This is a genomic window from Thermosynechococcus sp. GLH187 (assembly GCF_031583395.1).
GTDB lineage: Bacteria > Cyanobacteriota > Cyanobacteriia > Thermosynechococcales > Thermosynechococcaceae > Thermosynechococcus.
On record NZ_CP134175.1, the window covers coordinates 401,922 to 863,294 of the forward strand.

At 53.8% G+C, this 461,373-nt stretch carries 404 protein-coding genes, 10 tRNA genes, 3 other RNA genes, 10 pseudogenes, 2 CRISPR repeat arrays and 2 riboswitches (3 of these 431 only partly in view); of the genes and pseudogenes, 201 read left to right on the top strand and 226 right to left on the bottom strand.

Annotated elements, in window-relative coordinates; all coding sequences use genetic code 11:
- Together RHI63_RS01870 and RHI63_RS01875 are read left to right on the top strand one after the other, a co-directional pair.
- On the top strand, nucleotides 1–210 hold the end of the coding sequence (locus RHI63_RS01870; RefSeq protein ID WP_206200832.1) for a DUF3318 domain-containing protein. The gene continues 444 nt to the left of window position 1, outside the view; 210 of the gene's 654 nt are visible here — the last part of the coding sequence; its start codon lies beyond the left edge, outside the window; the stop codon is at nucleotides 208–210.
- Nucleotides 211–212: 2 nt separating this feature from the next.
- On the top strand, nucleotides 213–431 hold the full coding sequence (locus RHI63_RS01875; protein WP_310800396.1) for a hypothetical protein: 219 nt from the start codon (nucleotides 213–215) through the stop codon (nucleotides 429–431).
- 69 nt (nucleotides 432–500) lie between these two features.
- Here the strand turns inward: RHI63_RS01875 and RHI63_RS01880 are convergent, their stop codons facing one another.
- A complete protein-coding gene (locus RHI63_RS01880; protein WP_206201572.1) occupies nucleotides 501–1,592 on the bottom strand; it encodes a chlorophyll a/b binding light-harvesting protein in 1,092 nt (363 codons plus the stop codon).
- Nucleotides 1,593–1,820: 228 nt separating this feature from the next.
- Between RHI63_RS01880 and RHI63_RS01885 the strand changes: the two genes are divergently transcribed.
- Nucleotides 1,821–3,497 carry a diguanylate cyclase gene (locus tag RHI63_RS01885; protein ID WP_206200834.1) on the top strand — a complete coding sequence of 559 codons (1,677 nt, stop codon included), beginning with the start codon at nucleotides 1,821–1,823 and terminating at the stop codon, nucleotides 3,495–3,497.
- A 68-nt stretch (nucleotides 3,498–3,565) separates the two neighbouring features.
- The gene (locus tag RHI63_RS01890; protein WP_206200835.1) at nucleotides 3,566–4,210 is read left to right on the top strand and encodes a response regulator transcription factor; all 645 of its coding nucleotides are present in this window, start codon (nucleotides 3,566–3,568) and stop codon (nucleotides 4,208–4,210) included.
- Nucleotides 4,211–4,258: 48 nt separating this feature from the next.
- Here RHI63_RS01890 and RHI63_RS01895 read toward each other — a convergent pair whose 3' ends face one another.
- The 3 genes from RHI63_RS01895 to RHI63_RS01905 form a co-directional block, all read right to left on the bottom strand.
- A complete protein-coding gene (locus RHI63_RS01895; RefSeq protein ID WP_310801358.1) occupies nucleotides 4,259–6,685 on the bottom strand; it encodes a sucrose synthase in 2,427 nt (808 codons plus the stop codon).
- Between the two features lie 82 nt (nucleotides 6,686–6,767).
- Nucleotides 6,768–8,198: a sodium/glutamate symporter gene (locus RHI63_RS01900; RefSeq protein ID WP_310821764.1), complete on the bottom strand. Its 1,431-nt coding sequence runs from the start codon at nucleotides 8,196–8,198 to the stop codon at nucleotides 6,768–6,770.
- Nucleotides 8,199–8,252: 54 nt separating this feature from the next.
- A complete protein-coding gene (locus tag RHI63_RS01905; RefSeq protein ID WP_310743291.1) occupies nucleotides 8,253–9,173 on the bottom strand; it encodes an alpha/beta fold hydrolase in 921 nt (306 codons plus the stop codon).
- Between the two features lie 83 nt (nucleotides 9,174–9,256).
- Here RHI63_RS01905 and sat point away from each other — a divergent pair, with 83 nt between their 5' ends.
- Nucleotides 9,257–10,453 (top strand): sulfate adenylyltransferase, encoded by a 1,197-nt coding sequence (sat, locus tag RHI63_RS01910; protein ID WP_302678705.1) that lies wholly within the window; start codon nucleotides 9,257–9,259, stop codon nucleotides 10,451–10,453.
- Between the two features lie 756 nt (nucleotides 10,454–11,209).
- Here sat and RHI63_RS01915 read toward each other — a convergent pair.
- Nucleotides 11,210–11,353, bottom strand: a complete 144-nt coding sequence (locus RHI63_RS01915; RefSeq protein WP_181495457.1) for a hypothetical protein — start codon at nucleotides 11,351–11,353, stop codon at nucleotides 11,210–11,212.
- 349 nt (nucleotides 11,354–11,702) lie between these two features.
- Here RHI63_RS01915 and RHI63_RS01920 point away from each other — a divergent pair, with 349 nt between their 5' ends.
- The 3 genes from RHI63_RS01920 to rlmB all read left to right on the top strand — a co-directional run bounded on the left by RHI63_RS01920 (nucleotide 11,703) and on the right by rlmB (nucleotide 15,568).
- Nucleotides 11,703–13,262, top strand: a complete 1,560-nt coding sequence (locus RHI63_RS01920; RefSeq protein ID WP_310800398.1) for a glycoside hydrolase family 3 N-terminal domain-containing protein — start codon at nucleotides 11,703–11,705, stop codon at nucleotides 13,260–13,262.
- A gap of 85 nt (nucleotides 13,263–13,347) precedes the next feature.
- Nucleotides 13,348–14,658, top strand: coding sequence for an META domain-containing protein (locus tag RHI63_RS01925; RefSeq protein ID WP_206200841.1), 1,311 nt, complete (start codon nucleotides 13,348–13,350; stop codon nucleotides 14,656–14,658).
- 28 nt (nucleotides 14,659–14,686) lie between these two features.
- On the top strand, nucleotides 14,687–15,568 hold the full coding sequence (gene rlmB, locus RHI63_RS01930) for a 23S rRNA (guanosine(2251)-2'-O)-methyltransferase RlmB (protein ID WP_310743293.1): 882 nt from the start codon (nucleotides 14,687–14,689) through the stop codon (nucleotides 15,566–15,568).
- Here the strand turns inward: rlmB and RHI63_RS01935 are convergent.
- Nucleotides 15,565–16,773, bottom strand: coding sequence for a 4-hydroxy-3-methylbut-2-enyl diphosphate reductase (locus tag RHI63_RS01935; RefSeq protein ID WP_310800399.1), 1,209 nt, complete (start codon nucleotides 16,771–16,773; stop codon nucleotides 15,565–15,567). The two genes, rlmB and RHI63_RS01935, sit on opposite strands and share 4 nt — an antisense overlap.
- A gap of 42 nt (nucleotides 16,774–16,815) precedes the next feature.
- Nucleotides 16,816–18,003, bottom strand: coding sequence for a 1-deoxy-D-xylulose-5-phosphate reductoisomerase (locus RHI63_RS01940; protein WP_302679142.1), 1,188 nt, complete (start codon nucleotides 18,001–18,003; stop codon nucleotides 16,816–16,818).
- A gap of 117 nt (nucleotides 18,004–18,120) precedes the next feature.
- On the opposite strand from RHI63_RS01940, the gene RHI63_RS01945 reads away from it, so the two are divergent.
- Nucleotides 18,121–19,299 (top strand): DNA double-strand break repair nuclease NurA, encoded by a 1,179-nt coding sequence (locus tag RHI63_RS01945; RefSeq protein WP_206200844.1) that lies wholly within the window; start codon nucleotides 18,121–18,123, stop codon nucleotides 19,297–19,299.
- A 2-nt stretch (nucleotides 19,300–19,301) separates the two neighbouring features.
- On the opposite strand, the gene RHI63_RS01950 is transcribed toward RHI63_RS01945, so the two are convergent.
- Nucleotides 19,302–20,792, bottom strand: coding sequence for a hypothetical protein (locus tag RHI63_RS01950; RefSeq protein ID WP_310744019.1), 1,491 nt, complete (start codon nucleotides 20,790–20,792; stop codon nucleotides 19,302–19,304).
- Between the two features lie 117 nt (nucleotides 20,793–20,909).
- Between RHI63_RS01950 and RHI63_RS01955 the strand changes: the two genes are divergently transcribed.
- Entirely contained in the window at nucleotides 20,910–21,611 is a 702-nt protein-coding gene (locus RHI63_RS01955) for a YggS family pyridoxal phosphate-dependent enzyme (RefSeq protein ID WP_310744740.1), read from the top strand.
- A 665-nt stretch (nucleotides 21,612–22,276) separates the two neighbouring features.
- Nucleotides 22,277–22,669: pseudogene (locus tag RHI63_RS01960) on the top strand (transposase); the annotation flags it as partial.
- A 23-nt stretch (nucleotides 22,670–22,692) separates the two neighbouring features.
- Here the strand turns inward: RHI63_RS01960 and RHI63_RS01965 are convergent.
- The 5 genes and pseudogenes from RHI63_RS01965 to RHI63_RS01985 form a co-directional block, all read right to left on the bottom strand.
- The gene (locus tag RHI63_RS01965) at nucleotides 22,693–23,073 is read right to left on the bottom strand and encodes a GxxExxY protein (protein ID WP_302678709.1); all 381 of its coding nucleotides are present in this window, start codon (nucleotides 23,071–23,073) and stop codon (nucleotides 22,693–22,695) included.
- Nucleotides 23,070–24,011: a GDP-L-fucose synthase gene (locus RHI63_RS01970; protein ID WP_149820529.1), complete on the bottom strand. Its 942-nt coding sequence runs from the start codon at nucleotides 24,009–24,011 to the stop codon at nucleotides 23,070–23,072. The genes RHI63_RS01965 and RHI63_RS01970 overlap by 4 nt, the downstream gene beginning before the upstream one ends.
- 2 nt (nucleotides 24,012–24,013) lie before the next feature.
- A pseudogene (locus RHI63_RS13150) lies at nucleotides 24,014–24,523 on the bottom strand (GDP-mannose 4,6-dehydratase); the annotation flags it as partial.
- 1,032 nt (nucleotides 24,524–25,555) lie between these two features.
- Nucleotides 25,556–26,131 (bottom strand): annotated as a pseudogene (locus RHI63_RS01980) (GDP-mannose 4,6-dehydratase); the annotation flags it as partial.
- Between the two features lie 3 nt (nucleotides 26,132–26,134).
- Nucleotides 26,135–27,892, bottom strand: coding sequence for a TolC family protein (locus RHI63_RS01985; RefSeq protein WP_310821765.1), 1,758 nt, complete (start codon nucleotides 27,890–27,892; stop codon nucleotides 26,135–26,137).
- A 225-nt stretch (nucleotides 27,893–28,117) separates the two neighbouring features.
- Here RHI63_RS01985 and RHI63_RS01990 point away from each other — a divergent pair.
- The 3 genes from RHI63_RS01990 (at nucleotide 28,118) to RHI63_RS02000 (ending at nucleotide 29,159) form a co-directional block, all read left to right on the top strand.
- A tRNA-Ser gene (locus RHI63_RS01990) sits at nucleotides 28,118–28,209 on the top strand.
- Between the two features lie 119 nt (nucleotides 28,210–28,328).
- Nucleotides 28,329–28,553, top strand: coding sequence for an NAD(P)H dehydrogenase subunit NdhS (locus RHI63_RS01995; RefSeq protein ID WP_225901621.1), 225 nt, complete (start codon nucleotides 28,329–28,331; stop codon nucleotides 28,551–28,553).
- 3 nt (nucleotides 28,554–28,556) lie between these two features.
- On the top strand, nucleotides 28,557–29,159 hold the full coding sequence (locus RHI63_RS02000; protein ID WP_206200851.1) for an HAS-barrel domain-containing protein: 603 nt from the start codon (nucleotides 28,557–28,559) through the stop codon (nucleotides 29,157–29,159).
- Nucleotides 29,160–29,242: 83 nt separating this feature from the next.
- Here RHI63_RS02000 and RHI63_RS02005 read toward each other — a convergent pair whose 3' ends face one another.
- From RHI63_RS02005 to RHI63_RS13050, 13 genes and pseudogenes are all read right to left on the bottom strand, one after another.
- Nucleotides 29,243–29,368, bottom strand: coding sequence for a hypothetical protein (locus RHI63_RS02005; protein ID WP_302677173.1), 126 nt, complete (start codon nucleotides 29,366–29,368; stop codon nucleotides 29,243–29,245).
- Nucleotides 29,369–29,370: 2 nt separating this feature from the next.
- On the bottom strand, nucleotides 29,371–30,201 hold the full coding sequence (locus RHI63_RS02010) for a M48 family metallopeptidase (protein WP_302678712.1): 831 nt from the start codon (nucleotides 30,199–30,201) through the stop codon (nucleotides 29,371–29,373).
- Nucleotides 30,202–30,405: 204 nt separating this feature from the next.
- The gene (locus RHI63_RS02015) at nucleotides 30,406–34,386 is read right to left on the bottom strand and encodes a DNA-directed RNA polymerase subunit beta'' (RefSeq protein ID WP_206200854.1); all 3,981 of its coding nucleotides are present in this window, start codon (nucleotides 34,384–34,386) and stop codon (nucleotides 30,406–30,408) included.
- A gap of 19 nt (nucleotides 34,387–34,405) precedes the next feature.
- Entirely contained in the window at nucleotides 34,406–36,274 is a 1,869-nt protein-coding gene (locus tag RHI63_RS02020; RefSeq protein WP_302678714.1) for a DNA-directed RNA polymerase subunit gamma, read from the bottom strand.
- A gap of 76 nt (nucleotides 36,275–36,350) precedes the next feature.
- A complete protein-coding gene (gene rpoB / locus RHI63_RS02025; RefSeq protein WP_206200856.1) occupies nucleotides 36,351–39,677 on the bottom strand; it encodes a DNA-directed RNA polymerase subunit beta in 3,327 nt (1,108 codons plus the stop codon).
- A gap of 235 nt (nucleotides 39,678–39,912) precedes the next feature.
- On the bottom strand, nucleotides 39,913–40,557 hold the full coding sequence (locus RHI63_RS02030) for a Uma2 family endonuclease (RefSeq protein WP_310744743.1): 645 nt from the start codon (nucleotides 40,555–40,557) through the stop codon (nucleotides 39,913–39,915).
- A gap of 41 nt (nucleotides 40,558–40,598) precedes the next feature.
- Complete coding sequence (locus RHI63_RS02035; RefSeq protein WP_206200858.1) at nucleotides 40,599–41,294, bottom strand: DevA family ABC transporter ATP-binding protein; 696 nt, start codon at nucleotides 41,292–41,294, stop codon at nucleotides 40,599–40,601.
- 9 nt (nucleotides 41,295–41,303) lie between these two features.
- A complete protein-coding gene (gene devC / locus RHI63_RS02040; protein WP_302677180.1) occupies nucleotides 41,304–42,458 on the bottom strand; it encodes an ABC transporter permease DevC in 1,155 nt (384 codons plus the stop codon).
- A gap of 9 nt (nucleotides 42,459–42,467) precedes the next feature.
- A complete protein-coding gene (locus RHI63_RS02045; protein WP_206200860.1) occupies nucleotides 42,468–43,631 on the bottom strand; it encodes an ABC exporter membrane fusion protein in 1,164 nt (387 codons plus the stop codon).
- A gap of 91 nt (nucleotides 43,632–43,722) precedes the next feature.
- Nucleotides 43,723–44,322 carry a pseudouridine synthase gene (locus RHI63_RS02050; protein ID WP_206200861.1) on the bottom strand — a complete coding sequence of 200 codons (600 nt, stop codon included), beginning with the start codon at nucleotides 44,320–44,322 and terminating at the stop codon, nucleotides 43,723–43,725.
- Between the two features lie 10 nt (nucleotides 44,323–44,332).
- Nucleotides 44,333–44,519, bottom strand: a non-coding RNA gene (ssrS, locus tag RHI63_RS02055) — 6S RNA.
- A 37-nt stretch (nucleotides 44,520–44,556) separates the two neighbouring features.
- Entirely contained in the window at nucleotides 44,557–46,635 is a 2,079-nt protein-coding gene (locus tag RHI63_RS13045; protein ID WP_315863479.1) for an LAGLIDADG family homing endonuclease, read from the bottom strand.
- A 21-nt stretch (nucleotides 46,636–46,656) separates the two neighbouring features.
- Nucleotides 46,657–49,047: pseudogene (locus RHI63_RS13050) on the bottom strand (ATP-binding protein); the annotation flags it as partial.
- Nucleotides 49,048–49,173: 126 nt separating this feature from the next.
- On the opposite strand from RHI63_RS13050, the gene miaA reads away from it, so the two are divergent.
- Entirely contained in the window at nucleotides 49,174–50,076 is a 903-nt protein-coding gene (miaA, locus tag RHI63_RS02065) for a tRNA (adenosine(37)-N6)-dimethylallyltransferase MiaA (protein WP_310821769.1), read from the top strand.
- On the opposite strand, the gene RHI63_RS02070 is transcribed toward miaA, so the two are convergent.
- Together RHI63_RS02070 and RHI63_RS02075 are read right to left on the bottom strand one after the other, a co-directional pair.
- A complete protein-coding gene (locus RHI63_RS02070; protein WP_310801371.1) occupies nucleotides 50,055–50,798 on the bottom strand; it encodes a type 1 glutamine amidotransferase in 744 nt (247 codons plus the stop codon). The two genes, miaA and RHI63_RS02070, sit on opposite strands and share 22 nt — an antisense overlap.
- A gap of 6 nt (nucleotides 50,799–50,804) precedes the next feature.
- A complete protein-coding gene (locus RHI63_RS02075; RefSeq protein ID WP_310821771.1) occupies nucleotides 50,805–52,400 on the bottom strand; it encodes a DUF6930 domain-containing protein in 1,596 nt (531 codons plus the stop codon).
- Nucleotides 52,401–52,442: 42 nt separating this feature from the next.
- On the opposite strand from RHI63_RS02075, the gene RHI63_RS02080 reads away from it, so the two are divergent.
- The 5 genes from RHI63_RS02080 to RHI63_RS02100 all read left to right on the top strand — a co-directional run bounded on the left by RHI63_RS02080 (nucleotide 52,443) and on the right by RHI63_RS02100 (nucleotide 57,556).
- The gene (locus tag RHI63_RS02080) at nucleotides 52,443–52,874 is read left to right on the top strand and encodes a resolvase (RefSeq protein WP_302678719.1); all 432 of its coding nucleotides are present in this window, start codon (nucleotides 52,443–52,445) and stop codon (nucleotides 52,872–52,874) included.
- Between the two features lie 38 nt (nucleotides 52,875–52,912).
- A complete protein-coding gene (locus RHI63_RS02085; protein WP_310821772.1) occupies nucleotides 52,913–54,949 on the top strand; it encodes a ribonuclease R in 2,037 nt (678 codons plus the stop codon).
- A 5-nt stretch (nucleotides 54,950–54,954) separates the two neighbouring features.
- Entirely contained in the window at nucleotides 54,955–55,338 is a 384-nt protein-coding gene (locus RHI63_RS02090) for a YkgJ family cysteine cluster protein (RefSeq protein WP_302678721.1), read from the top strand.
- 67 nt (nucleotides 55,339–55,405) lie between these two features.
- Nucleotides 55,406–55,759, top strand: a complete 354-nt coding sequence (locus tag RHI63_RS02095; RefSeq protein ID WP_302677191.1) for a hypothetical protein — start codon at nucleotides 55,406–55,408, stop codon at nucleotides 55,757–55,759.
- 27 nt (nucleotides 55,760–55,786) lie between these two features.
- Entirely contained in the window at nucleotides 55,787–57,556 is a 1,770-nt protein-coding gene (locus tag RHI63_RS02100) for an ABC transporter ATP-binding protein (RefSeq protein WP_310821773.1), read from the top strand.
- Nucleotides 57,557–57,669: 113 nt separating this feature from the next.
- On the opposite strand, the gene RHI63_RS02105 is transcribed toward RHI63_RS02100, so the two are convergent.
- Nucleotides 57,670–57,813, bottom strand: coding sequence for a hypothetical protein (locus RHI63_RS02105; protein ID WP_206200871.1), 144 nt, complete (start codon nucleotides 57,811–57,813; stop codon nucleotides 57,670–57,672).
- A gap of 149 nt (nucleotides 57,814–57,962) precedes the next feature.
- Here RHI63_RS02105 and RHI63_RS02110 point away from each other — a divergent pair, with 149 nt between their 5' ends.
- Entirely contained in the window at nucleotides 57,963–58,712 is a 750-nt protein-coding gene (locus RHI63_RS02110) for a pseudouridine synthase (protein WP_310437955.1), read from the top strand.
- Here the strand turns inward: RHI63_RS02110 and RHI63_RS02115 are convergent.
- Nucleotides 58,682–61,018, bottom strand: coding sequence for a heavy metal translocating P-type ATPase (locus RHI63_RS02115; protein WP_206200873.1), 2,337 nt, complete (start codon nucleotides 61,016–61,018; stop codon nucleotides 58,682–58,684). The two genes, RHI63_RS02110 and RHI63_RS02115, sit on opposite strands and share 31 nt — an antisense overlap.
- 226 nt (nucleotides 61,019–61,244) lie before the next feature.
- Here RHI63_RS02115 and eno point away from each other — a divergent pair, with 226 nt between their 5' ends.
- Entirely contained in the window at nucleotides 61,245–62,525 is a 1,281-nt protein-coding gene (eno, locus tag RHI63_RS02120; protein WP_206200874.1) for a phosphopyruvate hydratase, read from the top strand.
- 3 nt (nucleotides 62,526–62,528) lie between these two features.
- Nucleotides 62,529–63,323 (top strand): 16S rRNA (adenine(1518)-N(6)/adenine(1519)-N(6))-dimethyltransferase RsmA, encoded by a 795-nt coding sequence (gene rsmA, locus RHI63_RS02125; RefSeq protein WP_315863398.1) that lies wholly within the window; start codon nucleotides 62,529–62,531, stop codon nucleotides 63,321–63,323.
- On the opposite strand, the gene RHI63_RS02130 is transcribed toward rsmA, so the two are convergent.
- The 3 genes from RHI63_RS02130 to pheT are packed head-to-tail and all read right to left on the bottom strand — an operon-like array spanning nucleotide 63,300 to nucleotide 67,634.
- Nucleotides 63,300–64,088 (bottom strand): E3 ubiquitin ligase family protein, encoded by a 789-nt coding sequence (locus RHI63_RS02130; RefSeq protein WP_302677196.1) that lies wholly within the window; start codon nucleotides 64,086–64,088, stop codon nucleotides 63,300–63,302. The genes rsmA and RHI63_RS02130 overlap by 24 nt on opposite strands.
- Nucleotides 64,089–64,148: 60 nt before the next feature.
- Nucleotides 64,149–65,159 (bottom strand): biotin synthase BioB, encoded by a 1,011-nt coding sequence (gene bioB, locus RHI63_RS02135; protein WP_206200876.1) that lies wholly within the window; start codon nucleotides 65,157–65,159, stop codon nucleotides 64,149–64,151.
- Nucleotides 65,160–65,168: 9 nt separating this feature from the next.
- On the bottom strand, nucleotides 65,169–67,634 hold the full coding sequence (pheT, locus tag RHI63_RS02140; protein ID WP_206200877.1) for a phenylalanine--tRNA ligase subunit beta: 2,466 nt from the start codon (nucleotides 67,632–67,634) through the stop codon (nucleotides 65,169–65,171).
- A gap of 203 nt (nucleotides 67,635–67,837) precedes the next feature.
- On the opposite strand from pheT, the gene RHI63_RS13055 reads away from it, so the two are divergent.
- The 3 genes from RHI63_RS13055 to RHI63_RS02150 all read left to right on the top strand — a co-directional run bounded on the left by RHI63_RS13055 (nucleotide 67,838) and on the right by RHI63_RS02150 (nucleotide 68,801).
- On the top strand, nucleotides 67,838–67,930 hold the full coding sequence (locus tag RHI63_RS13055; protein WP_315862904.1) for a helix-turn-helix domain-containing protein: 93 nt from the start codon (nucleotides 67,838–67,840) through the stop codon (nucleotides 67,928–67,930).
- Between the two features lie 66 nt (nucleotides 67,931–67,996).
- Entirely contained in the window at nucleotides 67,997–68,143 is a 147-nt protein-coding gene (locus RHI63_RS02145) for a hypothetical protein (protein ID WP_206201493.1), read from the top strand.
- A complete protein-coding gene (locus tag RHI63_RS02150; RefSeq protein ID WP_310821774.1) occupies nucleotides 68,136–68,801 on the top strand; it encodes a transposase in 666 nt (221 codons plus the stop codon). The genes RHI63_RS02145 and RHI63_RS02150 overlap by 8 nt, the downstream gene beginning before the upstream one ends.
- 3 nt (nucleotides 68,802–68,804) lie before the next feature.
- Here the strand turns inward: RHI63_RS02150 and RHI63_RS02155 are convergent, their stop codons facing one another.
- From RHI63_RS02155 to RHI63_RS02170, 4 genes are all read right to left on the bottom strand, one after another.
- Nucleotides 68,805–69,449 carry a ribonuclease HII gene (locus tag RHI63_RS02155; protein WP_310821775.1) on the bottom strand — a complete coding sequence of 215 codons (645 nt, stop codon included), beginning with the start codon at nucleotides 69,447–69,449 and terminating at the stop codon, nucleotides 68,805–68,807.
- 2 nt (nucleotides 69,450–69,451) lie between these two features.
- The gene (locus RHI63_RS02160; protein ID WP_206200879.1) at nucleotides 69,452–70,831 is read right to left on the bottom strand and encodes a UDP-glucose/GDP-mannose dehydrogenase family protein; all 1,380 of its coding nucleotides are present in this window, start codon (nucleotides 70,829–70,831) and stop codon (nucleotides 69,452–69,454) included.
- 14 nt (nucleotides 70,832–70,845) lie between these two features.
- Nucleotides 70,846–71,802 (bottom strand): UDP-glucuronic acid decarboxylase family protein, encoded by a 957-nt coding sequence (locus tag RHI63_RS02165; RefSeq protein WP_149820594.1) that lies wholly within the window; start codon nucleotides 71,800–71,802, stop codon nucleotides 70,846–70,848.
- 99 nt (nucleotides 71,803–71,901) lie between these two features.
- The gene (locus tag RHI63_RS02170; RefSeq protein WP_206200880.1) at nucleotides 71,902–73,212 is read right to left on the bottom strand and encodes a dihydroorotase; all 1,311 of its coding nucleotides are present in this window, start codon (nucleotides 73,210–73,212) and stop codon (nucleotides 71,902–71,904) included.
- Between the two features lie 190 nt (nucleotides 73,213–73,402).
- Between RHI63_RS02170 and nuoH the strand changes: the two genes are divergently transcribed.
- From nuoH to RHI63_RS02225, 11 genes are all read left to right on the top strand, one after another.
- The gene (gene nuoH / locus RHI63_RS02175; protein WP_206200881.1) at nucleotides 73,403–74,521 is read left to right on the top strand and encodes an NADH-quinone oxidoreductase subunit NuoH; all 1,119 of its coding nucleotides are present in this window, start codon (nucleotides 73,403–73,405) and stop codon (nucleotides 74,519–74,521) included.
- A gap of 29 nt (nucleotides 74,522–74,550) precedes the next feature.
- Nucleotides 74,551–75,141, top strand: coding sequence for an NAD(P)H-quinone oxidoreductase subunit I (gene ndhI, locus RHI63_RS02180; RefSeq protein ID WP_310743309.1), 591 nt, complete (start codon nucleotides 74,551–74,553; stop codon nucleotides 75,139–75,141).
- Nucleotides 75,142–75,152: 11 nt separating this feature from the next.
- Complete coding sequence (locus RHI63_RS02185) at nucleotides 75,153–75,755, top strand: NADH-quinone oxidoreductase subunit J (RefSeq protein ID WP_206200883.1); 603 nt, start codon at nucleotides 75,153–75,155, stop codon at nucleotides 75,753–75,755.
- Between the two features lie 9 nt (nucleotides 75,756–75,764).
- Nucleotides 75,765–76,070 carry an NADH-quinone oxidoreductase subunit NuoK gene (gene nuoK / locus RHI63_RS02190; protein WP_011056517.1) on the top strand — a complete coding sequence of 102 codons (306 nt, stop codon included), beginning with the start codon at nucleotides 75,765–75,767 and terminating at the stop codon, nucleotides 76,068–76,070.
- Nucleotides 76,071–76,145: 75 nt separating this feature from the next.
- Nucleotides 76,146–77,315, top strand: coding sequence for an HhoA/HhoB/HtrA family serine endopeptidase (locus RHI63_RS02195; protein ID WP_206200884.1), 1,170 nt, complete (start codon nucleotides 76,146–76,148; stop codon nucleotides 77,313–77,315).
- Nucleotide 77,316: 1 nt separating this feature from the next.
- Nucleotides 77,317–78,330, top strand: a complete 1,014-nt coding sequence (locus RHI63_RS02200) for a DUF3326 domain-containing protein (protein ID WP_302678731.1) — start codon at nucleotides 77,317–77,319, stop codon at nucleotides 78,328–78,330.
- A gap of 39 nt (nucleotides 78,331–78,369) precedes the next feature.
- Nucleotides 78,370–78,645 (top strand): DUF2887 domain-containing protein, encoded by a 276-nt coding sequence (locus RHI63_RS02205; protein ID WP_310743310.1) that lies wholly within the window; start codon nucleotides 78,370–78,372, stop codon nucleotides 78,643–78,645.
- Between the two features lie 3 nt (nucleotides 78,646–78,648).
- Nucleotides 78,649–78,843: a hypothetical protein gene (locus tag RHI63_RS02210; RefSeq protein WP_206200887.1), complete on the top strand. Its 195-nt coding sequence runs from the start codon at nucleotides 78,649–78,651 to the stop codon at nucleotides 78,841–78,843.
- 116 nt (nucleotides 78,844–78,959) lie between these two features.
- A complete protein-coding gene (gene cysH, locus RHI63_RS02215) occupies nucleotides 78,960–79,670 on the top strand; it encodes a phosphoadenosine phosphosulfate reductase (protein ID WP_255521485.1) in 711 nt (236 codons plus the stop codon).
- 4 nt (nucleotides 79,671–79,674) lie between these two features.
- The gene (glyQ, locus tag RHI63_RS02220; protein WP_206200889.1) at nucleotides 79,675–80,562 is read left to right on the top strand and encodes a glycine--tRNA ligase subunit alpha; all 888 of its coding nucleotides are present in this window, start codon (nucleotides 79,675–79,677) and stop codon (nucleotides 80,560–80,562) included.
- 24 nt (nucleotides 80,563–80,586) lie between these two features.
- Nucleotides 80,587–81,510, top strand: coding sequence for a polysaccharide deacetylase family protein (locus tag RHI63_RS02225; protein ID WP_206200890.1), 924 nt, complete (start codon nucleotides 80,587–80,589; stop codon nucleotides 81,508–81,510).
- On the opposite strand, the gene RHI63_RS02230 is transcribed toward RHI63_RS02225, so the two are convergent.
- Nucleotides 81,507–82,013, bottom strand: a complete 507-nt coding sequence (locus RHI63_RS02230; RefSeq protein ID WP_206200891.1) for a hypothetical protein — start codon at nucleotides 82,011–82,013, stop codon at nucleotides 81,507–81,509. The two genes, RHI63_RS02225 and RHI63_RS02230, sit on opposite strands and share 4 nt — an antisense overlap.
- Before the next feature lie 103 nt (nucleotides 82,014–82,116).
- On the opposite strand from RHI63_RS02230, the gene RHI63_RS02235 reads away from it, so the two are divergent.
- The 11 genes from RHI63_RS02235 (at nucleotide 82,117) to RHI63_RS02285 (ending at nucleotide 98,944) form a co-directional block, all read left to right on the top strand.
- Entirely contained in the window at nucleotides 82,117–82,737 is a 621-nt protein-coding gene (locus RHI63_RS02235) for a flavin prenyltransferase UbiX (protein ID WP_310821778.1), read from the top strand.
- A complete protein-coding gene (locus RHI63_RS02240; RefSeq protein WP_310743312.1) occupies nucleotides 82,737–83,252 on the top strand; it encodes a hypothetical protein in 516 nt (171 codons plus the stop codon). Before RHI63_RS02235 ends, RHI63_RS02240 begins: the two co-directional genes overlap by 1 nt.
- Before the next feature lie 30 nt (nucleotides 83,253–83,282).
- Nucleotides 83,283–83,945 (top strand): SDR family oxidoreductase, encoded by a 663-nt coding sequence (locus RHI63_RS02245; RefSeq protein WP_310437958.1) that lies wholly within the window; start codon nucleotides 83,283–83,285, stop codon nucleotides 83,943–83,945.
- A gap of 55 nt (nucleotides 83,946–84,000) precedes the next feature.
- On the top strand, nucleotides 84,001–84,624 hold the full coding sequence (locus tag RHI63_RS02250; protein WP_399364952.1) for a lysozyme: 624 nt from the start codon (nucleotides 84,001–84,003) through the stop codon (nucleotides 84,622–84,624).
- A 194-nt stretch (nucleotides 84,625–84,818) separates the two neighbouring features.
- Nucleotides 84,819–86,700: direct repeats of the CRISPR family, unit length 36 nt; unit sequence CTTGCTTCCCTTCGGGGAAGTAGATTAAATGGAAAC.
- 217 nt (nucleotides 86,701–86,917) lie between these two features.
- Nucleotides 86,918–90,469 carry a methionine synthase gene (metH, locus tag RHI63_RS02255; protein ID WP_310744749.1) on the top strand — a complete coding sequence of 1,184 codons (3,552 nt, stop codon included), beginning with the start codon at nucleotides 86,918–86,920 and terminating at the stop codon, nucleotides 90,467–90,469.
- Between the two features lie 241 nt (nucleotides 90,470–90,710).
- The gene (locus RHI63_RS02260) at nucleotides 90,711–92,042 is read left to right on the top strand and encodes a four-carbon acid sugar kinase family protein (RefSeq protein ID WP_310800410.1); all 1,332 of its coding nucleotides are present in this window, start codon (nucleotides 90,711–90,713) and stop codon (nucleotides 92,040–92,042) included.
- A gap of 125 nt (nucleotides 92,043–92,167) precedes the next feature.
- Nucleotides 92,168–92,542 carry a cytochrome c gene (locus tag RHI63_RS02265; RefSeq protein ID WP_302678739.1) on the top strand — a complete coding sequence of 125 codons (375 nt, stop codon included), beginning with the start codon at nucleotides 92,168–92,170 and terminating at the stop codon, nucleotides 92,540–92,542.
- A gap of 92 nt (nucleotides 92,543–92,634) precedes the next feature.
- A complete protein-coding gene (sipA, locus tag RHI63_RS02270; RefSeq protein WP_206200898.1) occupies nucleotides 92,635–92,850 on the top strand; it encodes a regulatory protein SipA in 216 nt (71 codons plus the stop codon).
- Between the two features lie 13 nt (nucleotides 92,851–92,863).
- A complete protein-coding gene (locus RHI63_RS02275; protein ID WP_310800411.1) occupies nucleotides 92,864–94,003 on the top strand; it encodes a glycosyltransferase in 1,140 nt (379 codons plus the stop codon).
- A gap of 34 nt (nucleotides 94,004–94,037) precedes the next feature.
- Nucleotides 94,038–95,564: a CRISPR direct-repeat array (repeat unit 36 nt; unit sequence GTGCTCAACGCCTTACGGCATCAGAGGTAGAGGCAC).
- 465 nt (nucleotides 95,565–96,029) lie between these two features.
- Nucleotides 96,030–97,043, top strand: a complete 1,014-nt coding sequence (gene rlmN, locus RHI63_RS02280) for a 23S rRNA (adenine(2503)-C(2))-methyltransferase RlmN (protein ID WP_206201582.1) — start codon at nucleotides 96,030–96,032, stop codon at nucleotides 97,041–97,043.
- Between the two features lie 59 nt (nucleotides 97,044–97,102).
- Nucleotides 97,103–98,944: an NYN domain-containing protein gene (locus tag RHI63_RS02285; RefSeq protein ID WP_310821780.1), complete on the top strand. Its 1,842-nt coding sequence runs from the start codon at nucleotides 97,103–97,105 to the stop codon at nucleotides 98,942–98,944.
- Here RHI63_RS02285 and RHI63_RS02290 read toward each other — a convergent pair.
- Entirely contained in the window at nucleotides 98,941–99,669 is a 729-nt protein-coding gene (locus tag RHI63_RS02290; RefSeq protein WP_206200901.1) for a response regulator transcription factor, read from the bottom strand. The two genes, RHI63_RS02285 and RHI63_RS02290, sit on opposite strands and share 4 nt — an antisense overlap.
- A 482-nt stretch (nucleotides 99,670–100,151) precedes the next feature.
- Between RHI63_RS02290 and RHI63_RS02295 the strand changes: the two genes are divergently transcribed.
- Nucleotides 100,152–101,819, top strand: a complete 1,668-nt coding sequence (locus tag RHI63_RS02295) for a DUF3370 domain-containing protein (RefSeq protein WP_302678743.1) — start codon at nucleotides 100,152–100,154, stop codon at nucleotides 101,817–101,819.
- An 11-nt stretch (nucleotides 101,820–101,830) separates the two neighbouring features.
- A complete protein-coding gene (locus RHI63_RS02300) occupies nucleotides 101,831–102,586 on the top strand; it encodes a metallophosphoesterase family protein (RefSeq protein ID WP_310821782.1) in 756 nt (251 codons plus the stop codon).
- On the opposite strand, the gene lspA is transcribed toward RHI63_RS02300, so the two are convergent.
- Complete coding sequence (lspA, locus tag RHI63_RS02305; RefSeq protein ID WP_310821783.1) at nucleotides 102,583–103,059, bottom strand: signal peptidase II; 477 nt, start codon at nucleotides 103,057–103,059, stop codon at nucleotides 102,583–102,585. The genes RHI63_RS02300 and lspA overlap by 4 nt on opposite strands.
- Nucleotides 103,056–104,135 carry an Mrp/NBP35 family ATP-binding protein gene (locus RHI63_RS02310; RefSeq protein ID WP_149820305.1) on the bottom strand — a complete coding sequence of 360 codons (1,080 nt, stop codon included), beginning with the start codon at nucleotides 104,133–104,135 and terminating at the stop codon, nucleotides 103,056–103,058. The genes lspA and RHI63_RS02310 overlap by 4 nt, the downstream gene beginning before the upstream one ends.
- Here RHI63_RS02310 and RHI63_RS02315 point away from each other — a divergent pair.
- The 3 genes from RHI63_RS02315 to RHI63_RS02325 all read left to right on the top strand — a co-directional run bounded on the left by RHI63_RS02315 (nucleotide 104,134) and on the right by RHI63_RS02325 (nucleotide 107,889).
- Nucleotides 104,134–104,346 (top strand): hypothetical protein, encoded by a 213-nt coding sequence (locus RHI63_RS02315; RefSeq protein WP_302678745.1) that lies wholly within the window; start codon nucleotides 104,134–104,136, stop codon nucleotides 104,344–104,346. The genes RHI63_RS02310 and RHI63_RS02315 overlap by 2 nt on opposite strands.
- The gene (guaA, locus tag RHI63_RS02320) at nucleotides 104,343–105,950 is read left to right on the top strand and encodes a glutamine-hydrolyzing GMP synthase (RefSeq protein ID WP_304941102.1); all 1,608 of its coding nucleotides are present in this window, start codon (nucleotides 104,343–104,345) and stop codon (nucleotides 105,948–105,950) included. The genes RHI63_RS02315 and guaA overlap by 4 nt, the downstream gene beginning before the upstream one ends.
- 61 nt (nucleotides 105,951–106,011) lie before the next feature.
- Nucleotides 106,012–107,889, top strand: coding sequence for a hypothetical protein (locus RHI63_RS02325; RefSeq protein ID WP_310800416.1), 1,878 nt, complete (start codon nucleotides 106,012–106,014; stop codon nucleotides 107,887–107,889).
- 67 nt (nucleotides 107,890–107,956) lie between these two features.
- On the opposite strand, the gene RHI63_RS02330 is transcribed toward RHI63_RS02325, so the two are convergent.
- The 5 genes from RHI63_RS02330 to RHI63_RS02350 all read right to left on the bottom strand — a co-directional run bounded on the left by RHI63_RS02330 (nucleotide 107,957) and on the right by RHI63_RS02350 (nucleotide 111,473).
- The gene (locus tag RHI63_RS02330; RefSeq protein ID WP_302677228.1) at nucleotides 107,957–108,715 is read right to left on the bottom strand and encodes a ChaB family protein; all 759 of its coding nucleotides are present in this window, start codon (nucleotides 108,713–108,715) and stop codon (nucleotides 107,957–107,959) included.
- 102 nt (nucleotides 108,716–108,817) lie between these two features.
- The gene (dnaB, locus tag RHI63_RS02335) at nucleotides 108,818–110,167 is read right to left on the bottom strand and encodes a replicative DNA helicase (RefSeq protein ID WP_206200908.1); all 1,350 of its coding nucleotides are present in this window, start codon (nucleotides 110,165–110,167) and stop codon (nucleotides 108,818–108,820) included.
- A gap of 14 nt (nucleotides 110,168–110,181) precedes the next feature.
- Entirely contained in the window at nucleotides 110,182–110,640 is a 459-nt protein-coding gene (gene rplI / locus RHI63_RS02340) for a 50S ribosomal protein L9 (protein ID WP_302678747.1), read from the bottom strand.
- 176 nt (nucleotides 110,641–110,816) lie between these two features.
- Nucleotides 110,817–110,942: a photosystem I reaction center subunit IX gene (gene psaJ / locus RHI63_RS02345; RefSeq protein ID WP_011058244.1), complete on the bottom strand. Its 126-nt coding sequence runs from the start codon at nucleotides 110,940–110,942 to the stop codon at nucleotides 110,817–110,819.
- Between the two features lie 36 nt (nucleotides 110,943–110,978).
- Entirely contained in the window at nucleotides 110,979–111,473 is a 495-nt protein-coding gene (locus RHI63_RS02350) for a Photosystem I reaction center subunit III (protein ID WP_206200909.1), read from the bottom strand.
- 316 nt (nucleotides 111,474–111,789) lie between these two features.
- On the opposite strand from RHI63_RS02350, the gene RHI63_RS02355 reads away from it, so the two are divergent.
- The 4 genes from RHI63_RS02355 to RHI63_RS02370 all read left to right on the top strand — a co-directional run bounded on the left by RHI63_RS02355 (nucleotide 111,790) and on the right by RHI63_RS02370 (nucleotide 116,553).
- Nucleotides 111,790–112,989, top strand: a complete 1,200-nt coding sequence (locus RHI63_RS02355) for an adenylate/guanylate cyclase domain-containing protein (protein ID WP_206200910.1) — start codon at nucleotides 111,790–111,792, stop codon at nucleotides 112,987–112,989.
- A gap of 237 nt (nucleotides 112,990–113,226) precedes the next feature.
- Nucleotides 113,227–113,631, top strand: a complete 405-nt coding sequence (gene psbU / locus RHI63_RS02360) for a photosystem II complex extrinsic protein PsbU (protein WP_302677231.1) — start codon at nucleotides 113,227–113,229, stop codon at nucleotides 113,629–113,631.
- 31 nt (nucleotides 113,632–113,662) lie between these two features.
- Entirely contained in the window at nucleotides 113,663–115,303 is a 1,641-nt protein-coding gene (gene nadB, locus RHI63_RS02365; RefSeq protein ID WP_302678748.1) for an L-aspartate oxidase, read from the top strand.
- 41 nt (nucleotides 115,304–115,344) lie between these two features.
- Nucleotides 115,345–116,553 (top strand): MlaD family protein, encoded by a 1,209-nt coding sequence (locus tag RHI63_RS02370; RefSeq protein ID WP_310744756.1) that lies wholly within the window; start codon nucleotides 115,345–115,347, stop codon nucleotides 116,551–116,553.
- A 372-nt stretch (nucleotides 116,554–116,925) separates the two neighbouring features.
- On the opposite strand, the gene RHI63_RS02375 is transcribed toward RHI63_RS02370, so the two are convergent.
- Genes RHI63_RS02375 through RHI63_RS02390 form a run of 4 tightly spaced genes read right to left on the bottom strand, consistent with a single transcriptional unit; the run spans nucleotide 116,926 to nucleotide 123,800 of the window.
- Entirely contained in the window at nucleotides 116,926–117,609 is a 684-nt protein-coding gene (locus tag RHI63_RS02375; protein WP_302677235.1) for a hypothetical protein, read from the bottom strand.
- A gap of 10 nt (nucleotides 117,610–117,619) precedes the next feature.
- Entirely contained in the window at nucleotides 117,620–119,449 is a 1,830-nt protein-coding gene (locus RHI63_RS02380) for a hypothetical protein (protein WP_302677236.1), read from the bottom strand.
- Between the two features lie 27 nt (nucleotides 119,450–119,476).
- A complete protein-coding gene (locus tag RHI63_RS02385; protein WP_310453213.1) occupies nucleotides 119,477–122,677 on the bottom strand; it encodes a tubulin-like doman-containing protein in 3,201 nt (1,066 codons plus the stop codon).
- Nucleotides 122,678–122,732: 55 nt separating this feature from the next.
- Nucleotides 122,733–123,800, bottom strand: coding sequence for a hypothetical protein (locus tag RHI63_RS02390; protein WP_302677238.1), 1,068 nt, complete (start codon nucleotides 123,798–123,800; stop codon nucleotides 122,733–122,735).
- 128 nt (nucleotides 123,801–123,928) lie between these two features.
- Between RHI63_RS02390 and RHI63_RS02395 the strand changes: the two genes are divergently transcribed.
- A complete protein-coding gene (locus tag RHI63_RS02395) occupies nucleotides 123,929–124,462 on the top strand; it encodes a tetratricopeptide repeat protein (protein WP_206200915.1) in 534 nt (177 codons plus the stop codon).
- A 109-nt stretch (nucleotides 124,463–124,571) separates the two neighbouring features.
- Here the strand turns inward: RHI63_RS02395 and RHI63_RS02400 are convergent, their stop codons facing one another.
- The 6 genes from RHI63_RS02400 to pyk form a co-directional block, all read right to left on the bottom strand.
- Nucleotides 124,572–124,688 (bottom strand): photosystem I reaction center subunit VIII, encoded by a 117-nt coding sequence (locus tag RHI63_RS02400; RefSeq protein ID WP_149820283.1) that lies wholly within the window; start codon nucleotides 124,686–124,688, stop codon nucleotides 124,572–124,574.
- 50 nt (nucleotides 124,689–124,738) lie between these two features.
- Entirely contained in the window at nucleotides 124,739–125,206 is a 468-nt protein-coding gene (locus tag RHI63_RS02405) for a photosystem I reaction center protein subunit XI (RefSeq protein ID WP_302677239.1), read from the bottom strand.
- A gap of 162 nt (nucleotides 125,207–125,368) precedes the next feature.
- Nucleotides 125,369–126,541 (bottom strand): molybdopterin-synthase adenylyltransferase MoeB, encoded by a 1,173-nt coding sequence (gene moeB, locus RHI63_RS02410; RefSeq protein WP_206200917.1) that lies wholly within the window; start codon nucleotides 126,539–126,541, stop codon nucleotides 125,369–125,371.
- A 70-nt stretch (nucleotides 126,542–126,611) separates the two neighbouring features.
- Complete coding sequence (locus tag RHI63_RS02415; protein ID WP_206200918.1) at nucleotides 126,612–127,964, bottom strand: DUF3370 domain-containing protein; 1,353 nt, start codon at nucleotides 127,962–127,964, stop codon at nucleotides 126,612–126,614.
- A 9-nt stretch (nucleotides 127,965–127,973) separates the two neighbouring features.
- Nucleotides 127,974–128,681, bottom strand: a complete 708-nt coding sequence (locus RHI63_RS02420; protein WP_206200919.1) for an SIMPL domain-containing protein — start codon at nucleotides 128,679–128,681, stop codon at nucleotides 127,974–127,976.
- A gap of 82 nt (nucleotides 128,682–128,763) precedes the next feature.
- The gene (pyk, locus tag RHI63_RS02425) at nucleotides 128,764–130,197 is read right to left on the bottom strand and encodes a pyruvate kinase (RefSeq protein WP_310453214.1); all 1,434 of its coding nucleotides are present in this window, start codon (nucleotides 130,195–130,197) and stop codon (nucleotides 128,764–128,766) included.
- Between the two features lie 127 nt (nucleotides 130,198–130,324).
- On the opposite strand from pyk, the gene RHI63_RS02430 reads away from it, so the two are divergent.
- Genes RHI63_RS02430 through RHI63_RS02440 form a run of 3 tightly spaced genes read left to right on the top strand, consistent with a single transcriptional unit; the run spans nucleotide 130,325 to nucleotide 134,697 of the window.
- Nucleotides 130,325–132,049: an ABC transporter permease subunit gene (locus RHI63_RS02430; RefSeq protein ID WP_310821785.1), complete on the top strand. Its 1,725-nt coding sequence runs from the start codon at nucleotides 130,325–130,327 to the stop codon at nucleotides 132,047–132,049.
- A gap of 9 nt (nucleotides 132,050–132,058) precedes the next feature.
- Nucleotides 132,059–133,195, top strand: coding sequence for an anhydro-N-acetylmuramic acid kinase (locus RHI63_RS02435; RefSeq protein ID WP_206200922.1), 1,137 nt, complete (start codon nucleotides 132,059–132,061; stop codon nucleotides 133,193–133,195).
- On the top strand, nucleotides 133,192–134,697 hold the full coding sequence (locus RHI63_RS02440) for an NAD(P)H-hydrate dehydratase (protein WP_310821786.1): 1,506 nt from the start codon (nucleotides 133,192–133,194) through the stop codon (nucleotides 134,695–134,697). Before RHI63_RS02435 ends, RHI63_RS02440 begins: the two co-directional genes overlap by 4 nt.
- Here RHI63_RS02440 and gatB read toward each other — a convergent pair.
- Complete coding sequence (gene gatB / locus RHI63_RS02445) at nucleotides 134,680–136,182, bottom strand: Asp-tRNA(Asn)/Glu-tRNA(Gln) amidotransferase subunit GatB (protein ID WP_310822010.1); 1,503 nt, start codon at nucleotides 136,180–136,182, stop codon at nucleotides 134,680–134,682. The two genes, RHI63_RS02440 and gatB, sit on opposite strands and share 18 nt — an antisense overlap.
- Before the next feature lie 273 nt (nucleotides 136,183–136,455).
- Entirely contained in the window at nucleotides 136,456–137,604 is a 1,149-nt protein-coding gene (locus tag RHI63_RS02450; protein WP_310743325.1) for a citrate synthase, read from the bottom strand.
- A 199-nt stretch (nucleotides 137,605–137,803) separates the two neighbouring features.
- Here RHI63_RS02450 and bchB point away from each other — a divergent pair, with 199 nt between their 5' ends.
- The 10 genes from bchB (at nucleotide 137,804) to RHI63_RS02500 (ending at nucleotide 151,062) form a co-directional block, all read left to right on the top strand.
- Nucleotides 137,804–139,330, top strand: a complete 1,527-nt coding sequence (bchB, locus tag RHI63_RS02455) for a ferredoxin:protochlorophyllide reductase (ATP-dependent) subunit B (protein ID WP_310743540.1) — start codon at nucleotides 137,804–137,806, stop codon at nucleotides 139,328–139,330.
- 72 nt (nucleotides 139,331–139,402) lie between these two features.
- A complete protein-coding gene (locus tag RHI63_RS02460) occupies nucleotides 139,403–139,786 on the top strand; it encodes a hypothetical protein (RefSeq protein ID WP_206200925.1) in 384 nt (127 codons plus the stop codon).
- A gap of 51 nt (nucleotides 139,787–139,837) precedes the next feature.
- The gene (ahcY, locus tag RHI63_RS02465; RefSeq protein WP_310744760.1) at nucleotides 139,838–141,127 is read left to right on the top strand and encodes an adenosylhomocysteinase; all 1,290 of its coding nucleotides are present in this window, start codon (nucleotides 139,838–139,840) and stop codon (nucleotides 141,125–141,127) included.
- A 354-nt stretch (nucleotides 141,128–141,481) separates the two neighbouring features.
- Nucleotides 141,482–143,044 (top strand): ferredoxin--nitrite reductase, encoded by a 1,563-nt coding sequence (locus tag RHI63_RS02470; protein ID WP_206200927.1) that lies wholly within the window; start codon nucleotides 141,482–141,484, stop codon nucleotides 143,042–143,044.
- Nucleotides 143,045–143,066: 22 nt separating this feature from the next.
- Nucleotides 143,067–144,386, top strand: coding sequence for a CmpA/NrtA family ABC transporter substrate-binding protein (locus RHI63_RS02475; protein WP_206200928.1), 1,320 nt, complete (start codon nucleotides 143,067–143,069; stop codon nucleotides 144,384–144,386).
- Nucleotides 144,387–144,413: 27 nt separating this feature from the next.
- Nucleotides 144,414–145,244 carry a nitrate ABC transporter permease gene (ntrB, locus tag RHI63_RS02480; RefSeq protein ID WP_206200929.1) on the top strand — a complete coding sequence of 277 codons (831 nt, stop codon included), beginning with the start codon at nucleotides 144,414–144,416 and terminating at the stop codon, nucleotides 145,242–145,244.
- Nucleotides 145,245–145,309: 65 nt separating this feature from the next.
- Nucleotides 145,310–147,304, top strand: a complete 1,995-nt coding sequence (locus tag RHI63_RS02485; RefSeq protein WP_206200930.1) for a nitrate ABC transporter ATP-binding protein — start codon at nucleotides 145,310–145,312, stop codon at nucleotides 147,302–147,304.
- Nucleotides 147,305–147,323: 19 nt separating this feature from the next.
- Nucleotides 147,324–148,139 carry a nitrate ABC transporter ATP-binding protein gene (locus tag RHI63_RS02490; RefSeq protein WP_310744762.1) on the top strand — a complete coding sequence of 272 codons (816 nt, stop codon included), beginning with the start codon at nucleotides 147,324–147,326 and terminating at the stop codon, nucleotides 148,137–148,139.
- Nucleotides 148,140–148,146: 7 nt separating this feature from the next.
- Nucleotides 148,147–150,570, top strand: a complete 2,424-nt coding sequence (locus RHI63_RS02495; protein ID WP_310800421.1) for a nitrate reductase — start codon at nucleotides 148,147–148,149, stop codon at nucleotides 150,568–150,570.
- Between the two features lie 36 nt (nucleotides 150,571–150,606).
- Nucleotides 150,607–151,062, top strand: coding sequence for a nitrate reductase associated protein (locus tag RHI63_RS02500; protein WP_206200933.1), 456 nt, complete (start codon nucleotides 150,607–150,609; stop codon nucleotides 151,060–151,062).
- Nucleotides 151,063–151,066: 4 nt separating this feature from the next.
- On the opposite strand, the gene RHI63_RS02505 is transcribed toward RHI63_RS02500, so the two are convergent.
- The 12 genes from RHI63_RS02505 to gltB all read right to left on the bottom strand — a co-directional run bounded on the left by RHI63_RS02505 (nucleotide 151,067) and on the right by gltB (nucleotide 167,457).
- Nucleotides 151,067–152,206, bottom strand: a complete 1,140-nt coding sequence (locus RHI63_RS02505; RefSeq protein WP_206200934.1) for a putative sulfate/molybdate transporter — start codon at nucleotides 152,204–152,206, stop codon at nucleotides 151,067–151,069.
- Nucleotides 152,207–153,259 carry an anthranilate phosphoribosyltransferase family protein gene (locus tag RHI63_RS02510; protein ID WP_310743332.1) on the bottom strand — a complete coding sequence of 351 codons (1,053 nt, stop codon included), beginning with the start codon at nucleotides 153,257–153,259 and terminating at the stop codon, nucleotides 152,207–152,209.
- Nucleotides 153,240–154,148, bottom strand: coding sequence for a LysR family transcriptional regulator (locus RHI63_RS02515; protein WP_310744051.1), 909 nt, complete (start codon nucleotides 154,146–154,148; stop codon nucleotides 153,240–153,242). The genes RHI63_RS02510 and RHI63_RS02515 overlap by 20 nt, the downstream gene beginning before the upstream one ends.
- 366 nt (nucleotides 154,149–154,514) lie before the next feature.
- On the bottom strand, nucleotides 154,515–155,018 hold the full coding sequence (locus tag RHI63_RS02520; RefSeq protein ID WP_225901625.1) for a molybdenum cofactor biosynthesis protein MoaE: 504 nt from the start codon (nucleotides 155,016–155,018) through the stop codon (nucleotides 154,515–154,517).
- A gap of 7 nt (nucleotides 155,019–155,025) precedes the next feature.
- Nucleotides 155,026–155,280, bottom strand: coding sequence for a molybdopterin converting factor subunit 1 (gene moaD, locus RHI63_RS02525; RefSeq protein ID WP_206200937.1), 255 nt, complete (start codon nucleotides 155,278–155,280; stop codon nucleotides 155,026–155,028).
- Nucleotides 155,264–156,322: a cyclic pyranopterin monophosphate synthase MoaC gene (gene moaC / locus RHI63_RS02530; protein WP_310821788.1), complete on the bottom strand. Its 1,059-nt coding sequence runs from the start codon at nucleotides 156,320–156,322 to the stop codon at nucleotides 155,264–155,266. Before moaC ends, moaD begins: the two co-directional genes overlap by 17 nt.
- A gap of 4 nt (nucleotides 156,323–156,326) precedes the next feature.
- The gene (gene moaA, locus RHI63_RS02535; protein ID WP_190278050.1) at nucleotides 156,327–157,292 is read right to left on the bottom strand and encodes a GTP 3',8-cyclase MoaA; all 966 of its coding nucleotides are present in this window, start codon (nucleotides 157,290–157,292) and stop codon (nucleotides 156,327–156,329) included.
- 5 nt (nucleotides 157,293–157,297) lie between these two features.
- On the bottom strand, nucleotides 157,298–158,473 hold the full coding sequence (locus tag RHI63_RS02540; protein WP_206200940.1) for a molybdopterin molybdotransferase MoeA: 1,176 nt from the start codon (nucleotides 158,471–158,473) through the stop codon (nucleotides 157,298–157,300).
- 13 nt (nucleotides 158,474–158,486) lie between these two features.
- Complete coding sequence (locus RHI63_RS02545) at nucleotides 158,487–159,164, bottom strand: urease accessory protein UreF (RefSeq protein WP_206200941.1); 678 nt, start codon at nucleotides 159,162–159,164, stop codon at nucleotides 158,487–158,489.
- Nucleotides 159,154–159,588, bottom strand: coding sequence for an urease accessory protein UreE (gene ureE, locus RHI63_RS02550; RefSeq protein ID WP_206200942.1), 435 nt, complete (start codon nucleotides 159,586–159,588; stop codon nucleotides 159,154–159,156). The genes RHI63_RS02545 and ureE overlap by 11 nt, the downstream gene beginning before the upstream one ends.
- The gene (locus RHI63_RS02555) at nucleotides 159,588–162,770 is read right to left on the bottom strand and encodes an ATP-binding protein (protein WP_206200943.1); all 3,183 of its coding nucleotides are present in this window, start codon (nucleotides 162,768–162,770) and stop codon (nucleotides 159,588–159,590) included. Before RHI63_RS02555 ends, ureE begins: the two co-directional genes overlap by 1 nt.
- Before the next feature lie 61 nt (nucleotides 162,771–162,831).
- A complete protein-coding gene (gene gltB, locus RHI63_RS02560; protein WP_310821789.1) occupies nucleotides 162,832–167,457 on the bottom strand; it encodes a glutamate synthase large subunit in 4,626 nt (1,541 codons plus the stop codon).
- A 380-nt stretch (nucleotides 167,458–167,837) separates the two neighbouring features.
- Here gltB and gyrA point away from each other — a divergent pair, with 380 nt between their 5' ends.
- The 4 genes from gyrA to RHI63_RS02580 all read left to right on the top strand — a co-directional run bounded on the left by gyrA (nucleotide 167,838) and on the right by RHI63_RS02580 (nucleotide 173,088).
- Nucleotides 167,838–170,399 (top strand): DNA gyrase subunit A, encoded by a 2,562-nt coding sequence (gyrA, locus tag RHI63_RS02565; RefSeq protein ID WP_225901627.1) that lies wholly within the window; start codon nucleotides 167,838–167,840, stop codon nucleotides 170,397–170,399.
- Nucleotides 170,396–171,385 (top strand): hopanoid-associated sugar epimerase, encoded by a 990-nt coding sequence (gene hpnA / locus RHI63_RS02570; RefSeq protein ID WP_310801408.1) that lies wholly within the window; start codon nucleotides 170,396–170,398, stop codon nucleotides 171,383–171,385. Before gyrA ends, hpnA begins: the two co-directional genes overlap by 4 nt.
- Before the next feature lie 50 nt (nucleotides 171,386–171,435).
- Nucleotides 171,436–172,518, top strand: coding sequence for a class I SAM-dependent methyltransferase (locus RHI63_RS02575; RefSeq protein ID WP_310821790.1), 1,083 nt, complete (start codon nucleotides 171,436–171,438; stop codon nucleotides 172,516–172,518).
- A 120-nt stretch (nucleotides 172,519–172,638) separates the two neighbouring features.
- Nucleotides 172,639–173,088: a hemerythrin family protein gene (locus tag RHI63_RS02580; protein ID WP_310821792.1), complete on the top strand. Its 450-nt coding sequence runs from the start codon at nucleotides 172,639–172,641 to the stop codon at nucleotides 173,086–173,088.
- A gap of 9 nt (nucleotides 173,089–173,097) precedes the next feature.
- Here the strand turns inward: RHI63_RS02580 and RHI63_RS02585 are convergent, their stop codons facing one another.
- From RHI63_RS02585 to RHI63_RS02615, 7 genes and pseudogenes are all read right to left on the bottom strand, one after another.
- The gene (locus RHI63_RS02585; RefSeq protein ID WP_310821793.1) at nucleotides 173,098–174,834 is read right to left on the bottom strand and encodes a diflavin flavoprotein; all 1,737 of its coding nucleotides are present in this window, start codon (nucleotides 174,832–174,834) and stop codon (nucleotides 173,098–173,100) included.
- A gap of 141 nt (nucleotides 174,835–174,975) precedes the next feature.
- Nucleotides 174,976–175,272: a hypothetical protein gene (locus tag RHI63_RS02590; RefSeq protein ID WP_206200949.1), complete on the bottom strand. Its 297-nt coding sequence runs from the start codon at nucleotides 175,270–175,272 to the stop codon at nucleotides 174,976–174,978.
- Between the two features lie 114 nt (nucleotides 175,273–175,386).
- Nucleotides 175,387–176,256 carry a DNA adenine methylase gene (locus RHI63_RS02595; RefSeq protein WP_206200950.1) on the bottom strand — a complete coding sequence of 290 codons (870 nt, stop codon included), beginning with the start codon at nucleotides 176,254–176,256 and terminating at the stop codon, nucleotides 175,387–175,389.
- On the bottom strand, nucleotides 176,256–176,549 hold the full coding sequence (locus RHI63_RS02600; protein ID WP_206201587.1) for a YggT family protein: 294 nt from the start codon (nucleotides 176,547–176,549) through the stop codon (nucleotides 176,256–176,258). Before RHI63_RS02600 ends, RHI63_RS02595 begins: the two co-directional genes overlap by 1 nt.
- Nucleotides 176,550–176,576: 27 nt before the next feature.
- On the bottom strand, nucleotides 176,577–176,900 hold the full coding sequence (locus RHI63_RS02605; RefSeq protein ID WP_310821794.1) for a metal-sensing transcriptional repressor: 324 nt from the start codon (nucleotides 176,898–176,900) through the stop codon (nucleotides 176,577–176,579).
- A 67-nt stretch (nucleotides 176,901–176,967) separates the two neighbouring features.
- The gene (locus tag RHI63_RS02610; protein ID WP_206200952.1) at nucleotides 176,968–177,111 is read right to left on the bottom strand and encodes a hypothetical protein; all 144 of its coding nucleotides are present in this window, start codon (nucleotides 177,109–177,111) and stop codon (nucleotides 176,968–176,970) included.
- A gap of 29 nt (nucleotides 177,112–177,140) precedes the next feature.
- A pseudogene (locus tag RHI63_RS02615) lies at nucleotides 177,141–177,458 on the bottom strand (helix-turn-helix domain-containing protein); the annotation flags it as partial.
- A gap of 323 nt (nucleotides 177,459–177,781) precedes the next feature.
- On the opposite strand from RHI63_RS02615, the gene RHI63_RS02620 reads away from it, so the two are divergent.
- Entirely contained in the window at nucleotides 177,782–178,237 is a 456-nt protein-coding gene (locus RHI63_RS02620; RefSeq protein ID WP_206200953.1) for a hypothetical protein, read from the top strand.
- Here RHI63_RS02620 and holA read toward each other — a convergent pair.
- Nucleotides 178,174–179,181: a DNA polymerase III subunit delta gene (gene holA, locus RHI63_RS02625; protein ID WP_310821796.1), complete on the bottom strand. Its 1,008-nt coding sequence runs from the start codon at nucleotides 179,179–179,181 to the stop codon at nucleotides 178,174–178,176. The two genes, RHI63_RS02620 and holA, sit on opposite strands and share 64 nt — an antisense overlap.
- A gap of 60 nt (nucleotides 179,182–179,241) precedes the next feature.
- Between holA and RHI63_RS02630 the strand changes: the two genes are divergently transcribed.
- From RHI63_RS02630 to RHI63_RS02645, 4 genes are read left to right on the top strand one after another with little or no spacing between them, the layout of a single operon-like run.
- A complete protein-coding gene (locus RHI63_RS02630; RefSeq protein WP_302677271.1) occupies nucleotides 179,242–179,688 on the top strand; it encodes an LptA/OstA family protein in 447 nt (148 codons plus the stop codon).
- A complete protein-coding gene (gene lptB / locus RHI63_RS02635) occupies nucleotides 179,648–180,436 on the top strand; it encodes an LPS export ABC transporter ATP-binding protein (RefSeq protein WP_310821797.1) in 789 nt (262 codons plus the stop codon). Before RHI63_RS02630 ends, lptB begins: the two co-directional genes overlap by 41 nt.
- 2 nt (nucleotides 180,437–180,438) lie before the next feature.
- Nucleotides 180,439–181,575 (top strand): LptF/LptG family permease, encoded by a 1,137-nt coding sequence (locus tag RHI63_RS02640; RefSeq protein ID WP_310821798.1) that lies wholly within the window; start codon nucleotides 180,439–180,441, stop codon nucleotides 181,573–181,575.
- 35 nt (nucleotides 181,576–181,610) lie between these two features.
- On the top strand, nucleotides 181,611–182,672 hold the full coding sequence (locus RHI63_RS02645; protein ID WP_206200957.1) for a 3-deoxy-7-phosphoheptulonate synthase: 1,062 nt from the start codon (nucleotides 181,611–181,613) through the stop codon (nucleotides 182,670–182,672).
- A gap of 27 nt (nucleotides 182,673–182,699) precedes the next feature.
- Here the strand turns inward: RHI63_RS02645 and RHI63_RS02650 are convergent, their stop codons facing one another.
- Nucleotides 182,700–183,038, bottom strand: a complete 339-nt coding sequence (locus tag RHI63_RS02650) for an STAS domain-containing protein (RefSeq protein ID WP_206200958.1) — start codon at nucleotides 183,036–183,038, stop codon at nucleotides 182,700–182,702.
- A 201-nt stretch (nucleotides 183,039–183,239) separates the two neighbouring features.
- Here RHI63_RS02650 and RHI63_RS02655 point away from each other — a divergent pair, with 201 nt between their 5' ends.
- On the top strand, nucleotides 183,240–183,470 hold the full coding sequence (locus tag RHI63_RS02655; protein WP_011057407.1) for a photosystem I reaction center subunit IV: 231 nt from the start codon (nucleotides 183,240–183,242) through the stop codon (nucleotides 183,468–183,470).
- A gap of 11 nt (nucleotides 183,471–183,481) precedes the next feature.
- Nucleotides 183,482–184,336 (top strand): DNA-formamidopyrimidine glycosylase, encoded by an 855-nt coding sequence (locus RHI63_RS02660; protein WP_206200959.1) that lies wholly within the window; start codon nucleotides 183,482–183,484, stop codon nucleotides 184,334–184,336.
- On the opposite strand, the gene RHI63_RS02665 is transcribed toward RHI63_RS02660, so the two are convergent.
- From RHI63_RS02665 to RHI63_RS02675, 3 genes are all read right to left on the bottom strand, one after another.
- Entirely contained in the window at nucleotides 184,306–185,544 is a 1,239-nt protein-coding gene (locus RHI63_RS02665) for a sensor histidine kinase KdpD (RefSeq protein ID WP_206200960.1), read from the bottom strand. The two genes, RHI63_RS02660 and RHI63_RS02665, sit on opposite strands and share 31 nt — an antisense overlap.
- Nucleotides 185,545–185,620: 76 nt before the next feature.
- A complete protein-coding gene (rimO, locus tag RHI63_RS02670; protein WP_310821799.1) occupies nucleotides 185,621–186,943 on the bottom strand; it encodes a 30S ribosomal protein S12 methylthiotransferase RimO in 1,323 nt (440 codons plus the stop codon).
- Between the two features lie 19 nt (nucleotides 186,944–186,962).
- Complete coding sequence (locus RHI63_RS02675) at nucleotides 186,963–187,619, bottom strand: Mo-dependent nitrogenase C-terminal domain-containing protein (RefSeq protein ID WP_206200962.1); 657 nt, start codon at nucleotides 187,617–187,619, stop codon at nucleotides 186,963–186,965.
- Nucleotides 187,620–187,746: 127 nt separating this feature from the next.
- Here RHI63_RS02675 and RHI63_RS02680 point away from each other — a divergent pair, with 127 nt between their 5' ends.
- The 6 genes from RHI63_RS02680 (at nucleotide 187,747) to RHI63_RS02705 (ending at nucleotide 192,590) form a co-directional block, all read left to right on the top strand.
- Nucleotides 187,747–188,382: a chorismate lyase gene (locus RHI63_RS02680; protein ID WP_310800429.1), complete on the top strand. Its 636-nt coding sequence runs from the start codon at nucleotides 187,747–187,749 to the stop codon at nucleotides 188,380–188,382.
- Between the two features lie 98 nt (nucleotides 188,383–188,480).
- Entirely contained in the window at nucleotides 188,481–189,914 is a 1,434-nt protein-coding gene (gene pds / locus RHI63_RS02685) for a 15-cis-phytoene desaturase (RefSeq protein WP_206200964.1), read from the top strand.
- Complete coding sequence (locus RHI63_RS02690) at nucleotides 189,898–190,833, top strand: phytoene synthase (RefSeq protein WP_206200965.1); 936 nt, start codon at nucleotides 189,898–189,900, stop codon at nucleotides 190,831–190,833. The genes pds and RHI63_RS02690 overlap by 17 nt, the downstream gene beginning before the upstream one ends.
- Before the next feature lie 4 nt (nucleotides 190,834–190,837).
- On the top strand, nucleotides 190,838–191,356 hold the full coding sequence (locus RHI63_RS02695) for a phosphoribosyltransferase (RefSeq protein WP_149820490.1): 519 nt from the start codon (nucleotides 190,838–190,840) through the stop codon (nucleotides 191,354–191,356).
- On the top strand, nucleotides 191,353–192,348 hold the full coding sequence (locus RHI63_RS02700) for an aspartate carbamoyltransferase catalytic subunit (RefSeq protein ID WP_206200967.1): 996 nt from the start codon (nucleotides 191,353–191,355) through the stop codon (nucleotides 192,346–192,348). Before RHI63_RS02695 ends, RHI63_RS02700 begins: the two co-directional genes overlap by 4 nt.
- Entirely contained in the window at nucleotides 192,345–192,590 is a 246-nt protein-coding gene (locus tag RHI63_RS02705) for a 2Fe-2S iron-sulfur cluster binding domain-containing protein (RefSeq protein WP_302677281.1), read from the top strand. Before RHI63_RS02700 ends, RHI63_RS02705 begins: the two co-directional genes overlap by 4 nt.
- A 17-nt stretch (nucleotides 192,591–192,607) precedes the next feature.
- On the opposite strand, the gene RHI63_RS02710 is transcribed toward RHI63_RS02705, so the two are convergent.
- The gene (locus RHI63_RS02710) at nucleotides 192,608–193,957 is read right to left on the bottom strand and encodes an ArsB/NhaD family transporter (protein WP_310821800.1); all 1,350 of its coding nucleotides are present in this window, start codon (nucleotides 193,955–193,957) and stop codon (nucleotides 192,608–192,610) included.
- A gap of 87 nt (nucleotides 193,958–194,044) precedes the next feature.
- Nucleotides 194,045–194,183: riboswitch (cyclic di-AMP (ydaO/yuaA leader) on the bottom strand.
- Nucleotides 194,184–194,338: 155 nt separating this feature from the next.
- On the opposite strand from RHI63_RS02710, the gene RHI63_RS02715 reads away from it, so the two are divergent.
- Together RHI63_RS02715 and RHI63_RS02720 are read left to right on the top strand one after the other, a co-directional pair.
- Nucleotides 194,339–195,244 (top strand): bifunctional riboflavin kinase/FAD synthetase, encoded by a 906-nt coding sequence (locus RHI63_RS02715; protein ID WP_225901629.1) that lies wholly within the window; start codon nucleotides 194,339–194,341, stop codon nucleotides 195,242–195,244.
- Complete coding sequence (locus RHI63_RS02720) at nucleotides 195,237–196,145, top strand: MoxR family ATPase (RefSeq protein ID WP_206200971.1); 909 nt, start codon at nucleotides 195,237–195,239, stop codon at nucleotides 196,143–196,145. The genes RHI63_RS02715 and RHI63_RS02720 overlap by 8 nt, the downstream gene beginning before the upstream one ends.
- Nucleotides 196,146–196,488: 343 nt before the next feature.
- Here RHI63_RS02720 and RHI63_RS02725 read toward each other — a convergent pair.
- The 3 genes from RHI63_RS02725 to serS form a co-directional block, all read right to left on the bottom strand.
- Nucleotides 196,489–196,560, bottom strand: a tRNA-Asn gene (locus RHI63_RS02725).
- Nucleotides 196,561–196,608: 48 nt separating this feature from the next.
- Nucleotides 196,609–197,952, bottom strand: a complete 1,344-nt coding sequence (gene murF / locus RHI63_RS02730) for a UDP-N-acetylmuramoyl-tripeptide--D-alanyl-D-alanine ligase (RefSeq protein ID WP_310821801.1) — start codon at nucleotides 197,950–197,952, stop codon at nucleotides 196,609–196,611.
- Nucleotides 197,949–199,241, bottom strand: a complete 1,293-nt coding sequence (gene serS / locus RHI63_RS02735) for a serine--tRNA ligase (RefSeq protein WP_310744776.1) — start codon at nucleotides 199,239–199,241, stop codon at nucleotides 197,949–197,951. The genes murF and serS overlap by 4 nt, the downstream gene beginning before the upstream one ends.
- Before the next feature lie 197 nt (nucleotides 199,242–199,438).
- Here serS and apcD point away from each other — a divergent pair, with 197 nt between their 5' ends.
- The gene (gene apcD / locus RHI63_RS02740; RefSeq protein WP_190278062.1) at nucleotides 199,439–199,924 is read left to right on the top strand and encodes an allophycocyanin subunit alpha-B; all 486 of its coding nucleotides are present in this window, start codon (nucleotides 199,439–199,441) and stop codon (nucleotides 199,922–199,924) included.
- A gap of 1,252 nt (nucleotides 199,925–201,176) precedes the next feature.
- Here the strand turns inward: apcD and RHI63_RS02750 are convergent.
- From RHI63_RS02750 to RHI63_RS02765, 4 genes are all read right to left on the bottom strand, one after another.
- The gene (locus RHI63_RS02750) at nucleotides 201,177–202,316 is read right to left on the bottom strand and encodes an AI-2E family transporter (RefSeq protein WP_206200973.1); all 1,140 of its coding nucleotides are present in this window, start codon (nucleotides 202,314–202,316) and stop codon (nucleotides 201,177–201,179) included.
- Between the two features lie 84 nt (nucleotides 202,317–202,400).
- Complete coding sequence (locus tag RHI63_RS02755) at nucleotides 202,401–203,495, bottom strand: metallophosphoesterase (RefSeq protein WP_206200974.1); 1,095 nt, start codon at nucleotides 203,493–203,495, stop codon at nucleotides 202,401–202,403.
- Nucleotides 203,496–203,504: 9 nt separating this feature from the next.
- Nucleotides 203,505–205,061: a bifunctional phosphoribosylaminoimidazolecarboxamide formyltransferase/IMP cyclohydrolase gene (gene purH / locus RHI63_RS02760; RefSeq protein WP_310743343.1), complete on the bottom strand. Its 1,557-nt coding sequence runs from the start codon at nucleotides 205,059–205,061 to the stop codon at nucleotides 203,505–203,507.
- Between the two features lie 45 nt (nucleotides 205,062–205,106).
- The gene (locus tag RHI63_RS02765) at nucleotides 205,107–206,141 is read right to left on the bottom strand and encodes a ribose-phosphate pyrophosphokinase (RefSeq protein WP_149820465.1); all 1,035 of its coding nucleotides are present in this window, start codon (nucleotides 206,139–206,141) and stop codon (nucleotides 205,107–205,109) included.
- 73 nt (nucleotides 206,142–206,214) lie between these two features.
- Between RHI63_RS02765 and RHI63_RS02770 the strand changes: the two genes are divergently transcribed.
- Nucleotides 206,215–207,111 (top strand): carbohydrate ABC transporter permease, encoded by an 897-nt coding sequence (locus tag RHI63_RS02770; protein WP_206200976.1) that lies wholly within the window; start codon nucleotides 206,215–206,217, stop codon nucleotides 207,109–207,111.
- On the opposite strand, the gene RHI63_RS02775 is transcribed toward RHI63_RS02770, so the two are convergent.
- From RHI63_RS02775 to RHI63_RS02795, 5 genes are all read right to left on the bottom strand, one after another.
- Nucleotides 207,108–207,227, bottom strand: coding sequence for a photosystem II reaction center protein J (locus tag RHI63_RS02775; RefSeq protein WP_099798822.1), 120 nt, complete (start codon nucleotides 207,225–207,227; stop codon nucleotides 207,108–207,110). The genes RHI63_RS02770 and RHI63_RS02775 overlap by 4 nt on opposite strands.
- Nucleotides 207,228–207,270: 43 nt before the next feature.
- The gene (locus tag RHI63_RS02780; protein ID WP_149820459.1) at nucleotides 207,271–207,384 is read right to left on the bottom strand and encodes a photosystem II reaction center protein L; all 114 of its coding nucleotides are present in this window, start codon (nucleotides 207,382–207,384) and stop codon (nucleotides 207,271–207,273) included.
- Between the two features lie 12 nt (nucleotides 207,385–207,396).
- Nucleotides 207,397–207,534, bottom strand: coding sequence for a cytochrome b559 subunit beta (gene psbF / locus RHI63_RS02785; protein ID WP_099798824.1), 138 nt, complete (start codon nucleotides 207,532–207,534; stop codon nucleotides 207,397–207,399).
- 7 nt (nucleotides 207,535–207,541) lie between these two features.
- Nucleotides 207,542–207,796: a cytochrome b559 subunit alpha gene (gene psbE, locus RHI63_RS02790; protein ID WP_149820457.1), complete on the bottom strand. Its 255-nt coding sequence runs from the start codon at nucleotides 207,794–207,796 to the stop codon at nucleotides 207,542–207,544.
- A gap of 139 nt (nucleotides 207,797–207,935) precedes the next feature.
- Nucleotides 207,936–210,965 carry a CHASE2 domain-containing protein gene (locus RHI63_RS02795; RefSeq protein WP_310821804.1) on the bottom strand — a complete coding sequence of 1,010 codons (3,030 nt, stop codon included), beginning with the start codon at nucleotides 210,963–210,965 and terminating at the stop codon, nucleotides 207,936–207,938.
- Nucleotides 210,966–211,181: 216 nt separating this feature from the next.
- Between RHI63_RS02795 and chlG the strand changes: the two genes are divergently transcribed.
- Together chlG and RHI63_RS02805 are read left to right on the top strand one after the other, a co-directional pair.
- A complete protein-coding gene (gene chlG, locus RHI63_RS02800) occupies nucleotides 211,182–212,177 on the top strand; it encodes a chlorophyll synthase ChlG (RefSeq protein WP_310821805.1) in 996 nt (331 codons plus the stop codon).
- Between the two features lie 9 nt (nucleotides 212,178–212,186).
- Nucleotides 212,187–213,140 carry an RluA family pseudouridine synthase gene (locus RHI63_RS02805; protein WP_310821807.1) on the top strand — a complete coding sequence of 318 codons (954 nt, stop codon included), beginning with the start codon at nucleotides 212,187–212,189 and terminating at the stop codon, nucleotides 213,138–213,140.
- Here the strand turns inward: RHI63_RS02805 and RHI63_RS02810 are convergent.
- The 5 genes from RHI63_RS02810 to RHI63_RS02830 all read right to left on the bottom strand — a co-directional run bounded on the left by RHI63_RS02810 (nucleotide 213,127) and on the right by RHI63_RS02830 (nucleotide 219,151).
- Nucleotides 213,127–215,640, bottom strand: coding sequence for a GIY-YIG nuclease family protein (locus RHI63_RS02810; protein ID WP_310821808.1), 2,514 nt, complete (start codon nucleotides 215,638–215,640; stop codon nucleotides 213,127–213,129). The genes RHI63_RS02805 and RHI63_RS02810 overlap by 14 nt on opposite strands.
- Nucleotides 215,630–216,643: a PDDEXK nuclease domain-containing protein gene (locus RHI63_RS02815; protein ID WP_310821809.1), complete on the bottom strand. Its 1,014-nt coding sequence runs from the start codon at nucleotides 216,641–216,643 to the stop codon at nucleotides 215,630–215,632. Before RHI63_RS02815 ends, RHI63_RS02810 begins: the two co-directional genes overlap by 11 nt.
- Entirely contained in the window at nucleotides 216,636–218,231 is a 1,596-nt protein-coding gene (locus RHI63_RS02820) for an Eco57I restriction-modification methylase domain-containing protein (protein ID WP_310828268.1), read from the bottom strand. The genes RHI63_RS02815 and RHI63_RS02820 overlap by 8 nt, the downstream gene beginning before the upstream one ends.
- On the bottom strand, nucleotides 218,215–218,871 hold the full coding sequence (locus tag RHI63_RS02825; RefSeq protein ID WP_225901632.1) for a DNA methyltransferase: 657 nt from the start codon (nucleotides 218,869–218,871) through the stop codon (nucleotides 218,215–218,217). The genes RHI63_RS02820 and RHI63_RS02825 overlap by 17 nt, the downstream gene beginning before the upstream one ends.
- Nucleotides 218,872–219,078: 207 nt before the next feature.
- Nucleotides 219,079–219,151, bottom strand: a tRNA-Ala gene (locus RHI63_RS02830).
- Between the two features lie 196 nt (nucleotides 219,152–219,347).
- On the opposite strand from RHI63_RS02830, the gene RHI63_RS02835 reads away from it, so the two are divergent.
- From RHI63_RS02835 to RHI63_RS02845, 3 genes are all read left to right on the top strand, one after another.
- Complete coding sequence (locus RHI63_RS02835; protein WP_225901633.1) at nucleotides 219,348–220,658, top strand: PrsW family glutamic-type intramembrane protease; 1,311 nt, start codon at nucleotides 219,348–219,350, stop codon at nucleotides 220,656–220,658.
- 97 nt (nucleotides 220,659–220,755) lie between these two features.
- On the top strand, nucleotides 220,756–222,006 hold the full coding sequence (locus tag RHI63_RS02840; RefSeq protein ID WP_206200988.1) for a branched-chain amino acid ABC transporter permease: 1,251 nt from the start codon (nucleotides 220,756–220,758) through the stop codon (nucleotides 222,004–222,006).
- The gene (locus tag RHI63_RS02845) at nucleotides 221,996–222,808 is read left to right on the top strand and encodes an ABC transporter ATP-binding protein (protein WP_225901634.1); all 813 of its coding nucleotides are present in this window, start codon (nucleotides 221,996–221,998) and stop codon (nucleotides 222,806–222,808) included. Before RHI63_RS02840 ends, RHI63_RS02845 begins: the two co-directional genes overlap by 11 nt.
- 118 nt (nucleotides 222,809–222,926) lie before the next feature.
- Here the strand turns inward: RHI63_RS02845 and RHI63_RS02850 are convergent, their stop codons facing one another.
- From RHI63_RS02850 to RHI63_RS02865, 4 genes are read right to left on the bottom strand one after another with little or no spacing between them, the layout of a single operon-like run.
- Nucleotides 222,927–223,760: a YwiC-like family protein gene (locus RHI63_RS02850; protein WP_206200989.1), complete on the bottom strand. Its 834-nt coding sequence runs from the start codon at nucleotides 223,758–223,760 to the stop codon at nucleotides 222,927–222,929.
- A 14-nt stretch (nucleotides 223,761–223,774) separates the two neighbouring features.
- A complete protein-coding gene (locus tag RHI63_RS02855; RefSeq protein WP_206200990.1) occupies nucleotides 223,775–224,221 on the bottom strand; it encodes a CopD family protein in 447 nt (148 codons plus the stop codon).
- On the bottom strand, nucleotides 224,221–224,937 hold the full coding sequence (gene ric / locus RHI63_RS02860) for an iron-sulfur cluster repair di-iron protein (RefSeq protein WP_310744787.1): 717 nt from the start codon (nucleotides 224,935–224,937) through the stop codon (nucleotides 224,221–224,223). The genes RHI63_RS02855 and ric overlap by 1 nt, the downstream gene beginning before the upstream one ends.
- A gap of 34 nt (nucleotides 224,938–224,971) precedes the next feature.
- Nucleotides 224,972–227,263, bottom strand: coding sequence for a nitric-oxide reductase large subunit (locus tag RHI63_RS02865; RefSeq protein WP_310800438.1), 2,292 nt, complete (start codon nucleotides 227,261–227,263; stop codon nucleotides 224,972–224,974).
- A 112-nt stretch (nucleotides 227,264–227,375) separates the two neighbouring features.
- On the opposite strand from RHI63_RS02865, the gene RHI63_RS02870 reads away from it, so the two are divergent.
- The gene (locus RHI63_RS02870; protein ID WP_206200993.1) at nucleotides 227,376–228,053 is read left to right on the top strand and encodes a Crp/Fnr family transcriptional regulator; all 678 of its coding nucleotides are present in this window, start codon (nucleotides 227,376–227,378) and stop codon (nucleotides 228,051–228,053) included.
- A 98-nt stretch (nucleotides 228,054–228,151) separates the two neighbouring features.
- Here the strand turns inward: RHI63_RS02870 and dnaG are convergent, their stop codons facing one another.
- Nucleotides 228,152–230,230, bottom strand: coding sequence for a DNA primase (gene dnaG / locus RHI63_RS02875; protein WP_310744789.1), 2,079 nt, complete (start codon nucleotides 230,228–230,230; stop codon nucleotides 228,152–228,154).
- Nucleotides 230,231–230,422: 192 nt separating this feature from the next.
- On the opposite strand from dnaG, the gene RHI63_RS02880 reads away from it, so the two are divergent.
- A complete protein-coding gene (locus RHI63_RS02880; RefSeq protein ID WP_310801426.1) occupies nucleotides 230,423–231,532 on the top strand; it encodes an ATP-dependent 6-phosphofructokinase in 1,110 nt (369 codons plus the stop codon).
- Nucleotides 231,533–231,543: 11 nt separating this feature from the next.
- On the opposite strand, the gene miaB is transcribed toward RHI63_RS02880, so the two are convergent.
- Complete coding sequence (gene miaB, locus RHI63_RS02885; protein ID WP_310801427.1) at nucleotides 231,544–232,896, bottom strand: tRNA (N6-isopentenyl adenosine(37)-C2)-methylthiotransferase MiaB; 1,353 nt, start codon at nucleotides 232,894–232,896, stop codon at nucleotides 231,544–231,546.
- A 15-nt stretch (nucleotides 232,897–232,911) separates the two neighbouring features.
- Nucleotides 232,912–233,598 (bottom strand): nucleotide exchange factor GrpE, encoded by a 687-nt coding sequence (gene grpE / locus RHI63_RS02890; RefSeq protein WP_302677309.1) that lies wholly within the window; start codon nucleotides 233,596–233,598, stop codon nucleotides 232,912–232,914.
- 326 nt (nucleotides 233,599–233,924) lie between these two features.
- Here grpE and RHI63_RS02895 point away from each other — a divergent pair, with 326 nt between their 5' ends.
- The 8 genes from RHI63_RS02895 to cobJ all read left to right on the top strand — a co-directional run bounded on the left by RHI63_RS02895 (nucleotide 233,925) and on the right by cobJ (nucleotide 241,122).
- On the top strand, nucleotides 233,925–234,371 hold the full coding sequence (locus tag RHI63_RS02895; protein ID WP_206200998.1) for a hypothetical protein: 447 nt from the start codon (nucleotides 233,925–233,927) through the stop codon (nucleotides 234,369–234,371).
- A gap of 147 nt (nucleotides 234,372–234,518) precedes the next feature.
- Complete coding sequence (locus RHI63_RS02900; RefSeq protein ID WP_149820418.1) at nucleotides 234,519–235,214, top strand: aldehyde oxygenase (deformylating); 696 nt, start codon at nucleotides 234,519–234,521, stop codon at nucleotides 235,212–235,214.
- Between the two features lie 44 nt (nucleotides 235,215–235,258).
- Nucleotides 235,259–236,287, top strand: coding sequence for a long-chain acyl-[acyl-carrier-protein] reductase (locus tag RHI63_RS02905; protein WP_310743359.1), 1,029 nt, complete (start codon nucleotides 235,259–235,261; stop codon nucleotides 236,285–236,287).
- A gap of 23 nt (nucleotides 236,288–236,310) precedes the next feature.
- The gene (locus RHI63_RS02910; protein ID WP_206201000.1) at nucleotides 236,311–237,285 is read left to right on the top strand and encodes an acetyl-CoA carboxylase carboxyltransferase subunit alpha; all 975 of its coding nucleotides are present in this window, start codon (nucleotides 236,311–236,313) and stop codon (nucleotides 237,283–237,285) included.
- The gene (locus RHI63_RS02915; RefSeq protein WP_310821811.1) at nucleotides 237,282–237,989 is read left to right on the top strand and encodes an SDR family oxidoreductase; all 708 of its coding nucleotides are present in this window, start codon (nucleotides 237,282–237,284) and stop codon (nucleotides 237,987–237,989) included. The genes RHI63_RS02910 and RHI63_RS02915 overlap by 4 nt, the downstream gene beginning before the upstream one ends.
- Nucleotides 237,990–238,036: 47 nt before the next feature.
- Nucleotides 238,037–238,711 carry a GTP cyclohydrolase I FolE gene (folE, locus tag RHI63_RS02920; protein WP_310801428.1) on the top strand — a complete coding sequence of 225 codons (675 nt, stop codon included), beginning with the start codon at nucleotides 238,037–238,039 and terminating at the stop codon, nucleotides 238,709–238,711.
- A gap of 89 nt (nucleotides 238,712–238,800) precedes the next feature.
- Nucleotides 238,801–239,289, top strand: a complete 489-nt coding sequence (locus tag RHI63_RS02925; RefSeq protein ID WP_310801429.1) for a TM2 domain-containing protein — start codon at nucleotides 238,801–238,803, stop codon at nucleotides 239,287–239,289.
- 3 nt (nucleotides 239,290–239,292) lie between these two features.
- Nucleotides 239,293–241,122 (top strand): precorrin-3B C(17)-methyltransferase, encoded by a 1,830-nt coding sequence (cobJ, locus tag RHI63_RS02930; RefSeq protein ID WP_206201003.1) that lies wholly within the window; start codon nucleotides 239,293–239,295, stop codon nucleotides 241,120–241,122.
- Here cobJ and RHI63_RS02935 read toward each other — a convergent pair.
- Both RHI63_RS02935 and RHI63_RS02940 read right to left on the bottom strand, forming a co-directional pair.
- Nucleotides 241,119–241,478, bottom strand: coding sequence for a phage holin family protein (locus RHI63_RS02935; RefSeq protein WP_206201004.1), 360 nt, complete (start codon nucleotides 241,476–241,478; stop codon nucleotides 241,119–241,121). The two genes, cobJ and RHI63_RS02935, sit on opposite strands and share 4 nt — an antisense overlap.
- 17 nt (nucleotides 241,479–241,495) lie before the next feature.
- Nucleotides 241,496–241,708 (bottom strand): hypothetical protein, encoded by a 213-nt coding sequence (locus RHI63_RS02940; protein ID WP_149820404.1) that lies wholly within the window; start codon nucleotides 241,706–241,708, stop codon nucleotides 241,496–241,498.
- Nucleotides 241,709–241,848: 140 nt separating this feature from the next.
- Between RHI63_RS02940 and RHI63_RS02945 the strand changes: the two genes are divergently transcribed.
- Together RHI63_RS02945 and RHI63_RS02950 are read left to right on the top strand one after the other, a co-directional pair.
- Nucleotides 241,849–243,096, top strand: a complete 1,248-nt coding sequence (locus tag RHI63_RS02945; RefSeq protein ID WP_310821812.1) for a site-2 protease family protein — start codon at nucleotides 241,849–241,851, stop codon at nucleotides 243,094–243,096.
- A 22-nt stretch (nucleotides 243,097–243,118) separates the two neighbouring features.
- Nucleotides 243,119–243,802, top strand: coding sequence for a type I restriction endonuclease subunit R (locus tag RHI63_RS02950; protein ID WP_206201007.1), 684 nt, complete (start codon nucleotides 243,119–243,121; stop codon nucleotides 243,800–243,802).
- Here the strand turns inward: RHI63_RS02950 and RHI63_RS02955 are convergent.
- The 3 genes from RHI63_RS02955 to RHI63_RS02965 all read right to left on the bottom strand — a co-directional run bounded on the left by RHI63_RS02955 (nucleotide 243,803) and on the right by RHI63_RS02965 (nucleotide 244,908).
- Nucleotides 243,803–243,875 (bottom strand) — tRNA-Trp (locus RHI63_RS02955). It abuts the gene before it with no gap.
- A gap of 8 nt (nucleotides 243,876–243,883) precedes the next feature.
- Complete coding sequence (rplS, locus tag RHI63_RS02960; protein ID WP_302677316.1) at nucleotides 243,884–244,246, bottom strand: 50S ribosomal protein L19; 363 nt, start codon at nucleotides 244,244–244,246, stop codon at nucleotides 243,884–243,886.
- Nucleotides 244,247–244,311: 65 nt separating this feature from the next.
- Nucleotides 244,312–244,908 carry a nucleoside triphosphate pyrophosphatase gene (locus tag RHI63_RS02965; RefSeq protein WP_302677317.1) on the bottom strand — a complete coding sequence of 199 codons (597 nt, stop codon included), beginning with the start codon at nucleotides 244,906–244,908 and terminating at the stop codon, nucleotides 244,312–244,314.
- A gap of 113 nt (nucleotides 244,909–245,021) precedes the next feature.
- Between RHI63_RS02965 and RHI63_RS02970 the strand changes: the two genes are divergently transcribed.
- The 5 genes from RHI63_RS02970 to RHI63_RS02990 all read left to right on the top strand — a co-directional run bounded on the left by RHI63_RS02970 (nucleotide 245,022) and on the right by RHI63_RS02990 (nucleotide 250,614).
- Nucleotides 245,022–246,998: a long-chain fatty acid--CoA ligase gene (locus tag RHI63_RS02970; RefSeq protein WP_310800440.1), complete on the top strand. Its 1,977-nt coding sequence runs from the start codon at nucleotides 245,022–245,024 to the stop codon at nucleotides 246,996–246,998.
- A gap of 5 nt (nucleotides 246,999–247,003) precedes the next feature.
- Nucleotides 247,004–247,450 carry a YlqD family protein gene (locus RHI63_RS02975; protein ID WP_399375675.1) on the top strand — a complete coding sequence of 149 codons (447 nt, stop codon included), beginning with the start codon at nucleotides 247,004–247,006 and terminating at the stop codon, nucleotides 247,448–247,450.
- A 65-nt stretch (nucleotides 247,451–247,515) separates the two neighbouring features.
- The gene (locus RHI63_RS02980; RefSeq protein ID WP_206201011.1) at nucleotides 247,516–248,790 is read left to right on the top strand and encodes a dihydrolipoamide acetyltransferase family protein; all 1,275 of its coding nucleotides are present in this window, start codon (nucleotides 247,516–247,518) and stop codon (nucleotides 248,788–248,790) included.
- Between the two features lie 3 nt (nucleotides 248,791–248,793).
- Nucleotides 248,794–249,441, top strand: a complete 648-nt coding sequence (locus RHI63_RS02985; RefSeq protein ID WP_206201012.1) for an energy-coupling factor ABC transporter ATP-binding protein — start codon at nucleotides 248,794–248,796, stop codon at nucleotides 249,439–249,441.
- A gap of 3 nt (nucleotides 249,442–249,444) precedes the next feature.
- Nucleotides 249,445–250,614 carry a family 10 glycosylhydrolase gene (locus RHI63_RS02990; protein ID WP_310743364.1) on the top strand — a complete coding sequence of 390 codons (1,170 nt, stop codon included), beginning with the start codon at nucleotides 249,445–249,447 and terminating at the stop codon, nucleotides 250,612–250,614.
- Here the strand turns inward: RHI63_RS02990 and ilvB are convergent.
- From ilvB to efp, 3 genes are all read right to left on the bottom strand, one after another.
- The gene (ilvB, locus tag RHI63_RS02995) at nucleotides 250,611–252,419 is read right to left on the bottom strand and encodes a biosynthetic-type acetolactate synthase large subunit (protein WP_310800441.1); all 1,809 of its coding nucleotides are present in this window, start codon (nucleotides 252,417–252,419) and stop codon (nucleotides 250,611–250,613) included. The two genes, RHI63_RS02990 and ilvB, sit on opposite strands and share 4 nt — an antisense overlap.
- A gap of 176 nt (nucleotides 252,420–252,595) precedes the next feature.
- Complete coding sequence (gene accB, locus RHI63_RS03000; protein ID WP_206201594.1) at nucleotides 252,596–253,075, bottom strand: acetyl-CoA carboxylase biotin carboxyl carrier protein; 480 nt, start codon at nucleotides 253,073–253,075, stop codon at nucleotides 252,596–252,598.
- Nucleotides 253,076–253,086: 11 nt separating this feature from the next.
- The gene (gene efp, locus RHI63_RS03005; protein ID WP_149820380.1) at nucleotides 253,087–253,644 is read right to left on the bottom strand and encodes an elongation factor P; all 558 of its coding nucleotides are present in this window, start codon (nucleotides 253,642–253,644) and stop codon (nucleotides 253,087–253,089) included.
- 183 nt (nucleotides 253,645–253,827) lie between these two features.
- Between efp and RHI63_RS03010 the strand changes: the two genes are divergently transcribed.
- The 5 genes and pseudogenes from RHI63_RS03010 (at nucleotide 253,828) to RHI63_RS03030 (ending at nucleotide 259,431) form a co-directional block, all read left to right on the top strand.
- The gene (locus tag RHI63_RS03010; protein WP_181495240.1) at nucleotides 253,828–254,070 is read left to right on the top strand and encodes a NifU family protein; all 243 of its coding nucleotides are present in this window, start codon (nucleotides 253,828–253,830) and stop codon (nucleotides 254,068–254,070) included.
- Nucleotides 254,071–254,099: 29 nt separating this feature from the next.
- Nucleotides 254,100–254,582: a CRR6 family NdhI maturation factor gene (locus RHI63_RS03015; RefSeq protein WP_310821814.1), complete on the top strand. Its 483-nt coding sequence runs from the start codon at nucleotides 254,100–254,102 to the stop codon at nucleotides 254,580–254,582.
- Between the two features lie 15 nt (nucleotides 254,583–254,597).
- The gene (locus RHI63_RS03020; RefSeq protein WP_310821815.1) at nucleotides 254,598–255,857 is read left to right on the top strand and encodes an FGGY-family carbohydrate kinase; all 1,260 of its coding nucleotides are present in this window, start codon (nucleotides 254,598–254,600) and stop codon (nucleotides 255,855–255,857) included.
- A gap of 186 nt (nucleotides 255,858–256,043) precedes the next feature.
- A pseudogene (locus RHI63_RS03025) lies at nucleotides 256,044–256,614 on the top strand (transposase).
- Between the two features lie 186 nt (nucleotides 256,615–256,800).
- Nucleotides 256,801–259,431 (top strand): HEAT repeat domain-containing protein, encoded by a 2,631-nt coding sequence (locus RHI63_RS03030; protein WP_310828269.1) that lies wholly within the window; start codon nucleotides 256,801–256,803, stop codon nucleotides 259,429–259,431.
- Nucleotide 259,432: 1 nt separating this feature from the next.
- Here RHI63_RS03030 and RHI63_RS03035 read toward each other — a convergent pair whose 3' ends face one another.
- The 5 genes from RHI63_RS03035 to RHI63_RS03055 form a co-directional block, all read right to left on the bottom strand.
- Nucleotides 259,433–260,821, bottom strand: a complete 1,389-nt coding sequence (locus RHI63_RS03035) for a GTP-binding protein (RefSeq protein WP_310821817.1) — start codon at nucleotides 260,819–260,821, stop codon at nucleotides 259,433–259,435.
- 51 nt (nucleotides 260,822–260,872) lie between these two features.
- Nucleotides 260,873–260,946, bottom strand: a tRNA-Arg gene (locus RHI63_RS03040).
- Between the two features lie 38 nt (nucleotides 260,947–260,984).
- Nucleotides 260,985–261,569: a peroxiredoxin family protein gene (locus RHI63_RS03045; protein WP_206201019.1), complete on the bottom strand. Its 585-nt coding sequence runs from the start codon at nucleotides 261,567–261,569 to the stop codon at nucleotides 260,985–260,987.
- Nucleotides 261,570–261,598: 29 nt separating this feature from the next.
- Entirely contained in the window at nucleotides 261,599–262,783 is a 1,185-nt protein-coding gene (locus RHI63_RS03050; RefSeq protein ID WP_149820368.1) for an NAD(P)H-quinone oxidoreductase subunit H, read from the bottom strand.
- Nucleotides 262,784–262,976: 193 nt separating this feature from the next.
- Nucleotides 262,977–264,266, bottom strand: coding sequence for a glucose-1-phosphate adenylyltransferase (locus tag RHI63_RS03055; RefSeq protein WP_206201020.1), 1,290 nt, complete (start codon nucleotides 264,264–264,266; stop codon nucleotides 262,977–262,979).
- Nucleotides 264,267–264,409: 143 nt separating this feature from the next.
- On the opposite strand from RHI63_RS03055, the gene RHI63_RS03060 reads away from it, so the two are divergent.
- From RHI63_RS03060 to RHI63_RS03080, 5 genes are all read left to right on the top strand, one after another.
- Entirely contained in the window at nucleotides 264,410–264,616 is a 207-nt protein-coding gene (locus RHI63_RS03060) for a translation initiation factor IF-2 (protein WP_206201021.1), read from the top strand.
- A gap of 21 nt (nucleotides 264,617–264,637) precedes the next feature.
- Entirely contained in the window at nucleotides 264,638–265,129 is a 492-nt protein-coding gene (gene psbV / locus RHI63_RS03065) for a photosystem II cytochrome c-550 (RefSeq protein ID WP_206201022.1), read from the top strand.
- A 29-nt stretch (nucleotides 265,130–265,158) separates the two neighbouring features.
- Nucleotides 265,159–265,686, top strand: coding sequence for a photosystem II cytochrome PsbV2 (gene psbV2, locus RHI63_RS03070; RefSeq protein WP_310821818.1), 528 nt, complete (start codon nucleotides 265,159–265,161; stop codon nucleotides 265,684–265,686).
- A 99-nt stretch (nucleotides 265,687–265,785) separates the two neighbouring features.
- Nucleotides 265,786–266,124, top strand: a complete 339-nt coding sequence (gene petJ, locus RHI63_RS03075; RefSeq protein ID WP_310821819.1) for a cytochrome c6 PetJ — start codon at nucleotides 265,786–265,788, stop codon at nucleotides 266,122–266,124.
- Nucleotides 266,125–266,323: 199 nt separating this feature from the next.
- Complete coding sequence (locus RHI63_RS03080) at nucleotides 266,324–270,376, top strand: GAF domain-containing protein (RefSeq protein WP_310821820.1); 4,053 nt, start codon at nucleotides 266,324–266,326, stop codon at nucleotides 270,374–270,376.
- On the opposite strand, the gene RHI63_RS03085 is transcribed toward RHI63_RS03080, so the two are convergent.
- Genes RHI63_RS03085 through rpsF form a run of 3 tightly spaced genes read right to left on the bottom strand, consistent with a single transcriptional unit; the run spans nucleotide 270,373 to nucleotide 273,307 of the window.
- On the bottom strand, nucleotides 270,373–271,242 hold the full coding sequence (locus tag RHI63_RS03085) for an S-methyl-5'-thioadenosine phosphorylase (RefSeq protein WP_310801442.1): 870 nt from the start codon (nucleotides 271,240–271,242) through the stop codon (nucleotides 270,373–270,375). The two genes, RHI63_RS03080 and RHI63_RS03085, sit on opposite strands and share 4 nt — an antisense overlap.
- 60 nt (nucleotides 271,243–271,302) lie before the next feature.
- On the bottom strand, nucleotides 271,303–272,922 hold the full coding sequence (locus RHI63_RS03090; RefSeq protein ID WP_206201027.1) for an ABC transporter substrate-binding protein: 1,620 nt from the start codon (nucleotides 272,920–272,922) through the stop codon (nucleotides 271,303–271,305).
- 40 nt (nucleotides 272,923–272,962) lie between these two features.
- Nucleotides 272,963–273,307 carry a 30S ribosomal protein S6 gene (rpsF, locus tag RHI63_RS03095; protein ID WP_206201028.1) on the bottom strand — a complete coding sequence of 115 codons (345 nt, stop codon included), beginning with the start codon at nucleotides 273,305–273,307 and terminating at the stop codon, nucleotides 272,963–272,965.
- A 115-nt stretch (nucleotides 273,308–273,422) separates the two neighbouring features.
- On the opposite strand from rpsF, the gene RHI63_RS03100 reads away from it, so the two are divergent.
- Complete coding sequence (locus tag RHI63_RS03100) at nucleotides 273,423–274,232, top strand: fumarylacetoacetate hydrolase family protein (protein WP_206201029.1); 810 nt, start codon at nucleotides 273,423–273,425, stop codon at nucleotides 274,230–274,232.
- A gap of 102 nt (nucleotides 274,233–274,334) precedes the next feature.
- On the opposite strand, the pseudogene RHI63_RS03105 reads toward RHI63_RS03100, so the two are convergent.
- Nucleotides 274,335–275,182, bottom strand: a pseudogene (locus tag RHI63_RS03105) (IS630 family transposase).
- Nucleotides 275,183–275,288: 106 nt separating this feature from the next.
- Here RHI63_RS03105 and phoU point away from each other — a divergent pair.
- Nucleotides 275,289–275,927 (top strand): phosphate signaling complex protein PhoU, encoded by a 639-nt coding sequence (gene phoU, locus RHI63_RS03110; RefSeq protein WP_310821821.1) that lies wholly within the window; start codon nucleotides 275,289–275,291, stop codon nucleotides 275,925–275,927.
- 132 nt (nucleotides 275,928–276,059) lie between these two features.
- The gene (locus RHI63_RS03115; RefSeq protein WP_310821822.1) at nucleotides 276,060–277,937 is read left to right on the top strand and encodes a caspase family protein; all 1,878 of its coding nucleotides are present in this window, start codon (nucleotides 276,060–276,062) and stop codon (nucleotides 277,935–277,937) included.
- On the opposite strand, the gene RHI63_RS03120 is transcribed toward RHI63_RS03115, so the two are convergent.
- Nucleotides 277,934–278,779 (bottom strand): ABC transporter permease, encoded by an 846-nt coding sequence (locus RHI63_RS03120; RefSeq protein WP_149820969.1) that lies wholly within the window; start codon nucleotides 278,777–278,779, stop codon nucleotides 277,934–277,936. The two genes, RHI63_RS03115 and RHI63_RS03120, sit on opposite strands and share 4 nt — an antisense overlap.
- A gap of 45 nt (nucleotides 278,780–278,824) precedes the next feature.
- Nucleotides 278,825–279,475, bottom strand: coding sequence for a bis(5'-nucleosyl)-tetraphosphatase (symmetrical) YqeK (yqeK, locus tag RHI63_RS03125; protein ID WP_310800447.1), 651 nt, complete (start codon nucleotides 279,473–279,475; stop codon nucleotides 278,825–278,827).
- 357 nt (nucleotides 279,476–279,832) lie between these two features.
- Here yqeK and RHI63_RS03130 point away from each other — a divergent pair, with 357 nt between their 5' ends.
- Nucleotides 279,833–281,404, top strand: coding sequence for a serine/threonine-protein kinase (locus tag RHI63_RS03130; RefSeq protein WP_310743371.1), 1,572 nt, complete (start codon nucleotides 279,833–279,835; stop codon nucleotides 281,402–281,404).
- Between the two features lie 37 nt (nucleotides 281,405–281,441).
- Here the strand turns inward: RHI63_RS03130 and nrdJ are convergent, their stop codons facing one another.
- Nucleotides 281,442–285,806, bottom strand: a complete 4,365-nt coding sequence (gene nrdJ, locus RHI63_RS03135; RefSeq protein WP_310821824.1) for a ribonucleoside-triphosphate reductase, adenosylcobalamin-dependent — start codon at nucleotides 285,804–285,806, stop codon at nucleotides 281,442–281,444.
- Nucleotides 285,807–285,962: 156 nt separating this feature from the next.
- Between nrdJ and RHI63_RS03140 the strand changes: the two genes are divergently transcribed.
- A complete protein-coding gene (locus RHI63_RS03140; protein WP_206201034.1) occupies nucleotides 285,963–287,201 on the top strand; it encodes an aspartate aminotransferase family protein in 1,239 nt (412 codons plus the stop codon).
- On the opposite strand, the gene RHI63_RS03145 is transcribed toward RHI63_RS03140, so the two are convergent.
- Nucleotides 287,198–290,179, bottom strand: coding sequence for an FHA domain-containing protein (locus tag RHI63_RS03145; protein WP_206201035.1), 2,982 nt, complete (start codon nucleotides 290,177–290,179; stop codon nucleotides 287,198–287,200). The genes RHI63_RS03140 and RHI63_RS03145 overlap by 4 nt on opposite strands.
- Before the next feature lie 232 nt (nucleotides 290,180–290,411).
- Here RHI63_RS03145 and RHI63_RS03150 point away from each other — a divergent pair, with 232 nt between their 5' ends.
- The 4 genes from RHI63_RS03150 (at nucleotide 290,412) to RHI63_RS03165 (ending at nucleotide 293,109) form a co-directional block, all read left to right on the top strand.
- Nucleotides 290,412–291,164: a response regulator transcription factor gene (locus RHI63_RS03150; protein WP_206201036.1), complete on the top strand. Its 753-nt coding sequence runs from the start codon at nucleotides 290,412–290,414 to the stop codon at nucleotides 291,162–291,164.
- A 35-nt stretch (nucleotides 291,165–291,199) separates the two neighbouring features.
- The gene (bioF, locus tag RHI63_RS03155; protein ID WP_310743373.1) at nucleotides 291,200–292,375 is read left to right on the top strand and encodes an 8-amino-7-oxononanoate synthase; all 1,176 of its coding nucleotides are present in this window, start codon (nucleotides 291,200–291,202) and stop codon (nucleotides 292,373–292,375) included.
- 81 nt (nucleotides 292,376–292,456) lie between these two features.
- Nucleotides 292,457–292,663, top strand: a complete 207-nt coding sequence (locus RHI63_RS03160; RefSeq protein WP_206201038.1) for a glycogen debranching protein — start codon at nucleotides 292,457–292,459, stop codon at nucleotides 292,661–292,663.
- 131 nt (nucleotides 292,664–292,794) lie between these two features.
- Nucleotides 292,795–293,109 carry a DUF5132 domain-containing protein gene (locus RHI63_RS03165; RefSeq protein WP_190278082.1) on the top strand — a complete coding sequence of 105 codons (315 nt, stop codon included), beginning with the start codon at nucleotides 292,795–292,797 and terminating at the stop codon, nucleotides 293,107–293,109.
- Nucleotides 293,110–293,165: 56 nt separating this feature from the next.
- Here RHI63_RS03165 and RHI63_RS03170 read toward each other — a convergent pair whose 3' ends face one another.
- On the bottom strand, nucleotides 293,166–294,056 hold the full coding sequence (locus tag RHI63_RS03170) for a universal stress protein (RefSeq protein ID WP_302676844.1): 891 nt from the start codon (nucleotides 294,054–294,056) through the stop codon (nucleotides 293,166–293,168).
- Between the two features lie 560 nt (nucleotides 294,057–294,616).
- Here RHI63_RS03170 and RHI63_RS03175 point away from each other — a divergent pair.
- On the top strand, nucleotides 294,617–294,904 hold the full coding sequence (locus RHI63_RS03175) for a Mo-dependent nitrogenase C-terminal domain-containing protein (protein ID WP_149820949.1): 288 nt from the start codon (nucleotides 294,617–294,619) through the stop codon (nucleotides 294,902–294,904).
- Nucleotides 294,905–294,922: 18 nt separating this feature from the next.
- On the top strand, nucleotides 294,923–295,636 hold the full coding sequence (locus tag RHI63_RS03180; protein ID WP_310821826.1) for a ComF family protein: 714 nt from the start codon (nucleotides 294,923–294,925) through the stop codon (nucleotides 295,634–295,636).
- On the opposite strand, the gene cobS is transcribed toward RHI63_RS03180, so the two are convergent.
- The 6 genes from cobS to RHI63_RS03210 all read right to left on the bottom strand — a co-directional run bounded on the left by cobS (nucleotide 295,567) and on the right by RHI63_RS03210 (nucleotide 304,822).
- Nucleotides 295,567–296,298 carry an adenosylcobinamide-GDP ribazoletransferase gene (gene cobS, locus RHI63_RS03185; protein WP_310743374.1) on the bottom strand — a complete coding sequence of 244 codons (732 nt, stop codon included), beginning with the start codon at nucleotides 296,296–296,298 and terminating at the stop codon, nucleotides 295,567–295,569. The two genes, RHI63_RS03180 and cobS, sit on opposite strands and share 70 nt — an antisense overlap.
- Nucleotides 296,295–297,926 carry a pitrilysin family protein gene (locus RHI63_RS03190; protein WP_310743375.1) on the bottom strand — a complete coding sequence of 544 codons (1,632 nt, stop codon included), beginning with the start codon at nucleotides 297,924–297,926 and terminating at the stop codon, nucleotides 296,295–296,297. Before RHI63_RS03190 ends, cobS begins: the two co-directional genes overlap by 4 nt.
- On the bottom strand, nucleotides 297,815–300,652 hold the full coding sequence (polA, locus tag RHI63_RS03195) for a DNA polymerase I (RefSeq protein WP_310821827.1): 2,838 nt from the start codon (nucleotides 300,650–300,652) through the stop codon (nucleotides 297,815–297,817). The genes RHI63_RS03190 and polA overlap by 112 nt, the downstream gene beginning before the upstream one ends.
- An 81-nt stretch (nucleotides 300,653–300,733) precedes the next feature.
- On the bottom strand, nucleotides 300,734–303,814 hold the full coding sequence (locus RHI63_RS03200) for an FHA domain-containing protein (protein ID WP_302676838.1): 3,081 nt from the start codon (nucleotides 303,812–303,814) through the stop codon (nucleotides 300,734–300,736).
- A gap of 100 nt (nucleotides 303,815–303,914) precedes the next feature.
- Nucleotides 303,915–304,154, bottom strand: coding sequence for a hypothetical protein (locus RHI63_RS03205; protein ID WP_206201046.1), 240 nt, complete (start codon nucleotides 304,152–304,154; stop codon nucleotides 303,915–303,917).
- Complete coding sequence (locus RHI63_RS03210; RefSeq protein WP_225901640.1) at nucleotides 304,151–304,822, bottom strand: PHP domain-containing protein; 672 nt, start codon at nucleotides 304,820–304,822, stop codon at nucleotides 304,151–304,153. Before RHI63_RS03210 ends, RHI63_RS03205 begins: the two co-directional genes overlap by 4 nt.
- Before the next feature lie 120 nt (nucleotides 304,823–304,942).
- Here RHI63_RS03210 and ffs point away from each other — a divergent pair.
- The 4 genes from ffs to nadA all read left to right on the top strand — a co-directional run bounded on the left by ffs (nucleotide 304,943) and on the right by nadA (nucleotide 308,314).
- An RNA gene (gene ffs / locus RHI63_RS03215) (signal recognition particle sRNA small type) lies at nucleotides 304,943–305,039 on the top strand.
- Nucleotides 305,040–305,062: 23 nt separating this feature from the next.
- Nucleotides 305,063–305,707 carry a bifunctional phosphoribosyl-AMP cyclohydrolase/phosphoribosyl-ATP diphosphatase HisIE gene (gene hisIE / locus RHI63_RS03220; RefSeq protein WP_310821828.1) on the top strand — a complete coding sequence of 215 codons (645 nt, stop codon included), beginning with the start codon at nucleotides 305,063–305,065 and terminating at the stop codon, nucleotides 305,705–305,707.
- A 78-nt stretch (nucleotides 305,708–305,785) separates the two neighbouring features.
- Entirely contained in the window at nucleotides 305,786–307,282 is a 1,497-nt protein-coding gene (gene crtD / locus RHI63_RS03225; protein WP_310743377.1) for a C-3',4' desaturase CrtD, read from the top strand.
- 72 nt (nucleotides 307,283–307,354) lie between these two features.
- The gene (gene nadA / locus RHI63_RS03230; protein WP_206201049.1) at nucleotides 307,355–308,314 is read left to right on the top strand and encodes a quinolinate synthase NadA; all 960 of its coding nucleotides are present in this window, start codon (nucleotides 307,355–307,357) and stop codon (nucleotides 308,312–308,314) included.
- A 19-nt stretch (nucleotides 308,315–308,333) separates the two neighbouring features.
- On the opposite strand, the gene RHI63_RS03235 is transcribed toward nadA, so the two are convergent.
- From RHI63_RS03235 to RHI63_RS03260, 6 genes are all read right to left on the bottom strand, one after another.
- Nucleotides 308,334–309,221: a hypothetical protein gene (locus RHI63_RS03235; protein WP_302676834.1), complete on the bottom strand. Its 888-nt coding sequence runs from the start codon at nucleotides 309,219–309,221 to the stop codon at nucleotides 308,334–308,336.
- A 10-nt stretch (nucleotides 309,222–309,231) separates the two neighbouring features.
- Nucleotides 309,232–309,732: a hypothetical protein gene (locus RHI63_RS03240; RefSeq protein WP_302676832.1), complete on the bottom strand. Its 501-nt coding sequence runs from the start codon at nucleotides 309,730–309,732 to the stop codon at nucleotides 309,232–309,234.
- 53 nt (nucleotides 309,733–309,785) lie between these two features.
- The gene (locus RHI63_RS03245) at nucleotides 309,786–310,490 is read right to left on the bottom strand and encodes a lipoate--protein ligase family protein (RefSeq protein WP_225901641.1); all 705 of its coding nucleotides are present in this window, start codon (nucleotides 310,488–310,490) and stop codon (nucleotides 309,786–309,788) included.
- Entirely contained in the window at nucleotides 310,487–313,144 is a 2,658-nt protein-coding gene (adhE, locus tag RHI63_RS03250) for a bifunctional acetaldehyde-CoA/alcohol dehydrogenase (protein ID WP_302678831.1), read from the bottom strand. Before adhE ends, RHI63_RS03245 begins: the two co-directional genes overlap by 4 nt.
- A 39-nt stretch (nucleotides 313,145–313,183) precedes the next feature.
- Complete coding sequence (pflA, locus tag RHI63_RS03255) at nucleotides 313,184–313,948, bottom strand: pyruvate formate-lyase-activating protein (protein ID WP_206201054.1); 765 nt, start codon at nucleotides 313,946–313,948, stop codon at nucleotides 313,184–313,186.
- Nucleotides 313,949–314,437: 489 nt separating this feature from the next.
- Nucleotides 314,438–315,103 carry a 1-acyl-sn-glycerol-3-phosphate acyltransferase gene (locus tag RHI63_RS03260; protein WP_302678833.1) on the bottom strand — a complete coding sequence of 222 codons (666 nt, stop codon included), beginning with the start codon at nucleotides 315,101–315,103 and terminating at the stop codon, nucleotides 314,438–314,440.
- Between the two features lie 73 nt (nucleotides 315,104–315,176).
- On the opposite strand from RHI63_RS03260, the gene RHI63_RS03265 reads away from it, so the two are divergent.
- Nucleotides 315,177–317,120 carry an ABC transporter ATP-binding protein/permease gene (locus tag RHI63_RS03265; protein WP_206201056.1) on the top strand — a complete coding sequence of 648 codons (1,944 nt, stop codon included), beginning with the start codon at nucleotides 315,177–315,179 and terminating at the stop codon, nucleotides 317,118–317,120.
- Here the strand turns inward: RHI63_RS03265 and RHI63_RS03270 are convergent.
- Entirely contained in the window at nucleotides 317,117–318,502 is a 1,386-nt protein-coding gene (locus RHI63_RS03270; protein ID WP_310438054.1) for an NAD-dependent succinate-semialdehyde dehydrogenase, read from the bottom strand. The genes RHI63_RS03265 and RHI63_RS03270 overlap by 4 nt on opposite strands.
- Before the next feature lie 162 nt (nucleotides 318,503–318,664).
- Here RHI63_RS03270 and RHI63_RS03275 point away from each other — a divergent pair, with 162 nt between their 5' ends.
- Entirely contained in the window at nucleotides 318,665–319,114 is a 450-nt protein-coding gene (locus RHI63_RS03275) for a fasciclin domain-containing protein (protein ID WP_302678835.1), read from the top strand.
- Nucleotides 319,115–319,118: 4 nt separating this feature from the next.
- On the opposite strand, the gene RHI63_RS03280 is transcribed toward RHI63_RS03275, so the two are convergent.
- Nucleotides 319,119–319,358, bottom strand: a complete 240-nt coding sequence (locus RHI63_RS03280; RefSeq protein WP_302678836.1) for a hypothetical protein — start codon at nucleotides 319,356–319,358, stop codon at nucleotides 319,119–319,121.
- A gap of 143 nt (nucleotides 319,359–319,501) precedes the next feature.
- Between RHI63_RS03280 and queF the strand changes: the two genes are divergently transcribed.
- From queF to hisG, 5 genes are all read left to right on the top strand, one after another.
- On the top strand, nucleotides 319,502–319,900 hold the full coding sequence (gene queF, locus RHI63_RS03285) for a preQ(1) synthase (RefSeq protein ID WP_149820908.1): 399 nt from the start codon (nucleotides 319,502–319,504) through the stop codon (nucleotides 319,898–319,900).
- A 19-nt stretch (nucleotides 319,901–319,919) separates the two neighbouring features.
- Nucleotides 319,920–319,991 (top strand) — tRNA-Gly (locus RHI63_RS03290).
- Between the two features lie 168 nt (nucleotides 319,992–320,159).
- Nucleotides 320,160–321,101, top strand: coding sequence for a DnaJ domain-containing protein (locus RHI63_RS03295; RefSeq protein WP_310743381.1), 942 nt, complete (start codon nucleotides 320,160–320,162; stop codon nucleotides 321,099–321,101).
- Between the two features lie 6 nt (nucleotides 321,102–321,107).
- Complete coding sequence (locus RHI63_RS03300; RefSeq protein ID WP_206201061.1) at nucleotides 321,108–322,334, top strand: ATP phosphoribosyltransferase regulatory subunit; 1,227 nt, start codon at nucleotides 321,108–321,110, stop codon at nucleotides 322,332–322,334.
- Nucleotides 322,335–322,337: 3 nt separating this feature from the next.
- The gene (gene hisG, locus RHI63_RS03305) at nucleotides 322,338–322,973 is read left to right on the top strand and encodes an ATP phosphoribosyltransferase (RefSeq protein ID WP_206201062.1); all 636 of its coding nucleotides are present in this window, start codon (nucleotides 322,338–322,340) and stop codon (nucleotides 322,971–322,973) included.
- A gap of 2 nt (nucleotides 322,974–322,975) precedes the next feature.
- Here hisG and btpA read toward each other — a convergent pair whose 3' ends face one another.
- Nucleotides 322,976–323,866: a photosystem I biogenesis protein BtpA gene (btpA, locus tag RHI63_RS03310; protein ID WP_310743382.1), complete on the bottom strand. Its 891-nt coding sequence runs from the start codon at nucleotides 323,864–323,866 to the stop codon at nucleotides 322,976–322,978.
- Nucleotides 323,867–323,935: 69 nt separating this feature from the next.
- Here btpA and folK point away from each other — a divergent pair, with 69 nt between their 5' ends.
- Complete coding sequence (gene folK, locus RHI63_RS03315) at nucleotides 323,936–324,517, top strand: 2-amino-4-hydroxy-6-hydroxymethyldihydropteridine diphosphokinase (RefSeq protein ID WP_310801458.1); 582 nt, start codon at nucleotides 323,936–323,938, stop codon at nucleotides 324,515–324,517.
- Here folK and tadA read toward each other — a convergent pair.
- Nucleotides 324,438–324,932 carry a tRNA adenosine(34) deaminase TadA gene (gene tadA, locus RHI63_RS03320; protein WP_302678838.1) on the bottom strand — a complete coding sequence of 165 codons (495 nt, stop codon included), beginning with the start codon at nucleotides 324,930–324,932 and terminating at the stop codon, nucleotides 324,438–324,440. The two genes, folK and tadA, sit on opposite strands and share 80 nt — an antisense overlap.
- Before the next feature lie 79 nt (nucleotides 324,933–325,011).
- Here tadA and RHI63_RS03325 point away from each other — a divergent pair, with 79 nt between their 5' ends.
- Together RHI63_RS03325 and RHI63_RS03330 are read left to right on the top strand one after the other, a co-directional pair.
- Nucleotides 325,012–325,152, top strand: a complete 141-nt coding sequence (locus RHI63_RS03325) for a photosystem II reaction center protein K (RefSeq protein WP_011056031.1) — start codon at nucleotides 325,012–325,014, stop codon at nucleotides 325,150–325,152.
- A gap of 85 nt (nucleotides 325,153–325,237) precedes the next feature.
- Nucleotides 325,238–325,990, top strand: a complete 753-nt coding sequence (locus RHI63_RS03330) for a YebC/PmpR family DNA-binding transcriptional regulator (RefSeq protein ID WP_302678839.1) — start codon at nucleotides 325,238–325,240, stop codon at nucleotides 325,988–325,990.
- A gap of 290 nt (nucleotides 325,991–326,280) precedes the next feature.
- On the opposite strand, the gene recJ is transcribed toward RHI63_RS03330, so the two are convergent.
- On the bottom strand, nucleotides 326,281–328,533 hold the full coding sequence (recJ, locus tag RHI63_RS03335; protein WP_310438056.1) for a single-stranded-DNA-specific exonuclease RecJ: 2,253 nt from the start codon (nucleotides 328,531–328,533) through the stop codon (nucleotides 326,281–326,283).
- A 158-nt stretch (nucleotides 328,534–328,691) separates the two neighbouring features.
- Here recJ and RHI63_RS03340 point away from each other — a divergent pair, with 158 nt between their 5' ends.
- From RHI63_RS03340 to RHI63_RS03365, 6 genes are read left to right on the top strand one after another with little or no spacing between them, the layout of a single operon-like run.
- Complete coding sequence (locus tag RHI63_RS03340) at nucleotides 328,692–329,141, top strand: hypothetical protein (RefSeq protein WP_206201067.1); 450 nt, start codon at nucleotides 328,692–328,694, stop codon at nucleotides 329,139–329,141.
- Nucleotides 329,142–329,153: 12 nt separating this feature from the next.
- Nucleotides 329,154–330,143, top strand: a complete 990-nt coding sequence (locus tag RHI63_RS03345; protein ID WP_310821830.1) for an o-succinylbenzoate synthase — start codon at nucleotides 329,154–329,156, stop codon at nucleotides 330,141–330,143.
- 23 nt (nucleotides 330,144–330,166) lie between these two features.
- Nucleotides 330,167–331,480 carry a nicotinate phosphoribosyltransferase gene (locus tag RHI63_RS03350; protein ID WP_206201069.1) on the top strand — a complete coding sequence of 438 codons (1,314 nt, stop codon included), beginning with the start codon at nucleotides 330,167–330,169 and terminating at the stop codon, nucleotides 331,478–331,480.
- Entirely contained in the window at nucleotides 331,477–332,037 is a 561-nt protein-coding gene (locus RHI63_RS03355; protein ID WP_206201070.1) for a nicotinate-nucleotide adenylyltransferase, read from the top strand. The genes RHI63_RS03350 and RHI63_RS03355 overlap by 4 nt, the downstream gene beginning before the upstream one ends.
- On the top strand, nucleotides 332,034–332,744 hold the full coding sequence (locus RHI63_RS03360; RefSeq protein ID WP_310821833.1) for an NrtR DNA-binding winged helix domain-containing protein: 711 nt from the start codon (nucleotides 332,034–332,036) through the stop codon (nucleotides 332,742–332,744). The genes RHI63_RS03355 and RHI63_RS03360 overlap by 4 nt, the downstream gene beginning before the upstream one ends.
- Before the next feature lie 18 nt (nucleotides 332,745–332,762).
- Entirely contained in the window at nucleotides 332,763–334,478 is a 1,716-nt protein-coding gene (locus RHI63_RS03365; protein ID WP_310821834.1) for an NAD+ synthase, read from the top strand.
- A gap of 1 nt (nucleotide 334,479) precedes the next feature.
- Here the strand turns inward: RHI63_RS03365 and RHI63_RS03370 are convergent, their stop codons facing one another.
- From RHI63_RS03370 to murC, 3 genes are read right to left on the bottom strand one after another with little or no spacing between them, the layout of a single operon-like run.
- Nucleotides 334,480–335,556, bottom strand: coding sequence for a glycosyltransferase (locus tag RHI63_RS03370; RefSeq protein ID WP_310821835.1), 1,077 nt, complete (start codon nucleotides 335,554–335,556; stop codon nucleotides 334,480–334,482).
- Nucleotides 335,557–335,561: 5 nt separating this feature from the next.
- A complete protein-coding gene (murB, locus tag RHI63_RS03375) occupies nucleotides 335,562–336,467 on the bottom strand; it encodes a UDP-N-acetylmuramate dehydrogenase (RefSeq protein WP_310821836.1) in 906 nt (301 codons plus the stop codon).
- The gene (murC, locus tag RHI63_RS03380) at nucleotides 336,464–337,888 is read right to left on the bottom strand and encodes a UDP-N-acetylmuramate--L-alanine ligase (protein ID WP_315863481.1); all 1,425 of its coding nucleotides are present in this window, start codon (nucleotides 337,886–337,888) and stop codon (nucleotides 336,464–336,466) included. Before murC ends, murB begins: the two co-directional genes overlap by 4 nt.
- 347 nt (nucleotides 337,889–338,235) lie before the next feature.
- On the opposite strand from murC, the gene RHI63_RS03385 reads away from it, so the two are divergent.
- The 5 genes from RHI63_RS03385 to fba all read left to right on the top strand — a co-directional run bounded on the left by RHI63_RS03385 (nucleotide 338,236) and on the right by fba (nucleotide 343,159).
- A complete protein-coding gene (locus tag RHI63_RS03385; RefSeq protein WP_310743386.1) occupies nucleotides 338,236–339,486 on the top strand; it encodes a Ycf66 family protein in 1,251 nt (416 codons plus the stop codon).
- A gap of 554 nt (nucleotides 339,487–340,040) precedes the next feature.
- Nucleotides 340,041–340,244: a DUF2811 domain-containing protein gene (locus RHI63_RS03390; protein WP_011056228.1), complete on the top strand. Its 204-nt coding sequence runs from the start codon at nucleotides 340,041–340,043 to the stop codon at nucleotides 340,242–340,244.
- A 24-nt stretch (nucleotides 340,245–340,268) separates the two neighbouring features.
- A complete protein-coding gene (gene hemG, locus RHI63_RS03395) occupies nucleotides 340,269–341,672 on the top strand; it encodes a protoporphyrinogen oxidase (protein ID WP_302676816.1) in 1,404 nt (467 codons plus the stop codon).
- Between the two features lie 2 nt (nucleotides 341,673–341,674).
- A complete protein-coding gene (locus tag RHI63_RS03400) occupies nucleotides 341,675–341,920 on the top strand; it encodes a type II toxin-antitoxin system HicB family antitoxin (RefSeq protein WP_206201077.1) in 246 nt (81 codons plus the stop codon).
- Nucleotides 341,921–342,079: 159 nt separating this feature from the next.
- Nucleotides 342,080–343,159 (top strand): class II fructose-bisphosphate aldolase, encoded by a 1,080-nt coding sequence (gene fba, locus RHI63_RS03405; protein WP_181495590.1) that lies wholly within the window; start codon nucleotides 342,080–342,082, stop codon nucleotides 343,157–343,159.
- 113 nt (nucleotides 343,160–343,272) lie between these two features.
- Here the strand turns inward: fba and RHI63_RS03410 are convergent.
- Nucleotides 343,273–343,346: transfer RNA gene (locus RHI63_RS03410), tRNA-Arg, on the bottom strand.
- Nucleotides 343,347–343,459: 113 nt separating this feature from the next.
- Here RHI63_RS03410 and RHI63_RS03415 point away from each other — a divergent pair.
- Nucleotides 343,460–345,127 (top strand): hypothetical protein, encoded by a 1,668-nt coding sequence (locus RHI63_RS03415; RefSeq protein WP_302676815.1) that lies wholly within the window; start codon nucleotides 343,460–343,462, stop codon nucleotides 345,125–345,127.
- A gap of 24 nt (nucleotides 345,128–345,151) precedes the next feature.
- Nucleotides 345,152–345,233, top strand: a tRNA-Leu gene (locus RHI63_RS03420).
- Nucleotides 345,234–345,238: 5 nt separating this feature from the next.
- Here the strand turns inward: RHI63_RS03420 and RHI63_RS03425 are convergent.
- Nucleotides 345,239–346,681, bottom strand: coding sequence for a TldD/PmbA family protein (locus RHI63_RS03425; RefSeq protein WP_206201078.1), 1,443 nt, complete (start codon nucleotides 346,679–346,681; stop codon nucleotides 345,239–345,241).
- A gap of 45 nt (nucleotides 346,682–346,726) precedes the next feature.
- Between RHI63_RS03425 and RHI63_RS03430 the strand changes: the two genes are divergently transcribed.
- On the top strand, nucleotides 346,727–347,362 hold the full coding sequence (locus RHI63_RS03430; RefSeq protein WP_310744809.1) for a TMEM165/GDT1 family protein: 636 nt from the start codon (nucleotides 346,727–346,729) through the stop codon (nucleotides 347,360–347,362).
- 29 nt (nucleotides 347,363–347,391) lie between these two features.
- On the opposite strand, the gene RHI63_RS03435 is transcribed toward RHI63_RS03430, so the two are convergent.
- The 7 genes from RHI63_RS03435 to RHI63_RS03465 all read right to left on the bottom strand — a co-directional run bounded on the left by RHI63_RS03435 (nucleotide 347,392) and on the right by RHI63_RS03465 (nucleotide 353,920).
- A complete protein-coding gene (locus tag RHI63_RS03435; RefSeq protein ID WP_310821837.1) occupies nucleotides 347,392–347,664 on the bottom strand; it encodes a hypothetical protein in 273 nt (90 codons plus the stop codon).
- Nucleotides 347,665–347,712: 48 nt separating this feature from the next.
- Nucleotides 347,713–348,930, bottom strand: a complete 1,218-nt coding sequence (locus RHI63_RS03440; protein ID WP_310821838.1) for a hypothetical protein — start codon at nucleotides 348,928–348,930, stop codon at nucleotides 347,713–347,715.
- 169 nt (nucleotides 348,931–349,099) lie between these two features.
- A complete protein-coding gene (locus RHI63_RS03445) occupies nucleotides 349,100–349,720 on the bottom strand; it encodes a hypothetical protein (RefSeq protein WP_310821839.1) in 621 nt (206 codons plus the stop codon).
- Nucleotides 349,721–349,739: 19 nt separating this feature from the next.
- A complete protein-coding gene (locus RHI63_RS03450) occupies nucleotides 349,740–350,789 on the bottom strand; it encodes a SpoIID/LytB domain-containing protein (RefSeq protein WP_310800458.1) in 1,050 nt (349 codons plus the stop codon).
- Between the two features lie 74 nt (nucleotides 350,790–350,863).
- Nucleotides 350,864–351,853: a glycosyltransferase family 4 protein gene (locus tag RHI63_RS03455; protein ID WP_225901691.1), complete on the bottom strand. Its 990-nt coding sequence runs from the start codon at nucleotides 351,851–351,853 to the stop codon at nucleotides 350,864–350,866.
- A gap of 91 nt (nucleotides 351,854–351,944) precedes the next feature.
- Complete coding sequence (locus RHI63_RS03460) at nucleotides 351,945–352,892, bottom strand: F0F1 ATP synthase subunit gamma (RefSeq protein ID WP_149820854.1); 948 nt, start codon at nucleotides 352,890–352,892, stop codon at nucleotides 351,945–351,947.
- Between the two features lie 62 nt (nucleotides 352,893–352,954).
- Nucleotides 352,955–353,920 (bottom strand): hypothetical protein, encoded by a 966-nt coding sequence (locus RHI63_RS03465; protein ID WP_310800460.1) that lies wholly within the window; start codon nucleotides 353,918–353,920, stop codon nucleotides 352,955–352,957.
- 103 nt (nucleotides 353,921–354,023) lie between these two features.
- Here RHI63_RS03465 and RHI63_RS03470 point away from each other — a divergent pair, with 103 nt between their 5' ends.
- Nucleotides 354,024–355,274, top strand: a complete 1,251-nt coding sequence (locus RHI63_RS03470) for an APC family permease (RefSeq protein WP_206201084.1) — start codon at nucleotides 354,024–354,026, stop codon at nucleotides 355,272–355,274.
- Here the strand turns inward: RHI63_RS03470 and RHI63_RS03475 are convergent.
- Entirely contained in the window at nucleotides 355,244–355,828 is a 585-nt protein-coding gene (locus RHI63_RS03475) for a GerMN domain-containing protein (RefSeq protein ID WP_206201085.1), read from the bottom strand. The genes RHI63_RS03470 and RHI63_RS03475 overlap by 31 nt on opposite strands.
- 143 nt (nucleotides 355,829–355,971) lie before the next feature.
- On the opposite strand from RHI63_RS03475, the gene RHI63_RS03480 reads away from it, so the two are divergent.
- Nucleotides 355,972–356,217, top strand: a complete 246-nt coding sequence (locus RHI63_RS03480) for a DUF6439 family protein (RefSeq protein ID WP_149820848.1) — start codon at nucleotides 355,972–355,974, stop codon at nucleotides 356,215–356,217.
- Here RHI63_RS03480 and RHI63_RS03485 read toward each other — a convergent pair.
- Entirely contained in the window at nucleotides 356,214–356,705 is a 492-nt protein-coding gene (locus RHI63_RS03485) for a metal-binding protein (protein WP_206201086.1), read from the bottom strand. The genes RHI63_RS03480 and RHI63_RS03485 overlap by 4 nt on opposite strands.
- A 274-nt stretch (nucleotides 356,706–356,979) precedes the next feature.
- Between RHI63_RS03485 and RHI63_RS03490 the strand changes: the two genes are divergently transcribed.
- A complete protein-coding gene (locus RHI63_RS03490; RefSeq protein ID WP_206201087.1) occupies nucleotides 356,980–358,782 on the top strand; it encodes an N-acetylmuramoyl-L-alanine amidase in 1,803 nt (600 codons plus the stop codon).
- On the opposite strand, the gene ssrA is transcribed toward RHI63_RS03490, so the two are convergent.
- The 3 genes from ssrA to RHI63_RS03505 all read right to left on the bottom strand — a co-directional run bounded on the left by ssrA (nucleotide 358,780) and on the right by RHI63_RS03505 (nucleotide 361,824).
- Nucleotides 358,780–359,165: a transfer-messenger RNA gene (ssrA, locus tag RHI63_RS03495) on the bottom strand. The genes RHI63_RS03490 and ssrA overlap by 3 nt on opposite strands.
- Before the next feature lie 54 nt (nucleotides 359,166–359,219).
- A complete protein-coding gene (locus RHI63_RS03500; protein WP_310743392.1) occupies nucleotides 359,220–360,923 on the bottom strand; it encodes a helicase HerA domain-containing protein in 1,704 nt (567 codons plus the stop codon).
- A gap of 91 nt (nucleotides 360,924–361,014) precedes the next feature.
- A complete protein-coding gene (locus RHI63_RS03505) occupies nucleotides 361,015–361,824 on the bottom strand; it encodes a TPM domain-containing protein (protein WP_310743393.1) in 810 nt (269 codons plus the stop codon).
- A gap of 201 nt (nucleotides 361,825–362,025) precedes the next feature.
- Between RHI63_RS03505 and RHI63_RS03510 the strand changes: the two genes are divergently transcribed.
- Nucleotides 362,026–362,238, top strand: a complete 213-nt coding sequence (locus RHI63_RS03510; protein ID WP_206201090.1) for a DUF2949 domain-containing protein — start codon at nucleotides 362,026–362,028, stop codon at nucleotides 362,236–362,238.
- Between the two features lie 8 nt (nucleotides 362,239–362,246).
- Here the strand turns inward: RHI63_RS03510 and RHI63_RS03515 are convergent, their stop codons facing one another.
- The 3 genes from RHI63_RS03515 to mrdA all read right to left on the bottom strand — a co-directional run bounded on the left by RHI63_RS03515 (nucleotide 362,247) and on the right by mrdA (nucleotide 367,181).
- Nucleotides 362,247–364,355: a M3 family metallopeptidase gene (locus RHI63_RS03515; protein WP_310744814.1), complete on the bottom strand. Its 2,109-nt coding sequence runs from the start codon at nucleotides 364,353–364,355 to the stop codon at nucleotides 362,247–362,249.
- Between the two features lie 10 nt (nucleotides 364,356–364,365).
- Entirely contained in the window at nucleotides 364,366–365,325 is a 960-nt protein-coding gene (locus tag RHI63_RS03520) for a M23 family metallopeptidase (RefSeq protein ID WP_310744108.1), read from the bottom strand.
- A 77-nt stretch (nucleotides 365,326–365,402) separates the two neighbouring features.
- On the bottom strand, nucleotides 365,403–367,181 hold the full coding sequence (mrdA, locus tag RHI63_RS03525) for a penicillin-binding protein 2 (protein WP_206201093.1): 1,779 nt from the start codon (nucleotides 367,179–367,181) through the stop codon (nucleotides 365,403–365,405).
- A gap of 123 nt (nucleotides 367,182–367,304) precedes the next feature.
- Here mrdA and RHI63_RS03530 point away from each other — a divergent pair, with 123 nt between their 5' ends.
- Together RHI63_RS03530 and hisF are read left to right on the top strand one after the other, a co-directional pair.
- Entirely contained in the window at nucleotides 367,305–367,964 is a 660-nt protein-coding gene (locus RHI63_RS03530) for a hypothetical protein (protein ID WP_206201094.1), read from the top strand.
- A 15-nt stretch (nucleotides 367,965–367,979) separates the two neighbouring features.
- Entirely contained in the window at nucleotides 367,980–368,774 is a 795-nt protein-coding gene (gene hisF, locus RHI63_RS03535; protein ID WP_149820833.1) for an imidazole glycerol phosphate synthase subunit HisF, read from the top strand.
- Between the two features lie 38 nt (nucleotides 368,775–368,812).
- On the opposite strand, the gene RHI63_RS03540 is transcribed toward hisF, so the two are convergent.
- The 15 genes from RHI63_RS03540 to RHI63_RS03610 all read right to left on the bottom strand — a co-directional run bounded on the left by RHI63_RS03540 (nucleotide 368,813) and on the right by RHI63_RS03610 (nucleotide 386,316).
- The gene (locus tag RHI63_RS03540) at nucleotides 368,813–371,251 is read right to left on the bottom strand and encodes a phosphoketolase (RefSeq protein WP_206201095.1); all 2,439 of its coding nucleotides are present in this window, start codon (nucleotides 371,249–371,251) and stop codon (nucleotides 368,813–368,815) included.
- A gap of 239 nt (nucleotides 371,252–371,490) precedes the next feature.
- Nucleotides 371,491–372,288, bottom strand: a complete 798-nt coding sequence (locus RHI63_RS03545) for a TatD family hydrolase (RefSeq protein WP_310821840.1) — start codon at nucleotides 372,286–372,288, stop codon at nucleotides 371,491–371,493.
- A 5-nt stretch (nucleotides 372,289–372,293) separates the two neighbouring features.
- Nucleotides 372,294–372,590 (bottom strand): 30S ribosomal protein S20, encoded by a 297-nt coding sequence (gene rpsT / locus RHI63_RS03550; protein WP_149820827.1) that lies wholly within the window; start codon nucleotides 372,588–372,590, stop codon nucleotides 372,294–372,296.
- Nucleotides 372,591–372,632: 42 nt separating this feature from the next.
- Nucleotides 372,633–373,394: a nickel pincer cofactor biosynthesis protein LarB gene (larB, locus tag RHI63_RS03555; RefSeq protein ID WP_310821842.1), complete on the bottom strand. Its 762-nt coding sequence runs from the start codon at nucleotides 373,392–373,394 to the stop codon at nucleotides 372,633–372,635.
- Nucleotides 373,395–374,861: a site-2 protease family protein gene (locus RHI63_RS03560; protein ID WP_310821843.1), complete on the bottom strand. Its 1,467-nt coding sequence runs from the start codon at nucleotides 374,859–374,861 to the stop codon at nucleotides 373,395–373,397. It lies immediately after the preceding gene.
- A 25-nt stretch (nucleotides 374,862–374,886) separates the two neighbouring features.
- Nucleotides 374,887–376,815 (bottom strand): molecular chaperone HtpG, encoded by a 1,929-nt coding sequence (gene htpG / locus RHI63_RS03565; protein WP_206201099.1) that lies wholly within the window; start codon nucleotides 376,813–376,815, stop codon nucleotides 374,887–374,889.
- Nucleotides 376,816–376,852: 37 nt separating this feature from the next.
- Nucleotides 376,853–378,052 carry a radical SAM family heme chaperone HemW gene (gene hemW / locus RHI63_RS03570; protein ID WP_310821845.1) on the bottom strand — a complete coding sequence of 400 codons (1,200 nt, stop codon included), beginning with the start codon at nucleotides 378,050–378,052 and terminating at the stop codon, nucleotides 376,853–376,855.
- Between the two features lie 7 nt (nucleotides 378,053–378,059).
- A complete protein-coding gene (locus tag RHI63_RS03575; protein ID WP_310821846.1) occupies nucleotides 378,060–378,866 on the bottom strand; it encodes a hypothetical protein in 807 nt (268 codons plus the stop codon).
- Between the two features lie 100 nt (nucleotides 378,867–378,966).
- Nucleotides 378,967–380,049 (bottom strand): photosystem II q(b) protein, encoded by a 1,083-nt coding sequence (psbA, locus tag RHI63_RS03580; protein WP_181495653.1) that lies wholly within the window; start codon nucleotides 380,047–380,049, stop codon nucleotides 378,967–378,969.
- 184 nt (nucleotides 380,050–380,233) lie between these two features.
- Nucleotides 380,234–381,424: a chloride channel protein gene (locus RHI63_RS03585; protein ID WP_310744821.1), complete on the bottom strand. Its 1,191-nt coding sequence runs from the start codon at nucleotides 381,422–381,424 to the stop codon at nucleotides 380,234–380,236.
- Between the two features lie 82 nt (nucleotides 381,425–381,506).
- A complete protein-coding gene (locus RHI63_RS03590) occupies nucleotides 381,507–383,048 on the bottom strand; it encodes a Gldg family protein (RefSeq protein WP_310821847.1) in 1,542 nt (513 codons plus the stop codon).
- Nucleotides 383,049–383,060: 12 nt separating this feature from the next.
- Entirely contained in the window at nucleotides 383,061–383,864 is an 804-nt protein-coding gene (locus tag RHI63_RS03595; RefSeq protein WP_190278347.1) for an ABC transporter permease, read from the bottom strand.
- Nucleotides 383,865–383,880: 16 nt separating this feature from the next.
- A complete protein-coding gene (locus RHI63_RS03600; RefSeq protein ID WP_302678871.1) occupies nucleotides 383,881–384,852 on the bottom strand; it encodes an ABC transporter ATP-binding protein in 972 nt (323 codons plus the stop codon).
- Nucleotides 384,853–384,911: 59 nt separating this feature from the next.
- On the bottom strand, nucleotides 384,912–385,661 hold the full coding sequence (locus RHI63_RS03605) for an MBL fold metallo-hydrolase (protein WP_302678872.1): 750 nt from the start codon (nucleotides 385,659–385,661) through the stop codon (nucleotides 384,912–384,914).
- Nucleotides 385,662–385,713: 52 nt separating this feature from the next.
- Nucleotides 385,714–386,316, bottom strand: a complete 603-nt coding sequence (locus tag RHI63_RS03610) for an aminodeoxychorismate/anthranilate synthase component II (protein WP_310438085.1) — start codon at nucleotides 386,314–386,316, stop codon at nucleotides 385,714–385,716.
- Between the two features lie 60 nt (nucleotides 386,317–386,376).
- On the opposite strand from RHI63_RS03610, the gene RHI63_RS03615 reads away from it, so the two are divergent.
- The gene (locus RHI63_RS03615) at nucleotides 386,377–387,120 is read left to right on the top strand and encodes an HAD family hydrolase (protein WP_206201106.1); all 744 of its coding nucleotides are present in this window, start codon (nucleotides 386,377–386,379) and stop codon (nucleotides 387,118–387,120) included.
- 44 nt (nucleotides 387,121–387,164) lie between these two features.
- Here the strand turns inward: RHI63_RS03615 and RHI63_RS03620 are convergent, their stop codons facing one another.
- Entirely contained in the window at nucleotides 387,165–387,842 is a 678-nt protein-coding gene (locus tag RHI63_RS03620; RefSeq protein WP_225901643.1) for a RibD family protein, read from the bottom strand.
- A complete protein-coding gene (locus tag RHI63_RS03625) occupies nucleotides 387,839–388,192 on the bottom strand; it encodes a DUF1830 domain-containing protein (protein WP_302678877.1) in 354 nt (117 codons plus the stop codon). The genes RHI63_RS03620 and RHI63_RS03625 overlap by 4 nt, the downstream gene beginning before the upstream one ends.
- A gap of 214 nt (nucleotides 388,193–388,406) precedes the next feature.
- Between RHI63_RS03625 and RHI63_RS03630 the strand changes: the two genes are divergently transcribed.
- The 6 genes from RHI63_RS03630 (at nucleotide 388,407) to RHI63_RS03655 (ending at nucleotide 394,786) form a co-directional block, all read left to right on the top strand.
- On the top strand, nucleotides 388,407–389,969 hold the full coding sequence (locus RHI63_RS03630; protein WP_310821848.1) for a photosystem II high light acclimation radical SAM protein: 1,563 nt from the start codon (nucleotides 388,407–388,409) through the stop codon (nucleotides 389,967–389,969).
- A gap of 87 nt (nucleotides 389,970–390,056) precedes the next feature.
- The gene (locus RHI63_RS03635; RefSeq protein WP_206201109.1) at nucleotides 390,057–391,070 is read left to right on the top strand and encodes a type I glyceraldehyde-3-phosphate dehydrogenase; all 1,014 of its coding nucleotides are present in this window, start codon (nucleotides 390,057–390,059) and stop codon (nucleotides 391,068–391,070) included.
- A gap of 34 nt (nucleotides 391,071–391,104) precedes the next feature.
- Entirely contained in the window at nucleotides 391,105–392,259 is a 1,155-nt protein-coding gene (locus tag RHI63_RS03640) for an alanine--glyoxylate aminotransferase family protein (RefSeq protein WP_206201110.1), read from the top strand.
- 3 nt (nucleotides 392,260–392,262) lie between these two features.
- Nucleotides 392,263–392,727 carry an MEKHLA domain-containing protein gene (locus RHI63_RS03645; protein ID WP_206201600.1) on the top strand — a complete coding sequence of 155 codons (465 nt, stop codon included), beginning with the start codon at nucleotides 392,263–392,265 and terminating at the stop codon, nucleotides 392,725–392,727.
- Nucleotides 392,728–392,772: 45 nt separating this feature from the next.
- Nucleotides 392,773–393,783: a DUF389 domain-containing protein gene (locus RHI63_RS03650; protein WP_206201111.1), complete on the top strand. Its 1,011-nt coding sequence runs from the start codon at nucleotides 392,773–392,775 to the stop codon at nucleotides 393,781–393,783.
- A 91-nt stretch (nucleotides 393,784–393,874) separates the two neighbouring features.
- Nucleotides 393,875–394,786 carry a branched-chain amino acid transaminase gene (locus RHI63_RS03655; RefSeq protein ID WP_206201112.1) on the top strand — a complete coding sequence of 304 codons (912 nt, stop codon included), beginning with the start codon at nucleotides 393,875–393,877 and terminating at the stop codon, nucleotides 394,784–394,786.
- 14 nt (nucleotides 394,787–394,800) lie between these two features.
- On the opposite strand, the gene RHI63_RS03660 is transcribed toward RHI63_RS03655, so the two are convergent.
- The 5 genes from RHI63_RS03660 to RHI63_RS03680 all read right to left on the bottom strand — a co-directional run bounded on the left by RHI63_RS03660 (nucleotide 394,801) and on the right by RHI63_RS03680 (nucleotide 399,713).
- Complete coding sequence (locus tag RHI63_RS03660; protein ID WP_255521495.1) at nucleotides 394,801–395,205, bottom strand: ATP-binding protein; 405 nt, start codon at nucleotides 395,203–395,205, stop codon at nucleotides 394,801–394,803.
- Nucleotides 395,206–395,368: 163 nt separating this feature from the next.
- Nucleotides 395,369–397,987, bottom strand: coding sequence for an AAA-like domain-containing protein (locus RHI63_RS03665; protein ID WP_310744825.1), 2,619 nt, complete (start codon nucleotides 397,985–397,987; stop codon nucleotides 395,369–395,371).
- A 91-nt stretch (nucleotides 397,988–398,078) separates the two neighbouring features.
- Entirely contained in the window at nucleotides 398,079–398,471 is a 393-nt protein-coding gene (locus tag RHI63_RS03670; protein WP_310744826.1) for a hypothetical protein, read from the bottom strand.
- A gap of 28 nt (nucleotides 398,472–398,499) precedes the next feature.
- Nucleotides 398,500–399,309, bottom strand: coding sequence for a hypothetical protein (locus RHI63_RS03675; RefSeq protein WP_310821850.1), 810 nt, complete (start codon nucleotides 399,307–399,309; stop codon nucleotides 398,500–398,502).
- A gap of 20 nt (nucleotides 399,310–399,329) precedes the next feature.
- Nucleotides 399,330–399,713, bottom strand: coding sequence for a DUF4359 domain-containing protein (locus RHI63_RS03680; RefSeq protein WP_310821851.1), 384 nt, complete (start codon nucleotides 399,711–399,713; stop codon nucleotides 399,330–399,332).
- Nucleotides 399,714–399,759: 46 nt separating this feature from the next.
- Between RHI63_RS03680 and RHI63_RS03685 the strand changes: the two genes are divergently transcribed.
- The 9 genes from RHI63_RS03685 to RHI63_RS03725 all read left to right on the top strand — a co-directional run bounded on the left by RHI63_RS03685 (nucleotide 399,760) and on the right by RHI63_RS03725 (nucleotide 407,389).
- A tRNA-His gene (locus tag RHI63_RS03685) sits at nucleotides 399,760–399,832 on the top strand.
- 14 nt (nucleotides 399,833–399,846) lie between these two features.
- Complete coding sequence (locus RHI63_RS03690) at nucleotides 399,847–401,469, top strand: ABC transporter substrate-binding protein (RefSeq protein WP_399378905.1); 1,623 nt, start codon at nucleotides 399,847–399,849, stop codon at nucleotides 401,467–401,469.
- Nucleotides 401,466–402,260, top strand: a complete 795-nt coding sequence (locus tag RHI63_RS03695; protein WP_310743404.1) for a TlyA family RNA methyltransferase — start codon at nucleotides 401,466–401,468, stop codon at nucleotides 402,258–402,260. The genes RHI63_RS03690 and RHI63_RS03695 overlap by 4 nt, the downstream gene beginning before the upstream one ends.
- 22 nt (nucleotides 402,261–402,282) lie before the next feature.
- A complete protein-coding gene (locus RHI63_RS03700; protein WP_310821852.1) occupies nucleotides 402,283–403,140 on the top strand; it encodes an amino acid ABC transporter permease in 858 nt (285 codons plus the stop codon).
- Nucleotides 403,141–403,234: 94 nt separating this feature from the next.
- The gene (locus RHI63_RS03705) at nucleotides 403,235–403,828 is read left to right on the top strand and encodes a peroxiredoxin (protein WP_310744832.1); all 594 of its coding nucleotides are present in this window, start codon (nucleotides 403,235–403,237) and stop codon (nucleotides 403,826–403,828) included.
- A gap of 131 nt (nucleotides 403,829–403,959) precedes the next feature.
- The gene (locus RHI63_RS03710) at nucleotides 403,960–405,258 is read left to right on the top strand and encodes a hypothetical protein (protein WP_310744833.1); all 1,299 of its coding nucleotides are present in this window, start codon (nucleotides 403,960–403,962) and stop codon (nucleotides 405,256–405,258) included.
- Between the two features lie 3 nt (nucleotides 405,259–405,261).
- Complete coding sequence (locus tag RHI63_RS03715; protein ID WP_206201121.1) at nucleotides 405,262–406,386, top strand: hypothetical protein; 1,125 nt, start codon at nucleotides 405,262–405,264, stop codon at nucleotides 406,384–406,386.
- A gap of 80 nt (nucleotides 406,387–406,466) precedes the next feature.
- Complete coding sequence (gene bcp / locus RHI63_RS03720) at nucleotides 406,467–406,937, top strand: thioredoxin-dependent thiol peroxidase (protein WP_206201122.1); 471 nt, start codon at nucleotides 406,467–406,469, stop codon at nucleotides 406,935–406,937.
- Nucleotides 406,934–407,389 carry an NUDIX domain-containing protein gene (locus tag RHI63_RS03725; RefSeq protein ID WP_206201123.1) on the top strand — a complete coding sequence of 152 codons (456 nt, stop codon included), beginning with the start codon at nucleotides 406,934–406,936 and terminating at the stop codon, nucleotides 407,387–407,389. Before bcp ends, RHI63_RS03725 begins: the two co-directional genes overlap by 4 nt.
- A 435-nt stretch (nucleotides 407,390–407,824) precedes the next feature.
- Here RHI63_RS03725 and RHI63_RS03730 read toward each other — a convergent pair whose 3' ends face one another.
- The 11 genes from RHI63_RS03730 to RHI63_RS03780 form a co-directional block, all read right to left on the bottom strand.
- Nucleotides 407,825–408,595 carry a precorrin-2 C(20)-methyltransferase gene (locus tag RHI63_RS03730; RefSeq protein ID WP_206201601.1) on the bottom strand — a complete coding sequence of 257 codons (771 nt, stop codon included), beginning with the start codon at nucleotides 408,593–408,595 and terminating at the stop codon, nucleotides 407,825–407,827.
- Entirely contained in the window at nucleotides 408,586–410,376 is a 1,791-nt protein-coding gene (gene feoB, locus RHI63_RS03735) for a ferrous iron transport protein B (protein WP_310821853.1), read from the bottom strand. The genes RHI63_RS03730 and feoB overlap by 10 nt, the downstream gene beginning before the upstream one ends.
- Nucleotides 410,373–413,252, bottom strand: a complete 2,880-nt coding sequence (locus tag RHI63_RS03740; protein ID WP_310821855.1) for a GAF domain-containing protein — start codon at nucleotides 413,250–413,252, stop codon at nucleotides 410,373–410,375. Before RHI63_RS03740 ends, feoB begins: the two co-directional genes overlap by 4 nt.
- Before the next feature lie 30 nt (nucleotides 413,253–413,282).
- On the bottom strand, nucleotides 413,283–413,663 hold the full coding sequence (locus RHI63_RS03745; RefSeq protein ID WP_310821857.1) for a DUF1818 family protein: 381 nt from the start codon (nucleotides 413,661–413,663) through the stop codon (nucleotides 413,283–413,285).
- An 11-nt stretch (nucleotides 413,664–413,674) separates the two neighbouring features.
- Nucleotides 413,675–414,478, bottom strand: a complete 804-nt coding sequence (locus RHI63_RS03750; protein WP_206201127.1) for an MlaE family lipid ABC transporter permease subunit — start codon at nucleotides 414,476–414,478, stop codon at nucleotides 413,675–413,677.
- 9 nt (nucleotides 414,479–414,487) lie between these two features.
- Nucleotides 414,488–415,039 (bottom strand): DUF3172 domain-containing protein, encoded by a 552-nt coding sequence (locus RHI63_RS03755; RefSeq protein WP_206201128.1) that lies wholly within the window; start codon nucleotides 415,037–415,039, stop codon nucleotides 414,488–414,490.
- Nucleotides 415,040–415,078: 39 nt separating this feature from the next.
- A complete protein-coding gene (locus RHI63_RS03760) occupies nucleotides 415,079–415,351 on the bottom strand; it encodes an RNA-binding protein (RefSeq protein WP_149820749.1) in 273 nt (90 codons plus the stop codon).
- Between the two features lie 514 nt (nucleotides 415,352–415,865).
- Nucleotides 415,866–416,063 (bottom strand): hypothetical protein, encoded by a 198-nt coding sequence (locus tag RHI63_RS03765; protein ID WP_206201129.1) that lies wholly within the window; start codon nucleotides 416,061–416,063, stop codon nucleotides 415,866–415,868.
- Entirely contained in the window at nucleotides 416,063–416,338 is a 276-nt protein-coding gene (locus RHI63_RS03770; protein WP_206201130.1) for a helix-turn-helix domain-containing protein, read from the bottom strand. Before RHI63_RS03770 ends, RHI63_RS03765 begins: the two co-directional genes overlap by 1 nt.
- 226 nt (nucleotides 416,339–416,564) lie before the next feature.
- Nucleotides 416,565–417,938, bottom strand: a complete 1,374-nt coding sequence (gene dacB / locus RHI63_RS03775; RefSeq protein ID WP_310821859.1) for a D-alanyl-D-alanine carboxypeptidase/D-alanyl-D-alanine-endopeptidase — start codon at nucleotides 417,936–417,938, stop codon at nucleotides 416,565–416,567.
- Nucleotides 417,904–418,359, bottom strand: a complete 456-nt coding sequence (locus tag RHI63_RS03780; RefSeq protein ID WP_399380808.1) for a GNAT family N-acetyltransferase — start codon at nucleotides 418,357–418,359, stop codon at nucleotides 417,904–417,906. The genes dacB and RHI63_RS03780 overlap by 35 nt, the downstream gene beginning before the upstream one ends.
- A 299-nt stretch (nucleotides 418,360–418,658) precedes the next feature.
- Here RHI63_RS03780 and RHI63_RS03785 point away from each other — a divergent pair, with 299 nt between their 5' ends.
- From RHI63_RS03785 to RHI63_RS03795, 3 genes are read left to right on the top strand one after another with little or no spacing between them, the layout of a single operon-like run.
- Nucleotides 418,659–420,386 (top strand): succinate dehydrogenase/fumarate reductase flavoprotein subunit, encoded by a 1,728-nt coding sequence (locus tag RHI63_RS03785; RefSeq protein ID WP_206201603.1) that lies wholly within the window; start codon nucleotides 418,659–418,661, stop codon nucleotides 420,384–420,386.
- A gap of 4 nt (nucleotides 420,387–420,390) precedes the next feature.
- Nucleotides 420,391–421,440: a TrkA family potassium uptake protein gene (locus RHI63_RS03790; protein ID WP_302676762.1), complete on the top strand. Its 1,050-nt coding sequence runs from the start codon at nucleotides 420,391–420,393 to the stop codon at nucleotides 421,438–421,440.
- A complete protein-coding gene (locus RHI63_RS03795; RefSeq protein WP_310821861.1) occupies nucleotides 421,437–422,204 on the top strand; it encodes an NAD-binding protein in 768 nt (255 codons plus the stop codon). Before RHI63_RS03790 ends, RHI63_RS03795 begins: the two co-directional genes overlap by 4 nt.
- Here RHI63_RS03795 and RHI63_RS03800 read toward each other — a convergent pair.
- The 5 genes from RHI63_RS03800 to psbH form a co-directional block, all read right to left on the bottom strand.
- On the bottom strand, nucleotides 422,201–423,019 hold the full coding sequence (locus tag RHI63_RS03800) for a carbohydrate ABC transporter permease (RefSeq protein WP_310743411.1): 819 nt from the start codon (nucleotides 423,017–423,019) through the stop codon (nucleotides 422,201–422,203). The two genes, RHI63_RS03795 and RHI63_RS03800, sit on opposite strands and share 4 nt — an antisense overlap.
- Before the next feature lie 120 nt (nucleotides 423,020–423,139).
- The gene (locus RHI63_RS03805) at nucleotides 423,140–424,357 is read right to left on the bottom strand and encodes an ABC transporter permease (protein WP_206201135.1); all 1,218 of its coding nucleotides are present in this window, start codon (nucleotides 424,355–424,357) and stop codon (nucleotides 423,140–423,142) included.
- Nucleotides 424,358–424,430: 73 nt separating this feature from the next.
- Entirely contained in the window at nucleotides 424,431–425,048 is a 618-nt protein-coding gene (pth, locus tag RHI63_RS03810; protein ID WP_310453356.1) for an aminoacyl-tRNA hydrolase, read from the bottom strand.
- Between the two features lie 5 nt (nucleotides 425,049–425,053).
- Nucleotides 425,054–425,287 carry a TatA/E family twin arginine-targeting protein translocase gene (locus RHI63_RS03815; protein ID WP_206201137.1) on the bottom strand — a complete coding sequence of 78 codons (234 nt, stop codon included), beginning with the start codon at nucleotides 425,285–425,287 and terminating at the stop codon, nucleotides 425,054–425,056.
- 3 nt (nucleotides 425,288–425,290) lie between these two features.
- Nucleotides 425,291–425,491 carry a photosystem II reaction center phosphoprotein PsbH gene (gene psbH, locus RHI63_RS03820; RefSeq protein WP_149820192.1) on the bottom strand — a complete coding sequence of 67 codons (201 nt, stop codon included), beginning with the start codon at nucleotides 425,489–425,491 and terminating at the stop codon, nucleotides 425,291–425,293.
- A gap of 86 nt (nucleotides 425,492–425,577) precedes the next feature.
- Here psbH and psbN point away from each other — a divergent pair, with 86 nt between their 5' ends.
- Nucleotides 425,578–425,709, top strand: a complete 132-nt coding sequence (gene psbN, locus RHI63_RS03825) for a photosystem II reaction center protein PsbN (protein WP_206201138.1) — start codon at nucleotides 425,578–425,580, stop codon at nucleotides 425,707–425,709.
- 2 nt (nucleotides 425,710–425,711) lie between these two features.
- On the opposite strand, the gene RHI63_RS03830 is transcribed toward psbN, so the two are convergent.
- Nucleotides 425,712–426,275 (bottom strand): photosystem I assembly protein Ycf4, encoded by a 564-nt coding sequence (locus RHI63_RS03830; RefSeq protein WP_206201139.1) that lies wholly within the window; start codon nucleotides 426,273–426,275, stop codon nucleotides 425,712–425,714.
- A gap of 256 nt (nucleotides 426,276–426,531) precedes the next feature.
- Between RHI63_RS03830 and clpB the strand changes: the two genes are divergently transcribed.
- Nucleotides 426,532–429,147, top strand: coding sequence for an ATP-dependent chaperone ClpB (clpB, locus tag RHI63_RS03835; RefSeq protein WP_206201140.1), 2,616 nt, complete (start codon nucleotides 426,532–426,534; stop codon nucleotides 429,145–429,147).
- 72 nt (nucleotides 429,148–429,219) lie between these two features.
- On the opposite strand, the gene RHI63_RS03840 is transcribed toward clpB, so the two are convergent.
- From RHI63_RS03840 to RHI63_RS03850, 3 genes are read right to left on the bottom strand one after another with little or no spacing between them, the layout of a single operon-like run.
- The gene (locus RHI63_RS03840; RefSeq protein ID WP_206201141.1) at nucleotides 429,220–429,690 is read right to left on the bottom strand and encodes a hypothetical protein; all 471 of its coding nucleotides are present in this window, start codon (nucleotides 429,688–429,690) and stop codon (nucleotides 429,220–429,222) included.
- 11 nt (nucleotides 429,691–429,701) lie between these two features.
- A complete protein-coding gene (locus RHI63_RS03845) occupies nucleotides 429,702–430,115 on the bottom strand; it encodes a hypothetical protein (RefSeq protein WP_206201142.1) in 414 nt (137 codons plus the stop codon).
- 11 nt (nucleotides 430,116–430,126) lie between these two features.
- Nucleotides 430,127–430,519: a hypothetical protein gene (locus RHI63_RS03850; RefSeq protein WP_206201144.1), complete on the bottom strand. Its 393-nt coding sequence runs from the start codon at nucleotides 430,517–430,519 to the stop codon at nucleotides 430,127–430,129.
- 531 nt (nucleotides 430,520–431,050) lie between these two features.
- Between RHI63_RS03850 and RHI63_RS03855 the strand changes: the two genes are divergently transcribed.
- The 4 genes from RHI63_RS03855 (at nucleotide 431,051) to RHI63_RS03870 (ending at nucleotide 434,057) form a co-directional block, all read left to right on the top strand.
- Complete coding sequence (locus RHI63_RS03855; protein ID WP_206201146.1) at nucleotides 431,051–432,301, top strand: MFS transporter; 1,251 nt, start codon at nucleotides 431,051–431,053, stop codon at nucleotides 432,299–432,301.
- A 9-nt stretch (nucleotides 432,302–432,310) separates the two neighbouring features.
- On the top strand, nucleotides 432,311–433,060 hold the full coding sequence (locus RHI63_RS03860; RefSeq protein WP_310744843.1) for a creatininase family protein: 750 nt from the start codon (nucleotides 432,311–432,313) through the stop codon (nucleotides 433,058–433,060).
- Nucleotides 433,061–433,945 carry an alpha/beta fold hydrolase gene (locus RHI63_RS03865; RefSeq protein WP_310821862.1) on the top strand — a complete coding sequence of 295 codons (885 nt, stop codon included), beginning with the start codon at nucleotides 433,061–433,063 and terminating at the stop codon, nucleotides 433,943–433,945.
- 38 nt (nucleotides 433,946–433,983) lie between these two features.
- Nucleotides 433,984–434,057: transfer RNA gene (locus tag RHI63_RS03870), tRNA-Pro, on the top strand.
- An 84-nt stretch (nucleotides 434,058–434,141) separates the two neighbouring features.
- On the opposite strand, the gene RHI63_RS03875 is transcribed toward RHI63_RS03870, so the two are convergent.
- The 12 genes and pseudogenes from RHI63_RS03875 to RHI63_RS03930 all read right to left on the bottom strand — a co-directional run bounded on the left by RHI63_RS03875 (nucleotide 434,142) and on the right by RHI63_RS03930 (nucleotide 445,611).
- Nucleotides 434,142–435,323: a glycosyltransferase family 4 protein gene (locus RHI63_RS03875; RefSeq protein WP_310821863.1), complete on the bottom strand. Its 1,182-nt coding sequence runs from the start codon at nucleotides 435,321–435,323 to the stop codon at nucleotides 434,142–434,144.
- A gap of 80 nt (nucleotides 435,324–435,403) precedes the next feature.
- Complete coding sequence (gene asnB, locus RHI63_RS03880; RefSeq protein WP_310821864.1) at nucleotides 435,404–437,359, bottom strand: asparagine synthase (glutamine-hydrolyzing); 1,956 nt, start codon at nucleotides 437,357–437,359, stop codon at nucleotides 435,404–435,406.
- 135 nt (nucleotides 437,360–437,494) lie between these two features.
- Nucleotides 437,495–438,148 (bottom strand): class I SAM-dependent methyltransferase, encoded by a 654-nt coding sequence (locus tag RHI63_RS03885; protein WP_310821865.1) that lies wholly within the window; start codon nucleotides 438,146–438,148, stop codon nucleotides 437,495–437,497.
- 205 nt (nucleotides 438,149–438,353) lie between these two features.
- Nucleotides 438,354–438,656, bottom strand: coding sequence for a nucleotidyltransferase domain-containing protein (locus RHI63_RS03890; RefSeq protein ID WP_310453367.1), 303 nt, complete (start codon nucleotides 438,654–438,656; stop codon nucleotides 438,354–438,356).
- 17 nt (nucleotides 438,657–438,673) lie between these two features.
- Nucleotides 438,674–439,052: pseudogene (locus RHI63_RS03895) on the bottom strand (nucleotidyltransferase substrate binding protein).
- A 42-nt stretch (nucleotides 439,053–439,094) separates the two neighbouring features.
- Nucleotides 439,095–439,718, bottom strand: coding sequence for a class I SAM-dependent methyltransferase (locus tag RHI63_RS03900; protein ID WP_310821866.1), 624 nt, complete (start codon nucleotides 439,716–439,718; stop codon nucleotides 439,095–439,097).
- Nucleotides 439,719–439,926: 208 nt separating this feature from the next.
- Nucleotides 439,927–440,901 carry a glycosyltransferase family 2 protein gene (locus RHI63_RS03905; RefSeq protein ID WP_310821867.1) on the bottom strand — a complete coding sequence of 325 codons (975 nt, stop codon included), beginning with the start codon at nucleotides 440,899–440,901 and terminating at the stop codon, nucleotides 439,927–439,929.
- Nucleotides 440,902–441,112: 211 nt separating this feature from the next.
- Nucleotides 441,113–442,186, bottom strand: coding sequence for a glycosyltransferase (locus RHI63_RS03910; RefSeq protein ID WP_310821869.1), 1,074 nt, complete (start codon nucleotides 442,184–442,186; stop codon nucleotides 441,113–441,115).
- A 96-nt stretch (nucleotides 442,187–442,282) separates the two neighbouring features.
- A complete protein-coding gene (locus tag RHI63_RS03915) occupies nucleotides 442,283–443,017 on the bottom strand; it encodes a class I SAM-dependent methyltransferase (protein WP_310821871.1) in 735 nt (244 codons plus the stop codon).
- On the bottom strand, nucleotides 443,007–444,125 hold the full coding sequence (locus RHI63_RS03920; RefSeq protein WP_310821873.1) for a glycosyltransferase family 4 protein: 1,119 nt from the start codon (nucleotides 444,123–444,125) through the stop codon (nucleotides 443,007–443,009). The genes RHI63_RS03915 and RHI63_RS03920 overlap by 11 nt, the downstream gene beginning before the upstream one ends.
- A 2-nt stretch (nucleotides 444,126–444,127) precedes the next feature.
- Nucleotides 444,128–444,919, bottom strand: coding sequence for an FkbM family methyltransferase (locus RHI63_RS03925; RefSeq protein WP_310821874.1), 792 nt, complete (start codon nucleotides 444,917–444,919; stop codon nucleotides 444,128–444,130).
- A gap of 36 nt (nucleotides 444,920–444,955) precedes the next feature.
- Nucleotides 444,956–445,611: pseudogene (locus RHI63_RS03930) on the bottom strand (IS630 transposase-related protein).
- A 118-nt stretch (nucleotides 445,612–445,729) separates the two neighbouring features.
- Here RHI63_RS03930 and RHI63_RS03935 point away from each other — a divergent pair.
- From RHI63_RS03935 to RHI63_RS03970, 7 genes and pseudogenes are all read left to right on the top strand, one after another.
- Nucleotides 445,730–446,134: a glycosyltransferase family 4 protein gene (locus tag RHI63_RS03935; protein ID WP_310800480.1), complete on the top strand. Its 405-nt coding sequence runs from the start codon at nucleotides 445,730–445,732 to the stop codon at nucleotides 446,132–446,134.
- 5 nt (nucleotides 446,135–446,139) lie between these two features.
- Nucleotides 446,140–448,098 carry an asparagine synthase (glutamine-hydrolyzing) gene (gene asnB / locus RHI63_RS03940; protein ID WP_310821875.1) on the top strand — a complete coding sequence of 653 codons (1,959 nt, stop codon included), beginning with the start codon at nucleotides 446,140–446,142 and terminating at the stop codon, nucleotides 448,096–448,098.
- A 71-nt stretch (nucleotides 448,099–448,169) separates the two neighbouring features.
- Nucleotides 448,170–449,174 (top strand): EpsG family protein, encoded by a 1,005-nt coding sequence (locus tag RHI63_RS03945; RefSeq protein WP_310743422.1) that lies wholly within the window; start codon nucleotides 448,170–448,172, stop codon nucleotides 449,172–449,174.
- Nucleotide 449,175: 1 nt separating this feature from the next.
- Complete coding sequence (locus RHI63_RS03950) at nucleotides 449,176–450,330, top strand: glycosyltransferase family 4 protein (protein WP_302678915.1); 1,155 nt, start codon at nucleotides 449,176–449,178, stop codon at nucleotides 450,328–450,330.
- A gap of 69 nt (nucleotides 450,331–450,399) precedes the next feature.
- Nucleotides 450,400–451,678 (top strand): annotated as a pseudogene (gene tviB, locus RHI63_RS03960) (Vi polysaccharide biosynthesis UDP-N-acetylglucosamine C-6 dehydrogenase TviB).
- 27 nt (nucleotides 451,679–451,705) lie between these two features.
- Nucleotides 451,706–452,722: an NAD-dependent epimerase gene (locus RHI63_RS03965; RefSeq protein ID WP_310821878.1), complete on the top strand. Its 1,017-nt coding sequence runs from the start codon at nucleotides 451,706–451,708 to the stop codon at nucleotides 452,720–452,722.
- A gap of 17 nt (nucleotides 452,723–452,739) precedes the next feature.
- A complete protein-coding gene (locus RHI63_RS03970) occupies nucleotides 452,740–455,088 on the top strand; it encodes an AAA family ATPase (protein ID WP_310821879.1) in 2,349 nt (782 codons plus the stop codon).
- 4 nt (nucleotides 455,089–455,092) lie between these two features.
- On the opposite strand, the gene RHI63_RS03975 is transcribed toward RHI63_RS03970, so the two are convergent.
- Entirely contained in the window at nucleotides 455,093–455,536 is a 444-nt protein-coding gene (locus tag RHI63_RS03975) for a hypothetical protein (protein WP_302676738.1), read from the bottom strand.
- Nucleotides 455,517–457,151: a 2-isopropylmalate synthase gene (locus RHI63_RS03980; protein ID WP_206201168.1), complete on the bottom strand. Its 1,635-nt coding sequence runs from the start codon at nucleotides 457,149–457,151 to the stop codon at nucleotides 455,517–455,519. The genes RHI63_RS03975 and RHI63_RS03980 overlap by 20 nt, the downstream gene beginning before the upstream one ends.
- A 74-nt stretch (nucleotides 457,152–457,225) precedes the next feature.
- The gene (locus RHI63_RS03985) at nucleotides 457,226–458,257 is read right to left on the bottom strand and encodes a sirohydrochlorin chelatase (protein WP_310821880.1); all 1,032 of its coding nucleotides are present in this window, start codon (nucleotides 458,255–458,257) and stop codon (nucleotides 457,226–457,228) included.
- A gap of 32 nt (nucleotides 458,258–458,289) precedes the next feature.
- Nucleotides 458,290–458,431, bottom strand: a riboswitch (cobalamin riboswitch).
- 35 nt (nucleotides 458,432–458,466) lie between these two features.
- Nucleotides 458,467–459,993, bottom strand: coding sequence for a peptide ligase PGM1-related protein (locus RHI63_RS03990; protein ID WP_310438486.1), 1,527 nt, complete (start codon nucleotides 459,991–459,993; stop codon nucleotides 458,467–458,469).
- A 250-nt stretch (nucleotides 459,994–460,243) separates the two neighbouring features.
- A protein-coding gene (locus tag RHI63_RS03995; RefSeq protein WP_310821881.1) for an SUMF1/EgtB/PvdO family nonheme iron enzyme crosses the window boundary here: on the bottom strand, nucleotides 460,244–461,373 show its 3' portion. The gene runs 4 nt beyond the window's last position; only the last 1,130 of its 1,134 coding nucleotides appear in the window; its start codon lies beyond the right edge, outside the window; it ends in the stop codon at nucleotides 460,244–460,246.
- A protein-coding gene (egtC, locus tag RHI63_RS04000; protein WP_310438484.1) for an ergothioneine biosynthesis protein EgtC crosses the window boundary here: on the bottom strand, nucleotides 461,352–461,373 show its final stretch. The gene runs 761 nt beyond the window's last position; only the last 22 of its 783 coding nucleotides appear in the window; its start codon lies beyond the right edge, outside the window; its stop codon occupies nucleotides 461,352–461,354. Before egtC ends, RHI63_RS03995 begins: the two co-directional genes overlap by 26 nt.

Here is a 461,373-nt window from a genome sequence, read left to right on the forward strand (position 1 = left end):
CGGGCGATCGCCCTTGCGACTCGTTTTGGCTACGAACTCCCCAACGCCTACAAAAGCCTTGGCAGTGCCCTCAAGCTCTTGATTGAGCAAGCCCCCAACCGCCGCCAACGCAAACGCTATGAACTGCGTCTGCAAGCCCTGAAAAAGAGTGCGGCCAAAGCCAAAGCGCGCATGCAGGCCATGCAAAACGACACTCCAGCAGAATCTTAATCATGGCTCGGCCAAAACGCCAACTGCTGCTGCCAACCCTCATTCTCCTATGGACAGTGGCCAGTCTAGGGTTTATGGCGCAGTGGGATTTACATCCTGTCCTGCGGTACTATGGCTGGGTCTTCACGGCGCAAGTTGCCTTTTTGATTTTCTTTGCGCCAGGGATCGCCCGACAGCTGAGGGGTACCAAACGTTCCCAAAAAAATGAAAGCCTGCCTTGAATTCATAAAAAACCCTCGATCGCTCTGACCGAGGGCAGCACCTATAGCTCAAGCGGAGAAATATTGCGATTAACTTTCAACAACTGGATTGAGAAAAGCTTCTAATTGCTTGAAATTAAATCCCATGGCGCGCAGAGCATGCCAAAGGTGCCCTTGAAGAAAGAAAAAGGCAAGGAAGAAGTGAGCATTTGCCAACCAAGCACGGGGAGTATGCTGCCCAAGGGGTAAATCGATGGTGTCCGCAAAGTAGGGAGCAATTCCCAGTTTCACTTCTAGGGGTGGTCCGTAAAACTCTACGGGATAGGCGAGGGTATTCACCGCACAAAAATAGGCCGCCACAAATCCCGCGAGGGCAATGCCGCCAAGGGAGTAGGAAAGGATCGCTTCAGCATTAAACATCAGCACTTTTCGCGCCCAAGTCAGCGGCGGCACAAGAATATGCCAAATGCCACCCGCAATGAGCAAGAGGGCAACATAGATATGCCCGCCCACGAGATCTTCCAAATTGTCAATAGTGGCAAAGTGGGTTTGATAGCCATAGATGACAAAGGGATCCAAGGTGGGCTGGGTGACAAGGCGTACCGTCTGCAAATTGGCATCGTACAACCCGCCCCAGATGGTTGCTTTGAGCACTAATAGCAAGGCACCAAACCCTAAAAAGAGCAAATGATGCCCCAAAATAATCCCCAGTTGTTTCGGATCGTCCCAGCGGAAATGGAAGCGCCGCGCCCGCCCTGTGGCGGTACTGAGATCGTGAGGGGCACGAAAGGTATGAAAGAGGGCACCCGCACCCAGCACGGCTGAGGAAATGAGATGCACGGCGCCAATGACAAAGTAGGGGTACAGATCCACAACTTTACCGCCCTCGCCAATGCCAAACCCTAAGGTCGCTAAATGGGGCAGCAAAATCAAGCCCTGTTCCCCCATGGGTAGATCGGGTTTGTATTGGGAGATTTCGTAGAGCGTAAAGGCACCCGCCCAAAAGACAGTTAGCGCTGCTTGCGCCACATGGGCAGCAATAAATAGACCCGACAGGTTCACGAATCGGGCATTGCCTGCCCACCAGTCGTACTTGACATTGGCTTGGCCATAGGTTTGTAAACCTGCACCTGTTGGTGGTGGTGTAGTCACAGAGGTTGGGGATTCACTGGCGATCGCCATACATTCCTCCTTCGATAAACGCATAATATCGACGCTGAACTTATTGAGGATAAATCTCAATAAAGCCTAGGCCTACTATAGCACCACTATTGAGAATTATTAGCATCTGGCAAGGATAAAATGTAAAGATATGTAACTCCCCTCCAGCGGCAATCTGTATCTCCGAGAACTTGAGCAAGATCAAGCCAAGGCAGTAGGGTAATAGCAATAGGCTGTTGGCGAGCAAGTATGGCCATTTTGCTTTATCACGACGACGTGGCAACGGCAGCAACGTTGGTCTCTATCTTGACCACTGCGGATCATCGGGTGGATGTCGTTGCTCGCTCTGAAGACCTCTGGGGACTATTGGCCAGTAGTCGCTATCACCTATTGATTGTGGATGAGTCCCATTTAGGCACGGCAGTTGAGGCCTTTTGCCAGCAGGTGCGCGATCGCGGGTTTCAAGAGCCAATTTTGATTCTTACCCGCAAGGATTGGCCAACCCAGCCAGAAACCCAAGTGATTTATTACCACTATCCCTGCTCCCCAGCAGCGCTCCTTGAAATCGTCCAGCAGCTCCTCAGCGCGATCGCCACCTCCAAGCCTGACAATCATAACGACTCAGGCCTGCCCCTTGTCCTGCACATTGATAACGACGCCGAGTTAGTTCGCTCCCTTGAGGAGCACTCCGTTGATGGTGGGTTCCGCTACGTCGCAATGGATAGCTGGCCGCTGGTCAACACCTTACTTGAGGAATGCTGGCCCAATGCTGTCATTCTCAATCCTGAAGTGATGCCTGATGAGGTAACCACCCGCGAGTTCTTGCAGCAGTTGCGGCAACATCGTCCCCCCATCCCCGCCCTAGTATTTACTGCCCGTGACACCTGGCGCGATCGCCTCGCCGCCATTCGCCTTGGCTCACGGATCACCTTGAGTAAGCCTGTTGATCTTGAGCGACTCTTGCAGACTCTCGAACAGTTACTGCAACCTCAAGAAATGACCTCCGCTAGTATCCTGACCGTGGATGATGACGCCGTCACCCTAGCCATCTTGAAACGGCTCTTGGAACCCTGGGGAATGAGTGTCACCTCCCTTCAGGATCCCGATCAATTTTGGGATGTCCTAGAGGCCACCAACCCCGAATTGGTTATTCTCGATGTCCAAATGCCCGGCATTAACGGCCTAGAACTCTGCCAAGTGGTGCGCAATGATCCCCACTGGAACCAGCTGCCAATTCTTTTTCTTACCGCAACCACTGATCCAGCCCTTGTCACCCAACTCTTTGCCGCTGGCGCCGATGATTTTGTTAGCAAGCCAATTGTCGGCCCTGAGCTAATGACGCGGATCATCAATCGCCTAGAGCGTACCCGCCTCCTGAAACGCTTGGCAGAGGTAGATCCCCTCACGGGATTGAGCAATCGTCGTAAAGCCACAGAAGAGATTGAACGCTTTTTGACCCTTGCCAACCGCCAACAGCAAACTCTTTGCATCGCCGTTTTGGATTTAGACCATTTCAAACGCATCAATGACACCTATGGTCACGACGTTGGCGATCAGGTATTGGTGACCACCGCTCGAATGTTGCGACAGTCCCTACGGATGGAAGATGTCGTGGCTCGCTGGGGTGGCGAAGAATTTTTAATTGCCCTCTATGATATTTCCCTTGATGTGGCCAAACACCGCCTTGCCATCTGTTTACAGCGATTGCGCAACCATACCTTCCACGCCCCCAACCATGACAGCTTCAAGGTGAGTTTTAGTGCCGGCATCAGTCAGTTTCCCACCCACGGGGAGACCTTACTACAACTGGTGAAGATAGCCGATGATGCCCTCTATGCCGCTAAGGCAGCGGGACGTTCTCAGATTGCCACGGCGCCAAAGGAGATGTCTCCAGAGCTGGCCAATGCTTCCCCCCAACAGGAATAAGCTATCCTATAGGAGCACCCTCATTCTTAGTAAGACTTGGCGTCAGCACCGTTAACTGCTCTGAATGTATGAACCTTGAGGCGTCCCCTGCGCAAAATGCCACGATTCTACTGGTAGATGACGACCCTAATCTTGTCCTCTTGGTCAAGGATTACCTTGAGATGCAGGGGTATCGTGTACTGACGGCAGCCCATGGCAACGAAGGTCTGGCAATTCTGCAGCAGCAGACGCCCGACTTAATTATTTGTGATGTGATGATGCCCCAGATGGATGGCTATAGCTTTGTCAGTGCAGTGCGACAACAAACACACCTCAGTTGGTTACCGGTGCTCTTTCTCTCGGCCAAGGGGCAAACCCACGATCGCATCAAAGGGTTGCAAACCGGCGGTGATGTTTACCTAGTCAAGCCCTTCGAACCGGATGAACTCCTCGCCCAAATCCAAGCCCTCCTCAAACAAACGGCTCGCCTGCGGGAAGCGCAACGACTGCAATCCCCTCCTGCGCCTACACCACCCCCCGGTGTCGAACTCACTCCCACAGAAACCCGAATTCTCCAATACGTTGCCCGCGGAATGTTGAATCGTGAAATTGCGGCAGAACTACATGTCAGTCAGCGTACCGTAGAAAGCCATGTCAGCAATATTTTGGGTAAAACCGGCTGCCATAATCGCACTGAATTGGCTCGCTGGGCGATCGATTACCATTACGTGTAACATACTCTCGACGATCGCGGGGCTTCCCACCTAGTCGCTAAACCCATATCACCGCTGCATGTGTTCTGCCAATAGGGCTTGGGCGCGGGGTTTATAGAGCAGATAGAAGAGTGCCTCCATATAGCGCATCATGTCTTCGCGGTTTTCTTGGGAAGAGAAGTTCCAGAAGCCGTAGATCTTGGCAAGGGAAAGCAGGCGTGTACAGTGAATTTTCCAAGTGTAGGTGCTATAGACCCGCTGGATACCCGCTTTGGAAATTCGTTGCCACTGCTGCGGATCGCGATCGCAAGCCTCTATAAAGCGGCGGATAGTCTCCGCCATTTCTTCTAGGTGGGTTGGGTTGATATAAAAACCATTCACCCCATCTTGGATAATTTCCAGAGGGCCACCAAAGCGGGTACCAAAGGTGGGCAGACCACTGATCATGGCTTCCAAAATCGTCAGGCCAAAAGCTTCAAACAACGCCGGCTGGACAAAAATCCCTTGGCGATCGGCAATGATGCGGTAAACTTCCCCCGAATCTGCTTTCGGTAAACGAATCCCTAGCCAGCGAATCTTACCGTGGAGATTGTACTCGTGGATGATTTGATAGAGCTTCTCAATTTCGGCGATTTCCTCGCGATCGCTGGAGTCTTCGGTACGCAATTTCCCTGCCACCAAAATTAAATTACACCGCTCTTGCAGTTCTTTGCTGCGGCCAAAGGCTTCTGCCAGTCCTGTGAGGTTTTTAATCCGATCCAGCCGTGCCATCGAAAAGAGAGGGCGTTTGTTCGGATTTTCTAAGTAACCATAGATCTGCTGCGGATCCTCAAGGGTAAAGAGCAGTTCCTCCAACCGCTGGCGATCGCCCTCTAGCCGCTCCGTATAGTGGTAGTAGGGAAAGTAAACCTGTTCATTCACTCCCGGGGGCACCACATTAAATTTCGGGCTAAAGAGTTCAATGCCATTCACCACATGGTACAGGTCAGGCATCGTAAAGGATTGATAGGACTCGTACTGGCCAATGCTATCGGGTGTGCCCACAATCTCTTGGTAGGTGCTGCTGATGATGAAGTTGGCAGCATTCATGGCAATCAGATCCGCCGTAAATTGCATTGAGAAGTGATATTTATCCTCTAAGTCCTGCCAGTAGAGGTTACTAAAGAGGTACTTGGATTTCTCGAGGGCATGGGCAATGTTGCATTGGGTCACCTTCATTCGCCGCGCCAGCAAAAAAGCCACCAAGTTGCCATCGGAATAGTTACCAATAATTAAATCGGGCACATGGCCAAATTCCGCCCGCAACTCCCGCTCCGCGTCAATGGCAAAGGTTTCCAAATAGGGCCAGATTTCAAAGCGAGAAATCCAGTTTTGGGTCACCTTGGGATTAAATTCGCGAAACGGCACCCGCAGGATCCAGGCGTTGTTGGTGCCGTAGATTTTCTCTAGGCGTTGGTTGCACAGCGTCCCTTCGGCATTGGGAATCAGGCGAGTCAGGACAATAATTTTAGGCCGTGCCTCCAGTACCCCCAGCCCGGCCAGTTCTAAATCCTCCCGCATTTGTTTTTCAAGGCTTTTCACTTGATCGAGGATATAGACCACCTGCCCGCCGGTGTCGGGTCGCCCCAGCACCCCCTCTTGGCCAAACCAGCCGTGGGGAGAAATGAGGGCAATGCGAAAGAGCATCGGAATCCGCGAGACAAAGGCCTCTAGCACTTGGTGATCGGGCGAATCTAAGAGTTGATCTAAAATTTCTAGGGTGTCGCGTACCCGTGCCGCCGTATTGCCCCAACCCGGTTCAAAGCCCAGATTTTGGAGTTCAAAGCGAAACTCACTGTAGGCCTCGTCGGAGGCGCGATCGCTCAGTGCCACTAGGGCTTGTTTGACCTGTTCTGAGAGGTGTTGAGGAGAGCGAATCCGCTCGTTAATCAGAAGTTGATAGCCGTTATAGCGGTGAATTTGCAAAAAGTTAAAGAGGTTCTGCTGCCACTGGCGCGGGTCTTGGAAAAGCTTGCTGGATAAATAGCGATTGAGAAATTCCACCCCCTTACCGATATTCTTGGCATCACGGATAATTGGCGAGTAGTCATAGAAGGGCTGGACATCAATTTCAAAAACATCCCCCTCATTGGGATGGTACCGATTGACTAGGCGATCGCGCAGATCCAGTAGCTCTGGAATTGTCATCGGCACGATCGTCAAATCCTCCACCAGCAGCCGACACACCTCCTGCTGCGCAATCCGTGGCCGAATAATCCAACACAGACTTTCGTTGTCAACAATGATCTCTTGGGTATAGAACACCAGCTTGCTGAGGCGGGATTCGAAGGGTGTGGGGACAGGGCGATCGAGGTCGCGACAGTAATCTGCAAAGGCGCCCAAAATATCATTGCGCAGGAGATAGCGTTTTTCCCCTAGTTGCAGGATGCGTGAAAATTGGCGCAGATCGGCACGTTCATCACTTTCAACAACGGATTTGAGGAGCACAGAGGTCATCGGCAAACTCACAACACGGCTTTTACCTGAGACAGCACAGCGGCTCAAGTCGTTTCTATTCTAGGGTTCTCCCTGAATGGGGTCAATTTTGCGCCAAGGATCGCCGGATTTGGCCATAGTTCCAGAATCCAAACACTAACCACAGGCCTAACAGCCCGCCCGTGAGCGCCAGTACAGGCACCACCCCAAAATTACGGATCAGAATTGGTGCCGCCGCCGTAAATAACCCACCGCCGACAATCGGCTCAAAAAGAATCTGTTTGTAGGCAAAACTTTCCAAGGCGCCCGATTGGTTGTGGGGATCCACCATACGAATCAGCAATAGCCCAGTAGATGTCACCCCCATCGATTGCCCCATGTCGCCAATTCCCCGCTCAAACCAGAACATGGGCAAAATTCGCGGCGCTAAATAGAGCATGACAAAGAGATTCCAAGCAATTCCCCCCACACTCAAGAGGAGAAAGGGAATGAGATTTTCACCAATGGCGGCTAAAGAGAGGGTGGCCAAGGCGGTAATAATCGTCACATCCAAGGCGACACCGCCAATACGGTTAATCAGTGGCCGGCTAATCAGGTACTGTTTGCGCCAACGGGTCAGGATGAGCTGCACAATAATGCCACCGATCAGCGCCAAGGGAAATAGGGGCACATAGGCCATGAGCTTTAAACCCGTTTGTCCCCAAGTGAGACGCTCTAGGAGTCGCAGCGCTTCAAGAATCACCCAGCCCACAATAATCGCCAAACCCACAAAACAGAAATTTAATGACAAAGGATCAATGAGTAACTCCCGCAGCAGTTGTCGCCGCCGTTGCCGTGTTTCTAGGTCATCGTGGGGATGAGGGTCGAGATTCTCCGCGGTTTCAGAGTCCACCAAGGGTTTGATCTGCAAGCGCCCTGTGCGCCGTGCCCAGTTGATCAGTGCCACTCCAAAAACCACCCCAGAGACTAAGCCCACAGTGGCCAAGCCCAAGGCCATATCAGCCCCAGCGGTAAAGTTTAACTCCCTAAAGGTATCGGCCATGCCGGCGGCAGTCCCATGCCCCCCCTCAAAGCTGATCTCAATCAGGGCACCAGCAATTGGATCCATGCCAAATACAGGAGTGAGAACGAGCAACGTCAGCAGCAGCCCCACCACGTATTGCCCCCAAGCCAAAATCTGACCAAAGGCGACCTGCGGTGAAGCTTTCTGCCAAATTTCCCGAGGGCTAGGGATGATCTCCCCTAGAAATAGACAGGCAAAAACTATGTTGATGAAAATACTGGGAGACTGTTTCCAAACTTCGCGGATGTCTTCGGCAAAAAGACCGTTCCCTAAACCGGAGTTGGGAGCAATTTGACTGGCGATCGCCCCAAGGACACTAGGGCCAAGAATGAGTCCCAAAACGCCCGCAATGACTGAACTGGGCATATAGAGCGATCGCATCAGTGCCCAACGCTGCCGCACAATTCGCCCCAACAGCAGCAAAACACCAATAAAAATAAACGCCCAGAAAACTGTAATCAGCCTAAACATCTGCCATGCCAACTCTGAAGATTGTCGTGATCATAGAGCCTGCAACCGTAGGACTCAACCCCTCCCAAGTTCGTGGCTGCGCAACCAATCCAAAAGCAACGCATTGACGCGATCGGGCTGCTCATCGTGGGGACAGTGCCCCGTGTGATCCAACTCCACCACCTGCATCCTTGGTTGTACCTGTTGAAACTGCTGGCTCAGCATTGGCGGGATGAAGCGATCCTGTCGTCCCCAAATCAGCAATAGGGGTTGGGGCACGCTCTTGAGCATTGTCTTGGCACTCGGCCCAAAGTCCGTGCGGCTCATGGCGCGAATGATTTGCCCAAAGGCGCGATCGCTATCACGGTCATAGGCAGGGGTGAGCAGGATGTCCAGCAATTCATCATCCACACAGTTGGGGTTGGCGTAGGCCAATTGTGCCCAACGCTTGACAATGAAGGGACGGCGAATCGTGTAAAAAAGGGTGCGCAGCAGCCAAGGAGCCGTAAAAATCTGTTCAATTCCGCTCACAAGGGGAGCGATCGCCCTCGGAATCAACTCCTCGCGCACCGCTGGATCCGGCAGACTTAGCATCACCACCCCCGCCGCCATCTGCGGATAGCGATAAGCACAGGTCAGGGCAATCAACGCCCCAATGGAGTTGCCAACAATCACCGCTGGCTGCCCGACAATCTTTTGCCAAAAGGCATGAACCTGAGCCGCCCAAAACTCAGCCCCATAGGCCGCAATGGGCTTTTCTGCTGCCCCCAATCCTATTAAATCGAGAGCATAGGTCGGCTGATAGTCTCCCAAAACCCGAAGATTGTATCGCCAATGCCGTAGAGACGCCCCAAAGCCGTGGAGCAAAATCACTGGAGATCTCCCCTTCTTCTCATCTACAGCAGCAGGCCACCAAAAGCTATAGCGACTCTGCCATCCTCGCCAGCACCACTCCCGCTCGACGCCATAACGATAGGGGTCTACCAGTTGTCTCATGCACCTATTCGTCCAATAATGACTTCTATCTTAGTTATGAAGTTTTGCAACAGGTTCATCCAACCCCAAAAAGGAGTTCCACATTGAGTCCATCACCGACAGTACAGACAAAGGATGCGATCGCCCCCCACGGCGGTATCCTCGTCAATCGGATTCTCTCCTCCGAACAAAAACAGGCGTGGCTCGCCCGTGCCGATCAATTGCCCCGCATTACCCTTGATGAGCGCGCTGTCTCCGATTTAGAACTCATCGCCATTGGTGGCTTTAGTCCTCTGACGGGGTTTATGGGACAGGCCGACTACGAGCGGGTCGTTGAAGAAATGTACCTTGCTAATGGTTTGCCTTGGTCAATTCCCATTACCCTCTCTGTCAGTGCGGAGGTGGCTGCTCGCCTAGAAATTGGCCAAACCATTCGCCTCGATAACGCAGCGGGTCAGTTTTTGGGTATTCTCGAACTCACCGAAAAATATACCTATGACAAACGCCGTGAGGCGCGCTGTGTCTATCGCACTGAAGATGACAAACACCCCGGTGTCAAGGTGGTCTATGAACAGGGAGAAGTCAACCTTGCAGGCCCGATTTGGCTCCTAGAGCGGCATCCCCATCCCCAATTTCCCAACTACTGCATTGATCCGGTGGATTCCCGTGCCCTCTTCCGTGAAAAAGGTTGGCGCACCATTGTGGGGTTCCAGACCCGCAATCCGATCCACCGCGCCCACGAATATATCCAAAAATGTGCCCTTGAAATCGTCGATGGTCTCTTTTTGCATCCCCTCGTAGGTGCCACCAAGGAGGATGACATTCCCGCCGATGTGCGGATGCGCTGCTATGAAATCATGCTCGAGCACTACTTCCCCAAAGATCGGGTGATTCTGGCCATTAATCCGGCAGCGATGCGCTATGCAGGGCCACGGGAAGCGATTTTCCATGCCCTCGTCCGTAAGAACTACGGCTGTACCCATTTCATTGTTGGTCGCGATCACGCGGGTGTGGGGGACTACTACGGCACCTACGATGCCCAACATATCTTCGATGAATTTGATCCAGCAGCCTTGGGGATTATTCCCTTGAAATTTGAGCATGCCTTCTACTGCACCCGCACCCAGTCTATGGCCACCAGTAAAACCAGTCCCAGCAAACCCGAAGAGCGCATTCACCTCTCAGGGACAAAGGTACGGGAAATGCTGCGCCGGGGCGAATTGCCACCTCCAGAGTTTTCGCGTCCAGAAGTAGCAGCAGAACTGGCACGCGCCATGCGACAACCGCAACTCACGCCATAGCCTAAACATAAAACGAGGGGGTCAAGCTGATGGCAGCAAGACCCCTAACGAAGTTAGCAATGACGAAGTAACTCAACAACTAACGTGGACAAAACGTGGTTTTAGCTGGCGATCAAAACCCCCACTAGGCGATCTCAACCGATCAAGCTTGGAGCATGGACACTAGGTAATGGATTGCTGTCAACGTTGACGACCTTGGATACTAGGAGGTTACCTAGCTTTGCCTTAACTCCCATGGACGACAGGATGGGGACTTCGGCAGTAACCACACAAACGATAAGGCTGGATAAAGCGAGAGGACAACTATACAACGGTGAAGCTCAAAGGATTGGTTTTGATATTACTCGCAAGACAGGAGTGAGATTTATCTTGGAGTAACTTTGCTTTATCCCGAACTCAAGGACTGGGAGGCACAAGCCTTAAGTTCACTCTTATCGTTAACCTTTCTTTCTGTGCCTACTTTTAAGTTAGCATAGGCTTTTGGGAATGCTCAAATGTTAACGGGAAATTCAATATCTGAAATATTCCTTAACTGATTCTGAAATATGCCGTTAGATTCAGTGGTTGCAACCTTTTGGTGGTACCCTTAGCGCTGAGCGTTATTTCTAGGTTTTAACAGTTTGGGCGATCGCCCCAAGCTCATAAAAAACTGCACCAGCCCCATGATTGCCGCTATGGCGGAGCTGATGCGGAAGGAATACCAGTTATTTTTACCTGTAAAGTCTCTACAGGGATTCTGCTTGCGGAAGACAGTAACTAACTCTTACGGGAGGGTGTTCCCGTGAAGGGCTGTGCTCCTGTGGAAGGATAGTGATCATTGCGAGGGGTGAAGATGCGCCCAAATGCCTCCATCAAAAAGACCATCATACTTTGCAGTTTCTCACGTAGTGCTTTTAACATAGGTCAACTCCTAAAGAAAGCGATTTAGGCTTCAGCCTTTGGCTTAATGATTGAACACCGCAGGAAAAACTTGAAACTTGCTCTACCGGAGCAACGGAATCGGACTTTGCCTCAAGATCATTAGGTACAGCCCTTTTCACATGAATGGAACACACTCAAAACAACTAAGGCTCCTATAGAGGAGGTTCATTTCCCCTTATGCAGCCCGTACTTAGAAAAGGGCTGTAAAGGCTGTACTTTTAGTATAAAAAATCAGACCAGTGACCTGAGGGAGTTTGAGACAATTTTTTATATGCTGAATAAGAAAGTTATTCATTTGTGAAATTTTGCTCTGAATGAGATCACACCCATGACATTTATTCCCCCTCTTTCTGAGCTTTCGCTGCGGGCACAGGTGGCGCAGATGGTGGTTGTACGAGCCAGTGGCTACCTCTACGACAGCCAGATTCAGTATCCCGCTTGGGAGCCGCCCCAAAACACCTTAAAACACTGGATTAAAGACTGGGGAGTTGGTGGGGTGATTCTCTTGGGGGGCAGTGCCGTCGAAGTGGCAGAACGCTGTTGCCAGCTCCAATCTTGGGCAACGATCCCACTGCTGTTGGCTGCTGACATTGAGGAGGGGGTTGGTCAACGCTTCAGTGGTGCCACACAATTTCCCCCGCCAGCAGCTTTAGGTGCCATTGCCCAAAAGAACCGCGAACGGGCAGTTGACCTTGCAAAGGAAATGGGGGCATACACCGCAGCCGAAGCTTTAGCCATTGGCTTGAATTGGGTTCTCGCCCCGGTGGTGGACGTGAATAATAATCCGGCGAACCCAGTGATTAATGTCCGTGCCTTTGGCGAGGAGCCAGACATTGTGAGTGCCCTTGCGACCGCGTTTATTCAAGGGGCACGGGCCTATCCAGTGCTCACAACGGCAAAGCATTTTCCCGGCCATGGGGATACAGCCACGGATTCGCATTTGGAACTGCCCGTGATTCCCCACGATCGCGATCGCCTGCAAGCTATTGAATGGCCGCCCTTTATTGCTGCCATTGCTGCCGGGGTGGATACCGTCATGAGCGCCCATGTCCACCTACCCGCCTTGGATGCCGAGCGACCCGCCACCCTGTCTCCCCCGATTCTCACGGGAATCCTGCGCCAAGAGATGGGGTTTAAGGGTCTAATTGTAACCGATGCCTTGGTCATGGGGGCGATCGCCAACACCTACGGTACCGCCGAAGCTGCCGTCAAAGCCGTAGAAGCAGGTGCCGATATTCTGCTCATGCCCTTGGATCCGCCGGCAGCCATTGAAGCGGTGGTTGCCGCCGTTGAGTCAGGGCGGATTCCTCCTGAGCGCATTCAGGCCGCTGTAGCCCGCATTCAAGCCGCGAAGGCTCGCCTTCAGCCTCTAGCATTACAGTTGGACTATTTCCAAACGACACCAGCCGTTGAGGTGGCCACCACCATTGCCCAAGACAGTCTCGAGCGGGCTGGCCAAGCCTTGCAACCTGTGCCCTTAGGGGTGAATTGTCTGATCGTGGATGATACTCTGCACGCTAGCTTTTTGAACCGTACTTGTCCCGCATTGACACTGCCCCCCACTTGGGGCTTTGACCAACGGGTGGTGATTGATCAGCAAACGCCCCTCACCATGATTGAGGGCTTCCCCAAGGCACCGACCTTAGTGCAGGTGTTTAGTCGTGGCAATCCCTTCCGAGGCAAAGCGGGTTTAAGTGCGCCAGCGATCGCCACCCTCGAACGACTGCAAGCCCAAAATCAACTGGCGGGTCTGGTGGTCTATGGCAGTCCCTACGCCTACCGCGAAATTGCCCAGCATCTGCACTCCGATGTGCCCCGCGTTTTTAGCTATGGGCACTACAGCATCGCCCAAGGTCTGACCCTAGCGTCCTTGCTAAAGGTTTCTTGATCTTTTGCGAGGGAATCGATAGGGAACCCCTATACTCTCTGTACGTCCCTAGAGATACCCCCATAGAGCTTGGTCTTTCATCACCATGATTAAGTTTCCCACTGCGGTTGGCTTGGCAACGCTCTACACAGTCACCACAACGCTGGCGATCGCCCCCATGAGTTTCGCCGCCCCCCAGTCTTGGCTCGATCAACCGCCGCGCAACTGGAATCCCAACCTTCCTATCCTAGAGATTCCCCCACGGGGCAATCCTGATCCCAGTGAGTTGAACCGCTGTCGCAGCACCCTACGTTCTCCCCAATCCATGGCCGATCGCCTGATCCAACAGCGAGGCTGGTATCTCGTGGGCACCCCCATTCGCCATCAGAATGTGGAAATTATTCTTGGCAATAGTCGCTTTGATGGCATGTGTCGCCCGATGGGGTATCAGGCCTTTGTTTTTTCCGGAGGACGTTACTTGGGAACGCTATCGCCGAATCTCATGGATTCCCGCGCTGATGGCTCATTCCTAGGCGAGGTCAAGTTCCAAAACGATGGCACCTTCACCGCAGACTTTGCCCGCTACACGCCCAATGATCCCCTCTGTTGCCCCAGTCGCATCAGTACTGTCACCTATCGCCTCGAAGGGGGACTCCTACCCCTGCCGCGCTTGGTGCCTGTGGCGGTTTCCACACAAGCAACAGCAAATAACCCTCCCTCCCAACCCCCAGAACTGAGCCTCAGCGGTCAACGCTGGCGTCTCAGACGCATTGGCAATCAAGCCGTACCAGTGGATACCGCCTTTATTGAGTTTGATAGTGCTAACCGCCGTGCCAATGGTTTTACGGGCTGTAATAGCTTTAATGGTGGCTACACCGCCAACGGCCCGCGGCTGCTTTTTGCCCCCTTAGCCACCACCCAACGCCTCTGCGGCCAAGAACCCCTTCAGAGTGTGGAAACCCAGATGCTACAGGGGCTAAGTCGCACCAATCGCTACCGCGTTCAAGGAAATACGCTGCAACTCTTTGAGGGCAATCGCCTGCTATTAACCTTTGAAGCGGGTGCGACGGAAAGTCCCCTCAGTGGCCGCTGGCAACTGCAGCGCCTAGCCAATATGCCGATGCCACCGCGCAATCCCATGAATACGGCGTTTATTGAGTTTGATAGCAATGCCCAGCGAGCAACGGGCTTTAGTGGCTGCAATAACTTTAACGGTGGTTACAGCGTCAATGGCCAGCAATTGCGGTTTTCGGCAGTGGCGACAACGCGGCGCGCCTGTATTGGCCAACGGGCACAAAGGATGGAGATGTCGTTTTTACAGACCCTTGAGCAAACGAACCGCTACCGCATTGAGGGAAATACATTGACGTTCTATGATGGCGATCGCCCCCTTGCGATGTTTCAGCGAACACCCTAGGGAAGATCTGCAATCTTAGTGACTCTTCATGACCGAGAAACCTCGTCCCCGCAAAAAAAACCGACCGACCGCGACCCGCCCTCCTCGCCCCCAGCGACGCACCCCAGCTCAACCAATTCGGAAAGCACCCCCAACTGCCGAGGATGTCCCCGAACTCCTCTATGGTCGCCATGCCGTGCTCTCAGCCCTTGAAAGTGGCCGTCCCTGCAACCGTATTTGGGTGATTCCCTCGCTGCGCTATGATCCACGCTTTCATCAACGCTTGAATGAAGCTAAACAGCAAGGAGCGATCATTGATACTGTAACCCCCGAACGCCTCGATCAACTGTGCCAAGGGGGGCGCCATCAGGGGATTGCCCTTCAGGTGGCTGCCTATCACTACTGGTCTCTTGAGGATCTCTTGGCCAAGGCCGCAACCGTGAATCAACCCGTTCTTCTAGCGGCAGATGGCATTATGGATCCGCAAAATCTCGGTGCCATGATCCGCACCGCAGAAGCACTGGGCATGCAAGGAATGATTATTCCTCAACGGCGAGCCGTGGGCATTACTGCAACAGTGGCCAAAGCCGCTGCAGGGGCGCTGGAGTATTTACCGGTGGCACGGGTGATTAACCTCAATCAAGCCCTTGAAACCCTGAAGGCGGCGGGCTATTGGATCTATGGCCTCTCGGAACGTGGCGCGGTGCCCCTACCGAAAATTACCTTCGATCGCCCCACGGTCGTTGTCGTTGGCAGTGAAGGGGAAGGGATTAGCCTACAAACCCAAAAACACTGCGATGAGATTGTCGCTATTCCCCTAGCGGGGCGCACCAATAGCCTCAATGCATCAGTGGCAGTCGGTATTGCCCTCTACGAGATCAGTTGTCAGCGATCGCCCGCTTGGGATTTGACCCAAGCATCAGAGGCCTAGGAAACCGCTACCACAGACCGCAGGGCAAAAATTTTATTGAGAACCGCCTCGACCACCTTGTCGGGAGTGGAGGCACCGGACGTAATGCCAATGGTGATTGGGCGATCGGGCAGCCAGTTCTCGGTAACGGTGAGAGCGTGATGCAGCGGTTTGTGTTCAATGCGATTCCCCGGCCCAATGCGATCGGCAGAATCAATGTGGTAGGAAGGAATCCCATGTTCAATGGCAATTTCTTGAAGGTGGGTGGTATTCGAGGAGTTGTAGCCACCGATTACCACCATCAGATCTAAGGGTTCCTTGACCAAGTTCAGCATCGCATCTTGGCGTTCTTGGGTGGCATCGCAGATGGTATTGAAGCTCATGAAGTGCTCATTGAGGCGATCGGGACCATACTTTTGGATCATCGTGCGTTCAAAGAGTTTGCCAATTTGTTCGGTTTCCCCCTTGAGCATCGTTGTTTGATTGGCAATGCCGACCCGCACCAGATCGCGATCGGGGTCAAAGCCCGCAGAACAGGCCTTGGCAAACTTGGCCATGAAGGCCTCGCGATCGCCCCCTTTGAGGATGTAATCGCAGACATAGCGGGCTTCTTCGAGGTTGAGCACAATCAAATAGGTGCCCGCAAAGGAACTGGTGGCGATCGTTTCTTCGTGGTTGTACTTACCGTGAATGATCGAGGTGAAATTGACCTTTTTGTGCTTTTCAACACTGTGCCACACCTTCGACACCCACGGGCAAGTGGTATCGACAATCGTGCAGCCCCGCTCATTCAGCAGTTGCATTTCTTGGACACTGGCACCAAAAGCGGGCAAAATCACCACATCCCCTTGGCGCACCTCACTAAAGTCCTTTGCCCCATTGACCACCGGAATAAATTCCACGGCCATTTGCCGCAGGCGCTCATTCACCGAGGGATTGTGGATAATTTCATTCGTGATCCAGATGCGCTCCGTGGGAAAGTGGGTGCGGGTTTCATAGGCCAAGGCAACGGCACGTTCTACCCCCCAACAAAAGCCAAAGGCCTCCGCCAAGCGAATCGTTATATCCCCCTGTTGCCAGCGATAGCCATTGGCGCGGATTTGTTGAATCAGCGAACTTTGATACTCCCCTTGCAGCTGCTGGTTTACTTCCTCACCGTGACCAAAGCCTTTGCGGTGGTAGTTTTCGGAACTGTGTAGCGATCGCTTGAATGCGCGGGTATCCATTGGTTTTCCTCTGAAGCAATCTGTATGGTATTTTGACACACTCTATAGCGCAATCATGGGGCGAACTCCCCGTTGTGCCAACTCCTGTACCGTTTCTCGCGCCCAGCGATCGGCGGCCAAAATGTCCTCTAGGGTAGGGTTGTTAATGTTTTGGGCAGAGTAGCGATCGCAGGTCATCTCAATCAGGCGGGGAATCTCAAGGAACGAAATCGCCTCGGCAATAAAGAGCGCCACCGCCTGTTCATTGGCAGCATTCAGGACTGCCGGCATGGCTCCCCCAGCGCGACCCGCCGCATAGGCCAGCCCCATACAGGGATACTTTTGGTGATCCGGCGATCGAAAGGTTAAATCCCCCGCCTTCACCAGATCCAGTGCCGACCAATTCGTGGGAATTCGCTCTGGCCACGAGAGGGCATACAACAGCGGCAACCGCATATCTGGCCAGCCCAACTGCGCCAGCACGGAGGTATCCTGCAACTCAATCAGCGAGTGGATAATGCTTTGGGGATGGATCACAATCTCGATATTGTCGTAGTCCATGCCAAAGAGGTAGTGGGCTTCAATCACCTCTAGGCCTTTATTCATCAGGGTTGCCGAGTCCACAGTAATTTTGGGTCCCATTGACCAGTTGGGGTGTTTGAGGGCATCGGCCACCGTCACTTGCGAGAGTTTCTCCACCGGCCAATCACGAAAAGCGCCTCCGGAAGCAGTGAGAATAATTTTCCGCAGTCCTCCCTCGGGTACCCCCTGCAAACACTGAAAAATCGCCGAGTGCTCAGAATCAGCGGGCAAGAGCTTGACACCGTACTCCTGAAGCAGCGGCAAAACCACGGGCGCACCGGCAATCAGCGTTTCCTTATTGGCCAAGGCAATATCTTTACCCGCTTTAATGGCGGCGATCGTCGGCACCAGACCGGCACAACCAACAATGCCGGTGACCACAACATCGGCATCCCCATAGGCCGCTACCGTCGCAATACCGCATTCCCCCGCCACCAGTTGTGGTTTTTGGGGCAGATCGGCCAGTGCCGCCTCTAACTCTGGCAGTTGCTTGGCATCGGCAATACTGACAATCTCCGGCTGAAATTGGCGAATTTGCGGAATCAGTCGCTCCAAGTTGCGCCCGGCAGCAAGGCCAACAATACGAAAGCGATCGGGATATTGGGCAACAATGTCAAGGGTTTGGGTACCAATGGAGCCAGTGGAGCCAAGGAGGGTGAGTGCCTTCACAGTTTTTGGGGGAGGGTCAGTGGACACCTTAATATCTACCGCAGGAGGGGACACAAGGCAAACCCATACCTATTCCGTTGAGAATAGCAAGAGGCGTTTCTCTAGTCTTTCCCAGTCATGGTGTTACCCCTTTTCCAACTGGTGCAGCAACTAAATCATAAAAAGGCCGAATTTCTCAGCTATGACACCGCCCTAGCTCAGGTGCGACAGGCCTATCAACAGGCTCTCAAGACATGGCAGCAGCAAACCATTGCCGACATCACCGCTGCCATTGATCCGCAGATCCCAGATTGGGGGGCACGTCCTATTGAACCATGGCATCAGGGGTGGCGCATTCCCTTGGGGGTACAGTGGCCCCATCGTCAGGCGGCGCGGGAGTGGGCAATGACTCAACTCATGGATGTCACCACTGTGGCGGTGGATGGTTCCCAGATTGTGCCCAGTGAAGAGCTATTTTTGCCCGTGGGTGTGGTACAGGCGGGGTGGTTTCTCAATCCCCATCGGCGCGATCGCCCCTACGCCAAGGAAATTGTCCTTGAACTAATTACACCAGCGGAACTGCGCCAAGCGGAAGAACAGTTGCGACAGCCGCAAATTTATCGCTTCCACGAACGCTATATCCACCTGCGCCGCTTTGAACTGGAACTAAAAACCCTTCGGGAGCGCATGGCCGAGGTAACCGCACCCGCGTTGCTATTGTTTGATGGCTCCTTTGTGGCCACGTTTGCCGAGTCCTATGCCCCCGAGTGGCAGAGGCGATATGTGGCGGCACTGTGCCAAACCCTTGCCGCGAGCCGGCAACACCAGATTCCCTTGGTGGCCTATATTGATAGCTCTCAGGCACGGGATTTGGTGACCCTTTTAGGACATCTGGAGCAGCTGGCGCCGAGTCCCCACCTCTCGGATGCCCAACTGTTGAGCACGGTGTTGACCCAATGGGGCGATCGCTCCCCTGTGTTTATCTGCGATCGCGGCGGCATCCTTGAAAATTACGGTGCTTGGGCCAAGGGCATTGGCTTTTGCTACCTCAAGGCCCATCAAGGCTATCCCGTGCGCCTCGAACTCCCTCTCTGGCTCTACGAAGCGGGCTTACTGGATCAGGTGATTCGCTGGCTCTGCGGGGAGCTGATTACCGGTCAAGGCTATCCCTATGCCCTTGAAGCTGCCGATCAATTGGCCGTTCTCCAAGGGAGCGATCGCCAAGCCTTCCTCAAGCAATTGCAAGTCTGGGCAGAGGGCGTCGGCATGGAACTGCGCTTTAGTCGCAAATGGGTGAGTAAGCAGCAGCGGCGTTAGCTCTATTGGGACGAATTTTGCAGCGCCTTCAGTGCCTGTTCCAATTCCCCTTGCGACCTCGGCATCCAGTCTTTGCCCCGCAATCGCCGCAACATTTCTAGGGCTTCCTCACGGGTTTGACCAGTATTTTGTTGGTGCCGTTGCCAGAAGTCGTCCCACCAGCCGGGGGGTTCCTGCTTGCTGCCTGTGTATTCCGTGGGGCGCCCAGTGTCACCATCAATCACGAGGCTGCCGACATAATCGGCATTGCTATAGACCTTGGCAATTTGATCATGGATGTGGCGCATATCTTCGGCAGCAACAACGCCATTATCGGTGGCTTTATAAAATTGCACCGTGACGCGGATGGGGAAGCGGGGATCCCGCTCGATCGGCAGGTTATCAATTTCAGTGAAGGGGCCTTCCACCTTGCCATAACTAATGACTGCCGCCTCGACATTGGAGCGACCAGCGCTAGGTGCTGCCTCCATGAGGGCGGGGGCGGGCATCGAGAAAGGGGGCATAACCGATCGGGGCCGAGGGGCTTGCTTCAGGGGCACTTGGATCAGCATCACCATATTCATTCCTGCTGCCTCCGCTTGGGCAGAGGTGATCTCGCCACCGCCGCTTCTCACTCCAAAATCACTGGCGCGTTGTCCCACTAGGCTCGCCCGTTCGCCATTCTTATTGAAAAATAATCGCTGTCCCCACGTCCTGCCGGCTTCAAAGGCATCCCGCTTGTTGTCAATAACGGTGGCACTGGTACCTTGGCGCGTGACCAAAATGGCTAAGACGGCTGGGTTCTTTTCATAGCTTTGGTAGTTAAACAGCACAGGGTTAAAGGTGGCTTCCCCTTGGGAGGGAATGGGTAGGAAACAGGCTTGGGCACTGACGAGGACATGGCTATCGCGATCGGCCAAAAGGGAGCGACGATTTCCTGCCCACGATCGCGGGTTGTGGAGATACTTGCGGAAGTTACCAAGAAATTCCTTGAGGTTGACCCGTTGGAGTGGCTTGCCCTTTTCATTGCCCACAAGGATAAAGAAGCGCTCAAGGGGAATATCCGCTGTGCGATCGCTAAAATTGGGAAAGCGAATCACGGGCATCAGACTCAGTTCATAACCCTTGGTGCGTGGGTTGTACTGCTGAATTTGAATCGTCATGTCACTGATATTAGGGCCGACGGCAGAGTTGTGGTAGCGAGCGGTGTCCTCCCATGTGATGTCAAGAATGTTCAAACCATATTGCTCGGCAAGCCGCCGCGCTTCTGAGTTGTGGATCATACTGCGGGTGCGCTCAATGACTTGGCGATAGCGATCATAATCAGCCACAGAAACGCGCGGTGGCGGTTCAGGTTTAGAGAGTGGTGAGGGGTTTGATTCAATTCCCCAATTGGGTTGACCTTGGGCAGAGGACATAAAGTTTTCTCCTGGGGAGAGCAACTTCCCCGCTAAAAGGGTACCGAGAGCGAGTAAACCAATGAGGCCAAGGGAGAGTTTGAGGGGCACAGCCATAGTAGCGTTCTGAATCCTACCCTCTAGCCTAGTCAAGGAGACTGAAAATCCTGCCATGGTTTCACTTTTTGCAACAGGGTTTTAGGATCAAAAAGCATCCTTGCCCGCAAATTGCCTGTGTTATCCGTTGCTGAAATTCGCGATCGCGCCACCCACCTCAAATCAACACTTCCCCCCCATGTCCGCCTGATTGCCGTGAGTAAGTTTATGCCAGCGGCCGCGATTCGGGCTGCCTACGAAGCTGGCATTCGGGATTTTGGCGAAAGTCGCGTCCAGGAAGCAGCCAGCAAACGCGCTGAATTGGCTGACCTCACGGATATTACTTGGCATCTCATTGGCCACCTGCAAACCAATAAAGTGCGGCAGGCGCTGCAACTCTTTGACTGGATCCACACCGTTGACCGCTGGAAATTAGCCGAGCGCATCAATGCCATTCTTAGGGAAACCGACACTCCCAGTCCCCACTGTCTATTGCAGGTGAAGCTGCGCCCCGATCCCCAAAAACACGGCTGGGAAAGATCCGAACTGGAAGCAGCCCTGCCCCAACTCGATGCCCTCTCCCATCTGCGCTGCTGTGGCCTAATGACGATTCTGCCCTTGGGGTTGCCTCCCGCAGAACAATTGCAAGTCTTTCAGGAATTGCGGGCTTGGGGCGAGGAACTGCGTACAAAACCGTGGCAGCAGCTGCAGTGGCAGGAGTATTCCATGGGTATGACGCAGGACTATCCCCTTGCGGTACAGGCCGGGGCAACCATGGTGCGCATTGGCACGGCGATTTTTGGCGATCGCCAAGCAACGCTAGAAATTCACCACGAGTAATGTCCTTGGAAGGGGTTGGTTCGGGAATCATCGCCGGTGGCGGAAAGAGGGGACTGCCCGGCGACCAAAGTTCAACGCTATCGCAGTGCTGATCGTAGTACTCAGGATCAGTGGTGACCCGCACCGCTTGGGGTAGGCCGGGGGCAAGGTAGGCCACATCTTTGCTACCAAGGCCAATTTTGACGGTGACGCCCGGCGGCAGTAGGTGGGGTTGCTCAAGCAGCGATCGCAAGTCGGCCAAGGTATAGGCGGGTTCAGACTGGGGCGGTAGGCTCAAGTCCAAATCAGGGACGGGATCGAGATCAACCGTAGCCGTAGGCGAGGTGGCGGCCATGTCGGAATTCATGCCCGCGGGCGATCGCCAGTGCTTCCTCGGGTGCCAGCTTCCAGTTGGGCGAAAGCGGAATCACCCCCCCACAGTAGGGACACGTAATCGTTCGCGCCCAGAGGAAATTTGTTGGGATAGCATTTGGGTTGGGTTCGTTAGGAAAGTAAGGTAATAGTCTCTCTTCCCGTCGCTTGAGAAATTCATTTTTGAGGCGGTTAAATTTCTCTAAGAGAGCTTTGCCATATTTGGCAGGCCATTCGTAGGTGGCTTTTTGAACCAGAACAGCTATTCGTCGGGCAGAGTCAATTTTTCGTCTAGTTGCAACAGGATCGCAGCGCGAGGCCAACGAATTGATGGAGAGCGAGCGGGGAAGCGTCAGAAAAGAGAGAGTTGAGTCGCAGGACGGTATAGACACCAGAAAGACTTCATCGCGCCGATGCTGTTTTCAGGATATTTGAATGCGTTAGGGTTTGTGAGCTGGCTGAGTCAATACTGTTTGCCAGCGTTAGAGAAACGTTCCCTGTTGATGATGGATAATGCACCGATTCATCCGAAAGGGGCGATTCAGGCAGTGGTGAAAGCGGCGGGTCACGAGGTGTTGTTTTTACCGAAATACTCTCCTGATTTGAATGTGATTGAGCACGACCTCAGTGTGTTGAAGCGAGCGCGGATGTATGCAGGGTCAAACAGTTCGATTGATGAGGTGATGCGCAAGTATTGTGCTGGATGATATCTCATGCTTTATTGGAATAGCTATAGGTTCACTTCAATAATTTGCGGCCGATCCCCTGCTGTAGAAGTGGAAAAGTTGACGACAACCCCTACAGGAATTTTGAGGGTTTCCATATACTTCTTGACTTGCTTGACTTCCTTATCGCCAATGTTCTGAACAGCCTTGAGTTCAACGACTACAACCGCTTGGCCATGGTCACGCACAATGAGATCGGGAATGGCCTCCCCCACAAAATAACCGTGAAAGAAAATCGGTACCTTGCGTTGTTCTTCGTACTCAATTTGCCGTTCCCGCAGGGCAACCTCAAAAGCTTTTTGATAGATGGCTTCGCTGAAACCACTGCCTAATTCTTGGAAGATGTCTTGGGCAATCTCCTGAATAAGCTGGATCCAGTGTCTCATAGGGACGTAGCGTGCTGACGGTACCAAGCAATTGTACGTTCTAAGCCTTCTTTGAGGGGAATTTGGGCACGAAACCCAAAGGCCTCTTTTGCCTTAGTGGTATCTAGGCAGCGGCGGGGTTGACCATTGGGCTTATCGGTTTGCCATTCAATCTGGCCTTGAAAGTCCATCAGGTCGCAGATGAGTTCAACTAAATTCTTAATGGTGATTTCTTCACCCGTACCGAGGTTAATCGGATCAGGATGATCGTAGGCTTGGGTGGCCATGACAATCCCACGGGCAGCATCTTCAACATAGAGAAATTCGCGGCTAGGGCTGCCATCCCCCCACACGGGAATCACCCTCTCCCCCTGTTGCTGAGCAATGTAAACTTTGCGAATTAAAGCAGGAATCACATGGGAACTCAGGGGGTCAAAGTTATCCCCCGGCCCATAAAGATTCACGGGCAAGAGATAGATACCATTAAAGCCATACTGCTGCCGATAGGCTTGCAATTGCACGAGAAGGGCTTTTTTAGCAATGCCGTAGGGGGCATTGGTTTCTTCGGGGTAGCCGTTCCAAAGATCGCTTTCTTTGAAGGGAACAGGGGTAAATTTGGGATAGGCGCAAATCGTCCCCACACAGACGAATTTCTCGACTCCCGCGCGATAGGCACAATCAATGAGTTGTGCCCCCATCATCAGGTTGTCATAAAAAAGTTCAGCGGGCTTGACTTGATTGAGGCCAATTCCCCCCACATGGGCAGCAAGGTGAATGATAATATCTTGGTTTTGAACGACGGCTTGGCAAGCAGAGAGTTGGCGTAGGTCGTAGTCGCGCGATCGCACCACTGTGATTTGCTCAGGCACTGCCCCGGCGTTTTGCAACTGCGCCACCACTTGGCGTCCCAAAAATCCCGCCCCACCGGTGACAAGAATCCTTTTTTTACTGAGATCCATCACTAGTCTGCCTTACTGATAAACTGCCGCTGGGCAATGAGATCCAGCACGGTGTCGGAGGTGGTTTTGGGGGTTGTTCCTTGAATCCCCACCGCATGGAGATCCGCTTCCACCATCAACGCCACCAGTTCCGGAAAGGTAACCGAGGGCTGCCAGCCCAAAACGGTTTTGGCTTTGGTTGGATCCCCCAAGAGTAAATCCACCTCTGTGGGACGCAAATAACGGGGGTCAAATTCCACATAGTCCTGCCAGTTGAGACCGACATGACCAAAGGCGAGTTCTAAAAATTCCCGCACGGAGTGGGTTTCGCCTGTGGCCACCACATAGTCATCGGGTTGCTCCTGTTGCAGCATCAGCCACATGGCACGCACATAGTCCTTGGCGTAGCCCCAATCTCGCTTCGCTTCTAGGTTCCCCAAATACAGCTTGTTTTGCTGGCCAGCCACAATGCGGGCAACGGCACGGGTAATTTTGCGGGTCACGAATGTTTCACCGCGCCGCGGGGAGTTATGGATCCAGCCTTGGCCAATACCGGCATGAAAGGTGCCAGAGGTGGTTGCCAAATCGAATACCCATCCTTCATGGGCGATCGCGTGGGCTTTAATGACTTCGTCCTTGGGTTTACAGAGATGCTGTCCCGATTGGGTGGTCTGGGGACTGTTCAAATTCAGCTTGTAGTAGGTGCGATCGCCCCGTTCTTCGAGGCCAAGGGTAATACGCTGCTCCAAGGTGGTGCTCACCAACCAATAGAGGCCTGCCGCCAATACGGGTGAAGCCGTGCAAAAGCCCTGAAATTCATAGGTACAAGGGGTAGTGCGCAAACCATCCCCAGCGTTAAAGCCCTCAAGAAACGCCAAGCGAGCCGCATGATCAGCGTTGAGAATGCGTTGGGGAATCCGCTTGTGACCCTCACGGGTATAGATTTGGGGGTAGAGGTAGCGGCCATAGTCGCAATTGCCATTGAGATGCAGTTGGGTCACAGGCTGAGCGTTTGGGAAGCTGCTCGCAGCAGTGTACTCACTGGTATATCCTGCGGCAACTTTTCGCCATGTGGCACTGACCCGCGCCAATAATTCTGGGTTTTGGCTAGCGACTTTCACTTTACCGTCAGGGGTAAGATGCCCCTCTGCAACTAGAATCCCGAGGAGCCAAGCTTCGCTGGGGCTGACATCCACTTGCTCTGTAGGGGGGGGCAGATCAATGAGGGCAAGGCGATCGCCCACCTGAACCTGCTGTGTCTCCTTCGCACAGGGCGTTTCCCTATCGAGGACAAAAACTTGATGATCAGCAGTTGTTTCGTAGAGAGCCGCCCCTGCCATGATCCGATGAACGGTTTTATCGCCGCCATTCCAAGTGGCCGTCATGCAGGTCACACTGGTCCAGCCTTGGGCATCCCAGACCTCAAAGCGATCCTCGGGTGCCAAGTCGGTTGTGTAGCGCTTACCATGCTTCGGATCCGTGCGATGGGGAACAACATCGGCAATGGGCAGAATATCCATCAGTCCCCGCCGCCGCAGAATCACTGGTGTGGTGCCAGTCACACACTCGTGGTTAAAGAGAATCCCATTACAGGCAAAAAGATTATAGGCCTCGCGATAATTCACCGTTTGCCAGTGGGCATAGACCTTGGCACAGGCATAGGGACTGCGGGGATAAAAGGGGGTCGTTTCCCGCTGCGGCACTTCCTGCACAAGGCCAAACATCTCCGAGGAACCCGCTTGGTAAAACTTCACCTGTTTGCCCGTGCGCTCTTGATACTCGCGAATCGCCTCTAGGAGTCGCAGCGTCCCCATGGCCACCGTTTCGACGGTGTATTGCGGCGCATCAAAGCTCACCCGCACATGGGATTGCGCTCCCAAATTGTAAATTTCATCGGGCTGGCTCAGTTCTAAAATCCGCCGTAGGGTACCGCCATCGGTGAGATCGCCATAGTGCAGGCGCAGGGCAGCGCCCTCTTGGTGGGGGTCAACGTAAATGTGGTCAATGCGATCGGTGTTAAAGGTGGAGGTGCGGCGAATAATGCCGTGAACTTCATAGCCCTTCTCAAGGAGTAGCTCACTCAGATAAGATCCATCTTGACCCGTGATACCCGTAATTAATGCCCGCTTGCGATCGCCCATCCTTTATTGCCTTGTGCCTAAACGTGTTTGTTCTGGATAGCCCACAGCCCGCTTTAATGCGGCTAGGGAGCGATTATAGTTCAAAATGGCAGCAAGAAGGTTCCCTTGGGCTTGGGTCAAATTCGTTTCGGCATTAGTGACTTCTTGTTGCGTTCCTACCCCCGCTTGAAAACGCAGCCGAGCGAGGCGCAGCCCTTCAGTGGCTTGGGTAACCGCTGTCCGTGCTGTAGCAATGTTTTTCTCATTGGCTCTGAGATTGGTGTAGGCTGTTTCCACCTCTAGGCGGATGATGTTTTTCTGATTGGCATATTGTTCCTCAGCGGTTGCTGCAAGGGCTTCTTGGCGAGCCGCACTGGCGCGGGCATTGCCGCCATCAAAGAGGGCTAATTGCATTTGCAGTCCTACCCCATAGCCAAAACGAGGTGCCAGATCATCGGTGATCTTGTCCAGCAGATTGCCACTGGCAAAGAGACTCAGTTGGGGACGGGTAGCCGCCAATACTACCTGACGATTGTTCAGGGCAATCGTGCGCTGTAGCAGCCGCTGCTCTAGCTCAACACGGTTCTGATAAGCAAGGAGAATACTATCCTCAAGGGAAAGTGACCATTCTTCAGCGGGTTCAACGCGGTCAGCGATCGCCACATCCGCCGTCTGATTCACATTCAATCGCTGCGCCAACTGTCGCCGAGTGGTGATTTCCAAATGGCGCGCTTGGCTCAAGTTTTGTTGGGCATTGGCAAGGTTCACCTCGGCAGTTAACACATCCAATAGAGTGCCAATCCCGGCTTGCTCAAAGGCTTTAGCATCCCGCAGAGTCACTTGGGCGTTGGTTACCGCCGCTTCAGCAATTTGCACCTGTACCTTTGCCTGTTGTGCCAAGTAATAGTCATTGGTTACCTCAAGGATCAGTTGCTGGCGTTGACGCTGTACCTCCAGTTCACTGAAGCGCACTTGGTTGCGAGCTGCTGCAATGGCCGCCGATCGCCCGCCCCCCGCAAACAACGTATAGTTCATCACTAGGACTGCATTCGATGTTGCCCCACTCGTCGCCCCAAAAAGATTGGTGAAAAAGTTCGTAAAGTTGAGTTGATTTACTGGTGCAAGGGTAATGGGAGTGAAGTTGGAGGGGGTAGCCGCCTGACTGGCACTATTTTGCAGTTGTTGCAGTTGCTGTTGCAGCTCAAGGTTTTGCTGATCCGAAAACGCCGTGAGTTGGGGGCCTTGAAATCGCTGTTGTAGTCGTTGCACCTGAGTATTCAAAATACTGCTGGCGGCCAGTTGCTGCGTGAGAAGCTGTTGCTGCGCCTGTTGCTGTTGCTGCTGTTGCAAGGAGAGTTGCTGCTGAAAGTTGAGGGGCAGGTAGGCAGGCTGGCCACCGGGGGAGGTATTTTGGCCAATGCTGGCTTGAAACGCAAGGGTGGGATAAAGCTGTGCTTGCACCTGTCGCAGTTGTGCCCGTGCCCGTTGTAGTTGTAGCTCACTAATCTGGAGGCCAATGTTATTGCGAATCGCCACCTCAATCGCTTGCTCGAGGGTGAGGGGTTGCTTGAGATCAATGTTGACCGTTTCAGGAAGCGCCAGTTTATTGGGATTGGGGTTGAGGGGCGTAAGGACATCCGAGGCTGGCGTTTGGGAAGATGCCTGTGCCACTGGAGTCGTGGTGGGTGTAGCTTGAACCGAGCTAGACAGCGTCACGGGGGCGATCGCGAGGAGTCCGGCCATCAGCATTGTCTTGGGATTCAAGGCAAGAGCATTCATCATGAGGACTTAGACGCACAACCTACTCAACTCAGCCCCTAGAGGAATTCGCCTAAGCACCGCTAAAGCTTGCCAGCATCCAGCCATGTGCTTCACTCCCACAACACACCCATTCTGCAAAACTCTAGCATGGATTCTCGATTGCGATCGCCCCCTAGAGCAACAGCCGCAGACCACGAGGATTGAAAAGGGGGAGAAAACTGATCTACAATAAGGAACCCTCAAAAAGGAGAGGTGGCTGAGTGGTCGAAAGCGGCAGATTGCTAATCTGTTGATAGGCAGGTAACTCCTATCCGAGGGTTCGAATCCCTCCCTCTCCGTTGAAGAAAAGATCATCCAACCCATTGCGGAGACTGAATCTTGTTGCAAGTCTAACTCCAGTTGGAAGCGGCCAAGGTCAGGGGATAATAAAGGCACATGACCTCTTTGGGATGAGACAATGGCCAGCGACTTAGCAATGACAATTCTCCCCGGTATGACCGTGAAGGTCACCAATCCCAACGATACCTACTACCAATTTCAGGGGATTGTACAGCGGGTTACAGATGGCAAAGTGGCAGTGCTCTTTGAAGGCGGGAACTGGGATAAATTGGTTACGTTTCAGCTCAGTGAGCTAGAGCCAGTGGTGACCACGCCCAAAGGAAAAGCGAAAGCGAAAAAGTAAACGATGGCGCGGCGATCGCCTCCCCCCCAGCCCTTTGCGGAAATTATCCAGACAGCAACGGATCACTGCATTGCCCAGTGCCACGAACCCGCTAGCCTCGACTTTCCCGTGGTGCCCGCCTTGGGTAGTTGGGTGCGGATTCCTGAAGGCGATCGCGTCATTTATGGCGTTGTTGCTTATGTAGTAACGGCTCCCATTGACACCATTCACCGTGCCACCGCCTTGGGGCTATCCCTAGAGCAACTACGGCAAGAGCAGCCCCATATTTTTGCCATGTTGAAAACTGAGATCACGATCGCCATCACTGGCTTTCAGGAACAGGAACGCTTTTATCACCATTTGCCCCCCCGCCCACCCCAAATGCACCAGCAGGTCTATGGCTGTCCTGTTGAGGAAGTGATTGCCTTCAGTGGTACATTGACCTTTTTGCGAACACTGTTGACCCTGCGGTATGGTCCTGGGGATGCCTTGGTGGCGGCAACGCTGCGTTCCTTGTATCAACTCCGCCAGCGCGATCGCCAGTGGCTGGTGCAGGCAGCCCAATACCTGAACCGACTCCTCAAGGATGACTACGATCGCCTGCGGGGCATTATCGAGCAGTTATGATAGCGGGCAAAACAAAAGCAATCACAATCCCCAGCAAAATAACAATTTCTAGGCTCAACAACACTTGATTGGAAGGCTTGAGCCTACCGCCACGCCACCAGTTCCCGATCCGCCGCTCCTCTGGAATGAAAAGCGAGGAGTGCCAAAATCGCGATCGCCCCATGGGCAAGGCGCAGCAGAAGGGGTTGATAGGGAATCGGTTTGGCCATCGTTATTGACGAGCGGGATGTAATTGCTTGACGAGGCGATCGTACTGCTGCGTTTCCGCCCAATCTAGAATTTCCCGTGCCCGCAGCACCGGTAGTGGGTGAGTCAGTTGACTGGCCTGCAATTCCTTGAAAAGGTTGTACCAACCCCGATCAGCGGCCTCATAGTCACGTGCTTGGGCAATGAAGGCATCGAGATTCAGGCGATCGCTCCACTGGGGCGAGCCACCACAGAGTTTCATCAGCACCGAGGCCACAACCCGCGGGTCTTGGGTCACCAACAAGGCCGCGCGATCGCAGGTGAGTTCAGCACAGCGCAACCAATGCATCAATTGGGTTTGCAGTCCTTGCGCCAAGAGCAAGCCCCAAGGGGAGAGTTGACTGGTGGCAAACAGCAGCAGGTTGGCGATCGTCAGATACACGCCATGCTCGCACTTGAGATGTCCCAACTCGTGCGCCAGTACCGCCTGCAATTCCTTGGGTGTCAGCAATTCCACAAGGGAGGAGTGCAGTACCACAAAGGGCTGCTTGCCCCGCATGGCAAAGGTATAGGCATTGGGGACAGGATGCTGTTTCAGATACAGTTGGGGTGGCTCTAGGCCTAAAATACGGCAAGCCTCGATATGAAGCCCGTAAATGTCTGGAAGTTGCTGTTCACTTAGGCGCAGACTGCTGCCAATATTTTCAAGATAAAAGGCCTGCTCCGCCACCGAACCTAGGAGCGATCGCACGAGAAGATCTAACCCCGGCAGTTGTTGGAGGGCTTGGGTGGCCTCGCGATCGCGGGGATGACGAAACTGATCAGCCCTCAGGCTGGAATACGCTGGAACAGGCATGAAATCGTGATTTTTACTTTGACCCCTCTACTGCCAATTTTAGGGTATGGCACAGGTTTCTCGCATCCCTGCCAAAACGTTCGGCGGTGTTGGGCATGATCTGCGACCTGAGACCAAAAAAAGCTACGGCAAGTGCACCCATCGCTTGCTCCTAGATTAGGTGCTCACCTTTACCGTAGCCTTCTTTAGTCAAGGGAGTTTTAGTTAAAAGGCGTCATCCTCCTCTTCCTCCCCATAGTCATCGTCCTCGTCTAGGAGTTCGTCCTCTTCATCGTCAGCATCACTACTGGCGAATTCAAAATCGCGAGTCCGTCCAGTGATCTTTTCAATCACGTGGGGCGCCGTTTCATCGTCAATGAGGACATCCTCACCGAGGTCAGCAGTCACATTGACCGTCATTGAGGGGGGTTCGGGTTCAGGGCTGATAACGTGGGTTTGACCCAAGCGATCTTCACCCTCTTCCCACTCTTCGTCGCCGTTGCTACTTTCCTCGTAGCTGTTGAAGCCGGTGCCCGCTGGGATGAGACGGCCAATGATGACGTTTTCCTTGAGTCCCCGCAGCCAATCGGACTTGCCTTCAATGGCTGCTTCCGTGAGTACCCGTGTTGTCTCTTGGAAACTGGCGGCTGAAATAAAGCTATCGGTATTCAGCGAAGCCTTGGTAATCCCCAAGAGGACAGGGGTATATTGGGCAGGTGCACCACCGGTGAGTGCCATGGGTTCGTTGGCTTGCTCCGCTTGGCGCAGACTCATGAGTTCCCCAGAGAGAACGATTGTATCGCCGGCATCATCAATCCGTACTTTCGAGGTCATCTGGCGGACGACCACCTCAATGTGTTTATCGGCAATCTCAATCCCTTGGGTGAGATACACCGACTGCACCTCATTGACCAAGAAGGATTGCACCTTCTCAAGGCTAATTTGGGCGGCTTTGAGCAACCCTTGGGGTTTGTAGTACTCAAAGTAAATGGAGAGGATGTCGTGGGGATCCACAGGGCCATCGGTGAGGGGGTCAGCGAGATTGACCTTTTGACCATCCACCACCAAGGGGTTTTGACCCGGCAGGACAGGGTATTCCTGAATCGTGCCATCCTCTTCAATGACTTTGATATCTACGCTGTCATCACTGTTGTAGGTGACTTGACAGGTGCCGGGGCGCACAGCCAGCACGCATTTTTCCTTAGGATGGCGCGCTTCAAGGAGTTCTTCAATCCGAGGTAACCCCTGAATAATGTCCCCCGTTTTCGCCCGCTCAAACACCAACAGGGCGAGGTTATCCCCGCGCTGCACAAGGTCACCGTCCTCAATTTGCAGCACTGCCCCCGGCGAGACAAGGTAGGGACGAGCTAAGCGCAGGATCACGTGCTCATCGGCCACCGCCATGACCGCTGCTGTTTCTGGGGCAGTCACCCCCTTGGCCAGTTCATCGCCGGGACGCACGAGATCGCCAACTTTGACCGTGGGTTTAGCCCCGTTGGTCTCGATCCGCAGGCGATCGCTCTCAGTAACGACCAGAATACGGCGAACCGATTCCCCACTGCGCAAGATCCCCTGCACTTCACCTGCCTGCTTGGCTTTGATGTCCGTGCGGGCAATCACGGCACCGGGGCCAATGTGATCGCCATCCTTGACCAAGAGGGAAGTAAACGTACTGCCTTGGGTTTGATCGGCAGCAATGTCACGGCGAATCACCAAGGATTCCAGAATCACCAGTTGGAGGCGCTGGGCTTCTGGATCCACCTCATCCGTCACAATTTCAATGTCAGCAGCCAGTTGGGGGGCTTCGCTGCCAATTTCAAGGACTAACTGTGTCCGCAGCAGATCAACGCCATCAACGGACTTAACTCGCTCATCGTGTTTGTAGGGCAACCGCTGCACAGCCCGCAGGCGAATGGACTGTCCTGAGCTATCACTGGAGTCTTGGCTGGGTACCGATGGCTCATCAGGCACGCTAAATTCTTGAACGGGGCGCAGCAGAATCGCTGGTCCTTCGGGAGTGTCCTCCAGATAATCCACTTGCGAGAGGGTTTCGACCACAAGGCCGGGGAGTACCTCTTCACCCGGACGCGCCAACACACCATGCTTCAGCCGCGCGGCTTCCGGATCATCCACAAGGTGCAGTTCGCCGGGCTTGATAATAATTTCCCGCAGGATGTCGTTTTTCTGGATGACTTCGACGACACCGCTGTTTTGACAGAAGATGTCCTTGACAACCTCCGTCCCTGCTTCGACGTATTGGTTGTCCTCGACCATGAGCAGCGAGATGTCTTTATTGACCTCATGGGTTTCTTCGGGAATCCACAGGAGCGTCCCCCCCTTGAGGACTTCGTAGCCCTGCTTGGCTTTGCCTTTTTTGGCCACTTCAATGTCGGCATATTTGAGGATACCGCCAGTCGTGGTGTGGTAGCGATCGTCAATGAGTTCGGCCACCACTTGACCATTGGCGACTTTCGTACCGGGGGCAGCTTTCAAGGAGAAGCGCTGACCAGTGGCGGTTTCAATAATGTAATGCTCGCGTCCCTGCTGGGTTTCTTTGAGCACCTTGGCTTTATCGAGCATCACCGAGGCAGTAATAATTTCCACCTCGCGACCGCCTTTGCTGTCCTGTTGCTCAGGGAGACGCACGACACCGCCATGCTCGGTTTTCACCGTGGTTTCTGCCAGCACGGCTCCGGCTTCAATGCGATCGCCATTTTTCACCACTGGCTCCGCACCGGGGGGCAGGTTATAGACTTCCCCAGACAGTACCCAAATCAAGCCACCTTTGGGGGCAATGCGCGTTGTGGTGCCTTGGCGATCGCGCTTCTCCTCTGCTTCGAGGTTGACGAACTTCACTTGACCCGCCAAATCCGAGGCCACATCCTTGGTCACTTTCTCCGTGGACTTGCGGACACTGCGGGAGGCCTGCGCCACTTCCGCCAACAATTGACCCGCTTCAACGGTTTCACCCTCTGCCACTAGCACAATTGACCCTTGGGAGAGGTCAAATTCTTGGCTTTGCTGACCACCTTTGATCACAAGCTTGCCAGCGGTTTCGACAATAAAGGCATCATCCCCGTGACGAGTGCGGTAGGGACGTACCCGTAATTTCTTGCCGTACTCCACCGTGCCAGCAAAGGGAGCGCGTTCTTGGCGAGCCACTTCCCCCGTAAACACCCCACCGGTGTGGAATGTGCGCATGGTCAACTGCGTACCGGGTTCACCAATGGATTGAGCCGCAATAATCCCTACGGCTTCCCCCATATCCACCAGTTGGGCATGGGCAAGGCTCCAGCCGTAGCAGAGACGACACACAGAGCCAGTGGCCTCGCAGGTGAGGGGCGATCGCACCACTACTTCTTCGATACCCGCATCAACAATTTTCTTCGCTAGATCAGCAGAGATGGCTTGATTTTTGGCCACCAGCACTTCGCCCGTTTCCGGATGGCAGACATCATTGAGCACCACTCGACCCAAAAGCCGATCCTCTAGCGCCAGTACCTTATCCCCCACCGTCATACTGCGCAGCGTAATGCCCCGCTCCGTTTCACAATCCTCTTCGCGGATAATCACATCTTGAGAGACATCCACCAAGCGCCGGGTCAGGTAACCGGAGTCCGCCGTCCGCAGTGCTGTATCCACCAGTCCTTTACGCGCACCGTAGGAGGAGATAATGTACTCCGTCACCGTCAGCCCTTCGCGGAAGTTGGTTTTAATCGGCAGGTCAATGATTTCCCCTTGGGGATTGGCCATTAACCCCCGCATTCCCACCAACTGGCGCACCTGCGAGAGGTTCCCCCGTGCCCCCGAGAAGGCCATCATATACACGGAGTTGAGGACATCAGTATTACGGAAGTGCCGCACCACCTCGTTTTTCAGTTCTTCGTTGGTGGTGTTCCAAGTGTCAATCACCTTCTGGAAGCGTTCCACCTCCGTAATTTCACCCCGCGAGTAGCGCTCTTGAGCGGTTTTAATTTCCTTTTCAGCAGCTTCGAGGAGTTCCTGTTTTTTCGGGGGCACGAGCAGGTCATCAACACTGATGGAGACACCGGCGCGGGTGGCATAGCGAAAGCCAAGGTCTTTGACTTTGTCGGCCATTTCCGCTGTGCGGGCGGTGCCAAAGTTACTAAACGACCAAGCAATTAGGTTCCGCAAGCCTTTTTTGTCAATGATGCGGTTAAAGAAAACAGGCTTTTTCTCAGTCATGGTGTTGGGGTCTCCCAAATTAACTGGCTAGGGCTTCTTGAATCGTTTGGTTGTAGATGATGCGACCGGGGGTGGTGCGGATGTATTGGGAAATCAGTTGACCGTTAGCATCCTCCTTGACCCGCCGCAGGGAATACTCCAGTAAACGGGAACCATCTTCATAGGTCGTAATCTGAGGTTCACTGGTATCACCATCGTCCACCTCACCGTCGTAGCGCACCCAGACAAAGGCATGGAGCGGCAAGTGTCCCTGTTCGTAGGCCATGACCACGTCTTGGAAGTTGGCATAGTAGCGATCGCTATAATCTGGCAGCTTCGGATTTTCTGCCGTCAAGTAATAGCAACCCAAAACCATGTCTTGGCTGGGAGTAATAATCGGCTTGCCCGTGGCCGGCGACAGAATATTATTTGAGGCTAGCATCAGCATCCGCGCCTCCGCTTGAGCCTCAATCGAGAGGGGCACGTGCACCGCCATTTGGTCACCGTCAAAGTCCGCGTTGAAGGCAGGACACACCAAGGGGTGCAGTTGAATGGCACGCCCTTCCACCAGAATCGGCTCAAAGGCCTGAATCCCCAAACGGTGGAGGGTCGGCGCCCGGTTGAGCAGCACGGGGTGACCCTCAATCACCTCCTCCAGCACATCCCAAATTTGGGGGTCATTGCGCTGGATCATCCGCTTTGCTGCCTTAATGTTGTTGACAATTTGTTGGCGAATCAAGCGGTGAATCACAAAGGGCTGGAAGAGTTCAATGGCCATTTCCCGAGGCAGGCCGCACTGGTGCATTTGCAGTTTTGGCCCCACCACAATCACCGAACGACCGGAGTAGTCCACCCGTTTCCCCAGCAGGTTTTGGCGGAAGCGACCCTGTTTCCCCTCAATAATGTCGGAAAGGGACTTCAGGGGACGGTTATTGGCGCCCACTACCGTACGACCGCGACGACCATTATCAATCAGGGCATCCACCGCCTCTTGAAGCATGCGCTTCTCATTCCGCACAATAATCTCGGGGGCGAGAATCTCTTGCAGGCGGGCAAGGCGGTTGTTGCGGTTAATGACGCGGCGGTACAGGTCATTAAGGTCAGAGGTGGCAAAACGCCCGCCATCTAACTGCACCATTGGCCGCAGATCCGGTGGAATCACGGGAATGACCGTCAAAACCATCCACTCCGGCTTTGCTCCAGTGGCAATGAAGTTGTCAATGACCCGCAGCCGTTTGATCAGCTTGGCGCGTTTTTGCCCCTTGGAGTTGAGGATTTCCTGCCGCAGTTGGTCGGCCTCCCCTTGCAGATCTAAAGCCTGAAGCAGGCGTTGAATGGCTTCAGCCCCAATACCCACCTCAATACCCTCTAGCTCCGAGTCTTCGCTGTAGATCTCTTCTTCAATTTCCTGCCACTGATCTTCGCTTAGGAGCTGCTTGTAGCTGAGACCGGGGTGATTGCCCGGATCTAGCACTACATAGGAGTTGAAATAGACAATTTGCTCTACATCCCGCAGGGGCATATCCAGCAGGATCGCCATGTAGCTGGGAATCCCCTTCAGATACCAGACATGGGTCACTGGGGCAGCCAACTTAATGTAGCCCATGCGATGGCGGCGCACCCGCGATTCGGTGACTTCAACGCCACAACGTTCGCAGACAATGCCACGATGGCGCACCCGCTTGTATTTACCGCAGTGGCACTCCCAATCCTTAGCAGGACCAAAAATCCGCTCGCAGAAGAGGCCGTCCATCTCCGGCTTGAGGGTGCGATAGTTAATGGTTTCTGGTTTAGTCACCTCGCCCACCACTTGACCGTTGGGGAGCGTGCGCTGCCCCCATTGGATGATGCGCTCCGGTGACGCGAGAGACACTTTTACATAATCAAAGCGTTGCTCGATTCTGGGCATAAACTCACAAATCCTTTGGCGGTGAATGGATCAAGGGGGCGATCGCCCCCAAACAAGCTGACTCAGTTCTAAGTGTTTAGAATGTCGTTGCCCCTTCTTTGTCGTCCGTGTCGTCGAGGGCACTGTAGTCAATTGTGGGTCGTGCCGGGGTACGGCGAGGGCTGACATCCACCATCAAATCCACCTCGGGGTCAGGTTTCATTTCGCCATCGTCATCAAAGCTGGGAATACTGGCCTTGCGCACGGAAATATCCAAGCACAGGGATTGCAGCTCCCGCATCAGCACCTTGAAGGACTCTGGCGTACCCGGTCGGGGAATGGATTGCCCTTTAACAATGGCATTGAGGGCTTCATTGCGTCCTTGCATATCATCGGACTTGACCGTCAGCAACTCTTGGAGAATATAGGCAGCACCATAGGCCTCCAATGCCCACACCTCCATTTCGCCAAAGCGCTGACCCCCTTGCTGGGCTTTACCACCGAGGGGCTGTTGAGTAACCAAAGAGTAAGGCCCTGTGGAGCGGGCGTGGATCTTATCGTCCACCAAGTGCACGAGCTTCAGCATATAGGCCATCCCCACCGTCACTGGCCGGTCAAAGGGTTCACCGGTGCGGCCATCATAGACGACCATTTTGCCCGGATCCTCAGGATTAAAGACCCAATCTTGACCCGTGACTTCTTTGGCCTCTTGTAGCTTGGCATGGACGGTTTCGCGGGATTTTTCCTTGCCGTGCATTTCATCAAAGGGAGTAATTTTGAACCGACGACCAAGGCACTCCCCAGCCCAGCCCAGCAAACACTCATAGACTTGCCCCACATTCATCCGTGAAGGCACCCCCAAGGGATTGAGGACAATATCCACGGGGCGACCATCGGGCAGGAAGGGCATATCCTCCACCGGGAGAATGCGGGAAATAATCCCCTTATTGCCGTGGCGGCCGGCCATTTTGTCCCCTACCTGAATTTTGCGCTTCTGGGCCACATAGACCCGCACCACCATATTGGCACCGGGGGGTAGTTCATCTCCCTGCTCACGGGTAAAGACGCGCACATCGACAACGCGACCTTTTTCACCATTGGGCACCCGCAGGGAGTTATCCCGCACATCCCGCGCCTTTTCACCAAAGATGGCACGCAGAAGTTTTTCTTCGGGGGGCTGATCCGATTCCCCTTTGGGGGTGACTTTACCAACGAGAATATCGCCCGCCTCGACAAAGGCACCGATGCGGATAATGCCGTTTTCATCTAACTGTCGCAAGGCATCCTCGGACACGTTGGGCACTTCGCGGGTAATTTCCTCTGGTCCAAGTTTGGTTTGCCGCGCCTCGATCTCGTACTTCTCAATGTGGATGGAGGTATAGACATCCTCTTGAACTAGCCGCTCGCTGATCAGGATGGCGTCTTCGTAGTTGTAGCCTTCCCAAGGCATATAGGCCACAAGGATGTTTTGGCCAAGGGCTAGTTCGCCCCCCTCAGTGGCGGAGCCATCAGCAATCACTTGTCCTGCCTGCACGCGATCGCCGACAAAGACAATCGGTCGTTGATTCAAGCAAGTATCTTGGTTGGAGCGCTGGTACTTTTGCAGCGTGTAGGTCATCTCAGGGCCGTTATCGGTTTTGACGCGAATTTGATTGGCATCCACATAGGTGACCACACCATTGGTCTGGCTGAGAATCACCATCCCAGAGTCCCGTGCTGCCTGAGCCTCTAGACCTGTACCCACTAAGGGACGGTGCGGTCGCAACAGGGGGACTGCCTGCCGCTGCATGTTGGATCCCATGAGGGCACGGTTGGCGTCATCGTGCTCTAGGAAGGGAATCAGCGAGGTGGCCACAGAGATAATCTGTACTGGCGAAACTGCCACGTAGTCCACCTGATCGGGGGTGGTGGTGGTGAAATCTTGACGATAGCGTACCGGCACCACATCCCCAAGGATGTAGCCGTTTTCATCGGTGGGCACGTCTCCCGGCGCCACCCGCTTATCATCCTCTTCGTCAGCGGTCATGTAGATGGGGGGGCGATCCTTCAGCACCCGACCATTTTCCACTGGATAGAAAGGCGTCTCAATAAAGCCATATTCATTGACGCGGGCATGGGTCGCCAAGGAACCAATCAACCCAGCGTTGGGGCCTTCAGGGGTTTCAATGGGGCAAATGCGACCATAGTGACTCGGGTGAATATCCCGCACCGCAAAGCCCGCCCGTTCACGGGTGAGACCCCCAGGGCCTAGGGCACTCAAGCGCCGTTTATGGGTGAGTTCCGCGAGGGGGTTGGTTTGATCCATGAATTGGGAAAGCTGGCTAGAGCCAAAGAATTCCTTAATGGCCGCCACCAATGGCTTCGGATTCACCAGCGAAGTGGGCGTCAAAGAATCCGTGTCAGACACCGTCATCCGCTCGCGGATAATCCGCTCTAGGCGATTGAGGCCAACGCGCACTTGGTTTTGCAGCAATTCACCCACAGAACGGACGCGGCGGTTGCCCAAGTGGTCAATGTCATCAATCGTGCCCAGATCAAACTCGAGGTTAATTAGATAATCAATGGCCGCAAGAATATCTTCTGGGGTGAGGATGCGTACCGAGTCGGGAATATTCAGCTGCAACTTGCGGTTGAGCTTATAGCGACCCACCCGGCCAAGGTCATAGCGTTTGGGATCAAAGAAGCGCGACTCCAGAAGCTGTTGTCCCCCTGAAACCGTGGGCGGCTCCCCTGGGCGTAGTTTTTTGTACAATTCAATGAGGGCGTCTTCTTCGGAGAATTTGCCTTCTTTTTCAACAGTTTTTTGGTAGTACTCGGGGTGACGCAGCCGCTCTAGAATTTCGCTATCGGTTAACCCCAAGGCCTTGAGGAGAACATGGGCTGAAAGCTTGCGGGTTTTGTCAATGCGCACCCACAGCAAATCATTCTTGTCGGTTTCAAACTTCAGCCAAGCCCCTCGGTTAGGAATCAGGCTGGCATTGTAGGTACGGCGACCATTTTTGTCGGTTTCTGATTTGTAGTAAACACCAGGACTGCGGACAATCTGGTTGACAATGACGCGCTCTGCACCATTGATAATAAACGTGCCGCGATCGGTCATCAGGGGCAGATCGCCGATGAACACATCTTGGTCAATGATATTGCCGTTTTCTTTGTTAATGAGGCGAGTCGGGACATACATTTGCATTGAGTAGGTAGCATCCCGCCGCTTGGCCTCATCGACGCTATACTTCGGCTCCTTGAGTCGGTAGTCCTTGGCCAAAAAGTGCAACTCAATTTTGCCGGTATAATCAGTAATGGGGGAGAAACTCTCTAGCTCTTCAATGAGTCCTTCTTCCAGAAACCATCGGAAGCTGGCCCGCTGAATCTCGACAAGGTCTGGCAAGGTAAAAGCGGGTGGCGTGTAAATCTGATTACTAGCCATGTATATCCTCTAGAGGGTATCGCTAAAACGCGGATCTTGCATCTTAAATGAAGAGGCGTTGCCCTGTCAAGCACACCAAAAACTCCGCTTACGGCAAACACTGCCGCCGGAGACCTCTGGCAAGATGAAGCTGTTGGAAACGAGAAGAGTTGACAAGTGCCACTGCCGCGCTTGCAAGCCGCTACCTATGACCATAGCACAGAGTTCTTACAGTTAAGCGACAGTTCACTAATAGTTATGGGGTTTGCTGCAACTTCAATCCTGTGTGCAGGGTTTCCAAAACAAGCGTTAAATGACCGTCTCTCAGGGCTGGCCAGTGTAGCCACAATCCAGAGAAGTGCCCACTGCGAAAAATGCCGTGGTCATCGGGCGCTTGACGGCGGTAGCTTGTTCCTTCCCTGAGATACCAGTGAAAATCCTGCTCCGGTACCACCCAGACCAAGTATTCCTGAACCCCACAGCGACAATAAACCTCTAGTTTGTCGTGGAGATCGTAGGCGGCACTGCTACTGGCAATTTCGACAATGAGTTCAGGCGCCCCTTCAAGATAATCATCCTCGCTGATACAGGAGGTGCCATTGACAAGGCGCAGCAGGGCATCGGGTTGCACCACTGTTTGGGCATCTAAGCGGACGGTGGCATTATCGAGCACCATGACGTTGGCTGTTGCCACTTCAAAGGCCATCAACCAGCCCATGACGAGACTGTGGGGACGGCTGTGGGAATTCACCCGCACAGGGGAGGCCACGTACACGACTCCGTTAATGAGTTCAGCTTTTTTAATATGGGGACATTGGGCATATAGGCGCTCAAAGGCCTCGCGACTGAGGCGATCGCCACTCTCCAACATTGGCACTGTCCCCTGCGGAGCTGCAAACATGATCAGCGGATTTGCCCTGCACTGCTTGCCTCTATTCTAGGCTAGGCGGAAAGGCCAATTGTGGTTTCTGAGAGGCGGCCATCTTCCATGTGAATAATGCGATCGGCGACATCAAGAATACGGTTATCGTGGGTCACAATTAAAATGGTGCAGCCCTGTTCGCGGGCAAGGGTACGCATAATTTCCACCACATCGCGACCGGATTTTTTATCGAGGGCAGCCGTCGGTTCATCGGCAAGGACAATTTTGGGATGTCCCACGAGAGCGCGGGCAATCGCCACCCGTTGCTTTTGCCCCCCCGAAAGTTCATGGGGATAGTAGTCAAGGCGCTCTCCAAGGCCAACGGCACAGAGCATGGCTTCCACCCGCTCTCGAACTTCCTGTGGACTGAGGTGGGGTTGCAAATCCAGCGCCATTTGCACATTTTGGCGAGCCGTCAAGGCATGGAGCAGATTGTGTCCTTGGAAGATGTAGCCCGTTTGCCGCCGAATTTGAATCTGCTGCTCTTTTGTGGCATTGCGTAGCTCCTGACCCAGAACCCGCAGACTGCCCTCTTGTGCCGATCGCAAGGCACCGATCAGGGTTAACAGTGTGGTTTTCCCTGACCCCGAAGGCCCCGTCATGATCACAATTTCACCCGCCTCAATGCGAGCGCAGAGATCAAAGAGAATTTGCTTGCGCAGTTGCCCCTGACCAAAGTAGTGATTGAGGCCTTGAATGTGGATCACTGGCTCCATAACACTCTCCTAGAAAATATCGGCAGGATCAGCCGCTTGGATCCGCCGCATGGCGATCGCTCCCGAAAGGGTACACATTAAGACCGTGAGGGTAAAGACCAAACTGGCGCGCTCTACGGTCATCCACACTGGCAGTGACGTGGCTCTGGCAATCAGGATGTAGAGTAAAAATGACACGATAAAGCCTGGAACATAGCCCATACAGGAGAGAATCAAGGACTCCTGCATGACCACGCCATAGAAGAAGATATCGCGGTAGCCCATGGCCTTGAGGGTGGCATACTCCGCCAAGTGATCCGTGACATCGGTGTAGAGAATTTGATAGACAATCACGGAGCCAACGATAAATCCCATCAGGGCACCAAGGGAGAAAATAAAGCCAATGGAGGTACTCTTTTCCCAATAACTGCGCTCAAACTCAGCAAACTCCTCACGGGTCATCACCAGTACATCATTGCCGAGGGAAGCATTCATCCGCCGTGCCAATGCTTTCGTATTCACCCCCGGCTGCACCCGTACTAAACCCACATCGATCAGCCCCGGATGACGTTCGGGGAAAAGGCGCAAAAAGTTCAAATCACTCGTGAGCAAATTACCATCGGCACCAAAGTTGGCTCCCATGCGAAACAAGCCTGCCACGGTGATTTTGCGGCCAGAGACTTCGGTCGTGACCTCTTCCCCCTGGCGGTATAGCTCAGGAATCGGGCCAAACTCAGCGCGGGATTGGGCATCAAAAAGAACATGGTCCGCTAGCTTAATCGCATCTTGCCAGTGGGGGGTATCGGATACGGAAATGGACACCGCCAGCGGATCGACGCCAATCACCATCAGTTGGCGAGTACTTTTGTTAATGGGATTGCGCCAGAGACCAAAACTCAGGTAGAGGGGAGAAACCGACTCGACCCCTTCAAAGCCCGCTGCTTGGTAGAGTCGCCGCCGCGGGAAGCTGCGCATGGCAATCAGCGCCGTCGATTGGGGACTAATGAGGACAATATCGGTGTTTAAGCTCTCGTGGAAGCGCACTGCCGCCTTAAAGAGGGCATCGCGAAAGCCAAACTGCATCAGCATCAGCACCACTGCAAAGGCAATGCCCGCGATCGCCACCAAGAGCCGAATGCGCTCTCGAATCAGTTGTAGCCAAGCTAAGGGAATTGCAAAAATCATCCTTGAACCTCAGCGCGGATCAATGGCAATTTCCACTTGCATATTGGTTAGACCCGCCACCGGCTCACTGTTGTCAAGGCGAATTTTCACTTCCACAACCCGCGCATCGGTTTTTGCGGCTGGATCCGTATCAGTCACGTCATTCTTGGCCACCACCAAACCCACTTGCGCCACGCGGCCGGTAATGGGGGCCTTCAAGGCACGACTGCGAATTTCCGCGGGCTGACCCACCCGCACACGGGGAACATCGGTTTCATAGACTTCAGCAACGGCATACATTTGATCGGTGTTGCCCAGTTCGAGAATCCCGCGTTCATTGATGGTTTCGCCGGCTCTGGTGTGAATCCGCAGCACCCGACCATTGCGGGGGGCGCGAATAATGGTGCGCTCAAGGCGGGCTTCCGCCAGTTGCAGATTCCGTTCCGCTGAGAGGAGCTGCACTTGGGTTTGTACCCGTCCCAGATTGGCTTGGGCGGCTTCGATCTGAGCAGTGGCGGTGGCAAGTTCCGTACGCCGTTCCTCCTGTAGGCGAACAAGGTTGGCTTGGGCGTTGCGTAATTCTTCCTGTAAGCTCCGGACGCGGACCGTGCGATCGTCGAGATCCTGTTGCGACACTGCCCCATTGGCAAAAAGTTGGGCAAAACGCTGATATTCGCGGTTGGCGGTCTCGAGTTCCGCTTGAATGCGTTGAATCGTAGCCTGCTGGGCTTGAATGGCAGCAATGGCCGGTTCATTGGCGCGATCGCGCCGCCGCTCGGCTTCGGCAATTTGAGCAAGGGCGAGGCGGGTTTCGGCCTCATAGCGCAAGCGGGCTTCCTGCAACTGACTGACCGCCAAATCGCGTTCGGCTTTGCGCTCCGGATAGGTATCTAAATAGGCAAGGGGTTGACCGGCCACCACGCGATCGCCCTCGCGCACTAACAACTGCCCTAGCCGTTCGGTCATTGAGGGAGCACTGACGGCCACAACTTCCCCTTCGGGTTCCAATCGACCCAAGGCGGTAATGCGATCGCTCATGGGATTAGCAAGGGCTGCCTGAATTGTCTGTTCTTCATTGACCCGTTGACGTTGCTGCCAATAGTTCAAACTGAATGCCAAGCTGCCTAATCCGATGGCGATCGCCCCCCCGATCAGCCATGGACGACCAACTTTGCTGAGAAACGGCTGTCCCATGGGACGACCTCGTGAATGCAGTGCAGTCAAAAATAACAAGTGTTACCTCATCTTAATATAGACGCCCTCGGTTATTAAGGAATGCTAAGTGCTAAGCAAGTCGAGGCGGTCGCCGACCACAGGCTTGCCAAAGGGCTTGCCGTTCTTGGGGCAGAACCTCGCGCCATTCTCCGGGGGCAAGGCCACTCAATTGCAGATTGGCGATCGCCACGCGTACCAAGCGCAGCGTGGGTAACCCTACCGCAGCCGTCATGCGGCGGACTTGGCGATTGCGACCTTCCCGCAACGTTAGACTTAGCCAGTGGGTAGGAATAGAACGACGATAACGAATGGGTGGTTCCCTAGGTGGTAAAGGGGGTTCCTGTGCCAGTACCTGGACAACCGCAGGTCGCGTGCGACAGCCTTGGATGACAACGCCTTCGGCCAACTGCGTCAGAGCTGCGGGGTTGGGTTCACCTTCTACCTGTACCCAGTAGGTACGCGGATGGCCATAGCGCGGATCCGTCAAGCGGTGCTGCAACCAACCATCGTTGGTGAGAAGAACCAGCCCCTCGCTGTCATAGTCCAATCGCCCTGCGGGATAAACATCGGGAATGGGAACATAATTCTTGAGGGTCGATCGCCCCTCTTGATCCTGAAACTGACAAAGCACCCGATAGGGCTTGTACAGGAGAATGTAGCGATGGTTCATGGTTAGGAAAAGTCTAACCGCGACGCCGTTTTACCTCAGTTTATGACCTAGTAAAGCCTAGGGGGGAATGCTAACCGTAGACTTAGAAGTTTCTGGCTCAATGGCCAGTCTACTGCCGCCCACAGTGTTGATTCCCAAATGTTTTGCAATTGTAGATCACAAAACAATATTGGCAGTCACCAACGTCGCAGCCAAACTAGAGCTAGTATAGCACATCTACTCTGGGGGCTGGCTTTAGATATCGAGGTTTTCTAGGGCCAACTGGGGGCCATAGGTCTCGATAAATTCGCGACGAGGTGCCACGCGATCGCCCATGAGGATGGTGAAAATGCGATCGGCCTCAGCAGCATCTTCAATTTCCACCCGTTTGAGAATGCGCGTCTCTGGGTTCATCGTCGTTTCCCACAACTGCTCCGGCATCATTTCCCCGAGACCCTTAAAGCGCTGGATCGTGTAGTTGGCATTTTCCGGGAAGGCGGCAATCTGCTGCTGCAGCTCGCGATCGCTATAGCAATAGAAGTGCTGTCGCCCCCGTTCAACCTTATACAGGGGTGGGCAGGCAATATAGACAAAGCCTTGGTTAATCAATTCCTGCTGATAGCGATAGAAAAAGGTCAGCAACAAGGTGCGAATGTGGGAACCATCCACATCAGCGTCTGTATTGTGGGCACACAACCCACCGACACCACAAATAAAGTTTTCATCCCCCTCCACTGAGAAGTCATAGACATACTCACCCACGGGTGGAATTTCCGCAACTTGCGTCACCTCTAGTGCCATTAAGTCTTCACTAATAGGGGTAAAAGCCAGTGGCTTGTGGTGGGGCAAAGCCAGATAGGGCTTCAGGGATTCACTGTGGGGATGACGCTGCCAAATGGGCAGCGCCGCTTCCAGTTGGGGCTTGCCGCTCAGGGTGAGGCAATGCACTTCATGGCGGGTTGGTACCCGTGAATTGGCAACGGCTTCTGGTTTTAGCGTTGTCCAGCTTGCTACCCAGCCCAACTGACCAAACAGGTAGAGGAGGCCATCTTTGAGGGTAGGAGAAGTGGTGGTCATAGAGATGTGGCTGCGGGCGATCGCCCCATCGCCGAGGAAATACCCCTCCAAAAAGGCCAATTGTAGCTCTAGTGGCACCCGCCACACCAAGGAGGGCAGGCACTTCTCGTGGGCTTTGCCCCCCACCCCCAAGGCTTTGAGTAAGCAGGTTGCCAAGACACTGTGGAAGTAGAGTTTTTGTCCTTGACTTTCAGGGTCAGCATCGCAGCGAGGAGACTCGCCAAAGAGGGTTTCAATGGTACGGCAGAGTTCAGGGATAAAGGGCTGGTTTTTTCGCCCTAAGCTGAGGCTAACTTGATGTTGACTCAGGCTTCCCTCGGCTACATACCAGCCTAAAAACCACAGTAACTCCCGATTGACCTCTAAATATCGGCCAAAAGCTTTGTCATGGTGGGCATGGGGCACGAGTTGCACCTCCCCAGTGAGGCACTCTAGTTCCGCAAGGGTAAAGCTATCGAGGGGCTGATAACCGCTGATTTGGCGGTAGGGGGCATTTTTGCTGTCGTCACTTTGATGCTGAATCCTCTCAAGCCGCGACAGTAACGTTTGGTATTGGAGTGGGTAATGCCACTGAATGGCCTCGAGGTAATTGAGGAAGTGTTTTAGGGTCGGCCTGGTTTGACCCCGTTCCCATTGGGAAATGATGATGGCCTGTTTGACCCCGACTTGGGCAGCAACGGCCTCTTGACTTAGCCCTTGGACTTGACGCACTTGCCGCAGGGGTTCCCACAGCTGGGGATCATAGGCAACACGCGGTTCTTGCCCCTCCGAGGAGCACTCAACCCGTGCTAGGAGTTGTTGGCCACACAGGGCTTTGACACCTTCCCCCTTGAGATACAGCCCCTCCGTGAGACCCACTTGGTAAAACAAGTGCAGCAGATCAATGCGCTCAACAATTGGGGGACGCGGTAAGCGGCGACTGGCAACAAGGCGATCGCCCACTCGAATCTCATTTCCTTTTTTCAACTTGATCTGACCGTCTTCATAAACATAGACACTGTGGGAGGCCGTCACCTTAATGGAGCGATGGTAGCGGGTTTGAATTGCATACATTGGCTCTTCATGGGAATGGCGAATCACTGCCTTCAGGGGTTGAAAGCGAGTCTGACCCGTCTTGGGATCAAAGGACATCACCTGATAGTGCTCAACAATCCGTTGCCCCTCAATGCACTGATCAATAAACTCGCCAATTTTGACCAATTCCACATGGCCGTAGGCATTCATAACAAGGGTGGGTTCATCCCCGGCCACACTCATAATAATGATGCGGTGATAGCGCAACTTGGCAGGATCAAACTCCTCTCCCTTCACGCCCAGACCAAGGGCAGTAATTAAGGACTGCACCTCATTGTTCTTGTAGATTTTGGCATCATCGGTTTTTTCAATGTTGAGAATCTTGCCCCGCAGCGGCAAAATCGCTTGGAAGCGGCGATCGCGCCCTTGTTTGGCACTGTTGTGAACAAAAACGCCACTGGCCAGCGCAAAGTTATGGGTTCCCGGCACTTCTAAATCGTAAACATCAATCTTTTCACCCATAACCTCAATTGAGACAATGCGATGGTTATAGTTTTTGATTGCTTCTAAGGCACGATTTGAATCGCCATCAAAGTACCGATTACAGAAAGTTTCAAAGTGTAGGAGCGACTTATCACGTGTTTGGCAACGATATTCGCGATAAGACTCTAAATCAATATTACCTTGTTCTAACTCAATTTTCTTTAGGGCTTTAATTGTCTTGTCAAAGTAGGTCTTTGATAGTGCTTCTTTCCGCTTCTGACGGCACTTCTCCTTAACTTCAGGACGATGTAAGGTTTTATCAATGTGCTGGCGATGAAGTTCAAGATGTGCATCAGCAGACAGACGAATCAGATTCGTGGGATTATTGTTTCGCTTGTTGAAGTCAACATGATGACAATGCTCACCACTTTCTAAGGCGTATTTTCCTTGCCAGCGGTTATACCAATCTGCAAGCATGTGGGTAAACAGCCAAGAATTTGATCGAGGATCCCAAACCCTTTCGTAGCCATCGATCGTAATTCCCGAATCAGCGCTGCTAGATGCTTTTCGATAAAGTGGCATTAGGGAATCATCGGGAGTTAACGCCTGTGCCTCTTTATACTCACCATTGCGGAGCATGAAACGGTGATCGGGGGTGCAGATAATCACCTCGCCGTTGTCAAGGGTGAGCTTAATGACTTCAGCATTTGTTTTGGTTTTGCGGACGTTGACCAGTCGCTCAATACCAATCGTGCCATCGTGGCGAACTGTGTAGCCAAAATGCTCCTTGCCTGCCGCTTGTTCTGCCATTAACTCCACAAAACTGAGGCAACGGCCATCGGCGAGAGCCACCTTTGTATCACCAGCAAAGCAGCCACCCGCAGAATCACCTTCGACAATGAAAATTTCCGAGACAGCAGGATCCCGTGAACTGCAATCCGCCAATTTCCCCGGCAGCGTCGAAGACTCCAGCACCGACTTGCGCCGTACCATTTCCCGTGCCCGCCGCGCCGCTTCAGCCGCATTAAAGGCTTGGATGGCTTTTTCCAAGATCGTGTCGGTGACGGTCGGATGAAAGTCAAGGTATTCCGTTAGGGCTTCGCCCACAATGGCATCCACAATGCCGCGTACTTCGGTATTGCCGAGTTTGGTTTTTGTCTGCCCTTCAAATTCAGGGTTGGGCACCTTTACTGAAATAATGGCGGTGAGGCCTTCGCGAATGTTTTCCCCCGCCAAATTGGCGTCCCCCTCCTTGAGTTTATTGCGCTTGCGGCCAAGGGCATTGAGGGTCCGCGTTAGGACTGCCTTTAGCCCCTCCATGTGGGTACCGCCATCAATGGTGCGGATATTATTGGCAAAGCCTAGCAGGTTTTCACTGTAGGCATCGGCACACCACTGTAGGGCCGCTTCCACCTGCACATCGTTTTTTTCCCCCTGAATGTAGATGATCTCTGGGTGAAGGGGTTCCTTTTCCTGCACCATGTAGCGGACATATTCACGGATACCGCCTTCATAGCAGTAGGTTTCACTCAAGGGGGGCGTAACGCGCAAATCCTTGAAATCAATACGAATGCCGGCATTGAGATAGGCCAGTTCCCGCAGCCGTGTCATCAGCACCTTGGCGTCAAATTCAATCGTTTCTGTGAAAATCTGGCGATCAGGAAAGAAGGTCACTGAGGTACCCCGCCGTTCCTCACTATCGGGGGTCTTTTCGAGGGGAGTAATGGGAACCCCCCGTTCATAGCGCTGATGATGGACAAAACCATTGCGCCACACCGTCACTTCTAACCATTCCGAGAGGGCGTTGACCACAGAGACACCCACACCGTGCAACCCCCCTGAGACTTTGTAGCCACCATCGCCAAACTTGCCCCCGGCGTGGAGCACCGTCATCACCGTCTCAACCCCAGAGACGCCGGTATCGGGGTGAATATCCGTTGGAATCCCGCGCCCATTGTCGGTGACCGTGACGGAGCCATCAGCATTGATCTGAACTAGAATGGTGGAACAGTATCCCGCTAAGGCTTCATCAACGGAGTTGTCCACGACTTCATAAACCAAGTGGTGGAGTCCCTTGGGGCCAGTGCTGCCGATGTACATCCCCGGTCGGGTTCGTACGGGTTCAAGGCCTTTGAGTACCCGCAACTGGGCAGAGGAATACTCGGCGGTCATGGCAACTCCCTAACTGCTATAGAATCGAGGCAAATGCGTCTTCACTTGCCCAAATGTCAAATCTGACCTAAATTTTAGCACATAAGGGTTATAGGCGATTCTAGGAAATTTTCAGGCTGTATTTGAGTGGGGGATGCAGGGCTAATTGTTATTGGGGGGGCAACGGCCACCGGCAAAACGGCACTGGCGATCGCCCTTGCTCAGCAATTGAATAGCGTGATTTTGAGTGCGGACTCCCGCCAAGTCTATCGCGGCTTTGATATTGGCACCGCCAAGCCCACCCCCGCCCAGCAACAGCAGGTGCCTCACCACCTCATTGATATATGTGACCCCCGCGATACTTTGACCCTAGCGATTTACCAAGCCAAAGCCCAAGCCCTCATTGCCCACTACCACGCCCAAGGAATCACACCCCTCTTGGTGGGGGGGACAGGATTGTACATCCGCAGTATTACCCAAGGGCTAACAATGCCCCAAGTCCCACCGCAACCACATCTACGGGCACAGTTGATGGCGCTGGGTCAGCAGGAATGCTATCAATGGCTTCAGCAGGTGGATCCTGTGGCGGCGCAACGCATCCATGCCCACGATCACGTGCGTACCCTGCGGGCTTTGGAAGTCTATTACGTCACGGGGGTACCCCTCAGCCAGCAGCAGCGGCGCGAACCGCCTCCCTACCCGATTGGGTACTTTGCCCTGCCGGGGGGCGATCGCCAACAGCAGCGGGCACGGATTGAAGAACGCACCCAGCAAATGCTGGCCATGGGATGGCTCGATGAAATTCGGCAACTGCAAGCGCAGTACGGTGATGAACTGCCCCTATTAGATACACTGGGCTATCGCGAGATGCGCCAATATCTGCGGGGAGAAGTCACACTTGCGGAAGCTATTGCCCTCACCGTGCAGCACACCCAACAATTTGCCAAACGGCAGCGGACGTGGTTTCGGGCAGAACCCGGCATCCATTGGCTGCAAGCCACCACCCTAGAGGAGCAACTAGCAGAGATTCAAGCACAACTGGGAATATAGCCCAGCACCACCTCAACAAAGCGGCGGATCAACTGATTGGCGTAGGGGGTAGGACGGGCTGTTTGCTTGAGTTTTTCCAGTTCGGCAGTGCCCAATTGATAGCGATCGCAATAACGGCTAATGCGGGCAATCAGGTCGCGATCGTCCACCTCGGGATGAAACTGAAAGCCATAAAAGGGCTTGCCCTCCAAGCGAAAGGCATGGTAGGGACACAACTCACTGTAGGCCAGTAAGGTCGCTCCCGCTGGCAGGGTCAAGGCGCGCTCCTGATGTCCGGAAATGGCCAAAAAGGGATTGGGAAAGCCAGCAAACAATGGATCCGCAACCCCTGCTGGGGTGAGATACAAAGGGTAGGTGCCCATTTCCATGGCCTCGCGATCCACAATCACTTGCCCCCCCAAGGCCTGCACTGCCAATTGAAAGCCAAAGCAGGAGGCCAACACGGGGATCTCCTGCTCAATACAGGCCAAAATTAAGTCCATTGCCGGCGGTACAAAGCGATAGATCTCTGGCTTGAGCACTGTGGCATCACTGGAGCCACCGATAAAAAGTGCATCAAAGCCTTGAAGACAGTCGGGGGTAAAGTCAGCACACTCAAAGCCATTGAGCACTGTAAATTGCTCGGCGGCCAAACCGCTCAAGCAGATAAATTCTGCCAATTCCTCTTGCTGCGTAGTGCGATCGCCCCGTGCCTGAAGCAGTAGAATCCGTAGGGACTTCACCGTTCTCTAGCGTTTAGAAATCTCAATGGGCTGAGGGGTCGGTGGACGTTGGGTGTCCACGAAACTAAAAACCAGAGACGTTTCAAAAAGTCCCACGATTTGCTTGAGGGTTGGCTGCATCCGCGTTTTGCCCGTCATGCCATAGGCCACAGCAAGGCCACAGGCACCCTCAAGGTCATTGACCTCCTTGATCCAATCGAGGAGCAGCGAACCACTTTCGGGGTCAAAGGTATCCAAAAGCCAAAGATGGTTGGCATTGGTTTGGGCAAGGAGCATGACTATTTGCTCGGGACCTGAGAGGGGAAAGACCGTTAGATGGTGAATGCCGCCCTCCTCAGCAATTTTGGCGGCGAGCGCCTCCGCTGCGGCTTTTTTGGTTTGAATCGTCAACACGGGATAGCCCTCAAACGCCTCGGGAATCTCCCCCTGTTGATGGTAAGAGACGGCTGCTTGTAATTCCTGTAGCTCTTTCGGCGGAAACAACTTAAAGAGGATATAGGCTTCCCCCGGAATTGCTTCCGTATCAATGGGAATCTGGTGCTGTGATTCGCTCTCCTCAGGGTCACCATTGATTTCTGCCATCATCTCTGGCACTGTTGCCACGTGCACCTGATAACTAAGGGCAGAATGGCGGGGTGAAGGAATCTTGAACCTCAGGTCTAGTTCAGGGCACTCCTCCTTCTCAAACTGTTTCTTGGTCTTTTTCCAGAATTTGATCAGAGCCTCGATTGCCACATAGACCATTTCCGCTTCTTCAGGGGCGTAAAAGGGTCGCATTCCCTCCAAAGGATGGATGACACCCGGTTCAATGGTGTAAAGATGCCCCTTGAGGACAAAAGAGAGATCATTGCCTAAATCCTCTTCGTCAACCTCGGAAAAATTCAAGAAGAGACAATCGTTGCGCAGAACCGTTTCCTCTAAGCGCTCATCATCGTCTTCGTCAATGTAGGGATATTCTTGATCAATCTGCTGCCAAAAGTTGCGTAATGCCTCCTCCCCGCGGTAGAGCATTAGACCAAAGTCACGGTTGGCTCCTTGGGGGTTCACCAGTACCGCAAAGAGGGTGGGAGAGTCCCAAGCGTCGCAGTGGAGTTTAAGGGGGGTAAGACTGTCTAGGCGCCGCCAGATGTCCAGTTGAGCAAATTCCCTAATTTTCTGTGTGTAGAGGGCAACATATTCAGGGGGGAGCACCTCGATATCTTCATCATCACTGGTGACTTCCGCCGCAATGAATTCAAAAAATTCAGCCAGCAGGGGAATGTGGGCTTGATACTCCACCTGAATATCGAGGGGAGCCACCACACCGCGCAGAAAAAATTGCAACTCGCGGTCATCAACGATGATGGTGTGGGGACGGCAGGGCTGAGCTTGGGGATGGCGGGGATATTCGATCGCCTGCACCAACAGCCGCATCAGTTGCTCTGGTGTGGGTGGAAACTGACCCACCTCCATGCTGCGTACCCCCTGATCCTTGGGATCGAGCCAAGCCGCACAAAAGACCTCGTCGTTCTCGCTGTCCAGCCTGCGGCCGCCACCGACCCAAATGGCGGCAACTTGCGGTACATTCAACAGACGACGGATGGTCGCAGCGGGTAGGCTCACAGGGCGATCGCTCCCAATTCGATAACCTTTCCACTCTAGCAAATGACGCAAATGGGTCGCACTAAGTATTTATTGGGGTTTGATCCAGGGCGGGACAAGTGTGGGTTAGCCCTTGCCCTTGGTCAAGAAGTGGTGCGCTATGAAGTGGTGGCCAGCGATCGCGCGATCGCCCGTGTCCAAGAGTGGCATCAAGCCTACCCATTTGAACAGGTGATTATGGGCAATCAAACCACCTCCCGCCAGTGGCAGCAGCAATTGCAAGCGGCTTTGGCTGTAGAAATTATTCCAGTGGATGAGCGCAATAGTACCCTAGATGCCCGCGATCGCTATTGGCAACTCTTTCCGCCCCAGGGTTGGCAGCGGCTGATTCCCAAGGGGTTGCGCCTGCCCCCCCGACCCATTGATGATATTGTCGCCATTGTGCTGTTAGAACGCTACTGTGGTTATCCCCTGCTGCTCAGTCAGAGGCAATAAACTTTATAATTGTCAGGTTATGGTACAGCACGGCAGCCGTGGAGAAAGGCACCCTCATTGAATTTCGGGTCAATAACCAGCGTCGCTTGGCGGTGATCGATCGCCCCGAAGGTAAAAAGCATTGGATTGCCATTGATCAGCATTTACAAGCCCACACCATTCATCCGCGCCAACTGACCTTTACGGTGCCCGAGGAGCGGTTTCGTCCCCAAGAGATTCCCACATTTTGGCAGCAGGTGCAGCCGCTCTTGGATGCCGACAGTCTAGAAGTGGCTTGGGAAATTATCCGCGAGGAAAACCGCCCCATTACGCCAGCGGATCTAGCGGAGCTGCTTTTTTCGGAGCGATCGGCGGTGGCCTGCTATGCGGCCTACTATCTCCTGAGTGAGGATCGTTTCTACTTCAAGCTCAAGGGGGAAACCTACGAGCCTCGACCGGCTGCCCAAGTGGCAGAACTCAAACATCAAAGCGAGCGGGAAGCCCAACGCTTGGCGGAGGAAGTTAGCTTCCGTGAACATTTGACCCAAGCCCTGAAGGGGGAAACTGTGGCGTGGTCTGCCAGCGATCGCAAGCGCCTTGAGCAGTTAGAACGTTATGCTATAGCCATTGAACCCAGTGGCCAACACCAAGCAGCCATTGACCTCCTCAGTGAATTGCAGCGTCCCACCCAACCCTTGGGCGCTTTCCAACTGTTGGTGGATCTCGGCCTCTGGTCAGAGCACGAAAATCTGTTCCTGCGCCGGAGTCAAATTGACGTTGAATTCTCTGCCAAGGTACTTGCTGTGGCCCATGAACGCCTCACCTCACCCCCTACAGATATTGACGCTCCCCTGCGCCGCGATCTCACCCATCTCAAGGTCTATACCATCGACGACGAAAGCACCCAAGAAATTGACGATGGCCTCAGCCTCGAAGTCGTGGGCGATCGCCAAAAGCTGTGGATTCACATTGCCGATCCCACCCGCTGGGTGATGGTGGATGATGTCTTGGATCAGGAGGCGCGCCGCCGCGCCACAACGGTCTATCTACCGACGGGGATGATTCCCATGTTTCCCACGGAGTTGGCCACAGGACCGATGAGTTTGGTCGCGGGACAAACCTGTTGTGCGCTGAGTTTTGGCATTCTTTTAGCCGACAACGGCGAAGTGCTGGAGTACGAAATTTGCCCCAGTTGGATTCGCCCCACCTATCGCCTGAGCTATGACGATGTGGACATGATTTTGGAGCAGGGGGTGACCGGGGAAGCGGATCTGCTGGCGATCGCCCAATGGGGACAGCGGCGTAGTGAGTGGCGACAACAACGGGGAGCGATTCGCATTAATATCCCTGAACCCAACATTAAAGTGGCTGGTGAAGAGGTGGAAATCTCGCCCCTCCATGACTCCCCCGCCCGCCAACTGGTGGCAGAAATGATGATTCTTGCCGGTGAAGTAGCCGCCCATTTTGGCGCCCGTGAAGGCATCCCTCTGCCCTTTCGCAGTCAATCACCGCCAGAACTGCCCTCAGAGGAGGAATTGTTGCAACTGCCCGCTGGAATGGTGCGGGACTGTGCCATTCGTCGTTGTATGCCCCGCAGTGAAATGAGCACCCAACCCAATCCCCATGCCAGCCTGGGTCTTGATGCCTACTGCCAAGTGACCTCCCCGATTCGTCGCTACACGGATCTGCTGGCACACCGTCAGATTAAAGCCCACCTGCGGGGAGAAAGGCCGCCCCTGACACCAGAACAACTCAATGAAATTTTATTGGGACTGATGTCTTCGGTTCAGGAGTCCGCTTTGGTGGAGCGGCAGACCAATCGTTATTGGTGCCTAGAGTACTTGCGGCGGCATCGCGAAGAGGTGTGGCGGGGCATTGTGCTGCGTTGGTTGCGTCCGGAGGAGGGACTGGGGCTAGTACTGCTGGAGGATTTGGGGCTAGAACTGGCCATGCGCTTTCAACGGCAGGCAAAGTTGGGAGAATCGGTACTGGTGCGGGTGAGTCGGGTTGATCCGCGAGGCGATCAAATTTGGCTGGAGGAAGTGCCCCCAGATGCACTGACCTCAACAGAAACGGTCGCTTTATCTTCAACATGATCCCGATGAGAAAATGGCAATGCATGCAGGGGTGTGGCGCCTGTTGTTACCTTGAGTTGCGCGATCGCTCAGAAGTGCCCACCATTCTCAATGCAGAGGAATTTGCCCTCTACCAATCCCTCATTGGTGCCGATGGCTGGTGTATTCACTTTGACCCCCTCAGCCGCCGCTGTCGTATCTACGAGAATCGCCCCCGCTTTTGCCGCGTCACGCCAGAAGTCTTTGAGGATTTGTATGGGATTACGCCTGAGGAGCTAGACGAGTTTGCTATTCAGTGCTGCTGCGAACACATTCACGATCGCTACGGTGAGCGGAGTTTTGAACTGCTGCGCTATGAATATCTGGTGGGTCAGGGCGTAGATCCCCCGCAGGGGGAGGAGGCTCCCTAGGGCTGTTCTTTGTGAACGGACACCTATAATGACAGCAGATGACAACAGTTGTGTGCAGCCAGAGCCTATGGATGACTATCGGATGCGGGTCAACTTGGTCGAAGGCTCGGTGAGTTTTCGCTTCTCTCGGACAGCCGCAGAGGCCCTACGGCAAGAGATTCAGGCTTTAATGGAACGCATGCGGGCGATCGCCCATGCCAAAGCCAGCGGTACTCCCCTGTCTCCCCAAGCGGCCATGGAATATCAGCACGTGGGCGAGGTCTTCCTCGAAGTGTTTTGTAATCCCAATATCTGGCCCAATCCCTATGCCGCCAAGGTTCTATTGACCGTGCGAGATGATCGCATGCGCCTGACGACAGAGGCAGAGCTAAATCGTCTCGTGGAAGACCTCAACCAGTTTCTCGAAAGCGCTCCCCCCTAGGGGGACAACATCTGTTAGGTTGAGGATATGGTTACTCTTCCTAAGGCTGGCCGCTCTGGCCGTTTGCGTCGCCTCTTGGCCTATTTGCGTCCTCACCAAACAAAAATTTGGGGGGGGATTGTTGCGCTTTTTATCGTCAACCTTTTGGGCACCTATTTGCCGCTGCTCATTGGTACTGCGGTTGATGAATTGCAGGCTAAGTTTGACTTGCAGCGGGTGGTGTTCTATGCCCTGCTGCTGATTGGCCTAGCCTCCCTGATGTGGCTGATTCGCATGGCCTCGCGCCTGTGGATCTTTGGGGCTGGGCGATTGGTGGAATTTGACCTCAAGCAACGGCTCTTTGAACATCTGCTGCGTTTAGAACCCAGTTACTTTGCGGAGAATACCCCCGGGGATCTCATTAGCCGTGCCACCAGTGATGTGGATAATATTCGCCGTCTGGTGGGTTTTGCCCTTTTGAGTGCGGCGAACACCGTGTTTGCCTACGGTATGACCCTGCCCGTGATGCTGGCAATTCATCCGGGGTTGAGCTTGGGGGCGATCGCCGTTTATCCAGCGGTTCTTTTTATTGTCCAAACCTTTAGCGATCGCCTGCGGGCAGAGCAGCTCGATGTGCAACAAAGCCTCGCGGAACTCAGCGATCTCATTCAAGAGGACATGAGTGGCATTGCCCTAATTAAAATCTATGGCCAAGAAGCCAATGAACAACGCCAATTTGACCAGTTAAATCAAGACTTACTCCGCAATAACTTGGTACTGGCCAAAACCCGCAACATTCTCTTTCCCCTCTTGGGGGGGATGGTCAGCTTTAGTTTGCTGATTTTGCTGTGGTTTGGCAGCCGCATGATTGCTGCCAATACGATTCAGGTGGGGGATTTTATTGCCCTGCTGCTGTACATTGAGCGGCTGATTTTCCCGACGGCACTCTTGGGATTTACGATTACCACCTACCAACGGGGGGAAGTGAGCATTGACCGGATTGAAGCCATCTTGAGCGTGGAACCCCGCATTACGGATGCCCCAGATGCTGTTGCCTTACCCCGCGATCGCGTTCAGGGACACCTGCGTTGTCAGAATCTAACTTTTACATACCCCAATCGCCGCACCCCTGCCCTCAATCAACTTAGTTTTGAAATTCAAGCGGGGGAAATGGTGGCGATCGTCGGCCCCATTGGCTGTGGCAAATCCACACTGGCCAGTGCCCTGCCTCGACTCTTGGAGATTGCCCCGAATCAGATTTTTCTGGATGGCATTGACATTACGCAGCTGCGCCTTGCTGATCTGCGGGGGGCGATCGCCTACGTGCCCCAAGAAAGCTTTCTCTTTAGCACCACAATCAAAAACAACATTCGCTACGGCGAACCCGATGCCACGGAGCTAAAGGTGATTGCCGCCGCCAGCCAAGCCCAAATTCACAATGAGATCCTCAACTTTCCTAAGCAGTACGACACCCTTGTGGGCGAGCGGGGCATTACCCTCTCTGGGGGACAGCGTCAACGAACCGCCTTAGCCCGTGCCCTACTGGTGGATGCGCCGATTTTAGTCCTCGATGATGCCCTCGCCAGCGTTGATAACCAAACGGCTAGCCAAATTTTACAAGCGCTGCGGCAGCAACAGCACACACGCACGGTGCTCTTTATTTCCCATCAATTGTCAGCAGCGGCCACCTGCGATCGCATTCTGGTCATGGATCAAGGGCGCATTGTTCAACAGGGTACCCATGATCAACTGGTGGCAGCAGGGGGGTTATATCAATCCCTTTGGCAGCAGTATCAGTTAGAAAGCTCCCTTGGATAACTGGATCGCCTGCTGGAGAATGCCAATTTCCCATTAGAAGGGGGCAACCCTGACGGCTACCCCTAGCTTCAGTATCATTAAGAATAGACAATATCGCTAAAAGCTAAAAGGAACTACTGCCCTGGTGTTTGCGGACTGGGGGACTCGGTTGGCGTTTGGTTATCGGTACCACCGCCGCCACCACCACAGGCAACCAGCGTTGTCGAAAAGCCCACTAAAATTAACCCTAAGGCGGCGAGTTTGTAAAGAAATTTCATAGAACTCCTCACGGCAGATAATTAGGCAAGGATTGGACAGTTCTTTTCTACCAATTCTGCTCGGGGATTGGCAACTCTGTGGCAACGATTGGTCTATAGAGATTTCCCTCAAAAGTGCCACCACATCCTAGAAAGCAACTATACCCCCTATGACAACTGAGCGATTACAAAAAGTCCTTGCCCATTGGGGAGTGGCCTCGCGACGCCATGCAGAAATACTCATCCGCAGTGGTCAGGTCTTCGTGAATGGTCAGCGGGCAAAATTGGGGGACAAAGTGGATCCCACGCGCGATCGCATTGAATACAAAGGACAACCCCTGAACCCACCCCGCCCACCCCAACGGCTCTACCTGCTGCTCCATAAGCCCAAGGGGGTTCTCTGTACCTGTCACGATCCCCAAGGGCGCACCACCGTTTTGGATCTTTTGCCGCCTAGGTATCAGGGTGTGGCCGGTCTTCATCCTGTGGGTCGCTTAGATGCCGACTCTAGCGGTGCCCTGCTGCTCACCAATGATGGGGCGTTTACCTACTATCTCAGTCATCCCCGCCATCACATCCCCAAAACCTACCGCGTTTGGGTGCAGGGACAGCCTACGGAAGGGGTCTTGCAACACTGGCGAGAGGGCGTTCCCTTGGACGGGGTGATGACACTACCCGCAGCCGTTAAGCTCCTGCGCACCGAGGGCGATCGCTCCCTCTTGGAAATCATCCTGCACGAAGGTCGCAACCGCCAGATTCGCCGTGTGGCCGATCAGCTGGGCTATCCTGTTGTTGCCTTGCAACGGATCGCGATCGGCCCAGTTCACCTCGGCAATCTTCGCCCCAGAGCCGTTCGCCCCCTCAGCCGCCGTGAATTGGCCGCCCTTGCTTATCCAGCCAACCGCGAAGGCTCAGCCTGAGAGCCAGTCATTTTGGGTGGAATATGCTGCACCGGATGATCGGGATGGGTGGCTTCCCATTCGGCAAGAAATTCCTGTGTGTCTTTGACGGGCGGTAAGGGCAACGAGCCACCGGGACCCGCCAAGGGGCGCAATCCATTCAACTCCGCTAAGATGGCTGTGCCGTTGTTAATAACCACCGCCAAAATCGGGTCAAGGGCAAAGAAGACCCCCGACAGCAGCGCACCAATATTAGGAATGGCCACGATCGCTGTATTTTGCCAGACAATTTCCATCGCCTGCTTGGCAATCCGAATCGCAAGGGTCAATCCCCGCAAGTCATCCTCCATGAGCACCACATCGGCGGTTTCACGGGCAATATCGGTTGCCCCGGCAAAGGAAATAGAGACATCGGCATAGGCAAGAGCGGCAGAGTCATTGATACCATCGCCACAGAAAGCCACGACTTTACCGCTGTCATGGAGGGCACGCACCACCTCCACTTTCTTTTCCGGGAAGGCTTCGGCGTAGATATGCTCAGGGGCAATGCCTAAGTCTTTGGCCACCGCACGGGCAACGCGGCCAATGTCACCCGTCAGCATATGGGGAGTAATGCCTGCCCCCTTGAGTTCACGGATGACTTCAGGACTTTCATTGCGGATTGGGTCACTGTAGAGAATCACCCCAATCAAACGCCCATCCCCGGCCACATAGACAATTGACGCCCGCCCAGAATCGAGATCGGGGAAACGTTCATTGAGATCAATCAGGCAAATGTTTTCCTGCTCCATCATGCGGCGGCTGCCCACCCGCAGATCCACACCCCGCACTTTTGTGGCCACACCGAGGCCAACGCGGTATTCCCAGTCTTCACAGTCAAAGAGGGGCTGATGGGTTTCGCGAGCATGGCGGACAATGGCTTCAGCCACAGGGTGGGTGAGTCCCTGCTCGGCACTAGCGGCCATACTGAGAATGTCATCAGCACTGAAGCGCGGATCCATGACTTTAATATCCGTCACGCCAGCATGACCTTGGGTCAGGGTGCCCGTTTTATCAAAGACAATCGTGTCAATTTGCGCCAGTTTTTCAATCGCCCGACCACTGCGAATGAGAACGCCATGTTGGGCTGCATAGGTGAGCGCCGACAAAATCGTGGTAGGCACCGAGACCCGAATCCCTGTACCGAGGTCAAGGGTCAGCAGGGCGATCGCCCGATTGAGATCCCCTGAGAGTAAGCCAACACCTGTGCCAATGGCCAAGGTTGGAATGACGGCTTGGTTGGCCACCATGGCAGCATAGTTTTCAATGCGCGTGTCATGCACCGGTGCCGACTGCATTAAGTTCACAATCACACCTGCACGGGTATTGTTGCCTACTCGCTCCGCTAAGATCACCAGTTGCCCCTCGACCAGCAGCGTTGACGCAAAAACCTCCATTCCCTCGCTGCGCGTTACCGGCACCGACTCGCCCGTGAGTTTGCACTGATCAATGAGACCTGTACCCCGCAGGATGATGCCGTCAACGGGAATTTGATCCCCTGGATAGACAACTACGCGATCGCCCTCGACAAGGTCTTTCACTTCAACTTCAACCTCAACCCCGTCCCGTTCCACAAAGGCGGTTTTGCCGAGGCAATCCAGCAAATCAAGGTTGGCGCGCTCCGATCCCCGTGCCGTGAGGTCGCGGATCACTTCCCCCCCCTCAATCAGACCCAGCATAAAGGAGGGGGCAAAATAGTGCCCTTGCATGGTGTGGAGGGAAATTGCCAAGCCATCGAGGAAGTCAATCGTTAACTGTTTCTCCTCTTGAATCGCTTCCCATGCTCGCCGAAACACCGGCATTGCCCCGGCAATCACCACACTGGCAATCACATAGCCGGGAATCGGTACCCCCATCAGGGAGGCCACACTCAACCCCAAGCCCAGAGCCGGTAAGCCCAAGCGTTCCCAATAGTTAATTTCGTGAGCTTCCGCCGCAGGGGTGGCCTTCTCAGTACTTAGGGCGGGAAGATCTGGATTGGCCGCCACTTGAATCGACTCAAAAATTTGCCCTTGAATCGTTGCTAGGGCTTCCCCAAAGAGCTTGGGATTATATTCCACCACCAGGGAGCGGGCAGGGGGGTTAATGCGTGCCGTTGTCACCGCGGGTAAACTGCCCACAATGTAGAGCAGCCGTGCCCCATATTCAGCATCAAAGCCCAAGCGCGGAATGCGAATCCGAAAGCGACCCCTAATCCAATGCACAACTTGATAGTGAACGGTCTCTGTGGTGATAGGGTGGGTGGGTACTTCAGACTGCGGGGAACGACTTCGGGCAATAGTGGTCATAATGGATTCCTACGAATGGTCGGGCAAGTGAAGCTGGCTAAAAGTCTTAGTAATCGTTTTCCCCCAATTGTGGATGATAGACACCAAAATTGAGTCAAATTAAACCAGTCTCAGACAAGAAAGGCAATGCAATACAGGACACTTTATAGCTTAGGTCATCCTTAAGCCATTTCAGTTTTATCGGGCATCTATCGTACAATCTAGCTGCATATTGAGGAACAAGCAGATGATGGATACGGCGATCGCAACGATTCGTGCCCGCGAAATTCTCGACTCGCGGGGGCGCCCCACGGTAGAAGCAGAAGTTGAACTGGATTGTGGCATTGTTGGACTGGCGCAGGTTCCTAGTGGTGCCTCAACGGGGAGTTTTGAAGCCCATGAACTGCGGGACGGCGATCCCAAGCGCTATGGTGGCAAAGGTGTCCTCACAGCGGTGGAAAACATTGAAACCACCATTCTCAGTGCCCTTGTGGATCTCAACGCCCTTGATCAGACAGTGATTGACCAGTGCCTCTTGGAACTGGATGGCAGTGAGAACAAATCCAACCTTGGCGCCAATGCCATTCTTGCGGTTTCCCTTGCCACGGCCAAAGCAGCCGCAGAATATCTCGGTCAACCCCTCTACCGCTATTTGGGGGGGCCTCTGGCCAATGTCCTCCCCGTGCCGATGATGAATGTGATCAACGGGGGTGCCCATGCCGCCAACAACATTGACTTTCAGGAATTCATGATCATGCCCATTGGTGCCCCTAGTTTTCGGGAGGGACTGCGCTGGGGGGCAGAGGTTTTTGCCGCTCTGAGTAAGGTGCTAGCTGATAAGGGGTTACTGACCGGGGTGGGGGATGAAGGGGGCTTTGCGCCTAACCTCGACTCCAACCAAGCGGCCTTGGATATTTTACTTCAGGCGATTGAAACCGCAGGTTACACCCCCGGCACTGACGTTGCCCTTGCCCTCGATGTCGCCGCCAATGAATTTTATGAAGACGGCAAATATGTGTTTGATAATGCCAGCCGCACTGGCTCTGAGTTAATTCGCTACTATGAAGAATTGGTGAGCAACTATCCCATTGTCTCGATTGAGGACGGCTTGCAGGAGGAGGACTGGGATCACTGGGCACTCTTGACCGAAACCCTTGGCAGTCGTATTCAACTCGTGGGGGATGATCTATTTGTCACCAATCCCAAGCGCTTGCAACGGGGGATTGACAATGGCGTGGCCAATGCCATCTTGATTAAACTCAATCAGATTGGTTCCTTGACAGAAACGCTGCAAACCATTGATCTGGCGACTCGCAAGGGCTACCGCTCGGTGATTAGCCACCGCTCTGGCGAAACCGAAGATACCACGATTGCGGATTTGGCTGTAGCTACCCGTGCGGGTCAAATTAAAACCGGTTCCCTCTGCCGCAGTGAACGGGTTGCCAAGTACAATCGCCTGTTACGCATTGAAGCGGAACTAGGGGATCAGGCAGTCTATGCGCCCACGGTGGGCTTGGGGCCGCGCTAGGTGATTCGTGCCCGCAAACGTTTTGGCCAGCATTGGCTGCGTAGTGAATCGGTTTTAGCTCAGATCATTGCAGCGGCTGAACTGCACGCGGGCGATCGCATCCTAGAAATTGGTCCCGGTTGGGGTGCCCTCACTCGCCCTCTTCTAGCCAGTGGTGCTGAGGTGGTGGCCGTTGAACTGGATCGGAATCTGTGCAGTAAGTTGCGGCAGCGGTTCAGCGGGGATCGATTTCAGTTGATTGAGGGGGATATTCTCAAGGTTGATTTAGCCCCCTTGAACTGCCACAAAGTGGTGGCCAATATCCCCTACAACATCACAGGGCCGTTACTGGGGCATCTGCTTGGCAGTATTGCCCGACCGCGTCGCCCGGCCTTTGAGCGGTTGATTCTACTGGTGCAAAAAGAAATTGGCGATCGCCTGATGGCCACCCCCGGTAGCAAGGCCTACGGTGCCCTCTCCGTACGGATGCAATTTCTGGCCACCTGTGAGCCGGTCTGTGCAGTGCCCCCCCGCGCCTTTCAGCCGCCGCCTAAGGTGGATTCTGTGGTGATCTGTCTGCGACCCCACGCGACACTGCCAAGGGTGCGATCGCCCCAATGGTTAGAAACGTTGCTGAAACAGGGGTTTGCCACTCGCCGTAAGATGCTGGCCAATGCCCTCAAGTCCCTTGTCGAACCCGATCAAGTGCGCCAAGCGCTGCTTCAGTTGGGGCGAGATGTCAATAGCCGCGCCGAAGCCCTCAGCCTCGAGGATTGGCTAGCCCTCAGTGAACTCCTACAGCAGCCCCACCAAGATTAACAAAATCCCCAACCCACCACAGGCGGCAGCGCCAATGGTTGAATAGAGCACGGCATTACTGGTGTCTTGACTCAGGCTGTCTTCTGATTTCAGGGAGACAAAGAACTTTTGTCCCTTGACGGTGGGACGTTCAATGCGTAGCGTGCCCGTTTGATCACTGGCGGTGCCCACGACCAACACCTGCCGATCCACTGGCGTGATCCATTCCTGATAGCGATAACCAATGGTATTGCCACTGCCAAAGGTGAGGCTGCCCACGTTTACTTGGAAGCTGCCAAAGCCAAAGCGGGCAGTGTTATTGGCGGGTCGAAATTCATCGAGGACTTGGACTGTTTCCATGTCAGCCCCCCGCGGATCCACTTCAATCTCGCCGTAGCGATCGCGCACGCGGAAGGGAATGGTTTGGCTATTGCTGCTAATCGTGTCGGAGCGGCGTTCAGTGCGCCAGCGGGTGCGGCCTTCACTATCGGTTTCGCGCACCTGTTCTTCATACTCGCGGCTGACACACATGCGGTAATGGACGCAGGGCACCTGCTTTAACTCCGAGATCAGGGGCTGATCGACAACAATCTGACCAGAGACCTTCACATATTCCCGTAGGTTGCCACCGCCAATTTCCTGCGCCACCTGCTGTTGGAGCTGATGGAGATCCGCCGTGGTGGATGGCGTGGCTAGCTTAAGACTACGCAGCTTCAGGCGATAGTGGCGCTGTACAAAAAAGAGGGCAATCGCCGCAATTAGCAAAAGGCCACCAAAAATGCCCATCGGAGACTCCGCAACAGTAGCGCCGCCAATCCCTAGTTTAGCGATGGGTAGCCCATTATGTTATGGGGCGATCGCCCGCCCTTCGGGGTCTTCAAGGACAAAGCCAGCATCGGCAATCATTTGCCAGTCTTGGTGGGGGGCTTGGCCGGGGGTCGTTAGATAATCGCCGACAAAAATGGAGTTGGCAGCATAGAGGCCAAGGGGTTGCAGCGATCGCAGGTGTACTTCACGGCCACCGGCAATGCGAATCTCCTGACGCGGCAATAATAGGCGAAACAGCACCAAGATGCGTAAACAGTGGCGCGGATTGAGGTTGTGCTGTGTCCCAAGGGGTGTCCCCGGAATGGGAATCAGAAAATTCACTGGTACACTGGTCACCTGACGCTGCCGCAGGGAAAGGGCAAGATCAATGACATCGTCATCGGATTCCCCCATACCCAAAATGCCGCCAGAGCAAGTTGTAATTCCAGCGGCTTGGATATTGGCCAAGGTCTGGTCGCGATCGCTAAAGGTGTGAGTGGTGCAAATTTCGCCGTGGAAGTTTTCCGAGGTATTTAGGTTGTGATTGACGCGATCGACGCCTGCTGCCGCTAGCCGTGCCGTTTGCTCAGCGGTGAGTAAGCCCAAGCAGGCACAGATTTTCAGGGGATAGCGCTCCTTAACTGCCCGAATAGCAGCAAGTACCTGCTCAAAGACCTTCTCATTGGGCGATCGCCCGGAAATGACCATGCAAAAGGTACCAGCCTTGAGTTGGGCAGCGCGATCGGCCGCAGCAAGAATTTTTTCCTGCGAGAGCAGGGGATACTTTTCAATCTCAGCCGTGGAGATTTTTGATTGTGAGCAGTAGTGGCAATCCTCTGGACAGAGACCACTTTGGGCATTGAGCAGATAGTGCAGCCGTACCCGATTCCCCCAGTAGTGGTAGCGCACCCGATAGGCCGCCGCCAGTTGATTCAGGAGTTCAGTATCCGCGGCTTGTAACACCGCCCGCGCTTGATCGCGGCTGAGGCATTCATCGGCAAGGGCTAAATCGGCAAGGTGCTGCCAATCGGTCGTCAATACTGTGTTCATGGTTTTTTCTTAGCTACGGAGGGTCACGGCGTATTTTTCCACAAGGCTGTCGCGAATGCGCTGATGCAACTCGTTCACCTCGGCCTCGGTGAGGGTGCGATCGCTGGCGCGGTAGGTGAGGCGAAAGGCCAAACTGCGCTGCCCTTCGGGAACACCAGTGCCACTGTACTCATCAAAAACCTCGACACTCTCAAGGAGGGAGTCGCGCCCGCCTGCAGCTTTCCAAATGGTGCGGCTGAGTTCTGCCACAGTGAGATCCGCCGGCGCAAAAAAGGCGAGGTCGCGATCGCTGGCGGGATAAGTTGAAAAGGGCTGAAAGATAATCTGGCGATAGCGTTCCTCAAGGCGGCTCAGGAGTACCTCCAGATCCAGTTCAAAGACATACACCGCCGCCGGCAGGTCGAGGGTCGCCGCATACTGCGGGTGTAACTGGCCAAAAATACCGAGCCGTTCTCCATTCAAACAAAGGGCCGCCGTCCGCCCCGGATGCAAGCGTTCGTCTTGGCGATCGCTCTGATATTCCACATGCAAACCAAACCGCTGAAAGACACTCTCGAGAATCCCCTTGGCTTCATACCATGTGAGGGGTTGGGCTTGCTGTGAGCGGCGTACCCATTTCCCCTGCCACGGATCGCCACCGATGATGCCCCCAAGGCGATCGCTTTCCCAGAGACCCTCTTCATCTTGACCAAAAACACGGCCAATTTCAAAACCATTGAGGGGCGGATTCCCCTGTTCTTGGTTGTAGCGGAAGGCTTGGACGAGACCCGTAATTAGATCCGTACGCAGCGAGGAAAACTCCGCCACTAGCGGATTCACGACGGTCACTTGGTTGGGCTGACCACCTTTTACCCAAGAATAGTGCATCAATTCCGTCAGACCCGCCCCGCGAAAGGCCGCCCGTAGCTCCCGCAGTAGGGTGAGTTCCAGCGGTAGTGCTCCCAATTCCGATTGAGCGGGCAAGGTTTCCTCAAAGCGGTCGTAACCGTAGAGCCGCGCAATCTCCTCAATGAGATCCACCTCTCGCTCAATATCCCGGAAGCGGTAAGGGGGCACCGTCACCGACCACACCACTAACTCGTCCTCAAAGGTTTCTTGACGGCTGAGGTGAAAGCCAAGGCGGCTGAGTAGCTCTTCAACGGTCTCTGCGTCCAAATAGGCGACTTCCTCGCTCTCCGCTTCGTCAGCAACCACGGCCCCCAAGAGCCGGTGCACTTGTTCCAGCCGCAGGGTGAGGGTACGTTCGAGGGGCGGACGCTGATCCGCTAGTGTAGTGTAGGTCACTGTCCCTTGAGCCACTTCAGTCAATAGGGCGATCGCTTCAGCGGTGGCCGCCTCTAGTTCTGCGGGGTTCACCCCTCGTTCATAGCGAGCCGAAGCTTCCGTGCGTAATCCTTGGGCGCGAGCCGATCGCCGAATCACTGGACTGGCAAAGAGTGCCGCCTCAAGGAAGACATTCTGCGTACCCTCGTAAACTTCAGTCTCTTCGCCCCCCATTACTCCGGCAAGGGCAACGGGCACATCCCCGGCGGTAATCAGGAGATTGTCGGCACTCAGCACCCGCTGCTCACCATCGAGGGTTTTCAGGGTTTCCCCGGCCTTGGCAAAACGCACGCCGACACTCACTGGGGTTTGGGTAGCAACCCCTTGCAACCGATCCCAATCAAAGGCATGGAGGGGCTGACCCCACTTCAGCAGGATGTAGTTGGTGATATCCACCACATTATTGATGGCACGCAAACCGGCAGCCTCTAAGCGTTGCTGGAGCCAATGGGGCGAAGGGGCAATCTGGACATTGGTGATCAGTGTGCCACAGTAGGCAGGGCAGGCTTGGGAGTCGGCGATCGCCAGCTGTACAGGCACCTTAGCACGGGACTTTTTGGGGGCGATCGCCTTTGGGGCGGGTAGCGTCAGGGGAGCACCAGTAAGTGCGGCCACTTCACGGGCAATGCCTACCATACTCAGGGCATCCGCACGGTTGGCAGTTGAGGTCAGGTGCAAAATCACATCATCCAAGCCGAGGAGAGGACGTACATCTTCCCCGACGGTTACTGCATCAGCGAATGTGTGAATGCCCTCAGACGCTTTGGTTAGCCCCAACTCAGCAAGGGAGCAAATCATCCCCTCAGATTTCACGCCCCGCAGTTTTGCCGGTCGAATTTTCAGATCAATTTTGGCCAGATATGCCCCCGGTAGTGCCACAGGTACATACAAGCCTGCGGCGGCATTGGGTGCCCCACAGACAATCGTGCGGGGTTCCCCTTGACCCACATCCACTTGGCAGACCCGTAATTTTTGGGCATTGGGATGGGGTTCACAGGCCAAAATATGACCCACCACAACCCCTTCCGCCCATGTGCGCCGATCTTCAATTTCTTCGACTTCAAACCCCGCCATCGTCAGGCGATCGGCCAAAGTCATCACATCGAGATCAACAGCCACTAATTCCCGTAGCCAGCGAAGGGAAACCCGCATGGAATCCTCAACAAAACGTCATACTTTGCCATTCTTCTTCAGCCTACCAAAATTCGCCGCAGTGCTCCGCCTATACCGCAAAGCGGTTAGGTGGTAGTGAGGTGATAGGCGACCATAGGGAGCAGTCACTCAATCTCAGCTTCTTGCTGGACATATTGAGCTAGCACCGAACATCGGGCGCGACTAATAGCTATAGTCCACTCATGCTCACCCTGACGTACGAGTACAGGCTAAAACTAACCCAGCAGCAGGCTAAGCAGATCGACCACGATCTAGACGTGTGTCGCCAAGTTTGAAATGATGCGCTGAGGGAGCGCAAAGACTGGATTGCTTCGCGCAAATGTCCAGTCAATGCCTGCTCTGTGCCTAGCGAGTACATCATCCCAGCGGATGCCCCCTACCCCAGCTTCAACGTGCAGTGTCAACGATTCACCCAAGCAAAGCAGTTCAACCCTGATTTAGCGTCGGTTAACGCCCAAGCATCAGCAAGTCTTGAAGCGGGTGGTTAGCCTCGATGTTGGCTTGGAATACTTTCTCTCCACCTCGGACGGACTTCAACTAGCACGGCCTAGGTTTTTCGTAGAGATGCAACGCAAGCTTCAATTGCTGCAACGCAGACTGAAGCGGAAACAGATTGGGTCAGCCAACTGGAAGAAGATTCAACGCAAGGTGGCGAAGCTGCATGAACAGATTGCCCGCACCCGCAGGGACTGTCACTTCAAGGTTGCCCACCAACTTTGCGACGGGGCTGATGTGATTGTGGTGGAGGATTTGAATCTGATTGGCCTCAGTCGTGGGACGCTGGGCAAGCACATGCTGGATGCGGGTCATGGGCCATTCCTGAACTCGGTGTTGCCTTGGGTGGCCTGCAAGCGTGGCAAGGTGGTTGTCAAGGAGAAAGCAGCGGGCACCTCTCAAGAGTGTCCCAACTGTGGCGAAGCAGTCCGCAAAACGCTATCAATCCGTTGGCATGAGTGCCCCTGTGGCTGTTCAATGCCTAGGGATATTGCCGCTGCATTCGTGTTGCGGAATCGATTGATAGGCGGTGGGGCGCACCGTCTTGAAAATGCCCCTGGAGAGGTTCTGGCGGGGATGACTTTCGGGTCATCTAGTCAAGACTCTGTGAACGGGGAATCTCCTGCTATACGCCTAGCGTTAGCGGGATGAGCGTCAATGTCCTGTGATGGCATTACACAAGTGTAAGTCGGTATGAAGCAAGGATTTCAAGAACGATCGCCGATGCCAAGGGGTCAGGCCGTACTGATCAAGGGCTTGACGGTGTTGGGGGGTGCCGTAGCCCACATTGCGTTCCCAGCCATACTGGGGATAACGCCGAGCTAAGCGTGCCATGAAGCGATCGCGCCGTACCTTGGCAATAATCGAGGCACAGGCAATACTATAGCTGTGGCGATCGCCCCCGATAATGGCCGTTACCTTTTCAAAGGGCGCTGTTTTTGTTAATTTGCCGTCAATCAGGGCATGATCCCAAGGGGTAACCCGCGCTAGGGCACGCGCCATGGCTCGATAGGTGGCTTGCAGGATATTCACCTGATCAATTTCCGCCACACTGGCACTACCAATGCCAATGGCAATCGCTTGGTTATAAATCTGCCCAAAGAGGCGCGATCGCTGGCGGGCACTCAACTGTTTGGAGTCGCGCACCTCTGGAAGAGGCACACAGTCTACTGGTAAAATTACGGCTGCTGCCACCACTGGCCCCGCCAAACAACCCCGACCCACCTCATCCACACCGACCACGCGACAATAGCCCTGTTGCCAGTAGGCTTGCTCATAGATCAGGCTGGGCGGTTCCATGCTTAATGGCCAATCCCCACATAGCGGAAGCCGAGTGACTCTAGCCCCTTGCGATCCAAGAAGTTGCGGCCATCAATGATCACGGGTTGGTGCATCACCTTGGCCAGTTCCCCATAATCCACCTCTTGGAACTGTGGCCAGTCGGTCACCAGCACCAAAGCATCACAGCCATCGGCGAGGTGTAGCAAATCCGTTTCCACAATCACATGGGAGAGACCCGATCGCAGACCCGACTGGGACACGAGGGGGTCATAGGCCTTGACCTTGGCACCCAAGCGATACAGTTCCTCGATCAAATTCAGGGCAGGGGCATCCCGCAGATCATCGGTGTTGGGCTTAAACGTTAACCCCAAAAGGCCAATGGTTTTACCTTTGAGGATTTTTAGCACCTGTTGTAGTTTTTCAATGACAATAAAGCGTTGCCGCTGGTTGACTTGAACGGCTGCTTTGAGCAACTGGGCATCGTAGCCGTAGTCTTCCGCCGTGTGGATGAGCGCCGAAACATCCTTGGGAAAACAGGAACCACCCCAGCCCAAGCCCGCTTGCAGAAATTTCTCGCCAATGCGGGAATCTAGGCCAATCCCCTTGGCCACTTGAACCACATCCGCCCCCACGCGATCGCAAATATTGGCAATTTCGTTGATAAAGCTGATTTTAGTGGCCAAAAAAGCATTGGCAGCGTACTTAATCATTTCCGCCGAACTGAGATCCGTCACCAACACCGGCACGGGGGGCAAGGTGGGATCAGCCGCATACTTACGTTCAATGATCGGCGCATAGAGTTCCTGCATGATTTGAATCGCTTTGCGGCTACTACTACCCAAGACAATGCGATCGGGATTAAACGTGTCATAGACCGCTGAACCTTCCCGCAGAAATTCAGGGTTGCTGACCACATCAAAATCCAACGGCGGATGGGTCGCCCCCCCTTTAATGGCATCCGCTAGATCCGGTTCGCGCTCCACCACACCATCGAGAATAATCATTCGCACCCAGTCTCCTGAGCCAATCGGCACTGTGGATTTGTTGACAATGACTTTGTACCCCAAATGCAAATGGGCACCAATACCGCGGGCAACCGCTTCCACATAGCGGGTATCGGTTTCACCATTGGGTAAGGCGGGTGTACCGACGGCGATAAAGAGCACGTCACCAAACTCCACCCCAGCGCCAAGATCACTACTGAAGCGAATGTGGCCACTGGCAATGCACCCACGGAGTAACTCCGTCAGACCGGGTTCATAAATGGGGGATTCCCCCTGTTGCAGCAGCTTAACTTTATCAATGTTGTTGTCAATGCAAATCACCTCATGGCCAATATGTGCCAAGCACACTCCCGTCACCAAGCCCACATAGCCGGTGCCAATCACACATACCCGCATTCCCTGTGGCCTCCCTAAACTTCCACCATCATAGGCGTATAGGGCACGCCCAACCGCTCGGCAAAGTCAGGAATTGTGCGCTGTAATCCCTCGAGGAGGGGGACGGTCGGTTGCCAGCCCAACACCGTGCGAGCAAGGGTAATGTCAGGACGACGGCGCTGGGGGTCATCACTGGGCAGGGGCTTAAACTGAATTTCCACCCCCGGATTAATCAGGGCTTGGATTTTTTGGGCTAGCTCCAGCACGGTGTATTCATCAGGGTTGCCCAGATTCACAGGGCCAATGTGATCGCTATTCATCAGCCGAATTAACCCTTCCACCAAGTCGCTGACATAGCAAAAACTGCGGGTTTGGGAGCCGTCGCCATAAACGGTGAGGGGAATGCCCTGCAAGGCTTGAACAATAAAATTGCTGACTACGCGGCCATCGTTGACTTGCATTTTGGGGCCATAGGTATTAAAAATCCGTGCCACCCGCACATCCACATTGTTTTGGCGGTGGTAGTCAAAGGTGAGGGTCTCTGCCACCCGCTTGCCTTCGTCGTAACAGGAGCGGATACCAATGGGGTTGACATTCCCCCAGTAGGACTCAGATTGGGGATGCACCAGCGGGTCACCATAGACTTCTGAGGTGGAAGCAAGGAGAAACCGTGCCTTTACACGTTTGGCCAACCCCAGCATGTGGAGGGTGCCCATGACATTGGTTTTAATCGTTTTGACGGGGTTGTACTGGTAGTGAACTGGCGAGGCGGGGCAAGCCAAGTGATAGATTTGATCCACCTCAAGGCGAATCGGATCGGTGACATCATGGCGGATCAGTTCAAAATTGGGGTGACCCATCCAGCGCAGAATGTTGCGCTTTGTACCAGTGAAGTAGTTATCTAAGCAAATGACCTCATGACCCGCTTCCATCAGCCGATCAACTAGATGGGAACCAATAAACCCAGCACCGCCAGTAACCAGAATACGCATTGTGTTGCCTAAATAGAGTTACGCTATTCCTTTGCCTCAGATTAGCACGAGTTCATAGGAACCCAGTAATGTCTCATTCCAGTTCGCGATCGCTCCCCCTTAGCCGCCAAATTGAAGGGGGCGGCCGCGCACAGCGGTATTCACCCGCCCTTGGCTAAAAACAATCTCACCATTGACAAAGGTGTAAACTGGCCACCCCGTCAATGACCAGCCCTCAAAGGGACTCCAGCCGCACTTGGTGAGCAGTTCCTCGCGGCGCACTGGGCGATAGGTCTGCAAATCCACGAGCACTAGATCCGCATCGTCACCGGGGGCAATTTTGCCTTTATTGGGAATGTCGTAGGCCGCGGCAACGGCAGTGGACATCCAACGCACCACTTGGGGCACCGTACAGCGACCGGCCATTGCTTGGGTCAACATCAGGGGCAAAGAGGTTTCCACCCCCGGCATACCCGAAGGGCTTTGGGGATAGGGCTGCGCCTTTTCCTCTAGGGTGTGGGGAGCATGATCGGTGGCAATAAAGTCAATCACCCCATCCAATAATCCCTGCCAGAGTTTTTCATTATCTCCTGCGGTGCGTAGGGGCGGGTTCATTTGGGCAAGGGAGCCAATGTTGGCATAGGCCTCTGTGGTCAGCAATAGGTGCTGGGGGGTAACTTCCACCGTTATCCAAGGAAGCTTGTGCTCGCGCAGAAAGTCCACTTCAATTCCTGTAGACAGATGGAGAATGTGCAGGCGGCGTTCGTATTTACGGGAGAGCTTCACTGCTAACTGGGTGGCGTTGAGGGCAGCAATCTCGTCTTGAATTTGCGAGTGTACGGCCACATCGCTAATGCCAGCAAATTGTTCGCGACGGGCACGGATTCGCCCTTGATCTTCGGCATGGACAGCAATGAGGCGTTTGCCCTCACTAAAGATACGGTCTAAAATTGGCTCCTCATCCACCAAAAGGGGGCCGTGCATTGACCCCATGAAAATCTTGATGCCACAGACGGGCTGGACGCTGTTGAGGACGGCAAGATTCTCCTTAGTGGCGCCAATGAAAAAGCCATAATTAACAACACATTTGGCAGCAGCACGGGCGAGTTTGTCGTCGAGGCTGGCCTGATCAATGGTCAGTGGCCGAGTATTGGGCATTTCCAAAAAGCTGGTGACCCCCCCCTTGGCACAGGCACAACTGGCAGTAAATAGATCCTCTTTGTGCTCTAAGCCCGGTTCACGAAAATGGACTTGGGGGTCGATCACACCGGGCAGGAGAGTGAGACCAGTCGCATCAATAACCGTATCCTCTGGGTGGATGGTGACAGTTTCTGCGACTTCGGTGATGCGATCGCCCTCAAGGCGTACCTGTTGTTGTCGCAGTTCTCCCTCTGGGGTACAAATCACCGCATTTTGGATTGCGATCGCCACCCTGTTCTCCTGCAAAATTGGCTCTCTCCCTTGATCCTACTGGCATCTGAGACCCAAAGACACGAGGTGTAAACTATAAACATCTGTAATACTTGTGGTGATAAAAATTTGCCCCAGATCTATCTTCGTAACGGAAATAAAACCCTTATACTGTAGAGCGTGTCTGTAGGTGGGGCGCGATCGAATCGCTATGGAATCTGGTATTGACTTACAGGGGCAGTTTATTCGTGCATTGGAATCCCTTGGCCTCTCCCATGATCTGGCCAAGTTGCTATGGTTACCCCTGCCAATGTTAATGATGCTCATTGTGGCCACCGTGGGCGTACTGGTGGCCGTTTGGCTAGAACGGAAAATTTCTGCCGCTGTGCAACAGCGTATTGGCCCGGAATACATTGGTCCATTGGGGATTTTGGCACCCTTAGCCGACGGCCTAAAACTGATTTTTAAGGAAGATGTTCTCCCCGCGAATACCGATCGCTGGCTGTTTACCCTTGGGCCGGCGGTGGTCGTGATTCCTGTCTTTTTGTCCTATATTATTGTCCCCTTTGGCCAAAACCTACTGATCTCCAACTTGGCGATGGGGGTCTTTCTCTGGATTGCCCTCTCCAGTATTGCGCCCATTGGCCTGCTGATGTCGGGCTATGCCTCCAACAACAAATACTCCCTACTGGGGGGACTGCGGGCAGCGGCACAATCCATTAGCTATGAAATTCCCCTTGCCTTGGCGGTGTTGGCAGTGGCCATGATGTCCAATGGCTTGGGTACGGTGGAAATTGTCGAGCAGCAGTCGGAGTATGGCATCCTCACTTGGAATGTCTGGCGGCAGCCCATCGGCTTTTTGATCTTTTGGATTGCAGCTCTGGCAGAGTGTGAGCGCCTCCCCTTTGATTTGCCGGAAGCCGAGGAAGAACTCGTGGCTGGTTACCAAACAGAGTACGCTGGCATGAAGTTTGCCCTCTTTTACCTCGGTGCCTACGTTAATCTTGTGCTTTCGGCACTCTTGGTCAGTGTTCTTTACTTTGGGGGTTGGAGCTTTCCCATTCCCCTAGAAACCATTGCTAATCTTCTTGGGGTGAGTGAGAGCAATCCCTTTTTGCAGATTGCCTTTGCGGTGCTGGGCATCACGATGACCCTGATTAAGGCCTACTTCTTTGTCTTTTTGGCGATTCTGCTGCGCTGGACTGTGCCCCGTGTGCGCATTGACCAACTCCTAGACCTTGGTTGGAAATTCCTATTACCCGTGGGTCTAGTGAACTTGCTGCTGACCGCTGGCTTGAAGCTCGCCTTTCCCGTAGCCTTTGGCGGTTAAGAAACTCCCCATTTCCATGAGGTGACACCATGAAATTCCTCCATCAGATTACCAACTATGCCAAAGAGGCAGTGCAGTCCGCTAAGTACATTGGTCAAGGCCTCTCCGTGACCTTTGATCACATGCGGCGGCGGCCGGTGACGGTGCAATATCCCTACGAAAAACTCATTCCTTCGGAACGGTTTCGGGGACGGATTCACTTTGAGTTTGACAAGTGCATTGCCTGTGAAGTGTGCGTGCGCGTCTGCCCGATTAACCTGCCGGTGGTGGATTGGGTCTTCAACAAAGAGATCAAGAAGAAAGAACTGAAACACTACAGCATTGACTTTGGTGTGTGCATCTTCTGTGCCAACTGTGTGGAATACTGCCCCACCAATTGCCTTTCAGTAACAGAGGAGTACGAACTGGCCACCTACGATCGCCATGAGCTGAACTACGACAGTGTGGCAATGGGACGCATTCCCTATAAAGTGACCCAAGATCCGATGGTGACCCCGATCCGCGAGTTTGCCTACCTGCCGGTGGGGGTAATGTCTGGTCATGATTTGCCTGCGGGTACCCAACGGGCGGGAGAGCGTCCAGAGGCGATCGCCAACACTGCTGAATCATCTGAGAACTAGGAGTTGTTGCTGTGGACTTAGCCACCCTGACCCAAACGATTACCTTCTTTGCCCTTGCCGCTGCAGTGATTGTTGCTGCCCTTGGCGTTGTGCTCCTGAACAATGTTGTCTATTCTGCCTTCTTGCTGGGGGGCGTGTTCCTGAGCATCTCTGGGCTGTATATCCTCATGAATGCTGACTTTGTCTCAGCGGCGCAAATTCTCATCTATGTCGGCGCAGTGAACGTTCTCATCCTCTTTGCCATCATGCTCGTCAATAAGCGTGAGGCCTATACCCCAGTGCCGGGGCGTTGGCTGCGTCAGGGGGGTGCCGCAGTAGTCTCCCTTGGCGTCTTTGCCCTGCTGACAAAAATGATTTTGCAAACTCCTTGGCAGCTCAGTTCCCTGCCGCCCACGACTGACAGTATCACAACCATTGGCCAGCACTTTTTTAGTGACTTTCTTCTGCCCTTTGAGTTGGCCTCGGTCTTGCTGTTAATGGCCTTGATTGGGGCAGTGGTGCTTGCACGGCGCGAACTGGTCTTGGAACCTGAACCCATCTTAGGGGAAGAGGTGGTACCCCCCTTGGAGTTGCCGGAACGTCCCCGTGAACCTGTAGCCTTGTCTGAAAAATAGGGGAAGACGATGCAGTTAACCTATGTTTTGATCTTGGCAGCACTGCTGTTTTGTATTGGCATCTATGGCCTTGTCACCAGTCGCAATGCTGTGCGTGTGCTCATGTCCATTGAGTTGCTTTTGAATGCTGTCAACCTCAACTTGATTGGGTTTGCCAACTATCTGGATGGCCAGCAAATCAAAGGGCAAGTCTTTGCCGTGTTTGTGATTACGGTAGCAGCCGCCGAAGCAGCCGTGGGTTTAGCCATTATTTTGGCCATCTATCGCAACCGTGACACTGTTGACATGGAGAAATTCAACCTCCTGAAGTGGTAGACTAGAAGTCGGAACTTGCTTGCCTCAATTGCCGTCTACTTTCAAGAACCAGTGTCAGCAAAAGGGCAATCACCTATGACAGTGCGTCTTGGTAAATCGGTCACTTATCTGTCGTTAATGGCATTGGGGGCAGCCGCTGCAATGTTTGCCACCCACCTAATGCCAGCGTCATCGCCCTTGGTGACCCCCAGCTTGGCGCAGTTACCGGCACCGCTACCAGCGGGAAATGACATTAACTTTATTGCCCGTGCTGTTGAGCAAGTCGGCCCGGCGGTGGTGCGGATTGATGCTTCCCGTACGGTGCAGACCCGTGTGCCCGCCATCTTTAATGACCCTTTCTTTCAGGAATTTTTTGGGCCAATGATGCCCCCCCGCAGCCGCGAGGAGCGGGGTCTTGGGTCTGGCTTTATCATTAGCAGTGATGGCTTGATCCTCACCAATGCCCATGTGGTGGATGGTGCTAACCGGGTGCGAGTAACCCTCAAGGATGGCCGCACGTTTGAGGGGCAGGTTTTGGGTCAAGACCGTCTGACGGATGTGGCCGTAGTCAAGGTGAATGCCAACAATTTACCGGTGGTGCGCCTTGGCAATTCTGATCATTTACGTCCCGGTGAGTGGGCGATCGCCATCGGCAATCCCTTGGGTCTCGATAATACGGTGACTGCGGGCATCATTAGTGCGACGGGACGTTCCAGCGGTGATATTGGCGTGCCCGATAAGCGGGTGGGCTTCATTCAAACCGATGCGGCCATTAACCCTGGCAACTCTGGTGGCCCCCTGTTGAATCAACGGGGAGAAGTCATTGGCATGAATACCGCGATTATTGGTGGTGCCCAGGGCTTGGGATTTGCCATTCCCATCAACACGGCTCAACGAATTGCCAACCAACTGATTGCCAACGGTCGCGTCGATCACCCCTTCTTGGGTATTCGCATGGCCAATCTCACCCCTGAGGTGCAGCAACGTCTCAACGCTAATCCCAATAGTCCCGTCCGCGTCCAAGAAAGTTCGGGGGTTTTGATTTTTCAAGTCCTGCCTAACTCGCCAGCCGCCCGCGCGGGTCTGCAACCCGGCGATGTGATCCGTCGTATCAATGGCCAAAACATCACCAAAGCGGATCAAGTGCAGCAAATGGTGGAAAGCACAGGCATTGGTCGCACCATGGAACTGGAAGTGCGCCGTAGGGGTCAAACGGTGACCGTGGCCGTGCAGCCGGCTCCCCTCCCTACCCAGGCTAGTCGCTGACGTGCTGACGGCCGTTCTGATCATTCCAACGGGCATTGGGGCTGCCATTGGTGGCTATGCGGGTGATGCGATTCCAGTTGTTCGTGCTTTGGCGCAGGTGTGCGATCGCCTGATTACCCATCCTAACGTTCTCAATGGGGCGATGCTCTATTGGCCACTGCCCAATGTTTGGTATGTGGAAGGCTATGCCCTTGATGAATTTGCGGTTGGCCGTTGGGGATTGCTGCCACCGCGTCCAAATCGCATTGGCCTGTTACTGGATGCAGCGATTGAAGCGGATCTCCAACTGCGCCATCGTCAAGCAGCGGCGGCCTGTTCTGCCACCTTGGGTCTAATGATGACTGAACCTGTGATTACAGATGAACCCTTGGGCGTGCAGTTGCAAACCGCTGCCTCGGGGGCAACCTGGGGGACTCTGGCGAACCCCGCTAGTTTATTGCGGGCGGCAGAAAAGCTGATTCAAGTGGCTCAGGCAGAGGCGATCGCAATTGTGACCCGCTTTCCGGATGATCCGGGCACAGACGCATTGCACCACTATCGCAGTGGCCAAGGTGTCGATCCCCTCGCCGGGGCAGAAGCGGTGATTAGTCATTTGGTTGTCCAGCACTTTCAGCTTCCGGCAGCCCATGCCCCCGCCCTGCAACCATTGCCCCTAGAGGAGACTGTGCACCCCCGTGCCCTTGCCGAAGAAATTGGTTATACCTTTTTGCCGTCCGTGTTGGTGGGGTTGAGTCGTGCTCCCCGCTATAGCCCGACTGCCCCGCAGGCGCTGTGGCGACAGGAGGTGAATGCGGTGATTGTACCCGCCACTGCCCTTGGTGGACGGGGAATTCTGGCCTTGGCTCAACAGGGCGTCCCCATCCTAACGGTGACTAACAATACCACAACCCTCAATGTTACAGCTGTCGATTTGGGGATAGAGACAATCCCTTGCCAGTCCTATGCCGAGGCCATTGGCGTGTTGAGTGCGATGAAGGCGGGCGTGTCTTGGCAAACGGTTACACTGGCAACCTGAAAAAATTTTTGCTTCTATCCCCATCGTCAAGTGGAACAGGTGTCCTTTGAACCCTATGAGGTGTTGGTGAATAGTCATCACCTGCATCGGGTCTATCTGAATGAATTGGAGTCACTTGAGACATTGCCATTGAGCCTAGCGCTGATGCAACTCACTGTGTTACCCGAAGCAAAAATGCCGACAGCAGCACGGTTGTTGGCAGAGCGAACTCGCACAGAGGCAGTGCCAAGGCCAAAAGTCATAATAGAGTTATATGGCTATTCCAATCACTGGAACGGTGGTCGGGGTGCCCCTGCTGGACAAGTGATGCTCTGAAATGTGGAAACGCGGCAAGTGGTGGGCACATGGCCTGCACGGCTGGAAAATCGCTACTATTGGGTCGTGCAACCCGAAATTGTGGTAGCGCCGGGGCGGTATGCAGTGTTGACCTCCAGCCCGCAAACGTGGTCTTATAATGCGACTTCCAAAAATGCTGGCATGACTTGGATTGAAGGGTACCCAATGCCTCGCTAGTGTCAAAGTTGGAGAAATTGTTGGCAGGGGGGCGATCGCGAGTCGCAGGGCGGGGCTTTAGACCCAATTCTTTGGTAAGCTAAAGAATGCTTTCTAAAACCGTGCTAAAACCTCCTATGGCTGCATCCGTAAGCTTTGACCTCGATGCCCTGAACCAACGCTTTGAGGGGGCACATCCCCGTGAAATTCTAGCGTGGGCAGTGGCTGAAATTCCCCAAGGGCTGGTGCAGACCAGTGCCTTTAATGTCGATGACATGATGATTACAGATTTGCTCTACCGTGATCTACGCCCCAATCCGCCGGTGCCTGTTCTCTTTTTGGATACGCTGCATCACTTTCCAGAAACCCTTGAATTTGTGCAGCAGGCCAAGGAAAAATATGGTCTGGATTTGCGCACCTACAAAACCCCCGATGTGGACAGTCGTGAGGCCTTTGCTGCTCGCTATGGCGACAAGCTTTGGGAAACCAATGTTGAGCAGTTTCACCATCTCACTAAAATTGAACCACTGCAACGGGGCTTAGCAGAACTCAATACGGTGGCTTGGATTACGGGACGGCGTCGCGATCAGGCGGTTACCCGCGCCAATATGCCCTACGTGGAACTGGACAAGCAGGGTCGTCTGAAAATTAATCCCCTCGCTGCTTGGACACGCAAACAAACATGGGCCTACGTGATGGAGCACGGAGTAATTTACAATCCCCTCCACGATCGCGGCTATGCCAGCATTGGCGATGAACCCCTCACTACCCCTGTAGCCGAAGGGGAAGACGAACGGGCAGGTCGCTGGCGTGGCATGGGCAAAACCGAGTGCGGCATCCACATCTAAGCCCATGTACTTTCAGGACGTTATTGCCACACTGCACCAGTTTTGGGCGGCTCAGGGATGCCTGATTGCCCAGCCCTATGACGTGGAAAAGGGCGCCGGTACCAAAAGCCCCCATACCTTTTTGCGTGCCCTCGGCCCTGAGCCTTGGGCAGTGGCCTATGTCGAACCCTGTCGCCGACCCGGAGATGGCCGCTATGGCGAGAATCCCAACCGCTATCAGTACTACTACCAGTACCAAGTGCTGATTAAGCCGTCCCCTGAGAATATCCAAGAGATCTATTTGGAGTCGCTACGCGCCCTTGGCATTCGCCCCCAAGAGCATGACATTCGCTTTGTTGAAGACAACTGGGAGGATGCGGCCGTTGGCGCGTGGGGTGTGGGCTGGGAGGTCTGGCTCGATGGTATGGAGGTGACGCAGTTTACCTATTTCCAGCAGTGTGGTGGCTTAGATTGTCGGCCGGTCTCCATTGAGATTACCTATGGCTTGGAACGGTTGACCATGTACCTCCAGGAGGTGGATGCGATCGCCAGTATCCGCTGGAACCCCACGCTCACCTATGGCGATGTCCATTTGCAAGGGGAAATTGAACAGTCCACCTACAACTTCGAGGCCTCAGATCCGGAACGATTGTTCACCCTTTTTAGTCTCTACCAGCAGGAGGCGGAGCAGCTTCTAGAAAAGCAGTTGGTACTACCCAGCTTGGATTATGTGCTCAAGTGTTCCCACACCTTTAACCTGCTGGATGCCCGTGGTGTGATTTCGGTGGCAGAGCGCACGCGCTACATTGGTCGCATTCGGGGCTTGGCACGGCGGGTCGCCCAAACCTATGTGCAACAACGGGAAGCCCTAGGATTTCCACTGCTGAAGGAGCCAACGCCGATCGCCCCCTAAGTCACCATCGCTCAAGGAGTATCCATGGGACGGCAGTGGTACCTGTCGGTGGTCTTGGCCTTGTTTGCAGCATCGGCAACGCTAGCAGCGGATGTGCCACGCTTTCTCAGTCCTAGCAAGTTTTGGGGACAGTTGGTCTCTCAAGTCAAACCCTTGAAGCCCGAAAAAGTGGTGGCGCTGACCTTTGATGATGGCCCTTGGGGAACCTCAACCCGCCAAGTGCTGCAAATTCTCAAGGAGGAGGAGGTCAAAGCCACATTTTTTGTGATTGGTAAGCACGCCCTCATGTACCCCGATATCATTGCTGACATTGTCAAAGCCGGTCATGCCGTTGGCAACCATAGTTGGAGTCATCCCTATCAGCCCGTTGGTCCTGAAGTCGCCAAGCAAGAAATTGAAAACACCTCTGCGCTCATTGCCAAGCAAAGCCAAGCGCAAACGCGCCTGTTTCGGCCACCGGGGGGCAATCTGACCACGGGGCTAGTGGATTATGCCAAGTCGAAAAACTACGCCATCATCCTGTGGTCGGTGGATACCCACGACACCCGCCCCAACACCACAGCAGCGGACATTGTTGAGCGCACCCTCAAGGAAGTGAAACCGGGTAGTATTATTTTGCTCCACGATGGCGGCGGCGATCGCGCCACTACCCGCAAAGCTCTCCCCACGCTGATTCGTCGCCTGCGGCAAAAAGGTTATCGCTTTGTCACTGTGCCGGAACTGCTGCAACTGGCAGTTAAAGCCCCCACGCCGAAGCCTGAACCAACACCAACACCTCCGCCTCCACCGACAATCACACCAACACCCACCCCTGAGCCAACTGCCACCCCGAAACCCAGTCCAAGCCCAGTTCCCACCCCAGAAAGCCTGCCCAGTCCTGAGCCGATACCGACCCCTCCCGTCCCCAGTGAACCGCAATTGGAGCCGCCACGCATGCCCCCTAACTAAGGCTCTAGGGGAAATTCACTAATCTGTGGCGTCGAGGTACCATTGAGGGTTTCCCCCAGTTGATGGAGGGGTTCATAGACCGGTTCTAAACTGGCTTGGGTGTGGGCGATCGCCCGCAGGAGTTCAGCCGTGAGATATTCCAAGGGATGGGGAGGGGGCGGTTGGCGGCGGCGGTATTTGGGAGTGGGCACAAACTCACTGGCTACGGCCTGAAGCTGGTAGGCCAATGCTTTCACCTTGGCAAGGTAGGTCAGGGTTTCCTCAAGGTGCTGGGTAATTTGCTGGTGTTGGGCTTGCAGTTGTTGCCACTGTTCGGGGGCGATCGCACCCGCTGCTGGTTTGAGATCGAGGGGAGTCAAATCCTGAAACAGTGCTTCTATGTCTGGGGTTTCACTACTCACGAGTCCCTCCAACAAGGCCGCATCAAATAACTCCCCGAGCACTTCGGGAGAGACGGCTGCCCACTCACTGGGGGAAGAAAATGCAGGGTCAGGCGCTGTCATGGGCATTTACCAAGTCGCGTTGGGCGGGATTGCAGTGCATCAAAAGGGGACGGTTGCCCTAACTTTGTTAACCTTATAACGGTTTTGTTTGGTGATCGCGGTTGTGACCTCCTCTTCTTTGCCAATTGTTTTGGGTGTAACGGGTGCATCGGGTCTCATTTACGCAGTGCGTGCCATTAAATTTCTATTACAGGCGGACTATCCTATTCAATTAGTGGCATCAAAGGCCGTGCACCAGGTGTGGCAAGCAGAATATGGCCTCACCCTGCCGATTCAGCCCGAGAAGCAGGAACTGTTTTGGCGCCAACAAGCCCAAGTCTGGACGGGATCCCTCACCTGTCACCGACCCACGGATGTGGCAGCGGCGATCGCCAGTGGTTCCTTTCGCACCTTGGGCATGGTGATTCTGCCCTGTAGTATGAGTACGGTCGCTAAGTTGGCGGCAGGACTGAGTTCGGATCTCCTAGAGCGGGTGGCCGATGTCCACCTCAAGGAACACCGTCCGTTGGTGCTGGTGCCCCGCGAAACGCCTTTTAGTCTCATTCATCTGCAAAACCTGACCCAATTGGCAATGGCCGGGGCGCGAATTGTACCCGCCATCCCTGCGTGGTATCACCGGCCGCAGACCATTGAGGATCTGGTGGATTTTGTCATCGCCCGTGCCCTTGATCAGTTAGGGTTGGATTGTGTGCCTCTGCGACGTTGGCAAGGACCCCTTTCCTAATGCGCGCTTGGATTTATCTGGGGGCGATCGCCCTGCTCAGTACACTGGTCGTCCAAAATTGGCAGCCGCTGGTCTCGCTGCGCTTTTTGGGACAGCAAACTCCGGCGCTCCCCCTTGCCGCTTGGCTTGTGGTGGCAGCCCTCTCAGGAATCGTGGCGGGGCAGTGTTTACTCTGGCTAACCGCAGAAGCGCCAGTAGCGCGGCCAACCCCGCGATCGCAACCCCCTGAACCAGAACTGGATGCCTCGATGCGTCCGCCGGAGGATGAACCAGAGATCGATACCAGCGATGTGGAGGATTGGTTTAGCGAGCCTGAGCCAGCCCCCCGCGAACCAGAGATTCAAGATCGCCCCCGCACGACCTACTCGTACCAATATCGCCCTTCCCGCAAAGCCACCGCCAAAGCCCCGCCACCCCCAGAAGAGGTTGTGGATGCCGAATACCGCATTCTGACGCCGCCACCCCCCAAGGACGCTCCCCCAGAGGATGAAGAAGACTGGGATATTCCCCTATGATCAAAGGCGTTGCCATCGGAGGAACAGCTTGTGAAAGTTGCCGTGGTTGGTGCCACAGGTCGCACGGGTCATCGCATTGTGAATGCCCTACAAGCGTCTGAGCATCAGGCGATCGCTGTTGTGCGCAATCCCGCCAAAGCCCAAGGGCGCTGGCCAACGGTAGAGATTCGCACCGCTGATGTGACCCAACCGCAGACGCTGCCCCCGGCGCTGCAAGAGTGTGATGCGGTGATTTGTGCCACAGGAGCCAGCCCCAGCCTCAACCCCTTGGAACCCCTAAGTGTGGATTATCTGGGCACCAAGAATCTGGTGGATGCCGCCAAAGCTGCCCATGTGCAGCAGTTTATTCTCGTCTCGTCGCTGTGTGTCTCGCAATTTTTCCATCCCCTGAATCTTTTTTGGCTGATTTTGTATTGGAAGCAGCAGGCAGAACGTTATCTCCAAGAAAGCGGTCTAACTTACACGATTGTGCGGCCGGGGGGTCTGAAGGAAACCGATGACGGTGGCTTTCCGATCATTGCCCCAGCAGATACCCTCTTTGAGGGGAGTATCGCGCGATCGCGGGTGGCGGAAATCTGTGTGGCAGCCTTGGGCGAGCCGAGTGCCTACAACAAAATTTTTGAGGTGGTCAGCCGTCCTGATCAAACCCCAGCCGCCTATCCAGAGTTATTCCGCTCAATTGCGGCAGTGTGAGGATCAGTTGGTGCGGTTTTCCCGTTGGTTGCTGGCGATCGCTCTTCTAGTGGGCATGGGCTATTTCTTTTTTGGGTCGCGTTCAAGTGCCCTCTGGTGGTACTGGTACCGCTGGCAGCCGGGTCAAATTGCCCCCTTAGTCATGCAGGGGGGTGATCCCTATGTACGGGCACTGATGCGCACCATTTCTGCCAGTGAGGCCAACGACGCCAATCCCTACACCCTGCTCTATGGTGGCGAACACGTCCAAGACCTCAGCCAGCATCCCGATCGCTGTATTCCCATTCGCCGCGGTCCCAATCAGCACCTATGTACCACCGCCGCAGGCCGCTATCAATTTCTCACCACCACTTGGGAAGAAAAAGCCGCCCGCTATCATCCCCAACCGCCGAGCTGGTTTTGGCAGGGCTATAGCTTTGCCCCAGAGTATCAAGATCAGGTGGTCTATCGCTGGCTCACAGATCCGGCCGCTTGGAATGCCGATATTCCCCAACTCTTGCGGGAGGGACGTGTACAGGAAGTTTTTGCCCTACTGTCGGATACGTGGACTAGTCTGGGCTACGGCCTTGAAAGCAACCTGATCACACCCCACCTCGAAGAGATTTACCAGCAACTGTTGGCTCAAGAATTAGCCGCCTCCCAGACTGCACACTCTCCGGGGAGGGATGCGTTACGCTAGTCAATTTTCTCTGCCGACGGATCTATTCGAGTGCCCCAATTTCTGATTCTTGCGTAGAATCCCTCGGAGTCGCTCTAGAAGAGGGTTTGAGTATTTTCAGTGGCCTCGTAGAAAATGATTTGACACCCCTCGCAGGGGATCCCTCGGAACAGGGGGTTGCAATCCGCTCAGGGAGAGGCTATATTGAAGATGCTCTTGCTTCCCTTCGGGGAAGTAGATTAAATGGAAACTCTTCTGCTCTGGGATCGTCGAGCAGAAAGTCAATGTCTTGCTTCCCTTCGGGGAAGTAGATTAAATGGAAACTTCGGCCAATAGCGGCCGTTTAAAAACTTTGAAATAGTAAACTTGCTTCCCTTCGGGGAAGTAGATTAAATGGAAACTTTATCCTTGGTGATTAACACCAAGGAAAGGGGTTCGATCTTGCTTCCCTTCGGGGAAGTAGATTAAATGGAAACCACAGGATAGTGTCTTTAGTGGGTTTGGTTAGGGAAACCTTGCTTCCCTTCGGGGAAGTAGATTAAATGGAAACTGTCCATGACATACTCCGTGAGAGCACGGAAATCATCTTGCTTCCCTTCGGGGAAGTAGATTAAATGGAAACTTCCACAAGTCTGAATACGTCAGAATCGGGTTCTGTAACTTGCTTCCCTTCGGGGAAGTAGATTAAATGGAAACAGAACTCGACCTTTAGCAGTATGAAAACGACCTAGAACTTGCTTCCCTTCGGGGAAGTAGATTAAATGGAAACAAACGGTGTTCTTTGTAATAGGAGCCTATAGGGTCTCTTGCTTCCCTTCGGGGAAGTAGATTAAATGGAAAGGAGGAATTTGCGTGGTACACTGAAACGATGTTATTAACTTGCTTCCCTTCGGGGAAGTAGATTAAATGGAAAGTTGAATAGCTCAGATGGCTGAGTTAATGTTTGGTATCTTGCTTCCCTTCGGGGAAGTAGATTAAATGGAAAGCTAAACTCGATGGGAGTATAGACCACTTCATACTTAAAAGTGGTCTTCTTGCTTCCCTTCGGGGAAGTAGATTAAATGGAAAGGGTGGGCTGTGCCACGTTTTCGGTGGGCTGTGCCACTTGCTTCCCTTCGGGGAAGTAGATTAAATGGAAAGCCCTCGAAGAGGTTTCTCGATCACATTAGCCTTGAGTGCCTTGCTTCCCTTCGGGGAAGTAGATTAAATGGAAACGCAATCGTAAACAAAATATCTTTCTCAATGTCTGGTTCTTGCTTCCCTTCGGGGAAGTAGATTAAATGGAAACTTTTTGCAACCCTGTTCTTCCGTCTCTTTTTGTTCCTTGCTTCCCTTCGGGGAAGTAGATTAAATGGAAACAGAACAATTGAAAGATGATGTTCAGAGGGGTAGTTCTTGCTTCCCTTCGGGGAAGTAGATTAAATGGAAACCTGTAACAGAACCCATAAGACTAAATCCCGTTGGGGTTTAGTCTTGCTTCCCTTCGGGGAAGTAGATTAAATGGAAACTTGTACTCCAATAATGCCGTGATCAGATGATCACGCCTGAACTTGCTTCCCTTCGGGGAAGTAGATTAAATGGAAACAACAAGTTATTTAATTTTTCCCACGAGCGTTGCGTGGGAACTTGCTTCCCTTCGGGGAAGTAGATTAAATGGAAACAACCAATAAAAAATTTCAAGTATTTCAATGCTTGATCTTGCTTCCCTTCGGGGAAGTAGATTAAATGGAAACGAAAAAAACTATCCCGCCCAGAAAAAATTATCTGGGCTTGCTTCCCTTCGGGGAAGTAGATTAAATGGAAACCGCTCAGGCCTCTGGAAATTTCCTTCAGAGGTTCAGGCTTGCTTCCCTTCGGGGAAGTAGATTAAATGGAAACTTCCTTAATTTGGCTCTAAAATTGAACTAGAAACCCTTGCTTGCTTCCCTTCGGGGAAGTAGATTAAATGGAAACCTCCATTGTCGGTAATCTTGCACATCCTGAAGGATCCTTGCTTCCCTTCGGGGAAGTAGATTAAATGGAAACTTTTAGTAGCCTTTTGTCCTCTTCAAACAAATATTTCTTGCTTCCCTTCGGGGAAGTAGATTAAATGGAAACAACAAGAACAGAGAAATACTGTCATCAAAAACAGGCTGAGTACTCAGTTTTTTGAAGGGGGGGTGTTGAATTCTATTTTTTCTGCACCCCTAATTTTTTTGTCGCAAGAAGTGTCAAGGCCGAGCTGTCAGTTCCATCCGTGAGCAAAGGGCTGTACCGCTCCCGGAGAGATTAAAATCAGAAAAACCCTCTGGTGTAAATCGGCTGGCCTTGGTGGATGTCTATGTCGTTTCTTGAGTATCTCCATGCAGAACCGCGGCGCGTCATTGTCTTTGATGGCGCAATGGGCACGAATCTTCAGGCGCAAAACCTGACGGCAGAGGACTTTGGGGGCAAGGCGTACGAAGGCTGCAATGAATACTTGGTCATCAGCAAGCCAGAGGCGGTGGCCAAGGTGCATCGGGACTTTTTGGCAGCAGGCGCCGATGTCATTGAAACAAATACCTTTGGAGCCTCCTCCGTTGTTCTCAGTGAATACAATTTGGGCGATCGCGCCTACGAAATTAGCAAGAAAGCCGCCGAACTGGCCAAGTCCGTGGCCGCTGAATTTAGCACCCCCGAAAAACCCCGCTTTGTCGCTGGCTCAATGGGGCCTGGTACCAAACTCCCCACCCTTGGCCACATCGACTACGACACCCTCTACACAGCTTTTCGCGAACAAGCGGCGGGTCTCTTTGATGGCGGGGTTGACCTATTTATTATTGAAACCTGCCAAGACGTGCTGCAAATCAAGGCGGCACTCAATGGGGTAATGGCCGTCTTTCGAGAACGGGGAGAACGCCGCCCTCTCATGGTCTCCGTGACGATGGAGCAGCAGGGCACGATGCTGGTTGGCTCGGAAATTGGTGCTGCCCTGACGATTCTGGAACCCTATCCCATTGATATTTTGGGACTCAACTGCGCCACAGGGCCTGACCTGATGACGGAGCATATCCGCTACCTCTCGCAGCACTCCCCCTTTGTGATTTCCTGCATTCCCAACGCCGGCTTGCCTGAGAACATTGGTGGTTGTGCCTACTACAAATTAACACCGATGGAACTGCGGCTAGCCCTCACCCGCTTTGTCGAGGACTTTGGGGTGCAAGTGATTGGCGGCTGTTGCGGCACTCGACCGGATCACATTGCTGCCCTTGCCGAAATTGCTGCCACCCTGACCCCCAAGGCGCGATCGCCCCAACGGATTCCCGCGGCTGCCTCGATCTACAGCCCGCAGCCCTACGACCAAGAGAATTCCTTCCTGATCATTGGTGAGCGGCTCAATGCCAGTGGCTCGAAAAAATGCCGCGATCTCCTCAATGCCGAAGACTGGGATGGCCTCGTTGCCCTTGCCCGTGCCCAAGTGCGTGAAGGTGCCCACATCCTTGATGTCAACGTGGACTATGTGGGGCGCGATGGCGTGCGGGATATGCACGAGTTGGTGTCGCGGTTGGTTACCAATGTCACCCTGCCCCTGATGCTTGACTCTACGGAGTGGCAAAAGATGGAAGCGGGGCTAAAGGTGGCGGGGGGCAAATGCCTGCTCAACTCCACCAACTTTGAGGATGGTGAACCCCGCTTTTACAAAGTTTTGGAACTGGCGAAAACCTATGGCGCTGGCGTTGTGGTCGGCACGATTGATGAAGAGGGGATGGCACGAACGGCTGAGAAAAAGTTTGCCATTGCTGAACGGGCTTATAAAGCCGCCCTTGACTACGGCATTCCCCCCTACGAGATTTTCTTTGACCCTTTGGCACTGCCGATTTCCACAGGGATTGAGGAGGATCGGGTCAACGGTCGGGAAACCATTGCCGCCATTCGCCGTATCCGCGCTGAACTCCCCGGCTGTCATATTTTGCTGGGGGTCTCGAATATCTCCTTTGGTTTGAACCCAGCGGCTCGCCAAGTCCTGAACTCGATGTTTCTCCATGAGGCGATGCAGGCGGGCATGGATGCTGCCATTGTCAGTGCTGCCAAGATTCTGCCCTTGGCGAAAATTGAGCCAGAGCACCAAGAAGTGTGCCGTGATCTGATCTATGATCGGCGGCGATTTGAGGGGGACGTGTGTGTCTATGACCCCCTTGCGGAACTGACCCGCCTCTTTGAGGGCAAAACCACCCAACCGGATCGCTCGCAGGTGGAGAACCTGCCCATTGAGGAGCGGCTAAAGCGCCACATTATTGATGGCGATCGCCTTGGTCTTGAGGACACCCTCGCCAAAGCCCTTGAAACCTATGCTCCCCTTGAAATTATCAATACCTTCTTGCTCGATGGCATGAAGGTGGTGGGTGAACGCTTTGGCGCTGGGCAGATGCAACTGCCCTTTGTTTTGCAGTCCGCAGAAACGATGAAGGCCGCCGTCGCCTACCTCGAACCCTTTATGGAGAAATCTGCCACGGGGGACACCGCCAAGGGCACGGTTGTGATTGCCACGGTGAAGGGGGATGTCCATGATATTGGCAAAAACTTGGTGGATATTATCCTCACCAACAATGGCTATCGGGTGATTAACTTGGGGATTAAGCAACCCGTTGAAAATATCATCCAAGCCTATGAGGCGCATCAGGCAGACTGCATTGCCATGAGTGGCCTCTTGGTGAAATCCACCGCCTTTATGAAGGAGAATCTGGAGGTCTTTAATGAGCGAGGCATTACCGTTCCCGTGATTCTGGGGGGGGCGGCCCTCACACCCAAATTTGTCTACGAGGATTGCCGCGCCACCTACCACGGTCAAGTGATCTACGGCAAGGATGCCTTTGCCGATTTGCACTTTATGGATCGGTTGATGCGGGCAAAGGCCGCAGGGCAGTGGGACGATCGCCAAGGATTTTTGGATGGCACAACGGTCTCTCCCCCAGAGGCAGAGGCCACACCGGCGATCGCCCCCGAACCCCCCTCGGTGACTGAACCCGAAACGCCAGAAGTAGTAGATACACGCCGTTCTGAAGCTGTTGCGGTGGAGATTCCCCGCCCCACACCCCCCTTCTGGGGCATTCGTCACCTCAAGGCGGATCAGATTCCCCTTTCTGAGGTCTTTGCCTATCTGGATCTCCAAGCCCTGATTGCGGGTCAGTGGCAGTTTCGCAAACCCAAGGATCAAGACCGTACCACCTATGATGCCTTCCTTGCCGAGAAGGTCTATCCCATCCTTGAGGAGTGGAAACAGCGCATCCTTGCGGAAAACCTACTCCATCCTGAACTGATTTATGGCTACTTCCCCTGTCAAAGTGAGGGTAACACGGTCTATATCTACGATCCGCAGCGGGTTGGTGACAAAAGTGCCTGCATCCCTGAGCGGGCGATCGCCCAGTTTACCTTCCCTCGCCAAAAGAGGGGGCGTCGCCTCTGTATTGCCGACTTTTTTGCCCCTGTGGCATCGGGCATCATTGATGTCTTTCCCATGCAAGCGGTGACCGTTGGTGAAATTGCTACCCAAGTGGCGCAGGAGCTATTTGCGGCCAATCAATACAGTGACTACCTCTACTTCCACGGCATGGCGGTGCAAACGGCGGAAGCCCTCGCAGAGTGGTGTCATGCCCGCATTCGCCGTGAATTGGGCTGCACTCCCGATCCAGAGTCGATTCGCGATATTCTTGCCCAGCGCTACCAAGGCTCCCGCTATAGCTTTGGCTATCCTGCCTGCCCCAATATGCAGGATCAATATACGCAACTGCGACTCCTCGAGAGCGATCGCATGGGGATGTATATGGACGAGAGTGAACAACTCTACCCTGAGCAATCCACCACGGCGATCATCTGCTACCATCCCACCGCCAAGTATTTCAGCGTCTAAGCCTCAGCTTTCTTCGTGCTAAAACTAATCATTCAAAAGACGGTGCCATGGGTACACCAAGGGCATCCCCTAAACAGGCACCCAATAATCCATTGACAACATATTCAGCATTCATAGGGAGCAACCAGATCGGATTTTTCAAGAGTTCTCAAGAATTCTTATCACCCTAGGTACCCCATGTTTTAGAAAAGAACTGTCGCGATCGCCCCAATGATAAACTGCAAACGAAAGAGTGTCGGAGATGCCCTCGGTGACGCGCCCAAAAATGATTGTTCTAGATGATGACCCCACCGGTTCGCAGACAGTTCACAGTTGCCTGCTGTTGACCCGCTGGGATGTGGATACCCTCTGTCGTGGCCTCACCGATCCTGTGCCCATTTTCTTTATCCTCACCAATACCCGTGCTTTGCCACCAGAAATCGCAGCGGAGGTCACGCGCACCGTTTGCTGTCATTTGAAGGCGGCGATCGCCCAAACCGGCACCACCGATTACATGGTTGTCAGCCGTTCCGACTCCACCCTCCGCGGCCACTATCCTCTGGAAACCGATGTGATTGCCGCTGAACTGGGACCCTTTGATGCCCATTTTCTGGTGCCTGCCTTTTTAGAGGGGGGGCGCATTACCCGTGATAGCCAGCACTATCTGCTTGTTGCAGGTCAGCCGGTGCCCGTTCATGAAACGGAGTTTGCCCGCGATTCCGTCTTTGGCTATCACCACAGCTACTTACCCGACTATGTGGCCGAAAAGACCCAAGGGCGCATCCCCGCCGCAGCCGTAGAGCGTTTTGTCCTTGCCGATGTGCGCAATCCAGAGACCCTGCGCAGCCGCTTGAGTCAGTTACAAGGCAATGTCTGCGGGGTGGTGGATGCCGAGAGCCAAGAGGATTTAGACCAGTTTGCAGCAGCAGTGCTTGAGCTTGCCAGTCAAGGAAAACGCTTTTTGTTCCGCAGTGCTGCCAGTTTGCTCACGGCCTTAGCGCAGCTGCCGCCCCAGCCCACCCCCCCAGAGGCAATGGCCACCTATTGCCGCCCTGGCCGCTATGGTGCGATTTTGGTGGGTTCCCACGTGCGCAAAACCACTGAACAACTGACCGCTTTGCTGGAGGAACCCGATGTGTTTCCCATTGAAGTGCCCGTGGCTCGATTGCGCGACAGTGGGGCGGCTGAACCTGACATTATCAACGAAGTCTTGGCGGCAGTGGATCAGGCGATCGCCAGTGAGAAAACCCCCGTCATCTTTACCAGTCGTGAGGAACTCACCTTCGCGGATGCAGCGACACGGTTAGCCTTTGGGCAGCGAGTCTCGGAAGTGCTGATGGCAATTGTTCAACAGTTACCCGCCGATTTGCGCTATCTGATCAGCAAGGGGGGCATCACCTCCAACGATGTCCTCAGCAAAGGGTTAAACCTAGCCACCGTTCGCCTCTTGGGGCAAGTGATTCCGGGCTGCTCCGTGGTGCGCACAGGTGCTGATCATCCCCGTTTTCCCGAATTACCAGTGGTGCTGTTCCCCGGCAATGTCGGCGATCGCGAGGCATTGCGCATGGTGTATCGTCGCTTTCACAGTCCTTAGTGGATAGCTCAAGCCCTTGCTTTTGTCTAGGAATTTTTACTTAGTGGCTTGAATCTCGCTGAGCTCAGGGTTTAGAATGCAGTTGTAACAATAATAAACAATTTTTAATCTTTCCCGATAAGTGAATGAGTTTAGTCAACACGGTTGGGGTTCGATCAACGGTATGGCGCTGGCTGCTGCCTGTCTTGGTCGTGCTGGTGGTGGGTGGCGGTTGGGGGGTTTCTCTGCTATTGCCCCTGCGGGATCCCTACATTCAATCGGTACGAGCAGCGGTGGGCGATCCGAGTCGCGGCGAGCAAATTTTTATTCTCAACTGTGCGGCTTGTCATGGCATTGATGGCAAGGGCGAAGTGGGTCCTAGCCTTGTGCAGATTAGCCACCGCCGATCGCAAGCAAAGCTCATCCAGCAAATTATTAGCGGCGATACCCCTCCCATGCCCAAGTTTCAAGCCCAACCCCAAGACATGGCCGACCTATTAAGCTACTTGAAGACACTCTAAAACTTTTGACAAAAATCTCACAGGCGAAACCAGTATATTAAATTGAAAATTGTGCTACCAGAATTACGCATTTCGAGCATTCTTTGGTGGGAATGGAAGAAGCCTTTGCGGTGGGCGATCGCGTTCGCCTTGTGGAACTGCCCCCCTATGTGAAAACAGCGGAGCCAATGCCAATGTTGCGTCCCGCCAGTATCCTCACCCTCGGTGAAGAGGGGGTGATCCTCGGCCAGCAACCAGGGAACTATTGGGTCGTGCGCCTAGAGCGGGGTGCCTTTTTGCTGGAAGCCAAGTATCTCAAACGGCTGTAGTGCCTTCGCTGCTATGGCTCCGCTGCTGTCTCTGTGCATGATTGTCAAAAACGAAGCCCATCAATTACGGCGCTGCTTGCAGTCGGTGCAGCCTTGGGTGGATGAAATCATTGTTGTGGACACGGGTTCCACCGATGGGACGATCGCCATTGCCCGCGAGTTTACCCCCCATGTCCACGCCGTTGTCTGGCAAGCAGATTTTGCTGCCGCCCGCAATGCCTCCCTAGCCCATGCAAGCGGGGAGTGGGTCTTTTACATTGATGCCGATGAAGAATTGGTGGTTACAGATCCCCAATGGCGAGACCAGTTGAGCGCTGCAAGTGGGGATGCCATCAATCAGTGGAGTCTGCTGCGCCGTGAACAGGCGAGCGATCGCAACTGGAGTGAGTTTTGGAATGTCCGCTTTGGCCGCCGTTTTCCTGATCTTCACTTTGCCGGGGCACTCCATGAGCAACTCTATTACCGCGAACGCCCAGCGGTGGTGGGTCAGTTGCAGGGGGTCTATCTCATTCACCACAACCAACAGACGCCAGATCAGTTTCTGGCAAAGCTTCGCGATCGCAATATTCCCATCCTCGAAAAAATGGTGCAGCAGGGCGATCGCCGACTGCAAAACTTGGTGTGTCTTGGAGATCACTATGCCGCCTGTGGCGATGGCGATCGCGCCCAAGCTTGGTATGAACAAGCCCTTGAGCAAATTGCCCCTGCCGTGGCACAGGGAATTCTGCCTCAGGAGACGACTTGGCTGCGCCATCTTCTTTTTTGGGTGAGCTACCGTGCCTTTGAGGCCAAGGACTACGAAACGGCTCAGTATTACCTCAGCTATGGCCTACGCTTCTTTGATCGCTATCCGCCCCTACTCTATGTGGCGGGGTTACTCATCTTTGAATTGGGCTTGCATCGCGGAGCCTTGCCCTACTTTCACCGCTGTTTAGAACTCTTTGAGCAGGGAACCTACGATCGCGCTGAACCCTTCGATCGCCAGTGGATGACCACCCAACCTGCCTATAGTCTAGGTTTTACCTACATGACCCTTCAGGAGCGCGATCGCGCCATCGCCTATTTTCAAAAGACCCTTGAATTTAACCCTGACTATTCCCCTGCGCAGACCTACCTGCAACAACTGTTGACGGCATCGGCAAATCAAGGGTGATGCGAGTTCCCGCCCCTGCTGCCGAGCGAATCCAGTGCTCAACGCCTTACGGCATCAGAGGTAGAGGCACATCCCATCCCGCATCGCCGTTAACCCTTGCAAGGTGCTCAACGCCTTACGGCATCAGAGGTAGAGGCACCAGTGGGGATGTGGCAGCCGTGGGGATGTGGCAGCGTGCTCAACGCCTTACGGCATCAGAGGTAGAGGCACTTTTGAGAGAATAATACTTATTTTTTCGTCTTTTGTGCTCAACGCCTTACGGCATCAGAGGTAGAGGCACCTGCTGCACCAGCTTTAGCATCGGCTGCTGCACGTGCTCAACGCCTTACGGCATCAGAGGTAGAGGCACTCGTAAGTTTCTTGATGCCATCTTGCGGTCAAAATGCGTGCTCAACGCCTTACGGCATCAGAGGTAGAGGCACCTCACCCATCATTTACTCCTTTTAAGTTTAATTTCGTGCTCAACGCCTTACGGCATCAGAGGTAGAGGCACGCAGTAGGGACAGGGACAAGGCCGTGGTAGAGGCGTGCTCAACGCCTTACGGCATCAGAGGTAGAGGCACTGGGGAGCTGGGATTGGCCATTACTGGATAGACCTGTGCTCAACGCCTTACGGCATCAGAGGTAGAGGCACCGTACGGCTCAGTTACCCCGGTCTCGGCCAGAACGGTGCTCAACGCCTTACGGCATCAGAGGTAGAGGCACATCCCCTTTTTCTTTTCCATTATTTGTGGTTTCGCGTGCTCAACGCCTTACGGCATCAGAGGTAGAGGCACCGGCCACGGGAGAACCTCAAGCTCCTTGCCAAGATAGTGCTCAACGCCTTACGGCATCAGAGGTAGAGGCACCTTCTGGATTAAGCTGCCAGCCTTGAGCCTGATGTGCTCAACGCCTTACGGCATCAGAGGTAGAGGCACTTCTTGTATTTTTTCTATATTGACTTACATTAATGTGCTCAACGCCTTACGGCATCAGAGGTAGAGGCACCTACCCCTAGGGGTTAGGGGTGAATGACTTCATTAGTGCTCAACGCCTTACGGCATCAGAGGTAGAGGCACACGTACGGGCTAATCACCGCGAGAGGAGCAGTGTACTAGTGCTCAACGCCTTACGGCATCAGAGGTAGAGGCACAGGTCGAACTCCCCCATCTAGAAACTCGTAGAGGTGTGCTCAACGCCTTACGGCATCAGAGGTAGAGGCACCCAAAAGTTCGTACAAAACAGTTGGTTCAGTCGAGACGTGCTCAACGCCTTACGGCATCAGAGGTAGAGGCACTGGTAACAAGCCAGTTAGCAGGGGTGTGGTCTTGGGGTGCTCAACGCCTTACGGCATCAGAGGTAGAGGCACGCGGGGAAAAGGGACGCTCGACTGCTGCCCTCGACGGTGCTCAACGCCTTACGGCATCAGAGGTAGAGGCACATACTATGGGGATTTCTGCCCTATATCCTAAAAAGTGCTCAACGCCTTACGGCATCAGAGGTAGAGGCACAGGCAAAAGACCAAGACCAAGGAAAGGAAAGATGCGTGCTCAACGCCTTACGGCATCAGAGGTAGAGGCACAGCGGCGCCCTAGAAATGCCTCTAGGACTAGCTTAGCACAGTCACTTTTCAAGCACCTCTGGCACTTGGTTTTTTTGTGACTGTAAAATTTTTAGCCTCGGCCAGTATTCAGTTGTCAATCCCGCTCTGGGGAATAGGTTCAGAGATTTTCAAGCACCTCTAAATCTAACAAAAACTCTCAAACCAAGTCAAGGGGCTATCTTTGAATATCAGCCGTATCAGAGAATATTTGAATCCAGAGGTGCTTGCATGCGCCACAATCTTGGACAAAACTCAGCTGGCATTCTCTGGGGTCTCGCAAATTTTAGTGCTGCTGACCCGTCAGCAAGAGAAAGATTAACTGCTCTTAGCAAAACTGCAAAGCAATTGTCCCAGCGCCTCAGCGTTCTTTCTTGTGCCCCTATTCCAGAAAAGAGCAGGTTGGCAGTTTGTTAGGATCAAGGGGAAGTGAAGCGGTTGAACACTATGGCGCTGCTGGGACAGTCCGCAGTAGAGTTGAAAGCATGGGTCGAAGCCCAAGGGCAGCCTAGCTATCGGGCACAACAACTCCATCAGTGGCTCTATCAAAAGGGGGCGCGATCGCTCCAAGAGATTACAGTTTTTCCCAAACGGTGGCGTGATACCCTCGCAGGAGTAGAGATTGGCCGCTCAGAGATTCGCTATCGCCATGATGCCCAAGATGGCACTGTGAAGCTTCTGTTGACCTTAGCTGATGGCGAAACCATTGAAACGGTGGGCATTCCCAGTGGCGATCGCCTGACGGTGTGTGTGTCTTCCCAAGTGGGTTGCCCCATGGCCTGTGATTTTTGTGCCACGGGCAAAGGGGGCTATCGCCGCAATCTGGCTTGCCATGAAATCGTCGATCAGGTGCTAACGATCCAGAGTGAAATGAGGCGGCGCGTCAGCCATGTGGTGTTTATGGGTATGGGAGAGCCACTCTTAAACTTAGCGGCTGTTATCCCAGCGGTCACCTGCTTGAATCGCGATATTGGCATTGGTCAGCGGCACATTACCCTCTCAACGGTTGGTATTCCCCAACAAATTCAGCGACTGGCACAATATCAGTTGCAAATCACCCTTGCCGTCAGCCTCCATGCCCCCAACCAAGGCCTGCGAGAGCAGCTCATTCCCAGCGCCAAGCACTATCCCCTCAGACAGCTAATTGCCGATTGTCGTGCCTATGTGCAGCAAACGGGGCGCCGCGTCACCTTTGAATATACCGTTCTGGCGGGGGTCAACGATCGCCCCCAGCATGCTGAGGAGCTAGCGCAGCTATTGCGGGGCTTTCAGAGCCATGTCAATCTGATTCCCTACAATCCCATTGCAGAAGCAGCCTATCAGCGTCCCAGTGATCAGCAATTGCGACAATTTTTGGCTCAACTGCACGCCTTGGGGGTAACCGCCAGCATTCGGCGATCGCGGGGTCTGGATCGGCAAGCCGCCTGTGGCCAACTGCGCCAAGCCCAACTCAGTGCCTAAAGATTTTTTGCTATCATGATTCTCTAATTCATGTTATTCCTATCACATTTCCCTTTTGAATGAAGCCAGAGCTTTGGTTGATTGCTCCTGTTAGCGCGATCGCCCTCGGTGGTATTGCCACACTGATTCAACCCCAACAACCCTTAGCAACCCTTTTAGGGAGTGGCATCGGTGCCCTTGCAGGTGCACCCCTCATTGAAAAGAACCAACGCCGTAGCGATCGCCTCATTCGAGACATTCACACCGTCCTCTCCTCCTCCCCAGAGAGCACCGAACTCAAGGCACTTCTGCTGCAAGAACTGGCACAACAACGCCGACAACTCACTGACCTTGAACAGCACCTGCACCAAGCACTTCCTGAAGCCCTGCACCCAATTCACAACGAGATCATGCAGAGGCTGGAAACCCTCAAGGACAATCAAAGGGACGCTGCTGTTAACACGGCGACGGCGCAGCAACTTGAACCGCTCATTGAAGCCATTCATGCCCAGAGTGCGGCTCTGCAAACCATTCAGACACTCCTGCAAAGACCCCAACCCCCAGCAACCACCCTAAAAACCGCTGTCCTCTACGACATTGAGAACTTAGTCTTTAACCAAGGGCAGCGACTAGACCCCGCCAAAGTGAATGAGCTTGTTTCCCTAGACAACGTTCTGGAGGCAATTAAAAGCACTATTGATCTGGGGGAAATCGCCATCCAGCGTGCCTATGGGAACTGGCAAAATCAAATTCTCCAAGCCCTCAACGCCCAACTGGAGCGATCGCAAATCGAGCGGGTTGGCGTCTATGGTCGCAATCACAATCAGCGTAATGCAGCGGACATTCAACTTGCCCTTGATGCCATTGATCTAGCCTACCAGCATCCCGACATCAATACTTTTGTGCTCATCTCCGGCGATGGTGGCTTTGGCTCCATTGCCCTACGCCTACGGGATTACGGTAAAACCGTGATTGGCTGTGCCTACCGTAATGCCGCCAGTGATAGTTTTCAGCGGGTGTGCCACCGATTTATTTTCCTTGAGAATCCCTTCATTCAGTCCGACCCCGCCACCAATGGCAGAAACGGCACGCCTCCCCCGCGTCAACCCAATCAAGAAAATCGCACCGCGCCATTCTCACCTCGGCGTCTTCCCATTGAGCCGTTGAACTATGAACAAATTCCGCCATCGGCGATTCAACAACGGGAAACTGAAAAACTTTTGGAGCTATTCTCCTACTACACCACTGATGCAACAAGACGGCGAGAATTGGCTAGGGGTATGGTCTTTAATACCGTATTTTTAGAAATGAGATCCGTTGCCCCCCAATTGGATCCGCTGCGATTTGGCTTTTGCAAGCCCTCTGAATTAGTGGCCTACTTAACCACACACCATCAGTTACAAATTGGCGTTGCGGTGAATGGTCAATTGGGTAGAACGATTCTCTGCTGGCGCAATAACCTACCTGAGCGCTACACCCTGCGCACCTCCAGTCCCCAAACCATTCACACCGTCTCGATCTATCGTGGTATTTTTGCCGATGAAGTGGCGGCCGATTTTTTACTGACTCAGGTGGGACAGTGGTTAATTGCCCATCGTCCCCGCAATGCCCCTTTTGAGAGAATGATAAATATTATTCTTGAGCAAGCTCGTCGGCGGCAGCAGCGCATTGGTCAGCAGGGGATTAAGCGGGCGATCGCCAACTATGTCAAAGCGGGCGTTCTAACACGAACAGGGAACACCCTCACCCTCAACCCTGCCATCACGGACTTTTCTAGTTTGGCGATCGAGCTACAAATTCGCTTTCGCCAAGCCGTGGCAGAACGCCTCAGCAAGATTGGTGAAACCATCAATGAGCAGGTCTTTGCCCAAGCGGTTCCCCTCAAGCCTCTACAACTACCGACTGCGAACAACCCAACCTAGGATGCAGATGGTGGCTCAATCTGACTGGGCAGTTCCAGACAGTAGCCAGCCCCATAGACGGTTTTGATATAGCGCGGATTCCGCGGATCCGGCTCTAGTTTTGTCCGCAGGTGGCGGACGTGGACGCGAATAGTTTCAATATCATCATCGGGGTCATAGCCCCAGACTTCCTTGAGAATTTCACTGGGGGAGACCGTTTGGCCATGGCGTTGCAGCAGGCAGTGCAGGAGTTCAAATTCAAGGCGCGTCAGCTTAATAATTTTGCCAAACCAAGAGACCTCAAATCGTTCAGGCACTAGTGTCAATGGCCCATAGCTGAGGATTTCGCGATGGCCTGCCGTGGCGGGAATGCGATCGGCGCGGCGCAAGAGGGCGCGTACCCGGGCCAGCATTTCCTCCAATTCAAAGGGCTTGGTGAGATAGTCATCGGCACCGGCATTAAATCCTTCCACTTTATTATGGGTTTGGCTGAGGGCCGTCAACATCAAAATCGGAATATCTTGAGTACGGGGATCGCGGCGCAGGCGTTGGCAAATTGTAAAGCCATCCACTTGGGGCAACATCAGGTCAAGGAGAATCAGATCGGGAGAGAGTTGCACGGCGAGGGCTTGCCCTTGCATCCCATCTAAGGACTTTGTGACCTCGTAGCCCGCCATTTGCAGGTTAATTGCCAAAACGTCAGCGATCGCAGGGTCATCATCAATGATTAAGATGCGGGGCTTCATAAAATTGACAGTACTCAATCCTCACGGGCGGCCAACTACCGCTTCTGAGAGAATTATAAACATGGCAGCAAAAACCTTAAGACTTTGTTGAGTTTCTTTAGATTTTCTGAATATTTGACACCAATCTAGGGATACAGAACTTACTCTAAAATAAGGGATACCTTCAGCAGATCAGAGGCTATCCTGCATCAACTTGTCCAGTGCTGAGCGTGGCCAATCTATAGGACACTGAACAATCGAGAATTGGCCTAGACCACTTTCTAATCAGCACTTGGCGCAGTCTGAAACCCAGTTCTAGGCTGGCATTACGCGCAGCAAGCTAAACCGGAATTACGCTCATGCCGCGAGCTCTATGCGGTCTTGAGCGGATTTTCTACAAACCTAGGCTATACTTTGGGAATGCAACTTTTGGGCAGAAACGATGATCCTGTCCTGACTTTTGCGAACTGCTCACTCATGTAATGCTGTGGTTTGGATCGAATATGCTTGCTCCCATTCTTGTGGCACAAGCCGCTCTAGCAACTCCACCCCAACATGCATCCACTCTGGTACAGGGATATTCGCTTCGCTCGAATGTTGTTGTCCAAGCCAATACTGTACCCGCCAATCTAAGACCCCCTGAAGTCCCCTCGCCACCTGCGGCAACGGCCTACGTCACACCCACCAATTTTGCCTACTTCCCCCAAGACATTCGTCCTTTACCCGGCAAGTTGGACGATGTCCCCGTGTTTAACAGCAATAGTCCAGAGATGGTGCGCTCTGAGGGGATTCTCCTCTCCACCTTTCCACCCCACGGGAAATGGCAACCGGCGGCTCACCTCAACTATCCCTTAGAGGGGCGCTTTGATGTCTTTGCCCACCACATTACCCAATCCAATCGGGCGGTGAGTACGCCAACCCTCTATTTGGGGCTGCTTGCCTATAACCCAACGGATCGCTATGTCACGGTGAGATTTCATCAAGCCGCTAGTTTTTTAAGTACGCCAGATGCTCCCTTCCGCAATTTGCCCGCCATGCTCGATAACCCCACGGGCTTTGTTTTTTCAGGGCCTGGGAGTCGCGTCACCAACCAAGTGCTGCGGGGGGTACGGCAGACGTTCTTTCCCTCACAGATAACCATTCCCCCTCGCGAAGCGCGGATGCTGGCGAATTTGCCGCTGCCGTTGCCCACTCAATTTCCCAATGCGGTACTCAATCGGGTTCGGGCAGAGTTTATGCTCAATGCCGATGGCAGCGTCGGCCCCAAGTTACCCCTAATCCCGGATACAAATCCCTTTGGTGAGGTCTCCTCCTCCAATGGCCGTTCCACCCTGATGTATTTAGAAAGTAGTGGCCCGATTTACTTAGCGCAAATGTCAATGTTTGCCCGCATGAACGAGCAGGGCACCGAACGGGCACCCACCCTAGAGGAATGGTGGGCAATGCTCCATCGCGGTCAACTGGTTACCCCCCGCGACATTCCACCCACGCCCCCCAATAGTGGTCAGTTTGGGCGCTTCTTTTATGGCCGTGTGGCCGGTGTCAGTCAAGGCTCTCGCTGGCAAGCCACCCTCACCGATGGCCAAACCCATGGACAGGCTTTAACGATTCCGGCACCGGGGCGAGCCATCTCCTATGGCATTAGTACGCTGCACCGCGGCACCCTTGGCACGGGTCAAATTCAAAGTGCCCCCATGTTGGTACGCTATCCAGACACCGCCTACTACGCCCATGGCAATTATGGTGTTCACTATAGTTTGACCTTGCCCTTGGTCAACAATACCCGTCAGTTCCAGTCGGTGGTGCTAACGCTGCAAACCCCTCTCAAACAAGATCACCGCAGTGTCGTCCTCCAATTTTTGGAACCCCCGGCTCCCCAAGTGTTTTTCCGGGGAACGGTGCGTGTTCGCTTTACAGATGATTTAGGACAGAGGCAAGAGCGCTATGTCCATTTGGTACAGCGGCGGGGTCAGCGGGGAGAACCATTAGTGACATTAAATATGCGTCCAGGTGAAAAACGGGATGTTACTGTGGATCTACTCTACCCACCCGATGCCACCCCACCCCAAGTGCTGACAGTAGCGACATTGCTTGGTCCTAGCTATGAGAACACGACTCAAGTGCCGGCCGCTCCCAATTCTTTGTCCCTCACACCCGTGACGACACCCTAGGAGTGACGAGAGTGGGCGATCGCGCCGCGTGGCCAAAGGACAATCGCCTTGTTCTCATTGGGGATGTCCACGGTCACTATGAAGGCCTGTGCCGTTTACTAGATCTCGTTTCACCTCGCGTGGGCGATCGCCTGTACTTTCTTGGGGATCTGGTGGATCGCGGGCCGAGTAGTGCCGCTGTCGTGGAATTTGTGCGCCAAGGTGGCTATGGTGCTGTGCGCGGCAACCATGAAGATATGATGCTCCTCGCCTTTAAGGGCAAACAAATCAATCCTGCGCAGCTTTTTGTCTGGTCAAGGAGTGGTGGCAATGAGACCCTTGCCAGCTACACCTCCACGGAGTTGCTTTGGCAGCACTTCGACTGGCTGCACAGGTTGCCCCTTTATCAGGATTTGGGAACGGTGTTTATCGTCCATGCGGGGCTTGATCCAACACTGCCCCTAGTGCAGCAAACCAGTAAAGAGTGCTGCTGGATCCGCGAGTCGTTTTTAGGCCACCCCATCCCCTACTTTGCGGATAAAACAATTGTGGTCGGCCACACGATTACCTTTACGTTTCCCAATGTCGAAGCAGGACAAATCGTGCGGGGTGCTGGCTGGATAGACATTGAAACCGGTGCTTATCATCGCCGCAGTGGCTGGTTGACGGCGCTGGATTGGACGAATCAATGGGTCTATCAAGTGAATGTCCTCTACGGCGGTACCCGCCAAGGGGAACTGGAAACATTCCTTGTGGATTTGGCAGATTTCTCTTGGAGCACGAGCTAGCGCTGGCGCCATGCCGACCACAAAAGACACGCAATGCCGATATTAATGGCAATATCCGCCACGTTAAAGACGGGAAATTGAATCCAGCGAAAATCCAAGAAGTCAACGACTTCGCCCGTGAGAAAGCGATCAATGCCATTGCCTAAGGCGCCACCCAGTAAACAGCCATAGCCCACTTGCTGCCAGCGATTTAATCTCGGACCGAGCACCGCCCAAGTGATCAGACCCAAGCTCACGATGAGAGACAGCCAGCGCAACCAGACACTGCCATTGGCAAAGAGGCTAAAAGCCGCCCCAGTATTTGTAACGTAGGTAATGTGAAAGACACCGGGGATAATGGGCGTTGTTTGCGGCGGCACTGTTAGGGCATAGGTGGCCACAATCCATGCTTTCGTCAGGCGATCGCTAACTAAGGCGAGGCCAGCCGCCCACCAAAAAAGGGGATTCTTGATCTTGAGCCGCTTACTGCTCATCCCACAGGACTAAGGGCGGCCACTGAGACCCGTGCCGCCACCTGTTGGGCGATCGCCCGTAGGGCTTGAGCCGAAGCAGACTGCGGATCCGCAATGAGAATCGGTTGACCCAAATCTCCCCCTTCCCGCACGGGCAATTCCAAAGGCACCTGTCCTAAAAGGGGTACACCCATTTCCGCCGCCAAGGCTTCGCCGCCCCCACTGCCAAAAATGTCATAGCGACGATTGGGCAAATCGGGGGGAATAAAGTAGCTCATATTTTCCACTAGCCCAAGGACTGTGACTCCCAACTGCTGAAACATCCGCAATCCCCGCCGTGCATCCCCAAGGGCAACAGGTTGGGGCGTTGTTACAATCACTACACCTGCCATTGGTACCGCTTGCGCCAGTGTGAGTTGGGCATCCCCAGTGCCGGGGGGCAAATCCACAATCAGATAGTCCAATGCGCCCCAATCGCTTTGGTAGAGAAATTGGCGAATAATGCCATTGAGCATGGGACCGCGCCAAATGACCGGCTGATCACGATCAATCAGGAAGGCCATCGACACCACTTTCAAACCATGAGCTACCGGAGGTAACAGGACATCGCCTCTGGCTTCCTTGCGCACTTCGACAATGGCATCCTCTAGCCCCAGCATCGTGGGAACATTCGGCCCATAGATATCCGCATCAATAATGCCAACGGCAGCCCCCGCTTGGGCAAGGGCAAGGGCTAAATTCACCGCAACGGTACTTTTGCCGACCCCCCCTTTCCCACTGGAGACGGCAATAATGTTCTTGACTCCTGCTACATCGGTGCGATCGGGCAGGCTCTTTTGCTGCGGCGTTTCAGCGGTAACCGCCACTTGCACATCCATCACCCCCGGCAGAGTAAAGACGGCCTTCTTGCAATCCTCGACAATAAATTCCCGTAGGGGACAAGCCGGGGTTGTCAGTACCAGTGTAAAGCGAACCGTGCCATCCTCAATGGCAACATCGCGGATCATGTTGAGTTCCACTAGCGATCGCCGTAACTCGGGATCTTCCACAGGACGGAGAACGGCCAACACAGACTCAACAGTAAGGGGGGCACTCATGCAGGTGATTCGTTACATTCGCTACTTAGATAGCGATCGTACCATCGTTGGGCAGATTCCTCCGCCAGCCACAGCAGCGATACAGCCAACGATGCAAGCCAAGACCGCTCTCAGACAGGATCACACCCCCATTTGCCTACACTATATTTCAGAAAAGGGCGGTATTCTGGAAAGTATTAGCCATTTGGGATCAGAAGGATTGCAACGTTGACTCACTCCACCCTCCACCAACCCGCCACAGCCGCCGGCCAAGGCCTGCAACGCCAACTTATTGTCATTCTTGATTTTGGGTCGCAATACTCCGAACTTATTGCCCGCCGCATTCGTGAGACCCAAGTCTATTCCGAGGTCATTTCCTACCGCACCACTGCTGAGCAACTTGCCCAATTAGCCCCCAAGGGCATCATTCTCTCCGGTGGCCCCAACTCCGTCTATGACGAGAATGCTCCCCAATGTGATCCAGAAATTTGGAACCTCGGCATTCCCATCCTTGGCGTGTGCTATGGCATGCAACTGATGGTGCAACAGTTGGGGGGAACTGTGGAGCGAGCCACCGCTGGCGAGTATGGCAAGGCAGCGCTCTTTATTGACGACCCCACGGATCTGCTCACGAATGTTGAGCAAGAAACAATTATGTGGATGAGTCATGGTGATAGCGTCACCGAGTTGCCCCCCGGTTTTCGCGTCTTGGCGCATACCCACAATACGCCAATGGCGGCGATCGCCCATCCAGAGCGGAAACTCTATGGCGTTCAGTTCCACCCAGAGGTGGTGCACTCCGTGGGCGGTATTGCCCTGATCCGCAACTTTGTCTATCACATCTGCGATTGTGAACCCACTTGGACAACGGCTGCCTTTGTCGAAGAAGCGATCCGTGAAGTGCGCGCCAAAGTGGGGAACAAACGGGTACTCCTTGCCCTATCGGGGGGGGTGGATTCCTCGACACTGGCCTTTTTGCTCCACCGCGCCATTGGCGATCAACTCACCTGTATGTTCATTGACCAAGGGTTCATGCGCAAAGGCGAACCGGAGCGACTCCTCAAGCTCTTTCAAGAGCAGTTTCACATCAAGGTGGAGTACGTCAATGCCCGCGATCGCTTCCTTGCCCAACTGGTGGGCGTCACAGACCCCGAAGAAAAGCGCAAACGCATTGGCCATGAATTTATCCGCGTTTTTGAAGAAGAGTCGCAGCGGCTAGGGCCTTTTGACTACCTTGCTCAGGGCACGCTGTATCCCGATGTCATTGAATCGGCAAATACCAACATTGACCCGCAAACCGGCGAGCGCGTAGCGGTGAAAATCAAGAGCCACCACAATGTGGGCGGTCTGCCGGAAAACCTGCGCTTTAAGCTGGTGGAACCCCTGCGCAAGCTCTTCAAGGATGAAGTGCGCCAAGTGGGGCGATCGCTGGGTCTGCCCGAAGAAATTGTGCGGCGGCATCCTTTTCCCGGTCCCGGTTTAGCGATTCGGATTCTGGGGGAAGTGACCCCGGAACGCCTAGAGATTCTGCGGGATGCGGATCTGATTGTGCGGCAGGAAATTAACCGCGCCGAGATGTACCACGACTTTTGGCAAGCCTTTGCGGTGCTGCTGCCGATTCGCACTGTGGGGGTAATGGGCGATCAGCGAACCTATGCCTATCCAGTGGTGCTGCGGTTTGTCACCAGTGAAGATGGAATGACCGCTGATTGGGCACGGGTGCCCTACGATCTCCTCGAGCGCATTTCCAACCGCATTGTCAACGAGGTGCCGGGGGTGAATCGGGTGGTCTATGACATTACCTCCAAGCCACCGGGAACCATTGAGTGGGAATAAATTTGCCAGAAAGGGGAGCGATCGGTTTAACTGGGAGAGATGGTGGTGTGAGTGATGTGGCATGAATGGCAAATGGACGCTGGCCCTTGGCTTTAGTGCAGGTGTATGGCTGCCCCTCGCGGCAACGGCGCAATCTAGCCCGCCCCAATGGCAAATTGAGGCTCGGCCAATAACTCACCCCACCTTTGAAGTGGCACCAACGGTGGAAGCACTGCCCCAATGGCAAGCCGTTCCCGAACCTAGGGGCGATCGCCCGTGGCAGCCAGCGACGCCAGAAGAACTGGCGCAACCCATTTTGCCCCCTGTAGCTGAGCAGGCACCGACACCCGTCATTGCCGAGGAACCCCAGTATCGCATTCCCCCCTTAATGCGTCCGCCCACTCGTCTCTTTAACTTGGAGACCGCCAATATCCTGCCGGAGCAAACCCTTGAACTACGGGGGGGAATTCGCAACTATGATCCCCAAGTGGCTGGGGGCGGCGGCGGTCTGCAAATTTTCTATGGCTCCATTGACTATGCGATCAATCATCGCTTGCAAGTGAGCTTTAGTGGCAATTACTACGACGATCCCTTGGGACGCTTGGTGAAGGGGCTACAGCCCGACCTTCAGTTTGGGGCGATCGCTGCTGGTCTCAAATATCAAGTGCATCGCGGCGAGAATCTATCGGTGGCTGTGGCTGGCTCCCTAGAGGCAGTACGGGTGCGATCGGACAATTTCCTCTTTGTGCCGGGTGCCGCACGAGCCGGAACGTGGACGGTTGCCGCCTCCTTGCAAGCGCCAATGACCTATTCCTTTAATCCCCAGTTGCAGTGGCACTTTACGCCCAACCTCACCTATTTTCCCGACACAGTGAACAAGGGAGGGGAATTTTACGGCACGAACTTCAACTTTGGCACAGGCATCAGTTGGCAGCCCCATCCTCGCTTTAATCTTTTTGCCGATGTCAATATGCCCGTCGGTCCGGGGGGCAATGCCGTGCGCAGTAGCGATGGCGCGATCGTCAACCTGCCCGTGTGGAGTGCCGGTGTGCGCTTTCTAGTGAACCCTTCAGTGAGTATTGATTTGGCAGCCACCAACGCCTTTGGCATTACACCTGCAAGTCGTACCTTGGCTTTTTTGCCCGGTGCGGATCAAGTGGGTGTCATGGCGGGATTAAGCTATACCCCCAATATGGGGCCTGATTTTGCGCCACCCTTTTTGCCCAGTTTTCGCAGTGGGCCTCGGCAACCCCTCACGGATCGCGATCGCCAGCTTTTACTCAATGGCCTCACCCTTACCTCCCCCAGCACCCTTGATCCGGGGATGCTGCACCTGCGGGGCAATAGCGGCACCACAGGAACCGGTTTTCAGGTGGGCTTTGGTCTTGCCTACGATGCCCAATTTGCCATTGCCATTGAACAGTGGGAACGCGGCGAAACCCTTATCGAAAACATCAACTACAGCGGTAACTTGCAGTTGGGGCTAGCAGCGAAGTTGCGTTTCCTCGATCAGGCTCAAGGGGATCCCTTTTCTTTGGCCTTTCAAGGCTCATTTAATCGTGGCATTAAGCAGGGGGGAGGTGGCAGTCGTTCCCTAGGCGGCTTGGAACTGGCCTTTATGTATGAGCCAACCAAGAATGTGGCACTCCTGTTGAATCCCAAGTTGGGCATCTTTAGTCCCAGCCAAAAAATCGTCGGTGGTGTGGGGGTCGGCCTCAATGTTGAGGTAGTCCGCAACCTCCAATTCATTGCCGAAGCCACGCCGGTCTTTGGGCAAACGGGGGTCTATAGTGCCGGCTTGCGTTACGTCGTGCCCCAGTGGGGACTAGGCATTGATCTCTATGGATCAACGGCAGTCGGCAGCAGTATTCCCAATGCAGGTCTTGTCGGTCAGGGGTCGCCGGGGGTGGGGGTCAACCTCCATTGGCTGTTTGGCGGATCGCGGCCACAGGAGAACTAAAGTCATGCAAACTCAATAGTTGTTAGTCCCCCCTCAAGCGCAATGAAGGGGAAGAAGGGGCTAACACCTAACTGCCGTAGATGCCTTTATCATCCCGTTGGAAGAGGCGTTTGATGTGCTCCCACGCCTTAATGAGGGCATTTTTTTCATCGTTGGACTCCTTCAGCGCCTCGTTGTAGGCTTCGACAAATTTAGACTGAGCGGCCTCCGAGAGATCTGCGCGTACCTCTGGGGAAATATCCTCTGGCCCAGACAACTGCCCCTCAGGCTGACGCGGAATTTGCATCTCCGTAATGGCTGCCTCTTGACCGCCAGCGGATTGCAATAGGAGAAAAATCTCGCCGGCTTTGTCCTCAGGGACTTCAACGACCAGCAAAAATTCACCTGCCTGTACCCGCGTTTGATAAATGGCAGCTTTGTCCTGCGGCATCCCCAAGGAAATCAGTGCGGATCCTAGGCCGGCGCCCAAAGCACCATAGAGCGCACCACTGGTCGCCCCCAAAAGGGCAGCCGCCAGAGGGCCAGCAGCAGCCACAACGCCAATAAAAGGAATAAACAGAACGCCGACTCCGGTCAGCAAACTCAGCAGTGAACCAAACACCGAGCCATAGAGGGCACCCGTGGTGACGCCATCCAAAATAATATCTTTCTTAGTAATAAATCCACTAATGCGGGCTTCAGACTGAAAATTGCGGCCAATGATTGAGATATTTTCCTTGAGCACACCGCGATTCAAGAGTCGTTCGATCGCCTCTTTGACTTTGGCCTCTTCCTTGAAGGTGGCCGAGACACATTTTGTTGCTGGTTGAGCAAAAGTCGTACGCATTGATGGGTTTCCTCATCAGGACATGACCCCAGTATAGATACGAGCAATTATCGTTGACACCGAACCTCCAAGGTGAGGAAACAGAACGCTCTCCCCACTCGACTAATCGCGGGCAAGGTTTTCAAAGCGAGTGTATTGGGGGTCAAAGAGGAGCTTGACGGTGCCCACTGGGCCATTGCGGTGCTTGGCAATCAGGAGTTCACAAATGCCGCGATCGGGGGTGTCAGGGTTGTAATATTCATCGCGGTACAGCAGAATCACTAAGTCGGCATCCTGTTCAATGGAGCCGGATTCGCGCAAATCAGACATCAGGGGGCGTTTATTTTGCCGTGATTCAACACTGCGGCTGAGTTGGGAGAGGGCAATGACAGGGACATTGAGTTCCCGCGCCAGTCCCTTGAGGGAGCGGGTAATTTTGGAGAGTTCCTGCACCCGACCTTCGGTAGTTTCTTCGCCACCCATTAGTTGCAGATAGTCAATCAAAATGAGGCCGAGGCCATTGGGATGCTCGGCATGGAGACGACGGGCAGTGGAGCGAATCTCCCCAAGGGTGGGATTGGGAGTGTCGTCAATGTAGATGGGCAGTTGCGAGAGAATACCGATCGCCCGACTTAGGGGTTCCCACTGGTGTTGGCTAATGCGCCCTGCGCGCAAATAGTTGCTGTCAATGCGGGCTTCGCTGGCAAGGAGACGTTGCACCAGTTGCTCCTTGGACATCTCAAGGCTGTAGATCGCCACCCCCAGATTATGAATTTCGGCAATGCGACGGGCAATCTGTAGGGCGATCGCCGTCTTGCCCATTGAAGGACGACCGGCAATGATAATCAAGTCCGATCGCTGGAAGCCTTGGGTCATGTTGTCCAGATCATAGAAATTGCAGGATAGACCCGGCTGAATATGACCGATCGCCCGCTGCTCCAATTCCGTAAACGTGCGGGTAAGAATTTCATCGGTGCGGGTCAATCCCTGCTGAATCCGATCCTGCGTCACACTAAAGATCTGCTGCTCGGCCTGATCCAAGATCACATTCAATGAGAGGCTGCTATCGTAACCCAGCTTCACCACATGGGTACCGGCTTCAATAAGCTTACGGCGCAGGTATTTTTCCTTGACCAAGAGGGCGTAGCGATCGATATTGATCGCGCTCACTGTGCGCTCGACCAGTTCCGCCAGCTTGGTGTGCCCCCCAACTCGTTCCAATAGCCCCTGATCCTGTAGCCAAGCGGTAACGCACAGCAGATCCGTGGGGCTGCCGCGACTGTGGAGCGAAACCGCTGCCCGATAGATCTCGCGGTGGGCACTGAGGTAAAAGGCCTCAACCGGCAAAATATCCACCACGCGGTTGATGGCTTCCGGGTCTAAGAGAATACCCCCCAAGATCCACTCTTCCGCTTCGAGGTTCTGGGGGGGAATCAGTTGGCTATCGGGCTGAAAACTTGGCTCCTGAACCATCAAGGAGGCTAGCCCTAATCGGCAACGACTTGGATATTGAGTTTGACACTCACTTCGGGGTGAAGCTTGATTTCAGACGTGTAGGTGCCCAATTTGCGAATCTCCGGCAGAGTTATTTCGCGACGATCGATGGTTTCACCCGTAATCGCTTGAATCGCATCGGCCACATCTTTGGGTGTAACGCTGCCAAAGAGCATATCTTTTTCGCCCACGGGCATTGAGATGGTAATGGTGGCCAGTTTTTCGAGGGTGGCTTTTTGTTTTTCAGCAACGCCTTTAAGTTCGGCGAGCCGCTGCCGTTCTTTTTCTTGGAGCCGCTCTACGCGCCGCAGGGCACTGGGGGTTGCTGGCTCGGCAATCCCTCTTGGAAATAGGTAATTACGGGCATAGCCGGGGGCGACTTCGACAACTTGACCCATTCGCCCGAGTTTATTGACGGTTTCATTCAAGACAACTTGCACCCGCTTTGCCATGGGGATCCTCTTTCATTGAACTGGATGGGTTAACAGCAAGCGTCAGCGCTGGTGGCTACGGCTGCTATTTTAGGACAAATAAGTATTCTATAGCCTCTCGGCAGCAATTGCGACAAAAAAAGGGCAGAACGCTGTTCCACCCTTGTACCGAGTTTGTTCCAAAGTTAAGGGTTCACTTAGAGGGGATGGAAGAGCAAGTCGGGATAGAAACGATTAAACTCAATCAAAATCCCAGCGGTAATCGTCATCCAAATGGCGGCCAGCACGGGCGCGGTGGAAAGATAGGTCAAAAAGTGTTTCATGGTACTCGTCCTTATGACAGTCAACAAACAGTGAAGCTAGCGAGGGGAAACGGTGATTTCGTTGTCTTTGGCGGTGAGTTCACCCGATGCCAGCTCCTTGAGGGCAGCCAATGGCCAAGCAAACCCCGTGAGCATGCATTTGATGGCAAGGGGCACATCAATAATGATTTCTTTTTCATTGGCCTCACCGCTGTTGCGCACAGCAATCAAGTAGGCGCGACCCACCCAGCCAATCCAGCCGGCAATGTACAGGAAGAGCACACTGGGAATGAGAAAATCACCGGCACGGCTGAGGCGACCATCCACAACGAGGTGGGGCAAACCATCTTGGCCGCATAGGGCTTGGCTGTAGCGCTCAAACCGTTTTTGACCGGAGGCGGGATCAGCGGTGGTATTCACAGCAGCGGCAGCACGTTTTTGAAAGGCAGGAGAATCTTTGCAGGGGACGAGTCCTGCCACATCAGCGGCGGCTAGAGGGGTAAAACCTAGCCACAGGGTCAAGACAAGGAGTAGGGCTAACAATCGACGCATGGAGTGTTGTCCTCAAATGCAGACAGGTCAAAGTGCATTCACGGAGAGAGCAATCCCTCCCAAAGCTGCCATCATTTTAGCGGATGGGCTTCAACCCAACCCTAGGGGAAAGGTTAATAATTTTTACGAGGGCAAATGCTGACTAATGCTTCCTCTGGCGATCGTTCTATGGTTGATTGGTGCTACCGCACAAACTGCATCTATTGAGCCAGACAAAGCTCCTTTGCTAGACTGGATCTATTGCTGGATTTGACTTTGAAACATCTACACATCGGTGGCGCTGGGGGGAGAGCTGACCCACGGTGATTTCGCAACCATGAAAAGTGTTTCTCCTATTTTACCCCCCATGGATGCTGACCTGACCTTTAACTTGCCCGACCAAAAGATCCTCGAGACCTTACCTGCCCAACAGTTAGTGGCGATTATTTTGCGTCAGCAGCAAATTATTAATCAACTCCGCCATACCCTCTCGCAGATTCCCGGCGCCCCTGAGGTCGTTCACCTTGAGACCCCACCCCCCTCAGAACCCCATCTGGCACTGGTGAGTGAGGACACGGTTTGTTATTTTCCCTTGACAGGGGGGAACTGCTGGACCATTGGCCGCAGTGAAGACAATTCCATTGTGCTCAGCGATCGCTGGATGTCACGGAACCATGCCATGATTCAGCGCATGGGACAGGGGGAGTTTTATCTCATTGATCTCGGCAGTCGCAATGGCACGTTCGTCAATGGTCGCCGCGTCAGTATTCCCGTGGCCTTGCACAATGGCGATCGCATTACCTTTGGCCAAACGGAACTGGACTTTTTTAACGAACCCTTTGCCTCCCTATTTGCCGAAAATGCCACTCTGTCTTTGCCTCAATCCGAAGGCTCCTCCACAGCACTGCTCCATGTCCGCCGCCTGTTGACGGTTCTGGTGGTGGATATTCGTGACTTTACCAAGCTAACGCGGCAACTCGAAGAGGAGCTACTGTCGGAGCTAATTGGCACGTGGTTTCATCGGGCGGGCGAGATTATTCGTCAGTACGGCAGTTGGGTTGATAAGTACATTGGCGATGCGGTCATGGCGGTTTGGATCCACGAAAGCGAGGAGATTGGCTATCAAGAAATTTGCCACACCCTCTCTGCCTTAGAGGATTTACGGCTGATGACGGGAGAACTGCACCAGCACTATCCCTTGCCGTGGCCACTGCGCATTGGTTCTGGTTTGAATACGGGCTATGCCATGGTGGGTAATACGGGGAGTGGCGATCGCCCCGACTATACTGCTCTGGGAGATACCGTTAACGCTGCCTTTCGCCTTGAGAGTGCCACCAAAACCATTGCCGCTGATCTGGCTATGGGGGCAACCACCTACCACTACCTTGTGCAGTCTTGTCCAACCGTTGTCCCCTTTCGACCCCAAGTGCTGAACCTCAAGGGCTATGATGCTCCTGTACCCGCCTACGTGGGCAGCTTTGATGACCTCCATCGGTTTCTTGCCCAAGCCATCAAAGGTAGGGACACCCTGCACTAAACACCTGAAAAAAGGGATTAAGGGACGGCCTCCCTCTGATATTATTGAATCACCTGTAGGGGGCAGTCTAGACATCAGTCTATTGTGGGCGTGATGCCTCAGTTTCCTCTGTCACCCTGCTGGCGATCGGCTACCGCCGCCTGCGCTCGCTGTGCGATGTGGTCAGTTCTTTGCTTTGACTCTTAATGAACCGCTGTTTTTTGTAATGACCTGTGAGATTTGGGAGGTAAAGGAATTATGCAACGTTTGGGCCGCTGGCTAGCACTGGCTTACTTCGTGGGCGTTAGCCTGTTGGGCTGGATCAACTGGAGTGCCCCAACCTTGGCGGCAACTGCATCCACCGAGGAAGAACTGGTCAATGTGATAGATGAGAAACTTGGCACTGCCTATGGTGAAAAAATTGACCTTAACAATACCAACATTGCCGCCTTTATTCAATACCGGGGGTTATACCCAACCCTAGCTAAGTTAATCGTTAAAAATGCCCCCTACCAATCCGTTGAAGATGTCCTGAATATTCCCGGCTTGACGGAGCGGCAAAAGGAAATTCTGCGGGAAAACTTGGATCACTTTACCGTGACCGAGGTGGAAACGGCTCTCGTTGAGGGTGGCGATCGCTATAATAATGGGCTATACAAATAACTACCCTCATTAGATCAACTTTGGGTTAGCGTTGACTCCCGCAACTTCTGGATTTGATGTCTTAATCATTGGCAGTGGTGCTGCGGGTCTCAGTGCTGCCCTTGCCCTTCCCCCTAGTTATCGCATTGGCCTGATTACCAAAACTGACCTTCGCCAATCTGCCAGTGGCTGGGCACAAGGTGGTATGGCTGCGGCCATTGACCCGGCGGATTCTCCCCTACTCCATGCCCAAGATACCCTTGCTGCGGGGGCTGGCCTCTGTGATCCAGTGAGTGTCCAGTTTTTGGTTGAGCAGGCACCGGCACAGGTGGAGCGGCTCTTGGCGATGGGGGTAGCTTTTGATCGCGTGGGCGATCGCCCGGCTCTGACCCTCGAAGCGGCTCATTCTCGTCCTCGGGTACTTCATGCCGCTGACACCACAGGTCAAGCCCTGATTACAACACTGCTCGAACAGGTCACTGCTGCACCCCATATCGCGCTTCTGCCCAATAGCTTTGTCTTTGATCTGTGGCTAGAGTCGGGGCGATGCTGTGGGGTGTGTCTGTTGCGTCAGGGACAACTTCAGTGGCTGCGCTCGGGGGCAGTTGTTCTCGCCACAGGGGGCGGCGGTCAAGTTTTTGCCCAAACCACGAATCCCCCCTTAAGCACTGGCGATGGTGTGGCAATGGCATGGCGGGCAGGAGCACACATTCGGGATGTCGAGTTTTTCCAATTTCATCCCACCGCTCTTGCCGTTGAGGGAGCACCGCGATTTCTGATCAGTGAAGCAGTGCGCGGTGAAGGGGCACATCTCATAGACCACACAGGGCATCGCTTTGTGGCGGACTACCATCCTGCTGGCGAGCTGGCACCACGGGATATTGTCAGTCGCGCCATTTACCGTCACCTTCAGCAGAGCCATGCCCCCCATGTCTGGCTGGACTTACGACCGATTTCTCGCGATCGCCTGCACTACCGTTTTCCGAAAATCATTGCTGTCTGTCGGCAGTGGGGCATTGATGTTGAACAGCAACCCATTCCCGTGTCTCCAGCAGCCCATTACTGGATGGGAGGAGTCGTCACCGATTTACAGGCCAAGACCAGCCTTCCCGGCCTCTATGCCGTTGGTGAAGTTGCCAGTACTGGTGTCCACGGTGCCAATCGCCTTGCGAGTAACTCCCTTTTGGAATGCTTTGTCTTTTCAGCTCAACTGGCACATCTGCACCCTCAGCCCCTTCCCTTGGCGGTGTCCCCTGTTAGCCAGCAAGCCCTTGAAATTGAGCCAGTGAGTTTTCGGCAGTGGCGCCAAGATCTGCGGGAACTCCTGTGGCAAAGTGCTGGCATTTGTCGCGATGCTCCCACACTGATGGCCGCTCTTTCCCAAGTGAAAGAATGGCGCCAAGAACTGCTGGCTCATCCGATTGCGATCGCCCTTCGTGAACTCAACCCCAATCACTGCTATACCCTCAGCAATACAGCCGCCCAGACAACTCTTTGGGAATGGGGCGAGCTACGCAATCTCTTGGACATTGCCTACTTAATTCTCAAAAGTGCCCTCTTTCGGGAGGAAAGCCGCGGAGGCCACTACCGTCAAGACTACCCCCAACCCGATCCCAATTGGCAAATGCACACCCTAATTTGGGGAGAGCACTGGCAAAAAGCGGCAATTCAAGGCGTCCAGAGTAAACTATAGTTGCTATAGATTCCAAAAATTTTTTGCGGTGATCTATCCCTATGATGCAGTCACGGCGTGTGCAGGAAAGTTTGGTGGGTCTGGTGATCCTTGCGGGCTTAGCCACATTAGGGGTCGGCCTACTCTGGTTGCGGGGCAACCTTGCCGGTACCAATAGCTACACCCTTGAGGTGGAATTGGATACAGCACCCGGCTTAGCGGTGGGGACACAGGTGCGCTATCGCGGTGTCCAAGTGGGTCGCGTCACGGCCATTGGGTTTGACGCCAATGGTGTCCAAGTGAGTGTGCGCGTCAATAATGTGTTGATTCCCCGTAGTGCTGTACCGGAGATTCGCCAGTCGGGCTTTATTGGTCAGGCTTTCTTGGACTTTACCCCCAAGGAGCGAGTACCGGAGATTCCCGAGGGCGTCACTGCCTTTGCCCCCAAGTGCCAACCAGACTTGATTTACTGCAATGGCGATCGCGTGACGGGCGTCCGAACAGCCAGCCTCGAAGACCTCATACGGGCAGCTACCCGCTTTACTCTAGCGCTGGAAGAATCAGGGATTATCAATAACGCCAATACCCTCATTCTGGGCGCAACCCGCACCGTCAATCGTGCCGATCAATCCCTGACGAAGGTGACCACTGCCCTCGATAGTTTCAACGCCCTCAGTAATGAAGCCCGTGCTGAACTACGGAACTTTAGCACAGCCTCGCAAGCGGTGACCCGTGCGGCCAACCAGATCAGTGAAATGGTTGAGGTCAACCGCAACACGATTAACTCCGCCTTGCGCAACATTGATGGCGCGGCTCGAGAGCTGAGAACCACGCTTCATGCCCTTCGTCCCCTGACTAAGCAGCTGGAGCAGGGGGAATTATTGGCCAATTTGGATGCCCTCATTAAAAATGGTGCTGAGGCAGCAGCCAATCTCAATAAAGTCTCTGGGACACTGAGCAGTCCTATCATTATGCTCTCGATCGCCCAAACCCTAGATGCAGCACGGGCAACATTTATCAATGCCCAAAAACTCACGAATGACTTGCTCAAACTCACGGGCGATGAATCGTTCCAGTCTGATTTGCGACGCCTCATTAAAATCCTCAGCCGCCTACTGGCTTCGAGTGAGGAGCTTGAGCAGCAATTCTTGGCACTCCATGCCACTTCCCTAGGAGAAACTCAGCCACCACCCCCCAACCCTGCCCCGAGTCCAAGTGTGGCTGCGACGCCCCCCAAAGAGGAAGAAGCTGCCGTGACCAGTGATCCCTAGGTTGGCAATTGGTTGAGCGGGCGGTTTCTGTGCTACCCATACAGGTAAAGCGCACTTCGCTACGACGACGGGAAACATCTGGATTGCGGTTTACTGGTGCGAGCTGACCATTGAGCCAGTAGAGCTGCCCCGCAGAGTAGGCGCGAAATTTCAGGCCAGCCAGTTTGGGTTGTTTTGCTTGGGCCTTGCGCAGTTCGTTGGCGATCGCCAGTGCCCGCATCAGACCGAGATCAGCATTCGAGCCGGGGGTCAAGCGGTTCAATGTATTACTGGCTGCCGCCTGCTCTAGCAAGGCAAGGATTGGCGTTTAGTACAGCCCTTTTCCAAAATATCCCGTGCCCAATCCCGACGTAAAAATCCGTAACGTTGATTTTAACGAGCTGTTCGGGTTTCTCCTGTGCGGGTAAAGCGCACTTCGATACGACGCCGGGAAGCATCTGGATTGCGGTTCGCTGGTGCGAGTTGACCATTGAGCAAGTAGAGCTGCCCCGCAGAGTAGGCGCGAAATTTCAGGCCAGCCAGTTTGGGTTGTTTTGCTTGGGCCTTGCGGAGTTCGTTGGCGATCGCCAGTGCCCGCATTAGACCGAGATCAGCATTCGAGCCGGGGGTCAAGCGGTTCAATGTATTACTGGCTGCCGCCTGCTCTAGCAATGTATCGAGATTACTGCCACTGCCTTGATTGGGCTGGCCGTCGGTATGGCCAATGATTTCCACGGTGTCAATACCATACTTTTCACGGGTATCCATAACCATTGAGGCTAAATTTACCCAAATGTATTGGCGAAACGGTTCAGAGAGTTGCGCACTGCCCGCAGGGAAACGAAATTTTTCATTATCTGGAATAAAGAGAATCGGCGGCGGTCCTTGGACAGTCTGTTGGGTTTGAAGCTGTTTTCTCAGTTCATTCACTTGTTTTTGATTAACAATCATAAAAATCATCATGAAAAACGTGATTAAGCTCAAAATCAGCAAGCTGCCAGACATCAGATCCGTGTAGGACATCCAAGGGTTGAAGTCCTCTGATTCCTGTTGCCAAGAGCGACGGAGTGGGCGCATAGACAATTACCTAAGTTTGCGTGGGAGCGGGTGTAATTTTTTGGGAGAGAGTCACCAAGTTGCCATTGATTTGCTCAAGGGATTGAACGGCTTTGGTCATTGATTGGCTAGAGTCTTGGCTGTGTTTCTTCAATTGGCTTAACTGCTCGTTGACCACTTGGGTAATTTGATCCGTCACTTGCTCTAGGCACTTCTCAAGGGCTTTGATCTGGCTCTGGCGATCGCCATCGCTTGCGGAGCGTTGCTTGCGATAGTTTTCAAAGCTATTTCTGAGAGTTGTTAACTGGTCGGTGAGGGATTTATATTGCCGATCCAACTGCTCTGTGACACGGGAAATTTGGTTTGCGGCTGTACTCAGTTGTTCGACATGGGAGGTATTCTTCCTCAAAAGAGTGAGCAACTGCTCTTGACTGGTTTTGTTCTGCTCAATAATATTGGACACTTCCGTGCAAAACTTGCTAACACCAAAACGCACTTGCCGCAGTTCCTCATTCCCTTGGAGGAGGTGTTGGCCAACATCATTACTAAGTCGCTCCATAGAGCGCAGCATCGTTAGGAGTTCCTGTTGATTTTGGCTCAGGGTATTTTGTGATCTTTGGGCGATCGCCAGCAGTTCCGTCAGTTGATCTGCGACTTGTGCCAGTTCCGTGGACTTCTGCGCCACTTGCCGATTCACCTGCTCAATCTGGTTGACCAAGCCCAAAACCATGTCGTGAATATGTCTAAAGGTGGTCGTGGTGGTGCTGAGATCGCTGGCAATTTCCTCAAAATTCACGTGGGTGCGATTGACCCGCTCTAGGGTTTCTGAAACCTTGGTGGTCAGGGCAATCACTTGACTATTCAGTTCTTGCGATCGCGCCGCCGCTGTCGTCAACTGATCAATAAACTGCGCAAGTTGCTGTGTTGCCGTACTAAATTTCTCCGCAAACTCGCTATTTTCCAATGTCTGCACTGCGGTCTGAAAGATATTTGCCCCAGACACAAGATTGCCCGCTGCGTTATCGATTCTGGCAAAGACCCTCTCCGCTAGCTCAATATTCCTGCTGTACATTTGCCTAAGATTGGCCAATTCCCGCTCGAGGGGTTCTCTAATTGCGCTAGTGACAGTTTCATGGAAGTTCTCTAAAAAGATAGAAAAGTTGTCATCAATGGATTTAATCAACCGTCCAGTGGGGTTTCGTTGTTCACTAGCTAGTTCATGATCCAGATACAGTTCTACAGCTGTGAAAAAGTGCCGCCGTGCCAAAGTGGTATTCCAAATAGAATTGATAAAGGTTAGCAAAATTCCCAGCGAAAGGCTGACCAAACTCGACACAAAGGCCAGCGCCATTCCCCGCAGCGGCTGACGGAACCGAGTGAACAATTCCTGAATCACAACATTCTGTTGGGCAGGATTTTCCCCTTGAAGGGCAGAAATATCCAGTGTTCCCAAGTTGTCGATGATGCTAAAGACATTGATCGTGATTCCCAAAAACGTGCCCAGCAACCCAATCGCAATCAGTAAGTTGGGGGTTACCCGTGTCAGGTACTCAATTTGTTCTAGGGACATGCCCCACAGCCGTTCTTGGCCAAGCATGTAGTCCACCAAGGTAACTGTATTGATCTCGTCGTACTTTTCTAAGCAGCGCGTCATCCGCTGCCGCAGGTTCTGAATGAGAACGGGCGCTTGTGTCGTCTCACTGGCCACAGCCCACTGCCAGCGGATAAACTCCATTAACCGTAAAAAAAGGCGCCACCGCAGCACAGCACTCATAAAGGCAATGAGGATCGGCGTGCCAATAAAGAGTTGGAGGATGGGCGAACCCTGCACCTCTTCTAGAAACAGGCTAAACAGCTCCATTCTTTTTACCTCAGGGAAAACAATGCGTTATTGCTCTAGTTTGTCTTGATCATCCTCATCTGCCGCGTCAACATCTTGTTGCTCAGGGGGTGGTGACTGATTGAGTAGGCGATCGCTCCGAGTTGTACCCGAGGTCAATGTTTGGCTCCAGCGATCCTCAATGCGTTTGTCCAGTTCCTCAATCAACTCCTCAAGAATGCCCTTTTGGGCAATCTCCGTGAGGCCTTGAATCTCTGTCCCTGCCACAATTGGCACCATGGCAAAGTTAATGTGATCGGGTGAGTAGGCGCGAATTTCCTCAATGAGTGTCATCACATGTGGCCGATAGTCCTTTTGCCATTGCGGGGGATTACTCACTAGAAGCTCAATTACCCCATTCAGTTGTTGGTGAAGGACATCTGTTAATGTCATGGTACGTTGATCTTGGTTGCGAATCTGCACCCAAGTTAATTGATCAATAACGACTGACCAATCATTCCCAAAGGTAATTTTCCTGCCCTTGTTTTTAGGATCAAAGACAAGATTATCGCCCTCTAGGGCAAACATTCTCAAGCCGAGGCACTTAAAGAACAGCTCCTGCACTTCCCGCACCACTTCTGGCGGGGGCGGCAAAATATCCGTGAGCGTAATCGTTTTATTGGTATGCAGGGCGTCAAAATTGCCCGCGTCGCCTCGGTTTTCGTAGGCATACTGGAAATTCTTGGCCGTCAAATCATTGATCAACCGCAGGGGAAAGCCGGCATACTCCGTCATGAAAATCACTTGATGCTGTTCTGACGCCGGCAATTGCACCCGCTGTGCATTCCCCAGTATCCCTGTTTCCGTCAGCAGTTGGGTAAAGGCCTGCACATAGGCATCCTCTGTGGGGGGTTGGTGATAGGCAATGAAGACCGTTCGCTTATGGGGGGCGTTGTTAAAATAGCCGTCATTAAGATTCAGAGGCAGCAGAATGTCCGACTGATTCTTCAGCGATGTTAAATACGCAATCAACTGCTCGCGGCTGCCCATTTCCATAAAACGCTGAATTGCCGATCCCCGCAGTGCCAGCATCAAGGTCGAAATCCGTCTGTCCACCACTTGATCAAGGGCAATGGGAACTTCCGCTGTAAACTGGGGTTTGAGGAAGCGTTCTAAGCTCGGTGGCGCCTCTGTGCTGACAACCACTGCTTTTTGAATCACCTCAGTAGAAAGCTGTTCCAGAGCCAAGCGCCGCTCCCCTTCCTTGGGGGGCAACACCGCATTAATCGCATTTTCGGTGTCTTGGGGATTGACAATGGGCAAGCCAATTCGCTCTTGAACATTGACTTCCGAGAGCTTTTCACCCCGCCGTTGCAGTACGAGGATATTTTCTTGGATGAAGTTGCGTAACTGCACCAACTGGGCAATTTTTTGATTCGTAAATACAATCAGGTCTTCTGTAGCCACCCGGGCTTGACGACTCACCTGCGATTGGTAATTTTGGCGAGCGAGGGTCAGCACTTGATCCACAGCCACCCGAAAGGCAGTTTGAATTTTTGCCGTTTTGCCAAAGGGAAGAAGCTGCCCCTGAATTGCCTGCACCTCATTTTGCAGTTGGGTAGTGATATTGCGCAGTTCCGCATCAGCATTTTGGGGACGATTCGCCTCGTATTGAGCACGGACACGCTCGAAGTTAGTCTTGAGTCCCTGTAGCCAGTTAATGGCATTGTCGAGGCCAAAGAATTGGTGATCTGGTTGCAGGATTTGCTCTAGAAATTTTTCAATACTGGCTTTGATGTCATTGGTCACGTCTGACGTGTGCTCAACAATTGGCGTGAGCCAAACCCCCCGTTCTTTGCTGTTCTCTGCAGGGCGCACATAGTTCAGCAGTGCCATGGCATTCTGGGGAAATTGCGTTTTTAACAGATCTTGTTGCCCACGGGATTGGGCTGCACTAATTTGACTATATTGATCGTTGCGCCAGCGTTCTAAATTGGCACTTAGCGTTCCTCCCTGCACGGGGACTTTTTCTAACCGTTGTTTCAGCAGTTGCCCTAGATCATCCGTCCCCCAGTCAAATTGACTTGTATAGAACTGCTGCATTTGGCTGTTAGTGGGGGCTTGACCAAGACCATTTTTCCAGAACTCTAACACTTGAATTTTGATTTGGTTGGCGGCCAGCAAATTGATCTTGTCTTGGGGGAAGTAAATGCTCGCCAGTCCAGTGGCCATGTAGCGCTGGCGATTTGGGCGGGGGTGTTTATCGTATTCTTCGGTGGCATCAATGGAACGCAAATTGTCACGGGCAGAGATTGCAGCGGCAGCCGTCGCACTACTACTCAAAAAGAGGCAAATTTTCTGAGCAATGGTGTTGGCGATTTTGCCCTTGGCGTTGGGATCCGTTGGGGGAATGATGAATGTGCCGCCGGGGGTGGCGTTGGACATCAAGTAGATGTAGTCGTAGGGCGGGCGAGACTCCCCTAGACGGCGTTCGCCGGGGTATTGGGCATTAAAAATGGTGCCCTTGCGGGTGTAATAGTCCAATTCCTTGAGGGCAGCGTAGCAGTTGGCCTTGACGACATCGTTGCCACCGTAGAGATCGGGACTGACGACAAAGTAGCCGTAGGTTTCAAAGTTGGGCACACTTTCGGCAAAGAGCCGCCGCAGAATGTAGCCGATATCGAGAAACAGGCCGCTACCGGTACCGCCGCACAGGGAACCCGCCACAAAAACCCGTAACCCCGGCCTGACTTCGATGCCACGGGCAATCAGGGCACCCGCATCAGCACCAACCACACGGCCATGGGCTAAGTTCAAGGTTCTCACCACCCGATCATAATTTTTGAAGAGGGCAAAACGACCCACTGCCCTCACGGCACCTGCTCCCTGCTCAATGGCGCTGAGGTTGCGAATCAGTTGATCGGGAAACCATTCAAGGATATGGTCGTCGGAATTTTGCACATAGGTATTTTTTTTCCGCCGTTCGTAGTTCTGCTTAAATTCATTGACTTCGTTGAGGGAAACGCGGATATGGACTTCCTCAGCCGGGGTAAATTCAATGCTTTGGCCTCGGTAACTGGGAATGGGCCCCCCGCGATCGGTATCAATTTGCACAAAACTGACGATGGGTAGATCGGCCAAGGAACCAAATTCTTCAATGATATTTTGGCGAATGCGTACCAGAACATCTCGCCCGGTGCCCCCTAGCCCTACGCAGATAACGGGCATAACGGTCAAATTATTGTTTTCTGCGGTATCTGTGGTAAACATCCAGCCCCCTATGAGTCTGCTGCTAAACGAAAGAGATCAACCTTAAGGAATCACTTTATAGGGTTATCCTGATGATTTTATCCTTGTATGCAAGGAGAGCAAAGCTACGCTGTTTAGGAATGGTGATCGAGCCAAAGATTGGCTGACCATCACAGGTGAGTTCTCCTGATTCTAGGGCATGAATGATCAGGTTTTGATCTCGCCGTTCAAGGATGGCGATCGCCATCATACTGGGCAAAGGCACCACCAAGAACGTACCAGCGACACTACCGCCGACACCAATTTTTTGGCCATGCTTGAGGGCAAAGCGATACTCTTGATCCCCCACCTGAACAGTGACAGACCAAGGAATTTGCTGCCGCAGCCAATGCACAGCGAACCACAAGCCAGCCCCAAGAACCAACACCCCCAAGACACTCGCCAGCAGAATCTGCCACCCCAGTTGTCCCCGAAGATAGGCGTCCACTAGACAGATGTCGCCGCCGCCGGGTTTAGGGGTACAAAATTCCTGCACTGTGGCTGGCACATCGACAACGGTTAGCTGAAAGTTGCCGGGCTGAATACTGCGCTGCTGCATTGGTAGAGCCGCAAACCATTGGCTGCGCTCTTGGGCTTCTGGGGTATCGGCTAGACCACAGACACTATTGGGGACTTCTATCCATTGATCCGCTTGCCCTTGGGGAAGGTTGAGGGGAGCATCCGTAATCCAAATCACCGACTGGTTTTTGATCGGTTGCTGATTGTGGAGGCGGTCTTGGTTGAGTTGCGCCAAATAGCGATAGACAAAGAGTTCGGCACACATAATATCGGTACCCTGCTCAGTGCCGGCATTCATGGGCACCGCTTCTAAAATTTTGGGAATATCCACAGACCCTTGGTATTCAAAGACCACGGGCGATCGCACCGTCATGGCAAAGGGCAGAATATGAACGGTGTCCCCCTTGGTTAAGGTTTTTTCAATGATCTGCCGTAGGTGGAGCCGCCCTGGATCATTGAGGCCGACACTTTCCGTGAGGTCGATCGCCAGCACCACATCCCGACCGCCCCAACGCCCAACCCACGCCAACCCGTCCTTTTGCTGGGGGGTGAGGGGACGATTGCCGGGAACCACAGGTGGATTCATAGTCAGTGGCTTAAATTGCGAGATTTCTAGGGTTAAAGGGGTCGCCTCTGTTTATCATAGACCTAAGGAATAAATGCGTAGAGCCTCAATTTTAGAATGATCGGTTGTTACTGGGGATACGACTTACCATGGAGAATGCCTTACCTGCGGTTTATTTAAGTGTGTTGATTATTCTACTCGGCGTCTCAGCTTGGTTTGTGGTCAAACAAATCCTCAAAACCCGCCGCATTGAATCTACTTTGGCACGCCTGCAACGAAAACTCAAGCAGGAACCAGGGACCACTCAAGAATACTTTGAACTCGGCAGCATCTACCTCACCAAAAAACTGGCCAGTCAAGCGATTCCCCTGTTTCAAAAAGCCCTGAAGGCGGCTGAAAGTGAAGGTGAAACCTATGTGGCTCCCATCTACAATGCCCTTGGCTATGCCTATTTCATGCAGGAGCAGTATGATCTCGCAATTCGCCAGTACAAGGAGGCTCTGAAAAATCAGCCTGAGTACATCACGGCTGCCAACAACCTAGGCCATGCCTATGAGAAAAAGAATCTAGCCCAGCCAGCCCTTGAGGCCTATCAGCACACCCTGAAATACGACCCCAACAATGCGATCGCCCAACGGCGGGTGAATTCCCTGAAAAAACGGCTGAGTGGCGCGGCGGCTTGAGGATCCCTCGCCAAACAAAAACTGGTTAACAATAAAAAACTGGCTAGGACATTCCCCAACCAGTTCGCAATTCACTCTGTGTATTTAGCTGGATAAGCTACCCCTCGGTTTAGGCGTCTCCTTCGATGTAGAGGAACAGCAACCCCATCACCACCGTGGGCATCAGCCAGCACACTACGGGAATAAAAATCCAAGGCAAAAAGGATGCAGCGTAAGATCCCATCATAATCAGCGGTTCTCCTTCTGGGTGATCAAAAGTAAAGTGTGACCAAGGCCCTAGTTAAAGAGGCCGGTCATGATGCCATCCACAACAGCAAAGTTTTCGAGGAGGAAGAAGGCAACAAAGGCACCACCCATAGCCCCCACAAAGAAGCCAGCCGTAAACTGACTCCAACCCTCACCGGTTTTCAGGGGATCGCTGCTGCTGCCACCCTTTTGAAAACTCACAAGGCCATAGGCGGCTAGGCAAGCTGTGGCAATCAAAATCAGGGCGATACCAGAAATTAAACCGCCCAAGTTGGCCACATCGGAATCCCGCAAGGGACCGAGCTTGACCCAAGGACCAATGACAAAGTAGCCGTGAGCCATCCCTACTTCTAGCCCCCGCAGAATGGGCGAGAGGCCTTGACGATAGGCGGGGAGATTGCCAATAAAGGTCTTGACTAGGCCAGAGTCAGAAATGGGTGTAGATAGGTGACCGATAAAGGGATCACCATTGTATGGCTTAACCAGTTCTTCTGCCATGATTTTTATTTCCCTAGCATTCCGTCATGTCCGCGCACAGGCACGAACCTAAGTGGTTATTCTAGGCAAGGGCGGGCGATCGCGCGAGAGAGAGCGTTCATCTCTTTAAGAAAGTTCATGTATCGCAACATCCCCTTACGCAGCCCCGCCCTCAAGTTGGGGTTAGTAGGTGGGTACGCTGGGATCGACTTCCTGACTCCAAGCGTTGATGCCCCCTTTGATATTGATCCCCTCAATGCCAGCCTGTTTCAGTATGCCCAAGGCTTTGGCAGAGCGACCCCCCATCTTGCAGTGCACCAAGAGGCGATGGCCATTCACCAGATTGCGGATTTTCTCCACACCGGGGCCATTTTCAATCTCCGAGAGGGGAACGAGTACAGCGCCGGGAATCCGAGCAATTTCGTACTCGTTGGGGTTGCGCACATCCACAAGAACGTAATCTTGGGCACCGCTGTCCATGAGGGCTTTGAGTTCCTGGACGGTCATTTCGGGAATTTCTGCCATTTGGGCGGCCTCCTGTGCTTTGGCTTGGCGAATACCACAAAATTCTTCGTAGTCAATGAGCTTGTCAATGACTGGCCGTTCGGGGTTTGGGCGCAGCTTGAGTTCACGGAATTTCATCTCTAGGGCGTTGAAGAGCAAGAGGCGGCCACTGAGGGTTGTGCCTTTGCCAAGAATAATTTTAATCGTCTCCGTGGCTTGGATGACGCCAATAATACCCGGCAGAATCCCAAGAACGCCCCCTTCCGCACAGGAGGGCACTAGGCCCGGTGGCGGCGGTTCCGGATAGAGATCACGATAGTTGGGGCCGCCTTCATAGTTAAAGACCGTGGCTTGGCCCTCAAAGCGAAAGATGGAGCCATAGACATTGGGCTTATTCAGGAGCACACAAGCATCGTTCACCAAGTAGCGGGTGGGGAAGTTATCGGTGCCATCCACCACAATGTCGTAGTCCGCCATAATCTCAAGGGCATTGGCGGCGCTCAAGCGAGTTTCGTAGAGATCCACTTGGCAGTAGGGATTGATCTCAAGGATGCGGTGCTTCGCCGATTGAATTTTCGGCTTGCCCACCCAAGAGGTGCCGTGGATCACCTGCCGTTGCAAATTGGAGCTATCCACCACATCAAAATCTACAATGCCAAGGCGGCCAATACCGGCAGCGGCGAGATAGAGCAGCAAAGGCGATCCCAATCCACCCGTGCCAATGCAAAGCACGCTGGCAGCTTTGAGGCGTTTTTGACCCTCAACACCCACCTCTGGCAAAATCAGATGGCGGGAATAGCGTTCATAGTCGTCTTTCGTGAGTTCAATCGTAGAAAGGTCTGGATTTAGCATGGTAGCCCTTCATAAAAAATGCGGCTGATCTAACCCGATCAGCAAGGGTGAGGGGATTTTCTTATTTTACTTAGGGGCGCGACAGAGGATCTGCCAAGGTTTCAATTGTCAACACTTGCGGGGGGGTGGCATCCGGCGGATAGAGCAGGGTGAACTGTACCCAGCGGATTTCTTGGGGTTGTAGCGTGAGCCGCACCAGATCGTCCCCCTGCTGGCCTTGGCGTTGGACAAGGTGAATGATCCGACTTTGGGGGGTGCCTTGATCATCGCGGAAGCGCAATCGGACACTGCCTCGGAAAAAGATGCGGTTGGGTGGTTCAGCAAAGAACCGTAAGCCCCTGGCGGGGGCGTCGAATTTGATGGGGGTTTGGAGGGCAAGGCGCAGGGTCTGGGGGCGATCGCTGGTGTTTTGTAGCGGTAGCACCAGATCATATTCAATGCCATAGTTGCCATGGGCAGCATAGGCCGTATCGGGATAGCGCACCACGAGGGGAGCCGTTTGCACTTGTCCTGTGCCCAAGCGCCCTGCCACTAACGAACTAATGGGATAGGAGAAGGCGGTCCCCGCGGCGGGAATCGGAATTGGTTGTTGTTGGGGATTGTGCCAGCGGGAGCCAAGGGCGACACCCGCCACTCGGCCATAGATAATGCTGCCCCCTTGATCGGGGGGGGTGGGGGCGCGATCGCGGGGGGTGACCAATTCCCCTGCCGTCAGTGTCTGCTGCCATTGCTCTAGGGTCGGCGGTTCATTGCCAAAGCGGGCTAAACTGGCGAGGTAGAGGTTGCCACTACTGCGGGCACGAATCAGCAGCGAACGGCCATTGAGGGGGGGGTCGAGTCCCTTGACCGGAATCGGTAAATTGGCGATCAGGGCATAACTGCGCGGGGGAATCATGATTTGTGCGGGCCATCCCGATTGCCGCCGTTGTCGCAAAATATCCAGCATGACGCGATCGCCCGGACCAGCAAAAACTTGGCCGAGATCATTGGCCTGCTGATTGGGCAGAGGACGAAAGGGCGCATCCGGCTGACTCAAGTAACTGGCGGCATGGATCAAATTCACCGTTACCGGTTCAGAACTGGGGTTGTAGGCGAGAATCCCTAGGTAGAGGGTCGTGAGATCCTGCGGGTCGAGGGGCTTCGCAATATGGTGGGCAAAAATATCAAAGCGATCGCGAAAAGCAAAGTTCAAGTGGGCACTAGGAGTTGCTTTGCCCTCTGGCGGAAATGTGGACAGGAGAATCCCTGATCGCTGCACCACCTCTGGGCTATTGCTATTCAACACAGGCACCCGATCAAGGGCACCCGGCAAAGGGAGCACTTTTTGCGGTTTTTCAATTGTTGCCGGCGCCTGAGCTAGCACTGGGGAAATGACAACCAAGGCCGCACCGCTCGCCAACCACCAACGGAAATCAACAGACATTACCGAGACCTAGTAGCTCATTTGCAGCGTTACACTCGCCTCTACCTGTAATTCCCCGGACACCACAGGGGTGCTATCGGCCATGTTTGCTGCGCGAACGGCAAGGGGTCTTGGCGGGGGTGCCGCCTGATTAATTTGAATGCTCACCACTTGGCGCGGTTGGAGATTGAGGGCACTGAGTACCGCTTGGGCTTGACTTTGGGCATCTTGGGTCGCTCGCTGCAGGGCAGTGCGTTGGGCAGCGGCAATCGTCGCCTCTGGTGCGGTGAAGCTAATATTGTCAATCGTGGTTGCGCCAGCTTGGACAGCGGCATCAAGAAGGGACCCCACGCGATCGCTAGCAACGCGAAAACTCACCGTATTGCGCCCGATATAGCCCACCAGTATCCGCTGATTGTTGGTGTACTGATAATTGGGACTGAGGCTCAGCCCCGTGGTTTGCAGTTGACTGACTTCCCGTGCCCGCAGAACCGCCAAAACGGCATTGGCTCGCCGCGCCACCTCTTGCTGTACCTCTTGAGCCGTGCGACCTTGCACCTCGACCCCTAGGCTGACTTGGGCAAGAGTTGCTGAAATGGCTTCTGTCCCTCGACCTGTAACCGTCAGGGTACGTTGGGCTTCTTGGCTCACGGCGGGTCGCTCAGCAACCACCACAGATCCCCCAACAAGAAGCGCGGCAAGACTGAGGGTATAAAAAGGCGTTAACGGATGTTTCACAGCGGTATTCACCACAGCTCAGCAAAAAACTCATGAACCTTGTTTCTCTCCAGACCGCCTCCCACTCGGATTCTGTTCCCCTTTAGGCGCTAATGGTATGAATTTTAATAAAATTCGTTCCTTGGGGAGTTTGGGCAGGAATGCCGCCCAGAATCAAAATTTTATCGCCCTCAGTGACCATCTGGCGCTCCTTGAGTTGGTTTTCAGCCACGGCAATCATCCCTTCAAACGTCATAGGCAGCGTTTCCAAAAGAATCGGCTTCACACCCCAGAGCAAATTCATCCAGTGATAAACGCGGGGGCGATCGGTAAAGGCGACAATCATGGGTTTCACCCGTTCCCCAGAGGCAATGGTTGCGGTATAGCCCGTTTCCGTAAAGCAGGCGATCGCCCGCAGATCGAGGATTTGAGTAATGGTGGTTAAGGCTTCACCTAGGGCATGGGTCTCATCATTGCGGTAGGCGGGCATATTGTCAAACTCAAGATGCGGCTCCACATCCGCTGCAATCCGCGCCAACATCTTCACCGCCTGCCCAGGAAAAGCCCCCACAGCAGATTCGCCCGACAACATCACCGCATCTGTACCATCAAGAATGGCGTTGGCGACATCACTGGCCTCTGCCCGCGTCGGACGGGGATTGTGAATCATGCTCTCTAGCATTTGGGTTGCCGTAATCACAGGAATACTGCGGTAGTTGCACTCGCGAATAATTTGCTTTTGCAGCAGCGGCACCTTCTCTACCCGCATCTCCACACCGAGATCGCCCCGCGCAACCATGATTGCATCGGCCACCCCCAAAATCGCTGAGAGATTTTCCACTGCTTGGGGTTTCTCAATTTTTGCCAGCACGGGCATATCACTGGCACCGTGGGCCGCCAAGTACTCCCGCAACTCCCAGAGATCCTCAGCTCGGCGCACAAAACTCAGGGAGATAATATCAACCCCCTGCTCAATGCCAAATTGAATATCCTGCTTGTCTTTGTCTGTGAGGGAAGGCAGCCGCAGATTGAGATCCGGCAAGTTTACCCCCTTACGACTTTTGAGCGTGCCCCCCTGCACCACCCGGCAGGTGACCCGATCTCCCGCAATGGCCTCGACCACCAATTCCAAGAGGCCATCATCCAAGAGCACCTGCATCCCCGGCTGCGCCTCTTCGGCAAGATAGGGATAATCAATGCCAATGCCTTGTGTCTCTTCCTCAGTGAGCGGCACGAGGTGGACTTGCTCCCCTTCCACTAATTCGATGCTCCCTTCAGGAAGCTGGCCAACGCGAATCTTCGGCCCTTGCAAGTCTTGCAGCAGGGTTAAGGGGGTTGCTGCTTCATTGGCCACTTGTCGTAGCAGAGTAATGGTTTCGGCATGATCTTTATAGTCACCATGGGAGAAATTTAACCGTGCCACATTCATGCCGGCGGTTAGCATCTGCTGAATCACTTCCCGCGATCGACTGGCAGGGCCAATGGTGGCCACAATTTTGGTGCGACGAAACAGCATAGGAGAGGGGGATAACTTCATGCTCTCCTAAATCTTAGGCATAGGTCAGGGAATCCGGTGGTGTTCTGGCTTGCATTGGACATTAACTTTTGTGGCTACAGGGATGTGGCTATAATTTGCCTCGTGGAGACTACCGCTGGAGGCCGCGATGGCACGCCCCCTTACCCCCGATAATCAAACGCTGAATCGTGCTTGGACTTGGCAAGATGGCCTGATTATTTTGGCCTTGATTGCCCTGATCTTTTGGATTGTCAACACGGCGGCGCAGTTTACAGGACAGTATGACCCCACGATCACCATTGAGCTGAGTCCAGCGGTCTTGCCCAGTTACACCGCTCAAACGCTGCTGCGGATGCTCATTGCCTACATCATCTCCTTGGTGTTTAGCATCCTCTATTCCTATATTGCCTACTACAATCGCACTGCTGAAAAAATCCTGCTGCCGCTGCTGGATATTCTGCAATCGATTCCCGTGCTGTCGTTTTTGCCGGGGGTGGTGCTGGCACTGATTGCCCTCTTTCCGGGGAGCCGTATTGGCGTGGAATTGGCGGCCATTATCCTCATCTACACGGGAATGGCTTGGAATATGACGTTTAGCTTTTATCAGTCTTTGATTAGCGTGCCTCGAGAGCTGCGGGAGGTGGCAAAAATTTATCGGCTGGGGTGGTGGCAGCAGGTGTGGACGCTGGATTTGCCAGCGGGTGCCATTGGCCTGATCTGGAATAGTGTGATGTCAGTGGCGGGGGGCTGGTTTTTCCTGATGGCAATCGAGTCCTTTACCATTGGCGAGAAAACCTTTACGTTGCCGGGGTTGGGTTCCTATCTGGCGGAAGCAGCCAACCAACAGGACTATGCAGCATTGGCCTACGGTCTGGCGGTATTAATTGGCATCATTATTGTGATTGATATTCTGGTGTGGCGCCCTCTCATTGCTTGGGGCGAAAAATTCAAGATGGAAATGGTCGAGGCGGAGAATGTGCCTAAATCCTTCGTTCTTGATTTCCTGCGGCGATCGCCCACGTTGCGAGCCTTCCACCAAAATATCTTTGCCCCCGTCTGGGAACGACTGGATGAGCAGTTGCGCCCCAAACCCCCACGTCAATCCGTTGCCCCCCAGAATGACCAAGGCAACTGGCCGATAACCCCCATCATTTTGCTGATTTTTGCCGCCTTCGTAGGTTGGGGAGCGATCGCCTTTTTGCGGCAAATGTTTGGTGTCAGTTGGCAAGATTGGCAGCAAATTGGTCTAGGGGCGGTTCTGACCACGGTGCGGGTAGCGGTGGCACTGGTTCTCTCCCTACTGTGGACAGTTCCAGTGGGGGTGGCGATCGGTCGCAATCCCCGTGCTGCTCAAGTGTTGCAACCCATTGTCCAAATTGCGGCATCGGTACCGGCTACGGCGCTGTTTCCAGTGCTGCTGTTGGCGCTGGCCAATGTGGGTGGGGGTTTGGAGATTGGCTCTGTGGCGCTGATGATGCTGGGCACGATGTGGTACATCCTCTTCAATGTCATTGCCGGTGCCCAAGCGATTCCCACGGAATTATTTGAAGCAGCGGTAGTCTATCAACTCTCTTGGTGGCAGCGGTGGCGCACCCTGATCCTGCCCGGCATTTTTCCCTATTTGATTACGGGCATCATTACGGCGGTGGGCGGCGCTTGGAACTCCAGCATCGTCAGTGAATATGTGGAATTTCAGAATCAAACGGAGCAAACCCTTGGCTTGGGGGCCACGATTTCTGAGGCTAGCGTTCGGGGGGATTTTCCCCTACTGATGGCCGCCACGGCAGTCATGTCACTATTGGTGGTTTTGACCAACCGCTTGGTTTGGCGCCCCCTCTACCGCTTGGCGGAAACCAAGTATCAACTGCTGTAGGCGGTGAAGATGCGCGTTATTGGCCTCATGAGCGGTACCTCGGTGGATGGCATTGATGCGGTTTTAGTGGAGCTACAGGGGGGCGATCGCGACCTTGAGGTACAGGTGCTGAATTTTTGTACGGTGCCCTATCCCACAGCCCTACGGCAGCAGATTCTCGACATTTGTGGCGCAAAACCTTTGACCCTTGCAGCGTTGGCGGAGTTGGATGAGGCGATCGCCGAGGCCTTTGCCCTTGCAGCACAAACGGTTCAACAGGGATATCCCCGCGCAGATCTCATTGGCTCCCATGGCCAAACGGTCTTTCATCGCCCCCCCACGGGCGATCGCCTCGGCTACAGCCTACAACTGGGACGGGGAGATTGGATTGCTTGGCGCACGGGGATTACCACCATTGCTAACTTTCGTGCTCAAGATATTGCCCTAGGCGGCCAAGGAGCGCCCCTTGTGCCTCGGATCGATTGGTGTCTTCTCAGTCATCCCACGGAAGTCCGCTGTGTGCAAAACATCGGTGGCATCGGCAATGTTACCTACTTGCCGCCTCAACGAGAGGATCCTGAGGGCAAAGGGGTCATGGGTTGGGATACAGGTCCCGGCAATGTGCTGCTTGATCTGGCCGTAACGGAGTTATCGGGGGGTGAATTCACCTACGATGCCGATGGGGCATGGGCGCGGCAGGGCAAAATTATCGATCCCCTAGTAGAGCACTGGCTGCAAGACCCCTTCTTTCAGCAGCTGCCGCCAAAGTCCACAGGGCGAGAATACTTTGGTCTGCCCTTTTGGCAGCGATGCCGCACTGAGGCTGCTGGTCTGGCGCCTGCGGATCTGCTGGCCACACTGACGGAATTTACGGCTCGCAGTATGGTTGAGAGCTATCGCCAATTTTTGCCCCAAAAACCGCAGCGGCTCTTCCTCTGTGGCGGCGGTGCCCACAATCGTTTTCTCAGGGAGCGCCTTCAGGTGCATTTAGGAGACATTCCCGTGGAAACCACTGCGACGGCGGGCGTACCGGTGGATGCCAAAGAGGCGATCGCCTTCGCTATTCTCGCCTACTGGCATGAGTTGGGCTTGCCGGGGAATTTGCCCCAAGTCACAGGTGCGCGCCAAGCGGTTCCCTTGGGTCAGTGTTGGGTGGGACAGTCATGAAAACAACCTTTCCAGCCATTGTCACCACGGCTGAAATGCAGGCAATCGAAGGGGCGATGTTCAATGCCGGCTTTCCAGTGCCTGCCCTGATGGAAAAGGTGGGACAACGCCTCAGCGACTTTCTCCAGCGTCAGTTTCCACCGTATTCCCGTGTTGGGGTTTTGGCCGGTCCGGGGCACAATGGCGGCGATGCTCTGGTGGTGGCGCGGGAACTATGGCACCGCGGCTATGGGGTGAAGGTCTGGCAGCCCTTTGAACGTTTGAAACCCCTGACGGCGGATCATGCCCGCTATGCCCGCTTTCTCGGTCTGCCCTTTGTCGAGACAGTGGACAGCTTGCAAGAGGTTGACCTGATCGTGGATGGTCTTTTTGGCTTTGGCCTAGAGCGGGAACTGACGGGTGAACTTGCCGCTGCCATTGACCAAATCAACACGTGGCGGCAACCACGGGTGAGTATTGATGTCCCCTCGGGGCTACACAGTAATACCGGGGCAGTTTTGGGTACGGCAATTCAGGCCGATCGCACCCTTTGTTTAGGACTCTGGAAGCGGGGGCTACTGGTAGAGGAAGCACAGCCTTGGGTGGGGCAGGGGGTGTTAATTCCCTTTGATGTTCCCTCGACGCTGATTGAAGCGGTGTTGGCGACTGCGCCTCGGCGATATTGCTTAGATGCTTCCTGTTGGCAAGAATTGCCCCTGTCGCGATCGCCCATTACCCACAAGTATCAGCAGGGACAACTGTTACTCATTGGCGGCTCTGCCCAGTTTGGCGGCAGTATTCTCCTCAGTGCCCTTGCTGCACGCTGTACGGGTGTGGGAATGCTGGTGGTGGCGGTGCCCCAGTCCCTGAAGTCCCTTGTGCTCTCACGAGTCCCCGATGCCATTGTTGTTGGCTGTCCAGAAACAGCGAGGGGGGCGATCGCTGGCTTGCCGGAACCACTAGACTTGAGAAAGTTCTCAGCCATTGCCTGTGGGCCGGGGCTAACCCCTGAGGCGGTGCCCGTTGTGGAAACCGTTCTCGGTGCCGGGCAACCCCTTGTCTTGGATGCCGATGCTTTGAATGTCCTAGCGACGCTCTCGCCATGGCCGCTGCCAAGTCCGACCATTTTGACCCCCCACTATGGCGAATTTCGGCGGCTCTTTCCAGACCTTGTCACCGGCGATCGCCTTGATCAAGTGACCGCCGCCGCGAGCCGCAGTAATGCCATTGTTCTTCTCAAGGGCGCACGCACAGCCATTGCCTCTCCGAAGGGTGAGCTTTGGATCAACCCCCACAGTACCCCTGCCCTTGCCCGAGGGGGTAGTGGGGATGTTCTCACTGGCCTCATTGGTGGCCTTTTGGCGCAGCAGGAAGCCCTCAGCGCCACCTATGGTGGGGTTTGGTGGCATGCCCAAGCCGGCCTTCAGGCAGAACGAGAGGCCACTGCTCTAGGGGTCTATCCTGAACAACTGATTGCCCACCTGTTACCGACGCTGCACGCTGCTCTAACTGCTGGCGTTTAGCTTTTTGGCCAAGAGTTGATTGGTCAGCTTGGGATCAGCGCGCCCGCTGGTTTTCTTCATGATTTGGCCAACAAAGAAGCCCTGAAGTTTCGTTTTGCCCGCGCGGTATTGTTCCAGTTCATTGGGGTGCGCTGCTAGCACTTCATCAATCATTGCCTCTAGGGTAGCCACATCGGAAATTTGGCTGAGGCCTTTTTTCTCGACAAGGGCTTTCGGGGAGCCACCTTGAGCCAGTAATTCCGGCAGCAGATCCTTGGCCATTTTGCTACTGATAGTGCCCGCCTCAATGAGTTGGATCAATTCCGCCAATTCAGCAGGTTTCAGAGGTAGTGCCTCGATCGCCAGTTTTTGTTCCTTGAGATAGGCGGTAATATCCCCCATGATCCAGTTGGCCGCTAATTTCGGGGGTGCCCCGGCGGCAACGGTGGCTTCAAAGTATTCGGCAACGGCTCGCTCATCGGTGAGGACACGGGCATCTTGGGGGGGCAGGCCCCACTCGGTCTCGTAGCGGTGCCGCTTTTGCGCTGGCAGTTCAGGCAGATCCGCACGCCAAGTGGCCAGTTGCTCCGCACTGACTTCAATGGGGCCGAGATCGGGTTCAGGAAAGTAGCGGTAGTCACTGGAGCCTTCCTTGACCCGCATGGTGCGTGTTTGCTGCGTGGCCTCATCCCAGAGGCGGGTTTCCTGAACGATGGCTTCGCCCGCTTTCACAGCAGCGACTTGCCGCTCAATTTCATAGTCAATGGCGCGTTGGATGGCACTAAAGGAGTTCATGTTCTTAATCTCGACCTTTGTGCCAAAGGTGTTGCTGCCCATGGGGCGCACGGAGATATTGACGTCGCAGCGCAGCGACCCCTCCTGCATATTGCCATCGCAAACCCCCAAGTAACGGAGAATACGCCGCAGTTCTTGGGCATACTCGGCAGCTTCTTGACCCGTGCGCAGATCTGGCTCAGAGACAATTTCCACAAGGGGCACCCCTGCCCGATTCAAGTCCACTAGGGAGTAGGTGGAGCCAGACAGGCGATCGCTCCCCGCGTGAACCAGTTTGCCGGCATCTTCCTCCATATGCAGGCGAGTAATGCCAATTTTTTTACGGTGGGCGGTGCCGTTGTCATCCACCAGTTCAATCTCAAGGTAGCCATGCTGGGCAATGGGCAGGTCGTACTGCGAGATTTGATAGTTTTTCGGCAAGTCGGGATAAAAATACTGCTTGCGATCAAATTTGCTGTAGGGGGCAATCTGACAATTGAGGGCTAAGCCCGCCTTCACGGCATACTCGAGCACCTTTTCATTCAAGACGGGGAGTGTCCCCGGCAAACCCAAACACACTGGGTCAATGTTGGTATTCGGGGGTGCCCCAAACTGGGTCGAGCTAGACGAGAAAATTTTGGTTTGTGTACTCAGTTGGCAGTGAATCTCTAGGCCAATCACCGCCTCGTAGGTGAGACTGGCGGGATCCACAGGGGTGGGTTCAGGCGCAATGGTTGCTGCCTGCTGCGTCGAGGTTGGTGGGGTGGATTTCGCCGTTTTTGATGTTTTTGAGGTTTTCGATGCTTGCCGTTTGCTTGATTTTGCCTTTGCCATCAGAAACTCCACAAGGGTACCGCCACTATAAAGCAGCTTACAGCCCTTTTCCCAAGGATGGAACACGCTCAAGGCTGTGAAAGCAAGTACAGGAGAGTATTTGATTGCCCTAGATCTATATGCATTTTCAGAAAAGGACTGTCTTCAGGGGGGGGAATTGAGGATCAAGAGCTAGGGGCGATGATTGCGCTCCTCCATGGGCACATAGGGCTGATTGTGGGCACCCGTATAGACTTGGGTGGGGCGATAGATGCGATTGGCCTCCAGTTGTTCTTTCCAGTGGGCTAGCCAACCGGCCACGCGGGCGATCGCAAACACCGGCGTAAACAGATCACTGGGAATGCCCAACCGCCGATAGACAAGCCCCGAGTAAAAGTCCACATTGGGATAAATCCCCTTGTAACTGAGGTATTCACCCACCACTTCTTCCAGTTTCAGGGCAATGTCGTAGTAGCGATCGCCGCCAAATTTATCAAACAACTGCTCTGCCAGCTTCTGCAAAATCGTGGCACGGGGATCCTTGACCTTATACACGCGGTGGCCAAAGCCGGCAATTTTGATCTTATTCTGAACGCACTTTTCCACATAGGGACGCACATTCTCGACACTGCCGATTTCCTCGAGCATATTGATCACCTCTTCATTGGCGCCCCCGTGGAGCGGCCCTGCCAGTGTACCCACCGCTGAAGCAACCACGGCGTAAGGATCTGTCAATGTCGAGGCCGTCACCCGCGCCGAGAAGGTAGAGGCATTCATCGTGTGCTCGGCATGGAGAATCAAGCAAATATCAAATACCCGTGCCGCAAAGGGATCGGGACGCCGCTCATTGAGCATGTAGAGAAAGTTGGCCGCATAGTCCAGCTCATCACAGGGCATGACCGGATCATTCCCCTTGCGAATCAGTTGAAACGCCGCCACCATCGTTGGAATTTTGGCCAGCAGCCGCACAACCGCGGATCGAATGTAGTCAGGATCATCGAGGGCTCGCCGCGAATAGAACAATCCCAAGGCGCCCGCCGAGGCCTGTAGGGCATCCATGGGATGGCCACTGTCGGGAAAGCATTTCATCATGTCGCGAATGCGATATTTCACGCGACGGTGGTAGGTAATATCGTGCTCAAAAGCGGCCAGTTCTTCCTTAGTGGGCCAGTAGCCCCAAATCAACAAAAAGGCGGTTTCCAAAAATGTGCTTTTTTCCGCCAGTTCCTGAATTGGGACACCGCGATACTCCAGAATACCGGCTTGGCCATCCACATAGCTAATGGCCGACTGGGCAATGGGAATCCCTTCAAGACCAGGGCTAAATTCGCAAGCAACCATGCGTGGGTGTCCTTAAAAGGGGGCAAACTGAATCGCAATTGCAACATCTATCAATTTTAGGGGAGAGGGGAAAGATGTTGAGATGTTAAGCTGCATTCCCGCTTCCTTGAAGTTTTCCAACGTTTTGTCGGGCAACAAAAGGAACCTCGCTACGATCGCGATCGGACATCAAAATGCCTTTGCCCAAGGAGTTGACGCGATGAAACTTGCCTACTGGATGTATGCAGGGCCGGCCCACATTGGTACTCTGCGCATTGCCAGTTCCTTCAAAAATGTTCATGGCATTATGCACGCGCCCCTTGGAGATGACTACTTCAACGTCATGCGATCGATGCTCGAGCGAGAGCGCGACTTTACGCCTGTCACCGCCAGTATTGTCGATCGCCATGTCTTGGCACGCGGCTCCCAAGAAAAAGTGGTGGACAATATCACCCGCAAAGACACTGAAGAGCACCCTGATTTAATTGTGCTCACCCCCACCTGCACCTCTAGCATTCTTCAGGAAGACTTACAAAACTTTGTCCAACGCGCCAGCCTCAGCACCACTGCCGATGTCCTCTTGGCGGATGTCAATCACTATCGCGTCAATGAATTGCAAGCCGCCGATCGCACCCTTGAGCAAATCGTGCAGTTTTATATTGACAAAGCCCGCCGCCAAGGCACCTTAGTGACCAACAAAACCCCCACCCCTAGCGTCAACATTATTGGCATCACCACCCTCGGCTTCCACAATCAGCATGACTGCCGCGAGCTGAAACAACTCATGGCCAACCTTGGGATTGAGGTGAATCTGGTGATTCCTGCGGCGGCCAGCGTCCACGACCTTGCCCGACTGCCCCAAGCATGGTTTAACCTTGTCCCCTATCGGGAAATTGGCGGCCTCACCGCCCAGTACCTAGAAACCGAATTTGGTTTGCCAAGCGTCAGCATTACGCCGATGGGTGTGGTGGAAACCGCCCGCTGTATCCGTGCCATTCAAGCGGTGCTCAATGCTCAGGGGGCCAATGTGGACTATGAGGCCTTTATTGAGCACCAAACTCGCGAAGTGTCCCAAGCTGCTTGGTTTTCTCGCTCCATTGACTGCCAAAACCTGACCGGCAAAAAAGCAGTGGTCTTTGGGGACAATACCCATGCAGCAGCGATGACCAAAATTCTCAGTCGGGAAATGGGCATCCACGTTGTTTGGGCAGGTACCTATTGTAAATACGATGCCGATTGGTTCCGCGCAGAGGTGGCGGGCTTTTGTGACGAAGTACTCATTACCGATGACCACACCGTGGTGGGGGACGCGATTGCCCGCGTTGAACCCGCGGCCATCTTTGGCACCCAAATGGAACGCCATGTGGGCAAACGCCTCAACATTCCCTGTGGCGTCATTGCAGCGCCCATCCACATCCAAGACTTTCCCGTGGGCTATCGCCCCTTCTTGGGCTATGAGGGCACGAATCAACTGGTGGATTTAATCTACAACTCCTTTACCTTGGGCATGGAAGACCACCTGCTAGAGATTTTTGGTGGCCATGACACCAAGGAAGTGATTCACAAGGGGCTTTCCGCCGACTCGGATTTGACATGGACCGCGGATGGGCTAGCGGAATTAAACAAGATTCCCGGCTTTGTGCGCGGCAAGGTGAAGCGCAACACCGAAAAATTTGCCCGCGAACAGGGCATTACCGAGATCACGGTGGAAGTGCTCTACGCTGCCAAAGAAGCTGTGGGGGCTTAAGTTTCACCTCTGGAACCTGCATGAACCTGACCCTTGCAGCGTATAGCGATTGGCATTTAACAAGCAATTGCTATGGTATTGCTGAAACGTTTCATTGCCCTTGGTTTACTGGCAGCAGGGGTTGGCTTTGCGCCGAGTGCCCTTGCGCAGCGGATGCCGCGTTTACGCCAAGGGATGAGCTATACCGATGCCCGCCAACGCCTCCTTGATCGGGGTTGGCAACCCGTGGTTAATCCGGCAATGGTGAATCCGACAACAACGACCCCGATTGTGGCCTATCTCCTCAGTCAAGGCTATAGCGAACTGATGGGTTGTCAACTAATGGTGGGGGTGGATATCTGCACCTTTCAGTTTCGCAATCGCAAGGGGCATCTTTTGGAAATTGGCACCGTGAATTTGCTCATTTTCCCCGGCGGCACGGTGACCAGTTGGGTATTGCGGAAGAATTCCCCCTAGGCGATTCTTGCGTATAATGGGGAGCCGTAACCTTTTTTAAGGAACCGCAGTATGGTGTCTTCTCCGATTAAATCTGAAGCCCCTGTTCGTCACGATGTCAAAGACTTGAGCCTTGCACCCTTAGGGCAGCAGCGCATTGAGTGGGCCAGTCGGGAGATGCCGGTACTGCGGCAGATTCGCGATCGCTTTGAGAAAGAAAAGCCCCTTGCCGGTATTCGCTTGGCCGCCTGTTGCCATGTGACCACAGAAACCGCCAATCTAGCGATCGCCCTCAAAGCCGGCGGTGCTGACGCGGTTCTTATTGCCAGTAATCCCCTCTCCACCCAAGACGATGTCGCCGCTAGCCTAGTGGTGAACTACGGCATCCCGGTCTTTGCCCAAAAAGGGGAAGACACCGCCACCTACAGGCGCCATGTCAACATTGCCCTTGATCACCGTCCCAACATCATCATTGATGACGGCTGTGATGTGGTTGCCACCCTTGTCAAAGAACGCCAGCACCAACTCAGTGACATTATTGGCACCACCGAAGAAACCACCACTGGCATTGTCCGCCTCAAGGCCATGTTCCGCGATGGCGTCCTCACCTTCCCCGCCATTAATGTCAACGATGCCGACACCAAACACTTCTTTGACAACCGCTACGGCACTGGTCAATCTACCCTCGATGGCATCATTCGGGCAACGAACATTCTGCTTGCCGGTAAAACCGTTGTCGTGGCTGGCTATGGCTGGTGCGGTAAAGGGACAGCGCTGCGGGCACGGGGCATGGGTGCCAATGTGATTGTGACGGAAATTGATCCTGTGCGTGCCATTGAAGCAGTCATGGATGGCTTCCGGGTCATGCCCATGCTTGAGGCGGCGCCCCTTGGGGATATTTTCATTACCGTGACGGGGAATAAGCATGTGATTCGCGCCGAGCACTTTGCCGTCATGAAAGATGGGGCAATGGTAGCCAACTCTGGTCACTTTGACATTGAAATTGACCTTGCCACCCTGAAAACCCTCGCCAAGGAAGTCCGCGTCGTGCGCAACTTCACCGAGGAATACATTCTCCCCAGCGGTAAATCCATCATTGTTTTGGGTGAAGGCCGCCTGATTAACCTTGCGGCTGCCGAAGGCCACCCCGCCAGTGTGATGGATATGAGCTTTGCCAACCAAGCCCTTGGCTGTGAGTATCTTGTCAAAAATAAAGGTCAGTTGGCAGCCGGCATCCACCCTATTCCCGCAGCAGTGGATCAAGAAATTGCCCGTTTGAAACTCCAAGCCATGGGCATTGCCATTGACACCCTCACTCCCGAACAGGTGGAGTACATGAACTCTTGGACCTCTGGCACTTAGACCCCCCATCCACCTGCAAAATCATTAGAACGTTGCGTGCTGCGTCCTAGCTAGGGCTAACCTCAGGGTGCAGCTTTTTATTTATCGCTTAATTTATTGTCATCAACAGCCTTTTTCTAAAATAGTGGCTACCGCTACCGGCTGTCATCTTGTTATAGAGCAATTTGGGCTGTTTTAGTTGTTTGGGCAGATTTAATCTCCCGCCCTGAAGTTAAGGTTAGATACAGTTTTGGCATATTTTTAATACGGAAACTGTATAGCGACAAAGAAAATGTAGCAAAATTTACAAATGTTCATGATTGACCTGCCTAAATTGGGTGTTCAAGTAACCCGTTGAAACCAAGGGCAACAACCGTGAGCAACAAAATTGAAGCCATTAAAAAAGAGAAAGATGTTTTAGCGGTTAAACAAGAGCTAGAGAAATTCGCAGCCATGGGCTGGGAAAACATTCCTGAAGCTGACCGCGATGTTCGCCTCAAGTGGCTTGGGATTTTCTTTCGCCCCGTTACCCCTAGCAGGTTCATGATGCGGCTGCGGGTACCCAATGGGATTCTCACCAGTCAACAACTGCGAACCCTTGGCGAAATTGTGGATCGCTATGGTGAGAACGGCAATGGTGACATCACCACCCGTCAAAACATTCAGATTCGGGGTCTGCCCATTGAGGATATTCCTGAAATCATAGAGCGGCTGCAAGCCTGTGGCCTGACCTCTGTGCAATCCGGCATGGACAATGTGCGCAACCTCACTGGATCGCCAGTGGCGGGCATTGATGCGGCCGAACTCATTGATACTCGCCCCTTGATTATGAAATTGCAGGCCATGATTACCAACAATGGTCAGGGGAATTTGGAATTTAGCAATCTACCCCGCAAATTCAACATTGCGATCGAGGGGGGGCGGGATAACTCTGTCCATGCGGAAATTAACGATGTTGCCTTTGTGCCTGCCTATCGGCAAGGGCGTTTGGGCTTCAATGTTTTAGTCGGTGGTTTCTTCTCTGCTCGGCGTTGCGCTGCCGCTATCCCCCTCAATGCTTGGGTGCCTCCCGATGATGCTGTGGTGGACCTCTCACGTGCCATCCTTGAAATTTTCCGTGACCATGGCCTACGGGGCAATCGCCAAAAAGCGCGGCTCATGTGGCTGATTGATGAATGGGGTATCGAGAAATTCCGGGCAGCAGTGGCCGCTAAACTCCCCTTTGAACTCCTCAGTGCCGCTCCCAAGGATGAAATTGACTGGGACAAGCGAGATCATCTGGGGGTGCATTGCCAAAAACAGCGGGAGTTGAACTATGTGGGACTGCATGTGCCCGTAGGGCGCCTCTATGCCACTGATTTTTACGAGTTGGCACGGCTAGCTCAAGTCTATGGTCAATCGGAAGTGCGGCTGACCGTGGAGCAAAATCTGATCATTCCCCATGTACCTAGCGCTGTTTTACCAAGCCTGCTGCGCGAACCCCTCCTCACTAAGTTTCGGCCGGAACCACCGCCTTTAGAACGTGCCCTCGTTTCCTGTACGGGTGCTCAGTTTTGCAACTTTGCCCTCATTGAAACCAAAAATCGTGCCCTTGCCCTCGTCCGCTGGCTGAATCAACAACTGGTGCTCTCTCAACCGGTGCGCATTCACTGGACCGGGTGTCCCAACTCCTGTGGTCAACCCCAAGTAGCCGATATTGGCCTAATGGGTACAAAAGCCCGTCGTAACGGCGAAACCGTGGATGCCGTGGATTTGTACATGGGTGGCAAGGTCGGTAAGGATGCCAAGCTGGGCACCTGTGTGAAAAAAGCGATTCCCTGTGATGAACTGCCGGAGGTACTGCGCCAACTGTTGATTGATCACTTTGGTGCTCAGCCCATCAGTTCACATACGCTGCAGGTTCCGATACACGCTGAATTAGCCTTGTCGATTGTTTAGGAATTAAAGGATTTGTAAACCAATGGTGACTTTCTCCCGGCGTCACTTTCTCGTGACCGCTGCGGCTACAACGGCCGTGACATTGATCTCCCACGGTTGTGGTAATAGCCAGCAAACTAGTGATGTTGCCCAACCCACCACCCTAGCGGAAACTCCAGAAGTGATGGGAGCGAAACTGGGCTTTATTGCTCTGACGGACGCGGCTCCCCTGATTATTGCCAAGGAAAAGGGCTTGTTTGCCAAGTATGGGATGCCCGATGTGGAGGTGATTAAGCAGGCTTCCTGGGGCGTGACCCGCGACAACTTGGTCTTGGGTTCTGCCGGGGGTGGCATTGATGGTGCCCACATTCTCACACCAATGCCCTACCTGATGACCGTGGGAACCATTACCGGTGGCAAACCTGTACCCATGTATATCTTGGCGCGGTTAAACACAAATGGTCAGGGAATTGTCTTGGCCAATGCTTACAAGGATCTCAATATCAGGACTGACAGTAGCCCCCTGAAGGAGGCCTTTGCTAAAACCCGTGCTGAATGGCGTGCCCAGAATCAGCAAGAGCAGATCAAAGTGGCAGTGACATTTCCAGGGGGCACCCATGATCTGTGGATGCGCTACTGGCTGGCTGCCGGCGGCATTGATCCTGAGAAGGACGTTTCTGTGATCGTTGTGCCTCCTCCGCAAATGGTGGCCAATGTGAAAACTGGAACCATGGAAGCTTTCTGTGTGGGTGAGCCATGGCCACAACAAGCGGTGAATCAAAAGGTGGGGGTTGATGCTATTACCACGGGTGAATTTTGGCAGGATCATCCTGAGAAATCGCTGACTTTGCGGGCGGATTGGGTTGATCAGCATCCGAAGGCCACTAAAGCTCTATTGATGGCTGTGATGGAAGCACAACAGTGGTGTGATCAACCTGAAAATAAACCAGAAATGGTCAAGATAATTGCCCAGCGGCAATGGTTGAAGGTACCCGAGAAGAATATTTTGGATCGCTCCCTCGGTAAGTTTGACTTTGGCAATGGCCGTACCTTTGACAACCCCGATCTAGCGATGAAGTTCTGGCGAGACAATGCCTCTTATCCCTACCAAAGTCATGATCTGTGGTTCCTGACGGAGGACATTCGCTGGGGGTATTTGCCGCCGAATATGGACACTAAAGCTCTCATCCAAAAAGTGAACCGTGAGGATCTGTGGCGCGAAGCCGCTCAAGCGATGGGGGTGCCGGCAGCGGAAATTCCCACCACCACCTCTCGGGGCGTGGAGACCTTTTTTGATGGTGTGGCCTTTGATCCCCAAAATCCTCAGGCCTACTTGAGTGGTTTGGATTTGAAAAAAGTTTAGAGGTAAAGAGCAATGGCAAGTTCTTCTATGGGTTTCACTCAATCTCGACGGCGGCGCTGGTTAAAGCATCTCAAGAAGTCAGCGATGTTCCGCAAAGTGGTACTGGGTAGTTTGGGGGCGCTGTGTTTCTTGGTCATTTGGCAGTTTGTCTGCATGGCGGGGCTACTTCGCCTGCCAACGCCCCTCACTGTTATTACTGAAACTTGGGGGTTGATAGTTGATCCCTTTTATCAAGGGAGTGGCACGGATGTGGGGTTGGGGTGGCAAATTCTCTCCAGTCTGCGGCGGGTGGCCGTTGGCTTTTCCTTGGCAGCAGTCATTGGAGTGGGGCTGGGGATGCTGATTGGCTCTAGTCGAGTGCTCTACGATGCAGTGGATCCCATTTTGCAGGTGTTGCGTCCGGTGCCCCCCCTTGCGTGGTTGCCCATTTCCTTGGCGGCTCTGCGGGACAATGAACCGGCAGCGATTTTTGTGATCTTCATTACCGCAATTTGGCCGATTATCATCAACACGATCGTTGGTGTGCAGCAAATTCCCAAGGACTACAAGAATGTGGCACGGGTGTTGCAGCTTTCCCGCAAGGATTATTTCCTGAATATTCTCGTACCAGCAACGGTGCCCTATGTGTTTACGGGGCTGCGCATTGGCATTGGGCTGTCTTGGTTGGCGATCGTGGCGGCGGAGATGCTCATTGGCGGTGTCGGCATTGGCTTCTTTATTTGGGATGCTTGGAACAGTTCTCTGATTAGTGAAATTATTGTTGCCGTGATCTATGTCGGCATTGTCGGCCTGGTTCTGGATCGCTCGGTGGCCTTTGTGGGTCGCCTGCTCAGCCACGGTGAAGAGGCGCATTCCTAGCTCCCTCACGTAACCCATCCTCCCCTCTTTTCCCCTTACTGTCGAACATTAGGTTGTTTAACCCTATGGCCAAGTCTTTACCGTTTATTGAAATTGACCATGTGGATCAGGTTTTTGATCTGCCCGGGGGCGATCGCTACATTGCTCTCAAGAATATCCACCTCGAAATCCAAAAAGGGGAGTTTATTTCCCTTGTCGGTCACTCTGGCTGCGGCAAGTCCACGCTCTTGAATATCATTGCTGGCTTTCAGCGGCCTAGCAGTGGTGGCGTGGTGATGGCTGGGCGGCAGGTGACGGAACCGGGTCCCGATCGCATGGTGGTGTTCCAAAACTATTCGCTGTTGCCTTGGAAAACGGTGTACCAGAATGTGGCCTTGGCGGTGGCGGCGGTGCTGGGGCATTTGAGCAAGGCAGAGCAACGACAGCGGGTAGAGGCGGCGCTGGAACAGGTGCACCTCAGTAAAGCCCGCGAGAAGTTCCCTGCCCAACTGTCGGGGGGGATGAAGCAACGGGTGGCGATCGCCCGTGCCTTGGCGATTCAACCGGAGGTGCTCCTGCTGGATGAACCCTTTGGTGCCCTTGATGCTTTGACGCGAGGCTCTTTGCAGGATGAGTTGATGCAAGTGTGTCAAGGCAGTCAAACCACCTGCATTATGGTCACCCATGATGTGGATGAGGCACTACTGCTCTCTGATCGCGTGGTGCTGCTCACCAATGGCCCTGAAGCCCACATTGGCCAAATTCTCAAAATTCCCTTTGCCCGTCCCCGCAATCGCCATGACGTGCTCAACCATCCCAGCTACTATGGCCTGCGCAATGAGATGATTGCCTTTCTCAATCAGCAGAAACGCCGCCGCCCGCCTTTGGAGGTGCCCATGGTTGCACCAACAGTGCCGGCAGGTCTGACCCTTGGCTTTATGCCCCTGATAGACAGTGCGCCTCTCATTGCTGCCAAGGAAATGGGCTTCTTTGCTAAGTATGGTTTGGAGCCAGTCACGCTGCATCGCGAAGAAAGCTGGCAGGACTTGGTGATGGGGGTGATCGCGGGTCGCTTGACGGGCGCTCAACTGTTGGCGGCCATGCCCTTAGCCATGACCTTGGGGTTAAACGGTCAGCCTTCACAACCGCTGATGACCTCGTTGGTACTGAGTCGCAATGGCAATGCCATCACCTTTAGTCGCCAGTTGTGGCAGCAGGGGGTGAAGACTGCTGAAGATCTGCGCGCCTATATTCAGCGCACGGGCGATCGCCCCCGGCTGGGAGTGGTTCATGCCGCATCAATGCACAACCTCCTGTTGCGGTACTGGCTGGCCGCCGCTGGCATTGACCCCGATTACGATGTCGAGTTGTTGGTGATTCCCCCCTGCCAAATGATCTATCACCTCAAGGCCGGCCATATCAGTGGCTTTTGTGTCGGTCAACCGTGGAACTCCCATGCAGTGCGCGAGGGTATTGGGGTGATTGTCGCTACGGATTTGGATATTTGGTCGGGGCACCCGGAAAAAGTTGTGGGTATGCGTTCCGATTGGGTGCAGGCCAACCCGCAGCTACACCAAGCGTTGGTCAAGGCATTGATCGAAGCCTGTGAGTACTGCGATACGATCAAACATCGCCCCGAAATTGCCCAACTGCTTTGTCGGCCAGAGTATGTGGGGTGTACTCCTGAGGATGCCTATGCCGGCTTTGTGGATCCCCTTGATTGGGGGGATGGCATTGTTGCTGCTTTTCAACCCCGGTTTCACCAGTTCTACGTGGATCGCTCTCCCTGTCCTGGGCGGTTGGAAGGGCTGTGGATCATGACCCAATTGGCTCGCTGGCAACTTACGCCCTTCCCAAAAAACTGGCTAGAAATTGTTGAGCAGGTGCGGCGGGTAGATCTCTTTGGGGCGGCAGCGCGGGAACTGAAGGTTGTAGATAATGAGCCAGATCGTTCTGCCTTTGCTCTTTTCGATGGACTGCCCTTTGACCCCGATAATCCCCTTGGCTACATTGAGGCGGCTGCGATTCGCCGTGGCCTTGATATTCGCACTGTTGATCCCCAAGAGGTTGTTGCTGTCTAGGTATTTTTGAGAGAAGTCTATGGAAACCCTCTATCGTCTTGACCCCCATTTAACGGCCACCCAGCATCTACGCATTGATGGGGTGAGCAAAGCCTACCCTACGGCTAATGGCGACCAGGTGGTACTTGAGGATATTCACCTTGAGGTGAGCAGCGGCGAATTTGTCTGTTTCATTGGCCATTCCGGCTGCGGCAAAACCACACTCTTGAATATGGTTGCGGGTTTTACAGCGCCAACACGAGGGGAAATTACTCTCAATGGCGTGCCCGTGCGCCGTCCGGGGCCGGATCGCATGATGGTGTTTCAAAACTACGCGCTGCTGCCTTGGTTGACGGCCTATCAAAATATTGAGCTAGCAGTGAAGTCTGTCTATCCCCAGAAAACTCGCCAACGCCGGCGCCAAATTGTCGAGGAGCACTTGGAACGAGTGGGGCTAACAACGGCTGCCCACAAACGCCCTGCTCAACTGTCGGGGGGCATGAAACAACGGGTGGCGATCGCCCGCGCCCTCGCCATTCGCCCTGAAGTGTTGATTTTAGATGAACCCTTTGGTGCCCTCGATGCCATCACGAAGGAGGAGTTACAGGATGAACTCTTAAAGATTTGGCGCAGCCACCGACTGACGGTACTGATGATTACCCACGACATTGATGAGGCGCTGTACCTCGCGGATCGGGTGGTGATGATGACCAATGGCCCTGCCGCCGGCATTGGCGATATTGTGAAGATTCCTTTTCCGCGGCCACGGCGGCGATCGCAACTCCTTGAGGATCCGCAGTACTACGATCTCCGCAACCAAGTGGTTGACTTTCTGTACACGCGGTTTGGGCACTAAGTAGCGTATGAGTACCCCACGGGTTGGCTCGTTAGCCGTTCAGTCCAGTCGTTACCTCTGCTACTACCGCAATACCAGCGAGAGCGTTCAGCAGATTTATTTGTCAAATCAGCCCACTTGGCAACGGGTAGTGTTTCCGAGGCAAGAGCTTTTTTTCCATGGCGATGCTACAGCGGATCTGATCATTTGCTCAGAGCAAGGGGTCAGGTGCTGTTCCTGTGAATTCCTGCGGTTTGAGGAAAAAGGGCGTGCTGTGCCTGAACCAAGTGAGCCAGTGTCCTCGCTGTGTCCCTACTGTGGGGTGGGCTGTGGCTTAGAAGCAGTCCCTCAAGGCAAGGGAGCCTATAAAATTCGGGGCGATCGCCAGCATCCCTCCTCCCAAGGAATGGTCTGTGTCAAGGGGGCAACTATTCTAGAAGCCCTTGATCGCGATCGCTTGGTTTACCCCCTGTGGCGGGAGCGTTTGGATCAGCCCTTTACGGTCATTTCGTGGGACGAGGCCATGACCCGCCTTGTGGAACGCATCCAATGGGTACGCTGTGAGCGGGGCGCCGATGCCATTTGTATGTACGGTTCCGGTCAATTTCAAACCGAGGACTACTATGTGGCGCAAAAGCTAATCAAGGGCTGTTTGGGTACGAACAACTTTGATGCCAACTCGCGGCTATGTATGTCCTCGGCAGTGTCGGCCTACATGGCTAGCTTCGGCGCTGATGGCCCCCCCTGCTGCTACGACGATTTGGAGGCTACCGATTGTGCGTTCCTTATGGGTACTAATACTGCCGAATGCCATCCCATTGTCTTTAATCGTCTGCGCAACCACCACAAGCGCGATCGCCGCGTCAAGTTGATTGTTGTGGATCCGCGGCGCACCCCGACAGCGGAAGTGGCGGATCTGCACCTTGCCATCCGACCTGGCACGGATATTGATCTGCTCCACGGCATTGGCCATTTGCTACTGCAATGGGGACAGATCGATGCTGAGTTTATAGAGGAGTGTACCCAAGGCTTTGCCCAGTATGTAAAGCTGCTGGCGGCCTACACCCCAGACTGGGTAGCGGAACGCTGTGGCATTGCTCAAAGTGATCTAGAACAGGCGGCTCGCTATTGGGGGCATGCCCAAGCGGTACTCTCCCTTTGGTCAATGGGCATTAACCAGTCTGCTGAAGGGACGGCCAAAGCTCGTTGTCTCATCAATCTCCACCTGTTGACGGGGCAAATTGGCCGCCCAGGGAGTGGTCCTTTTTCGCTGACGGGGCAACCCAACGCCATGGGGGGGCGCGAAGCCGGCGGCTTGAGCCATCTGTTGCCCGGCTATCGCCAAGTGACCAATCCACAGCATCGCCAAGAGGTAGAGGACTTTTGGGGACTGCCGCGAGGGCAAATAAGCGATCGCCCCGGTCGCACGGCATGGCAAATTGTCGAAGGTCTAGAACAGGGAGAAGTGGGTCTGCTGTGGATTGCGGCCACCAATCCTGCGGTTAGTTTTCCCCATTTAGAGCGTGCCAAGGCGGCCTTTCTCAAATCTCCTTTTACCGTCTATCAGGATGCCTACTTTCCCACTGAAACAGCAGCCTATGCCCATCTGATTTTGCCGGCGGCGCAATGGAGTGAGAAAACAGGTGTGATGACTAACTCTGAACGCCGCGTCACCCTTGCCCCCGCCTTTCGATCGCCCCCCGGTCTGGCTCGCCCTGATTGGGAAATTTTTGCTGAGGTGGGGCGCCGCTTGGGATATGGGCATCTCTTCCCATTTGCCGATGCCGCTGCCGTCTATGCCGAATTTGTCCAACTCACTGCCGGTCGCCCCTGCGATCAATCGGGTCTGAGCCACGAACGCCTTGCCCGTTTAGGCGCCTTGCAGTGGCCCTGTCCTGCCGGTATGGATGATGAAGAAGCCCGCAAACCCAAACGCCTCTATACTGACTGGCGATTTCACACACCCAATCAACGGGCATATTTTTGCCTTGCCCACAGTCAGGGCGTGGCGGAACCCACCGATCACATCTATAGCTTTACCCTGACAACGGGTCGTCTCTACGGCCACTGGCACACTCAAACCCGTACCGGTCGCATTGCCAAAATTCAAAAAATGCACCCCGATCCCTTTGTGGAAATGCACCCCGACGATGCCGCAAACTTACATCTCAAAGACGGGGATTGGGTAGAGGTGCGATCGCGTCGCGGTCAAGTGTGCCTGCCGGTCATCCTCACCAAGGCCATTCGTCCGGGCACTCTCTTTGTACCCATGCACTGGGGCTTTCTCTTTGCTGATAGCGGTGAGGCAAACCAACTGACCCATCCCATTGCCTGTCCGGTCTCAAAGCAGCCAGAACTCAAAGCCTGTGCGGTGCAGGTGCTGCCCCTGAAGTTGCGGCAGACGCCCCATACCCCCACCATGCAGGAAAGCGGCACTGCCCTCAAGCAATAATAGAATCTGATTCCCTGTGGAGGGTTATGGCTATTGATGTCCCACTTCTTTGCGTTTGAGGCTGAATTCACGGCTTCGTTACGCTGTATTCCAATGATTGTTCGCTATAAACTAGATTTATGTGGGGTCAAGCTGAAGCTGCTCCACTGGCATCAACTTTCCCAAGAACAGCGACAATGGCTTGTGGTGACTCCCTGCGACACCCCCGAAGCTCAGGCAGACTATCGTCAGCAACTGCGGGATTGGGTGACCCATACCCATGGAACCCCACCGAGTGATATAGAGATTCGCCAACCCTACCCTTGGGACATCACCACTGAACTGCCAGAGACAGTGCAGCAACAACTGACCAAGGTACCTCACCACAGCCTGACGGTGGAAAAATGGTCAGCCCTGACCCCCCTCCAACGCTTTGCCCTTGTGAAGCTCAGCCAGCCCGGCCACGAGAATCGCAATTTTTGGCCAGCATTGCAGGAATTTGGTCTGGCCTAGAGGGCTAGGAGAGTTGTAGTGGCATTTTTCTGCTGAGGTAGTACAGAGTTGTACCAACAAGGGTGCCCACTAAGAAGCCTTGGGGCACACTGAGGGCGATCGCCCCCACTAAGAGGGTAATCATCCAATTTGCGGGCATGGCGGCTTGATCTTTAATAAAGCCCATGAGTACCCACGCTTCAAACAAAAGAATGACCCCCAAAATCGAGAGGGGAAAAATTTCCAGCAGCTTATCCACACTGGAACCAAAAAAGAGACCCAAGAGAAGGTAGAGACTGCCATAGATCACCACCGCCCCACCTGTGCGGGCACCAAGGGCATAGTGTCCTGCCAAACCGCTACAGCCATGGCAGAGGGGGACACCACCAAAGAAAGGCAGGATCAAGTTGGTGAGGCTATACGTGAGGCCAATTTGGCGAATCGAGAGGGGGCGATCGGGAAAGAGATCGTGGGCAGTTTGCTGGGTTGCAATCACTGCATTGGCGATCGATAGGGGTAACTGCGGCAGTGCCAATAGCACGAGTCCGGGAATCAAGGCCTGAGGATCTAAAGGCTGCAGGTAGGGAAGCTGCCAAGCAATGGTTAACTGCAATTCTGTCTCAGCCAGAACACGGCTAATCGCTACACCCACCCCCAGCAACACCACCAGTAACCCTGCGGGAACTCCCCGTTCCTTGGGTAAAAGGAGCAAGATCAAAAAGCCCATGGCACCCAACAGATAACCAAAGAGGTCACCCGCGGGCAAGTAGGTCTTGAGGGCAACGGCGGCTAGAGACAGTCCCAGTCCCAATTGACAGCCCCGCACCACGGGTTGGGGAATCCAGCGAGCCAGTCGGGTCAGGATTCCGGTGGACGTTAACACCAACATCATCGCTCCTACCATCAGTCCCCCTGCCCAAAGGATAGATCCAGTGAGTTTTTCCGTCATCACAATTACAGCCATTGCCTTTAGGGGTTGCATCGGCATGGGAAGGCCATAGAATACCCCCGTGAGAATTTGTGCCACGCCAAACAAAGTGAAGACGTTAGCACTATCCAACTGGGCAGCCATGATCATCCCCACCAGTAGGGGCAAATCCGTACCCAAATCACCAAAACTGCCACTGAGTTCTTGCCAATTAAAGCGCAGTCGCTCCCGCAACATCTATATCTTCTCCAACATGGTTTGCAATTTCTGTAGGTGTTGAGCCACCCGACCACTACGGAGGAGTTCGCTGCTGAGTGCGAGTCCGGAATTGAGACTATCGGCTTTGCCCCCCTGCCACAAGTAAAACCCACTGTTCCAGATAACGGAGGTGGTGAGGGGCTGCTCCTCGGCAGCTAAGACGGCAGCCATCATTTTTGCAGCAGTTGTTGTGTCCGCTGGCCAAGGCACATTACTGCTGGCCATACCATACTCTTGGGGATGGAGACGCAGGCGTTGCCAAGGAGGGTCTTGATCACGGGCAAGGCCGATAATGGCGGTGCGTTCGCGGGGCAAATCACAACTGCCTTCAAGACCTTTGACGGTAGTAAATTCATGAACACCGTGGAGATAGAGGGCATCGCGCATGATCCCTTCCGTCGGCGGATGAACAAACCCTGCTACGAGGTGACTGCGCCCTTGGTAAGGATTCCAGATTAATTCCAATGTGGCAATGGGGGGACGTTTACCAATTTGCTCCCGGTAGGGGACTAGCCCTTGGGCTGCTGGAAAATGACGCGGGAGATAGACAAAACCTAAACCCGTTTGCTCTAGGCAGTGGGTGATTTGTTCTAGGGTTAGGGTTGACCAGTCCACCCCTAAACATCGCCATAGCTCAATGAGGGGAATGCCTTCTTTGGTGGGTATGCGATCGCCCCCGTGTTGAAGTACTGGAATCCCAGCAGCCGCCAAAACCAATGCTGTTAAAGGACTCAGGGGAAACGTGCGATCGCGACCATCATAGGGCTGACTGAGGATGATCACGGGGCAACTGGTCTCAACCGCTGGAATCTTTGGCCCTAGCTCGTTGTAGGCATCGAGCATACCCGCCATCTCTTCCGAGGTGGGTCGCTTAATCCGATGAGCAATCAAAAACGCCCCAATTTGGGCAGGGGTTGCCACCTGCTCCAGCATGAGTTGCAACGCCAAGGCTGCCTCGGCGCGGCTCAGGTCTTTGTGGGTGTGGGCACCACTGCCGACTTTTTTAAGGAGATCACGAAAAAGAGGACTCATGGGCAGCCTGCTGGCGGATCAACGTAAGCAACTGGGCAACGGGCGGTAAGGTCAGGCGATCGCGGGTGGTAATGGCCAACACCTGACGCAGGGGCAGTGGCGTGGATAAATCACGAATCCCTAGGGCAGGATCGTGGAGCGCTTCCTTGAGGGCAGAGCGCGGCAGCAAGGCAACCATCTCACTTTCGCGGATCACAGCAATAAACGCATCAGGCGTGTTGAGTTCAAGAGCGGGTTGCCAAGGTAAACCCCGACGGCTAAATTCTTCAGCCACCAAGCGGCGCATGCCATAGCCATCCTTAAATACCACATGGGGAAAGCGAGCTAGTTCTTGCCATGTCAAGGTCTCATTAACAGTGAGGGGATGTTCAGCCGCCATTAGCACTTGCACAGGCTCACTGTACAGCGGTTCAATCACCCATTCCGCCTGTTTTAAGAGGTGGCGATCGCCCATGACAATTGCTAGATCTACTAGGCTATCCTGCAAGACTTTGAGGGCGCGATCGCTCCCTAGGGCAGTCACCCGCAACTGCATTTGGGGAAATGCTTGGCAAAACGTCGGTAACAGCGTGGGCAAAAAGTAGCGGCAAATGGAGTGAATAGCGGCAATGCAGAGTTCCTGCTGCTGGCCATTTTGCATGGCTTTGAGTTCAGCATTGGCGGCCTGCCACTCTTGCCAGATGCGATGGGCACGGCGCAAAAACAAGTCCCCCGCCACAGTTAACTTGGCGCGATTCGAGCGGTGAACAAGTTGCATCCCCAAACTTTCTTCTAGAGCTTGAATTTGCCGACTAATTGTGGGTTGCGTCACCCCACACCGCCGCGCTGCCGCTTGAAAACTCCCCGTTTCAGCAACAGCTAAAAAAGATTGAAACTGATCAAGTCGCATAATACTTGCTGTGTTCTCCCTCTGCGTCTATGTCTATTGATGCAATTGTGGCTCTTGTGGCTCTTCATCTTATGCAACTTTCGGATAGTAAAGGGTGTTAATTGATACAGTTTCTTGAGAATGTCCTACAGCATACCCTCTTGGTTCCAGCGCTGAATGAGGTAAACTGATTGGTCATACTTGCCCTCCCATGCCAGTTCTGTTTCTTCTGTGCGCATTTGAGAGGTTAGGCTATACTCAAAGCGTCATGAATGTTACTCAAGAATATGAGCTATAGCTTGGACTGACGAGAGCGGGTTGTCTCCTACATCCAGCAAGGTGGCAAAATTAGTGAAGCAACTCAAATCTTCTAGGTCAGTTGCGCCACTATCCATCGCTGGCTGAAGCGAGACGACTTAGCCCCCACGGTTGTCCCCCGTCGTCATCAAACAGACCGTAATGGTGATGCTCACGGCAATACACCCAAGTAGCTGGCTCATTTAGATAGTATTCCTTTTTCCAAATGGGTAGGCGGTGTTTAATTTCATCAATGATGTAGGCCGCACCAGCAAAGGCTTGTTGGCGATGAGGCGCCGTCACCCCTACCCACACAGCAATCTCGCCAAGAGTTAGCGTTCCATAGCGATGGCTGGCGATCGCCCCCAGCAAGTCAAATTTCCCAATGGCTTCTGCTAGGATCTGTTCTCCTTCTTTAAGAGCCAAGGCAGGATAGACCTCGTATTCTAGGGCAGTGACGATCTTGCCGTGGTTGTGATTGCGCACCCAACCCTCAAAGCTAACAAAGGCACCGGCTCGCAAGTTGGCTAGGGGCTGCCACAACTGAGCTGGCTCTAGGGGAGTATTGGTTAGGGAAAATTGCTTGATCACCATCGCTTAGTTAACCCCCGGCAACAGGGGGAATAAAGACGACCTTATCTCCAGCTCGTAGGGGTTGATCCAGTGTCACAAACGTATCATTAGCCGCAACCTTAACATGGGTCAGATCAAGGGTAAACCCGTACTGGGTCTTTAGTTCTTGGTATAGCTCGCCATAGGTTTGGGCGGTGGTCACTCGCTCCTCCTGTTCCCGTTGGCTTTGCTCGCGTAACTGGGCAAAGTAGCGTAGATGAATAGTTTTAGGGCCGTCGGACATGGTGTAGGGCTTCCAGATAATCTTCAGGGGTGTTGATGTTGGCAGTAATGGTCGGCTGGGGTGGGGCAATCCGCTGGCAGGGCGATCGCTGGAGAATTTTCACAGGGCAGTAGATCCCTTCTGCATAGGCGGCCTCAAATACCGGCAGAGCTTGGGGGGTATAAATGGCACACAATGGCTCTGGGAAACCCTCTTGGGGATGGTGATAGCAGGTGGCCACCACATCTTCGCGGTAATGGTGCAACAGGGGCGCAAGGGTTTCTGTGGTCAAATAGGGCAAGTCACAGGCCACCACTAACCAGTTCACGTGGGGATAGGCACGTAAAGCTGTTAGGATGCCGGCAATGGGGCCAATCTGAGGCAGGGTATCGGGGAGGGTTGGCAAATCGGCAAGGGGAGTCCCCTGCCATTGATTGGGTTGCGCTGAGAGAAAGACTTGTTCGCAGGATTGAGCCAACAAATTGTAGAGGTACTGGGCATGGGGTTCGCCGTAGTAGTCTAGCAGGGCTTTGGCCTGACCCATGCGCTGACTCTGGCCGCCAGTGAGCACAAGGCCGTAGAGGGGATATTGGCCGAGGGTTTTCTTGCCACCACTTTTCGCCAGCAGGCGCACCTCGCGAATCACAATATGGGGGCTGAGGGCTTTGGCCATGTCGTAGATTGTGAGGGCTGCGATCGCCACCCCATGCAGGCTTTCCATTTCCACCCCGGTGCGATCGCGGGTTTTGACCTCACAGCGCAGGCGAATTCTAAGGCCACTCTCAAGTGACTCGATATCCGTCTCAAAGCGACAACTGGTAATCGGCAGCGAATGGCAAAAGGGAATGACTTCAGCGGTGCGTTTTACCGCCATTGTGCCAGCAATAATCGCCGTTTGCACCACAGGCCCTTTCGTGAGAAAGAGATCTCCCCCTTGCACATAGGCCTGAAAGACTGGTGGCAATTCAATCAGGGCTTCTGCCACCGCTCGGCGATCGCTCACGGCCTTCTCGCTAATATCCACCATCTGGGGTTGTTGGTGCTCATTGATGTGGGAGAGCATCCTCCTAGCCTCCAATCTGGTGCATCGCATGGTGAACTTCTGCTCCGCGCAAGCTGGGTTTCATGCCCAACACTTGCTCATAGGCGGCATACCGTTCCCTTTGACTTAAGCCCCGTAGGGACACCCCCGCCTCCTTAAACAGGCACGCTCGCAGGACACCATCCGCAGACAAGCGCCAACGGGAGCAGTGGCCACAAAAGGGTTGGGATTCTGAAGCGATAAAACCAATCTGCCCGCCACAGGCCGTCTCAAAGTTAAACGAAGTGGAATCCAAAGGACGTGGCACAGGTCGCAGATCATAATGCTGACGCAAGCGCTCAATCATCGTGGCAGCACTAACAAAGCGATCGCCCCCCAAGTGGCAAGCATAGCCAATGCGCATCAGCTCCAAAAAGCGCACCTCAATCCCCAACCCCTTGGCGTACTCCACCATCGGCACCAGTTCGTGATCATTGACACCCGCCATAACCACCATGTTCAGCTTCACCTGAAACCCTTGGTGAACCGCAGTGGCCACCGCCGCCTTCACCGTTTCCAAGTGGTGGCCATGACTAATGGCGGCAAAGGTTTCGGGGTCTAGGCTATCCAGACTGATATTCAAACGCCGTACCCCATATTGTTCCAAGAGGGGCAAAAAGGGCACCAAGCGAATCCCATTCGTGGTTAAGCTTAGCTCTGGCACCCCCACTGCCACCAAGGCTGCGACAATCTCAGCAAACTCGGCTCGCAGGAGCGGTTCACCCCCCGTTAGGCGCACCGACTCAATCCCCAGTGCCACCAGTTCAGCCACAATCGTGGCATACTCTGTGGGGCTTAAATAGGTCTGGGGGGGCATAAAGGCGGCATCCACGGGCATACAGTAAGTACAGCGCAAATTACAGCGATCGGTAACCGACAGGCGCAACTTGCGAATGTGTCGCCCTTGGTTATCCAGCAAACGTTGGCTAGGGATAGCTGTGGTGACAACCATCCGCCCTAACTCCACGGAAAATAGCGATAGCACTCCCCAGCGGCAAATATCCCTTGCGAGGCAGGTAGTTCCAAGAAGCCATCACTGTCAGCCAAGGCCAAAAAATCACCAGAGTTTTGCATCGGACGGGGGTGGGCAATCAGTTCAGCAGTTTTCGTGGTTTCTAGTTTAACGGGTAAAAAGTAGGTTAAGGGCTTCTCAAAAGAGAAGGGAGTGGCCAAGCGGGCATAGAGGCGTGGCATGTCCAAAATATAGCGGTGTAAACACACCAAACTGGAGACGGGGTTCCCCGGCAAGCCAAAGACTGCCGTTTGCTGCGTGTGATCCACCCCAAACCAGAGGGGTTTTCCGGGGCGCTGAGCGACACCGTGGATATATTGCTGCACGCCATGATCGCGCCACAGTTGCGGTAAATAGTCAAACTTGCCCTTGGAAACGCCGCCGCAATAAATCAGGAGATCGTACGCTTGGCTCGCTTGGCAGTAGTGGGTTGCCAGTTGCAGCGGATCATCGGGTAAATGGGTGATGCTGACGTGGCTGTACCCTTGGCGCTTGAGGGCAGCCATTAGGGCGTAGGCATTGGAGAGGCGCAGTTGATGGGGTTGAGGGACGTGGTCTGGCGGAATCAGTTCATTGCCGGTGGCAACAATTTGAGTGCGGGGGGTGCGCTGGACACAAACTTCGCTCTGCCCCACAGAGGCAAGAATGCCCCAAGCCGGACTGTGTAGAGGGGTGCCTGCCGCCAGCACCTGTTGACCCGCCGGCGCATCACTGCCACAGCGGTGAACAAATTGATAGGGCGACCACAGTTCGGCGTGGCGGATATGGGCAATGCCGTCACGAATTTCCAGAGCCTCGTAGGGAATGACCAGATCGCAGTTCTGGGGCAACGCGGCACCAGTCATCACTTCCAAGCAGGCCTGTGGATCCGTCAACGTGGGGGGTACCTCACCAGCAGGGACAACCCCCAGAATCGGGAAGGCACGCTGACCAGATTCATAGGCGGCCCACCGCAGGGCAATACCATCCATCATGATGCGGTCAATGGGTGGGTAGGGGCGATCGCTGGTAATGGCTCCTGCTAGTCGGCTGTACTGAGGCTCAGTCAAAGAGATGGTCTCTGTGCCCCAATCGGGCAAATGCTGCTGAATCAGGTCAACGGCTGTTTCGACGGAAATCATTTTCTAGACAGGATTAACTGCGAAATAGGCGGCAGTAGAGCGTTTCGTGCTGCATACTGGCGAGGGCTAAGCCCAAGGTACAGCTTTCTAAATCATTGTCAGTCACATTTAAGCTCTGCTGCACGGTTTGCTGAATCTGGGGCTGAAGTTGGCGCAGAAGCACTTGACCCGCCGTCTGACCAAGGGGAATCAGTTTCACCGCTGCATTGATCAGAGTAGTGACCCAACTATGGAGATAGCCTAGAAGTGCGGTTTCTAGGGGAATGTCGGCAAGGGCAGCGGCAATGCAAAAGGCAACACTGACATTCCAAGGGTAGGGCTGACCAGTCTGAAGTTCTGGCGGTAGGCGATCGAGGGCAGCGACGAGGTTGATCAATGCTGTTCCCATTTGCCAATTTTGGGCACGCAGTTCGGCGCTTTCGCGGGCAGCCGAGAGCCACGCATTCCACTGGTGAACAGCGTCAAAATCGCCCTTGGCGATCGCCCCATAAACCCGCCCCATCACTGCTGTTTCCAAGTGAGCACTGCCAAAAGCCAGTTCAAAGGTGAGCCAATCCTGTACGGCGGCTGCTGAGGTGATCTTGCCTTGGGCAATCAGGGTCTCCAAGCCCTCGGAGTAGTTAAAGCCGCCAATGGGCAAAGCGGGACTCACCCACTGCAACAAGGTTAACAGCGCTGACTCAGTGAACATGGTAGGCACCGCGCTCGGGACAAAAGGGCGCGACTTCAAACGTTACTATTAAGCCCCGCTGTTCCAGCATGGTTTGCAACACGGAATCTGCCCCCCAGCGAAGATAATCGGTGTGAATTTCCAAGGGGAGGTGGCGATTCCCAAGGTGGTAGGCGGCCTGTAGAAGGTCAAGGGGAGTGGTAGCCATCACCTTTAGCGTGGGTTCGGGTTTGGCGTGAACCGTGACGACTACTGTGCCGTCCTCGTCCTGAAGGCGATCGCCCGGCTGTAACGTCATCCCGCGCGGCAACTTCAGATAGAGAGATTCCCCCTCATCACTGTGGCAATGGAGACGACTGCGACAGCGTTCCTCTGCGGTCAATGAGAGGTGCAACTGACGGGCATTTTCCAATGTTGTAGGGCAAAGTTGCGTCAGCCTGAACATCAAACCAGCGTCAACTCGACAATTTTATCAAAGCGGAATGTTTTCACCAGTTGCTGAAGGCCTGCAATCAAGGCGGCTTCTTCGGATGGGATTTCAGCAATCAGTTCGCGAATGCGCTTGGCATTGAGCTTTTTGGCCGCTTCTTGGAGTTCAGCAATCCAAGGGCGGGGCATCACCATTAGGGCGGCTGGATCCAGCACCTCAGGACGGGGAGCACTTGCGGGGGGCAGAGCATCCTCGTAGGCATACTCTAGATTTAACTGGGCGGCGAGTCGTTCAAAAATCGTTTGCGGACGGAAGGGCTTGGCAATGTAGTCATCACAACCGAGATTCAGCAGTTCCTGTTTGTCCTGCTCAAAGCCACTGGCGGTCACCGCAAGAATTTTCGGGGCGCAGACGGCTTCGCCGCGTCGGAGGCGATCGCTCACTTCTTTCTTGATCTGTCGCGTTGCCGTTTTACCATCCATCACGGGCATGCGAATATCCATGAGAATTGCATGGGGCTGCCATTCTCGCCAGATCTGCACCGCCTCTTGACCATTGCCGGCTTCTCGACAGCGAAAGCCCACGGGTTTTAGGAGTTGGGTGAGCAGTTGGCGGTTTTCGGGAATATCATCTACCACCAGAATGCGGACTGCTGAGGTGGGCGATCGCAGGCCAACAACGGTTTGTGCCCTTTCCTCCTCTAGCGCTTGGGGATCGCCAAGGCCAATGTTGATCTCAAAGTAAAAGTGACTTCCCTGCCCCTTGGTGCTGCGCACCTGAATATCCCCCCCCATCAATTGCACAAACTGGCGACTAATGGCCAACCCCAGCCCAGTGCCTTCACTGACTTTTTTACTGCTATCGGTTTGGACAAAGGGCTGGAAGAGCATTTTCAACTCTGCCGCGGTCATGCCAATACCCGTATCACTGACTTCAAAGGCGAGTCGCGGGGGTTCTTGGGCTTTATAGCTGACCTTGAGGGAGACGCCCCCCTCTTTGGTGAATTTAATGCCATTGCCCAAGAGGTTCACCAATACTTGGCGCAGCTTCATTTCATCAGTGGTTACCGCCACCGGCAGATTGGCGGGCAAATCAAAGACCAGACGCAACCCTTTAGCTTCAGCTCGCACCTTGAGCATTTCTTCGAGGGTTTGCAGCATCCGCCGCAGATCAAAGGTGGTTTCCTGAAGCGTGATACGCCCAGCTTCAATTTTGGCCATGTCAAGGACATCGTTAATCAAACCCAAAAGGTGTTCACCGCTGCGGTTGATCTTTTCAAGGGTTTGCCGATGCTGCGGTGCAAGGGTGCGATCGCTGAGCAAAATTTGACTAAAGCCGAGAATGGCATTGAGGGGGGTGCGCAGTTCATGGCTCATGTTGGCAAGGAAAATACTTTTGGCTTTGTTGGCTGCCTCTGCTGCCTCTTTGGCCTTGAGTAACTCCCGCTCCGCTTGATGACGTTGATGGGCTGCAAGGGCGATTGTGACAATATCCGCCACATTGGAGACAAAACTGCGTTCCTCCACCAGCCAAACCCGATGCTCGCCAATACTCTCAACACAGATCACCCCCAATAATTGACCATTGAAGATGATCGGCGCATCAATCCGAGAATACACCCGCTGAAGTTTGGCATAGTCCCGCAGTTCGTGGGTGCGCGGATCCGTGAGTAAATCATTGACCACGAGGGGTTCCCCGGTGCGCAGCAGTTTCAAGTACTCTGGATAGGGGGGCTGGGTGAGGTAGGTGGATTGAGTAGGGTTGTTGGCGGCAGGGTCGTACTGGACAACACATTTGAGGCGATCGCCCTGGAGTTCCCATGCCGAAGCCCGCTGGACGCGCAGTGTTGTTGCCGTCACTTGGATAATCTCCTGCAACGCCATACGAAAGTGTCCCTGTTGCACATGGGGAGATTGGCTCAGCTGCACCAAAGCAACATTGTGGTCATGAAGTACCCGTTCTTTTTCGGTCAGTTGTCGATTGGCCGCCTCAAGGGCAGCCGTCCGGTGCGCCACTTCCTCTTCGAGGCGTTGATTAAAGCGGTGGAGTTCACTAAAACTTTCCTCTAATTGCCCTGCCATATCCACAAAGGTGCGACCGAGGTTGCCCAACTCATCCTGAGTTGCGGTGTCCACCTCAGCGGCAATGTCTAGATCACCCACTGCAATTTTGTGGGCTGCAGCATTTAGCCGCTTCAGGGGGCGCACGATGTAGCCTGTCACTCCCCAAGTCAGCAAACTAATCAAGCCAAAGGACATCCCCAAAATCCACAGACCCGCCCACGTTTCTTCATGAATAAAGTCAAGCAGTGTGTCTTCATTGATACGAATGGCCAGACTCCAGCGTGCCTCGGGAATCGGCGCATAAAAGACCCATTGGCGCTCTTGGGAAAGCCAATCAGTGACCCATTGCTGTCCCCTTTGACCCGCCACCATTGCTCTGCCTAGGGCGGCAAGATCGCCGTGGTTGTTTTCCTTGGCAATGTAAAAAATAGATTGACCAATGAACTGGACATCGTTATGAAAGATAATCCGTCCCTTGCGATCCAAGACAAAGAACTGGCCTTCTTGGAGGGCTTGAATGTTCATGGTCTGCTGCAGGCTTTCTAGAGCCACATCCACCGTGGCGACTCCCCGAATTTGACCTTGGCGGCGGAAGGGCACCGAATAGGTTACCATCCAACTATCCCCCGCACCCCGATCAAAATAGGGATCACTCCAGCGGGGCTGACCGCTTTGAATTGGCTCTGTGTACCAGTTCCATTGGGGTTGGGTGTAGTCGTAAATTGTTCCCGTATCCTTTTGCCGCCATGTGCCCCCCTGCCGATAAATATAGGGGCAAAAGAGGCGCTTGCGGGGAGAAAAGCTATAGGGAGTAAAGGCAATCGCCGATCCATAGACCAAGGGATTGACAGTGACATTGCGGCGCAAAAATGCATACAGCTGCTGTTCATCGACCTTGGGGAAGGTTTCTAGGGCATAGGCAGTGGTGGTTGCCAGTTGCGCCACCTGCGCCAGTGAGTCGTTAAATTGATCGGCGTAGAGGGACACCAGCGTTCCCTGCCACTTTTCATAATCGGCAGTACTGCGGCCAATCAGGCGCGCCCGAATGTAGAGGAAAAGGCCGGTGTAGATGACAACAATCGGCAGGAGCGTCCCCAGCAAGAGCTTATGGCGAAAGGATAGCTTGCTGAGCATGGCGGCCTCGACCTCCCTAGGCTTTCCCCTTAATTTTAGGCTGCCTAAAAAGACCAATCCTCTAGGAAAGGGGACTGAGTACTTTGCTGTCGCTGTCAGTGGCCACTTCACCCACCACTTCCGGGGTATTGGCTTCCGAAGGCGGCACCACCTGCCAGAAGAGGGGTAAATAGTGCTCCCACTGCTCCAGAATCATTGCGGCCTTGGCACTCCCCGTGCGCTCGTGGTGGGCAGTAATCAGTTGTTTGAGTTGGGCGGCACCAATGGCAGAGGTGACCCGCTGGAGTTTGACAACTTCGGGGTTGACCTTGGCGGGGAAGTTACCCGCTTCATCCAAGATGTAGGCCAAGCCACCGGTCATACCGGCACCCACATTGCGACCCGTAGTGCCCAAGACCACGACCACCCCACCGGTCATGTATTCGCAGCAGTGATCCCCTGTGCCCTCGACAACGGCAGAGGCTTTGGAGTTGCGGACAGCAAATCGTTCACCGGCGCGGCCATTGGCAAAGAGAAACCCCCCCGTGGCGCCGTAGAGACAGGTGTTGCCAATAATCACATTCTCCGCAGCCGCATAGGGAGCATTGGCCGGCGGCTTGATAATGATTTCACCCCCATGCATCCCTTTGCCGACATAGTCATTGGCTTCGCCGGTGAGGTTGAGGATCATCCCCGGCAGATTGAAGGCGCCAAAGCTCTGGCCAGCGCTGCCTCGGAAGTGGAGGGTAATCTGACCTTCAAAACCCGTGTTGCCATACTTTTTGGCAATGGCACCCGCGATGCGTGCCCCGACAGTGCGATCGGTGTTGACAATGGGCAGCTCTAATTCAACGGTTTGCTGCTTCTCAATGGCGGCTTGCACCTCTGGGCGTGCCAAAATTTCATCATCGAGAACGGCACCGTTACTGTGCACTGTTTCGTGCTGCAACCACTGGCGATCGTGCCGCGTGTCGGGCAGCTTCGTCAAGCAATCCAGATTTAGGGGTGCAGTTTTTGCAAGGGTAACATCTTGGCGCGGTACCAGCAAATCCGCCCGGCCAATGATCTCGTTCAGGCTGCGGTAGCCCAGTTGAGCCAGAATTGAGCGCACCTCTTCGGCAATAAAGAGGAAGAAGTTCACCACATGCTCAGGCATACCGGGGAAGCGCTGGCGCAGTTCTTCTTTTTGGGTGGCCACGCCCACGGGACAGTTATTGGTGTGGCAAATCCGCGCCATGATGCAGCCCTCGGCAATCATTGCCACCGAGCCAAAGCCAAATTCCTCGGCACCCATCAGAGCCCCCATGACCACATCCCAGCCACACTTGAGGCCACCATCCACCCGCAGAATCACGCGATCGCGCAGTTGATTTTCCAAAAGAACGCGGTGCACCTCCGTCAGCCCCAATTCCCACGGACTGCCAGCATGCTTAATCGAACTCAGGGGCGAAGCACCGGTGCCACCATCGTGACCGGAAATTTGAATCACGTCGGCGTTGGCTTTTGCCACCCCAGCAGCAATCGTACCAATACCAATTTCGGCCACTAGTTTCACGGAGACTTGCGCTTGGGGATTGATCTGGTGCAGATCAAAGATCAGTTGCGCCAAATCCTCAATGGAGTAAATGTCATGGTGGGGCGGCGGCGAAATTAAGGACACGCCCGGCTTTGATCGCCGCAGCATAGCAATGTAGGGGCTGACTTTCGTGCCCGGCAGTTGACCGCCTTCCCCCGGTTTCGCGCCCTGGGCAATCTTGATTTCAATTTGCTGGGCATTGATCAGGTACTCTGGAGTAACGCCAAAGCGCCCAGAGGCCACCTGTTTAATGGCGGAACTGGCGGTATCACCGTTGCGCAAGCCCCGCAGATGGGGAAATTGGGGAGAGTGCCCCTCACCATCCACATCCGTCAGCACTTGGAAGCGAATCGGATCTTCGCCCCCCTCGCCAGAGTTGGATTTACCGCCAAGGCGGTTCATAGCGATCGCCAGCACCTCATGGGCTTCCCGCGAGAGGGCACCCAAGGACATCCCCCCTGTGCAGAAGCGTTTGACAATTTCACTGGCGGGTTCAACCTCTTCGAGGGGAATACTGGGGCGATCGCTCTGGAAGTCCAGCAGATCCCGCAAGGCTGTGGGTACCCGACCGGTGAGTTGACGGCGATAGACCTCGTAATGGTCATAGCTATTGCTGCTCACGGCTTTGTGGAGTGCCTTGGCCATCTCCGGATTATTCATGTGGTACTCGCCACCGGGACGGAATTGGACAAAGCCAAAGTTCTCCAGTTTCTTGGCGGTGAGTTCGGGGAAGGCCTTGTGGTGAAAAGCAATGGTTTCTTGAGCCAAGTCTTGAAGCGTCAGACCCCCCACCCGCGACGTAGTGCCAATGAAGGCCTTGTTGAGCAGGTCATCACCAATACCAATGGCCTCAAAAATTTGGGCACCGCGATAGCTAGCAATCAGAGAAATCCCCATCTTGGAGAGGATTTTTAGGAGTCCCTCCTCCACGGCTTTGCGATAGTTGGCCTGCACCTGTTGCAGTGTCAGTTGCGGCAGTTTGCCCTTGGCCATCAGGTTTTGGGTGCGATCGCTATGCCACCACTGGCGAATTGTTTCCCATGTCAAGTAGGGACACACTGCTCCGGCGCCATAGCCAATCAGGCAGGCAAAGTGATGGGTACTCCAGCATTGGGCTGTTTCCACGACAAGGGAGACGCGACGGCGAATGCCTTGGGTAATCAAATGGTGGTGCACTGCCCCCACCGCCAATAGGGGTGGGATATAGGACGTGTCGGCATCCAAAAGATGGGGTTCGCCAGCAAGGTTGTGGCGATCGCTGAGCACAAGGATTTCGGCGCCTCCTTTGACGGCGGCAGCGGCCTGTTCACAGAGCCGATTTACAGCGGCCTCAAGCCCCGCAGGCCCTTGGGCGATCGCAAACTGTGTCGAGAGCCGAGTGGTACCAAAGGGAGCCTTGAGAATTTCCTCTAGCTCTGCTTCATTAATGAGGGGAGAATTGAGTTGCAGCAGGCGGGCATCTTCTGGGCTTTCAACGAGCAAATTCCCCCGCGCACCAAGGCGAGTCACCAAGGACATCACCAGTTTTTCCCGCAGCGGATCAATGGCCGGATTGGTGACCTGGGCAAAGCGCTGCTTGAAGTAGTCGTAGAGTAGGTGGGGTTGTTGCGACAGCACCGCCAAGGGAATGTCATCCCCCATGCAGAAGGTGGGTTCCTTGCCATCCTTGGCCATGACCTCAATGATCATTTCCACATCTTCGGCGCTGAAGCCAAAGGCCATTTGCTGTTGTAGGCAGGTTTGGCTTTCGAGGGTGGGGGTTTCGCCATAGGGTTGAGGGGCAAGTTCTTGGCGATAGGTTTTCAGCCATTCGCCGTAGGGTTGCTGCTGTGCCACCCGCTGTTTGATTTCCCAGTTGGTGAGCAGCTCTTGGTGTTCTAAGTCAACGGCAATCATCTGCCCAGGGCCAAGGCGGCCTTTTTCAATCACCGTTGCTTCATCAATTTGAATGCTGCCCGCCTCGGAAGAGACAATCACCAGATCGTCATTAGTGAGGGTGTAGCGTGCAGGTCGCAGGCCATTGCGATCAAGGGTGGCGCCGACAATTTTGCCATCAGCAAAGGCCACTAGTGCTGGACCATCCCACGCCTCTTGAAGGCCACTGTAGTATTCGTAAAAGTCCACCACCTCGGGGTGATCCGCCAAATCGGGCTGGTTTTGGTAGGCCTCGGGAATCAGCATCATCATTGCCTGCAGGGGCTGCCGTCCCGATTGCACCAGCAATTCCAGCACATTGTCGAGGTTGGCGGAGTCACTATTTTCGGCATTGACAATGGGCATGAGATCCGCAAAGGCTTCGCCCCAATAGGGATGGCTCAGTTGGGCGGCTCGTGCCCGCATCCAGTTGATATTCCCCAAGAGGGTATTGATTTCGCCGTTGTGTCCCAGCATCCGCATCGGTTGCGCCAAGGGCCACTTAGGCATGGTGTTGGTGCTAAAGCGGCGGTGATAAAGGGCAAAGGGGGTGATGTAGTTGGGGTTGCGCAAATCCTCATAAAACTGGGCCAGTACTGCCGAGCGCACCATGCCCTTATAGACAATGGTGCGGGTGGAAAAGGAACAGATATAGAAGTCCTGTCGCCAGTCCGCCTTGATTTGGGCGATCGCCCGCTCAATGCGCTTGCGCGCTAAGTAGAGCTGCCGCTCCAGTTCATCACCACTGGCTTTACTGGAAGCCACAAAGAGCTGTTCAATTTGGGGCTGATTTTGCCTTGCTTGGCGCCCTAAAACACTGGGATTCACGGGCACTGCTCGCCAGCCCAACAGGCGCAGTTCATTTTCACTGAGCACCCGTTCCACAATCCCCTTTGCCGCTGCCGTTGCCGCCCCTTGGGGCAAAAAGATCATCGCCACCCCAATCCGCTGGCGGGGAATGCCAAACTCCGGCAACAACTCCCACGGAATCGCCGTCATGATGCCAGCCCCATCCCCAGAGTCGCGATCGGCACTACAGCCCCCGCGGTGTTCAAGGCAGGTCAATCCCTCAAGGGCTTGGGTCAAGATGCGATGACTAGCTATCCCCTTGCGATGGGCAACAAAACCCACACCACAGGCATCTCGCTCGGCCACAAGCCAAGGCTGTCCATGGTAACCAACTTGATGCACGGGGGAAGAAAAGGCAGATTGTTGCATGGGTCTGAAAGCGTTCAATCGACTGAGGGGTCTAACGTTGTCTTGACAACAGCAACCAGCTCTAGGGACTGAAAAACGCCACGACTCGAAGGGAGGAGCCAAGGCGACAGTATACAGAGATTAGAGAGTGCTGGTGATGGAGCAACGTATAGGGTCTTTCGCTATTATAGGGGCTTCGCTTGGATCCAGAAACGCCAAAGCAAGAGATTGTTAAGGTTTGGCCATAGGAGCCGGCAAACCAGCGATCGCTGAGGCTGACTTGAGGGCTAGAACGCCGCAGCAGAGAGGGGTTAAGGTTGGCGTTCAGGCTGGCGTGATATCATTAAATTTTCCAACTGAACAACAAGGCTTCCCGATTAATTGCTTGGTAAAACACGCCCATGAGCTTTGCTGCTGATTCTTCTCGGATCATTCCCACTGAGTTGCGGGACGAAATTTCGCGCTCATACCTTGAATATGCCATGAGCGTCATTGTTGGGCGTGCCCTTCCCGATGCCCGCGATGGTCTCAAACCCGTACACCGCCGCATCCTTTATGCCATGCATGAGTTGGGGCTGACCAGCGATCGCCCCTTCCGCAAATGTGCCCGTGTGGTGGGGGAAGTGCTAGGGAAATATCACCCCCACGGCGATTCAGCGGTCTATGATGCCCTCGTGCGGATGGCGCAGGACTTTTCTATGCGTCACCCCCTCATTGATGGCCATGGCAACTTTGGCTCGATTGACAATGATCCGCCGGCCGCGATGCGCTACACCGAGTGTCGGCTGCAAGCCCTAGCCACAGAAGCCCTCTTGCAGGACATCGAGCAGGAAACCGTTGACTTTGTTGATAACTTTGACGGCTCGCAGCAGGAACCCCTAGTTTTACCGGCGCGGATTCCCCAGTTGCTGCTCAATGGCACCTCCGGCATTGCCGTGGGGATGGCGACGAATATCCCACCCCATAATTTGGGAGAACTGGTGGATGGGCTGGTGGCCTTAATTCATAACCCCCAGATTAGCGATCGCGAGCTAATGCGCTACATTCCGGGGCCAGATTTTCCCACTGGGGGGCATATCCTCGGCCAAGGGGGCATTGAAGAGGCCTATACCACCGGTCGCGGCTCGATGACGCTGCGGGCAGTGGCCACGATTGAAACCCTTGAAGCACCGGGTCGCCAACCCCGCGAGGCGATTATCGTGACGGAGTTGCCCTACCAAACCAACAAGGCAGCGCTGATGGAAAAAATTGCCGAGTTGGTCAACGAGAAAAAAATTGAGGGCATTGCCGATCTGCGGGACGAAAGCGATCGCGATGGCATTCGGGTGGTGATTGAGCTAAAGCGGGATGCCTACCCACGGGTGGTACTCAACAATCTCTACAAGCAAACCCCCCTACAGGTGAATTTTGGTGCCAATATGCTGGCGATCGTCAACGGCGAGCCGCAATTGCTGACCCTCAAACGCAGTTTAGAGGTGTTCCTTAGTTTCCGTGAAGCGGCGATCGCCCGCCGTACCCGCTATGCCCTGCGCAAGGCTGAAGAACGGGATCACCTGCTCCAAGGGTTGCTGGTGGCGCTGGCCAATCTCGATGCCGTGATTCAACTCATTCGCAGTGCGAGTGACACGACCCTTGCTCGTCAGCAATTGATGCAAACCTATGCCCTCAGTGAAGCCCAAGCCGATGCCATTTTGCAGATGCAACTGCGGCGCCTCACGGCCTTAGAGGCGGAAAAAATTGAGCGGGAGCACGCAGACCTTCAGCGGCAAATAGCCGATTATCGCGATATTTTGGCCAATCGCCAGCGGGTACTGGAGATTATTGAAAAAGAAGTCACCGACCTCAAGGCCAAGTTTGCCACGCCCCGCCGATCGCTGATTGTGCAAGCGGATGGCGAGATTAGCGACACCGATTTAATTGCCAACGATAAATCCGTCATTCTCGTTACCCAGCAGGGCTACATCAAGCGGATGCCCGTGGATACCTTTGAAGCCCAAAGTCGCGATGGGCGGGGACGCAAAGGGGCAGAGATTAAAGAGGATGATGCCGTTGAGCACTTCTTTAGCTGTAATGATCACGATCGCATTCTTTTCTTTAGCGATCGCGGTTTAGTCTATGCCTTGCCCGCCTACCAAATTCCCAGTGGCTCGCGCCAAGCCCGCGGCACCCCCATTGTCCAACTGCTGCCCATTCCCCGCGAGGAAAAAATTACCTCCGTCATTGCCGTCCAAGAGTTTAGTGAAGATGAGTATCTGGTGATGCTCACCCGCAAGGGCTTCATTAAGAAAACGGCACTAGCGGCCTTTAGTAATATCCGCACCAATGGCCTGATTGCCATTTCCCTTGAAGAGGGGGATCAACTGCGGTGGGTGCGGCGTACCCGCGAAGAGGACACCATTATCATCGGCTCGCGGCAGGGCATGGCCATTCATTTTCGCGCCAGTCACGATCAACTGCGCCCCCTTGGCCGTGCCACGCGGGGGGTCAAATCCATGAGCCTGCGGCCGGGGGATGAACTAGTGGGGATGGATATTCTGCCGGCGGCGATCGCCAACCGTTTTGCTACCCCCCCGGAGGATGACAGTGCCGAGATGGAAGACGCTGAGGAGACGGTGGCGCACAGTGAAGGCCCTTGGGTACTGGTCATCACCACCAATGGCTACGGCAAGCGGGTACCCGTGCAACAGTTTCGGCTGCAAAACCGCGCCGGCATGGGCATTACCGCCACCAAATTCAAAGCCAAAAGTAACGAGGATCAACTGGCGGCTCTGCGGATTGTCAATGCCGAGGATGAATTGATGATTGTCACCAGTCGCGGCATCATTATTCGCCAAAAGGTGATGGATATTTCCTCGCAGTCGCGATCGGCCACGGGCGTCCGTCTGCAACGCCTAGATGAGGATGATGTGATTGTCACGGCAGCCGTCTTGCCCCCCGGTAGCATGGAGGCCGAGGAAGATTGAGCACCACCGCCTTTCTCACGGGTGCCAGTGGCTTTGTCGGTACCCATGTGGCACAAGTCCTTGCCGAGAGGGGGTATCGTGTCCGTGCCCTTGTGCGCCAACCGCAGCAGGCTGCCCATCTCAGGGCGTGGGATGTGGCGTTGGTGCAGGGGGATCTCCGCACCAGTGACTTAGTGCCCTTGATGCAAGGGTGCCAAGTGCTCTTCCATGTTGCCGCCCATTACAGTCTGTGGCGGCGCGATCGCCCCCTCCTCTATGCCGTCAATGTAGAGGGCACCCGTCGCATCTTAGCTGCTGCCCGTGAGGCTGGCATTGAGCGCACCGTTTACACCAGTTCCGTGGCCGCCATTGGTGTGGATCCCAGTGGCCAACCCACCACCGAAGCCTATCAAAGCCCCCCTGAAAAGCTGATTAGCGAGTACAAGCGCTCCAAGTACTGGGCAGAGCAGGTGGCTCACGAGGCGATCCGCCAAGGGCAAGATATTGTCATTGTCAATCCCAGTACCCCCATTGGCCCTTGGGATGCGAAGCCCACCCCCACTGGCGAGATGATCCTGCGTTTTTTGCGGCGACAGATGCCCTTTTATGTCAACACGGGGTTGAACCTGATCCATGTGCGGGATGTGGCGATCGGTCATCTCTTAGCCTTGGAAAAGGGCAAAACCGGTGAACGCTACATCCTTGGCCACCACAACCTCACACTGGCAGAAATTCTAGGACGCCTAGCCACGATGACTGGATTGCCGCGTCCCCTTGGCGAAATTCCTGTGGTGATTCCCCTCGTAGTAGCCTGGTTCGATGAAGTGGTGCTGGGGGCTTTGGGAAAACAACCAACCATCCCCGTTGACGGAGTGCGCATGGCACAGCAAAAAATGTTTTACGATGCCCGCAAAGCCGTGGCCGAATTGGGACTGCCCCAGACGCCGATTGAGGAGGCGCTCCGAGACGCCGTGACTTGGTACCGCGAGCACGGCTACTGCCCCTAGGGTTTGCGATATAGTTGAGGAATGGAAATTATGAAGTTTAGTTAAGAACTATGCTGGTTGCGCCCTTTACCTCGCAGTTGCCGCTTGTGGAAGAGACGCTTCATCGTGCCTACCAAGCCCTGCAATGGGGGAAAAATGTCTTTGCCATTGCCCACAAAACCCTGAGTAGCCGTCTTCTAAATACCGTTTTTCCCACCGAACCGCGGACGCAACCCCTGAGCCCTGAGTTACAAGCTTGGCTAAAAGAACGCTACGACGCCCTACTGGAGCAAGATTGGCAAGACGCTGCCGCGGGCTTCTACCCCCCTACCCTGCTGTTTGATGCGCCTTGGGAAGAATTCTTGCGCTTTTATCCTGTGCTCTGCCTTGACTTACTGCAAATGTGGCAGCGGGCGCGATCGCGCCAATTTCAGGAATTTGCTAAAGACGTGCGCCTTGAAGACTATCCGCAGTATTATCGCCAAAACTTCCACTACCAAACCGACGGCTACCTCAGTGAGACCTCGGCCAACCTCTACGATGTTCAAGTGGAACTGCTCTTTGGCGGTACGGCAGATGCGATGCGGCGGCGCGTGATTGCTCCCATTGCCCAACATTTCGCCACTCATCCTCCTACGCCACCTGTACGCATTCTCGATGTTGCCTGTGGCACTGGTCGCACCCTAAAACAACTGCGCTATGGCTTCCCGGCGGCAGCACTCTTTGGCATTGATCTATCGCCCACCTATTTGCGCAAGGCCAACTCACTTCTTGCTACCCAGACCGGGGATTTGCCACAACTCATTCAAGGGAATGCCGAGACCCTACCCTACGTGGACAACTACTTTAGTGCCATCACCTGTGTCTTTCTCTTCCATGAACTGCCCGCCCCAGTGCGCCAAAACGTGATCAATGAATGCGCCCGCGTTCTCCAGCCGGGGGGTGTCTTTGTCATCTGTGACTCGATTCAAGCCCTGGATTCCCCAGAGCAGCGCCCGATGATGGAAAACTTTGCCAACCTTTTCCACGAACCCTTTTACCGCAACTACATTGAAGATGATCTCAACATCCGCTTAGAAAAAGCAGGCCTAGTGGTCAAAGAGGTGCAGCACCACTTTATGAGTAAGTATTGGGTGGCCGTTAAGGCTTCTTAGCCCAAAGGTACCAGTCCGCTACACTTTGTAACGGTGCCCACCTCCTGCGATGCGGGGCTGCTAGGCTGAACACAGTACGTCAAAATGTCTTTTCCCTGTGGCAGTCTGGAGGGTTAATTGATGGATGGGCTGGCATGGCAAGTGGCGTTTGTCTCTGGCTTGGCGGAAATCGATCAGGAACATCAGGCACTGCTGGCGATGTTACAGCAGTTACGCTCGGCGATCGCTGAGGGAGCAACCTTTTCGCAAGTGAAGCCGCAATTACTAGAGTGCGCCAGCGAAACAGAACGCCACTTCCAGCACGAAGAAACTCTGATGGCTGCTGCCAACCATCCCCTCTATCTCTCCCACCGTGCGGCTCACCAAAATCTGCTACGGGATTTGAGTGGGGTGCTTGAGGAGGTGCAGGGTCATCCTGAAAAGCTGACGCCAGAGACGATTGAGGCGATTGGTGCCCTAGTCGTGCGCCATATTCGCGAAGAAGATCTGCCAATGCTCTACCTGCTCACCCATCCCGAGGAGCTAGCACAGCAACAAGCGGCTGAGTTGACGGCGGAAACTACCTTTTAGATCTCGGGACTAACCACTGGTTTTGCGATGTTGAATGGCCGTTAAGCCACTGCTTTGCAGCAACTCACCACTCTCGACCACGGCGTAGATCAGCGAGTGGTTGCCACAGTTCATGCGGGACTCTACCGTACATTCCAAATAGGCAAGGGCATCGAGCAAAATGGGGGCACCACTCTCAGCGCTTTTGAGGCCAAGGGTGGCTAATTGTTGCTCACCAAGGCGTTGCGCCTGCTGAAATTGGCGAACGAGGGGACTGCCTTCCTTGAGAATATTCAAGACAAAGCGATCGCCCACCAAGCAGAGGCTTTCTGCCCATTCCTGCGGCAAGGACACTGTGATACCGGGGGGATTAAACGAGGCTTGGGAGACCGACGACACCAAAATCGCTGCCGCTTGGGTGAGGTGAAAACACCCTTCCGGTAGGGTGGTCAGAACACACAGGGAACCCACGACCCGGTTCATGGCTTGTTCGGTGCGATCCACCTGTGCCTCGACGAGACTGGGGGGGCGGACGGTGCGACTCTTGCGCAGTTTCTTCAGGGCTTGGGCAAACTCGTTGGCAGCAATTTGGCATTTTTCAAGATCGCTCGCCGTGGGAGTAAACTTCACCCGCAGCGTTTCAAAGCCAAGGGTATAACCAGCATCAAGCAACTTTTGCTCAATGTCATCAATGGCCTCACCACTCCAGCCGTAGGAGCCAAAGACCCCCGCCAGCTTGGTTTTGCTGCCCTCCGCCAAAATAAACCCCAAGGCGGTCTGCACCTGTGTCGGCATGTGTCCCCCTAGGGTGGGCGAGCCAATAATAAAGCCATCGCTACTGTGGATCAGGGCTTGCATTTCTGCTGGGGGTGTGGTTTCACAGTTAATGGCCTCCACTTGAACGCCGGCTGCGGTTAAGCCTTGGGCGATCGCGTTGGCTAGAATTGCTGTATTGCCATAGGCAGAGGCATAGAAAAGTGCCACCTTGGTGTCCTGTTCCGTTTGGGCTTGGCACCAGTCGCGATAGTCCTGAAAGAGGCGGCTACGGCTAAACTTGACGATCGGGCCGTGGGCGGGGGCATAGAGGCGCGGTGGCGGTGTCAGTTCTGCCAAGCGATCCAAAATGCTTTCCACTTGGCGGGTTTGCGCCGCATGCAAACATTCAAAGTAGTAGGCACGATCCGCATCGAGCTTTTTCCACTGCTCATCGTAGAGGCTATCGCCACAGACATGGGCACCAAAGAGCTTATCGGTAAACACAATTTGATTCTGAGGATCAACGGTAATCAAGCCATCGGGCCAGCGGGGCGTAGCAGCAGCAATAAACTCCAGTTGGCGATCGCCCCCTAACTCTAGGGGTGTTTCCGCACGGGGAATCCAGAGATTCAATTGCTCGCCAAGGGTGGAGCGCAAGGTTACTGCCCCTGCCTTAGAGCAGACGATAATGATCTGGGGCGCTTTTTCCAGCAAAACCTTGACGGTCGCCAGACGGTTGGAGTTGACATGACTGAGAATCAGGTACCGCAGTTGACTCAGATCAATGTGCTGCTGGAGTTCCTGCAAATAAATTTGGGTAAAGGATTCCCCTGGCGGATCCAGCAGGGCGGGTTGGGGTGCTCGGATCAGGTAGGAATTGGAGGTGGTTCCCTGCTGACGGCCGTACTCCACTTCAAACTTCAGCCGATCCCAAGTGCGCGATCGCAAGACCAAAACCCCGGGCGCAATTTCTGCGACTTGAACATCACGGGGACGAGTTTCCGTGAGCATTGGACACCTCCTGAAAACCTATCTGCGGTACTGCTATCGAAAATATCGAAATAGCACTGCCACTATAACGTAGTTTAATCGCCTAGGGAATTACCAGTAAAATTTTTATTCTTGATCATTGATGTTTTATTTGATCATTTTTCAAATCGCAGGGTTATTAAGAAGGCTATTAAGTAATTGGAATTCAAGAAATTGGTTAACGCTTAAAAACTTTAATAATTTTTTTAATCTTATCAAATAAAGAGATTCAATATTATGGTTTTTAATCTTTGTTTTTATATTTGCTTTATAATACCAATTCAATTTGAAGATAGGGTTAATAAAGGCTGTGTAATGAATGACCAGCCCGTCAAAGAACGAATCACTGCCGTCGTCAGTTGTAACAATACAGCTTGCAGGTTTTGACGCAGGGCTTCCAGCGCCTCGAACGACTGCCATGCTCATGCTGCTCCATGGGATTGACCTTGGGGGCAAACACAGGCACAACATTCCGTGGCTTCTTGAGTGATATTCATGAATTTTTGAGTATAGCTTATCCCTCTTAAAAATATCTCACTCCCTTTCGAAATAGCCATAGGTGACAACCAGCAGCTCGCTAATCTTACCGCGTTTGTGGCGATTGGAGTTGATCACACGGCTGGCCTTGAGTTCAATACAGCGCCAAGAGCGATACAGGTGCAGCATGGGTTCAACCCAAGCATTGCTAAGCATGACGTAGCATCCCCGTTGAGCCAACTCAGCGACAACGTTGGCCAGGGCAATCTGTTCTGCCTCGCCAAAGGGCTGATCAGTGTAACTGGTGAAGCTGGCTGTTTTAGAAAGAGGATAGTAAGGTGGATCAAAGTAGATAAAATCCCCCGCCGTTGCCCAAGTTAAGACCTCTTGAAAATCCGCCACACTCAATGTCACCTTTTGCAGAGCAAGGCTCGCTTGGCGCAGAGCCTCTGGATCAAAAATTTGGGGATTGCGATAACGACCCATGGGAACGTTGAACTGCCCGGCACGATTAACACGATAGAGGCCGTTAAAACAGGTTTTGTTCAGATAGATGAAGCGAGCTGCTCGCGTGAGGGGATCAAGTTGCTGCTGATCTAAGCTACGAATGTGGTAGTAAAAAGCTTCGCTGTGCTGTTGGCGATATGCCGTGAGTTCTTGAATTAAGTCCTCCACGCGATCGCGCACAATTTGGTAGCAGTTCATTAGTTCAGGGTTGCGATCGCTCAACCGCACCTGCTGAAACTGAAATTCCCCCTGTTGGGCTTGGCCAAAGAGATACCAGTAGAGCGCTGCACTGCCACAAAACGGCTCAGCATAACAGCGACATTGATGGGGTAAATAGGGAGCCATTTGGCTCAACAATTGCGACTTGCCCCCCGCCCACTTGAGAAATGGCTTCGGGCTGAGGATTGTTGTTGTCCCCACTAGACCGGTGGAAACAGGATGAACAACAGTCCCTGCTGCCCCACGAGCAATTCCCGTAGGAGCGTGACAATGCCCACCCAGATAATGGGACTAATATCCACTCCCCCAAGGGGCGGCACAACGCGGCGAGTTGGTGCCAGCACAGGCTCTGAAAGCCAGTAAATCACTTTCAATGGCCCTTGGGTGAGGTTAATCTGGGGGTACCACGTGAGGACAATCCGCACCAGAAAGATCAGGGTAAAAATGGCGAGGATGATTCCCAGTACCCAATTGATGACAACAACCACAGGCATTGGCATCGCTTACACTATCCCAAATCATTATTCCAAAAAATGATCAAGGGCAGCTTTAAGTTCTGCGAGTTCCTGATCAATGCGTCCCTCTTGAGCGGCACGAGTCACACATTCATTCAAATGCTCATCGAGAATCAGCCGTGCCACCCGATCCAACGCTCCCCGCACTGCGGCAATTTGAATCAGTACCTCTGGGCAAGGGCGACTATCCTGCACCATCGTTTTGATACCACGCACGTGCCCTTCAATGCGCGAGAGCCGATTAACGATCGCCCGCAGCGATTCCTCACTGTGATGATGGGGATGGGAATGCAGGGAAGGAGAAGAATGGGAATGGAATTCAGTGCCCACGGCAAATAGTCCTAAACAATCAGTACAACAATCAACCTATTCAACAGAATATTCAACAGATTAGGAACTAGGGTTGTGTTGCTCCCTGTTGAAAATAATTTCTTAAATTCACTAAGCGTTGGCGATTCATAGCCGCCGGTTGTTGGCGCTGAGCAGGGCTGAGAACTTGTTGGACTTCTAAAGCAGCCGCAAAATGTGTTCGTTGCAGCATCTCCCGTAAGCTCATCACCAATGCCGCCGCTCAAACGCTTGGTCTAGCCGCTTCAAGACTTGCTGCAATGCTTGGGCGTTAACCGACGCTAAATCAGGGTTGAACTGCTTTGCTTCAGTCAATCGTTGGCACTGCACGTTGAAGCTGGGGTAAGGGGCATCCGCTGGGATGATGTACTCGCTACGCACAGAGCAGGCATTGACTGGACATTTGCGCGAAGCAATCCAGTCTTTGCGTTCCCTCAGCGGATCATTCCAAACTTGGCGACACACGTCTAGATCGTGGTCGATCTGCTTGGCCTGCTGCTGGGTTAGTTTGAGTTTGTACTCGTACGTCAGGGTGAGCATGAGTGCATTATAGCGATTAGTCACGCCCGATGTTCGGTGCTAGCTCAATATATCCAGCAACAAGCTGAGATTGAGTGGCTGCTCCCTGCGGTCGCCCGCCGCCTCACCACCACCTAACCGCTTTGCGGTATAGACGGAGCACTGCGGCGAATTTTGGTAGCAAACTTGCTAGCTGCGCTTGGTTTTGGCCATGAATGTGACGGCTCTTTCCTAAATTTTCAAGTGGGCGTTTGCCTTGGGCGTCACTCCCGTAACTGTTGTCCCTAGGAAAGTCGTGATAGTATCGGGACACATCCCCCGCAGGATTCAGTGGACGAACCAACGTGACAGAACCAATTTTTTGGTTGGCGGTGTCACTGGTATTAGTGGCCGTATGCTTGGCAGCCGTTCTGGTTGCTGCGATTCCGGCGTTTATGGAATTGGCACGGGCGGCGCGCAGTGCCGAAAAGCTCTTTGATACCTTGGGGCGTGAATTGCCCCCTACCCTAGAAGCAATTCGCTTGACGGGTCTAGAGATTAGCGATCTCACCGACGACATTAGCCAAGGGGTAGAAAGTGCAGGCAATGTCGTCAAGCAGGTGGATCAAGGAATTGCAGCGGCAAAACGCCAAGTTCAAGAGGCGAAAGTGACCACCCGTAGTGTTTTTGCCGGGGTAAAAGCCGCATGGCAAACGTGGAATCGTCCCAGTCGCAAACCTTCGCGGTTGCCGCCGAGTCAATTGTCACCGCCGCCCGAGCGATCGCCCCAAGAACGCCGTGAGCAGGCCAAGGAAAGCTGAATCATCCCTTGGCGTAGAGTCGCCACTGGCTCAGCCCCTAGCTTGAGTTGATACTCCGTGGTTAAGAGAATCTGCAAACAGGCTTGAAGGGCCGGCAAAGCAACAGCGTTCACTTCTTTTTGCAGGAAATAGACCCGTTTCGGATTTCCCACTTCGGCGAGCTTGGCAATGCGTTGATGGTCGCGCTCATGGCTGAGCAACTTGACCCACAACCAGGTGCGAAATTGTTTCGTCAGGGTGGCCAAAAGGCGCAAGGGGGGTTCATTTTGGAGTAGCAAGTCCTCCAGTTGGCTCAGGGCAGTGGCTGTGTCTCCCCGCAGCAGCGTACTGGCAAGGGTGAGGCTACTTTGTTGGGTGGCATGAACAAGGGTGGTGATGTCTTCAGCGGTAAGGGGGCGATCGCCCGCAAACAAGGCCAATTTTTCTAATTCATTGTGGAGTTGGCGACTGTCATTGCCCACGGCTTCGGCAAGGAGTTGTATTCCTTCTGGGGGCAGGCGAACTGGATAGTGTTGAGCTACCTCACGGATTTGCTGTTCAATCTCAGCGGTTTTCCAAGCGGCAATCGGACTAAATTCCTGAATCGTGCCATGCTGTTGCAGCAGCTTGACGGCTTTACTGCGGCTGTCGGGCTTTTGGCGACTGGTAAGAAGAAAATGACAGTTCGGGGGAATTTGTGGCAAGGTGAGTTCTAAATCTGCGAGTAGTTCCGCACTACAGCGTTGACCTAGCGTTGTATTCACTAGCCACACCAAGCGATCGCCTTCTCCAAAGGGCGGCGTCATCACCTGCGCCAACGCGGCTTGAACGGCCTCAGCATCCTCCCCAGCAAATTTCTCGAAGTTAAAACTCTCCCACAGGGGATCGACCACTTGTTGCCGTAGGTCTTTCACGGCCTGCTCGAGTCGGAATTGATCCTCCCCCCAATAGAAGTAAACGGGCATGATGCGGAAATTTTCCCTTATCCACTAGGATAAAGACATTGTGGCGGAGACTTTAAGGAAATGTTGCACTCTTGTTCCCGATGGCCATCCCGCCTTTTGGCGCTGGGTACACTGGGGGTAGGGTTAGCAATCGCTCCCCTCTTCTGGCAGCCCGCAGACTCCCAAGAAACGCCTTCCCAAGCACTTACCATTTTGGCCGATGTGCAGCAGGCGAATGCCGTCACAGGCGTGATCACGGCACGGGGCAATGTGCAACTGCGTTATCCCGCCCGCCAAATTCAGGCCACGGCGGCACAAGCACAATACTTTAGCCGGGAGGGGCGCATTGTCCTCAGTGGGAATGTGTATGTTTTGCAACAGGGGAACAGTCTCCGCGCTGACACCATCACATATCTTATTGAGGAAGCAAAATTTGTCGCTCTGCCCGCCCCCAGCCGCCAAGTCGAATCTATTTTAATGATCCCCGATGACCCTAACCAACAAATTCTTACACCTGTGCAGCCCTAATGGGCGGTTTGCGCTACCGACCACGCTTCGCCTAGAGGGGGTATGTAAACGGTATGGCAGTCGTTGGGTGGTGGATCACGTCAGTCTCTCGGTGGCTCGCGGAGAGGTGGTGGGTCTGCTGGGGCCTAATGGTGCAGGCAAAACCACGACGTTTTATGTGGCCACGGGGATTGAACGACCGGATGATGGCCGAGTATGGCTGGATGATGAGGATATTACCCAAGCTCCCTTACATCAGCGAGCACGGCGGGGCATTGGCTATCTGCCCCAAGAACCGAGTATCTTTCGCCAGTTGACGGTTGCTGAAAATATTCTCTTGGTTTTAGAGGAGACGGGAGTGCCGCGGCGGCAGTGGCGCGATCGCTTGGATCAACTGCTCACGGAATTCCGCCTCACCCACATTGCCCACACCCTCGGTCGACGAGTCTCAGGGGGAGAACGGCGGCGCACCGAATTAGCCCGTGCTTTGGCAGCAGGAACCCAAGGACCCAGTTTTTTACTGCTCGATGAACCCTTTGCGGGCGTGGATCCCATTGCCGTGCATGACCTCCAAGACATGATTGCCAAGCTGCGCGATCGCCAAATGGGCATTCTCATTACCGATCACAATGTGCGGGAAACGCTGGAAATTATTGACCGCGCCTACATTTTACGGGAAGGGCAGATTTTAGCCGCAGGGAATAGCTGGGAATTGGCACAGGATGCCAAAGTGCGGCAATACTACCTCGGTGAGGATTTTCGCTTCTAGACATGATCAGAGCACTACGGCGGATCTGGTTGCCGACCCTCCCCAAGTTAGATCAGTATCTTCTCTCGCTACTGCTGCCGGGGTTTGTTTTTGGCGTTACAATCTTTACCACTTTGGCGCTGACCGTCGGCACGATTTTTGATCTGGTGCGACAAATTGCCGATGCTCAACTGCCCCTAACGATTTTGCTGCAATTGATTGGCTATCAACTGCCTACCGTCTTGGTCTTGGTGTTTCCGATGGCGGTGTTGCTCGCGGTTGTGGGGGCGATGAGTCGGCTCTCAGAGGAGGGGGAGTGGATTGCGCTGCGCAGTGTGGGGATTTGTCTGCGCCGTGTCCTCGTCCCTGTAGTGGTTTTTGCATTGTTTGTGAGTGGGTTGACCCTTGCGCTCAATGAAATCGCCGTACCCATCGCCAAGTATGAATCGCAAAAACTCATGCGGGAGTTACTGCAACAGGAGCGTACCCTCGGCTCAGGCACCGATATTTTCTACCCTGAGTACGATCGCCAAGGAGATGTGCGGCGACTGTATTATGGGCATCGCTTTGATGGCAGCCGCATTCAGGGAATCACGGTTTTGGACTTTTCACAACCACAGGTGACTCAGGTCATTAGCGCTGAATCCGCTGAGTGGAATGTGCGTGAGAGTCGCTGGTTACTCTCTCAGGGGGTAGCCTATTTGATTAGCCACACGGGAGTCAGCCGCAATCTCTTGCAATTTGATCAACAGGAGATCCGCTTGCCGCGGCCTGCCCAATCTCAACAACTGCGGCCAACAGATGTGGATGAACTCTCGATCACCCAAGCACGCCGTGCCCTGCAACGCCTTGATCCAGCCCAAGAACCAGAACTGGTGCGTGCCCTCAAGGTTCATCTGGCTCAGGCCTATGCCCAACCCTTTTTGGCGGTGGTCTTTGCCCTTTTAGGGGTGGGGTTTGGCCTCAGTCCCTCCCAACGGCGGGGGCGTCAAGGATTTGGCATTAGTGTGGCAGTGGTGTTTGGTCAGTACGTGCTCACGTTTTTTCTCGGTGCACTGGGGACGATTGGCACCCTCTCACCCTTGGCGGCAGCGTGGTTGCCCCACGGTATTGGCTTGGTGGTGGCGATCGCCCTACTGTGGCGCGCGGATCGTAGCTAGAGAGGTATGATGAAAAAAGTGCTGATTGCTGATCCATGCCGCAAACGTTTGATCTTCACGTTGTTGAGACGCGACCCTTGTTGACGCCTGCTACCCTGCTGGCGGATTTACCGCTGACCGAATCCCAAGCCACCCTTGTGGCCACAACCCGCGATCGCATTCGTGACATTTTTAAGGGGCGCGATCGCCGACTGCTGGTCATTGTGGGGCCTTGTTCAATTCACGATGTCAAGGCAGCCTTGGAATACGGGGAAAAGTTGGCGCGGCTGCGCGATCGCCTGCGGGATAGTCTTGAAATTGTCATGCGGGTTTATTTTGAAAAACCCCGCACCTCTGTAGGCTGGAAAGGGCTGATCAACGATCCGCACCTCGATGGCAGCTATGATATCAACACCGGCTTACGCCTCGCACGGAAGCTGCTGCTGGATTTGGCCAACTTGGGGATGCCCGCCGCTACAGAATTGCTCGATCCAATCATTCCCCAGTACATTGCTGACGTTGTGAGTTGGACCGCCATTGGTGCTCGTACGACGGAAAGCCAAACCCACCGTCAAATGGCGTCGGGTCTCTCGATGCCCGTAGGCTTCAAAAATGGCACCGATGGTCACTTAGATTCCGCAATTAATGCCATGATCGCGGCACAGCAGTCACACCATTTTCTGGGAATTAATGCTGAAGGCCGTGCCAGTATTGTTGCCACCACTGGGAATCCCGATACTCACCTTGTACTGCGCGGCGGCAAAGAGGGCCCTAACTATTCTGCCGCTCACATCGAAATGGCGGCTGCCCTCCTAGAGCGTAAGGGACTCACCCCCCGCCTGATGGTGGATTGTAGCCATGCCAACGCTGCCAAAGATGCCCAACGCCAAGTGCTAGTGTGTGAAAATCTTGCCCAGCAGGTACAGCAAGGTTCCCGTTATTTGGCGGGTGTGATGATCGAGAGCCATCTCAAGGCGGGTAATCAACCGATTCCCAAGGATCTCTCGCAATTGGTCTATGGCCAAAGTATTACCGATCCCTGCGTGGACTTTGCGACAACAGTAACGATGCTCGAACAATTGGCTAGTGCGGTGGGGTCACAACTGGTTGCCAGATAACTGAATCGCCTATTGTAGCAGGGGAAGCTAGTTACTTGCCCCTTGGGAAGGTAGATTCAATGAAAAGAACTCTTCCTCATTTTTGAGGATGTGAAAGACCTTATCCATGCTCGTGAGTTCAAAGAGCATCATCATCTGCTTGGGAATATTGCATAGGTAAAGCTGTCCCCCACCTGCCCGGACGGTTTTTAGGGCAACAACAAGAGCGCCTAAGCCAGAACTGTCAATGAAGGTGACCTCACCACAATCCAGCAATAGGGCTTGAGTCCCCCCTTGAACCAGCTCACCAATGGTTTGACGAAATTCCTGAGCTTGGGGGCCACCAAAGACCCCAGACAGCTTAATCACTTCGACAGTATTAGCCATAACAGGATGATGGAAAGGAGTTCCCCGCTAGTATACAGCCTTTTTTTCACCGAGATTCGTCACGCGACCAACCCATAACCGCCCTTTGCTGGGTTCCAGAGATGGGGTGCTCTGTGAAATTTTGTGGAGTGAGCGTAACAAGCCGTAGTAGTCATAGTAGGCTTAACTCTAGCCGTTGAGAAATTTTTAGGACGATAACTCATGGTGCAACGTGGTTCTAAAGTCAAGATTCTCCGCCCTGAATCCTACTGGTACAACGAAGTGGGCACCGTCGCCTCTGTGGATCAAACCCCCGGCGTCAAATATCCTGTGATTGTGCGCTTCGACAAAGTCAATTACACCGGCTACAGCGGCAGTGCCAGCGGTGTGAACACCAATAACTTTGCGCTGCACGAAGTGCAAGAAGTGGCTCCGCCCAAAAAAGGTAAATAGTTTCTCAGACCGTGCCGGAATTACCGGAAGTTGAAACCGTACGTCGTGGGCTAGAGGTGGTCACCCTTGGGCAACCCATTGTGGGGGTGGAGGTGCTTCTAGCCCGTTCTATTGCGCTTCCTGAAGAGCCGCAAGCGTTTATTGATCACCTGCGCGATCGCGCCCTGCAACAATGGCAACGGCGCGGCAAGTATCTTTTAGCCACCCTAGATGACGGCAGCCACCTCGTCATTCATCTGCGCATGAGTGGTCAGTTACTGTGGCTCACTGATCCGGTGCCCCTTTGTTCCCATACCCGTGTACGCTGGTTTTTCGCAACGGGGGCGGAACTCCGCTTTGTGGATCAACGGACGTTTGGTCGCTGTTGGTGGATTCCTGCACACTGCCGCCCCGAAACGGCGATTCCCACACTGGCCAGCTTGGCACCAGAACCCCTGAGTGAGGCCTTTACAGTTTGGTTCTTGGCGGAGCGGTTGGTGCATTATCGTCGCGCGCTAAAAACGGCACTTTTGGATCAAACCGTTGTTGCCGGCATGGGGAATATCTATGCCGATGAAAGTCTTTTCTTGAGTGGTCTGCACCCCGCCCTACCCACCTACACCCTAACGATTGAGCAGATCGTTCACCTCCATCAGGTGATTCGCCAAGTGCTGAGGGAAGCGATTGCAGCAGGCGGTACGACAATTCGTAGCTTCGTCACTCCGGCGGGGGTGAATGGTCGCTATGGGGGTCAAGCATGGGTCTATGGTCGCAAGGGGGAAGCCTGCCGCGTCTGTGGCACAACGATTGAACGGCTGCGCTTGGCAGGACGCTCCAGCCACTATTGTCCCCGCTGTCAGCCGCTGTCTTCAGCAATGGGCAAATAAAGGGTGAGAATTTCGCCCGCTTGGCGATCGCGCCGTTGAATGACCTTAGCGCCGACTGCTTCTATTAAGAGTTTTGCCGCCTGAAAGTTGAGACTCAGTTGGCCGGTTGCGGGATGCCACAGGAGCAGGTGCCCCAAGGCGGCCAGATCGCTGCGGTGTTTGTACTGGGGCGATCGCAATTCTAGCTTCACGTGCTGCCCTGCCCGCTGCACCACCAATTGCAGTTCACTCTCTGGGGCAAGGGTTTGGCTATAGTATTCCACTAACCCAGTCAAGACCTGATCCAAAGACGCTGGATCACTGAGAACAAGGGGTAAATTGGGCGGATAGTCGAGAACCAATTTGACTTGACGACGCGCCGCCTGTTTTTGCCAGCGAGCCAAGTTGGTCGTGAAGAGTTCCGTCAAGTGGGTTTGCCCAAACGCAAGGGGGGGTTTGGGGCTAGGACTAGTGAAGATTTCGGCGGCATCACTCAGGAGATTAAAGCGGGTGATTTGATCCTGAATCTCTTGACCAATCTTTTGCAGATACTGGTACGTGCGCTGCGGTAGATTCTCTTGCCGTTGTAGCAATTGGATAAAGGTATTGATGGTGGTGAGGGGAGTGCGCACCTCGTGGGAAAGGGCTTGCAGCAGGCTAATATCCGCAGCCATGGGGGTAGAAGTCACAGTCAGGGGCGTGGCCGCCGGTTGACTATAGTCCAGCAGCCATTGAGCAAACTGACTCACCAAACGATAGCTGGGGGGCACCATCTCGACACTGGCCAGCCACTGATCAATGGGGTGGAGATTGGCTAAGGGAAGTTGCTGCCGCAATTGCTGCCAAAAAGCATGAATTTCCTCAGGGGCAAAGGAAAAGTGCAGTCCGCGCTCCCCTTGATAGATCAGTAAAAGATTGACCTCTGGACTCAGAAGCAGGCAAAAGGGATTCATGCCTTCTCGCGCTGCGGGCAAAAGGGTCATTGCTGGCAAAGCAGGATTGGCGTCTGTAGGGGGCAGGTAGGGCAGCGATCGCCCTTGGGGCATGAGGACATAGGTTTTTAGGGGACAATCTTGAAGAATGAGGCTGGGGAAGGAGACTAAAAAGCCCTCAATGGGATGCGTGACTGCCAATAATCTTTCTAAGGCAGCAACCCCCGCTTGCCACTGCCAAAAGCGATCGCCAGCACGGGTATCATACCGATCAATGGTGGAATGAGAGCGTCCCATAGCAGCCGATGCAACGTCCCCAACTGCCTTGACCATAGCCCCAATAATTCCAATCTGCCTAGGAGTAAAACCGTACTTAGGCAGGGATGATGCCGTACAGGTCGTAAATATCAGCAGCAGTAATCTTCACGGGGACAATTGTGCCCAAGGTGGCTCTTCCCTTCACATAGACCACACCATCAACATCGGGGGCAAATCGGGGCGATCGTCCAATCAATTCCCCAGTTTGTGGGTTTTCCTGCTCAATGAGCACAGGCATGGTTTTGCCCACTTCAGCGGCATTTTTGCGCTGGGCAATGGGTTGTTGCAGTTGCATCAGGCGATCGCGCCGCGCCATTTTGATTTCCTCTGGAACCTGATCCGGCAGATCATAGGCGGCAGTCCCTTCCTCGGCGGAGTAGGTAAAGACCCCCACATGGTCAAATTCATGGCGCTGCACAAACTGGCAAAGATGCTCAAAGTGGTGCTCAGTCTCACCGGGGAAGCCAACAATAAACGTCGTCCGCATCACTGCTTCGGGTAAGTCCTGCCGTAACCGTTCAATCAGGCGATCGTTCACCCCCGCTTGCCACGGCCGATTCATCGCGCGCAGCACCTCTGGATGGGAATGTTGCAACGGCAAATCGAGATAGGGCAAGATATTGGGGGTTTCTCGTATCGCTGCAATCACCTCAGGCGTTAGCCCCGTAGGATAGGCGTAATGCAACCGAATCCAAGGTACATCCACCTCCCCAAGGGCACGGATCAGCGCCGCGAGTTGGGGTTGACCATAGAGATCAATGCCATAGTTGGTGGTAATTTGCGAAACAATAATGATTTCTTGGACGCCCTCGCTGGCGAGTTGATGGGCTTCCTTAACAATGGACTCAATGGGGCGCGATCGCTGGTTGCCCCGCAGATGGGGAATGATACAAAAGGCACAGCGATAGTCACAGCCCTCAGCAATCCGCAGATAGGCCACCGGTTCCGGCGTGGTGCGGTAGCGAGGAACGGTTTCATCGGCAATGTAGGTGGGCACAGCACTAATTTGTTGCACCCGCTCACCCGTTTCTACCCGCTCAATCACCTCAACAATGTGCTGGTAATCGCCACTGCCAACGACGGCCACCGCCTCAGGAAGCTCCGCCAAGAGTTCCCCTTGAAAATGCTGCGCTAAGCAGCCTGTGATCACAATCTTCTTATTGGCTTCTGCCAGTTCTACCAGTGTGCGCACCGACTCTTCGCGGGCGGCTTGGATAAAGCTACAGGTATTGACAATAACGTAGTCGGCTTCGGTTTCATCGGTACCCACCCCATAGCCCGCTGCCGCAAGGAGACCAATCATGTGCTCCGTATCCACGCGGTTCTTATCACAGCCAAGGTGGGCAAAGGCAATTTTCGGTTTGGTTGGGTTTGGCATCTAAACGGGTCAGCACCATCTAACAGTAGGGGGTAATATCTTCACCACACTCGTCGGCCAAATAGCTGAGCGAGCGAAAGCGCAACCCCACTAATTGATCATAAAGGGGATTGAGTTTACAGAGGGGGGGAATATGGACAATCTTGCGACCAAAAAGGGTAATGTCGCGCTCAAAGGGGCATTGGGGGGGAATCAGGCGGCAGAGAAAGCGAGCTACCTTGGCATCTTTGACCTCTAAACCATCCAGCCAGTGGCGCACGGGATCCAATAGGCGCAGGGTTTGTTCATTGCTCTCGTGCTGACCATCAAGGGTGTGCTTCAGGGACTCAAGGGCAGTAATTTCCAGTCCCAAGGCGTTGCAGAAGCGTTGCAGTTCGGCATCCTCCGATTGGGAGTAAATGCCATTGGCAAGCGCCACCATCACGGCTGTACGCACGAAATTTTCCGCAAGGGCGCGATCGCCGCCAAAGGTGGCCACCAGTTCTTCATTAGTGACTGGAGCAAAATGTTCAAGATCTATTTCTGGGGCAATTTCCTCGCGAATCAGGCTCGCAATCAGTTGCTTCTCTTCGGGATCAAAATGACCATCGGCGCCGGCAATGCTCAAGAGACCCTTAATCCAAATGGCCGTTTGTTCGGGTGTTAGTTCCAAGGTAGATGCTGCAGTGGTTGCCATAGAGATTGCCCCAAGATTGCTGCTCACTACGACTGTACTTTAGGTCTGGGTCTTTCGTGCCATCCTGAACCACAGATAAAATCCTTGCTACAATTGACGAAGTTTTGTTAAGCACTGTGTCCCGTCCTTGACTGTTTCGCTGTTGCCCTCCACCTGCTCAACCCCTTGGTATGCCCTTGATCCCATTTGGCAGGGGGACGCGGTGGCGATCGCCCAAGGATTACCTCATGATCTTTTAGCGCCGGCGTGGCAAATCCTGATTCTTGGGGATGGCTCCCCCACCCGCCACCTGCAACTGCTGACGGGTGAAACCACGGAAGTGGACGTGATAGATATGTCCGCCATTGGCCATGCCAGCGATCGCGCCCCGGCGCAACTGCAACTCATTCCCGGCCCGCGGCTGCGGCGTCAAGTGTGGCTACGCACCGCTTCAGGTCAACGTTTGGCCTACGCCACCTCTTGGTGGGAAGCTGCCCATGTGGATGAGTATTTGCAAAACCGTGCCATGCCCATTTGGACGAACCTCGCCCAACGCAAGGTGGAGCTTTATCGCGACATTCAGGCGGTGTATCTCGGGCACTCTGAAACCTTGGCGGCAGCCTTTGGCGAGGCGGGGCCTTTTTGGGGGCGGCATTATCTCTTTTGGCACGATCGCCGTCCCATTACGCTGATTTATGAAGTCTTTTCGCCCTACCTCTGCCGCTACCTTGGTCCGATGGGAAGTACGGCCTATTTGGCAAATTCAGGCTCAACATTAGCCTAAAGCGGCTGCCTCCGTAACGTTTTGTAAATATAATATGAACAGCTTTTTGTCCCCCTAGGGGGTTGCGTTCATCTTCGTCAGTTAGGGTAGCGTCATTCATGCGAGTTGCAATTGCCGGTGGTGGCTTAGCGGGCTTAGCTTGCGCCAAGTATCTAGTGGATGCAGGACATACCCCCATGGTGTTTGAGCGTGCCAATGTCCTTGGTGGCTTGGTGGCGGCATGGCAGGATGCCGATGGGGATTGGGTGGAAACGGGCTTGCACGCCTTTTTTGGTGCCTACCCCAATATGCTGCAACTCCTAGCGGAATTGGGGATTAGCGATCGCCTGCAATGGAAACGCCATGCCCTGATTTTTAACCAACCGGAAAAGCCGGGGGTGCTCTCGTGGTTTGATGTTCCCGATATTCCTGCGCCTTTTAATGTACTGCTCTCCATTTTGCGCAACAACGATATGCTGACGTGGGAGCAGAAATTCCGCTTTGCCTTGGGGCTGTGGCCAGCGATCGTGCGCGGCCAAAAATACGTCGAGGCAATGGACAAGTACACCCTCCTCGAATGGCTGCAACGCCAAGGGATTGATGAGCGGGTAAACTCCGACATTTTTATTGCGGCCTCAAAGGCACTGACCTTCCTGAACCCCGATGAGGTCTCGGCCACGATTCCCCTGACGGCGATGAACCGCTTTCTGCGGGAACGCTATGGCTCAAAAATTGCCTTCTTGGATGGGGCACCCCCCGAACGGTTGTGTCAGCCCATTGTGGATTATGTGACCGCGCGGGGCGGTGAAGTGCACACCAATGTGGCTCTGCGGGAGATTGTCCTCAATGAAGATCTCTCGGTGCAGTCCTTTGTCATGGCCGATCGCGAGGGACAACAGCGCTTTGAAGTCACAGCGGATGCCTATGTCTCAGCAATGTCGGTGGATGCCATTAAACTGCTGCTGCCGAAGCCGTGGCAAGACCTATCCTTTTTCCAGAAACTCAATGGCCTCGAAGGCGTCCCGGTGATTAACGTCCAAATCTGGTTTGATCGCAAATTGCCGACAGTGGATCATCTCCTCTTCTCGCGATCGCCCCTGTTGAGTGTTTATGCCGACATGAGCGAAACCTGCAAGGGCTATGCCGATCCCGACAAGTCAATGCTAGAGCTGGTATTGGCGCCTGCTGCGGAGTGGATTGGCCGCAGCGATGAGGAGATTGTTGAGGCGACCCTTGCGGAACTGGCCAAACTCTTCCCCAATCACCTACCGGAACCTGCTAAAGTGCTGAAAACGGCGGTGGTGAAAACCCCCCGCTCAGTCTATAAAGCCACCCCCGGTCGCCAAGCCTTTCGTCCGGATCAGGCCACACCCATTCCCAACTTCTTCCTTGCGGGGAGCTACACGATGCAGCCCTACCTAGGGAGTATGGAAGGTGCGGTACTTTCTGGTAAGCTGACAGCGCAGGCGATCGCGAAGCGGCTCGCAGAGAGCAACGCCCCGCAGCCCCCTAAAACCTCTATTCAAACTGCCGCCAATGCTGCAACTGCCTAGAGCCGAGTACGTCCCTCCCCTGATTTCCCTCGACGAGGCCTACGAGTTGTGTCGTCAGGTCACTGCCGCCTATGCCAAGACGTTTTACCTCGGCACGCTGTTGATGCCCCCCGCCAAGCGCCGCGCCATTTGGGCAATTTACGTCTGGTGTCGGCGCACCGATGAACTGGTGGATGGCCCCCAAGCCGCAACGACAACCATGGCCACCCTTGATGAATGGGAAGCGCGCCTTGAGGATATTTTTGCTGGACGTCCCCACGATGGCATGGATTTAGCTCTAACGGCAACGCTGGAACAGTACCCCCTCGACATCCAGCCCTTTCGGGACATGATTGCTGGCCAGCGGATGGACTTGCACCGCAGTCGCTATGAAACCTTTGCTGAATTGGAACTCTATTGCTACCGCGTGGCCGGTACCGTCGGCCTCATGTCCCTTGAGGTAATGGGGGGAAACCCCTACAGCGATCGCCTGTGTTCCCCTTGGGTGGATCCCTATCAGGCTAAAGGTACCCTCAAGGATCAAGCCATTGCCCTTGGCATTGCCAATCAACTGACCAATATCCTGCGGGATGTGGGCGAAGATATGCGGCGGGGGCGGATTTATCTGCCCTTAGAGGACTTGGCTGCCTTTAACTACACCGCAGAAGACTTGCAGCGGGGAGTGATTGACGATCGCTGGCGGGCATTGATGCGCTTTCAAATTCAGCGGGCACGGCAATTTTATCGGGAAGCCGAAGTGGGGGTGGCTTACCTAGAGCGGGATGCCCGTTGGCCCGTGTGGTCGGCATTGATGCTCTATCGCCAGATTCTTGATGTCATCGAAGCCAACGATTACGATGTCTTTAATCGGCGCGCCTTTGTCTCTGACTGGCGCAAGCTGCTGTTTATCCCTATTTCTTGGTTCAAGGCCAGCTTCTAGCACCATGGCAGATCTGTACGTGGATTGGGACGAGTATCATCGCACCATTGAACAGTTGGCGATCGCTATCTATGAATCGGGATGGCAGTTCAATCAAATCCTCTGCTTGGCCAAGGGGGGGCTGCGGGTAGGGGACATTCTCAGCCGCTTGTTTAATCAACCCCTCGCGATTCTGGCGGTGTCCTCCTATGGCGGTGTCAATAACCAAGAGCGGGGTCGCATCACCTTTGCGCGAGATTTAACCATGACCACCGCTACCCTTGGCAGTCATGTCCTCTTGGTGGATGATTTGGTAGATTCTGGCCTTTCCTTGCAGAAAACCCTGCGCTGGCTAGAGGTCAAATATGGCTTTGCGGTGGAGGAAGTGCGCACTGCCGTTCTCTGGTACAAAGCGGCCTCTTGTATTCGTCCGGACTACTATGTTCATTACCTGCCGGAAAATCCGTGGATCCATCAACCCTTTGAACGCTACGAACAACTGACAGCGGCTGATCTTGCTCAAACCCTAACCCCCTGTCCATGACGCCTACCCTCACTCCCCCCCTCCAATGGCAGCGTCGCCACGTCCTCTCCCTGCAAGACTTTACGGTGGCGGAACTAGATATTGTGCTGCAAACAGCGCTCAGTTTTCAGGAAGTCCTGAATCGTCGCACCAAAAAAGTCCCCACCCTGCAAGCGCGGGTGGTTGCTAATCTTTTCTTTGAAAGCTCGACGCGCACCCGCAATAGCTTTGAACTGGCGGCCAAACGTCTTTCTGCGGATATTCTCAACTTTTCGCCCGGTACCTCGGCCCTGAGTAAAGGGGAAACGATCCTCGATACCGCTAAGACCCTGTGGGCGATGGGGGCAGAGTTCATGGTGATTCGCCATCAGCAGTCGGGGGTGCCCCATACGATTGCGGCGGAAATGGATCGCCTTGGCGCTCAGGTGGCGGTTCTCAATGCCGGTGATGGCTTGCACGAGCATCCCTCCCAAGCCCTGCTAGATTTGTTTACCCTTTGTCAACTCTACGATCCGCGTCAGCCCCGCTGTGCCCTGTTGCAGGGGAAGAAAATTGCCATTGTCGGGGATATTCGCCATTCCCGTGTGGCGCGATCGAACCTCTACAGCCTGAAAACGGCCGGTGCTGACGTGCATTTGGCCGGCCCCCCCACCCTCTTGCCGCCAGAATTTGCAGACTATGGAGCAACGCTCCACTGGACACTGGAACCTGCCCTTGCTGATGCCGATATTGTGATGACGCTGCGCCTGCAACGGGAACGCATGGATCAGCACCTGATTCCCAGTTTGCGGGAGTACCATCAGCAGTTTGGTATCACCCATGAACGGCTGCGCCTGTGCCGACCGGAGGTGCGGGTTTTGCATCCGGGACCGGTGAATCGCGGCGTGGAATTGAGTTCGGCATTGCTGGATGATCCGCAGTTCAGTTTAGTGAATCAGCAGGTGACCAGTGGGGTGGCGGTACGGATGGCGTTACTGTATTTGATGGGAACGTATCATGGAGGCAGGCCATGATTAAGGTCACCTTTGTGCCGGATCAGGTTTCCGTTGAGGCCGAAGTGGGTGAAAGTTGGCTGAGCGTTGCAGCGCGCGCTGGGGTCGACATTCCCACGGGTTGTTGCATGGGCAGTTGTGGCGCCTGTACGTTGGAATTGGAGGATGGCGAGGAAATTCGCGCCTGTATTTCTACGATTGCGGGCGATGGCGAGGATGGTACCCAGATTACTGCCTATGTCTTTCGAGATCCCACGTGGTGATCACAGGAATCAAACCCTTAGCGCCAAATGAGAAAGCGCACAGTTAGAAAGAGTGCTGAAACCCCCAACTGCAAGGCCGTAATCGGTACCCCATAACGCAGGAAGGTTTTGAAGCTAATCCGGCGGCCATGGAGTTCCGCAATCCCGGCACCAACAATGTTGGCAGAGGCGCCCACCAGCGTGGCATTGCCGCCCAACGTTGCCCCTAGCATCATGGCATAGAACAGGGGCAGCACCTGGGGGGGCAAATCACCCCCATAACCAGGGTGGAGAATTTCTGAACCTGCTAGACCCACATCGACAAGGTATTTTTTCAGCAGTGGCACCATCGCCACCACAAGGGGGATATTGGAAATGACGCTAGAGAGAATGCCAATCGCAAATAAGAGCAGCAGTGAGCCAAAAAAGATATTTTGGCCAATGAGAATGGCGAGGAGGTGGGAGAGTTGACCAATGATGCCGGTTTTTTCTAGGCCACCGATCAAGACAAAAATGCTCATAAAAAAGATCAGGGTGGCCCAGTCCACATCCCGCAGAATGTGGGTCACCGTATCGATTTTGCTTTGATGGGATAAAAGGAGTGCAAGGGCAGCCCCCATTAAAGCGACCGCAGGGGGAGACACTTTGACGACCATGCCATCGCCAATAACAAAGAAGGTCAAGACAAAGACGATGATCACACAACCCACCGCTAGGGTGCGGGGATGATTAATTTTGGGGTGGGGCAAGTGATCAAGGGAGTTGAGTTCTTTGCGCCAAATGCGGCGAAAGAGAACCGGCAGACAAAAGACAATGACGGCGATCGCCAGCACACCCCCTAAACTTAACCGCAACAGATAATCGCTAAAGCTGAGGTTGATGGCATCCCCCACAATGTAGGTTGCCGGATCGCCCACGAGGGTGAGTAACCCCGCACTATTGGAGACAATCACCATCAAGATAATCAGGGGGACAAAGTCCACCCCCACTTCAGCCGCCATGGGGGGCAACAGGGGGGCAAGGAGCATCACTGTTGTGGCATTGGGCAGTACGGCACAGATGGGGGTTGTCAGAGCCACGATCCCCAGCAGCAGGCGTTTTCCCTGACCGCGGGCAAGCAGAACCATTTGGGTGGCCAGATACTCGAACACCTTAGTGGGTTCAAAGGCTCGCACCAGAACCATGACGCCGAAAAAGAGAGCGAGAGTACCGTGACTGCGGCCAATGTAGCTAATGGCCTCCCCAAGGGTCATAATGTTGAGAAAGACAAGGAGAATCGCGCCCAAAAAGGCTGCAATGGTAATGTTGATCCACTCGGTCATGATCAGGAGGATCACGCCTAGGAAGATCGTGCCAGCAGCGAATGTATGCCAGTGTTCAATCAGCATTGGGCTTCCTAAAAGTTTCTAAGGTAACAAATTCGGTCAACCCCACGAAACCGAATCACTGGAACACTGAGCAGTTGTGAAAAACAGCCAGTCTCCAACTGAATGCCGACGAAGTTAGCTGACGGGCTAGGATTCAGTGGTATCCTTTCTCGGTGGAGAATGCGCCCCTGATTCGTTGGTTCCTCCGCTCCAAGCTGCCAAGGCTTAGATTAGGCACAAAAAGATAAATTGCTACTCAACGTAGCATAGGCCTCTTGGGGGATTCAAGAGAAGTTCTTCTATGACGTGAATAGAAAATCTTAATGAAGGCTTTCCCGGACTATTGCTCCTTGGTTAAATGTGTCAAAATGTTTCCTGTGTCAATTGAATAGCGGCCTACCCTTGCAAACTCCTACGGCGATCGCCCTTGGCAATTTTGACGGTGTCCATCGCGGGCACCAGGAGGTTATCCGTACGCTTGTTGAAGCAGCGCCTCCCGACTGTTACCGATCAGTGATTACGTTTTCGCCCCATCCGCAGGCATTTTTTACGGGAGAAGAGCGCCTGCTGCTGACCCCAGAGGCGGAAAAACGTGCCCTTTTGAACCACTATGGCATTGAGCAGGTGATTGTCCTGCCCTTTACCCATGCTCTTGCCCAACTGTCGCCCTTGGAGTTTGTTGAGCAGATTTTGGTACAGCAGTTGCAGGCCAAGGTATTGAGTGTGGGTTTTAATTTTGGCTTTGGCCGTGGGCGATCGGGGACAGCGGCGGATTTGCGCACCCTCTGTGCTGCCTTTGGTATTCCAGTGCATATTGTGCCCCCCTATTGTCGGGGGAGCGATCGCGTCAGTAGCTCAGCAGTAAGGGCCGCCCTCGCCGAGGGAGATGTGGGCTTGGCACGGGAGCTTTTGGGACGCCCCTACCAATTGACCGGCACCGTGATTCAAGGGGAACAGTTGGGACGGCAGTTGGGATTTCCCACCGCCAATCTAGCCCTCCCCCCAGACAAATTATTGCCTCGCCACGGCGTTTATGCTTGCCGCGTTACGGGGGCAGCGTTCGCCACTGAGCAATTGGGGGTGGTGAATATTGGGATGCGACCGACGGTGACGGGTCGGCAAGTGACCACAGAGGTGCATCTATTCAACTGGCAGGGGAATCTTTACAATCAAGAGATCACACTTCATTTAGAGGCCTTTATTCGCCCAGAGGTACGGTTTCCCAGTTTGGCTGCCCTACAGGCGCAAATTGCTGCCGATTGCCAAGTAGCGGCTGATCTTCTTGAACGAGTGGTCTCCTATGCGTGAACCCCTACAGCGACTGATCAATAACCTTGGACAGGTCATGGTGGGCAAAAAAGCTGCCATTGAACTCATGCTAGTGGGGTTGCTGGCGGGGGGACACGTTTTGCTGGAGGATGTACCGGGGGTGGGAAAAACCCTCTTGGCCAAAGCCTTGGCGCGATCGCTGGCGGGTACCTTTCAGCGCATCCAAGCCACACCCGATCTCCTGCCCACGGATTTATCGGGCACCAATATCTGGAATCCCAAAACAGCGGAGTTTGAGTTTCGCCCAGGTCCTGTCTTCTGCAATATCCTGCTGGCGGATGAAATTAACCGCGCCACACCCCGCACCCAATCGGCACTCCTAGAGGTCATGGAGGAGTACCAAGTCACCATTGATGGCGTCACCTACCCCCTGCCCCAGCCCTTTTTTGTCATTGCCACCCAGAACCCCGTGGAATACCAAGGCACCTTTCCGCTGCCCGAAGCCCAGTTGGATCGCTTTGCCCTGTGTTTTAGCTTGGGCTACCCCACCGAGGAAGAGGAACTACAAATGCTGCAACGGGTGCAGGGGGGCTTAGATGTCAATCAACTGGAACCGTGCCTCAGCTTGGCGGAGATCCAACAGTTGCGGCAGCAGGTGCTACAGGTGCGGGTAGATTCAGTGTTGCAAAAGTACATTCTTGCCCTTGTGCGGGCGAGCCGCGAGAGCGATCGCATTACCTTGGGGGTGAGTCCTCGCGGTACCGTGATGCTCCAGCGCACAGCTCAGGCCTTGGCCTTTCTCAATGGCCGTGACTATGTCCTCCCCGATGATGTCAAGCAATTGGCGCCCCATGTTCTAGCTCATCGTCTGATTACAGCAGCAGGGCGCTCAGGGCGGGCCTGTGTGGCAGAATTGTTGGAAACGGTAGCCGTTCCCTAGGGAGAGTTGGCGCGACTGTTCTCTATGAACATTTCTGCGATCGCCAACCTGTCATTGTAGTGTTAAGTCTTTTTAACATCGCGATCGCCCTCGCAACCGTCGAAGGATTTAGGCATTGATGACAACGATACTCATGACACAAGCCCTCCAACGGCAGGGAGAAATTTGGCACAACATCCTCAGCAGTCAAAACCTTACGGTCATCTGGGAAAACCTTGATGCTGACATCCTTGCTGTGCTAGAGGGCATGGAGACGGCTGGCCTAGCGTTGCCCCAATTGCTGCTGTTAGATATGGGCATGATGGGCAGCGCCGCCGTCGCTATCGTGGCTCAAGTTATTAAACTCCCCAGGCTGGATTCGAACCAGCGACCAATCGGTTAACAGCCGACCGCTCTACCGCTGAGCTACTGAGGAATATTGACGATTTTTTAATGTAGCGTAGTTCACCGCTCTTGGCAAGTCTCAACCGGACTGAAGTTTTGGCCAGCGCTGCTGCAGTTCATTCACTACGCGATCCAAGGCAACGGCATGGGAGGCCTTAAAGAGGAGGCGATCGCCCGGCTGTAAATGCTGCAGCAAATAGGCCACCAATTCTTCATGGGAAGCAAATTGCTGACTGGGAACGCGCCCTGCCCCCCGCGCAAGGGCTGCTCCCTCATCGCCCTTATCGAGAATTAAAAGGCCATCGAGGTCTAATTGAGCAACCGTGGCTCCCACCTGCTCATGGAAGGCAACCGCAAAGTCCCCCAGTTCCCGCATAGGGCCAAGAACTGCCAGATGCCGCTGACCGGGGAGCGATCGCAACAGGTGCAAGGCCGCCACCATCGATTCCAGACCCGCGTTGTAGGTTTCATCCAGTAGCCAAATATCGGGTTCGAGGCGATAGCGACCGCCCCGACCACTGGGCAATTCTAACGTCAACTGTCGGGGTAGGCGATCGCTCTTTAAGTCCAAGGCTTGCAGCACCCCAAGGGCAGCCAGAAAGTTCAAGGCATGGTGTGCCCCCGCAAGGGGAACGGTGTAGGTGCGTTGATCCACGTGGAGGGTTTGGGGCGGTTGATAGATTCCCCGTAGGGTGCCCCCCTCAAGGCCATAGGTAATTGTGGGCCCTGACCAGACCTGCGCCGCTGTCGGCAAAAGTAGGGGACTATCGGCATTGAGCACGGCTGTTCCCCCTTGGGGCATTTCGGCAAGCAGTTCGCATTTGGCTTGGGCAATGGCTTCGCGGGAACCGAGGCGGCCAATATGGGCAGTACCCACATTGGTAATCACGGCAACATCCGGTTGGACAATCTGGCTCAAAAGGGCAATTTCACCGCGCGCCCGCATCCCCATTTCAATCACGGCAAATTGGTGGTGGGGTTCCAGTTGTAAAAGGGTTTTGGGCACGCCAATCTCGTTATTGAAGTTGGCTTCGGTTTTGAGGACGGCGCCATAGTGACTCAGAACAGCGGCAATCATTTCCTTGGTGGTGGTTTTGCCCACGGAGCCAGTGACGGCAATGACTTTGGCTGGACATTGCTGCCGCCACCACTGTCCCAAGCGTTGATAGGCACTCAGGGTATTGGCTACCTGAAGTTGCGGCAGAGCAGAAGACACCGGCACCTCGACAATTAGGGCGATCGCGCCGGCGGCGGCGGCCAGATCGACAAATTGATGGCCATCAAAGGTTTCCCCCCGCAGAGCAACAAAGAGATTGCCAGTTGCGATTTGGCGGGAGTCAGTGGAAATGCCTGTGATTGGCAGATCTGGATGAGTTGTATCTAACCCCAAAGCTTGGGCGATCGCCCCGAGGGTGGTGTTCACGATTTTGCCCCGCCAATGTGGCTACACTTCAAGTAAGGTTGCAGCACCGCTGGTACCCGCACCGTCCCATCGGGTTGTTGGTAGTTTTCGAGAATGGCTGCCATGGTTCGTCCAACGGCTAGGCCAGAGCCATTGAGGGTGTGGACAAACTGTGTCCCTTTTTGCTTGGCAGCTTTGAAGCGAATCTTGGCACGCCGCGCTTGGAAATCGCCAAAGTTCGAGCAACTGGAAATTTCGCGGTAACAGCCGGCAGCGGGCAGCCACACCTCTAAGTCGTAGCACTTCATGGCGCCAAAGCCCAAATCGCCAGTACACAGTTCAATCACTCGATAGGGCAACTTCAGGGCTTGGAGAATATACTCGGCATCGGCCACAAGGGCTTCATGTTCAGCGGCAGAGGTTTCCGGGTGAACAAACTTGACCAACTCCACTTTGTTGAATTGGTGTAGGCGAATCAGGCCACGTGTATCTTTGCCATAGCTCCCCGCTTCACGGCGAAAACAGGGGGTGTAGGCACAGTGGTAAATGGGCAATTGATCGGCAGCTAAAATTTCATCGCGGTAGAAATTCGTCACCGGCACTTCCGCTGTCGGAATCAGCCAGAGATCATCATCGGCACAGCGAAAACTTTCCTCGGCAAATTTGGGTAACTGCCCCGTTCCCGTCAGTGAGGCACTATTGACCAACAAGGGCGGCAAGACCTCCACATAGCCGCGATCGCGGTGCGTATCAAGCATGAATTGGATCAAGGCTCGCTCAAGGGCAGCCCCCATGCCCAAGAGGGTAACAAAGCGACTCTGCGCTACTTTCACCGATCGCTCCACATCCCAGAGTCCCAATTGAGTCGCAATGTCCCAGTGGGGCTGACAAGGCTGGCTCGGTTTATACTCCTCACCCCAGCGGCGTACCTCAACGTTTTCGGTTTCATCGCGGCCAATGGGGGTGGTCTCACTGGGGGGGTTGGGAATCGTTAGCAGCAGGCGTTCCAATTCTTCCTTAAGTTGCCGTTCTTGGGGTTCAAGATCACTGAGTTGCTGCTTGAGATCGTTGGCCTCGGCCTTGAGGGCTTGAATTTCGGGGTCAGTGGCGGCAACGCCGGACTTGATCTTTTTGCCGACGAGGGCACCAATTTCGTTACTGCGGGCTTGGAGGTGCGATCGCTGTTGTTCAAGCTGTCGCTGCTGGGCATCCAATTCTAAAATGCGGTCAAGGTCAAAGTCACCGCCGCGCCGCCGCAGGCGATCGCCAAAGGCTTGGGGATTTTCTCGCAGTTGTTTGAGATCAATCACAGGTGAACGAAAACCAGTGCAAACCGCATTGATCCTATCACCAAGGGAGCAGATTGGCTCTAGGGGGCTGTCTTGCTGTGGTTTGCCATCGACACCGCTAAATTCCTCTATCAACCGTCGAGATTTTGATCAGGAGTGGCGTCAACAAGGGGTCGCCGTCCTCTAAAATGAGGGATGTATTAAGCGGTGTTAGCAATATGAGTGTCATTAGTCAGGTTCTTCTTAAAGCGGACGATGAATTGCGCTACCCCACCACGGGCGAACTCCAGACGATTAGTGACTTTTTCCAAACGGGTGAGCAACGCCTCCGCATTGCCACGACACTGGCCGAAAATGAGAAACGCATTGTTGAGCAAGCCAGCAAACAACTGTGGCAGAAGCGGCCTGACTTCATCTCACCGGGGGGCAATGCCTACGGCCAGAAACAGCGTGCCCTCTGTCTGCGTGACTATGGCTGGTACATGCGCCTGATTACCTATGGCATCCTCGCGGGTGACAAAGACCCCATTGAGCGCACGGGTATTATTGGGGTGCGGGAAATGTACAACTCCCTTGGTGTGCCGATGACAGGGATGGCAGAAGCCATTCGTTGCCTCAAGGACGCCTCCTTGGCACTGCTCAGCACTGAAGATGCTGAAGTGGCGGCACCCTACTTTGACTACATTATTCAAGAAATGTCTTAGGGAGACTGACGGCAGCCAATTTTGCATTCAAGGGGAACATAACCCATGACATCTCCCCTTGAAATTGTGGTTGTCAGCAATGGCCCCGGTGAACTGGCCACTTGGGTGTATCCCTTTGTAACAACGCTGCGGCAACAGGTCAGAGAGGGGCTGCGGGTTTCAGTGGTCATTGTTCCCTGTCCCCATGCCAGTGGTCAAGAAGCGGAGATTGCGCGCCGCTATGCGGGGGTGGATCGGGTGCTGCCCGCGGCAGAGTTCTGGCACCTCCTGCGCACAAAGACCACCCGTAGTAATTGGGATTGGTTTGCCCAAGGGGTTGTGGTCTTCTTGGGGGGCGATCAACTCTTTGCGGTGCTGTTGGCCAAGCGTCTGGGCTATCGCTGTGTGCTCTACTGTGAGTGGCAGGCACGCTGGCAAGGGTGGGTGGATGGCATTGGGTTGCGGCGTCCTCTCCCCGTGGGCAAAACAAGAGCTAAGGTGGCGGTGGTGGGGGATCTGATGACCGATGTGCAAGCCCTTGCCCTCGATTCTCTGCCTGATGTGCGCCAACAGTTAGGCGTTGCTGCAGATGCTCCCCTTGTGGGTCTGATGGTGGGTTCCAAGCCCAATAAGCTCAAGCTGGGGGTGCCCCTTTCGCTGGCGATCGCCGACCATTTAGCTGCTGCTCATCCCCCGATTCAGTGTGTGATTCCCGTGGCACCCACCCTGACGCTCAAGACCCTCAGTTGCTACGCCGATCCCCGCTTTAACCCCGAACTCAAGCACGTTGAGGGCACGACGGCGACACTCATCCAACCCAGGGAGGGGCTACCCTATCTGGAGACGCCGAGGGGTACGAAGGTCTATCTCTGGCAGCAGTTAGCCAACTATCCCCTGCTGCGGCAGGTTGCCCTCTGTGTGACGACCGTTGGCGCCAATACCGCTGAACTGGCCGCCTTGAATGTGCCGATGATTGTTCTTTTGCCGGCCCAACAACTGCGGGTACAGCGGGCACACCCTTGGGATGGGTTAGCCGGGTTGCTGGTGGGCTTGCCAGCGATCGGGCGACAGTGGACGGCATTGGTGTTTTGGGCACTGGTGGCCAAGGGATTGGGCTGGCGGCGATTTTGGCAGTTGTGGCGATCGCCAGAGATGGATTGGGACTTAGTGAAACAGGGTCTCGGCTACAAGGCGTGGCCGAATATCTGGGCAGGCAGAGAAATTGTACCAGAACTGGTGGGTCCGATTGAGCCGGCGGTGGTTGCTGATCAGATTAAGTCTCTATTGAGCCATCCTCAGAAATTGCATCAGATGCGGCAGGATTTGCGGCAGCAGGTGGGGGCGGCGGGGGCAGCGGCAAAATTGGTGGATTTGACCCTGCAGGTGGCGGGCTGGGCTGCCAGCGATCGAGAATGTCCTTGAGCACAATTTCTGTAAACCAAATTTGACCCACAATCACCAGAGGCAGTGCCAGCAGTAAGCCCAGAAAGCCAAAGAAAATGGCAAAAATAATTTGTGAAACCAGCGTCACAGCGGGCAGTAGAGCCACCTGTTTGGCCATGACGACAGGCACCAGCAGGTATTGCTCCAACTGTTGAATCACAATGTAGGCAATGAGAACGGCCACCGCCCGCCACGGATTGTCAATAAAAGCAATGATCATCGGCGGAATCACACTCAGGGCAGGGCCAATATTGGGAATCGCCTCCAGCAGACCGGCCAAGAAAGCATTGGCCAAGACCAACCGCACCCCCAGTAGCGCAAGAGCAATGCCACTGACCACACCAATGGCCAGCATATTCAAGCCTGTGCCCGCCAGCCATGCCAAGAGCGCCTGTTCACTTTCGGTGAGAATCGTGTCAATGCGAGACCGATAAAACGCTGGAAAGAGGCGAATGAATCCCCGACGGTAGGACTGAGGATCAATCACTAGCATCACCGTCAGCACCAAGACCAACAGCGTATTTAGTAAGACCGCCAGTGTATTGGAAAAGAGGGCAAGGAAGTTATTAAAGATTTGCTCAAGGAATGGCTCTAACTGGGTAATCAGCCGATTAATGACAGGGGTATCATCAAAGCCGCTACTTGGCAAAAGGTAAGCCATCTCATCCAGCCATGCTTCCACCCGTCCTAACCCCTTGGGAATCAATACACCCAGTTGCTGCGCTTCCTGCAAAAAGGGGGGAATGATCATCCAAAAGAAACCAAAGATGATCAGGAAAGTCAAGCTAATACTGATGGCGATCGCCCGGCCTCGTTGTAGTCCCCAGCTCTGGAGTCGCAGTTGCAGCCAGTTGAGTGCCGTTGCCAAGACCACTGCCAAAAAGACCAAGAGTAACACTTGGCGAATTTCCCAGAGGATGTAGAGACACACCCCCAGTACCAGCAAGCCAATCCACTGACCAAACGTCACTACTTTGCGTCCAATTCGTGCCTCAACCCCCTATTAGAGCAGGTTTTGGGACTCTACCATCCCAACCAAAGGAATTGCGAGGTGCTAAATGACAAAGACCGTATTGTTGTCCCGCAGCTGGGGATACTCCGCTGGTGCTCTGTGGTTAAACTGAGCAAAGTAGGCGGCCAAGGGTTCGGGTAGGGTCGGTAGTGTGACTTGGGTATCTCCTTGGGCAATTTCTGGCCAGAGGGACGATAGGGCTTGGGCGAGGGGCTGGGCCTCAGTTTCCGATAAATTAAAGGGCGGTAAGGTGAGAAAGCGCACCATAAACCCCGCACCCCGCTGCAGCATCCATTGGCGGGAGAGATCACTCAAGGTGGGATAGGTCTTCAGAGATTCAATGCGGTAGGATTCCACATCCACTTGCCAGCCCCCTTGGGGATGTTGCTGCAAAATGAGCCGGCGATAGGGATGGGGATAGCTGACGAGGGAACCCGTCGTTAGATCAAACAGCCCCTGCTCATAGGCAATGTCTTGGACATGGAGATGTCCGGTTAAGACCAAGGCCACCCCCGCCGATCGCAGGAGGTTGAGGAGTTCCACCCGATTCTCCAAGAGGTAGCGCTGCCCCATTGGACTTTGGCTCTGTTGTGGCCAATGCTCAAGGACATTGTGGTGAATCATTACAAGGCGCAGTCCGGCAAAAGGTTTTGCCAATAGAGCCGCCAACCATGCCAGTTGTCCTTGATCGACTGCCCCCATCTGCTGACCTGTCGGGCTAAATTGGTTGGAATTCAGGGCAATCAGTTGTAGGTTGTCTGCAAGCAGGGTTTGATAGTAATGCTTGGCGCCCTTGCCATAGCCCGCATGGGGATACCACTGGGGAAAGTCAGCCCAACCAATACGCTTGTGATCTCCTAGCGGCAGAGGCACATCGTGATTCCCCGGAATCACATAGCAGGGAATGGGCAGGGTTTGCAGATAGCGACTGAGCCAGCGGTGGTTAACGACTTCGCCATCCCGTGTCAGGTCACCGGGCATCAACAAAGCATCAATACCCAGATCAAGAAGATGAGTGACGGCTGCTTCAAAAGCAGGAATACTCACTTCATAGAGAAAAATGGGGGGATGATCCGTCGGAATCGTCTCCGGCAGAGCAATGTGGGGATCACTGATAATACCGAGCCGCACCGCCATCGCTATTTCCTAGTGGCGGAAGTGTCGCCGGTTGGTAAAGACCATGGCAATTCCCGCTTCATTGGCTGCTTGGATAGACTCATTATCCCGCAAACTGCCCCCCGGTTGAATAATCGCCGCAATACCAGCAAGGGCAGCGGCTTGCACAGAATCGGCAAAGGGGAAAAAGCCATCACTGGCCAGTACAGCGCCGCGGGCAGCCTCACCGGCCTCCCTGAGGGCAATGTGTACAGCACCCACCCGATTCATTTGACCGGCGCCAATGCCGCGGGTTTGGCGATCGCGACTGACCACAATGGCATTGGACTTAACGTGTTTCACCACTTTCCAAGCAAAGATCAGTTCTGCCATCAACTCTGGACTGGGTGCGGTGGCGGTGACCACTTGCCACGCCTCTGGATCAATGGGGACGGGGTGAATATCTTGGACAAGAAAGCCGCCAGCAATGGTTTGAATCGCCGTCGTGGGAGCCGTCTGCAACTCAGGTAAGGTGAGAACCCGCATCTTGGGTTTGGTTTTCAGGATCGGTAGCGCTGCTTCCTCACAGGCGGGAGCCACCACACACTCTAAAAAGGTACGGGTTAAGGCTTCAGCGGTGGCCACATCCAAGGGGCGATTCAGGGCAACAATGCCGCCAAAGGCAGAAACACTGTCGGCTGCAAAGGCACGTTCGTAGGCTTCCACAAGGGTTTTGCCCTCAGCCACGCCACAGGGATTGGTGTGTTTAATAATGACGGCAGCGGGGGCACCCTCCCCTAAAAATTCACTGATCACTGCCCGTGCCGCTTCTAGATCTAGCAGGTTGTTGTAGCTAAGTTCTTTGCCCTGAAGCAGGTCGGCGGCTGCCCAACCACTGGGGTGTGCCCCACTGATGTACCAAGCAGCCCGTTGATGGGGATTTTCGCCATAGCGCAGGACTTGTTTTTGCTGCCCCGTCAGGTGGAAGACCGGCGGCAGAATTTCTGGTTCAGTACCAGGGGACGTGATTTCTTGGAGATACTCGGCGATCGCCTGATCGTAACTGGCCGTCAGCGCAAACGCCCGCTGGGCACAGGCAAGGCGAAAAGCAGGTTGAGCTTCCCCGTGTAATCGTAATTCCTGAAGGTAAGTTTCATACTGGCTGGGATCCACCAATACTGTCACATGGGCATGGTTTTTGGCAGCAGCGCGAATCAGCGTCGGCCCACCAATATCAATTTGCTCGATCGCCTCGGCAAGGGTCACGTTGGGCTGGGCAATTGTTTCGGCAAAGGGATAGAGATTGACAACCACCAGATCAATCGGATGAATCCCTTGGGCTTGCAGATCAGCCGCGTCTTCGGGGCGATCGCGCCGTGCCAAAATACCGCCGTGAATTTTGGGATGCAGGGTCTTGACCCGCCCACCAAGGATTTCCGGTGCCCCTGTGTACTCCGAGACCGTTGTCACGGGAATCCCCGCTGCCTGTAAGGTCTTTGCGGTGCCACCACTACTCAGGAGCGTAAAGCCAAACTCCTGCACCAAGGCCGTAGCCAACGCCACCAGTCCCTGCTTATTGCTGGTGCTGAGTAAGGCCATTCGCCCCATGCCTGCAATCCTCCTAGGCGACTAAGAACACCTATTTTAGCGGTTTTAGCGGAACATACTGCTCACAGAGCTATCTTCATGGATGCGCCAAATGGTTTCGCCGAGAATACTCGCCACCGACAGCACCGTGAGTTGGGGAAAGCGTTGCGTCTCCGGTACAGGAATCGTGTTGGTGACAATCACCTCTTCAAAATCGCCTCCTTGGAGTCGCTCGATCGCTGGCGGTGAAAAAACCGCATGGGTGGCACAGGCATAGACTTCCTTGGCACCTTCCCGCCGCAGTAACCGTGCTCCTTCTAAAATCGTGCCGGCTGTATCAATCATGTCATCCACGAGCACCGCTGTCTTGCCCTTAACATCCCCCACCACGTTCATCACTTCAGCCACATTGTGGGCTTGGCGTCGTTTATCAATAATGGCTAGGGGCGCATCATCAAGCTTATTGGCAAAGGCACGGGCACGAGCCACCCCACCCACGTCGGGGGACACCACCACAATATCCTCAAGATTTTTGCTGCGCAGGTAGTCAAGGAGCACGGGTGAACCATAGACATGATCCACGGGAATGTCAAAATAGCCTTGAATTTGCGCTGAGTGCAGATCCATGGCCAGAACGCGACTCGCTCCCGCTTGAGTAATCAGGTTGGCTACTAGTTTAGCGGTAATGGACTCGCGGCCAGCGGTCTTGCGATCGGCACGGGCATAGCCATAGTAGGGAATCACCGCAGTCACTTGGCGGGCTGAAGCGCGGCGGCAGGCATCCACCATGATCAGCAGTTCCATCAGGTGGTCATTGACGGGTCGGCAACAGGGCTGGATCAGATAGACATCACAACCGCGAATGGATTCTTGAATCTGCACATACAGCTCGCCATCAGCAAATCGCTTGCGCACCATTGGGCCGAGATCAATACCGAGGTAGCGGGCAATTTCCTGAGCAAGGGCAGTGTTGGCAGAACCCGAAAACAGCTTTAGACGACTATGATCAGAAATGTGAGAGGGGGTAGTCGTGGGCAATGGCGCAGTGTGAATCACAGCATCTCCCCAAGATGGCGTGCATTTTGATTTTGATCTTATCATTTCCAATTTTGGGAGCCACTACCCTAGGATTGAATTTATAGAAAGATGAATTTTGAGGTCATCACCTTTGCCAATGGCGCGATCGCAACTCCCACGATTGGGGGATGTTTTTTTGTCACCGATAGGAGTCGCTTGGTTATTCCTTTTACCTGCACTTTTGTTTCTGACAATTTTTGTTTTTTTGCCGATTTTGTACCTTGTCTATCTTAGTTTTACGACGGGGAGTTTTAGTCAAGAAGGGGTGCGTTGGGTTGGCCTGCAAAATTATCAGCAATTGCTCCTGAGTCCAGACTTTTGGCAGGTGATTGGCAATACCGTTTATTTCACAGGGGCAACGGTGCTCCCCACGATTGTGCTGCCCTTACTCTTGGCGGTGGGTCTCAACCAAGGGATCAGGGGACGGGATCTGCTGCGCACGGCCTACTTTTTGCCAACAATGACCTCGATTGTGGCGGTGGGTTTAGGGTTTCGTTGGCTGTTTCAAACCGATGGCCCCGTGAATCAACTGGTGCAAACCTTGGGGGGACAACCGATTGCTTGGCTGAGTGATCCCGCTTGGGCAATGCCAGTGCTAATTTTGCTCAGTAGCTGGAAGCAGTTGGGGTTTAATTTAGTGGTCTTTTTGGCGGGGTTGCAAACCATTCCTCGCGATCGCTATGAAGCGGCACTTCTCGATGGTGCCAATGCTTGGCAACAGTTTCGCTACATTACGCTGCCGGGGTTGCGACCCACCTTAATTTTGGTGTTTGTCACAACAACGATTTTCACATTGCGCAGTTTTGAACAGGTCTATGTGGTGACCGGTGGCGGCCCCTTAGATACAACAAACCTGCTGGTATTTTATATTTACCAACAGGCGTTTGCGTTATTTGACTTTGGCTATGCCGCTGCCGCAGCAACGGTTCTTTTGGGAGTCACCCTAGGACTGATCTGGCTACAATTGCGTACGCGCCAAGACCCCAATCGTTAGAGAGAGGAGCCAAGACCAGCGTAAGCACCGTAGAAGAACAGCCCGACAATCACAATGACCCCCATGCCAGCCACCGTGGCCACAACCCACAGGGGAATGCGTCCGCCTTCAGACAACATGATCAATTCCTCCTAAGCAGATTCAGTTATAGAGAAGAATTTAGTTAAAGAAGTAGCTTGAAAAGAGCAACGCAAGGACGAAGATCAGCAACAACCCTAGGTACAGGGATGTGCGATTCAGTTCGACCGGCTGACGATTGGGATTCGGTTCCATGGCTGCACCTTCCTAACGTTGGATAAACTGCATAGCCGCGATCGCCCCGAGGAAGAAAATCGTGGGCACAGCAAGCGTGTGAACGGCCAACCAGCGGACCGTAAAAATCGGGTAAGAAACGGGTTCTTGATTGGGGGTATTACTGGTCATGGCAATCCTACTTCACCTGTTCTAAGAAGGTTTCAACTTGTTGTTTAGCTTGAAAGCGATCGGTCACCAGAGGAATCGACCGCTGTTCCTGAGCATAGTAGCTATCGGGGCGTGGTGTGCCAAACACATCATAGGCCAAACCGGTGCTGACAAAGAGCCAGCCAGCAATGAACAACGCCGGAATGGTGATGCTATGAATCACCCAATAACGGACACTGGTAATAATGTCGGAAAATGGTCGTTCTCCTGTCGTTCCAGCCACGTTGCGATGCCTCCAAAGTGTCTAATGTTAAAAAAAGGAAACGGTACTATCTATCATACAGCCTTTTTTCACAACGATTGAGCCGCATAAATAAGAACTGCGAACCCCCTCTACAGCGCTAAAACTTGGGTCTATAGGCCTAAAGTCCAGCCTTGGTCAAATCGGTGAGCACCTCTGCAGCACTCTGGTAGCGATCGCGAAAGTTATACTTGATCATTTTATTGATAATGGCAACAAACTGCGGCGAAAGATGCCGTCCCGGCTGCCAAATCATATCACCCGTGTTGCGATCAGAGGGCAAATCCATCGGGGCGAGCCCCGTCAGACCTTCAACAATAACCATACCCAAAGAGTAAATATCACTGGCAATCACCGGTCGTCCTGCCATTTGCTCGCTAGGGGCATACCCACGGGTACCAATGGAGATCGTATATTTGCCGTGCTGGAGCAACTCCTCGGGCTGGACATGGCGTACCGCCCCAAAGTCAATCAAAAACAGTTGTTGATCACTGCGGCGGCGCATGATATTGGCAGGCTTAATGTCGCGATGCACCACCCCAAACTGATGCACATACTGCAAAATTTCCAGAATGCTCTTGAGAATGGTGAGGGCTTCGGCTTGGGAGAGGGTAATTTTCTTTTCAAACTCCTCCTTGAGGGATTCCCCATCCACATACTCTTGGGTGAGATAGAAATATCCCCCCTCTTCAAAGTAAGCCAGTAATCGAGGGATACGCTCATGTTGACCCAATTGGGCTAAGGTTTCTGCTTCCCGCTGAAAGAGGCGACGGGCAATGGCCAAAAAACGTTCATCCTTACGGGAGGGCACCAACTGCTTGACCACGCAGATCGGATGATCTGGCAGATGTAAATCCGCAGCCAAGAACGTGCGCCCAAATCCCCCTTCGCCGAGTTGACTGAGGACACGGTAGCGTCCCCCCACAGTTTGTGGTAAGGGTTCACTGGGTTCTTCGCTGATGTCAGAAATGACGGTGGTTTTGGGTTGGGTGCCGCTCGGTGTTTGCGTCTCTGTCGTTGGGGGGGGCGGCGAGGGGACTGTCGTGGTGGGAATCACCTCTGGCCGCTGGGTGGGATCCACAGGCGCCGCGGTTAAGGGGTCAGGGTTGGATGGCTGGGTTGCTGGTAGGTCTCCCTTGGGGGTGGCTGGGATTGACAATTGGGTTTCGGGCAAATCTGCGCTGGTTGTAAATTGGGTGGGTGGAGTTGAGGTGATGTCCGGTGCCGTCTTAGGAATGGATAGTTGCGTTTCAGGCAAGTCCACACTGGTTGCAAATTGGGTTGAGGGCGTCGAGGTCGGTTCTGGGGTCGTTAGTGGCTCAGGTAGGGTGAGTTGCGTTTCGGGTAAATCAACAGTAGGGATGCTAGGGGTCTCTGGCATCGTTGTTAAGGCTTCGGGAACCGTCAGTTGGGTTTCTGGTAAATCAGGGCGCAGTGTCGAGGGGATCTCTGAGGGAACTGTTGGCTGCGGGGTAGGAACCACCCTCTGGGTTTCAGGAAGATCAATATGGGTAGGTTCAGGAGCAGTTGTGGGAGTTTCTGGCAATTCGGTGGCGGCAGTGGCAGCGTCCTCAGGGTGAACCACTAAGAAGGTTTCCCGCTCAGTGATGGATTGTGGTGGTGTCTCGCGGATCTCTGTGGGGGGAATTTGATCAACGACGGAGGTGAGGAGGGTAGGTGCGGTGTGGGGTTGATCTCTAGGGGGTGGGGTAGGTTCGATGGGGGTAAAGGAAATTGCTGTTTCCGGTTGCAGCACCGTTTCATTGGCATCCGTCTCTAGGCGAGAGACTTCTGTTGGCGAGGTTTCGGGGATTTCCAGAATGGGGGCTGATTCAGGTGTGGTTGATTGACTGATGCCTTCAGTCATGAACTCCAAGGGAGTTGCTGAGCGGCCACTGGGAACAGCCGTCGGTGTAGAGGGGGTAGGGGTGGATTCTGCAGGACTGAAGGCACGATAGCCCAGCATTAAAACCGCCGCACTGCCAAAGCCAACCAGAGGTGCCACCAGGGGAAGCCAACTCCCCTGTAAAAAGAGGAGGAATGTCAGGCCACTGAGACCCAGTCCCCCAGCAACCAACAGCGGCACAATCACCCAGCGCTGTCCCTTGGCGATGATCAGGGCACCAAGGCCAGACCAAGCCAGAATCCAAAGGGCGATCGCCCCCTGCGGCCATGTACCCATAGGAGAACGGTTATCGAGAGCCGCTGCTAGCAAATCTTCAAGGATCGCTGCTTGAACCACAACACCGGGGGTCAGGCGGTTGGTTTGCCCCGGCAGTGTCATTGGAATCAAAAACTTATCGTTACTACTACTGCCAGTGAGGCCAATGAGGACGGCGCGATCGCGCACCTTAGAGGGCAAGACTTGCCCCTTGAGCACCTCGCTCAGGGTCACGGTTTCATAGGGCTGGGTTGGGCGGGCGTAGTTGATCAGGATTTGAAACCCGGCTGCATCTAAGTGGCTGTAGCCTCCCCAGTTACTGGTTAAGGCTTGAAAGCGAGCCGTTCCCAAGTCAAGGCGGTTCTGAGTCACTGCTTGGGGATTCACCCCTAAAAAAAGACGCGCCAAAGCTAAAGCGAAAGATTGAGGGGTAGAGCAGCGATCGCTGGCTTCGGGTTGAGTTGCCAAAATCGCCCGCCGCACCACACCATCCTCATCAATGGGAATGTCTGCAAATCCCACCTGATCATTGAGCAGTCCAGCGGGTGGGGCAATTCCGGGATCTGTTTCGCCCCCCACTTTACAGACAATAACGGTGTTGGGCTGGGTCATCATCACCCGTCCGAGGGAGGGCAGCACATCGCTTGGCAGCTTGAAGCGATCGGGCACCGGAAAATCGCGAAAAATGTCAATGCCAATGACCTTGGGTTGGTGCTCCTGCAATTCATTGACAGCTTGAATGAGCACCTCGTCGGGAATGGGGTACTGCTTGAGGGTTTGAATATCAGCCTCGGTAATTTCAACAATCAGCAGTCGCTGGGACGTGGCCGGTGTCGATCGCCAGCGCAGCCATTGGTCATAGGCTCTTAATTCCAACGGTTCCAGCAGGCCCCCCACTCGCAGCGCAAGGACACCCACCGTGGCGATCGCCGTGGCAATGGCCGCCGGTAGAGCGCGTTTAAGATAATCAGGGATGGAGACAGGGGTCATGGCACAATCTGCGGTTGTTCCACTGACGCTGAAGGATTCTAGAAGGATTCTAAAAGGAGTTTCGCTTCTATCCTGACCTACACCACGGGCGATCGGCAAATTTACGAGGACAACTTTTAACATCCTGCCCACGCTAGAGGGCAACATGATCCCCCTAGGTGGCGGAAGGTGAAACGACTATAATCATTGAGGTGATTGCTGAGCACAACAAGCGCTATGACGGAAACCCCCGATTCAACGACGACTTCAACATCCACGGAAACCACTACTGCAGCCGCACGGCAACTGCTGGGCATGAAGGGTGCCAAAAGCGGCGAGACCAATATCTGGAAAATTCGCCTGCAACTAATGAAGCCGATTACATGGATCCCCCTCATTTGGGGCGTGGTCTGTGGTGCAGCCTCGTCGGGGGGATTTACTTGGAGTCTGGAGGATATGCTCAAGGCAGCGACCTGTATGCTGCTGTCGGGACCTTTGATGGCGGGCTATACGCAAACGCTCAACGATTACTACGATCGCGAGATTGATGCGATTAACGAACCCTACCGTCCCATTCCTTCAGGGGCGATTTCCCTTAACCAAGTGCGGGCGCAGATTATCTTCCTCGTTGTCGCAGGTTTGGGTCTAGCTGTTCTACTCGATCTATGGGCTGACCATCCCACGTTCCCTGTGACCAAAATTGCTTTGCTGGGAGGCTTTTTGGCGTATATTTATTCCGCACCGCCCCTGAAGCTGAAAAAGAATGGTTGGCTGGGAAATTATGCCCTCGGAGCCAGCTACATTGCTTTACCGTGGTGGGCAGGTCACGCCCTTTTTGGCGAATTGACACCGACGATTGTGATCTTGACGTTGATTTACAGTTTGGCGGGCTTGGGTATTGCCATTGTCAATGACTTCAAAAGCGTTGAGGGCGATCGCCAACTCGGCTTGGCTTCCTTGCCGGTGATGTTTGGCGTTACTACTGCTGCATGGATTTGTGTTCTGATGATTGACATTTTCCAGTTGGGGATTGCGGGCTACCTGATGGCGATTCATGCCAATCTTTATGCAGTGCTGCTGATTTTGCTGATTATTCCCCAAATTGTCTTTCAGGATATGTACTTCCTGCGGGATCCCTTGAAAAACGATGTCAAGTACCAAGCCAGTGCTCAACCCTTTCTCGTCTTAGGGATGCTAGTGGTGGGTTTAGCCCTTGGGCATACACTGGTGTAGTTGGGGGGCATGACGACATCGCTGACCTTCAAGGTAGAACAGGGGGGCGATCGCCTCGATACGTTTCTTGCACAGCGGCATCCTGAACTCTCGCGATCGCGCTGGCAGCAGCTGATCCAACAGGGCTATGTGCGGATTAATGGCCAAGTGTGCGATCGCAAAAATCAGCCCCTCAGTGGTGGTGAGGTACTGCAGGTGGTGCTCCCTGAACCAGAGCCGTTGGATTTAATCCCTGAACCCCTACCCCTGAGTATTCTCTATGAGGATGATGAGTTACTGATTCTCAATAAACCCGTGGATCTAGTGGTGCATCCTGCGCCCGGTCATCGCCACGGCACCCTGGTTCATGGTCTGTTAGCCCATTGCCCTGAGTTGACAGACATTGGCGGTGTCCAGCGACCGGGGATTGTGCATCGCCTAGACAAAGACACCTCTGGGGTGATGGTTGTTGCCAAAACGGAGTTTGCCCTACACCATCTGCAACAGCAATTGAAAGCACGGCAAATGCAGCGCCATTACCTTGGTGTCGTCTATGGCCAGCCCCCGCAGGACAGTGGAACGGTAATTACGCCCATTGGTCGTCACCCGGTGGATCGCAAAAAGATGGCGGTGGTGCCTCCAGAAAAAGGCCGCACAGCAATTACCCACTGGTACGTGCAGGAGCGCTTCCGCCACTGTGCCCTTGTGGAGTTTCGCCTTGAAACCGGTCGCACCCATCAAATCCGCGTTCATGCCGCCCACTTGGGTTGGCCGCTGTTGGGGGATCCTGTCTATGGCCGCGGTGCACCGCTAAAAGTAAAACTGCCCGGCCAAGCGCTCCATGCCTATCGCTTAGCGTTGCAGCATCCCCGTACAGGTGAGGAGATTGTGGCGATCGCCCCTCTGCCAGAGCATTTAGAAAAACTACTGCGGATATTGCGCCAGCAAGCGCTCAATTCCGAATCAATCCCTATAAATTGCTAACTTCAGGCAGGGATGAGGGGCAATTTCCTCGACAGAGGACGGTATCATACAAGCCGATCTCTTTCCCTTCATGCTTATTAATCCTTGTGTAAGCCAAGCTCGGGTCTTCATATCTTTTGAACTTATACACCGCATCGTTCATCAACGCGCTGTTGAACACCCCCAAGCTGACGAGCAGTTCAAAGTCTTTGACCGTCAACCCTGTGACCTTCTTGAACAACCCCGGCTCCAATTGCGTGATCACGTCCCGCAGTGTTCGTTCCCGGTAATCGGTCAGGTACATGAAAATGGGGATGCGGGTGGCAAATTTGATCAGTTTTTCCTGAATTTGCTTACGCTTGCTCTTGAATTCCTTTTCTTCTTCTGTGAGCTGCTTTTTCTTTTGAGAGGAAAGTTTCTGGTCATTTGCCTCTTTCTTCGCCTTCTTGACCGCTTCAGATTTGTTGATGATGGTCTCGATCTCCTGATTGAGATTGCGGAACCCCTCGATGCGCATCAGCGCCTGCATCGCCTCTTCATTGTTCATCAACCGCCGCAGCGTGTCGTCGTCCACGTTCACCAGCAGCGCGCTTTCCCAGCGGCGAGCCAACAGGGTTGCCGTGGTCCCGGCCATGGCCATATCGAGCACCCCGGCGGCGTCAATCTGCTTCATGGAACTGCCGTCGTAGGCCAACACCGGCAAAAATTGGATAAATTCCGCCACCTTCCTTTCCGGGTCTTCCCCGTTGACGTTCAGGCGGCAACTGTAGTCGGCGATCTGACGCAAGGCCCGATCCGGCGCAAAATCGAAGACGTAGCACTCCTTTTTGAGGATCAGCTCCTCATTAGGCGAAACGCCGTCGGGATTTTTGATGGTCCAAGGGCTTTGCACGCGAAAGGCGGCCTGAAAGTAGGTCTCTGGGCTGGAGGTGTTGCGCAGCATAAAAATCCCTGTCCAAGGTCGAACCGTCACGCCGGTGGTGAGCTTGCCGCAGGTGAGCGTAATGGTTTTGGTTTGGAGCGGGTCGTCCATTGCCTCCAACACAGGCGGCAGAGCCTCTGCGCCAATGCCCGCCGCGCTTCCTGCCGCCACGATGACCTTGTAATCGTGATAGAAATGATTGTGCCTTTTGGCTAAAAGGTTGCGCATCGCGTAGCAAGCCGCCACGCTGGGCAAGAACCAAAGCGTATGCGACAGCACATTCAACAGCCGCACATCAGAATAAGGCAAGGGCGGTTTCTGCGCACCCAAACGCAAGTTGTCTAAACTCGTTGGCAAGTGTGCGCCGCGAATCAGGTCGAGCCACTTCTGGACTTCCTCTTCATACGTGAACCGCGCCTGCTCGCCGACGCCCTCTGCTGAAAAGAATACGTTCAGGTCAAATTCGTTGAATTCGCCTTTCATCGCCACGTCGCGGATGTCATCCGGCAGTTGATAGGTCATCAACACCATCCGCGGCAAGGCGGCGTAGGGGTTATTGTCTCCCTGCCACTCTTCTTTAGCTTTCTGTTCGTCAGAATAGGTCCAGTTGTAGATCTGCTCCTCGATGAACTCGCCGGTGGCAATGGCTCGAAACGGCGTGCCTGAGAGATACAAGTAGTAATCCGCGGTGATGGGCAGAATGTCTTCATCAAAGTAGTCGATGGCTTCGCCTTCTGCCGCTTTGCGCTCGCGCTCGTCTTCGGATTCAAAAAGGTCTTTAGCTTTCTCTCGCCACGCGCCGAAGTGATATTCATCGAACATCACGCAGTCCCAGTGTGTGGTATGCACCCATTCATTCTTGGTTTTAATCCCGTTCGTGCTGGGATTGCGCCCTAAGTAATCTTGAAATGAGCCAAAGCAGACGATAGGCTTATTTTTATCCGCCTGCTCGTAGGTCAATCCGCCGGGTTTGATGAATTGCCAGCCCACGAAATCCACATGCGTGCGCAGGTCTTCTTCCCAGGCGTTTTGCACCGCCGGCTTGAAGGTGAGCACCAGCATCTTTTTCCAGCCCATGCGCTTGGCCAGTTGGTAGGCGGCGAAGGTCTTGCCAAAGCGCATCTTGCAGTTCCAGAGGAAATGGGGCGGCTTGTCGCTTTCCCGGCGGCAGGTCTGGAAATAGGCGACGGTTTTTTGAATCGCGGCTTCCTGCTCGGGACGCAAGCCGAAACTCAGCGATCGCTGTTCTTCTATCAATTGACCTGCCCGCACAGCATTGATAGCGGACTGCACATCTTTGTCCGTGCAGCGGAACCACTCGCCGCCGGCCTGCGGGATGCCGTTGATGCGTAGCATGCGGTGCACCTCGTGGTCGGTAAACCCGGTGCCGTCGTTGCGGATGGCCGGCTCCTCCAGCACAATGCGGTAGGGCTTCTCGCTAGGACGGAGCGTAGGATACTGCTGCGCCACCCGCTCCTGCACGCTCTTCGTGGTGTAGCCGATCTTGAGCAGGCCCGCATATTGGGGATTCGTATCCTCGTAGGCGTAGATTTTCGGCTCGATTCTGGGCCGTTGTGGAAAGAAATCTTTATGCGTCATGGGTCAAAAGCCTCTCCAATTCTTCCTGCAATTGTTTTTTGTCTGGCAAATAAAGCTGATATTTGCTCACGAAGAGTTTATTACTGATGTTTTGGGTAGCATATTCCACCAGGATATGGTCTTTGTAAGCTCCAAGCACGATGCCGATGGGCGGATTATCGCCTTCGACATTTTCCTCTTTAGCAAAATAATTCAGATACATGTTCATCTGCCCGATGTCGGTGTGCTCGATTTCCCCACGCTTGAGGTCGATCAGTACAAAGCACTTGAGTATGCGGTGATAAAACACCAAATCCACATAAAAATGGCGGTTTGACAGCGTGATTTTGTATTGCCTGCCAACGAAGGCAAATCCCTTGCCCAACTCCAGTAGGAATAACTCCAGGTTTTGAATCAGCCTTTGCTCCAGTTCGCCTTCCAGATAGTGGTGTTGGGGTGGAATGCCAAGAAATTCGAAAATATAGGGGTCTTTAATCAGGTCTTCGGCATGCTGAACATCGCTGCCCTTTTGAGCAATCTCAAGTACGCCGGCCTTGTCCTTACTCAGAGCCAGACGGTGAAAGAGCATGCTCTTCATCTGCCGCTTCAATTCACGCACGCTCCAGCCCTCTTTCTCGCATTGTTTTGCATAAAAACTGATCTCAAGGTCACTGTCTGCCTTCAGGATTTCAAAGTAATGGCTCCAGCTCAATTGGTGAGACAGTGTTTCACTTTTTGGGAAGGTCAGGTAAAACTTGCGGATATAGACCAGATTTGAGCGGCTAAACCCCTTGCCGAATTCCGCGGTCAGGTCTTTTGATAGCCGGTCGAGCAGTTCGCTGCCGTACTCGGCTTTCACATTTCCTTTTTGTTCGAACTCTACGATGTGTCGGCCGATCTGCCAGTAAGTCTGCACAAGGATTGTGTTGATGGCCCGGCCCGCCTGAATCCTTCCCTGACGGAGCAGTTCACCAATTTGCGTCTTTAACTGCTCATAGGGATTTGACGCAAGATGGCTACTCATCGGCAGGCTCCGTTTCTTCGTTTTTTGCGCCGTTTTCTTTAGTCGCCGGCATCGGGCGAATTTTCGACTCAATAAAGGCAATTTCTTCTTCCGTAAGCCCGTATCGCTCGTAAAGCTTTTCGTCGGTCCACTCGGTGTTCATGTCGAGGATGGGCACGAAGGCGTAGGCCTCTTTTGTAATGTGATGGGAATACATGAACTGGGATACCAAGAAACGGAAAAACCGAGTCTTCATATAAGCGACCAAATGTTCAGCCTGCTTTTGGGAAGCATAAGCCCCAATTACCAGATACGTTTCTGTGCAGATGGTTCTCGGAGGTAGTATGTCTATTTTGGAGAAAACCCTTCTCCTTCCGTCTGATCCTGGATTTCCGGCATGGTCATAGCCCACGTAGGATGTAATAACCTTCCATTTGTCGATCATTTCCACGCCAACGGTTATGTCCTCCCTTTTGTACGATCCTTCGCCGTTTTGCCAGCGCAGGATGAGATCGCCAGCTTTTTGGGGTCGAGCATTGGTAGGTACTCCAAAAGGTTTTCTGCTGGACACCTGTTCGCTCAATCTCCTTTCTTTCTTAGCGAGTACTTTTCTCACAATGGACACGGCCTGACTATGGCGGATGAAGGTTGGGAATTCATCGAGTTTTCGTATCGAAACGACGTTCTCTCCTTTGTGCATATTGATCACTTCGCAGGGCCCACGCGCGTCCCGTTCCCAAAGGAAATAACACACACCGCCGGCAATATCTACGCCGAGGAAGACCTCTGATGCATCCTCGAAGTCCACCAGTTTTCGGATGCGATCATCGCCAAGCATCTCGGCTCGGAAGGAATCCAAGCCCTTACCGCCTGCAAACCAGCGGGAAGGGATGATCATCAGCAAGTAACGTGGATTCAGTTTCTTTGCCTGGTGGACAAACTTGTTGTAAATCGGCGTTGCGCTTCTACCAAACCCCCCGTCGCTCAACTGATACGGCGGATTGCCAATGATGACATCGAATTTCATCGATTTCTCCTCGCTGTGCTCGTCGAAATGACATGGCTCGCTGTACTCGTCGAAAAGACGGAGTGGGTTTTCCGTATGGATGAACTCATAGGCGTGGGTTTCCAGTTCCTCGCCACGGGCGTAGTTGGCTTCGTTGGCGCCGCAGAAGAGGCAGCGGCCGTTTCGCCAAGTGTGCTCGGTGCGGCGGTAGCGGATGTTGCCTTCTTCGGTGTTAAAGGCGGTGCAAATGGAGTATTTGCCGTTGGCGTGTTTGGAGCAGTAGAGCGTGCGCCGCGCGATGAGCGCCGTCAGTTCGGTGATGGCGATGCCGAAGAGCTGGTTTTTCATGATGTGGTTGATGCGCTCTTGGCGATCGGGGATTTGGGTTTCCAGGCCCTTGTCCAGCCGCTTGGCGATCTCGCGCAAAAACACCCCCGACTTGCAGGCCGGATCGAGAAAACGGGCGTCGGGGTTACTCCAGAGATCGGGCGGCAGCAGATCCAGCATCTGGTTAGCCAGCGCCGGCGGGGTGAAGACCTCGTCGCTGGAGAGATTGGCTAGGCACAAGAGCACGTCCGGGTTGTGGCTACTCATCGTAGGCATGGGCAACCTCCAGAAAATGCACCGGCGGGTAGTCTTTGACCGGTTCAGGGATGAATACCTCCTCGCCGGCATCCGAAAAGAGCGGTAACTCCCGCATCGCTCCCTGGTTCACCAGTTCATGGAAGGCAAAGTCCCGCCGCTTGAGCAGGCTGCCATTGACCAGCGACCATTCAGGAAAAATAATCGGTTGGGGGTTCGCCCCTACGGTTTTCAAGGTCAGCGCGTCGCCATGAACAATATTTTTGCTGAGGATATAGCGCACTGTTTCTTGGCATGGCGCTTTGGCCTTGTCTTTGAAAAGCCGCGTGTAGGCTTCATCAAAAACGGCAAACAGCCGCTGCCGGCATTCCGCAGCGTTGTCTTCCAGAATGTCAATCCCGTAGAGCGACGACACGGCCAAGATGGCGTAGCGCTCGTATTCCAGTTGGACCCTAGCATAGCGCGCTTCCACCACGCGTAGTTTCCGGTTCAGGATTTCGACGAGAAAGTTCCCCGTGCCGCAGGCCGGCTCTAGGAAGCGCGAATCAATCCGCTCTGTTTCCTGTTTAACCAGATCGAGCATGGCGTTGACGATATGCGGCGGCGTCAGAACCTCGCCGTAATCCACAACCCGCTGTCTGGATTTTGTCATGGTTCTCATCGCTCACCAACATGGAAGTCAAACCTGAATCTCGACCTGTGGGCAACGGTTCGGCCTGTGGGTCGGTCTGGAAGGGAGGATTAAGCGCTCCTTGTTTCGGGTGGATGCGATCGCGGGTGCCATGGTTCATTGCAGTGCTAATTTGAAGTGACAGCCTATACTGACTGCACCCCTCGGTCTAACAAAAAGCATGGTTTGCGTTTCCACTGGAGCTAAGCGGATTCGAACCGCTGACCCCTTCAATGCCATTGAAGTGCTCTACCAACTGAGCTATAGCCCCGCATCAGCAGAACTTTATCATTGCGCAAAATGCTGCCCTTTGTCAACTCCTGCCCCCAAAGTAACCCTCTGCCTAGGATGGACAACCATGGTTTCCCCTCGCGATCGCCCTTTCGCTCAAAGGAAGTATCAAGTACCCAGTGTATAGTGGGTGTGAGTGCTGAGCAGGTCGGACTTTGGGAGTCTCATCGTCCCCCTTGCAGTTGATACGGGTACCAATGAATCGCGATCGCTCCCCTCTCCATCCAACGCTGAAGTATGCGGGTGTGCTGCGGCAAGTTTCCCCTGAAATGGGGCAGTTTTGGCTGTCTCAGGAGGAGGTGACCATTATTGGTCGTGACCCCGCTACCTGCCACATTGTCCTTGACGCTCACATCTATACTTCTGTTTCCCGCCACCATGCCCAACTCACCTGTCAAAAGCGTGGCAGTATTCCCGTGTGGGCGATCGCTGACCTCGGCAGTGTCAATGGCACCTATGTCAATCAACAGCGAGTAGAGAGCTTAACTGTGCTCAATGCCGGCGATCGCATTCAATTGGGGCGCCAAGGGCCTGAATTTGTCCTAGAATATCTTCCCCTCACCGAAGTCGTGAGTACCCAGCCCGATCAACCCCTCACCCTTACCCAACTCCTGCCTATTTTTGCCATTCATCCCGACTGGGTACGCAAAGCCTATCTGGTACCGGGGATTGTTACGGTTGTTGCGGTTATCCTCCTTTTCGCCACGGCTGGCTCCCCCGATGCCTTCAAGGTCATCTTGGCGCTCTATTTGGGCAGTGCTGCCTATTACTTTATCTATCAACTCTGTGGCAAGCGCAAACCCGCATGGGTTCTACTGGGCACATTGACGCTGGAAATGTTGATTCTGCAAAGCCCAATTTTGCCAGCCATGATCTATCTCTTTCGCACCATTTTACCCGGCCAACTGCATCCGCCCCATCCTTCATTTTGGGTGTTATTCAGCCGCAACTTCATTGGTGCCGGCTTAATGGAAGAACTCCTCAAGGCGTTACCCATTGTTGTGGCCTATGGCTTAGGGCGATGGCTGCCGAGTCCGTGGAAACAAAAGGTGGGCGTATGGGAACCCCTCGATGGCATTCTCTTGGGAGCGGCTGCCGGCCTCGGTTTTACTTGGATAGAAACCCTTGGGCAGTATGTCCCTAGTATTGCCGGTCAATTTGGTAATTTAGCTGGTCTGCAAGTACTGATTCCTCGGGTCTTGGGATCCCTAACGGGGCACATGGCCTACACGGGCTACTTGGGCTATTGTGTGGGATTGAGTGTATTGCGCCCCCATCGAGCGCCCTTGATTTTAATGGTTGGCCTAGGTCTAGCGGCCTTTCTGCATGCCCTTTGGAATACGGCTGCCGCCCGTTTTGGTCCGATGGGTTTGGCAGTGGTGGGGATTTTGGCCTATGTATTTCTCACCGCCGCGATTTTGAAAGCGCGTCAACTGTCCCCGACGCGATCGCAAAACTTTGCCACCCGCTTCTATGGTTATCGCTAGGCAGGTGTATAAAATATATTCATTTTGATTCCTTCATCCACTGGCGCGATCGCAACAGCGCAGCGCAACTGTCTCGCCCTTAACTTCGATGATCTAAATGGCTGGCTATCTCATTTCCCTTGGTATCTTTACTGCCACCTTTGCCCTTTTTAGCTTGGGGCTGAATTTGCACTGGGGCTATACGGGGCTAATTAACTTTGGCCATGTTGGTTTTTTGGCTATTGGTTCCTACACCACGATTTTGTTGGGGATTGCTGGCGTCCCCATGTTCTTTGCTGTCCTTGCTGGCGTGGTGCTGGCGATGGGACTGGGCTTTTTAATGGGGATTGCGACGCTGCGGCTGCGGGAAGATTACCTCGCGATTGTGACGATCGGCATGGCGGAAATTGTCCGCTTGATTGCCCTCAATGAGGATTGGCTAACCCGAGGCGGTCGGGGGGTGTATGGGTTTCCGCTGCCCCTTGCTCAGTTCAATCCCAATCTGCCGACCAAACTGGGGATGATTGCTCTTTTTTGGGTTGTGGTGGGGGCGGCTGCAGGGCAGTGGTGGCAATGGCTACAGCGGCAGTATGGGCGATCGCACCCCCGCTGGTTACTGCCTAGCTATGCAGCTTTATTCATTGCCGGTACCCTCAGCCTTTGGGCCACGTTACTCCCCTTAAGCTTAGGCCGGGGAATGGCCATTTTTCCTCTTGGGTTGACACTGGTGACGCTGGGTGGGGCGATCGCCCTTGTGAGCTATGATTGCCATCCAGAAAAACGAGCCGTGGTTCCCATTGCCCTGAATACCTTGGCCGCTGCTTTGGTGGGTCTGGTGGTCAAAGCCCTGACCCTTGGTCTGTGGGCCTTTAGCTACCGCGCTGGGTTGTTGTGGCTGCTGGTATTGGTGCTTGCTTTGGTGGTGTGGCAGCTGGAGCGTTTGATCCGTTCTCCTTGGGGACGGGTGCTCAAAGCCATCCGTGAGGATGAAGAAGTGGCCAAGGCCTTGGGTAAAAATGTCTTTGCCTACAAAATGCAATCCTTCCTTCTGGGGGGGGCGATCGCGGCGGTGGCCGGGTCGTTTTATGCGTGGCAGCTGACCTTTATTAACCCCGACGGCTTTGTATCCCTGATTACATTTCAGGCGTGGACCATTGTGGTTTTGGGGGGCGCAGGCAATAACATGGGTACCCTCCTCGGCGCTGCTCTCTTTTGGGCCTACACTGCCCTGACCCGCTTTATTCCCCTTGATGGCGGTCGCCTAGAGGCCTTGCGGATGATGCTCATTGGCCTTGTCCTCATTATCTTGATGATGTGGCGACCCCAAGGTATTTTGGGCAAAAAGGAGGAACTCAGCCTTGGTCGATGAATCTTCTCTTGCGCCCGTCTCTAGCGGTATCAGTCAAGTCTTGCCTTCGGATCTCCTAGTGGCCACGGGGCTGTGCAAAAGTTTTGGTGGCATTCGCGCTGTCGATCATGTGGAAATTCGGGTTGCCCGCGGCAGCATCACCGGTCTCATTGGCCCCAATGGTGCGGGCAAAACCACCCTATTCAACCTGTTGTGCAACTTCCTCATCCCCGATCAAGGCCGCGTGATCTTTGACGGCGTCCCAATTAGCCATTTGCCCGCCCACCAAGTTGCTCTCCAAGGACTCCTGCGAACATTCCAAGTGCCCCGTGTGCTCTCGCGCCTCTCGGTTCTCGAAAATATGCTCTTGGCTGCGCCGCTGCAAACAGGGGAGAAATTCTGGAATAGTTGGCTACAACCGCTGCGCATTCGTCAAGAGGAACAAAAGCTGCGGCAACGGGCGTGGGAGATTTTGGAGTCTGTGGGGTTAACCGCTAAGGCCCATGACTACGCTGGCGCCTTGTCGGGAGGGCAACGCAAACTTTTAGAAATGGCACGGGTGATGATGCACCATCCCCGCATGGTGCTCCTCGATGAGCCAGCAGCAGGTGTTAACCCCACCTTGATCCATCAAATTTGTGAGCACATTGTGCGGTGGAACCAACAGGGCGTGACATTTTTGATTATTGAACACAATATGGACGTGGTCATGTCCCTGTGTCAGCACATCTGGGTCTTAGCAGAGGGGAAAAATCTGGCTGATGGTTCCCCCACTGAGATTCAAACCAATCCTGAGGTTCTGACCGCTTACCTCGGACAGTAGTTCCTACTCCCATTAGGGGCTACAGCCTTGGGGATCGTTGGCACCCCTGAGGCTCTCCACAGCTTTGAATCCTCCCCCTCCTGAAGGGCGGCGCATTGGGCCAAAACCGCTAAAAAAGCTAAGGTCGAGGCAAATGGGCAGGCAACAGCGCCGCAAGGATCAGGCTGAGAAATAAAAATGCTGAGCCTGTTTCCAGCAAGGCAACGTTTTTTATGGCTGTGTTTCTGTACCAGTTGGCTTGCCAAACAATGAGGCCAAACTTGAGCAGTGCAATGGCAAAGGCCGCCGCTGCCAAGGGGGGCAACCACCCTAGCCACCACAAAAGACCAATGAGGAGAGCGGCAACACTGTGATAAATCAAACCAGGGAGCCAAAAGGCGGTTTTGTGCTTACGCAGCTTCACAGCAAAAATCGCACTGCCAAAGAAAAGGGTATTCAACAGCCATAATCCAACAGACAGGAAAGAGACCTCTTCAGTGGTGGCCATCTCCGTTAGGGGAGCCACCAAGCAGACCCCTGCAAAGGTGAGTAACTCGTTCCAGATGGCTTTGCGTTGACGATAAACTACGGCAATACTATCAATCACAAAAATGGCGATCGCCCCTAGGTAAATCCAAAGTAACCGTGGCACCTCAAGGTAAAGATAAAAAGCAATGCCAAGGGCAAGGGCACTGTAGACGCCTCCCCACATCAGGCAACGGGGTTTCCAACTTCGCCGCTGCTTGATTTGTAGTGTTAAGGGATGCTCCGCCTGAAAGGCACTAAAGGCAGTCACCAGAGCCAGCGTGGTTCTCCAACTCCAGTGCTGCGCTGCTGCTGCCCCCGTGAGAAACGCCACAATCAACATCACATAAACCCCATGTTCTGGGGAGAAGGTGGGCACGTACCAAGGTGTTCCCCTCCTTGCTGCTGATGCAGTTTCCGCAACCGCTGATGGCTCTGAAATGGTCATAATTGCATCCTCCACTAAACCAATCCCCCTAGACGAATACCAACACCAAAAATAGTCAACAGAACAGCCAGAACTGTGACCCCCATAATGTGAAACCCCAGCCGGGGCAGTGTTTCTGCTGTCAGCTTGGGCAAAATGAACCACCGAGCCTGTACAGCGAGGGCAAGGGTTGCCAGCAACAGTCCCAACTTCACGAGAACATATTGGGAGACCACAGACTGCGGTGGCCAAAATCCCACCCCGCCGGGAAAATAAATGAGGGTTAGGGCAATACCCGTCAGCAGCTGCAGCAATAATGCCCCCAGACCCAACCTTTCAAAAGGCTGCTCAAACTGCTGGATGGGCGTTGCATCCTGCTGCCTGAGGGCCTTGGGCAGAACGGTTAGGGCAAGAATAAGGTGCCCGCCCACCCATACAGTTGCGCCGAGGGTATGGAGAATCACCAGGAGTTTGAATAACATCACGACGCACAGGCTAGACGCTTGGCTTCAAGGAGGGCGATCGCCTTGGGAAACAGGAGATTGTTTTCCTTGTGGATATGCTGGTGCAAGTCTTTCTCAAGGCTCAACAGCCCTGCCAAAAGCACGCGGTACGTATTGCAGGCCCACTCAGGCGGCGTAAAACCATCGCTCAGGCGCCGCAACTGGGTGAGGGCTACGCCCGTCTCTGCATGCTCCCGTTGCATACAATCAATCGCAGCTGGGATCAAGACATTGACTGCCTGATCATAGCTTTTCTCCAACTGCCGCAGCCTGGGGAACAGAACTTGCTCCTCTTTTTGGAGGTGGGTTTTTAGCTCTGCGGCCAAGGCCACGACGGTTGCGTGCAGTTGCTGGAGACGGGCATCCCGCGAGCCGTGAACGGCCGCCACCTTCTCCGCCTGCGCCTCGAGACGGGGGAGTTCCCGCTGCAAGTAGGCATGGTGCACTGTTTCAATGTGGTCAACGAGGGCGGTCAGTGAAAGGTCAGCGATCGCCGGCTCAGGAGCAGTTTCTATGGCAGCTTCTAGCTCCTTAAGGAAGGTTTGGGCATCGATGCCCCGCTGGGCACAGGCTTCAGCAAGGGTTTGCTGACCGCCACAGCAGTAATCAATCTCTGCCGTCTCAAACAAGGCCGCTAAGGAAGGGTAATCCCGCACAAGGGCACCCACCGTATCCGTCAGTTGTAAAGATGTCATGGTCAGGCCTCCAAATGCAAGGTGGAGAGAGAATCTAGGGGGTAAGGTCGAGGGAGACCGCAACAGTGGGCTGCCGCCAAATCCCCCAGAGGGCGCGTCCTACGCCATAGATGAGCAGTCCGGCACCAACGGCAAAGATGACATCCCCAGGAATCCGCAGCCAGACGGTCCATTCCATCCAGGGGGAGTGAATGACGGCTCCACTGCGGGCATACCAAGTACCGTGGTTAATGGATTGCACCAGCTGATAGAAGCCATTGGGAATCAGACCGAGCACCAGCATGCCCACCAAGCCACCGTTGAGCCACCAAAATGCCCAGTTGAAGGTCTTTTCATCCCAAGCAGTTTCCGGGGTGATTTCCCGCAGAACAAAGAGCATTAAGGCGATCGCCAGCGAGCCGTATACGCCGTAGAGGGCGGCATGGGCATGAATTGGCGTCGTATTCAGTCCTTGGGAATAGTAGAGAACTATCGGTGGATTGATTAGAAAACCAAAGACCCCTGCCCCCAGCAAATTCCAAAAGCAGGTAGCAATGAAAAATCGCAGGGGTAGCCGATAGAACCCTTGGGCTTCTTGGGAAAGCTGCAGCGACTTCAGAACCTCAAACCCAATCAGGGTCAAGGGAACCACTTCCAACGCTGAGGCCACAGCGCCCAAAGCAGTGATCAGAACCGGTGTACCCGCAAAATAGAGGTGATGGAGTGTGCCAATGACACCACTGCCGAGGTAGAGAATGGTGGTCAAGTAAGTGGCCCGCAGAGCTGCGGAGCGCCTTAGGAATCCCAGTTCACTGCACAAGTAGGCGATCGCCACCGTGGCAAAGACCTCAAAGAAGCCCTCTACCCACAGATGAACCACCCACCAGCGCCAATACTCGGCCACACTGAGAGGGGTATGGTTGGTGTACATCAGCCCTGCCCCATAAAAGAGGGGAATGGTAATGGCGCTGTAAAGGAAAAAGTGGTTGAGGCCTGTCTTGCTCCCTTCTGCCTGAAGGGCAGGTCGCAGCGCCCGAAACATCAACCATAACCAAAATACCATGCCACCAATCAGCAAGAGTTGCCAAAGTCGCCCTAGCTCCACATACTCATAGCCCTGATGGCCCAACCAAAAACTCTGGGCACCCAGATAGCCCTGAACGGCTGCCCAAGCTCCCCCAAGGGAACCAAGAACCACTACGGTGAGGGCAATCAGAAGCCCCATGTTTCCCCAAGCCTGAAACTTCGGTTCATGGCGCGCAAAGCGAGGGCCAAAGTATAGACCGGCCGCCAGCCAACAGGTGGCAATCCAAAAGACCGCCAGTTGCAGGTGCCATGTCCGTGAGGCAGCGTAGGGGAGATACTGCTGAATCGGCACACCATAAAATCCATCCCCTTCCACGGCATAGTGGGCAGTAACCATGCCCATGAGGATCTGCAGGAGAAACAGACCCATGGCCACCCCAAAGAAAAGGGTAGTCACTTTTTGGCTGGGGGTGGCAAGGCGGATGGCGGGGCGTTCTGTTACCGCTTGAACCGCATCCTCCCCTTGGAGCAGATAGACAACGAGAAAGCCGGCGATCGCAGCAATTAACACAACGACTGAGACAATCGACCAAATGACAAACTGCCCTGGGGGTTGGTTGCCCACCAGTGGATCATGGGGAAAATTCGCCGTGTAGGAAAAGGGCGCCAAAGGACGAGTGGCGACTGCTGCCCAAGCGGTCCAGGCAAAAAAAGCAGTCACATCGCGGATTTGTGCGGGATCAGTAAACCAGTTGCGCGGAATAGAGTGCGCCGCAGCACCTTGGGATAGCAGTGTTTTGTACTGCTCAAAGACGTGGCGCAGTCCTTGGGCTTGAGCACGGGTGAGCGTCAGCACTCCTGTTTCAGGATTGTAACGGTTGGGCTTAAATTGCTCTTGCACTTGCACCTGTAGTTGAGCCCGCTCAGAGGCAGAGAGTGCCTCCCAATCTGCTTGGCTAAAGCTCGCATCGCCGCGGTAGAGAATTCCAGCGGTGGCTAGACCCCAGCGGTGCAGCACATCCGCTGTCCAGTCTGGAGCCAGATAACTGCCATGACCCCAGATGCTGCCAATGTGCTGGCCGCCCCGTGCCAAATACAGTTCTTGACCTCGCTGTATGTTCTCACGGCTAAAAAGCACCTCCTGTTGGGGCGAGACAATCGTTGTCGGTATTGGCGGGGCATGCCGGTAAATAACGGCGCCTGCTGTCAGCAGCACACTAAAGGTAATGACACAGACTAGCACTAACCAAGCGGGCAGCCGCAAGTGCCACCCTCGCTCTAGGTGAGCTGCTTGAGTAATATTGAAGGGGACGTTTGCCATAGACACTTCCTCTCGGCAGCTATTGAGACTTAAGGTAGCTGCGGCTTGGGGGGTAGCGCCTTGACTTAGGTCAAAAGGAACCTTGAGAAATATTTAACTTTTACGGTGGGTCATGAAAGCGGGTATTGAGGAATGTCTGCGCCAGTCACCAATGTTTAGTGAGCTTTCGCCACCCCAGCTAGGGCGGTTGGTTGCAATTTCGCAGTTACAGACTTGGCAACGGCAGCAAATCATTTTTAGAAAAGGCGATGCCGCTGCGGGGTTTTTTGTTGTGAAAACCGGGCGGGTCAAGGTCTTTAATCTTTCAGCGGCAGGGAAGGAGCAAATCCTGAATATCTTTGAACCGGGCGACAGCTTTGCGGAGGTGGTGGCCTTCGATAACCAGCCCTATCCTGCCTCGGCAGAAGCAATTGAATACGTTGAACTGATCTTTTTGCCGCGGTTCGCTTTTTTGAATTTGCTCCACCAAGATGCGGATCTAAGTGTTCGTTTGCTAGCTAGCTTTGCTAGGCATCTGCGTCATTTGGTGAGTCTTATAGAAGACCTTTCCTTTAGACAGGTGCCCCAACGCCTAGCAGCCTATTTGTTGCAACGATTGGCCACTAGCGATCGCCCAGATAGTATTACCCTAGATTTGAAAAAAACAGAGCTGGCCGCTTTGCTAGGCACTATTCCTGCAACGCTGTCGCGGGCGTTTTACGACCTGAATACCCAAGGCATTCTGAAGGTAGAGGGCAATGAGATTACCATCTGCGATCGCCAGCGGCTACAAAGATTGAGTGAAGAATAGTCGAGCTTTTTCCCCAAGGCTCAACCGGCTCAAAACCTTCAGAAACAATTTTGGGGAGCGATGAAGGGGCTCAGTATTGAACAGCGCCAGAACTAGACCTAGGTATAGCTGCGAATTGCGGCCAACGGCGGACAGCGCTGCTGATCCAATTGCTGCAGGTATTGGCGATGCTGGTAGTAGTCACGGCGCAGTTGGGCAAGCACTTGCAGTCGCTCTGGCGCCACACCGGGGATGTCCTCAATCGCAGGTTCGTTGTCGGTGAGTAGGCGATCCAAATACTGGCGCAGGGCTTCGCTGGCAAGGGATTCACTTAAAATCAGCGCGACAGTTTCCTGCCAAGCCCGGAGAATATAGCGACATCGCTTTTCAACAGCAATGCGCTCAAGGGCTGCTGCCGCTGCTTGGATCACGAGTTCAGGACGATCCAGACTCACGGCAGTCGTTTCATCCAAATGGAGTAGTGGAGTAATGAGGGCGGCCTCCTCCGCCTCATCGAGGCGATCAAAAAGGTGCGTGACCAAATCTAAATCCGTGAGTTGGGTTCCTGTTTCCGTGGGCGAATGAAGGGGCCACTCAGTGGTATAGGGATCATCGGGCGCTGGCAGACCGGCACAGTACGCTTCTTCAATGGCCAAGATCTGCCGCCACAGCCAACGATGGTGGGAGAGGCTAAATTCAATGTCCCGCGCTTGCAGGGCTTGGCGAATCAGGGGACGATAGTCGCCGCAGTGGAGGTAGAGGCGCAGCAGTTGTTCTTCCGCCGCTTGACGGAGGTTATAGTCCGCCGGACGTTGCCATTTTTGCGATCGCCCCTGCCAACGTTGACCCCGCACCTGTTGCCGCAGGGATTCTTCTAAACGGAGAACGAAGCGACTATCATGGCCTCCCAATAGCTCAGCACAGTGGTGAATGTAGTGGCTGCGCAGTGTGGCATTGGGCAGTTTTCCCAACAGTTGGCTCAGGGCTTGGCTCGCCTGCTGAAATTGATCACTTTGCTTGAGATCGTACTGCTGCACAATGGTTTGCATTTGCCAATCCAGCCACAGGGGCGCTTGATCCAAGAGAGCTTGGTAGTGCTCCCGCTGTGCTTCACCCGCGCTGAAAAAGTCAGCCGCATCTTTGCCCGCTGGTAATGTGAGAATTCGCAGTCGCAGATCACCCCGATAGGCCAAATCGGCAGCCTCACCAATGGCGCGATCGGCCGCCCGTTCTCCCGCTGGGTCAGCATCAAAGTTGAGAATAATTTGCTTCGACTCGGTGTAGCGCAGCAGTAATTTAATTTGAGCTTGGCTGAGGGCTGTTCCTAGACTGGCCACCGCTTGGGAAAACCCCGCTTGGTGCAGCGCCATCACGTCAAAGTAACCCTCGACAACAATTGCTTGATCTTTGCGGGCGATCGCCTGCCGCGCCTTATCCAGCCCAAAGAGCAACTGCCCCTTGTTAAAAATCGGGGTTTCTGGAGAGTTGAGATACTTTGGCTCTTCGTTGCTGAGGGTGCGACCGCCAAACCCCACCACCCGTCCTTGGGCATCCATAATCGGGATCATCAGGCGATCGCGAAAGCGGTCATAGTAGCCGTCCCCTGTCCGCCGAGGGATAATCAAACCGGCCTGTTCTACCAGCTGAGGGGGATACCCTTTTTGCTCCACAAGGTAGGTGTAGAGCACTTGCCAACCCGCAGGGGCATAGCCCAAGCGAAATTGCTGAATCGTCTCCTCTCGCAGATGGCGTTGCCGCTGCAAATAGTCTTGGGCGGCTTGGCCAATGGGTTGCCGCAGGGCATGTTCATAGAAACTAGTGGCGATCGCCAGAATCTCGTAGAGTTGCTCTTGAAGGGAGAGCCGCGCTTGTAGGGCCTGTTTTTGCTCACTATCGAGGGTGCGCACTGGAATCTGATGGCGTTGGGCAAGGTCGAGTACCACCTCGGCAAAGGAGCGTTTTTGCAGTTCCATCAGGAACTTAATGGCATTGCCGCCCGCCCCACAGCCAAAACAGTAATAAAAGCCCTTCAGGGGACTCACCGTAAAACTGGGGGTTTTTTCCTCATGAAAAGGACAACAACCCACGTATTCTTGCCCACGCTTGCGTAGGACAACGTGCTCGGCCACCACATCGACAATGTTGACCGCTTGGCGCACCGCCTCAATCGTATCGGGGTGTAGGCGAGGAATTTCCATAGATCACTAGTCTAAGCGATCCCCCTAATCAGAGATTCCCCGCTGCAAAATTTAACGATTCCTAAGGATGTTGCAAGCTCTTAACTCAAGCAGTCAAGGGCGATTGACCTTCGCTAGGATGTTGACGGTGTCGTTGTTAGGCGCAGAGGCAGGCTTTGAGGCCATAACCGTTCACATAGGGAGCAAGGATTCATGAGTACCAGCCGCAAACGACTTGGTGTGTTTACGAGTGGCGGAGATTGCCCGGGTCTAAATACGGCCATCCGTGCTATTGTTGCCCATGCTACCTTAAGTTACGGTTGGGAGGTGCTTGGCATTCTCCACGCCACTCAGGGGTTAATTGAGCGGAAGGCGATCCCCCTCAATGCCGAGGGTCTCGGGGGAATGGATGTACTGCTCAACATGGGGGGAACCATTCTCGGAGCAATTAATAAGGGCGATACCCTTGGCCATGCCGATGAAGTCATTGCTGGGTACTATGAATTGGGCTTGGATGCTCTTATTGCCATTTGTGGCGATGGCAGCCTGAAAATTTTGCATCAACTGGCGCAAAAGGGAAACTGGAATTTCCTTGCCGTGCCGAAAACCATTGATAACGATGTCGCCTTGACCGATCGCGCCCTTGGCTTTGATACCGCCGTCAACATTGTGGTGGAAGCCCTGAGTCGGATTACCTCCACCGCCGCTAGCCATGATCGCGTCTTTGTGGTGGAAGTGATGGGGCGCACTGCCGGTCACTTGGCTCTGTATTCGGGGATTGCTGGGGGTGCCGATATGATCCTCATCCCAGAAATTCCTTACTCCATTGAAGGCATTTGCCAGCATCTGCAAAAGTTGCGCGATCGCTGGGGACGTAAGTTTGCCCTCATCGTCGTTGCCGAGGGTGTCAAAGAACTGGAGCAGGACGCCCACCAGCGCCGCCATTGCAGTATTGGTCAGTACATTGCCGATAAAATTGCCCAGCACAGTCCCATCCCCATTGAGCTGCGGGTTTCGGTGTTGGGGCATATTCAGCGGGGGGGTGCCCCCATGGCCATGGATCGGCTGTTGGCAGCGGGCATGGGCCATACCGCTGTGGATTTAGCCGCTCAAGGGACATTTGATCGCATGGTAGCCTGGCAGGCAGGACAGGTGGTCACTGTTCCCATTGCCGATGTGGTGGCTCAATGCCCACGCCATGTGGATCCCAATAGCTTTTTAATTCGCACGGCTCAAGGCCTAGGAATTTACGTTGGCGATAAGCCGATGCTGCCCTACGTGGATCCCACCCTCTGCCGCGATGAAGTGATTTGTGCGATCTAGCCCCCCCTAAATCAGCCAACCAAGGAATGAGCTGTAAGAGGCATGCCACTGAGGCTAAAGGCTCGCGCCTCGGTAATGCGGACCCGCACCAGTTGTCCCCGTAGGGTCTCAATATCGCCGGGCAGGTACGTGAGGCGGTTGCCATCCGTGCGGCCATAGACTTGTTGCGGATCCTTGGGATTGACCCCCTCCACCAGCACCACCTCTTCCCGTCCAAGATAGCGTTGGGAGCGATCGCTGGCGATCGTGGCCACTAAATGATTCAGCCGTTGCAGACGATCTTCTTTAATCTCTTCCGGTACTTGATTGTCCCAGGTGGCCGCTGGCGTATTCGGGCGCGGTGAATAGGCTGCCGTATTCAGTTGGTCAAAGCCCACCTCCGCCACCAGATCTAGGGTGCGTTGGAATTGGGCTTCTGTTTCGCCGGGAAAGCCGACAATGGCATCGGCACTAATGGCGGCATCTGGCATATAGCGGCGAATCGTTTCAATGATTTGTAGGTAACGCTCGCGAGTATAACCCCGTGCCATTGCCCTAAGAATCTCATTATCTCCCGACTGAAAGGGAATGTGGAAATGCTTACACACCTTGGGCAGTTCGGCACAGGCTCGAATCAAGCGTTCTGTAAAATAACGGGGATGGCTGGTGGCAAAGCGAATCCGCTCAATGCCGGCCACATCGTGGATGTAATAGAGCAGATCCGTAAACGTGTGCTGCCGTCGCCCCTCTGGGGTAATTCCCGGCAAATCGCGACCGTAGGCATCAATGTTTTGCCCAAGGAGCGTCACTTCCTTGTAGCCTTGAGCCGCCAGTTCCTCAATTTCGGCGCGGATTGCCTCGGGGCGGCGGGATTGCTCTTGCCCCCGTACCCCCGGCACCACACAGTAGGTGCAGCGTTCATTACAGCCATAGATCACATTGACCCAAGCAGTGACCGTACTATCGCGGCGGGGTTTGGTAATGTCCTCAACAATGTGCAGTGGCTCCGTTGCCACCACTTGGCTGCCATTCCACACCTGCTCCAGCAGCTCGCCAAGGCGATTGGCATACTGCGGCCCCATCACCAGATCCACTTCAGGCACTCGCCGCAGCAATTGTTCCCCCTCCTGTTGAGCCACACAACCGGCCACAATCAGCGTTAGGTTGGGGTCTTGATGCTTGCGCTTGGCTTGCCGCCCTAGGTAAGAATAGAGTTTCTGCTCGGCGTTGTCGCGAATCGTGCAGGTATTGTAGAGCAAGACATCGGCCTCATCCGGCTCGGCCACCGGTTCTAAGCCCATTGCTTCTAAGACCCCGGCCATGCGCTCGGAGTCGGCCTTGTTCATTTGGCAGCCAAAGGTGGTGATGTAGTAGCGGCGTGGCATTCCCTTGAAGTGCCCCTATACGTCCGTCACATCATTGGTGGGATTCGTGTCACTGGCACTACCCTCTTCAGGAGGAGCGGCCACTTTGACCATGGCATGGCGCAACACGCGATCGCCCAGCATATACCCCCGCTTGAGTTCTTCAATCACCGTGCCTTCAGGGTGCTCATTCGTTGCTTCCCGCAGCACAGCCTCATGGAGATTGGGATCAAAGGGCTTGCCTCTGGCCTGCATCGCCGAAACACCAATGCGCTTGAGGCATTCCACCAGTTGCTTGTAAACCCCCTGATAGCTGCGGTGAATTTTTTCTTCCGCCTCTGTTTCGGTTTGAATGTGGGTGCGGGCTAGCTCAAAGCTATCCACCACCGGCAGTAAATCAGCAATGACGCTGCACTTAATCTGTAGCTCTAGTTCCTCTTTTTCTCGCTGGGTGCGTTTGCGGAAGTTTTCAAAGTCAGCGGCAAGGCGCATATATTGGCTATTGCGCTCCTCCACCACCTGCGAAAGACTAGCCTTGGCAGCTTCAAGGGCAGCAATTTTCTCTAGCAAGTCCGCTGCATCCGCAGGAGTATCCGTAGAGGTCGCCTCAGATGCTTGACCCTCTTCGCTCGTGGTGGCCTCTGCATGATTCTCAACGACATCGGGGGTAATTTCGCCTTCTTGGGCTTCAGCAGCGGGGTTGGTTAGGGTTTCATCACTCATAGGTTGACTCAGGTTATGCCCTCTAGACTGTGGATTGCGCACCGCAGTGCGTTTAACTCGTGCAATCGTTTTAGCCTATCACTTTACCCATTGTATCAATAGGGGCGAGGCATCCGTCTATTACGGACTTCTCTACTACGGCTCTTTTCCCAAGGCTGGCACGCAGCCAAAAACCTGAGGGGCACTATGGAAGAGGATTGCCTCCCCTTTATGGATCCCCTATTTTAGGACAAGGTTCATATTGGGTTTGGAACTGAAAGATTCAGTTGCTCGTCACTTAAGGGCATGACTGCCAAAGCAAAGTTTAGGAGTGGGAGTTTGCGTTGATGTCCTTTCACCCCATGACATTCAGCCTGATTCTAGCGTGCGCGTTGACAGGTATCAGTCCAGTGCTGGCACAGACAGAGCTACCACCACGGGAAAACTTTAATCCCTTTGGGGTAGATAATCCAGTCCTCCAGCGGGCACGGAATTGGGCACGACAGGCAGCAGAGCGGGCGAATGGCGGGTTGAGTCGCTACCGCGCTGAAGCATCCATGTTTGGGCCTGCGAGTCAATCCCCCTACGTGGACAATGGTGATGGTACGTTTACCTTTCGCTTTCTAGGGGGGGCACCTGCGGAACCACCAACTATTGAAAGTATTGTCACGGTCAACCCCGACCCCAGCAATCCGATGATTCGCATTGACTACAATGGCCCTATTCAGTCGGTCGCTCCTCCCCCTCAGCCGTTGCCAGAAGTGCCACCCCCAAGCAATATGGGCAGTTTCTAGTGCTATCGGTGCATAGAGATTCGCCTATTCAGGAACTCGAAAATCTCTGGCACGCTGCCCCTCGTCAGGGGATCGCTGCTGCGCTATGATAACGGAAGCCCTGCTACCTCATAACTTCTAATAAATTTGTGTTTAGGAGAGTTTGCAATGACAACGGCTACCGCTACCCCTGAGTTGGACTACCATAGCGATCGCTACAAGGATGCCTACAGCCGCATCAACGCCATTGTCATTGAAGGTGAACAGGAAGCTCACGACAATTACATTGACCTAGCCAAGCTGCTGCCCGAGCACCAAGAAGAACTCACCCGCCTTGCCAAGATGGAAGCCCGCCACAGAAAGGGGTTTGAGGCCTGTGGTCGCAACCTGAGCGTGACCCCAGATATGGAATTTGCCAAGGCCTTCTTTGAAAAACTGCACGGTAACTTTCAAGCGGCACTCGCAGAGGGGAAAATTGCGACTTGCTTACTGATTCAAGCTTTAATCATCGAGTGCTTCGCGATCGCCGCCTACAACATCTACATCCCGATGGCAGATCCCTTTGCCCGCAAAATTACTGAGGGTGTGGTCAAAGATGAGTACAGCCACCTCAACTTTGGCGAAATCTGGTTAAAGGAAAACTTTGAGAGCGTCAAAGCGGAAGTTGAAGAAGCCAATCGCGCCAACCTGCCCTTGGTCTGGAAAATGCTCAACCAAGTGGAAGCAGATGCCAAAGTGCTTGGCATGGAAAAAGACGCCCTTGTGGAAGACTTCATGATTCAGTACAGTGGTGCCCTAGAAAATATCGGCTTTACCACCCGCGAAATTATGAAGATGTCGGTTTATGGCCTAACTGCGGCATAAGGGTGGCTTAACATATCGTTACATTTTAGTCACCGCACGCTTGTATGTTTGGATTAATTGGTCATCTGACGAATCTGGAGCACGCCCAAGCCGTTGCCCACCAGTTAGGCTATCCCGAATACGCCGATCAAGGCTTGGAATTTTGGTGTATGGCACCGCCGCAGATCGTCGATGAGATTACGGTGACAAGCGTCACGGGCAAAACTATCTATGGCAAATACGTCGAGTCCTGCTTCTTACCGGAAATGCTGGCCAACCAGCGGGTGAAGGCGGCGACTCGCAAAATCATTAACGCCATGGCCCATGCCCAAAAGCATGATATTGACATTACGGCGCTGGGGGGCTTCTCCTCGATCATCTTTGAGAACTTTGATCTGGAGAAAATGTCCCACGTTCGCAATATCGAGCTAGACTTTCGCCGCTTTACCACGGGGAATACCCACACCGCCTATATCATCTGCCAACAAATTGAGCAGGCGGCGCCCCAAGTGGGGATTGATTTGCGTCAGGCAACTGTGGCTGTCTGTGGGGCTACTGGGGATATTGGCAGTGCTGTCTGCCGTTGGTTGAATACCTGCTTGGATGTGCAGGATCTCTTACTGGTGGCACGAAATCGCGATCGCCTGCTAGATCTACAGGCGGAATTGGGACGGGGGAAAATTCTAGACTTAATGGATGCCCTGCCCCTTGCCGATATTGTGGTTTGGGTGGCCAGTATGCCCAAGGGCGTCGAGCTGAGTGTTGAGCAGTTAAAACGCCCCTCGCTAATGATTGATGGCGGCTACCCGAAAAATATGGGCACCAAAATTCAGCACCCAGAGATTCATGTTCTCAATGGTGGCATTGTTGAGCATGCCCTCGATATTGACTGGAAAATTATGGAAATTGTGAATATGGATGTGCCCTCACGGCAGATGTTTGCCTGTTTTGCGGAAGCCATGCTTTTGGAGTTTGAGGGCTGGCACACCAATTTCTCTTGGGGGCGCAATCAAATCACGGTGGAAAAGATGCAGCAAATTGGTGAGGTCTCCCGTAAACACGGATTTCAGCCCCTACTGTTGAACCCTCAGTAAAACCAAAAGGAACCCAATCGCCTATGGCAAACGAACGTCGCACGCTTCTGTTGGAGTTTGAAAAGCCCCTTGTGGAGCTAGAAGCCCAAATTCAGCAGGTGCGGGATAAGTCCTCGGAGTTTGGCGTTGATGTCTCGGAGCAAATCCGTGAATTGGAAGAGCGCGCCAAGCAACTGCGCTATGAAATTTTCAGTAAGCTGACGCCGGGGCAAACCCTGCAGGTGGCTCGTCATCCGCGCCGTCCCAGCACGCTGGATTACATCCAAGCCATTAGCGAAGAGTGGATTGAACTCCATGGCGATCGCCGAGGCAGCGATGATCCAGCGATTGTCGGTGGTATTGGTCGCCTCAATGGTCAACCCGTCGTGATGCTGGGGCAGCAAAAGGGTCGCGACACCAAGGATAATGTGGCTCGCAATTTTGGTATGGCCTCACCGGGGGGCTATCGCAAAGCCCTGCGTCTGATGGAGCACGCGAACCGTTTTCAGATGCCCATCCTCACCTTTATTGATACACCAGCGGCTTGGGCTGGGGTAGAGGCGGAGAAGTTTGGCCAAGGGGAAGCGATTGCCTACAATCTGCGGGAGATGTTTCGCTTTGAGGTGCCGATCATCTGTACCGTGATTGGTGAAGGTGGCTCAGGGGGAGCCTTGGCCATTGGTGTCGGCGATCGCCTGCTGATGTTTGAGCACGCCGTCTATAGTGTGGCGCCCCCAGAAGCCTGTGCCGCAATTCTCTGGCGCGATGCCCAAAAAGCGCCCCAAGCGGCGGAAGCCCTGAAAATTACGGCTCGCGACCTGCTGAAGCTGGGGATTATTGATGAAATTGTGCCCGAGCCTGTCGGCGCTGCCCATAGCAACCCCGTAGAAGCGGCGGAAAATCTCAAGGCGGCTCTCCTGCGAAATTTGGCGGCAGTGCAAGCCCTCAGCAGTAGTGAACGGCGGGAGTTGCGCTATCAGAAGTTTCGGCGCATGGGCGTCTTTAGTGAAGCGATATGACCCAACAAGTCTTAATCACGGGCGCCAGTAGTGGCATTGGGGCCGCCACGGCCATTGCCTTTGCCCAAGCGGGGTTTAATGTCGTGCTGTTGGGGCGATCGCCCGCCAAACTTGCTGCCGTTCATGCCCAAGTGGTGGCCTGTGGGGTTGAAGCCCATACCTTTAGCGTGGACTTTAGCGATCCTGAACCCCTGCGATCGCGCCTTGATGAGATTCTCGCTCGTGTTGGCGATGTCCATGTACTGGTGAATAATGCGGGGATGGCTAGGACTGCGCCCCTGATTGATCAACCCTTGGCGGACTGGCAGCAAATTCTTAACGTCAACCTCACCAGTGCCCTCATTTGCTCGCAAGCGGTACTGCCGCAACTGCGATCCCGCCAGTGCGGTACGATAGTAAATGTTGTTTCAATTGCTGGACGCCAAGTTTTTCCCGACTGGGGCGCCTACTGTGTCTCGAAGTTTGCCCTCATGGCCTTGACCAAAACGATGGCGGCTGAAGAACGCGCCCACGGTATCCGCGTGATTGCCATCTGTCCCGGCGCCGTTGATACCCCCATTTGGGAAGACGTAGCAGGAGACTTTGACCGCACGGGGATGTTAACCCCTGAACACGTTGCTAACACGATTTTGTACACGACTCAATTGCCGCAAACGGCTTTTGTGGAAGAGCTAGTGGTGATGCCCCTTGGCGGAACCCTCTAGGATCCCTTTGTCCTTCACTTGTCACTCTTTCTATGACAACGTTCAATATGCCTGATTCGATCATTAACGGTAAAGCGACCACTCCGGCAATTCTGCCCGATCGCAACACCCACCAAGGCAAAGAAGCGATTCCCCACCCACCCCCCCCAGATGTTGCCAAAGAAGAAATGATGGCCGCAGTGCGCACAATTCTGCTGAATGTGGGTGAGGATCCCGATCGCGAGGGGTTACTGAAAACCCCCAAGCGGGTTGCTGAAGCGATGCAATTTCTCACCAGTGGCTATAGTCAATCCCTTGAAACCCTTGTCAACGGCGCGATTTTCGATGAAGGCCACGATGAAATGGTCTTAGTGCGCGACATTAACTTCTTTAGCCTCTGTGAGCATCACATGTTGCCTTTCATTGGCAAAGCCCATGTGGCCTATATCCCCAACCAGCGGGTGATCGGCCTGAGCAAACTGGCACGGGTTGTGGAAATGTATGCGCGGCGGCTGCAAGTGCAGGAGCGCCTGACCCGTCAAGTGGCCGAAGCCATTGAAACCGTTCTCGATCCGAAGGGGGTGGCTGTGGTCATGGAAGCCAGCCATATGTGCATGGTGATGCGCGGTGTCCAAAAACCCGGCTCGTGGACGGTGACCAGTTCGATGCTGGGGGTTTTCCGTGAAGATCAAAAGACCCGTGAGGAGTTTCTGAATCTGATTCGTCATCAGCCGAATTTCTAGGACGTATCCTTGGGGGGCGATCGCTAGCCCCCGCAGTGGTTTTCAGAAACTTAGGTTAGGATGAGAAATAGCGGAATCCTCCTGAGATCATGGGGCAAACACTCTCCTTTTCCAAGCATCGCCAACGCTGGCAAACGCAGCCAAAATTCCTCAAGGTGGGGGTTGCCTATCTGCTGTGGTGCTTGAACTTTGTGGGTTTCTGTGGCCTGCAACGCTTCTATGTTGGCCAGCCGATGATTGGCTTTTTATACCTGATCACCTTTGGCTTTTGTGGCATTGGCCAATTCATTGATCTCTTTTTAATTCCGGGGATGGTAGATCACCGCAATACCTACCTGCGGGGGCGCTATCTGACCGCATGGGAACAAGCCGACCTCAACCCCACGACGCCCATGCACCGCTTACTGCAAGTGGCTAAGGAACACGGTGGCGTCCTTTCTGCCGCCCAAGCCGCACTTTATACCCATTTTGATGCCCAAACCGTTGAGGAACTGCTCTTTGAAGCCCAACGGCTGGGGTATGCCACTGTGTTTAATGACCCAGAAACGGGCGCAGTGCGCTATCGCTTTGATGTCTAGTTCATGCCACGGTTAGACCAGTTTCAACCCATTGGGGCGATCGCCACCACTGCCCAAGGGCTGGCTCAACTGCAACGCCTTGTTGACACGGGGATTCCCCTGAACATCTGGGTACCCAGCCATTTAGCATCCACTCACCCTAGGGTACAAACCTACGATCGCCCCCTTGCAGCCCATTTGCAGGAACACTGGTGCCACTATCGCGCTTGGGTCTTTGCCCTAGCCTGCGGTGCGGTGGTGCGGTTAATCGCGCCCCTGTTGACCCACAAAAGACAGGATCCGGCGGTCTGCGTTCTGTCTGAGGATGGTCAATGGATCGTGAGTTTGCTAGGTAGTCATGGGGCTGGGGGCGATCGCCTGTGTCAAATGCTCAGCGCCGCCATTGGCGCGACACCCATTCTCACGGGAGCAAGTCATGCCCAAGGCTACTTTGCTGTGGATACCTGGGGAACGGCCTTGGGGTGGCAACGAGGCAGCGGCGACTGGAACGCGATCGCCCGCCAACAAGCTCAAGGAAAACCGCTGCAAGTGTATCAAACCTGCGGTAGCTCTTTGTGGCGCACGGCTCTTAGTTCAGATCACCCCCTTGAGTTTGTCAGCACCCCACCCCTAGAAAATGCGGTTTGGATTACCGAAAAAGCGTTGCCCGCCTCTTTGACCTCAGGTGTGGCTTGGCATCCACGGGTACTGTGGCTCGGCATTGGCTGTGAACGGGGAACATCCGCAGCCCTGATCCAGCAGGCCATTGATCATACCCTTGCCCAAGCCGGGTTAAGCCCGCTGGCGATCGCCGGCCTTGCCAGTATTGATCGCAAAGCCGATGAAGTGGGGTTATGTCAGGTGGCTGCGGCGCACCATTGGCCAAGCCGCTGGTTTTCCGCTCAAGAATTGGCGCCTGTTAGCGTACCCACCCCCTCAACCATTGTCGCCGCAGAAATGGGAACGCCCAGTGTGGCTGAAGCCGCAGCAGTATTAGCCAGTGAGGGGGGGCGTTTAATTGTTCCTAAGCAGATTTACCGCCAAGGGGGTGAACCCGGTGCGGTGACGATCGCCATTGCCCAGTCTGAACGGGAATTCATTCCCCGCCAAGGTGCCTTGAGCCTGATTGGCACTGGTCCGGGAGCCTTGGATCAACTCACCCTCGCAGCCCGTTCTGCCCTTTTGGCCGCCGATATTCTCGTGGGCTATGGGCTTTACCTAGAATTGCTGGCCCCCCTGCGGCGACCAGGACAGATGGTTGCTGCCTATGCCATTACCCAAGAGCGACAACGCGCCAAAGATGCCATCGATCTAGCCCAGTGGGGACTCAATGTCGCCGTGGTCTCTTCTGGGGACTGTGGCATCTATGGCATGGCGGGTCTGGTGCTAGAGCTATTGGCAGAAGCGGGTATCAGCGATTTACCCGTAGAGGTGTTGCCGGGGGTGAGTGCCGTGAATGCTGCCGCTGCCCGCCTAGGGGCACCCCTGATGCATGACTTTTGTACCATTAGCCTCAGCGATCGCCTGACCCCTTGGCCAGTGATTGAGAAGCGCTTACGGGCGGCGGCTGAAGCCGATTTTGTGACCGCCCTTTATAATCCGCGTTCGCGCGATCGCCAGCAGCAATTGGTGGACGCCAAAGCCATTTTCTTAAAATATCGTTCACCGCAAACACCCGTGGCGATCGTGCGTGCCGCCTATCGCCCTGAGGAGCAGATCACCCTCACCACCCTTGGCGCCTTGAAACCGGAAACGGTGGATATGTTCAGCTTGGTGCTGATCGGCAATGCCAGTACCCACCGCTTCCATGATTGGCTGATTACCCCTCGTGGCTATCTAGGAAAGGCATCCTAGAGCAAGCCGGCCTGACCCAGCAGACTAAAGCAAGCCCAGTTGACAATACTGAGGGCGATCGAGCCAAAAAAGGCGCTCCAAAAGCCATTGCGTAGTCTAAAGCCATCGACAAGGGCTGCTGCAAGGGCAAAAATGGCGGCATTGATAATCAGCGCAACCAAACCAAACGTCAGAAAAATAAAGGGGAATGCAAAGAATTTCAGGATAGCCCCCAACGTGGCATTCAAAAAGCCGAAGACAATCGCCGACCACAGCGCGGTTGTGAATTTATCAATTTCCACGCCCAAAAACGAGAGGCGCGACACAATAAACAAACTAATACTGGTCACAATCCAAGTAATGAGTAAACCCCACATACGCAGCTCCTCACAAGTTAAACAACAATCAAAAAGAAGGGCAGTACGGGTATCCCAAAAGTCACGCTAAGCCAGTAGCTGATCAGACTGAGGAGAAGGCTCAGGAGCAGTGAGAGACACAATGACCACAGCAAATGGGAGCCAAACTCCTGCAACCCTTGCCAAAAGGAATCAAAGGGCACGTCTAGGACATGGCCATTGGCAGACACCAGTACAGGGGCTTGAGACATCGCACCATCCTCTAGCAGCGTTGCCTTTATTTTAGGCCAGAGATGGGAAGGTCACGTTTTGAGACGCAAATTTTTGTAAATCATGTGTATTCAGAATCTGGGGCGATAATGGAGATAGAGCGCGATGCACTGAGGTGGGCATGGGACAAGGTTGGCAAGTGGGGCGTGTCTTTGGCATTCCCCTCTACATTGATCGGTCGTGGTTTCTGGTGATTCTGCTGTTTACCTTTCTCAATGGCAGTGACTGGCAAGCCACCTACCCGCAGTGGGGAGCACTGGCATGGGGAATGGGATTTGTCGTTTCCCTGCTGTTGTTTGCCTCAGTCTTGCTCCATGAATTGGGGCACAGCTTGGTGGCTCGTTCCCAAGGGATTACGGTGCGCTCGATTACCCTCTTTCTCTTTGGTGGTATGGCGGCCATTGAACGGGAATCCAATACCCCCGGTCAAGCTCTTCAGGTGGCGATCGCGGGGCCTTTGGTGAGTTTTGCCCTTTTTGCCCTGTTGCAAGGGGCAGCCGTGGTACTGCCGGGGGATCATCCCCTCCATGAACTGTTGCTCTATCTGGCCAATATCAACTTTGTCTTGGGGGTTTTTAACCTTCTGCCGGGACTTCCCCTCGATGGGGGTCAAGTGCTCAAGACAGCCGTTTGGAAATTGACAGGCAATCGCTTTCAGGGGATGCGTTGGGCGGCGCGATCGGGACAACTGTTGGGCTGGTTGGCCATTAGTTTTGGGCTGTTTGTGACCCTCCTTGGCAGTGGTAATGGCCTGTGGTTGGGACTGTTGGGTTGGTTTGCCCTGCAAAATGCGATACTCTACCACCGTCTCAGCCAGCTCCAAGAAACGCTGCTCACTCTAACGGCTGCCGAGGCCATGACACGGGATTTTCGCGTCATTGAGGGCACGCTCTCTCTGCGGGAGTTTGCCGATTGCTATCTCCTCCTAGCTGATCGCCAGCCCACAGCCTACTTTGTCGCCACCGATGGTCGCTACCGCGGTTATTTGGATCCCCAAGCCTTGAACCATGTGGAGCGCAGCCGCTGGGAAGTGACGCCAGTCGAAGAGTTAGCCGTCCCCCTGCGGGCGATCGCCACCGTCAAAGAATCAGACTCTCTCGCCAAGACGGTTTGCACCCTAGAGGAGCAGCAACAGCGCTTTGTTACGGTTTTAACCCCTGCCGATGCCGTGGCGGGCGTCATTGATCGCGGCGATGTCCTACTGGCTCTAGCCAAACGGTTGCACTGGCAACTGGGGAAACAGGACATTCAACGCCTCAAGCAAGAAAGGCACTATCCCCCTGAACTGCAATTATTGGAACTGGCAAAAACAGCGCTGCAATTTCAGGGGAGCGATCGCGGCACACCCCTCGTCTCTGAAGTTCGCTAGGTATCGTTTTTAATGGGTAATAATGGCTACTGCAACCGCGATCGCTCGAGCAATCATCAACTTTCGGGATTTAGAGACCAAATTAGGTCTCGTTAAATCCACCAACCCTAACTTTTTTCCTGAGTGGCAATCGGAAACAGCACAGCTCAGCGATAGGGAAATAGAGGCATTAAACCGCTTATCCCAACGGTATTTACTCTACTTAGAAGAAAGTGAAGTGAGCGAGGGAACGCTAAACATTATCTTGCTATCCCCCTTACTAGACGCATTAGGCCTGTGTGACCCCCCCTATCGCATTCGCGGTGAAACATGGGTAGAAATCCAAACGGAAGTTGATAGTGAGGAGGGCAAAGTCAGCCTAGAGGGACGGATAGATGCGCTGACGATTCGGGACAACTTCTGGCTAGTCGTGATTGAAGGTAAACGGAGTGGCTTTAGTGTCTTACGGGCTGTGCCCCAAGCCCTTGCCTATATGTCTGCCTGTCCCGACCGCAATCTCCCTATTTTTGGCTTGGTGACGAATGGCTATGACTATCTTTTTGTGAAACTCATTGGCAATGAATTTGCGCTATCTCATAACTTTACTTTGCTTTCCGATAGCGATCGCAATCTCATCCGCGTCGCCCAGATACTCAAGCATTTAGTCCAGTACATCCCTGTTGCAAAGGACTTTAAGACACCAAAACCTTCAGATCAGATTAACTAACGCGCCCTGGAGGACTCGAACCCCCGACATCCGGTTTTGGAGACCGACGTTCTACCAACTGAACTAAGGACGCAAGGCTGTTTACAGAGGGCGATCGAACCGTGCTTTGATGCGCGAGGCCTTACCCACGAGGTTGCGCAGGTAGTAGAGTTTGGCACGGCGGACTTTACCCCGCTGGATTACTTTTATACTATCAATTCGTGGCGAATGTAGCAAAAAGACGCGCTCAACGCCCACTCCTTGGAAGACACGGCGCACGGTAATGGTGCGGTTAATGCCCGTGTTGCGCATGGCAATCACATCCCCTTCGTAGGGTTGGACGCGCTCTTTACCGCCTTCTTGAATTTTGACACCAACCCGAACGCGATCGCCCACATGAATCACGGGCAAGTCAGTCTTCATTTGCTCCGCTTCAATCGAGCGAATAATGTCTTGGGCGTTCATGACAGTTCCTTAACTCGCAATCTCTTAGCATACCCTAAGCATTTAGACTTGTCTAGGCCAGTTTTTCATTTCTTGCTTTGCACATCGCCAAGGGTGTATCCCAAGCTCAGCAGCATCTGCCGCAGTAGGGGCAAGCTCAAGCCAATGACATTACTAGGAGTCCCGACAATTTTCTCGACAAAGGCACCACCTTGGCCATCGAGGGCAAAACAACCAGCACAGGCAAGGGGTTCACCAGAAGCGACGTAGGCAGCGATTTCGGCATCGCTAATATCGGCAAAAACAACTTGGGTGGACTCGACCTCAACACAGGTGCGCCCCTGTGCCAAGTCAATCAAGGCATGGCCTGTCAGCAATTCTCCCGTTTGACTGCGCATTTGTTGCCAGCGGGCGATCGCCACCTCTGGCGAGGCTGGTTTACCATAAATTTCTCCCCCTAGAACCAGCACAGAATCACAGCCCAAAATGAGGGCGGGGGGTGGGTAGGTTTGAGCCACTGTTTCTGCCTTACACCGTGCCAGTAATCGCACCAGTTCCGTGGGAGTAGTTGCCTGAATCACGGATTCATCAAAGTGACTGGGTTGAATAATGGGATCAATGCCAACCTGTCGCAGCAGTTGGCGGCGCGCCGGCGAGGCAGAGGCAAGAACAAAGGGCACCATAGGACTGCTTGCTAAGTAACCGATTCTTATGATCTCACATTGAAATTGTTAAACCTGCATGAGGTGTCCCATTGAGGGTTTATTATCTAGGTGTTGCGTCTGGAGCCAAACCAATGACCAGTGCGGCCTACACCTACACTCCCCCCGGCGGCCTCCCCCAAGATGCCTCGTTACCCGATCACTTTTTGGCCTACAAAACCCTCCAGTCGCTGCCGGAAATTTGGCCTCTCCTAGCGCAACGCCATGGGGAGGTGGTTGCTGTTGATGCGCCCTACGAAGAGCCGGCCACTCGCATTACCTACAGTGAACTCTATCAACGCATTCAACGCTTTGCTGCTGGCCTACAAACGCTGGGTGTCGCTGCCGGCGATCGCGTGGCCTTATTTGCTGACAATAGTCCCCGCTGGCTGATTGCCGATCAAGGCAGTATGATGGCCGGTGCCATTAATGTGGTGCGCAGTGGTACCGCAGAGGCCCAAGAACTTCTCTACATTCTCCGTGATAGTGGGGCAACCCTGCTGCTGATTGAAAACTTGGCCACCTTGCGCAAACTTCAAGAGGGTTTAGCAGAGACAGGGGTGGAAACTGTTGTGCTCTTAAGTGCAGAATCCCCAGAACTTGAGCATTTTCCCCTGCGGCTCTTGAATTTTGGTCAAGTCTTTACGGAAGGACAATATGGCACAGTGCGGGCAGTCGCCATTACCCCCGATGACTTGGCAACGCTGATGTACACCTCCGGTACCACAGGTCAACCCAAGGGCGTGATGGTCACCCATGGGGGGCTACTGAGTCAAATTGTCAATCTCTGGGCAATTGTGCAACCGCAGGTGGGCGATCGCATTCTCAGTATCTTGCCTATTTGGCATGCCTACGAACGGGTGGCCGAATACTTTCTCTTTGCCTGTGGTTGTAGCCAAACCTATACTAACCTCCGTCACTTCAAGAATGACTTAAAACGGTGTAAGCCCCACTACCTGATTGCCGTACCTCGTATCTGGGAAGGCTTTTATGAAGGGGTGCAAAAGCAACTGCGCGATGCCCCGGCCACAAAGCGGCGTCTTGCCCAGTTTTTCCTCAGTGTTGGCCAGCAATATGTCCTGCAACGGCAACTGCTCACCGGCCTCAGCCTGACCAACCCCCATCCCAGCGGTTGGCAAAAATTGGTTGCCCGTCTGCAAACCTTTTTCCTCAAGCCTCTCTACGAACTGGGGGAGAAGCGTGTCTATCGCAAAATTCGTGAAGCCACGGGCGGTGAAATTAAACAGGTGATTAGTGGTGGCGGTGCCCTTGCCCCCCATTTGGACACATTCTATGAAGTCATCAACCTAGAAGTACTAGTGGGCTATGGCCTCACAGAAACGGCTGTGGTACTGACCGCTCGCCGCTCTTGGGCAAATCTACGCGGCTCCGCCGGCCGTCCCATTCCCGATACCGCGATTAAAATTGTGGATCCCGAAACTAAAGCCCCCGTTGAGTTTGGCCAAAAAGGACTGGTGATGGCCAAAGGGCCACAAGTGATGCGCGGCTACTACAACAAACCGGAGGCCACTGCCAAGGTGCTGGATGGTGAGGGCTGGTTTGACACGGGCGACTTGGGCTACCTCACCCCCAATGGCGATTTGGTGCTGACGGGGCGGCAGAAGGACACGATTGTTCTCAGCAACGGCGAAAATATTGAACCGCAGCCCATTGAGGATGCCTGTATCCGCAGCGCCTACATTGACCAGATTATGCTGGTGGGTCAAGATCAAAAAGCCTTGGGTGCCTTGATTGTGCCTAATTTGGAAGCGCTGGAGCAGTGGGTGGCTGCCAAGGGGTACCGGCTAGAGTTGCCGAACCGACCGGCACCAGCAGGCACGGGTGAACTGGTGACGCTGGAGAGCAAAGTGATTATTGATCTCTACCGCCAAGAACTGCTGCGGGAAGTGCAAAATCGCCCCGGCTATCGCCCAGATGATCGCATTGCCACATTTCGCTTTGTCCTCGAACCCTTTACGATAGAGAATGGTCTTTTGACCCAAACCCTAAAAATTCGTCGTCATGTCGTGAGCGATCGCTACCGCGATATGATTAACGCCATGTTTGAGTAATCTCCATGACAGACCCTATGGATACTAAACTGCTCCTGCGGCGCCAGATTATGGTGAAAGCAATCGTCACTCCCGAGTGGAAAGACGATGCCCAAAGGCAGCTTCAGACACAACTAAATCAAGTGGATAGCCAAATTCAGCAGTTAGATTTTCAATTGCAGCAGGTGATTGAGGAACTGCGCAAAAGCACTGAAGCGCCAGACGTAATCAATGCCCGCATTCAAGAGGTTCAAGGGCAAGCCAACAATCAAAAGGCGCAACTGTTGCAGCAAAAAAATCTGATTCTGCAGCAACTCGATCAGGTACAGCGCCTCCAAATGGGTCAGGAAGTCGATCAAGGGCAGGTGGATAACTTCTTCTATGTCACTAAAGGAGACAACTTGATCCAAAAAATGCAGGTGGAGATTCTCCTGCGCAATGGCGTCATCGAAGAAATTCGCGGCACGCTCTAACTTTTACCTTTCATTTTTAGTGAATTTGACTCCCTCTCGATTGCCAACCAAGGATAGCAGCCTCTATGATTCGTGAACTGTTCATGCCCGCCCTCAGCTCCACCATGACCGAAGGGAAAATTGTCTCTTGGGTGAAATCTCCCGGCGATAAGGTGGCCAAAGGGGAAACCGTGCTGATTGTGGAATCCGACAAGGCCGATATGGATGTGGAGTCCTTCTACGACGGCTATTTGGCGGTGATTACCGTGCCTGCTGGCGAAGTGGCACCCGTCGGTTCCACCATTGGCCTTGTGGCAGAAACAGAAGCAGAAATTGCGGAAGCAGAGGCAAAGGCCAAGTCCCTTGGTAGCGGCACGAGTGCTGCGACTCCGACGACGACAACCGCGGCGGCCACCACGAATGGCTCCGCAACGGCTCCTGTGGCAGTGGCTTCTCCCCCCAGTGCTGTCGCTGCAACTACTGGGCGAGTGATTGCTTCCCCCCGTGCCCGCAAATTGGCCAAGGAACACAAAATTGATTTGCAGACGCTCAAGGGAACGGGCCCCAATGGTCGGATTACCGCCGCTGATGTGGAAGCCTTGATTGGTGCGCCTGCAACTCCCGTTACACCAGTAGCGACACCCCCTGTCCCCACAGCCCCCCCTGCGACTGCCCCGGTCGTCGCCAAAGAGGATCTGGTGCCCCTGACAACGCTACAAAATGCCGTTGTGCGGAATATGGTGGCCAGCCTTGGCATTCCCGACTTCCATGTGGCCTACACGATTACAACGGATGCGTTGGATCGGCTGTACCAGCAAATCAAGTCAAAAGGGGTGACAATGACGGCGCTCCTTGCCAAGGCGATCGCCCTGACGCTGCAAAAACACCCGATCATGAATGCCTATTACACAGAGCAAGGGATTCAATATCGCCGCGACATTAACATTGCTGTGGCTGTGGCGATGCCGGGGGGTGGGCTGATTACACCAGTGTTGAAGAACGCTGATCAAATTGACATCTACAGCCTCTCGCGCACTTGGAAAGACTTGGTGGAGCGGGCGCGCGCCAAGCAACTGCAACCTGAGGAGTACAGCACAGGTACCTTTAGTCTCTCCAATTTAGGCATGTTCGGGGTTGACTTCTTCGACGCCATTCTCACCCCCGGTCAAGGAGCCATTATGGCGGTGGGGGCGTCGCGTCCAACGGTGGTTGCCACCGAGGATGGCCTGCTGGGGGTAAAACGGCAGATGAAGGTGAATATCACCTGTGATCACCGTGTGATCTATGGTGCCGATGCTGCCGCTTTCCTGCAGGATTTGGCGAAACTGATTGAAACCAATCCCCAAGCCCTGACGCTCTAAACTGTGACTGCCCTGCTGGAAATCAGGGATCTCCATTTTGGCTATGGGGCAACCCCCTCACTACTCCAAGGGATTGATCTCACGGTGCAGGGGAGCGATCGCCTAGGCATCATGGGGGACAATGGTTCTGGCAAAACCACACTCCTGCTGCTCTGTGCGGCTGTTCTTGCGCCACAGCGAGGAACGATCACCTGCTTGGGACAGTCAGTGGTGGCTGGACAGTTTCAACCGGCGGTGGGGGTCGTGCTGCAACATCCAGCGGATCAGTTAATTGGGGCTACCGTGGCCGAGGATGTCGCCTTTGGCCCTGAAAACTTGGGCTGTCCGACCGCAGAAGTGCAGCAGCGAGTTGACCAAGCCTTGGCCAAGACAGGAACCAGTCACTTGGCCGATCGCATGCCCCATCAACTGTCGGGAGGCGAACAACGCATGGTGGCGATCGCGGGCATTTTAGCCATGCAGCCCCAGTTGATTCTCTATGATGAACCCACGGCCTTTTTGGATCAGCGAAGTTGTGGCACGTTGATCGAGTTTTTGCAGGCGGATACCACCCCCGGTCTCATCGTCAGTCATGACCCTGCATTTTTACGCAGAGTCTGTACTCAGATTTTTCTCCTAGAGTCAGGACATCTCCGTCCACTGGCGTTGTAACCTATGCTGCATCGTCGCGTTTGGCTGTTATTTTTTCTCTTCTGTTGGAGTTTGTGTTGGACGATTTGGCCAGTACAGGCACAAAACTCAACGCTGATTCGCGGCGTCTGGCTGACAACCAATGATTTACCGATCCTGCGCGATCGCCCGCGGTTGGAGGCAACCCTCAATGATTTACAGCGGTTGAACTTCAACACTCTCTATCCCGTTGTTTGGAACTCTGGCTATGTCAGTTTCCCCAGTGCCACGGCTAGGAATCTGGGCATTCAGCCCTTTGTCCTGCGGGGAATCCAAGACTACGACATTCTCGGAGAACTCACCCAGCAGGCGCACTGCCGTAATCTCTTGGTCATTCCTTGGTTTGAATTTGGCTTCATGGTGCCAGAAACCTCAGAACTCGCCCTTGGCCATCCAGACTGGCTTACCCAAGGGGTCAATGGTCAAACCACTCGCTTAACGGCGGCCGGGGAAGTGGCGTGGCTCAATCCCTTTCATCCGCAGGTACAAGCCTTTCTCACTAGTATTGTCCTTGAGGTGCTGCGGCAGTATCCAGTGGATGGTGTACAGTTTGATGACCACCTCAGCCTGCCCGTGGAGTTTGGCTACGATACCTATACCCGTGCCCTCTATCAGCAGGAAACCCAAAAGCCCGTTCCCGATAATCCCCGTGATCCAGACTGGATGCGCTGGCGTGCCGACAAACTCACCGCCTTTGTGCAAACGTTGCGGCAGCAGGTCAAACAAGAATTTCCCAATGCCATTTTTTCCGTCTCACCGACCACATTGCCCACCGCCTACCAGACATTTCTCCAAGATTGGCCGCAGTGGGTCGCCCTCGGACTCCTCGATGAAGTGATTGTACAAGTCTATCGCTACAATCTTGCCAGCTTTGTACAGCAGTTGACTCAGCCGGAGATGCTCCACGCCCAAGCCAAAATTCCCACCGCCGTTGGTGTCCTTACAGGGCTACGTACCAACCCTGTGCCCATCGAACTGGTGGATGCCAAGGTAGAAGCCGCGCTGCGATCAGGGTTAGGGGTGTCCTTTTTCTCCTTTGAGACGTTATGGGGGCGTGGTCCCGAACCGCGCGATCGCCGCCAAAATACACTTCGCTTCCATTTTCGCCAGCCCCTGCCAAGGCGATTGTTTGCTCAAGCCTGTCCAACTCCCTAGAGCTTACTGCCGCACTCTGGACAAAAGCGATGGGTCGAAATTGTCTTTGCCCCACAGTTGGCGCAGTAGATCAATTCGGCAGCCTTTTGCAGCACCTTCCGTTCCGGCAGCCCCAGCATTTGCGAGTTGGCCTTGCCGGGGGCCACCATCGGGTAGCAATTTTCATCGCGGGTGACATGGGCATCCAGTAGCACGGGGCCATCGTAGGCCAAAACCTCTTGGACAATTGCATCCAAATCGTGGCGATCGCTCACCCGCAACCCCTTAACCCCGTAGGCCTCCGCCAATTTCACAAAATCGGGCATCCCCTTGGCCATATTGGAATGGGAATAACGCTCCTCGTAAAAGGCTTGCTGCCACTGGCGCACCATTCCCTGCCAAAAATTGTTAATAATCACCGTCTTGACAGCAATACCGTACTGCGCCAATGTGGCCAACTCTTGGGAATTCATTTGAAAACTGGCATCGCCACTAATACAGATCACCTGTTGATCGGGTAGTGCCACCTTCACCCCCATTGCTGCGGGCATGCCAAAGCCCATCGTGCCCAAGCCAGCACTGGAGATCCAACGCCGAGGGCCATTTTTCAGGAATTGCGCTGCCCACATCTGGTGCTGACCCACATCAGTCGTGTAGTAGGCATCAGGCGCATGGCGGCCAAAGGCAACAATCACCTCTTGGGGTGAGAGTTCACCACTGGGCTGCGGCACGACAAGGGGATAGTCCTCTTTCCAGACCTTGATGCGCTCGAGCCACGCTTGGGTGACGGGTTCAATGGCTTCACCACTGTCTTCAATGTGCTTGAGGAGTTGCTGCAGCACCGGTTTAACGCTGCCAACAATCGGCACATCCGGCACGCGGTTTTTGCCCACCTCGGCAGGATCAATGTCAATGTGAATCACCTTAGCGCGGGAGGCAAATTCATCCAGCTTACCGGTGACGCGATCGTCAAACCGCGCCCCCACGGCAATTAATAGATCACACTCACTGACGGCAAAGTTGGCATAGGCGGTGCCATGCATCCCCAACATACCCACGGAGAGGGGATGGGACTCAGGAAACGCCCCCTTGCCCATCAGGGTTGTTGTCACCGGAATCTGGAATAGCTCGGCTAACCTGAGCACCTCCTCGTGAGCACCCGCTGTAATTGCACCGCCGCCCACATAGAGCAAGGGTCGCTTGGCCTCACGAATCAGTTGAACCGCTTGGGCAATTTGGCGGACATTGCCGCGAATCGTGGGACGATAGCCCCTTAGCTTGACTTGCCCCGGCTCGATCGGTTCATACTCACAGACTTCTAGGCCGACATCCTTGGGAATATCCACAAGCACAGGCCCTGGCCGACCGGTGGTGGCAATGTAAATGGCTTCAGCAACAATCCGTGCCATGTCCTTGGCTTCGCGCACGACGTAGGAGTGCTTGACAATCGGCAGCGTAATGCCAAAGATATCCGTTTCCTGAAAGGCATCGGTACCAATGGCGGAGCGAGGCACCTGACCGGTAATTACCAGCAGCGGAATGGAATCCATGTGGGCTGTGGCAATGCCTGTCACTAAGTTCGTCGCCCCCGGCCCTGAAGTACCAAAACACACCCCCACTTGACCTGTGGCACGAGCGTAGCCGTCAGCGGCATGGGCTGCCCCCTGTTCGTGGCGTACCAGAATGTGCTGAATGATTCCCTTTGACTCAGCACGGTACAGTTCATCATAAATCGGTAAGATTGCGCCACCAGGATAGCCAAAAATATGCTTAACGCCGTGACGGCATAGGGTATCAATAAGAATGTATGCTCCAGTTGCTTGCACAGGCCAACCTCGTCAGGCAGTGGTGGTAGATGTTTCTAAATTCTAATTTTTCAATTAGGGTCTCGGCAAGAGCGCAAAGGCTTGAAAGCATTGAATTCTTGGCCTTAAACTCCTCAATGCTTAACATATCTTTGCAATTAGTAGCTGCCTCTCCTTGCTGAAAGAACGCTGTTGATTTAGTTAGGTAAAATGCGCATTAAGGTTTGGCCATACTCAATTGGTTCAGCATTTTGCACCAAAATTTCCACCACTTGGCCATTAACTTCGGCTTCAATTTCATTCATCAGCTTCATGGCTTCAATGATGCAAACCACTTGACCTTTTTTGACTGTATCGCCCACTTCGACAAAAGGGGGTTCATCGGGAGCGGGGGCACGATAAAAGGTACCTACCATTGGCGCCACAATATCCACGGTTTTACGGTTGGCGGGAGGTGGCGTTGGTTCCGGATCGGGGGTAACGGCTGGAGGGGGCACAGGGGTGGGCGTGACGGTTGATGCAGGAGCTGGAGCCACAACCACGGGGGCGCTGCCACTGATCTGCTCACGCTTGCGGAGTTGAAGTTCCAGTTCGCCACTCTTAAGGTTGAGTTCGGTGACGCTGGTTTGGTCAAACATTAGTAGCAGTTCGCGTACTTGGTTGAGGTCAAGCTCCACACCCATTACTCCTATTCGCGGCCAAGATACGTATCTGAGCGAGTATCAATGCGAATCCGCTCGCCTACGGAGATAAATAACGGTACCATGACTTGGGCACCGGTTTCGACAATGGCGGGTTTCGATCCACCAGTGGCAGTATCCCCTTTAACCCCCGGATCGGTTTGCACCACTTCTAAAACAACGGAGTTGGGTAGCTCCACCTCAAGGACTTGCTCACCCCATTTGACAATATTGACTTCCATTCCTTCTTTGAGATACTTGGCGCGATCGCCCATTTGTGCGGGCGTGAGGCGAGCCTCTTCATAGCTTTCCATGTCCATAAAGACATAGTCTTCGCCATCTTTGTAGGTATGCTGCATGGTGCGTTTTTCAAGGGTGGCTTGGGGAACGGTCTCGCCGGCGCGGAAGGTGCGCTCAATCACGTTGCCCGTTTGCACATTCTTCAATTTTGTGCGCACAAAGGCTGAGCCTTTACCGGGTTTGACGTGCAAAAATTCGACGACTCGCCAGACGGCACCATCCAGCTCAATACTTACACCGGGGCGAAAATCATTACTGGAAATCATGTCCTACCGTGCAGTTCACCAAGCTATTATTGTATCCTTGAGCGTTGCCCTTCCTAAACATTGTTCAGCAGATTTCCCTAGAGTCAGATCCATTGCCATCCCTTGCAATTCCCAAAGGGCGATCGCCCATGGGGATGATAAACTGAAGCTGTTAATCTCATTCATGATCCAAGGACACTAACAATGGCTGCAACCCTTGAACTCAGTCAAGAAAACGTCGAAAAAGTCCTTGATGAGCTCCGTCCTTACCTGATGGCCGACGGCGGTAATGTGGAACTTGTGGAAATTGAAGGACCTGTGGTACGACTGCGCTTACAGGGTGCCTGTGGTTCCTGCCCCAGTTCGACGATGACACTGCGCATGGGTATTGAGCGCAAGTTAAAAGAAGCGATTCCAGAGATTGCTGAAGTCCAACAGGTTCTTTAATCTCGCTGGCTGCTGGGGAGAGATAGAGCGTGGCGATCGCGATCCAGTTAACGCCAGATCAGATTGATCGTCTTGATCTATCTCCCCTGCAACAAGTCCTTGCTCCCCTGCTTGCAAAGCAGCGGCTTCTAGATCATCACCAAGCACTGCGTTTTCTTATTGATTATCCTCGGCCAGCGGATGAGCCTGATCTAGAGCTTTCGGAATTGCCAGCTGTGCGCCTTTGGTTCATTCGTGCTGATGTCTGCTACCCATGGTTGCCCTATTTACTGGATTGGTCAGCGGGTGAGCTCGTGCGTTATGGAGCGATGCTCGTTCCCCATGAATTTCATCCGCAACAGGGGATTATCTTCAACCCCCAAGCCCTTGATATTTTTGTGATGGCCAAGGTCTTTACCCTTTGGCAATGGCTTCAGGGACAGGGCTATCCTGCTGCTGAAAAAATTAAAGGCATGGCAGCGATGTTTGGCTATGAGCTAGATACGGCTCTTTTTGACCTCCTTGAGTTTTGAAGGCTCCCTAGCGCTATGGCGGTCATCGCACTGGGGATTGATTTTGGTACCTCGGGAGCGCGGGCGATCGCCATCGATCCTGAAGGCAAGATTCTCGCCACTGCCCGTCGTCCGTTGCACCAGCCCGATCGCCCCCAAGAATGGGCAGCAACCCTGCGGGCGTTGATTTTAGATATTCCAAGCGCTATCCGTCGGCAAATTCAGCGGATTGCCATTGATGCCACCTCTAGCACCGTTTTCCTCTGTGATGCTCAGGGGCAGCCCTGCTCACCCGTTCTCCTCTACAACGACGATCGCGCCCAAGATCAGGTTCAAACGCTGCGGCAGATTTTAACCACGGATCACCTAGTCCTGAGTGCCACCAGTAGTCTCGTTAAGCTGTTGTGGCTCCAGACCCACTACCCCACGGTCAACGCTGTTTTGGTACACCAAGCGGATTGGCTGGCCTTTTTGCTCCATGGTCAACTGGGCATTTCCGACTGGCACAATGCCCTGAAGTTGGGCTATGACCCGGCAAAGGAAGCTTACCCCGACTGGTTCAGCCACCCCACACTTGCGTCCTTGCAGCCGCTGCTCCCTAAGGTCATTCCCCCCGGTACAGTTCTGGGAAAGGTCACAGCCACCGATTTAGGCTTGTCCCCAAAGTGTGAGGTGTGTGCCGGTACCACCGATAGCATTGCCGCCTTTTTAGCGAGTGGTGCCTCGGAGGTGGGTGAGGCGGTGACATCTTTGGGGTCAACCCTTGTGCTCAAGCTCTTGAGTGCCTCTAGGGTAGAGGATTTGGCAGCAGGTATCTACAGTCATCGCTTGGGCGATCGCAGCTCGCGCGCCGTAGGCGATCGCTGGCTAGTCGGGGGTGCCTCCAACTGTGGCGCCGCAACTTTAGCCCAGTTTTTTACCCCAGCGGAACTAGAGCGCCTCAGCGCCCAAATAGATGTCAATCAACCCACGGGGTTGGACTACTATCCTCTGCTCAAGCGGGGTGAGCGCTTTCCCATCAACGATCCGCATCTTGAACCGCGCCTAGAACCCCGACCCGACGACCCTCGCCTCTTTTTGCAGGGACTTCTCGAAAGTCTCAGCCGCATTGAAGCCCAAGGCTATCAACAATTACAACGTCTGGGTGCCTCGCCCTTGAAACGGGTCTGGACGGCTGGGGGCGGTGCCCGTAATCCCGCATGGTTAGCCCTCCGCCAGCAATACCTAGGGGTTCCCGTGGCCGTTTCACCTCAAACAGAGGCCGCCTATGGAACAGCTCGTCTTGCTCAATCATAAAGTTATGTTTGTTTTTTGATAAATTACAACCCTTTTCTTAAATATTTGACAAAGATTGGATACATATAGCCATTTCGAAAGGAGATGAGATATTTTCAAGAAGGATAGGTTATACTCAAAGCGTCATGAATGTTACTCAAGAATATGAGCTATAGCTTGGACTGACGAGAGCGGGTTGTCTCCTATATCAAGCAAGGTGGCAAAATCAGTGAAGCAACTCAAATCTTTCAGGTCAGTCGCGCCACCATCCATCGCTGGCTGAAGCGAGAGGACTTAGCCCCCACAGTTGTCCCCCGTCGTCCTTGGAAGCTGGATTGGGCGGCCTTAGCAGCGGATGTTGCTGCCCATCCCGATGACCGTTTAATCGACCGTGCCCAGCGATCGAGTAGAGTGTGAGTATGGGTGGTCAGCGCGAGGCGAACGAATTGATGGAGAGCGAGCGGGGAAGCGTAAGAAAAGAGAGAGTTTAGTCGCAGGACGGTATAGACACCAGAAAGACTTCATCGCCCCAATGCTGTTTTGCGGATACTTGAATGCGGTAGGGTTTGTGAGCTGGCTGAGTCAGTACTGTTTGCCGGCATTAAAGAGACCTTCGTTGTTGATGATGGATAATGCACCGATTCATCCGAAAGGGGCGATTCAGGAAGCGGTGAAAGCGGCGGGTCACGAGGTGTTATTTTTACCGAAATACTCTCCTGATTTGAATGTGATTAAGCACGACTTCAGTGCGGTGATTCGCAAGTATTGTGCTGGATAATGTCTCATTCTTTATTGGAATTACTATAAAAGTTGAGCACATAAAATGAATGTCATCCTCTTCTAGGGTGACTTGTGCGGTTTTGTGTGTCTTCTATCCTTGTCAAAAGAGCTGTATCAGACTTTGCGATAGTGACAAAGGATCGTCTATCCTCAAAAAAAGTAGAACTCCTATGTTCTGAAGATCATGTCTTTCCTAGAAGCTATGCGCAGAAAAATTCTGTTTGAGTTTACTGCTACCCACCTCGAATCTGTTTTTATACCTAGCTTCCTCAAACGCTGGATTGTTCACCAGCATGATTGCCCTACATTGCTTCAAGAGACCCTAGCTAGAGATACTCACTGGCAAGTGCGTCAAGCAGCAGCAACAAATCCGGAATGTTCACCTTTACTCTTGGAAACCTTGGCTAAAGATACTGAATGGCGAGTCCGACGAGCGGTTGCTGCCAATCCTAATTGTCCTCCAATCTGTCTTGAAACACTGGCAATGGATAGCTATTTTCAGGTGCGTCAGCAGGTCGCAGCTCATTCTCAATGTCCCCCCGCCATTCTCAACTGCCTTGCTCAAGATCAATACTATCAAGTGCGGCAGGCTGCTGCTAGCAATCTGCAAAAACTTACCTCTTCTCCCCTTGAGCAGCTAGCACAGGATGACTACTGGCAAGTACGAGCCACTGTTGCCGCCCATCCCAACTGTCCCGAAACTATCCTAGCTCAGCTTGTTAAGGATCAGTACTGGCAGGTACGTATAGCTGTCGCTCGAAATGCTCAATGCCCCCTTACCCTGAAGCAGACTTTTGAACATGACAGACGAGTTTTTATTCTTCACCAAATACTAAACAGGCACTTAAGTTTACTGGGTTTTTCTCTCTTTGTAAAACGGTTGCTTGCTGGGTGCAGATATTGTCCTCTTTGGATTATTGAGGAGCTAGGAAAGGATCAACATTGGAGAGTGCGTCAAGCTATTGCCAAACATCCCAAATGTCCCCTATCTGTTTTAGAGAATCTAGCCAAGGACAGCTCATGGCAAGTGCGTCAGGCTACTGCTAGTCATCCTCAATGTCTTCCTTATCTTCTAGAGACGCTTGCCCAAGATAAGAGCAGTGAAGTGCGTCAGTCTATTGCACAGCGATCTGACTGTCCAGCACATTTGTTAGAAAGACTTTCCCAAGATATTTGTTGGCAAGTACGACAAGCAGTTGCTGAAAATGTAAACTGCCCTCCTACTGCTATAGAAATTCTAGCAAGAGAACGGTTTTTATGGTTAGAGGTGTCAAGGAATCCACAGTGTCCTCCTCAGCTTTGGGAAGCGATGCTCAATCAGGAAAAAACTATTCTTTTGGATCGGTTTCTACAGAAATACATCTATTCTTTTTTAAGATGGTTACCATTTTTTCTCAAAGAACAAGTAGCCAATTGGGTGATTAAAAGTTCCAAGGGATGGTCTGAGGCTTTGGTGAGAACATTAGCGAAAGATCCAGATCAAAGGATGCGGTTACAGGTAGTCAGAACCCTGCCCTTTTGGTTTGAAGTGCTACACACTCTTATTCAAGATAAAGACATTAACGTTCAACTAGCTGTTGTCCAGCGCCCAGACTGTCCACCGCAGACATTAGCTATAGGTGCTCAGACGAGTGACTCTTGGTTTGTCCGCAAGACTATTGCTCGGCACCTGAATTGTTCACCTTCTGTCCTAGAGATATTAGCCGCTGATACCTCTGCCAGAGTACGCTTAGCCGCTATTCAAAATCCGAATTGCCCTCCCAATCTTTTAGAGGTATTAGTTAAAGGTGCGCATCAGCCTTTAGATACAGTGATAGCGAGTGGAAATGTATCTACCCCCCATCCATTTCAGATTCTGACTGACGATGAGAAGCTGAGCTTGTATTTGGCAGTTGCTCATCATACCAATTGTCCCCCCTCTCTTCTTGAGGGTTTATCTCAGAATACTAATTGGCACGTGCGCCAAGCAGCTGCTAGCAGTTTGAATTGTCCCTTATCACTTATAGAGAAGCTAGCGGTAGATCAGGATGCCCATGTTCGAGCAGCAGTAGCTATACGTCAGGATTGTCCCTTACCTGTTCTCCAAAGCCTACTGAAGGATACAGATACACTGGTGCGGAAAGCAGTCGCCAAGAATCCCCAACGGCAAAAGTTAGCTAGTACACTGAACGTTTCTTCTGAAGTCTTAACTATCCTTTCTCAAGATCAAGAGGCTAGTGTCCGTGAAACTGTTGCCAAAAATCCAAAATGTCCTTCCCAAGTACTGGAAATTCTAGCCAAAGATACATATGCCCAAGTAAGACTTGCAGTAGCATTAAGTAAAAGTACTTTATCTTTTTCCTCAATAGAGCTACTATCTCAGGATCCAGTATCTGAAGTGCGCGTCGCAGTAGCTAACCGACTCGATTGTCCTGCCAACATTTTGTTAGCCCTAGCCCAAGATAGCTGTCGTGAAGTTTGGCGAGCAGTCATTAGCAATCCGGAGTGTTCTGAGCAGATTTTATGCTCTTTTGCTAAACATCCAGATGTGGTTGTGCGCGAACTTGTAGTGAAAAACCCGAAGTGTCCTCCTCAAATTTTAGCTACTCTTACCCAAGATAAGGAAAGTCAGGTAAGGCGAGCAATCGCAGAACGAGTAGGATTCTTACCCCACCTGCTAGAGACTTTGGCTAATGACCAAGACTGGCAAGTACGATTAGCCATAGTGAATAACCCCCAATGCCCTAGCCATCTTTTGCAGGCTCTCAGTCAGGATATTCACGCAGAAGTAAAGCGAGCAGCCACCAAACGCTTGCAAGAATGCACTAAACACTAGACTAAGCTAAATTCAAATGAGCCTGAATTTCTGACTTCAGCCGATTGAGAATATGGCGCTGATCCAACTGGCTGAGGATTTGTTGCACTACGGTTTTCGGCCCAGCAGTTCCCCAGCCTGCGCCGTTGGCAAAGTAGGTTTTGGCTACTTGCCCCATCGTATAGGAGGCAAAGCCAGCAATCCCCGCTTGGGTCATGGCGACTGAGAGGTAAGGGCCAAGGGCAATGCCGCCACTCATGGGCGTAGCTAATCCCAACAGTCCCTTGAGGGAACTGAGTCCCAAATTGACGGCAAATTCCCCTAAACTGATGCTGCCCATGGCGAGGGCGATTGTTTGTAATAGCTCCTTGGCGCCTGCTTCTGTGAGTTCAATGCCGTAGAGGCGCGAGAGTAGTTGAATCGTGGTCAAGTCAGTGACGGCACTGCTGACCATATCGAGCACGGTGACGGGGTTGAGGGCGATCGCCAGCGCCTTGGCGACAGCTCCTTTCCAAATCAGTTGGTTGGCCTCCTGATCCCGCAGTTCCAGCTTGTAGCGGGCTAATTCTTCACTGACTTTATTGGCAAAAAGCATTGAGTTCAGGGCAATCAGGGCCTTCCCTTCGCGATTGAGCACCTCCAAGATCTTTTGCTTCAGGGGTTCCACTTGGGGAGCACCGACGGTCATTTTCACCTGTACTCGTCCTTGGCGATCGCGGTTCACTTGGGGGACAAGGGGCGCTGCTGCTACCATGACAATCTCTTCGGGAGAGAGGAGTTCTTTGACGCGCTCATCGCGGATTTTGTTATAGATGGCCTCGCGATCCGCCTCTGGATACTGATCCACTTTGTTAAAGACCAGAATCATCGGCTTGCCCGCCTGCCGCAACTCACTGAGGGCTTGGTATTCCAGACGGGTCAAGTCGCCAGCAATGACAAAGAGAATCAAATCCGCTTGAGCCGCTACCTCTCGTGCTAGTTGCTCCCGTGCGGCGCCATTGACTTCGTCTAACCCCGGTGTATCAATGAGGCGGATGGGATTGCCACGCTGAGCTTCCGAAATTTGCCACAGGGCACTGGCTTCTTCTTGAGTGACGCCATGAATCGGCCCAGTCGCAAAGTAGGGTTCCCCTAGCAGCGCATTTAGTAGAGAGGACTTTCCCCGCCCCACCATACCAAAGACGGCAATTTGCACGACACCATAGTGGAGCTTGTCGAGCATTGCTTCGAGGTCAGCGATCGCGCGGGCGAGGGAGGCTTTTTCGCTGCCAGTCGCTTTGCACTCGAACAGGAGTTTTTCAAGGGCACTTTTGGCCGCTTCGTAGCTGCGGGCGCTTTGGTAGGCCTCAAGGTCATCAATCGTGCCTTGAAGTTCCTTCAGCAGAGAATTCGCTGGCGATCGCTCTATCACAGATGCAACACTGACGTTACAAAGATTTGCTTTTTATTCTAAGGGCAAGAACGGGACTGGTGCGATTTGAACGCACGACCTAGCGCTTAGGAGGCGCTCGCTCTATCCGACTGAGCTACAGCCCCAAAGAGATACCTTCTATCCTAGCGAGTTTTGATCGCCCCTAAGCTGCTGTCGCCACTGTTGCCCTCAGGGCATCAATTTCCTGAAACAAGCGCTCTAGGGGAGCATTGGGTTCTAAAAACGAGAAGAGATGCTTGTAGCGCAGCTTACCTTCCTGATCAATGAGAAACTGTGCGGGCAGTGGTGCCCCCAAGGCTTGACCCGTGCGGTATTTGCGAAAGACTTGGCAACTGGGGTCATAGAGCAGGGGCATCTTCAAGCCCATATCGTCCTTGACCTTTTGACTTTGCTGGGCATCGGTACTGGTGATCACAAGAACGGCTACTCCCTTGCCTTGGAATGTTTCATAGTGTTCATTCAAGGCCTTGAGATAGGGGTAGCACAGCGGACAGTATTGATGCTCCGTAAAGATACGAGTAAACACCAGTAGGAGCGGCTGCTCTTGCCACACCGTTGAGAGGCGCACGGGCACGGTTAGCCCTACGCCGGGTAGCTCCCCATCAGGCACTAGTGCACCCCGCTGTAGTTGATTTTGGGGCGGCAGTGGCCACGCATTCTGCCAAAACCGCTCATTAAAGAGGCCACTGAAGTTGGTGGAGGTAAAAAACGGTAATTGAACAGCCATGGCGCCCTCGCTGGTGGCTCAACATTTTCCTAGCGATCAACAGATCCCATAATCACATCGATACTGCCAAGGATAGCAACAATATCCGCCACTTTCATCCCCTTCAGCAACTGGGGCAGGACTTGCAGGTTATTGAAATCCGGTGGACGAATCTTCCAGCGCCAAGGGAAGACATTATCATCCCCAATCAGGTAAATCCCTAGCTCCCCTTTCCCCGATTCAACCCGCACATAGTGTTCGCCTTTGGGAATTTTGAAGGTGGGAGCCAGCTTCTTGCCGATGTATTGGTAGTCAAAGCCATTCCACTCTGACTTGGCACCCTCGAGCATCCGCTTGGCTTCGAGGTTTTCATAAGGACCACCGGGCAAACCATCCAAGGCTTGGCGAATGATTTTCACCGATTCGCGCATTTCTTGAATACGGACAATGTAGCGGGCAAGGCAATCACCTTCGGTGGCCACGGGTACATCCCAGTCAAAGTCGTCATAGCACTCGTAGTGATCCACCTTGCGCAGATCCCACTTCACCCCAGAGGCACGGAGCATCGGCCCCGATAGCCCCCAGTTGATGGCATCCTCACGGCTAATTTTGCCCACCCCCTGTAAGCGGCGCACAAAGATGGGGTTGTTGGTGATCAGGCGCTCGTACTCATCCACTTTGGGCAGGAAGTAATCGCAAAAGTCGCGGCACTTGGTTACCCAGCCATAGGTGAGGTCGGCGGCCACTCCCCCCATGCGGAAGTAGTTGTTGTTGATGAAGCGCATGCCTGTGGCAGCTTCAAAGAGATCGTAGATGTATTCCCGCTCACGGAAGATGTAGAAAAAGGGCGTCTGGGCACCGACATCCGCTAAGAAGGGGCCTAACCACAGCAGGTGATTGGCAATGCGGTTCAACTCCAGCATGATCACGCGGATATAGCTGGCGCGTTTGGGCACAGGAATACCAGCCAACTTTTCGGGAGCGTTGACGGTAACCGCTTCGTTAAACATCCCGGCGGCGTAGTCCCAACGACTGACGTAGGGGATGAACATAATGTTGGTGCGGTTTTCAGCAATTTTCTCCATGCCGCGATGGAGGTAGCCAATCACCGGCTCGCAGTCAATGACATCTTCGCCATCAAGGGTCACCATTAACCGCAAAACCCCGTGCATTGAGGGATGGTGCGGCCCCATGTTGATGACCATGGGTTCTGTGCGAGTCTCTATCGTGGGCATAGATGGCAGTTCCGCTAGAGGGTTGGACGCTTACTTTACAGCCCTTTTCTAAAATGTGGCATACATGAAGGAAGTGCAATTTCCTCCCATAGTGGCTTTCGCGGTTTTAAGCCTGTTCCATCTGTGAAAAGGGCTGTTCTTTTGATATGCTACACAGGTTTTCCCCGCTTGCCAATTCAAATTTGCTTATGGCTTAGATAACGGTGCCATCGGGGATCACGGCATTTTTGATAATCACCACCACCCCGCTGCGGATATAAAATCCTTGATCCTCACGGTTGGATTCTTCAACATGGTCTTTGTTGATGATTTTGACATCATGGCCAATGCAGGCATTTTTATCGACAATTGCCCCGCGAATGACACTGTTGGCACCAATGCCGATGGGAATTTTATGTTGCAACAGGAGCTGGCTGCGCTGCGCCGAGTCTTGGTAGTAGTCGGCGCCCATCAGCAGGGAATGATCAATGACACAACCGGATTCTACGCGCGATCGCACCCCCAAAACGGAACGGTGAACTTGGCATTCCTTAAGGATGCAGCCCTCGCTAATGATCGACTCTGTGATGGTGGAACTGAGAATCTTACTGGGGGGCAAATAGCGGGGACGGGTGTAGATGGGGGCGTTTTCGTCGTAGAAGCTAAAGGGCGGTTGGGGTTGTTGGGTGAGGGCAAGGTTAGCCTCGTAGAAGGATCCAATCGTGCCAATATCTTCCCAGTAGCCATTAAAGACGTAGGTTTGGACAAGATGAGAACGGGCCGCAGCGGGAATGATTTCCTTGCCAAAGTCGGTGGCATCGGCCATCTGTTGCAGCAGATCAATCAGCACTTGCCGCTTAAAGACATAAATCCCCATTGAGGCAATGTAGGGTTTGCAATGGGCTTCCTCGGCACTAAGGCCATAGCGGGTTGTGTCCACGCGCATATCCCGTAGGGCATCACCGCTGGGTTTTTCGCGGAATTCAATGACTCGCCCTGTGCCATCTACCTTAATCAAGCCAAAGCCAGAGGCGGCTTTTTCATCGACGGGCAAGACGGAGAGGGTAATATCGGCGCCCGTTTCGCGATGGCGCTGCACAAAAAGGCGATAGTCCATGCGGTAGAGGTGATCTCCTGAAAGAATCAGGTATTCATCCACGTCCCAATCGGCCAACAGCCACAGGTATTGACGCACCGCATCGGCAGTGCCCTGAAACCAGTTGGGATTTTCTGGGGTTTGCTGGGCTGCTAACACTTCGACAAAGCCGCCCGTCAAGCCGGGGAAGGTATAGGTACGAGCAATATGACGGTTGAGGGAGGCCGAGTTGAATTGGGTAAGAACGTAAATGTTATTGATTTCGGAGTTGATGCAATTGCTCACAGGAATATCAATGAGGCGATATTTTCCAGCAAGGGGAACCGCAGGCTTGGCTCGACGCTTGGTTAAGGGATAGAGACGTGTGCCGGCACCGCCCCCAAGGATAATCGCCAAGACTCGTTTCATTGAAAACTCCATCTGAACGGCCACATCAACAGTGTACGCTGTGGTGGCACTTCTCTTTGCGAAGGGGACGCTTTTTGGTAAAGAAGCCGCGCAATGGCATGATAATGATACTTGGTCGTTGATCCCAAGCGGAGAGTAGCAGCATGGGATTTGTGGATATTGCGATCGCTGATTTGGCAGCGGACTACGGCGTCTCGGTCGAAACCGTCTGTGGGTTGTGCGATCGCTTGGGTATTCGCTATACCAGTCCGCAAACGCGCCTGCCCCTTGAAGATGCCAAAGCAATCATTTTGGCTTTGACGGACTCTGCTACACCGACCGATCAACGGGACACATCACCGCACTCGTAAGACCTGCTTATTGGGAGAACTATGTTAAGAAAATCCATTTGGCTTGCGGTCGCCCTTTGCCTCTGCCTCTGGCAACTGACCCTAGGTACAGCACTGGCCGCTGAACTGACCCCTGACGTCCTGACCGTTCCCCTCAACAGTGAAGGAAAAACCATTACCCTGACGGAAAAGCAATACGTTGAGGGTAAGCGTCTCTTCCAGTATGCTTGCGCCTCCTGCCATGTGGGGGGGATCACCAAAACCAACCCCAATTTGGATTTGCGCACTGAAACCTTGGCTTTGGCCACACCGCCACGGGATAACATCGAAGGCTTGGTGGACTATATGAAAAACCCCACCACCTACGATGGCGAGCAGGAAATTGCTGAGGTGCACCCCAGTCTGCGCAGTGCCGACATTTTCCCGAAAATGCGCAACCTGACGGAGAAAGATTTGGTGGCGATTGCCGGTCACATCCTCGTCGAACCCAAGATTCTTGGGGATAAATGGGGAGGCGGTAAAATTTACTACTAGTCACAACTCAAGAAGGATCTTCCCAACTCATGCACCAACCTCACTCTCGGCTTCGGCCTGTTGTCTGGCTCTGCAGTGGCCTACTGTTCTTGCTGCTGGGCTGGGCGATCGCCCCGGCAACGGCGCTGGCGGCCTCTGGGGTAGATAACTATGTGATCCAATACCTGAAGGTCACAGATACGGTGGAACTGCCCCTCAATGACCGCGGTGAGACCAAAACCTTTACAGCCGTGGACTTGACCCGTGGGAAACGGCTCTTTGAGGAAAACTGCAAAAACTGCCACGTTGGCGGCAGTACACTCCCCAATCCGTTGGTCTCCCTCTCCCTGAAGGATCTCAAGGGAGCCACCCCTCCACGGGATACAATTACCAGTCTGGTGGCCTTCCAGCGATCGCCGAGATCCTACGATGGCAGCGAAGAGAGTTATTCCTGCCGCCGCGTGAGTGAGGACTGGTTGACCACGGAACAGCTTGAGACCTTAGCTGCCTTTATTTTGCGAGCGGCAGCCGTGGCGCCCGGTTGGGGCGTAGAAAGCTTTCCGGACAGTGTCCCCTAGGTTGGGAACTTTGCTACACTGACCTTTTGTGAACCTTGCACCCCTTGATTTTTGGGGCTTTATCCATACCCTGACGCATTCCATGAAAGGAGAACTCCGTTGAAAAAGCTATTCATTTGTGTTTGCGCGATCGCGATCGCGCTGTTTGTCAACCCCACCCCTGCGGCCTTTGCGGCAGATTTAGCCAATGGTGCCAAAGTCTTTAGCGGCAACTGTGCAGCCTGTCACATGGGGGGTGGCAATGTGGTGATGGCCAACAAAACCCTGAAAAAAGAAGCCCTTGAGCAATTTGGTATGTACTCCGAGGATGCCATTATCTACCAAGTGCAGCACGGCAAAAATGCCATGCCCGCTTTTGCTGGTCGTCTCACCGATGAACAAATTCAGAATGTAGCCGCCTACGTGCTCGATCAAGCTGCCAAGGGTTGGGCAGGCTAAGATTGCCACCGTCTGAAAAAACGATTGATGAAGGGTGTAGGCGTAGGTGCTACATCCTTTTTTTATTCTGTGACTGCCCTCCAAGTCCTGCAAAGATAGATGTTGTGTTCTGCATCCCCTAGGGAATCCTCTCTAGAACCAGTGCAATTCATATAATAATGAAAGACTTGCTCCTACAAAAAGGCGGTACACTTGGGCTATGCCTGCTGCCCCATTGCCAGCAAATGAACCGGAACGGCAACGTGCCCTTGAGCAGTATCGAGTCTTAGATACGCCGCCAGAACCTATCTTTGATGAAATTACCAACTTGGCGGCGGCAATTTGCGAAGCGCCGATTGCCCTCATTAGTCTTGTTGATCGTCAACGGCAGTGGTTTAAAGCCAAAGTAGGCATTGATGCCTGTGAAACCCCTAGGGATGTTGCCTTTTGTGCTCACGTTATCCTGCAACCAGAACTCGTCATTGTGCCGGATGCGCGGCTGGATCCCCGCTTTGCCGATAATCCCGTTGTTACAGGGCCGCCCTATATCCGCTTCTATGCGGGGATGCCCTTGATGACGCCCGATGGCTATGGCATTGGTACCCTCTGTGTGGTGGACTATAAGCCGCGTGAGCTAAACCCCGTTCAACAGCAAACCCTGCGCACCCTTGCTCGCCAAGTCATTAGTGAACTGGAAATCCGCCATCACTTAGAGGTCACCCAGCAACAACTGGCCTACATTCAGCAGATGAGCAGCCTCCAAGAGGCGGTCTTCAATAGTAGTAATCACGCCATCATTGCCACCCGTACCGATGGCACTATCACGCTGCTGAATCGAGCCGCTGAGGAATGGCTGGGATATCCTGCCTCAGAACTGGTGGGTAAAGCAACGCCAGAACGTTTCCATGATCCTCAAGAGGTGGAGCGCTATGCCCAGATCCTCAGTGCGCAATTGGGAGAACCCATTCCTGCGGGGTTTGAGACTCTCGTGGCTCGGGCGCGGCGGGGCTTGGCCGATGAGCAGGAGTGGACATTTATACGACGGGATGGCTCTCGCTTCCCTGTGTCCCTGTCAGTCACCCCGATTCATGATAGCCAAGAGCAACTGATTGGCTTTTTGGAGTTAGCGGTTGATATTACCGACAAGAAGCAAATTGAGGCAGAGCTGCGACTGCGGGAGCGAGCGATCATTGCCAGTACTAATGGCATTGTGATTACCGACTACCGCCAACCCGATAATCCAATTATCTATGTGAACCCCGCCTTTGAGCGGATGACGGGATACCGAGCAACGGAGGTGATTGGCAAAAATTGCCGCTTTTTGCAGGGGCGCGATCGCCATCAACCGGGGGCTGAAGCCATTCGTAATGCCATTAAAAAAGGCCAATCCTGCCGGGTGGTGCTGCGCAACTACCGCAAAAACGGCCAACCCTTCTGGAATGAACTGGCCATCTCGCCGATTTATAACGAATTTGGTGAAATTACCCACTACATTGGCATTCAAAGTGATGTCACCGAACGGCAGCGGGCACAACTGTTTTTACAGCAGCAGGTGAAGCGCACGCTCCTGCTCAATCGCATTACTGAGGAAATTCGCCAGCAAATTGAACGGGAACACATCTGTCGTACAGCAGTGCAGCAGGTGGGAGCAACCCTCAATGTCAGTCGTTGCCTCTTATTTGTCTATCAGGAGAATGCCCCTTCGCCGATGGAATTGGTGGCAGAGTATTGTGCGCCGGGGGTGTCTTCCGTCAAGGAATGCCCTCTCGATTTGAGCCAGATGCGGGGACCGTTTTTGGAATCGGTTTTTGCCTCCGATGAGGTGTTTAGCTGCGAGGATGTGGCAACAGACAGTCGTCTAACCTCACTTCATGAGTACTGCGAAGCCCTGAGTGTGAAATCTGCGGTGATTGTGCGCACGGCCTATCGCAATCAACCCAATGGTTTACTCATTTTGCACCAGTGCGATCGCCAGCGGCGGTGGACGGCGGCCATTAAAAGTTTGCTCAAGAGTGTGGCGGCACAGGTGGGGATTGGCCTTGCCCAAGTACAACTCCTTGAACAGGAAACCCGCCAACGTCAGCAACTGCAACAGCAAATGCAGCGGGCGTTGCTTCTGAATCAAATTACTGAACAGGTTCGCCAGAGCCTCGATACGGAAACGGTGTTTGAAACAACCGTCACCCAAATTGGGCAGGCCTTTGGGGTCAGTCGCTGTTTAATTCACCGCTACGAGCCGGGGCCACCGCCGCGTATTCCCGATGTGGCTGAATACCTGCAACCGGGCTACCCCTCAATGAGGGGGGTCAGTGTGCCCGTGGAAAACAACCCCCACGCCTTGGAGGTTCTCAGGAGTGATGCCGCTGTTGTTTCCCACGATGTGACTCAAGACCCCCTACTGGGCAATGCCATTGAGCTGTGTCATCAACTTCAAATCAAGTCAATGCTGGCTATTCGCACCTCCTATAAAGGCGTACCCAATGGCGTTATTGGCCTGCATCAGTGCGATCGCCAGCGGCAGTGGACTCCCGATGAGATTGAACTTCTGGAAGCAGTGGCCGCGCAAGTGGGGATTGCGATCGCCCAAGCGGAACTCCTGCGCCATGAACAGCAGCAGCGCCAATTATTGGCTCAGCAAAACCACGAACTCGAACAAGCCCGCCTGCAAGCAGAACTGGCCAACCGAGCCAAGAGTGAGTTTTTGGCCACCATGAGCCATGAGATCCGCACCCCCATGAATGCGGTTTTGGGCTTTACGAATTTGCTCTTGGATACGCCCCTCAATGAGCAGCAGCGGGACTTTTTGCAAACTCTGCACCAAGCCGGCGAGGCACTCCTAACAATTATTAACGACATTCTTGACTTCTCGAAAATTGAATCGGGCAAGTTGGTACTGGAGCAGCAGCCCTTTGATGTGCGTGAGTGCGTGGAGGATGTCCTGAGCCTACTGGCCAGTAAAGCTGAGGAGAAAGACCTAGAGTTGCTCTACACCTGCACCCCCGAAACCCCTGCCCAAATCAAGGGGGATGTGACCCGGCTGCGGCAAATTCTCGTTAACTTAGTAGGCAATGGGATTAAGTTTACCCACCAAGGTCAAGTGCTCGTTCATGTGGGCGTGGTCAAGCAAGAGGAGAAAACCTTTCTGCAATTTCAAGTTCAGGATACGGGCATTGGCATTCCCAGCGATCGCTTGGATCGGCTCTTCAAGCCCTTTAGCCAAGTGGATGCCTCGACGACGCGCGAGTATGGCGGTACCGGCCTAGGCCTTGTGATCAGCAAACGCCTCTGTGAGTTGATGGGCGGCGATATGTCCGTTGAAAGTGTCGAGGGGCAGGGCACCACATTTACATTTACGATCCTCGCTGAAGGACAAAAACCCTATGTGCCGCCGACAATCCATGCTGCTTTGGCAGACAAGCGGGTTCTTGTAGTGGACGACAATGCCGCCAGCCGCGATAATCTCTGTACATTGCTGCAAAACTGGGGAATGGTTCCCGTCGGATATGGAGATCCGCAACTGGTGCTAGAAGCACCGCCCCAGTGGGATGTGGCAGTCATTGATTTGAATATGCCGCAAATGTCGGGGCTTCAGTTAGCAGAGCGGTTGCAATCAGAGCCGCACTTCAATCAACAGCCGATTATTCTGCTCACACCCCTGAGTTGGCTGGAAACCGCTAGTCGCAAGGAGTTGATCACAGCCCACATCCCCAAACCCATTCGCCCTCTCACCCTACGGCAAACGCTGATTAGAGTACTCAGCAGTGAGTCAGCGACCCAACCAGCACTGACAAGAACCGGTATTGATCTGAACTTGGGCAGCCGTTTTCCCCTACGCATCTTGCTTGCCGAGGACAATGCGGTGAACCAGAAGGTGGCACTGCATATTCTCAAGCGGATGGGGTACCGCGCTGATGTGGCGGCCAATGGCCTAGAGGTGCTTGAAGCACTGCAACAGCGCCCCTACGATGTTGTGCTGATGGATGTGCAAATGCCAAAGATGGATGGCCTCGAGACCACCGAACGCATCTGTGCCCAATGGCCTCCCAGCCAGCGTCCTTGGATTATTGCCATGACGGCAAATGCCCTAGCTGGCGATCGCGAACGCTGCTTTGCGGCGGGGATGGATGACTACATCAGTAAACCGATTAAAATTGAAGCCCTTGCCGCGGCCCTCAACCGCTGTCGCTGCCTCAGTCCCAAGACCACCTATCCGCAACTGTGTGAGCAGATCAGCTTTGAGGGTGATCAGAATACAGCAGAGTCTATGACCTAGAGATACTTAGCCAAGAGCAGATGCAGTTTCTCCTTGGTGGCTGCGGGTACCTTGTCAAGGGGAGTGAGAATGGCATTCTTTAAGGCACGGTGGGCTTTAGAGGCTGGTGGATTGGCATGGAGGCGTTTGACGGTTTCACAGATAATGGCTTGGGCATTTTTGACATTGCGCTGCAGGTTGGTCACAATCATCTCCACAGTAACGGAGTCGTGTTCTGGGTGCCAGCAATCGTAGTCAGTCACCAGAGCCAAGGTTGCGTAGGCAATCTCCGCTTCGCGAGCTAATTTGGCCTCTGGTAGGTTGGTCATACCAATCACCGTTCCGCCCCAAGAGCGGTAGAGATTCGACTCCGCAAGTGTCGAGAAGGCAGGCCCTTCCATACACACATAGGTACCTTGGCGGTGCAGGGTGACATCGGGCAGGTTGAGATCGGCGATCGCATCAGCAAGAACAGCAGCAAGGGCAGGACACACCGGATCGGCAAAGCCAATGTGCGCCACAATGCCATCCCCAAAGAATGTGGAAATGCGGTTACGGGTACGGTCAATAAACTGATCGGGCACCACCATATCAAGGGGTTTCACCTGTTCCTGTAGGGAACCCACCGCAGACGCAGAAAGCAGGTACTCGACCCCAAGGGATTTGAAGCCATAGATGTTGGCACGAAAGGGAATCTCCGTCGGCAGTAGATGGTGATCGCGGCCATGACGTGCCAAAAAGACGACTGGAACCCCAGCAATCTTGCCGCAAATAAAGGCATCGGAAGGATCACCAAAGGGCGTAGTCAGACGTACCTCTTCGACATCGGTGAGGGCCTCCATCTTGTAGAGACCACTACCGCCAATAATGCCAATTTTTGCAGTCATGGAGATTCCTAAAACACCAATCGGCAATAGCTTAGCACTAGTTGCCCCAATTTTGATGGTTTAGAGGCTACCGAGGGGGTTGAACTGGTAGTTGGAGCCTTTAGGGCCATTGGGTCCCGGTGCTGCTTGCACCAGAGGAACTCGATCAAAGGTACCACTGGCGGTTTGCCCCTGAATTTGTACCCCTTGGCGGAGCAGTTGTTGGGTGCTGGCGCGATCGCCCCCTTGAACCATCGCTTGGGCAAGGGCTTGAGTTGCATCGTAGGCAGTTGTGGTGCGCCAACTAATTTGCCCCCGCCACGCTTGTGCGGCCTGCTGCGCAAAGGGATCATTGGGGTTAGTACTCCAAGGCACTGCTAGAATCATGCCATTGATGGCGCTATCCCCCTTGATCAGTAAATCAGGGCTGTAGAGTTGATCACTACCAAACAACTGCACGGGGGTAGTTTGGGTTTGATTGGCAATAGCAAGGGCAACGGCATCATTCACCCGGGCGCGACTCATGGCCAAAATGACCACATTGGCTCCCGCTTGCTGTGCTGTGGTCATTGCTGTATTGGCATTAAAGCCGGGGGCGGCCACATCCATCTGTTGCACCACTTGCGCACCAAACCGAGGCAGAGCAGCGACTAATTTAGTTTTCAGTTCATCACTGTAGGGACTATCGCTGTTGTAGAGAACAGCCACTTTGGCATTAGGGACTTTTTTCGCAGCGGCTTGGGCGAGGGTATTGGCGGCATTGTCAAGGTAGGTATTGAGGAGTTGTTGCCCCTTTTCACTCAAAGATAGGGTTTGCACTTGAACCGTGCCGTTGTCTTGGGGGATGACATTCGTGGTCAGGGGAGAAAGAGCCGCAATCCCCGCTTGCTCATAAACCTGTAGAGCGGCACGACTATTGGCGTCGGTGCCATGACCCAGTACCCCTTGGATTGAACTGTTGATCAAATCTTCGGCCAAACTGGTTACACCATTGGGGCTGTTTTCATTGACAATGGCGACTTCAAGGGCACGACTGGGGCCACTGGCATTAAAGCGCTCTTGGTACTGAGCGACCCCCCGCAGAATTTCCTTGGCAGTATCGGGGCTAGTACCAATGGGAACAACGGTGGCCATCGTCATCGGATTGCCGGCTTGGCGGGCACGGGCATTGTTAAGATAAATGCGCGCCTCTGGATCATTGGGATCGAGGGTGACGAGTTCTTGATACTTGGCGATCGCCTGTGCCCAATCTCCCTGATCAAAGGCAAGGGCGGCTTCTTGCTTCAGGGCTGCTCGCTGCGGATTGGGTTCACTGATCAGGATGCGCTCCCCTTGGCTAATATAGGCTGTGTTGCGGGCAGTGGTTTTGCTCACCAAGTGGTTGCCACTGGTTGTCCCTCCTATCGGCAGTGGCGTAGTGCCGTTGCGGTTGGCAATAAAGATTCGATAGCCAAGGAAACCAATACCACCCGCGAGTAATAGAACCACCCCAAGGGCAGCAGCAACTAGCGGTAGTTTCCACTTTCCAGCCCCGGCAGCACTATTACCACTGGCAGGATTCATGGCCTCACGGGGTAGTCCACAGATATCACAGTCGGGGCCAAAGTTTTCATAGGGGGGGTGGGCACCGCTGGCATTGGGGTAGGATTTACCGTTTTTAGGTACGCCATCGCACTTCCAAGAACCGGGAGATGGTGCCATGATGCCCCCCTTTCAAGTGAATTTGGATCAGTGTACTGTCCTAAGCACGGGCAAGAACAGGATTGTCGTCTTCGGCGTCTTCGGTGTCGGCCTCTTCTTCAAGGACAATCGTCATGAAGCGGAGGATGTTTTCATTGAGGCGCATGGCGCGTTCTAGGGGGGCGATCGCCGTCCCAGCAGCGGTATAGGTCATCAGAATGTAGTAGCCCTCCCGCAGTTTCTTGATCGGGTAGGCAAACCGACGCTTGCCGCGATTTTGCACCTTAAGCTTTGTCGCACCCTGTTCTTCTAAAAAAGTGCGAAATTGGCTAATGGTTTGTTCCAGTTGTTCTTCGCCCACATCAGGACGAACAATATAGAGCGTTTCGTAGTTCCGTGTAATCACTGAGGTCAACTCCCTTTGGACAAATGGCCTTTTGACGGATGCAAAAAGCAAGGCTTTATAATTTTAGCACCGCAGTTTGCCATTCTTGGCAAGGAAAAAAGGGGACTAATTCACTATGGTGGAACGGTTTGTGCGGGTACAGACCACGGGGGGACAGATTCATTACGGCACACTGCAACTCAACCGCGAAGTGATGATTTGGGATGCGGCACCGTGGCTCCACGGCCAACCCACGAACCAAGTCCTCAGTCCCGATAGCTATCAACTCTTGGCTCCCTGCTCCCCCTCAAAAATTGTTGCTGTCGGACGCAACTATGTGAAGCACGCTGCCGAAATGGGCGATAGCGTGCCCCCTGAGCCATTAATTTTTCTAAAACCGCCGACAACGGTTCAAGCCCCCGGCTGTCCCATTTGGTATCCGCCCCAAGTAAAGCGGGTGGACTATGAGGGGGAATTGGCGGTGGTCATTGGTCGTCGTACCCGTGCCTGCCCTGAAAATGAAGCTCTTGAGCATATTTGGGGTTACACGATCGCCAACGATGTCACGGCTCGGGATCTGCAGCAGCGGGAGCAGCAATGGACGCGGGCCAAGGGGTTTGACACCTTTTGCCCCCTAGGGCCTTGGATTGTGCGAGAGGTTCCTAGCGATGCGCGGTTGCAAACCTTTATTAATGAGGCCGCGCAACCCGTCCAATCAGCAACGATTGATCAAATGGTTTTCTCACCCGCCAAGTTGGTGAGTTTCATTAGCTATGTGATGACACTGCTGCCGGGGGATGTGGTATTGACGGGGACACCCGCAGGAATTGGTGCATTACAGGTGGGCGATCGCGTGCGCGTCGAAATTGAAGGCATTGGCAGCCTCCTGTCGGTAGTCACAACACCGGAGACCCCTTGGACACCCCCCTTAGGTCGCGCCTATTAGGAATATCTCTCTTTAATGACTTTAGGCGGATGAAAAGACACATTGTCGGCTCCATTGATGCACCAGTGGACAGATATAGTTATTCCAATAAGGAATGAGATATCATCCAGCACAATACTTGCGAATCACCTCATCAATCGAACTGTTTGACCCTGCATACATCCGCGCTCGCTTCTGCGCACTGAAGTCGTGCTCAATCACATTCAAATCAGGAGAGTATTTCGGTAAAAATAACACCTCGTGACCCGCCGCTTTGATCGCTTCCTGAATCGCCCCTTTCGGATGAATCGGTGCATTATCCATCATCAACAACGACGGTCTCTTTAACGTCGGCAAACAGTACTGACTCAGCCAGCTCACAAACCCTACCGCATTCAAGTATCCGCAAAACAGCATTGGGGCGATGAAGTCTTTCTGGTGTCTATACCGTCCTGCGACTAAACTCTCTCTTTTCTGACGCTTCCCCGCTCGCTCTCCATAAATTCGTTCGCCTCGTGCTGACCACCCATACTCACACTCTACTCGAGAGTCAAACCCCGTCTCATCGATATAGACTACCGTTTCCTCCCCATGGCTCTCTACCCATGTGTTGAGCTGCTGTTGATACGCTTGCCGCTCTTCTTCACACCGTTCTTGGTAACGCATCTGTTTTTTTTTCGGGTGATGCCCATCTGGGCGAGGGCATAACTAATGGTGGAAACTTGAACGCCAAATCGCTGGGCACGGTCGATTAAACGGTCATCGGGATGGGCAGCAACATCGGCTGCTAAGGCCGCCCAATCCAGCTTCCAAGGACGACGGGGGACAACTGTGGGGGCTAAGTCGTCCCGCTTCAGCCAGCGATGGATAGTGGCGCGGCTCACCTGAAAAATTTGAGTCGCTTCACTGATTTTGCCACCTTGCTTGATATAGGAGACAACCCGCTCTCGTAAGTCCAAGCTATAGCTCATATTCTTGAGTAACATTCATGACTCTTTGAGTATAGCCTATCCCTCTTGAAAATATCTCACTCCCTTTCGAAATAGCTATAATGTTACAAAGAGCTGGTCTGAGGCCGTGGCCACCCATTTTGAACGGCAATTACAACGTCTGCGCAGTGACTTGCTGCGACTGGGGACACTGGTGGAAAGTGCCTGTCAGTTGGCCTATGGTGTCTTGATTGAGCGACATCTCCTCAGTGTCGAGCAGTTGATCCAAAGGGAGCGGGACATTGACCGCAGCGCCCAGGAACTCAATCGTGAGGCGATCGCCCTGCTGACATTGCAAGCTCCTGTGGCCGAGGATCTCCGATTTTTGGTCATGCTCTCGCACCTCTGCCGCGATCTAGAGCGGATCGGCGATTATGCCCTTGAAATTGGCCGTGCGGGTCAAACGCTGCTGCGCTATCCACCCCCACCCTACCTTGAGGACATCTGCTTGATGTTCCAGCGATCGCAACTGTTACTATCGGAAGCCCTATCCGCCATTGCCAATTTGGATCCTGAGGTGGGGCTAGCCCTTGCCAACTGCGATGATGCCGTCGATGCCGACTATCAACGTCTTTATGAGCGACTCTGCACCCCTTTGGATCCGCAAGAACCAGTGGAATTGCGCTTAATCCTCCTGCTGCTGATTCGCAACCTAGAGCGCATTGGTGATCATGCGGTAACCATTGGCCAGCGCGTCTGCTTCATTGTGCGGGGGGAAGACCCCTAGGAAAAATTGACGTTTTATGCTCGCTGTGCGCTGAATTGCGTCCACAACCTTTGAGAATAGAACTAGTCCTAATTCATAAGTGTTGTCGTGCCTGTGCTCGAATCTGAGGATGGGCCTGTTGGGAGGTAAGGCATGAGGTTAAGCCGTCGTTCTTTTTTGTACGGTGCTGCGGCACTGACACTGATGCCGTGGGTTTGGCAAACGGCAGGCGGCTCCTTGGCAGACTCTCTTCGTCCGTGGCGAGCACTCCTGATTGGCATTAACCACTATCCCCAGTTAGTGGGTGTGCCCCCTTTAGGCGGTTGTCTAACGGATGTTGAGCTAGTGAAAAACCTATTGCTAGATGGCTGGGGGCTAGCGGACAGTGACATTACGCTACTGACGGAACAGGCGGCAACCCTCGATGCGGTTCAAGAAACCCTAGGGGTGCTGGAGCACGCGGGTCAGCCCCTGTTAGTTTACTTTAGTGGCTACGGCACGCTTTGGCAGCAACAACCAGCACTGGTTTTCGCCGATGCCACAGCAGCAGGTGAGGGCATCTTACCGCTTGCTGAATTACTGCGTACCAAAGGGGTACAGGTATGGCTCGACACCCGCTTTAGCCCGCCACCCATTGAGGGGGAGATGTTGCGCTGGCGATTTGTGCCGTTGCAGCCTGTAGAGAGCCGTGGCGCAGGCCGAGTTCCCAAGGATCATCTGCTTTGGGCCGATTTGGGGGTAGAAACGCACCTGAATGGCGTTCCTATGGGACTCTTTACTGCTAGTTTGAGCCATTATCTAGCGGCTTTGGGGGGCGATCGCCCCTTGGCGACGAGCCTGATGTACACCGCCGATGAACTGCGCTGGCAAACTGGGGCAGAAATTCATCTCGTCAGCGATAGCTTGCCGGGGAATGTCCCCCTATCCCACGGCTTTGACGGTGTGGTGCAAAGTACCGGTCACGATCGCGCCCTTCAAATCTGGTGTGGCGGCCTCAGTCCTTGGCTATTAGCCCATTGTCATCCCCACAGTCGTTGGAGCACTGCCGATGGTGCCACGGTCGTTGACATGGTTAGTTTTAATGGCATCATGGCTCAGGGGGTAAGTGGTCAGCCCCTGCAAGTGGGCGATCGCCTCTATGAGCAACAACGGCGCCTAGGGAAAAATCTGCAGCTACAAGTGGCACTAGACCCCAAGCTGAGCAAGATTGAGCGGGTAGATGCCATCAATGCGCTGACCAACGAAGAGAACGTTGCTGTGCTCAACGGCAGTGAGTCGCTGCCAGATGTGGTTCTCACCAGAAGTGCCACAGGGGGTAGCTATGGATTGGAATGGCCGGTGGGAACGTTGCTCCAACACAGTTGCACAGGTACCAATGAAGCTGCTAAAGCCAGCATCCGTCGCTTGAACCCCCTGCTGAATGCCCTGCTGGCTCAAAAATGGCTGACACTGACCTTGAACCCCACCTCTAGTCAGGTGGCCGTGTGTACAACCCTTGAGCAACTATCGCCAACCGCAAAACTCTTAAGCCGCCAATCCCCACCCCGCAGCCCCAATTCCCTGCCGGAGGTCCTGAGCACCAAGCTGCCAGCCACGAACTTAGACACGCCCCTCACCTTGGCCAAGGGGGATACTTGCCGCTGGAGCCTCTACAATTATGGCGATCGCTCCCTCAACATTGTCGCCTTTGCATGGGATAGCAGTCAGGGCATTCTCCTCCTGCCGCTGCAAACACAGTCGTGGCAGTTGGCGGTTGCGCCGGGCTTGAATATTCCCCTTTATACGTGGACGCTGAATCGCCCTTGCCAATGGCTGAAGGTTTTTATCATCAGCAGCCACCGCCCCCTGACTCGTTTTAGTCAACTGAGTAGCCACCCTAGCCATTCAGAGCCATTGCTAATTTCTGGTGAGGATAGTCTTGCCTTGGTTCTCGGTCTGCTAGGGGATCTCAGCAGTGAACCGGAAGGGAATGAGTTTTGCTTGGATGTGCGGGAGTGGTGTACCCAAGGCTTCACGCTGCGGGTGGTCTAGGCCAAGCGCCGCCGCAACAGGGGTTGAATGAGTAGGCTCATCCCCACGGCAACCGCCAAAAGAATCAGCAGCGCTGCTCCCAAGCTTAGGGATCCCCAAGGCGCCACCATGACCACATCACTAAACTGCCAGTCAGGATGTAAATAGACATAGCGAATCGGTTCAATCGCCAAACTGAGGGGGTTGAGGCTGGCAATCCACTGCAACCAGCGCGGCATAAACGACAGGGGCACCAAGGCAGTACTGGCAAAGAGTAACGGCAGGTTGATCACAAAAATCACCGCCAACAGTTCAATGTGACCAGGCAAGGCAAAGGTGAGTCCGAGACTCAAGGCTGTCACACCAAACACCAAGATTAGTACGGTGGCCAAGACAACTCCAATGCCCGCTAAATTCGGTAGCCCCGTTCCTAGCAGCACCCCTAGGCTGGCGATCGCCACCACCTGAATCAAACTCAGGGTTGTGATGAACAAAGCCGAGGCCAACACAATTGAAAACCGCGAAGCCAATGGCGCCACCAACAGCCGATTCAAAAAGCCAAACTCACGGTCAAACATCACCGGCAGCCCCGCATTGAGGGCGCCACTAAAGGCGGTAAAGACAATAATACCGGCACAGAGAAACTGACCATAATTGGTACTCTCGCCAAACAGACCCTGCGGCACATTCTGGAAGAGGGCACCAAAGAGGATCAGCCAAATCAAGGGTTGTACCACCCCCGCCACCAGTGTTGAAGGGCGCCGTTGCAGTTGGATAAACAGGCGACGGGTCAAAGCGAGCGTTTCCTGAATGAATTCACCTGAGAAAATACCGGGAACAGCCCTTGCTGAAGCGGTGGTCATAACGCAACTCCGAGATCAAACCTGTTTTCTAGGGTAGCAAGGCCTCTAAACCTTGGCGGCGCCTTTCTTTTCGCTCTTTTTCGGTTTTGCTGGTGCCACCTGCATTGCCCAGTTGCGGGTGAGGATCATGCGGGGGTGAATTAAACGGTGCTGGCCAACCAACCACAACAGCGTGCGATCGCACACCCGCCACACCGCCTCCTGTAAATTTTGGTGAGCCACCTTGCGCAATTCCTCTAGCTCTACCGTCTGGCCTCGCCCCGGCTCCAAGCTATCCGCGAGAAACACAACACAACTCAAGGCATCCATTCCCGGTTGACCCAAGGTATGGTTGGCAACGGCTGCTAAGACCTGTTCATCGGTAATGCCAAATTGCTGTCGCGCCACAAGGGCACTCACATCCGCGTGAAGCAGGTGGGGATCCGCCTCATCCACCTCCGTAATTGGCAGCCCCGCCTCCCGTGCCATGCTCAATAGCCGCTCCGGCGGAAAGTACTTTGCCAAATCGTGTAATAACCCCGCCCACGCCGCCCGATCCACATCCAAGCCATGGTGGAGAGCCAGCTCCGCCGCCATCGTTTCTACCCGCAGGATATGTTGGAGTCGGGGTGCCGGCACATTCTCCGTCAACCACGCCAAAACCTGCTGGCGATCGCACAGCGAATCTTTAGCATCAGTTGTCACAAGCGGGGTCATAGCCAAAGCCACAGCAGGGATGATGAAGTGCTACCCTTGTATCATACCGAAGGCTCTTTTCACAAGGTTGGGAAACTCTTGAAACCGTCAAAGCAACTGTAGAGCAGGATAAACTTTCTCCTTATGCATCCCATATTTTTTTTAAGAAAAGGCTGTAAGCGTTTTGTCCAACTTCCGTAATTTCACGGATAGGGTAAGGCAAAGAAAAAAGAGTATCGTAAAAGTACGGAGTCGTCCTGTGGAAGCTATTGAATCATACTAGCGGTGGGGGCACATTCCTGTGAGCTGTGACTTGAAAACAGGTCACCCTATCACCCTTCCCCCTGTTGAACGTGCTGTTCATCCCCTTGGCTGCTTATGAGTTACTGCCTAAACCCAAACTGTGTCAAGCCAGAAAACCCCGATGATGTAGAGGTTTGCCAATCCTGTGGCAGCAAATTGTTGCTCAACGATCAATACAAAGCCATTAAAGTGCTGGGGCGAGGGGGGTTTGGCACGACCTTCTTGGCGATTGATACAAAGTTGCCCGGCAATCCCAGTTGTGTGATTAAACAATTACGGCCAGCCGCCACCGCCCCCCATATCTTGGCTATGGCGCGGGAACTCTTTTTGCGGGAAGCGACCACCCTCGGCAAAGTTGGCAATCACCCCCAACTGCCGCGTCTGCTTGGCTACTTTGAAAATGAAAATGAGTTCTATCTCATCCAAGAATATGTGGGTGGCCTCACCCTGCAACAGGAGGTCAAACGCTTTGGCCCCAAAAGTGAAGAAGAGGTGAAGCAGGTTTTGCAGGAAGTGCTGCCCATCCTTGATTACCTACACAAAAATGGTGTGATCCACCGTGACATTAAGCCTGCCAACTTGATCCGCCGTGATATTGACAACAAGCTAGTGCTCATTGACTTTGGTGCAGTCAAAGACAAAGTCACCCAGGCGATGGTGGAAAATGCCCCAGAGCTATCCACATTTACCAGCTTTGCCGTGGGAACGCCCATGTATGCGCCGCCGGAGCAAATGGCCATGCGTCCCATCTATGCCAGCGATATTTACGCTCTGGGTGTCACCTGTGTTTATCTCCTCACTGGTAAATCACCCAAAGAGATTGAGCGAGATCCGCACACGGGGGAATGGCATTGGAAGCGGTACGTCAAAAATATCTCCCCTGAGTTTGCCGCTCTCCTCGACAAAATGCTGGAGGATAGCGTTAAAAACCGTTACCAAAGCGCGATCGATGTCCTAGCCGATCTCCAGCTCCTTGATTGCCAAGAAACACCTGCGCTGGCTGCCCCTACCGTTACAGCAGAGGATGATGACCTCAGTAATGCCCTTGCAGCCCCTCCCAGCCAAGGCCGACCCCGTGGATCAGCTCAGTCCTCTAGTTATGCCTCCTCTGTGCGTCAAAATGCTGCAGCAGCTCGGTTGCGCCAATCGCGGATGACAGGATCTCCATGGGGTGGGCCGCCAGTTGTGGGGGTAGGCTCGGGTCAGCATCTGCGCCCCAAAGTCACCGTACGGATGACGGCTGCCCAAGTGCTAACGGCCTATAAGCGGGGAGAACGGGATTTTGTGGATGTCGATCTCTCCAATGTGGTATTGCGCAATGCCGATCTCTCCGGTGCCAATTTTGCCAATGCCAATTTTACCAATGCTGATTTGAAGGGTTGTATCCTCACCAATGTGGTCTTGCGGGAAGCCAATCTTCAGGGGGCCAACCTGAGTGATGCCAATCTCTGCGGTGCCTATCTGGTGCAAGCCAACTTTGAGCGGGCAAATTTGAAGGGAGCAAAATTGCAGGATGCCTCGATCTCAGGAGCCAACTTTACCGGTGCCGATATTTCTGGGGCAGACTTCAGTATGGTCTCTGGAATGGTTCAAGGCCAACTCGATCGCGCCAAAAAGAATTGGTTTACAAAGTTGCCTAAATACTAAACCCGAACTCAATCAGGGGGGCATCCCCCCAGCTGTCCTAGGATGTGAGACACTTGTCGGAGTCACAGCCGGCAGGCCCTGCTTCCATCACGGGCTGGGTATAGCGGGAAAGGGCTGCATGGAAATCATGGATCCGCTTGCGCCGAGCAACCGCAGCGACTTCTTGCTCGTACCGTTCTTTGCTAATGGGCTCAAAGGGCAGACGCGGGAATGTTTCATGGGCATCAAAGCGTGCCAAGAGCGCCGCAGAGATATACCCTTGATCCTGCTGAATCGCCGTGTAAATTGCCGTGGCAAGGGGTTCGACTTCAGGTTCCCGTAGCTCAATGGTGGCACTGGTGTTGTGGGTGGTGTAGTGCTGCTGCACCTGCATATAGAAGTCAAACTGCGCCAAGGCCGAAAACTGGCTAATATCAATCGTGTCTGCCCCCGGCAGATCTGCCCAAGAGACGGCAACGGGAATTTCCACTAGCCACTCGGTACACCGTGGATCAAAGGGATCATCAAGAAGTTTCCCTGTCTCATCCTTATCGGACTGGGAGGGAATGATATTGTAGCCAAAGTCATAGCAGGCCATGGCCACGGGGTCGCCCTTGCGGAAGGTAATCCGTCGAATAAAGCGTTGGGCTTTGGGGGGATGCCAGCCGGGAGAGGCACCCGTCAACAGGGATTTGGTACCGGAGGGTTGGACGGTGGTACAGCGATTGGGGCGCTTGAGGCCGTGGCGATCGCAATACTCCCAGACGGTCTCATGGACAATTTGCCGCCAGTGTTGTAGGAAGGCTGCCTCTTGGGCTTTGAATTCGCGCCCTTGGGGGGTATCCGGTCGTCCTGCGGCCCACCATTCCAGCCAAGGCACACCAAAGGCATGAACACAGAAGTCAAATAGCCCCGTAAAACTGACGCCAACAATGGGATCAATCGCGCGGGAGTATTGATAGCGATCGACAACAAAGCGATGGTTCAACAGCGCTGCCACTGAGACCGCACCAGCCTTGAAGGCTTTTTCCTGTGTGATCGTATCCGCTGGATCAATTTGATTCAGGTGGATTTCCGCAAGGTTGCAGTGGAAATCAGCACCAATAATTTCACCGCAATTGTGAGCAACAAAGCCATTGGCATCAAAGCAATTCGGGCCGGGCACGGTACAGTCATACACTGGCTCAATGCCATCGGGAGTAATTGACTCAACGACAACTGTAAAGCGTTCGGGAGGTAAGGAGTCATTATGGGCGATCGCCCCCAATTCCAGAACCCGAGCCAGCGTTGTGAGATTATCCCCTTGGATAACTAGGGATGATTCTGCAACCACCGAAACGATTCCCAAACGCAGTAGCATGCGCTGAATAAGTGAGGCTAGTTGTCGATCCCCCAGTGTGACATGCAGCCGTGGTATTGATGTTAACTGAGTCGTAACGAAAATCTCTCGGAGGAACCCGCAGTAGAATGCATAGCTGCCTTCCTCGATCGTGATTAGGCGAAAGTTCTTTTCTAAGCTATGGGGGAGTACAGCTATCCAGTCGTTTTGGCGGTGTTTAATCCCTGTGAAACAGCCTGCTGCTTGGGTTTGCACAGCAGCGCTTCCTATGGCAACTTGATAAAGGGCTTGAGCGGCGTAACGGCCTTCTTCCCAAGTTCCCTTACCACCCCAAGGGGTTAGATCACGGTGATTGTGCAAAAGAAGGCGATCGCCCGCGTGCAATTGACCTGCTTCTACCCATTCCGTGTATTGTCTTTTCGGGGTTTGGGCGGTCACTTTCAGCAAACGATGGTTCGCGGTGAGCCGTAGGGTATAGCCTTCACGGGTGGTAAGTTTGAGAACTGGCTGGATACCACTCAGGAAAAAGCCAGCGGCGGTGGTACTAAACAATTCGCCATTGACATAGGTGCCGTGCTGTTGGCCGATCAAATCTTTGACTTGGCGCGGCCCTACTTCTGTGAGTACCCACGTATCGCTTGTAACACAGGGATTGAGGCCATAACGACCCAAGCGGTGAGCCAGCTCCCGCTGATCGATAGTGGGCAACAGTTGCCGCAAAAACGCCTCCCCCTGTTGATTTTCATAGGCACGGAGGAAGGCCTGCTTGAGATCCGCTGTAGTCAAAAGATCGGCATTGGCGCGGGCGATCGCCTCCCCGGCCCATTGAATGGCACCTTCTCCTGAATAGAACTGACTGCGCACGGCATTGATACATTCCTCGAGACTGGGCTTGGTGTGAAAGACACGGGTGTGGTTGGCCATCCGCAGCGCATCCCGCTTCGGATCAATTCGCCAATTGCCTTGCTCATCCTGTTGCCAGAGATTTTGTTTAGCTTGGGCAAAAGCCTCATCCTCACTTGCCCCCTGACGCATACCAGCGCTGTTGTGCATCAGATAACCATCACAGTAAAAACAGTGGGCATCTTCGACCTCAATATCATAGGTCTGAACATAGTCATAGCTGCCTAGTTCTTTTACTGTTACGGGAATATCAAGACTAACTTCAGCTTCAGCAATATACCTCTTGTAATTGGTATCCACGCTTCGGGAACCTTCAAAACCCATTTCCCGCATTTGGCTATAGGTATAGGTTTCCCGCATCATAGTTGCAGGAATTGTAAAGCCATGGGCTTCCTGTCCTTGATGAATTTGGCCTTTCAAGGAATACGGTGCAATGAGACTGTTGTAGCGAGCCTTAAAAGCCGGTAGTTTAAGGTGATATTTGAGTTGCCAATGCTCTTTTTGGGGGAGTGTGACACCGATTCGAGTAGCAATTCCCAAACTAGATAAAAGAGCGCTAACTTGACGAGCAAATTTAGGATATACAGTCGTTAATAGGTAAGGTGGCCGCCCACAGGCAGAACCGTCACTATCCACTAGACCTGCTAAGTAAGCGCAACGCACCTCAACCGTTCCCTGCAAGATAAAGCTAGGGACTTCTAACGGTTGTTTAGGTTGCTTAATATAGCGGTGAAAGTATTCTGCAAGATGAATAGAGGTTACTCGCGATCGCAAGGTATTCTCACCTTCAATACACTCTTGTCTGGCTTGTACACCGAAGAGAGTAAGAGCACAGTTGATTTTAGTATGAATCTGCTGAGCAAGCTTGGAATCTAAACTGTTGTAAACCCAACAAATGCTACCAAAGGGTTTGTTGTACTTGTTGCGTCCCAAGCTAACATAACCATCCCCGTGGGTAAAGCCAATTAACCAAGCAACATCAGCCGTCAGTTCTGGAATAGTGATTGCTTGAGAAGTATGACTACCGCGTGGTCGAGAATCAGTCAAGTCTGATGGCAAATGAGTAACTGTACCGGGTAAAACTTGAGTGTTGTGAAGCAGGCGATCGCCCGGGTTTAAGGCATTGACAAATTTCCAGTGAATTCCCCCTGAAACATCCGCAAGAGTTGCAATCCGATGGTTTAGGGTAGCTCGCAGCAAGGGACCATTGGTTATTACTTCATAAGCCTCTTGGTAGCCTTGGTCAAATTTCTGGGTTACTTGCCGAAACCCTAAGGGCGTTTGCACCCAGTCCCCCACTTGGATGTCTTTGATCGGGATCAGTCCCTTGCTTGTGTGTACCAAAGCATCCTCAGGCAAACAACGCCTCACATTGCCAGCAACAACCACAACGGCTGCCTCATCAATCAGCAGACAACACTCCACAGAGGTCAACTGGCGACCCACCGCCGCATTCAACAGTGCCGCGCAGCGATGGTAGAGGTCTGGCAGCTTTACTGGGTTGGCAACTCCCCCAAACCCCTTGAGCCGCTCACCGGTGGGACGCACATCACTAATGTCAATCGTCACCTGAACTAAACCACCGAGTTGAGGGTTGCTGGCGAGTTCAAGCAGCGTTTGGTAGGACTTCACCCACCCTTGGCGGCTATCCCCCACTTTGATGTGACAGGTCTGCCCCGTGAGTATTACAGTTGTTTGCTCTTGACGCGCTTCCTTGGGGGTTTGACCAATTTGACCAATGACAGTCACCTCAAGGCGATTGCAAATCGGCGGCAACTGGGAGATGTATTTCTGCTCTAGGATCGCCCCTGTGCCACAGCCCTGCATGGCCAGATCCATCATCAGGCCAAAGGAATCCCAATCCACGACATTGGTGCTGGTGCAGTTGTAGGCACCGGAAAAGTTCTCGGGCTGGCGCACCCAATCCGTTCCTCCGACCCACAGCCAGCGCCCAGAGGGCAACGCCTTTAGCGCCTGCTGCATTTCCCGAAGAAGGGCAACTTCTGCTGCAGTGAGGTGCCCCACTTCCTGTAGTCCTTGCAGGGTGCGATCGCACACCTGTTGCCAACTCTCCCGCTCACCCGCTTCATTTTGGCGGCTGTAGGTGCGGTAAAACACGGGATAGGCGGTGGGAGCCGTAGCGGGGAAGCTAGTTTGAGGACGGGGAGGATTTTGCACCATAGGGGCAGGACTCAATGGCGGAATACTAGGTGTAGTGTACCGAAGCAATCCTTGGGGGTCAATAAGCACTAATTCTAGAGCGACCCGTAACTCCCCTGCCACAGCGAGAGGGAGATGCTAAGATAGCAGGAAGTTTTTGCTTTGAGTCCAGAGTCAATGGTTGCTGCTCCCCCAACGTCCTTCAGTACCGATGCCTTTGACCAAGTGGTGATGACCACCTATGGTCGTTTTCCCATTGCGCTGCTGCGCGGTGAAGGCTGCCGCGTTTGGGATGATCAAGGCCGCAGCTATCTGGACTTTGTGGCGGGGATTGCCACCTGTACCTTGGGTCATGCCCATCCGGCCTTGGTGGAGACGGTCAGTCGGCAAATGCAAACCCTGCACCATGTTTCCAATCTCTATTACATTCCTCAACAGGGGGCGCTAGCGCAGTGGCTTGTGGATCACTCCTGTGGCGATCGCGTGTTTTTCTGCAATTCCGGTGCCGAAGCCAACGAAGCCGCCATTAAACTGGCGCGCAAATATGCCCATACGGTTCGCCACATTGCCAACCCGATCATCATTACGGCACAGGCTAGCTTCCACGGACGCACCCTCGCCACGATTACTGCTACGGGTCAACCAAAATACCAACAACACTTTGACCCCCTGGTGCCCGGCTTCGCCTATGTTCCCTACAACGATTTTGCGGCATTGCAGACTCTTGTTGAGCAACTAGATCAGTCCCAGCCCCAAGTGGCCGCTATTCTGTTGGAACCGTTACAGGGAGAAGGGGGAGTCCGTCCTGGCGATCGCCCCTACTTTGAGCAGGTACGCCAACTCTGTACCGAAAAAGGCATTCTCCTGATTTTTGATGAAGTACAAGCGGGTATGGGGCGCACGGGTTCCCTGTGGGGCTATGAAACCCTCGGTGTTGAACCCGATATTTTCACCTTGGCCAAAGGCCTAGCGGGGGGAGTTCCCATTGGTGCCATGATTGCCAAGGAGTTTTGTGCTGTCTTTCAGCCGGGGGATCATGCCAGTACCTTTGGCGGTAACCCCTTGGCCACGGCAGCAGCGCTCACGGTTTGTGAAACCCTTGAAAAAGAGAATCTCCTCGAAAATGTGCGCGATCGCGGGCAGCAACTGCGGACAGGACTACGCGAACTAGCAGCAACCTATCCCCAGCTCATTGCTGAGGTGCGCGGCTGGGGACTGATCAACGGTCTGGAACTGCAACCCGACACCCCCCTCACCGCTGCTGAAGTCGTCAAAGCTGCCCTTGCTGAGGGGCTATTGCTGGTGCCCGCGGGGCCGCAGGTGGTGCGCTTTGTCCCTCCTCTCATTGTCAGTGCTGCCGAGATTGATATGGCCTTAGGGGCAGTGAGCCGAGCCTTTGCCCACTTAGCAGCCTAAAGCACATCCTTGCGTTTTTGAAAAACCCCCACTAGTCCCAGCATGAGGGCAATAATGCCCCCTAAGCGCAGGTTATTGACGGTGACATTGGCGTTGAACGTGTGCCCCTGAAGACTCCAAAAGCGATCAATAAGAGCTTCACCGCTGGCGATCGCCCGCCCCCGCTGCTCTTTCCAGAGGGCAAATTGGTCTTGCCAGCGATCCATGGCCCTCTGATAGTCTTTGACCCGTTGATTGTATTCCTCGACGCGATCGCGATAGGCCTGATCAAACTCTAAGACCGAATTGGGCAGTGGCGGTGGATCACCCGGTTCCGGAGGTTGTGGGGGTTCGGGTTCATCTACAGCGGGGTGGTACTCCTTGCGCACGCCGGGAAAGCGGCAACGTTGAAAGAGGTTATCATCAAAACACGGACATTGCTCTAGGGCTTCAGGACTGAGTTTCTCCCGTTCAGATTTGGATTGCTGCCAGCAGGCATCCCGCGCCACATCCTGACCAAAGCCGAACAGGGACACCACATTGGCATAACTCCAGCGGGTCAGGGTGACATCGCTGATCAAATTGCCCACGCCCCCTAGATCCTTCAGAGGAATAATTGCTCCAGCAAAGGTAATCTGGGGTACCAAAAAGAGAATCGTTAACAAGGGAGCCACGGTTTGCGTCGGCGAGAGGGCAGAGACCAATAACCCCATCACCATGCCACCAAAGGTGGCCAGAAACAGCGTTAGATACAAGCCAGCGATCGCCCCAATACCGAGGCTCAGATCGATCGCCAAAAACTTCACCGCCAAAAAAACCGCTGCTTGGTACAGTGCCAGCACCACTGCTGGGCCAAGCTTGGAGAAAATATAGGGCCACAGCCCCAACCCCACCATCCGCTCCCGGCGATAGATCTCCAGTTCCTTAACAATTTCCCGCATTGTCGCTAGGCTGCCCACCATCACCGCAATCAGCACAGTAACAAAGGCCATCGTAAATGCCTGCCCCGCATCCCCCTGATCCGGATCGAGAATCGTTGGCTTCCAGAGGACAAAATCCAAGGCTCCCAAAATCGGCGCGAGGGAGAGCATGAGAATGAGTGCCGCCCGATCCTGTCGCAAAATGGCCAAGTTTCGCTGGGTGAGAATCCACCACTGCCGCCACGGTGCCACTTGGGGAATCGTTGCTTTTTGGCGTTGGGGTTGGACTTGTCGGGTTGCCCCCGTATCCACGTTGAGGGGACGCTGCCGCTCCACCACATAGGTTTGATACAGATGAGACTGGCGATAGCGCTGCTGCCATACGGCTGGATTAGGTTCGCTCTCAATCTTGAGGTAAATTTCATCAAAATCTTGGACATCAAAATAGTTGAGGGCTTGATCCGGTGGCCCAAAATAGGCAAGGTGGCCGCCCCGTGCTAAAAACACCACCAAATCGCAGAGCATCACATTTTTAGTGGCATGGGTAATCAGTAAAATTGTTCGCCCCTGATCTGCCAACTGCCGCAACAGCCGCATCATCTGGGTTTCCGTGCCCGGATCCAAGCCAGAAGTGGCCTCATCCAAGAAAAATAAACTGGGGCGGGTGAGCAATTCCACACCAATCGACACTCGTTTGCGCTGACCGCCACTCAGTTGTTTCACCAGTACATTGCGGCGAGATGTTAACTCCAATTCCGCAAGGACGCGGTTCACCTGTTCCTGTCGCTCTTGATCGCTAAAATCAGCAGGTAAGCGCAGTCGTGCCGCATAGTCCAAGGCCTGAGCCACCGTTAGCTCACTGTGGATAATGTCATCCTGAGGCACATAGCCAATCTGGGTGCGATAGGTGCCAAAGTAGCGGTACAGATCATAGCCGTTGACGAGTACCGTACCCGCCGTAGCAGGACGAAAGCCGTTGAGGGCATCGAGGAGCGTTGATTTACCGGCACCACTGCCGCCAACAATCGCGACAAACTCGCGGGGCAAAATTGAAAGGGAAATATCTTGCAGCAGCTTTGCCCCCTTGGCGGTGGTTTTGCTGAGGTGGATGGCATCGAGGCGCAGATTGCCACTGTCGTTGTGGGGAACAATGGTTTCATCGGGGGTAAACAGCGAGCTATAGGGGCCAATGCGCACCAAGGCCCCCGTGGGTAAAGGCATAGGTTTGCGGGGTTCAAGGCGCTGGTTATTGATGAAGGTGCCGTTGGCAGAGTCGAGATCGACAATGTACCACTGTCCTTCCTGAAGGTAGAGGCGGGCATGAAATCGCGAGACGACCGGATGATCCAGCACCATATCGTTACTGGGGTCACGGCCAATCCGAATCTGCTGGCGATCGCGCAGTTGGAGGGGGCGCGTTTGCTCCACAACCTCCGTGGCGGGCATCAACAAGTAGGTCAGCCGCAGGAATTCCCCCACATGGATCACATCCCCCGGTGCCAAGGCATGTTCGCTAATCGTTTTTCCGCGCCAGTGGAGACCATTTTTGCTGCCCAAGTCAATAATTTTGTAATGCTCTCCCGATCGCACCAGCTTGGCATGGTGAAAGGACACAAAGGGATGGTCAATGGTGATGTCCGCCTTCGGATCCCGACCGAGAACCAGTTCCTCCTTCAGCAGCGGAAACTCCTGCAACCACTGGGGCGTCGCCACCTGCAAGATCGGCGTACTGGCAGCCCCCATCACCACCGTGCCCGGCAGTTCCGTTGTTGCTATGCCATCTGGATCAAAAATGGCTTCAAACTCACCGATTTGTAGGCGATCGCCCGCCTTCAGCGCCACAGGGGTGCGTGGCCGCAGCTTCGTACCATTCAAAAAAGTGCCGCTGGCGCTCCCGAGATCCGCCACTTGATAACCCGTCTCCGTGGGAATAATCAAGGCATGGTGGCGGGAAATCCCCTCACCGACGAGAATCACTTGGCTTTGGGGGTCGGTACCGATAAGCAGGCGATCGCGCCCCAGTTGAATTTGCTGTCGTGAACCATCAGCCGCTAAAAGGTTGAGAATGGGCACTGCCATACCGCTTGTTTAGAAACCCCACTTCATTTTGTCACTAGAGCCAGAGTAAGAATTTTCTATTACAGGAACAAGAAAAAACCCTAAAGTATTAGTCGTTACGAAATCATTGGGATTAAATTTGCTAAATTAGCATCCAATTCATCCAGACATTGCCACTCTGTTGCACCTTCTCCCAGACATGTAGAAGAAATCTCTTTTTCCTGTACTCCGCCGTTGTTGTGGGGATGTATTGATGTTGATGCACGTTGAAATTATTGAAAGTAACCCCCACCTGCGTTCCCTCCTTGGCTGGCACCTACAGCAAGTGGGGCACATCGTTCATCTTGCCAGTGGTTGTCAACAGGGGCAGGAAGTATTTCAACTGCGACATCCCGATTTGGTTGTTCTCGATCTGGACTTGAATGAGGGCAATGGTTTGGAATTATGCCGCTGGCTTCACTACCAAAACACTGTTTTGATTTTAGTTCTTTCTGGCCATGAGGATGAAGCGGATGTGGTGACGGCGCTGCGGGCGGGTGCCGATGATTACTTGGCCAAACCCTTTGGGATGCAGGAATTTCTTGCCCGAGTCGAGGCCTTGGCACGGCGAGCACGCCCCTGTTTACCCAGTGTCCTGAACTTGGGTGAGTTACAAGTCGATTTAGTGCAGCGGCGAGTGGTGGTACGCAATGTGCCAGTGGATTTGACACCGCAGGAATTTAGCCTACTCTATGTTCTGACGCAAATGGGGGGCACACCTTTGAGTCGTCAGGAATTGCTGCGGCGAGCTTGGCCAGAGAGCATTGACAACCCTCGCACCGTGGATACGCATATCTTATCTTTGCGTAAGAAAATCGAAGTGGATCCGCAGCAGCCGCGCCTAATTCAAACCGTGCGCAATGTCGGTTATCGACTGCACCTTGAGCCATTGAATGGGCGCTACCAGCAGAATGGCAATAAACCCCATTCCCGTCCCCCGCGATCGCCCCGCCACGTATTGGTTTAGACTTTGTCCAGTCTTCCTAAAATATTCTCTCTCAAATGAGCGATCCCTTTGCGTGGCTAGAACCTGCCCTAGATGCCCTGCACCGTGCCCATTGGTATCGCCAACCCCTTCTCAGTAGCGCACCGGGGGCAGTGGTGAGTGTTGGCGAGCCGCCCCGACCATTGATTAACTTTTGCAGCAATGACTATCTGGGTCTGGCCAACCATCCGCAGGTGAAAGCAGCCGCCATTAAGGCGATTGACGAATGGGGTACTGGGGCGACCGGGTCTCGCCTTCTGAGTGGTCAACGTTGTCTTCATGAACAACTAGAGCGGGCGATCGCCCAGTGGAAAGGCACAGAAGCTGCCTTAGTCTTTAGTTCGGGTACTGCCGCCAATCTCGGTACCATTGCTGCCCTTGTGGATCAACGGGACTTGGTGCTTGGGGATGCCTACAACCATGCTTGTCTCAAAAAAGGTGCCCGTCTCAGTCATGCGACGTTCTATGAATACCCCCACAACGCTGTCGCTGCCCTTGTCCAACTCCTAGAAACCCATCGCTGCCAATACCGCCGTTGTCTGATCCTCACGGATGGTGTCTTCAGTATGGATGGGGATGTCGCCCCCCTAGAGGAGATATTGGCGCTAGCCGAGACCTACACAGCCATGGTGCTAGTGGACGATGCCCACGGCACAGGGGTCTTGGGAACCAACGGTGCCGGTACCTTAGTCGCCTTGGGGCAATCGAGTCCGATCGTCATTCAAATGGGTACCCTCAGCAAAGCCCTTGGCAGTTTAGGGGGATACATTGCTGGCTCCCAAGCTCTGATCTCCTATCTGCAACACCGTGCCAGCACATGGATCTATAGCACTGGACTCTCACCGGCGGACACTGCTGCTGCCCTTGCTGCCCTTGAGCAACTACAAACAGAGCCTTCCCTACGCCAAGCCCTTGAGGAGCGCATTCAACAACTCGAAGAAGGACTGCAAGAATTGGGTTGCCCCGTTTTGCCCCGTCCGCTACCGACCCCCATCTTTTGCTTGCCTGCTCCCGATCCAGCCACTGTTCTCCAATGGGGTCAGAAATTACAAGAGGCTGGATGTTGGGTGGCGGCGGTACGGCCACCGACCGTGCCCTTTAGTCGGCTGCGCATCACCCTAAGAGCCGATCACACCCCTGAGCACATTGCGCAATTGCTGGCAGCATTGGCTGAGTTGTTAAAGTGCTGTTAAGAAGGGCTGACGGTCTCGGTGTATTTCGCCTAGGCTGGAGATAGTTCTGTGAAATCGGCAAACTGCGCCAAGGAGTGAGCGATGAGGATTTGGGTAAGCGAGCAAATTGATCCCTCTGGCCTGCTTTATGCCTGTATTGCCTGTCGTGATGAAGCTCAGGCGAGGGAGTGTGTGCAGTCTTTTGAGAAAAACTTAACAACAGAACAAAAAGCCGCCGGTTGGCAAGTGCGTCTGCGTACGGTGGCCTCTTGGGATGAGGTTCCCAGTACTGCCCTCAAGCTCTGCTAATCTTTTGGCTCAGCCCTGCATAAGAATCTCAGTGGAGCGATTAAGCCAGTGGGGACGTTGCCCTCTCTGCACCTTTGCTATCATGGGTGCGATGTGCTCATCATTGCTTTTCCTTTGGAGGATGCCGCAGAATGGAGTTTGAAGCCCTGTTACTTGGTTTAGAACCACTTACCGTGCTTGCCCTTGGGGTGGGTGCTGTTGCTGTTGCCCCCGTTGTGGGTGCCGTTGACTCAATGACTGGTCACAACTTGGCAGAGCAAGCTCGCAATGCGGCAAAATCAGGCTTGATGTGGGCGTTTGAAGCCTATGAAAAGGCACAGACGGCTGTCGCTGAAGCCAGTGAGTCTTTCCAAGACTTGGTTGCCGAAGCCCGCTCAGAAATGATGGAGCAAAAAGCAGCAAAGGCCGCCGCGCCTGAGGAACCCCGCCAAGTGACGATTAGCTAAGTTTTACTTTTAGTGCCTAATTGAAATGCCTTTGGGGTAGTTCTGCTGCCCCATCTTTATTTTAATGAGCGACCAGCGGGCGGGAAATAGATCACGGGAAAGACGCAACGACGAATGATCTCCCCGGCAAAGCTAGGGATTGATAATTCCCAAATTTTACCGACGGAACCAGAGGAAACGGCAATCCCATAGATGTCGCGATCGTGGGCTGCCAATTGTGCTTCGACCACCGGACTACCAAAGCGAATCTCGGTTTCAATGCTCAGGCCATAGCCAGTGAATTCTTGCTTTAGCTCGGCAAGAATTTTTTCAGCCTTCGGACGTTGCTCGCCAACTCCCAGTTCCCCTTTGCCGGCATCGCTGATAATCCAGCAGAAGGTCAGTGCAGCAATGCTCGTTTGATCGCGCTTTTGCACGCCTTCCCGCAGTTTTTGAACAAGGTGTTGGGCAGAGGGGCTGTGGTCGTAGGGCACTAGTAGGTGGCGAAAGAGATTTTGACAGCGGAGATTCAGTTCTGCGGTTGTCATCACCCACAACAGTTGCGGGCGCATAATCATCACTGGCACTTTAATCCGTTGCAGCACCTCAATGGTTGTACTGCCGAAGAGCTTCTCGTCCAAGAGATTGCGAATGGGACGGCTGGCCAGCACCAAGTCAATTTGATGTTTTTCAACGGTGTCCAGAATGGCATCGGCGGGGCGGCGGTTTTCGATGATCACTTCTGCTTTAAGATCCGCTGGAACTTTTGCGGCGTCGATTTTGAGTAATTCGCGTGCCTGTTGCAGCTTTTTTTCCCGCAGCCGAGGCTTATCGCCATCCTCGTCAATGGGGCGGGCATGGAAGAAGATCAACCTGCGAGCACCCGCTGTTTTCAGTGCCTCAAGGTAGTGGGTCAGTTTGGGGAGACCATCATGGAGATCGGTTGGAATCAATATGTTCTTGAACATGCCAGTGCTCCCCAATGCCAAACTCTAATTGCAGATTACCTTAGAAGGGGGAGGCGCGCTACTCAGTTCTTTTCTCTTTTTAAGGAATAAAATAATTACCCCCTCGCAAGCCGCAGGGGTCTCTGCTAGCAAATGGCAAGGGCACTGCCAAAGTCTTGGGGGCAGTTGCGCGACCCTATACAGACAACTGATAGAGAAGAAAACGGTTGCTTAGGGGCAACTTTTCGGAAAACCCCATCGTCAACTTCAACAGGAGTCACTAAAATAGGGATGGGTACAGAGTCATCATTAAATTCAATAATGTATCCATTACTACTAAATCCCTGTGAAACAAGGAGATTGTCTATCGTGATGCGATTTTCATTGAGATTTTTCTGGGATTTCGCCCCTCGCTAAGAGCTGTTAAATCAGAATCGCAACGACTTTTTTCCCATCGAATGCAGCGACACATTTCCCCTTCTCAAGAAAGGGTTTTAAGTAACTGAAATTGCCTTCTTAAACAGTTGAGGAAGGGGAGCTTTCGCTGCCAACTTCAATGATTGAGTTGAGGTGTTGAGTTGATGACAATTTTGACGTTGGGGCAACGCATGCTCCGCACAATTTTGTGGCCTGTCCGGCAGTGGCTAGAGCATCTAGAAGTGCACGATCGCCAGCTAGCGCATCGTCTATGCCGCTTGATCCCCGCCCAGTGTCCCTTTGAACGCGATATTGTGGTTGCAAAATGGCATATTCACATTCCGCCTTTGTGCCACCTCAATCCCCTTTACGAGGAGCTCATGCTGTTGCGCTACCGTGCCCTCTGCTATTTGGCGGATGAGTGCCATGAAGATATTAGTGCCTACTGTTAGCACCTAGGGGGTGTGCTGGTGTGGCGATCGCTAGCCTCCTTCCTATTTCAGCAGCCCTGTCCCTGTTGTGGTCGAGCCAGTCCCCAAACGATCTGTAGGGATTGTGAACGGCGGCTGAGGTCATGGGAAGTGCGCCAACGCCAACGCTACTGGCGGGGCAGTCTCCCCCTTTTTCCCTGGGGGTATTATCAGCAAGACCTCAAGCGGGCGATCGCCACCATGAAATACAACAATCACCCCGAACTAGGTACCCTCTTTGGCCAATGGTTAGCCCTGAGTTGGTTGGAAGCGAAGATCGCCCAACGCCTCCCGTTGCAGATTGTGCCTATTCCTCTCCATCGCGATAAATTGCAGAGCCGGGGCTTTAATCAAGCAGCGCTCATTGCTGAGGGGTTTTGCCGTGCCCTTGAGCTACCCCTTGCCCCAGTGGGACTAATCCGCCAAAGAGCAACCCAGTTCATGTTTCAGCTTTCACTCACAGAACGCCAAGCCAATCTTGAGAATGCCTTTCGCCTAGGGCAGGGGCTGCAGCGACGGCGCTGGCTCCTTTTGTGCGATGACATTTATACCACGGGGACAACGGCACGAACTGCAGCCGCAGTATTACGGGGGGCTGGCTACAAGGTCTTGGGGATCATCACCGTGGCCGTGGCGCTGCCGGATCAACTGGTCGATTCCACCGTGAAGGCAACCAACATCAAGGCTTCTGTCCACTCAACAACCGCACCATAGGTATCCCCCGTGTGACCGCCCAACTGCCACTGAAACCATGCCGGGATCAAGAGGATGAGGAGCAAACCAAAAAGCAATTGTCCGAAGGGAAGCGGTAGCAGGAAGCTGAGTAACAGCACCAGTAAACCACTCGGCCAAAAATCGCGGGGAAAGGCACTACTGGCTTTATGGATCTGACCCGTGCCTTGGGGTTTCAAATAGGGATAGCGGGCGATCGCCCACACCTGAGCAAGGCGCCCGATCACCAATACCCACACCAAGACCTGACCCCTCTCTAAACTGCTCAAGGCCGCTACTTTTAAGAGCAAAATGACGAGTCCTGCCATGACGCCAAAGGCACCCGTGCGGCTGTCCGCCATCACCTCAAGGCGCCGCTGTTGATCCCTGACGGCTAAACCATCGGCCGTGTCCATGGCACCATCCAAGTGCAATCCCCCAGTTAATCCTAGCCAAAGTGCCACAACCAAGACACTGGCCACGAGGGGGGGAACGTGCAAAAATGCCAGCAGCCACTGCGCCCCCCAGAGAAGCATTGCCAACAGTAGCCCCACCCAAGGACACCACTTGGCAGCTCCCGCCAATTGCATGGGGCAGTTAGGGGGAATGGGCAAACAGGTATAGAAGGCGATCGCCCCCAACCATTCCATCCAAAGGGTCTTCATGAACGGGTTTGAATTTGCGCCACTGTCCGCTGCTGGGGTTGCAGGGATTGAGCCACCCGCTGAATGTCGGCAGGGGTAATGTCATTAATGGCCTCTAAACGGGCAAAGAGTTGCTGCCAGCCGCCGCCTTTTACAGCATACTCCGCCAAGAGCTTGGCCATCCCCTCATTGGACATTAGGTTTTGCAGCAGTTCCATCCGCAGTTGCGCTTTTACCCGATCCAGCTCTGCCGCCGTCACGGGTGTTGTTTGCAGTGCCTTGAGTTCTTGGGCAATACCTGCCGCAAGGGCAGCCGTCGTTTGACCCGGCGCCGGTGCCCCGTAGATGAGAAAGCGATTGGGGTATTTATTGCCGGGAAACCCCACGTAGGCTTGCACGTTGAGGGCTAATTTTTGCTCTAGGACAAGGGAACGGTAGAGACGGGAGGTGCGACCGCCACTGAGGAGACGTGTCAAAATTTCATAGGTGAGGTACGCGGGATCCCTCAAAGGTGGACAGGGATAGGCTTCAATATAGAGGGGTTGACTGGCCAATTCGAGGGTAATCTGCCGAGATTCCGTTTGCGGCGGTTCGGGGGGAATGGCTGTGGTTTTGCCCGTGCCCTTGGGATAGCGACTAAAATAAACCTTGGCCAATTCCTTCACCTTCTGGGGATCAACATCTCCGACAAGCACCATGGTCATTTTGTCAGGTGTGTAATACTGGCGAAAAAACCGTTCCACATCGGCGCGGCGCAGGTTTTGAATATCCTCACGGTAGCCAATGACGGGTCGGCGGTAGGGATGCTGACGAAAGCTGGTGGCCAAAAAGGCCTCAAAGAGTTGGCCAGTGGGGGAATTTTCAGTGCGTAGCCGCCGCTCCTCAAGGATGACTTCCTTTTCTTGATAGAAGTCACGAAAGACGGGTTCCAAAAAGCGTTCCGACTCTAGGGACATCCACAGTTCCAATTTGTTGGCGGGAAAACTGTAGAAGTAACGGGTGGCATCGGCAGATGTGGTTGCATTGAGACCCACGCCCCCGGCCTGCTGGACAATTTGGCCATATTGATTGCGAATCACATAGCGATCGGCAGCCTGCTGCACAGCGGCAAATTCTGTAATCAATGCCTGACGTTGCCGCTCATCCGTCGTGGCTTGCAGTTGCTCAAAGAGGCGATCCAGTTGGGCAAGTTTTTCTTTTTCAGCGGCATAATCCGTCGTCCCAATGCGGCGGGTGCCCTTAAAGGCCAAGTGTTCCAGATAGTGTGCCACACCGGTCTGGCCTTCCGGTTCATCAACGCCCCCTACATCCACGTAGGTGAGAAATGACACTATCGGGGCTTGGTGTTGCTCCATGACAATGAAGTGCATCCCATTGTCAAGATAGAATTCACTGATTTGATCCATGGCACGGTCAATGTAGGGGCGAATCGTTTGGGCGTCGGCCGGCAAGGAGAGGGCGATCGCCCCCAAAACAAGGCAGAGGAGAATTTGCCAGAAATAAACTTGCCAGTGGCGTTGCTGCCGCATCAACAAACCTAGTTGGCCTCCAGCCAGTTGGCCGCCGCGTAAATGTCCACCGCAAGGGGCACACTCAGGGGTACTGCTGTACTCATGACTTCGGGAATTGTAGTTTGCAGTTGTTCCCACGCTTCAGGGGTCATCTCCAACACCAATTCATCGTGGACTTGGAGCAGCAGGCGGACTTCTTCAGGGGAAAGTAGGGGAGCCAGTTTCACCATCGCACACTTAATAATATCGGCACTGGAACCTTGAATCGGGGCATTGGCTGCCGCCCGCAATAGTCCCCGCTCGTAATTGCTCATTTTTAGTTTACTGGGATCGACATCGGCTAGCGCCTCTAAAGGCTTGCGCCGCAGGGCTTGCAGTTCAGAACTCTGAAATTCAAAATAGCGCCGCCGTCCCAAAATGGTTTCCACATAGCCTTGGCTGAGGGCAAGCCGTTCCATTTGCCGCAAATAGTCAAAGACGCGTGGATAGCGATCGTAAAACCGCTGAATAAACACCTTAGCATCGGCCACACTCACCCCGGCCTCACGGGCAAACCGCTGTGCTCCCATCCCGTAAATGACGCCAAAGTTAATAATTTTGCCCAAGCGTCGCTCGCTGGAACTAATGTCGGTTTTTTCTAAGAGAAACTGAGCTGTGAGATGATGGACATCCTCCCCTTTTTGGTAGGCCTCTAGTAGGGCCGGCTCTTGACTCAGATGAGCAAGGATGCGCAACTCAATTTGGGAATAGTCCGCTGCCACCAGCAACCAGCCCGGCTCGGGAATAAAGGCGCGGCGAATTTGCCGACTAAACTCGGTGCGAATGGGGATATTTTGCAGATTGGGATTAGAGGAGGAAAGGCGCCCCGTAGCGGTCACCGCTTGGTTGAATTCCGTATGTACACGGCCTGTGTCCGGACGCACCAAGGTTGGCAACACATCCACATAGGTGGATTTGAGCTTGGCGAGGGTGCGATGGTTCAAAATGAGTTCAATCACAGGATGATCTCCCCGCAGTTTTTCGAGGGTTGCGGCATCGGTGGAGTAGCCCAGTTTCGTTTTATGGGTCTTTTTCGTATCTAACCCCAAAATGCCAAAGAGCAGTTCACTCAGTTGCTTGGGGGAGGCCAAGTTAAAGGGTTGTCCCACGGCATCCCATGCTTGTTGTTGCAGTGCTGCCAGTTGCTGTTCGAGTTCTTGGGAGAGTTGCCGCAAATAGTCACTGTCAATGCGAATCCCCGTGGCTTCCATTTCCGCCAGAATGGGTTCGAGGGGCAATTCCACCTCTAGGAGGAGTTGGCGCAGGCGGGGGGGCAAGTCGGCCTCTAGTTTGTCCTTGAGAAGATAGGTGGTATAGACATCGAGGCCACAGTATTGCGCTACCACCGCAGGGGGGAGATCCGCAAGGGTTTGATCTTTGCCCACCAGACTACGGTAGGTTTGGGCTTGAAGGGGCAGATAGCGTTGACACAGATCCTTGAGGTTGTGACTGGCTTCGGGATTAATCACATAGCTCGCCAGCATCGTGTCAAATACGACACCTTGTAATTGAATCCCCTGAAACCGCAGCACCAAGCGGTCAAACTTGGCATTTTGCAAGACTTTGGGGTAGCGATCGCCCTCAAGAATCGGTCGCAAAGCGGCGAGGGTCTCTGGTAGGGGTAGGTTCTGCCCCTCTTTGTGCCCCAACGGTAGATAGGCCACCTGATCAGGCGCTGCGCCCCAACAGCAGCCCAAGCCCACCAAGGCAGCATCGCGGGGGTTCAAGGCCGTGGTTTCCGTGTCCCAAGCCACGGGATGGTTCGCATCGGTACAGGTTTCTAACTGGGCGATCAGCCATTGCAGTCGCTCTGGCGTCTCAATGAGTTGCACATTCACTGGATCGGGGGTGTCCGTCGGCGCAAAAAACCATGTTGCATCCGCATCGCTCTCTACATCCGGCAGTGTCCCCCCCAAGCGGAGGTGCCAGTCCTGAAGTTGCATCCGCAGGGTACGAAATTCCAACTGATCCAATAGCTGATCCAGCGTTGGCCAGTCAAAGGGACTCAGATGCAGTTCCTCTAGGGGGAGTTCCAAGGGGACATCGAGGATAATTTGAGCTAGGGTGCGGGAATGGCGGGCATCGGCCTCCCCATTGATCAGCTTCGTTCTTAGGCTAGGGGGCGTAATCTCATTGATGTGGGCGTAGATTTCCTCTAGCGTGGGGTACTGATTGAGTAACTGCACCGCTGTTTTTGGGCCAATCCCCTTAATACCGGGAATGCGATCGCTGGCATCGCCACAGAGGGCTTTATAGTCCACAATTTGCTCGGGCCAAACCCCCATTTTTTCCTTGACCTTGAGGGCATCAAAGGCCTCCAGACCCTGCTTGCGTTGGCCAAGGGTATTCCCCAGATACAAGACCTGTACTTGACCTTCGCGATCAATCAATTGAAAGAGGTCGCGATCGCCACTGACAATGGACACCCGCCATCCTTGGGGTCGCAAGCGATGGGCCACCGTACCAATCACATCATCGGCTTCATAGCCCGGCTGACTCAACAGGGGTAGACGCAGTGCCCGCAGCAACGCCTGCAAATTGGCAATATCGGTAATAAAGTCCTCGGGCGTTTCTGCCCGCCCCGCCTTGTAGTTTTCGTCGGCTGTGTGGCGAAATGTCGGCTCCCCCAAGTCAAAAGCAATGGCCACATGATCCGGCTGCTGCTGCTCCAGAATCTCCAGCAGCGTCTTAAGAAAGCCAAAACACACACTAGTGGGAATCCCCGTGGAGGTACGCAACCCCCCCTCTCGCCCCTTACTAAAGGCGTAGTAGGCACGAAAGGCCAAGGAATGACCATCAATGAGTAAGAGATTGGCAGAAGGCATGGGGACAGGAAACGGCGGGGGATAACTTTTCCATTATTCAAAAAATTGGTCTAAACCCCCACCCCTGAAAATGGCAGAGTCTCAACGGCTAAAGTCACGGCGTTTTTGGCAGAAGGGTAAAGCCACCAGCATCGCTAGAATGACAATTCCTTGATTGCGCCAATGGCGTTGCACATCTACGGTAAACATGTAGCCTTGATCTCGTTGGAAGCGGCTGATAATGCCTTGGGCTTCATTGATGGCACGACTGCGTTGGCGGTTCCACTCAGAATATTTTAGTTCCCACTCATCCATGGCTGCCTGATAGGCTTGCAGCCGTTGCAGATAGTCTTGGAGCGCTGCTGGATCATTGGGGGGATCGCCCGGAGACTCTGGCCGCGGCGGTGCGGGTTCATCCACTTCGGGGACATACTTGGCGCGGATACCGGGGAAGTTACAGGTCTTAAAGAGACCGGGACCATAGCACAGACAAAAATCCCGCTGCATCTCCTCGGTCATTTTTTCCCGTTCCTCCTCTGGTTCGCGCCAACAGGGGTCATTGGCAATATCATCCCCGATGCCTGTGAGCTTGACCATCGCCTCAAAGGGCCACTTAATGACCGTCAGATGGTTAATAATCTGCCCCGGTAACCCGAAGGAAGAAACGGGCTGAATCCCGCCACTAAAGATAATTTGGGGCACTAAAAACATCAGCACCAGCAGCGGCACAATGTTCTGGCTAGGGGCAAAGGCAGAGACCAAAAGACCCATCGCCATACCGCCAAAAATGGCAAGGGCAAGGGTGACGTACATGGCAAAAGTAACCCCCCAATCTCCCGGTAAATCCACCGCCAGCTTTGTCACCGCAAGGTAAGTGGCCGCTTGATAAAGAGCTAGCCCAAGGGCGATCGCCCCCTTGGAGCCAATGTAGGGCAACAGCCGCAGGCCAATCATCCGCTCCCGCCGATAAACCTCCACCTCCTTAACCAATTCCCGCATCGTTGTCATTGCGCCAATCATGACGGCAATCAGACTGGTGACAAAAATCATCGTCAGGGCTTGACCCGCATTCCCCGTTTCCGGATTAAAGAGATCCCGCTGCCAAGAAACAAAACTCAAACTCCCCAAGAGGGGGGCTATTAAGAGGGTCAGCAGCAGGTTACTGCGATCTTGGCCAAGAATTGTGAGATTGCGGCGGGTGAGAATGAGAAATTGTTGCCAAGGGGAGATTTTCGACTTGGGTTCACTGCTGCGACGGGATTTGCCCTTGGTGCGCCGTTGACTTTCATCGGGCATGTGAGCTAGCACCTGCTGTCGCCCGACCACATATTCCTGATAGAGGCGCGATCGCCGGTAGGCTTCCTCTAGTTCTGCCGAAGTGGGGGCATTGGGGTTTTTCTCTTTGTCTAGGGCACGATAAATGCCAGAGAAATCCTCGAGCTTAATGCCACTAAAGCGATCGCCAAAGGTAGCTCGGAAATAGGGCAGCAGTTGATCAGGAGGACCAAAGTAGGCCAGCCGGCCGCCCTCCGCTAGATAGATCACCAGATCACACTCCCGAATATTTTGGGTGGCGTGGGTAATGATCAGAATCGTTCGCCCCTGATCCGCCAACTGCCGCAGCAAAAACATCAGGTCGGCTTCCGTGCCCGGATCTAAGCCAGAGGTGGCCTCATCGAGGAAGAAGAGACTGGGTTGCGTGAGCAATTCGGCACCAATACACACCCGCCGCTGCTGACCGCCACTGAGGCGGGAAATGGGCACATCGCGACGATGGTTCAGTCCCAATTCTGTTAACACCTCGGTCACCCGCTGTTGGCGTTCCGCTGGGGTTGTATCGGGGGGCATGCGTAGTTTTGCCGCGTATTCCAAGGCTTGGGCGATCGTCAGTTCCTCGTGGATGATATTCTTCTGCGGTACATAGCCCAATTGCGCTTGAAAGGCCTGATAGTTGCGGTAGAAATTTGTGCCATTGACCAGTACCGTGCCCGTTGTTGCTGGCCGCAGTCCATTGAGGGCATCGAGGAGCGTTGACTTGCCGCTACCACTAGGCCCCAAGATGGCCACAAACTCCTTGGGCATGATCGATAGCGAAATATCGTGGAGAATTTGCGTTCCCTTGCCCACCACCTTACTGAGGTTGATGGCATCTAGGCGCATGTGACCCGATTCGGCATATTGGGTCAGGGTTTCATCAACATTGAGGACAAGGCGATCGCTACCAATGCGAATACTGTCCCCCACCCGCAGCAGTGTGGGTTCTTCTACCTCGCGGCCATTGACAAACGTGCCATTACTCGACCCCAGATCCGTGAGCAGGAAATCGCCATTGCGGCGCTCAATTTTGGCGTGGTGACGGGACACCGTTGGATGCTCAATCACCAGATCATTGCTTGGATCGCGGCCAATCGTGAACGTGTTGTATCCCACCAGCGAAATCGTCTTCACGGGGACAGTGGATGTCGCATCGGCCTCAGGAATCGCCAGTACTGTTGCTGTGCTCAACTCCGTCGCGGGGCTAAAGACAACGGCATGACGCTCTGTGTCAATGCGATCGGGCAACTCCTGCCCCACATAGGTCAGCGTCACAAATTCCATCAGGGCATAACTCTCCCCGATTCCCAAATGCACATTCATTGCCGGCTGCGGGTCACTGAGATCTACCACCTGCAAATGCTGATCCGCAAAGCGTAATTTCAAGTGGCAGGGCAAAAGTTCAGGGGTATCCACCACCACATCGCAGGCGGGATGGGTGCCTAAAAGCGTCGTTTGCTCCTGTAGCCCCCAGCGTTGCTGCCATGTTTTGGTGCGCACTTCAATCACAGGGACTTCAGTCTCTTTGCTGACCTCAGTGGTACGGGGTTGATAGTCGTGGTAGTGCCAGATGAGGCGAAAGCGCACAGCAGAGTTGCCCAGCGTTATCAAGTCGCCATCTTCAAGGGGAATGGGGGTATTAGGCACAACCGGTTGGCCATTGAGATGGGTGCCCGCTTTACTGCCGAGATCTACGAGGTGAACTTTCCCTTCTTGCCACTCCAAGAAAGCGTGGTAGCGGGAGACGGAAAGATCATTCAGGACAATGTCATTATCGGGGGCACGGCCAATTTTGAGGCCGCTGGCGGGTAGCTGAACCCCCTGCTCACTGACGGATTTGACAAGTTCTAACCATGCTGTTTGAGTCATGACCTTGGGGCAAAGGGGCTTGATGCCAGTCAGTTTACTGGATTCTGGCCGATCTGACAAAAGACGCCCGCCAAAGCTCAACCGGCGCAGAAACCTATCATTATTGCGAGGAGGGCAAAGAAGGCATCGGCAAATAACTCGCCACCTGTGACCATAGAAACTGTGCTTGCTCCCACAGGCGATCGGGACCAATACCAAAAAAGAGTTGCAACAGGAAAACAATCAGGGCAATTTTAATCGCCGTACCGAGAGTGACCTTGAGGACAGTGATCAGCCAGCGGAGCACGAACCAACTGATGGCGATCGCCCCTAAGGTGATCAGGATTTCAGTCACGGTCATCGCCGCACCAAGATATCTTGGCCATGGGTATCCGTGCCGCAGGTCTCCAGCAACTGGTGTTCAACGGCCAAAGCATGCACAAGGGCGGTTGTTTCAGGGGTGGGTTCCCACACATCGGGATTGCTGTAACAGTAGTAGGTTTCCACCCCATCAATCCCCCGCGCCACAGCTGCAGGAATCAATTGTTCAGCAGGCAAACGATAGCGCGCCGGGTGTGCCAAAATCGCCAAGCCTCCTGCTTCATGGAGTGCGGCAATCACCCGTTCTGCCTGTGCCAAGTCCCCTTGGGGGGCAGTGCCCATTGTATAGAGATGCAGGATCGGCGCATAGGGGTCAAAGCCATAGCCCAGAATATGCACCTCAGTACCCAAGAGTTGAGCCGTAATTTCAATGCCCGTGTAAACTTGGGGGCGATCCGTTCCTGGATAGGCTTCTACGTAGGTTCGAGCCTGAAAATAGCCCTCTAGGGCATGGTGATCGGTAATGGCAAATCCCTTGAGGCCATGGATCATTGCCTGTTGCGCCACTTGCTGCGGTGTCAGTTGCCCATCGGAGCAGATGGTATGGAGATGAAAGTTATAGCGATAGGGACAACTGGTTGCCGTCAACATCCGAAAGAGACCACGGAGAGTCTCAGCCTGCGTCACCATCAGTGCAGCAAGGGTCATAGGCATTACCAAATCTTACGCTGTTACCTCTTTAATATAAACTTTCTTTAAGAAACGAGAGATAAAGATTCCTAATAGGGCGATTTATGTACCTCGATGGGGTGTGCTAGGATACAAGTTGGCTCGGAATCATGCGATCGCAACGCCTCAACCTTGTCAGGTCCGGAAGGAAGCAGCAATACGGGATGCTTGCGGTAGGCGTGATCTCCGGGTCACCCTCTTGAGACCTGCGAACGATTCATGCCTGTCACTACCCTTAGCCTCCCCCTCGATGAGATTCGCTACGATGAACGGGGTTTAGTGCCAGCAATTGTCCAAGACTATTTGGACGGCACCGTGTTGATGCTGGCGTGGATGAATCGGGAATCGCTACAGAAAACCCTTGAAACCGGTCGTACGTGGTTTTGGAGTCGTTCGCGCCAAGAACTGTGGCCCAAGGGCGAAACCTCTGGCCATGTCCAGTGGGTCAAAAGTATCCGCTACGACTGCGATAGTGATGCCCTGTTGTTAACAGTAGAGCAAGTGGGCCAAGTCGCTTGCCACACGGGGCAGCGCAGTTGTTTCCACCGCCATGGGGAGGCCGGAGAACGGGTAGAAGACCCACCAGCAGATACCCTTTCGCAAGTGTATAACGTGGTCTGTCAGCGGCGCGACTTTCCGCAGCTACAGTCCTACACTTCCAGCCTGTTCACAGCCGGTGATAATAAAATTCTCAAGAAGCTGGGCGAAGAAACCGTAGAAGTGGTGATGGCCTGCAAAGACGATGACCCCGAGGCGATCGCCGGTGAGGTAGCGGACTTGTTTTACCACACGCTAGTTGCCCTTGCCTATCATGGGGTGTCCCTGCGGCAGGTCTATGAGCAGCTTCAGTTGCGGCGGCGCTAGTTGCTTGCCGTTTTCCTTGTCAGCACTGGCTCAACGTCGTTAAAGTGCTAGATACAGGTAATTTACATAACTATACAAATGGCAAAGCAGGTGGTCGTCATTGGCGGCGGCATTGGGGGTCTGACCACAGCGGCATTGTTGGCACGACGGGGCTATCGGGTTCAGCTGTTTGAGCAGGCAGCCCAACTGGGGGGCTGTGCCTCCACATTTCAGCGGCGGGGCTTTACCTTTGATGTTGGCGCCACCCAAGTGGCTGGCCTTGAGCCGGGGGGGATTCACGCGGCGATTTTTGCTGAATTGGAGATGCCTCTGCCGGCAGCAACCCCCTGCGATCCTGCCTGTGCGGTGTATCTGCCGCAGGAAATGACGCCCATCAATGTTTGGCGCGATCGCGATCGCTGGCAACTGGAACGTCAACGCCACTTTCCCCACAGTGAGCGGTTTTGGCAAGGCCTTGAACACCTCTTTGCCATTAGTTGGCGATTTCAGCAGCGGCAGCCCATTTTGCCCCCGCGCAATGGCTTTGATCTGTGGCAATTGGTGCAAGCCCTGCGTCCGGAGACGCTTCTCACGTTGCCCTTTAGCCTGATGACGGTGACCGATTGGATGCGTCTTTGCGGTGTCGGGGGCGATCGCCGGCTGCGGCAATTTCTGGATCTTCAACTCAAGCTCTACTCCCAAGTAGATGCCAGTGAAACCGCACTCCTCTATGCCGCCACCGCCCTCTGTCTGTCCCAAGACCCCCACGGCCTCTACCATCTCCACGGCAGCATGCAGGTTCTCAGTGATTTACTCGCCAATGCCTTGCAGCGCGATGGCGGTCAAATTTACACCCGGCATTTGGTGCGTCACATTGAAGTCGAGCGGGGGCGTGCCGTCGCCGTCCAAGTGGAGAATCTGAAAACAAAAACCTTGCAGCGCGTTGCAGCGGATCACATTGTGGCCAATGTCCCTGCCCAAAACCTGCCCCAACTCCTTGGCGATGCCATTCCCACTGGCTATGCCCGCCGCCTCAAAAGGCTGCCGCCGGCCGCCGGTGCCTTTGTGATTTACCTTGGCGTTAAAGAGGCCGCCATTCCCGAAAGTTGTCCGCTCCACTTGCAGTTTCTCTACGATGCGGAAGGGCCGATTGGCGAAAATAACTCCCTGTTTGTCTCTGTGAGTCAGCCGCAGGATGGCCGTGCCCCCAGGGGCTATCGTACCCTGATTGCCTCCAGCTTTACTGAGCCGAATTTTTGGCGTCAGCCTGACTTAGACTATGCCGCCACCAAGGCGCAATACACCCAAACAGCTCTTGAACACCTCGGGGAATTCTTTGATCTGCGGCCTGAGCACATTGTCCACTGTGAAGCGGCGACCCCCCGCACCTTCTGGCGCTATACCGCGCGGCTAGATGGCATTGTCGGGGGCATTAGTCAACGCCTGAGCACCTTTGGCCCCTTTGGCTTGGCCACCCGCACCCCGATTCCTCACCTGTGGTTAGTGGGAGATTCCGTGCATCCGGGGGAAGGTACGGCCGGTGTCAGCTATGGTGCCCGTGCCCTTGTGCAGCAACTGCTCGCCAATGATGCCTAAGGGATTCCTATTTTGGTGAAAATCACTATAATAGAGAGACTCGTTACCAATTGCGAAAGGAACCCACTGCCTGTGTTTGCGACTCTCGCTGCCCCCCAACCGTCCCTGCCGTTGGATTTAATTGCGGCCATCCAAGACCTGAAGCGGGAACTGAATGCAGTGATTCTAGCCCACTACTACCAAGACCCCGCCATTCAAGATGTGGCCGATTACATTGGTGATTCCCTTGGGCTGTCGCGGCAGGCCGCCAGTACCAATGCCGATGTCATTGTTTTTGCTGGGGTGCATTTCATGGCCGAAACCGCCAAGATTCTCAACCCCGATAAGCTGGTGTTGCTGCCGGATTTGGCGGCGGGCTGTTCTTTGGCAGACAGTTGTCCTGCGGACGCCTTTGCTGCTTTTAAGGCGCAGTATCCTGACCATTGGGTGATTTCCTACATTAACTGCACTGCTGAAATCAAAGCCCTGAGTGACATTATTTGCACCAGTTCTAATGCAGTGAAAATTGTGCAGCAGTTGCCTGCGGATCAGCCCCTGATTTTTGCCCCCGATCGCAACCTTGGCCGCTATGTCATGGCACAAACCGGACGGCAGATGGTGCTGTGGGACGGCAGTTGCATTGTCCATGAAACCTTCTCCGAGCGACGCATCCTCGAACTCAAGGCCGCCTACCCCACGGCCCAGGTGATTGCCCACCCCGAATGCGAAGAAGCCGTACTCCGCCATGCCGATTTTATTGGTTCGACAACGGCTTTGCTCAACTATAGCCAACGCCAAGATCACGATACCTTTATCGTTGTCACCGAGCCAGGGATTCTCCACCAGATGCAGCGGCGCAACCCAGAGAAAACTTTTATCCCTGCGCCCCCTCAGGATCAGACCTGCAATTGTAATGAGTGCCCCTTTATGCGCCTGAATACCCTAGAAAAACTCTATTTGTGTATGCGCGATCGCCAGCCCCAGATTGAACTACCAGAAGACATCCGCCTTGCGGCGCTCAAACCCATCCAACGCATGCTGGAAATGTCCTAAACCAAGGGTGTCAGCTCCCTTAAATCTCAGCAACTGCTCGCTCAATCAGGCGACGAGCTAGGGTCTGAACGCCCGTATGGTAGTAGTAGTTGGTGCTCATGTCCAAAAAGGCTCCCAAGTAGTCGAGGTTATCCTTCGAGAGTTCAATAAAGCTTTGCAGACTATTGATCACCTTTTGCGGCGTTAACTCGTGGCTGCTGACAAATTGATGCATCCACCCCTGCACGGCATTAAAACTTTCGACAATAAAGCCCAATTGACCGCTGGGATTGCCCCCCGGCACGACACTGCCAATTGCTTTGAAGGTGGGGTTTTCCTGTAGATCATTGGGTTGCAAGCTTTGCAGTGTGCCCAAGCATTTGAGAAGAAAGTCAGGCCCTAGGGGAATCAGGCCATCAAAGCAGATGAGGGCGGCCATCCGCATCAGGGATTCACCACTGTAGTCGGCAAGGGCACGCAGGAAGTCGCCGAGGCTGTCACCGGGAATGCCATTGATTTGACAAAAGGCCAGAATTTCCACAATCAGCTTAATGCTGAGATCAATGGACTGCGCCCGCTCTGGCTTGGGCGTCATTTTATCCAAGAAGCCGAGGAAGGAAATTTTCTCGCCCACTTTGTTGGCAAGGGCAGCCGCTCCTAGGAGAGCATCGGTGTTGTCCACGGTTTGATAGAGCCACAGTGCCCGCTGATAGCCTTGGGATTTGTCATTAAAGAGCCGCACGGCGCGATCGCCAATTTGGCGGATCAAGGCAGGATCCGTTTCTCCAGTTACATGGCGGATCGTGTTATCAAAACCAACGATATTTTGCCACTGGCCGGGAATGATGAAATCCAAGGACTTGAGGGCCATAACGGTGATGCCCCCAGTGGGGAGTTGATCAACAATTTTATAGATAGCTGCGCTCACGGTGGTCTCCTTAGGGGGCAAGTTGGGCTAAACCAGCAAGATCAAATTTTTCAATCCATTCGCGGCGATCGCTGGCGGTAAAACTGGGATCACGGGAGAGTACCTTCACCTGATAGCGGTTGGCCACCAGAATGGCCGTTTGTGTGGTTCCCACCTCTACTGCTGGATAGCCAGCAATCTGCATCGTACTGTTTTGAAACTTGGCGGCAGCCTCAGGGGTGCTAATCGTATCGGAAATGGCCAGCATCGCTAGTTCTTTGCCCTCTTTTTTCAGCTTAGCCTCGGCAAAGCCCTTTTTCTCTTGGACATAGATGCGCTCAAAGCCATTCCCCTCGGGCGGAAAGAAGCGATTAAATTCACTCCCTTGGGTGGCTTCACGACTCACTGCCGGTGGTGCATTGCGCTGAGTGCTTTCCTGTTGCACCTGCTCATAGGGAGAGGGCGGGGTAGGGGCGCAACCGGTAATGAGAAGCGTCAGGGTTAAAATAAGCGCAGTCAGCCAGCGTGCCATGTGAATCCCCAAGACAACAAGCCAATCATAGCCTAGAGGGGGAAGCCACAGCCCTAGTTTGATACTTTGTTAATTTCTGCATTAATCTCTTGCCACTCGCGATCGCTCAAGGGTTCCGGGGTCAGTTTCACTTGCCACTGCGCCTCAAAGGCGTCCAAGAGAGCCGTTTGCACCACCTCTAAAGGGGGAAGGGACTGCCGATGGGGAACACTGCCAAATACCTGCTGCCATAGATCGAGGTCAGGGGTCAGGACAATTGAACCATGCTGCAGGACGCGATCGCCCCGCCAAGCTTGGGCACTACCAATGACTTTCTCGCCCGTAGGTAAAACCAAATCGGCCACGGTGGCTTGGGCAAAGCAATTGATCGGCGCTTGAGAGGAATAGGGGTCTTGTCCCAACTGCAGAGGCCACCCTAGGCGCTCAAACCCCACCCTCAGGAATTGACACAGATCGGTATAAACCTGTCGCCGCCGTTGCCCCAACCCCCACACCACTAGACTGTAGGTGAGATCCCCTTGGTGCAAAACAGCCCGCCCCCCCGTGGGTCGCTGCACCAGTTCGATGGCTTGCCCCTGCCAAGGCAGATGTTGCCAGTGCTCTGGAATTTGCCGCTGACTGTAGCCAAGGGAGATGGCGGGCGGTGACCAAGTGTAAAACCGCAGACAGGGGCGATCGCTAGACTGCCACAACCACCGATCCACCGCCATTTGCACTTTTCCCGGCGCCCCAAAGGGGGGAATATAACGCCACTTCATTCAGAAGCTGCTTCTGCCGGATGGTAGGCTGCCGCATCCCGCCGACACCCCATATAGGCAAGGATATACAACTCCTTCAGGTCTTGAATCAGCGGATAGCGGGGATTTGCCCCCGTGCACTGATCGTCAAAGGCCAGTTCGGCCATGCTTTGCACCTGTTCATAGAAGGCTTGATCCTCACTGTTGAGGGCTTCCTTAATGGTGGCTGGAATCTCTAACTGCGCCTTCAGGTCTTCAATAGCGGCAATCAGGCGCGCCACTTTTTCCTCTGGCGTGCTACCACCCAATTCAAGAAAGTCGGCAATTTGGGCATAGCGTTCCTTGGCCTGGGGATACTTGTACTGTGGAAAGATTGCCTGTTTCAGGGGGGCATCCGTGGCGTTATAGCGGATGACATGGCAAATCATCAGCGCATTGGCAAGGCCGTGGGGCACGTGGAAGGTGGAGCCAAGTTTGTGGGCCATCGAGTGGCAGACCCCCAAGAAAGCATTGGCAAAGGCCATGCCGGCGATCGTGGCGGCATAGTGAACTTTCTCGCGAGCTTCTGGGTCAGCCGCCCCCAAGCGATAGGCACGGGGTAAGTACGTAAACAGCAGTTTGATTGCCTCTAATGCCAGTCCCTCAGTAAACTCCGTCGAGAGCACCGATACATAGGACTCCAAGGCATGGGTTAGGGCATCAATGCCGCCATAGGCCGTGAGTTTCTTGGGCATGTGCAGCACCAAGTCGGGATCCACAATCGCCATGGTGGGCGTGAGGGCATAGTCCGCCAAGGGGTATTTAATCCCCACGCGATCGTCGGTAACCACTGCAAAGGGCGTCACTTCGGAACCCGTCCCCGAGGTCGTGGGAATTGCCACCATCATGGCTTTTTGACCCAAGGGGGGCAGTTGATACACCCGCTTGCGAATATCCATGAAGCGCATGGCCAAGCCGTCAAACTCCACCTCTGGATGCTCATACAACAGCCACATCACCTTGGCCGCATCCATGGGTGAGCCACCCCCCACGGCAATAATCACATCGGGCTGATAGTCTCGCAGCAGTTCTAGGCCGCGATTCACCGTACTCAGGGTCGGGTCTGGCTCCACTTCATGGAAGATGTCGTGCTTGATGCCCAGTTCTTCGAGGGTGTGCACAATCGGGTCAGTGATGCCCAAGTCAAAGAGGGGTTTATCGGTAACCAAGAAGGCGCGTTTTTTCCCTTCTAGCTCTCGCAAGGCAATGGGTAGGCAGCCGGGTTTGAAGTAAATTTTCGGCGGCACGCGGAACCAGAGCATATTTTCGCGGCGATCGCTCACCGTTTTGATATTCAACAGGTGATGGGGACCGACATTTTCCGACGTGACATTACCGCCCCACGTCCCACACCCCAAGGTCAGCGAGGGATCCAACTTGAAGTTGTACAAATCCCCGATCGCCCCTTGGGAAGAAGGGGTGTTAATCAAAACCCGTGCCGTCTGCATGCGGTATTTGAAGTAGGCAATGTCATCTTGGTTGCGGGGATCGGTGTAGAGCACAGAGGTGTGCCCCATGCCGCCAAAATTCACCAACTGTGCGGCAATTTCCACCCCTTTATGGAACTGGGGTGCCCGATACAAGGCCAAGACGGGACAGAGTTTCTCATAGGAAAATGGCTCCTGCGACCCCACTTCACTCACTTCACCAATGAGTACCCGCGTTTCTGGCGGCACTTGGATATTGGCCATTGCAGCAATAGTGGCTGCTGATTGACCGACAATCGCAGGATTGAGGCGACCATCCTTCAGGAGCAGTTGTGCCACCCGCTGCCGTTCCTCAGGGGAGAGAATGTAGCCCCCCCGCCGTTGAAACTCCGCTTTGACCGCGTCATAGATCTCATCAACGACAATCACCGCCTGCTCCGAGGCACAGATCATGCCATTGTCAAAGGATTTACTGAGGAGAATCGAACTCACCGCTGTGGGAATATCGGCTGTGGCATCAATGAGCACCGGGGTATTGCCCGCCCCGACCCCGATCGCCGGATGACCAGAGGAATAGGCGGCCTTCACCATGCCTGGCCCACCCGTGGCCAAAATCAATTTAATTTGGGGATGCTGCATCAGGACTTGGGAGAGTTCAATGGTTGGCTCATCAATCCAGCCAATAATATCGCGGGGTGCGCCAGCGGCGACTGCTGCATCCAACACCACCTTGGCTGCGGCCACCGTACAGACCTTTGCTCGGGGATGGGGCGAAAAGATAATGCCATTGCGAGTTTTCAGGGCAATCAAGGCCTTAAAGATGGTCGTCGAAGTTGGGTTCGTCACCGGCACCACACCGGCAATGATCCCCACGGGTTCAGCAATTTTTTGGATGCCAAAAATGGGATCATCCTCAATTACGCCGCAGGTTTTCTCATGTTTGTACTTGTTGTAGATATATTCCGAGGCAAAGTGATTTTTAATGACTTTATCTTCGACAACCCCCATGCCCGTTTCGGCAACGGCTTGTTTGGCAAGGGGAATCCGCGCTTGGTTGGCCGCCATGGCCGCTTGGTGGAAAATGTGATCCACCTGCTCTTGGGTAAACTGAGCATACTGGGTTTGTGCCCTTTGGACGCGCTCAATGAGTGCTTCGAGATCGGCAATGGTTTGAACGGGTTGAGAATGAGTTAAGGCTTGGGCAGTCATGGGCGACTCCTGAGGAAAGAAATTTCTTAAATGGGCAAGTTATTGAACGTTGAGATCATATTCACGGAAAAGGGCGATCGCCCGTTGGACATCTTTGGGACTCGCTGCTGGGGTATCAAACAGTTCATAGGGCAGCCCTAATTGCTGCCATTTGTATTCCCCCATTTTGTGAAAGGGCAACACCTCCACTTTCTCCACGTTACGCAGACCCGCCACAAATTGCGCCAATCCCCGAATATTTTCGGGATCATCCGTCAGCCCCGGTACCAAGACAAAGCGGATCCACGTCGGTTTGTGGATCTCATCTAGGTACTTGGCCAACTCCAAGGTGGGGGTAATCGTGACACTGGTGACCCGCCGATAGGTCTCCGGCAGAAAGGATTTAATGTCGAGCAACACCAGATCCGTTGCCGCCACAACCGGTTTAGCCGCCTCCAAGACCACATAGCCCGACGTATCTAGGGCGGTGTGCAATCCTAATTCGTGGCAGCGCTCAAAAATTTCACGCACAAACTCCGGCTGCATCAGTGGTTCGCCGCCACTAACCGTTACGCCCCCTTGGCGCAGATAGGATTGGTAATGCTGAATATCGGCAATCAGTTCATCCACGGTTACGAGCTTGCCCTGATGGGGTTCGCGGCAGTCGGGATTGTGGCAGTACAGACAGCGCAGTGGACACCCTTGGGTAAAAATCACATAGCGAATGCCGGGGCCATCTACCGTGCCACAGGTCTCAACGGAGTGAATGTAACCTGTCACCTTTTGTTTTTCGGGTTGTTTTTCAGGGAGTATGGAAACCATCATTGAAACCTCGGTGACAACAGATTGCTTGAGATAGCGTTTATGGATTTAAAGAGAACTTTCTAAAAAATTTGCTAAAATTTTAATCCCTTAAGAAAGTATCCCAGTTAACAAAAACTCTGTTTTCAATTCCTCTCTACGTCTTGCCTACGGCCTAGGGGGTACATCTGTTATGTAGCTAGCCATTTTGAACGTGCTCCATTCTTGGGAAAAGAGCAGTACAGTGCTGCGCTTGGTAAAACTATAATTTCAGCATAAAAGCAGAAGCACAATTTGCCTGCTGTCTTAATTAACTTTTAGGATTGGTGGTTGTTTCGCAACGTTGCCTAACTTAATAAAGAGTCTTTAAGTACACCCCTATTGGTGGGCGATCGCTCGCTCAAAGCTTGGAAAATATCAAGATTGAGGCTTTTGAGGACTTGTTCAATCTTGTCTTTATTCTACAAAATTCTCTTGATCTAGGCCAATTGTGTGATTAGTGACAAAGTAGCTCTACTCGCCCTGCGATCCCGCACATTTGCGGGCCTCAAGCACGGCTGCATGTAAGGCTGCTTCCAGTTGCTGGGTCAATTCCTGTGCCTGTTGTTTGAGGTTGCCCTCGCGCTCAGCGGGCGTCCACAGGGGCGCTCCAATCCAAAGGGCTACCCGCGCACGAAACTGCGGCTGTGGATCGTAGGCAATGCCAACGGGAAAAATCGGCAGGGGGCGATCGGCCTGCAAGACAAGACGGGCAAGACCGGGCTTCAGGGGACGTACTACCTGATCCGGCACAATCCCACCCTCGGGAAAGATCACTAGGGGCTGACCTGCATTGAGAATCTCCAGCACATGGCGCAAACTACTGGGCTGAGGACGGTTGAGGTTCACAGCAAAGGCACCCAGACGACGGATAAACCAGCCCTGCACCCCGCCAAACTCGATCGCATTGGTCATAAAGCGTAGCGGATAAGGCCACACCAAGGGCAAAATCACCGGATCCCAACGGCTACAGTGCTTGGGGGCAAGCAAGAAATGACCCTCCTTGGGCAACTGCTCGCGACCGACAATCGTAATCCGCGAAAAGTAAAGGGGCAAAAATAGGCGATGAATTGGCCATAACCCCCAATAGAGCCACGGTGAGATATGAGATGTGGTGGGTGCCGTTTTTTTATGGCGCATCCGTTCTCCTCTGTAGCTGCCCCCACTACAATAGTAGGCCTGTAGCCCCTTGCCACTGTCGAGGAACAAGCCAATGTCGCAGCCGACCCATCGCTTTAATCTCCGTGTTTGGGGGCAGTTTCTGCGGATTGCCCAACCCTATTTCTTTCCCCGCGATCGCTGGGGCAGCAGTGTGATCTTTATCCTGCTGCTTTTTCTGGTCATTGCCCTCATGTTTGGTGTTCTCTTTGGCCTGACAGCAGCTATCACCTTTGGCCTCAATGCCCTTGCCCCCGAACTGATGGGACAAATTGCCGGCGGTCTCATGGAGATGATTCAATCCCTGTGGGCACAGCCCCTCAGCCGTAGTATTCTGCTGGGGACGGTGATTCTCCCCTTGGGCGTCTTTGCGCTGCTGCGGCAACCCCTGCTGCCTCGGTGGCAAGCGTGGGCACTCTTGGGGTTACTGCTGATGCTTTCCCTCTCCGTGAGTGGCCTCAACGTGATCATTAGCTTTGTCGGGCGCTTCTTCCAGACGGCACTGGCGGAGAAAAATGCTGAAACCTACTGGCGATTCCTCTTGGTGTATGCTGGCGTTTTTGTGGTGGGGACGCCGATTGTCGTCATTTATCGCTACGTGCGCGAATATCTAGGGTTGCGCTGGCGGGATTGGCTCACCCGTCATTTTTTGGATCGCTATTTCCAGAATCGAGCCTACTACACCATCGAAAACCAAGGCGAGATTGATAACCCTGATCAACGGATCACCGAGGATATCCGCTCCTTTACCCAAACCTCACTCCAGTTTCTACTGATCATTCTGGGCGAAATTATTGACCTCATTGCCTTTAGTGGCATTCTCTGGAGTATCTCCCAAACCCTAACGCTGACCTTGGTTGGCTATGCCATTGTCGGTACGATTGTGACCGTTTTGATTGGACAACGCCTGATTTGGCTGAACTTTAACCAACTGCGGCGCGAAGCCGATTTTCGTTATGGCTTGGTTCATGTGCGCGATAATGCCGAGTCCATTGCCTTTTATCGCGGTGAAGGCCAAGAGTCGGTGCAGGTGCGTCAGCGCTTTCTCGAGGTGCTGCGGAACTTTAACCTCTTGATTGGTTGGCAGCGCAATCTGGAGTTTTTCACCACGGCCTACAACTACTTTGTGGTGATTGTGCCAGCAGCTGTGGTTGCTCCCCGCTACTTTGCTGGTGAGATTGACTTTGGTGCTATTAGCCAAGCCAGCTTTGCTTTCTCGCAGGTGCTGGGGGCACTCTCAATCATTGTGAACCAGTTTACGAACCTCACGGGCTTTATTGCGGGTATTGAGCGTTTGGCAGAGTTTGATGAGGTTTTGACAACGCCCCCAGTGCCCCCCCAATCCCAAATTCAATTGGTGGAGAAGTCCTACATTGCCCTAGAACACGTGGCTGTGGATACACCGAACTTGGCACGGCGGCTGGTGGAAGATGTCACATTTGCCCTTGAGGCGGGGGAAAGTGTGGTGATTATGGGGCCGAGTGGGGTGGGTAAAAGTTCGCTCCTGCGGGCGATCGCTGGACTCTGGCAAAGTGGCAGTGGCCGTATTATTCGTCCCCCCGTAGATGAAGTGCTCTTTTTGCCCCAACGCCCCTATATGGTGCTGGGTACGTTGCGCACCCAACTGCTCTACCCCAGTGGCGATCGCCAAACCCCAGACGATGTGCTTTTGCACGCCCTTAACGAAGTCAACTTGGCACATTTGCCGGATCGCGTCGGTGGTCTGGATGTGGAATTAGCGTGGGATGATGTGCTGTCGCTTGGGGAACAACAACGACTGGCGATCGCCCGCCTGCTGCTCAATCACCGCCCCTACGCCATTTTGGATGAAGCCACCAGCGCCCTAGACTTAGCCAACGAAAAACGGGTCTATGAGCACATTCAGCGCACCACCCGCAACTACATTAGTGTTGGCCACCGTGAGAGCCTGATGCAGTACCACAAGTACGTTTTAGAACTCAAGGGCGATCGCGAATGGAAATTTTATGCCCTCAGTTAGGTATCGCCGTAGCGGCACACTGTTTTAATATTGACAAACTCCAACAGTCCTGCCCGTCCCAGTTCACGGCCATAGCCAGAGGTCTTGATCCCGCCAAAGGGCAAACGTGGATCCGACTTGACCATCGCGTTAATGAAGACAGCACCCGCTTCGAGATCCCGCACGAGGATCTCCGCTTCATCGCTCTCCTGTGTCCAAGCACTGGCGCCTAAACCAAAGGGTGTGGCATTGGCCAGTTCGATTGCCGCAGTTAGGGACGGTACCCGAAAGAGCATCGCCACAGGTCCAAATAGCTCCTGATGAAACACGGGGTTATCTGGAGTGACCTCTGCCAACATCGTCGGCGCAAAGAAATACCCCTGCTGACAATGGCTCGGCAGATCAAGGTTGCGGCGGTAAAAGACCTTGGCACCATGGGCAAGGGCAAGTTCAACCTGGGCGTGGAGTTCATCACGGATGGCGGCAGTAGCAAGAGGCCCCAGTTGTGTGGTGGGTTCCAAGGGATCGCCAATTACCCACGTCTCGAAGGCAGCTTTCATGCCTTCGGCAAAGGTGTCATAGACAGCCTCATGGACAATAAAGCGTTTAGCCGCAATGCAGGATTGGCCATTGTTAATCATGCGGGCTTGGACAGCGGTGGCGATCGCCTGAGGGATATTGGCACTGGGCATGACAATAAAGGGATCACTTCCCCCCAGTTCCAGAACGGTTTTCTTGAGGTGCTGACCTGCTGCTTGGGCTAAACTTTTGCCCGCTGCTTCGCTGCCCGTGAGAGTCGCTGCCTTAATACGCGGATCCGCCACCAGATCAGCAATGGCACTGCCGGGAATCAGCAGGGTTTGAAAGACCCCCGCAGGAAAGCCCGCTTCCCTCAAGAGCTGGGCGATCGCCAGCGCGCACTGAGGCACATTAGAAGCATGCTTGAGCAGAACCACATTCCCCGCCATCAAGGCCGGGGCCGCAAAGCGAAACACCTGCCAAAAGGGAAAATTCCACGGCATCACGGCCAAAATAATGCCAAGGGGCTGGTAATGAATCGCGCTGTAGCTTGCCTCTGTGGGAATTAATTCAGGCCGCAGGAAAGCTGCTCCCTGCTCGGCATAGTAACGACACACCCACGCACATTTGTCAATTTCAGCCCGCGCCTCTGTCATTGGTTTACCCATCTCAAGGGTCATGAGGCGAGCAAGCGCATCCCGCTGCTGTTGCAGGAGATTTGCTGTGTTTTCTAGCCACTGGGCACGCTGCTCAAAGGCTGTCAGACGATAGGTCTCAAAGGTCGTCGCCCCTTGGGCAATCGCCCTCTCCACTTCCTCAGCCCCTAAGGGGGAAAAAGTTTTTAAGACCTCAGCGGTTGTGGGATTAACCGACGCGATTGCCATGATTAAATTTCCCTATCTGGCTGACGCCAGCGATCGCTAGCGCCTAGGACGTGGGTTCAGTATGCTAATTCTAGCGTTTGTTACAGTCCCCATCCTCTTGATGAATGGGGCGATCGCAAACCATTGTTGTGCATTTTCATCGCAGTTTTGGGGCACGCTTTTATGGCAACCATTGTTGATATTGCAGTGAATACTCGCGGCTTTTCCACACTAGTGACTGCTGTCAAGGTGGCCAATCTGGTGGAAGCCCTGCAATCGCCGGGGCCTTTTACGGTGTTTGCCCCCAATGATGATGCCTTTGCCAAGTTGCCCGATGGCACCATTACCTCCCTTGTGCAAAATCCTCCCCAGTTAGCGCGGATTCTCAAATACCATGTGGTTGCCGGTGCCTACAAAGCCGCCGACCTGAAAAAGATGGAAATTGTCACTTCCCTCGAAGGTTCCACTATTCCGATTCATGGCGATCATCCCTTGGAAGTCAAAAACGCCACTGTCCTTGCCGCTGATATTGAAGCGGAGAACGGTATTATCCATGTCATTGACACCGTGATCTTGATGGGTCTGAATCCAGCCCACTCCTTTCAGGACACCAACATCCCCTACAAAGTCTAGGGCGTTAGCGAATTTCCCGCACCAAAAGCCCTTGGCGGATTTTCTCCTCCACAAACTGGCGGTAAAGCTCTAGCTCTTCATAGGTGACTTTGCCATCGGCGCGAATTTGTCGCTTGATTTGCGCCATTTCGTCGGCAGTCAATACGCCGTCGGCGATCGCTCGCTCTAGCAGTTGTTTGAGTTGGGCTAGTTCTGCTTTATCGGCCTCTGAGAGAGGGGTTCCATTTGGCTGATAACGTTCCATGGCACTCTCGCCTCAACAACCTCTCTACCCTATTCTCACCCTGCAACGTTGGTGTCGAGGGGCTAGGAACTTAAATCTTGATAAACTTTACTTATGGTCTAAAGAGAATCTCTGAGTCGTTCTCAAGCTGTTGGAACCAAACAATGCAAGTATCAGAAATGAAGTACGGCGAACGCGCCATTCAAGAAGGGCAACTGATTACATTTCCCAATCCACGTCCCGGTCGGCAATACACCATTGAGATTACCCTGCCGGAGTTTACCTGTAAGTGTCCATTTTCTGGCTATCCTGACTTTGCCACGCTTTACGTTAGCTATATTCCCCATGAAAAGGTGGTGGAACTAAAAGCGATTAAGCTTTACATCAACAGCTATCGCGATCGCTACATTTCCCACGAAGAAGCGGTGAATCAAGTCCTCGATGATCTCGTGGCCGCCTGCGACCCCCTCTACATGAAAATCAAAGGGGACTTTGCCCCCCGTGGCAATGTGCATACCGTTATTACAGTCGAACACCATCGCCAGCCGGACAGTTCGTGCTAAAATTATAGACTGCAAGACTGCGGACGTAATTCAGTGGTAGAATGTCAGCTTCCCAAGCTGAACGTCGTGGGTTCGAGTCCCATCGTCCGCTTTCCCTAAAAACCGCCAAAATGCGTTACTCTGAGGCATTTCAGAGATTTAAAGCTGCCCTTTCGCGCTAGCGTGGCGGAGCCATGAAGGTACCCAATTGTTTGGCCACCAACCCCCTCTATCAGCAGGTATAATCTAATGATGTTCTGCCCCTGCGGTTTCACTGATTATGCCCTTCGAGATCAATCACGGTCTGGGTCGCTTTAACTCCAAACGGGATCTCCATGCTGCCCTAGGCATTCCATTGTCGGCAGCACCCGGGGAAATTCGCAAGCGGTATCTCAAAATTGCCAAGACACTGCACCCCGACAGCCGTGATGATGAATCGGGCAAAAAAATGGCCAGTGATTTGCTCTCCAAGTTTGTGAATCCTGCCTATGAGGTGCTTTCCCAAGAAAAAGAGCGGGAAGAATATCAAGTCATTTTGCGCTTGCTTGAAAAGCAACTGCTAACGGCCAATATTGTGCCAACGCCCACCTTTGATTTGGCACAGGAAGTCTTTAACGCTGCCAATGTTGAAGAAGCCTATCAAAAGGCGCTCAATACCCTTGCCCAAGATCAGTACAAAGACTTAAACAATGTCCTGAAAATTAGCGAACAAATTAGTGAACTCAATTTGATTTATCTGTGGCGATCGGCAGGCGGCAAGGCAACCACAGCCACGGTTTCTACGCCTGCACCCCCACCCAAATCAGATGAAACCCAAGTGCGTGCCACACCAGCAGCCGCCACAGGGACGACACCGCCGACAGAGGCTCCCAAAACAGAGCAATTTACAGAGCAATACTTCCGACGCGCAGAAGAACTCTTTAATAAAGGCATTTATCTGGAAGCCATCAAAGAATTGAAGGATGCCCTGAAAATTGACCCCCGCAGTGCCCGCTGCAATGCTCTCCTAGGCAAGGTGTATCTGCAACAAGGCTCCCTCAGTATGGCCAAAATTCACTTTAATCAAGCCCTGAAGCTGAATCCTCAAGAGGTGACGGCCATACAGGGACTCGAAGCAATTAGCAAGAGGGAGCGTAAAGCCCAGCAACAGCAAAAAAATACTGAGCCGCCAAAACCGGAGAAAAAGAAATCCTCCTTCTTTGGTCTTTTTGGGAAAAAATAATTCACTATGGTGTATCAACCTGCCTGTGGTGCCCGCGATATTTTGCCCCTTGATGTGGCACGGCAACGGTGGCTAGAGCAGCGCTTGGAGCGCGTCTTTCAAAGCTGGGGGTATCAAGAAATTATTACGCCGACGATCGAGACCTTGGCCACATTGACGGCAGGGGGAACCGTTCATCCAGAAACAGTTATTCAAGTCCAAGGAAGCGGTGATGAACCCTTGGGATTGCGGCCAGAATTAACGGCTTCGATCGCTCGCGCTGCTGTGACTCGTATGGCAGGCAGGCAACTGCCCCAACGGCTCTATTACAAAACCAATGTCTTTCGGCGGACAACCGTGGCAGAGTTGGGCAACCAGCAGGAATTTTTCCAAGCGGGAGTGGAGCTACTGGGGGCAACAGGTTTAGCGGCGGATGCAGAAATTCTCTGGCTGGTGCAGGAGTGCCTTGGGGCACTAGCGGTTGAGGAGGCCTATCTCTTGGTGGGGGATGCCCACCTGACGCAACAGTTGCTCAGTCCCTTTCCAGCGGAGCTGCAAAAAACGGTGCGCCAGTGCTTGGCTAATTTAGACCGCGTGAGTTTGCAGGCTCTCCCTACCCCTTGGCGCGATCGCGCCCTTGCCCTCTTTGATCTGCGGGGCACTCCAAGGGAAGTGGGGGAACGCTTAGCGCAGTGGTCTGACGTGGCAGGGGTGGCCGATCGCTTTGGGGAATTGCAACAGTTGTTGGGCTTGGTGGCTGAGTCTTTGGCGATTACCCTTGATCTCAGCCTTGTGCAGTCCTTTGATTACTACACGGGGATTATCTTTGAGGTCTTAATTCCCACGGAAACGGAACTGCGGTTGGTGGCTCAAGGGGGGCGCTATGATCAACTGCTCAGTATTTACCATCCGGACGGTGCCACAGTGCCGGGGATTGGTTTTGTCTTTAATGTCGAGGCGCTCCTGCAGGCGATCGCCATTCCCCCAGCCGCCCTCTTAGCTCCCCGTAGTCAATGGCTGGTGGTTCCCCGCACAAGCAACGCCCTCGCTGCTGCCCTCCACCATGCCCAAACCCTACGCTTGGATGGCTCGACGCGGGTGGAGTTGGCACTTCTAGATCTGACGCCAGAACAAATCCGCGCCTATGCCCGCGATCGCCAGATTCCCTATATTGCTTGGATTGAGAGTGATGCGCCACCGCAGATCGAAGCCCTCAGTGATGGGGCAACCTATTTGCAGATTCAGAGTGTTTAGGCCATGCTAACGATCGCCCTACCCAAAGGTGCCCTACTCAAAGATAGTATTGCCTACTTCCAACGGGTGGGCTTAAATTTTGAAGCGCTCCTCGAGCCGGGAAATCGCCAACTTCAGGTGCTTTCTCAGGATGGCCGTGCCCGCGCCCTTTTGGTACGTGCCCAAGATGTCCCGGTTTATGTGCAGTATGGTCAAGCGCAGTTGGGCATTGTGGGCTACGATGTGCTGCGGGAAAAAAATCCCCACGTGGCCAAGCTAGCGGATCTCGGTTTTGGTCAGTGTCGGCTATCGGTGGCCGTCAAAGCCTCTAGCCCCTACCGCAGTGCCCGCGATTTGCCCCCCCATTGCCGCGTCGCCTCAAAGTTTGTCCGCTGTGCCGATGCCTTTTTCCAGCAGTTGGATTTGCCCGTGGATATAGTGCCGCTCTATGGTTCAGTGGAACTGGGGCCGATTACGGGGATGGCAGAGGCGATTGTAGATTTGGTCTCGACGGGGCGCACCCTCAAGGAAAATGGCCTTGTGGAGTTAGAGCAAATTTTTAGCAGCACAGCCTACTTGATTGCCCATCCCCGCAGCTATCGCCTCAACCTCAATGGTCTTGGACACTACGTTCCGCAGTTAACAGGAGCGATCGCCTGATCTCATTTTTGGCCGTGCACAACCATGGCTGGCAGGGGTTCATTGATCGACCCCCGGCAGTTGCCATTGGCGCGATTGAGTTCCTGAATCTTGTGGTGGGCTCGCTGCCATGCTTCGACAAAACGGCTGACACGAATGGGGTCAATGGGTTGTTCAATCTGGCCATTGCGCTTCAGAGAACTGGCAACAATGACACCGTTGACGTAGGGCACTAATTGCTCCACATTGTCCCAAGAGGCACCACTGCCAATAAAGAGGGGTTGTCCCTTGGCGGCACTGGCGGCCACGGATAGATCTTCCTCAGTAGGCGGATGTCCCGTTGCCCAACCGGAGAGAATCACCCCATCGGCGAGTCCCCGTTCAAAGGTGTCCCGTACCGCAGTGGCGAGGTTCGGACTGTGGAGCGGCTGGGCGTGCTTTACCATCACATCGGCAAAAATTTTGATGTCTTGCCCCAGTTCGCGGCGGTAGCGCAGGAGTTGATGGGCTTGGCCTTCAATAATGCCTTGATCTGTCGCCATTACCCCAGTGAGCACATTAACGCGGATAAATTGTGCCCCGGTACAGGCAGCGATCGCCAGACCACTGAAGGCATCATTGCGCAGCACATTCAGGCCAATGGGCAAGGCCACCAGATTCTTTAACCGCTGCACCACCAAGGTCATGGCACTGACGACGGCGGCATCCACCCGATCTTTGGTGAAGGGAGCATCAAAGAAATTCTCAACAATAATGGCATTGGCTCCCCCTGAGGCGAGGGCTGTGGCTTCCTGTTCTGCGCGGTCAATAACGGCCTTCAGGCTCCCCCCCCAACGGGCAGAGGTGGGTAAGGGAAGGAGGTGGACAACACCAATGACGGGGGTTGCAGTGTGAAAGAGAGTCCGGAGATCCACAACGATTTCGGCGATAGGTGAACAGTGCAGGTATAACAGGAGGAGTGGCAGGCACTCTACACAGGCACAATGGCAGAATGCACTGACTTAAGTATATCCCCGTCTGACCCCCCCCTCGTGGCGATCGCCCTCGGAAGCAACCTTGGTGAGCCATTGCTGCAACTGCGCTCAGCCGTCCAAATCCTTGCCCAAACGCCGGGGATTCATGTCTTAGCCTGCTCGCCGTGGTATCGCACGACCCCCGTAGGCCCCCCGCAACCGGACTACTGGAATGGCTGTCTGATTGCCCGAACGCAACTTTCCCCTTGGGCACTTCTGCAAACGCTGCAAAGGATTGAGACGCAGTTTGGTCGCCAACGGCAAGAGCATTGGGGATCCCGCACGCTTGATCTGGATCTGCTGCTCTATGGCGATCGTGTCATGACCACTGCCGAACTCACCCTGCCCCATCCCCGCTTGGCCGAGCGACCCTTTGTCCTTGTGCCCCTTGCAGCGATCGCCCCCCACTGGCGACACCCCCTACTGGGTGACACCATCCAAACCCTACGGGAGCGAGTGGGGGATGCGGGCATTATTGCCGTTCTCTCTGACGGTGCTGGCGAAACCACGTTTGCAACTGCTGCCGACAGGCCGCCGCCTGAACCCCGCTAATCACCTGAATCCGGTGGAACACCGCTGGGCTTTGCGGAAGTTGCAGCACTGAATCAATGGCCCCAGCTTTTGGATCGGTCGTCCCGTAGATGAGGGTGTGAATGCGGGCTTGAACAATGGCAGCGGCACACATCGGGCAGGGTTCTAGGGTCACATAGAGGCGGCAGCCCGTTAAATACCACGTACCTAGACGTTGACCCGCGCGGCGGAGGGCAATGATTTCCGCATGGGCAGTGGGGTCATGATCTCGCTGGCGGCGATTTTCCCCCGTGGCAATGAGTTCATTCTCGGCACTGACAATCACCGCGCCTACGGGCACTTCATCGGCAGCTCCTGCCTGTGCTGCGAGGGCGATCGCCTGTTGCATCCAAAAGTCATGCAGGTCTGTTTCGGATAAAGGGAGAATGTCTGGCATGGCGATCCCGTTGCCGCAGTGGCTATGGTACTATTTTTTCAGTTCTCTTGCGATCGCTGAATTCTTTTAGGAAAACACCATGATTGATGCTTTAGTTTTGGTTGCTAAACTCCCGGAAGCCTACGCCATTTTTGATCCCCTCGTGGATGTGCTGCCGGTAATTCCTGTGCTCTTTTTGGCCTTGGCCTTTGTTTGGCAAGCCGCTGTCGGTTTCCGTTAAAGATAGCTTCGATCAAAATAACCCTGTTGACTTGCCCCGTTGATTTCAGCGGGGTTCTTCTTGACTTTTGGCATGTGTTTCCCCTATGGCAGGTCACAGTAAGTGGGCAAACATTAAACGGCAAAAGGCGCGGGTGGATGCCCAAAAGGGCAAGACCTTTGCGCGGCTATCGCGAGCGATTATTATCGCGGCGCGGCATGGGGGAGGGGATCCAGCGGGCAACTTTCAACTGCGCAGTGCGATTGAGAAGGCAAAAGCCGCGGGGATTCCCAGTGAAAATATTGAGCGGGCGATCGCCAAAGGGACGGGTACGCTTGAGAGTGATGCCCCCCTAGAGGAAATTCGCTACGAAGGCTATGGGCCGGGGGGTGTGGCGTTTTTGATTGAGGCCCTCACGGATAATCGCAATCGCACGGCAGCGGATCTGCGGGCAGCCTTCAATAAGCAAGGGGGCAACCTCGGCGAAACCGGCTGTGTGGGCTGGATGTTTGAGCAGTGGGGCATTGTTACTGTTACCGCCCCTACAGATGAGGAAGCCTTCCTTGAGGCACTCCTAGCGGCTGATGTGGAAACCTATGAAATGCTAGGGGATGTAGCTGAGGTGCGCTGTCCCGTGCCTGCCCTAGAAACCGTCAGCGAAACCCTGAAAGAACACGGCTACACTGTCCTCGACACCGAAAGCCGCTGGGTCTCAATGAATACGGTAGAAATCACCGATGAAGATACCGCGCGGCGCGTCCTCAAGTTGATGGATGCCCTCGAAAATCTCGATGATATTCAAAGTGTGGCCACCAACGCCACGATGAGCGATGCCCTCATGGAGGCGATGTACGTCTAGGCATCCGTGGTTTTACGGGATTTTGGCAAAGATTTCTGCGCTGCTGAGACGCAAAAAATTGAGTGGAAACACGGTGGGCAGCCAAAGGCAGCCGTGGGAGCATAAAAGTACGGTTGCAGGCATTGCACCGAGGCACGTTGTGTGTAACCAGACTGAGGCTCTCCTTAGAGCGATCGCTCTTCTTCTCTCAATCAACGTTGATTGCCTGTGTGTTCCCGCCTTTGTGTGTTTCCCCTGTCGGCTCGTGTGTGTTCCTCAGGTTCCCTGCTGAAAAAAGTTGTAGCCAGTTTTTAGTGTGTTTCCTGAAGCGCTGGGAGGGGGGCGGCGGCGAAATAGCGACGACGGAAATTTTCCTCGGCGATCGCTGCTGTGAAGGTCTCTAAGGCCACTGCCGTATGGCGGGAAGATTTCACTTCAGGTGGCCACTCACACCAAAACTCTTCTCCGCTCTGCATAACTTGAACCCCCAGTGTCTCCAGCACATTGAGGGCATAGTTCAAGGTGGCCATTTCAATGCCAAGGTGTTCCCGCAACTCCTCGCGTTGTAAAGATGTTCCCTGCTGACTGGCCTGTTGGCATAACGTCAAAAATGCCTGCCAGACTTTTAGGGCGTCCTGCTCTGGAGGGAGAGAGTAGGCCAGAATTAAAGGTTGCTGTTCCCTTTTCGCTCGCTGAATCCACTGGCGCCAGCTTTCCCGTGATGTCGGGCAAGTTTCGACGCGCAGACCCTTGCCGCTTGCCTCGTGGGGGCGATCGCGATAATCCATGAGGGACTGAAAAGAGGCCGATTGGATGACATTGGTTGCACTGGGTCGCAGCTCTTTAATGATGGCTGATAGGGACTTTTGCCACTGCTCTAGCTCAATCACCAGATCACAGCGTTCTTTGGGACAATCCGCCACTTGATGATCCCACCACTTGGCAGGAAAGGAGGACTTCCCTTGGGGATCGCGGAGCAGCATTGAGACGTATTTTCTGATGTTCTGATTCCCCCTGTTCTGGTTATCTTTGAGGTCAGTAAGTTTCACATTTCGCACCAGCAAGCGGGGGAGAGGATGGTGAGTAGAATCAAAGGGAGCCAGCACTTCTAGTTCCTTGAGCAATCGCTCATTGAGTTGATCCAAGCTCACTTCCAAGTCAATCCTCAAGGGTTTTGGTGTCGCGATCGCCGTGCCCTCTTTTTGTGCCAAGAATTGGTTGAGGGCGGCTTCCAAAAGGGGAATATGCGCCACCTTCAGCCGAAAGCCCACTGCATAGGGATGCCCGCCAAATCCCTCAAATAAGTGCCGTTGACTGTGGAGTGCCTCATAGAGATCCACAAAGCCATCGGAGCGCGCTGAACCTGCGGCCATGCCCGTTTCTGGATTGGTCTGAAGCAAAATTGCCGGGCGGCCATAGGTTTTCACGATCTCATTTGCCACCAGCCCCAAAAGACTCAAGGGCCAACTGTCATCGGTGAGGAGAATCACCCGTGATGCTGAGAGGTCCAACTGAGCCACCTTGGCATGGGCCATCTGAGCAATCTCTTTTTGGCGTCGCTGCCGTTCTGCATTCACTTTTTCAATGTGCTGTGCCAACTGCCGCGCTTGGCGCCAATCTTGGGTAGTCAACAGCGTAATCAAAGGCCGCACATCTCCCTTTACACGACTGACAGCATTGAGGCGGGGTGCGACGGTAAAACTAATCTGCCGTTGCCGAGCCGTGTCTTTGGACGCGCCCTGCAAAAGGACAGCAATCCCCGGGCGGAGGGTCTGACGCTTGCCGAGTTGTTCCAAGCCGCGCTGGGCAAGGTAGCGGCACTCATCCCTCAATTCAACCAAGTCGGCAATCAGGCCAATGGCCACCAAATCAAGGAGGTTTTCGAGGGCATACCCCTGGGTTTTCTCTGGCCACGTTGCATAAACGGCTTCCAAAAATTTGTAGGCGACGCCGACCCCGGATAAATGGCGCAGCGGATGCTCCAAAGGCAACTGCCGCGGATTGATCAGCGCCACAGCCCCCAAGGAAGCGGGTTCAAGGGTGTGGTGATCGGTAACAATCACCTCCATCCCCAACTGACGGGCAAGGGCAATTTCAGCACCGTTGGTACAGCCCGTATCACAGGTAATGATCAGGGAGACCCCCTTTTTTTGAAGCTCCTCAAGGCCATGGCGCGAGAGACCATGGGAGTCGTGCTGGCGATTGGGAATATAAAAGTCCACCAATTGCGCCCCCAAAAGGGGTTTTAGCCCTTCCCAGAGAACGGCGGTGGCCGTGACCCCATCGGTGTCAAAGTCTCCCCAAATGGCAATGTTTTCTTGATTGTTTAGGGCTTTCTGCAAACGGGCTAGGGCAGCTTGCATTTCTGGAAACTCAAAGGGAGAGGCAGGTTGGTAGTGTCGCCAATTTAAAAAAGCGGGCACTTGCCGATGAAGATCGCGATAGCCCCGCTGCCAAAGCAACTGGGCAGTGATTGCCCCCGCATCGGGGTGGAGGCTCTTGACTTGCTCGATAAACTCTAAGGGGGCAGGGTGAGCAGAACAGGATTGCCAAGGACGCTGCATGGAAGTTCAGTTTCTAGGGAAGGGCAGCAAAGATATTCTTTGACTATTCCTTTAATCATAGCGATCGCCCCCTGCGGCCAGAGAGACTTCCAAAAATTGCTGCTGATCTCTAGCACTGAAAATTGGGGAAGGCTACAATCAGGACAGCCATTGGGGATATGAGAAACGTGAATCATACGTTTTTAGTTGATGGGGGGCGGTGGCTGCTCAAGGGAATGTGGTTAGAGGCAAATCAGGAGCCGATTCCGGTGACGGGGAGGATTCTCGTCTCCTACGGCCAAGATGACTGGTTTTCAATGGCCGCCAAGATCACCTTTCCCGATCAAGTTAAGCCAGAATTAGTGTTGCAGTCGCGGGGGAAGTTGGAAGTGGATGAGCAGGTGTTTACCTATGTGCTCCAACATAGTCTCTTGGGTCGGCTGGAGGGAGAGGGATGGATTACGCCCCATGCGATCGTGCAGCAGTTTATTTTGCTGGGGGATGCCAACCGCTGTACAGGCTTCGAGCACTACTGGCAACTGGATGCTAATCACTACACGCTGCTGAGTGGGATTCACAACAGCCATAAGCTCAAACATTTGCTCGAGGCAACGCTTGAACGGGTTTAGCGGCCTGCACGGATGCGCTGGCAATGGCGGGTGTATGAGGAACTCCTTCGAGAACCCTTGGCAACGGCGCAGGGGGTCTGGCGATCGCGCTCAGGAATTTATCTACGCCTTGAAGATGAACAAGGTCAAGTGGGCTACGGTGAAATTGCCCCCCTTCCCGGCTGGGGCAGCGAAACCCTCAGTGCCGCTATTGCCCTGTGTCAGCAACTGCCTTGTCACCTCAGCCCAGAGATCATTGCCGCAATTCCTGAGGACTTACCCGCCGCCCAGTTTGGTTTTGCCACCGCATGGCAAAGTGTCGGGCAATTGCCCTATAGGATTCACCCTTGGCCAATCTGCGCCCTTTTAGGCAGTGGTCGAGCCGCCCTTGAGCAGTGGCAGCAGCCTTGGCAGCAGGGGCAAACCACCTTCAAGTGGAAAGTCGGTGTCCTGTCCCCAGAGGAGGAGCAAGGAATCCTCACGACCTTACTGGCAGCCCTGCCTCAGGGGGCTAAATTACGCCTTGATGCCAATGGGGGTTGGGATTTGGCCACTGCAGAGCGGTGGTTTGCTTGGCTCGATCGCCATGGGAACGGCAAAATTGAGTATGTGGAGCAACCGCTACCCCCTGACCAATGGCAAGCCCTATTGAGGCTGTCTCAGACGGTGACAACCGCGATCGCCCTCGATGAGAGCGTAGTGAGTGCAACAGAATTGCAGCGTTGGTTAGAGCGCGGCTGGCCGGGACGCTTTGTGATTAAGCCAGCGCTGTTTGGCTCTCCAGAACGCTTGAGTGTCCTGTTGCGTCAAGGTTTAGAACCGCAACGGCTGGTCTTTTCCTCTGCCCTCGAAGGGGCGATCGCCCGCACGGCAATTTTTCAGTGCTTTGAAACGTGGCAACCCTGTCGTGCTCTTGGCTTTGGCGTCGAACGCTGGCGATCGGCACCCCTGCTCACCTCTTTGGCTGACTACGACGCAGAATGGCATCGCCTTGACAATTATGGTAAAAGTTACTATAAATAAAACACCCTTCACCTCTCAAAGCCATGACAGGTTTCACCTTGGCCGCCAGTGATTACAGTTTGCTGACGGATCTCTACCAACTGACAATGGTAGCCACCTACGCAGGTGAGGATTTGGCTTGGACGCCCGCCAGCTTTGAACTCAGTGTGCGGCGACTGCCCCGGGGATGCACCTATTTGGTGGCCATGGGGTTGGCTCAGGTACTGGAATACCTACAACAGGTGCAATTCACCCCCCAGCAAATTGATTACTTGAAAAGTCTAGCGGTTTTTGAGCGGGCACCTGCAGCATTTTGGGACTTGTTGAGCCACAGTGAGTTTCGTGGGGATGTCTGGGCGGTTCCGGAAGGGACAGTGGTGTTTGCCCAAGAACCGCTGCTACGGATTGAAGCCCCCCTCTGGCAAGCCCAGTGGCTAGAAACTTGTCTGCTCAATATCGTGAACTACCAAACCCTTGTGGCTACCCGCGCTTCACGGCTGCGACAGTTGGTGGGAGAAGAGGTAGATCTGCTGGAATTCGGCACACGGCGTGCTTTTAGTCCCCAAGCGTCCCTATGGGCGGCACGCTCAGCCCTCGCCGCCGGATTCACAGCCACCTCGAATGTCTTAGCAGCACAGCAGTTGGGGGTTTCCCCCACAGGCACGATGGCGCATTCTCTGGTGATGGCGATCGCCACCCTTGCTGGTACAGAACAGGATGCCTTTACGGTTTTCCTGCGCTACTATCCCGAAGGCGCACTGTTGGTCGATACCTACGACACCCTCGCTGCCGTTGCCACCCTTGCCGATCGCCAAGCGGCCGGGGAAATTGTTGTCAAGGCTGTTCGCATTGATTCAGGGGATCTCCTTAGCCTCTCCCAGAAAATTCGTCAACTGCTGCCCCAAGCGAAAATCATTGCCAGTGGGGATCTCGATGAAGGGGAAATTCGCCGCCTGCGAGCAGCGGGTGCCTGTATTGATGCCTATGGCATTGGCACGAAGCTGGTAACGGGAGATCCCGTCAACGGGGTCTATAAGCTAGTCGAGATCAATGGTCAGGGGGTGATGAAGGTCTCCAGTGGCAAAATGACCCTACCCGGACGCAAGCAAATTTATCGCCGTCCCAGTGGGGATTGCCTTGCCCTTGCCAGCGAGGAAAATGTTTGGGGCAGACCGCTCCTCGAACCCGTCATGAAGGCAGGGCGCCCCCTCTCTCCCCCGGAGTCCTTGGCGACAATTCGCGATCGCCACCGTGCCAGTTTGGCAGAATTGCCAGAGACGCTCCTCGATGTCACCCAGCCCGTGGTCTATTCCCCTGCCTTGGAAGCCCTGATTCAACAGTTGCGACAGCATCCATGACGATCGCCCTTTTTGGTACCAGTGCTGATCCACCCACCGCCGCCCACGGGGATATTCTCCAGTGGTTGAGCGATCGCTATGACCGCGTCCTAGTGTGGGCAGCCGATAATCCCTTCAAAGGGCAGCAAACCCCCCTGCCCTATCGCCAAGCCATGCTCAATCTCTTGGTGCGCAGCCTCAACCGTGCTAATGTCGAGCATCACCCCGAACTCAGCCACCCCTACACCATCCATTCCGTGGAGCAGGTAAAACAGCAGTGGCCAAATGAACCCCTTACCCTAGTGGTGGGCAGTGATGTTCTGCCTAAACTGCCGCAGTGGTATCAAGCGGAGAAACTGCTTGCACAGGTGCAACTCTTGGTCTTACAGCGTCCCGGTGTTGTCATTGACCCCAAGGACTGGCAAGCCGTGCAGCCACTATGTCCCCAAGTGGAACTGGCTGACTATCGGGGGCCGGCGGTCTCCTCGACGACCTATCGGCAACAGCGCGATGAACAACAACTCCTGCCGGCGATCGCCCAGTACATTCAGCAGCAAGGACTCTACTCCCAGCCATGAGCGCCTCCCCTTTACCCCTTGCGGAATTTGTTGTTGGCGTGGACAACGTTATTTTCTCCGTAGATACGGATCAAAATCGCCTTCTTGTGCTACTGGTTCAGCGACAACAGGTGCCCTTTGCCGGGTATTGGAGCCTCCCCGGTACCCTCGTGCGGCAGGGGGAATCCCTTGAAGCCGCTGCCTATCGCACCCTAGCGGAAAAAATTCGCGTCCGTAACCTCTATCTGGAGCAACTGTACACCTTTGGCGAACCGGCGCGAGATCCCCGCGAGGGCACCTATGGCAAGCGCTATCTTTCTGTGAGTTACTTTGCCTTGGTGCGCTTTGCTGATGCGGAACTGATTGCGGTGGGCGAATCTCCAGTGCAGTGGTTTGCCCTAAGTACCTGTCCAGAACTGGCCTTTGACCATAGCAAAATCTTGGCCTATGGTCACCGCCGCCTCTGCAATAAGCTGGAGTACAGCCCCGTTGCCTTTGATGTGCTGCCAGAGTACTTCACCCTCAATGATCTCTATCAGTTTTACAGCACCGTTTTGGGAGCCAACTTCTCCGACTACTCCAATTTCCGCTCACGGCTTTTGAAACTCGGCATTTTGCAGGATACGCACCAAAAAGTGATCCGCGGCGCGGGCCGACCGGCAACCCTCTACCGTTTCGATCGCGAGGCCTTTGCGCCGCTTAAGGATAAGCCCCTAGTTTTTGTCTAAACTTTTTGAGGAGTTCCTATGGCCGTGCATCTGTGGATTGCGCAACTCAACCCCACCGTCGGCAGTCTCAAAGCCAATGCCCAAGCAATTCTCACCGCAGTCCAAGAGATCCGTAGCCAGCACCCTCTGGATTTGCTGATCACCTCTGAACTCGCCCTTTGTGGCTACCCCCCCAAGGATCTGCTCCTCAACCGCTACTTTGTTGAAGCGATTCAAGCAGAACTGCACCGCCTTGCCGCTGCCTTACCGGCTGATGTGGCGGTTTTAGTGGGCACAGTGCTAGCCAATCCCGCCGCTGGCGTCAAGGGAGAAAAGCCCCTCTACAATGGCGCAGCCCTGCTGAAGGGGGGACAGGTGCAGCAGGCCTTTGCGAAGCAGTTATTGCCCACCTATGATGTCTTTGATGAATGTCGCTATTTTGCCCCCGGCGGTACGGAGAATCTCTTTACATTAACGACGGCCAGCGATCAACTCAAAATTGGCGTCACCATTTGTGAAGACCTCTGGAACAATGAGCAGTTTTGGGGAGAGCGGCACTACCAGCGCAATCCCGTTGCTGAATTGGTGGCCCAGGGAGCAGATCTGATTGTGAATCTTTCGGCATCGCCCTACTGTGTGGGGAAACCGAAGTTACGGCAGGCGTTGATTGAACATACGGCTCGCCAATATGGCTGTCCCTTAATCTATGCCAATCAGGTGGGAGGCAATGATGATTTGATTTTTGATGGCAGCAGCTTAGCGGTGAATCGTCAGGGTGAGATCGTTAGCCAAGCCAAGGGGTTTCGTGAGGACTACCTAGCCGTGCGCTGGGAAAAGGGAGACCTCGAACCAACGGCGATCGCCCCTGCAGCCACGGGCGAACCTGAGGAAATTTGGCAAGCCTTGGTTTTAGGGGTGCGCGACTATGTCCGCAAATGTGGCTTTCAACAAGTGGTCATTGGCCTCAGTGGCGGGATTGATTCCGCCTTGGTGGCGGCGATCGCGACGGCAGCCTTGGGCAACCAACAGGTGCTGGGGGTGTTGATGCCCTCTCCCTACAGTTCCGATCACTCGATAACCGATGCGAAGGACTTGGCCGCAAATCTGGGCATTGCCACGCAGATCTTACCGATTGCGCCCCTGATGCAGACCTACAGTGAGGTGCTGGCGCCTCTATTTGCTGGTACCCCCAGTGGAGTTGCCGAGGAAAATATCCAAGCCCGTATTCGCGGTACGCTGCTGATGGCGATCGCCAACAAGTTTGGCCACTTGCTTATTTCCACGGGTAATAAATCTGAACTAGCGGTGGGCTACTGCACCCTCTACGGCGATATGAATGGTGGCCTTGCAGCCATTGCCGATGTGCCCAAAACCCGTGTCTATGAACTCTGCCATTGGCTGAATCAGCAGGCCGCCCAAGGGCATCCGATTCCCGAGCTGGCGATCGCTGGTGCCGTTGTCATTCCCCCCCACATTCTCACCAAAGCCCCCAGTGCCGAACTCAAACCCGGCCAAACGGATCAGGATAGCCTACCGCCCTACGACATTCTCGATGGCATTTTGGTACGAATGATCGATCGCCACCAGTCAGATCAGGAAATTGCCGCTGCCGGATATGATCTAGACTTAGTGCAGCGGGTGCGCCGCATGGTTCAACGGGCAGAATTCAAACGTCAGCAGGCGGCACCGGGGTTGAAAGTGACCGATCGCGCCTTTGGTTCAGGTTGGCGGATGCCGATTGCCGCCCAGTGGTAAGCTACAGCAGTCCCATGGCTTGCAGTTCTTGGCTGAGGCGTTGCGCTTCTTGGGGATTTTGACCCTGCAGTAAATGAATGGCTTGCCGCAGTTTGTCAAGGGCCGGTCTGAGTTGTCCTAAACGCAGCAGCAGGGCTCCCTGATTTTGATAGGCTAAGGCACAGGTGGGATCCACGGCTTGCAGGCGATCGTAGGTGGCAAGGGCATCGCCCCAGCGTTTCAATTGCTTTTGGGCCTCCGCCAGCCGCAGATAGGTTGCCAGATGCATCACCTCAGGGGTGGGGGTTCTGAGGGCGGTTTCATAGGCTTGGATTGCTGCCGGCCACTCACCGCGTTCGGCGTAGAGATTGCCCTGTTGATAGTGGAGTTCGTAGGCAACGGCGGGGGGGACGCTTTTGACCTTTAGCCCCTGCTCCAGACAGTGCTGAGCCTGCTGCCAAGCTCCTTTAGCCAGATACACCCCTGCCAATTTACTCCACAGGTAGGCATCCTCAGGGTGCTGCTCAAGGTGGCGGCGCATGATCCGCTCCGCCCGTTCCTGCTTTTGTTGTCGCTGGGAACCAAGGTAGCCACTGTGCACAAGGGCCACACGGTTAACTTGACCAATTTGCCAATGGGGTTCCCGCTGTTGCAGGGCGAGAACGCTGTCATCAATCGTTTCGTGGTACGGACGCTGAAAAAAGAGATCGGGATGGTGACGAAAGAGGCGCGACACATAAGTATAGGGGGGCACAACGCCCAATTCCTGCCGCAGCAATATCACCACCAGCCAATTCGGTTGTCGGCAGATCTCAGGCAGCACTGCGGCAAATGACGGTGTCAGCGTTTCATCCGCATCGAGAACCAGTACCCACTCGGTAGTGACATATTGCAGGGCAATGTTGCGAGCGGCAGCAAAATCCTCTTGCCAAGGAACTTCATAGACCCGTGCTCCCCACTGGCGGGCGATCGCCACCGTTTCATCCTGTGACCCCGTATCCACAATCACCGCCTCATCCACCACACCAACCACACTGGCAAGGCATTGGGGTAAGCGTGCCGCCTCATCCCGTACAATCATACAGAGGGTAATGGCCATAGCAACTAGGCAAAGTCACCAATCAGCTTCACTTCCGGCTGCAACCACACGGACCAGCGATCCGCAACAGCAGCTTGTACATGGCGAATCAAGCGATAGACATCCATGGCTGTTGCGCCGCCACAGTTGAGAATAAAGTTGGCATGTTTTTGGGAAACTTGGGCGCGGCCAATCTGGTAGCCCTTCAAGCCCGTTTGCTCAATTAACCAACCCGCTGTTCGCTCTTGGGGATTGCGGAAGACACTGCCACAGTTGGGGAAATCGTAGGGCTGCGTCCGCAGGCGATCGCTCAGGTGTTTTTGGGTGTCTGCTTTGACCTGGGCTGGGTCATGTCCCGGTTCCAGCTGCCATGTGGCCTGCAGCACCAATCGCTGGCTGTTTTGAAGACAAGAGGTACGGTAGCCATAGCCCAACTCCCGTGCCGCCACCACCGCCAATGTGCCATCGGGTTCCAAAATCACCGCTGACACAAGTCGCTCCGCTGTACAGCCACCATGGGCACCGGCATTCATGACCACCGCCCCCCCCACCGTACCGGGAATGCCAACAATCCACTCCAGACCGCGCCAGCCCAGTTTTGCGGCATAGTGAGCCAACTTGGGCAAGGGATACCCCGCACCCACCGTCAGTTGTCCAGTTTCTAGATCACTTTTGAGATAGCGCAGATGCTTGGTGGCGATCACGAGACCCGCCACACCGCGATCGCTCACCAGCAGATTAGAGCCTGCCCCCAAAACCGTAATTGGCAGTTCCTGTTCCTGCGCCCAAATGTAGGCTGCCTGCAATTCAGTAATCGTACGCGGTTCCACAAACCATTCAGCACAGCCACCCACATTCAGGGTCGTAAACTCGGCAAGGGAGATGTGGCGTTGCAGAGGGCACTGGGTTTGGGGCAAGCAGGACAAGGTCATAGGGCGATCGCCTCAGTGAGGGAAGAGACACTTAATTGTTCTTGATCCGCCATTACAGACGGAATCAGTTGATTGAGGTTGCCAGCCCCAAGAAAGATCACCAGATCCCCCGGTTGCAGCAGATGCGCCAAGCGAGTTTGTACCGCTTCAAAGGTGGGGCAATAATCCACTGCAGCATGATACTGACGGGCACAGGTAGCCACATCGGCACCACTAATTGTGCCGGGATTGGGTTCACCCGCACTATAGATATCCGTCAAGATCACGTGATCCGCTGCGGTGAAGCACTGGCCAAAGGCCTCGAGAAAGGTTTGGGTGCGGCTATAGCGATGGGGTTGAAACACGGCCACGACCCGTTGCCAAGGAGCTTGCGTCCCCACTTGCAGGCGGGCTGCCTCTAGGGTTGCACTAATTTCGCTGGGGTGGTGGGCATAGTCATCAATAAAGCGAATCCCATTCACCTGTCCCCGTTCTTCAAAGCGGCGGCGGGCACCGCGAAACTCCAATAAAGCAGCAGCAATGGTGGCAAAGTCAATGCCAAGATAACGTCCCACAGCAATCACTGCCAGAGCATTTTGGAGATTGTGGGCACCTAAGACACTCAGTTGTAGAATGCCAAGGGAGGTGCCCCGCTCCCAAACCCGTGCCGTGGTGCCCTCAGAGGTGTATTGAATATGATCCACACAGTAGTCCACCGCCGCTTGTCGCTGCAGGCTATAGGTCAACAGGCGCGGATGATGCAGGCGATCGCGAATATTTGGACAATCGGCACAGCCAATCACAATGTCTGCCTGATTGGCAAACTGCTGAAACGTGGCCACCACCTCTTCCAAGGAATTATAGTGATCGGGGTGGTCAAGCTCGATATTCGTAATGACGCCAATATGGGGATGGAATTTGCGCAGGGAGCCATCGGACTCATCCGCTTCAGCAACAAGGTAGGGACTTTGACCCACGCGGGCGTTGCCCTGCCACGCCGCCACTTCACCCCCGACAATAATCGTTGGATCCAGCCCGGCCTGCAACAGCAAATAGGCAATCATGCTGCTGGTGGTTGTCTTACCGTGGGTACCGGCAACGGCAATACTTTGGCTACGGTGCATCAGTGCCGCCAGCACATCGGAACGGTGAAAAATGGGACAGCCTAACCGTTGAGCCGCTTGATATTCAGGGTTATCGCTACGAATGGCGGTGGAGCAGATGACTTGAGGCAGCGGGGCAAAGGGATACGTTTCAAGGTTGGCCGCACTCTGACCAATAAAGATCTGCACGCCTAACTCAGCCAGTTGCTCAGTCAAGCGGTTGGGACGCAAATCGGATCCAGACACCCTAAAGCCCTGCTTGGCGAGAATGTAGGCAAGGGCTGACATACCAATACCACCAATGCCAATGAAGTGGAATGGACGCTCACTAAACTCCATCACTGGCTGATTTGCCACAAACAACTCCTTTGCTCCACCAAAAAGAAATACGTTGAATCAATAATTAATTAATATCAATAGATTAGTATCAATAGGCATAAATTCTTAGGCTCATCATAGCAGGTCACCCTCAATCCTCATGGGCTAATACTGGCAGATCCAAGGCAAATATGTCACCCTGAGCCAAAAATTTTTTGCAAACAGTTTATTCAGCCCGTGGCACCCTCTTCCTTGGGGATCAGCAGTTCGACAAAGAATAAACTCTAGCAGAGACAAATTCAGTGCGGTGTAAGGTAGAAGGTTGATACCGCCTTGTCGGTGTGCCGTTATCTTTCTGAGGACTGGGAATGCTGACGAACTTGCTGGCTTGGAGTATGGCGATCGCCAGTTTAGGCTTGTATCTGTTGGGGTTCTTCCTGCCGGAACTGTACCGTAGGTTTGATCTGGTGGCCAGTGGCGCGGGATTATTCTTTGCCCTGACTCTGTGGATCTATGGCGATCGCATTGGCGGTGGATTGCTCCTAGGAACAGCAGCCGCAGTGGCCTTAATTCTCTGGTTGGGTTGGCAGACCCTCAGCTATCGCTGGCAACTCACCTACCCGGGCGATCGCACCGACACCCAAAAAGCTCAAGCCCTCTGGCAAAAAGTCCAGTCTCTGCTGCCCGAAGGTACCTTTGCAAAAATCGGTGAGCAACTGCAAGGCTTCATCAGTAGCTTGCGCGATCGCCTCCAGAAACAGCCGGATCGCCCCCAGCTTCCTGTGGATACCCCACCACCGCCGATGGATACTGGCGACATTAAAGAAGATCTGTGGACAGGGGAAACCAGCACCCCCAGTACCGTTGCCGAACAACCCACCCCAGCCACTGAGGAAGCAGCCACCGTCCCAGAAGAATCTGCTGAACCAGCGCCAGTCGCAGAAACAACAGCCAGCCCCACCGCAGACACTCCCACAGACGCACCGGCTGATCTGCCGTCCGAAGGGGTTGCCGAAATGACTCCCCCAGAAACGCCTAGTGTTGAAACGCTGCAGCCGCCCACTGCCAGTACCCCAGAGGAGTCAGAACCAGCAACGGTTACTGCTTCAGAAGAACCAGCCCCTCCCGAGACAACAGTTGACGCTCCAGAACCCACAGTGACGGCCGAAGCACCAGAAGAGCACGCATCTCCTGAAACGGCAATTGAGACTCCAGAATCCACGGTGACTCCTGAGGCAGTGGCAGAACCAGCCCCTCCTGAAACGGCAGCAGTGACGCCTCCTGAGACAGTCGTTGATGCCCCAGAACCCACGGCCACTCCTGAGCCAGTGGCAGAACAGGCAGTTCCTGAAACAGTGGTTGAGACTCCAGAACCGACGGCGACCTCTGAAGGAGTGGTTGAACCGCCTCTAGTCTCTGAATCTGCTCCCGATGCTGAACCGACAGAAACGCCGCCTCCAGTGCCAGAATCGCGCACCGCTGCTGCCGATCTCCTAGGGGATATTCCCGAAAGTAGTGATATTGACGATGAGGCAACGTCAGAGGGGACAACCATCGAAAATCCAGAACATACTCCCCCTGAAGATGATGACTGGCCGCCCCCTGAAGCCCGTCTATGACCTCTCAGGCCATCGGGTACAGGGCAGGACTTATCGCTCCGCGAATCCCGCAAAAGTTAATAAAGTCATGAATCCCTGACTTTTGCTGCTTTTATTTTCTCTGAAGCGAATCTTAATAGAACCTTAATTTTCCCCTAACTTTCCCCAAAAATTCCCCAATTTTCCCAAGGTTTTCCACAGATTGGGGCAAAGTTTTCCACAGGCCTTGACGGTGTGATCGGATTTCAAGGCATTTCTGGGGATAACTGCTGCTGGAGCCTTGGGGAAAACGCAAGGAGCGTCAAAAGTCCGGAAACGCTGATTCTGTCGTGGATTGCGATCGCCAAGATCGGTGAAAACAAGGATTGACAGACCCTAGGACAACCCAGACAATGGAGTTCCACGGATAGAGATTCACTTGCTCTGAAACCTTGTGAATGTAGGGCTAAATCCCGCTCTGAGTCAGGGGTCTGGGGATTTGGTCAGAACTTTTATGGGAGTTTTCCACAGGTTTACCCAGGGCGAGCTGATGGCGCCTGCAATTTTGTCTTGGTTTTATTGAGGTAACTCACGGTATGAACGCTCAAGCCACGATTAGTATTCTTGCCGAGATTCCAGAGGAGCTACACGAGACCCTGAAATACTACCTCGAGCGGCATCCCGATTGGGATCAGGATCGCGTCTTTGTGGCCGCACTGTCCCTCTTTTTGCTGCAAAATGGAGAATGCGATCGCCGCACAGCACGGGTCTATCTCGACTCGTTGTTCAAGCGATCCTAAACACGTTGGAGGGTAGCAAAACGGGTGAGTGAGGTAGATGTCGCAATTGTAGGTGGTGGCCTCAGTGGCCTGAGTCTGGCTTGGCGGTTGCAGCAAAGCGCCCCCCAGTACAGTGTGGTTGTCCTAGAGGCCAGCGATCGCCTTGGGGGGAATATTACGACACAAGCAGCGGAGGGCTTTGTCTGGGAACTGGGTCCCAATAGCTTTGCACCGACCCCTGCCCTGTTACAACTCATTGCTGAGCTGGGCTTGCAGTCGGAACTCATTCGGGGCGATCGCCACCTACCGCGCTACATCTACTGGCGGGGACACCTCTACCCCCTAGAACCCACCCGTCCCCTTGCCTTGGCTACTTCAAATCTGCTCAGCCCTTGGGGAAAAGTGCGGGCAGCCCTTGGTGCCTTGGGGTTTGTGCCCCCCTATCTGGGCAGTGGCGATGAATCAGTTCATTCATTTTTCCGTCGCCATTTGGGGCAAGAGGTGGCTGAACGGCTGGTGGCGCCCTTTGTCTCTGGGGTTTATGCGGGTGATCCACAACAACTGAGTGCCGCTGCTGCTTTTCGTCGTATTGCCCAACTGGAAAAACTGGGTGGCAGTCTCATTGCCGGTGCCCTGCGCCTACGGCGTCAACAAGCCCCTAAACCGAAGCCGCCTACGGGTGTGCAGATGCGACCGGGGGAACTTGGCTCCTTTAAGGAAGGCTTGGCTGTGCTACCTCGGGCGATCGCCCAACAATTGAAGGCACCGATTCACCTGCAAACCCCGGTTCAGGAAATTACCCCAGAATCCAAGGGTGGCTACCTGCTGCGCAGTGGTGAGCAAACGTGGCACGCCCGCAGTGTGGTCTTGGCAACGCCCGCCTATCAAACTGCAGAGTTGGTAGCGCCTTTTCAGCCAGCGATCGCCCGTGTTTTGGCTACCATCCCCTATCCCACCGTGGCCTGTGTGGTCTTGGCCTACCCCGCTGGACTCGGGCGCAGTGTCCGCCCCGGCTTTGGGGTACTCATTCCTCGCGGTCAGGGCATCCGCACCCTTGGCACCATTTGGTCGTCCTGTCTCTTTCCCCAACGCACTCCCGCCGGTTGGCAAGTCTTTACGAGTTTTATTGGCGGTGCCACGGATCCTGATTTGGCAAGCCTCAGCGAAGAAACCATTGTCCAGCAGGTGCAGCAGGATTTGAGCCGCCTCCTTGATTTACCCGCAGCCAAGGCACGCTTACTCGGTATGAAGGTTTGGCGACGGGCGATTCCCCAATATATTGTCGGCTACCCTGAGCAGTGGCAGCAGGTGACCCATGCCCTCAGTCAAACCCCCGGCCTTTTCCTGTGTAGTAACTATGCTGAGGGTGTCGCCTTGGGCGATCGTGTTGAACATGGCAATCGAACCGCTGCTGCTGTTGCTGCCTACCTTTCAGGAGGCCAGCCCTAGGGATGTCGCTGTCGGACTATATGAATGCGGCTCTTGAGCGGGCTATCTATCACTTCAATGCAGAGGATGGCCTGATTTACGGTGAAATTCCAGACCTTGAGGGGGTCAAGGCCCATGGCAAGACAGTGCTTGAATGCCGCGAGCATCTCTCCGAACTCTTAGAGGATTGGATCTACTTCCATGTCTCGCGGGGCATTGCCGTACCCATGATTAACGGCATTGAAGTTCCCGTACGGGAGATTTTTTGAACCTCACCCTCTTTGGGTACGGCTGATCTATAGAAAAGGACTGTATTCTCAATAGGCCAGCGATCGCTCCCCTGTAACATAAACGAGCAAACATAGCCTAAGATTATCGGTAAGGTTAACGAAGCGATACATCCGCTCTACTAAGGAGGACATAACCCTATGGCACTCGTACCCATGCGCTTGCTGCTCGATCACGCAGCCGAAAATGGTTACGGCATTCCCGCCTTCAACGTCAACAACATGGAGCAAATCCAAGCCATCATGCAGGCGGCCCATGAAACCGACAGTCCCGTGATTTTGCAAGCATCGCGGGGTGCCCGTAAATATGCTGGGGAAAACTTCCTGCGTCACCTGATTTTGGCTGCGGTGGAAACCTACCCCCACATCCCCATTGTCATGCACCAAGACCATGGTAACGAGCCTGCCACCTGCTACTCCGCCATTCGCAACGGCTTTACCAGTGTGATGATGGATGGCTCCCTTGAAGCGGATGCCAAAACTCCCGCCAGCTATGAGTACAACGTGGCCGTCACCAGCGAAGTGGTAAAAGTCGCGCACTCCATTGGTGTTTCCGTGGAAGGGGAACTCGGCTGCCTTGGTTCTTTGGAAACCGGTAAAGGGGAAGCCGAAGATGGTCATGGGTTTGAAGGTGCCCTCGATCACTCAATGCTGCTCACTGACCCCGATCAAGCTGTGGACTTCGTGGAGCGTACCCAAGTGGATGCCCTTGCAGTGGCCATTGGTACCAGCCACGGTGCCTATAAATTTAGCCGCAAACCCACGGGTGAAATCCTCGCCATCAGCCGCGTGGAAGAAATCCACCGTCGTTTGCCCAACACCCACTTGGTGATGCACGGTTCTAGCTCAGTGCCCCAAGAATTAATTGACATCATCAACCAGTACGGTGGCACAATTCCTGAAACCTACGGCGTGCCTGTGGAAGAGATCCAAAAAGGCATCAAAAGCGGTGTCCGCAAAGTGAACATTGACACCGACAACCGCTTGGCCATTACCGCTGCGGTGCGTGAAGCTCTCGCCTTGGCACCCAAGGAATTTGACCCCCGTCACTTCCTCAAGCCCTCCATTAAATACATGCAAAAAGTGTGTGCTGAACGCTATCAGCAATTTGGTACCGCCGGCAATGCCAGCAAAATTAAGCAACTCAGCCTTGATGACTATGCTGCCAAATATGCCAAAGGTGAACTGAAACAAGTGACTCAGAAAACCGTGGTGGTCTAGGCACTCTGCGATCGCTGAGCAACGATAAGTAACGTGATAGAGGGTGGCTACGGTCACCCTTTTTGATTTGAATAAAAAATAATAGCTCTATAGTTTTATTCAGCTTTACTCAACGGGCTTGGAGGGACTCGAACCCCCGACCTGCTGATCCGTAGTCAGCCGCTCTAATCCACTAAGCTACAAGCCCAAGTCAGGAACACTATCCTAGCATGAATTCCCAGAGAGATCAAAGGGGCGACAGGAAATTTGCGCGCGGGTGTGTCATAGTCGGGAGCGGAGACCCTTGACTCAAACGGATAGATGCTGAAGAAACTCCACCGCTGGTTCTTGACCACTCCCCATCTGCCGCGATCGCTTGTGGCTTTTGGTCTGAGTCTGGCTGCCCTTGCCCTCTTGGATAGCAGTGCTAATCTTGTCCTCGCTCATCTAAAAGCAACTGCCCCAAGGTTCTTTGCTGGCTTGGTTGCTGGTACCTTTGATACTGGCTTTGCCCCAGAGGTGTGGCTCTCGGTCATCGGCCTCACCCTCGGTACGTTAATCATTGTGATTTCCATTGCGGCGCAAAATATCCCCAAAATTACTGAACTGTACATGCAGGACTGGACGAGCCTGATCTATGTCTGGTGTCTGGTTTTGGGGGGTGCCCATATCTTCTACATCAAGGTTTTGCAGGACTTGGGACGGCATCCTGTCGGCAGCATCCTGTTGAATTTATACGGCCTCTTGCCCTTGGCAATTTTGACGGCCCTCCCCTACATCTTCTACATTCTCAAGTCCATCCAGCCAGAAAGTGTGGCTCAGCAAATTTACCGCCGCCAGTATCACTACATGAGTCAACTGGGCATTGTTCTCAAGGATGGGGTGTCCTATCAACCGCAGTTTTTGCGCCGTAGTCAGGCTCACCTGATCGCGGGATTGAACCAATTGGATGATTTGCTGGCCTATGTGGCGTTTCGGGGAGCGCAGGCCGAGATTATTGGTGCAGTCAGTGAACTGCTTCAGCACTACATCAGTTGCAAGCCCGACTACCCAGCCTATTTCTTTCGCCTCAGCGGTGCGGTGATGGGGGATATTGCCTTCAAGACGATGTTTGACCAATTTAGCCAGATTGAAGAGAACCATACCTTCTATGAGCAAAAGTGTTTTCGGCTCCTCGGCAATGCCTATGTGCGCTTTTTGGAGGAGGAGCAGTTTCCTCTCGCGTCGCTGTGTGGCTCTGAGATGTGCGCGATCGCCCACCGCATTCTCAGTATGGGGGATGACATTTTGCTGGACCTAATCATTATTCGCTTTAATACAATGATGCGCTTTGCCATTAAACACGGCAGTCGTTACAACGAGGCACGCAATCTCTATAACTTGGCCTTTCACTATCGGCGGTTTATTGAGAGTCTGGTGCATTACCAGCGCCCCCAGCTCACCCAAAAGTGTGTGAATTATCTACGTGCCTACGGGAATGAAGTCTATGAGTTAGCACAGAATAGTCCTGCACTGTATTTCATTGTTGATGTCTTTGCCGCTGAGCTAAAGAAGGTCTTAATCTTGGTGAACGAGCAGCAGTGGGAGGAGCGACTGCAACTGGAACTCTTGGAGGAAATGCTTCGCCTAGATAATCCACCGGAACTGCGTCAACCCCAAAATGGCGATCGCCCCTATGGCAAAAGTACAGGGGTTCGCCTCCTACAAATGGGACTCGCCCTCTTTTACTTGGCACGGCAGCAACCTCAGTTTGCGCAGCGGATTGTTGAGGATATGGTGGAGGATGCAGCGGTTCTCGGCTTGGCGGGGTTTAAGCGTCTCTTTCAGCAAAATTGCGATCGCCTGCGCCAGGCTCAGCCCAAGTTTTGGGAGGACACCGATCGCGGCAATGCCAATTTGTACTACTCAGAACACACCGAGCAACTGCCTGCCCTACAGACCCTTGTGGATCGCGCTTGTCACGCTCTGGAGATGACTCAGTCGTCCTAAAGCATGGTATAGTAATAAGTCTGAGGGCGAGTGGCGAAATGGTAGACGCACTACACTCAAAATGTAGCGGGAATTCCCCATGTCAGTTCGAGTCTGACCTCGCCCATTGATTCAACCCCCGCCAAAGACTTGGATATTGGCAAAGGCACACACCGGTGAAGCGTGACCGACACGAATGGCTTGATTGGGTTCGCCTTTACCACAAAACGGTGTACCAAAAATACCGAAGGTGGAGGCATCTCCCACCGCAATGAGGCTATGCCAAAATTCAGGGGTGGTACCGCGATAGTTGGGATTGCGCAGTGTGCGGGTCAGGCGGCCATTTTCAATGCGCTTGGCATATTCACAGCCAAACTGAAATTTGAGACGGTAGTCATCGATTGACCAAGAGCGATTGGACTCCATGTACACCCCCGACTCAATGTTGCCAATGATCTCGGCAAAGGACTGTGTCCCTGGCTCAATATTCAGGTTCGCCATCCGGTCAATGGGGGGACGATTCCAAGAACAGGCACGGGCATTGGCAACACCAGGGACACCCGCTCGCTGCTGACTTTCAAGGCTGCCCAGACCGCGCAGGAGGCGTCCTTCCTTGATGAGATAGATGCGTTCAGCCGCCACCCCCAAATCATCAAAGGCATAGCTGGCCAGTTCACCGGCAACGGTCGGATCAAACGTGACGTTCAAGAGGGGGGAGCCGTACTGCCGCTGCCCAAAGTCCTCAAGGCGAATAAAGCTGCTGCCGGCATAGTTGCGCTCATCCCCCAAAATGCGGTCTAGCTCTAGGGGATGACCAATGCTCTCGTGGATTTGCAGCATCATTTGATCGGGGGCGAGTACCAGTGTTGTCGTTGTTTCTGGGCACTCTTGGGCACTGAGGAGTTCAACGGCCTGCTCGCCAATGTGGCGGGCGCGATCGCTCAATTGATCAGTCGTCAGCCATTCCAGACCCCCTTGATAACAGCGGGCTAACCAACCATGATCGGTTCGCTGCTGCACTACCCCTGCCCCCTGAGCCGTGGCGCTCATATCGGTGAGCACTTGATAAAATTGCTGTTCAATTTGACTGCCATCACTGGTCAACCACTGAGTGGTGGTCTCTACAGTTTGCACAAAGGCACGGGTTTGCACAATGTCGTCACTAACCTTGAGCCAATGGCAAAGGTCTTGGAGTAAGTGATTCAATTCAGCGGCTGAAAGTTGGTCAAAAGGTTGCCGCTGGGGCGATCGATAGTGTCCCTTGCCCTTGCCCCGTGCCGCTGGCGTAAAGTTAAAGACTCGCCAATGGGCAGCGGTTTTCGCCTGTTGATAGGCCTGCTGAATCGCCCGATGGATAGCACTGGGTTGCAAATTTGGGGTTGCTGTATAGGCAAATTGACCATCGACGAGCACCTCAACCATGACACCCCGCTGGCGCGATCGCTGGTTCACCTCGGGGTAGCCATCCCGAGCACTGCGAGTCGTGACAATCTCCTCAACATAACGCAGCCCAAGCCAATCAAGGGGTAAATTCACCTGATTCAAAAGGGCGGTGAAATTCTTCGGTGTCGTCATGGCAGCGTGCTAATCTGAGGCATGGTAAAGTTTGAATTCTTTTCCATGCTAACGGCTTTTACTGCGGGGCTGGCCCTCATCACGATTTCTGAGCTGGGAGACAAGACCTTCTTTATTGCCATGATTTTGGCGACCCGTCACAGCAAGCGGTGGGTCTTCCTAGGGTCATGGGCGGCTTTAATTGTGATGACACTGCTTTCAGTGGCCGTGGGCAAGGTCTTTCAACTTTTACCGCGAGAGTTCACCTTCTATGCGGCGATTTTGCTCTTCACTGTTTTTGGTCTCAAGATGCTAATTCAAGGCTGGCGAATGGGGGATAGCCCCTGTGAGGATGAGTGTGAAGCGGCAGTGGAAACCGTTGAAAAGGCGGAAGCCAATCTCAGCCGTTGGGGCAGTAACCCTGCTTGGGCGACTTTTGTGGAGGCCTTTAGTCTCACCTTCATTGCTGAATGGGGCGATCGCACCCAAATTGCAACGATTACCCTTGCTGCCGCGAGCCATGCCTTGGGCGTTGCCCTTGGTGCCATTGTTGGCCACGGGATTTGTGCCGCGATCGCGGTTCTAGGCGGCGGCCTGATGGCTGGACGCATCTCCGAACGGACATTGACCTTGGGCGGTGGTGCCCTATTTTTAATCTTCGCGATTGTTACCGCCTTGCAAGGGATGCCAAGGGCTTCTTGAGCCGCTTCTGAATCTAGAACTCCAATTGGTTATAGGAGGCGGCCAGAGGTGGCAAACTCCTGCACCGCAGCGCGCATAAAGTCTTCAAGGGAGCGTACCCCGGCTTGATCCTCGAACACCTTCGGCAGATTGTTTTGGATTTTTTCGCGGATAAATTGGCGATACTCAGCACTTTGACCCAGTTCAATGGCTTTTTGAATATAGGCAGAAACATCTGGTGCAATTAATTCCGGTAGCTCTAGGAGTGTGAGAATACCAGCGGTATGCCGCCCCCGCATAAAGCGTCCTGGTGTGGTCACCATAGGGACTTGGGCATAGTAGAGGGCTTCAAGGGTAGAATTCCCCCCTGATCATTCAAGGCTGTCTAGGAAAACATCGAGACAATGCAGCATTGAGGTAAAACCATAGAAGTTTAAGGGGCGGCAGAAGAAGCAGTACGCCCTATAGTCAAGGTTTTTGGCAGCAAAAGCTCGTTCTAGACGTCCTTCAAACCGCTGGCGGCTGTTTTTGGTCATAAAGTGGGTTATAAAGACAAATTGGCAATTCCCCACTGCTGCGGCAATTTCGGGATAGATGTCGTCAAACTGGGGGAGATACTTGAAGACACTTTGCAGGCAACCGTAGATAACGGCATCGCTTTTGAGGCCGAATTCCTCCCGCGTAATGGGCGATCGCGGGCCGGGGGGTAGCGGACTAAAGGCAATCCCCAAATTTTTTAGCCTGATCAGCTTTTCTGTGTAATGCGTTTCGCCATCGGGCGGTTCCATCAACTCACTACTGAGGAAATAATCAATTGTGGGTAAGCCAGAGGTGTCGGGATGCCCCCAAGACATACATTGAATCGGCGCTAATTTCAGAGCGGCAATCTTGATCAGTTCCAGATCCATGCCCAGTTCGGGGAAAATCACTAGATGTAATTGATCGGCACGAATCTGCTCAAACCATTCTGCGGGTGATTTGGTGCCCATGACAAAGCGATGGCAGTAGGTTTTTGCTTGCTCCGTACAGCGATCGCCATCATCTCGCACGTAGTAGCCATAAAGCTGAAATTGTGCTTTATCAAGATGTTTAAGCCAGCCGTGGAGCAGCAACTTCCAAACCGTATGCCCACGAAAGTGCCCTGAAACAAACCCAATCCGTAGAGGTTCATTGGCCTTCACTGGTGGCATTGGGGGGCGTTCTTTGGCGGCTGGAATCACACTGGTCATGATTTCGTAGATCATCTGCCCATACTGTTGTTGGACATCGCGGGTTTCTTTCCCTTGATAGGGCAGTAAAAATGTATTCACATTCCCCAGCCACTTCGAGAGATATTGTTTCTTATCTAAAGAGAAACTCTGAAACGTTTGATAGAACTCGGCAACGGATTCTCTGATTTTTTGACGGCAATCCTGTAGCTCTTCTACATCTTTATAAACGTAAATCAAGTACCTCGTACACTTGAGAAAGTCAATGCCAATTTGCCAGTCAGGTCTCAGTTCAATCGCTTTTTCGTAGGCTGCTAGTGCCTGTTGTAAATCACTATCAACACCACTGATCATGCCCAACAGGTACCAACATCTTGCCATGGTAGGATCCATTGCTAAGGCATGGTTGAGGGCTGAGATCACTGCTTGATACTCATTCATCCTCCACTTATCAATCGCCAGTTTTTCCCACCCCTTGGCAAAGGCAAGGTGGCCTTTTTGTTGAGTCGTTCTTGCAATGAACTCTTCGATACACCCCATAACCTGAAACTTAGCAATCCCGACGGTATAAGCGCATGTATTTGAGGATAATCTCCCGTGCCTTCGGGCGTAAATCCCGTTTCAGTTGCGGATTTTCATCCACGCAATTCACCGCTTGCCAGACTTGACACCAACTGACATCAAAGAGGGTTTGTGCTTCCACAAGGCCGCGTACCATCGCGATCGCATAGTTTTCGGGGTCACGTTCCTGTGCCATATTGAGAAAAGACATCCCCCGCTGTGGTTGAAAGTAGTTGTCCATTGCTGTGAGATACCCTAGGGCCATTAACTCATCGGCGGTAAGGCTTTCCAGCGGGACATTTTCAGGGGTCGTACCCTGTCTTAGGGCAAGATAGGCGCGGTAGGCTTGACCATTGGCTTTGCCGTTGAAATCCCAGCCGAGGGCATTGATCAGGGCAGCTTTGTGATCTGTGGAAACCTGCGGCGAAGAGAGCCACTCCGACATTTTCAGATCAAGGCGGCCACTGCGCTTGGCTCGCATCACCATGGGGACATCGGTATAGGCTTCGTAGAAGGGGGTGGAGGTCAAGGGCGAATCTGCTCGCCCACTGTACTGAAGGCAGACCACCGTTGTCAAAGCAAGGGCAGTCGCTAAAAGAGGAGATTTCATGGACTTGGCCTCCAAAGAGTTATTGGGTTTGCAGTTGCGATAGACCCGCCCCCGGATAGTAGGTGCCTAAAATTTGCAGGTGGTTGTAGCCGCGCTTGCCCAGTTCATAGGCACCCGTCTGACTCATTCCACGCCCGCCAAACACATCGCGCACAATGTCGTCGGTTGCTGCATACATCGAAACCATCACTCGTCCACTTTTGGTGAGGACAATGCCCCGTGTGGCTTGGACTGCCGCTTGAGTGGTGTTCCACTCGGTTTCAATCCCACGATACACCTGCCAACGCTCGTCGTTCCCCAGATCAAAAAAGCGGCTGGCGGGTTGAAACATTTGGGCAAGGGCATAGGAACGGGCAGCGATCGCTTGGGCTTTGAGGGTTTCCATTGGCCAGTCGGGATAGACCTCTGAACCCACCACACTCACGAGGTATTGTTCCAAGTCCACTTGATTGACGGCTGTAACCGTGTTTCCCTGAGCAATGAGGCGCACCACACCGCGATACCATTTACCGGCAACAAACGCAAGTTGATTGCTGGGGCGAATCCAGAGGGAGGGGGCAAGGGGTTGGCCATTCCAGAGCAAAAAGCCATCGCGGGCTGTGACCACGACCCCTTGGGAAGGGGTAAGCTGCGTCATCACTTGCTGTTGATCATTGGTGACAGCGGTAGCTACGGCGGTGCCAACGGTCAGTTGACTTTGATCGCGGGCGATCGCCACCCGCACTTGAGGGGCAGGACCTTGGCTCGGAGGCACGGGTTGCAGGGCAGGAGGGGGCACTGTGGGCAAGATTGCCTTGGCGTGGGTAGAGGCAGCCGCTGGTGGTTGGGGGACTTTGTTGGGGACAGTTGCTAATAGGGGATCGCGGCCATCCAAAATCGGCCGAGGCAGAGGTCGTTCAAGTTGAATTGGGTCAGGTAAAGGAATTGGCTCTGAAAGAGCAATCGGTGTCGGGGATAGGTTCCGCAAAAACCAGAACCCTAGGCCGGCACTGGCGATCGTGGCCATCGTAAAGGAAATGAGCAAGGGTGAGTGTCCTCGCTTTGTCCCTTGGAACAGAACCCAGCCCATTCAGGTGTCATCTCCACTAGCACCTTGCCTATTGTATAGGGGAGTACGGAATTTGCCATGCAACATTTGCTGGTTTAGGGCAGAGAGGAGGCTGCTACCCGTTGTAGCCATTGCTCCACCCTATCCCCATAAACAGCTAAGCTATACTCCTGTTCCGCCTGCTGCCGACAGGCCGCCCGATCAATTTGATCAATCTTGCCAATGGCAGCAATTAAGGCCTCGACAGAATCCGGGGTAATGAGAAACCCGGTTTGACCATCACGGACAATTTCACTCGGCCCACCGCGATCGTAGGCAATGACGGGAACGCCACAGGCAAGGCTTTCGATGACAACGTTGCCAAAGGCTTCGACCCAGCGGGAGGTCAGCAACAAAGCGCGACAGCGCCGCAGCTGTGCTTGCATTTCCCGTGTTGGCAAAAAGCCCAGATATTCAATGGGGGCGTTGGGGTAATCTGCTTGAATGCGCTGCCAATAGTCTATATCTTGCAGTTGCCCCATGATTTTCAAAGGGGTACGGGTGACATTGACGGCAGCAACAGCATCTTCGAGTCCCTTTTCAGGAGCAATGCGCCCCAGCCAGCACAGGGCATCCTCTGGCTCTGCACAAAAGTCATAGAGGGACAGATCAAGACCACTGCCCAAACACACGCAGCGATCGCCAAAAGGGAAGGTGGCGGCTTGGGTACGGGTATAGACACTAATGGTTTCCGGATAGTCATCAATGACACGGGCGATCGCCTGATCCATGACATCGGAAACTGAGGCCATGCTCACCAGATGCCCCACAGGACGGCTGAGAAAAGGCGTCAGGTAAAAGGGCAGCCAGTCGTAGGCAAAGTTGACAATGACATCAAATTCCTGTTGAAGCTGCCGCACCCGTGCCCACATATTGGCTAACACACTATTGGGCGGCAGTGTAATCGGTTGATCGCGGGTTTGATGCTGCGCTGGCACTTGAAGGGCACCCGCTACTGGTTCAATGGTTGCCGCCACTGGCAAGTGGGAACCCTCGGGGGCAAGGATGTGAATGGTATGCTGGCGATCGCCCAAGGCCTGAGCCATATTGAGGATCGTCAATTCAACACCGCCCCCTTTTCCTGTGCCTAGAGGGCCAACCGAAGTGGAAACAAAAAGCAGCTTCAGAGGTCAACTCCTAGCGCAGAGCCTCAGCACCCGCCACCACTTCGAGAATCTCTTGGGTAATGGCAGCTTGACGCGCTTTGTTGTAGGAGAGGGTGAGGGTTCCAATCAGCGCTTGAGCATTATCGCTCGCGTTATTCATTGCCGTCATCCGCGCTGCCAATTCCGAGGCGGCGGCCTCTTGCAGTGCCCGTAGTAACTGGTTATTCAAGTACAGGGGCAGCAGGGCATCGAGAATTTGCACCGGATCCTGCTCAAAAATCATATCGGAGGGCAAAGCGGGCAAGGTTGAGGTGACTTTCTCGCGGTTAACTTCCAGATGCGAACCCCGCGTCGTCAGCCGAAAAATCTCATCATCGGGCGCCTCTAGCCCTTGGGGATCGAGGGGGAGCAGGGTTTGGACAACGGGCTTTGAACTAATGAGGGAGACAAACTTGGTGTAGATGAGTTCCACCCGATCCACCGTTTCCGAAAGAAAGAGGGAGAGCAGTTCACTGGCAATTTGACCCGCTTCACTGGCGGAGGGGATTTGCTCTAGGCCAGAGTACACGGCATCAATGGGATAATTACGGCGCTGGAAGTATTGGGCTGCCTTGCGACCAACAATCACCAGAATATACTTGACGCCCTCGGCTTCGAGTTCTTGGGTACGCTCCTTGGCACGGCGAATAACGTTGGTATTGTAACCGCCGCACAGCCCGCGATCGCCCGTCACCACCAGCAGCGCCACCGTCTTCACAGGACGCTTGGCCAATAGCGGTAAATTGGCATCCTCAAAGCGTAGTCGGGTTTGCAAGCCATAGAGCACCTGAGCTAAGCGATCGGCAAAGGGACGGCTCGCCATGACCTGCTCTTGGGCACGGCGAACTTTTGCTGCCGCCACGAGGCGCATAGCTTCGGTAATTTTGCGGGTATCTTTAATCGTTTTGATGCGATCGCGAATAGCTTTGAGATTGGGCACGGTAATCTAAACTCCTAAGCAAAGCGTCCCTGCCCTAAGATTTTAGCCCAGAGGGGGATCGCCTAAGCAGTCTTTTCACTTGACCCACCCCTACCAACCAGCGTTGTAATCACAGGAACTGCCAAAGCGGCGACAGGGGGAATGATGCGGCCAATGGGCTGTGGCAGATTTAAGCTGACGCTCAAAGCAGAAACCACCGTTGCTGCAATGCCACTGATCCAAAGCACGGTGTCACGCCGCCACCGTTGTCGCTTCAGGCGGTGATTTTCCTGGGCAGCAAGGGTGAGTTCAGTGGGGACAACGGTTGAGGATTGGTTGCGCAGCACCTCTAAATCGTGCTGCAGACCGTGCAATTCATTTTGCGCCTGGGCAAGTTCCTCTTGCAGGCGATCGCGCTCCCTTTCCACTTGGGTGAGTTGCCGCGTTATCTCCGCCAGTTGTTGGGCAAGGCCGGCGTCTGGGGGATTACCGAGAAGGGCGGTATCCTCCAAAGAAGCGGGGGGTGAAGCAGCCAATACCGCCTGAAGTTGCTGTTCGAGAGCTGTTTTTTCTGTTTGCAGCGAGGCAAGTTGATCTTGAAGTTCTTGAATTTGTGAGACTTGGAATTGCAGGGTTGCCACTTGACTTTGCAGTTCCTGAATCTGGGAGGCTTGCAGTTGCAGTGTCACCAGTTGCTGCTGAAGTTCGTCTTGCTGAATGAGCGCCTGTGCCAGTTCCTGTTCAAGATTTTGCCGCAGGCCGCTCAAGGTGGCATTTTCTTCTTGGAGGCGGACAAGGTCTTGGCTCAGTTGATCTCGCTGCTGTTGAACGTTTTCCAGTTCTGCGGTGAGCTGCCTAATTTGCTCCTGTAGGGCTTGGTTTTGGGCGATCGCCCGCTGTTCTGCAGTCAGGGTGAGTGACTCCAATTCAGCCGTCAGGGAGTTGAGATCAATATCCTGTGCAGGAGGCTCGTCCAACTCACCCAAATCAGTAATGATGTTTTCTAGGAGATCGTCGGGTTGGTTGCTAGGGGGTTCTGGACTGGCCATGATCCTGATACCTGCGCGCGTGCTAAGAATTGCTCCAATTATAGCGATCGCCGTCCCTATCCTCTAGGCTAGAAGGCGTTCTTCAGTTCTCGAATGAAACTCCATGCTCAAACGCGAACTAGGACTGTGGGGCGCCATTTTAACGGGTCTAGGCTCAATGATTGGTACGGGGCTGTTTGTCAGTTTAGGCATTGCCACCGACCTCGCTGGCCCTTGGGTGTTGATAGCCTTGATCCTTGCCGCGGCGATCGCGCTGTGTAATGGCCTCAGTAGTGCCCAATTGGCGGCCTCCCATCCTGTGAGTGGGGGCACCTACGAGTATGGGTATCGCTATCTTTCTCCCCCTTTGGGCTTTACAGCGGGGTGGATGTTTTTACTGGCCAAATCGGCTTCTGCAGCCACTGCTGCCCTTGGCTGTATGGCTTATCTCTTCCAATGGCTCGGCCTAGAGGACAATAGCGGGCGCTGGCAAATCATGGCTGCTCTGGGGCTACTGGCGGTCTTGACCTGTGTGGTGCTTTTGGGCATCCGGCGATCGGCGCAAGTGAATCTGGGGATTCTCCTAGTCACGTTCACCAGTTTGTTGCTCTTTGTCGGCATTGGCCACGTCCAACAACAGGGAGGGCTACTTTGGTCGGCAGCATCGCAACCACTCTCGCTCAAGAATCTTCTCCAAGCAACGGCACTGCTCTTTGTCGCCTATGCCGGCTATGCCCGTATTGCTGTGCTGGCGGAGGAGGTCAAGACTCCTCGGCGAACCATTCCACGAGCCATTGCCCTAGCCATTGGTATTGTTGTCCTGCTCTACTTCAGTGTTGTCTTGATTGTTCTGGGGAGTCATGGCTCTGGAAAGTTGACTACGGCTGCCTCTTTAGAGATTGTCGCCAGTGAATTGGGTGTCTCTTGGCTGCCGCCTCTGATTACGCTGGGGGCGATCGCGGCCATGGTCGGGATTCTGCTCAATCTGTTGCTCGGCCTCTCCCGTGTGGTGTTGGCAATGGCGCGGCGGCGAGATTTACCGGCAATTTTGGCTCAGATTCCAGCCCAAGGAAAACAACCTGTTGCTGCCGTTCTTGCGGTGAGTGGGGGGATTGCCCTCTTGATCCTGATTGGCAATGTAAAAACTACGTGGTCTTTTAGTGCCTTTAGCGTGCTGATTTACTACGCCATTACCAACCTTGCCACACTGCAACTGAAGGAGCCACAATTTCCCCGCTGGCTTGCGGTTGCAGGTTTAATCGGTTGTCTAGGGCTGGCTTTTTGGGTCGAAGTCCAAGTGTGGCTGTCGGGGTGTGGTCTCATTCTTCTTGGACTTGCTTGGCACTACTGGGTGCGGAGGGCAAAGGCCGTTTGAAAGTCTTGCCGGGTCATCGGTTGCGTCACCTCTAGCCCCTCACCCCCTAGGACGCGCAGGGGTTCACCCCCAATGGAAATCCAAACTGGCGCATTGGGATCATTCACTGTTGCTGTGTACAGTACCTGTCCTAGACGTGCTTGCATTGAAGCACTTCCCCCCCCTTTGGTAAAGTCTGGAGAGAGATCCACATGGATGCCATCGGCTTTGACTTCTACACGATTGACACGGGTATTTTCCGGAATGCTGGTGGTGACATCTTGATTGGCAGGACCCGCCAAAAGTCGCTCCAGACGAGATTGAATAAAGAGTTCTGGCCGCGTTGCCGGGGTATTGATCCGTACCGTAGAGGGCACTAAAACGAGGCTATCCCCTTCATTCTTGACCCAAAAAATTTGAGTTTCCTGCTGCTGGGCAACTTCCGCCGGATTAGGAACCGGATCTCCCTGCCGGGGGGGACTCAAGGTTAGCCATGCTGCTGTACCAGCCGAGGCAAGGCCAATAACCGCCAGCACAATCAAGGCGGGGCGGGAGCGGGTGACTTTTGCTACCATCACGATCTCTCCTTGGCGGGATGCACCTGCCTCTACCTTAGACGCTATGATTCAAGGGTAAAGTTCCAGTGCCTGTGGCCTTAGGGGCAGTTGCCCACTGCTTAAACTAGAGGATAGTTCTCCCCTTAGATCAAGTTTAAGTCATGGTGCAAACGACCCCCCGTGCAGAAGAACTAGCCACTGCCCTCCTTGATGCGGTTAGGATTGCTCCCCAAGATTGGCATCGCCTCAAGGGAAATCGCCGTGCCCGCGCCCTCGAACAGGCGGCTGCTGCTCTGGTCTATCTCCTCAAGGAAAATGATGCTGAGGCACTGGCGCATCTCCAACAGGCAGTGGGTTGGCTCGATCGCTCCATTAGTGCGCCGCCTTGCCCTACGCACCACCATTAGCGGTGCCAGCGTCGCCACCGAGAAACCACCAGATCGCTTGTGACATGAAGCAGTGCCGATAGCTCTAGGCCAAGGGCGATCGCAACTCCCCAGCGCCAGTCAATTCCCTGCCAACGATGTAGCCATTCCTGCACAAGGGAAAGGTGGCCTGTGAATGCGGCGACCCCGGCCACCAGACCCAATCCTAACCCCAACCAAAAGCTGAGATAGAGCAACCGAATCAGCGTGCCCACCACTGGGCCATGGGTCCAAAAGGAGCGATGGTGAAAGGCTTTTTGGTAGGGTAGCCATATTGCCCGCAGCCAGCCCCAACGGTAGTAGGGTAAAGAGGGGGTATCGAGGTCTGGACTGAGGAGAAAGCCGCCAATACCAAAGCTACTGCTGGCAATTGCCCCCCAGATCCAGTCACGGGTGAGGGCACTGGCGGTGAAGCCCACAAGGGGCATGCCGATCCAAGTCAGGCGATCGTGGGTACGGCCACTGGGCATTGAGGATTCCGCAGATATTTCCTAGGGCAAAGCTACGGCAAAACGGGCTAGATCATGCAATCGGCGAACTTATTGAGTGCGGTGGGCGTCTAAGTGAGCTTGAAGCAACTCGGCTGAAATTTGAATCTGATGAAGGGCGATCGCGCAAAACTAAATCGCAGGGTGTGCCAGTTCACATACCTGTCCCCGATCAAGTATGCTGAGCACGTTTGAGCGAGCGGCTTGGCTAGCCAACTTGGCAGGGTATTGTGCATCGCTGGTGGAGGAAGCGTGAATGGATCAACCGTGGCGTTCTTGGCAATTTCGAGCTGTAGTGAGTTTGCTATGGGCACCTGCCGCTGCACTGGTCATGGCTCAGCCTGCTTCAGCCAGCCGTCTACAATTGTGGCGACTTAACCCTGCCACCAATCAACTGGAAATTCGCACGGAGCGTGCTGTTCAGCCCCGTGCTGAGTTGGTCTATAACCCGACCCGCCTTGTCATTGACTTGCCGGGTGTCGTTCTCGGTAGCCCCCAGATCAGTCAAAACTACAGTGGTGCCATTCGCCAAGTGCGGGTTGCTCAGTTTGACCCCCAAACGACGCGGATTGTGGTGGAATATGCGGACGGTTTTACAATTGATCCGCAGCAGGTGCGCTTTCGGGGAGTCACGGCTAATAACTGGTTGGTGCAACTGCCCACCCCCCAGCAGCAAACAGTTTCGCTACCGCCGCCACCCCCACCGTCTCCTCCTTCTGCTCCTCCCGTAACGCCCACAGGGCCGCTGCAAGTGCGAAGTTGGCGAGCAGATGCCACAGGTTTTCTAGTGCTAGCCGATCGCCCCTTACCCGAAGGCAGTTACACCCTGCGCCGCCCCCGTCGGGATCGCATTGAAATTCTCCTCAGCAATAGTGAATTGATTCGCAACTTTAGTCCTCGGCGCTTGGAACTGCGCCGCTTTGGTCGGGATCGTGTCCGGGCAGAGGTACGGACTCAGAGCAATCGCCAAGTCCAAATTACCCTCGACATTGACCCTCAAGATGCCGATTGGCAAGTGACGCCCCGTTATGATGGCTTTTTGATTGTGCCTTCAACCACGGCCATTACACCCCCACCTCCGCCACCGTCCCAACGCCCTAGTGTGATTCCTGCGGCCAGTGCGCAAACTCCTGTCACAACGATTCAGCGCGTTGACTTGGGGGGACGAGAGTTGCTGATTCAGGGCGATCGCACCGTTTTCTATAACGTGGGCTGGGAAGGCAATCGCTATCGCATTCGCCTACGGCAAGCACAGTTGGACAGTAATCTGCGCGAACCCCGCCTAGTTACCGGTAGTCCCCTCAGCAATATTGAATTTCGCCAAGAGGATAACCAAACCGTCTCGATTCTGCTCACCCCAGCGCCCAACTTTCGCATCCTTGGCCCTCGTCCCCTGTCAGCTGAAGCGTTTGTGGTGCAAATTCAGGGAGCAAATGACCCTCCGAGCAGTACGCCCACCCCAATTGATATTCCCCCCACAGCAACCCCTCAGCCCCCCAATCAGCCCGTCCCCCGCGGCCGGTTTGTGGTGGTCATTGATCCCGGACATGGCGGACGCGATCCCGGTGCCATTGGTATTGGCGGCATTCGTGAAAAGGATATTGTTCTCGATATCAGCCTGCAAGTTTCCCAATTTTTGCAGCAGCAGGGGGTACAGGTGATTCTGACCCGCACCACAGACATTGACTTAGACTTGGCTCCTCGGGTCGCCATTGCGGAACGGGCACGGGCAAATGCCTTTGTGAGTATTCACGCCAATGCTATTAGTCTGGCTCGCCCCGATGTCAATGGTTTAGAAACCTACTTTGCCCCCGGACGCTCCAGTCGTTTGGCATCTGCCATTCACAATAGTATTCTCAATTCCTTGAACATTCGCGATCGCGGGGTGAGGGCGGCACGATTCTATGTGATTCGCAATACGTCAATGGATTCTGCCCTTGTCGAGACAGGGTTTGTCACGGGCGCAGAGGATGCCGCAAACTTCAAGAATCCTGCGTGGCGGACGCAGATGGCACGGGCGATCGCCCAAGGCATTTTGAACTTTTTGCATGGAAGATGATGGAGCTGACGGGAGTCGAACCCGTGTCCGCCCTAGCTATTCATCGACTGCTCCTTCACAGGTTTAGCCTTTCTGACCCTCAGGCGGGAACTGTTCCTTATCCCGAACAGTAGGATGCTCTGGTAGAGTCTTTGCTAAACAGCCCACCAGAGAGAACTGCCTAGCGCATCCGTTGGGGTTAACCCGCTGCCCTTAACGGAGTCGGACAACGAGTGCTCGAACCTGTATAGAGGTCTTAGGCTACCGCAGCAGCTTTACGAGCGAAAGGAACGATGTTGTTCGCAGTTACTTTTGGTTTGGACTCTGGATTAACGAGAGATAGCCCACTCTCGACCTGCATCACAGCCCAACTTTCACTAGGACGTCGAAGCCGTTTCAGCCCCTTGAATAGAGCTACTCCTAAGCTAGCGCATTTTTTTGGAGTTGACAACGGCTAATTATTCGAGCGATCGCCGGCCAATGGTTCGCGGTTTAGGACGGGGTGCCGGGCCTGCCATCGCCACCATGCGATCCAACTGTTTGTGTTGGGCAAAATACTTTTGCCACAGGTCAGGAGCATCCAGCGTGTCACCCCCATGAGTTGTTAAGCGTTGCCGCACCCGACAGAGGACAGGCGTATTCACACAGGCACCGGCAATAATCACTTGCCCCTTGCTGAGGGCAGGCAGTTCTTTGAGCAAATCTCGGCCAGCGGCCTCCACCCCATGTTTGAGGCTCTCTTGATCGACAGGGTTGACAATCCGCAGCATAAACTGGCTCATACACTGGGAGAGCACATCGCTATCCAGTTTGCCGGGACGCTGAGTAATCAGTCCTACCCCAAGGCCAAATTTACGACCCTCACTGAGGATTGTCCGCAGCACCTGCTTACATTGGGAAGGTTCATGGGCAGGGGCAAAGCGGTGTGCCTCCTCAATTAAGATAAACACCGGGTAGGGGAGGTACTGCTCATCCCCCTCAAAGACGCGGTCTTTTTGGGTATTCATGCGGGCATGGTTGGTTTGGCGCAAAATTGCCGTGGCAATCACCTGCTGCTCCTCAAGGGGAATCTCATTCATTTGCAGGATGGTGACTTGGCCGGGGGCAAACAACTCGCAAGGGGGCAAATGCTCATTGGCATGGAAATAGTCAGAGCGCTGCATTTTTTCTAGCTTCCAAGCCAAGGCATCGGCAGAGGAGCCCTGCTTGACATTGCCCTCTTCATCCTCAACGCGATCCACAGCATAGACTTCGGTAATTAAGTCCCGCGTACTCCAATGGCCATTGGGATAGAGGCGGCGTACTGCATCGTGGGCTTTTTTGAGAATGGCCTGCTGGCGATCGCTCATCGGGGGGAGCAGCGTCAGAATATCGTGAAACTCTAGGGAAGAAACACGAATTTTGACCTCTTGGGGCGTAATAATTTTCACCTGAGGTTGATAGCCATCCGCCCCTTGAAAAGCGGGGTGTCCCCTCAGCTGCGCCAGCGTGTGGTATTCACCATGGGGGTCGAGGATCAGCACTGCGGCGCGATTTTTCGGTAAAAGCAATTCCTCCACCAAAACCCCTGCGGTATAGGATTTCCCGGAACCTGTCCCGGCAAGGATGGCCACATGCGTACTCACCAGTTCCTTGACATCGAGGGCAATGGGCACAGCACCCTCCTGCCGCAACAACAGTGAACCGATATGGGCAGCCCCCACCTCCTCTGGCTTTTTCTTATTGAGGACATGCCGCAACAGCGCGTCGTCAGCCAAATAGACCTTGGCACCCGGCAGGGGAAGCCGCCGCAAATTATTAAAGCCAAAGACCTCATGAAATTCCCCCATCACTTCTACGGTTATTTCGTAGAGTTCCGCCGGTTCACAGGTAAAACCAATCAGGGCAGCCACCGCACCGGGATTCAGTTCGTGATCAGCAAACATCCGATCCGGTAGATGCTCAATCAGACGGCAGCCAGTAATCTTGCCCAAGACTTGGTGAACCGCAGCAGCATGGGAGTTTGAGGCCACACTTGGGGAATGGCTCAACTCATAATAGACAAATTCACCAATGCGCACTGGCTGGGCATCGGCAGTAATAAAAACATACTCGCTACCGCTATCACCGGGGCCTTTGACAATGCCGACAATGTGGCGAGAAGAAGGGTGGCTACTGTTCATCGCACAGGACGGGTAACCCAAAGAGAGTAAAGAGAGCTAATGTCGTTAACCTCAATCCTACGCGATTTTCCAATTGAGAGCCTGACGGCGCCTACTCTTCTAGAACGGGCGGCGGCTCACTGGGGGCAGGAATTAAAAAGGCAACAATGGCACCAAGGGCAAAACCAGCAACATTGCGCAAGACCGGTAGCCATTCTTGGGTGCGCACCACCACTGGCCCTAAACCAAAGGCAAAGAAAAGCATGCCCCACAGCGGTGAAAAAAGAAGAATCCACGTCCAAGCCACTTTTTGATCCGCACGGCGGGGACGCGCCACAAAGCCCAAAATGATGCCGCCAAAGATGGAGGTGGCAAGGGTGAGCAGCCATTGCTCTTGGGGTAATCCCGGTACGGCACGGCACCCCCCTTGGGAGAGGCAGGTTTCAATGGCATGAAGCGATTGCAGGATGGCCTGATCTTCGCCGTTGTCTCGGACAAAGTATTGATTGCCAAAGCGGGTTTGCAATTCAACCCAAAAGGTGCGCTGGAGGACGCGGTAGGCGGTGTCGCCAACATTGAAGTTCAAAAGATTGCCACCGCGCGTATCGGCCACCAGCAGAATACTGCGATCGTCTAAGTCCCAAAAATCCCGCACTGCGAGGCCGGGGGTGCGATCGTACTGGGTGAGGACGCGCAACTTCCAGCCCGTCTGTGCTTCAAATTCTGCCAGTTCGCTGTCAAGCCGTTCCTTTTGAACGGGTGTCAGAATCTGCGCTAAGTCAACGACATTGGTTGGCTCCGCGGGCAACAACTCTGGATTGTTGAAGCTGTGGGCAGGGGCGATCGCCCCCAACCAGCAGAGGCTAACCAGCACCATCCCTAAACCAACTTGGTAAAACAAGCGCCGCAATTGCTGAAGCATCGTAATAAAAATTTACAAATAGGGCATCTTTTTTAATTATCTTAAGGGTATGCTGCGAAACATTGCAATCAGCGCTGCCGTCTTCTCAGACAATATGCAGCTTTTGTTAAACTCACCCTATCCTGAGAATCCCATTGCTATACTGCAAGTCTAAATACCTAAACCTTATATCCCTGTTTCATCAGCCACTCCTCACCTACGATGCCCTACTCTTCTCAGCTACTGCACTATCTCGAACAGGAACTGGCACTGCCACCAGAGAGCATTGCAATGGCGGTGCGGCAATGGCAACAGCAACGGGGATCGTTGCCGATTATTCTTTGGCAGTATGGATTGATTACCTTGGAGCAGTTGGATCGGATTTTTGAGTGGCTGGATCAAACGCGGGGCGATCGCCTGCCAAAGGCTCCGTAAGTGGCAAACTAAGTGTTCGACAACAATCCTCGGTGCCGTAGGAGAGGCTCAGTGATCGGTTCACGGCCGCGGAAGGCTTTGAAGATCTCCATCGGGGGTTGGCTGCCGCCAAGGGCAAGCACGGTTTCGCGATAGCGTCGTCCCATTTCAGCAATGGCTTGCTCGTTGTCTAGGCCTGCTTCCTCAAAGGCGGCAAAGGCATCGGCACTGAGAACTTCTGCCCACAGATAGCTGTAGTAACCCGCAGCATACCCCCCGGCAAAAATGTGGCTAAAGCTACAGAGAAAGGCATCTTCTGGCAGGGGGGGCAAGATTGTTGTGGTCTGCGCTAGGCGATCGCGCACTTGTTGGGGGGTTTCTCCTTGCCCCGGTTGATAGCGATGGTGCAGTTCTAAATCTAACAAACTAAAGTGCAACTGCCGCAATAGAGCACTGCCTGCGCGATAGGTGCGGGCGGCAACCAGTTTTTCATAGTAGTGTTCTGGCAGCGGTTCCCCCGTTTCATAGTGGCGTGCCATGCCAAAGAGTGTCGGCCGATGGTAGCACCAATTTTCCATAAATTGACTGGGAAGTTCGACGGCATCCCACTCCACATTGTTGATGCCCGCTGCCCCCGCTTCATCCACCTGCGTCAGCATGTGGTGCAAACCATGCCCAAACTCATGGAAGAGGGTTTCCACTTCGCTAAAGGTCATCAGGCTGGGCTTACCATCCACTGGGGGGGTTTGATTGCACACCAAGTAGGCCACGGGTAAGCGGGTGCGCCATTCCCCCTGAATGCGATATTTGGCACGGCCAAGGCAATCGTCCATCCATGCCCCACCGCGTTTTTCGGCAGGACGGCTGTAGGGGTCAAGATAAAAGTGGGCGATCGTCAGATGATTTTCATCGAGGATGGCAAAAAAGCGCACATCAGGATGCCAAACGGGTACTTGACCATCCGCAGGCACCACCGTCACCCCAAACAGTCGCTTCACTAGCCCAAATAAGCCCTCCAGCACTTGGGGCAAAGGAAAATAGGGACGCAGTTCCTCATCATTGAAGTCAAAGAGCGCCTCCCGCTGCCGTTCAGCCCAATAGGGAATATCCCAGTGCTGCAGATCGGTGGCTTCAGGTGCCCCTTGGGCAGCAGCAAAGGCTTTCAGTTCTTCCAGTTCTTGCGCCGCCGCACGATAGCTGACTTGCCGCAGTTCCTCGAGGAGCTTTTCCACACTGGCCACACTATCGGCCATTTTGCTGGCAAGGCTGAGTTCAGCATAGGTGTTGAATCCCAAAAGCTGTGCCTCTTCGATCCGCAGGGCAAGGATGCGCTCAAGAATGGGACGGTTATCCCACTCCCCACTGCTAGCACGGGAAATGTAGGCGCGATAGACCTGCTCCCGCAAATCCCGCCGTTGGCTGTGCTGCATAAAGGGACCAAAGCTGGGGAAGTCGAGGGTAATGTGCCATGGCCCTGTTTCGGGGGTGGCGGTCTCAATGCCATCTTGGCGAGCGGTTTGGGCAGCCAGCGCCAGCAAGCTGGGGGGAAGTCCAGCCACTTCATCGGGTTGGGTGAGCTTGAGGCGAAAGGCCTTGGTGGCATCCAAAAGATTGTTGGAAAACTGGGTAGATAGCTCCGCCAATTCCAGTTGAATGGTGTTGAAGCGCTCTTTGGCGGCTCCTGTCAAACTGACGCCACTGTGTTCGGCGTTACGAATGGCGGCCTCAACAATGCGTTTGCGCGCAGGGGGATAGCTCTGAAAGTCTGGACTGGCAGCCAGTGCCTTAAAGCCTTCATAGAGGGGGCGCGATTGACCCAAACGGGTGTAAAACTCCACTACTTGGGGTTGAACGGCTTCGTAGGCTTGACGCAATTCGGGACTATTTTTGACGCCGGTGAGATGACTGACAATCCCCCATGTCCAACCGAGGCGATCGCTCAAACGTTCGAGGGGTTCCACTAGCCCTTCCCACGTGGGCGTGAAGGATTGCTCGAGGGTCTCTAATTCTTGGGTGAGTTCCTGCAAGAGTTGGCGCACGGCTGGCTCAACATGGCTCACCTCAATCTGATCAAAGGGGGGAAAACCATCGCCCCGCAAGAGGGGATTATCGGTGTGAGGGGAAGTCGCAATAACCATCGGTATCCTACTAACTGCGATTCGATTGCTGACGCGCTTGGGCGATCGCCTGCTTTAACTGTGCTAAGGCCAATTCTAACCGCGCTTCGGGGGCAACAGGAATCAACCCCTGAGCCGTCATCTCATGGATCTCAAAATGCAGGTGCGGACCAGTGGAGTTGCCCGTACTACCCACGAGGCCAATGACATCCCCCTGCTTCACCCATTGACCGGGATTGACAAAGCGCTGTGAGAGGTGGGCATAGAGGGTTTGGTGCTGCTCTGGCGGGTGTTGCAAAATGACGGTGAGGCCATAGCCCCCTAGCCAGTTGGACTCAACCACGCGACCATCAAAAACCGCCAACACGGGTGTGCCTTCAGGGGCGCCCAAATCCGTTCCCGAATGGAAGCGGCGATCGCCAAAAATGGGATGGATGCGCCAGCCAAAAGTTGAGGTAATGGGCACCGGAAACGGCAAGGGAAAGAGCATTTGGCCATTGTTGACCTTTAGCCAACGCAAGGGATTCGGTCCCGGAAAGGGCTGGCGTACATAGGTCGGTGCAGCCGTTTGGGCAGATGGCACAAAATTTCTTGGGTTTGCAGCCACCAAGGGGCGATGAGAAGCTGGAGCAGAAGGTGATGTAGCCGTGGGGGTCACTAGGGGTTGTGGAGCACCTTGGGCTTGGCAAATGTTGGGGGGAACGCCCTCGCTAACGATCGCTTGACAGCCTGTGGAGCGCTCTTGGATCACCACGGGGATGGAGCGGGCGGGCTTAAGGTTTTCGAGGGGTTCACTGCCAGGGGGCGGATCCACGGGTTCTGTGGAAAAAACAAGAGGCTCACTGTCCACCGGTTGAACAGGATTGACAAGGATCGGTGCAGCCGCTTCTGGTTCAGCAGGAATCGTTTCAGCAACACTCTGGCGAGTCCCCAAGGCGGTTGTCAAGAGACCTATTGTCAGCCCAAGGGCAATAACCCGCTGCTCCATCATGATTCATCCCATCACACGCATTCCTTCAAATTCTAGGCGCAACCTTGGGGAATGACAATCTGCTTGGCCGCAAGGGGCTAGCGATCGCGAATTTTCATATAGGTCTGAATCACTTTGAGCACCATCGGACCTGCCACAGACCCACCCCCACCACCAGAGTTTTCGGCAAAGGCAACGACCACAATTTCCGGTTTGTCTGCAGGGGCATAGGCACCAAACCAAGTGTGGTTAGGGCGAGGTGGGTCTTCCCCGGTACCACTTTTGCCGGCGATCGCCACCTCAGGAACATTTAGGGCAGCCCCTGTACCACTGGTCACCACCTGCCGTAGGCCTTGACGCAGCACTTGAATGGTAGAGGGCTTTAGATTCAGGGATTGCCGCCAGCGATGGGGATTGTCGGAAGCAATTAGGTGCGGCCGCACTTTATAGCCCCCATTGGCAGGCACTGCAAACATGACCGCGGCTTGAAGCGGACTCACCTGCAAAGCCCCTTGACCAATGGCCGTAATCAAGGAATCGCCGTCGTACCACCCCTCGCCAAAGGTTTCTTGCTTCCACTGGGGGGTTGGCACAAATCCGGGAGCTTCACCGGGTAAGTCAATGCCGGTTTTAGACCCCATTCCAAAGCGATGCGCCCAATGAATCAGGGTTTCAGGTCCAATGCGGCGCGCCACTTGACCAAAAAAGGTGTTACTACTCCATGCCATGGCACCGGCAAAGCCCAGAGGGCCAAAGCCCGCCCGGTTCCAATCGTGGAAGGCAAAGCCCCCTGTGTAGAGGGCAGGATAGGTCATCAGTACGGTATCGGGGCTAAACTTCCCTGACTCCAAGCCGGCCACCGTTGTCACGATTTTGAAGGTACTCGCGGGAGGAAACCCCTGAAGGGCACGGTTGACAAAGGGAAACTGCCGCCGTTGCAGCTCCTCCCACTGGGCTTGGGTCATGCGGCGGGCAAACCAATTGGGATCAAAGGCAGGGTAACTGGCCAGAGCCAGAATCGCTCCATCACGGGGATCCATGGCCACGATCGCCCCCGGCCGACTCCCTAGGGCTGCTTCCGCCGCTTTTTGCAAGTCCAAATCCACTGACAGCGTGATGTCATTTCCCGGTCGGGCTACCTTTTGACCCAAAATGCGGATCACTTTGCCTTGACCATCCACCTCCACCTGCTGACCACCCCATGTCCCCCGCAGTACGTTTTCGTAGGTGGCTTCGACACCCATTTTGCCCATGACATCGCCAAGGCGGTAGCCCTGATCTCGACGAGCCGCTAGTTCCTCCTCATTCAGTTCGCCGATGTAGCCAATGATGTGAGCCGCCGTTTCGCCATGGGGGTAAAAGCGCAGGGCTTCGCGGTCAATTTCCACCCCTGTCAAGAAATTGCGGTGTTCTTCAAGGGCAATGATTTGGGCTTGGCTAATCCCTTGGGCAATGCGAATCAACGAAGGAGAATTCACCCCTGCTTGCTTGACTCGCGCTTCGATCTCACTGGCAGGGATATTGAGCACCCGCGAGAGAATGTTCACCGTCTGCGGCCATTCGGGCTTTTTCGCCGCAAGGGGCCAGAGAAATACCGAGTAGGAGAACTTATTTCCCGCGAGGATCCGCCCTTTGCGATCCAAAATCTTCCCCCGCTCCGGCGGTTTGGGAATCAGGCGAATACGGTTTTCATCGGCCATCTGGCGGTTGCGATCGCCCTCGACAATTTGCAGGTAGGCCAAGCGACTCCCAATACCCCCCAGCAAAAATACGGTCATGATCGAGAGCAATACCAAGACCCGCCCCTGTTTGCCAACCACACGATCGTAGGCTTGGTAGGTGAGGGGACGAGGGGGGCGCGTTTTTAGCATTGCCATAAGTTGCGAGGAGTTGATGAGTGATCTATGCTAATTGCCACTGTATTGCCACTCTATCAGATGCGCTAAGACCAGAGGTCAAGAATTCCGATACCCTAGAAGAAGTCTCTGTACTGCCGCTTCATGAAGCGATCGCGCTGCCGTCCCCAAGTCCAAGCCCCCAGTCAAAATCTCGACTCGTTCCTCGATGTCCTCACCAATACCGTGGGGGTGATGATCTTTGTCTGCCTCTTTGCCAGCTTGACAGCAGCGGTGTCTCCTGCTCTTGTGCGCACGCCCATTGCCCGCGAAACCCGCAAGCAGGTGTATTTCTTTGAGTGTCGTGAAAATCGTGCCCTGCCCCTTGAGGAGGATCAAGCCAGTGAGGCCATCGATCGCCACCTGCGGCGCATTACAGAAAATCCCTTTGCAGATCCCCGCCAAATTCAGCAACAACTAGAGTCCTTTCGCCACCGTACCCGCTACTACGATGTGCGCCTGAGTCTGGTGCACAGCCAAGGGCAACCAATTTTGCAAACCCTTTTTGAACCCCGCGATCGCAGCGGTGGCGAATCCTTTAGCACGCTGGAAAAACCCGCGTCCAACTTTCGGCGTACCATTGATCGCCTCTCCCCCAGCCGCTATTCCCTTGTCTTTTTTGTGCGTCCCGATAGCTTTGATTGTTTCCGGGCAGCCCGTGCAGTGGCTTGGCGCAGTGGCTTTGATGTCGGTTGGGAACCGATGGCGGAGGGTCGCGCCATTATCTTTGTCAGTGGCGGGGGTCGCCGTGTCACTGTGCAGTAGTCCCAAGGAGGCTAAATGCTTGCCAAACGAATTTTGCCCTGTCTGGATGTGAAGGCGGGTCGCGTCGTCAAGGGCGTGAACTTTGTCAACCTGCGCGATGCCGGCGATCCGGTCGAACTGGCGCAAGCCTACAATGCAGCGGGTGCGGATGAGCTGGTGTTTCTCGATATTACGGCCACCCATGAAGAGCGGAACATTATTATTGATGTCGTCTATCGCACCGCGGATCAGGTGTTCATTCCCCTGACGGTGGGGGGCGGGATTCAGTCCCTGACGATGATCAAAGACCTATTGCGCGCCGGGGCAGATAAAGTCAGCCTGAATTCGGCGGCAGTGCGGCAACCCGATCTCGTGAATCAGGCCAGCGATCGCTTTGGTGCCCAATGTATTGTTGTCGCCATTGATGCGCGGCGCGAACCCCATTGGGATCCTAAAAACCCCCGTTGGCAAGTCTATGTGCGCGGCGGACGGGAAGCTACGGGGCTAGATGCGATTGAATGGGCGGTGGAAATGGCTAAACGGGGTGCGGGCGAACTGCTGGTGACCAGTATGGATGCCGATGGGACACAGGCGGGCTACGACCTCGAATTGACGCGGGCGATCGCTGAGCGGGTGGAGATTCCTGTGATTGCCTCTGGGGGGGCGGGTACCTGTGAGCATATTCGCGCGGCTCTTGTGGAAGGGAAAGCAGAGGCGGCACTGTTGGCTTCGCTCCTACACTATGGCCAACTGACGATCGCCCAGATCAAGGACTATCTCCATCAGCACCAAGTGCCCGTGCGCCAAGAAGAACCCCTCCCTTGCCGATAAGCGAAGAGAGGGGCAGAGCATCAACCTAGAGGATCAAGCTAAAATGGCCAAGTCCAGTGGCTAAACTCCGGCTTGTCCACACCGTACTCGTAGGCGTAGTTGCGGGCTTCAATTTGCATGTTGCGGAATTTCTCCTTGGCATGGGCACCCGCCACTTGAAGACCGGGGAGGCGATCAATGGCATCAATGGCAAGACTAAAGCGATCAATCTCATTATTGATGGCCAACTCAAGGGGGGTGTTGATGTTGCCCTTTTCTTTGTAGCCGCGCACGTGCAAGTTACGGTGATTGTGACGGCGGTACGTGAGACGGTGGATCAACCACGGATAACCATGGAAGTTAAAGATAATCGGGCGATCGAGGGTAAAGAGACTATCAAAGTCGCGATCGCTCAGGCCGTGGGGGTGTTCGGTTTCCGGTTGCAGCTTAAAGAGATCCACCACATTGATATAGCGAATCTTCAGCTCTGGAAACTCCTGCCGCAGGAGGGCGATCGCCGCCAACGCCTCTTGGGTGGGAATGTCCCCGGCACTGGCCATCACCAGATCGGGTTCACAGCCTTGATCATTGCTGGCCCAATCCCAAATGCCTAGCCCCTTCGTGCAGTGGATAATTGCCTGATCCATCGTCAGGTACTGCAAGTGCAACTGCTTGTCGGAGACAATCACATTCACATAGTTTTTGCTCCGCAGGCAGTGATCCGCCACCGACAGCAGTGAGTTGACATCAGGCGGTAAGTAAATGCGCGTAACCTTTGCACTCTTGTTGCAGACAATATCCAAAAATCCCGGATCCTGGTGAGTGAAGCCATTGTGATCCTGCCGCCACACCGTGGACGTAATCAGCAAGTTCAACGAGGCAACATCCGCCCGCCACGAGAGTTCATTGCAGATGCTCAACCATTTGGCATGTTGGTTAAACATCGAGTCAATGACATGGACAAAGGACTCGTAGGTGGAGAAGAACCCATGGCGACCCGTCAGCAGATAGCCCTCCAGCATCCCCTCCATTGTGTGCTCGCTGAGCATTTCAATGACGCGACCATTAGGGGACAATTCACCGCCATCGGCGTCCTCCTCAAAGTATTCCGCAATCCAGAATTTCTTGCTGACCTCGTAAATGGCATTGAGCTTATTCGAGGTATTTTCATCGGGACCAAAGACACGGAAATTGGTCATGTTATTGCGCATCACATCCCGCAGGAAGACTCCAAGGGGACGGGTATTTTCCACCTCAATTTGGGCGGGTTTCTCAAACGTAATGCCGTACTGCCGAAAGTCGGGCATTTTCAAATCCTTGCGCAATAGCCCACCATTGGCGTGGGGATTCATGCCCATACGGTAGTTGCCGGTTGGCGCCAAGGCTTTGAGTTCAGGACGAAATGTGCCATTCTCATCAAAGAGTTCTTCGGGGCGGTAGCTGCGCAGCCAATTTTCAAGGAGCTTAAGGTTTTCAGGGTTAGTGTGGACATCGGCCATGGGCACTTGGTGTGCTCGCCAGAAGCCTTCCACTTTGTGGCCATTCACTTCCGCGGGGCCTGTCCAACCTTTGGGGGTACGCAGCACAATCATCGGCCAACGGGGTAAGGTGGTAACGCCCTCTTGCCGAGCCGCCCGTTGAATCTCCTTAATTTTAGTCACGCAGTAATCGAGGGTGGCGGCCATTGCTTGGTGCATTGAGGGGCGATCGGAACCTTCCACAAAGCAGGGTTCATACCCTAAACCGCGGAAGTAGCTTTCCAAATCTTGATGGGGAATGCGTGCCAGAATCGTCGGGTTGTTAATCTTGTAGCCATTCAAGTTGAGAATCGGCAAGACTGCCCCATCGCGCGCCGGGTTGAGGAATTTATTGATGTGCCATGAGGTGGCCAAAGGCCCCGTTTCTGCTTCCCCATCGCCAACCACTGCCGCCACAATTAAATCAGGATTGTCAAAGGCAGCACCACAGGCATGGGAGAGGACATAGCCCAATTCTCCCCCTTCGTGTATCGAGCCGGGCGTTTCTGGGGTGCAGTGGCTGCCAATGCCACCGGGGAAGGAGAACTGCTTGAAGAATTTTTTGAGGCCGTGGGCATCCTCACTAATGTTGTGGTAAATCTCGGTGTAACTGCCTTCAAGGTAAACAGGTGCCAAAACCCCCGGTGCCCCATGACCGGGACCCGCTAGGAAAATCACCTCCTGTTGGTACTTTTTAATAATGCGATTGAGGTGAAGGTAGCAAAAGGACAGACCCGGACTCGATCCCCAGTGACCAAGGAGGCGTTTTTTGATGTGTTCAGGCTTGAGGGGTTCCTTGAGTAGGGGGTTATCGAGCAAATAGATCATGCCCACGGCCAGATAGTTACAGGCACGGAAGAAGGCATCCATGGCCTCAACTTCACTATCACTCAAGGGCTGTCCTTGAATCGTGGCGCGAGCAGAACCAAAAGCATGAATATCAGCGGTGAGTTCGGTGGGACGGGGAGGAGAGCTAACCATACAGTATCCTCGTCAAGTCAGCATGAGTATCAAGAAAATCAACCGAGATCATATAGATCAAAGTGCTAACGGCGTTGATCAAGAATCCACGAATTGCCTACTTACTAATCGAAACACATCCTAAACTATCGTCTTTAGCCTACAGCCCCATCCTAGGATGCTGAAACGGCTAGGCTCGCAAATGCGCTAGATTTTTTAACGTTGATTCAATTCAGTAAACTTCCCAATGCCTGAGCAATTTATGCGGCAACTTCTGGGGGCAGGGGGAGGCGAAAGAGCTGACAGGCGTTGAGGGTGGTTTGCTGTTCTAATTTCAAGAGGTCACATTGTCGCAGACGGGCGACGGCTTCAGCCACAAAGCGCACATAGCTGGGTTCATTGCGTTTTTCGCCGCGTTTGGGCACAGGGGCAAGGAAGGGGCAATCCGTTTCCACCAGTAGGCGATCGCTGGGAACCATTTGTGCCGAGGCATGGATTTGTTTGGCGTTCTTAAACGTGACGGTGCCGCTAAAGCTGATAAAAAGACCCAGATCGAGAAACCACTCCGTTTCTTCGGGGGTACCGCCCCAGCAGTGCATCACTCCTTGCACCGGCCCGCGATCGCGCACAAACTGTTGAAGTAGATCCCGCGCGGCAGCGGCTGCCTCCCGACAGTGGATAATCACTGGCAGATTCAAGCTGTGGGCAACCTCCAACTGTGCCCAAAAGGCCGCTTCCTGTTCTTCGCGATTCGTGGCTTTGTAAAAATCTAAACCTGTTTCGCCAATGGCCACCACCTTGGGTTCACTGGCGGCAAGGCGGGCAATTTTTTCCTTGAGATCCGGCTGCCACTGCTCTGTATCTAGGGGATGGAGACCCACTGCCATAAAGAGTTCGGGAAAGTGCGCGGCAAGGCGCTGAATGGTGGGAAATTCACTGGGTTCAACGCAGGAGTGAACCAGCCGCACCACTCCCGCCGATCGCCAGCGTTCAGCCACTGAGTCCAGATCGGATGCGTACTCTGGAAAGTTGAGATGGACGTGGGTATCCACCAACATGGGGATTAGGCAGCCGGTTGCAGCGTTTTGTTGAGGATACGGGTCAGCCGCGCTTTACGACGGGCACCGGTGTTGCGATGGAGCACACCGCGCTTAACCGCTTTGTCAATTTTGCTAAAGGCCAAGTTGAGTCGCTGCTGGACTTCCGCCAGTTTTTCCGGAGTGGGATCGGCAGCATACTGACTAATAGCCGTCAAGTAGTTTTTAATCAGCGTCCGCACTGCCGAGCGATAGGCTTTGTTGCGAAGACGGTTGCGCTCAGCAATTTGGGCACGTTTAGCGGCAGATTTGATGTTAGCCACAGGTCACCTGATGATCAATCACACGTTAAGAACAAATAACCATTATAACCGTTGACTGAGCGATCGCAAGATCTTGGCCGCCAGCATTGCCGCCCCAAAGCCATTGTCAATATTGACGACACCAATGCCGGGGGCACAGGAGTTGAGCATTGTCAGTAGCGCTGCCAAACCGCCAAAATTCGCGCCATAGCCAATACTGGTGGGTACAGCAATCACGGGTACCGAGACTAGCCCCGCCACCACACTGGGCAGTGCCCCCTCCATGCCCGCAACCACAATGAGCACGGCCATCTCCTCTAGGCGATCGCGCACACTCAACAGCCGATGAATCCCCGCCACCCCCACATCCCAAAATCGCTCAACCCCAAATCCTGACAGTTGCAACGTCACTGCCGCTTCTTCAGCCACGGGTAGATCCGCTGTGCCGGCACAGACCAAGCCCACCGGCAGGGGAAACTGCGGCGGCAAAATGGGGGCTGTACTGCAAATCCGTGCCTTTTCAAAATAGTGCAGTCCCCCAACGCGCGATCGCACTGCCTCAAAGACTTCTGGGGAAATCCGTGTCGCCATCACACAGGGATAGTGGGGACGCATCCGCTCCAGAATCTCGACAATCTGCTGCGGGGTTTTGCCGGGTCCCCAAATCACCTCTGGAAAGCCGGTGCGCTGCTGCCGCTGGTGATCAATGCGTGCAAAATCGCCAATGGGTTCGTAGGACAGATGTTGCAGTTGGCGATAGGCGGTCTCTACGCTCAGTTGCCCTTGGGCGACTGCCGCCAAAATCTGCCGCAGTGAATCGGGCATTTAGCCTCCAATTCCCAAGCGACCCGCTAGCCCCGGCGCCATCGGGATCAAGGTAGCGGCCATCAGGAACAATAGCAGCAGACCAAGACCAGCACGGGTATCATCGGGTTCGGTGATCTCATCGAGACTGGGCTGATCCATATCCCGCTGCAACAGCAGAATCACCAACGCCCAATACAAGGCCAAGGGGTTGACGATCGCCACCAAGCCCAAGACCACAAGGGTAATAATCGTCAGTCGTTTGGCGGTTTTGGTACCGTAAATGGCTTGAATAATCCGCCCCCCATCCAGTTGTCCTGCGGGCATCAAGTTCAAGGCCGTCATGATCAAGCCCAGCCAGCCCAAAATCACAAAGGGATGCACCAGCACCACTTCACTTTGCAACTGCTGCCCCAAAAAGAGCTTGGCGATCGTCCCCACCAAAATCGAGCCTTGGAAAAAGAGGGTCGGCACCTCTAACCCCTGACTCGTGGGCGAGAGAACAAGGCCAATGGCCAACAGCAGCAGCGAAACACTACCAGCCGCGATCGCCCCTGCTGCACCAATGTCAAAGAGTTGACTGCGATTGGCAAGGAAGGATTCAATGCGGGTCATGGCCCCAAAAGTCCCCAACTGCCACGCGGGTAAAAAGATGGGCGGCCCCAAGCGTGCCCGATAGCGTTTGGCCATTAGCCAGTGACCCCCTTCCCGTATAGCGGCAATGCCAAAGAGACCCAAGGCAAAGGGGAGCGATCGCTGGAAGAGGCCAGTGGTTGGATTTCCCAGTAAGCTAAACCCCTGCAGGATGGCACTGGTCTCGAGACAGGTTCCAAGGGTGGCCACCGCCAAGAAAACCGCTGCCAGCTTCTGAAGATTGCCCGAGCGAATTGGTTCGGTCGTCATTGGTAAAATCACGACCATCGGCTTGCCCTCCCCATTGGCCACCATAAAAAGGCGATAGCGATCGGGCAAGGCGGCCTGTAGGCGTTCAGTGAGTTGCTGATGCACCACTTTGGCCTCTCCCCGCAGATTCCCCGGGCAGATCACGCCCCCTTTGTAGGGAATGTAGTCGGTGGCGAAGTAGGTATCCACGCTAAAGATACTTTGAATGGCTTGTAGGTCTTCGGCGGGAAGGCTGGGTCGTGCAGTAGGCTGGGCTGGGGTCGTCTGCTCTGTGGTGGCTTGCTCTAGTTCCGAACGGCCAGAGGGAGCAGAGGGTAGGGGCAATTCGGCGGTGGCCGCCAGCGATCGCAACCAACGGCCAAGGGCAACATAGGCCACAATCGAGAACACCAGCCCAAAGAGCACGGCAGCAAAGTTAATCACAATCCCAAAGCTGAGGCTGCCAAAAACCACTAGCCAAGGGAGCATCAGGACAAGGGTTTGCAGCCAAGCCACAATGCCCAGCTTGCCGTAGGGCAGGTTGCGGTACAGTCCCCACGCCAGTAGGGCGATCGCCCCCGCCAATAGGCCTACCGTAATAATCATGCGTTACCTCCCGCGTTTGCAAACGTTAGCGCGTGGCCATAGTGGTCAGTTGGGTCAGAACTTGACTGGCACGCTCTGTAAATTGCTGCATACCATTGGCATCAAAGCCCCGCTGTGACAATAGAGCCAAATCGTAGATATACTGACACAGCTTTTCGACCAATGCACCCGTTTCTGAGGTGCCGCTGGTTTGAATAATCGTGCCTTGGTTGAGGCTGAGGAGATTTTGCACCAAGGGATGGGCGGTATTGACAACCAAGATATGCTCCTCTGGCAACTGCGCATTGGGTTGCTGCTGCATCATCGCCATCATCTCCTGCATCCGCCGACTGGTTTCGGGCAACAGGATCATTGCCGGGGGGGCATCGGCCTTGAGGGCCTCGGTGCGAATGGTCAGTTTCGGCTTTTTCAGCACAGATTCAAAGAGCGCCTTGATCTGCTCACTGCGGGTTTTGTTGGTAGCTGGGTCAATGATTTCGCTCTCTTTGCTCTTGTCAATCAGGGTGTCATCCAGTTCAGCGTCCACCCGCAGAAACTTGACATCGCGGTAATTTTGCTCCAGCCACGGCACAAAGTGGGTATCAATGAAACTGTCCATAAACAGGACTTCAATCCCTTGGCTTTTAAGCAGTTGCACGTAGGTGGCTTGGTTCACCTCATCGGTGCAGTAATAGACGCGCTTGCCTTGGCGCTCTTGGTTGCGCTCGAGGTACTCCTTGAGGGTGGTGTAGGTTTTGCCATCCACTTGGATGCCCCCCTCACTGGCCCAGACATCCTCGCTCTCTTTGGAGATGAGTTCGGCCGTGGTGCGGTAGATGAGAATATCTTCCACCTGCTTTTTGAACTTCTCATCGTTGATGGAACCGAATTTGACAAAGGTGCCCAAGTCTTGCCACGAGCGTACGTAGGCCGCCGGGTCTTCGCGGTATAGCTCCTTCAGGCGATCGCCCACCTTTTTGGCAATGTAGTCGGCAATTTTGCGCACCGTGCGATCGTTTTGCAGGAAACTGCGGGACACATTCAGGGGAATGTCGCTGCTGTCAATGACCCCCCGCAAAGGCAGCAAAAAGCGCGGGATCACCTCTTCGCAGTTATCGCTGACAAAGACTTGGTTGCAGTAGAGCTTAATTTGCCCTTTGGTGACATCAATATCGGGGCGCAGTTTGGGAAAGTAGAGAATGCCATTGACCACAAAGGGATAGTCGGTATTGAGGTGAACCCAAAGCAGCGGGTCTTCTTGAAAGGGATAGAGATAGCGGTAAAACTCGAGATAGTCTTCTTTGCTGAGGCTATTGGGAGAACTCTTCCAAGGGGCAATTTGTTTATTAATTTGCTCACCCTCTAGCTTAATTGGCACCGGCAAAAAGTCACAGTATTTGCGCACCAATTCACGAATGCGGCCGGGTTCTAGGTACTCCAACTCACCCTCTTGCAGGGTTAGGGTGACGGTTGTCCCAACACTGGTGCGCTGACCATCGGAGAGGGTAAATTCAGTGGAACCATCACAGGTCCAATGCACGGGGACGGCACCTTCGCGGTAGGAGAGGGTATCAATTTCCACCCGTTCTGAGACCATGAAGGCGGAGTAAAAGCCAAGGCCAAAGTGACCAATGATTGCGTCTTCCCCTTCCCCTTTGTACTTTTGAACGAATTCTTCGGCACTGGAAAAGGCCACTTGGGTAATGTATTTTTTGACTTCCTCGGCGGTCATGCCAATGCCGTTGTCGGCGATCGCCAGCTTTTTGTTTTCTTTGTCAATCGTGATCGTCACTTCCGGGTGATCCACATCGCCGCTATATTCCCCAGAACGTGCCACCATCCGCAGTTTTTGGATTGCATCTACCGCATTGGAGACCAGTTCCCGCAGGAAAATCTCATGATCGGAGTAGAGCCACTTTTTAATGATTGGAAAAATGTTCTCAGTATGGATTGAAATGGTTCCCTGTTCCAACATGATGCTTCCCGTGAGTGTATTCTTGGTCAGACAACCTCTAGTGTATCGGTAGGGGTTGCCCTTGCTGTTGGTGGAAAACCGATCTCTCCATCGCCTCCCAAAGAGTGACAATGACGGTATTGGCCATCAGAAATCCTTCTGGCTGGGTCAAGTGCAGGCGATCGCCCGTCAAAGAAAGTGTCTCTGGAGACATGTTTGCCGCTGCTGCTTGTAGGGCTTCAACCCACGACATCGGAAATTCATCCGCCAGAGCAGTTAAAGAGAGGCCATCCCTGAGGCGCAAGCCCAGCATCAGGGTTTCCAACCAGCGATCCCACTGGGCATCTGGACTGACTTGATTGAGGCTCTCGGGTAAACTTTGCAGCCATTGATAGTATTCACGGCGGGTACGCGGACGGCTGAGGCGACGATGCCCGAGATAACTGGTGGCGCCCATGCCAAAGCCATAGTAGGGTTGATTGCGCCAATACACTTGATTGTGACGACAGGCAAACCCCGGTCGGGCATAATTGGAAATTTCATAGTGCTCATACCCTGCTGCTGTTAGCCTCTTGTGGGTAAGGCAGTAGGCGGCAGCGGCTTGCTCTTGAGTGGGTAGGGGGTCTGCTTCGGGTTGATAGCGTTTGCTAAAGACGGTTTTGGGTTCAATGATCAGGTCGTAGATGGATAGATGGGCAGGGTTGAGGGCGATCGCTTGCTCGAGGGAGAACTGCCAATCTGCTAAGGATTGTTGCGGCAAGCCTGAAATGAGATCCATGCTCCAGTTTGCTACCCCCGCCCTATGAAGCATCGCAACTGCCTGCTCAACATCGGCCACATCGTGACTACGGCCACATACCCGCAATAGCTCATCGTCAAAGGCCTGTACACCCAAGCTGACGCGATTCACCCCTACTTTGAGATAGCCCTGCAATTGTTTTAAGTCAAAGGTTCCCGGATCCATTTCCATAGAAATTTCTGCCCCTTGGGCAATGCCTATTTGGCGATCAAGGGCTTCCAGCAGTTGGCCAATGTATTGAGGCGGGACTAGAGACGGTGTTCCCCCCCCAAAAAAAATCGTTTGGAGTGGTGGCGGCTCAGCAGGGGTGTGGGCAATTTCTTGACAGAGTGCAGCCACATACTCTTGGATAAGTGACTCTGCCAGCGTCGGAGAATCTCCCACTACCGTAATCGGAAAGTCACAGTAGAAGCAGCGGCGCCGACAAAAGGGCAGATGAATGTATGCGGCTCTAGTCATTGTTTTCTTAACTGGTTTGTGATGAAATCTGGTCAGGCAGCCGACCTTTGGCAACCAATAACTCCCATGCCCGCAAAACAGCGACCAAATCAGAGGCAAGGCGGTATTCATTGGCTTCAGCAAAGCGCACCGTTGCGGTGGGGGTCGAGACGAGATGAATAGGCACCGGTCGCTCTAGGGGTGTGGGTACAAAGTCAAAGCCATTGAAGCGCTCAAAGCGGCGATCGCTCAACCATTGATTAAATTGACTGACTTGAGCAGGTGTCACTGTGCGTAGGGTGCGGCTGAGGGTTTCCCCGCGAGCATTGGTGGTTTGCTGCACAATCCGACCATCGTTATAAAGCAGTGTCGTTGTTGTTGAGGGTGAACGATTTCCAAAGGCATCACTTTGCCGAATCACGCGAAAACTCACGCCCTCAGGAAGGGGGGGTGGTAACTCCTCTAGACTCAGGCGTTGGGGGCGCTGAATCAGGGTACCCATCATCCGACTGCCAGCGGCATCCCAAAGAATCAGGGAACCACTGTGATTGCTGCGATAGACCCACTGCTGGGGGTAAGGCGCCTTGGGATTTGTCAGGGTAATTTCCCAACCGGGGGTTAAACGCTCAGCACAATCCACCCGCAATCCCCCCAAGCCCAAACAGCCATCAGACCAAACTTTGGGCTGAACTTGAACCACGCTAATTTGCTCTGGTTCCTCACCAAACTGCTCGGCAGCGATCGCGATCGCCCGCGTAATGATCTCTGGAGCTGGTGTTGCTGCTTGCACCACAAGAGGCACTGCCACTGCCAAGAGGGATGTCCAACCATTCATTAACAAAGTCTCTACCCTTTGACCATCATCATAAAAAAAGACCGCCCCCGATGAAGAGGCGGTTCCTTTAACTAAACGCTAGTTAGCGTTGCTCTAGGAATTAGCCGTTGATGCTAGGAGCAATCATGGCCACAGGAGCAGACTCAGCGCTGGCCAAGTCGAGGGGGAAGTTGTGAGCATTGCGCTCGTGCATCACTTCCATACCCAAGTTGGCACGGTTGATGATGTCAGCCCAGGTGTTGATCACGTTGCCTTGAGCATCCACAACGGAGTGGTTGAAGTTGAAACCGTTGAGGTTGAAGGCCATCGTGCTGATACCCAGAGCGGTGAACCAGATACCGATCACCGGCCAAGCGGCGAGGAAGAAGTGCAGCGCACGGCTGTTGTTGAAGCTGGCGTATTGGAAGATCAAGCGACCAAAGTAACCGTGGGCAGCCACAATGTTGTAGGTTTCTTCCTCTTGACCGAATTTGTAACCGTAGTTTTGAGACTCGGTTTCGGTGGTTTCACGGATCAAGCTGGAGGTCACCAGAGAACCGTGCATGGCGGAGAACAGAGCACCACCAAAGACACCAGCCACACCCAGTTGGTGGAAGGGGTGCATCAGGATGTTGTGCTCCGCTTGGAACACCAGCATGAAGTTAAAGGTACCAGAAATACCGAGGGGCATACCATCGGAGAAGCTGCCTTGACCAATGGGGTAGATCAAGAACACAGCGGTAGCGGCAGCCACAGGAGCGGAGTAGGCCACGCAGATCCAAGGACGCATACCGAGGCGGTAGCTGAGTTCCCACTCACGACCCATGTAGCAGAAGACACCGATCAAGAAGTGGAAGATGATCAGTTGGTAAGGGCCACCGTTGTAGAGCCACTCATCAAGGGAAGCAGCTTCCCAAATGGGGTAGAAGTGCAAGCCAATGGCGTTGCTGGAGGGGACAACCGCACCAGTGATGATGTTGTTGCCATAGATCAAGGAGCCAGCGACAGGCTCACGGATGCCATCGATGTCCACAGGGGGAGCAGCGATGAAAGCAATCACGAAGCAGATGGTAGCAGCGAGCAGAGTGGGGATCATCAACACACCGAACCAGCCCACATAGAGGCGGTTGTTGGTGCTGGTAACCCAGCTACAAAATTGCTCCCACAGGTTCAGTTGCTCGCGACGTTGTAAAACAGTCGTCATAGTGATAAGTCCTGTTGAACAAGATGAATGAATGTTACAAACCGTTTACACTCCCAAATCGAGTCCCTGAGAGACCTTAGGAGCACCCGCTGGTGTTGTGCAACGGAATGTAACCTTATATTAACCAATCTCTCAGGAAAATGTAAAGGGTTGTGTCTAAATTTTATATTCTGTTAATAATTTCTCAGGGATCAGGGGTGTCCTCGCGCGATCGCTGGCTGGGAATCCAAGCAATGGGTAAGGTCAATAGATAACTGGTTAAGGTGGCGATCGTAATCAAGGGCAGCATTGATGTATGGGAAATCACCGTCAGAATCACCGCCAGCCCCAAAGGTGTTTTGGTCACCACCACCGTGATTGCCGCCATCATGCCAGCCAAGGCCACACTCAAGGGTGTATTCGGGAGTGCCTCATGTACGGCCATGCCCACACAAGCACCTACAAAAAATAGGGGAAAGACGACCCCCCCACGGAAGCCCCCCCGCAGACAGAGACTCAGGGCAACCAGCTTAAAGAAAGCGACGCTCAGCAGAATGCCAATGCTGTAGCGGTTGACCACTTGGATGACTTGTTCAATTTGCCGCTCACCGTAGAACAGGGTGATCGGATGAATCAGGGCAATCAAACCAATCAGAAAACCCACCGCCACAATTAAGACAAGAGGATATTGTCGATAGGGGTTCAGCCAGCGTTGAATCTGCCGATCTACAAGGATAAAGAGTGTTCCCACCGCCGCACCAATGATGCCGAGCAACACTGCAAAGCCAATATCCTCAGGACGCAGCGTATCGTAGGCAGGGAACCGATAAATGCCACCAATGGTTGTGCCTGTAATGACCCGAAAAAGGGTAAACCCAGCAGCCGCAGAAATCAGGGCTGGAATGATTGCCTCATAAAACTCCACACTGCGGCGATGGGGGACTTCCAAAACAAACAGTGTGGCGCCGAGGGGGGACTCAAAAAACACGCCCATGCCCGCTGCCATACCGCAGAGGGTGAGAATACGGGTGCTCTCTGGGGGTAGATGCAAACGCTCCGCGAACCAACTGCCCAAGCCGCCATTGATATCAATCATGGGACTTTCAGGGCCAGCACTACTGCCAAACAGCAAAGATAGGCTAGAAGCCAATGCCATACCCGGTAGAAAGCGATAACTTAACCGACCCTCGTGGTGTAACTCTGCGATCGCATCCGCGAGTCCCTCCGTTGCCCCCAAGAATTTGACCGATAAGCCCACCAACAAGCCACCAAAGGCCGTCAAAAGCGGCATGTAAGGATAGAGGTGCGCCCACGTGCCAATGCTCACTTGGCTAGGATCAGTCCCCCACAACAGCGCAAACCCCAGCTTAAGAGCGAGATAAAAAGCCGTGGCCACGCAGCCACCAAGCAGACCAACGATTAGGGCATACAGGAGCAAACAAGAGTAAGGGCAGGAGGCTCTGGCCATAGAAGAAGAGTTAGCGGCGCCGCCACCAGACAAAAACGGCTGAGCCAAACCCGACAAGGGGCAGCAGAAAGACACTGATAATCTCTAGCCAGCGACTGGTGGTGACATTGAGTTGCAGGCGGCGATTGGTGGTTTCGCGCGGACGAATCGAGAGTGCCTTTTGGTCGCGATCGCCCAACCAGAGCACGGAATTGACAAAGAGATCACTATTAATCCCTTGGTAGGCAATCACACCATCGGTGGCGAATTCCGAATCCCCAAAGACCACCAAGCGGGCTTCCTTCGGTGGGTTATCACTCAACTGACGGGTAATCGCTACACCAATCGGCAGCGGCCCTTTGGTATCTACACCTTCAGTGAATTCAAGGTTGCCCGACTGCCAGTCGGTTTCCGCCCAAGTTTGCGGGCCCGAGAGGGCAATTTCCACAATGTCATCATCCTTCACAGGATCAATGCGAATGGCTTGCGCGCGGGGAAAGACACTCGGACCTTGGGCAAAGCGTTGAGTAATCGGGTGATTGCCATAGGTGGTGACAATAATCGTATCGGGACCGAGTCCCACCTGTTGACCCACACCAGAGCCGTCAATCACCCAGCGATTATCGAGGGTGAGTCCCCAGTTTTTCAGTAAATCATCCAGACCGGCGTTGACATCGACATCGAGCATTAGCAAAAGGCTACCACCCCGATTCAGGTACGCCTTGAGCAGATCCTGCTCCAGACGCAAAAAGGGTTGCCGCGGTCCAGCGACCACAATGACATTCGCATCCTCAGGAATTTTGCCCTTCTCCAGCAAATTCAGGGGCAGGAGTTCCACATCTCGCTGTTCGAGGAGTTTAGCCACTTCACTGAGACTGGCGGAGCCACCTGTGAGGGGAAGTTCATTGTGCCCCGTAGTGAAATAGGCACGGATCGTGCGATCGCTCGTCACCCGAATCAGGGCAGGGGTGAGGTTACTTTCGGAAAGGTCTTCATCAATGCGCTGCGTTTTCTCGCCCGCCACAACAATCACTTGCCCCACTTGAGTCACGTTGTACTTTTTAGCAAGGGCGGGTTGCTCTTGGGGGTCAATGAACTCAAATGAAAACTGGTTGTTGGCCTGACGGCGGTACTGTTCCAGCAACAGGCGATCGCGACTGGCAGCATTGGCATCAAACACCAATACCCGCACCGGCTGATCCAAAGTTTGCAGAACATCACGGGTTTCTGCCGCTAGGGTAAAGGCACGGTTTTCGGTGAGATCGATTTCAACACTGTAGCGATCGGCCAAAAAATTGACGATGCCCAATAGAGCAATCACCGCAATCACAGTCAGGATGGCATTCGTACTGGTTTGGGTGGAACGCCGCCCCCAAAACCCTGTGGAGACACGACTTTGCTGGATCAGCCACAGCAGTAGGGCAATCCCCCCCAAAGCTAAAAGGCTCAAGGGTAACCAATTCCAGCGATTGGTGACGATGCCAGCACTCAAGCCAGCAATGATCAAAAGTGGCGCCGCCCACAGCAATACCGTGGTCAATTGTTCGGGTGAGCCTAGGGCAAAGCGTTTCATGACCGGTACCCCCTAATTGCGCTGGTAACGAAAGGCATCAATGGACTGTGCCGTGAGGAAAATGCCGAGGAAAATATAACTACCAAAGACAACAAGACTACTGCTGCGAAAAATTCCCCGTGTCAGGTTGGTAAAGTGCTCTAGGGGTGAGACGTAGGTGAGGATATCACTGAGATTCCCGCCGGTATTTTTAGCCAAGACATCCAGCACCCAAAGAATCAGCAACACCGCAAATCCCAAAATGGCCGCCAAGATCGTGCTATCCGTCAACGATGAGAGAAACATCCCCAAGGAGAGAATGGCTGCTGCTAAAAGAATCAATCCGCCATTGCCCGCCAGAATGAGCCAAGGGGAGAGGGGGGGCGTACTCTGCTGGAGCGCCACAAACTGATAGACAATCACGGGCAGCAACAGCGTGGTATAAAACGTGAGCACTGCCAAGAGTTTACCCGTTGCCACACACCAGTTCGTAATCGGTGAGGTGGCTAAAAGTTCGAGGGTGCCGCGTTTGCGTTCTTCGGTGTACAGTCCCATCGAGAGCATGGGCAAAATGACTTGGGAAATGGAGCCGAGGAGTCCAAGGAAACTTTCGAGGATGAGCTTGGGAACGTCAATGGCTTGGCTCGGCGCCCCAAACTGTTGTTGCAGCAAATCCTGCTGAGCCACTTGGCTAATAATTGTCGTCATCACAACGAGGAAAAACAGGCCGCTGAGCAGCCAGAACACCCCGGCAATCACATAGTAGAAGGGGGCACTAAAGTAACTCTGGAGTTCGCGGCGATAGATGGCAAGAATGTTAGCAAGGAGGACACGCAGCCCGTGGAGGGAAACGCTAAGCACGGGCTTCTTCGGTGGTATCGCTGGGTTCTGCGGTGGGTTCATCGGTCGTTAGCTTCAAGAACACCTCCTCTAGGTTGGCACGGGAGCGGCGCATTTCAAAGAGTTGCACCCCATTTTGGACAAGGAGACTGGCGAGATCGGCACCGATTTCTGAAGGACTACTGACCTGAAGTTGCTGTCGCCCTTGGGGAGTGCTATTGCCCCATGTGATCTGTTGCAGAGCAGGCAACTGTTGGAGGAGGGATTCAATAGCGGCGCGATCGCCCACGAGTTCGAGGTCATAGGTGTAGCTACTGCTGAGGCGTTGCAGCAGTTCATCCAGTTGGCCAATGCCCGCCACTTCGCCTTTATTGATAATCACGGCGCGATCGCAGGTCATGCTCACTTCCGCCAAAATATGGGTAGAAAGGATCACTGTATGCTGTCCCGCCAAGTTTTTAATCAGGTTGCGCACCTCAATAATTTGCCGCGGATCGAGACCCACCGTGGGTTCATCCAGAATGATGGCTGGCGGATCATGAACGATCGCTTGGGCAATGCCGACCCGCTGCCGATAACCCTTCGAGAGTTTGCGAATAATGGTGCGTTGCCGATCCCAGAGGCCGCAGCTTTTGAGGGCATATTCCACCCGCTGGGGGCGATCGCCCGCACTGACGCCCTTGATGCGAGCCACAAAGTGCAAATAGCCCGCCACCGTCATTTCCGTATAGAGGGGGGGATTTTCTGGCAGATAGCCAATGCGCTGCCGCACCGCCATCGGATTCGTGTGGACTTCATAGCCTGCAATAGATGCTGTGCCACTCGTTGCCGGTAGATACCCCGCCAAAATCCGCATTGTGGTGGTTTTGCCTGCGCCATTGGGGCCAAGGAGACCGAGAATCTCACCACTGGCCGCTGAAAAGCTGACATCCCGCAGCGCGACGGTTGTACCGTAAACCTTGGTCAGGTGTTCGACCTGAATCATGGCGTTTCCTCAACTCGTTCTACGGGAAACATTGACACACAATATAGCCGTTTTCCTCATCAAATACTGAGGACTTGGATAGTGGTATTTTGGGGCAGATTGGCTGCCGATAGACTGAGGGAGGCACCCCCACTGCGGCGAACCGGGGTTCCCTCCATAACTTTCAAAAAGTCCTCTAGCCCCGTCAGATCACAATTATTGGGGTCAGCCGCTGCCGTGCGATAGTGGGAAGGAATGACCAAACGGGGTTGCAAAACTTCAATGGCTGCCTTGGCCTCCTCAGCCCTATAGGCTTTGTCACTTCCTCCCACTGGCACAATCATCACATCAGGCCGTCCCATGAGAATGCGTTGTTCAATCGTGATCGGCATGGCAATGCCGCCCATATGCAAAAGATTGATGCCCCCCTGCTGCCAGCGCCAAACCACGTTGACGCCAAAGCGCAAGCCACCGACGCGATCATGACTGGTGCGGATGCCCTGAATACTCAAACCATTGACTTTATAGGAACCGGGTTGAAAAAGCAGTTTAGGCCGACCGGGTAAGCCTTCGATGTAACCCTCGTCCAGGAGGCGACTGCTAATCATGACAATATCCGCAGTGACACGGGGAGGCCGCAATCCTTTGGTGCAACCAATGGGACGGAAGGGATTCACCAGTACCCGCTGACCACTGCCGGTGAAGAGAAAGCAGGTGTGGCCAAACCATTGCAGAGAGAGACCCCCCCCTTGGGCATGGGCTGCCCAGTGTCCACTCAGGCTGGCGATCGCCCCAATTTGTGCCCAACGCAAGAACTGCCGCCGTTCCATTTTCTCTCCCCACACTCCTATTTCCAGCTCAGTGTACCGAAAAGTGGCTGGCTCACAATGATGGACTGGACAGCCGTCGCAAAAAGTTCCGTAGCAGGTCTTTGCCGCAGGTGGTGAGAATGCTCTCCGGATGGAATTGCACCCCTTCCAGCGTCGGATAGTGGCGGTGGCGCACCCCCATAATCAGGCCATCCTCTGTCCAAGCCGTAATTTCCAATAGATCAGGGCAACTGTCACGATCAATAACAAGGCTGTGGTAGCGGGTTGCGGTAAAGGGTTGGGGCAAATTTTGGAACACCCCCACACCACTGTGGTAAATTTCTGACGTTTTGCCGTGCATGAGGGTTGGTGCGAGCGTCACCGTGCCGCCAAAAACTTCACCAATCGCTTGATGTCCCAAGCAAACCCCCAAGATGGGTAGTGTGCCAGCATAGGTGCGGATCAGGGCTTTAGAAATTCCAGCGTCCGCAGGGCGACCCGGACCAGGAGAAATCACAATACCTGCAGGGGCGAGGGCAGCGATCTCATCGAGGGTGATCTTGTCGTTGCGAAAGACGCGCAGATCCGCAGCAACTGGGAACTCCTGCGCTAGCTCTCCTAGGTACTGCACAAGGTTGTAGGTGAAGCTGTCGTAGTTATCAATAACGATAAGCAAGGGGGCAACGTCCTCTATCGTTTTTATTCTTTATGATCCTACTACCCAGAGGTTTTCTGAATGGTACGGCTCTCCTGTCGCGGACACGCTTTTGAACCTGTGGCAGCGGTGATCTTTGATAAAGATGGCACATTAGCAGATGTTGCTGAGTACTTGAAAGAGCTGGCGATCGCCCGCGCTGCGGCAGTTGCTGATCATTTCCCCAATCTCAAGCAATTGTTGCTCCAAGCCTTTGGTGTGAGGGGGGAGCACTTGGATGCAGGGGGATTGCAAGCTGTAGGAACACGGCAGGAGAATCTGATTGCCGCAGCAGCCCTTGTTGCCAGCCAAGGGGTTTCATGGATTGCCGCCCTAGAGCTGGTGAGCACCGCCTTTGAAGCAGCAGAGCTAAAATTTACAACCAAAGCAGCGTTAACCCCTCCCCTGCCGAGGGTGATTGAATTGGTACAACAGTTGCATGGAATGAACTGTGCCTTGGCGATTATTTCTGGCGATCGCAGGTCGGAAATCGAGGCTTTTTTAGACACCTATCACCTGAAGCCCTTTTTCCAATGCTGGCAGGGGGGAGATGAGCCACCCACGAAGCCCGATCCGCAGGTACTCCTGAGGGTGTGCGATCGCCTTGGGGTGCGACCCGATCAAACCGTGGTTATTGGCGATGCCGATAGTGATGGCCTCATGGCACAGCGGGGGGGTGCAGCGGGCAGCATTGGTGTTACGTGGGGTTGGCATCGGCCACCAGTGCTCAATTACTGTGATTGCATCCTTGCCTCACCCTTGGAGATGCAGATTAGTGCTGACTGAGAACTAATTAGACTCAGTGGTGATTGAGGGTTACTCGCAATGAGTCAAGCATAATTAAGGCGGTAGTGCAGATAAACCTCATTGCCCACAGGCAAGACATTCAGGAGCGTCAACCTCCCTGAGAAGGCAATCTCCTCTGGATAGAGGCTAGGCGCTACCGACCCTAGGAGGAGGGGGCAGAGGGTCAACCACAATTCGTCAATGGCAGCCATCTGCAACAGGGAGGCGAAAAGCTGTCCTCCTCCCAACACGGCCAAGGTTTGTACACCAGCCCCTTGAATGTGCCTAAACGCCTGTGGCCAGTCAATCTCCGCCACTCCAGCAGACCAACAGTGATCAAAGGCAGTGGATCCTTGCCAGCGGCTGGCGCCTTTCTCGGTGGTCAGTAAGGCACGGCGAATCGGCTGGCGAAAGAAGGGAAGATTGAAGTCTAATTCACCACGGGCAGAGCAGACAATTTGCAGCGGTTGGGGCGATCGCCCTTGGTGCTCACGCTCAGCAATCAGATGGGGAGACTGAAGGCGCATCGCTGTCCCCCCCAAACGCAATGTTGTCGCCCCAAAGAGTACCGCATCCACCTGTGCCACCTGCTGTTCAAGGTGCTGAAAGTCATAGGCCGAGGCAATGCGCTGACCCAAAGCATCGGCACGAGCAAGGCGGCCATCTAAACTACTGGCCAAAACTGCAATGGTGTAGGGGCGATAACTATTGGGTTGACTCAATGGAGCATCACTTTTTCCGTTGCTGCAGCGGACTCATCATACCACTGTAGCCAAGGCTGGGGGTTGCCATCATGGACAAAAACATGATCTGCCCTTTCTTGCACTTGCAGCTTACAACAGGGAATCGTATCGGCAAGAAGGGCACTAGCCATGGTGCCGCTGTGAACCTCCAGTTGTCCCGCTGGCGGTGATTCAAAGAAAAGCCGTTGTCCTGGAAAAACGACTCGCTCAAAATACCAATTGGGAATATTAGTAATGCGCACCACCTGAATTCTGCTAGTGGCGTTGACATAACAGCAGAGGATGCGATCGCAACTATCGCTAGGGACGGGATCAAAGATTTGCGGCATAGGAAGTAATGGTTTCTTATAGGGACGTGTCTTTACCCTTGTTAGCCTAACATTGCCAATTCGATCCAGTTGTAAACTCAACTACAGGATGGACAGTTCATCCTTTCCTTGAGTTCCCGTGATCCCCTGTTGGAAAGGCGCAAATGTGTTAAAACCTAAACAGCGATAGAGATTTATTAAGAATTTAGCGTTTCCATAGATCTTGGGCTAGCCTATGTCCCCGCGTGTCCTTTACGTCCGTCTCCCCTGCAATCCCATTTTTCCCATTGGCGTGGTTTATCTGGCTGACTACATCCACAAGCAACTGCCAAGCATCGAGCAGCGGATTTTTGATCTGGGGACGGTACCGCCCTTGGATTTTCGTCGTGCCCTTGCCCAAGTGATTGATGACTTTGAACCCACGCATCTGGTTTTTTCTTGGCGGGATATTCAAATCTATGCCCCTGTGGGGGGACGGGGCGGCAATCCACTGCAACATGCCTTTGAGGTCTATTACGCCCGCAATCCCTTGGTGAAGCTACGGGGGGCGATCGGGGGTCTGCGGGTGATGAGTGCCTACTATGGTGAACTCTGGCGAAACCTCAATTTAATCCGTTTGGGACTCCACCATGCCAAGCGTCACCATCCGCAAGTCACGACCATTGTCGGTGGCGGTGCCGTCAGTGTTTTTTATGAACAATTGGGGTCTCAATTGCCCAAAGGCACCATTGTTTCCGTTGGTGAAGGGGAAACGCTGCTGCACAAAGTCCTAACGAACCAGCCAATTGCCGGGGAGCGTTGCTACATTGCGGGTGTGGAAAAGCCCCGCGATCGCCTGATCCACGAATGGCCAACCCCCATCGAAAAAACCGCCTGCAACTACGACTATATCGAGACGACTTGGCCAGAATTTGAATACTACCTTCAGGGGGGTGACTTTTATATTGGCGTGCAAACCAAGCGCGGCTGTCCCCACAACTGCTGCTACTGCGTCTATACCGTGGTTGAAGGCAAACAGGTGCGCATCAACCCTGCTGAAGAAGTCGTCGCCGAAATGCGCCAGCTCTACAATCGCGGTGTGCGCAACTTTTGGTTTACCGATGCCCAGTTTATCCCCGCTCGCAAATTTATCCCCGACGCGATCGCCCTGCTGCAGGAAATCCTGAAAGCAGGCATGAATGATATTCACTGGGCAGCCTACATTCGTGCTGACAACCTCACCCCCGAACTGTGTGACCTGATGGTGCAAACGGGGATGAATTACTTTGAAATCGGCATTACCAGTGGCTCCCAAGAATTGGTGCGAAAAATGCGCATGGGCTATAACCTGCGCACCGTGCTGCAAAACTGCCGCGATTTGAAAGCCGCCGGCTTCAACGCCCTCGTCTCTGTGAACTACTCCTTCAATGTCATTGATGAGCGACCCGAAACCATCGCCCAGACCATTGCCTACCACCGTGAACTAGAAGGCATCTTTGGCGCTGACAAGGTGGAGCCAGCCATTTTCTTTATTGGTCTGCAACCCCACACCCATCTTGAGGCATATGCCCTTGAACACGGCATTTTGCGCCCCGGCTACAACCCTATGAGCCTGATGCCTTGGACGGCCAAGAAACTCCTCTGGAACCCAGAACCCATGGGATCCGTCTTTGGCGAAGTGTGCCTAGCGGCTTGGCGACTCAATCCCAATGACTTTGGCCGCACGGTCATGGATCTACTGGAGGAGCGATTTGGCCGTGCCCCTCTCGAGGCGGCATTGTCAGCACCCCTTGCGGAGACTCGTCTTGTGCATCGTTAAAAAAAACGCAATAAAATGACCATTCCCCCTTAGAATGTTTCCTAGATCATTTCTGGCAATGAGTTAGTAAACAGAGGAAGGGATCAGGTGGTTAGAGTCGCTATCAATGGTTTTGGGCGCATCGGTCGGAACTTCATGCGTTGCTGGTTACAGCGGAAAGCCAATAGCAAGCTAGAGATTGTAGGCATCAACGATACCTCCGATCCCCGCACCAATGCCCATTTGCTGAAGTATGACTCGATGCTAGGCATTTTCCAAGATGCCGAAATCAGTGCTGACGACGACTGCATCTATGCTGGTGGCCATGCGGTCAAATGTGTCTCTGATCGCAACCCCGAAAATCTGCCTTGGAGTTCGTGGGGAATTGATCTCGTTATTGAAGCCACCGGGGTTTTTACCAGCCGTGAAGGTGCCAGCAAGCACCTGAGTGCCGGTGCGAAAAAAGTCTTGATTACAGCACCCGGTAAAGGCAATATTCCGACATACGTGGTGGGAGTGAATCACCACACCTACAATCCCAGTGAAGATATCGTCAGCAATGCCAGTTGCACCACCAACTGCTTAGCCCCCATTGTCAAAGTGCTCCATGAAACCTTTGGCATTCAGCAGGGGATGATGACGACGACCCACAGCTACACGGGGGATCAGCGCTTACTCGATGCCAGTCACCGCGATCTGCGGCGGGCACGGGCAGCAGCGATGAACATTGTGCCCACCTCTACGGGGGCTGCTAAGGCAGTCGGATTGGTGATTCCCGAGTTGCAAGGTAAGCTGAACGGGATTGCCCTGCGGGTACCCACCCCCAATGTCTCTGTGGTTGATTTTGTTGCTCAAGTGGAAAAACCCACCATTGCTGAGCAGGTGAACCAAGTGATCAAGGAAGCCTCGGAAACCACAATGAAGGGGATTATCCACTACAGTGAATTGGAGCTGGTGTCTTCGGACTATCGGGGTCACAACGCCTCCTCGATTTTGGATGCGTCCCTCACGATGGTGATGGGGGGCAATCTAGTGAAAGTGGTGGCTTGGTACGATAACGAGTGGGGCTATAGCCAGCGGGTTCTGGACTTGGCAGAGCACATGGCCGCTCACTGGGCTTAGTCGTTTCATTTTAAGGATTGGTTCGCAACTCACGATGCAAGATAAATCGATGTTAATGATTCCGGGGCCTACGCCGGTACCGGAGTCGGTTCTTCTGTCCCTCAGCAAACATCCCATTGGCCATCGCAGCGGTGACTTTAGCGAGATCATGGCGGCGGTGACGTCAGGGTTGAAATGGCTGCATCAAACCACGAATGATGTGCTGATTTTGGCGGCCAGTGGCACAGGGGCAATGGAGGCCGGGATCATTAACTTTCTCAGCGCGGGCGATCGCGTGCTCGTAGGCTGTAATGGTAAGTTTGGCGATCGCTGGGCAGAGGTGTGCGATGCCTATGGCCTGAAAACGGAGCGCATTACGGCACCTTGGGGACAACCCCTCAACCCCGATGACTTCAAAACCGCCCTCGAGGCAGACACGGCCAAAACCATCAAAGCGGTGATCATTACCCACAGTGAGACCTCAACGGGCGTGATCAACGACTTAGAGGCAATCAACCGCCACGTCAAAGCCCACGGCCAAGCCCTGATCATTGTGGATGCCGTGACCAGTCTGGGCGCTGTGAGTGTGCCCATTGACGAGTGGGGGTTAGATGTTGTCGGTTCTGGTTCCCAGAAGGGGTATATGATCCCGCCGGGCTTGGCGTTTGTCAGCGTCAGTGCCAAGGCTTGGGAAGCCTACAAGACAGCCACGTTGCCGAAGTTCTATCTTGACTTGGGGAAATACCGCAAGGACGCTGCCAAGAACACAACCCCCTTTACGCCACCGGTGAATCTCTTCTTTGCCCTGAAGACCGCACTGGAGATGATGCAAGCGGAGGGCTTAGAGAATATCTTTGCCCGCCACCAGCGCTTGATGCAGGCCACCCGCGCCGCCATGAAGGCACTCAACTTGCCCCTTTATGCGGCGGATCACTGTGCCAGTCCCGCGATTACGGCGGTGGCACCCCAAGGAGTGGAGGCCGAAAAGATTCGCAGCCTAATGAAAAAACGCTTTGACATTGCCCTAGCGGGTGGTCAAGATCACCTCAAGGGGCAAATTTTCCGAGTGGGTCACTTGGGTTTTGTCAGCGATCGCGATATTTTGGCAGCCATCAGTGCGCTTGAAGCTGTGCTTGGCGAATTGGGGTATAGCAACTTTAGCCCCGGCGCTGGGGTAGCGGCTGCCAGTCGTGTATTGACCACGGCCTAAGTGATGGAGCCTTGGTTGCAGCCACCAGCAGTCCAGCAGGCACGACGTATTTGCGCCAGTTTTCAGCACTGGACGGGGCGATCGCTCCTAGCTGCTCCGGCTGGGGATGACTTGAGCCTAGCACAGCAGTTGTTTCACTGGTCACAGCCCGTTCTCTCCCATGGGTGTGAGGCCGATCCCATCCTCAACTATGGCAACCAAGCCGCTCTCACCCTGTGGGAACTCTCTTGGCCGGAATTGGTGCAGCTTCCTTCGCGGCTGACGGCAGAACCCATGGCTCAAACTGAACGAGCAACCCTCCTTGCCCAAGCAGCCCGCCAAGGCTATGCCAACAACTACAGTGGTGTTCGTATTTCTCGTTCTGGGCGGCGGTTTCGCATTGAAAATGCTTGGATTTGGACTGTTTTGGATGAAGCGGGCAATCCAGTTGGCCAAGCAGCAACGTTTAATCAATGGCAGTTCCTGTAGCATTGATCTAACCTCTTGCGTATAAGTGACTGTACAAGGTTGTCCATGAAAGAACTCCTTGCCCATTGGTTGCATCAGGTTCAAGCCTTCCGCTATCACCGCCGTACGCCAGAAAGCCTCAATCAATTGATTCGGATACTGTATGCTGAATCCCATTTGAATGTTCCCTATGTGGTCTTGATTGTTACTTCCTGCGCGATCGCCACATTTGGTTTGCTCGCCAACAGTGCCGCTGTGATTATTGGGGCGATGGTGATTGCACCGCTGATGCTGCCGATTCGCGGATTGGCCTTAGCCGCTCTCATTGGCGACTTCAAGATGTTTCGTGAGGCAGCGATTGCCTTGATTGTCGGCACCCTCATGGCCATTGGCATGTCTTGGACAATTGGTGTCATGGTGGGTCTTGAGGTCTATGGCAGTGAGATCATGGCCCGCTCCCAACCCAATCTGCTGGACTTGGGCATTGCGGTGGCCGCAGGTGCCGTGAGTGCCTATGCGGTGGCGGAACCCCGTGTTTCAAACACCTTGGCGGGGACAGCGATCGCCGTTGCGCTCATGCCGCCCGTTTGCACCGTTGGCCTTGGGATAGCGCAGTTGAATACGAGTCTGAGTGTGGGGGCAACGCTGCTATATTTCACAAACCTGCTAGGAATTACGCTGGCCTGCATGGTAGTTTTTGTCATTGTTGGCTATATCCCTTTGCATCAAGGGCGCCGTCCCCTCACCATTGCCGCTGCCCTCACCGCTCTGTTGGTGATTCCCCTCGCCATTAGCTTCAGTCGGCTCATTGAACAAGCACGGTTGCAACAGCAAGTACGAGAGGCACTGACTCGAGGAACGCTGACATTTCAACGCCTCGATCTGTTAGGTATGGAAACGAATTGGGTCAGTAACCCACCCGTGATTCGGGTGAATGTGCGTGCCCGCGAGCCGGTCACCCCAAAACAGGTGGCACTCATGGAAGAGTTTATCCAACAGCGGATGAATCGCCCTTTTCGTTTAGTCCTACAGGTGTCTAGCATTGAAGAGATCACCTCAGAGGAGCCGTTGCCCTAGTTTTTTGAGCGTTAAGCCAAAATGTTAGACTATTGAGACTGCAGCTGATCTTTGGTTGCATCTGTCCTTTGTCAACGCTTCCCATTGACGCATGAGTGACTTTCTCCCCTACGCCTATCTCAACGGTCAGTTTGTGCCCTTTGCAGAGGCCAAAATTTCCGTGGCCACCCATGCCCTTCACTACGGAACAGCGGCACTAGGAGGCTTGCGCGGTCTCCCTAATCCGGCCAACGCTAGGGAAATTCTCCTCTTTCGTCTGGAGGATCACTGTCGTCGCCTGAGTCGCAGTGCCCACTATCTCGGCTATGAATTGCCCACCAGCGAGATTAAGTCGAAAATTGTTGCATGGGTGCAAAAAAACCAACCTAGCGTGCCCTTCTATATTCGCCCTTTGGTCTATACCTCTGGGCTGGGCATTGCACCACGGCTCCATGACATTGAGAAGGATTTTCTTATTTACGGCATGCCCCTTGGCGATTACCTGTCAGCTGCAGGCGTTACCTGTCGCATTAGTTCATGGCAGCGGCAGTGCGATCGCTCGTTTCCCCTACGGGGCAAGTTGACCACTTCCTATATTGTCTCGGCACTGGCAAAAACAGAGGCTGTTTCCTCCGGCTTTGATGAGGCGATTCTCCTCAATGACCAAGGGAAAGTCTGCGAAGCGTCGGGAATGAATCTCTTCTTGGTGCGGGATGGGCAATTGATTACGCCGAGCGTGGATCAAGACATTCTTGAGGGCATTACCCGCCGCAGTGTCATTGAGCTAGCACAGGCGGCTGGTGTCAAGGTGATTGAGCGGCCTGTGGATCGTACGGAACTTTTGATTGCCGATGAGGTCTTTTTAACGGGTACGGCTGCGCGAATTGTGCCCGTCAGTCGCATTGAGACCTACACGCTGCCCAGCGATCGCCCCCTGACACGCCAACTGCAAAAACAACTACAGGCGATCGTTGAAGGACGGGAGCCACAGTATCGCCACTGGGTTGATGTTATTCCCCTCTAGCGGCTGTGATCCGTTCAGGTGAGGTACTTACATAGACTTAATTCGGTTCCTTTGGGGTTCCAATAGACCTCATCAAAGATGGCATAGATCAAAAACAATCCCCGACCACATTCACAGTCGGCGGCTGGCAACAACTCATCAGCGGTCTCAGAAACATTACTCGGCGGTGAGAAACCGTCCCCCTGATCCGTAATCACCCACCAGCATTGATCAGGGAAGAAGGTATAACGCACAAAAACCAGCTTTTCGGGATTGAGTTGATTGCCGTGGCGAGCCGCATTGACGAGGGCTTCTTGGAGGCCTAGCCTAATTTCATCTTTGTACTGGGGGGGAAGATCACTGAGTAGAATGTCTAGGATGGGTTGGAGAAAAAGCGTTGAGGGAAATGCTAGGGTTTGCCATTGAGGCGCAACGTACATCAACGTCATAGACGGCACAACCCGCGAAGCATAACTGGGCAGCGGGATACAGATCCGAGACCGGTGAGAGTCATTGGCGGATAACCGAACCCCTCCTTCTTTAGCTTAGCAAGGGAGTTGTTGCTCACACAACCGCTACCTGTCCTGCCCATGGTTTGGTCAACTAATGCAGGCGATCGCCAAAATAGCGGCGGTAAAGATCACAGCGCACCTTAGCTAAATTTCCCTCTAGGGTAATCAGTCCCAAACTGTGGAGCTTAAAGCCAACGGTGCTATCAACCATATTGCCGTTGTCCGCTTGCAGAATCTCCTTAAAGGCAGGCACTAGGTCTGCCTGCTGCTGGAGATGCCACCACTGTCGCCGCAGGTGATCCCGATATAACCCCGTTTCTGAGGCCGCATTGGTCATTAGCTCCTGCCATGTCAGATCTTGGCGGGCGAGGTGATAGAGGCTCAGACGAATCAGATAGGGATGACCTCCCACCAAGTGCTGCAGGTCTTGAAGCTGCTCCTCTGACAGACTCAAGCCGTGGAGGCGACACAACTCAGCAATTTGTTCTTGGTTGAATTCCGGCAGATCAATGGCTAAGCCAACGTTAAAGGGGGACTGATTAATGTCTAGGGGAATATAGACCTCCGTACCATGAACCACAATTAGACGGAGATTGCGCCAAATATCGCGGTTTTTGCCCTCTTCATGCCATGCCCGCAACAGGCCAAAGAAGTCACTGGCCACTTTCGGATATTCAAACACCCGATCCACTTCGTCTAGACCGAGGACAAGCGGGCGACTCTCAAATTGCGTCCCCGGTTTTTGGCAATTGGGTAAGAGATACTCCTCAAAATAGGTAGTGCAGTTGTATTTACTGCCAAAAATGTCATCCCAATACTCATTGAGGCGGTTTTCTAGCCCTAATCGCCGCCCGACACTGGCACAAAGCCAGCGCAGGAGTTTTTCTAAATCACTGAAGACTTGGGCATCTGCCAGTTGAAAACTGAGGGGAACAGTGCCATAGCCCTCTTGGGTCGCGCGGTACAGCAGCCGTGCCATGAGTGAGGTTTTGCCCATTTGGCGGGGGGCTTTGATGCGAATCAGGGAGCCGGGTTGCAAGAGGGTTTCGCGACAGCGTTGCTCAATGGGGGGGCGCTCAATATAAAATGCCGAGGCCACTTCCACCTGCCCTTCTGGGAGTTCTGGCTCAGCCACGGGAACAGGCGCACCATCACCCACCAATGTGCCAATTTGCGCAGATTCAGCAATGGTTTCTTGGACGGCATCGCTACTGGTGGCTACAGGGGCAGTGGTCGCATTCACCAAGTCGAGAATCTCTTGCAGCAGGGTGTCGGTGTCCGCTGGCGATCGCCAGAAGCGCTGTTGTAGGCGATGCAGGTAGCCCCGCAACTCATAGTTCAAGGGCATATCAAGGGGGAAATTGACCCGCACAGGCAAGATAAAGGGACGGCGATCGCCCCGTTGGGCTTGCAACTGTTTGACCGTGCGGACTTCCTCAAGCACCATTTCACTTTGCGCCGCCGTTTGTGAGAGCAACAGAACAAAGAAATCACACCGCTTTAGCTCCTGATCAATCCGCTGTGCCCATGCCTCCCCAAGGCGGATACTTTGGCTGGCCATAAAGGGTTGGTGACCCGCTTTTTGCAACACCTCTTGGAGGGCACTGGCCAACTGCAAATCGGTGCCGTCACTGGAGTGACTGATAAAAACATGGCGACCTTGGTTGGAAAGGGCGGCGGTGGCTGCCGCTGGAGAGGACACTGGTTTCGGTTCGGTGGCTTGCGGCGGCAGCGTGGCAATAGCGGGTAGTGGACGGGGCGGCACTGTAGAAGCACCCCCACCTGCCTTTGGCGATCGCGCAGCGCGCCCTTCGGGCGATCGCCAGAGGTCTTGAACAGGAGTTTTGAGAAATTTGCCAAGGCGAAACCAAAAGGATTTGGGCACCTCCACCTGTTGCAGGCTGGCAAGGGCATCGGTAGCCGTGGTAAAGCGCTCGTAGGGAGAAGGGTGAATTAGTTTATTGACAAACTGCACTAGGCGATCGCTGACTGGTTCAGCAGCTTGCCAACACCAACAGCCGTAGGGGTCTTGGGTGAGTTGCAGAGGACTCAACCCCGTCAATGCCTGTACCGCCACCATCCCCAAGGCATAGAGATCGCTGGCCGGACGCGGACGCCCTTGGGCTTGCTCTGGAGCCATATACCCCGGTGTGCCAATGGCAATTGTCTGTGGATTGGTCTCTCCCACCAAGGTACCGCCGCCAATGGAGACCCCCATCTCCTTCACTGCCCCAAAATCAATGAGCACTAAGCGGTGATCCGATTGGCGACGAATGAGATTATCGGGTTTAATATCGCGGTGGATAACACCACATTGATGCACAAAGGCCAAAACCCGCAGGGCATCTTGGAGCAACGCCATCACCCGTGCCTCTGACCACGCACAGCCCGGCAACAATTCGTGCCGTAGGACTTGACCCTCAATGAAGTCTTGGACAAGGTAAAATTCGTTGTCTTCCTCAAAGTAGGCAAGGAGGCGGGGGATTTGCTCGTGACTGCCCAGCCGCTCTAGAATTTGTGCCTCCCGCTGAAAGAGCGATCGCGCCAAAGGGAGAAAGGCCGCATCCGTACGGGCAGGGCGCAGGTACTTAACCACACACTTGGCACGAATGGGGCGATGAACATCCTCAGCAAGAAACGTTTGGCCAAAGTTCCCAGCCCCCAAGACTCGAATGAGTTTATAGCGCCCGCCAAGGGTTTTCCCGATCATGATAATTGTCTTTCACCGGCTTCTCCTCGTTGATATATCTTGGCACAGCTGTTCCCTGCTCCACCATGACAGTGTTCCCTTGATACAGCGGCTATTCAGCAGTAAAGACGGCGTACAGCACAGGAGATAGGAAAACCAGCCCTGCACCCCCAGAAATTACAAAGGACGAGATAAAACGACTCGTTGCCGTCATCCTCGGATCAATCACTAGACTGATCACAAGGCTCAGCAGGAAACAGCCCATACTCCCTAGGATCGGAAAGAGGGCGGTCATGATCGCTGCCTGTTTGGTATCGGCGTCTTGGATGAAGCTCATCCTAAAAAGGAGCAGCGCAGTGACCAGTAGCCAAGGCAGGATAGCTCCCAAAGGGACAGCCCAATAGCTCCAGAGGGAGATGCGCCGCCAATGGGCAATCAAGGTCAACCCTAGCGCCCCAAGGAGGAGGAGCAATAGCAGCAACAGGAGTGAACGATTAGAGGCCATAAAGATACTCCCTGTCCGACGATGAGGTTCAGGAAACGGGGGCGATCGCGCTGGAATTAACAGCGACAACAATGGCAGTATTCAGTAACTGATAGAGGGTATCCGATAGGGTTTCGTATTCCGTTTGGCTGTCACCGCTAAAGGTCAGATCATTCCACGACCCCATGCCGCCAAAGACCCAAGCCACCTCTACGGCACTCAGGAGTTGTTGGCAAAGCTCGGCTAAGCGACTCACTGGCCAAGGCCTTTCCTCCCCCGTGAGTGAACCACAGCTATTGAGCATTTGTCGGGTAAGGTCAAAGGTGCGGGCAAAGGTCTCTTGGTCATGGTTAGCCGCAAACTCAGTCATTCGGTCGAGGTGGGTCAGTAACTGTGCACGGATGGTGTCTGGGGGAATCGTTCTCATCGGCGAGGCTAAGCGGGGATGATTGCAGAGAATACGCCCATAGGCCACCTCCCAGCGTTGATCGCGTTCACTCCACCGCCAGCGGCTCCGCCAATAGTCACACCCCGTGGACTTCACCACCTCAACTAACCAGTGGCCACCACCGCCGGGAAAGACAATCGCTATGCGATCGGGAATCTCTGAATTTTGGGAGGCTTCGTAGAGTAACTGCAAGGCTTCAGCACCCTCCCCCCGCAGGCGTTCCAACCAAGTCATGGGGTCAGGGGCATAGGGCATTTGCCGCCACGAGGAATCCTCTTTACGCAGATCAAGAAATGTCGCGGGCTGGGGGAACTCCAACTCCTCCCTTGAGGGGTTATCGGCAGCAATTGCTCCTAGGACAGCATTTCCCCAAAGAACTAGGTTGATATCTTGGGCGATGGATTCTTGCATTTGGCACCTAAAAGGGGGCTTTATAGCGTTAGCGGAATAATTTGACCAAAGAGGCCGAGGCTCCAGACGGTGTCAATGGGCAACTCTGTCACAAAGAGGGTGGCAACGCCAAGGTTATAGGATTGGGTGTTGTAGGCGATGTAGCGTTCAATGTCTTCTGCTGGGCGGGATTCCAGTTGATCGCAGACTTCCAAAGCCACTTGGGCGATCGCGCTATCGCGATTGATGATCTCTGGACACACTTGAGTCAAAAGGAAGGTATTGATTTCCGCTGCGGCGCGGCGTTGATAGTCGGCAGGGGTGGGATTCGTCAGAACCGCCGCAATGATCCCCAAGAGCAAGAAGGCGCCACCGCCCCACCAAAGAGGGCGTGCCATGACTTGGGAAAGGAGAGGCACTTTCATAAGAGAGTTCTCTATGCTATGCTAGAGGACTAGCTCAGGAAGCATGGCGAGCGTAGCCAAGCGGTTAAGGCAGTGGATTGTGGTTCCACCATTCGTGGGTTCGAGTCCCATCGCTCGCCCTTTATTCTAGTGGATGATGTACCGAGCGGGTGTATCCGTGACACGACGGCTACTGTGGGGATGTCTGGTACTGTTGTTGAGCCTGCTGCTGGTTGCCTGTGGCGGTGATGAGCCTCGCCAAGGGGATGACAGTATTGTCATTGGTACCACGGCTCGCCTGCGCACCCTAGACCCCGCTGATGCCTACGAAAATTTGGCGGGACTGCTGCTGTTGAATTTGGGCGATCGCCTCTATACCTACGAAGGCAAAGACCTCATTCCCCAACTGGCCACAGCGCTACCTGAAGTGAGCGAGGATGGCCTGACTTACCGCATTCCCCTGCGGCGGGGGGTTCGCTTCCACGATGGCACACCGTTTAATGCAGCCGCCATGGCCTTTTCCCTTGAGCGATTTATGAATAGTGGTGGCCAACCCGCCTCCCTCTTGGCCGGGCGCGTTAAAGAAATTCAGGCGATCGCGGAGGACTTACTGGAAATTCGCCTCAAGGAACCCTTTGTGGCTTTTCCCCATTTACTGGCCTTTAGTGGCTTGTGTGCCGTTTCGCCGACAGCCTATGGTGCAGCGGGCGATCGCTTTTTGCCGACGCAATTTGTGGGCACAGGCCCTTACCGTTTAGCGGCCTACGGTACCGATGGGGTACGCCTTGAACCCTTTGCCGACTATTGGGGAACCAAGCCCCAAAATACGGGGATTCGCCTGCAAATCTTTTCCAGTAGCGCTAATCTCTACAATGCCTTTCGCACGGGGGCAGTGGATGTGGCGATCGGTGCGCTCGATCCCAATCAAATTCGTGCCCTCAAGACTCAAGCGGCAACAAAGCACTGGCAGGTCATTACCGGGGCAGGTAACGCTGTCACTGTCCTAAGCATTAATTTGCGCCAACCCCCTTGGGATCAATTGGCAGCGCGGCAGGTTTTGGCGGCCAGTGTCAATCGTCAACGCCTCGCGGAACGGGTCTTTTTGGGGGAAGCAAAACCCCTGTACTCGCTGGTGCCGAGTTTATTTCCTGAGAGTGAGCCGATTTTTCGCGATCGCTATGGAGATGGAGACGCCGCTCAAATAGCTCACTGGCTAGCCAAGACCTCTATTTCAGCGCAGCAACCCCTCGTCGTCAATCTCTGGTACCGTGCCAATGTTCCCAGTAATGTGCTGGCGGCAACGGTTCTTAAAGCTTCACTAGAGCGGGATTTGGGCGATCGCGTGCAGGTGCAATTGGACAGCGCTGACTCGGCTACGATCTACCGCAATTTAGACAGTGGGGCTTACCCCTTGGTCTTGCTCGATTGGTATGGTGATTTTTACGATGCTGACAATTACCTTGAACCTTTCCTGAGTTGCGAGCATGGTTCTGTGGAAACAGGCTGTGAAAGTGGTGCCAGTGCGGCGTGGGGGTCGTTTTTCTATAGCCCTGAGGTCAATGATCTCATTGTTGCCAGTCGCCGTGAGGCTAATCCCCAACGCCGTGGGGTACTATTGCGTCAGCTTCAGGAACTCAATGCCGAGGCCGTGGCCTTTTTGCCCCTGTGGCAGAGTGAAACCACCCTCTTTGCCCAACCCCAGTTGCGCGGGTTAATCCTTGATGTCAACCAGCTCTTTGCCTTTGCCCCCCTGCAGAAAGCACCAAAAGATCAATGAGTCCCCGAAAGCAACGCTTGGATAGTCTTCTGGTGGAGCGGCACCTGTGTGAGAGCCGCCAACAGGCACAACGTTGGATTCGCGCTGGGGAAGTGCAGGTAAACCATGTCCCCATTGATAAGCCGGGCACGCTGGTGGCAGTGGATGCCACGATTCAAGTGAAGGCAAAAGCCGCCTATGTTTCGCGGGGGGGTGAAAAACTTGCCCATGCCCTAGGGGTCTTTCCTGTGGTGGTGCGCGATCGCGTGTGTTTAGATGGCGGTATTTCCACGGGCGGCTTTACGGATTGTCTGTTGCAAGCGGGCGCCAAACGGGTCTATGGCATTGATGTCGGCTATGGCCAAGTGGATTGGAAACTGCGCCAAGACCCGCGCGTTATCCTCAGGGAACGCACCAACCTGCGCTATTTAACCCCCACTGATCTCTACACTGACGATGCGCCCCGCCCCGATCTCGGCGTGGTGGATGTCTCTTTTATTTCCCTGACTAAAGTTTTACCCGCCCTATGGGAATTACTGCTGCCGCCGCGAGACTTGATTGCGCTAATTAAGCCACAGTTTGAGGTGGGGCGCGATCGCCTCGGCAAACATGGTGTGGTGCGCGATGCCAAGGCGCGTCAAGAAGCCGTGGATCAGGTGATTGCCGCCGCCGAAGCGTTGGGGTGGCAGTGCCACGGTGTGACTCCCTCGCCGATTTTAGGGCCTGCGGGCAATCAAGAATTCCTTGCTTATTTTTTTTGTCATGCTGTGGGGAATGCTTCCCTAGAGAACGAGATGGTATCATCATCCTGACAAAAATGATGGCTTTTCGAGAATGCAGCAAGTGGCACCGTTTATTCCTCCTTGGGCAAAATGGCTCAATGGCATCTTTTTGGTGTGCCTAGGGCTGGGCATTCTTGCCTTTTGTGGCTACCTTTATTACTTTCGTGAGACGTTGATACTGTACGCGCCGTTTCTCCTGCAGGCGGCAATTACGACGTTTTTGATCTCAGTCTTTAGTTTGCTCTTGGCGGTCATCTTGGGGGCGATCGCCACCTGGGCGAGGTTGCATCCTGTCCCGCCATTGCGCTGGCTGAGTACGGTTTACATTGAATTTGTGCGCGGTACCCCAACCTTGGTGCAACTGCTGGTGTGGGGCTTTGGCATTGGTGGGCTCTTGAGTCAATGGGGTTTTGATCCTCGGCAAATTGCCTTTGATGTCATGACCGTGCTGCAAAGCAACCGCTTGGTGTCGCCACTTTTTAACTACATTTTCTACGGCATTCTTGGCTTGGGCTTTAACTATGGTGCCTATTTGAGTAAGGTCTTTCGCAGTGGCCTAGAGGGGGTTCCCAAGGGACAAACGGGAGCCAGCCTCAGCCTTGGCCTCTCGGGTCGGCAAACTCTATGGCGGATTATCCTGCCCCAAGCTATTTTGATTATCCTGCCTCTCTTTACCAATAACTTCATTACGCTGATGCAGGACTGCGCCCTCTTGGTGGTGATTGGCGTGCCCGAACTGCAAAATATGACGAGCAATATGACGAGCACCTTTGCCAATCCCATGACCGATCCGCAGCGGAAGCTCTTTATCTATGTCTTGGGTGCGATGTTCTACTTTGCCCTCTGTTTTCCTCTGTCACGGCTCTCCCGCTTCCTTGAGCAACGGTGGCAGCGATCGGCTATTTCATAATCAAAACCGTTATGAGTATGATATAGTAGGCATAGCTGTTAAAAAATGTAAACAGCCCTGTTAATTGGTCGTTGCTAAAAGTACGAGGTTTGCTATGTCTCACTGTCTGCGCGTGGGTCAACCTGCCCCTGATTTTGAAGCAGTTGCTGTCTATGATCAAGAGTTCAAAACCGTCAAGCTCTCGGACTATCGCGGTAAGTACGTTGTTTTGTTCTTTTATCCTTTGGATTTCACGTTTGTTTGCCCCACAGAAATTGTCGCTTTTAGCGATCGCTACGATGAATTCGCCAAACTGAACACCGAAATCCTTGGCGTGTCTGTGGATAGCCAGTTCTCCCACTTGGCGTGGACGCAAACCGATCGCAAAGCTGGTGGTGTGGGCGATCTCAAATATCCCCTCGTGTCTGACCTGAAAAAAGAAATCAGCACCGCCTACAACGTGCTGACCGAGGAAGGGGTGGCACTGCGCGGTCTCTTCATCATTGACAAAGAAGGGATTATCCAACACGCAACGATCAATAACTTGGCCTTTGGCCGCAGCGTTGATGAGACTCTGCGGGTGCTACAAGCGATTCAATACGTCCAAGCTCACCCCGACGAAGTCTGCCCCGCTGGCTGGCAACCCGGCGACAAAACGATGAACCCTGACCCTGTCAAATCCAAAGTGTATTTTGAAGCGGTGGGCTAATTGCCCCTCTGTCTCAGACTGATCCGTGCTGTGAACCTGCCCTTGGGGTGGGTTCTTTTTTTGTCTCGCCAAGACCCGTAGGAAAACGTTAGGGTGGAACAGGAGGCCTTTTGCCGAAGAGGGAGGCAAACATGACGGTCGATCGCCGCCTAATGCAAGCTGTAGAAACACTGGGGTACCGAGTGACCGCAGGGGATGTGGCGGGTACGGTGGGATTACCACTGCAAACGGCTGAAAAAGGATTAATGGCCTTGGCTGCCGATGTTGGCGGCACGCTACAAGTGGCCGAAAGTGGCGATATTGCCTACGTCTTCCCAAGAAATTTTCGCAGTATCCTGCAAGCAAAATACTGGCAACTGCGACTGCGGGCGGTGGCGCAGCGGGTTTGGGGTGTTGTTTTCTATCTGATTCGCATTTCCTTTGGCATTTTTCTCATTGTTTCGATAGTTCTGATTTTTCTGGCGATCGCCATCATTTTGATTGCCCTTTCTAGTCAAGGGCGAGACGGTGAGGATCGCGGCCAAGGTGGCTCTTGGGGGGGCGGTGGCATCAGTTTTTGGGTCTTTCCCGACTTTTGGTATTTCTTTGGCGATCCTTCTCCCCAGCGATCGCGCCCCCGGTCACAGGACAATGACGAGGAAATGAACTTCTTTGAGGGGGTCTATTCTTTCCTCTTTGGCGATGGCAATCCCAATGCCGACCTCGAAGAACGCCGCTGGCAACTCATTGGCCAAGTGATCCGCAACAATGGCGGGGCAGTCACGGCAGAGCAAATTGCCCCCTATCTCGATTTAGAAACAGATCCGGGGGACGATGAGTGGTATATGCTGCCGGTGCTCACCCACTTTAACGGTCGCCCCGAAGTCACAGAGACAGGGCAGATGATCTATCGCTTTCCTGAGTTACAAACGACGGCTCAAACTCGCAAAGGGCAACGGCAGACGCTTCCCCCCATCTTGGAAGAGCACCGCTGGCGCTTTAGTCGGGCACCCGCTTGGCAAATTATGGTGGCCATTGGCTTGGGCTGTGTCAATCTGATCGGGGCGCTGATGCTGTGGTACCTCTTGGGAGATGGAGCGATCGCCCAAGAACTGGGGGGGCTGGTGGCCTTTGTGGCCTCCATCTTTTGGATTTTGCTGGGCTATGGTATTGGCTTTTTGGGTATTCCCTTGGGGCGGTACTACTGGTTACTGTGGCAAAATCAACGCATTCGCGATCGCAATGCCCGCCGCTACCACTACGCCAATATTCTGGCCAATCCCACACCGCAGTTGCGTGCCAAAGTACGGGCAGCTCAAGCCTATGCCCAGCAGCGGCAAATCCGTGAACAGGATGTCATCTATCGCTCCGATCAAGATTTAGTGGAGCAGGAACTCGCCCAATCGGAAGCCATCGATCGCGAATGGTTACGCCGACTGGAATCGGAGTAGATCATGACCCGCTCCTCCCTGCGCCCAGCGGCTGCCACAGGAGATCTCGAGGCCATTCAAGCCCTCCTAGAAGCGGCACTTGCCCCTAAAGAAATCGCAGTGACCGTAAACCAGCGGCGCGAATGTCTCTTGTTGCGCCTGCAGTGTCCAACGAGTGTCCCGACTGCAATTGTGCTCACACTACTCGCTCGCGAACTGATCCACTGGCCAAGCTATGCCCACAGCAGCATCCTGATCACGGTTTGCCAAGACAGCCATGAACTCTGGGAAGCGGTGCTTGATCTCACCAGTCGCCATGAGTTACAACGCCTTGCCAAGGGGGAGCATCTACGTCAGACTCTCTCCCTCCCTTCTCCTCCTCGCAAGGAAGAGTTTGGCATTCCTGTCCAACCCCTCAGCACTAAAGATTGGCAAGTGATCGCGGCGGGGTTGGGTCTATCACTCCTTCTTCTTACGTCAGAGCAGGTGACGTTTTTGCTCAGTCCGCTGATTACCCTTGTCCACGAAATGGGTCATGCAGTAATGGCGTGGCTCTTTGGCTATCCAGCGGTTCCCGCCTTTGATTTTCGCTACGGTGGTGGCGTCACTCTCCATGGCGATCGCGCGGGCGGCATCATCCTGCTTATTTATACGGTATTGCTGGCCTTGGCCTATTTCTACCGTCACAATCGGCTGACCCTTATTTGCCTTGGGGTCTTTACGCTGCTTTATACCCTTGTGGCCTTTAGTCCAGTCCATGAAATGCTCTTTGTAGCGATGGGGCATGGCTTTGAACTCATTTTTGCCGTCATTTTTCTCTACCGTGCCCTCAGTGGTTGGGGCTGCCGCTATCCCATTGAACGTCCCCTCTACGGTATGGTGGGGTTTTTCATTGTGTTTTTTAATATGCGCTTTGCTTGGCAGTTGCAGTTTAATCCTGTGTTTCGAGAGATGTACCTGATGGGCAAAGGGGGCATTGATCACGATTTTGTTCGCTTGGCTCGCGATTTTCTGCACACTGATTTAGCAACGGTGGTTGGCCTCTACGGCTTTTTTGTGGTTCTGACACCGGCGATCGCCTTCCTGCTCTATCGTTATCGCCAGCTCATGCTGTACCTGTTCATTCGCCTCTTTATCTCTGAGGGCTAAAGGCTACACCCCTTGGCCACCACAGCAGGAGCCAAACTGGGGGAAGATAGATATGGCCAACCATTGGAAATTGCTCAGAAATGTCCCTGACCGTTGGGGCGATCGCCCCTTCCTTTGAACTGGCGGATGCTACGGGTAAGCGGGTGCGTTTGGCTGACTTTCAAGGTCAGTGGGTGATTCTCTACTTTTATCCCCGTGACAATACCCCCGGCTGCACCAAAGAAGCCTGTGCTTACCGCGATGTCAGTGCCACCTTGGGCGATCGCAACGTCGTTATCCTAGGCATTAGCCCCGATAGTGTCGCCTCCCACGCCAAATTTCAGCAAAAGCTTAACTTGCCCTTTCGCCTGCTGGCCGATGTGGACACCAGCGTTGCCCAAGCCTACGGTAGCTATGGCCCGAAAAAGTTCATGGGCAAGGAATATCTCGGTGTTTATCGGGATACATTTCTCATCGATCCCACGGGCAAAATTGCGGCTATTTATCGGCGGGTGAAGCCCGATGCCCATGTGGCGCAAGTGCTGGCGGATCTGGAGCAGCTACAAGCGTGAATTGGTTTTGGCGAGTTGTCCGTTTTTTCCTAAAGCGATTTTGGCGGCATCCCTTTGTGGCGGTGTCGGTGATTGCCTTGACAGCGGGCGATCGCCTGATTTTGATCCAACGCCGCGATACGGGTCAATGGTCGCTGCCGGGGGGCATGATGGATTGGGGAGAAACGATTCTCGATACCGGCGCTCGCGAACTCGCGGAAGAAACAGGATTGCGCCTCAAGAGCTTTGAAGGCTTAGTGGGGGTTTACTCTGACCCAAAGCGAGATCCCCGTGTTCATGCCGTGTGTATCGCGATCGCTGCCCGCGTTGTCGGTGAGCCGCAGGTTTTGGATGTCAAGGAAGTGCGTGCAGTACAAGCCTTTCCCCTCAGTGACCTCCCCTTAGCCGATCTCGCCCACGACCATGCCCAACAGTTACAGGACTATTTGAGTGGACATCTAGGATTGACATGAACACCAAAGCTAGATTGTTAAGTCTTATTTAACGATATCGCACTTTCGTTTAGTGGAATAAACGGCTACTAATGCAGTGGAAGCAGCTAAGCGACTGTTTATCCTCTTTCAAAAAGATGAACAGAAGATTCACGCCGTTGGCCGCAGCGCTTCCACAATCTTGAGGGTATTTCGTGTCATGTGTCGTCGTCCTCTACTGAACCTTAAACACGTCTGCCATCATACAGGGCTTTCTTTTCCAGCGGCAGCCAAAGCCATGCAATCCCTAGAAAAACTTGACTTAGTGCGTGAGATAACGGGGCAGGAACGTAACCGTGTGTTCGCTTATCATAGTTACCTAAACATATTAAATGAAGGTACAGAGACACGCTAAGAAAATTCACACCACTTGATCTATCGTGAGGAGACGCCCACCCCCGTAGCACCGATAAAGAATCATTGGGTACTGTTGTACATAGGATTGACTTCAGCACTCGCGAAATTCTGCAAGATGGGGCGCCGCTGCCAAACAATGAGCAGCGAAAAGTAGGGCAGGGTTAACTCTGGATAGTTCGTCAGGGGGGTGTAGATTTGCTGTTGAGGGGTTGTTGCCCAGCTCACCACTGCCGCCTGTTCCAAGAGGTGGTGTTCCTTGAGCCAATGCCAGACGTGGCCATAGACCGATCGCACCTTCATTAAAACCACCACCTCCGCCCATGCCCACACCCGCTCGAGGTCATCCCCGTGGTACATTGCTGGCAAAATCGCTAGGCGATCGCTCCCCAAGGTCAGGGGCACCCCTAAGCTAGCCGCTGCGGCCAAAGGCGAGCAAATTCCCGGAATCACTTCAATCGCAATATGAGGGTCAAGGCTCTGGACGGCTGCCGCCAGATAGGAAAACGTACTGTAGAAACTGACATCCCCCTCAGAGACAAAGACCACATCAATGCCTTGAGCGAGATAGGCATAGACTTGCTCTGCCGCCTTTTGCCATGCTTGTTCTAAGACATCTTCTGCAAGAACATAGGGGAATTCGAGGGGCAGATACATTTGCTGGGGGTCTTTGTAGGGGGAAATGATCTCCTCGGCAATGCCGCGCCGTCCCTGTAGTCCCGCCGGAAAGGCAATCACCCTTGCGTGCTGTAGGCGTCGCCAACCCTTGAGGGTAATGAGTTCAGGATCCCCCGGCCCTACGCCAATGCCGCAAAGGGTGGCCATTAGCCCCATCCCCACCAGTGCCCCAGTTGATAGACACTGCCACTCACCACCCACGCCATCACCAAGGCATAGAGGGTCGCAAAAATCGTAAACTGCCCGCGTTTCGATTCACTCCAGAGGGTGGCAAGGGTGCTCAAGCAGGGGGTGTACAGGAGAGTAAAAAGCATAAAGCTGTAGGCCTGTAGGGGCGTTAAATCTTGGGCGATCGCCTGCTGTAACGAGGTACCGGAAAGGTGATAGATCACCGCCAACGCGCCAATCACAATCTCCTTGGCCACAAAGCCGACAATCAGGGCGATCGTTAGGGCAGGTGTAATGCCCACCGGTGCCAAAAGCGGCTGTAGCGCTATCCCCAGTTGACCCGCCCACGTTTCTGGACTTGAGGGCGTTGCATTCAGGGGTAAATGGGTCAATGCCCACACCACCAAGACACCTATCATAATGAAGCCCGTGGCTCGCGAGAGAAAATGCTGCACCTCGCCCCAGGCCCGCAGAATCACCTGTCGCCCCGTCGGCCAGCGATAGGGGGGCAACTCCAGCAAAAAGGGATCCGTATTCGGGAAATAGCCCTGAAAACAGAGGGCAGTGAGCAAGGCCGCCAGAATACTCCAGCCATAGAGAGACAGCAGGACGACTGCCCCCCACTGCGGGGGAAACAAACAGGCAATGAGAAAGACAAACACCTGTAGCCGCGCTGAGCAGAGGGAAAAGGGAATGATCAGCATCGTCAGTAGCCGCAGCCCCGGCGAGCGAATAATGCGGGTGGCCATCAGGGCGGGGACATTGCAGCCAAAGCCCATCAAGCTGAGGACGAAACTGCGTCCATCTAAACCCAAGCGTGCCATCAGGCCATCCATCAGGTAGGCGGCACGGGCAAGGTAGCCACTATCCTCAACGATCGCCATCACAATAAAGAAGATGGTGACTAAGGGCACAAACGCTGCCACCGTGGTCATACCGCCATAGATGCCCTCAATGAGCAAACTGCTGAGCAAGGGGGGCAGCCGCGCCAGGAATGGCGCCAGCACCTGTCCCTGAAAGGTCTCAAACGCATCACTGAGCCAGCCTTGAACCCCCAGCCCTAGCACCCATACCACTTGAAAGACAAGGTATAGCCCCGCAAAAAAGAGGGGCAGTCCCCACAAAGGGTGTAGCAACCAGTGATCCAACTGTTCTGTTAGTCTGCGAACGGTGCGACTGGGGAAAGTAACGGTGCCCGCCAATAGGGGCGCGATCGCCCCCGGTTCAATTTCTGGCAACGTTGGCTTGAAGAGCGGGGCTTGGGGAACGGGTGCCTCTTTGAGGGCATGGCAAATTGTTTCATAGGCCTCCCAATAGCCGCCACCATATTTGGCACTGAGGGCCACCACCGGCACCCCAAGGCGATCGCTCAATTTCTCGGTATCAATCTGAATCCCCAGTTGCCGCGCTTCATCGGCCATATTCAGGAGCACCACCATTGGTAGTCCCCAAGACTTCACCTGCAGGGCTAAGCGCAATTGATGCTGAATCTGACTGGCATTGAGAATCACCAACACCAGCCGCACCGGCACCCGTTGGAAAAACTCACGCACAAGGGTTTCATCGGCAGCCGTCCCCGCCAGATCGTAGATGCCCGGCAAATCCACCAGTTTAACCATTTCACCATTGAGGGAAATCTCGGCTTCTGCTAAGTCCACCGTCATCCCCGGCCAGTTGCCTACATGGGCACGGGCAGCGGCAATGCGATTGAAAAATGTGGATTTACCCGTGTTCGGGAGGCCAAGAAGGGCGATCGTGCTTGGGGTCATTGGCGCGGCTGTGAGGATTGCAATTCAAAGGTACCCGTGTCGCCACTATTCAGGGGAATGAGCAGACGACTCAGGAAGCGGCCATCCTCTAATTTATACATATCGAGGTTATAGCCTAGGCGTTGACACAGGTTAAAGCAGACTTTGAGGTGTCGTCCGGGGGGCTGATCAAGGCTGGAGGGAGCAAGCCAGTCGAGATGTTCGAGTTGGTGCAGTTTAATGAGTAACTGTGGCTCTATTTCCCCATTGTCGGTGATTGACAGTTCCAGCCAAGACTGCATTTTGCCCCCCTGACCCATGCCTTCAATTTGTTGGCACCAGATGTCAATGCGGCCTTGGGAGGGCGATCGCTGGCAGGCAAAAAGCAACAACTCATAAAGGATTAACTCCAGCTTGCTAATGTCACCATTGAGGGTGAGGACAGGTTGATTGTGAACTTGAATCCACAGTTGTTTGCGCTGCTTCCAATTTTCGATGCGATCCATCACTCGCTTGAGGAGCACCGCTAGGCCTGCTGTGTCAGTCGTTTTGTCCAGTTGCCATACCTCATGGCTCAAGAGGGGATGGAGGGATTCCAACTGGGTTTGCAGGAGCGTGCCCAACCGCCGCAGCAGGGGAGCTGCCTCAGGGTGTTGCTGAACCGATTGCATCAGCTGATGGCAGAGACTCGCAAGTTGACCATAGACCTGTTCAAGGCGACGGTGCTTGTACCAGTTGAGGGTTTCAAGGGTTTGCCAGCCTTGGGTGAGCATTTGAATGAGGGAAGTACTGCGGTGTGCCCAAGCCAAATGGTTGACAAGGGTAATGAAGGCCTCTAGGTGCAAGGTTGACCACTGGCGATCGCGACGATCAGCGACAATGAGAACCCCTGAAGGTTCGTATTCGGGATCAGTGCGTAGGGCGATCGCCAAAATTTGACCAATGTCTGGCCCTGAGAGCCATTCCCGCGTACGCGGATCTAGTTCTGCTGCTGTGGTTTGAATCAACCAAGTGTAGGGATTACTGGTGACATCGGCTTGGGAGGCCATCAGGGCACTGTGGATCAGCGGATCCTCATAGATGGCAATTTCCGCGTCGTTGCGAATCGCAAATTTGGGATGGCTAGGGGGCGGTGCCACAATCGAGCCAACCGTCTGACCAGGTCGCCAAGTCACTAAGGCCACAAGGGGTACCTGCATTAAGTTCATGAGCTGCTGTAAGCCCGTCAGTTCAATGCGCTCCAAGTTTTGGGTGCGTTGCAGTGCCGTTAACCCCGCCAGCATCGCCGATCGCACTTGCTCCTGCTGCGTATTGGTGTTTTGCAGTTGCCACTGATGGCTAATGAGGCCAAGGGTACGCGCCACCTCCTGTACAAGGGTTTGCTGACTTTTGCCCCAAGCCGTTGGTTCAGTGCGCCCCACTAACAGCAGTGCTTCCAAAGAATGGCCGGGGGTGGTGGTTGCTACCACAAGGGACTGGATATGCAGCTTGTCGAGAACCTCTTTCCAAGAGTAGAGGCGCAGTTCATGGCTACAGTCCTCAAGGGCAATGGCTGTGGTTGCCGTTTCCAGAAGTTGCCAATCCATTTTTTGTAAGGGCGGGAAGGGCGGATGGCGATCGCGCCCCCGGGGCGCCGGATACTGAAACAGGACATCAAAGACTTGGGTCAGGGAGTTGTAGCTTAACAAAAAGACCCACTGTGCCCCTAAATCTGCCGCTAACCTTTCGCCCGCATGGTGGAGCACTTGCTTCCAGTCCTGCTCATCACAGATGGCTTGCGCCAACTCACTCACCAAGCTTTGGGCCTGCTGGGTCTGTGCCAAGAGGTGTTCAAGGCGTTCAGTGGGGGCTGCCAAGGCCAATAGCTCTGCGGTGACTTGGAGGAGTTTCTTTTCATTGTCATTCCAAGGGTAAGGCTCACTGCGCTCGAATGTGAGAAAGCCCACGACATCGGTGCCCACCAGAATCGGGGTTGCCACAAGGGCACGGCAATTCAGCATTTGCATTAACCGTAAGGGTGCGGTAGCACTGACCACACTTTGACTATCGCTGACACTCACGGTTTGGCCGCTGGCAAGGGCAGTATAACAACCTGCTAACTCCTGCTGTGTAATCGCTAAGGGTTGCCGCTGGCTCTCGCGGCTCTGGGGTTTACCAACAGTGTAACTGCGCCGCCGATAGAGGGGTTGCTCCAAATCTCGCCAAAAGAGGCTGGTACGTTGAGGTTGACAGAATTGGTGCACTGCCAGCAACAGGGCTTCAATGCGTTGACCCAAACTAGGGGCACGGCTGGCCTCTTGGAGAAGATGGCGCACTGGATCATCACTCGTCATTGTGGGCGCCGCCGCTTGCTTGGTTTCAGGGGCTGGTTTTGCCGCGGTCAAGCGTTCCAATTCCGCCCCAAGGGCACTCACCAGTAAGCTCATGTGCGCTAAATCATCGCCCCGCAGGGTATCGCCCCAAGTGGTAGAACCGATCATGAGAATGCCGAGGGGTTGACGATGGCGGATAATGGGATAGATGGCCGTGCCTTGAATGCCCAAACGGGTGGCGGCTTCTCGTAACTCGCCTAGGCGGGGTTCCTCCTTGAGACTGGGCAAACTAATCGGCTTGCGGTTGATCAACACCTGATCGAGAAGACTACCGGCGGCAAGGGTCAGTTTCTGCTTGAGGAAGGGATGATCGCCAACGGGCGTGGTTCCCCCTTGGCCAATGAGTTGTTTGGCGGCTTCATTGTATAGTCCCAGCCAGACAAAGGACATGCCGAGGGTTTCTTGGACAAAACTGACCAAGGGAGCAATGAGTCCGCCAATTTGCTCTTGCTGTTGCAGTTGCTTAATGGTGTTAACCAGTGCCGCCAAAGCGGGGCTGACCTTCGAGGATTTGGCAGAGGTCATAGGGGCGATCGCAACCGAGAAGGATGTCTTCTATTCTAAACTTTGCCCCTCCGCAATCCTGTGCTGCAACTCACAGCAGGCAAGGAGAAAGTCTGGGGGCACCGGGGCAGGCCATGTCCCCTCAACCCGGCGATCGCCCAACACAATCAGATGCAGGCTATAGGCATGGGGATAGCCCTCCAATTCCAAATGCACAGCATCGTTGCCGCCACTGAGGGTAATCATTTCCTCTGCCATCAATTCGGGGGCGATCGCCAAAAGCTGCCCGTGGAGTTGGCGAAATAAATCCACAAATGCCTTGAATTCTGCGGCAGTAAGTTCCGTGGCCCAATCCTCAGCGCCCACCAGAGCGGCATAGAATTGATCATTGCGCCAGCCCACCCGCCAGTCTTCCCCCACCCGCAGTTCCATAGGCTAGCCCTCTAAAACGTGGGTACGAGGCTACTGCTGCCGCCAAAGAGGGCCCAAGACAGGAAAAAGTTGAGAATAAAGATCGCCAATAGCGAGATCACCACAGCCGCCGTAGTGGATTGACCGACCCCCTTGGCGCCCCCTGTGGTTGTAATGCCCCAATTGCAGCCAATGATGGCCACCACACCGCCAAAAATGCCTGACTTGATAATTGAACTCCACAGATCCCAAGTTTGCAGAAAGTTCTGAATGGACTCAATATAGACCCCACGGGGAATGCCGTAGAGATAATCGGCAATCACTAGCCCACCCCACAGCCCTGTTACCAATGCCAAGATATTGAGAATCGGCAACATCAACACACAGGCAATAAACCGTGGCACCACCAGATAATCTACGGGATCCGTGCCCAGCATATAGAGGGCGTCAATTTGCTCAGTGACTTTCATGGTGCCAATTTCAGCCGCAAAGGCAGAGCCAACTCGCCCGGCGAGTACCACCGCTGTCAGCACCGGCCCCAGTTCCCGCGCTAGGGCGATCGCCAGCACCCCACCCACCGCAGAGGTGGCACCAAAGGTAATAAATTCACGGGCGACCTGAATCGTAAACACCATGCCCACAAAGGCCGCTGTAATTAGGGCAACACTGAGGGAGGCAGGCCCCACCAAGGCCATTTGCTCGATCGAGTTGCGCAGCGGAATCCGCCCCCGCAGCAAATGATAGGTGACTTGACCCGCCAAGAGAAAGGCTGTGCCCAAGCGTTGTATGCCCTGACTTGCACGCCAGCGCAGCCGTGGCCACTTCCTCGCCTTCATTGTTGCGCCCTAGAAATTACCGGTTTCACCCGCAGCACCATTACCCAAGCCTGAGAGTTTGAGGAAGAGGTTTTTATCTGTTGTGCTCTGATAAACACAGCTGATTTCAGGATTGGCTTCAAGGTTGCCCACATAGCCAAAGGTATTCAGCCGCTGCCGACAACTGCGCAATTGCTCACCGGTAATGAGTTGTCGCTGTTCTAGCAGGGCAACGTTATTGGCACGCAGCACACAGCCCGGTTGCATCACCGGTTGGGAAACAAAGACCGAAAAGGGGTTAAAAGTGACAAAAATCCGCGTATCCACCGCGATCGCGCTCGCACCAAATTGCACGCAAATATCAGGATTGGGCGCCGCCTGATCAATAAACTGCGTTGAGGCCACGTTATCAGGATTGAGGGTGGTCGTTTTGCTAAAGGTGACACCCACACCAACGCCAATAATAAAGACCCCTCCCAACACCGCCAGAGTGCGGGTATTCACTGGTGACTTCGATTCTGGCTGGGGAGGCCGACGAGTTTGGGGACGCGGACGCGGTGGGGATGGCGAACGTCGAGGCATAGCAGGAAGAGTGAACAGCACTTCCCTACCAGTATGCCCTTAGAAGGCAGGGTTTGACTGCCCCCCTGCTTGTTTTGGCTTCGCCTTGTTGACCTTGAGCACCCGTCCTAGCCATGTTGCACCGTCGAGATCATCAATGGCAGCGGCCTCCTGAGTTTCATCCACCAGTTCGACAAAAGCAAAGCCACGCCGTTTGCCTGTTTCTCGATCCACCGGCAACACAATCCGGCGAATAGCACCATATTTTTCAAAAACTTCGCGAAGATCGTTTTCTGTCGCCTCATAGGAGAGGTTGCCGATGTACAGTGTCATAACCCGAACTCAGAAGCAATTTGACAATCATCATAGCCTCTCGCTTTCCCTTACCCATGCGATCCAGACTACAGAACCCAACACCTTGCAAAGAAAATTAACGTTTTCTATCAGCCCCAAAATATATCAAGGTTAAAAAGAAATTAATTCCTCCCTTAATGTCACCTACAGCCCTTTGCACAGGGTTTGAGCCGCGTCCGACAGATTCAGCAAATTGCCGCAAGCCCATTCTCTCGTGGAATCCACCGGAGTCTCTCTAGGAGAGGATTTGAGTATTTTCAGTGGTCTTGTAGAAAATAATTTCACCCCCCTCGCAAGGGATCCCTCGGAACAGGGGGTTGCAATCCGCTCTGGGAGAGGCTATATTCAAGGTACTCTTGCTTCTCTTCGGGGAAGTAGATTAAATGAGAATGAACCAGCCCGTCAAAGAACGAATCACTGCCGCCATCAGTTGTAACAATACAGCTTGCAGGTTTTGACGCACGGCTTCTAGGGTCTCGAAGGACTGCCATGCTCATGCTGCTCGCAGATGTTGCCACAACCGCTCCATGGGATTGACCTCGGGGGCAAACACAGGCACAACATTGCGCACAATGCGATGCACCGTCGGGTAGGCGACCTCAAGCTGATGCTCCTGTCGCAGCAACTGCACAATAGCCTTGTAACTGTCAAACCCGCTGGGGTCTTGTAGGCGTTTCTGCAACTGTGGCATCACTGTTGGGGGGATGATGCGGGCGGCTTTGGGGGCGTCTTGACTGCCAATAACCGCTGAAGTCCTCCTTGGCGATAGGCGTTCAGCCAGCGAGTAATGCTGGACTCGTTGCAATGGAGCAATTGGGCAATTTGTGGGCAGCTGTGGACAAGTCCTTGCTTCAGCCAGTAGAGCATCTGCAAGCGTTCCTGCTGTCGGGCATTGGTTTCATGTTGTAGGCGCCGCTGCAGTTCTTCAGAGCTTTCTGTAATTGTGAGGACGAGCGGGCGAGCCATGAAGGTCTCCTACTGGGATGACTTCAGTTTTAGGATAGACAATTGCCTCGTTTAAGACCTATTTATTAAGCTCAATGTTACAAAGAGCTGGTATTAGCAGAATCAATAAATACAACCCTTTTTTAGAATATGAGACACGTGACGGGTACGCGATCCTCTCCCGCTCTTGCAGTTTTGAACCTGTCTCGGGCTGTAGTTCGAGCTACTGAATGGATGTGGGGTTTTTCTATGGGCGGTGAGGACAGTTCTGCGATTGCGCCAGCAAAACAACTATGCGATCCAAACCAGCACGGAGTTGAGCCGTGGCCTCCCCCCCTTGATTGACCACAAGACTAAAGACGAAAGGGCGATCCTGCAACGGTTCCACGTAGCCCGCTAGGGCAACCACCCCCCGCAATGTGCCGGTTTTCGCCCAGACACGATCCTGAGCCGCTGTATCACGAAAGCGCTGTCGCAGGGTGCCGGATCGTCCGGCAAGGGGGAGCGATCGCCGCCACAGCGAGGCATCCTTTGTTTGCGTTATATGTTGCAGCAGCGTGACTAAACCATTGGGCGTCAGCCAATTTTGCCGCGAGAGTCCCGAACCATCTACTAAAACCGCTGCTTGGACACCGATGCGCTCTAGATAGCGTTGGCGATAGCCGGGTTGTGCTGCCTCCAGAGCCGCAAGGAGCATTTCTGCATAGAAATTGTCACTCTCTTGGAGAACCGGCAAAATTAACGCTTCTAGGGGGGGTGAGGCATGGCGCACCAACACATTGGGTAACGGCTCTGCTGTTTCCACAAGGCGAATTTGCTGCACTTGAATACCGGCTTGGGCAAAGGCCCGCTGCACCTGTTGTTGAAGATAGGGGATCGACTCACTGAGAGGAATGCGCAGTTTTGCCGGTTCACTGCCAATGTGGAGTTGACCCCGCACAATGATCTGCTGGCCGCGCACCTCACTTTCCAGAAATTCTGGCTCAGAGGGGGTCACGGTGCGGGTCTCATTGACCACTCGAAAATGAGTCTGCGGCTGCCGTAGTGCTAAGGGTTGCCCCAACTGTTGTGGTATGACCTCTAGGTTCAGGGCATTTTGATTGAGACTAAAGCGCGTCACTACCGCTGCATAGCCCATCGTCAGGTCTTCGATCGCCCATGTGGGTTCCATCCTCACAGGAGTTACACCGCCGATTTCCAAGATTGGAATCTGGCGAATGCCCTGTTGGCTAAGGCGGAGTGCCATTTGTTGCAGGTCTTGGCTGCTGAAACTAGGGTCAAAACTGCCCTGAAGACGCAGGGTTGTCCTGTCGGGCGATCGCGCGCTGAGGGTGGTCTCAAAGAAATGATTAGCTCCCCAATAGTCTAAGGCGGCAGCCACTGTCGTTAGCTTGACATTCGAGGCCACCAGAAAGAGCTTTTCCCCTTGGTAGTCGTAGAGAAGATCCCCCGTGGTTAAATCCCGCACCACCATGCCCCATTGACCCCGTTGCCATTGGGGATTTTGAATTTCCTGTTGCAGGGCACGAGCCAAGTCTTGGCGGCAGAGACCGAAGGCGGCAGGTGAAACCACCAGGACAATCAAACTAGCAGGGGGCAGAAGCCATCGAAGCCATGCCATGGGGCACTAGATCCTTGACATAGACGCGATCGCAACGCTGCGTTTCCACACCCGTCGCCGGCTGATAGCCCGCCTTTTCGTACAAATGGACGGCTGTAGTCATAATCGAGGCCGTTTCAATCCAGATTTTGCGGTAGCCGGCCGCTGCAATGGCTGCCTCCAGATGGTGCAGGAGAAATGTCCCTAGGCCTTGGCCGCGTACGCGGGGATGGAGATACATTTTGCGAATTTCGACAGCTGCTTCGCCCCGCTGAATGGGGTAGAAGGCGATCGTGCCCACAACTTCCGAGGCCTGCTCCACCACCCAAAATTGTCCGCCCCGGCGGTGGTAGTAGTCTTCAACATGCACCACATCGGCATCGGCGCCTTCGGGTTGCCAAGAAAGGCCAAACTCACTGAGGACATTAGCAATGAGGTGCATGACCGCTGCGCGATCGCGATCGCACCAATGGCGCACCCCACAATCCCCATAGTGAAGAAAAAATGCACTCAAGGACAGCTGCCTCCCATAAAATTACAGTCCTTTTCACAGAGAGAGAACACGCACAAAAGCATCGAAACCGCTGTGCCCCCAAAAGAACTGTACTGCCACTCTAACGATTCAGCGTGAGGCTCGCAAGATCATTTTGCTACTGTTTTTATCTTTGTTTCATCTTTGCTGCCGCCGCCGCTCTCTTAAGCGCCAACTTAGTATAGGAAAAGATGCTGGACAAACGGACGATGCAAGACTTTGGCGTTGTGATTGTCGGTGGTGGCTTAGCAGGCTGTCGTGCTGCTTTGGAAATTTGCCGCCTGGCCCCAGAGACCCCGATTGCCCTTGTGTCCAAAACCCATCCCATTCGTTCCCATTCCGTTGCTGCCCAAGGGGGCATTGCCGCTACGCTGAAAAATGTCGACAGCGAAGACTCTTGGGAAAGCCATGCCTTTGATACCGTCAAGGGGTCAGACTTTCTTGCGGATCAGGATGCCGTCGCCATTCTTGCCCAAGAAGCGCCCGATGTGGTGATTGACCTTGAGCATTTGGGGGTGCTCTTCTCTCGCCTGCCCGATGGCCGCATTGCCCAACGTCCCTTTGGTGGTCACACGCACCAGCGCACTTGCTATGCAGCCGACAAAACTGGTCATGCCATTCTCCACGAACTCTACTGCAATCTCCTGAAATACAACGTCACCTTTTTTAGTGAGTGGTATGTGCTGCGGCTGATTGTCGAGGATCAGCAGGCCAAGGGGGTCGTTGCCTACCACATTGAAACGGGTCAACTGGACATTCTGCGGGCACCTGCCATTCTTTTTGCCACAGGGGGCTATGGTCGCGTCTTTAATACCACCTCTAATGATTTTGCCTCCACGGGGGATGGCTTAGCGATGACGGCACGGGCAGGCTTGCCCCTTGAGGATATGGAGTTTGTCCAATTTCACCCCACGGGGTTGTATCCAGCGGGGGTTTTGATTTCTGAGGCGGTGCGCGGTGAAGGGGCTTATTTGGTCAATGCCGAGGGGGAACGCTTTATGGCACGCTATGCCCCCAGTCGCATGGAACTGGCTCCCCGTGATATTACCTCGCGGGCGATCGCCATCGAAATTCGCGAAGGGCGCGGCAGCCACAGTGATGGCTCAGCCGGCGGGCCTTTTGTTTATCTCGATGTCCGCCACTTGGGTCGCGAAACAATCATGAGTCGCATTCCCTTCTGTTGGGAGGAAGCCCATCGCTTGGCGGGGGTAGATGCCGTGGTGGAGCCGATTCCTGTACGTCCGACGGTGCACTATTCAATGGGGGGGATTCCGGTCAATGTCAATGGTCAGGTGCGTGCCAATGCCACGGAACTGGTGACCGGGTTTTATGCCGCTGGTGAGTGTGCCTGTGTCTCGGTGCATGGTGCCAATCGCTTGGGGAGTAATTCCCTCCTAGAATGTGTGGTCTATGGCCGCCGTACCGGTGGGGCGATCGCCCAAGATTTACCGAGCTTGCCCCAACCCCAATTTGACCCCCAGCCGTATCTACAGGCAGCGGAGCAACAGATTCAGCACCTCTTTAGTCAAGCGGGGGATTTACGCATTGCCCAACTACGGCAGCAGGTTCAAGATTGTATGACCCAATACTGTGGCGTATTTCGCACCGCGGCTCTGATGCAGAGAGGTTTGGAAGAATTGCAGCGGCTGAAAGCAGCCTATGCGCGGATTCGTCTCGACGATCGCCAGCGCTACTGGAACACAGAGCTGTTAGAGGCGTTTGAGTTAGCAAATATCCTCGTGGTTGCGGAAGTGATTTTGAGCAGCGCCCTTGCTCGCCAAGAGAGTCGTGGTGCCCACTTCCGTGAAGACTATCCGCAGCGGGATGATGTCAACTTCCTACGCCACACCCTAGCCACCTACCACAGCGACGGCATGAGGATTGACTATCTGCCCGTCACCATCACCATGTTTCCCCCCCAAGAGCGCAAGTATTAAAGCCATGCGACGGTTACCTGCGACCCCTGCCCTCAACCGTTTTATTATTGGCATCACCCTCTTTGTTCTGATCATGTTGGTGGCGGTGGTGGGCTACACCAGTTTTGGCTGGAACTGGCTCGATGCCCTTTACATGTACGTGATCACCGTCTTTGGCATTGGCTACAGTGAAGTGCGACCCCTGATTACGCCGGCGCAACGCTTCTTTAACATGCTGATCATTGTGGCCGGCAGTGCAGCAACGGTTTATACCATCGGTGCGGTGGTGCAACTGTTTACCGAAGGGGAGATCAAACGCCTACTGGATATTCAGCGGGCGAGCCGCGACATCAACAAACTCAACCGCCATGTCATTGTCTGTGGCTTTGGCCGCATTGGTCAGGTAATGGCTCAGGAATTATCGGCATTAAAAACCCCCTTTGTGATTTTGGATGTCAATGAACAGCGCATTGATCTAGCGATACAGTTGGGCTATTTGGCCTATTTGGGGAGTGCGGCGGAGGAAGAAACGCTGCGCGTGGTGGGGATCGAGCGGGCGATCGCCCTAGCGACGGTGCTGCCCAATGACACGATCAATGTCTTTATTACGCTGACAGCGCGCTCCCTGAATCCGAGCCTGCTGATTGTGGCGCGGGCGAATTTGGCAAGCACAGAAGCAAAGCTACGTATGGCAGGAGCGGATCACGTAGTCTTGCCGACAAAAATTGGTGCCATTCAAATGACTAACCTGATTCGGCGGCCACGCATTGACTTTCTTGAGCAAACGGGCGATCGCGAGACCCTCAACGACCTCTTGAGCCACATTGATGCTCACCTTGAGGAACTGGAGATTACTGCCGATTACCCCTACGTGGGTACGCGCTTGACAGGACTTGAGGTACGCGGCCAAGGGGCATTTATTATTGTTGGCCTGCGCAAAAGTGATGGCCAATTATTCCCGACCCGCGCCAATCCCCTTGTGGAAGTGGGCGATACATTGATTCTATTGGGGCATGCTCAAGATACCCCCAAGCTCATTCGCAAATATACTGCCCGCTCCCGCCACTCCCAATGACAACCCCCGCTCATCTCGCTGACCTTAAGGATCACGTCATCATTTGCGGCTATGGTCCCCTTGGTCGCACCTTAGCGATGAACTTGGCTGCTGCCCAAATCCCCTTTGTCGTGATTGACAACCAGCGGCAGCGACTACGGCTTGCCCAGCAGTCAGGGCACCTTTTCTATCGCGGTGACGATCTCATGGATGAAAATGAGCTGTTGGCGGTGGGGGTGGATCGCGCTCGCACTGTAGTGGCGGTTTTGGCCGATGATGCCAGTAATGTCTTTATCACCCTGATTGCCCGTCGCCTCAATCCCAACTTACAAATTTTGGCCTATGGTGAATTGCCAGCCACAGAGTCCAAACTGCGTTTTGCCGGTGCCGATCATGTGGTCTTGCCCTCGAGTATCAGTGCCCAACGCATGGTGCAGCTCATTACTCGCCCGACAGTCTTGGATTTTCTTGAGGAAAAGGATGAGCGCAGTCACTTGATTGAGCTACTCAGCCAGCTCGATCTTCAGATTGAGGAGTTTACCCTGCCCTTGGAGTCCTCGCTGGTGGGGCTCGCGATCGCCGATGTGGAAGCGAAAGGCCGAGGCCGCTTTATTATTGTTGCTGTCCGCCATCAGAACGGTGCCTTGGTGACCCATCCCCCCTTAACCTTGCCCCTAGCGCCGGGGGATACCTTGATTGCCCTTGGCCGAGCAGCGGAAATTAAAACCTTCTTTCACCAATATGCCCACCGCCAGCCAATTCGCTATCGCGGCCTAGGAAGCTAGCCCTTCAGGCCAGCAGTGGTTTGGGAGGGAATGATATATCGCTGCAAGAAAATAAACACAATGAACACAGGCACAATTGAAATCACCGAGCCAGCGGCAATGAGTCGCCAATCCAAAGAAAACGTCCCCGCTAAAGTCACCACGCCAATGGGTAGGGTATAAAGTTCTGGCTGATCCAAGACCAACAGGGGCCAGAGAAAATCACTCCAAGCACCAATAAACACAAAAATGCCAAGGGTAACAAGGGCAGGGCGAATGGCCGGCAGCATCACAAACCACCACAGCCCCAATTCTGAGCAGCCATCGAGGCGAGCCGCTTCCTCTAGTTCCTTGGGCACCGCCATAAAGGCCTGTCGCAACAGAAAAATGCCAAAGGCAGAGGCCAAACTCGGCAGAATCATTCCCAGATAGGTATTCCGCAGCCCCAACTGCACCGCCAAAATAAACAGGGGAATCATGGTGATTTGAAAGGGAATCATGATCGTGGCCAAAATGGCCGTAAAGATCACCTCACGTCCGCGAAAGGACAGCCGTGCCAAGGGATAGGCGGCTAAGGCCGAGGTCAGGAGATTGCAGGCCACCGTTAAGACTGCCACCAGTGTGCTGTTGAACAGGTACTGGCCAAAGGGATTCGTTTGCCAAACCGTGACAAAATTCGCCCAGGTTGGTTCGGCCGGCAGCCAGCGGGGCGGAAAGGCAAAAATATCTTCATTGGCAGACTTGAAGGCGGTACTGGTGAGCCACACCAAAGGCAGCAGCATGACGATCGCGATCGCCACCAACAGCAGGTAGGTCAAGCCTCGCCGCAAGGTCATCGCCGTGTCCAAAGATTGGTAAACATCATCAACAGGCCACCAATGACAATGGCGATCGCAAGGCCGCCAGCAATCCAGTCTAGAGTTGTCGTTTCCATCGGTAATTTCCCAAGGGTACTTTTAGACACTGCGCAAGGCAACAATCGGATCCAGCCGCGCCGCCCGTTGAGCGGGAACCACCCCAAAGAAGAGGCCAATACTGCCCGAAACGCCCACAGCAAGAGCCACAGCAACGGGAGCAACCCCAGCCTCCAAGGGGGTCAACATCACCACTAGCATCACACCACCTACGCCCACTCCCGTGCCAATGAGGCCACCGAGAGCCGAGAGGATCATCGCCTCAATCATAAACTGTGCCAGTATATCCCGCTGTGTGGCACCAATGGCCTTGCGCAGGCCAATTTCTTGGGTGCGTTCGGTTACCGAGACCAGCATAATGTTCATAATGCCAATCCCCCCCACCAGCAGGGAAATGCCGGCGATCGCCGCCAACATCAAGGTCAAGGCATTGCTGATATTGCCAATGATTTGCAGAGCTTCCTTTTGGGTTTGAATTGTAAAATCGTCCTCATCAACAATTTGATGGCGCAGCCGCAGGAGGTTGGTAATCTGAAACTTAGCCGCATCAATGCTCTGTTCATCACGGGCAGATACCGAGATAAAGGTTAGGGAAATCCCATAGGGGGAGCGCTGCCCCACAATACGGGAAGACATCGTCGTAATGGGAATATAGGCGGCCTCATCCTGATTGTTGCCAAGGAAAGCACCCTTTTCGGCCATGACGCCAATCACTTCAAAGGAAAGATTCTTGATCCGTACCTGCTGACCCACAGGATTTTCGTTAATAAAGAGCTTCCTCGCCAAATCCGAGCCTAAAATGACGACGCGGCGATGCCGTTCCACATCCTTATCGGAGATAAAGCGCCCCTGCGCCACTGTAAAACTGCGCACTGAAGGAAAGGTGGGGGTGGTCCCCACAATCAGCACATTCGTGTTGCGTCCTCGATAGGTAACCCGTTGTTGCACTTGAATTTGGGGTGCCACTTCCTTAACGGTGGGCACTTGGGTGGCGATCGCCTTAGCATCCTCAAGGACAAGGGTTTGCGGCACATTAAACGTGCGGTTGCGGGCTTGGGGCGTCCCCGGCACAATAAAAAGCGTATTCGGACCAAGGGATTCAAACTGACTGGCGGCATAGCGCTGTGCCCCCTGACCCACGCCGACCATGGCAATCACCGCTGCGTTGCCAATAATAATCCCCAGCATCGTCAGGCCACTACGCAGTCGATTGGCCTTGAGGGTGGCGATCGCCATGCGCACACTTTCAGCAATGTCCATGATTCTGCGCCGAAAACACCTGTTTTTAATCTAACTTGAGATCTTCTTTTTCCTCAGACTTCTAGTGGGGGGTTCAGGATTGCGGTAGGGGAATGCTTTTGCCGTTGAAGTGGTTCATCGCTGCCTCCACCCCAGACTGAATACTTAATTCAATCGCATCCACGGCAAGGTCAAGCACAGCAGGTAAAATGGCGAGTTCAGCAGCCGAAAAATGTCCCAAAACAAAGGGCACAGCATTGCGCGGCCCGGTTTGTTGCTGCAGGCGATCGCCAAAGGCAATGCCCACCTTGAGGCGGGGAAACTGCTGCGAATGACAGTGTTGAATAATTGACTTAATGCCGTTGTGTCCGCCCGTCGAGCCACTCAAGCGCAAGCGCAGCCGCCCCAAGGGCAAATCGGCATCATCATAGACGACAAGGGTTCGCTCAAGGGGCAGCTTATAAAAATTCAGCAGGGCATGGAGAGACTGCCCCGAACTATTCATATAGGTAGTGGGTTTGAGGAGGCGTACCTTTTGACCATGAATCAGAACCTCTGCCACCTCTCCCAAGAAGCGCCGCTGCGGGGTCAACTGCACCTTATACCGATCGGCAAGGGCGTCAAGGACACGAAAGCCAATATTGTGGCGCGTCGTCGCATACTCTGCCCCCGGATTCCCAAGGCCGACAATCACACAGGGTTGGAGAACCATGCCACCTAAGCAGAGGGTTCCCGCGATGATTCCGATTCTGCCTTGGCCTGCTGTTCCTGTTCGAGGGCAGCGGTCTGCCGTTTCATTTCATCTTGGAATTCACGGGAGGCTTCCTCAAAGGCACGCTTGGTTTTGCCAAGGCTGCGACCAATTTCCGGCAGCTTTTTAGGGCCAAAGATTAAAAGCGCCACCACCAGAATCACAATCAGTTCCGGCAGACCGATACCAAAAACGTTCATGGGTTATCCTAGTGCTTTCCAACTCACGTTAACACCATCGAGGATGAGTGTCGAGTTGTAGATTTGCAAAATAATCAGCAAAAAGACAAGGAACAGCCCCATAAAGACCGCCATCAAGGGAGTGGTACCCCAGCCGGGGGCAACTTTACCGTATTCAGAGTTCAAGGGGCGCAGGAGATCCCCTAGCCAAGTCCGTCGTGCCATAAATCCCTTTTTTGAACGAGATGAACAGAGTTTTAATGTTTCGTAATATTATAGAAGCACATCTTGCTCCCATTGAGAACGCTTCTATGGAACCTGCAACAGTTCTTAGCATTGCTCTCGCTGCCATCTGCATTGGCGTGACCGGCTACTCTATCTACCTCTCCTTTGGCCCTCCTTCCAAGGAGTTAGCGGATCCTTTTGACGATCACGAAGACTAAAGCTAGAGTCCCTCAACGGGGACACCCAAAAAGCTGGCGATTGTGGCGCCTTGGGTTTCGAGTTCTGCCAACGGCAAGGGCGCACCTACGCGCGTTAGGGGGACTTCGCCGCGACCTTTGATTTTAAGGTAGAGGGCGCGTTTCGGGTTTAGCCCTTCTTTAATCACAATTCTCACGGATTGGACATCGCTGATGGGGCAGCTGACCTCAATGCGGCGATTCTTCCCCGGAAAACCCCAGCGGAAAATGCGCACAACGCCCGTTTCTTTGTTGAACTCGTTAAAGCCACCGCCAATATCCCAAGCGATCGCCAGCCACAGATACGTTGCCAACAGCAGCGCCGCCACCCCATAAAAGCCAATGGCAATGCCTTGGGGAATAAAGACCAAATCAATTGGGTTCCCAATGGGCAGTAGGTTGCGGTGCAAATAGCTAGAAAGACCAGCCAAAAAGAAGCCCAAGCCACCAATGGAGACCGCTGTTGCCCAAAAGTAGTTACTAGGGCGACGGGAACCCAGCACCGGATAGTACAGAACCGCCTCTTGACGCGGTGAGCGCTCAGTCATAGGGGAGTTTGTCATAGCTTGTGTTGCCAACTTGCAGTGCCTTACATTCTATAGAGAAACGGTCTCTCTTCCCAAAGAGGCTTTCCCCAACCCCGCCTCTAGACGCTACGCTGGAACTAATTTGCACTAATTCTTTCGAACTTATTCTGGGGAGTTTATTCTACCCTTAAAGTAGGGAAGTCCGAAAAAGCGTTTTTCTTGCAATTCATACAATATAAATAGTTAAAAACTGGAAAAAGGGGTCAAAGGGTCAGCTATGCAACCATCCAATCCAAATCAATTTACCGAAAAAGCATGGGCCGCGATCGCCCGCACACCAGATCTAGCCAAGCAGGCACAGCACCAGAATCTCGAAAGTGAACACCTGATGAAATCGCTGCTCGAGCAAGAGGGTCTAGCGACACAAATTTTCCAAAAAGCTGGCTGTTCGGTGCAGCGCATTCGCGATCTCACCGATGAATTCATTAACCGTCAGCCGAAAATCAGTAATCCCAGTGGCGTCTATCTAGGACAGAGCCTTGACAAGCTCCTCGATCGCGCCGAAGAGGCACGCAAACAGTTTGGCGATGAGTTTATCTCGATTGAGCACTTGGTATTGGCCTTTGCCCAAGACGATCGCTTTGGCAAAAAACTTCTTCAGGAGGTCGGCCTGAGCGAAAAAGCCCTACGGGAAGCGATTCAGCAAATTCGCGGCTCCCAAAAAGTGACGGATCAAAACCCAGAGGGCAAATATGCGGCGCTGGAAAAATATGGCCGTGATCTGACGCTCTTGGCTCGTCAAGGGAAACTGGATCCCGTCATTGGCCGTGATGATGAAATTCGCCGTGTGATTCAGATTCTTTCCCGCCGTACCAAAAATAACCCAGTGCTCATTGGTGAACCCGGCGTTGGTAAAACCGCCATTGCTGAAGGCTTGGCACAGCGGATTGTGGCGGGGGATGTGCCTGATTCCCTGCGCGATCGCCAGTTGATTGCTCTCGACATGGGTGCCTTGATTGCCGGTGCCAAGTATCGCGGTGAATTTGAAGAGCGCCTCAAAGCAGTTCTCAAGGAGGTCACCGACTCCAACGGCCAAATCATCCTCTTTATTGATGAAATCCACACTGTCGTTGGTGCCGGGGCAACCCAAGGGGCGATGGATGCCGGCAACCTGCTCAAACCGATGTTGGCGCGGGGGGAACTGCGCTGTATTGGTGCCACCACCCTTGATGAGTACCGCAAGTACATTGAAAAGGATGCAGCCTTAGAGCGGCGCTTCCAGCAGGTCTATGTGGATCAGCCCAGCGTTGAGGACACGATCTCGATTTTGCGGGGTCTCAAGGAACGCTATGAGATCCACCATGGCGTGAAAATTTCCGATACCGCCTTGGTGGCAGCAGCTACGCTCTCAACCCGCTACATTAGCGATCGCTTCTTGCCCGATAAAGCCATTGACTTGGTCGATGAAGCCGCCGCGAAACTGAAAATGGAGATTACCTCCAAGCCGGAGGAACTGGATGAGATTGACCGCAAAATCCTGCAGCTGGAAATGGAGCGGCTCTCCTTGCAAAAAGAAACCTCGGCAGCTTCGCGCGATCGCCTTGAGAAACTGGAAAAAGAGCTAGCGGATCTCAAGGAGGAGCAAAGCCGCCTCAATGCCCAGTGGCAAGCAGAAAAAGAGGTCATTGACCGTCTCCAAGCCATCAAAGAAGAAATCGAAAAAGTCAACATCGAGATCCAGCAAGCGGAGCGCAACTACGACCTCAACCGTGCCGCTGAACTGAAGTACGGCAAACTCACAGAACTCCACAAACAACTGGCGGCAGCCGAAGCCAAACTGCGGGAGATTCAAGTGGGGGGTCGCTCTCTGCTGCGGGATGAAGTGACCGAGGCCGACATTGCTGAAATCATCTCCAAGTGGACGGGCATCCCTGTCAGCAAACTGGTGGAGTCGGAAGCCCAAAAACTGCTGCACCTCGAAGAAGAGCTGCACAAGCGGGTTGTCGGTCAAGATGAGGCCGTCACCGCAGTGGCAGAAGCCATTCAGCGCTCCCGTGCCGGACTAGCGGATCCCAACCGTCCCATTGCCAGCTTCATCTTCCTTGGGCCAACGGGTGTCGGTAAAACGGAATTGGCCAAAGCCTTGGCGGCCTTCATGTTCGACACCGAAGAGGCGATGGTGCGGATTGACATGTCGGAGTACATGGAGAAACACGCCGTATCGCGGTTAATTGGGGCGCCCCCCGGTTATGTGGGCTATGACGAAGGCGGTCAACTCACAGAAGCCATTCGCCGCCGTCCCTATGCCGTGGTTCTCTTCGATGAGATCGAGAAAGCCCATCCCGATGTCTTCAACGTGTTCCTGCAAATTCTCGATGATGGCCGCGTCACTGATGCCCAAGGGCGGACGGTGGACTTCAAGAACACCATCATCATCATGACCAGCAACATTGGTTCTCAGTACATCCTTGATGTGGCCGGCGATGACAGCCGCTACGGGGAAATGTACAATCGCGTCATGGAGGCAATGCGCGCCCACTTCCGCCCTGAATTCCTCAACCGCGTGGATGAATTTATCATCTTCCACAGCCTGCGCAAGGATCAATTGCGGCAAATTGTTCAATTGCAGGTGCAGCGGTTGCAGCAACGCTTGAGCGATCGCCACATTACCTTGTCCCTCACAGAGAAGGCGATCGACTTTTTGGCCGAAGTGGGTTACGACCCCGTCTATGGTGCCCGTCCGCTGAAACGTGCCATCCAGAAACAACTGGAAACCCCGATTGCCAAAGCTATCCTGCGGGGCGAGTTCTTCGATGGCGACACGATTCTGGTGGATGTGGGCGAAAACGAACGCCTCAACTTCCGGCGTCAAGCGGAACTGGCAACTGTTTAGGTGCAACTAAAACTGATTCAAGAGGGTTGGGTTGGGACTTTCCCCTCAGCCCTCTTTTTTTGACCAAGCGTTTTAGTAGCCTCGGTCAAACAGGGTAATCTTGGCCAATAGTCCCGCCACCATCAAAAAGAGCGCCACCAGTAGTGCCCAAAGGCGGTTTTCCGTTGAACCTTGACGCTTCCCTAAGTCCACTAACTGCTCGCGATTGGTTTGCACTTCCAAGCGCACTGCCTCGATTTTGGCTTCTATAGTGTTGAATTTCTCGTCAATCGTGTTAAACTTCTCGTCAAATTTTGCTTCTAGCGTGTTCAGCTTCTCTTCAAACTTGGCTTCTAGTGTGTTGAACTTTTCTTCAAATCTGACTTCTATAGCATTCAATTTCTCATCTACTATCTGGAACTTTTGATCAATCGTATTGAATTTCTCACGGATTTCCGCGTGACCGACTTTCACCTCAAGGGTAAGTTCCGCCAGTTGCGACTGCATGGCTTTCATGGTCTCGAGAACTTCTGCGAATTGAGACTGGGTGACGGGTTCACTCATGCTGCTCATCCTTAGACTTGGTCAAACAGGGTAATCTTGGCCAATAGTCCCGCCACCATCAAAAAGAGCGCCACTAGTAGTGCCCAAAGGCGGTTTTCCGTTGAACCTTGACGCTTCCCTAAGTCCACTAACTGCTCGCGATTGGTTTGTACTTCCAAGCGTACTGCCTCGATTTTGGCTTCTATGGTGTTGAATTTCTCGTCAATCGTGTTAAACTTCTCGTCAAATTTTGCTTCCAGCGTGTTCAGTTTCTCTTCAAACTTGGCCTCCAGAGTCTGGAATTTTTGATCAATCGTGTTAAATTTCTCACGGATTTCCGCTTGACCAACTTTCACCTCAAGGGTAAGTTCCGCCAGTTGCGACTGCATGGCTTTCATGGTCTCGAGGACTTCTGTCAGTTGCGATTGGGTGACGGGTTCACTCATGCTGCTCATCCTTAGACTTGGTCAAACAGGGTAATCTTGGCCAATAGTCCCGCCACCATCAAAAAGAGCGCCACTAGCAGTGCCCAAAGGCGGTTTTCCGTTGAACCTTGACGCTTCCCTAAGTCCACTAACTGCTCGCGATTGGTTTGTACTTCCAAGCGTACTGCCTCGATTTTGGCTTCTATGGTGTTGAATTTCTCATCAAATTTTGCTTCCAGCGTGTTCAGTTTCTCTTCAAACTTGGCCTCCAGAGTCTGGAATTTTTGATCAATCGTGTTAAATTTCTCACGGATTTCCGCTTGACCGACTTTCACCTCAAGGGTAAGTTCCGCCAGTTGCGACTGCATGGCCTTCATGGTCTCGAGGACTTCTGTCAGTTGCGATTGGGTGACGGGTTCACTCATGGGTGGAGTTCAAGGGGACTTAAGTTTATTCTAGAGTGACCCAGCAATTTCCGTTTTTAACGTCTCCATAAATGCCGAATAATTTTGGTGGTTGGCTGGGAAGCCGAGTTCTAGCCAAGTCTGGGGTAATGTGTCTGCAATAAACTGACGTGCTTCAGTACCATCGTTAGGCTGGCGATCGCCCCCTTGGTATTTCCCAATTGCTCCTCCAGGCAAGCCAGATTGGGACGATGATTTAGTTCTGCTTCTAAAACGATAATTTCTTATTGGCAGAAAATTAAATGGTTATTAACTCTCAGATGGTAGGGTGTTATATGCTACACAGGCAAGGGTAATTTTTGGTATTTTTACTTCCTCCTATCTGGTGATTTTTGCGACCTGTACTCCTCAGAATGCCCAAAACGAACCTCAAAGGATACAGAGACAGGGCAAACGCCGGCAAGGGTCTGACGGTATATTGGATTCAGACTGCCAGCCCCAATCTTTGGTAACGGTGAGGAAACTTGTGTTCATGGTCAGTGAGCAACAGCAATGGTAAGTTCTGGTCCCAAGCCCCGTCCAGAAGGGTTTGCTGCTCTGATGCGGAACAAGAATTTCCTCAAGTTATGGGGCGGTCAAATCATCTCCCAACTGGCGGACAAAATTTTTCTCGTCCTCCTAATTACACTGGCGGTTTCCTACGACGCCAGCTATGAACTGCCCGGCTCTAAGGCCTCAGCCGTAATGATTGCCAATACGCTACCAGCGGTCTTCTTTGGTTCAACGGCGGGCACCTTTGTGGATCGCTACCCCAAGCGGGAGCTAATGAGTATTACCAATATTTTGCGCGGGCTACTGGTTTTTGCTCTGATCTTTATTCCGAAGCGGTTTACGCTGCTGCTCCTGATTGCCTTTTCTGAGTCCATTCTTACGCAATTCTTTGCCCCGGCAGAACAGGCGGCGATTCCCCTGCTAGTGAAGGAGGAAAATCTGCTCTCGGCGAATGCCCTCTTTATCACAACAATGATGGGGTCACTCGTAGTGGGGTTTGCCATCGGTGAGCCATTGCTGAGTGGTGCTGTGGCCATAGGGGGTGTCTATGCCCGTGAAGTCGTTGTCGGTGTGCTGTACGTTATGGCGGGATTGGTTTTAGCCTCGATTCGCTACCGAGAAGCAGTTCATGAGCGCGATCGCCACCTCAATGTATGGCAGGACTTGCAGGAGGGGTTTCACTACGTGCGCAAAAATCGCCTCTTGGGGAATGCCATGCTCCAGTTAACGATCCTCTATTGTGTCTTTGCCGCCTTGACGGTGTTGGCCGTCAGTTTAGCCCAAGAAATTGGCCTGCGTCCTAATCAGTTTGGCTTTCTCTTGGCCGCCGCAGGGCTGGGGTTAATTTTAGGGGCGGGGGTTTTGGGCCAATGGGGGGAAAAATTGCATCATCGACCCCTGCCTTTGATTGGCTTTTTGGTGATGGCAGCTGTCCTACTGGTCTTTGCTTTTGTGCATCATCTGTGGGTGGGTCTGGGCTTAAGTATTTTGCTGGGAATGGGGGCATCTTTAATTGGTATTCCCATGCAGACCCTCATTCAAGTTCGGACGCCGGCGACGATGCGGGGTAAGGTCTTTGGCTTCCAAAATAACATTGTCAATATTGCCCTCAGTGTGCCTTTGGCGATCGCCGGGATTCTTTCGGACTTCCTTGGCCTCACAGTGGTCATGGTGGGGATGGGGGGCGTGGTGGCGATCGCGGGCATTTGGGCATGGCGGAATACACGAGCCGTTCTTGAGGATGCGATTTAGGAGACAGGAATGCCCCTACTACACTTGAGTACTTGGCCAGAGGTCGAAGCCTATCTCAACACTTCCAAGGGGATGATTATTCCCATTGGCTCCACGGAGCAGCACGGCCCTATGGGTCTCATTGGCACCGATGCCCTCTGTGCCGAGGCGATCGCCAAAGGGGTAGGGGAAGCAACTCATGCCCTTGTTGCCCCGACAATTTCCGTGGGCATGGCCTTACACCATACGGCTTTCCCCGGCACGATTAGTTTGCGTCCTAGTACCTTGATTTTCGTCATTCGCGACTATTTAGTGAGCTTGGTACGGGCAGGCTTTCAACGTTTCTTTCTTATTAATGGTCATGGCGGCAATATCGCGACAGTGAAGGCGGCCTTTGCGGAAACCTATGCAGTCTTAGCCGATTTGCACATTCCCGAGGCGGATCAGGTGCGCTGTGAGTTGGCCAATTGGTTTATGTGTTCCTCAGTGATGCAACTAGCACGGGAATTGTATGGCGATCGCGAGGGTTCCCATGCCACCCCCAGTGAAGTGGCGGTGACCCAATTTCTCTATCCAGAGGCCATTAAACGCGTTCCCCTCAATCCCGAAGTCAACACCAGTCATGCCATCTACGGTGCCGCAGATTTTCGCCGCCGTTATCCCGATGGTCGTATGGGGGCAGATTCCAGCTTGGCCACCCCTGAGCATGGACAGCAATTCTATGAGCGGGCTGTTCAGGAGTTGAGCGATCGCTACCGTCAATTTCTGCAAGCCGACTAAATGACTTTCTCTCTCCCAGCTCAAACGTGGCATTGGCACGGTTACCCAATTCTCTATCGGCATCAAGGGACTCAGGGCATCCCCCTACTCCTGATTCACGGCTTTGGTGCCTCTAGCTTGCATTGGCGCAAAAACATCCCTGCCCTCGCAGCTCACCATCAAGTCTATGCCATTGATTTACTGGGCTTTGGTGGCTCCGCCAAACCCGCTCCCTCGGTCATCCCCTATACATTTGAGACGTGGGCAACCTTGGTTCTAGACTTTTGCCGCGAGGTCATTGGTCAGCCCACGGTTTTAATCGGCAACTCCATTGGCTGCGTCGTTGCTTTACAGGCCGCTGTTTTCCAGCCTGCGTGGGTCAGTCAACTGATCCTGCTGAACTGCTCTTTGCGTCAGCTCCACGATCGCAAGCGATCGCAACTCCCTTGGTACCGCCGTTGGGGAACCAGCCTACTCCAGCAACTTTTAGGCAATCGCACCCTTGGCACCTACTTTTTCCGCCAAATTGCCCAACCCCGTACTGTGCGCCGTATTCTCCACCAAGCCTATGCCAACACTGCCGCCGTCACCGATGAACTGGTAGAGATATTACTCACCCCTGCCCAAGATAGGGGTGCTGCCGAGGTCTTCTTAGCCTTTGTTCGCTATTCCCAAGGTCCCTTACCCGAAGACTTGCTACCGCAGATTATCTGCCCCACCTATTTTCTGTGGGGTGCCGCCGACCCTTGGGAACCCATTGATGAAGGGCAGAAGCTAGCTCAATTTCCCTGTGTGCAGGAGTTTGTCGCCTTACCAGAGGTGGGCCATTGCCCTCAAGATGAAGCACCTGAGCAGGTGAATGCCCACAGTCTGAAATGGTTGCGCAAAATTTCCATCACTGACTAGGATGTTCTCTGAACTCGTGTTATACTGGTAAAGCTTAACGGGGCGTAGCGCAGCTTGGTAGCGCACCACTTTGGGGTAGTGGGGGTCGTGGGTTCAAATCCCGCCGCTCCGATTCATTGTTAGCAATCCCCAGCTGCCGCGTGATACAGCTCTGGGGCTTATTGTACACGCCCCATGGCATGGCTTTCAAAACCCATCACCCATTTTCCACACCCAACAGTGGCAGCAATACCCCATTGACCCGCCCCACATCAAACCGCTCCTCCGCCAGACGCCGACTTGCGCGCCCCATGGATGGAATGAGCTCGGGTTGTTCAATGAAGCGACGTATAGCGTTTGCCAGTGCTGCAACATCCCGCGGTGGTACCAAGAATCCATTGACACCATCGATGACCGTCTCGCGGCAGCCGGGTGCATCGGTGGTAATGACTGGCCGCCCTATGGCCATGGCCTCCTGGGTGCTGCGCGGCACCCCTTCCCGATAATAAGAAGGCAGCACAAATACACTGGTCTGCGCCAGCCAAGGCTTAACATCTACTGCTCCAGGCCATTCCACCGTGCCATCCTCCAGCCAAGGCTGTAAATCTGCAGTCGACAAGCCGCCAGGATTGTCATCCAAGGAGCCCAGTAAACAAAAGCGGATCAACGGATACTCCCCCTTTACCTGCCGGGCGGCGGCCAGAAACTCCATGACCCCCTTTTCGCGCAGCAGCCGCGCCACCATGGTAAAAGTCAATGGCTGCAGGTGCGCAGGCTGCATGGGCCACTCGTCCAGCGCGACACCCGTGCCCAGTATCAATTGAAATTTCTCGGCTGGTAAGCCGCAGATTTTTTGCAACAAACATAAATCGTCCGGGTTTTGCACCACAACCCGATGCGCCAAGGGGAATGCCAAGCGATACAGTTGCGTCAGCACCCAGGATAAAACCCTGCGCTTGAGTGGACTGCGTCCCTCAGGATCAGCCGTAAAAGCATAGCCCAACCCTGCCACCATCGCCACCCGCCGCGGTACCCCTGCCCAGGCTGCGGCTAGGGTTCCCCAAACATTGGCCTGGGCCGTGTAACTCAGCAAGGCATCGTAACGGTTGGTACGAAAGATGCCCACCAGCTTCAGGAATGTTCGCAGATGACCCAAGGGGTTCAAACTCTTGCGTTCCAAGGGGTAACAAAGGCACTGGGCACCCAAACTCTCCACTTTTTGCCGTTCTTGTTGAGACCAAGTGGGCGCCAAGACATCGACGGTGCACCCCCTGTGCACCAACTCCGCGATCAATGGCAGACGAAAATTGATCACGGAATAGGCGGCATTGCTGATCAGGGCAACCTTGAAGGCCTCTTTTCTGGGCGCACCCCCCTCAGCTGCATCTTCCTCTGCCACTGTTGTGTGTGAGGTATTGCTTCCGCGCATTGCTGCCGGGAAAACCCAGCCAAGCAGTCTATCGGATCTAAAGTAACCGATCATTGTTGCAGCCACGCCTGCCACATCAGCACATCCCACAAATAATACGCCCAATTGCGCTGGCCGCAGAGATGCTCTTGCCAGCGTTGCCGGATCGGTGCTGGTGCTAGGAAACCCTCCCGTTTCAACCGCGCCTCCGAAAGCAAATCCTCCGCCCATTCCCGCAAGGGTCCACGCAACCAGTGTTCGATGGGCACGCCAAAGCCCATTTTGGGCCGCTCGATGAGTTCCTTGGGGACATAGCGGTAAAGCACCTGCCGCAGCAGCCATTTGCTCTGACCTCCACGGATTTTCATTGCCAACGGCAGCTGCCAAGCAAACTCTACCACACGGTGATCCAAAAGTGGCACGCGTGTTTCCAAGCTCACCCCCATCGCCGCCCGATCCACCTTGACTAGGATGTCATCGGGAAGATAGGTGATGCTATCAAGATACAGCATGTGCTGCTCAAAATCGCAATCCTCAAGCCAAGCGGCTGGATCAGTAAGGGGGGTGGGTGGCTCTGCTGTCACACCTAGCACGATTTCGGTGGGAGACTCCCAGTGGGAGACTAGGCGCAGATAGATTTCCTCCGGGCGGCGCACTGAAAATAACCGTGCTGCCTTATGCAGTTTATCACCAGGCAGCCGAAAGCGCAGGCGGTGCGGCAACAAGGGCGCTGCGAACCCATACAGCCTGTTCCACGCCGCGGGGGAAAGCGCCCGCACCCCAGATGCCGCCAGCTGCCGCAGTGGGCGTGGCACCATCGCCAGGCGCCGCCACAACCGCCGGGTCCAGAAATAGCGGGTGTAGCCGCCAAAGAGCTCATCGCCGCCATCCCCCGACAGGCTCACCGTCACCTGCTGGCGGGTCAGCTCAGAGACCAAAAAAGTGGGAATTTGGGATGAATCGGCAAAGGGCTCGTCATAGAGTGCGGGCAGCCGTGGAATCACCGCCATTGCGTCTTTGGGCGTCACATACAGTTCCGTATGCTCCGTGCCCAAGTGCCGCGCCACCGCTTTGGCGTGCTCGGCCTCGTTGTAGTCGCCCTCATGAAAGCCAATGGTAAAGGTCTTCACTGGCTGTGGGCTTTGAGCCTGCATGAGCGCCACCACGGTGGAAGAATCGATTCCCCCCGAAAGGAACGCCCCCAAGGGCACATCAGCCACCATCTGCCCCGCCACCGCACTGCGGACAAGCCCTTCCAGTTCGTCGATGGCGTCTTGCGCTGATCCTTTGAAGGGATGATGCAACCCCCACTGCGCCACTTTCCGCAGCGACCAGTAGGTTCGGATGTCGCCGCGGCTGCCAATGGGCAAGGAGCCTGCAGCAAACTGTACATAGCACCCTGGCGGCAGCTTCCAGATGCCCTCATAGATGCTCCACGGTGTGGGAATGTAGTTGTAGCGCAGCAAAAGTGCGAGTGCCCGCCGCTCAATGCTATGGTCAAAACCGGGAAAGGTACGGATTGCCTTCAGCTCCGAGCCGAACACCAGTGTCCCCTTGACCCAGCCATAATAGAGAGGTTTTTCCCCCATGCGATCTCTAGCTAGGGTTAATGTACGAGTCTTGCGATCCCAGAGGGCAAGAGCAAACATGCCAACTAGCTTTTCTAGGGCTGTGGTCACGCCCCAATGGCTAAAAGCCGCCAGTAGCGTCTCGGTATCGGAATGTCCGCGCCAAGAGGGGGCTGCACCAAGCGCTGTTAACTCCTGACGCAGTTCAAGGTGGTTGTAAATTTCACCATTAAAGACGAGGACATAACGGCCACACGCAGAAGCCATCGGCTGATGTCCTGCGGGGGAAAGATCAAGAATTGCTAGACGACGGTGGCCTAGGGCGATACCTGCCGCCTCATCTATCCAGACTCCCTCATCATCAGGGCCGCGATGGGAAAGGGTGCCATTCATCTTGCGGATAGTTGCTGCCCAGTCACCTAAAAAGGCAGCGTTGAGAAAACCAACTAGGCCACACATAGTCTATTCATAAAATTTCGGTATCTCCACCTTCTTATAGCCTAATGCCGTCCAGAATGGAGGACTATCTGAAAATTGAATATTTTCTAATCCAGCTTCCTCAAGCATGTGTTGAATCTCTAATTTTGAGAATCGTTAATAACTAAGTGGTAAGCTATTTACATTGAAGCCAGCTTTTTCAAGAAGATATGATAGTCGAGCCAAAGGAAAATAGATGGCTATAGCAATCAGGTCGGTTAGAAAAATTTTTACTTTATTAGGTAGCCTAGAAATAAACAATCGGGGAAGAATAGTCATATACCACAAACACAGGTACCAAAAAGGTCGATTATCCAGTTTGTAGTAAATATACACAAGAAATGGGGCTTTTGGCTTTAGTAAGGCTACACAAGATTTAATACCTTCAAGTGTATTAGGTATATGATGTAGAACTCCAAGACAATAACCAAAATCTTGGCTGTTAGCCTGTAAATCGATGTTATCAATTGTCGTTTTAAAAAAGTTTATATTGTGGAAGTCTCTTAGCATTGACTGAGCAACTTCAATAGCATCAGATGGTTCAATACAGTTTAGTATGCCTACTCTTGGTGCGACAAACTTTGCCCAACGACCTGTACCACAACCCATATCGAAACCAACTGCATTTGGAGGTAAAATGTCCCACGGGAAAATTCTAAAGTAATCAAGAAATAATTTTTCTAATTCAGATTCACTAACTTCAAGGTGATTAAAGCTAGTCCATTCACTACCAAAACTCTCCACCACTTTAGGATCATAATTGAAAGACATTGGCTATGCTCCTCCTTTGTTCTTGAACTTAAAGATTTGATTTCTCTGAGATCAAGTGCGTGCCCAATTCAAGCTAGGTCTTGCCATCGCCAAGGTCGTGGTTGGTGAGGGAGTCAGTTATGCGACGAACATTGGCCGTAGCCTCAATACGAGTAAGGCCGCCGGGTCGCCAAACACCGATTATTCCGCACATGCGCCCATCCCCTCACTGCCACTCATCAGAATCTCGTATGTACATAAACTGTCCCACCCGCTCAATATACTCGCCCAAGGGGGGGTGGTCAACGGCCGCAAGCCAAACCAAATCCACCAAGATTGATGACTCTTCGAAGAGGCGCATGAGGCGCTTCAAGGTGCCGACGTTCAAGTCCGCCCCCACCAAGGCCAGATCAATGTCCGACCCCGGCAGGTGCATGCCCTTGGCGCGGGAACCGAACAGGATGGCCTTTTCCACCTTGGGTTCCTGTTCTAAGATAGCGCGGATGGCCGCTATGGTGGCGGCTGGCAAGCTCTAGTCCTCCTCACTCATGTAAGTTCCGAAAGGCGACGTCCGAGGTTCAGGAACACCGAGTGGTAACGCTCCACCACCGCCTGCGCCACCGCCAGTGCGATCGCCTCGTTGTAGGTGTGGCTGGAGAGGCTGCGCTTGTCGATACATGTCCATCCACACCTCCCCAACCTCGATCAGCCCGTGCTTGAAGGCCTCGCGCACTGTGCTGCGTGAATAGTCCTCGAGTACATTCCAAGCAAGCTCATGGGTGAACTCGAACCCCTGGATCAACCCCTGCCGCTCTAAATCCGACAGAGGGCGCACACGAGACAGACCCACCGCTGCCGTGAGCTGGCGCAAGGCCCGCTGAAAGTTGTCGAAGCGCTCTTTCCAGCGAATGTCGGGATCTGTCATTGCTCGGCTCCCCATGTAACGTCAATCCACTCGGTAGCGTACCTACAACACCCCCTGTCGGCGGTATACGTACTCGTCACAGCCCGAGCCGAAGAACCCAGGGTTGCGCCCCCACAACTGCCCCGGCCTGGCCAGAACCCGCTCCGCACGGAAGCCCAACATCTTCATCTGCCGCTCGACCTCTTCAGGCGAGATCGACTCGTAGGGCCAGCCACCCAGCCAGTCATGCACGTCATGGTGGAAATCCATCCCGCGCTTGGAACGGTACTCATTGACATATCGGGTGAAACTTCTGCCCGTGACCGCAAAGCGCAAGCGAGACAAGGCCACGTAGATGGCGCGGGCGCGGCGCTGCACCTCTTGGGACGCATGCGCATACCAACGTTTCTCCCACCGCCAGAAGGGATCCATCCACACCCGCCGGTACAGGGCAAACGCAAACCGGCCTTCTTTCCCTACCATGGCCGCAGCACACTGAATGGCGCGCTCCATGTCCCCGGTGTGGTGCAGCACACCCCAAGAATAGACCGTATCGAAGGCGCCCATCGCCTCAGGATGCAGATCGAACACGCTAACCACCTCCACACGAAAGGCGGCTCCCCGAGGGGCATACCGATCGAGCAGCGCTTGGGTGGTGGCTACACTATCGGGGTCGAGGTCCACCACCACCACCTCCCCGACCTGCAGCCGATATCGAGAAAGCGCTGTCCGTCCAGGCGGTCTGACCCCAGCAAGCGGATCAGCCCTCGTTCGGCCTCCGCAATCTCGGCCGCCGTCACCTTCTCGGCATAGGCAGCCCAGTTTTTCCCAAACGCGAAGTGAGTTCTCAAAGTTGTCAAATCAGTTTCTATTGCACACACACATGATCTATCTGTTACCCACCTGCTTTCGTTCGTACACAAGCTGCCTTCCTCCTGACGCGCGGATGCCGAATTGTTTTCGCTGCCCGTAGCAGTAAGGCCGGCGTCCAGTGCAACGCCGCGGCTAGCATCCCTACGCGATATCGCCCCGTGGCCCAGGCCAGCCGGCGGATAGCCGCAAGCCCCGCCCAATCCCCTTGGGCGCGAAAGCCTGCCGCGGTGAAAAATGCGATGCGGTCAAAGAGCAACGCAAGCCCCTTACGCTGCTCATCGGTCAGCCAGTCCGTCTTCAAAAGCGCAGCTATGTGCTGCAATGAGCCAGGTGGCTCGGTTTCACGAAGGCGGTGGTCGGTGCGATTGACCGCGTCTTGGTAGTAAACAGCTGTCACCACTTCCGCATGGGCCACTGGATACTTCAGAGCCATATTGATCCAGCAAACAATGTCCTCTCCGCGGCGCACACCCACAGGAAAACCGCCAATCTCTAAGAGATCCCGTTTCTTAGCGCATGCCGTTATAGAGTGGATCAAGCATAGGCCATGTGCATAACGCACGAAGAAATCGTCAACCAAGCCAAAGAAACCATCCTCATATGAAGAACTCGGGCGATATTGCCTGCCTCCTCGCTCGAGCACATAAGCAGTGCTCAGCAGAGAAGCATCAGGAAACGATTCGATAAGCTTCCTAAGCATTTCTAAGTGTTTATCCAGCCAGAAGTCATCGGCATCAAGAAAAGCGATGTACTCTGCATTTGATTCGGAGACGCCGCAGTTTCGCGCTGCGCTTACACCCGCATTTGCCTGGCGGATCAATCGCACACCGTGTTTTTCGATGTAGGGAACGACAAGCTCAGCACCTCCATCCGTCGATCCATCATCGACGACGATGATCTCATCGGGCGGACTAGTCTGCGCCAGCACACTATCCAGCGCTTTATCTATGTGAGGAGCCTTGTTATAGAGCGGAATAACAACCGAAATGCTAATCACATCACACCCCGAAGAACTACCATATTTTTATTTTGAGCCACAACATAGCTTGCACCTTGAACAATGTGCTTTTGGGACAACTAGAAAAGTTCCTTCTTGCTTCTATGAATGCAGTGACATGGTATGTGCACTAAAAATCATTCCACATCATGAGGAACAAAACGGCTCCCCGCACCGCCGTCGGAAAGGCTGGTGATGATGTGCAGGACTTTCACTCGCGACCCTTCTCGTCTGCCCACGGGGGCAAACCCATTGCATCGAGATAAGCATCGATCGCCTGCGTCTGGTCGAAGTCCTGCGCGCGCTGACGCACGTCAGGCAACTGATCTCTCGGCATTGTCAGGGTTTCCTCCATCGCCCGGGCTAAAGCCTCTACATCCCCCACCGGCACTAGGCGCCCCCAGCGCCCATCTTCCAGAATCTCCCGCGAGCCACTTGGACAATCGGTGCTCACCACCGGCGTGCCGCAGGCCATGGCCTCGATCAACACACTCGGCAACCCCTCCCAGCGCGAGGACAAGACGAACAGCGCGGCTCGCGAGAGATACGCAAACGGGTTGGCCACAAACCCCGGCATCTGCAGCACATCCGACCCCAAGCCTAGGGCATGGGCCAGACGCTCCAGCTCTTCTCGCAATTCGCCTTCGCCCAAGATGAGCAAACGCGCATCCCTCCGTGCGCGGAGCTGGGCAAAGGCCTGCAGCAGCGCGGTGAAGTTTTTTTCCTCCGTCAGGCGGCCGATCGCCAGCACCACGGGCGCCTGTCCCGGCCCCAGCCAGGGATGGGGCGCCGGCTCATTGGCCAGCTGCGCGATGCGTTCGAGATCGAAGGGGTTGTAGATGGCGCGGACGCTGCCCGCAGGTAGCTTGGCGAAGCGCTCCAGATCGCGCGCCGCATCGCGCGAGACGGCAACAATCCCATCCGCCTTGGGATAAAGCCGCGGCACCAGGGCATAAACCGCCCGCGCCGAAAGACCGCGCGCACGCGCCACTTGCACGCTAATGGTGGTGCGCTCCGACACGACCAGCCTTGTGCTGGCTGCCGCAAGCCGCCGGGCCAGAATTGCCACCACATTGGCGTGGTTCATGGCCGACAGCATCGCCAACGGCCGTTCGCACCGCAGATAGCGTATGAGCGGCCACAGGGCCTTAATGACCCGCCCGGCACGCAAATCTACCACCCGCACGGCGGGCGCAACATCCTTGAGATACGGCCCCACAGCGCTGGCCAGCACCAGATCGACGGCGTACCCCCGCGCCGCAAAGCCGTTGGCTAGCGTCACCATCACCCGCTCGGCACCGCCGCCGGTGAGGGAGGGTAAAAAAATAGCGATACGGGATCGCCCCCGAGGATCTAATGAAGACAAATTCATTCGATTTCGTTATAGCAGTTTACGAAACATCACAAACACATTGTTGTAAAACTTCTCCGTCCGGTCTATTTGATCCAGCAGCAACCCCAAGCCGTTCATAACCAGACAAAACGGTATCCACAGCGGCAGGGTCAGCGCCTTAAGCAGCCGAGTCAGCTTATTGGCGTTGAAGCTATTTTCTAGCCAGTTCAAGGTCAAAATCACCACCGTGCTGCCAAACCCGCCTTGGCATTCCAGCGTGTGAACCTCATACGGCAGCAAACGCGCTGCACCATGCTTAGTAAAGCGTTGAAAATCATAGGGCGAGCCATGTTCGTTGTACAAAAACGGAAACGACAACACAATCATCCCGCCCGGCTTGCACACACGCGAAATCTCCCCCAGCGTGTGCGGTAGGTTTTCCACATGCTCGACCACTTGCGTCGCAAGCACCACATCAAAGGAGGCGTCATCAAACGGAAACACCGCATCGGGCGCAACTATATAATCTGCCTCCCTCCCCGCAACATCGATTCCGACATACTCGGTCGCTTGCGCGAACAGCGGGCGATAAGGCTTGTCACCACATCCGACATCCAGCACCCGTCCCGTCAATTGCGGCAGCCGCAACTTTAGGGTACGCACCAGATAAACCGTATCCAGCCATTGAAAATGCCAAGGACGCAAGTGCGTATGTTTGCCGCAAAGTGCCTCATAAGTTTGCCGATAAAGCCGCCCAAGGCGAGATTCCTGATTATTTTCCATGTTGCAATTCCTCAAATAACGCTTCCCACATCCCTGCAATGCTAACCATCGAAAATCGCTCACGTGCCTCGATGGCGCGGGCAGCAAACCGCTGGCGCAAGGCCTCATCGCCCATCAATCGGCTCAATGCCGCACTTAACGCGGCCACATCGCCAGGCGGCACCAGCAGGCCATCCACTTCATGACGGATGGTGTCGCGCGGCCCGGTATCGCAATCAAAGCTTACCGCGGGCAAGCCATAAGCCAAAGCCTCAGCCAAGGTATTACTGAATCCCTCAAAGCGGGAACTCATTACATAAAGATCCGCCGCTTGGTACCAATCACCTATATTGCCCACCCGCCCAGGCAGCAGGATGCGCTCGTCCAGCCTGGCATTCTTGATTTGCGCCGCAAGTTCGTTCCGCAGCGGCCCCTCGCCCAGTATGGCTAGACGCCAATCCGGAAATGCCGCCGCCAAGCCTTGAAACGCAGCAATCAGGAGATCAAAGCCCTTTTGCCGACTCAAACGGCCGACCGCCAGCAGTAGTTTTGTATTACCGGTCTTGACCGGCGGCATCATGTATGGCGCTTGCGCCGGCAAGGGATAGCTTGCTGCATTCGGGATCACCGGCACCTTGCGCGCTCGGGTATTTTGACGCAGCCAAGTAGCGGATTCATCGGTGAGCGCGACTACCGCATCTAACCGTCCATAGAAATAGGATCTCAGGGTTTCCCAAACCACACCCAAAGGCATCTGCGGCGGATGGATACGCTCCGAACCGACGGTCACCAAGCCATGTAGGCCGGTTGCCGCTAACGCGAGCTGGATATTGGACGAATCCATCATGCCCAGTGCGACATCCGGTTGCACTTGGCGCAACACCCGGCGCAGGGCAGACACACGGCGCAGGTTGTTGATCAAGCCTTTCAGCACATTGCCACTATTTTGTTGCAGACCCAGCTTTATTCTGTGCACTGAAGGTAATAGTTCATAAAAATCGTCCGCGCCATCGGATAAAGTGACAACAGTCACTTCCCAGCCTTTCTCCGCCCAATAATTTGCAAGATTGGCTACAACACGCTCGGCGCCACCGGAAGAGAGGGAGGAGATAAAAAAAAGCACTCGCATATTCAAACTCTTGGGCGGGCAAGGAGGTTTTGAAATGCTGCTAGTCGATCGGGATTCAAATGCGACAGACCAGCGTTTTCCTCAATCTTAAAAATATCGTAATTCTGCGCCCACAGCCAGGCGATCAGATCCTGCATGGTATAGCCCGCAGCGCGATAAGTGGCGGCGTTGAGCTCGATGATCACCACAGGCCGAAAACGCTGGATAAGCCCCAAGCTGCCTTGTAAGGCGGGCAATTCTGCACCTTCGATATCCATCTTGATCACATCGACACGGTCTAGGTTCCGCTCCCATAGCCACGCATCCAGTGTAGTCACCTCAACTTCTGTCGCGGTGCTGGCCGCCGCCCTAGCCTTTGGATACAGGGTGGGCAATCCATCGTTTATCGTGCCATCATCAAACGTACCGATTGGTGAATACAAGGACAAACGGCCGGGCTTGTCGGCGACAGCAAACGGCTCAATGCTGACTTGCTCGAAGCCGTTCAACTGAATGTTTTTTAAGAGCTGTTTTCGTATGATGGGTGACGGCTCGAAAGCAAATACGTGCCCTTCCTTGCCAACCAAACCTGCCGCGAAAATGGTGAACTCGCCTTGGTTGGCACCCAAATCGATAAACACCCCGCCAGGCGGCAAAAATAAAGCCAACACTTGGAGCTGCGAGCCGGAATATGTGCCACGCCAATAGATTTGGCTCCCCATGTGCTCGCCCAGGCGACAGGCAAATCTCAAATCTCGCCCTTTACCGAAGTCATCGATAATCACTTCGGTGTTTGGGTGCCATTTGGCATGCATTTTTCGAATATAGCTATTCCAATAAAGAATGAGACATTATCCAGCACAATACTTGCGAATCAACTCATCAATCGAACTGTTTGACCCTGCATACCTCCGCGCTCGCTTCAGCGCACTGAAGTCGTGCTTAATCACATTCAAATCAGGAGAGTATTTCGGTAAAAATAACACCTCGTGACCCGCCGCTTTCACCACTGCCTGAATCGCCCCTTTCGGATGAATCGGTGCATTATCCATCATCAACAACGACGGTCTCTTTAACGCCGGCAAACAGTACTGACTCAACCAACTCACATAACGCATTCAAATATCCTGAAAACAGCATTGGGGCGATGAAGTCTTTCTGGTGTCTATACCGTCCTGCGACTAAACTCTCTCTTTTCTGACGCTTCCCCGCTCGCTCTCCATCAATTCGTTGGCCTCGCGCTGACCACCCATACTCAGACTCCACTCGATCGCTGGGCACGGTCGATTAAACGGTCATCGGGATGGGCAGCAACATCGGCTGCTAAGGCCGCCCAATCCAGCTTCCAAGGACGACGGGGGACAACTGTGGGGGCTAAGTCGTCTCGCTTCAGCCAGCGATGGATAGTGGCGCGGCTCACCTGAAAGATTTGAGTGGCTTCACTGATTTTGCCACCTTGCTTGATATAGGAGACAACCCGCTCTCGTAAGTCCAAGCTATAGCTCATATTCTTGAGTAACATTCATGACGCTTTGAGTATAGCCTATCCCTCTTGAAAATATCTCATCTCCTTTCGAAATGGCTATAAAATTCAGTTAATCGCGATCGGTACCCATAATCTTCACTTGCCAAAAACTGAAGTTATCTCTGTTCCATGGTCAGAAGAAACAGAAGCTCAAGACATTGCCCAGTGCGATATTGGCATTATGCCCCTTCCCGATGAGCCTTGGGAGCGCGGTAAGTGTGGCCTCAAATTGATTCAGTATATGGCTTGCGGGTTACCTGTTGTTGCTTCTCCTGTCGGAGCCAATCTTGATATTGTTCAGCATGGTGTCCATGGCTTTTTAGCTTCTACAAATGAAGAATGGGCAACTGCCCTTGAAACCTTAATTCAAAATGCTGACTTGCGCACTAGGATGGGTCTTGCAGGCCGTCGCCGAGTTGAGCAGCACTACGCTCTTCAAGTGACAGCACCCAAATTGGCGCATCTGCTAGAGTCTGTAGTAGCCAAAGCTCAAGGAGTCCTCTAAGGCTTATGTGTGGCCTAGTTGGTTTTCTCAACGCTGCCTTTTTAGGTGACTGGGCAGCAACTATCCGCAAGATGAATGGCACCCTTTCCCATCGCGGCCCTGATGATGAGGGAGTCTGGATAGATGAGGCGGCAGGTATCGCCCTAGGCCACCGTCGTCTAGCAATTCTTGATCTTTCCCCCGCAGGACATCAGCCGATGGCTTCTGCGTGTGGCCGTTATGTCCTCGTCTTTAATGGTGAAATTTACAACCACCTTGAACTGCGTCAGGAGTTAACAGCGCTTGGTGCAGCCCCCCCTTGGCGCGGACATTCCGATACCGAGACGCTACTGGCGGCTTTTAGCCATTGGGGCGTGACCACAGCCCTAGAAAAGCTAGTTGGCATGTTTGCCCTTGCCCTCTGGGATCGCAAGACTCGTACATTAACCCTAGCTAGGGATCGCATTGGTGAAAAGCCCCTCTACTACGGTTGGGTCAATGGAGCCTTGGTTTTTGCCTCAGAACTCAAAGCGATTCGGGCTTACCCAGCCTTTGCTAACTTGATTAATCGCGATGCCTTAGCGCTGTATTTCCGCTACAGTTGGATTCCGGCTCCCTACAGCATCTATGAACATATCTGGAAGTTACCAGCAGGTACCTATCTCCAGTGGTCTGCTGAATCTCTCAGACCCAACATTCAAGGGACACCTCAAGCTTACTGGTCACTGCAAACCGTTATTGAAAAAGGGCTGACTCACACCTTTCAGGGGACAGAAGCAGATGCCGCTACTGAATTAGAGTATCTCCTGCGGCAGAGTTTGCAAGGGCAACTGTTGGCAGATGTTCCCTTAGGGGCTTTTCTATCGGGGGGAGTAGATTCTTCAACCGTTGTAGCCTTAATGCAAAGCCTTTCTTCCCAGCCCGTTAAAACATTTAGCATTGGCTTCTATGAAGACGCCTATAACGAAGCCCAATATGCTAAAGCAGTTGCCCAACACTTGGGTACCGATCACACTGAATATTACCTTACAGGTCAAGAGGCGCGGGATGTCATTCCCAAACTTACCCACCTTTACGACGAACCCTTTGCTGATTCCTCTCAAATCCCTACCCATCTTGTGTCAATGATTGCGCGCCAAGAGGTGACAGTTGCCTTGTCCGGTGATGGGGGGGATGAACTATTTGGCGGATACGTGCGGTACCTTTTGACCCCTGCGATTTTGGGAAAAATAGAACGCTTGCCGAAACCAGTGCGCCGCACCCTTGCATCTTTGCTGAAAAAACTATCCCCTAGACAATGGGATCAGCTTTTTGGGGGACTTAGTATCTTTCTGCCTCAGAATTTAAGATATACAACCATAGGGGATAAAATCGCTAAGCTGGCTAAGCTCTGTGAAATGACCTCTGACAAAGAAGTCTATCTTTCTTTTCTATCACTGATTGATTTACCTTCCCAGTTCGTCCTTAATAGTCAAGAACCATTATTAATCCAAGAAAAGCTTGACCAACTGAGCCATCAACTGCCTTTTGAATCCTATATGATGGCACTTGATCTTTTGACATATCTTCCCGATGATATCCTTGTCAAGGTCGATCGCGCCGCCATGGGAGTGAGTCTTGAGACCCGTATTCCTTTTCTAGATCATCGAATTGTTGAGTTTGCTTGGACACTCCCCCTTGACATGAAAATCAGACAGCGGCAGGGCAAGCAGGTACTCCGTAAACTTTTGTATCGCTATGTCCCGCCGCCTTTGATTGAACGCCCTAAAATGGGGTTTGGTATTCCCCTAGCTCAGTGGTTGCGTTCTGAACTGCGAGACTGGGGAGCAACTTTGTTGAACCCAACCCGTCTTCAGCAGGAGGGCTACCTACACCCTGACCTTGTTTGGCAATACTGGCAGGAGCATCAAACAGGAAAACGCAACTGGGCAGGACAACTATGGGAAGTATTAATGTTTCAGTCATGGTTAGAGCGCTGTTTCTGAATATCTAGCCCTAGCATATGTTTCCCTATTTCTTTGTTTTCTTACTCACGCTAACACCATCGGTTATAGAAATGCCGAAGTGGTATTGGGTATTTCTTTTTAGTATTTATGTCGCTTTTATTGGTCTGAGATTTGAAGTTGGTGGAGACTGGTTGACGTATATAGATATATTAGAAGCTTCTAGATATCAGCCATGGGTAGGCTTTGAAGCCCTACTTGGTGACCCTGCCTATCACTGGATTAATAAGATTGCTGCTGCCCTTAATCAGGAAATTTATTTTGTAAACTTATGTGTTGCAGTGATTTACACAAGCTGTTTATTTGCTTTTTGTCAAAAACTGAAAAATCCTTACTTGGGTTTAACAGTTGCTTTCCCATACTTAACGACTGTTGTAGCAATGGGCTATACTCGCCAAGCAGGAGCGATCGCTTTAGAGCTACTAGCGTTAATGGCATTAGAATCCAATAAAAAAATAAATTCAATTCTGTTTTTTATTTTGGCATTACTGTTTCATAAGACAGCAATATTTCTGATATTAGTGCCGATATTAATGTTTTTATTTGACTCACTAAAAACAGGAAAAATAATTAATATTCTACTTGTGTCAGCATTATTATTGATAGCTCTATCTGGTGCAATTGCGATTACTAGCATCAGCGATAAATTTTTAGTTCACTATATCGGAGCAGGAATGTCATCTTCAGGTGCTTTAATTCGACTATCCATGAATCTCTTACCTGCAACTATTTTTTTAATCGAATACTATACAGGGCATAATTTCTTTAGAACTTCTTCAAAAGTTTATCTTGCTTTATCTTGGCTAGTTATTTTTTCTTTTGCACTCTTGCTAACAGGTTCTTCAACTGCTGCCGATCGCCTTGCGCTGTACCTAATACCTATTCAGATCTATGTTCTAGGAAATCTGCCCTACCTCTTTCTCATTCAAAGCCGAGAAATATTTTATCGATGGATGCTTCTAGTACTTGGTTACAGTTTTTTAGTATTATGGGTATGGCTGCAATTTGCTGATCATGCTTTCGCGTGGTTACCCTATCGCATGTATCCTTTTATTTAAGATGGCAATCAAAGATCACTATGGAATACCCAAGCTAGATGGGTTGTCATTGATATTGCTTTGCAACAATGCTCAGATGTTAATTAATTTCAGAAGAGATTTGATTTTAGAGTTAATTCATACAGGTGCTGAGGTTCATTGTTTAGCTCCAGATTATACAGAAGCAGAAATTTCAAAACTAAGTGAAATAGGTGCCATATGTCATCATTTTTACCTTGTTCGTAATGGCATGAATCCTTGTCAAGAAATTAAATCTCTCTTCTCTATTATTAAAACAATAAAAAAAATTAATGCTGATAGTCTCTTGGCTATTAGCTCGAAGCCAATTATTTGGGGATTACTAGCCTCGAGATTTGTTGGTATAAAATTCCGCTCTGCATTATTCACGGGCTTAGGTTATGCATTTACTCCTGACCATCAATTAAAATCAAAAAAATTGAAGATCATTCTCATTTTTTTATACAGGATATGCTTACCTATTGCGGATAAAATTATCTTTCAAAATAAAGATGACTGTCATGAAATTACTCAAGCATGTGGCCTAAATCCTTGTAAAACTTTAATCATTAAAGGGACAGGCGTTAATCTTCAAGAATGGTCGTATTGCGAGCCTTTTTCTCGTCCATTAACATTTACTTTAGTTGCAAGATTACTCATTGAAAAAGGAGTATTAGAGTTTTTAGAGGCATCTAAATACTTAAAAGCTCTGTATCCTCAAGTTCGATTTTGGTTAATTGGTGGACTAGATAGCAATCCGGGGAGCTTATCTGAAGCACAAATTAAGGAATTTACAGAGCTTGGTATAGTTGAGTGGTTTGGCTTTGTTAATATCAAAGAGTATCTACCCAGTACTAGTGTGTTTGTCTTACCTTCCTACCGTGAGGGTGTTCCCCGCAGTACGCAAGAAGCAATGGCTATGGGTCGACCAGTGATTACTACGGACGTGCCAGGCTGCCGTGAAACGGTTATTGACGGCTATAATGGTTACCTTATTCCGCCTCGGGATGTGAATGCCTTGATAACTGCAATGCGGAAATTTATTGAACAACCTAGTTTGATTCCTTCAATGGGGTATCATAGCTATCAAATGGCTTTGGACTTATTTGATGTCAAAAAGATTAATGCTCAATACCTCAAATTGCTCAGTTCATGTTAGTTTTATTAGGATATTGCAACTCTTTTCAAAAAAGTGAAAGATGCCGAAATTAGCGAAGGTGAGTGCATGATGCTTAATTTTTCTGATACTTTTAAGATTGCTGTGATTGGCTTAGGTTATGTTGGTCTTCCTTTGGCCGTTGAATTTGGCAAGAAGTACTATACTATTGGTTATGATGTTAATAGCCAACGTATCGCTGAACTTAAGCAGGGATATGACAGAAGCAGGAGAAGTCAGTGACACTGATTTGCAAGCGTGTTCCTTGCTAATGTACACAACCTATCTCGAAGATTTAAGAAAATGTAATATTTTTATTATTTCTGTTCCCACTCCAATAGATTATTACAAAGTTCCAGATCTTGAACCTTTAAGAAAAGCTTCCAAGAGTGTTGGTCAGATTTTATCACCTCAGTCTATAGTTATCTACGAATCTACTGTTTATCCGGGTGTAACAGAAGAAGTTTGTGTTCCCATCCTTGAGCAGGAATCCAAACTAAAATTTAATCAAGATTTTTTTGTTGGTTATAGCCCTGAACGAATAAATCCGGGGGATCATAATCATCGTCTAACCACAATTAAAAAAGTTACCTCTGGTTCAACACCTGAAGTTGCTGATTTAGTTGATCGCCTATATGCATCAATTATTCCAGCGGGAACACACAAGGCAAGCTCGATTAGAGTGGCCGAAGCGGCAAAAGTAATTGAAAATATTCAACGAGACATTAATATTGCTTTTGTGAATGAGCTATCTATTATTTTTCACCTATTGGGCATTGATACAGAAGAAGTGTTAGCTGCTGCAAGCACAAAATGGAATTTCTTGCCCTTTCGTCCGGGATTGGTCGGTGGCCACTGTATTGGTGTTGATCCCTACTATCTAACTTACAAAGCAGCAGCTTGCAATTATCACCCTGAACTGATTCTGGCTGGTCGCCGTATCAACGATAACATGGGCTTTTATGTAGCAGCGCAATTTCTGAAGTTACTCGTCAAAAAGGGAATTGACTTACCTAATGCTCGTGTACTTGTTATGGGACTAACCTTTAAGGAAAATTGCCCCGATTTACGCAACACACGTGTCGTTGACATTATCAAAGAACTGCAAAGTTATGGCCTAGGGGTTGATATTTACGATCCTTGGGTAGATCCCCAACAGGCCAAGAGAGAATATGGAATTTCCCTTATTGAAGAGTTATCTCATCAGTGGGACGGAATCATTATTGCTGTTGCCCACCAGCAGTTTCATGAAATGGGTAGTACTGGCATTCGTGCTCTCTTGAAAACACCGGGAGTTCTTTATGATGTGAAGTGGGTATTATCGAAGGAAGATGTGGACGGCCGCCTTTAGCTACTTTTTGTCATTTGAGGAATCAAGATGGATATTTTGGTGACGGGTGTTGCTGGGTTTATTGGCAATGCAGTAGCACTGGAACTACTTAAGCGGGGCGATCGCGTGATTGGTCTCGATAATCTGAACAACTACTACGATGTCAACCTTAAGAAAGCTCGCCTTGAGCGACTCAGCCCTTTCACGGCAGGTGATCAATTTGTATTCAGAAAAATTGACCTCGTAGATTGTACAGGGGTGAACCAACTCTTTAGAGACTTTACCCCCCAACGGGTCATCCACTTAGCAGCGCAAGCGGGTGTACGCTACTCGATTGAGAATCCCTTGGCCTATATTGACAGTAATATTGTAGGTTTTATCCACATTTTGGAAGCCTGTCGCTACCATCAGGTAGAGCATCTCGTCTATGCCAGCACCTCAAGCGTCTATGGTGCCAATAAAAAACTGCCTTTTTCGGTTCACGATAATGTTGATCACCCCTTGAGTCTCTATGCGGCCACCAAGAAAGCCAATGAACTGATGGCACATACCTACAGCCACCTCTATGACCTGCCCACTACTGGACTGCGCTTTTTTACCGTCTATGGCCCATGGGGGCGCCCCGACATGGCACTCTTTAAGTTTACGAAAGCCATTTTGAATAATGAACCGTTGCCTGTCTTTAACTATGGTAACCATCGCCGCGACTTTACTTACATTGATGACATTGTCGAGGGGATTCTACGGGTGCTGGATCGACCTGCCACACCCAACCCTTCATGGAGTGGCGAAAATCCTGATCCGGCCACTAGTCTCGCACCTTGGCGTGTTTACAACATTGGTGCCCACCGCCCCGTCGAACTCCTACGGTATATTGAACTCTTAGAAACCTATCTTGGGAAGAAAGCGCAGTTAAATCTTCTGCCTCTGCAACCGGGCGATGTCCCCGATACCTACGCGGATGTGCTCGAACTTAGGGCAGACACAGGCTACGAACCCACAACTCCTGTTGAGATAGGCGTACAGCGATTTGTCCACTGGTATCGTGAGTACTATGGTATCTAACGAGTTGAGTTTGCCCTATGTCAAGTGAAAATAACCATCTGTCTTTGCCCTCTGAAGCCGCTCGGGCAAGTTTGTGGCAGCCGCAGCCAATTGATAAAGTGACCATTGATCAAGTACTTCGCGGGCTGAAGCGGCGCTCAGCAGTTGGCATATTGGCAGGTGCACTAGTCTCAATTGGCTTTTTGGGATACTCTTACCTCTTTTTGAGAAGCTATCGACACTCTGTGTTGGTGCAGGTTGAACCTATCCAATCCTCAGGCGCTCGGCCAGGAACATCTTTAGAGTCACTCCGTCAGCTTGCTCCAATATCCCTGCCCCTTTTGTCAGCTGAAACAAAAGGTGATGTGGCAACTTTGGTTCAGGTACTCAATAGCGACATTGTTTTGCGTCCAATTTATGAGAAATTTTTAGTAGCAAATCCTGATCTAGATCCAAAAAAATATTCGTATCAATCTTTTATTAGATCCTTGAAAATTCAGCCAGCGAAACTAACCTCAGGTAATAGACTACTAGATCAGTCAAGTCAAAAGATTATAGAAATCCAATTTTCTGCAAGAGAAAAAGAAAAGATAGAATCACTCCTAGGAATCCTTGTTGAAGAATTAAAAAGATTTAGTGAAGAAGAAAAGCAGAACCAAATAGCGGATAATCTGCGCTATGTTAACCAAGAAATTCAGAAGACCCTGAGTCAAATTGATGATCTGGAGGATCAACTTAACCAATTTCGCTTTCAGAATCGGGTAGTACGACCTGACTTAGTTGCTTCCCAGTTTACCTCTGCAACCTCTGGCAGGAGCGATCTTGAAACTTATCTTAGTCTTTTGGATAATTTGATCTCTGCAAGAAATGAAAATAGAGTAAAATTGGAGTCAGCTCAGGCAACGTTTAACTCCCTCGAAGCACAGTTAAGGTTGTCTCCTACTGAAGCACTTGCTGCCGCCAATCTAGCTGCTTCTCAAAGCTATCAGGAGTTGCTCTTAAAATTAACAGAAACGGAAACCAAGCTAGCTGGGGAGCAGGCCAAGGTGAATGAAAACTCACCGACGGTGCAAGCGCTACAGGAAGAAAAACGACTACTGCTAGAGCAGGCCAGACAGGAAGCGCGACAGATTACGATTAGAAATCAGGATCAAGTTCGTCAACCCGAAACGCTGATTGGTTATCAAAGTGCCGTTTCTGGGTCTCTAATCGAGAAGTACATAGAGACTAGAATTGAGCTTGAAGCGCTGCGGAGGGCGGATGCTGAATTAAGCAACCAAATTCAGGCCACCGAGGCAGAGATATCGCGAGTAATACGCCTTGCCAATCCTTACCGCAAGATTGAGCAACGTTTTGCAGCAGCACAGGAATCTCTGAGGTTATTACTGCAAACTCGACAGTCCCTCCAACTGCAGATTGCGCAACGAGACTTCACATGGCGAGTCCTCTCAGATATTGACAACAAGGAAGAATATCAGGTAACCCAGCGTTTATTAGTGGCATTGGTGATAGCTTTGATGCTGGGGGGAGTGTCGGGGCTATTCTTGGCTCTAGTGATCGATTGGTTGGATGATCGCTTCCTAGAAGTGGAGCAGATTCGCCAACAAACTCCCTTGCCGATTCTTGGCGAGATTCCTCTGACGAAGACATTTGATCAATTGGCCTTTAGTCGCCTAGAAACACCGTTGACGCTCTGGGGATTGCAGCACCGTTTGCCGAGTGCCACACCTGCTTTTAGGGAAAGTTTTTACTTCCTGTTGACGCAGCTAGAGTCGTTGGGATTGCCGCGCTCTTTGGCAATAACGGGTACAGCGGGCAAAGAAGGACAAACGACCCTTGCGATTTACCTTGCGGTTGCAGCAGCGGCGATGGGAAAACGGGTCTTACTGGTGGATGCCAATTTGCGTCAGCCCAGCATGCATCAAGGACTTGGCATTCCCAATGTCGCAGGCCTAGGGGAGTTGTTGCAAGGGGAAATGCCTTTTCCCCACTGGTTCAGTCTTTTGGCAAACCGTGCGGAAAGACTCTGGGTACTGACGGCGGGTCAGGTTCAGCAAGAGCCGATGATACTGCTGAGTTCTGCGCGGTGGTTTGATTTCTTGGAGGGCGCTAAGGATACCTTTGACTGCGTGATTCTGGATGTGCCGCCGATCTTGGCTGCTGCGGAGGCGCATCGGGTTCTGGCAGCGGTGGAGCGGGCGCTCTTGGTTGTGCGGTTAAAGAAAACGCGACGCGAAGCTTTTGCTCAGGCACTGCAGGCTTGTGATCTGAGCTTACAGCAAAAGCTGCTTGGGATTGTCGTCAATGGTGTAGCTGTCAACCACCGAGATTTCAGAGGTTATCAGAACAGTGCTGCTGAGTCAGCGGTGGTACCCCTCGCTGTCTAAGGTCTCACATCTCCCTTTCGGGGGACAAAATAGCCATTAAAACAGGCCCAAAGAGTAGGGCATGGGCAGCTAAGGTGAGGCCGGTCCAAAGAAGGGGAAGCCAGCGCCAAACTCCTGCTTCTAGGGGCGGAAACAGGGCATAGGCTAGCCAGATGAGGGTTGGCGGTAAAATGATGAGCAAAATAGCTAACACAAGGCCAACAACGGTGACCTGAGAAGAGGGGCGGTGGAGCGATCGCCAGCCTGTACCCGTCCACTGCCAGCGAAAAGCGATCGCCCCATCTTCAAGGCGAGCCGTTTGGCGCTCAGGATTAAGGGTAAAAATGTGGCGGCAAAAGTTACAGGCATGGGTTTCCATGAGCACCATTGGGGCAATTTGGCCATGGCGGCAAATGGGGCAGGGGTAGATGCCGTGGTGCTCAAGGGGCTTAGGGAGTGGTTCCACCATGAACCTCAGCGGTCTGGGGGTGGAGGCGTTGCTGCTGGAGCCCGCGATAGAGACGATTGAGGGCATTCATATAGGCATGAGCCGAAGCAACAATAATATCTGTATTGGCGGCATGGCCCGAGTAAATGCGATCCCCGTGTTGCAGGCGAATGGTCACCTCGCCGATGGCATCAATTCCCGCGGTCACTGACTGCACGGAATACTCAATGAGGCGATTGGGAATTTGCACCACGCGGTTAATGGCACGATAGACGGCATCCACAGGGCCTGTGCCAATAGCGGCATCTGTCAGCTCCTCACCACTGGGCAGACGGATGGTTACGGTGGCGGTGGGGCGGGCGCGATCGCCACAGGAGACCTGCACAAATTCCAGCTGGTAGCCTTGAACATCAATGGCTTGGGTTTCATCTTTAACAATAGCTTCTAGATCCCAGTCAGTGATTTCTTTTTTCTTGTCGGCCAGTTCCTTAAAGCGCAAAAACGCCTTATTGAGTTCCGTTTCACTGAGTTCAAAGCCCAGCTCGCGCAGGCGGGTGGCAAAGGCATTGCGACCAGAGAGTTTGCCCAAAACAATTTGATTGTCGGCTAGGCCAATGAGCTGGGCGTCCATGATTTCATAGGTTTGCTTGTGCTTGAGGACGCCATCTTGGTGAATGCCTGATTGGTGGGCAAAGGCGTTGGCACCGACGATCGCCTTATTGGGCTGAATCAGCATGCCCGTTAGATTGGAGACCAAGCGGGAGGTTTTGTAAATTTCGCGGGTGTTGATATTGGTCAGGGGTGCTTCCGATTCGGGGGGACGGCCTAGGAAGGGATTGAAGTACTGCCGCCGCACATAGAGAGCCATCACCAATTCCTCAAGGGCAGCATTGCCGGCGCGCTCCCCAATGCCGTTAACCGTACACTCCAGTTGCCGTGCCCCATTTTTGACTGCTTCGAGGAAGTTGGCAACGGCCAAGCCCAAGTCGTTGTGACCATGGACTGAAATGACGGCACGATCAATATTCGGCACGTTTTCCTTGATGCCTTTGATCAGGGCGCCAAACTCGGCGGGGGTGGTGTAACCCACCGTGTCGGGAATGTTAATTGTTGTGGCACCGGCGTCAATCACCCGTTCCAAAACTTGATAGAGAAACTCAGGATCCGAACGCCCGGCATCCTCAGGGGAAAACTCAACATCATCCACAAAGGACTTGGCATAGGCCACCATTTCGGGGGCAATTTCCAGTACCTCAGCGCGGGTTTTCTTCAGTTTGTACTCTAGGTGAATGTCCGAGGTGGCAATAAAGGTGTGAATGCGGGGATAGTAGGCGGGTTTGAGGGCTTTTGCTGCTGCTTCAATATCTTGGCGGGTGGCACGAGCCAAGCCACAGATCACCGGCCCCGTTTCGGTGCCCACGGTTTCAGCAATCCGCTGCACCGCCTCAAAGTCACCGGGACTGGCAAAGGGAAAGCCTGCTTCAATAATATCCACCCCCAGTCGCGCCAGTTGACGGGCGATCGCCAGTTTTTCATCCACATTCAGCGAGGCACCCGGCGACTGTTCACCGTCCCGCAGGGTGGTATCAAAAATTAACACCCGGTCAACCGTCTGGGGAGGATATTTAATACGCATAGACAAGCCCTATCTAAGCTTGAGAAAGAGTAGCAGTCATCATTTACTCTAACATTTTCGCTGGGGAGCGATGCTTAGGGAACTTGCCAAATGCGTTGGTGGTAACTGGGCAAGTGATCCAAGTCCACGGTTGATCCATGGCGATGGTGGTGAGGGTGATGACCCCCGTGATCATGGCTGTGGGAGGGGTGCTCATGATCCTGATGATGGTGGTGATGATGGCTATGGCCTGCCACCAAGCGGAATTTGCAGGCTTCACAGTTCATGGCCACCTGCCCCGTATGGGTTTCAATTTCCCGCTGCCGCGTGAGATAAAATAGTTGCGGATGCAGGCCAATTTCCGGTAGGTTCACGTATTCAACACTGGGATAGGCGGCTTGGGCTTCTGCGGTAAGGGTATAGATTTTCTTGACTAGTGCCCCTGTAAACATGAAGTGGGGCAGGACAATGACGCGGCGGGGCTGGTAAAGATTCGCCCGCCCAAATCCTTCGGGTAGGCGGGGATGGGTAATGCCAATAAAGCAGACCTCAACGGTTTTGTAGCCACTGCCTTCCCAGAGCATGCGGGCTAGCTTAAAGACATCGCCATTGGCATCGGGATCACTGGAGCCGCGTCCCACCACTAGGAGAACGGTTTCTTCGCGGCCAATGCCTTGGGGATTAAATTCTGGTGAGTCCAAGAGTTCAAGGCGCGATCGCCACAGGGTTAAAATTTCGGGGGCAATGCCATAGTGGCGGCCATAGTGATAGCGCAATTGCGGAAACGCCCGCCGTGCCCGATCCAACTCATTGGTAACGTCAAACTTATTGTGGCGAGCAGCAAAGAGTAAAACTGGCAGCACTGACAAGTCTGTATGGCCTGCGGCAGCACACTGGCTGAGCACCTCAAAAATCGAGGGTTCCGTTAACTCCAGAAAACAGGGAAAAACAGGCCGGCAGGGATCCAGTTGATAATAGGCTTGGGCAAAGTCCAAAAATGCTTGGCGACCTTCCGGATCGCGCGTCCCATGACCGACGAGTAAAAGCGGTCGAGATTGGGGGAGAGGGGGTAAATCGAGGCTAAAACCGAGGGGATTGAGAATGGAATCGTTGAGCGTAACAACCACGTTGAAACTCCATGCCCGTGCGACGCAGGCAAACAGAGTGAACCACAGCAAGTAGGCATTCTGGCTGAGGGGGGTTCCCCATCACAGCTGCGGCACAGCACCAGACTTGCACTGGATTTTCCCTACAGGCTGCTCTTCACAGTGAACGTTGCCAATTGTAGCGAGATTCTCAGACCCCTGTCTATGCAGGGGGTGGGCACATGAGAGACTTATAGCGCCGCAGCATCGAGAACGCCAATGGTCTGGTCGTAGATGGCTTGGGCTTCTTCGGGGGTGTTACCAATGCTGACGAGTCCCAGCTTACCAAATTCCGAGAGTGCCCCCATGAGGTGAAAGACAGTGCCCGTTTCGGTGCTGGAGTCAAAGTGGAGATGGTAGCGGGCAATCATATCCAAGAGATCATTGGGCAGGAGGCCGCGATAGTGGGGTTGGCAGAGGTTATCGGAGGCAATGTAATACTTGGGACGGCGGTGCTTGCTGTAAAACAGTCCAGAGGCTAGCTCATAGTGGCCATCGGTGAGGAATTTTAAGGTCATAAAGGGGTGCGTAGTACCACCCTTGCGCAAGTTAATTTCAATGGCGTAAAGCTCCCACCCTGCTGTTGTCTGGGTTGCAACAACGTCCACACCAAAACAGCCGATCACCCCCTGCTGTGCCAAGTACGTCCCTACCTTTTGCCCCAATTCTTGGAGTTGTTGGCGATAGTCGGCATGGGCGGGAAATTCACAGCCAATGAAAATTTGACCTGTGGGGGCATTGAGTAACTGTTCATGGGTGGAGACGATTTCAACACTGCCTTTGGGGGTAATACAGCCTTGGACACTGGGCGATCGCTTGACTGTCCCTTCCACAAAGGCTTCGACAATGCCACCCAGATCCATAAATCGCTGCCGATAGGAGAGCCAAGTTTCATTAGGCGCCTGAAAGACCATCTCCTCTAGGCTATTTTCAATCCGTTGTAGATGATCGGGGGTGTGTGGGCTGCCAAGGGGGCGCAGTGGGCGCAGATCAAGAAGAGCATTGCCTTCTCCGGAAAAAGCCTCATTGAGTTTCACCACCACCCGTTGCAGTTCAGGAGATTTCTCTTGGAGGTGAGCGATCGCGCGCACCAGTTCCGGTACCCCCTGCAAAAAACCGCTGCCCATCGGATGGGGAATGCCTGCAGCCGCAAAAAGTTCCCGACTGCCCGCCTTGGTTCCCCAGTAGAGGAGGTCGGGATCCGTCGAGTAGAGGGGAATGCCTAAGCGTACCGCCAGTTCCCGCTCCAAAGGGGTGGAGTTAAAACACACCATGTAGGCTTGGTTGGGACGCAGGGCTTGACGGATACGCTCCAAAAGGCGAGGCCGCTCTAAAATTTTCGCAGTCAAGGGTTTATCGGAGCGATCGTAGGTGGCCAGCAGCAGCAGGCGATCGCGGGCATGGGAACTGGGTACACCGGGGAGTAAATCCAGATAATAGTCAATAATGCTGGGGTGCAGTGGCTGGGACGTCACGTAGATCATGCGGGTACGCGGATTCCGCAACTGGATCAGCGTATAGAGTTGCCGCTCCTCGTAGTGGGTATAGCCGGTGATCTTGGCCAGCTCCGGTTGGGGAAAGCTCAGGGAAGGCACCACCACAATATCGCGCTCAATGCCGCCGGGACCCTTGGGTAGTTCAGGAATAAACGTTTCTGTCCCGTCCCAGCACTCCAAGAGTCGCGTTTGCAGTTGGCGGAATTCCTCAGCAATTGACATCAAAACGCCCCTATGCCCTTGTCCCTAGTTTAGGGAGTTTGAGTCGCACTCATCGCTTGGGGGTCATCTTGTTCAAACTTTCTTTACTGAGGAACGGTGCTTCGTTTGCTCAGCTTCAATGTTTCTCATAAGATGCCTCGCAAGAGGATAGTTGATAGTCTGATTCTGGCGAAGCCTAAGGAGAGTGCCCGTGAAAAGGATCACAGGATCACGGGGAACTTGGGCACAAAATTAACCCACTTCACCCAGTCTAGGCCTCAGACTCAATCGGGAGTGCTTCTAGTTGAACATAGCGGGCGCCGGCAAACACCTCACGGGTGGTGCGGCTATACCAATTGCGAAATGAGGGTCGCTTGAGAATGGGGCGCGTCCAGTGACTACCGCCTTTTAGGACAAAATGCTCGCCATCAAAGTAGGGGGCAGAATACCCCTGGTAGGGATAGCTCTGGAACTCCGGATAGGGGGCAAAGGGACTTTGCGTCCACTCCCAAACGTAGCCCTGATTCAAGAGTCCCTGCTGAGCAGCAATCTCCCATTCCCGTTCACTGGGGAGACGTTTGCCTTGGAAATGGCCATAGGCTTCAGCCTCATAGAAACTGAGTCCCCACATAGGTAAGTCCAAATCCTCAGGAACGGGGTAAAAGGGTGCTGTGATCCCCTCTGCTTCGCGCCATTCCCAACCACTGCTGGACCACCATTCCCGCCGCTGATAACCACCCGCTTCCACAAAGGTGAGAAATTTCCGCCAGGTCAGCGGTGCCGCATCAATCGTAAAAGGAAGTAGTTCGACACTCTGGACTGGCTGCTCGTTATCAAGGGCTAAGAGGTCTTCACTGCCAATGACATAACTGCCAGCGGCAATCCGTTGCCAAGACTGAGGCGACGATAGGAGAGGGGGTAAGGTGGTGAAAATCCCCTGCATCGCCAGCACCATTTGCATCGTTTCACTGTGTTGGGCTTCATGCTGCAAAATCCACCACCAGAGACGGACTTCCCGTTGCCACTGCTCGTCGCTAAGACTGTAGAGGCGATCGCCCGTCTTTTGGCGAATCTCTGCTAAGTAGTCAAGTAGCTGGCCACGCGGCGGTAGATGCTGTCGTTCGGCCTTGGGGCGGCCATCGGCGGCATACCAATAGCGATCGCGATCGCTCACCCCTGAGGATTCCGGCAAGAGCCAAAAAGCTTCTGTGTAGCCAATGTGTCCCAAATGCCACCCCACGGGACTATAGAGGGGATGGGGCTGCGCACAAAGGACGGCCTCGCTCAACTCAGCCACAAGTTGGCGTGTAAATTGCCGCTGGTTCTGAAAGGCTTGCCAAAGGGCTTCGCGATCCCAAGGATTAAACGGGGTTGAGGTCTCAGAAGGTATAAATCTCTGGT

What these genes read in the sequence shown, in the direction of transcription:
- RHI63_RS01875 (WP_310800396.1), top strand. Translation starts at nt 213, where the DNA reads ATGGCTCGGCCAAAACGCCAACTGCTGCTGCCAACCCTCATTCTCCTA.
- RHI63_RS01880 (WP_206201572.1), bottom strand. Translation starts at nt 1,592, where the DNA reads ATGGCGATCGCCAGTGAATCCCCAACCTCTGTGACTACACCACCACCA.
- RHI63_RS01885 (WP_206200834.1), top strand. Translation starts at nt 1,821, where the DNA reads ATGGCCATTTTGCTTTATCACGACGACGTGGCAACGGCAGCAACGTTG.
- RHI63_RS01890 (WP_206200835.1), top strand. Translation starts at nt 3,566, where the DNA reads ATGAACCTTGAGGCGTCCCCTGCGCAAAATGCCACGATTCTACTGGTA.
- RHI63_RS01895 (WP_310801358.1), bottom strand. Translation starts at nt 6,685, where the DNA reads ATGACCTCTGTGCTCCTCAAATCCGTTGTTGAAAGTGATGAACGTGCC.
- RHI63_RS01900 (WP_310821764.1), bottom strand. Translation starts at nt 8,198, where the DNA reads ATGTTTAGGCTGATTACAGTTTTCTGGGCGTTTATTTTTATTGGTGTT.
- RHI63_RS01905 (WP_310743291.1), bottom strand. Translation starts at nt 9,173, where the DNA reads ATGAGACAACTGGTAGACCCCTATCGTTATGGCGTCGAGCGGGAGTGG.
- RHI63_RS01915 (WP_181495457.1), bottom strand. Translation starts at nt 11,353, where the DNA reads ATGTTAAAAGCACTACGTGAGAAACTGCAAAGTATGATGGTCTTTTTG.
- RHI63_RS01920 (WP_310800398.1), top strand. Translation starts at nt 11,703, where the DNA reads ATGACATTTATTCCCCCTCTTTCTGAGCTTTCGCTGCGGGCACAGGTG.
- RHI63_RS01925 (WP_206200841.1), top strand. Translation starts at nt 13,348, where the DNA reads ATGATTAAGTTTCCCACTGCGGTTGGCTTGGCAACGCTCTACACAGTC.
- rlmB (WP_310743293.1), top strand. Translation starts at nt 14,687, where the DNA reads ATGACCGAGAAACCTCGTCCCCGCAAAAAAAACCGACCGACCGCGACC.
- RHI63_RS01935 (WP_310800399.1), bottom strand. Translation starts at nt 16,773, where the DNA reads ATGGATACCCGCGCATTCAAGCGATCGCTACACAGTTCCGAAAACTAC.
- RHI63_RS01945 (WP_206200844.1), top strand. Translation starts at nt 18,121, where the DNA reads ATGGTGTTACCCCTTTTCCAACTGGTGCAGCAACTAAATCATAAAAAG.
- RHI63_RS01950 (WP_310744019.1), bottom strand. Translation starts at nt 20,792, where the DNA reads ATGGCTGTGCCCCTCAAACTCTCCCTTGGCCTCATTGGTTTACTCGCT.
- RHI63_RS01965 (WP_302678709.1), bottom strand. Translation starts at nt 23,073, where the DNA reads ATGAGACACTGGATCCAGCTTATTCAGGAGATTGCCCAAGACATCTTC.
- RHI63_RS01970 (WP_149820529.1), bottom strand. Translation starts at nt 24,011, where the DNA reads ATGGATCTCAGTAAAAAAAGGATTCTTGTCACCGGTGGGGCGGGATTT.
- RHI63_RS01985 (WP_310821765.1), bottom strand. Translation starts at nt 27,892, where the DNA reads ATGATGAATGCTCTTGCCTTGAATCCCAAGACAATGCTGATGGCCGGA.
- RHI63_RS01995 (WP_225901621.1), top strand. Translation starts at nt 28,329, where the DNA reads ATGGCCAGCGACTTAGCAATGACAATTCTCCCCGGTATGACCGTGAAG.
- RHI63_RS02000 (WP_206200851.1), top strand. Translation starts at nt 28,557, where the DNA reads ATGGCGCGGCGATCGCCTCCCCCCCAGCCCTTTGCGGAAATTATCCAG.
- RHI63_RS02005 (WP_302677173.1), bottom strand. Translation starts at nt 29,368, where the DNA reads ATGGCCAAACCGATTCCCTATCAACCCCTTCTGCTGCGCCTTGCCCAT.
- RHI63_RS02010 (WP_302678712.1), bottom strand. Translation starts at nt 30,201, where the DNA reads ATGCCTGTTCCAGCGTATTCCAGCCTGAGGGCTGATCAGTTTCGTCAT.
- RHI63_RS02015 (WP_206200854.1), bottom strand. Translation starts at nt 34,386, where the DNA reads ATGACTGAGAAAAAGCCTGTTTTCTTTAACCGCATCATTGACAAAAAA.
- RHI63_RS02020 (WP_302678714.1), bottom strand. Translation starts at nt 36,274, where the DNA reads ATGCCCAGAATCGAGCAACGCTTTGATTATGTAAAAGTGTCTCTCGCG.
- rpoB (WP_206200856.1), bottom strand. Translation starts at nt 39,677, where the DNA reads ATGGCTAGTAATCAGATTTACACGCCACCCGCTTTTACCTTGCCAGAC.
- RHI63_RS02030 (WP_310744743.1), bottom strand. Translation starts at nt 40,557, where the DNA reads ATGTTTGCAGCTCCGCAGGGGACAGTGCCAATGTTGGAGAGTGGCGAT.
- RHI63_RS02035 (WP_206200858.1), bottom strand. Translation starts at nt 41,294, where the DNA reads ATGGAGCCAGTGATCCACATTCAAGGCCTCAATCACTACTTTGGTCAG.
- devC (WP_302677180.1), bottom strand. Translation starts at nt 42,458, where the DNA reads ATGATTTTTGCAATTCCCTTAGCTTGGCTACAACTGATTCGAGAGCGC.
- RHI63_RS02045 (WP_206200860.1), bottom strand. Translation starts at nt 43,631, where the DNA reads ATGGGACAGCCGTTTCTCAGCAAAGTTGGTCGTCCATGGCTGATCGGG.
- RHI63_RS02050 (WP_206200861.1), bottom strand. Translation starts at nt 44,322, where the DNA reads ATGAACCATCGCTACATTCTCCTGTACAAGCCCTATCGGGTGCTTTGT.
- RHI63_RS13045 (WP_315863479.1), bottom strand. Translation starts at nt 46,635, where the DNA reads ATGAGTGTGGCCGGGGATGAACCCACCCTTGTTATGAATGCCTACGGC.
- RHI63_RS02080 (WP_302678719.1), top strand. Translation starts at nt 52,443, where the DNA reads ATGACGCAAATGGGTCGCACTAAGTATTTATTGGGGTTTGATCCAGGG.
- RHI63_RS02090 (WP_302678721.1), top strand. Translation starts at nt 54,955, where the DNA reads ATGAGAAAATGGCAATGCATGCAGGGGTGTGGCGCCTGTTGTTACCTT.
- RHI63_RS02095 (WP_302677191.1), top strand. Translation starts at nt 55,406, where the DNA reads ATGGATGACTATCGGATGCGGGTCAACTTGGTCGAAGGCTCGGTGAGT.
- RHI63_RS02100 (WP_310821773.1), top strand. Translation starts at nt 55,787, where the DNA reads ATGGTTACTCTTCCTAAGGCTGGCCGCTCTGGCCGTTTGCGTCGCCTC.
- RHI63_RS02105 (WP_206200871.1), bottom strand. Translation starts at nt 57,813, where the DNA reads ATGAAATTTCTTTACAAACTCGCCGCCTTAGGGTTAATTTTAGTGGGC.
- RHI63_RS02110 (WP_310437955.1), top strand. Translation starts at nt 57,963, where the DNA reads ATGACAACTGAGCGATTACAAAAAGTCCTTGCCCATTGGGGAGTGGCC.
- RHI63_RS02115 (WP_206200873.1), bottom strand. Translation starts at nt 61,018, where the DNA reads ATGACCACTATTGCCCGAAGTCGTTCCCCGCAGTCTGAAGTACCCACC.
- eno (WP_206200874.1), top strand. Translation starts at nt 61,245, where the DNA reads ATGATGGATACGGCGATCGCAACGATTCGTGCCCGCGAAATTCTCGAC.
- RHI63_RS02130 (WP_302677196.1), bottom strand. Translation starts at nt 64,088, where the DNA reads ATGGGCATTTTTGGTGGCCTTTTGCTAATTGCGGCGATTGCCCTCTTT.
- bioB (WP_206200876.1), bottom strand. Translation starts at nt 65,159, where the DNA reads ATGAACACAGTATTGACGACCGATTGGCAGCACCTTGCCGATTTAGCC.
- pheT (WP_206200877.1), bottom strand. Translation starts at nt 67,634, where the DNA reads ATGCGGGTTTCCCTTCGCTGGCTACGGGAATTAGTGGCTGTTGATCTC.
- RHI63_RS13055 (WP_315862904.1), top strand. Translation starts at nt 67,838, where the DNA reads ATGCTCACCCTGACGTACGAGTACAGGCTAAAACTAACCCAGCAGCAG.
- RHI63_RS02155 (WP_310821775.1), bottom strand. Translation starts at nt 69,449, where the DNA reads ATGGAACCGCCCAGCCTGATCTATGAGCAAGCCTACTGGCAACAGGGC.
- RHI63_RS02160 (WP_206200879.1), bottom strand. Translation starts at nt 70,831, where the DNA reads ATGCGGGTATGTGTGATTGGCACCGGCTATGTGGGCTTGGTGACGGGA.
- RHI63_RS02165 (WP_149820594.1), bottom strand. Translation starts at nt 71,802, where the DNA reads ATGCGTATTCTGGTTACTGGCGGTGCTGGGTTTATTGGTTCCCATCTA.
- nuoH (WP_206200881.1), top strand. Translation starts at nt 73,403, where the DNA reads ATGGAATCTGGTATTGACTTACAGGGGCAGTTTATTCGTGCATTGGAA.
- ndhI (WP_310743309.1), top strand. Translation starts at nt 74,551, where the DNA reads ATGAAATTCCTCCATCAGATTACCAACTATGCCAAAGAGGCAGTGCAG.
- nuoK (WP_011056517.1), top strand. Translation starts at nt 75,765, where the DNA reads ATGCAGTTAACCTATGTTTTGATCTTGGCAGCACTGCTGTTTTGTATT.
- RHI63_RS02195 (WP_206200884.1), top strand. Translation starts at nt 76,146, where the DNA reads ATGACAGTGCGTCTTGGTAAATCGGTCACTTATCTGTCGTTAATGGCA.
- cysH (WP_255521485.1), top strand. Translation starts at nt 78,960, where the DNA reads ATGGCTGCATCCGTAAGCTTTGACCTCGATGCCCTGAACCAACGCTTT.
- glyQ (WP_206200889.1), top strand. Translation starts at nt 79,675, where the DNA reads ATGTACTTTCAGGACGTTATTGCCACACTGCACCAGTTTTGGGCGGCT.
- RHI63_RS02225 (WP_206200890.1), top strand. Translation starts at nt 80,587, where the DNA reads ATGGGACGGCAGTGGTACCTGTCGGTGGTCTTGGCCTTGTTTGCAGCA.
- RHI63_RS02230 (WP_206200891.1), bottom strand. Translation starts at nt 82,013, where the DNA reads ATGACAGCGCCTGACCCTGCATTTTCTTCCCCCAGTGAGTGGGCAGCC.
- RHI63_RS02240 (WP_310743312.1), top strand. Translation starts at nt 82,737, where the DNA reads ATGCGCGCTTGGATTTATCTGGGGGCGATCGCCCTGCTCAGTACACTG.
- RHI63_RS02250 (WP_399364952.1), top strand. Translation starts at nt 84,001, where the DNA reads ATGGGCTATTTCTTTTTTGGGTCGCGTTCAAGTGCCCTCTGGTGGTAC.
- metH (WP_310744749.1), top strand. Translation starts at nt 86,918, where the DNA reads ATGTCTATGTCGTTTCTTGAGTATCTCCATGCAGAACCGCGGCGCGTC.
- RHI63_RS02260 (WP_310800410.1), top strand. Translation starts at nt 90,711, where the DNA reads ATGCCCTCGGTGACGCGCCCAAAAATGATTGTTCTAGATGATGACCCC.
- RHI63_RS02265 (WP_302678739.1), top strand. Translation starts at nt 92,168, where the DNA reads ATGAGTTTAGTCAACACGGTTGGGGTTCGATCAACGGTATGGCGCTGG.
- sipA (WP_206200898.1), top strand. Translation starts at nt 92,635, where the DNA reads ATGGAAGAAGCCTTTGCGGTGGGCGATCGCGTTCGCCTTGTGGAACTG.
- RHI63_RS02275 (WP_310800411.1), top strand. Translation starts at nt 92,864, where the DNA reads ATGGCTCCGCTGCTGTCTCTGTGCATGATTGTCAAAAACGAAGCCCAT.
- rlmN (WP_206201582.1), top strand. Translation starts at nt 96,030, where the DNA reads ATGGCGCTGCTGGGACAGTCCGCAGTAGAGTTGAAAGCATGGGTCGAA.
- RHI63_RS02285 (WP_310821780.1), top strand. Translation starts at nt 97,103, where the DNA reads ATGAAGCCAGAGCTTTGGTTGATTGCTCCTGTTAGCGCGATCGCCCTC.
- RHI63_RS02290 (WP_206200901.1), bottom strand. Translation starts at nt 99,669, where the DNA reads ATGAAGCCCCGCATCTTAATCATTGATGATGACCCTGCGATCGCTGAC.
- RHI63_RS02295 (WP_302678743.1), top strand. Translation starts at nt 100,152, where the DNA reads ATGCTTGCTCCCATTCTTGTGGCACAAGCCGCTCTAGCAACTCCACCC.
- lspA (WP_310821783.1), bottom strand. Translation starts at nt 103,059, where the DNA reads ATGAGCAGTAAGCGGCTCAAGATCAAGAATCCCCTTTTTTGGTGGGCG.
- RHI63_RS02315 (WP_302678745.1), top strand. Translation starts at nt 104,134, where the DNA reads ATGCAGGTGATTCGTTACATTCGCTACTTAGATAGCGATCGTACCATC.
- RHI63_RS02310 (WP_149820305.1), bottom strand. Translation starts at nt 104,135, where the DNA reads ATGAGTGCCCCCCTTACTGTTGAGTCTGTGTTGGCCGTTCTCCGTCCT.
- RHI63_RS02325 (WP_310800416.1), top strand. Translation starts at nt 106,012, where the DNA reads ATGAATGGCAAATGGACGCTGGCCCTTGGCTTTAGTGCAGGTGTATGG.
- RHI63_RS02330 (WP_302677228.1), bottom strand. Translation starts at nt 108,715, where the DNA reads ATGCGTACGACTTTTGCTCAACCAGCAACAAAATGTGTCTCGGCCACC.
- dnaB (WP_206200908.1), bottom strand. Translation starts at nt 110,167, where the DNA reads ATGGTTCAGGAGCCAAGTTTTCAGCCCGATAGCCAACTGATTCCCCCC.
- rplI (WP_302678747.1), bottom strand. Translation starts at nt 110,640, where the DNA reads ATGGCAAAGCGGGTGCAAGTTGTCTTGAATGAAACCGTCAATAAACTC.
- psaJ (WP_011058244.1), bottom strand. Translation starts at nt 110,942, where the DNA reads ATGAAACACTTTTTGACCTATCTTTCCACCGCGCCCGTGCTGGCCGCC.
- RHI63_RS02350 (WP_206200909.1), bottom strand. Translation starts at nt 111,473, where the DNA reads ATGCGTCGATTGTTAGCCCTACTCCTTGTCTTGACCCTGTGGCTAGGT.
- RHI63_RS02355 (WP_206200910.1), top strand. Translation starts at nt 111,790, where the DNA reads ATGAAAAGTGTTTCTCCTATTTTACCCCCCATGGATGCTGACCTGACC.
- psbU (WP_302677231.1), top strand. Translation starts at nt 113,227, where the DNA reads ATGCAACGTTTGGGCCGCTGGCTAGCACTGGCTTACTTCGTGGGCGTT.
- RHI63_RS02370 (WP_310744756.1), top strand. Translation starts at nt 115,345, where the DNA reads ATGATGCAGTCACGGCGTGTGCAGGAAAGTTTGGTGGGTCTGGTGATC.
- RHI63_RS02375 (WP_302677235.1), bottom strand. Translation starts at nt 117,609, where the DNA reads ATGCGCCCACTCCGTCGCTCTTGGCAACAGGAATCAGAGGACTTCAAC.
- RHI63_RS02380 (WP_302677236.1), bottom strand. Translation starts at nt 119,449, where the DNA reads ATGGAGCTGTTTAGCCTGTTTCTAGAAGAGGTGCAGGGTTCGCCCATC.
- RHI63_RS02385 (WP_310453213.1), bottom strand. Translation starts at nt 122,677, where the DNA reads ATGTTTACCACAGATACCGCAGAAAACAATAATTTGACCGTTATGCCC.
- RHI63_RS02390 (WP_302677238.1), bottom strand. Translation starts at nt 123,800, where the DNA reads ATGAATCCACCTGTGGTTCCCGGCAATCGTCCCCTCACCCCCCAGCAA.
- RHI63_RS02395 (WP_206200915.1), top strand. Translation starts at nt 123,929, where the DNA reads ATGGAGAATGCCTTACCTGCGGTTTATTTAAGTGTGTTGATTATTCTA.
- RHI63_RS02400 (WP_149820283.1), bottom strand. Translation starts at nt 124,688, where the DNA reads ATGATGGGATCTTACGCTGCATCCTTTTTGCCTTGGATTTTTATTCCC.
- RHI63_RS02405 (WP_302677239.1), bottom strand. Translation starts at nt 125,206, where the DNA reads ATGGCAGAAGAACTGGTTAAGCCATACAATGGTGATCCCTTTATCGGT.
- moeB (WP_206200917.1), bottom strand. Translation starts at nt 126,541, where the DNA reads ATGCTAAATCCAGACCTTTCTACGATTGAACTCACGAAAGACGACTAT.
- RHI63_RS02415 (WP_206200918.1), bottom strand. Translation starts at nt 127,964, where the DNA reads ATGTCTGTTGATTTCCGTTGGTGGTTGGCGAGCGGTGCGGCCTTGGTT.
- pyk (WP_310453214.1), bottom strand. Translation starts at nt 130,197, where the DNA reads ATGAAGTTATCCCCCTCTCCTATGCTGTTTCGTCGCACCAAAATTGTG.
- RHI63_RS02430 (WP_310821785.1), top strand. Translation starts at nt 130,325, where the DNA reads ATGGCACGCCCCCTTACCCCCGATAATCAAACGCTGAATCGTGCTTGG.
- RHI63_RS02435 (WP_206200922.1), top strand. Translation starts at nt 132,059, where the DNA reads ATGCGCGTTATTGGCCTCATGAGCGGTACCTCGGTGGATGGCATTGAT.
- RHI63_RS02440 (WP_310821786.1), top strand. Translation starts at nt 133,192, where the DNA reads ATGAAAACAACCTTTCCAGCCATTGTCACCACGGCTGAAATGCAGGCA.
- RHI63_RS02450 (WP_310743325.1), bottom strand. Translation starts at nt 137,604, where the DNA reads ATGGTTGCTTGCGAATTTAGCCCTGGTCTTGAAGGGATTCCCATTGCC.
- bchB (WP_310743540.1), top strand. Translation starts at nt 137,804, where the DNA reads ATGAAACTTGCCTACTGGATGTATGCAGGGCCGGCCCACATTGGTACT.
- RHI63_RS02460 (WP_206200925.1), top strand. Translation starts at nt 139,403, where the DNA reads ATGGTATTGCTGAAACGTTTCATTGCCCTTGGTTTACTGGCAGCAGGG.
- ahcY (WP_310744760.1), top strand. Translation starts at nt 139,838, where the DNA reads ATGGTGTCTTCTCCGATTAAATCTGAAGCCCCTGTTCGTCACGATGTC.
- RHI63_RS02475 (WP_206200928.1), top strand. Translation starts at nt 143,067, where the DNA reads ATGGTGACTTTCTCCCGGCGTCACTTTCTCGTGACCGCTGCGGCTACA.
- ntrB (WP_206200929.1), top strand. Translation starts at nt 144,414, where the DNA reads ATGGGTTTCACTCAATCTCGACGGCGGCGCTGGTTAAAGCATCTCAAG.
- RHI63_RS02485 (WP_206200930.1), top strand. Translation starts at nt 145,310, where the DNA reads ATGGCCAAGTCTTTACCGTTTATTGAAATTGACCATGTGGATCAGGTT.
- RHI63_RS02490 (WP_310744762.1), top strand. Translation starts at nt 147,324, where the DNA reads ATGGAAACCCTCTATCGTCTTGACCCCCATTTAACGGCCACCCAGCAT.
- RHI63_RS02495 (WP_310800421.1), top strand. Translation starts at nt 148,147, where the DNA reads ATGAGTACCCCACGGGTTGGCTCGTTAGCCGTTCAGTCCAGTCGTTAC.
- RHI63_RS02500 (WP_206200933.1), top strand. Translation starts at nt 150,607, where the DNA reads ATGTCCCACTTCTTTGCGTTTGAGGCTGAATTCACGGCTTCGTTACGC.
- RHI63_RS02505 (WP_206200934.1), bottom strand. Translation starts at nt 152,206, where the DNA reads ATGTTGCGGGAGCGACTGCGCTTTAATTGGCAAGAACTCAGTGGCAGT.
- RHI63_RS02510 (WP_310743332.1), bottom strand. Translation starts at nt 153,259, where the DNA reads ATGAGTCCTCTTTTTCGTGATCTCCTTAAAAAAGTCGGCAGTGGTGCC.
- RHI63_RS02515 (WP_310744051.1), bottom strand. Translation starts at nt 154,148, where the DNA reads ATGCGACTTGATCAGTTTCAATCTTTTTTAGCTGTTGCTGAAACGGGG.
- RHI63_RS02520 (WP_225901625.1), bottom strand. Translation starts at nt 155,018, where the DNA reads ATGGTGATCAAGCAATTTTCCCTAACCAATACTCCCCTAGAGCCAGCT.
- moaD (WP_206200937.1), bottom strand. Translation starts at nt 155,280, where the DNA reads ATGTCCGACGGCCCTAAAACTATTCATCTACGCTACTTTGCCCAGTTA.
- moaC (WP_310821788.1), bottom strand. Translation starts at nt 156,322, where the DNA reads ATGCTCTCCCACATCAATGAGCACCAACAACCCCAGATGGTGGATATT.
- moaA (WP_190278050.1), bottom strand. Translation starts at nt 157,292, where the DNA reads ATGGTTGTCACCACAGCTATCCCTAGCCAACGTTTGCTGGATAACCAA.
- RHI63_RS02540 (WP_206200940.1), bottom strand. Translation starts at nt 158,473, where the DNA reads ATGATTTCCGTCGAAACAGCCGTTGACCTGATTCAGCAGCATTTGCCC.
- RHI63_RS02545 (WP_206200941.1), bottom strand. Translation starts at nt 159,164, where the DNA reads ATGTTCACTGAGTCAGCGCTGTTAACCTTGTTGCAGTGGGTGAGTCCC.
- ureE (WP_206200942.1), bottom strand. Translation starts at nt 159,588, where the DNA reads ATGTTCAGGCTGACGCAACTTTGCCCTACAACATTGGAAAATGCCCGT.
- RHI63_RS02555 (WP_206200943.1), bottom strand. Translation starts at nt 162,770, where the DNA reads ATGCTCAGCAAGCTATCCTTTCGCCATAAGCTCTTGCTGGGGACGCTC.
- gltB (WP_310821789.1), bottom strand. Translation starts at nt 167,457, where the DNA reads ATGCAACAATCTGCCTTTTCTTCCCCCGTGCATCAAGTTGGTTACCAT.
- gyrA (WP_225901627.1), top strand. Translation starts at nt 167,838, where the DNA reads ATGAGCTTTGCTGCTGATTCTTCTCGGATCATTCCCACTGAGTTGCGG.
- RHI63_RS02575 (WP_310821790.1), top strand. Translation starts at nt 171,436, where the DNA reads ATGCTGGTTGCGCCCTTTACCTCGCAGTTGCCGCTTGTGGAAGAGACG.
- RHI63_RS02580 (WP_310821792.1), top strand. Translation starts at nt 172,639, where the DNA reads ATGGATGGGCTGGCATGGCAAGTGGCGTTTGTCTCTGGCTTGGCGGAA.
- RHI63_RS02585 (WP_310821793.1), bottom strand. Translation starts at nt 174,834, where the DNA reads ATGCTCACGGAAACTCGTCCCCGTGATGTTCAAGTCGCAGAAATTGCG.
- RHI63_RS02590 (WP_206200949.1), bottom strand. Translation starts at nt 175,272, where the DNA reads ATGGCAGTCGTTCGAGGCGCTGGAAGCCCTGCGTCAAAACCTGCAAGC.
- RHI63_RS02600 (WP_206201587.1), bottom strand. Translation starts at nt 176,549, where the DNA reads ATGCCTGTGGTTGTTGTCATCAATTGGGTACTGGGAATCATCCTCGCC.
- RHI63_RS02610 (WP_206200952.1), bottom strand. Translation starts at nt 177,111, where the DNA reads ATGCTGCAACGAACACATTTTGCGGCTGCTTTAGAAGTCCAACAAGTT.
- holA (WP_310821796.1), bottom strand. Translation starts at nt 179,181, where the DNA reads ATGCCCGTTTACTTCTATTGGGGGGAGGATCAATTCCGACTCGAGCAG.
- RHI63_RS02630 (WP_302677271.1), top strand. Translation starts at nt 179,242, where the DNA reads ATGTTGCACTCTTGTTCCCGATGGCCATCCCGCCTTTTGGCGCTGGGT.
- lptB (WP_310821797.1), top strand. Translation starts at nt 179,648, where the DNA reads ATGACCCTAACCAACAAATTCTTACACCTGTGCAGCCCTAATGGGCGG.
- RHI63_RS02640 (WP_310821798.1), top strand. Translation starts at nt 180,439, where the DNA reads ATGATCAGAGCACTACGGCGGATCTGGTTGCCGACCCTCCCCAAGTTA.
- RHI63_RS02645 (WP_206200957.1), top strand. Translation starts at nt 181,611, where the DNA reads ATGCCGCAAACGTTTGATCTTCACGTTGTTGAGACGCGACCCTTGTTG.
- RHI63_RS02650 (WP_206200958.1), bottom strand. Translation starts at nt 183,038, where the DNA reads ATGGCTAATACTGTCGAAGTGATTAAGCTGTCTGGGGTCTTTGGTGGC.
- RHI63_RS02655 (WP_011057407.1), top strand. Translation starts at nt 183,240, where the DNA reads ATGGTGCAACGTGGTTCTAAAGTCAAGATTCTCCGCCCTGAATCCTAC.
- RHI63_RS02665 (WP_206200960.1), bottom strand. Translation starts at nt 185,544, where the DNA reads ATGGGACGCTCTCATTCCACCATTGATCGGTATGATACCCGTGCTGGC.
- rimO (WP_310821799.1), bottom strand. Translation starts at nt 186,943, where the DNA reads ATGCCAAACCCAACCAAACCGAAAATTGCCTTTGCCCACCTTGGCTGT.
- RHI63_RS02675 (WP_206200962.1), bottom strand. Translation starts at nt 187,619, where the DNA reads ATGGCAACCACTGCAGCATCTACCTTGGAACTAACACCCGAACAAACG.
- pds (WP_206200964.1), top strand. Translation starts at nt 188,481, where the DNA reads ATGCGAGTTGCAATTGCCGGTGGTGGCTTAGCGGGCTTAGCTTGCGCC.
- RHI63_RS02690 (WP_206200965.1), top strand. Translation starts at nt 189,898, where the DNA reads ATGCTGCAACTGCCTAGAGCCGAGTACGTCCCTCCCCTGATTTCCCTC.
- RHI63_RS02695 (WP_149820490.1), top strand. Translation starts at nt 190,838, where the DNA reads ATGGCAGATCTGTACGTGGATTGGGACGAGTATCATCGCACCATTGAA.
- RHI63_RS02700 (WP_206200967.1), top strand. Translation starts at nt 191,353, where the DNA reads ATGACGCCTACCCTCACTCCCCCCCTCCAATGGCAGCGTCGCCACGTC.
- RHI63_RS02705 (WP_302677281.1), top strand. Translation starts at nt 192,345, where the DNA reads ATGATTAAGGTCACCTTTGTGCCGGATCAGGTTTCCGTTGAGGCCGAA.
- RHI63_RS02710 (WP_310821800.1), bottom strand. Translation starts at nt 193,957, where the DNA reads ATGCTGATTGAACACTGGCATACATTCGCTGCTGGCACGATCTTCCTA.
- RHI63_RS02720 (WP_206200971.1), top strand. Translation starts at nt 195,237, where the DNA reads ATGCGTGAACCCCTACAGCGACTGATCAATAACCTTGGACAGGTCATG.
- apcD (WP_190278062.1), top strand. Translation starts at nt 199,439, where the DNA reads ATGAGTGTCATTAGTCAGGTTCTTCTTAAAGCGGACGATGAATTGCGC.
- RHI63_RS02755 (WP_206200974.1), bottom strand. Translation starts at nt 203,495, where the DNA reads ATGGCGGTGCGGCTCGGTATTATCAGTGATCCCCACATTGCTCTGCCG.
- purH (WP_310743343.1), bottom strand. Translation starts at nt 205,061, where the DNA reads ATGGGGCGAATGGCCTTACTCAGCACCAGCAATAAGCAGGGACTGGTG.
- RHI63_RS02765 (WP_149820465.1), bottom strand. Translation starts at nt 206,141, where the DNA reads ATGATAAGATCAAAATCAAAATGCACGCCATCTTGGGGAGATGCTGTG.
- RHI63_RS02770 (WP_206200976.1), top strand. Translation starts at nt 206,215, where the DNA reads ATGGCGCGATCGCAACTCCCACGATTGGGGGATGTTTTTTTGTCACCG.
- RHI63_RS02780 (WP_149820459.1), bottom strand. Translation starts at nt 207,384, where the DNA reads ATGGAACCGAATCCCAATCGTCAGCCGGTCGAACTGAATCGCACATCC.
- psbF (WP_099798824.1), bottom strand. Translation starts at nt 207,534, where the DNA reads ATGACCAGTAATACCCCCAATCAAGAACCCGTTTCTTACCCGATTTTT.
- RHI63_RS02795 (WP_310821804.1), bottom strand. Translation starts at nt 210,965, where the DNA reads ATGACCCCTGTCTCCATCCCTGATTATCTTAAACGCGCTCTACCGGCG.
- chlG (WP_310821805.1), top strand. Translation starts at nt 211,182, where the DNA reads ATGACGGAAACCCCCGATTCAACGACGACTTCAACATCCACGGAAACC.
- RHI63_RS02805 (WP_310821807.1), top strand. Translation starts at nt 212,187, where the DNA reads ATGACGACATCGCTGACCTTCAAGGTAGAACAGGGGGGCGATCGCCTC.
- RHI63_RS02810 (WP_310821808.1), bottom strand. Translation starts at nt 215,640, where the DNA reads ATGACGCATAAAGATTTCTTTCCACAACGGCCCAGAATCGAGCCGAAA.
- RHI63_RS02815 (WP_310821809.1), bottom strand. Translation starts at nt 216,643, where the DNA reads ATGAGTAGCCATCTTGCGTCAAATCCCTATGAGCAGTTAAAGACGCAA.
- RHI63_RS02820 (WP_310828268.1), bottom strand. Translation starts at nt 218,231, where the DNA reads ATGCCTACGATGAGTAGCCACAACCCGGACGTGCTCTTGTGCCTAGCC.
- RHI63_RS02825 (WP_225901632.1), bottom strand. Translation starts at nt 218,871, where the DNA reads ATGAGAACCATGACAAAATCCAGACAGCGGGTTGTGGATTACGGCGAG.
- RHI63_RS02840 (WP_206200988.1), top strand. Translation starts at nt 220,756, where the DNA reads ATGGCTGGCTATCTCATTTCCCTTGGTATCTTTACTGCCACCTTTGCC.
- RHI63_RS02850 (WP_206200989.1), bottom strand. Translation starts at nt 223,760, where the DNA reads ATGACCATTTCAGAGCCATCAGCGGTTGCGGAAACTGCATCAGCAGCA.
- RHI63_RS02855 (WP_206200990.1), bottom strand. Translation starts at nt 224,221, where the DNA reads ATGTTATTCAAACTCCTGGTGATTCTCCATACCCTCGGCGCAACTGTA.
- ric (WP_310744787.1), bottom strand. Translation starts at nt 224,937, where the DNA reads ATGACATCTTTACAACTGACGGATACGGTGGGTGCCCTTGTGCGGGAT.
- RHI63_RS02865 (WP_310800438.1), bottom strand. Translation starts at nt 227,263, where the DNA reads ATGGCAAACGTCCCCTTCAATATTACTCAAGCAGCTCACCTAGAGCGA.
- RHI63_RS02870 (WP_206200993.1), top strand. Translation starts at nt 227,376, where the DNA reads ATGAAAGCGGGTATTGAGGAATGTCTGCGCCAGTCACCAATGTTTAGT.
- dnaG (WP_310744789.1), bottom strand. Translation starts at nt 230,230, where the DNA reads ATGGAAATTCCTCGCCTACACCCCGATACGATTGAGGCGGTGCGCCAA.
- RHI63_RS02880 (WP_310801426.1), top strand. Translation starts at nt 230,423, where the DNA reads ATGAGTACCAGCCGCAAACGACTTGGTGTGTTTACGAGTGGCGGAGAT.
- miaB (WP_310801427.1), bottom strand. Translation starts at nt 232,896, where the DNA reads ATGCCACGCCGCTACTACATCACCACCTTTGGCTGCCAAATGAACAAG.
- grpE (WP_302677309.1), bottom strand. Translation starts at nt 233,598, where the DNA reads ATGAGTGATGAAACCCTAACCAACCCCGCTGCTGAAGCCCAAGAAGGC.
- RHI63_RS02895 (WP_206200998.1), top strand. Translation starts at nt 233,925, where the DNA reads ATGTCCTTTCACCCCATGACATTCAGCCTGATTCTAGCGTGCGCGTTG.
- RHI63_RS02900 (WP_149820418.1), top strand. Translation starts at nt 234,519, where the DNA reads ATGACAACGGCTACCGCTACCCCTGAGTTGGACTACCATAGCGATCGC.
- RHI63_RS02905 (WP_310743359.1), top strand. Translation starts at nt 235,259, where the DNA reads ATGTTTGGATTAATTGGTCATCTGACGAATCTGGAGCACGCCCAAGCC.
- RHI63_RS02910 (WP_206201000.1), top strand. Translation starts at nt 236,311, where the DNA reads ATGGCAAACGAACGTCGCACGCTTCTGTTGGAGTTTGAAAAGCCCCTT.
- RHI63_RS02915 (WP_310821811.1), top strand. Translation starts at nt 237,282, where the DNA reads ATGACCCAACAAGTCTTAATCACGGGCGCCAGTAGTGGCATTGGGGCC.
- folE (WP_310801428.1), top strand. Translation starts at nt 238,037, where the DNA reads ATGCCTGATTCGATCATTAACGGTAAAGCGACCACTCCGGCAATTCTG.
- RHI63_RS02925 (WP_310801429.1), top strand. Translation starts at nt 238,801, where the DNA reads ATGGGGCAAACACTCTCCTTTTCCAAGCATCGCCAACGCTGGCAAACG.
- cobJ (WP_206201003.1), top strand. Translation starts at nt 239,293, where the DNA reads ATGCCACGGTTAGACCAGTTTCAACCCATTGGGGCGATCGCCACCACT.
- RHI63_RS02935 (WP_206201004.1), bottom strand. Translation starts at nt 241,478, where the DNA reads ATGTGGGGTTTACTCATTACTTGGATTGTGACCAGTATTAGTTTGTTT.
- RHI63_RS02940 (WP_149820404.1), bottom strand. Translation starts at nt 241,708, where the DNA reads ATGTCTCAAGCCCCTGTACTGGTGTCTGCCAATGGCCATGTCCTAGAC.
- RHI63_RS02945 (WP_310821812.1), top strand. Translation starts at nt 241,849, where the DNA reads ATGGGACAAGGTTGGCAAGTGGGGCGTGTCTTTGGCATTCCCCTCTAC.
- RHI63_RS02950 (WP_206201007.1), top strand. Translation starts at nt 243,119, where the DNA reads ATGGCTACTGCAACCGCGATCGCTCGAGCAATCATCAACTTTCGGGAT.
- rplS (WP_302677316.1), bottom strand. Translation starts at nt 244,246, where the DNA reads ATGAACGCCCAAGACATTATTCGCTCGATTGAAGCGGAGCAAATGAAG.
- RHI63_RS02965 (WP_302677317.1), bottom strand. Translation starts at nt 244,908, where the DNA reads ATGGTGCCCTTTGTTCTTGCCTCTGCCTCGCCGGCGCGCCGCCAACTG.
- RHI63_RS02970 (WP_310800440.1), top strand. Translation starts at nt 245,022, where the DNA reads ATGACCAGTGCGGCCTACACCTACACTCCCCCCGGCGGCCTCCCCCAA.
- RHI63_RS02975 (WP_399375675.1), top strand. Translation starts at nt 247,004, where the DNA reads ATGACAGACCCTATGGATACTAAACTGCTCCTGCGGCGCCAGATTATG.
- RHI63_RS02980 (WP_206201011.1), top strand. Translation starts at nt 247,516, where the DNA reads ATGATTCGTGAACTGTTCATGCCCGCCCTCAGCTCCACCATGACCGAA.
- RHI63_RS02990 (WP_310743364.1), top strand. Translation starts at nt 249,445, where the DNA reads ATGCTGCATCGTCGCGTTTGGCTGTTATTTTTTCTCTTCTGTTGGAGT.
- efp (WP_149820380.1), bottom strand. Translation starts at nt 253,644, where the DNA reads ATGATTTCCAGTAATGATTTTCGCCCCGGTGTAAGTATTGAGCTGGAT.
- RHI63_RS03010 (WP_181495240.1), top strand. Translation starts at nt 253,828, where the DNA reads ATGGCTGCAACCCTTGAACTCAGTCAAGAAAACGTCGAAAAAGTCCTT.
- RHI63_RS03020 (WP_310821815.1), top strand. Translation starts at nt 254,598, where the DNA reads ATGGCGGTCATCGCACTGGGGATTGATTTTGGTACCTCGGGAGCGCGG.
- RHI63_RS03030 (WP_310828269.1), top strand. Translation starts at nt 256,801, where the DNA reads ATGTCTTTCCTAGAAGCTATGCGCAGAAAAATTCTGTTTGAGTTTACT.
- RHI63_RS03045 (WP_206201019.1), bottom strand. Translation starts at nt 261,569, where the DNA reads ATGGCTGTTCAATTACCGTTTTTTACCTCCACCAACTTCAGTGGCCTC.
- RHI63_RS03050 (WP_149820368.1), bottom strand. Translation starts at nt 262,783, where the DNA reads ATGCCCACGATAGAGACTCGCACAGAACCCATGGTCATCAACATGGGG.
- RHI63_RS03055 (WP_206201020.1), bottom strand. Translation starts at nt 264,266, where the DNA reads ATGAAACGAGTCTTGGCGATTATCCTTGGGGGCGGTGCCGGCACACGT.
- RHI63_RS03060 (WP_206201021.1), top strand. Translation starts at nt 264,410, where the DNA reads ATGGGATTTGTGGATATTGCGATCGCTGATTTGGCAGCGGACTACGGC.
- psbV (WP_206201022.1), top strand. Translation starts at nt 264,638, where the DNA reads ATGTTAAGAAAATCCATTTGGCTTGCGGTCGCCCTTTGCCTCTGCCTC.
- psbV2 (WP_310821818.1), top strand. Translation starts at nt 265,159, where the DNA reads ATGCACCAACCTCACTCTCGGCTTCGGCCTGTTGTCTGGCTCTGCAGT.
- RHI63_RS03080 (WP_310821820.1), top strand. Translation starts at nt 266,324, where the DNA reads ATGCCTGCTGCCCCATTGCCAGCAAATGAACCGGAACGGCAACGTGCC.
- RHI63_RS03085 (WP_310801442.1), bottom strand. Translation starts at nt 271,242, where the DNA reads ATGACTGCAAAAATTGGCATTATTGGCGGTAGTGGTCTCTACAAGATG.
- RHI63_RS03090 (WP_206201027.1), bottom strand. Translation starts at nt 272,922, where the DNA reads ATGGCACCATCTCCCGGTTCTTGGAAGTGCGATGGCGTACCTAAAAAC.
- RHI63_RS03100 (WP_206201029.1), top strand. Translation starts at nt 273,423, where the DNA reads ATGGTGGAACGGTTTGTGCGGGTACAGACCACGGGGGGACAGATTCAT.
- RHI63_RS03115 (WP_310821822.1), top strand. Translation starts at nt 276,060, where the DNA reads ATGAGGTTAAGCCGTCGTTCTTTTTTGTACGGTGCTGCGGCACTGACA.
- RHI63_RS03120 (WP_149820969.1), bottom strand. Translation starts at nt 278,779, where the DNA reads ATGACCACCGCTTCAGCAAGGGCTGTTCCCGGTATTTTCTCAGGTGAA.
- yqeK (WP_310800447.1), bottom strand. Translation starts at nt 279,475, where the DNA reads ATGACCCCGCTTGTGACAACTGATGCTAAAGATTCGCTGTGCGATCGC.
- RHI63_RS03130 (WP_310743371.1), top strand. Translation starts at nt 279,833, where the DNA reads ATGAGTTACTGCCTAAACCCAAACTGTGTCAAGCCAGAAAACCCCGAT.
- nrdJ (WP_310821824.1), bottom strand. Translation starts at nt 285,806, where the DNA reads ATGGTGCAAAATCCTCCCCGTCCTCAAACTAGCTTCCCCGCTACGGCT.
- RHI63_RS03140 (WP_206201034.1), top strand. Translation starts at nt 285,963, where the DNA reads ATGGTTGCTGCTCCCCCAACGTCCTTCAGTACCGATGCCTTTGACCAA.
- RHI63_RS03145 (WP_206201035.1), bottom strand. Translation starts at nt 290,179, where the DNA reads ATGGCAGTGCCCATTCTCAACCTTTTAGCGGCTGATGGTTCACGACAG.
- RHI63_RS03150 (WP_206201036.1), top strand. Translation starts at nt 290,412, where the DNA reads ATGTTGATGCACGTTGAAATTATTGAAAGTAACCCCCACCTGCGTTCC.
- bioF (WP_310743373.1), top strand. Translation starts at nt 291,200, where the DNA reads ATGAGCGATCCCTTTGCGTGGCTAGAACCTGCCCTAGATGCCCTGCAC.
- RHI63_RS03160 (WP_206201038.1), top strand. Translation starts at nt 292,457, where the DNA reads ATGAGGATTTGGGTAAGCGAGCAAATTGATCCCTCTGGCCTGCTTTAT.
- RHI63_RS03165 (WP_190278082.1), top strand. Translation starts at nt 292,795, where the DNA reads ATGGAGTTTGAAGCCCTGTTACTTGGTTTAGAACCACTTACCGTGCTT.
- RHI63_RS03170 (WP_302676844.1), bottom strand. Translation starts at nt 294,056, where the DNA reads ATGTTCAAGAACATATTGATTCCAACCGATCTCCATGATGGTCTCCCC.
- RHI63_RS03175 (WP_149820949.1), top strand. Translation starts at nt 294,617, where the DNA reads ATGACAATTTTGACGTTGGGGCAACGCATGCTCCGCACAATTTTGTGG.
- cobS (WP_310743374.1), bottom strand. Translation starts at nt 296,298, where the DNA reads ATGAAGACCCTTTGGATGGAATGGTTGGGGGCGATCGCCTTCTATACC.
- polA (WP_310821827.1), bottom strand. Translation starts at nt 300,652, where the DNA reads ATGCCTTCTGCCAATCTCTTACTCATTGATGGTCATTCCTTGGCCTTT.
- RHI63_RS03200 (WP_302676838.1), bottom strand. Translation starts at nt 303,814, where the DNA reads ATGACTCAAACAGCATGGTTAGAACTTGTCAAATCCGTCAGTGAGCAG.
- RHI63_RS03205 (WP_206201046.1), bottom strand. Translation starts at nt 304,154, where the DNA reads ATGACCGTGACTGAAATCCTGATCACCTTAGGGGCGATCGCCATCAGT.
- RHI63_RS03210 (WP_225901640.1), bottom strand. Translation starts at nt 304,822, where the DNA reads ATGACCCTTGCTGCACTGATGGTGACGCAGGCTGAGACTCTCCGTGGT.
- hisIE (WP_310821828.1), top strand. Translation starts at nt 305,063, where the DNA reads ATGCCTGTCACTACCCTTAGCCTCCCCCTCGATGAGATTCGCTACGAT.
- crtD (WP_310743377.1), top strand. Translation starts at nt 305,786, where the DNA reads ATGGCAAAGCAGGTGGTCGTCATTGGCGGCGGCATTGGGGGTCTGACC.
- RHI63_RS03240 (WP_302676832.1), bottom strand. Translation starts at nt 309,732, where the DNA reads ATGGCACGCTGGCTGACTGCGCTTATTTTAACCCTGACGCTTCTCATT.
- RHI63_RS03245 (WP_225901641.1), bottom strand. Translation starts at nt 310,490, where the DNA reads ATGAAGTGGCGTTATATTCCCCCCTTTGGGGCGCCGGGAAAAGTGCAA.
- adhE (WP_302678831.1), bottom strand. Translation starts at nt 313,144, where the DNA reads ATGACTGCCCAAGCCTTAACTCATTCTCAACCCGTTCAAACCATTGCC.
- pflA (WP_206201054.1), bottom strand. Translation starts at nt 313,948, where the DNA reads ATGATGGTTTCCATACTCCCTGAAAAACAACCCGAAAAACAAAAGGTG.
- RHI63_RS03260 (WP_302678833.1), bottom strand. Translation starts at nt 315,103, where the DNA reads ATGCGCCATAAAAAAACGGCACCCACCACATCTCATATCTCACCGTGG.
- RHI63_RS03265 (WP_206201056.1), top strand. Translation starts at nt 315,177, where the DNA reads ATGTCGCAGCCGACCCATCGCTTTAATCTCCGTGTTTGGGGGCAGTTT.
- RHI63_RS03270 (WP_310438054.1), bottom strand. Translation starts at nt 318,502, where the DNA reads ATGGCAATCGCGTCGGTTAATCCCACAACCGCTGAGGTCTTAAAAACT.
- RHI63_RS03275 (WP_302678835.1), top strand. Translation starts at nt 318,665, where the DNA reads ATGGCAACCATTGTTGATATTGCAGTGAATACTCGCGGCTTTTCCACA.
- RHI63_RS03280 (WP_302678836.1), bottom strand. Translation starts at nt 319,358, where the DNA reads ATGGAACGTTATCAGCCAAATGGAACCCCTCTCTCAGAGGCCGATAAA.
- queF (WP_149820908.1), top strand. Translation starts at nt 319,502, where the DNA reads ATGCAAGTATCAGAAATGAAGTACGGCGAACGCGCCATTCAAGAAGGG.
- RHI63_RS03295 (WP_310743381.1), top strand. Translation starts at nt 320,160, where the DNA reads ATGCCCTTCGAGATCAATCACGGTCTGGGTCGCTTTAACTCCAAACGG.
- RHI63_RS03300 (WP_206201061.1), top strand. Translation starts at nt 321,108, where the DNA reads ATGGTGTATCAACCTGCCTGTGGTGCCCGCGATATTTTGCCCCTTGAT.
- hisG (WP_206201062.1), top strand. Translation starts at nt 322,338, where the DNA reads ATGCTAACGATCGCCCTACCCAAAGGTGCCCTACTCAAAGATAGTATT.
- folK (WP_310801458.1), top strand. Translation starts at nt 323,936, where the DNA reads ATGGCAGAATGCACTGACTTAAGTATATCCCCGTCTGACCCCCCCCTC.
- tadA (WP_302678838.1), bottom strand. Translation starts at nt 324,932, where the DNA reads ATGCCAGACATTCTCCCTTTATCCGAAACAGACCTGCATGACTTTTGG.
- RHI63_RS03325 (WP_011056031.1), top strand. Translation starts at nt 325,012, where the DNA reads ATGATTGATGCTTTAGTTTTGGTTGCTAAACTCCCGGAAGCCTACGCC.
- RHI63_RS03330 (WP_302678839.1), top strand. Translation starts at nt 325,238, where the DNA reads ATGGCAGGTCACAGTAAGTGGGCAAACATTAAACGGCAAAAGGCGCGG.
- recJ (WP_310438056.1), bottom strand. Translation starts at nt 328,533, where the DNA reads ATGCAGCGTCCTTGGCAATCCTGTTCTGCTCACCCTGCCCCCTTAGAG.
- RHI63_RS03340 (WP_206201067.1), top strand. Translation starts at nt 328,692, where the DNA reads ATGAGAAACGTGAATCATACGTTTTTAGTTGATGGGGGGCGGTGGCTG.
- RHI63_RS03345 (WP_310821830.1), top strand. Translation starts at nt 329,154, where the DNA reads ATGCGCTGGCAATGGCGGGTGTATGAGGAACTCCTTCGAGAACCCTTG.
- RHI63_RS03350 (WP_206201069.1), top strand. Translation starts at nt 330,167, where the DNA reads ATGACAGGTTTCACCTTGGCCGCCAGTGATTACAGTTTGCTGACGGAT.
- RHI63_RS03355 (WP_206201070.1), top strand. Translation starts at nt 331,477, where the DNA reads ATGACGATCGCCCTTTTTGGTACCAGTGCTGATCCACCCACCGCCGCC.
- RHI63_RS03360 (WP_310821833.1), top strand. Translation starts at nt 332,034, where the DNA reads ATGAGCGCCTCCCCTTTACCCCTTGCGGAATTTGTTGTTGGCGTGGAC.
- RHI63_RS03365 (WP_310821834.1), top strand. Translation starts at nt 332,763, where the DNA reads ATGGCCGTGCATCTGTGGATTGCGCAACTCAACCCCACCGTCGGCAGT.
- RHI63_RS03370 (WP_310821835.1), bottom strand. Translation starts at nt 335,556, where the DNA reads ATGGCCATTACCCTCTGTATGATTGTACGGGATGAGGCGGCACGCTTA.
- murB (WP_310821836.1), bottom strand. Translation starts at nt 336,467, where the DNA reads ATGACCTTGTCCTGCTTGCCCCAAACCCAGTGCCCTCTGCAACGCCAC.
- murC (WP_315863481.1), bottom strand. Translation starts at nt 337,888, where the DNA reads ATGGAGTTTAGTGAGCGTCCATTCCACTTCATTGGCATTGGTGGTATT.
- RHI63_RS03385 (WP_310743386.1), top strand. Translation starts at nt 338,236, where the DNA reads ATGCTGACGAACTTGCTGGCTTGGAGTATGGCGATCGCCAGTTTAGGC.
- RHI63_RS03390 (WP_011056228.1), top strand. Translation starts at nt 340,041, where the DNA reads ATGAACGCTCAAGCCACGATTAGTATTCTTGCCGAGATTCCAGAGGAG.
- RHI63_RS03400 (WP_206201077.1), top strand. Translation starts at nt 341,675, where the DNA reads ATGTCGCTGTCGGACTATATGAATGCGGCTCTTGAGCGGGCTATCTAT.
- fba (WP_181495590.1), top strand. Translation starts at nt 342,080, where the DNA reads ATGGCACTCGTACCCATGCGCTTGCTGCTCGATCACGCAGCCGAAAAT.
- RHI63_RS03415 (WP_302676815.1), top strand. Translation starts at nt 343,460, where the DNA reads ATGCTGAAGAAACTCCACCGCTGGTTCTTGACCACTCCCCATCTGCCG.
- RHI63_RS03425 (WP_206201078.1), bottom strand. Translation starts at nt 346,681, where the DNA reads ATGACGACACCGAAGAATTTCACCGCCCTTTTGAATCAGGTGAATTTA.
- RHI63_RS03430 (WP_310744809.1), top strand. Translation starts at nt 346,727, where the DNA reads ATGCTAACGGCTTTTACTGCGGGGCTGGCCCTCATCACGATTTCTGAG.
- RHI63_RS03435 (WP_310821837.1), bottom strand. Translation starts at nt 347,664, where the DNA reads ATGGTGACCACACCAGGACGCTTTATGCGGGGGCGGCATACCGCTGGT.
- RHI63_RS03440 (WP_310821838.1), bottom strand. Translation starts at nt 348,930, where the DNA reads ATGGCAAGATGTTGGTACCTGTTGGGCATGATCAGTGGTGTTGATAGT.
- RHI63_RS03445 (WP_310821839.1), bottom strand. Translation starts at nt 349,720, where the DNA reads ATGAAATCTCCTCTTTTAGCGACTGCCCTTGCTTTGACAACGGTGGTC.
- RHI63_RS03450 (WP_310800458.1), bottom strand. Translation starts at nt 350,789, where the DNA reads ATGGGCTGGGTTCTGTTCCAAGGGACAAAGCGAGGACACTCACCCTTG.
- RHI63_RS03455 (WP_225901691.1), bottom strand. Translation starts at nt 351,853, where the DNA reads ATGGCTCAGGCCTTGGGCGATCGCCAGCATACCATTCACATCCTTGCC.
- RHI63_RS03465 (WP_310800460.1), bottom strand. Translation starts at nt 353,920, where the DNA reads ATGGCCAGTCCAGAACCCCCTAGCAACCAACCCGACGATCTCCTAGAA.
- RHI63_RS03470 (WP_206201084.1), top strand. Translation starts at nt 354,024, where the DNA reads ATGCTCAAACGCGAACTAGGACTGTGGGGCGCCATTTTAACGGGTCTA.
- RHI63_RS03475 (WP_206201085.1), bottom strand. Translation starts at nt 355,828, where the DNA reads ATGGTAGCAAAAGTCACCCGCTCCCGCCCCGCCTTGATTGTGCTGGCG.
- RHI63_RS03480 (WP_149820848.1), top strand. Translation starts at nt 355,972, where the DNA reads ATGGTGCAAACGACCCCCCGTGCAGAAGAACTAGCCACTGCCCTCCTT.
- RHI63_RS03485 (WP_206201086.1), bottom strand. Translation starts at nt 356,705, where the DNA reads ATGCCCAGTGGCCGTACCCACGATCGCCTGACTTGGATCGGCATGCCC.
- RHI63_RS03490 (WP_206201087.1), top strand. Translation starts at nt 356,980, where the DNA reads ATGGATCAACCGTGGCGTTCTTGGCAATTTCGAGCTGTAGTGAGTTTG.
- RHI63_RS03500 (WP_310743392.1), bottom strand. Translation starts at nt 360,923, where the DNA reads ATGAACAGTAGCCACCCTTCTTCTCGCCACATTGTCGGCATTGTCAAA.
- RHI63_RS03505 (WP_310743393.1), bottom strand. Translation starts at nt 361,824, where the DNA reads ATGCTTCAGCAATTGCGGCGCTTGTTTTACCAAGTTGGTTTAGGGATG.
- RHI63_RS03510 (WP_206201090.1), top strand. Translation starts at nt 362,026, where the DNA reads ATGCCCTACTCTTCTCAGCTACTGCACTATCTCGAACAGGAACTGGCA.
- RHI63_RS03515 (WP_310744814.1), bottom strand. Translation starts at nt 364,355, where the DNA reads ATGGTTATTGCGACTTCCCCTCACACCGATAATCCCCTCTTGCGGGGC.
- RHI63_RS03520 (WP_310744108.1), bottom strand. Translation starts at nt 365,325, where the DNA reads ATGATGGAGCAGCGGGTTATTGCCCTTGGGCTGACAATAGGTCTCTTG.
- mrdA (WP_206201093.1), bottom strand. Translation starts at nt 367,181, where the DNA reads ATGGCAATGCTAAAAACGCGCCCCCCTCGTCCCCTCACCTACCAAGCC.
- RHI63_RS03530 (WP_206201094.1), top strand. Translation starts at nt 367,305, where the DNA reads ATGAAGCGATCGCGCTGCCGTCCCCAAGTCCAAGCCCCCAGTCAAAAT.
- hisF (WP_149820833.1), top strand. Translation starts at nt 367,980, where the DNA reads ATGCTTGCCAAACGAATTTTGCCCTGTCTGGATGTGAAGGCGGGTCGC.
- RHI63_RS03540 (WP_206201095.1), bottom strand. Translation starts at nt 371,251, where the DNA reads ATGGTTAGCTCTCCTCCCCGTCCCACCGAACTCACCGCTGATATTCAT.
- RHI63_RS03545 (WP_310821840.1), bottom strand. Translation starts at nt 372,288, where the DNA reads ATGTTGGTGGATACCCACGTCCATCTCAACTTTCCAGAGTACGCATCC.
- larB (WP_310821842.1), bottom strand. Translation starts at nt 373,394, where the DNA reads ATGCCCGATTCACTGCGGCAGATTTTGGCGGCAGTCGCCCAAGGGCAA.
- RHI63_RS03560 (WP_310821843.1), bottom strand. Translation starts at nt 374,861, where the DNA reads ATGATTATTACGGTAGGCCTATTGGCGGGGGCGATCGCCCTACTGGCG.
- htpG (WP_206201099.1), bottom strand. Translation starts at nt 376,815, where the DNA reads ATGTTGGAACAGGGAACCATTTCAATCCATACTGAGAACATTTTTCCA.
- hemW (WP_310821845.1), bottom strand. Translation starts at nt 378,052, where the DNA reads ATGACTAGAGCCGCATACATTCATCTGCCCTTTTGTCGGCGCCGCTGC.
- RHI63_RS03575 (WP_310821846.1), bottom strand. Translation starts at nt 378,866, where the DNA reads ATGAATGGTTGGACATCCCTCTTGGCAGTGGCAGTGCCTCTTGTGGTG.
- psbA (WP_181495653.1), bottom strand. Translation starts at nt 380,049, where the DNA reads ATGACGACTGTTTTACAACGTCGCGAGCAACTGAACCTGTGGGAGCAA.
- RHI63_RS03590 (WP_310821847.1), bottom strand. Translation starts at nt 383,048, where the DNA reads ATGAAACGCTTTGCCCTAGGCTCACCCGAACAATTGACCACGGTATTG.
- RHI63_RS03600 (WP_302678871.1), bottom strand. Translation starts at nt 384,852, where the DNA reads ATGATTCAGGTCGAACACCTGACCAAGGTTTACGGTACAACCGTCGCG.
- RHI63_RS03605 (WP_302678872.1), bottom strand. Translation starts at nt 385,661, where the DNA reads ATGGAACGGCGGCAGTTCTTGCGTTGGGCACAAATTGGGGCGATCGCC.
- RHI63_RS03615 (WP_206201106.1), top strand. Translation starts at nt 386,377, where the DNA reads ATGGTACGGCTCTCCTGTCGCGGACACGCTTTTGAACCTGTGGCAGCG.
- RHI63_RS03625 (WP_302678877.1), bottom strand. Translation starts at nt 388,192, where the DNA reads ATGCCGCAAATCTTTGATCCCGTCCCTAGCGATAGTTGCGATCGCATC.
- RHI63_RS03630 (WP_310821848.1), top strand. Translation starts at nt 388,407, where the DNA reads ATGTCCCCGCGTGTCCTTTACGTCCGTCTCCCCTGCAATCCCATTTTT.
- RHI63_RS03640 (WP_206201110.1), top strand. Translation starts at nt 391,105, where the DNA reads ATGCAAGATAAATCGATGTTAATGATTCCGGGGCCTACGCCGGTACCG.
- RHI63_RS03645 (WP_206201600.1), top strand. Translation starts at nt 392,263, where the DNA reads ATGGAGCCTTGGTTGCAGCCACCAGCAGTCCAGCAGGCACGACGTATT.
- RHI63_RS03650 (WP_206201111.1), top strand. Translation starts at nt 392,773, where the DNA reads ATGAAAGAACTCCTTGCCCATTGGTTGCATCAGGTTCAAGCCTTCCGC.
- RHI63_RS03655 (WP_206201112.1), top strand. Translation starts at nt 393,875, where the DNA reads ATGAGTGACTTTCTCCCCTACGCCTATCTCAACGGTCAGTTTGTGCCC.
- RHI63_RS03660 (WP_255521495.1), bottom strand. Translation starts at nt 395,205, where the DNA reads ATGTACGTTGCGCCTCAATGGCAAACCCTAGCATTTCCCTCAACGCTT.
- RHI63_RS03665 (WP_310744825.1), bottom strand. Translation starts at nt 397,987, where the DNA reads ATGATCGGGAAAACCCTTGGCGGGCGCTATAAACTCATTCGAGTCTTG.
- RHI63_RS03670 (WP_310744826.1), bottom strand. Translation starts at nt 398,471, where the DNA reads ATGGCCTCTAATCGTTCACTCCTGTTGCTGCTATTGCTCCTCCTCCTT.
- RHI63_RS03675 (WP_310821850.1), bottom strand. Translation starts at nt 399,309, where the DNA reads ATGCAAGAATCCATCGCCCAAGATATCAACCTAGTTCTTTGGGGAAAT.
- RHI63_RS03680 (WP_310821851.1), bottom strand. Translation starts at nt 399,713, where the DNA reads ATGAAAGTGCCTCTCCTTTCCCAAGTCATGGCACGCCCTCTTTGGTGG.
- RHI63_RS03690 (WP_399378905.1), top strand. Translation starts at nt 399,847, where the DNA reads ATGATGTACCGAGCGGGTGTATCCGTGACACGACGGCTACTGTGGGGA.
- RHI63_RS03695 (WP_310743404.1), top strand. Translation starts at nt 401,466, where the DNA reads ATGAGTCCCCGAAAGCAACGCTTGGATAGTCTTCTGGTGGAGCGGCAC.
- RHI63_RS03700 (WP_310821852.1), top strand. Translation starts at nt 402,283, where the DNA reads ATGCAGCAAGTGGCACCGTTTATTCCTCCTTGGGCAAAATGGCTCAAT.
- RHI63_RS03705 (WP_310744832.1), top strand. Translation starts at nt 403,235, where the DNA reads ATGTCTCACTGTCTGCGCGTGGGTCAACCTGCCCCTGATTTTGAAGCA.
- RHI63_RS03710 (WP_310744833.1), top strand. Translation starts at nt 403,960, where the DNA reads ATGACGGTCGATCGCCGCCTAATGCAAGCTGTAGAAACACTGGGGTAC.
- RHI63_RS03715 (WP_206201121.1), top strand. Translation starts at nt 405,262, where the DNA reads ATGACCCGCTCCTCCCTGCGCCCAGCGGCTGCCACAGGAGATCTCGAG.
- bcp (WP_206201122.1), top strand. Translation starts at nt 406,467, where the DNA reads ATGTCCCTGACCGTTGGGGCGATCGCCCCTTCCTTTGAACTGGCGGAT.
- RHI63_RS03730 (WP_206201601.1), bottom strand. Translation starts at nt 408,595, where the DNA reads ATGGGGCTAATGGCCACCCTTTGCGGCATTGGCGTAGGGCCGGGGGAT.
- feoB (WP_310821853.1), bottom strand. Translation starts at nt 410,376, where the DNA reads ATGACCCCAAGCACGATCGCCCTTCTTGGCCTCCCGAACACGGGTAAA.
- RHI63_RS03740 (WP_310821855.1), bottom strand. Translation starts at nt 413,252, where the DNA reads ATGACCTCTGCCAAATCCTCGAAGGTCAGCCCCGCTTTGGCGGCACTG.
- RHI63_RS03745 (WP_310821857.1), bottom strand. Translation starts at nt 413,663, where the DNA reads ATGGAACTGCGGGTGGGGGAAGACTGGCGGGTGGGCTGGCGCAATGAT.
- RHI63_RS03750 (WP_206201127.1), bottom strand. Translation starts at nt 414,478, where the DNA reads ATGAAGGCGAGGAAGTGGCCACGGCTGCGCTGGCGTGCAAGTCAGGGC.
- RHI63_RS03755 (WP_206201128.1), bottom strand. Translation starts at nt 415,039, where the DNA reads ATGCCTCGACGTTCGCCATCCCCACCGCGTCCGCGTCCCCAAACTCGT.
- RHI63_RS03760 (WP_149820749.1), bottom strand. Translation starts at nt 415,351, where the DNA reads ATGACACTGTACATCGGCAACCTCTCCTATGAGGCGACAGAAAACGAT.
- RHI63_RS03765 (WP_206201129.1), bottom strand. Translation starts at nt 416,063, where the DNA reads ATGCCACAGTTGCAGAAACGCCTACAAGACCCCAGCGGGTTTGACAGT.
- RHI63_RS03770 (WP_206201130.1), bottom strand. Translation starts at nt 416,338, where the DNA reads ATGGCTCGCCCGCTCGTCCTCACAATTACAGAAAGCTCTGAAGAACTG.
- dacB (WP_310821859.1), bottom strand. Translation starts at nt 417,938, where the DNA reads ATGGCATGGCTTCGATGGCTTCTGCCCCCTGCTAGTTTGATTGTCCTG.
- RHI63_RS03780 (WP_399380808.1), bottom strand. Translation starts at nt 418,359, where the DNA reads ATGCACCTCATTGCTAATGTCCTCAGTGAGTTTGGCCTTTCTTGGCAA.
- RHI63_RS03785 (WP_206201603.1), top strand. Translation starts at nt 418,659, where the DNA reads ATGCAAGACTTTGGCGTTGTGATTGTCGGTGGTGGCTTAGCAGGCTGT.
- RHI63_RS03790 (WP_302676762.1), top strand. Translation starts at nt 420,391, where the DNA reads ATGCGACGGTTACCTGCGACCCCTGCCCTCAACCGTTTTATTATTGGC.
- RHI63_RS03795 (WP_310821861.1), top strand. Translation starts at nt 421,437, where the DNA reads ATGACAACCCCCGCTCATCTCGCTGACCTTAAGGATCACGTCATCATT.
- RHI63_RS03800 (WP_310743411.1), bottom strand. Translation starts at nt 423,019, where the DNA reads ATGACCTTGCGGCGAGGCTTGACCTACCTGCTGTTGGTGGCGATCGCG.
- RHI63_RS03805 (WP_206201135.1), bottom strand. Translation starts at nt 424,357, where the DNA reads ATGGACATTGCTGAAAGTGTGCGCATGGCGATCGCCACCCTCAAGGCC.
- pth (WP_310453356.1), bottom strand. Translation starts at nt 425,048, where the DNA reads ATGGTTCTCCAACCCTGTGTGATTGTCGGCCTTGGGAATCCGGGGGCA.
- RHI63_RS03815 (WP_206201137.1), bottom strand. Translation starts at nt 425,287, where the DNA reads ATGAACGTTTTTGGTATCGGTCTGCCGGAACTGATTGTGATTCTGGTG.
- psbH (WP_149820192.1), bottom strand. Translation starts at nt 425,491, where the DNA reads ATGGCACGACGGACTTGGCTAGGGGATCTCCTGCGCCCCTTGAACTCT.
- psbN (WP_206201138.1), top strand. Translation starts at nt 425,578, where the DNA reads ATGGAACCTGCAACAGTTCTTAGCATTGCTCTCGCTGCCATCTGCATT.
- RHI63_RS03830 (WP_206201139.1), bottom strand. Translation starts at nt 426,275, where the DNA reads ATGACTGAGCGCTCACCGCGTCAAGAGGCGGTTCTGTACTATCCGGTG.
- clpB (WP_206201140.1), top strand. Translation starts at nt 426,532, where the DNA reads ATGCAACCATCCAATCCAAATCAATTTACCGAAAAAGCATGGGCCGCG.
- RHI63_RS03840 (WP_206201141.1), bottom strand. Translation starts at nt 429,690, where the DNA reads ATGAGTGAACCCGTCACCCAGTCTCAATTCGCAGAAGTTCTCGAGACC.
- RHI63_RS03845 (WP_206201142.1), bottom strand. Translation starts at nt 430,115, where the DNA reads ATGAGTGAACCCGTCACCCAATCGCAACTGACAGAAGTCCTCGAGACC.
- RHI63_RS03850 (WP_206201144.1), bottom strand. Translation starts at nt 430,519, where the DNA reads ATGAGTGAACCCGTCACCCAATCGCAACTGACAGAAGTCCTCGAGACC.
- RHI63_RS03855 (WP_206201146.1), top strand. Translation starts at nt 431,051, where the DNA reads ATGGTAAGTTCTGGTCCCAAGCCCCGTCCAGAAGGGTTTGCTGCTCTG.
- RHI63_RS03860 (WP_310744843.1), top strand. Translation starts at nt 432,311, where the DNA reads ATGCCCCTACTACACTTGAGTACTTGGCCAGAGGTCGAAGCCTATCTC.
- RHI63_RS03865 (WP_310821862.1), top strand. Translation starts at nt 433,061, where the DNA reads ATGACTTTCTCTCTCCCAGCTCAAACGTGGCATTGGCACGGTTACCCA.
- asnB (WP_310821864.1), bottom strand. Translation starts at nt 437,359, where the DNA reads ATGTGTGGCCTAGTTGGTTTTCTCAACGCTGCCTTTTTAGGTGACTGG.
- RHI63_RS03885 (WP_310821865.1), bottom strand. Translation starts at nt 438,148, where the DNA reads ATGTCTTTCAATTATGATCCTAAAGTGGTGGAGAGTTTTGGTAGTGAA.
- RHI63_RS03910 (WP_310821869.1), bottom strand. Translation starts at nt 442,186, where the DNA reads ATGGTGACGCTAGCCAACGGCTTTGCGGCGCGGGGGTACGCCGTCGAT.
- RHI63_RS03915 (WP_310821871.1), bottom strand. Translation starts at nt 443,017, where the DNA reads ATGGAAAATAATCAGGAATCTCGCCTTGGGCGGCTTTATCGGCAAACT.
- RHI63_RS03920 (WP_310821873.1), bottom strand. Translation starts at nt 444,125, where the DNA reads ATGCGAGTGCTTTTTTTTATCTCCTCCCTCTCTTCCGGTGGCGCCGAG.
- RHI63_RS03925 (WP_310821874.1), bottom strand. Translation starts at nt 444,919, where the DNA reads ATGCATGCCAAATGGCACCCAAACACCGAAGTGATTATCGATGACTTC.
- asnB (WP_310821875.1), top strand. Translation starts at nt 446,140, where the DNA reads ATGTGTGGCCTAGTTGGTTTTCTCAACGCTGCCTTTTTAGGTGACTGG.
- RHI63_RS03945 (WP_310743422.1), top strand. Translation starts at nt 448,170, where the DNA reads ATGCCGAAGTGGTATTGGGTATTTCTTTTTAGTATTTATGTCGCTTTT.
- RHI63_RS03950 (WP_302678915.1), top strand. Translation starts at nt 449,176, where the DNA reads ATGGCAATCAAAGATCACTATGGAATACCCAAGCTAGATGGGTTGTCA.
- RHI63_RS03965 (WP_310821878.1), top strand. Translation starts at nt 451,706, where the DNA reads ATGGATATTTTGGTGACGGGTGTTGCTGGGTTTATTGGCAATGCAGTA.
- RHI63_RS03970 (WP_310821879.1), top strand. Translation starts at nt 452,740, where the DNA reads ATGTCAAGTGAAAATAACCATCTGTCTTTGCCCTCTGAAGCCGCTCGG.
- RHI63_RS03975 (WP_302676738.1), bottom strand. Translation starts at nt 455,536, where the DNA reads ATGGTGGAACCACTCCCTAAGCCCCTTGAGCACCACGGCATCTACCCC.
- RHI63_RS03980 (WP_206201168.1), bottom strand. Translation starts at nt 457,151, where the DNA reads ATGCGTATTAAATATCCTCCCCAGACGGTTGACCGGGTGTTAATTTTT.
- RHI63_RS03990 (WP_310438486.1), bottom strand. Translation starts at nt 459,993, where the DNA reads ATGTCAATTGCTGAGGAATTCCGCCAACTGCAAACGCGACTCTTGGAG.